Here is a 327,426-nt window from a genome sequence, read left to right on the forward strand (position 1 = left end):
GTCCTGGTTGCCACCGGTCGCAAACCCTATGCCGAAGGGCTTGGCCTGGATGCATTGGGCGTGAAAATGACCGAACGCGGCCAGATCGCCACAGACGCCCAGTGGCGTACCAATGTGCCTGGCGTCTTTGCCATCGGCGATGTGATCGAAGGCCCGATGCTGGCCCACAAGGCCGAGGACGAGGGCATGGCGGTTGCCGATGTGATCGCGGGCAAACATGGCCATGTAAACTACGGCGTCATCCCCGGCGTGGTCTACACCACGCCCGAGGTCGCCACTGTTGGCGCCACCGAAGACGCCCTGAAAGCCGAAGGTCGCAAGGTCAAGGTTGGCAAGTTCAACTTCATGGCCAATGCCCGCGCCAAGGCGGTACATCAGGCCGAAGGTGGCTTTGTCAAGATCATCACAGACAAGGAAACCGACCGGGTGCTGGGCGCGGCCATCATTGGCCCCGGTGCCGGCGATCTGATCCACGAGATCTGCGTAGCAATGGAATTTGGCGCCTCTGCCGAAGATATTGCCCTGACCTGCCATGCCCATCCGACCTATTCCGAAGCGGTGCGCGAGGCCGCTCTGGCCTGCGGCAATGGCGCGATCCACAGCTGATCCTGTTCAGCAGCAAGACCCAAGGGGCAGCCATCCTGGCTGCCCTTTTCATTTCCACCTGATCGTGACCGTGTTTTTGATGGAAATTGGCCCCCATTCGCGCTCTACTCTCTGTGACCCATAGGGAAGGAATACGGATGTCCGTGTCACTGCAGGTAATCTACCCAATCAGCGAAGGCACAACCTTCGATTATGGCTACTATAGCCAAACCCATATAAAACTGGTGGCAGAACACATGGGGCCACATATCGAGAAAACGCTTGTCACCAAGGGGGTAGCAGGCGGGCCGGATCTTCCGCCGCCCTTCTATGCAATTGCCACCATCACCTTTGCCGACCAGGCGGCTATGGGCGCAGCGCTCAAGGGGGCTGGGCCGGTAATGGCTGACCTACCAAATTTCACCAATGTTCAGCCCCAGATGTTGATCGGTGATGTAATCGGCTGACCCTGGTCGCGCGCGTATCCCTGCCCAAGGATCAATAGCGCTGCCGGTTGCCCCGTTGATCAGCCGCCAAGGAACAGGACTGACACCGCGAAGTAAGCCAGGCTGAAGGCCGCAAACAGGATGTTTTGCCGCCAGAACCGCAGGCCAAGCGGATCCTTCAGGGTGATCCAGTCAAGAAAGCTCTCGCGGAACTGGCGCGACAGCCACACAAGCAGCAGAAAGACGGCGAGATATCCAGCCAGCCAGGCTAAAAACGCCGTGGCCTCGGGCTCTGTCGGGACCGGCTCCATCGGCTACCACATGGTCGCGGCAGCGCGCGCCCCCCAGGCTTGATCATAGTCATGACCACCTTCCTCGCCATCGGTCTGTTCAGCGATGATTTCGCCAATACTGGGCAGGGTGGCGCTTTCATCGCCGGCGTTCCAGGTGCCTGCACGCATCAGGGCGCGGGCGCATTGGCAATAGATTTCATCGATCGATATGACAATCACCGTGGCTGGCTGCCTGCCACCGCGGTCAAATTGTGCCCGTAGATCGGCATCGGCGGTGACAGCAGCGGTGCCATTCACACGCACCACATTGTTTGACCCCGGCACCAGAAACATCAAGGAAACCCGCCCGTCACGGATAATATTGCGCAGGGAATCCAGCCGGTTGTTCCCCCGCCAATCCGGCAGCGCCAAGGTACCCGGATCAAGTTCCAGCACCACAGGGCCATCGTCGCCGCGCGGACTGTCATCCGTTCCTTCCGGACCAACCGTGGTCAACATGCACAGCCGCGACGCCATGATCCATTGACGATAAAGCGGCGTCATACGTCGCGCTACCTTGCGCAAAGACGCTGCCCCCGGCGCACCATAAAGCGCCTCTAGGTCATCAATTGTCTTAAGAAACTGCATCCGGATCAAACCCCAATTCACGCATCAACGCATCTGATTTTGCTTCCACCCGCTCTTCAAGAACAGCCATAAAATCCTTCCGATCCATGCCAGCCTCAATTGGGTCCAGAAATTCGACCACAGCAACACCAGGTTTGCGCATGATTCCGGTGCGCGGCCAGAGCACGCCCACATTGGTCGCCACTGGCACACAGGTCTGACCAAGCTGTTCATAAAGAACTCCGGTACCAATCTTGTAGTCCGCCTTGACGCCGGGGGCGACCCGCGTGCCTTGCGAATAGATGATCAACTGGCCTGCCTCTTGGTGGCCCGTCTTGACGTCCTGCACCATCTTGTCGATGGCCGCGCCGCGCTTGCCACGATCGACCGCCACACAGTCCAGCAATTTGGCATATTGGCCAATCACCGGCGTGCGCAGGATTTCCTTTTTCATGATAAACTTGGCCGTTGGCAGTGCCGTGAAAATCATCATGATATCAAGGAAAGACTGATGCTTGGCGGCGATCAGGACCTCTCCCTGTGGTGGAGTGCCGCGCACTTCGCAGCGGATGCCGACCATCAGCCGTGCGGTCCAGAAGACCCAGCGCGAATAGCTTTTACAGCAGAGCCGCGCGCCGCGTTTGCTGAAAATCGCCCAGGGCGCAAAGGCTAGTCCAAAGATCGGCATCATCAGATAGATCTGAAAAACAAAAAGAAGCGACCGCAGCCACTGGAATGCAAATCTCACGCTAAATCTCCAAGACGTTTTTTCGCGGCGCGACTGGTCGCAACAAAGGCCACCAATGCCCCCAGCGGCGGGATCAGCAGCGGTAGGCCCCAGGTCCAGCCCTGAAAGCCCAAGCCCGTCAGGAAACCGCCTTCATTCGAGGCGGCCGGCATCAGCCAGACACCAATCATCCCCAGCACCATGCCAGCCGCAGCACCACCCAGGGCGCGCAGGGTAAAGCGGCGGATAAAGGCATGGGCGATATAACTGTCCAGGGCGCCCACCAGACGCAGCACCTCGATCACCTGGGCATTGGCTGCAAGGGCCGCATTGGCCGCCAGGGTGATCATCGCCGCCGTCGCCCCCGCAATCAGCAGGATCGCAACCGTCCCCAGCCGTCGCAGCGCCCGCGCGGCATCCACCAGGGGGGCGCGCCAGCGGGTGTGATCGTCCAGCACCGCACCGGGGACTTCGGCCTGCAGGCGCAGGCGCAGCCCGGTGCCGTCATAGCCTGGATCATCTTCGATCACTTCGATCAACTGCGGCACCGGCAGGCCGTCAAGCACGAGCGAAGACCCGAACCAGGGCGCCAGCAGCGCGGCCTGTTCCGTATCGCTCAGGGCGCGGGCCGAGGCCACACCGGGGGTTTGCTGCAAAATGGTCAGCGCCGCCTCGGTCTGGGCCAGACGTTGTTCGGCGGGTGCATTGATACGCAGTGTTGCCGCCCGGGCCAGCTCATCCGCCCAGCGGGTGGCCAACCGTCCCGATGCCAGTGACAGCGCCAGGGCAAAAACCGCCAGAAAGGCCATCGCCCCGGCAACAAACAGCGTCAACTGCGCGGTGAACCCGCTTGGCGGCACAACCCGATCGGCCTGGGCATCGCCCATAACCAACTTGCGCAGGCGTCCTTCGCTCATAGATCTGCCCCCGCTTGGTGCAATTGTCTGGCTGAAATCCGCAGCACCCGGGCCTGCACCTGTTTCTTGGCGGCCCGGATCAGCGACATATCATGGGTTGCCACCAGGATGGTCTTGCCCATGCGGTTCAGCTCGACCAGCAACTGCAGCAGGCGCTGTGACATGTCCCAATCGACGTTGCCGGTGGGTTCATCGGCGATGATCACATCCGGCGACAGAATCACCGAACGCGCCAGGGCCGCCCGCTGTCGTTCCCCACCAGACAATTCTGGCGGCAACGCATCAGCCCGCTGCGACAGGCCAACCCAGGTCAGCAGCTCCCGCAGGTTGGCGTCTTCCTGGCTCAGATCCTTGCCCGCGACAGTCAGCGGCAGCGCAATATTTTCGATCACCGACAGATGATCGAGAAACCGGCAATCCTGATGCACCACGCCAACGCGACGGCGCAGATGCGCCATCTGGTCACGATCCAGCCCGCGCACATCCATATTCATGGCCCGCACCCGTCCCGAAGTCGGCGTCAGCGCCCCATAGCAGAGTTTCAACAGGGTGGTCTTGCCCGCGCCCGATGGCCCGGTCAGGAAATGAAACGATCCCGGCGCCAGCTTTACCGAGACATCGCTCAGCAGTTCCCCGCCTCCGTAGTTGTAGCCAACGTTTTCCAGCTCTATCACGACGGTCCCCTGTTTGCGCCAGCCAGTTTTGCCCCAGCAGCCCGCCAGTTTCAATGGGCCATGGGGCAATGCCGCCAAACCAAGCCGCACAACGCCAGGACAAATCGCAATTCACCCTTTCGCGACAGCCCCGAACTGCCTATTGTTATTTAGAAATACTGCCGACAGTTACCCGGATGCCTCCGGGGCCAAGGAGATCTTTATGCGCCTGACCTGCCCGAATTGCGGTGCCCAGTACGAAGTGCCGGATGACGTCATTCCACCAGAAGGCCGTGATGTGCAGTGCTCTAACTGCGCCGATACCTGGTTTCAGCATCCCGTTGGTTTTGTGGCTGACACCGATCCCGGTGAGGCAGATACCACCGCTGCGGCACAAACGCCGCCCCAACCAGAATCCCAGCCAGATCCAACGCCAGTACCCGCACCGGAGCCAGAACCTGAAGCCCCGGCGGCAACGGGGGCCGAAGCCACCGATCAGCCCGCAGCCTCGCACCGCGATGCCGACGCAAAGGACGCAGCCCCCGAAGCCGAGGAACCAGCGCCCGCACCTGCGGAGCCGGAAGCCCCGCCAGCGGCAGCCACCGCTACCCCGGAAGCAGCCCCAGAGGCGGCAGATCAGGACAGCACTGCGGCGAGTGACGAAACCAATGACGCAGCAGACCCTGCACCGAAACCGCGCAGCCTTGACCCCGCGCTAAGCGACATCCTACGCGAAGAAGCCGAGCGAGAAACCACCCTGCGCGCCGCCGATCAGGGCAAGCCGCGGCCACAACCGCTAGAGACCCAGTCCAATCTGGGGCTGGATGACCTGCCTGAAGACGGGGCGGCCCAGCGGTCCCGGCAGGCGCAGGACCGCATGGCACGTCTGCGCGGCGAAGATCCACGCCGCCTCGCTGCCGAGGCCAGCGGGTTAAAACGTGGCGTTCTGCCCGACATCGAAGAAATCAACTCAACCCTGCGCACCGCAGACACGCCAATGCCGCCGCCCGGCCCCAACGAACAATCCGCGCCACGGCGTAAATCGGGATTTACCCGCGGGTTTGCCTTGGCAATTCTTCTCGTCGTGGTGCTGGTCATGACCTATAGCAATGCATCGCAAATCGCCGAGGCCGTACCCCAGGCCGACCCCTATTTGAGCAGCTACGTCACCTGGGTGGATCAGGCGCGGCTTTGGCTTGATGCCCAGGTCAGCGCGCTGCAACAGCCACAGATCTAAGCGGCCCCTCTGCGCCGCAACCGCTGGCGCGCGAAAGGCGACCCAGGGCTATCAAGCAGAGGCGCACTCCTCGAGTATGCCGCTCGGGAGAGGCGCCCCGTTTAGAGCGATACGTAAAATCAAATAGTCAGAGCCAGTCGCGCGACTGCAAATGAACGCGACGGGCTTTTAGCTTGGTCGGTTCAGAACTGTTCCAGCAGGCGCTCAAAATAGTTGCGTTCTTCTTCGCTGCGCTCCATCTCGCCGGCCCGGCGGCGCAGTTCTTTCAACAGATCCCAGGCGCGACGATGTCCGCTCCCTTCGCCAAACTCTGAATTGCGCTCATCTCCCAGCCCCGAGCCATTGCGGTCGCGGCCCAGGGGATCAGCCTGCGCCGAGGGGGAGGCTGCGCCCTGTCCCTGTCCGGGCTGCTGATTTTCCGCCAGGGCCTCGCCCAGGGCGCGCAGACCTTCACGCAAGGCTTCCATAGCTTCGGACTGCTGGTCGATCGCCTCGGCCAGCTCCCCCCGGCGCAGCGCCTCTTCGGCACCATCCATCGCCCGCCCGGCGCGATCCAGCGCCTCGGCTGTGGCTGCCCCATCAGAGCCCTGCCCCAGAGGCAGCCCCTCTTGTTGGCGGCGCAGCGCCTCGCGCAGCGCGCGTTGTTGCGCCGCCAGGCTATCGGCACTTGGGCTGCCCGCCTGGCCACCACTGGGGTCACTGCTGTCGCCCCCAGCCTGGCCGCTACCGTTCTGGCCCGCACGGTCGCCTGACTGGCCGTCTTGCCCCTGCTGGCCCGCGCCGGTTTCGCCGCCCTGACCGCCCTGGTGCTGTTGCCCCCGGCCCTGTCCGCCGCTGCGGCCTTCGTTCTGCTGGCTTTCACCGGTCTGGGCATTGGGGTTGAACTGTTCCTGCAAATTGCGAAAGGCCTGATCCGAAAGGCCCTGCTGCTGTTGCAGCGTCTCGCCAAGATCTTCCATCGCCTGTTGCCCGTCAGAGCCACCCTGCCCCTGCTGGTTCTGGCTCATCCGCATGTTTTCCATCATCCGTTGAAACTCTTCCAGGGCCTGCTCAGCCTCGGCCATACGTCCCTGTTCCATCAGTTCCTGAATCCGGTCCATCATTGCCTGCAAATCCTGCTGGCTAAGCGTGATAGCGTTTTCCGGCGACTCGCCGCCCGCCCCGCCGTCCCGCTGGGCCTGACGCTGCAACTGGCGCATATAGTCCTGGGTTGCTTCACGCAGTTTTTGCATCAGCTGGGCAATCTCTTCGTCGCTGGCCCCGTCGCGCATTGCCTGGCTCAGGCGTTCTTTTGCCTGCTGCATCCGCGCCAGCGCATCGCCGATATCGCCCTCCTCCAGGCTCTGCGCCAGCGCCCAGAGCGCGGCAGCCGCCTCGTCCCGTTCATCTGTGCGGATCAGGGGCGGCTTGGCGGCAGTCAGCGCGGCGCGCTGCATTGCGGCCTCCAAGCGACGCAGAATAGCCCGCATCTGCAAATAGTTACCCGCCGCGCGAAACAGGGTCTGTGGGCGGTGCGACAGCGCCCGCAACAGCTGCGTCACCCGCCGCGTATTGGCGCGCGCCCAAAGAAGATCCCGCCGCTGTTCCGCCACAGCGGCCGCCAATGGATCAAAGAAACGCGGTGCCACCAGCGGCGCGCCCAGCACCGCAGACTGCGAGCTCTGGCCCGCCGCATCCTGCAGCGACAGATGAAAGGTCACCGGCAGATTGGCCCAGGGATGGGCGGCAAAATCCTCGATCAACACCTCTTCAAAGGTCTGCCGAGAGCCACTGACAGGCAGGGGCAGGTCGAGCACGAGATCTTCGGTCTTTTCGGGGTCCGCAGCCAGGCCGTGGTGACGGGGTACCGCCAGCAGATCCAAAGCGATCCGCACCTTGCCACTGGTAACACCATAATCATCCTGCGCCAGAAACCGCAGCGACAAGGCGCCCTCTTCCGTCAGCTCGGGCAGGCCCATGATTGCAATCTGCGGCGGCTGATCCGGCAACATCGCAACAGTCCAACTGCGCCCGCCTCGCCCCTGGATTTCCAACTGACCAGAGCGCTGAACCATCACTGCATGGTCCATCCTGCCAACGGTCTCTTCTGCAGCGGTTTCAGCAGGCAATGCCTCTGCGTCGGGGGCTGCCAGGCTCTGCTTCAGTTGCAATGCCCCCTCGCTGCCATAAAAGCGCAGGGTAATCCGGCTGCCCTCAGCCAGCTCCAGCCGCTCTGCCGTCTGATCATTCAGATAGAGCACCGGCAAGCCGGTATAGCGCGGCGGCTCGATCCAGCCCTCCCAGGACGGGCCCGTCGCGCCCAGATCCCCGCCGCCCGGCACCATCGCCGTCAGGCTGCCAACCCGCCAGAGCGAGCCAAAGATCAGCGCAATCACCAGCGCAATCAGCGCAACATAGCGCAGCGCAAAAGGGTCAGCCGCAGCAATCCGCAGGTTTGGTGCCGCGGGTTTGGCCGCAGCCGCCGCCTGCGCCATACGCGCCTGATGCGCCTGCCACAGCGCCGTAGCCCCCGCATCGTCCTGGCCAATCGCCTGGGTGTCCAGCAAGGCGCTGACCGGGCGCCCTGGCAGGTTGGCATCCAACCGCGCCAACGCTTCGTTCCGGTGCGGCCAGCGAAAGCGCCACAACCCAAAGGCCAGCGCCCCCAGCGCCGCCCCCGCGGAAAGCACAACCGCTATCCAGAAAAGAACTGGCGCAACAAGATCATGCAGGCCTAGCATCAGCGCCGCAATTGCCGCCATCACAACAGAGGCTAGGGGCCAAAAAGCACGCAGGGCGCGTTCGCAAAGCATACCCGCCTGCGTCAGCCGAAGCGGCCATCGCAGGGGATGCAAGCGTGGATCAGCCTTGCCGTGTCGCGCCATCAGAGCTCTGCCTCCCTTGGGCCTTGCCTTAGGTGGCGTCTCTCGCCGGGACATCTGCCCGTGCGGCTACAACCACTCTGGGATGGTATCGCGGTTTATCATTTCGTCAAAGTCCGGACGTGCGCGAATAACCGCAAATTGATCCCCATTGACCAGAACCTCCGGGATCAGAGGCCGTGAATTATATTCGCTGGCCATCACCGCGCCATAGGCCCCGGCACTGCGAAAGGCGATCAAATCCCCGGCCGCCAGTGGCGGCATGGTGCGTTCCTTGGCAAAGGTATCGCCACTTTCGCAGACCGGGCCAACAATGTCATAGGCCAGGCTTTCGATCCCCGGCGCCGGTTCATTGACCGCAACAATATCATGGTAGGCCTCATACATGGCCGGGCGGATCAGATCATTCATCGCGCCATCAATGATCAGGAACTGGCGGTCTTCGCCCGATTTAACATAGATCACACGGCTGACCATCAGGCCCGCGTTGCCGGCAATCAAGCGGCCTGGCTCGATCTCAATTTCACAGCCCAGATGCCCGAGGGTCTCCTTGATCAGCTGGCCATATTCGATCGGCAGCGGCGGTGCCTCGTTCGAGCGGGTATAGGGAATGCCCAAGCCACCGCCCAGATCCAGGCGGCGGATGTCATGGCCATCAGAGCGCAGGCTTTCGGTCAGCTCAGCCACCTTCTCATAGGCCTTGCGGAAGGGCTCCAGATCGGTCAACTGCGAGCCAATATGCACGTCAATCCCCACCACCTGCAGCCCCGGCAGACTGGCCGCATGGGCATAAACAGCGCGGGCCCGCGCAATGGGAATGCCAAATTTATTCTCGGATTTTCCAGTGGCAATCTTGGCATGGGTCTTTGCATCCACGTCCGGGTTAACCCGAATGGTGATCGGTGCCACCTGGCCCAGCTCCTGCGCGATGGCGCTGATCACCTCCATCTCCGGTTCGCTCTCGACATTGAACTGACGAATGCCGCCGCTCAGCGCGGTGCGGATTTCCTCGGCGGTCTTGCCAACGCCGGAAAACACGATCTTGTCACCAGACACCCCAGCCGCCTTGGCGCGCAGATATTCCCCCTGGCTGACCACATCCATCCCTGCACCCGCCTGCGCCAGGGTCTTCAGAATCGCCTGATTGCTGGCCGCCTTCATGGCATAGCATACCAGATGATCCATACCTTCCAGCGCCTCGTCAAACAGGCGGAAATGGCGCAGCAGCGTCGCCGAGGAATAGACATAAAACGGCGTGCCCACAGCAGCCGCAATCTCGGCAACTGGCACATCTTCGGCGTAAAGCGCGCCGTCGCGGTAAAGAAAGTGATCCATAAAAGGCGATTAGACCAAAACAACGATCTGTGGCAAATGATTCCCGCCCCCAGCCCCGCGGGTCAAGGGCCGCTCTGCGGCGGCGCCTGGGCGCCGTTTACCCTTGAGGCGCCTCCTGGAACACAGTTGAACTGGCTCTTTGAGGGCAAGCCTGCCCCTCAAAGGCTTCTCAGCAAAGAAAAACACCGCGCGTCAGCGCGGTGCTCGGCCCAACTCTGCGCGGGGCCCGACAGGGCATCAAGTCAGCGGCGGGAGCCCCCCGCCAGACCTGGACCCCCCCTTCAAAATCGATGCGACACGCCCACCCTGCCATAGCCAGACACCCGTAGGCCGGACGCCGTTGGCGCGGCCTGCTCCGCAGCTGGGGGCTGGGCATAGGATTGCGGTAGATCACAGGCAGAAAGGCTGAGCACAGAGGCCGCCAAAAGCCCAATCAGCAAGCGAGAAGGGATCATAGGGAACGGGCCTTTTCCGGTTTCAGGTTGTCGTTCAGCGCGCCCCATCGGGGTATTCAAACCAGCCCACGGGCCAGCTGTTCAGACTGGTAAATCTGATCGGTCAAACATGTCGGTCAAAACCCGAGATAGACATTCAACGGCCCCTTGTGCAGCCCAACGGACCCACCCGCGTGCACACCGCTATTGGACACACCAACCCCCGCGTTCAATGAGGGGCGCATCGGCTCTCCGTCAACGCCGCAGGCGCTCACACTGGCACCCAAACCGGTGATTGCTATCACGTTGAGCATCCATCTGCGCATTGTCTCGCCTCCAAAACGGTCTGGCTCACCACCAGACAAAATGGTGATCATGGGCCACAAAACAAGGTGGCGCATGATCAAATTCACGTCCCCAACACCCGATCAGGCGTCAAGCATCGCCGTCCAGCGGGCCACCTGGGCGCGCACCTGCGCGGGCGCGGTGCCCCCATAGGACAGACGCGAGTTTACCGAATTCTCAACGCCAAGAACAGTAAAGACATCCTGAGTGATGGCGTCGTGGACGCCCTGCATATCCGCCAGTGTTAGATCCGGCAGGTCGCAGCCGCGACCTTCGGCAAGGGCAACCAGCGATCCGGTGATGTGGTGGGCATCACGGAACGGCAAGCCCAGCACCCGCACCAGCCAGTCGGCCAGATCCGTCGCGGTCGAAAAGCCCGATCCAGCGGCCTCGGCCAGTTCAGCGCGGTTGGCGCTCATGTCTTTCACCATGCCTTCCATCGCCGCCAGCGCCAGCATCCAGTGATCGGCTGCATCAAAGACCTGTTCCTTGTCTTCCTGCATGTCCTTGGAATAGGCCAGTGGTAGCCCCTTCATCACCATCATCAGCGCCGTATTGGCACCAAAAATCCGTCCTACCTTGGCGCGGATCAGCTCGGCTGCGTCCGGGTTTTTCTTTTGCGGCATGATGGATGAACCGGTCGAGAAGCGATCCGACAAGGTGACAAAGCGAAACTGAGCTGAGGACCAGATCACCAGCTCTTCGGCAAAGCGCGACAGATGCACCGCGCAGATCGAGGCACAGGAGAGGAACTCCAGCGCGAAATCACGATCCGACACCGCATCCAGCGAATTGGCGGCCGGACGGTCAAAGCCCAGCGCAGCGGCGGTCATTTCGCGGTCAATCGGAAAGGAGGTGCCGGCCAGGGCAGCGGCGCCCAGGGGGCTTTCGTTCATGCGTTTGCGGGCGTCGCGGACGCGGGACAGATCGCGGCCAAACATTTCCACATAGGCCATCATGTGGTGGCCCCAGGTCACCGGCTGCGCCACCTGCAGGTGGGTGAAACCGGGCATTACCCAGTCGGCGCCTGCCTCAGCCTGTGTCAAAAGCGCGCGGATCAGCGCCAGCAGGCCAGTTTCCGCCGCATCCAGTTGATCGCGCACCCAGAGTTTAAAGTCGGTGGCCACCTGGTCATTGCGAGACCGCCCGGTATGCAGACGGCCTGCGGGTTCACCAATCACCTCTTTCAGGCGGGCCTCGACGTTCATGTGGATGTCTTCCAGCGCGGTGGAAAACTTGAATGTGCCATTCTCGATCTCTGACAAGACCGTGAGCAGCCCTTCCCGAATTGCCTCGGCGTCGTTATCGCTTATAACGCCTGTTGCGGCCAACATCGCTGCGTGGGCCCTGGAGCCAGCAATGTCCTGGGCAGCCATTCGCTTGTCAAAACCGATCGAGGCGTTGATCGCCTCCATGATCGCGTCTGGACCAGCGGCAAAACGGCCGCCCCACATCTGGTTCGAGGCTTGATCTGTCATGGTGGAATCCCGGAGATAATATGCGTCTGTTACGTCACCTTTCCCTTTATATCGCCCTGAGCTTGGGTGCAAATGCGGCGATTGCCGCGGATGTCGCCGAACTGGAGGGCCTGCGCGCCGACAGCCTGAAACGTCTGGTGGTACACGCTGAGCCCCGTAGCGTTTCTGATGCTGCGTTCTTCCTTGAAGACGAAGGCGGCACCACAACGCTGCAGGACTATCGCGGCAAGGTGGTCTTGCTGAACTTCTGGGCCACCTGGTGCGCGCCCTGCCGCAAGGAAATGCCGCAGATCGCAGAACTGCAGGAAGAGTTCGGCGGCGAGGATTTTGAGGTTCTGACCATTGCCGCCGGGCGGAACTCCCCATCCGGGATCGTAAAGTTCTTTGATGAGAACGGCATCACCAACCTGCCCCGCCATCAAGACCCAAAACAGGCGCTGGCCCGCGAAATGGCGGTGGTTGGCCTACCAATCACCGTGCTGTTGAACCGTGAGGGCGAAGAGGTTGCGCGCCTGATCGGCGATGCAGAATGGAACTCTGACAGCGCCAAGGCCATCATTGCCGCCATGATTGCCGATCCGGGCGACAGCTAAAACAGCCGCGAAAACCACGGCCAAAATACACGACAAAAATACTGGCCTGGCCCTTTATTGGGCCAGTCGCGACAGAGACCACCCCTTTGAGCAGACAGCGCGACCACCGGCAGGTCGCTAAAATTTTATATTTAAGCCTCACTTCACCCTTTTGCGCCACAGTCCCGGATAACGCATAGTTTTAGCGTAAGGCACCAGCTCCAGGAGGCAAACAGGTGGTCAGCAAACGGAAAATGAGACGGGCGAACATGGCCGAAGGCTCTGAAGATCCGCTATCCGCTGCCGTGGTCGCACGCGATCACAGTACCCTGGACATGGTGGCAGAGGCGGTCAAGCACGACCAATCCATGCTGGCCTTTCAACCGGTTATGCAGGCGATGCCACCCCATGGTGTTGCCTTTTACGAAGGCTATATCCGAGTGTTGGATGCCACGGGACGGGTGATTCCCGCCCGTGATTTCATGCATGTGGTTCATGACAAGGAAATCGGCCGCGAGCTGGACTGCCTGGCGCTGCAACATGGGCTGCGCGCCTTGATGAAATCGCCGCAAATTCGTCTCTCAATCAATATGTCTGCCCGCTCTATCGGCTATAGTCGCTGGTCCAAGGTGCTGGACACCTTCCTGAAGAAGGACAAGACAATCGGCGAACGGCTGGTGCTGGAAATCACCGAGGCCTCAGCCATGAACGCACCAGAGCTGGTGATCGATTTCATGGACCGGATGCAAAAGCACGGCATTGCCTTTGCGCTGGATAATTTTGGTGCCGACACCACTGCCATTGGCCACTTTCGCGAATTCTTCTTTGATGCGGTCAAGATCGACGGCCAATTCATTCGCGGCATCTGTGACAACCACGACAACCAGGCCGTGGTTCGCGCGCTGGTCGGCATTGCCAAGCAGTTCGACATGCTGGTGGTCGCTGAATCGGTTGAAACCCAGCAAGAGGCAGAATTCCTGATCTCTATTGGCGTCGATTGCCTGCAAGGCTTTCTCTACGGTGCGCCGACGGTTTCGCCGCCCTGGCTGGAAGAGATGAAAAAACGTAACCGCGCCTGAATGATAGCACCGCATGGTCGTACCGCGCTGCCACTGCCCAGGCTGGGTGGTTGCGCTGCGCCTTTTGCTCTGCCTGCCCAGACGATCGAAGCTGTGCGCCTGACGCTGCATTGCGGCAAACTATGCGCCGCCACCTGCTTGCCACCGTCGAACCGTCGGCGGTTTTTCTCGTTTACGACATATGCGAGTTGACACCGCCCCGGCCCCTGGGACACCCTGTCAATTGCTGCAACTGCAGCAAGACGCTATATCTCTCCCGGAGAGGGAGGTGAAAACGTAACGGCCACGTCATAGGCTGGGGCCCCCGTGCCTGCGTTTTCATCAGATATTTTGATGGCAGAGGACCATAAATAAATGACCAATGTTGTAATTGCATCCGCCGCGCGTACCGCTGTCGGCAGTTTTGGCGGTGCCTTCGCCAATACACCCGCCCATGATCTGGGCCGGGCCGTGCTCGAAGCGGTGGTGGCGCGCGCAGGTGTAGATAAGGCCGAGGTTTCTGAAACCATTCTGGGGCAGGTGCTGACCGCAGCCCAGGGCCAGAACCCGGCCCGCCAGGCCCATATCAACGCTGGCCTACCACAGGAAAGCTCTGCCTGGGGGATCAATCAGGTCTGTGGCTCTGGCCTGCGCGCTGTTGCCCTTGGCGCACAGCACATTCAGCTGGGCGATGCGGCAATTGTCTGTGCCGGTGGCCAGGAAAGCATGACACTCTCGCCCCATGCCGCCCATCTGCGAGCAGGCCATAAAATGGGCGATATGACCTATATCGACACCATGATCCGCGACGGTCTCTGGGATGCCTTCAATGGCTATCACATGGGGCAAACCGCCGAAAATGTTGCCGATAAATGGCAAATCTCGCGCGAGATGCAGGATGAATTCGCCGTCGCCAGCCAGAACAAGGCCGAAGCGGCGCAGAAGGCCGGCAAATTCGCTGATGAGATTACCGCCTTCACCATCAAGACCCGCAAGGGCGAAACTGTCGTTGATCAGGATGAATACATCCGCCACGGCGCCACCATGGCGGCGATGCAAAAACTGCGCCCTGCCTTCGCCAAAGAGGGCTCTGTTACCGCGGCCAATGCCTCGGGGCTGAACGATGGCGCGGCGGCCACCCTGTTGATGAGCGCCGATGACGCCGAAAAGCGCGGCATCGAGCCGCTGGCGCGAATTGCCTCTTATGCGACCGCAGGCCTGGATCCGTCGATCATGGGTGTGGGACCGATCTATGCTGCGCGCAAAGCGCTGGACAAGGCCGGCTGGACTGTAGCTGATCTGGATCTGGTCGAAGCCAACGAAGCCTTTGCCGCCCAGGCCTGCGCCGTGAACAAGGAAATGGGCTGGGATCCAGAGATCGTCAACGTCAACGGCGGCGCAATCGCCATTGGTCACCCCATCGGTGCCTCAGGGTGCCGGGTGCTGAACACGCTGCTGTATGAAATGAAACGGCGCGGTGCCAAAAAGGGGCTCGCAACCCTGTGCATCGGCGGCGGCATGGGCGTTGCCATGTGCCTGGAGCGCCCATAAGGGCTGCGGATATTGACATAGAACAGGGCGCCGATTTGGCGCCCTTTTTATTACGGGGTGTCCCAGAATGCCGCGCACGATCATGGCCCGATCACGTTTTCGACGGGCAGTTTCTTGTTTTCTGATGGGCACTTGCTGCGGGTGCGACAATTTATGCGGCAACGCAGATAAATTTACTACGCAATATTATTGCGCACCACGCAATCAAACGATAACAACATTACCAAGAGAATTTTGAACTGGAGGAACACAGAATGGCACGTACTGCACTCGTTACTGGCGGCTCTCGCGGCATTGGCGCAGCAATTTCAAAGGCTCTGCAAGACCAGGGCTGCACCGTCGCGGCCACCTATGCCGGCAATGACGAAGCGGCCGCAAAGTTCACCGAGGAAACCGGCATCAAAACCTATAAATGGAATGTTGGCTCCTATGAGGAAAGCCAGGCAGGGATCGCCAAGGTCGAGGCTGATCTTGGCCCCATTGATATTGTGGTTGCCAATGCTGGCATTACCCGCGATGCGCCGTTCCACAAGATGACCCCACAGCAGTGGCAAGAGGTCATCGACACCAACCTGACCGGCGTGTTCAACACGGTCCACCCGATCTGGCCAGGCATGCGCGAGCGTAAATTTGGCCGGGTCATTGTGATTTCTTCGATCAATGGTCAGAAGGGCCAGTTTGCCCAGGCCAACTATGCCGCGACCAAGGCCGGCGATCTGGGCATCGTCAAATCCCTGGCGCAGGAGGGCGCGCGGGCTGGCATCACCGCCAATGCGATCTGCCCTGGCTATATCGCCACGGAAATGGTCATGGCGGTGCCGGAAAAAGTGCGCGAATCGATCATCAGCCAGATCCCGACAGGTCGTCTGGGTGAACCGGAAGAAATTGCCCGCTGCGTGGCCTTCCTGGCCTCGGACGATTCGGGCTTTATCAATGGCTCCACCATCTCGGCAAACGGCGGTCAGTTTTTCGTCTGATCCCTGGCGCGCCAATTACCCCAGTCATGGCGCGGGCCAAGGTTGCACATAAAACAAGGGCCGGTCTTGTCGACCGGCCCTTTTGCATCCCGTAAGGACAAACGCGTTTTGCCCAGCGGAAAAACTCGGTGCGAAATCTCTACGCCAGACCTGCGGCCTTGCCGAGCCGTTTGCCAGCGGTCGCCGCGCGGCACAGGCCAAACAGCCAGGACACACCGGAAAACAACGCCTGGCTGCGGCTCACATGGGCCTGTTCCATCGCCTGTTTGATCTCGCTATTTGCAGAATATCCCATCGTTTCGGCCTCCGTTCGGATCAAAATTGTCTATCTGAAACCACTATGGCCTTTTACTGAAAAACCGACAAACGAGACTTTCCAACCCTTCAGTTAAGGTTTACTTGTGTGAACATGCCAGATCGTCTGCCCCCTCTGACCGCCCTGCGTGCCTTTGATGCGGCCGCGCGTCATATGTCCTTTGCCCAGGCCGCTGCGGAGCTGAACGTGACGCCTGCGGCCCTGTCCTTTCAAATCAAATCGCTGGAAGAGCACCTGGGCGCGCCGCTGTTTCGCCGCCTCAACCGCGCGGTAGAACTAACCGAGGCAGGCCGCACCCTCGCCCCCGGTGCCGCAGAGGGGTTTCAAACCCTGTCCGCCGCCTGGATGGCCACGACGCGCTTGCAGGACAACAGCTCTCTGACCGTGACGGCCGGTCCGGCGCTGACCGCAAAATGGCTGGCGCCCCGGCTCTATGAATTTGCCCGCGCCCACCCCGAAATCGACCTGCGATTTTCCGCAACCCTGCGCAATCTGGATCTAGAGCGTGACGATGTGGATGTGGCAATCCGCTTTGGCTATGGCCAGGATGATGGGCTATATTCGGTGCCCGCGCGCAAGGAATGGCTGACGCCGGTGATGTCGCCAGAGCTGGCCGCCCAGTTTCCAACCCCCGAAAGCCTGTTGCAAGCGCCGCTGATCTTTGATGATTCCATCGATTTTTTGCAGCCCCCCTGCGACTGGCCTACCTGGTTTCGCGCCTGCGGGATTGACTTCACGCCCCTGCATGGCACCCATTTTTCCAACGCAGATCACGCCATCAATGCCGCGGTTGCCGGCATGGGCGTGGCGCTGGGACGACGTCCGATGATCATTGCCGATCTACAAGAAGGTCGCCTGGTCGCCCCCTTCAAAGTGGCGATTGAAACCAAGGCGCGGTTTCGCTTTCTGTGTCTGCAGGGGGCGGAAAACCGACCTCAGATTGCGGCCTTTCGTGATTGGTTTCTGGCAGAAATCGAAAAAACCGCGCATATTTCCGATCGCTTCACCATACTCCCGGTTGAGGACATTCCTGCCCTATGACCCGTTCCAGTGCGACCGCCACGGGGTTCATCGCCGTGCTTCTCTGGGCCTTTCTGGCGCTGCTGACTGTCGGGTCTGCGCCGATGCCGCCGCTATTGCTGAATGCGATCTGTTTCACCCTTGGCGGCGCCTTGGGGCTGATCTGGACCTTTTGTTCTGGCGGATTGGGTCAGCTGCGCGCCGTTTCCTGGCGGGTCTATGCCTTTGGCTCACTTGGGCTATTTGGCTATCATGCGCTCTACTTTTCAGCCCTGCGCCTGGCGCCCGCTGCCGAAGCCGGGTTGATTGCCTATCTCTGGCCGCTGCTGATCGTGGTCTTTTCCGGCCTGCTCCCGGGGGAACGCCTGCGGCGGGGCCATCTGATTGGTGCCACGCTTGGCTTTGTCGGGGCAGCAGTGCTGATCACCGGCGGCGCGGGCGGCTTTCAGACCGCCTTCCTACCCGGCTATCTGCTCGCCCTGCTCTGCGCCCTGTGCTGGTCCGGCTATTCCGTGCTGTCGCGGCTGGTTGGCACCGCGCCGACCAGCTCGGTTGCGGTGTTCTGCCTGCTGACCGCGCTGGCCTCCTGGGGGCTGCATTTTGCGCTTGAGGACACGATCTGGCCGCAGGCCGTGCTGGGCTGGGTCTCGGTGCTACTCTTGGGGTTGGGGCCTGTGGGGCTGGCATTCTATGTCTGGGACATCGGGGTCAAACAGGGGGATATTCAGCTCTTGGGGACCAGTTCTTATGCGGCGCCGCTGCTCTCAACCCTGATACTGGTGCTCGCCGGAGTGGCTGATGCAAGCTGGAGCCTGGCCCTGGCCGCAGTCCTGATCACCGTGGGCGCTGTGGTTGCCGCCAAAACTGTCTGAATCGTCAAGGCAGCGTGATGATTGGCCTCCATGATCGCTCTCAGGCACGGGTACCAAACTAAAAGGGCCGCCACGACTGGCAGCCCAAAATTTCAACTATCGTCCCATTTACCACTGTCTGCCCTGATGGCAACGCGCGGCACTTGGGCTTATGCGGATTCAGTTTCGTAGCTCAGCCGCTTGATTTCTTCTTTGAGTTTCAGCTTCTGCTTCTTAAGCCCGGCAATCACCAAGCCATCGATACTGGGGGATCGTTGGGCCGTCTCTACTTCCATACTAAGGTGGTCATGCTTCTTTTTCAGTTCGGTCAGATGCGAGCTGAGGCTCATGGCGTTCCTCCTTTAAAGCGAGATATGCGACCCCGAAACGACGGGGTCAAAGTGAGTGGAGCACAAGTTTTACCATCTGTCACGCTGCAGACGCATATTTTTGTCATGAAATTGTCATATCGGCCAAAGCCCGCCAAAAGCTATATTTCTATAGGCAAAAACACCAATAAATGCTGTCATTTTTACAGGCATCGATTGCAAAGTGGGTGCTCGATACTTACTTTGGCGCGGGCCAGATCAGCGGCGCACCCTCGCGCAGGATGGCTCGCACTTCGGGGCGATAGCTCTCTGCGTCGGCCGTGTGATGCAGACCCTCATGCAGGATCAACGGCGCGTGCAGCCGAAAATCAGCCCGCCCGCCCTTGCGCGCGCGCAGCAAAACCAGCTCGGCCGGGCGGCCCTGCCGCGGTGCCAGCGGCAAAATTTCAAGCGAGCCAAGGCAGGCCTGACAAGCGCTGAGCATTTCCGGCAGACGATCTGCCCGCTGGATCATGTGCAGGTATCCCTTGTAGACCAATCGCCGCGCCGCAGTTTCAATCCAGACCGACAGCGGGGTGTCGCCCCCCAGGGCGATCTGCCGCCCCGCATCCAGCGCCGGACTATGGGCGCCTGTGCGGTAGTAGGGCGGGTTGGCCAGCACATGATCAAACTGGCGCTGGCGCAGCTCTTTCGGCAGGTTCGCCAGATTGGCCTCGACCACCTCCAGCACCTGGCCATTCTGGCGGCCATTGCGCCGCGCAAGATTGGCGTAATCGGGCTGTAGCTCTACCCCGGTCAACCCCAGGCCGGAGACCCGCGCGCCAAGGCACAACAGGGCCTGACCGCCACCACAGCCCAGCTCGAGCACCTGCTCGCCCTCACGCGCAGGCAGGGCCGCCGCCAAAAGCACGGGGTCCACCCCGGCGCGGTAGCCCCCTCGCGGCTGCCACAGCTTGACCCGACCACCAAGGAAATCATCCAGCGACAACGCCTCATCAGCAAAACTAAGCCCTGCCACAGGCCCGGCTTTGCCCGTGCCACTCATGTCGCCTGGCCAAGCGGGATATCATTGTCCCGCATCGCACGCAGCGCCAGGTCGTAGTCCCCTTCCCGTACCATCAGACGGCGCGGGAAAATTCCAATGCCACCTTCAAGGATGCTCATATTTACGTCCATCTGAAAGCAGTCTATATCCTCACCCTCAAGAAGGGCGGATGCAAAGGCCAGGACAGTCGGATCGGTGCTGCGCAAAAGTTCTTTCATGGGGATGGATCTAAGGGCAAGGCACAGGCCTTGTCGAGCCTGAAAGCCGGGGAAGCAATGAACCAAATCACAACGCAAAAACCACATGACTTGCTTGCCGCGACCCTGAGTTCAGAAATGGACGCGGTCAACACATTGATCCAGACCAGAATGGCGTCAAAACACGCCCCCCGGATCCCCGAGGTGACCGCCCATCTGGTCGAGGCCGGCGGCAAGCGCCTGCGGCCGATGCTGACCCTCGCGGCCGCGCGGCTCTGTGGCTATGAGGGGGCGCATCATGTCAAACTGGCAGCCACCGTCGAATTCATCCACACAGCGACCCTGCTGCATGATGATGTGGTTGACGAAAGCGGCCAGCGCCGTGGCCGCCCTACCGCCAATCTGTTGTGGGATAACAAAAGCTCGGTTCTGGTTGGCGATTACCTGTTTTCGCGTAGCTTCCAGCTGATGGTGGAAACCGGCTCGCTGCGGGTCCTGGACATACTTGCCAATGCCTCTGCCACCATCGCCGAGGGCGAAGTCCTGCAAATGACCGCCGCCTCGAATCTCTCTACCGATGAAGCGGTCTATCTGCAGGTGGTGCGGGGCAAGACCGCCGCGCTTTTTTCCGCCGCAACCGAGGTCGGCGGCGTGATCGCCGAGGCCCCTGCCGATCAGATCAAGGCGCTCTATGACTATGGCGATGCCCTGGGCATTGCCTTTCAAATTGCCGATGACCTGCTGGATTATCAAGGCGACAGCAATACAACCGGCAAGAATGTCGGCGACGATTTTCGCGAACGCAAACTGACCCTGCCGGTGATCAAGGCGGTGGCCCAGGCCACAGAGGAAGAGCGCCGGTTCTGGCAGCGCACCATCGAAAAGGGTCAGCAGGCCGAGGGCGATCTGGAACAGGCCCTTGCCTTGATGGCAAAATACGGCACCCTAGAGGCCACCCGTCAGGATGCGCTGCATTGGGCGGAAACCGCCACAAAGGCCCTGACCGCGCTGCCGGATCATCCCATTCGCAAAATGCTGCATGATCTGGCCGATTATGTCGTGTCACGCCTGAACTAGCCTGGTCGCGTCAGGTCAGGCTGACAGCCCGGATCCACCAGTCGGGGTGCTCGGTGCCGATCTGATAGGCGGCCTTATGGGCCGCCTTTTTGCTGGCATAAAGCGCAAAGCAGGTGGCACCGGACCCGGACATGCGGGCAAGCAGTGCGCCAGAGCTGGCGCCCAGATCCCCCAGCACCCGATCAATTTCAGGGGCAACGCGCCGGGCCGCTGGCTCCAGATCGTTGCGCTGTTCTGCCAGCCAGGCAGCGCAGTCCGATGGGCTGGAAAAGGTGGGGATCGTCGCTGGCATTGGCGGATTGTCGCGGCTTTGCAGTCCCGAAAACACCGCCCCTGTCGGAACATGGCAGCCGGGGTTGACCAAAAGCGCCTGCAGCTCTGGCAGATCAACCTTGGTGATCTCCTCGCCAATGCCACGCATACGGGCGGCCCGTGCAAGGCCGCAGACTGGCACATCCGCCCCCAGTGACAGCGCCAAGCCAGGCGGGATCAGCCGCCCCTGCGCCGCCAATGCCCGCAGCAGGGCGGCTGCATCGCAGGACCCGCCGCCGATGCCTGCCCCATGCGGCAGCTCTTTTTTCAGGTGAATATGCCCCTGCCAGCCCATACCAAGCGCGGCCTGCCAGACAAGATTACGCTGATCATTCGGCACGCCTTCGGCAAAGGGACCAGACAGGCTAAGTGCCATCTGCGCGGCCGGTTCCAGTTGCAGATGGTCACCCAGATCGGCAAAGACCACCAGAGAATCCAGCAGATGATAACCATCGGCGCGCTGGCCAGTAACATGCAGGGTCAGGTTGATCTTTGCCGGGGCAAAGATATCAGCCTTCATTGGCGACCTGCAAAGGGGCTGCACCTTCTTGCTCAAGCACTTGATCCAGACCGATTTCCAACTTGCTGCGGATCCGGTCGGGGTCAGCCTCGCCATCCCCCTTGCCACTGCGAATGAAGGAGAGGGCGCGCTTCCACTGGAATTCGGCTTCGCGCTGGCGGCCCACAGCCCAGTAGACATCGCCCAGGTGATCATTGACCACTGGATCCACCGGCATCAGCTCGACCGCGCGTTCCATATGCGCAACGGCCTCTTCATACCGGCCAAGCCGATAGAACACCCAGCCCAGGCTGTCGACGATATAGCCCGAATCCGGGCGCGCCGCGACGGCCTGTTCGATCATGCCCAGGGCTTCCTCCAGCTTGTCATCTTTTTCGATCAACGAATAGCCAAGGTAGTTCAGCACCTGCGGGCTATCGGGGCGCAGCGCGAGCGACGCGCGGAAATCGGCCTCGGCCTTGGGCCATTGCTTTAGCCGTTCGTGGGCAATGCCACGCGCGTAATACAGGAACCAGCGACTGCCGGCATCCTCGGCCAGATAGGACAGGGCAGTGTCATAGGCCGCGACAGCGCCGATATAGTCCTCTTGCTGCCGCAGCAAATCGCCCAGGCTGATCGAGATCTGCGGCAGGGTGGGGAAATCCTGCACCAGCTGTTCCAGCACCTCGGCGGCGGCATCCGGTTTGGCGGCCCGGCGCATTGCCTCGGCGCGACCCATTTCAGCGGCGTAGTATTCGGGATGGGTGTTTGGCACCTGTTTGTAGGTGGCAATCGACAGCTCATAGCGGCCCAGCTGATCCAGCAAATCAGCACTGAGCAGGATCGCATCAATATGCTGCGGGCTAAGCGCTGCCGCCACACGGGCATACATCAGGACAAAATCGCTGGCGGCTTCACCGCTCATCACGGCGGCCAGGGTAAAGAACACCTCGGCGATGCCATCACGGGCGGTACTGGCAATCGAAAAACCCAGCGCTTCGCCAGCGGCAAGCCGGGCGCGAATGTCATCCAGGGCCGGGTCCGTGGCACTGCCAAAGCTGGCCTCCAGCGTGGCCAGCGCCTGTTCGTTTTCACCCAGCTGAGACAGGATTTCGATCCGGGCCAGCGCCGCGCGGCGCGACAGCCGCGCCAGCTGGCCGTCATTGGCTGCAAACAGCGCCTCTGCGCCGTCGTAATTGCCAGCCGAAGCCAGTGCCAGTGCCTTGTGGTAAAGGGCAAATGGGCGCAGGGCCTCTTCCTCGGCGATGCGATCAAACACCGCCAGCGCCTTATCAACAGAGCCAACCCCCATATGCGCCCAGGCTTCGACCAGCCCATCCACCAGCGGGTGGATTTGTCGGCCCTCGTCGTCGCTTTCCAGTATGGTCTGGAAATCCTCAGCCAGGGCAAAGCCGCCAACCATGACTATATTGGCCGCCTGGCTGCTCGCGCCACTTTGCCAAAGCCGCTCGGCCACCGGGATTGCCTGTTTCATCTGGCCCTGGGCCAGATGGGCAAAGACCACGTTTTCCATCAGCAGCGGATTGGACGGATCCCGTACCAATGCACGGGTATAATAGTCTGCTGCCGCGGAAAAATCGCTTTCATAGGTGGCCGCCCGGCCCGCCAGATAGGACCCGGCCAGCCCCTCGGCCACTGCGGGTTGCGTCGCCAGCGCCCCTGTGGCGGCCAATGCGGCCAGGGAAACGAAGGGGCGGAAACAGAACGTTGGGGTCAATACAGGCAGGTTGCGAAGAAATGATACCGGCACCTGGGGGCCTCCTATGCGTGTGCGCGTCGCTTGGAGAGAAAGCGTAGTGCGGCAGACCCTGACACGCAATGGGGCGACCCGAAGGCCGCCCCAATTTTGCGTGATTTCCGCCGTTTTGCCGCACTACAGGCTATTCGTCGCTGATTTGGCGCACAGAGGCACCCATCGCGGCCCTGTGGCGTTACATATTAGGATAGTTCGGGCCATCGCCGCCCTGGGGTGTGGTCCAGGTGATGTTCTGGCTTGGGTCTTTGATATCGCAGGTCTTGCAGTGCACGCAGTTCTGGAAGTTGACCACAAACTCCGGCTTGCCATCCTTTTCGACCACCTCGTAAACGCCCGCCGGACAGTAGCGCTGTGCCGGCTCGTTGAATTTTGGCAGGTTGGTCGAGATCGGCAGGCTTGGATCTGCCAGATGCAGATGGCAGGGCTGGCTTTCTTCGTGATTGGTTGCGGCAAAGGACACATTGGTCAGCCGGTCAAACGACAGCACACCATCGGGCTTGGGGTAGGCAATCTCTTTGTGCTTAGAGGCTTCCTCGGTTGCTTCGGCATCGTTTTTGCCATGCTTGAGCGTACCAAAAAGCGACAGGCCCAGGATGTTGTTGGTCCACATGTCCAGACCACCCAGCATCAGCGAGGCCATCAGCCCCCATTTGGACCACATCGGCTTGACGTTGCGCACCATCTTGAGATCCTTGCCGATGGCGCCATCGCGCACGGCGGTCTCGTAGTCGGGCAGCTCATCACCGGAACGATCGGCCTTGATCGCCGCGTAGGCGGCCTCGGCTGCGGCTTTGCCTGACAGCATGGCGTTGTGGTTGCCCTTGATGCGCGGCACGTTGACCATGCCGGCAGAACAACCCAGCAGCGCCACGCCAGGCGCAACCAGCTTGGGCATCGACTGATAGCCGCCTTCAGTGATCGCACGCGCACCATAGGCGACGCGCTTACCGCCCTTCAGCAGATCCGCAACCATGGGGTGATGCTTGAAGCGCTGGAATTCCATGTAGGGGTACAGATGTGGGTTCTTGTAGTTCAGGTGCACCACAAAACCGACGTAAACTTGGTTGTTGTCCAGGTGATAGATGAAAGAGCCACCACCAGCATTGGAGTTCAGCGGCCAGCCCATGGTGTGGGTGACGGTGCCTTCCTTGTGCTTGGCGGGATCAATTTCCCAGATCTCTTTCATGCCAACGCCGTATTTCTGCACGTCCTTGCCCGCGCCAAGATCATATTTGGCAATGACCTCTTTCGATAGCGACCCGCGCACACCTTCGCCAAGGAAGACATATTTGCCATGCAGTTCCATGCCTGGCTCGGTGTTGGGACCGTAAGAGCCATCCTGTTCCAGACCAAAGACCCCTGCAACCACGCCTTTGACTTCGCCCTTGTCACCGTAGACCAGCTCGGAACAGGACATGCCGGGGAAGATTTCAACGCCCAGCTCTTCGGCCTGCTCGGCCATCCAGCGGCAGACATTGCCCATCGAGACAATATAATTGCCGTGGTTGTTCATAAGCGGCGGCATCGGGAAGTTGGGCACGCGGATTTGGCCTGCTTCACCCAGCATGTAGAAGTTGTCTTCTTTTACCGGCACGTTCAGCGGCGCGCCTTTTTCTTTCCAGTCCGGGATCAGCGCATCCAGACCGCAGGGGTCCAGCACTGCACCAGACAGGATATGCGCCCCCACTTCAGAGCCCTTTTCCAGCACCACGACCTCTAGGTCGCTGTCCAGCTGTTTCAGGCGGATCGCGGCTGAAAGACCAGCGGGGCCAGCCCCTACGATCACCACGTCATATTCCATTGTTTCGCGTTCGATCTCGGCCATAGAGGTGCTCCTTGGCTATTGTATTCGCTACCGGTCCCATCGCTGGGGGCGAGCTGGGCGTAATTTTCTTTCGCGGTTGCTTAGCGTTTGGCAACATACCAGGTCAATCCAAACTCTGCGTTAGTTGCATCAGATCCGCGCTTTGCCGCAGGGGCAAAGGCATTTTCCGCCGCTCAGGCCCCTTTTTCCGGCGTCGCGCGCGGCTCTGGGCTGTCCCCCATCAAATATCGCGGCCCCTTTCCCTTGTAGGCGGCCTGATCCTGCGGATTGTAAAGCGCACATTTGGGTAAAGACAGGCAGCCGCACCCAATGCAGCCATCCAGATTGTCGCGCAGCTTTTGCAGCGTGTCGATTCGTGCATCCAGATGGGCCCGAAACCCGGTTGAAATACGCGCCCAATCCTGTGGCGTCGGGGTGCGCCCGCCCGGTAGGTCCTTTAGCAGCCCGCCGATTTCCGGCAGCGAAAACCCAAACTTCTGGGCAATCATGATGAAACTTAGACGGCGAATATCGGCGCGATGAAACCGCCGCTGACCTCCGGCATTGCGCCAGGGTTCCAACAGGCCCTGCGCCTCGTAGTAGCGAATCGCTGAAACCGCCAGGCCGGTGCGTTCGGACAGATAGCCAATGGCCACCCCTGCTGATTTTGCCATTTCTCGGAGACCTCTCATGTTCTGAAATAGTGCTTGAGCTAAAGTTAGGTTTAGGAATTACCGTAAGGCGACTCAGGTCAAAACGCTACTGAATTTAAGGAGAAAGCCGATGAGCGCCGTTTTGGAACATGCCAATATTACCGTCACCGATCCCAAGACCACGGCCCAATGGATGCAAGCAGTCTTTGGCTGGCACATCCGCTGGTCTGGGGCGGCCAAGGAGGATGGCTTTACCATCCATATAGGCGGCGATGACAGCTATCTCGCGCTCTATACCCCGGCGACGCAGCCCAGCGCCGGGCCACGCAGCTATGGTATGCGCGGCGGGCTGAATCACTTGGCGGTAACAGTCAGCGACCTGGACGCCACCGAAAAGGCGGTGATCGCCGCCGGTTTCACCCCACAGAACCATGCCGACTACGAGCCGGGGCGGCGGTTCTACTTTCGCGATCAGGACGAAATTGAATACGAAGTGGTGCAATACGATGATTGATCTCTTGTGGCAGGCCCAACTGCCCCGCCTGCCAGATCACGGCATCTTTCCGCGCAGTCCAGGCCCAAAAACCGCAAAATCGACCGATTGAGCAGATTTGCCTGTGGACAGCCCATTGCCACCTCTTGAAATCTGCGCCCGGATTAGGTCAGGTAACTGCTAACACCAAGCTCGGCCCCGCTGCACTCTGTGGCGGGGCTCTGCCTTTGGTAAAAGCAACAACAGCTAGTGCGCTAGCCTAAATGACCTGGACCCAAGATATGGAAAAGATCCCAATGACCTCTGCGGGTCACACCGCACTCGAAGCTGAACTCAAGAACCTGAAATCGGTCGAGCGACCCAATATCATCAAGGCAATCGCAGAAGCCCGCGAACTGGGCGACCTTTCGGAAAACGCCGAATACCATTCGGCGCGCGAAAAGCAGTCCTTCATCGAAGGTCGCGTCAAAGAGCTTGAGGGCATCCTCAGCCTTGCCGATGTCATTGATCCGGCCAAGCTTTCCGGCTCTGTCAAGTTTGGCGCCAAGGTAACCCTGGTCGATGAAGACACCGACGAAGAAAAAACCTGGCAGATCGTCGGCGAACATGAGGCCAACGTGGAGGCAGGTTTGCTGAACATCAAATCCCCCATTGCCCGCGCCTTGATAGGCAAAGACGAAGGCGACAGCGTCGAGGTCCGCACACCGGGCGGCGTACGCGGGTACGAAATTCTGGCCATTGCCTACGGCTGACACGTCAACTGACTGATACACGCGCTGGCAGCCCGCACCTAGTGTCTTGCCAGCGCCCGCAAAACCACTAGCCTTGTTTCTGCAAACCCTGATTTCAACTGACCCAACCTCCGCATTGCGAGCTCGCACATGACTGCCCAGGATGCCTCAAAACGCCCCTCTCCCTTTGCCGGGCACGGCGCTGACACTGGCCTTTCAGGTCCAAACTCTGCGGGCAAGGGGCTACCGGGATCGCTGCTATCAGGCAACGACCAGGACAGCAGCGGCCTGGGCGGCGCCGAAGTGGTGGCGATTCTGCTGGCGGTGTTCTGGCTCTTGCTGGTGCTTGCGCTTTACCTGCTGGCACCTGCGGACCAGGGCCTGGCCCACTGGACGCCAACCCTGTTGACAGCGCTGGCAGTGGCCCTGCCACTGGTGCTGATCTGGGTCACCGCCTCTGGTCTGCGCTCGGCCCGGCAGATGCGCAGCGAATGCCAGCGCCTGCAGGCCGCCATCGACGGCCTGCGCCACAGCTATCTCAGCCATGCACAGCTGTCGGATGCCACCGACAACCCGACCGTCAACCAAAAACTGGCAGAAATCGCCGAAACCGCGCGCAAGACGGAAACCGCGCTGGCCACCTTCCAAAGCAGCCGCACTGCCGCTGCACGCCCCGCCGTCCCGCCAGAGGCCACGCGTCTCGCCACCGAGGATCAGGGCAGTCTGGCACTTGGCACCTCGGCCGAAGACATGGCCCTGCCGCTGCCGACAGGGCAATTCATCCGGGCCCTGAATTTCCCCGAAACCGCCGAGGACCAGGAGGGCTTTGCCGCCCTGCGCGCCGCGCTCAAGGATCGCAAGGCCGCCCAGGTGGTGCAGGCGGCGCAGGATGTGCTGACCCTGCTCAGCCAGGATGGCATCTATATGGATGACCTGCGCCCCGACATGGCCCGCCCCGAAATCTGGCGGCAGTTTGCCCAGGGCACCCGAGGCCGCGCCGTGGCCGCACTTGGTGGGGTGCGCGACCGGACCTCTTTGGCGCTGACCTCGGCGCGGATGAAACAGGATCCGATCTTCCGCGATGCGGCGCATCACTTCCTGCGCCGGTTTGATCGCATGTTCGCCGAGTTTGAAGCCCGCGCCAGCGATAGCGAAATCACCTCGCTTGGCGATACCCGCACCGCCCGCGCCTTTATGCTGGTGGGCCGGGTTGCAGGCACCTTCGACTAAAACCTATCGCGTGTTTTAGATGCTCAAGACCTGCCCCACTTTTACGCAACATGCTCTCAGGGCAGCGGCGCATGGGGCGCATGGGGCGCATGGTACACCTCAATGCGCCCCAAGCAGGACCAGGCTCAAAGCATGAAACTGCCATAGGGGATAAAGCGCACGCGGTCACCCGGCTGGATATCGGCAGCGGCGTCGCCCAGCTCGACCAGCCCCTCGGCCCAGCTCAGCCCTGAAATCCGGCCCGAACCTTCGGATTTGAACACCTCGACCCGCCCGTCGCGCACGCGGGCGCGCAGGTATTCGCGCCGTCCCGGCTTTTTGCGCTTGGCGAAACCGGCAGGCAGATCAAATCCCTGCGGACTGTGCCAGCCGCTGCCCGCCATCAGGCCAATCGCCGGGCGGGCAAAAATCAGGGTGCAAACCAGCGCCGCCACCGGGTTTCCCGGCAGGCCAAAGACCGGGACCCCATCCCACATGGCCAGCGCCAGCGGGCGGCCCGGTTTCAGCGCGATGCGCCATTCCTGCAGCGCGCCGCTTTCGCGCAGCAGCGCCGAAACATGATCTTCATCGCCCGCCGAGGCACCGCCGCTGGTCAGAATGACATCCACCTCGGCGCGGGCGCTGTCAAACCGGGCGCGCAGGGCGTCGCGGTCATCGGGCACCCGCCCCAGATCCACCGGCCTCGCCCCCATCTGGCCCAGCAGGGCCAGCAACATGGGACGATTGGCATCATAGATCTGCCCCGGTGCGGCCGCGTCCCCCGCCTCGCGCAGTTCATCCCCGGTCGACAGCACCCCAACGCGCAGTGGCAGATAGACCACAAGATCCGAGAGACCGGCCGCAGCGGCCAGGGCCAGATCCGCCGGGGTGACCACCCGGCCCGCTGGCAGGATCACATCACCTGCCGCCACATCTTCGCCCGCCTTGCGGGTATTAGCCCCAAGTTTCAGCGGGCCGCGAAAGGCGATTTCACCCGCCCCAAGGGTCACGTCTTCCTCCAGAATGACCGTCTCCACCCCCGCAGGCAGGGCCGCGCCGGTCAGGATGCGGATCGCCTGCCCCGCAGGTACTGCGCCGCGATAGGCCAGCCCGGCAGCCGCCCGCCCAGGTACCAGCGGCATCACATGGGCCCCTTCAGGCACCGCACCGGCAAAACCATAGCCATCAACCGCCGTATTGGGCTGCGGCGGGTTGGCACGCTGCGCGATCACATCCGCAGCAAGCACCCGCCCGACCGCGGCAGAGAGCGGCACGGCCTCTTGTCCGACCACCGCCCGCAGCCGCGCCCGCAAGAGCGATAGCGCCTCGTCGACCGGCGTCCAGTCGACCCCGGCGGGCAGGGAAAAACAATCATTGCGCAGCGGCGGTGGTTTCAGGGTCATCAGGTGGCTCGCAGTCTATCGGCATTGCTATGGGCCGGGCTATAGGGGTGGGTATGGGCGGGCAAAACTCAGAGCGCCAGATCTGCGGCGATGAAATCCGCAATACCGCTGGTGTCATCCAGATTGAACACCACCCGGTCGCTTTCCAGCGGCACATCGCTGGCCAAGGCCCGGATCGTGCCATCCCCCGGCGCAATCAAGGGCTGCCCCGCCGCCGCACGGTGGGCTTCGATCTTGGGATGAGGCGCGCGTTTGTAGCCCTCGACCAACACCAGATCAACCGGCGATATCCGCGCCAGAAGCTCTTGCAGCGTCGGCTCCTTTGCCCCGCGCAATTCCTGCATCACGGCAACCCGGTGGGCCGAGGCCAGCACCACCTCCGAGGCGCCGGCCATGCGGTGCCGGTGGCTGTCGGTGCCGGGCTGGTCGACATCGGTGCTGTGATGCGCGTGTTTGATGGTGGAGACCTTGAGACCGCGATCGGTGAACTCGCTCACCAGCCGTTCCATCAGCCCGGTCTTGCCGCAGTTCTTCCAACCGGTAACACCGTAGAGTTTCATTGCAGCAGCTCCTCGGCCCGGGTCAGATCCGCAGGCGTGTTTACGTTGAAAAAGGGATCAAAGGGGTCCGCGTCAAACAGCGCTTCACGTCCCTGATGCTGGTCCGTCCAGATCACCACCTTGCGCAGCCCATCCTGCAGCGCCGCGCGCAGATCATCGCGCAGGGCAACCGGCCAGAGGCCAAAGGTCGGGTGGCGGTTCACCTTGCTGCGGCCGCCCGATTTCAACTCTTCCCCGGTGCGCGGCGTTGTCGCCAGCACCAGCGGATGTGTCTGGCCCTGCGAGGCTGCAAGCAGCCGTGCCACCAGATCTGTCGGAAAAAACGGCGTATCGGCAGCGGCGGTGACGATGGCTTCTGCCCCCTGCCCGGCGGCCCAGTCAAGCCCGGCTAGCACCCCCGCAAGAGGGCCGGCAAAGCCTTCGATACTGTCGGCCACCACGGGCAGACCCAAATCAGCAAAGCGCACCGCATCGCCATTGGCGTTCAGAGCCATCCCAGCGACCTGCGGTGCCAGCCGATCGCGCACCCGCGCCAGCAGGCTTTGGCCGCCGATCTGCAACAGCCCCTTGTCGCCGCCGCCCATCCGGGTGGCAAGCCCGCCTGCGAGGATCACGCCCAGGGGTTTGGTCATCATCAATTCTCCGACCCGTTAGAAAGTTTTACCATCAGCAACTCTTGGCTCTGGACCAAAGGTCCCCCACTAGCCACCCAGCATAGCGCGTCACCCCCATGGGTGGGCGCTGTGCTGGCGCGCGCGGACTGCCCATTCCTTCGTGCCTCATTCCGCGCTTTTCCGGCGATGTTTCTTTGCCTCAACCGGCGCATCGCGCGGATCCATGTCGCGCTCCAACCGTTCGTCGCCGGACAGACAGGTGAACCGCTGGCCCCGCATACGGCCAATCAGGGTCAGCCCCACCTGCTGGGCGATCTCGACGCCCCAGGCGGTAAAGCCCGAGCGCGAGGCCAGCACCGGGATACCCATCATCGCGGTCTTAATCACCATTTCGGATGTCATCCGACCGGTGGTATACATGATCTTGTCTGCCGCTTCGACGCCTTCGGACAGCATCCAACCGGCGATCTTGTCCACCGCGTTATGGCGGCCCACATCCTCCATATAGACCAGCGGACGATCCTGCTGGCACAGCACGGTGCCATGGATCGCCCCGGCCTCCAGGTACAATGACGGCGTGCGGTTGATCTTATGCGCCAGCGCATAAAGCCAGGAGGATTTCACCGGGGTATCGGGCAATTGCACGCCCTCCAGCCCCTCCATCATATCGCCAAAGACGGTGCCCACCGCGCAGCCCGACGTGCGGGTCTTTTTCTGCAGCTTTTCCTCATAGCTGGTCTCGGATGCGGTGCGCACCACCACGGTCTCCAGCTCTTCGTCATAATCGACGCGCAGGATGTCTTCGTCCGGCGACAGCATCCCCTGATTGCGCAGAAAGCCAAGCGCCAGATATTCCGGGTAGTCGCCAATGGTCATGGCGGTGACAATTTCCTGCCGATTCAGATAGATGGTCAGCGGTCGTTCTTCGACCACCGACAGCGCGACAGGTTCTCCGTGTTCATTGCGGCCAGTGACCGCGCGGGTCAGGCCTGCCGCGCCGGGATCAGGCGCGATCAGATAGTCTGCCAAAACCTCAGCCAGGTCAGAAGTATTTCCCAATTGCAGAGCCTCGCAAAGCTGCCTACCAAGTTCACATTGAACTTAGGATGGGCGCATGGCTTTCACCACCACGAAATCGGCTTTTTGGAAAGGCATGCGGGACAGCGCGCCCTTTCTTCTGGTCTCGGGTCCTTTTGGCCTGCTGTTTGGGGTTCTCGCCGGGGAGGCGGGACTAAATGTCGCTGACGCCCTGGCCTTTTCACTGGCGGTTTTTGCTGGGTCTGCCCAGTTCACCGCGCTGCAACTGCTGCAAGAGAACACGCCGATAATGATCGTGCTGATCTCGGCCTTGGCGGTCAACCTGCGGGTGGCGATGTATTCTGCCTCGCTCACGCCCTATCTGGGCGATGCGCCCCTTTGGCAGCGGGCCTGCGCCGCCTATCTGGTGGTGGATCAGTCCTATGCGCTCTCGGTGGTGAAATTCGAAACCGAACCCGAAATGACCGTGCCCCAGCGCATGGCCTATTTCTTTGGCACCAATGGATTAGTGGCACCGGGGTGGATGATTGCCACCCTGACTGGGGCGCTGGTGGGGGCCCAGATCCCCGCAAGCTGGGGGTTGGATTTTGTCCTGCCGCTGGCCTTTCTGGCGATGATTGGCCCGATGCTGCGCACCCCGGCGCATCTGGTGGCCTGCTTTACCGCCATCACGGTCTCGCTGCCGGCCACCTTGATGCCCTATAACCTGGGGCTGATTGTCGCCGGGCTGGCAGGCATGATGGCAGGCGCCCAGGCCGAGCTGTGGTTTGAACGCAGGCTGGCAGGCCAGGCTGACCCCCAGCAGGCCAACAAACAGGAGACCCCGTCATGAATGGATTCACCCCGGGCGAGCTGTGGTTTGTCATCATCGGGCTGGCCCTTGGCAGCTTTGGCCTGCGCTTTGCCTTTATCGGCTTCATGGGCGGGCGGCCCATGCCGGAGTGGCTGATGCGGCATCTGCGCTATACGGCGGTGGCGATCATTCCCGCCCTTGTGGCGCCCCTTGTGGTCTGGCCCTCAACCACCGGCGGTGCGCCAAGCCTGCCGCATCTGGCGGTGGCAGCGCTGACCTTTGTTGTGGGCTATCTGACCCGCAATGTGCTCTGGGCTCTGCTGAGCGGCGTCAGTGGCTTTTTGCTGCTGTTCTATCTGGCGGCCTAGGACGGCACAAGAAACGGCTGAACGGGTTACCGTTCAGCCGCTCTCGATCTTCACAATGGTCCGCAGATACCTGATGCAGATTACTGGCTCAGGGTCACGTTCCCTTCGGCCAGGGCCTTTTGCAGGTCCGGATCGTCATCTTCGTAGTATTTTGTGGTGACAACACCGGGCATGGCCGCAAACTGTTCAGACAGTTTCACCGGATAGAAGGTCACCTTCATATCCTCGAACCCGGGCAGCTGGCGCAGAATGGACGCGGTGGAATTGGCGCAATAGGCCCCCGCAACCCGGCCATTGCTGACCGCCAGTTCATAGGCCCGCTGCGCCTGGGCTGGTGTAACTTCCAGCCGCTGCATCACCACATGGTGGGTGCTGCGCGCATGGGCACCGCGATAGGCCAGAACCACAGGTGGCGTGATGCCAAACAGGACATCATTTCGTTCCGGCACCACATCGGCATAAAAGGATCCGGCGGGATCAAAGATCACCCGCTCGGAGGCATTGATCATCAGTGATGTATGCCCCCCGGCCCCGGTGCGGTTGTTCACCATGGTGAACAACGTCAGCGCCGGCGGGCCGTTATGCACATAGCTGGCCGCCGCCAGGGTTGCCGCATCGGCATTGGGTTTCTTTTGCTCCGAACAGCCCGCAACGGCAACGCAGCCCACCAAAAGGGCCGCCCGCAGCGCAACACGGCCCGGTGCCCGGTGCCACAGCACAGAAGCTGATGTCATCTGCAATAATCAGGTCGCAAAGACAGCAAGGAACAGCGCCAGCAGCACCAGAAAGATGCCAAAGCGCGTGGTGAATGTAATGAAGCCTTGGTAGGTCTGCTCTTGTACTTTGCAGTCCATGGTGCCGTGTTTGTGTTCAGCCATGACAGATCTTCCTATTCGTCTATGTTTTCTGCTGGATACTGGATTTCAAATCGCCTGTCACCACGTCATTGGCGCGCAGGGGCGTGAAAACCCTGGCCTGCGGCCTGCAGGGCGCGGCTTTTGACCGCCAGCCGCCTCTTGGGACGGCCCTATCCAGACCACCGCGCTCGAATCGTCCCCTTGGCAACACCGCAGGCAACACCAAAGCGCGGGCGGTCTTTTGATCAGACAGGTGCCGCCGGATCGGTCGCCACGGGCAGCTCTGCGACAGCAGGCTCTGCGTCCAGGTCGCTGGCCAGACGAAAGCCGATGCGATTGGCCGGCACTTCCTTGCGCGGCTTTGGCAGCGCCCGCAGCATCACGTTCATCTGGCTGACATGTTGCACCAGCTGGGTCTTGGCGCCGCTGGCTTCGCTGCCATAGAAGGTGATGATATCGGGGTCATAATAGCCCATACCTTCGATGCGCAGCACCCCGGCGTCGCCACCGACAAAGCCCATGGCAATCTCATGCTCGGCATCCAGCTGTTTCTCAAAGTTCTGGATATAGAGGATCAGCCGTTCATAGGCCCAGCGTGCCTCGCTTTTGGCGGCGTCCTTTTGCTGCAGCTTTTCTGGCACCGCGCCCAATCCCTGGCAGGCCTCTGGGTCGGTATGGACCTCGTGCACGCAGGGCAGCACCGCCGCCTCGACCGCCTCGGCGCTGGTTGAAATCTTGTTGTCCATGGCGCGTTACTCCCCTTATCCGGGGTTGCCCCCGATTTATTCCTTGCTCTGGTACAGCCAGGCACCATCGTCCCGTTTAACACGGCTGACGCGCCCGGTGTGATACAGATGATTGACATGGGCCACCGCCTCGACCAGTGCAAGCCCATACTCGCCTTCGCCAATCTTACGCTTGAACAGCGGTGCAAAACAATCGGCTGCCGTCTTGGGGCTGTCCAGGTAGTCAACCAGACGATCCAGCCCGCCGTGATGGTTGTCGATCAACTGTCGCATCCGCAGCGGCAACCGGGTAAAAGGCAGCTTGTGCCCGCCCAGCGCCAGATGATCGGCCCGCGCCAGCGGCGCCAGCCGCTCGCAGGCTTCCAGCCATTCGCCCAAAGGGTCGGCCATGGGTTCGGTGGCATAGACGCCGATATTGGGACTGATAGAGGCCAGAATCTGATCGCCGCTGATCACCAGATTGTCATCCCGGCTCCAGAAGGTGACATGTTCCGGCGCATGGCCATTGCCCATGTGCACATCCCAGTCACGCCCGCCCATGCGAAAGACATCGCCCTGCTGCACGCGGGTAAAGCCGAGCGGCAGGGGATAGACCATATCGGCAAAGTTAAAGGGCCGGTCGGCCACCCGTTTGTCGTAAATTTCAGGAGCCATGCCAGCGCTGCGATAATAGGCCAGGGTTTCTTCGGGCCAGGTTTCCTGCACATCCAGCGTCAACATCCGGGCAAACAGCCAGGCGGTGCGGCTTGTAACCAGCTCGGCCCCGTGTTCCGACTGGAACCAGCCGGCAAGCCCGATGTGATCCGGGTGGTGATGGGTGCCCACCACCCGGCTGATCGGCTTGCCCTTCAAGGGGCCTGCCATCAGGCTTTCCCAGATTTCGCGGCTTTGGCGGGTGTTGAACCCGGTGTCTATTACCGTCCAGCTGTCGCCCTCGTCCAGCGCATAGATATTTACATGGTCCAGCTTCATCGGCAGCGGTTGGCGCAGCCATAGAACGCCTTCGGCCACTTCGATCACCTCGCCTAGGGCGGGTGGTTCTGTCCAGGGCGTGCGCGGGCCAACTTCGGGAACACTTGCCATGATCAGCCTGCCAATTCTTCAAGGTTAAGCGCAAAGGTGCCGGCGGCGCCTTCCTGCACATGGGTCAACAGACCCAGATGCTCTGGCAGCATCCGCTTGATGTAGAAGCGGGCCAGTTTTTCCCGTGGGCCGCCCTTACCGGCAATGGCCGCTGTCAGGTGGTAATGCCCGCCCAGCACCCGCGCAAAGGCGCGCAGGTACGGCACCGCCCCGGCAAAGCGATCCTGCAGGTCATCCTGCTCCACCAGCCATTCGGTGGTTTCGCGCAGGGATTCGCAGGCCTGCCATAGCGCTTCGCCCATATTGGGGTGTGTGGCACGGGCCCCTTCGGCCTGGGCCTCGATCTCGTCGATGATCCGGTAGGCCATATCGCCGCCATCCATCATCTTGCGCGCCACCAGATCCATTGCCTGGATGCCATTGGTGCCCTCATAGATCGAGGTCACCCGCACATCCCGCAGGAACTGCGCCGCGCCGGTTTCTTCGATAAAGCCCATGCCGCCATGCACCTGAACCCCCATATCTGCAACGCGAATACCAGTATCGGTGCCAAAGGCCTTGGCAATAGGGGTAAGGAAGGCGGCCCGCGCCTTCCAGTCGGCGGCCCCGGTGGCGCTGTGCATATCGGTGGCATGGGCGCAGGCCAGCAGGATGGCGCGGGCGGCATAGGTATCGGCCTTCATCTCCATCAGCATCCGGCGCACATCAGCGTGATCCGCAATCACCCCCGAGGCAGATTTGCCTTGTTTGCGTTCCAGCGCATATTCCAGCGCCTGCTGCGTAGCGGCCTCGGCGATGCCAGCCCCCTGGCCCCCAACGCCAAGGCGCGCATTGTTCATCATGGTGAACATCGCCGCCATGCCGCCGTGTTCAGGCCCCACCAGCCAGCCCTTGGCACCGTCAAACTGCATTACGCAGGTCGGGCTACCGTGCAGACCCATCTTGTGTTCCAGGCTGACCACGCCCAGCGTATTGGCCGCCCCCAAAGAGCCATCTGCTTCCGGTAGGAATTTTGGCACCAGGAACAGCGAAATTCCCTTGGTCCCGGCCGCGCCATCGGGCAGCCGCGCCAACACCAGGTGGCAGATGTTTTCCGCAAAGTCATTATCCCCCCAGGAGATAAAGATCTTCTGGCCCGTCACCGCATAAGAGCCATCGCCATTTGGTTCCGCCCTAGAGCTGAGCGCCCCCACATCGGATCCCGCCTGCGGTTCCGTCAGGTTCATGGTGCCGGTCCATTCGCCGGAAATCAGCTTGGGCAGGTAAAGCGCCTTCAAATCATCGCTGGCGTGATGTTCCAGCGCTTCGATCTGACCCTGGCTCATCAAGGGGGCCAGTTGCAGCGACAGGCAGGCAGCGCTCATCATCTCGTTCACGGCGCTTGTCAGGGTCATCGGCAGCCCCATGCCGCCATGTTCGGGGGCCGCGCTCATGCCGATCCAGCCGCCCTCGGCGATGGCGCGAAACCCCGCGCCAAACCCCGGAGATGTCTGCACCGTTTTATCTTTCAGTACGGCTGGCTGCAGGTCGCCCCCGCGTTGCAATGGCGCCATCACCTCGTCGCACAGCTTGCCCGCCTCGCCAAGGATTGCCGAAACCACGTCTGCGCTGGCCTCGCTGAACCGCTCGGTCTGGGCGATCTGGTCAAAACCGATCACGGTGTTCAGCAGGAATTCATACTCGGATACGGGGGCACGGAAGGTCATGGGCGTCCTCTTGTCGGCCGGATACTCTCGTCGGCCTGAATTTATCGACCAAAATGGCCGTTCACGGGTAATACCGGGTGCAAGGCTTGGCATTGCCACAGCCGCCCGGTATGTCTGTTTAGCTGTTCGATTACCTAACTGCAGCCCCTTTGCAATCAACCAAAACGCCGCGTCACCAAAAATGCCAGAAAACACTGCCCCCAAAGCAACCGAAATACTGCCTGCGACAGCGGCTGGCCTGACCCGTGCTGCAGATCTGTTGCGCGCTGGTGAATTGGTCTCTTTCCCAACAGAAACAGTCTATGGGCTGGGGGCAGATGCCCGGCAGGGCAATGCGGTTGCGGCGATTTATGCCGCCAAGGGACGTCCCAGTTTCAATCCGCTGATTGCCCATGTGGCCTCGGCCAAGGCCGCAAAACGTCACGTCATCTGGAACGCCTGGGCGGAAACCCTCGCCCGCGCCTTCTGGCCGGGACCGCTGACCCTGGTGCTGCCGCTGGCGCCGGATCACGGGATCTCTGATCTGGTCACTGCCGGGCTGGATACACTGGCGGTACGTGTTCCGGCCCATCCCACCGCACAGAGGCTACTATCAGAACTGGATGGTCCGCTGGCCGCACCCTCGGCCAACCCTTCGGGACGCATCAGCCCTACCACTGCCGATCATGTCATGGCCGGTCTCTCCGGGCGGATCGCCGCCGTGGTCGCGGATGGCGCCTGCGGCGTTGGGCTGGAATCCACCATCCTGGGCCTGGCCGGTGACGCGCCCGTTCTGCTGCGCCCGGGTGGTCTGGCCGCCGAGGATATCGAGGCAGCTCTGGGCCGGCCCCTGGCCACACGCGACCTGCACGATCCCCTGACAGCGCCCGGGCAGTTGTTGTCACACTACGCGCCACAAGAGCGCGTGCGGCTGAACGCCTCAGCCCCGCGCGCGGGCGAATGCTACCTCGGTTTTGGCCGCTACAGCGGCGCCCGCGCCCACGATCTGTCGCTGTCGCCAACGGGTGACCTGGTCGAGGCCGCCGCAAATCTCTTTGGACACCTGCATCAGCTGGATACCCTGGGGCAGCCCATCGCCGTAGCCCCCATTCCGGAGACCGGGCTGGGGGCGGCCATCAATGACAGGTTGCGCCGCGCCGCGGCCCCCCGCGACTGATGACCTGACGCGGGCCCGTCTCAGGCGGTGCCCGCACTGGCCGAAAGCGTCAGCGGGTCGATCCCCAGAGACCCCAGCGCCGCGCCCCATTTCTCGCCATCCTCGGTGTCAAAAATCAGCGCATCCGTGCTCTCGGTGGTCAGCCAGCCATTGGCGATGATCTCGGCCTCCAGCTGCCCCGGCCCCCAGCCGGCATAGCCCAGCATGATCAACAGCTGCTTTGGCCCGTTGCCCTGAGCAATATCTTCCAGCACATCCAGCGTTGCGGTCATCCCATATCTGGGCGGCACCCGCAGCGATTTTATCCGCGACTCGTACTCCTGCGAGTGCAGTACAAAGCCACGCTGGGTCTCCACCGGACCGCCAAACCGGATCGCCTGGGCACCCTGTTCGGCATCGGTAACCGGAATTTCCAATTGGGTCAGAAGATTGTTCAGCTTCACATCGGGGGCCACCTTGTTGATGATCAGCCCCATCGCCCCCTCATCACTATGGGAACACAGGAAGATCACCGAATGTTCAAACCGTGGATCACCTATGCCCGGCATTGCTATCAAGAGTTTCCCGGTAAGATCCATGCTCCGCCCTTTCTTATATTCCAAAATAGCGCCACACCAGCATGCCGCCCGGGCGCGCCGGGTGCAAGGGGCAGCGGGATATCACCCCGCCGCCCGCGTTCATAGGTGACCGGATCGTGACTTGGCTTTTTGTCGCCAAAGGCCCATCTATACCGCATGACAAAACCGCATCGCCCAAGCCCATCGCCCGCCCCTGATCTGGCCCGCCCTGAACAGCCCTACCGCCGTTCCTGGGCGCAGCTTCTGGTGCCCTCCCTTGCCTTGCTGGCGCTTTTGGGTGGGGTGGGTCTGACACCGCAGCCCGCGACGGCCCAAAGCGCGCCGACAAGCGACACCACGCATCTGGTGCAGATAGAGGTGCTGGATGGAGGGCTTACAGCGGATGGCCGCTATACCGGCGCTCTGCGCCTGACCCTGCGCGAGGGCTGGAAAACCTATTGGCGCAGCCCTGGCGAGGCCGGAATCCCGCCGCGCTTTACCTGGCGTGGGTCGCGCAATATCGGCGAAATGTCGATGACCTGGCCCGCACCGCAGGTGTTTTCCACCTCTGGCTACCAGACCATCGGCTATCACGACCAGCTGGTGCTGCCGATTGAAATCACCCCAGAACATGCAGGCCGCCCCGTACGGCTGAAAGGGCGGATGGAACTGGGGATCTGCAAGGATGTCTGTGTGCCATCCGAACTCAACTTTGATCATCAGCTGGATGCCAAGGCCGGGCGCAATACCGCCATTGTTGCCGCGCTTGCCAGTCGCCCCTATTCCGCCCGCGAAGCCGGGGTTGTGGCGGCGACGTGCCAGCTAAAGCCCTCGAAATACGGGATCCAAGTTGAGGCCCGGATTACCATGCCCAGCGCTGGCGGGACAGAAGTTGCGGTGATCGAACCAGGCTCTGCGCATCTCTATTCCGGGGGTACCCAGACCCGGCGCAGCGGCAAGACCCTGATCGCCACGGCAGAGCTGATGGCGGCAAAAACCGGCACCCTGCCTGCGGTGGATCGCTCGCGCCTGCGCATCACCGTATTAGGATCAAAACATGCCGTAGATATTACAGGCTGCACCGCAGGATGACCAAGACCGCATGACCAAAACAGGCGCTCCCCCTCCGCTTGCGATGCCCGTCGCGCCGCAAATACCGATTCTGGGTGCCATTGCAGTGGTCTACCATCAGGGCCGGGTGCTGCTGATCCAGCGTAAAAACCCGCCCAATGCCGGTGCCTGGGGCTTTCCCGGTGGCCATGTAGAACTGGGCGAAACCGCACTCGCGGCTGCCCGGCGCGAACTGGCCGAAGAAACCGGCATCCATGCCCGTCCGCTGGAATATCTCACCAATATTGATGTCATGCTGCACGATGCGCAGGGGCAGGTAGAAAAGCAATATCTGCTGACGGCCGTGCTCTGCGCCTATGAAAGCGGCACGGCGCAGGCTGCGGATGATGCGCTCGACGCCCGCTGGCTCGCCGTGGACAGTATCGAACAGCAGGGCTTGGCGCTGATTGAACAGGTCGCCGCAGTTGCCCGTCTGGCCCGCGCCAGATCTCTTTAACCCCACTGGCCTTGGGCCGCGTCTGGCTGGCGCGCAGGCCCTATACTTGGCGACGCAGGCGCATCCCATAGCCCAGCGCCGCAATCAGATAGGCCAGCACTGTCAGCACCGCGATGCCGCCAAGGGCCAGCAACAGCGCAGCCCGCAGCGGATCAAACGCCGCCAGCCCCGGCAGCAGATCCCGCAGGAGTGGCAGTATTGTTCCCCGAGCCATGGTCCAGCCCAGCGTCGCCGCCAGCCAGCCCACCTGAACAAAGCCGACAGCAAGCACCAACCAGTGCAGCCCCGCCTGCCTGCCGCCACGCAACGCCCGGCGCAGCGCCGTCAGGGGGCGCACCGCATCCTGCTGAATTGCAACCAGGGCAGGCACCACCAACAGAACCAGGAACATGCCAAAGCCCAAGCCAAAGACCAGAGTGATAACCGTCGGCTTCAGGAACTGTGCCTGCTGCGAGCTTTCATACATCAAAGGCGCCAGCCCCAGCACCGTTGTCAAAGTCGTCAACATCACCGGCCGCAACCGGTCCGCCGCCCCGTCAACGATTGACGGCACCAAGCCGCGGGTTTCGGCGTATTCATCAATGGTAGTGACCAGAACGATGGAATCATTGATGATAATCCCGGTCATGCCCAGCAAGCCAATCACGGTGAACATGCTTAACGGGACATCCCAGACGTAGTGGCCCCAGATGGTGCCCACCAAGCCAAAGGGGATGATCGCCATCACCACCAGCGGCCGGGTCCAGCTGGCAAAGATCCAGGCCAGCACCAGATAGATCCCCGCCAGACACAAAATCAGCCCGGTGCCGGCATCGCTAAGAAAATCGCTTTCCTGCTCGCTCAGCCCGCTGAGGCGCCATTCCACCTGCAGACGGCTGGCGATATCGGGCAGAATTTCTTCCTCCAGTGCCTTGGTGATCTCGGCGGCACGGGTCGGGTCGTCTTCGGAAATATCACCGGTGACGCTAATCACCCGAATGCCATTTTCCCGCCGCACCGTGGAAAACCCGGTGCGCTGCGTCACCGAGACGATATCGGCCAGCGGCACATAGATTCCACTGGGGGTGCGCATCAATGTGCGTTCCAGAAAATCCGCCGACAGCTCATCGCGGGGCAGTTCGACTCGTATTTCGGCACTGCGCGGCCCTTCTGGATAGGTCGCCGCCTCGATCCCGTTCAACCGCGCCCGCAGCGCCCGGCCCAGGCTGTCGATGGTAAAGTTCAACGCCTGGCCCTGCGGCGTCAGCTCCAGCACCACCTCTTCCTTGTCATAGGCAAGGTTGTCTTCAACCGCCGAGACCTCCGGATAGCGCAGCAGGGCGGTCTTCAGATCCTGTGATGCGCGCTTGAGCACCTGCACATCAGCGCCGTAGAACTGCACATCCAACGCATCGCCCCCCGGCCCAGACCGCCAGCTACGGAAGGAGACCGTTTCCACCAGCGGGTGATGCACCACCTCTTCCTGCAACGCCGCCACATAGGCAAAGCTGGAATACTCGGGGCGCAGATCCGCGTCGATCAGTTCAATCGAGAGGCCCCCCAGAAGATCTGTATCCTTCGCCTCAACCCCCGACAGGCCGCGCCCCGCATTGCCGCCGACCTCGGCGATGACAAAATTCACCGGATCAACGCCACCGTAGCGGCTGGCAAACGCAGCGCCCGTGGCCGCCGCCGCGCGCTGCATTTCCTGCATCATTGCAACGGTATCGGCACGGGTTGCCCCCTCGACCATGGCAAAGTTGCCGGTGACCGAACCACGCTCTGGCGCGTTAAAGAACCGCCACTGCACCTCGTTGCTGATGAACAGCGCCATCTGGCTGGCCAGAATGGTCACCGCGCCGGCCAGCACCACATAGCGCGCGCGCACCACCAGGGCCATCAGCCGACGGAACAGATGATCGCGCACCCAGCGAAAGCCGCGATTGACGATCCGGTTGGGCCAGTCGTACCAATGTTGCTTTTGCGCATGGGTCAGCGCATGCGCCATGTGATGCGGCAGGATCAAGAAGCATTCTGCCAATGACGCCGCCAGAACCGCAATCACCGTAAAGGGAATATCGCGGATCAGATCGCCAAAACGGCCGCCAATCGCCGTCAGCCCAAAGAACGCGATGATGGTGGTCAGCGTCGCGGCGAAGACGGGCATGGCCATGCGCCGGGCGGCGTTTTCTGCCGCCTGCATCGGGTCTTCACCCAGACGGCGCACGCGAAAATCGGCGTGTTCGCCCACCACGATGGCATCATCCACCACAATCCCAAGCGTGATGATCAGACCAAACAGGCTGATCATGTTGATGGTGATGCCCGCAGCATACATCAGCGCCACGGCGGCAAACATCGCCGCCGGAATGCCCGCGGCCACCCAAAAGGCAATACGGCTGTTCAGGAACAGGAACAGCAGCGCCACCACCAGCGCCAGCCCCATCAAGCCATTGTCGATCAGAATATCCAATCGGTCGGAAATCCGTTCTGCGCGAGTGCGGATCAGCTCTGCCGTGACCCCCTGCGGAAGGGTGCGTTGCAGCGCATCCACCACCTGTTGCACCTTGGCCTGAATAGCGATGGCATTGCCCATGTCGGCGCGGTCCACCCGGATCGACATCGCGGGATTGTCACCGACAAAATAGGATCGCTTGCGATCCACCCCTTCGCGGGTGATCTGTGCCAGATCGCCGATGGTCAGCACCGATCCATCAGCATTGTTGCGCAGCACGATGCCCGCTATTTCTTCGGGGCTACGCTTTTCGCTACCGGTGCGCACCCGCGTATTGGCCCCCGTAACATCACCCGCCGGGTCAGCATCAACCTCGGCAGCGATGGCATCGGCGATCTCGCTCATGGAGATGTCATGGGTGATCAGGCTGGACGAAGGCACCTCGACCAGGGTGCGGGGCGCGGCCAGGCCGCGAATGGTTGTCCGGGTAACGCCGACCTCAAACAGCCGCACCACCAGTTCATCCGCAAAGAGCCCCAGCTGACCGGCCGCAAGCGGCCCCGAGATCACCACATCTGTCACCCGGTCACGCCAGGCACCACGCCGCACCGTGGGGTCGTCGGCATCCTCGGGCAGGGTGGTGATGGCATCCACCGCCGATTGCACATCATCCGCCGCCCGCGCCATATCCCAGCCCGGTTCAAAATCCAGCAGGATAGAGGCAGATCCCTCGCGCGAGGTCGCGGTGCTTTCCTCGACGCCATCCACCGCCAGAAGCGCCGGTTCCAGCGCCTGCACAATGGCACCATCCACATCTTCTGGGCCGGCCCCTTCCCAGGTGACACCGACGGTGACATTTTCAACAATTACATCGGGGAAAAACTGCGCCCGCATATTGGGGATGGCGGCTGCCCCCAGCAGCAACAGCACCACCAGAAACAGATTGGCCGCAGTGCGGTGGCGGGTGAAATAGCTTAGCAGGCCGCCAGCAGGGCGCGACAGATCACGCATGGATCAGCCCCCCATCCGCGATTCGATCCTGTTGACCAGCGCGCTTGGCACCTGCTCCTTGGCCAGTGCCGCCAGCATCCGTTGCTTATCGGCAGCGGGCAGCTGGTCGCTGCCTTCAATGGCCAGAACAAGCGCGGCGCGGCGTTCATCAGACAGCTTGATCATGTCCGGCGCCTGACGGGGCGCCTGGGTGGTTTCAAGCGCCGCCCCCTGACGCAGGGGCCGCACCCGAATGCCGGCCCCCAAGAGCGGCGTGCGCCCGACCACCACCTGACGCCCGGCAAGGCCCGCGCCCTGGATCAACACATCGTCGCCCTGACGGCGCAGCAATTCAACCGGCAGCGCTTCCAGTCGCTCATCGGGCCCCAGCACAAGAACGGTGCCATCTGCCCCCAGCGCCGAAGAGGGCACCCGCGCCACCGCCGCGATGGGCGGTTCGCTAACCTTCACAGTGACAAAATCCCCCGGCTTGAAACCCGGCGCATTGGCCAGGCTGGCATAGAGCAGACGCCCGGTCTGCCCATCCCCCGCCGCGCCACTGGCGCGTGACAATTGGCCCACGGCCTCTAGCCCCGCACCCGCCGCATCCAGCGTGACGCGCACCGGGGCCTGCAACAGCGCACCTTCTGCGTCCAGCAGCCGGGCATATTGCAGGGTAGAAACCCGAAAAGAGACCTCCAACAGATCCGCATCTACCAGCTCTGCCAATTTTTCATTCACCGTGACCAGCCGCCCCTCGACCAGTGTGACCGCCTGCAAAATAGCGTCGAAACCCGCCCGCAGGGTGGTGTCTGCCAGATCGCGTTGGGCCGTCTCCAGGGCGATCTGGGCGCGCGCCACACGAGTGGCAGCCTGATCAACGCGCGCCTCGGCCTGACTGACGGCCTGGCGACGCGAAATCACCGTCTGACGGGCCTGAACTGCGGTCAGCTCGGCGGCCTCTACCGCGGCTGTGGTGCCGACACCGCGGTCTTGCAGATCCAGCTGCCGCTGGTGGGCGCGCGCACGCAGCTGTGCCTGGTCCTGGGTGGCTTCCAGCTCATCATTGGCGAGGATCAGGTCACGCCCCGCATCCCGTTCCTCGGCGCGCGCATCCAGCATATCGGTCTTGGCCTGATCCAATGCCGCCTGCGCATCCGAGGGATCGATCTGTATCAGCACCTCACCGGCACGCACCCGGCCCCCTTCGACAAAGCGTTCTGACAGTTGGATGACCCGCCCGCCCTGGGCGCTACGCAGTTCCAGGCGGCGGCGGCTGTCGATGCGGCCAAAAGCGGTCAGCTCGGGGGTGACCTCTTGCAGGTCTGCCGTCACCAGATTCACCGCAAAGATCCGTTCCCGCGCCGGGGGGGTATGCGGCTCGGCGCCCATGCGCTGTTGCACCGCAGAGACCACCATCTGCCCGGCATAAAGCACCAAGGCCGCCGTCACCGCCGTCAGAAACAACCCCATCAAACTATGCCGCAAAAAGCGCATGCCTATTTCCCCTTGGTGGCGGCAGATCACTCTGGCTACCGTTTTCATTCTACCTGATCGGACGCTTACCGTATCGCTGGCCACATGAGGTGCCTATGACCAAACGCAGCAGCGCGCTACTTCCGTCGTTGGGTTTCGCTCAAACGGGGCATTATTTCCACAAAATTGCAGGGCCGGTGGCGATAATCCAACTGAAACGCCAAAATTTCATCCCAACCATCCTTGCAGGCACCGGGGCTGCCCGGCAGCGCAAACAGATAGGTCCCGCCCGCGACACCACCCGTCGCACGCGACTGCACCGCAGAGGTGCCGATCTTTTTCATAGACACAATGGTAAAGACCGTGCCGAAGGCCTCGATCTCTTTTTCATAGACATCCCTGTGCGCCTCTACCGTGACATCGCGACCGGTCAATCCGGTGCCACCGGTAGAGATTACCACATCGACACCGGGATCGGCGATCCAGGCGCGCAGCTGGGCGGCGATTTCGCTGCGTTCATCGGCCAGGATCTTGCGATCCGCCAACAGATGCCCCGCCGCCTGCAGACGATCCACCAGCACCTGACCAGAACGGTCCTCGGCCAGGCTGCGACTGTCCGAGACGGTCAGGATGGCTATGCGGACCGGAATAAAGTCCAGGGTTTCGTCGATACGTGACATCTTGGCCCTCTTGTGTGTTGCGACACGCGTCATGCGGTACGCAGCGGCTAGCCCTGTTCAGCACTGGCCAGACGCGCCTTCAGTTCCAATAGATCTGCCCAGGCGCTGGATTTCAACGCCGGTTGGCCCAGAAGGGCGGTTGGGTGCTGCATCGGCAGCACCATCTTGCCCCAGGCCTGCCCCCACTGCCCCCGCAGCCGCGAGATGCCGCGTTTGCCCAGAACGGCCTGACAGCTGGTATTGCCCATCAGCAGCAGAATCTCCGGCTGCGCCAATTCGACATGACGCTGCAGAAACGGCACCATCATCGCAACCTCATCACCAGAGGGATCCCGCCCCTGCGGTGGCCGCCAGGGCAGCACATTGGCCAGATAGACCGTCTTGTCGCGCCCCAGATCGATGGCGGCCAGCATCCGGTCCAGCAAATCGCCCGCCGGACCCGCAAAGGGGCGGCCGGCGCGGTCTTCTTCGCGATCGGGGGCCTCGGCAATGATCATCACCCGCGCGCCGGGCTGGCCATCGGCAAAGACCAGATTGCGGGCGCCGCGCTTCAAATCGCAGTGAGGGAAATCCGCCAGCGCCACCCGCAGCGCCGCCAGGTCCGGCGCGGCCCGGGCGCAGCTCCGCGCCACCGCAACCGGGTCTACCGGTTTGGGCTTAGGCGGCAGCGGCGGCGGGCTGCCGGGCTTTTGTGTCTCACCTGCACGGCCGGTGTTTGGGGCCTTGGCGGCCGGGGCGGCCAGCTCATAGCGGTTGACGGGCGTCTCGCACAGCGCCTCGGTGGCGCCAAGCTCCACCTGCCACTCCAATAGCGCTTTTGCGCTCCAATAATCTATTGCCGATTCCATGGCCCAAGCTACCCCGCCAAGCGGGTGAGCGGAACACCCCTAATGCAGGCAGGTGCAGCCGCAGTGACGCAGCCGGACCTGCGGTGATTTGGCCGGGGGTAGCCACAATCAAACCCGCCTATCGACCTTGCCCCAAAAGGCCTTGCTGCCTATAAGGTGCGACAAACAGAGCGGAGCCTGCCCAGATGTCTTCCCCCACCTCTCCCCCCCTCTCTCCTACCGGTTTTGGCCACCGCCATCTTTTGGGGATCGAGCCGCTCAAACCGCATGAGATCACCGCAATTCTGGATCTCGCCGACAGCTATGTCGATCTGAACCGCCGCCCCGAGAAACACTCGGACGCCTTGGCGGGTCTCACCCAGATCAACATGTTCTTTGAAAACTCCACCCGCACCCAGGCGAGCTTTGAGATTGCCGGCAAACGTCTGGGCGCGGATGTGATGAATATGGCGATGCAGGCCTCGTCGATCAAAAAGGGCGAGACCCTGATTGATACCGCGATGACGCTGAACGCCATGCACCCCGATCTGCTGGTGGTGCGCCATCCCCATTCCGGCGCGGTGGACCTGCTGGCGCAAAAGGTCAACTGCGCGGTGCTGAACGCCGGCGACGGACGCCACGAGCACCCAACCCAGGCGCTGCTGGATGCCCTGACGATACGGCGCGCCAAGGGCCGCCTGCACCGGCTCAATATCGCCATCTGCGGCGATGTCGCCCATAGCCGTGTGGCGCGCTCTAACCTGATCCTGCTGGGCAAGATGGAAAACCGCATCCGCCTGATTGGCCCGCCAACCCTGGTGCCTGGCCAGTTCGCTGAATTTGGCGCTGAAATCTACGACGACATGCGCGAAGGTCTGAAAGACGTCGATGTGGTAATGATGCTGCGCCTGCAAAAAGAGCGGATGGACGGCGGGTTCATCCCATCAGAACGCGAATATTTCCACCGCTACGGGCTGGACGCCGAAAAACTGTCGCATGCCAAACCCGATGCCATTGTCATGCATCCCGGCCCGATGAACCGCGGTGTTGAAATTGACGGCACCCTGGCGGATGACATCAACCGCTCGGTCATTCAGGAACAGGTGGAAATGGGCGTTGCCGTCCGCATGGCCGCAATGGATCTTTTGGCCCAGAACCTGCGCGCCGAGCGCAGCGCCACCGCCGACTGACGCCATGCAGACTGCGCTGCATATCCCCGCCTCCGAGCGCGGCGTGATCCGGGTCTTCGACCTGCAGATGCCCCCCGAACAGGCCCGGTTTCTGCGCGAACCCGGTGCGCTGGCGCAGGTGCTGGGGATTGCCGAAATTGACCTGACGCATGTGGAAATCTTCCCGGTCTCTGATCTCGAAGAGCTTGGCCTGCCCGGATATCTGACCCAGGGCTGCGGCGTGCCGCAGGCCGAGGTCGCGCCGGATCTGGCGGCGCTGCGGGCGCTGTCCGGCTATGTGCTGCTGCTGCGCTCGCGGGCTTTTGGCGGCACGGCCACCCGGCTGACCCCGGCAGATCAAATCCGCCTTGTGGCCTGCTATGGCGAACCGGAAACCCAATGGAGCGCCCCGCCGATGCCCCCGCCCGACAGCAGCAAGCCCTATTCTGCCGCCAAACCACCGCCGCGGGCCGCCCGCGATCAGGCCCGGCGCATTGGGGCCAGCTTCTTTGCCGTGGTGATGGGCCTGATTGTGCTGATCCTCTATGTTCTGGTGTTCTGAAATGAATGTGATCGAATTCAACCCCAACCGCAGCGCCTATGTCACCGCCCATGCCTGGATGGCCGCAATTGCCATGGTGGCCGGAATGGTGATCCTCTGGGCCGTTGGCAATCCCCATGTCTGGACCGGAGCCATCGGCGGGCTTGGCGCCATCGGCCTGCGGGGCTGGTATATGATGAGCGAGGAACTGGCGGTTACCTGGCGGGTTGAGAACAGGGTGCTGACTGGCCCTGCCGAACGCCGGGTGCCGCTGGATCAGATCGAAACGATCAAGACCATGGGATCCTATGTGCAGGTCATCACCAAGGGCGGCGACAAGCACCTGATCAAATATCAATCGTCGCCCAGCACCACCGTCGCTGCCCTACATCACGCCATCGAAAGGCCGGTTGCATGACCCTTCTTTTTATCAACGCCCGCCTGATTGATCCCGAAGCCGGCACCGACAGCCTTGGCGCGCTGCTGGTTCAGGACGGTACCATTACCGAAGTCCTGCCTGCGGGCACGGAGCCCGGGCAACTGTTTCGTGCGCGAAACATTGACACCAACAGTATCGAAATCATCGACTGTGATGGCAAATGCCTTGCGCCCGGCATTGTTGATATCGGCGTCAAGGTCTGCGAACCGGGCGAGCGCCACAAGGAAAGCTACAAGACCGCGGGCCTCGCGGCGGCGGCTGGCGGGGTCACCACCATCGTCACCCGCCCCGATACCGCCCCCGCCATCGACAGCCCGGAAACGCTGGAGTTTGTCACCCGCCGCGCCCAGGCGGATGCCCCGGTGCATGTGCTGCCCATGGCGGCGCTGACCAAGGGGCGCGACGGGCGCGAGATGACCGAAATCGGTTTTCTGATGGATGCCGGCGCGGTGGCCTTTTCCGATTGCGACCATGTGGTGAGCAACACCAAGGTGTTTTCGCGCGCGCTGACCTATGCGCGCTCTTGCGGGGCGCTGGTGATTGCCCATCCGCAGGAACCGCTGCTCAGCGCCGGGGCTGCGGCCACCTCGGGCAAGTTCGCGGCGCTGCGCGGGCTGCCTGCGGTGTCGCCGATGGCAGAACGTATGGGGCTTGATCGTGACATTGCGCTGCTGGAAATGACCGGGGCCAAATACCATGCCGACCAGATCACCACCGCCCGCGCCCTGCCCGCGCTGGAACGGGCCAAGGCAAACGGGCTGGACATCACCGCAGGCACCTCGATCCACCATCTGACCCTGAACGAGCTGGACGTGGCGGACTATCGCACCTTTTTCAAGGTAAAGCCGCCCCTGCGCAGCGAGGACGACCGGCTGGCGGTGGCCGAGGCGGTGCGCAGCGGGCTGATTGACACGATCTCCTCGATGCACACGCCGCAGGATGAAGAAAGCAAACGCCTGCCCTTTGAAGAGGCGGCGGCAGGGGCCGTGGCGCTGGAGACATTGCTTCCGGCTGCGATGCGGCTCTATCATGCGGATCTTTTGGACCTGCCCACCCTGTTCCGGGCCCTTGCCCTGAACCCGGCCAAACGGCTTGGCCTGGCCTCTGGGCGGCTGGCGGCCGGGGCTCCGGCCGATCTGGTGCTGTTTGATCCGGACATGCCCTTTGTGATGGATCGGTTCCAGTTGAAGTCAAAATCGCAAAATACCCCCTATGATGGCCAGCGCATGCAGGGCAGGGTGCTGGCAACCTATGTCACCGGTGCGCCGGTATACCGGAGAGACTGATGCCCCTGATTGAAAGTGCCGCCGCCATCCTGATGCTCTGGGCCGTGATTGGCTATCTCTTGGGGTCGATCCCCTTTGGGCTGGTGCTGACGCGCGCCATGGGGCTGGGCAATCTGCGCGAGATCGGTTCGGGCAATATCGGCACCACCAATGTGCTGCGCACCGGCAGCAAAGCCGCCGCGGCGGCGACATTGTTCCTGGATGGCGGCAAGGGCGCGGCGGCAGTGCTATTGGCCCGTGCTTTGGCCGGCGAGGATGCGGCGCAGCTGGCCGGGCTGATGGCCTTTGTCGGACATTGTTTCCCAGTCTGGCTAAAATTCAAGGGTGGCAAAGGAGTCGCAACTTTTCTCGGGTTGATGCTTGCCCTGGCCTGGCCGGTGGGCATTGCCTGCTGCCTGAGCTGGGTTGCGGCAGCGGCGGTCAGCCGGATTTCATCGCTCAGTGCCTTGGTCGCCGCACTGGCTGCCCCGATCTGGGCCTACCTGTTGCACTATCAATCCAGCATGGCACTGGCAGTCCTGCTGGCGGTGATCGTCTTTTGGCGCCATAGCGCCAATATCACCCGGCTGCGCACAGGCATGGAACCCCGCATTGGTCAAAAGTGACTGCCCCCTGCGGCCCGCCCCCTGAAACGGTCAGAGGCCGCTCGCAGAAAACCGACGCGCATCGGCCCCGGCAGGCGCGGGGGTCACTGGCCTGTGGACGTCACGGGATAAGCCGCTCCAGACCACGGCCATTGGCCCAGGTACCGTGCAACTCGCCACTGGGCATGCGCAGATAAACCACCGGGTATTTCTGCCCCCAATCGATCCAGATCACATCACCGTTGCGACTGCCCTTGCCCGTATAGCGCTGATTGGCCACCTGCCATTCCACAACCAGCGCCTCGGCAGTGCCGCTTATCTGCACCCTGCCGCTGTAGGCGCTGCCATCGGGATTGCGCCCCTCGGCGCGGTAGCTGCCTGTAACGCTTTGGGCGCGCGCCAAATCGGGCCAAGACAGCAGAGAGAGCGTCAAGAGCACGGACAGGCCGCCCATAACACTGCGTCGGGTAGATAGATGTGCCATGCTTCGTTCTCCTGTTTGGATAAGTCTTCGTCTGCAAGCATTGGTTTTGCCCGCCCTACTGCCGGGAATTGGGATCCTTCCCGCGCCGCCCTTACTACGGTATCGGTCACGCAAAATATCGTCCTGTCATACTGTAATAAGTAATATTTTCAGCAACTTCCCTTGCGCCAGCGACCGCACAATTTTGCACCTCATCACATCGTGATTGGCAATTGTGTGCATTACTGCACATCCCCTTTGGGCAAGCGCGCAATCAAAAACAGTTTGATTGAACGTGAACAGGGCCTGCGCCACATCGGGGTGGTGACAGCCAGACTGCAAAGCCCACAGCGGACTGGTCAGCACGGATAGTGATGAAACATCGGTCCCGGGCAGGATGACAGCCCCGGCACGATATGGAAAGGAAAAGACCCATGAACACATTCAAAACTCTGCTGGGCGGCGTGGCGCTTTCGGTTGCAATGGCCACTTCTGCCCTGGCCGCTGGCGTCGAGATCAACGCCTCTTCGACCGGGCTTGCGCTGCAGGGCTATGACCCCGTAGCCTATTTCACCGACGGTGCCCCAACAAAGGGAAGCTATAAAATCACAACTGTATTTGACGACGCAACATACCGCTTTGCCTCGGAAGAGCACAAAGCCCAGTTTGAGGCCAACCCCGAAGCCTATCTGCCCGCCTATGGCGGATACTGCGCCTTTGGCACCGCCATGGGGTTCAAGTTCGATGGCGACCCAACATATTGGAAAATCGTCGACAACACGCTGTATCTGAACCTGTCCAAGGACATTCAGACCCGTTGGGAAGGCAATATCCCAGGCTTTGTTGAAGATGCTGATGGCCATTGGGAAAACATCGCGGATGTAGAGCCCGCAGCGCTGCAGCAGTAAGCCAGTCTCAGCTTCTTCCTGAGCTGCTGTGAATTCAACAACCGGCGGAGCCAGCAGGTTTCGCCGGTTGTTACTATGGGTATTAGCCTACCGCTTCGCTAGCTCTTCAATAGCCTCAGCCGTGCGCTTGGTGTTGTGATATACTCCCAGAAAGAGATACATCATCCCCCCCATGAAAATGGCGTAGATGGACCCCATCACCAGGATGCCCAGGGCTGGCAACAGGCCGCCGTTTGGCGCAGGGGCCAGAAAGGCAGCGGCGCTGCCGACCAGGACACCGATACAGAGCAGGATAACAAAGACCCCAACCAGTTTTTCAAATAGTCCAATAAATGTATCGCGCATTTTATCCTCCCAGTTTCAAAGGCCACATTTGTCGCGCCTCTGCTGTGTCCTGACAAGGAAATTATCTTGACACTGACTAATTTTCATGAATTTCTGTCATTACAGAAATTACAGGATATTCGAAATGAACCTCACCCCCGCTATGCAGAACTTTATCCTCCACTGGGGGGAGATGGGCTCCAAATGGGGGGTCAACCGCTCGGTGGCGCAGATCCATGCGCTGCTGCATATCTCCCCCGATGCCATGACGGCGGATGACATTTGCGAGACGCTGAACCTGGCGCGGTCAAACGTCTCTAACGGGTTGAAAGAACTGCAATCCCAGGGGCTGGTCAAAGCCTCGCGGCAATTGGGCGACCGGCGGGATCACTTTACCTCGATCCGCGACATGTTTGATCTGGTTGATGCGGTGATTGCCGCCCGGCGTGAACGTGAATTTGCCCCGACCCTGCGCGCCCTGGATGCGGTGATGCAAGAGGCCGAAACCGATAAGACCCCCGCCGTGGTCAAGGCCCGCATGGGCGAGACCCTGCGGGTGATGCAGATGTTTGACGACTGGTATGTCGATTTTGCCCGCCTGCCCCGATCCGTGCATCTGGCAGTGCTGAAGCTGGGCGCCAAGCTGGTGCGCTTCCTGCCTGGTGGCAAACCCAAGGACTAAACCCTTTTACAGCAACACACACCTACATCAGGAAAAAACTTACACAGGGATTTCTCAAATGACAGAAATGAATGTAATCCCAAGCCTGCCCTTTTGGAAGGCCATCTCAACACGGCATCTGGTTGATCCGACAGCATTTGCCCTTGCCATGGCTGGCGGCCCAATTCTTGTTGGCGTTCTCGGCGCGCCGCTGCTGCTTGTCCCGTCTTTTGCCGTGGTGTTTGGTGGCCCGCTCTATCTGGCCCTGGGTATCCCGGTGATGCTGTTTTACATGTCTCGGAACACGGTGACGCCAGCAGCCTGGGCCGGGCTGGCCTTTGTGGCCAATTTGGTCCTATTTCTGCCGATCATTATGGTCGCTGTTTTGACTGGCGGCAGCCACGATGGCCCCAGTCTGTTTCTCTTTCTTGGCAGTATCTTTGCGCCCCTTTGGGGCCTGGCCAGTGGCTTTATATATGGCCACTTCGAACGCGATTTTTACAAACAAACCATCTGACTTTGGAAGGATCACATCATGCTTTTCCACATCAGCCTTTATATCGGCCTCAGCCTGCTCATGGTCACCGCCATGGTGCTCATGATCCTGAAGATTGGCAAACTGCTGGGGGATTGCCCCGCCTCCGGTCGCGCCGCCAGGGCTGCGTCGGTCACGATTGCCACCGGCTATGGGATGATCGGACTTGGCGGCGTCGCTCTGATTGGCGCGGCAAGCGCCCTACTGGACATGGGGGCCATCGGCCTGCTGCCCAGCCTGGGGCTGGCGGCGCTCTGCCTGGGGCTGGGCTTTGGCCATGCCATCGCCACCCTGCGGGCCGTTATTCGTGACAGCCTGTCACCGCACCGCCCACCCAACGCGCCCACAGGCGATGCGGTTTCCGGCGCCGCATGAACACCACGAGCAAGAAAAAGGGGCGTCTCAGCGGCGCCCCCTTTTTATCTCTTTGCCTTTAGTAGCTGTAGTCGGCGTAGATCCGGGTCAGATCGCCGCCCCAGTCACCGTGATAGCGCTCCAGCAACTCATCCGCCGGCACTTTGCCACTGTCCAGGCTGTCTTTCAGCGCGTTGAGGAAATGGGTCTCATCGGGCACCAAGCCACCAGCCCCCGGACGGGCGCGGTTTTTCAGGCCAGAATCGGAAATCGCTACCACTTCGCGGGCCAGGTCATGCATCTTGATGCCGTTCACCTCGGCTTGCAGCGCATCGCGGGACGCCGCAACCCGCAGCCCTTCGCGGGTCTCGGCGTCCCAGTCCTTGACCAGATCCCAGGCCGCATCCAGCGCGTTCTGGTCATAGGTCAAGCCCACCCAGAAGGCCGGCAGCGCACAAAGACGCCGCCAGGGGCCGCCGTCGGCACCGCGCATCTCCATGTATTTCTTGATCCGCGCCTCGGGAAAGGCGGTGGTCAAATGGTCCGCCCAATCCGACAGGGTGGGGATTACACCAGGCAGGGCCGGCAGTTTCCCCTGCAGGAAATCGCGGAAAGACATGCCAAGCGCATTGATGTATTCGCCGTCGCGGTAGACAAAATACATCGGCACATCCAGCGCATATTGCACATAGGATTCAAAGCCAAAACCTTCGTCAAAGACAAAGGGCAACATGCCGGTGCGGCTGTCGTCCAGATGCCGCCAGATCTTGCTGCGCCAGGATTTGTGGCCATTGGGCTTACCCTCAAAGAAGGGCGAATTGGCAAACAGTGCGGTGGCCACCGGCTGCAGCGCCAGGGCAACGCGCAGTTTCTGCACCATGTCTGCCTCGGAGCCAAAGTCGATATTGACCTGCACCGTGGTGGTACGGCGCATCATGTCGCGCCCCATGGTGCCGACCTTGGCCATGTAATCATTCATCAGCCGATAGCGCCCCTTGGGCATCAGCGGCATTTCATCGTGGGTCCAGATCGGGGCGGCACCCAGACCGATAAAGCCAACGCCGATCTTGTCGGAAATGTCTTTGACCTCGCGCAGGTGGGTGTTCACCTCGTCGCAGGTCTCGTGGATGGTTTCCAGTGGGGCACCAGACAGTTCCAGCGCGCCGCCGGGTTCCAGGCTGACATTGGCCCCGTCTTTTTCCAACCCGATCAGATTGCCGCCTTCGGTGACCTCGGACCAGCCATAGCTGTCGCGCAGCCCCTGCAGCACCGCCACGATAGAGCGCTCGCCCTCAAAGGGCAGCGGTTTGAGCGTATCCTTGCAATAGCCGAACTTTTCATGCTCGGTCCCGATGCGCCAGGCATCGCGGGGTTTGCAGCCGCTGGCCAGGTATTCGGCCAATTGTTCGTGGCGCTCGATGGGTCCGCCGCCGGACTGGGGAATGGACATGCCGGGCACTCCGTCCTGTAGGGTTATCTTGGGAAATCAGTGGTGAGCGGAATCAATGCCGGTGTCAATGCAGCCTTTGGTGCGCAGGACGCGATGGGCTGCGCTCCCAGATCACGACCTGGTGAGAACCGCTGCGGCGCAGCTCGCTGAGCATCCGTTCGGTGCGCAGGCCCGGAAGCGCGGCAAAAACGTCAAACAGGGCCTCGTTTCCTTCGGCATTGACCGGAATTTCCAAAGGCCCCTGCCCGTCTTGTTCCAGCACCCAATGCGGCGGTTTGGCCGTATGATCCAGCCGCAACCGCTGCAGTTCAGAGGTGGCAACAGCGCCCCCGGTGAGCGGGCCAAAATAGGCGATCTGACCCTCGTCCACCCGCACCACACCGGGGCCACCAGCCCCAAGACGAAAGCGCAGCCGCTGCGCGCCAATCACGGCAATCACCAGGCCCACCGTCACCAAGGCCCAGCCCGTGGCCGCCGTCACCCCATAGGAGGTAAAGGCCCATTTCAGCCCCACCAGCAGCATCAGCGCCGCCACGATCAATTCACGCCAGCGCCACAACGCTTCGCGGGCCTCGGGCCGAATGAAACTCATCTGCTTTCTCCCATCAGGGGCATCTTTTGCAAGCTCATGTTGGTACGGCGCTGATCTGGCGAAGCGCCAGGCCGCCTGTCTTCAGTTTATTGCCAATCTCCAAGCGTTTGCTGCCACAGGGTCATGGCCGCCACGGCGGCGGTATCCGCGCGCAGGATGCGCGGGCCCAGGCTGACAACATGCGCCTGTTCCATCGCGTGCAGGCGGCTGCGTTCCTTGTCAGAAAATCCGCCCTCGGGGCCAATCACAATCGCCCAGGGCGCGTCTTTGTGATCCTGCGCGGCCAGCTGCAGCGCATTGCCCACCTCCGCCTCGTCGCAGAACATCAGCTGGCGATCAGCGGGCCAGTCATCCAACAGGCGCGACAGTTTCTGCAACTCGCCGACCTCTGGCACATAGGTGCCGCCGCATTGCTCGGCAGCCTCAACCGCGTGGGCCTGTAGCCGGTCCTGACGGATCCGTTCCGAATTGGTGAAATCAGTTCCCACCGGCAGGATGCGCGCGGCCCCCATCTCGGCAGCCTTTTCCACGATGAAATCGGTGCGTGCCTTTTTGATCGGGGCAAAGATCAGCCACAGATCCGGCGGCATCTGCAATGGTTTGCTTTGTTCAAGACAGATCAGCACGCCGGTACGTTTCCCCGCCTCTGCCACCTCGGCCTGCCATTCGCCATCACGGCCGTTGAACAGCGCCACAGCCCCGCCCGGACGCAGCCGCATCACCCCAAAGAGGTAATGCGCCTGTTCCTTCTCCAGAGGAATGGATTGCCCTGCCCCCAAGGGGTGCTCTACATACAGTCTGATTTTTGCACTCATGAGGCCTACATATGCAAGGTGACGCGCCAAAACCAGATGGGCAGGTCGCAGATGCGGTCAAAGACAACTGGGTTGATCAATTTGCACCAACCTGGAGCCGCCCCTACCTGCGGCTAAGCCGGGCGGACAGACCCATTGGTACCTGGCTTCTGCTGATCCCCTGCTGGTGGGGGCTGACGCTGGCGATCCTCTGGGATGGCGCGCCGCGCTGGGAAGACGCCTGGATCGCCCTGGCCTGCGCCCTTGGGGCCTGGCTGATGCGCGGCGCGGGCTGCACCTGGAATGACATCACTGATCGCAATATCGACGGCGCGGTAGAACGCACCCGCTCACGCCCGATCCCATCGGGACAGGTGACGGTGCGCGGCGCGGTCTTCTGGATGGTGACGCAGGCGTTGCTGTCCTTTTGCATTTTGCTGACCTTCAATCAGATGGCGATCTCGATGGGGATTCTGGCACTGCTGCCGGTGGCGATCTATCCCTTTGCCAAACGCTTTACCTGGTGGCCGCAGGTATTCCTGGGGCTGGCCTTCAACTGGGGCGCGCTTTTGGCCTGGACGGCCCATACCGGCGCGCTGCACTGGCCTGCGGTGTTTCTGTATCTCGCCGGGATCAGCTGGACCCTGTTTTACGACACGATCTATGCCCATCAGGACACCGAGGATGACGCGCTGATCGGGGTGAAATCCACCGCCCGGCTGTTTGGCGACGACACCCCAGCCTGGCTGCGCCGCTTTATTGTCGGCACCGTCAGCCTGATGGCGCTGGCGATCATTCTTGCCCTCGATCTGGAGCAGCACTACTGGACCCTGGGGTTGGCCCTGGTTGGGCCATGGGCCATGGGCTGGCATATGACCTGGCAATTACGGGTTTTTGACGCCTCGAACAACCAGCGCCTGTTGCAGATGTTTCGGCTCAACCGCGATACCGGCTTGATTCCGCTTATATTCTTTATCCTTGCCATGTTCACCTGATTGAACCGCCGGGCTTGGGGATATAAACAAGGAGCAGTTTTTCCGGGGAATAGCCAATTTATGCGCCTGTCATCGCTTTTGATCCCGACCCTGACCTTTGCCGCAGCAGCTGGTATCAGCCTTGTTGCCGCCAGTTTTGCCGTAACTGCGGTAGAACAAAACAGCGAAACCAGCCTGCGCCGCGCCCTGGATGACGGTGATATGGGCTGGGCCGAGGTCACCTCTGACGGCTTGCGGGTTCTCCTGCAGGGCACCGCCCCGGACGAGGCCACACGCTTTGCGGCGCTGTCGCTGGCGGGGGGCATTGTCGATGCCTCACGGGTGATCGACGAGATGTCCGTCACCCCCTCAAAGGGGATCGCGCCACCACGCTTTTCAGCGGAAATTCTGCGCAATCACAGTGGCATATCCATAATCGGCCTGATCCCGACCTCTTCCTCTCGCACCGATCTGGTGAAACAGCTGGACGGGCTGAGCGAAGCAGGCCAGGTTGCCGATCTGCTGGAAACCGCCGAATACCCGGTCCCCAAGGGCTGGGAGGCTGCGCTGCGCTATGCCATCGCCGCGCTGGAGATGCTACCGCGGGCAAAGATTTCGGTTGATGCCGAACGCATCAAGATCACCACCATGGCGGAATCTGCCGCCGCCAAAGGCATGCTGCAGGACCAGTTGACCCGGCTGGCCCCACCAGAGCTGCATCTGGTACTGGACATCACCGCCGCCCGGCCGGTCATCACGCCCTTTACCCTGCGCTTCTTGATCGACGAGGGCGGCGCCCACTTTGACGCCTGCTCTGCCGAAAGCGCCGAGAGCCGCGCCTATATCCTGAGTGCGGCCCGCGCCGCCGGGTTAGAGGGGCGGGCGGACTGTGTCATCGGCATGGGGGTGCCCTCACCCAACTGGTCGCGCGCCAGCGCGCTTAGTATCGCCAGCCTGGCGGCCCTGGGCCAGGGCACCGTCACAATCGCCAATGCCGATATTACCCTGGTCGCCGCCGAAGCCACCCCACCTGCCCTGTTCGACAAAGTGGTCGGAGAGCTGGAAAACGCCCTTCCCGAAGTCTTTGCCCTACACGCGGTGCTGCCAACGCCCAGCAGCGATGCCAGCGCCGGACCGCCGGAATTCACCGCCACCCTCAGCCCCGAGGGGCAGGTGCAGCTGCGCGGGCGTATCAATGATGAGATGTCGCGCGACATCGCCAGCAGCTATGCGCAGGCGCGCTTTGGCTCTGATGCGGTACATACCGCCACCCGCGTGGTCGCGGATCTGCCCAGCGACTGGCCAGTGCGGGTTCTCGCCGGGCTAGAGGCCCTGTCACATCTGGAGCGCGGCGCAGTCACTGTCACCCCTGACAACCTGCAACTGCGCGGTATGAGCCACCAGGAAGATACCCTTGCCGTGGTCTCGGGGTTTCTAGCGGAAAAGCTGGGAGAGGCCGAAAGCTACGAGCTGGCCCTAACCTATGAAGAGCCACCAATCCCCGAGGACCAGCCGCTGCCAGCCGAACTCTGCGCCGCACAGTTGGCGGGGGCGCAGGCCAGTTCTGGCAAGATCGGCTTTGAACCCGGCTCTGCCACCGTCGCGGCCGGCAGCAGCCTCGTGCTGGATCATATCTCTACCATTCTGGAACGCTGCGGTCCGGTACGGCTGGAAATTCAAGGCCATACTGACAGTCAGGGCCGTGAGGAGATGAACCAGACGCTAAGCCAAGCGCGGGCGCAGTCAATCCTCAACGAATTGCGTGCCCGGCGCATTCGCACCTCTGCCTTTGTTGCCAGCGGCTATGGTGAAAGCCAGCCCATTGCCACGAACGACACCGAAGAGGGCCGCGAGGCCAACCGCCGCATCGAATTCCGCCTGATCCTGCCGGAAACCAACGCCGAGGGGGAAACCACCCTCGAAGGGGCCGCTGCCACAGATGACCAGGCGGACACCGGCGACACCCAAGACACCGCCGCCGATCAGGATAGCAGCCCCCCCAGCAACACCGAACAGGAGACCTCAGGACAATGAACAGAGCAGAGTTCATCCTCACCACCGCAATCATCCTGTTTGCCGCCTTTGCCCTGGGCTGGTTTGCAAACTGGCTGGTCCACCGCTTTACCCGCGTGCGTCAAAGCGACGTCGCCGATCTGGACCGGATGAGCCAAGAGCTGCACGAGGCCGAGGAAACCCGCGATCAGGCGATCACCTATCTGCAACAGCGCGAGGCAGAGCTGACCAACCAGCTAACCCAAACCGAAGCGGAACTGCGCGCTGCCATGGACGGTCTGCGCGATGCCCGCCGTGAGGCCGAGGAAATGCGCGGCCAGTTGCACCGGGATTGACCTGGGCAGCGGGCAGCGCCAAACCGCCAGCCCCTTTTCTGGCCAACCGGATACACAGTCCCGCAAACGGGCAGACACCAGCTGCCACCCTACGCGACTGCTCTGCGCCCCGCGCAGAGCCGGGCCCAACTGAGCAGCCATATTCTATGAATATGGCGCAACAGGCGGGAGCCCCCGCTGCCTTGGCTGCTCCGCGCATGGCATGCCATGCGCGGCACAACATATACCGTCTTGAAATATACCGTCTTGAAAGCCTTTCGGCACCGCACCCCCGGTGGTTTACCAGTATGACCGGCCAATATGACCGACCAGCCTGCGTGACCGACCAGCGTGACCCGTTCGCCGCCGCCAGTGGACAGGCCACCAGAAGATGTCACACCAATCCGAGCAGCGGTTTTGCGCATCTCAAATATGCAAAATCAAATGGGCAGAGCCAGCCTTGGGGCTGCAAATGAACGCGTCACGCTCCAGGCGTCTGGTTTGTCGGTCGCCTGATCCCCACCCGCTGCTTACCAGCGCGTCAGGGCATCTTCGTCATCAGCCTTGGCCGCGACCCATTCAGATGCCCCATCCTGCAGGATTTCCTTTTTCCAGAACGGCGCACGCGATTTCAGGTAGTCCATCATATATTCCGCCGCCTCGAAGGCATCCCTACGGTGACGGGCTGCGGTGGCCACCATCATGATCTGCGCGCCAGGCTTCAGGCGTCCATAGCGGTGGATGACCAGCACATCTGCCAGGGACCAGCGGGCCTCGGCCTCGGCAGCGATCTTTTCCAATGCCGTTTGCGTCATCCCCGGATAGTGCTCGATCTCCATCGCGACCAGACCTCCACCCTCGATATCGCGGACCACCCCGGTAAAGGTCACAATGGCCCCGGCACCAGAACAGCCTGCGGCAAAGTCATTGCTCTGCGCGCCCGGATCAAACCCAGCCTCCTGCACCCGCACCTGCATCCGATCAGCCCCCCGTCATCGGCGGAAAGAAGGCCACTTCGCGCACGCCGACAAGCGGCGCGTCAAAATCGGACAGCTCTTGATCCAGCGCCACCCGCAGCGCCGACAGATCGGCAAAGGCAGCGGCGTAGCGCTCTTCGCGCCCGCTCAGCTCTGTCACCAGATCGGCAACTGTTGCGGCGCTGGTTTCTACCTCTTCACGAGCCAGGCCGATGCGCTCGCGCACCCAGGCAAAATAAACGATATCCATCAGCGGCTCTCCTTCAGATGTGGCAGCGCCTTGCGCATGTAATCCGCACCGGTGATCAGGGTCAAAGCCGCCGCAATCCACAAGAGCCACAGCCCGATCCGCCCGGTCCAGAACATGCCTTCCAGCTTCCAGCGCAACCCGTGCACATCCTCGACCTGACCATTCAGGATCTGTTCGATCAAGGCCTGATCCATCCCAAGGGAGGACATCGCCAGATAATGTTCAAAAACCCCCTGCGAAAACAGCGTGGCAATCGCCACCATCTGCGCCGTTGTTTTCCACTTGGCCAGCTGGGTGACCTTCAGCGTCCCCGCCGTATCGCCCAGGAATTCTCGCAGGCCGGACACAAAAACCTCGCGGAACAGAATCACGGTCGCCGGCAGCACCAGCCAGGGGGTCCAGTGTTCGTCAGCATAGCCCACCAGGATCATCAATGCGATCACCACCATGGCCTTGTCGGCGATGGGGTCCAGCATTGCCCCCATCTTGGTTTCCTGTTTCCAGGCACGGGCCAGGTAGCCATCAAACCAATCGGTGACGGCCGCCCCCACAAACAGGATCAGGGCAAACCAATCCGCCAGCGGACGGGAAAAGTAGAGAAACATAACGGCGAGACCGGGAGCCGCCAGCAGGCGCACCAGGGTCAGGATATTGGGCAGGGTCCATTTCATGCGGCGGACCCTACAATGCGCCCTGCAAACATAAAAGACGCATAAGACACTTTCGGTTTCAGAATGCTGTGACTCACGCGCACATGTGCAACGCATCGGGGCCGACCAGGGGGGCCACCCATTCCTGGCCTGGGGCGCGCTTGCTATTTTCCACTGTGGAAATGATCATAGATCCGCTCTGCCAGGGCGAGGGAAATACCATCGACCGCTTTCAGGTCCGGTAAATCGGCACGGCTGACAGCCTTGGCACTGCCAAAATGCGCCAGCAGGGCGCGCTTGCGGCTAGCGCCAACGCCGGGGACTTCATCCAGGGGCGTGGCACCGACGGCCTTGGCGCGTTTGGCCCGATGGGTGCCGATGGCAAAGCGGTGCGCCTCATCGCGCATCCGCTGGACAAAATACAGAACCGGGTCATTGCGCTGCAGCGCAAAGGCGGCCTCGCCCAGGCGGTGGAATTCCTCTTTGCCGTGATCGCGATCAACCCCCTTGGCGACCCCCACCATGGGAATATCCTGCACCCCGTGTTCGGCCATGATCTCTGCCACCGCAGAAACCTGCCCGGCGCCGCCATCGATCAGCAAAAGATCCGGCCACATGCCCTTTTCACGATCGGGATCTTCCTTCTTCAGGCGCGAAAACCGTCGGTTCAGCACCTCTTTCATCATGCCAAAGTCATCCCCCGGCACCAGATCGTCACCGCGAATGTTGAATTTGCGATAGGCGTTTTTCATAAAGCCCTCGGGCCCGGCAACAATCATGCCGCCCACCGCATTGGTGCCCTGAATATGCGAGTTGTCGTAGACCTCGATCCGCTGCGGCGGCGCCTTCAGGCCAAAGGCATCGGCCAGCCCTTTCAGCAGCCGGGTCTGCGTCGCGCTTTCGGCCATGCGCCGCGCCAGGCTTTCGCGGGCATTACGCACGGCCCCGGCGACCAGCTCGGTCTTTTCACCGCGCAGTGGCACCAACAGTTCAACCCGGCGTCCGGCCTTGCCGCTCAGCGCTTCCCCCATCAGATCGGTATTTTCGATGGCATCCGACAGGATCAGCTGCCGGGGCGGTTCCTTGTTGTCATAGAACTGGCCAAGAAAGGCCTCCATGACCTCGGCCGCCGACATGTCGGCCTCAACGCGGGGATAGAAATCCTGATTGCCCCAGTTCTGATTGGCGCGAATGAAGAACACCTGCACACAGGCCTGGCCGCCTTCCATATGCAGGCCGATGATATCGGCCTCGGCAACGCCGCGCGGGTTGATGCCCTGCACCGATTGCACTTGGGTCAGCGCCTTGATGCGATCGCGCAGCGCGGCCGCACGTTCAAACTCCATCGCCTCAGAGGCCTTCATCATCTCTTCGCCCAGCTCCTCCTGGATCTTGGTCGATCGCCCCGCGAGAAAGCGTTCGGCATCGCGCACCGCCAGGGCATAGTCTTCCTGCGAGATCTCGCCGGTGCAGGGGGCTGAACAGCGTTTGATCTGATATTGCAGGCAGGGGCGGGTGCGGCTTTCAAACATCGCATTGGAACAATCGCGCAGCAAAAACGCCTTTTGCAGCTGGTTGAGCGTCCGGTTCACCGCGCCAGCACTGGCAAAGGGGCCAAAATAACTGCCCTTCTGTTTGCGCGCGCCGCGATGCTTCTTGAGCTGGGCAAAGGCGTGATCCTTGGCCACCAGAATATTGGGGAAGCTTTTGTCGTCGCGCAGCAGCACGTTGTATTTGGGCTTCAGCTGCTTGATCAGGTTCTGCTCCAGCAGCAGCGCCTCGGTTTCTGTCCGGGTGGTAAGAAACATCATGGTCGCGGTCAGCGCGATCATCCGTTCAATCCGCGGCGAATTCCCCGGTCGGGTATAATTCGATACCCGCGCCCTGAGATTGCGCGCCTTGCCGACATAGAGCACCCGGCTTTCGCTATCCAGCATGCGATAAACCCCCGGAGAGGCATCCAGCATTTTGACATAGTCCTGGATGACGCCGTAGCCGGTTCTGGGCTGTTCTACAGTGGGCTCTGATCTGTCGTCTGTCATGCTGTTAGTCATATGATTCCCGGCGCCGCGCTGCAATGACTGCCAGACAATTTCAAGAGTTGAACAAATCCACGACACCTGTGGATAAGGCTGAAGATATCTTTGGGCTATCCGCGCTTTTCCCTTATTTCAGGCCAGGTTTTGACGGATGCTTAATTATTGGGCAAATGTATAAAGTGCTGTAATATAACGATATATTTTATAAGCTCTTTCAAGTTTTTGAATTCAAAGACTCTTTTGTAACGAATCTGTGACTACCATGACCTAGGTGCACAACTTTTCTGGGGTCAATCCAAATAACAGCTAAATCGGGCAAGGCATTATCCAAGCACCATTACGAGGCGATCAACCCAGATGTTCACCGCCATCAACGCAGATCAACTGTCCCGTCACTGCAGGCGCGGCGAGCAAATAGCCAAGCGCAGCGGTGATATCCTCGGGGTGTACCCCCCGTTGCAGCGGGGTGGCAGCCCGCTCCTGGGCAAATTCCGCCGGGCTTTGGTGGATATTGGCAAGGGTTGGTCCCGGCCCGATCGCATTGACACGGATCCCCGGTGCCAGCGCCTGTGACGCGGTTTGCGTCAGCGTCCAGAGCGCCGATTTCGCCAAGGTGTAGCTCATGTAATCCGGGGCCAGATTGCGGACCCGCTGATCGACCATATTGACCACAAGCCCCCAGGCCAGGGTTTCGCCCTGGCTGTCATATCGCGGCGCAACACCTTGCCGCGCCATCGCCTGGATCAGCACAAAGGGCGCGCGCAGATTGCTATCAAAATGCCGGTTCCAGCTGCTGGTAGTGGCGGTTTCCAGCAGATCCGGTTCAAAGATGGAAGCATTGTTCACAAGGCAGGTCACTGCCCCGCCAAGCGCAGATGCGGCACGGGGCAGCAGATCAGCGCTGGCCGCCTGCGACAACAGATCGGCCTCTAGGGTCACCGCCTGACGCCCCATGGCGCGGATCTGCCCGGCCACCTCCTCAGCTTCAGCGGCAGAGCTGTTGTAATGCACCGCCACGTCATAGCCCTCGGTGGCCAGCTTGAGCGCCATGGCGCGACCAAGCCGCTTGCCCGCGCCGGTTACCAATGCGCGCATATCATGCCCTCCCTCAGGGTTTGGCTGGCCCCAGCTGCGATCTGTCCGGTTTGATCGCTGGGGGGCATCTCAAAGCAGGATCAGAACAGCACCACCAGATAGGTGATGTAAAGCCCGGACAGACCAATCCCCCAGGCCCGCGTGATATCCTTTTTCAGGAAGACAAACGGAACGATCAGGAGCGAAGCTGCCAGCATAACCCAAAGGTCAAAACGCAGGAATTCAGGATCAACCGAGATCGGCCCAACCAAGGTGGCGAGACCGATAATGGCCAGCAGGTTGAACATGTTAGAGCCGATGACATTCCCCAGCGCGACATCTGCCTGCCGCCGCAGGGTTGCCATCACCGTGGTCGATAGCTCTGGCAACGAGGTGCCAATCGCCACCAGTGTGAGGCCAATGACCGTTTCACTGATGTGATACATCCGGGCAATGATCGTGGCGTTATCCACCAAGAGATCCGCCCCCAGGGGCAAACCAATCAGCCCAAGGACAAGATAGATGCCAATGCGCCAATAGGGCATATCGGGATCCGCTTCTTCCAGGCCCTCCAGCCCTTCCAGCAGGTCTTCGTCGGCATCACCACAACAGGTCTTGCGATGGGCGCGGGCCTCGCGGAAGGCATCCGCAAGAAAGAAGGTTAGCGCCGCAAGCAGGATCAGCCCGGACCAGATGGTCAGGGTGCCGCACATGGCCAAGCCAATAAACAGCAGTGACGCCACCAGCATAAAGACATAGCTTTTGCGGCTGTCACATTGGCTGGTGTGCAGGGTGGCAATCAGCGCAGGGATACCCAGAACCATCAAGATATTGGCAGTGTTGGACCCCACCACATTGCCCAGGGCAATCCCGTCGGCATCAACCGCCACAGCATTGATCGCGATCAGCAGCTCTGGCGCAGAGGTGCCAAAGGCAACAATGGTCAGGCTGACGATCAGTGCAGGCACGCCCAGACGAAGCGACAGGTTCACCGCTCCGCGCACCAAGGCATCCCCAGCCAAAAGCAGGATCACAAGACCCAAACCACACAGCAGCCACGGAATCATTTACGCGGTCCTTTTAGTTTGCACCCACAGGGGCTTTTTCCAATTTTGAACCGCCCACAAGACGGACAGCGCGCGGATTGCAGGCGTTTTTGTCCAGGAAGGGTGAATTTCCCGAACATCGCCAGCACCGCTATGACCACCAGAAACAGGGTAACGATTTTAAAAATCACGTCAGAGCCCAAAGCGGGCAAACTCTGCCCGCTCCTCTATCCCGGCCAAGGCATCCTGCGCCAGTTGCAGGCCAAACCGGCTGAGGAAAGGTTTTTTGACCCCATACCGCCGCAGCTTTACCTTATCGCCGAACCGCGCAACCAGCTGCGGCTTGAGATGGCCAAGACCATCAATCAGGCCTAACTCGCTGGCGCGTTTGGCCAGCCAGATTTCGCCAGTGAACAGATCCTGACTGCTGTCCAGCTTAGTGCCGCGCCGTTGGGTGACATAGTCAATGAAATTGGTATGGATATCGCCCAGCAAAGTTTTCAGTCGGGCCACATCTTCAGGATTTTCTGCCTGAAACGGATCCAGCATGGATTTGCTTTTGCCAGCCGTATAGACGCGGCGTTCGACCCCGTGCCGGATCAACAGCTCTTGGGCACCAAAGCCGGCCGAAATCACCCCGATAGAGCCCAGAATAGAGCTGGCGTCGGCCCAGATTTCATCCGCCGAGGCCGCCAGCCAATAGCCACCCGAGGCGGCAACATCTTCGACAAAGGCCAGCACAGGAATGTTCTTTTCCTCGGCCAGACGCCGGATGCGCGCGCCAATCAGGGCGCTTTGCACTGGCGATCCCCCAGGGGAATTTATTTCAAGCGCAACGGCGACAGGCTTGCCCTTGGTAAAGGCAGCCTCCAGCACTGGGGCAAGAGAAACATCGTTTAAGGCGCCACGGCCTGACATGCCAATGGCACCGGAGAGACGCACAACGGAAACGAGGGGCGGTTTTTTCACAAAGGGTATGCGCAGCATCATGGCGCCGATGTAGATGCGCACCGGAGCTGAAACAAGGGAACCACCCTCACAAAACCCGTTCCGGCCAAAACTGAGGGGGGGCCTGTGTATATTTGCAACGCTCCACGACAGGGCGCGCGCTATCTGCACAGCCTCCCGCCCGCAGCGCCCGCAGGCAGCGCCGGATCAGGACCGGATGCGCCAACCGGTCTTGAAAATCCACCAGATCACCGCAAGGCACAGCGCCGTAAAGCCGCCAATGGCCAGCAAGCTTACCCCTACCGGCACATCCGAGGTGCCAAAGAAGGACCAGCGAAAGCCCGAAATCAGATAGACTACCGGATTGAACAGGGTGATCTTCTGCCAGATCGGCGGCAGCATTGATATTGAATAGAAAGAGCCGCCCAGAAACACCAATGGCGTCACCACCAGCAGCGGCACCAGTTGCAGCTGTTCAAAGTTCTTTGCCCAGATCCCGATGATAAAGCCCATCAGCGCAAAACTGAGACAGGTCAGCAGCAAGAACAACACCATGGCCAGCGGGTGGGCGATGGTCAGATCAACAAACAGCGTTGCTGTGGCCAGGATGACAAAGCCGATGAACAGCGCCTTGGTGGCCGCCGCGCCGACATAACCTAGCACGATCTCCAGAAAATTCACCGGGGCCGACAGCAGTTCATAAATGGTGCCGATGAATTTGGGGAAATAGATGCCAAAGGACGCGTTTGAAATGCTCTGTGTCATCACGCTGAGCATGATCAGCCCCGGCACGATAAAGGCACCGTAATCAATGCCATCCACCTGGTCGATACGGCTGCCAATGGCGGCACCAAAGACCACAAAATACAGCGAGGTTGACAGGACAGGCGAGAGGAAGCTTTGGAATAGTGTTCGAAAGAACCGTGTCATTTCAAAACGGTAGATAGACCAGATTGCGATCCAGTTCATGATTTATCTCCTGACACGAGACCCACAAAAATATCTTCCAGACTGGATTGCCGGGTCGAGACATCCGACAAGACCAGCCCCGCCGCCGCGACATCGTTCAACAGGGCGGTGATGCCAGTGCGCTCTGCCTTGGTGTCATAGGTGTAGATCAGGGCATCGCCTGCCCCATTCAGCGCCAGCGCATGCGGCGCCAGCGTCTCTGGCACGGCGTCGATAGCAGTGCTGAGATGCACGCAGAGTTGTTTTTGCCCCAGCTGCGCCATCAGGTCATCCTTATCCTTGACCAGCAGGATCTGACCATCGGCAATCACTCCGACGCGGTCGGCGATGGCCTCGGCTTCTTCAATGTAGTGGGTGGTCAGGATGATGGTAACGCCATTCGCTTTCAGCTCTCGGACCACATCCCACATGTCTTTACGCAGCTCAACATCCACGCCCGCAGTGGGTTCGTCCAGAAACAGCACGCGCGGTTCATGGGCCAGGGCCTTGGCGATCAGCACACGGCGCTTCATGCCGCCGGACAATTCCTTGACCTGACTGTTGCGTTTGTCCCAAAGCGACAGTTTCTTCAGGATTTCTTCGATCAGCGCATCGTTTTTTGGCTTGCCAAAAAGCCCGCGCGAGAACCGGACCGAGTTGATGACCTTTTCGAAAGGTTCCAGGTTAATTTCCTGCGGCACCAAGCCGATCAGCGAGCGCGCGGCGCGAAAATCCTCCAAGATGCAATTGCCGCCCACCAGCACCTTGCCAGAGCTGGGAGTGGTAATACCGCAAACGGTTGAAATCAGCGTGGTCTTTCCGGCACCATTGGGGCCAAGAAGGGCCAGGATTTCCCCCTCTTCGATCTCGAGAGAGACCCCTTTCAGCGCCTCAAAGCCACCTTCATAGGATTTGCGCAGATCGGAAATGGACAGGATCGCCGCCATGGAGCCTCCACTAGACTGAGAGTTCATTTCGCACAACCTACCGGGGCAGCAGGCCAGCCACCAGAGACAGGATGCGCAGGGACCTGTGCGCCTGCGCAGGGATACAGTGTCGGGGGGGGGGGGGCTGCGCGGCCTGACCCAACGGCTGGACCCAGACGGATCGGGTGCCGGTTAGTTGCCAGTGATCTTTTTGAACCAGCCCTTCTTGTCTGGCTGTGGCGCATCTTCGCCCGCCACATCGTCACTGTCGGCAGGATCGGTGGCAGCTTCGGGGGGATCCGCGGGGGCCAGATGGGTCTGCAGATTGACAAAGAACTGATCAGCCATCTTTTTGGCAAAGCCGTCGATAATGCGGCTGCCCAGCTGCGCCAGCTTGCCGCCGACCTTGGCCTCAACCTCATAGGACAGCAGCGTTCCGGTCTCGCTGGGGGTCAGGCTGACCACCGCGCCGCCCTTGGCAAAGCCCGCCGCGCCGCCCTTGCCTTCTCCGGTGATGGTCAGCTTTTCATTCTCGATCAGATCCGACAGGGTGACCTGGCCTTTGAACGTCGCCTTCACCGGGCCAACCTTCTGCGTAACCGAGGCCTCAAAGCCGTCCTCTACGCTACCGCTGACCTCTTGGGCGCCGGGCACGCAGGCCTTCAGCACCTCTGGATTCAACAAGGCGGCATAGACCTCTGCCGGGGGGGCGGCGATTTCTTTGCTATCGCTCATCTGCATGGTGGCTCTCCTGTCGGGGGGGCGGCGCAACGCGCGACCTCTGGGCCCCTGTTGTAAATCTGTTGGCTCTCACATCTCTAGACCTAACCGACAGGCACCGGCTCTGCCAAGGCGTAAGGGGCAAACCCGATCAGCACCAGCTGCTCTCCCTAGGGCTGTTGCGGCGCGCCCAGGTAGGAAACCACACCGGCAATGCTGGCGGCATCGCGCAGAAGGCGGTTGTGCCCCAGACCCCTTGTCACTTGCAACCTGGCACCGGGCCAGTGCTGCGCCAGGTCTTCAATCTCTGCCAGGGGGACAATCGGGTCGTCGTGGTCCTGCAGGATCAGCGCGGTCTGGGAAAGCTGCGGCAGCAAGTTCACCGCCTTCAACGCTGAAAAGGGCAGGCCATAGCGGGCCTCAATCCGCTGTTGCGTTGCCTTGGCCACCCGCTGCGAAAACCCCAGCTGCGCGGCCAGCCGCTGCAAGAAGCCTTCGACATCGGGCATTGGTGCAAGGAACGCCAGACGCTGCGCCTGCATGCCACGGCTGAGCGCGACAAGCACTGCCGCCGCGCCATTGGAATGGGCCACAACCCCGGCCAGCGGCCCCAGCTGGGCCGCGACCTCTTGCACCGCCAGGCGCATTTCGGGCAGTGAACTGCGGCGCCCCGCGGCCGCACCATGCGCTGGCGCATCAAAGGCCACCACCCGGTAGCCCGCTGCCACCAGTGGCGCGGCAAAACCCGCCATCTGTCCGGCGCGCCCGCCAAAGCCATGCACCAATAGCACTGTCGGCAGCGGGGCGTCATCCAGAACGCCCTGCCCCGGTGCCTGATCGCGCCACTCATACAGGGGCACCAGCTCGCCGGTGCTCAGCCGTATCGGCCGCGCCCGCGCCGCCAGCAGCCAGTCACGTTCGTGCCGCGGTAGTTTCTGGCGTCTTGGCCGGGTGAACAGATAAGCCAAGAGCCGGGTCGCGACAGACGGCGCGCAGAAGCTGAGCGTCCCGGTGATACGCTGCATCCATTTGGGCGCTTGCCGACGGGGCGCAGCGACAGATCGGCGGACGACAGTAGGGCGGGCAGACACGGCAGTAACCATGGGGCACTCCTTCAGGAACAAGTCGGTTCTATTTTAGAACTTATTATCAGTTCCATTTGAGAACTCTGTCAACCCATGATAAGACTCCGCCTATGAAATGGCATGATCTCAACGAGGACGCCTGCCCCCTGGCCCGCGCCATGGGCGTGGTTGGCGACCGCTGGACCCTTCTTATCCTACGGGAATGTTTCCTTGGGGTGCGCCGGTTTGACGGGTTTCAAAAACGCCTTGGCGTCACCCGCCACCTGCTGGCAGAGCGCCTAAAACGTTTGGAAACAATGGGGGTACTTGAACGCCGCCCCTATCAGCAGCGACCGCTGCGGCATGAATACCGGCTAACCCCCAGCGGCAAGAGCTTTGCGCCGGTGTTGCTGGCGATGCAGGGCTGGGCCGAACACAACCTGCCCAGCCCCACGCCAACGCCCTTTACCTTTGTCACCCGCGATAGCGGCGCAGAGGTCGACCCGGTCGTGATCGACCGCAAGAGCGGGCAAGAACTGACCCATCGCACAGTTTTGATGGTGCCCAAACCCGCCAGCGGCCAAAGCGCAGCAGACCTGCCCAGAACAGATCAGGCTGAGGGTGCAACTGTTGCCGGGCCAAAGGCAAAGTAGGGTCAAAGATCAGACCCCAGCCACCCGGTAAACCGCCCCTGCTAGTAGGGCAGGCCGACATAGTTTTCCGCCATAGAGGCCTGCGCCGCCTTGGAGGAAAACAAATAGTCGAGATCGGCGCATTGCAGCCGCAGATCCACCTCATCCATATCTGGAAAGCGATGCAGCAGGTTGGTCATCCACCAGCTAAAGCGTTCTGCTTTCCAGACCCGCGCCAGGGCTTTTTCGGAATACTGATCCAACCCGGCACTGTCGCCGCGCTGATAGTGATCCTTGAAGCCATGATAGAGATAGTAGATATCGGACGCCGCCGAATTCAGCCCCTTAGCCCCGGTAGGTGGTACGATATGCGCCGCATCCCCGGCCAGAAACAGCTGACCATATCGCATCGGTTCTGCCACAAAACTGCGCAGCGGCGCGATGGATTTCTCGATCGAGGCTCCGGTTTGCAGCCCCTCGGCCACCTCCTGCGGCAGGCGCGCCTTCAGCTCTGTCCAGAAGGCCTCATCCGACCAGTCTTCGGCCTTGTCGGTCAGCGGCACCTGGATGTAATAGCGGCTCAGCACCTGGCTGCGCATCGAACACAGGGCAAAGCCACGTTCATGACGGGCATAGACCAGCTCGGGCGAGGCGGGTTTGGTTTCTGACAGAACCCCCAGCCAGCCAAAGGGATAGACCTTTTCATATTCGCGTAGCACATCCGCCGGGATGGACTTGCGGCTGACCCCGTGAAAGCCATCGGCACCGACGATGAAATCACAATCCACACGATGTTCTGCGCCGTCGAGCTCATAGGTTACATGGGGTTTTTCTGATTTTAAATCATGCGGTTGAACATTCTGCACCTGATGGATGACAGTTCCACCCATGGCATCACGGGCCTCGTACAGATCGCGGGTCACCTCAGTCTGGCCATAGACCATGACGGTTGCCCCATCGGCCGAAGCAGCCAGATCAATCCGGTCCATCCGCCCCTGATGTGCCAGATAGACGCCGTGGTGCTCTTCGCCCTCGGCCTCCATCCGCGCTGCACAGCCGGCCTCGCGCATCAGTTCGACAAAGCCGCGCTCCAGCACTCCGGCGCGAATGCGCCCCAGCACATAGGCGCGGGTCTGGCGCTCCAGCACCACGGTTTCGATGCCCTGCCGATGCAGCAGCTGCGACAGCAAAAGACCGGACGGGCCGCCACCAATGATGGCAACTTGGGTGGTAATATGCGACATGTTCGCGTCTCCCTGCACTTTGGCCCGATTGGCCCCTTCACAAACGCGCGACGGCCCGGCGTGGCCGCATGAGCGTTCCTTAACGTGCAGCAAAAAAACCACTTTGCGAATGGACTGAGCGCGCAGCCTCTTGTACATTTCGCACATGTCCAGCGCCTCTCATATCCGCAGCTACAATCTATTTGGCGAAACGGCCGAACTTGCCGATGTTTTGCATGTCGAAACCATTCGCTCGCGCTCGGCGCTGCATGACTGGCAGCTGAAGGCACATCGCCATACGCGGCTGCATCAGCTGTTGTTCCTGACCAGTGGCAGCGGCAAAGCAGAAATAGACGGGCGGGCCGAACCGATCCCGCAGGGCAGTTTTGTCAATATTCCGCGCGGCGTGGTGCATGGCTATGACTTTGCGCCACAGACACGGGGCTGGGTGGTGACGCTGACCTCGGATCTGCTGGACCATTGCATCCATCCCGGCGAGGGGCTGCGCGCGCCGCTGGAACAGGCCGCCGTGCTGCCCCTGCCCAAGGCCCTGCGGGATCTGGCAGAGCATCTGTTTGACGAATATCACCGCCAGGATTTTGCCCGCGCCCAGGTGCTGCGGTCGCTGGCCGGAGCCCTGATCGCCCTGGCGGCACGGGCCATATTTGAGGCGGACAGCGCCAATCAACCGCTGACCGGCAGCCCGTTGTTCAACCGATTCGAGGCGATGATCGAACGTGATTTCCGCAACCGCCGCCCGCTGGCCGACTATGCCCGCGAGCTGGCGATCTCACCCACCCACCTGAACCGCATCACCCACCGCTCTGCCGGGCAATCAGCCTCGCGGTTGATCAACGAGCGCATGCTGCGCGAGGCGCGGCGGATGCTGATCTACACCAACCTGACAGCGGCTGAGATCGCCTATGATCTGGGGTTTTCCGATCCGGCGCATTTCAGCCGGGTGTTTGCCAAGGGCACGGGCCTGCCGCCCAAAGTGTTTCGCCAGAAAGTCAGCGAGTCCCGATAGCCACCGCAGAGCGCACGGCCCGACCCTAGGAAACTGGCACCGCCATCCCATTGAAGATCAGTTGCAGATACTGCGCCGCGATGGCTTCGGGCGGCACCGGGTCTGCAACCCGGTTCCAATGGGGGATCCAGTTCAGCGCGCCAAAGACCGCCGCCGCCACCAGCCGGGGGTCGCAGGGCCGCAGACTGCCCTCGGCAACACCTTGGCTGATCAGATCCCGCAGTAGAAAATCAACCTCGGCCTTGCTGGCCCGCAGCGCCGCGCGGCGCGCTGGCGACAGGCTTTGCTCGCGCACCATGGCAATCGTGGCGCCAAGATCGGTGGACACCCAGGAACAATAGCCCCGGATCAGCAATGCAATGCGATCCACCACCGGCAGGCTCTCATCCTGGCTCTGCCGCATGGTCTGCCCCAGAAACTCCAGCCCCAACAGGTGACAGCCAAACAGGATATCTTCCTTACTTTCAACGTAGTAATAGATTGTTCGCTTGGTGATTTTCAGGGCCGCTGCGATGTCTTCAAGCGATGTCTGCTCATACCCGTGATCATTGAACAACCGCGCCCCCGCCTGCAAGACCGCGCGCCGCTTGGCCTCTCGCTTGGCGTCGCGGCTGGCACCCGGGTCAGGTGCCGCGCTGGCATCGGGGGAGGTCCAGCAGGATTGCTCTGCGTTCTTTTTACTGTCGCGCACACCTGCCTCCCTTTGCCCCTGGTGTTTGGCCCGCCGTGTTTATGACGCGCGGTAATTACACCTGCCAGTTACATCAAGATTGACCTTTTTGCCAGCCGATACAATAGTAACCCGCAAGTGTAATTTTATCCCGACGCAGAGCTGCACCAAGGAGAACACCAATGACATCAGATGTACTGGTTGCCGGAGTGGGCATGACCAAATTTGCCAAACCCGGTCAAAACGCCCCCTATACCGAAATGGGAGCCGCCGCGCTGCGCGATGCTCTGGCGGATGCGGGCCTGCCCTATGACGCGGTGCAGCAGGCCTATGCGGGCTATGTCTATGGCGACAGCACCTGCGGTCAGGCAGTGCTCTATAAGGTGGGCATGACCGGCATTCCGGTGATGAATGTGAACAACAACTGTTCTACCGGCTCGACCGCGCTGTTCATGGCGCGCCAGGCGGTGCAGTCCGGCGCGGTGGATGTGGCGCTGGCACTGGGGTTTGAACATATGCAACCCGGCGCGCTGACCTCGCATTGGGACGACCGCCCCAGCCCCTTTGATGCCTTTGACGCCGAGACCGACGATCTGGTCGGCCACCCAGAGATTCCGCTGGCGCTGCGCTATTTTGGTGGTGCGGGCAAATCCCACATGGAGAAACACGGCTCCTCCCTCACCGATCTGGCCCGTATCCGCGCCAAGGCCAGCCGCCATGCGGTGAACAACCCGCTGGCGCTGTTCCGGCAGGAATTGTCGCCTCAGGACGTGCTGGACAGCCCGATGATCTGGGAAGGCGTGATGACCCGGCTGATGGCCTGCCCCCCCACCTGTGGCGCCGCCGCCGCCATCGTGGTCAGCGAAGATTACGCCAGGAAACACGGGCTAAATCAGGCGGTGCGCATCAAAGGTCAGGCGATGACCACCGACTATGCCTCGACCTTTGAGGCCCACGACATGATGCAGCTGGTCGGCTATGACATGACCGCAGCCGCCGCCAAACAGGTGCAGGAACAGACCGGCATCAGTATCGAAGACGTGGATGTGGTCGAGCTGCACGACTGTTTCGCCCATAACGAAATGATCACCTACGAGGGCCTGGGTCTTTGCCCCGAAGGCGGCGCCAGCAAGTTCATCGCGGATGGCGACAACACCTATGGCGGCAAATATGTGACCAACCCATCAGGCGGGCTGTTGTCCAAGGGGCATCCGCTGGGCGCCACCGGCCTGGCGCAATGCTACGAGCTGACGCGGCAATTGCGCGGCACTGCCGGCCCCACCCAGGTCGCGGGCGCGCGCACCGCACTGCAGCATAACCTTGGTCTGGGCGGCGCCTGTGTCATCACCCTGTACCAGGCAGCCTGAGGAGCGCCACATGATTGACCGATCTTTCATTGGCCGCAGTTTTCCGCCGCTGCATGTAGATGTAGAGGCAGGCCAGCTGCGCGCCTTTGCCCGCGCCACCGGCCAGCGCGACCCGATCTACTGGGACGAGGAGGCCGCAAAAGCCGCAGGCTATCGCGCCCTGCCCGCACCGCTGACCTTTCTGTTCACGCTGGATCAGGAGCGCGAGGACCGGTTCTATTTCATCAACGCCATGGGCATTGAACTGGGCCATGTGCTGCATGGCGAACAGGCCTTTACCTATGGTGCGCCGATCTGCGCCGGGGACCGCGTGACCCTCACCTGCACCTGCATGGACATCTACGACAAAAAGGGCGGCGCCATGGAGTTTGTTATCCTGAAAACCCAAGCCACAAATCAGCTGGGCGAAGATCTGGGCGGCATGACCGGCACCATCGTCGTGAGGGATCCAAAATGAGCATCTTTGCACATGACGTGACCTTTGCCGGGGTGGACGTGGGCGACAGCCTGCCTGCCGTGACCTCAAAACCCATCAGCCGCACCACGCTGGCGCTGTTTGCCGGCGCCTCGGGCGATCACAATCCGATCCATATCGACATTGATTTTGCAAAGACATCCGGCATGCCGGATGTCTTTGCCCATGGCATGCTGGGCATGGCCTATCTGGGCCACCTGCTGACGGCCTGGGTACCGCAGCAGGCAGTACGGGAATTCTCTACCCGGTTTGTCGCCATCACCCAGGTGCATGCGGTGGTGACCTGCACCGGCCGCGTGGTGGAGAAACGCGAGGGCAATCTGGTGGCGCTGGAGATCGAGGCCGCAGATCAGAATGGTGACGTAAAACTGGCAGGCCAGGCACTGGTGGAACTGCCCTAGCGATAACAGCAGCCCGCCCATGGGGGCGGACGGGCGCGACCCGGCCAAAGGCCGGGTGGGCCTTCAACTGAGAATGAAACGGAACTTGAACCATGACAAAACTTGCAGGCAAAACCGCCTATGTCACCGGCGCCGGGCGCGGCATTGGCCGCTCAATTGCGCTGAAACTGGCCGGGGATGGCGCCAATGTGGTGCTGAACGATCTGGACGCAGACCCCGCGCAGCAGGTGGTGGCAGAGATCGAAGCCATGGGCGGCAAGGCCCTGGCCGTTGCCGGATCAGTCACCGCCCCCGGCTTTGCCAATGACTTCATCCAGGCGGGCATCGACAGGTTTGGTGGCCTCGACATTATCGTCAACAATGCCGGCTACACCTGGGATGGCTTCATCGGCAAGATGAGCGACGAACAGTTTGACGCCATGATCGACGTGCACCTGAAAGCGCCGTTTCAGATCATGCGTGCTGCCGCGCCCTTTATTGCCGAACAGGTGGCCATCGAGACCGCCGAGGGGCGCGAGGTGTTTCGCAAGGTGGTGAATATCTCCTCTATCTCGGGCACCGGCGGCAATGCAGGCCAGGCCAATTACTCTGCCGCCAAATCCGGCGTCATTGGATTGACCAAGACCATGGCGAAAGAATGGGGGCGCTTTAAGGTCAACGTCAACGCGGTGGCCTTTGGCATGATCTCCACCCGGCTGACCGAAGCGACGGATGAAAAGAAATCCATCGAGGTGGAGGGCAACAAGGTCGAGATTGGCATCCCCAAGAAACTGGTGCAGGGCATGGAAATGATGATCCCGCTGGGCCGTGCAGGCACTGCCGAAGAAGCCGCCGGTGGCGTCTATCTCTTCTGCATTCCCGAAAGCAACTATGTCTCCGGGCAGACGCTGATCGTTGGCGGTGGTTTCGGCGGCTCCTGAGGCAACAGGGGCGGGGCCGACAACGGCCCCCACCCCGCAAGACGTGCACAACAGGGAGGGCAGGATGCTCCAAGGGATACGCATTATCGAAGTCGAAGGCCTCGGCCCCGGCCCCTTTGCCGCCATGTGGCTGGCGGATATGGGCGCCGATGTGATCTGCGTCCATCGCAAGGGCGGTGGCGTCACCCCCGGAATGCCGGAACGCTCAGTGCTGGATCGCGGCAAACGCTCGATCGAGTTGGATCTGAAAGACCCCAATGACATCAAAACCTTTCTGGCGCTGGTCGCCACGGCGGATGGGCTGATCGAAGGCTTTCGCCCCGGCGTGATGGAACGGCTTGGTATTGGCCCAAAGGCCTGCCAGGCGGTAAACCCGGGCCTGGTCTTTGGCCGGATGACCGGCTGGGGTCAGGACAGTGCGCTGGCGCAGACTGCCGGACATGATCTGAATTATATCTCGCTCTCCGGCGCGCTGTGGTATGCGTCCAATCCGGGCGACGCCCCGCTGACGCCCGCCACGCTGGTGGGTGATATCGGCGGCGGTGCGATGTATCTGGTGGCCGGTATGCTGGCCGGGTTGCTGCGGGCAAAAACCAGCGGTGTCGGCACTGTGGTCGACGCCGCGATCTATGATGGCTCTGCCCATATGATGAACCTGCTGATGAGCATCCGCCAGGCCGGGGGCTTTGGCGAGACACGCGGGCAGAACCTGCTGGATGGCCCACATTGGAGCCGCTCTTACGCCTGTGCCGATGGCGGCTACATGACGGTGCAATGCCTGGAACCCAAATTCTACGCGCAGTTTTTGTCGCTGATGGGGCTGGCAGAGGATGCGGAGTTCAAACATCAGTTCGACACCAGCACTTGGCCCGTGCTGACCGCGCGGCTGGCCGGGATCTTTGCCGCCCAGCCCCGCGCCCATTGGGCGGCGCTGTTTGACGGCACCGATGCCTGCGTTGCCCCGGTACTCAGCCCCGATGAGGCCCTGCAACATCCGATGAATGCCCGTGGCACCTGGGTTGAACAGGACGGCGTGTTGCAGGCGGCCCCCGCCCCGCGTTTTGATCACAGCCCGGCGTGGCAGCCCACAGCCCCCCCCGAGCGCGACCAAGACAGCACCAACATCCTGGCCGAACTCGGCCTTATCAAGGAAGACCCACGATGACCTCTCATATTTCTCCCTGGATGGATGACGAACTGACCATGCTGCAGGAGTCCTTGCGCGATTTTTATGCCAAGGAAATGGTCCCGCATGAAAAACGCTGGCAGGAACAGGGCCATATCGACCGCGACTTCTGGTACAAGGCGGGCGAATTTGGCATTCTCTGCGCGTCGGTGCCAGTAGAATATGGCGGCATGGGCGGCGATTTTCGCCACGAGGCGGTGATTACCACCGAACAATTCCGCGCCGCCGGCTTTTCCGGTTTTGGCAATTCGGTCCATAGCCAGATCTGTGCGGGCTATATCCTCGATTATGGCTCTGAGGCGCAGAAAAAGCGCTGGCTGCCCAAGATGGCCAGTGGCGAGATGGTCTGCGCCATCGCCATGACAGAGCCCGGCACCGGATCCGATCTGCAGAACATCAAGACCACCGCCAAGCTGGACGGCAATGAATATGTCCTCAATGGTTCGAAGACCTTTATCACCAATGGCCAGCAGGCCGATCTGATCATTGTGGTCGCCAAGACAGACCCGACACTGGGCGCCAAAGGTATTTCACTGATTGTGGTGGAGACCGCCGAGGCTCCCGGTTTTGCCCGCGGGCGCAATCTGGAAAAGCTTGGCCTCAAGAGCCAGGACACATCCGAGCTGTTCTTTGACACTGTGCGAGTGCCTCCGGAAAACCTGCTGGGCGGCCGCGAGGGCCAGGGATTTTATCAGCTTATGAAATCGCTGCCACAGGAGCGCCTGGTGGTGGCCCTGGGCGGCGCTGCCGCGATGGAAAAGGCGCTGGAGGAAACCGTCGCCTACACATCCGAGCGCCGCGCCTTTGGCAAGCCGCTGCTGGAGATGCAGAACACCCGCTTCAAACTGGCCGAGGTCAAGACCGTGGCCCATATTGCGCGGGTCTTTCTGGATGACTGTATCGCCAAACATCTGCGCGGTGAACTGGATGCCACCACGGCATCCATGGCAAAATGGTGGGTGACCCAGATGCAATGCGACACGATGGATGAATGCCTGCAGCTCTTTGGCGGCTATGGCTATATGTCGGACTATCCGATTTCGACCATGTATGCCGACGCGCGGGTGCAAAAAATCTATGGTGGCGCAAATGAGATCATGAAAGAGCTGATCGCCCGCAGCCTGACCGACTGACCCGCCGCGCAGCCCCCGGCCTGCGCCGGGGTCTGCCATGTAGCAGGCGCGCCCACCCGCCCCTGCACAAAGAGCATATTGCGCAAAGTGGGGACCGGGAACGCGCGACATGAAAAATCAATAGGGAGAGCCAGTCGCGTGAATGCAGATGAACACGACAAGCTTCAGGATTTTTTCGTTTTTTCCGCCGCAGCCTTCATCCGTTCCAACAAGGCGGATTTATCATCGCGCTTGTCATAGGGGTTTTTCTGGCTGCCTTTGGCATTGTGCTCGGCGTGCCGGGGTTTGTTGCTGCCCATACGCGGGCCGCCTTTTTTGCTGTAATCCATGTCGATGGCCTTTGGTTAGGGACTGCAAGGGTGATGATATAGTTTGCCCCTTTCAGCAAGGGGTGTCGCTTTGGATGCAACAAGAGAGGGGCGCTGCCCCTCTTGGCCCAAAGGCCAATTCACCCCGCGGTATTTAAAGTAAGATGAAGGGGAAGGGCAATGACGGTGGTTAAACCGGCGCGGGGCAATAGGTCAGCAATGTGTTGGGGTAACTCTCGGTGCCGAGGCAAAAAGAGGTTTCGCCGGTGATGGCAAAGCCCATGCGCTGATAAAACCCTATGGCCTTGGTGTTTTGCGCATTTGTGGCCAGCCACGGCCTTGGCGCGTCAAGATCCTGCCCGCGCTGCACTGCGGCCTGCAACAATGCCTGGCCAATGCCACGCCCCTGGTGACGGGGCTGCACGTAGAGCGTGGCAATTTCAAGCGCCGAGCCAGGGCCTGTCGGTGGCTCGGCCCCCCGTGACAGGCGCAGGAAGCCATCGATGCCCTCTTGGTTCTGCGACAGGATGAATATCTCGCTTGAGGTTTGCAGGTGCTGTGTAAACCGGTCTGGCGTCAACGTTTCAAAGACATAATCGGCAAAGCGCTTGCTGATGCCATGGTGCAGATAGGTGCCCAGCCAGACCTCGATCGAGAGGGCGGCCAGGCTGGCGGCATCGCTCTGGCAGGCGGGCCGCAGCGAGATCTTTGCTGCCGCGCTGTCAGCCACCACGCAGGGTGTCGATCATTAACTGCACATTATCCGGATCCGCATCCGGGGTGATCCCATGGCCGAGGTTGAAGATATGCGGGCCATTTTTGAAGGCCTTGACGATAGCGCGGGTTTCGTCGACCAGATCCTGTCCGCCGGTGACCATGTGACGCGAGGCGAGATTGCCCTGCACGCAGCCATCGACCTGCAGATGCTGCGCAGCCCAGACCGGATCAACTGAATTGTCCAGCGCCAGGCAATCAATGCCCGTCTCCTTGGCAAAGCCGAGGTAGTTTTCGCCCGCCTCACGGGGGAAGCCGATGACGGGAATGCCTGGATGGCGTTCTTTCAAGGCAGCGGTGATCTGCAGGCAGGGCTGCAACGCGTATTTGCGGAAATCATCGCCCTTCAGCGAGCCGGCCCAGCTGTCGAAGATCTTGACCACCTCGGCACCGGCCTCGATCTGTTTGGAGAGGTAATCGATTGTTGCCTCGGTGATGCGCGCCAGCAGCGCCTCGAACAGAGGTGTGTTTTCCTGCCGCAGCGCATGGGCCGGAGCTTGGTCCGGGGTGCCGCGCCCGGCAATCATGTAGGTTGCCACGGTCCATGGCGCCCCGGCAAAGCCAATCAGTGTCGTTTCTTTTGGCAGCGCACCCGCCAGGATTTTCACCGTCTCGTAGATCGGGTTCAGCGTCTCGTGGATGTCTGTCACCGGGCCGAGTTTGGCAAAATCCGCCTCTGTGGTGATGGTCGACAGGCGCGGGCCTTCGCCGGTAACAAACCACAGATCCGCGCCCAGCGCCTGGGGGATCAGCAGGATATCGGCAAACAGGATGGCCGCGTCAAATCCGTAACGCCGGATCGGTTGCAGGGTGACTTCGGCGGCCAGTTCCGGATTGTAACACAGTGACAGAAAATCCCCGGCCTGGGCCCGTGTCGCGCGGTATTCTGGCAGGTAACGACCAGCCTGACGCATCATCCAGATCGGCGGTACATCCTGTGTTTCGCCTGCCAATGCGCGCAGCAATTTCTTCTGTTCGGCCATATCACCCTCAAGCTTGTCTTGCGTTTTTCTTGCCCCATCAGGTCGACCCAAAGCAGCGAATTGTCAAGGGCAGCCGCGCCACAGCTGCAACGGCAAATCGCCGCTGGCCTGGTAAATTGAGCCGTATCTGGCGCAAAACCGCTTTCCCCTTATGCGGAAAATGCACTAGTGGTTTGTGCATGACACAGAACCTGCCCTCCCCCGCTTCTCCGCTGAAAATCGGCACCCGTGGATCACCGCTGGCGCTGGCCCAGGCCCACGAGACACGCCGCCGTCTGGCGGCCGCCTTTGATCTGCCGTCAGAGGCCTTCGAAATTGTGGTGATCAAGACCACCGGTGACAATCAGGCGCTGATCGCAGCGGATAAGCCCCTGAAAGAGCTGGGGGGCAAAGGGTTGTTCACCAAGGAGATCGAAGAGGGTCTTTTGTCAGGGGGCATCGACATTGCGGTGCATTCGATGAAGGACATGCCAGTGGCCCAGCCTGCGGGATTGGTGCTGGATTGCTACTTGCCGCGCGAAGACGTGCGGGATGCCTTTGTCTCGCCGCGGGTGTCGCGCCTGCAGGATCTGGCGGCGGGGGCCGTGGTTGGCACCTCTTCGCTGCGCCGCCGCGCCCAGTTGATGAACCGTCGCCCCGATCTGCAAGTGGTGGAGTTTCGCGGCAATGTGCAGACCCGGCTGAAAAAGCTGCACGCTGGCGTTGCAGACTGCACCTTCCTGGCGATGGCGGGACTGAATCGGCTGGCCATGACCGAGGTACCGGCCAGCGCAATCGAGACCACGGATATGCTGCCTGCGATTGCCCAGGGGGCGATTGGCATTGAACGCCGCGGCGATGACACCCGCGTGGCAATGATGCTGGAAGCGATCCATGACAAGACCACCGGCCAGCGGCTGGCGGCAGAGCGGGCCTTTCTGGCGGCGCTGGATGGATCCTGCGAAACCCCCATTGCGGGGCTGGCAGAACTGGATGGCACAACCCTGCGGCTGCGCGGCGAAGTGCTGCGCCCGGATGGATCCGAATCCATTTCTGACGACCAGACCTGCACCATTGCAGATGGCCCCGATCTGGGACGCGAGATGGCGGAAAAATTGCTGGCCTCTGCCGGAGCGGGCTTTTTTGGCTGGCGCCAATAGCCCCATCAGCAAATGGCCCGGCCCGGATCGCACGACATACCCAAGGGTATGACGCCACGCCCTGTTTGACCGCCGCGCCAATGCAGGCGACCCTCTGTCACAGGAGGAGCGCAAAATGACACCCGGAAAATCCTATCTCAGTACGGAAGAAATCCGCCCCCTGGCGGCAAGGTCGAATGCCATGGGGGCCTGGCTGGTGCTGCACTGCTGGGGGACAATTGCCTGCGCATTGACCCTGTTTGCGCTCTGGCCCAATCCGCTGACCTTTGTGCTGACAATCATGATTATCGGCTCACGCCAGTTGGGCCTGGCGATCCTGATGCATGAGGCAGCCCATAACGCGCTTTTCAAAAACCGCAGATGGAATGATCGCATAGGCGAATGGCTCTGTGGGCGGCCCATTCTGGCCGAGCTGGCCGCCTATCGCCACTATCACCTGACGCATCATCGTTTTACCCAGTCCGAAAAAGACCCCGATCTGGTGCTCAGCTCCAAATTCCCCACCACAAAGGCATCGTTGCAGCGAAAATTCACCCGTGATCTGACCGGGCAGACCGGAACCAAGCAGCTGATCGGCCAGATCCTCATGAGTATTCGGCTTGCCGGGGATGACGACGCAATGGAGGCTGCGGCCTCTGATTTTGCCCAGAGCTTCAAGGCATCACATCTGTGGCACGCCCTGCCAGTGTTTATCGGCGTCGCACTGGGCATGAGCCTGGTTGGCGACTGGTGGTGGGGGCTGGCCTTTTGGGTGCTGCCCTATCTGACCTGGTTTCAGTTTGTGCTGCGGGTGCGCAATATTGCGGAACACGGCGCCACCGAGCAATCCGACAATCCGCTGCAGAATGTGCGCACCACCAAGGCCGGCCCGATCGCGCGGCTATTTGTGGCGCCCTATTGGGTCAACTACCATCTAGAGCACCACATGGTCATGCATGTGCCTTGCTGGCAGTTGAAAAACATGCACAAGGCCCTGCTGAACAAGGGAATAGGCCCGGATATGCGGATTGCGTCCGGCTATGGACAGGCCTTGGCCGAGGCAGGTTGGAAACGCGGCTGAAACCCGCGCCCCGCTGCGCACCATGCCCACCGCCCCGCCTAAAGCTGCCCGGACCAGCGCAGCCAGGTTTCGGGGCTGTCGTGAAACACATTCAGATCCACATTTCCCTTGATCCCCGGCACCACCCCGGTGCCGGTATATTGCCAGAATCGCCAATGGGCTCCGGGATAGATCTGACGCGGATGGCCTGCGACAGAACGCAGCCAGAACTCGGTATCGCGGAGGCGGCCAATACCGGTCTCGGCAAAGAAATCCACCGTGGTGTAGACCACCGGACGTTGGCCGTAATGCGCCTCTAGCAGGGCGAGAAATTTGCGCGCCTCGGCCCGCACCAGTCGGCCATCGGGGCGTTTTGTGCAGGTACGCGAACGCGGGTTCCATTCCATATCCAGCACCGGCGGCAGCGCATTGGCATCGCGCGGCACATGTTTGATGAACCAGCGGGCCTGCTCTGCTGCGCTGCGGCAGAAATAGTAATAATGATAGGCCCCGCGCGGCACCCCGGCGCGCGCGGCGCCACGCCAGTTCCCGACAAAGGCAGGGTCAGCCACATCGCCGCCTTCGGTCGCCTTGACATAGGCAAAGGACACGCCAGAGCCGCGGACCTGTCCCCAGTCGATATCCCCCTGATAGCGCGAGACATCAATACCGTGGATCGGATAGCTGCGCGGCCCCCGCCCCTGCCATTCATGCGGGTCGGTATCGTCAAAACGCGGATAGCGGATCAGCTGCGACAGCTGCGCCTGGGTCGGGCGCTGCGAGGGCGCGGACTGGGCTGTTGCACTGTCAGGCGGCGGCGGTGCCTTTTGACCGCAACTGGCCAGTGCCACCATCAACAGAATGCTCAATACCTTGCTATGCATGCAAAAACCCAATGACTAAAATCAAAAGAACCAGCGCAGGTGGCACTGGTTCTGTTAATCTCTATCGAAGACACTGCCTTGCATAGGGCGAAACCGTCAGCAAAGGCTTTTGGGCGCTTTCCCGCAGGATCCGTGCCTAGGTCAGACCCATTTTGCCATTGGCGGCAGGCTCATCAGGACCGCATTGGCATCATGGCCAGTTTCGAGACCAAATTTGGTGCCGCGGTCATAGACGAGGTTGTATTCGGCATAAAGCCCGCGATGCACCAGCTGCGCGTCCTTGTCGGTCGCTTCAAATGGCTGGCTGCGGCGTTTTTCCACCAGCGGCAGATAGGCCGGTAGAAAGGCGCGACCAATGTCCTGGGTCAGGGCAAAATCCGCCGCCCAATCGCCAGTATTGTGGTCATCCATGAAAATACCGCCAACGCCCCGCGCCCGGTTGCGATGCGGGATGTAGAAATATTCATCCGCCCATTCCTTTAGACGCGGGTAGATATCCGTCCCATGCGGATCGAGGTATTTCTGCTGGGTGGCATGAAAATGCGCCGTATCCTCGGCGTATTCCAGGCATGGATTCAGGTCAGAGCCACCGCCAAACCACCAGGCGTGCGGCGTCCAGAACATCCGAGTGTTCATATGAACCGCAGGCGCATGGGGGTTGCGCATATGCGCCACCAGGGAAATTCCCGAGGCCCAGAAACGCGGATCCTCTTTCATTCCCGGCAGCCCCTTGCGCGCGGCCATGGCGTTTTGCGCCTTCTCGCCCAGGGTGCCATAAACTTCGGAAATATTGACGCCGACCTTTTCAAACACCCGGCCACCGCGCATCACGCTCATCAAACCGCCGCCCGCATCGGAGCCATCGGCGGCGGCGCGGCGTGTTTCGCTAACCTCGAAGCGGCCCGGCTCCAGTTCGGCAAAGGGCCCCTGGGTATGGCTGTCTTCCAGCCCTTCAAAGGCTGCGGTGATCTCGTCACGCAACTGTCGGAACCAGGCGGCGGCCTGGGCCTTTTCCTGGGTCATCTCGGCGTGGGTCAGAGTTTCGGCGGGCATCATGGGATCTTTCTGCGATACGGACAACTGGGCAAGTTTAAGCCCAGATCAGGAATGTGACGTCGTCTGGCAAATTAATGAACTGGTGCTGCGACCGGGTCCAGCAGGGTGCGACCGCCATCCAGCGTCATGATCTGTCCGGTCATAAAGCCCGAAGCCTCTGAGGCGAGAAACTGCGCCGCTTCGGTCAATTCGGTCGGAGAGGCAATGCGACAGAGCGGCGTGTGCTCTTCGATATCTGCCCGATAATCGCGGTTGTCCTTCAGCGTCGACTGCATAGAGGCGCTCATGACTGAGCCAAAGGCGATGGAATTCACCCGGATCCGGTGCGGTGCCAAAGACACCGAGAGCGAGCGGGTCAGTTGATCCAGCGCCGCCGAGGCCACAGAATAGGCCAGCAGTTCGGGGTGGGTACGCCGGGCCGCAATGGACGACAGGTTGATGATCGCGCCCAGGGGACCAAGATCATCCCGCTCTTCGCCCTGTTTGATCATCCGCCGCGCCACCTGCTGCGACAGGCGCAGGGTCGGCAACAGGTTCTCTGTAAGCAAGAGCTCCAGCGAGTCATCCTCGGGGTCCAGCGGATCACTTTGCACCACCTGGCGGGCACCATTGACCAGGATATCGACGTCATCAAAGGCATCGATAGTGGCCGAAAGCAGGTTGGCAATGGTCAGCCGTTCACGCAGATCCCCCGCGAAATAGCGGATATTGCTATCCTCAACCTTGGCGCCGAGTTCGCTCACCAGTGCGGCCTCGTTGGTGTCGGCGAACATCACATTGGCGCCGGCTGCAACAAACTGGCGGCCAATGGCCAGGCCAATACCGGTCGAGGCCCCCGTAACGATGGCTGTCTTGCCGGAAATGGAAAAGGACATGCGCGGCATACTCCCTGGGTTTGATTTTGGTTGCGAGCCTAGCCCCCGATGCCCGGTTTGGAAACGGAGAAGTGTTGGCCGCAACGTGGATCTATCTGAAACTGGCCGCGCGGGCAAAACCGCGCGCGGCGGCGCGGCCTAGGCCTTGATCCGGCGCGGGCGCTGCGCGTGCAGCACCTTGAACCGGGTATTGCCAGCCACTTCGCTGACCGCTGCGAACCGGGCCTCAAGAACGGTTTCATAGGGCAGGTGCCGGTTCGCCACCATCCACAGATGCCCCGAAGCCACCAGCATATCCGCCGCCGCCGCAATAAAGGCCTGACCCAATTCTGGCTCGGCGCTGCGTCCGCTATGGAACGGAGGGTTCATCACCACGGTGTTCACCGCTTCTGCCGCTTTCCACTTGCGGGCATCCGCCCAGTGGAACTGGGCGCGGCTATCGCTGATATTCTGCCGGGCACAGCCCAGGGCCGTATAATCGGCCTCGACAAGTTGCAGCTGCTCGACCCCGGTGCGGGCCAGAATTTGCGCTGACAGATAGCCCCAGCCAGCCCCAAGATCGACAACTGAGCGCCCCAGCTTTTGCGGCAGGCACTCTGCCAGCAGCGCCGAAGCCGGATCAATGCCATCGGCAGAAAATACCCCCGGCGCAGTGGTGAAACCTGCGACCTCTGCCACAGCTTCACAGCTCCAGTCTGCCAAGGCGTTGTTGCCGCCCTGGAACCAGAAGATTTTGCCATGCGCCTTTGATATCGGCGCCGAGGTCTCGGTGAGTTTACGCAGGTTTTTCAGAATCGAATCGATACCATCCGTCTTGGCTCCATCCACCAGAACCGGGCCTGTGGTCACAGCCGCGGCCTGGGCCACCAGAAGACGGGCCTCGGCCTTGGCACGGGGCAGAAAAACCACCGCAGCGGCAAAGCGCTCGGCCTCTGGCAGATCGGCCAGTCCAGGCAGGCAGGTAAAACCGGCGGCCTCATGGCTTTCATATTCAGGGCGTCTTGGATGCAGGATCAGCACCCGCTCCTTTGGCAGGGCTGACAGATCCAGATCAGCATGCGGAGAAAAGACGGCGATGCGGCCCTCATCGGGCACGGCGCAGCCACCCGTCTCAAGGGCAAGGGACAGGCGCAGGGACATAACAGGTGCCTCTTTCAGTTTGATTTTATTCTTCTTTTTCCATCGTGCATTGCAGCGGATGCTGATGACGGCTGGCAAAATCCATCACCTGACCAACCTTGGTCTCGGCGATTTCATGGGTAAAGACCCCCACCACTGCAAGCCCCTTTTTATGCACGGTCAGCATGATCTCGAAGGATTGCGCGTGTGTCATGCCAAAAAACCGTTCGAGCACCAGCACAACAAATTCCATCGGCGTGTAATCGTCATTCAGCAACAGCACCTTATAGCGCGGCGGGCGCTGGGTCTTGGGACGCGTCTTGGTCAGCAGGCCAAGATCGGTCTCATCGTCATCCGAAAATTTGGACATCCTAACAGGCAGCAACGGCATCGGCTTTTGGTTCCAGTCATGAGTGGAATTCTATTCCCTGCTTATATAGCGTAAAGACAGCCTAGGAAAAGGGATTGACGCAGCACTGTGACATGCAATTTGACAACCATTGGTTTTGATGCCGACGATACCCTTTGGCACAACGAGCGGTTTTTCCGCGTCACCCAGGACCGCTTTGCCGCGCTTTTGCTTGATCACACCCCGGCGTCGCTGGATCGCACCGGGCTGGAACGCCGCCTGCTTGCCGCAGAAAAGCGCAACCTCGGGCGCTATGGCTACGGCGTCAAAGGCTTCACCCTGTCGATGATCGAAACCGCCATCGAGGTGACCAACCAGAGGGTTCCTGCTGCGGTGATCCAGGAGCTGATCGTGGCGGGGCAGATGATGCTGACTTATCCGATCGAGCTGCTGCCCCATGCCCGCGCCGCTGTCGAACAGCTGGCCGATCACCACCGGTTGATCCTGATCACCAAGGGCGATCTGCTGGATCAAGAGCGCAAGCTGGCCCAGTCTGGCCTGGGCGATCTGTTTGACGCGGTCGAAATTGTCTCTGAGAAAACGCCGCAAATCTACCATGAGATCTTTACCCGCCACGCCGAGGGGCCAGAGCGCGCCATGATGGTGGGCAATTCCATGCGCTCGGATGTGGTCCCGCCGATCACGGCGGGCGGCTGGGGCATCTATGTCCCGCATGGCCAGATCTGGGAGGTGGAGCACGCCGAGCCCCCCAGCGACAGCCCCCGCTACCACACGATAGAACACCTGGGCCAGCTGCCAGACCTGGTTGCCAGGATCAATGCCATCTGAGCGCGACACCCCGATGCGCTGGCGGGCACACCCAATTGCACCGCCCCATCATCCGACACAAAACCCCATCAGACAGGACAGGCCCAATGCCCCATGCCGAGCTCAAATATTCTGACGATCTGAAGATCGACAGCGCCGCCATTCTGGCCCGGATCGAGACGATCATCCAGAACCATGATGCCGGTGCCGGGCTATGCAAGGGCCGCGCCTATCCCATCGCGCAATACCATCATAGCCATGTCACCATCAGCGTGACCCTGCTGGTCAAAGCGCACCGCGACACCGACTTTTCAAACGCACTGCTAAGCCAGCTGAACCAGGAAATCGGCGCAATGCTGCCACGGCCTTGCGAATTTTCGCTCGGGCTACAGTATTCCACCCCGTTTTACGTGACCCGCCGCTTGACGGCATAACCCCGCCCCATCCGCACTGCATGCGCTATGGCTGGAACAGCCTGCTATACATGACCGATACCGCCGCAGCTTGGGCGAATCGATACCGGAGAGGGGCAAAATGCGTGGCCAATCGGCACCAGCTTGTTAAAAATTGCCCCTGCGTCCGCCAATAAACCACCTCAGATAGCCGGAATTTTATTCACACTTTATTAAGACAACGCCGATCTAGAAGCGCCACCTCCCGGCCTTACTACATGTAGCGAAACCGGGCGCTGCCTGGCTGATCACTACGGTTTATTTCAACCGCACAATATGCTAGCGTTTATGGATAGCAGGCAAAATCGTCAGCCGGAAAACCGGCGGCATAGAGGCAAAAAAATGGCAGTTTTTGAGCAGATCAGGTGTGCTCACCTGATTCGCGGACAGCGGGTACACGCCCGGTTTGTGCTGTGGATCGTGAGTGTTTTTCTCACATTTGGGGTGGTTCTGCTGCCCCCGACCCCGACACAGGCAGCACCCTACGCCGCCATGGTTGTGGATGCCCGGACCGGCGAGGTCTTGCATTCGCGCAACGCCGACACCCGCCTGCACCCCGCCTCCCTGACCAAGATGATGACGCTGTACATTGCCTTTGAAGCCGTGCGGAATGGTGAAATCTCTCTGGATCAAAAAGTCCTCATCAGCCGCAATGCCGCCGCTGAACCCCCCTCCAAGCTGGGGCTGAAATCCGGCCAGCGCATCGCCTTTCGGTATCTGATCCGTGCGGCTGCCGTGAAATCCGCCAATGACGCCGCCACCGCAATCGGCGAGGCAATTTCTGGCTCGGAGGCGGCGTTTGCCCGGCGCATGACCCGCACCGCCAAGGCGCTAGGCATGTCGCGCACCACCTTCAAAAACGCCCATGGGCTGACTGAATCTGGCCATATGTCCACCGCCCGCGACATGACCACCATGGGCCGCCACATTCTGTACGACTATCCCGAATATTATAACCTGTTCTCGCGCAAGACAGCGGATGCCGGGGTGCGGACTGTACCCAATACCAACCGCCGCCTGCTCGCCTCTTACCGGGGGGCGGATGGGATCAAGACCGGCTATACCCGCGCGGCCGGCTCCAACCTTGTGGCTTCGGCCAAACGGGGCAATGAACGCGTCATTGCGACCGTCTTTGGTGGCAAATCCTCTACCTCGCGCAATGCCAAGATCGCCGAACTGCTGGACCTGGGCTTTCGCCGTGCCCCATCGCGGGCCCGTGTACGCGCCCCTGCCCTGCCGGCCTATGTGGGCAATAGGGGCCTGGATGTCTCTACCCAGGTGGCCAGCAATGGCACGGCAGGCAAAACCGTGCGCGTCAATGGCCTGGTTTCCACTAGCCTGCGTCCCCAGGGCCGCCCCGCAAGTGTCGTAGAAGACGAAGCACCAGTCTTGGTCGCCAGTGCGGAAACCGCAAACGAGGTGGAAACCGCAGCAGAGGACACAATCGCGCTGGACCCCGCAGTGCTGCAGGCCAGCATCTCGGCCGCGATGGCCGAAGCCGAGGTTCTGCCCGCCGCAACAGGATCGGCCCCCTCCGCCGATGGCGAAGCGACCACAACACTGGCCATCGCGCAGGTCGGGGAACAGGCTGAGACACCGGCTGCGGCACCCGCCGTGCAGGTGCGCCCCTATACCGGGTTGCGGCCAATGGCCCGCCCAACCCAGCTGGCCCGCGCAGAATCTGCCAGTGCGGCGGCGGCTGAACCCATCGTGATTACCCGCCTGTCCACCTCTGGCGGACGCTATTGGGGGATCAATGTCGGGCGCTACACCAGCCGCTATCAGGCGGAAAAAGTGCTGCTGCGCACCGCCCTGTCGGAAATGGAGACCCTCGATGGTACCCTGCGCAAGGTGGCCCAGTCGCGCCTTGGCTTTGACGCCAATTTCCTGGGGATGAGCAAAGAAGGCGCCGAACTGGCCTGCCGCCGCCTACGCGCCCGCAACATCAGCTGCGACACCCTAGGCCCATCGTCCTAGCCGCCCGGCGCATGGAAATACCACCGCCGCCGGGGCTTTGCCCGTGACGCACAAGAACAAAGGCTCCTTTTCAACAAAGGAGCCTTTTGTGTTTCCTGGCCCAGGCCAGTTCCATTCCGGTTGGTCGTCATCAGGGCTTGGGGTGATCATCCCATTCTTCACTTAGGATGCGGCGTGAATCGCCTTCCGGATCATCATACTGATTGGATCGCACCGTATAGATAAAGGCCACCAAAGCGCCGCCACCCAGCAGCAGGGATATGGGGATAAGATAGGCAAGAACGCTCATGGTCTGGTCCTGTCGGTCAGGCCCTGCCGCCCTATTTCAGGCGCAGGGCATTCAAGGATACGGTAATGGAAGAGGTAGACATCGCCAGCGCCGCGATCAAGGGCGTTGCAAAACCGGCGATGGCAAGCGGCACCGCCACCACGTTGTAAAGGGTTGCAATGCGAAAGTTTTCGCGGATGCGTCTTGTTGCCTTACGGGCCAGAACGCAGGCCTCGGCAATGGGTTCAAGATCTTGCCCCAGCAACACGATATCCGATGCCACCCGCGCCGCATCCAGCGCAGAGGCCGGCGAGATCGACACATGTGCCGCCGTCAGCGCCGCCGTGTCATTCAGCCCATCCCCTACCATCAAAACCCGATGCCCTTGATCAGACAGCGCCTGGATTCGCGTTGCCTTATCCTTGGGCAAAGCCTCTCCCTGCCAGGTCTTGATCCCGAGACGGGTGGCCAGATCCGCCACTGCGGCGTTGGTATCGCCAGACATCAGCAGCACCTCTTTGCCTGCCGCCTGCAACTGTGCCACCGCCTGCGCAGCGCCGGGGCGCAGCGCATCGTGAAACAGAAAAGCACGCGGAGCCGTGCCATCCCCCCTGTCCAGCCAAGCCGCCGTCTGCCCGCCCTGCTCTGCTCCGAGCCAGCCGGCACGGCCAAGGCGTACCTGGCGCCCCTGAAACAGGCCTTCGGTACCATAGCCGGGATGCTCTTGCAGGGCACTGATCGCGGCCGGATCGACGCCGACTGCCTGTGCCGCCCCGGTAAGGGCCTGCGACAGGGGATGGGCCGACCCCTGCGCCAGGGCCAGCGCCAAGGCCAGATCGGCATGCGAAAAATCATCCAGGTTTTCCAACTGCGGTGTGCCTGCTGTCAGGGTGCCCGTCTTGTCAAAAACAACGGTATCGACCTCGGCCAGCCGTTCCAGCGCGGTGGAATCCTTGATCAACATGCCGCGTTTGAACAGCCGTCCCGAGGCAGCCGTGGTCACCGCCGGCACCGCCAGCCCCAGCGCACAGGGACAGGTGATAATCAAGACGGCGGCGGCAATATTCAGCGCCATGCGCAGATCGAATGTGTACAGATACCAACCTACAAAGGCCAAGGCTGACAGAATATGCACCCCCGGCGCATAAAGTTTTGCCGCCCGATCCGCCAAGGATGTATAGCGCGAGCGCCCAGATTCAGCGATGGCGACAAGATCCGCCATCCGGTGCAGCGAGGTGTCCTCGCCCACCGCTTCGGCCCGAACCACCAGCGGCCCGGTCAGATTTACCTCACCGGCAGAAACCTGCGCCCCCGGTTCAACAAAGACCGGCAGCGTCTCGCCCGTCAGCAAAGAGCGGTCCAGCTCGGACTGGCCCTCGGTGATGCAGCCATCCACCGGCATCCGCCCACCAGGGCGCACCAGAATCAGATCATTCAGGGCCAGATCCGCCACTGGCACTTCGACCGGCACACCATCCTGCATACGCAGGGCGCGCGGCACCTCTAACGCCGCCAGTTCCTCTGCTGCGGATCGCGCCACCGCGCGGGTGCGATAGTCGAGATAGCGCCCCGCCAGCAAAAAGAAGGTTAGCGTCAGAGCCGCATCAAAATAGGCATGCTCGCCCGACAGGCTGGTCTCCCACAGCGAGGTGATCAGCGCCAGCGCCAGCGCCAGAACAATCGGCACATCCATATTGAGCCGCCCCACCCGCAGGGCGCTCCAGGCATTGGTAAAGAAGGGTTTGCCAGCAAATATCACCGCCGGAAAGGCAATCGCCGCCGAGATCCAGTGGAACATATCGCGGGTTGCATCCGATGCCCCGGACCAGACCGAGATCGACAGGAGCATCACATTCATCGAGGCAAAGCCGGCAACCGCCAGCCGCATCAAGAGATCCCGCCCGGCCCGGTCGCTTTGGGTGGCGGCAAGGCTGGCCAGATCCAGCTCATGCGCTTCAAATCCCAGGCCTTCCAGCACCGGGATCAGATCGGCAGCGCGCAGATCTGGATCTGCCTCGATCAGGGCACGCTTTAGCGTCAGGTTGACCCGCGCGGAATGAATGCCCGGATGGGCATTCAGCCCCCGTTCCACCGTCGAGATACAGGCCTGACAATGGATCGTCGGCAGCGATAGCGCCAGGCGCGCCTCGCTTGGGGCCTGTTCCGGCACCTCTGACGGGGCTGCGACGCAGCCGGGGCATACGGCCATCGCGGGGCGCATCTGAGCTGTCATATCAAGCCTATCCCTTTACATGCAGGATCACCCGCTGGGTGAATTCGACACCATTCTTGGCCCGTGCCACCATGCGAATGTTCCAGTTGCCCGGCCCCAGATCCGCCGGGGCGACATAGGCGGTGCCGTTGAACTGAAAATCGGGTTTCTGGTCGTCCTTGACATGGGTGGCCCGCCCCAGCGTCGCGCTAAGCTTTGCCACCTCAACCGGCTGCCCTTCGGCATCGGTGATTTCCAGCATGACCTGATCCTCTTGTGCCGAGGCATAGACCGACCAGCCCAGGGATTGCTGCGCCGAGCGCCGCACGTCAAATTCCTGACTGGCGACATAGGAGTTTTTCACCTCCAGCCCCGGAAAGGTATTGATCGCATTATAGGCCAGCGCCAGATTGACCCCAATGATGACCGTAAAGGCACCGCAAAAGACCATCAGCGCATGTCGACCAGTAAATTCTCGTGTCGTTTTTGCCATCTGGTCAGTTTCCTTTGCCATTGAAGGTGGTGTCCTTATAGGCCCGATCCCCGGTGATCAGATCTTCGACCCAGATCCGCACCGGCGTCGCCTGCGCGCTGGTGGGCGCTGCGCCTTTGGGCGTCACGATATAGACCCGTTGAAGGTAGGCGGTATCCGCCGGAACCTCAACCGAAGCATAGGGCGTGCCTTCCAGCTGGATCCGCATGCTTGGGTCCCCTTTCAGCGACAATTCAAAGGGCCGTGGTTCGCCATGTTTGTTGCGCAGGCGCACATCGTAGGTGTTGCGCACCGAGCCATCCGAGAGGGTGACAAAGGTGGGATTACGCACCGGCGCCACGGTCAGGTCGATATCGGAGCGGATGAACAGGGCAAAAACCAGCGCCAGCCCCACAAAACCCCACATCGCGGTATACATGATGGTACGCGGGCGCAGGATATGTTTCCAGATGTTCTTGGGTGGCTGGCCTGCGCGTTCATGCGCCTCATCCGAGAGCGCCATATAGTCGATCAACCCGCGTGGCTTGCCAATCTTTTCCATCACATCATCGCAGGCATCAATGCAGAGCGCACAGGTGATACATTCCAGCTGCTGGCCATCGCGGATATCAATCCCCACCGGGCAGACATTGACGCAGGCCATGCAGTCGATGCAATCGCCCTGGGGCGGCTCTGCGATTTCGGCCTTGCCCTTGTTCTTGTGCAGCTTGCCACGTGGTTCGCCACGCCAGTCACGGTAGCCTACAACCAGGGTGTCTTCGTCCATCATCGCGGCCTGAATACGCGGCCAGGGGCAGGCATAGATGCAGATCTGTTCGCGGGCGATGCCCCCGAAGAAGAAGGTCGTCGCGGTCAGAACCAGCATGGTGGTATAGGCAATGGGATGCGCCTGACCGGTCACCAGATCAACAAACAGCGTGGGCGCATCGGCAAAATAGAACACCCAGGCACCGCCCGTTGCCAGACCAATCAGCAGCCAGGACAGCCATTTGGTCAACCGCAGACGCGCCTTGCGCAGATCCATCTTTTTCTGCCGGTGCAGCCGCAGGCGGGCGTTGCGATCGCCTTCGATCCAACGTTCAACCAGAATAAAAAGGTCGGTCCAGACGGTCTGCGGGCAGGCATAGCCGCACCAGACCCGCCCCAGCGCCGAGGTGAACAGGAACAGCCCCAGCCCCGCCATGATCAGCAGCCCGGCGACAAAGTAGAATTCATGCGGCCAGATTTCGATCCAGAAGAAGTAAAAGCGGCGGTTGGCCAGATCCAGCAGCACTGCCTGATCCGGCAAAGACGTGCCTCGATCCCAGCGTATCCAAGGAGTTATGTAATAAATCCCCAGGGTAATCACCAAGATATACCACTTCAGATTGCGAAAAGCCCCAGAGACGCGCCGTGGAAAAATAGGTTCTCTGGCGGCATAGAGGCTGGGGGCGGGATCGGAATCACTCACGGACTCACTCCACTGAATTTGTGTCTTGTGTTGCGGTTCTTTCAAATCTTGCGAGGCTGCTCTTTGACGTGGATCAAAAAAGCACATCAGACAGGCATCTTTATAGCCAGCCCGTGTTTGCCCTAGGTGATTGTGCCTGAATTTTTATGCCGCCGCAGCCAGGAAATGAACAGGCGCAGCTGGCGCCGCTGCACCCCGGGGCGGGTTACTATATGGTAGCCCCGATCCTGATGTTCAGTGAACAATTCCACCAGCCGCCCCGCCTGCAAATCCTCTGCGACAAAGGCTTTTACCCCCACCGCGACGCCCTGGCCGTCGCGAACGGCCTGCATCAACAGATTGCCCGGCAATTTGATGCTGGCCCCCCGAACCGCCTTTGCCACCCCGCGCGAACGCAGCCAGAGATCCGACTCGGTGGTGCCCAGTTCTTCCAGCCAGGGATAATCAAGCAGATCCTCGGGGCAGTGCACCTGCCGCCCCTGCAACAGGCTGGGATTGGCCACCACCACCATGGGCGTCGGCAGCAGCGGTTCACATTCCAGGCCTGGCCAGTGGCCAGCGCCATAGCGCAGGGCAATATCAATGCCACCAGGCTGCAATTCGACCAGTTCACCACGCGGGTCGAGAACCAGGTCGATTTCGGGGTGTTTCAGGCGAAATTCGGCAAGGCGCGGCATCAGCCAATTGGCGGCAAACATCGGGGTGCAGCTGATATGCAAAGGGCGGGCGGCCCCCTGGGCGCTAATATCCTGCACCGCCGATTGAACCGCACCAAAACCCAGCAACAATGCCTGTGCCAGATGCGCGCCCTCTTGTGTCAGTTCCAGGCTGCGATGGCTGCGATCCAACAGCGGCGCGCCCAGGTGATCCTCCAGGCTGCGCAGCTGTTGGCTGATGGCAGCATGGCTGACATTCAGGGCCATGCCGGCCTTTGCGATATTTCCATGCTCTGCATAGGCGCAAAAGGCCCGAAGGGCCGCGAGTGGCGGTAGCGACAGCCAGTCCATATGTAACCTCAACTTACATAACTACATTCTTCCTGAGTCGCATGTCACGCGCCGTTTGACCAGAGTGAAGACACAGAACACCAGCATAGGAGGTTTCAAGATGCTGACTGATATCTACGCCCGCTCCTTGTTGACTGCGACCCGGCACAGCCAGGTGCCCCTGAGGGATCTTCCCAAGGCCAGCCCGCCCCGGCGCAGAATCGTCCCGCTGCTACGTGCCCTCAGGCTCTGGGGGACAGCCCGCATTCCGGCGCAACCGGTCTGCCAGCCTGCCTGCTGCGGTGAGGTCAAAAGCCTATGACCCCTATGGCAAAAGCCTTGGCCATTCGGCTAGCAGCCTCGGGCTAGGGGTCGGTGTTGGGTGGATCCGGTGAGAGCAGGAAAAGGCGTCGGCTTTTCAGGAAACGCGCGAACAGATCGAAAAGCCGACGCCGACGCCCAAGAATCCTACAGGGAATCCTTGGGATCTCCGGCTGATCAGCCCGCCATTCCCCCAGCGCGCTGTCTCAGCCTGCGTCCTCCTGCCTTTCAATAAAGCCGGTTTTGTCGCCTGGCGAATTGACCTCTGTCAAATGGGGCCAGAAATATTACCGCTCCGCCAGATCATTCACACAAAAAGGGCCGCCCCAGGGGGCGGCCCAAACTGTCATCAGCGCATCCGTGCCAGGCTGCGATTATTCGCCGCCACCCAGCTGGTGCACATAGGCCGAAACCGCGCGAATCTCTGCCTCGGTCAGGCGGGTGTTCCAAGGTGGCATCACCCCATAGCGGGAATTTGTCACCGTCTCGGTCAGGGTGGCGTAATCGCCGCCATAGAGCCAGATCGCATCCGCAAGATTAGGCGCGCCCTGGCTGCGATCACCGCTACCGTCTTCCATGTGGCAGGAAGAACAGTTGTCTTCAAAGACAACGGCCCCGGCAGCGACCGCCGATGCGTCCTGTGGTTCACCCGAAAGCGACATGACAAAGTTCACCACCTGGTCGATTTCGTCTTTCTCCAGCAGTTCATCACGGCCAAAGGCGGGCATTTCGGAATAGCGCGCATCGTCGCTCTCCTCATTCCGGATCCCGTGTGAAACGGTTGTGTGGATCTCCTCAATAGAGCCCCCCCACAGCCAATCATCGTCCAACAGGTTGGGATAGCCCTTGGCACCAGCCGCACCAGATCCATGGCACTGGGCGCACCAGGTCTTGAACACTGCAGACCCCGCCGAGACCGCATAGGGCCCCATATCGGCATCCCCGGAAATGGCAGTCAGATCGGCCGCTTCCAGTTTGGCGTTCATCGGCGCGTTGGCCTCTTCGACCGCCGCGATTTCAGCGGCAACATCCGCGCGTGTCGACCAGCCCAACAACCCAGAGGTGGCCGAGTTCACCATTGGCCAGGCCGGGTACAGAATGGTGTAGCCAATCGCCCAGACAATGGTTGCATAGAGGGTCCAAAGCCACCAGCGCGGCATTGGATTGTCGAATTCTTCAATCCCGTCCCAGCTGTGGCCAGTGGTGTTGGGATCGTCATCGTATTTCTTGACGGGTTTGCTCATGTCCGCGCCTCCTTATGTGCGGCGGGTGTCGCCTCGGCCTCGTCGGGGGCCGGAGCGTCTACGTGGCGAAAGGGAATGCTGGCTGTGTCCTCATAAACCGCTGTGCTGCCTGGGCGGAACGCCCAGATCACAACCAAGGTGAAAAACGAGAACAGAAACAAGAGCATCCAGCTATCTGCGAATTCCCGCAGGAGGGTGTAGATTTCCATCTGTATGTCTCCTTAGCGGCTTGCGTCGGGGGTGAAGGTCGAGAAATCAACCAAAGTCCCCAGCATTTGCAGATAGGCGATCAGGGCATCAGCTTCTGATACACCTGGTTGGCCATCAAAGTTGCGCACGCTGACCTTGTCGCCATAGCGTTCAAGCAGGCCATCGTAATCGGAATCCGGATCGGCCTGGGCCTTAAAGTCGGCCTGGGCACTGGCGATCATGTCATCGCTATAGGGCGTGCCGACCATGGCATTGGCCGCCATAAGATCCCCGATGTATTTGCCATCGACGTGGGCACGTTCCAGAAAGCCATATTTAGGCATGACTGATTCCGGCACCACAGCCTGCGGGTTGCGCAGGTGGTCCACGTGCCATTCATCCGAATAGCGACCACCCACACGGGCCAGATCCGGCCCGGTCCGTTTTGACCCCCACTGGAAGGGGTGGTCATACATCGACTCTGCCGCCAGCGAGTAATGGCCGTAGCGTTCGACCTCATCCCGCATCGGGCGGATCATCTGGCTGTGGCAGGTGTAACAGCCTTCGCGGATATAGATGTCACGCCCTGCCAATTCGAGAGGCGTGTAAGGGCGCATGCCCTCGACCTCTTCGATGGTGTTTTCCAGCCAGAACAAGGGTGCGATCTGCACCAGCCCGCCAATGGTCACAACCAGAAAGCTGCAAACCAGCAGAAGCGTCGCGTTGGTCTCGAGGATTTTGTGTTTGTCGAGAATGGACATTTGCTATCCCTCCTTATTCTGCCGGAACCGAGACCGTAAGGCTCGCTTCTTTGGCGGGGGCACGACGGACTGTCATCCACAGGTTGTAGCACATGATGAGCGCACCAGAGAGGAACATCACCCCACCAAGACCACGCACGATATTCATCGGTTTCTTCGCAGCAACCGTGTCAGCGAAAGAGTTCACCAGGAAGCCATTGGCATCAACTTCGCGCCACATCAGGCCTTCCATGATCCCGGTCACCCACATCGAGGCGGCGTAGAGAATGATGCCGATTGTGGCGAGCCAGAAGTGCCAGGAAACCAGGCTCAGGCTATAGAGACGCTCACGTTTCCACAGAACCGGAACCAGGAAGTACAGAGCACCAAAGGTGATCATGCCGTTCCAACCCAGCGCACCGGAGTGCACGTGACCAATGGTCCAGTCAGTGTAGTGCGACAGCGAATTCACGGCGCGGATCGACATCATCGGGCCTTCAAAGGTCGACATGCCGTAAAAGCCGATCGAGATCACCATCATGCGGATAACAGGATCGGTGCGCAGCTTGTCCCAGGCGCCAGACAGCGTCATCAGACCGTTGATCATCCCACCCCAGGAGGGCATCCACAGCACGATCGAGAACACCATGCCAAGGGTCGAAGCCCAGTCAGGCAGCGCAGTGTAATGCAGATGGTGCGGACCAGCCCAGATATACAGGAAGATCAGCGCCCAAAAGTGGATGATCGACAGTTTGTAGCTGAACACCGGACGTTCGGCCTGCTTTGGCACAAAGTAGTACATCATGCCAAGGAAGCCCGCAGTCAGGAAGAAGCCCACGGCGTTGTGGCCATACCACCACTGCACCATGGCATCCTGCACGCCAGACCAGACGATGACCGATTTGGACCCCCAGATCGACACCGGAATGGTCATGTTATTGACCAGGTGCAGCATCGCAACGGTGACGATAAAGGCCAGGTAGAACCAGTTGGCCACATAGATATGCGGTTCTTTGCGTTTGATCACGGTGCCAAGGAAAACCGCCAGATAGGCAACCCAGACAATGGTCAACCACAGGTCAACATGCCATTCGGGCTCGGCGTATTCTTTCGACTGGGTGCCGCCAAACAGGTATCCGGTTGCCGCCAGCACGATGAACAGCTGATAGCCCCAGAACACGAACCAGGCCAGATTGCCCCCCCAGAGGCGCGCGGCGCTGGTGCGCTGCACGACGTAGAAAGATGTCGCAATCAGCGCGTTGCCACCAAAGGCGAAAATCACCGCCGAGGTATGCAGAGGACGCAGCCGACCAAAGTTGGCAAAGCCCTGCGCCCATTCAAAGTTCAAGCCCGGAAAGGCCAGCTGAAAGGCGATAAAGGTGCCGGCCAAAAAGCCCACGACCCCCCAGAATGCGGTGGCGATCACGCCAGCCCGGACGACACTGTCAAAATATTCGTTTTGCGGGCTTCCCCCGGCTGGTTTGGCTTCGCCCGTATGGCGCAGCGTGTACAAAAACAGACCACCCGCCACGAGCATGACGATAATCGCATGCACCTGATAGGCTAAATCCCGCGCATAATTGGTCCCGATCATCGCAAAAAGCGTGACCAAGCCAAGCGCTATCAGCTTGATATAATTAGACATATTACGTCCCTTCACCATGTCTCCGCGATTCTTGCAGTCGCGTGAAACCCATCTATTCGATACTCTAAATGCAAAACATATGCCGCGAATACATTGATCTGCATCAAGACAATCCCATTTCAATTGTGACACATCAGAAAGCGATCAACCACTGCAACCCTAACCTTTGCGGGGTGAAATCCATAGCCAGATGAGGGGAAACATGACCTATAAAACCATTCTCACGGTTCTGACATCGCAGGACACCGCAGCGACGCCTCTGGCACAGGCGGCGGAACTGGCCGCAATCTTTGACGGCCATGTGGAAGCGCTCTGTCTGGGGGTCGACCACACCCAGACCGGTTATTACTACGCCGGAACCAATGCGATGATCCTGCAAGAAACCATGACCCGCGCAAAAACAGATGCCGCTGACTTGCAGGCCTATGCCGACGCAGAACTGCAAAAGGCCGGTATTCCGTTTTCCAGCGATGCCGGCATCGCGCAGATTGCCGATATGGGCCGCCATGTTGCACAGCAGGCGCGGTTCTCGGATCTGGTGGTTCTGGGGCAGCCCTACGGCAAGAACAAGGGCGTAGAGGCCGAGCCAGTGGTCGAATCTGCACTGTTTGAAGGGCGCGCGCCAGTGCTCGTCGTGCCGGATGATGCGCCGCTGATTGGCCAGCCCAAAACCGTGCTGGTCGCCTGGAATGAAAGCACCGAGGCCATGGCCGCCATTCGCAAATCTCTGCCGTTCTTGACCGGCGCGGATTTGGTGCGCATCGTGGTGATCGACCCGCCGCAACACGGGCCTGACCGCTCTGACCCTGGCGGCTTGCTGGCACAGATGCTGGCGCGCCACGGGGTGGCCTGTGAAATTGACGTGCTTAGCAAAACCCTGCCGCGGGTCTCGGATGTGCTGATCCGGCACGCGACCGACACCCAGGCCGATTTGATCGTGATGGGGGCCTATGGCCATTCGCGCTTTCGCGAGGCAATCCTGGGCGGTGCCACCCGCAACATGCTGGAAAAGGCGACCGTTCCGGTGCTCATGGCGCACTAGGCGTTTCTCATCCGCGACACCAAAGGCCTGCCAAATCTGGCAGGCCTTTTACGTTGCAGATCGCGGCAGGCGCCATGGTGGCTGCTCAGCAACGCATAAAGTGCAGACCTTGGAATTGCGCCCGCATCTGCTGCACGGATTGCGCAACCGCAGCCGGATCATTTCCAGCCAGCCCCGCTGCAATCAGACGGGCCAAGGCCGGGGCATCCTGCGGGGTGACGCCACGGCGCACCAATTCCGGGGTGCCAATGCGCAGCCCGTTCATATCACCCGCCACCGGATCAATCGGCAGACCAATCCCGCAGGCCAGGAAACCGGCCTGGCGCAGCCGTTTTGACGCCGCCTGCCCGCCGCCAAATCGCGCAGCCTCCAGCGCAAACTGATGCGAGCTGGTAGCCTGCGCATCCCTGCCGCCGCCCGGCTTGTAGACCGGCATCCCCAGCGCTTCCAGCTCTGTCGCCAGGGCCTGGGCCAAAGCGACCATCGCATCAGCATAATCCGCGCCGTGATCAACCCAGTCCAGCAGGCTCAACGCTAGAGAGGCGGATTTTGCCGCATCAAAATTTGCCGTCATGCCTGGAAAGGCGATAGCATCCAGCCGCTCGGCAATCGCGCTGTCATTGGTGACAATCAGCCCGCCAGCCGGACCACCGAGGCTTTTGTAGGTGCTCATGGTCATCAGATGCGCGCCCTGTTCCAGAGGGTTGGCCCATACGCCCCCCGCAATCATGCCGCATTGATGCGCCGCATCAAACAGCACCTTGGCACCGACCTCATCGGCAATGGCACGAATTTCGGCCACCGGATGCGCAAAAAGGTTGAGACTGCCGCCGATGGTGATCAGCCGGGGCCGCAACTGCTGCACCTGGTCATGCAGCGCCGCCAGATCCACCGTGTAGCCATCGGCATTGACCGGCGCGGAATGTGGCACCAGCCCATAAAGACCGGCGCAGCCATCGCTGTGGTGGGTCACATGGCCACCCACCGTCGCAGGCGGCGCGATGATGATATCGCCGGGGCTGGTGAGCGCCATAAAACCATAGAGATTGGCCAGCGCCCCGGAACCCACCCGGATTTCAGCGTATTTCGCCCCAAAGACCTGCGCGGCCAGAGCCGCCGCCATGACCTCTATCTCTTCGATCGCCTCCAGCCCCATTTCGTATTTGTCACCCGGATAGCCCAGAGACGGACGGCTGCCCAAGCCCCGCGCCAGAACGGCCTCGGCGGCGGGGTTCATCACATTGGTCGCTGGGTTCAGATTGAAACAGTCATGATCGTGGATCTGACTGTTGCGCTGGATCAGGGCCTCTATGCGCGCGGCGACGGCGCTGCTGGGCAGGCCATCCGTAGCGGCGTCAATCTCCTGAACGCGGGCCTCACAGTGGGCGGGCACCCAGGCGCGGTTGCCTAATCTTGTCATTTCACGGTCTCCAATAGGGCAGCGTCCGCTGCAGGGGGGCTTTGCATCAGTTGCGCCCTGGGCGGGCTTGTGCGCAAATCAGTTTTCTGAAAATCTAGGGTCAGAAAAATTAAGGCTAATTCATGCCCGTTTCCCCTCCCCGGCCCAAATCCTTTGCCATGACCTCTCTGCGGGCCTTTGAAGCTGCCGCGCGACTGGGCGGGTTTGCCGCTGCGGCGGATGAGCTGGGCGTTACCCCCGGCGCAATTTCAGCCCAGATCAAGACATTGGAAAGCGCCCTGGGGGCGCCGCTGTTTCAACGCAGCGCCAAGGGGGTGGCGCTTACCCCGCTGGGGGCGCAGGCGCTGCCAGAGTTCAGCCAGGCGTTTGACCAACTGGGACGGGCGGTGCAAATGATGCGCGACAAGGCCGCACCGCGGGTGGTGCATATCGCCACCCTGCCCGCGATTGCGCAATTCTGGCTTTCGCCACGTCTGCCGCAGCTGCGCGCCGCCCTCCCCAATACCGAAATCTCAATCACCGCGCTGGAGCAGCCGCCGAATCTCAAGCGCACACCCTATGATCTGTGCCTGTTCTTTGATGCGGATCGCGGGGATGTACTGGCCGAGGATGTGATCTTTCCGGTCTGTACGCCGCAGCTGGCAGCCCGACTGCGCAGCCCCCAGGCTCTAACAGATCACCCCTGCCTGTTCGACACCACCTGGGAGGGCGACTGGCACCACTGGCTTGAGAGTGCCGCTCCGCAGCACCAAATCACGCCGCGTGGGCCGCTCTATTCGCTCTATGCGCTGGCGGTGGAAGAGGCACTGAACGGAGCCGGGATCCTGATCGGGCACCAGGCCCTGTTGGCCCCGCATCTGGCCAGCGGCCGCCTCGTCGCGCCCTTTGCCCATCGCGCACAGCTGCCACGCGCCCTGCGCCTGTGGCACATGTCCGGGCGCAGCGCCGATTCTGCCAGTCGCCAGGTTGCCGCTTGGCTACGCGAAAACCCTGGCTAGACCATCATCTGGCGACCTGCCCGGCGCAGTCTCTACCCAGCCGGGACAAGCCAAACCAAAGACGATCAGCTAAGGAAACCACCATCGCTGTCATCGCCGGCTTCTTCAAACAGGCGGGCCATATTCGGCACATGAATACGGCGCTTGCCTTCCAGGGTAATTACCCCGTCTTTTTTCAACGCAGACATCTGACGGCTGACCGTTTCCAACGTGAGCCCCAGATAATCTGCCATGGCCTCACGGGTGAGCGGCAGATCAAAGGTAAGCGTATTGACCACCCCCTGTGGCGTCAGCGAGGCATCTCGGCGGGCAATGATCGTCAGCAGGCTGGCGATTTTTTCCCGCGCGGTTTTCCGGCCCAGCACCAGCATCCATTCTCGCGCAGCGTCCAGCTCATCCAGGGTCATTTCAAGCAAGCGTTGCGCAATATGCGGCGTCCGCGCCATCAGGTCTTCAAAGGGTTTCTTGCGGAAACAGCACATCACAAGATCGGTGGTGGCCACCACATTATAGGCGGCACCACTGCGCCCCGGACGGCCGACAAAGTCGCTTGGCAACAACAGCCCCACCATCTGGGTGCGGCCATCCTCCATTGTCTGGGTCAACGTCGCGATGCCAGAGACCACAGAACCAACAAAGTTCATCACGTCCCCAGACCAGATGATCGATTGCCCCGCCTCATAGCTACGGTAGTATTTGATACCATCCAGCGCCGCCAGTTCATCTTCTTCGCAGCGGGCGCAAACGGCGCGGTGGCGAATCGGGCAATCAGCGCAGCTGACATGGGCGAGGGTATCGACGGTCATAAGTAATCCCATTTGATCCAGGTCAATTTCAGTCGTGCCATCGCCCCCTAGAATAGGGATATGTCTCAGGAATCACAATTGGCCAAGCTCGGATTGTTTCGCGCCAAAGTGCCGCGATACACCAGTTATCCAATACCAGAGAATTTCAGCCTCAGCCTAGGCCCCGAACACTTTGCATCCTGGCTGGAGCAAATTCCTGAGGGCAGTCAGATCGGGCTGTATCTCCATATACCCTACTGCCAGAATCTCTGTTGGTTTTGCATGTGCCGCACCCAAGGGGCGCGCTCTATTGCGCAGGTCGAAGCCTATGTCACAGCATTGCAGCAGGAAATCGCCCTGCTGAAACCGCATCTGCCAAACAGGGTTCAACTGGCCCGGCTCCACTGGGGCGGCGGCACACCGACCATCTTACCACCTGAATTAATAGCGACACTGTCAACCGCGATTGCCGGGCTTGCTCCGCTGGCACCAAAGGCCGAGTTTTCTGTTGAAATAGACCCGAATGATTTTGACCAGCCCCGCTGCGATGCCCTGATGAAGGCCGGGATGACGCGGGCCTCGATTGGGGTTCAGGGCTTTGGCGCAGAGACCCAGCAGGCAATTGGGCGATCTCTGCCGTTTGAAACGCTGCAAAACTGCGTCGAAATGCTGCGGCGTGGTGGAATTCGTGCGCTCAGCACCGATCTTCTGTTTGGCCTGCCCCATCAAAGCCAGGCGCAGATCACCCAAGACATCACAGACCTGCTGTCGCTCTCGCCAGACCGCGTGGCTCTTTATGGGTACAAGCACCTCCCGGCTCAGATCCGTCGCCAGGCGATGATTCCTTCGGAAACCCTGCCCACACCAGAGGCGCGGCTGGCCCTGTTTGAGAGTGCAAGACACTGCTGTCTGCAGGCAGGCTATCAACAAATCGGGCTAGAGAGTTTCGTGCGTCCCGGTGACAGCCTGATCCGCGCCCGCGACAGTCGGAATCTGCGGCGGGAGTTTCAAGATTATAGCGATGCGCCGACGGATATCTTGATTGGGCTTGGTGCCTCGGCCATATCGCGGCTGCCGCAGGGCTATGTGCAGAACGCACCCGGCACCGCGCATTATATGGACGTGATTGATCGCGGTACCTTCGCCTCGGCGCGGGGGCATGCCTTTCAGGGCGATGATCGCCTGCGGGGGCGCATGATAGAGGCACTGTTGTGTCATTTCACAATCCGCAGTGCCGATCTCGTGGCCGAATTCCCAGAGGCGGCGCCACAGGTCAATGCCCTGCTCGACAAGGCTTGCGCAGCCTTTCCCGGTGTATTGATCCGCACCGCCGAAGGCGTTGATCTGCCGCCTGACGCGCGCCCTCTGGCACGGGTGGTCGCGCAGGCCTTTGACGCCTACGCCGACACCCCACCCCAGCGCATACCTGCAGCCTAGAGCCTGTCGCGGCATTCGCATGCAGGCGACCACACTCTGGCTGATTGATTTTGTATGCTTCAGATGCGCGAAACCGGCACCCACTTTTGCGCAACAGGCTCTAGCGGGTCGCGGCCAGCAACTGTCGGGTGTAGTCCTGCTGTGGGTTTTCAAACAGCGCGTCGGCGGTCCCCGCTTCGACGATATCGCCCTGTTTCATCACCACCACCTGATGCGACATGGCGCGCACCACGTTCAGATCGTGACTGATGAAAAGATAGGCCAGACCATACCGCGCTTGCAGATCGCGCAGCAGTTCGACGATCTGCACCTGCACGGTCATATCCAGCGCCGAGGTAGGTTCATCCAGCACCACCAGTTTTGGACGCAGCACCATGGCGCGGGCGATGGCAATGCGCTGGCGCTGGCCGCCGGAAAATTCATGCGGATAGCGGTCCATGCTGGCAGGATCCAACCCGACCTCTGCCATTACCTCGGCCACCAGATCTCGCGGGGCGCGGTGTTGATCGACCTTATGAATGGCCAACCCTTCGGCAATGATCTGGGCGCAGGTCATGCGCGGGCTGAGCGAGCCAAAGGGATCTTGAAACACGATCTGCATATCCTTGCGCAGGCTTCGCAGATCGCGCGTTGACCATTGGCGCAGGTCATCACCACAAAACTGCACGGCGCCTTCGGATGCGATCAGCCGCATGATCGCCAGCGCCATGGTGGTCTTGCCCGACCCAGATTCGCCAACGATGCCAAGCGTTTCGCCAGCCCGTACCGAAATGGAACATGGATTCACCGCCTTCACATGGCCAACGGTGCGCTTCAGCAGCCCCTTTTTGATCGGAAACCAGACCTTCAGATCGCGGGTCTCAATCAGCTTGGCCGCATCCGATGAAACAGGCGCCGGCTGGCCCGACGGCTCTGCCGCCAAGAGTTTCCGGGTATAGGCATGTTGCGGGTTGTCAAAGACCTCAACCGCCGGGCCTTCCTCGACGATTTCGCCGCCCTTCATCACGCAGACCCGATCGGCAATGCGGCGCACCACATTCAGATCATGGGTAATGAACAGCAGGCCCATGCCTTCGCTTTTCTTCAGCTCGGCCAACAGTTCCAGGATCTGCGCCTGAATGGTCACATCCAGCGCCGTTGTGGGTTCATCCGCGATCAGCACCTCAGGCTTATTGGCCAGGGCCATGGCGATCATCACCCGCTGACGTTGACCACCGGACAGTTCGTGCGGATAGGCCCCAAGGCGGCTTTCAGCGTCGCGGATGCCCACCTTTTGCATCAATTCCAGAATGCGTGCCCGCGCGGGGGCACCCTGTAGCCCCTGATGCAGCGCCAGCGATTCCTCCAATTGTTTTTCAATGGTGTGCAGCGGGTTGAGCGATGTCATCGGCTCTTGGAAGATAAAGCTGATGTCATTGCCGCGCACCTGCATCAGGTGCTTTTCCGAGGCGCCGACCATTTCAACCCCATCATAGGTGACAGAGCCCTCAACGATGGCGCTATCTCCCAGCAGCGAAACCGTCGAGAGGGCCGAGACGGATTTACCAGATCCGGACTCGCCCACCAGGGCCACGGTTTCACCGCGCCCTACGGAAAAGGACACGCCCTTCACGGCTTGGGTGACCTGGCCATCCTGGCGGAAAGACACACGCAGGTCGCGAACCTCAAGTATGGCACTCATGAAAAGGTCTTTCTGGGATCAAAGGCGTCGCGGATCCCTTCAAAGATGAAGATCAGCAGCGACAGCATCAGGGCAAAGGTGAAAAAGGCAGTAAAGGCCAGCCAGGGGGCCTCCAGGTTTTGTTTTGCCTGCAGGGTCAGCTCACCCAAGGAGGGTGCCGAAGATGGTAGGCCGAAGCCAAGGAAATCCAGCCCTGCCAGGGCGCTGATGGTGCCGGTGATGATGAACGGCAGCATGGTCAGCGTCGCCACCATGGCATTGGGCAGCATGTGGCGCAGCATGATGGTCATGTTACCCACGCCCAGGGCCTTGGCCGCGCGAACATACTCCAGATTTCGCGCCCTCAGGAATTCTGCCCGCACCACGCCCACAAGCGAGGTCCAGCTGAACAGGATCATCAGCCCCACCAGCAGCCAGAAACTGCGGCCGAGAATGGCAAACATGATGATGATCACATAGAGCGTTGGGGTAGAGCTCCAGATCTCGATCACCCGCTGGAACACCAAATCGAGCCAGCCCCCGAAATAGCCCTGCACCGCACCGGCCAGAATGCCAATCACCGTGGCCGCGCCAGTCACCATCAATGTGAACAGGATCGACAGACGAAAGCCATGGATAACCCGTGCCAATACATCGCGTTTGGTATCATCGGTGCCCAGTAGGTTCTGCCTATTCGGCGGCAAGGGTGCCGCGCCGGGGCGATCCACGGTGGTGTTGAAGGAATAAGGAATCAGCGGCCAGAGGCTCCACCCCTTATGGAACTCTGCATGATCAAACGTCTCGGCGCGGATCTGCTCGAGAATCTCTTCTGGTTCGTCAAAACAGTCTTCCACCCCACCAGAGCGGATAAGGCACTGCACTTCGGGATCGCGGTAGATCGCTTCGGTTCTGAAATCCCCGCCAAAACTGGTCTCGGGATAGAACTTGAAAATCGGCGTGTAGATCTCGCCGCGATAGCTCACCAGGATCGGTTTGTCATTGGCCAGAAACTCGGCAAAGAGCGACAGACCAAAGAGCACCGCAAAGATCCACATCGACCAATAGGCCCGCTTGTTGCGGCGAAAGGTGTTCCAGCGGCGCTGGTTGAGCGGAGATAGTGCCATGGATCAGCCCTCGCGCTTTTCAAAGTCGATGCGCGGATCAACCAGCACATACATGATGTCCGACAGAATGCCGACAACCAGACTCATCAAACCAAAAATGAACAGGGTGCCAAAAATCACCGGGTAATCCCGTGCCACGGCGGCCTCAAAGCCCAGACGGCCCAATCCATCAAGCGAGAAGATCGTTTCAATGATCAGGCTGCCGGAAAAGAACACGCCAATAAACACCGCCGGAAAGCCGGCAATGACAATCAACATGGCATTGCGAAAGACATGACCATAAAGCACCCGATGCTCGCTCAACCCCTTGGCGCGGGCGGTGATAACATATTGCTTTTTGATCTCATCCAAAAAGGAATTCTTGGTCAACAGCGTCAGCGTCGCAAAGGCACCAATGGTCGAGGCCATTACCGGCAGCGCGATATGCCAGGCATAGTCTGCGATCTTGCCAAACAGGCTCAGGCTTTCCCAGTTGTCAGAGGTCAGGCCGCGCAGCGGAAAAATCTGCCAGTAAGAGCCGCCGGCGAACAGAACCAACAGCATGATGGCGAACAGAAACGACGGGATCGCATAGGCGGCAATGATCACGCCGCTGGTCCAGGTATCAAACCGCGAGCCATCGCGCAGCGCCTTGCGGATGCCCATGGGGATCGAGATCATATAGGCGATCAAGGTCGACCACAGCCCCAACGAGATCGAGACCGGCATCTTTTCCAACACCAGCTCGGTCACATCGATCTTGCGAAAATAGCTCTCGCCGAAATCGAACTGCATGTAATTCCACAGCATCAGACCAAAGCGCTCCAGCGGTGGCTTATCCAGGCCAAACTGCTCTTTCAGCTCCTCGATGAGTTCCGGCGGCAGGCCCTGACGGCCTGCATAGCTGTCATTAGCTTCGATCACCGATGATCCACCAGAATCACCTCCGCCGCCGGCAAAGCCTTCGAAAACATCACCACCGCCTTGCAGCTGCGCGATCACCTGTTCTACCGGGCCGCCGGGGACAAATTGCACCAGGGTAAAGTTCACCACCATAATGCCAAACAGGGTTGGGATCACCAGCAACAGCCGGCGCAGGATATAGGCTGCCATGTCGCGCCCTTACCGCAAGGCGCCCGAGGCTTTCAATTCAGCCTCGCGGTCCGCATCCACCCACCACAGATCCAGAAGACCGGTATCATAGGGCGGCAGGTTTTCAGGGTATGCATATTGCTTCCAGTAGGCCACCCAGCTGACATCCAGATACCAGGTTGGCACCATGAACCGCTTGGCCCGCAACACCCGGTCCAGCGCCTGCGCATTGGCGTGCAGCTCTTCTGGTGTCTTGGCATCAACAATATTGTCAATAAGCGCATCAACCGCCGGATCCGCCAGACCCGCTGGGTTGAAGACCGAAAACTTATGCGCTTCAGACCCAAAATACTGATAAAGGCCAGTCGAAGGCTCCAACGACATGGGATAAGCCGTCGAGATCATATCGAACTCCTTTTCCCGGCGGCGGCTGGTATATTGCGCGTAATCCACCCGGTTCAGCACCGCATCAATGCCCATGGCGCGCAGGTTTGACACATAGGGGCCAACAATGCGTTCCAGCGTTGGACTGTCGAGCAGGAATTCGATCTTCAGCACCTCGCCCTCTGCGTTCTGGCGCAGCCCTTCACCGTTGACGGCCCAGCCGGCCTCATCCAGCAGCTGCATGGCGCGGCGCAGGTTGCGGCGATCATTGGGCCGTTTCGGCTTGGAGCTATGCGCCATCACCGGTTCCGACGTCAGGATGGCAGGATCAATCTGATCCGCCAGCGCGGTCAACACTTCCAGTTCACGCCCCTGGGGGATGCCTTTCGCCTCTAGCGCGCTATCCTGCCAGAATGAACTGCGGTGACGGAACAGCCCGTATTGCAGGCTCTCATTGGTCCATTCAAAGTTGAAGGCCAGCTGCACGGCTTCACGGACACGGATGTCCTGGAATTTGGGCCGCAGCAGGTTCATCACAAAGCCATTGGCGGCGGGTACATTGCCGTCGGGGATTTCGTCCTTGATTACATTGCCATTGGCAACTGCCTCGAAATCATAAGACGTGGCCCAGCTTTTGGAGCTGTTTTCCGGGCGCAGAGTATAAACGCCGGCCTTGAAGCCCTCCATCGCGGCGATGCTGTCGCCAAAATACTCTACCCGGATGGTATCATAGTTGTGGCGACCAATATTGACGTTCAGATCCTTGCCCCAATAGTCGGGATTGCGGCGATAGGTAATGCGCTGATTGATTTCAGCCTTTTCCAGAATATAGGGGCCTGATCCGATACCGGGATCAAGGCGCGGTTCGTCCAGGCGACGGTTTTCGGGATCAGCCTCAAACCAGGCCTTGGAAAACACTGGCGTACCTGCCACCTGACTGATCATGGCGCGGCGCGGAAAATCGGGCGAGAAGTAGAATTTCACCTGATGCGGGCCCAGCGCTTCGGCCTTGGGGATCCGCTTGCGCACGGCTTCGGCATAGGACTGCAAGCCCTGATCCAACAGGATGTTGTGGGAAAACACAACATCATCCGCCGTTACCGGGCTACCATCGGAAAAACGCGCCTCGGGGCGCAGATTGAAAACCACCCAATCCTGGCTCGGCGGGTATTCCAGGCTTTCGGCGATCAATCCGTAATAAGACCCCGGCTCATCATAGGATTCCACCAGAAGGCTCTCAAAATGGTTTGAGGCCAAAGCCCCGGCGCGACCATTGCGGGTAAAAGGGTTCATACTGTCAAAGGTACCCACCGCTGAAATCGACAGCTCGCCGCCCTTGGGGGCCTCGGGGTTCACATATTCAAAATGGGCAAAGCCTTCGGGGTATTTCAGCGTGCCAAATTCGGCAAAGCCGTGACTTTTGACAGTCTCGCCCTCGGCCCGCAGCGGCAAGGCATGGACCAGCGCAAGGGCAAAGCCCAGGATCAACAGCAAGACGGCGCGGATTGACGCATGTGATGCCTCCACCGCTTTGGCCACGGGATTGGCCTGACCGGCGCGAATCTGCGATCGCCGCCCCTGCTGATAGCCTGTTTGTTTCTCTGCCATACGGGATGCCATTCGCCACAACCTCCATTGTCTGGCCTTGCACTGGCCCGACTTATTTCCTGTGCCTCAAGCTAAAGCTGGCAGGCGGTAACATTCAAGTTGAGATTGCACCCGCGCGGGCCTGTGCAGATCGCAAGCGCGTGATCAGGCGCAATTTCAAACCCGAACGCCACGCAACACATAAAAAGGGCCGCAGCACATGCCGCGACCCTTGGTCATCCGAAAGATAGAACAATCTGTTCACCCGGATCCCGATTGGGATCAGTTGTCGAGACTGTCCAGATAGGCAATGAGGTTCACTCGGTCTTTTGCTTTGCGCAGGCCAGAGAACGACATCGTGGTGCCAGAGGCATAGCCAGATGGTTTGGTCAGGAAGGCATCCAGCTGTTCTGCTGTCCAGGTACCGCCCAGCCCTGTCAAAGCGTCGGAATAGCCAAAGCCATCCACGCCGGCCTGGGCGCGGTCTACAACGCCATAAAGCGAAGGACCGGTGGAATTCACGCCCTCCTCAATCTTGTGGCAGGCTGCGCATTTCTTAAAGACCTTGGCGCCTTTGCCAACATCAGCCGAGGCCATCAGCTCTTCAAAGCTGACCTCTTCGACCTCAGGGGCCGCTTCTGCGCTGGCAACCTCAATTGTATAAGATTGCTCACCGTGTGCTTCCGCCGAGTAGAGCACATCCGCGGCCCACTGGCCCAGAAGAAGCACCAGGAACGATCCGCAGACACCTGCGGTCGCTTTGGTTAGGGTCATCGTGTCAAACATGAATCGCGTGTCCGTTTTAGCTGTCTGCGTCGTTGTCTAAGGCTTCCACTCGTCAGTGGCAAGGTATAGACAACGCGACGAAATGCCCGTTTGCTGAAGTTTTGCAGGAAAGTCGCACTCATGACCGGAAAAATCGCCATTCAGGGAGAGCTCGGCTCTTACAGCCATGAGGCCTGTCGCAATGCGCGCCACAATATGGAGGTGCTGCCCTGCGCCACATTCGAGGATGTCATCGAGGCGGTACGCTCAGGCGAGGCAGAGCAGGCGATGCTGCCGGTTGAGAATTCGACCTATGGCCGGGTTGCCGACAGCCACCGCCTGCTGCCCCATAGCGGGCTGCACATCATCGACGAGGCCTTTGTGCGGGTCCACATCAATCTCTTGGTGGTGCCCGGTGCCAAACTGGAAGACATCCGCGAGGCAAAATCGCATCTGGTCCTGCTGCCACAATGCGGTAAATTCCTGCGCAAAAACAATATCATGGGCCGCGTCAGCCCCGATAATGCGCGGGCAGCGCGCGATGTCGCGGCCGCAGGCGACATCCATACAGCGGCGCTGGCCAGCGAATTGGCCGGAGAGATCTACGGGCTGGATATCCTGGAGAAAAAGATCGAGGATAACGGCGACAACACGACGCGCTTCCTTATCATGTCACGCGACGCTGACACCAGCCGCCGCGGCGCGCACGGGATGATCACCAGCTTTGTCTTTCAGGTCCGCAACATCCCGGCCGCGCTCTACAAAGGGCTGGGCGGGTTTGCCACCAATGGCATCAACATGACCAAGCTTGAGAGCTATATGGTCGATGGTTCCTTCACCGCGACGCAGTTTTATGCGGATATCGAAGGCCACCCGGATGATGCCAATGTGCAACTTGCCATGGATGAATTGGCATATTTCACCACCAATGTCGAAATCCTGGGCGTTTATCCGGCAGATAACGGCCGCTACTAAAGCGCAGTTTCGCACCCGGTCCGCAATCACCGCCTGCCAAGGGCATGACCGGCACGCTATTCGGACAGCTGCTCTGGGGACAGATGCCATTTCAGGCAATCCTGACGCCCCGGTGATCTGACGCCCCGGAAATCTGGACAGCGGCAGATCCCGCGCTTATCGCTGAACCAAATAACCAGCGCCTGAAACCAGAGCACAGCGAGACCTGCCCATGTCTGAACCAACCTCTGAGCCAACGTCGGAGCCGATGTTTGAGCCCAAGTCGGGCGCTCGGCCTGATCCCCAGACTGACAGCGCCACCGTGTCAAACTACCCCACCCCGGTTCCGCTGCAGCGGCGCGCGGATATCGCGGTGCACATCTTTGGTCTGGTGCTGATCCTCACCGCCGGTACGGTTCTCGCGCTCAAGGCAAATACCGGGCTAGACCTCACCCTGGTTCTCGCCCTGGCGGTCTATGTGCTCTGTGCGCTGACCTCGAATATCGCCTCCAGCTGCTATCACTTTTCGCCCTGGCACCATCGCCGCCTCTTGCTGCGCCGGATCGACCATGCGGCGATTTATCCCAGTATCACAGGGACCTTCACGCCCTTCTTTTTACAGGCAGGCACTCCCTGGACCTTTACCCTGCTTTGGCTGTGCTGGGGGCTGACCGGCGTGGCGATCTGGAACAAGATCACCAGTGAAACCGTAAAAACCCGCTGGTCTACCGCCTCTTATCTGGCCTTGGGGGCTCTGGGCATGTCAGCGCTGCCGGATTTGCAGGGACTGCCAAGCTCTGCCCTGTGGTGCGTCGTCGCCGGGGCCGCCAGCTATGTGATCGGCACCGGCTTTTACGCCCGCAAGCGCCTGCCGTTCCGCTATGCCATCTGGCACGGCTGGGTGAATATCGGCGGCATTTTGATGTTCATCGGCATTTGGCTCGCCCTGTTTTAGCCACTGCCGTCCCCCTGATACCATGCCAGGGCTACCAGGTTGCCTTTTCGGCCTTTATTGATTTGCGACACTTCTTCACAGCCGCAACTGCCATGTCCATTGCCTTGTCTGCACGCTTCAAGGCATCTGCGGCCTTGGCGTGATTGGACGATGGTCAAGGCCCCGCGCCAATACTGGGCCCTGCGCAGGTCATGTCACTACCCCTGCGCGCAAGGGTCCATATGGTATCGAGACGTTAAAAAGGGGGGATAAGGTGAGAGGTTGGACATCGACCCAAGCGGGGCTCGTTGTGGCTGCTTCCTTCCGGACCTGACCAGGTTGGCGAGGCGCTTGCCCGCGCCAACCTCTCGAATCCCGATATAGGCGGAGATCCCAGCAATGACAAGGGTACTGACGCTAAAGCTTGAGGCGCAGTTTCAGAAAACCATTTGGCGTCACGCCCTGATCTTCCACCTGATCGGCAGGCAACTCTGCCAGGTGATTGCGGGCAACCGGCCCGGTGAAGACAACCACCCGCGCCCCCGGCATCGGCGCCAGCCGCCAGGGATAGGGGGCCTGCTCCAGCGCGTCTTTTGGCAGGCGGCCCGACACATAATCACAGATGGCATCGCGGATCTTGACCGTGGGCAGATGCAGTTGCTGCGCCTCTTGCACCATCTTGTAATTCCCACCGCCGCTGACCCGATAACTACTTGTAGCAACTACAAATTGTTGCGCGCCAGTGACGGGTTCACCGTTCCACCGCAGCCTGCGGATGCGGCGCGCTTCCGGGTTGATCAACACCCCGGACGACGAAAAGCGCGGCGGCTGAGACAGGTCAATTTCATATTCCAGACCAAAGATCACATCAAAATTATGCCCGGCCCGGTCGAGGTTGACCAGGTCCACATTGCGCGCCCCCTGAGCGACCTGATTGAACAACCCGGCCGACATCTCCAACCAATCGCGCAGCTGATCACCGCTGACCTGCACCACCCAGATGGCATTGTGAAACACCTGCAAATCCGCGACGTTGCGCATACACAGATCCCCGGCAGCAATATCGGTATAGCTTTCCGGCCCCGAACGACCGCCAAATTTACCCGGCGCCACCGCTGACAACAGCGGAAATTCGCCCGCCGGAGTGCCCTGCAACATCGGCCGCACCGCCGCCATCTGGGCGCAGGACAACAGCGCCAGCCCGTGGTCCTTGGCAAAGAAGGTAAAATACGAATGCAAGGCTTCGGCACTATGGCCAACCGGCTCTTTCATGCGGGCCTGTGTCTGGGTATGGGCCTCCGCCAGGGTCGCGACAAACTCTGCGTCCTCGGGCACCTTCGGCGTCAGCTTGCCCCAGGCATCGCGGCGCGAAATCGGTTTGGCGCAGGCGCTCCAGGTCTTGATCTTCCACCCATCCCGCCCATGGGTCAGCTGCAGATCAATCTGCCCCAGATGCGAGCCATGCGCGCCCGGCATCACCACCGGCTTGGCAAAGGCCTGCGCCGGGTCCGGCAGGACCAGATGGGTATGTCCACCAATTACCGCATCAATGCCTGCGGTGGCCACAATGGGGCGCAGGGCGTTTTCCATCTGCGGCACCGCATCCGCCCCCCCCACCCCGGTATGGGCCAGGGCAACGACCAGATCACAGCCCTGCGCGCGCAGCTCGGCCGCGCTTACGGTGGCAGCCTGGACCATATCCTGCACCCGGACCTGCCCCTGCAACAAATGCGCGTCCCAGATCATCGTCTGGGGCGGCAGCACCGACAATACGCCCACCCGCACCGGTGGCGCATCCGGCAGGGCCGCAAACCGGCGCTCCAGTATGCATGTTTTGACAAAGGGCAGGTCTTGGCCCGGCACAACCGGGTGCATATTGGAGCAGACCACCGCACAGGGGGCATCGCGCAAGATGGCCTTCAAGACAGGCAGGCCAAAGTTGAAATCATGGTTGCCCAGACCAAGCACATCGTAATCCAGCGCTGCAAACGCCGCCATCAAAGGATGGGGCCCAGTGGTTACATCCCCCGAGCTGCCATCCGGCGCCGGCATCGCTGCCTCACCCAACGGAGAGCCCTGCAGGGCATCACCGTTGTCCAGCAGCAATGCGACCCCGCCGCAGGCCTCTGCTTCGCGGCGCGCCTCGCCAATCAGGCTGGAAATCCGGGACAGGCCAACACCCGGATCGGGGCGATCAGCAAAATAGTCATGGCTCAGCAGGTTGCAGTGCAGATCGGTTGTCGCAAGGATGCGCAATAGGCCAGAGCCTTCCTCTGCCCCTTCATCCAAGAGGTCAGAACCTACAGATGTAGATGCCGTAAACGCTGTCATACCGCTGAATTCGCAGCTGTCACTGCCCGCTCCAATCCGTGCTTTATCCGCCCCCCGCTGAGGGGTCTCACCTTTGAATCAGCGTTTCGCAGGTTTGCAAAGGCACCAAATGCCCCATCTTAGATAAAATGTCGCCAAGTTGCAGGTCAGCTAGCCGCCAAACACCCAAAGTCAAGACAGACCGGAACGGGCAAGAACCGCCCAAAACGCGGAACCTGCGCGAATTTTCTGTCAGATCGGCTGGCCTTTCGCGCCGCAAGGGGGCATCACAATGCACAACAGGCCAGCACAGGGGGCAAGGAATGAAACGTGCAGAACAGGTAACCTTTGGGGGTGGCGGCGGGTTAGATCGCAAGGCACAGCTGCGCGAAGACCCCACCGCGTTGGCCCTGGCCTGGGGCGCTGCAACCACGCAGGTTCTGTTAACCTGGCGCGGCAAGGTTCTGAGCCAGCGTTCGGATCCGGCGCGCGGCCCGGACGGCCTGGCCTGGGTTGACACAGACCACCCTGTGGCTGCGGCCTACCAAGACAGCGCCCTTTATTTGGGGGCGGATCCCAGCGGCGCTGATCTATTTGCCTGCGATCTGGGCAACTGGCATCCTGATGCACTGGACGAAATGGCACTGGCCAGTTTTGCCGATCTCAGCGAGCAGCAGCATCCCGACCTGCCAACCGGCCATGTCTTTGCCGAGCTGCGCCGGATCATGGCCCGGCTCACCCCGCTGGAGGCCGAACTGGCCGCCACCGCCAAGGCGCTGCTGTCCTGGCATCAATCGCACCCGTTCTGCGCCCGCTGCGGCAGCAAAACCCAGATCACCCAGAGCGGCTGGCAACGCCAATGCCCGGACTGCAAGGCGCTACATTTCCCCCGTACCGACCCGGTTGTCATCATGTTGATCACCCAGGGCGAAGAGGTGTTGATGGGCCGTTCTCCGGGCTGGCCTGCCGGGATGTATTCACTGCTGGCCGGATTTGTTGAACCCGGCGAAACGCTAGAGGCTGCCGTGCGGCGCGAAGTCCTGGAGGAGACCGGCGTCACCGTGGCCGAGGTTGGCTATCTGTCCAGCCAGCCCTGGCCCTTTCCCATGTCCCTGATGTTTGGCTGCCAGGGGCGCGCCACCAGCCGCGACATCACCATTGACCCCAAAGAGATCGAAGATGCGCTCTGGGTCAGCCGCCAAGAGATGATGACGGTCTTCGCTGGCGACCACCCAAAGATGCATGCCGCGAGAAAAGGTTCAATTGCGCATTTTCTTCTGGAAAACTGGCTTGCAGACACCTTGGATTAAGAAGATGATTCTACCATCAAAATTCGACAAGACACCCTGAGGGCTGGCCAAGCGCCAGAAGGCATAGCATGGAATTATCAAGCAATGAGGACGTCGATGCGCCCCTCTCTGACGTCTTTGACGCACTTTCTGATTTTGGCAATTTCGAACGCTCGGCGATCCGGCGTGGCATCGAAGTCCAGCGGCTGAGCAACGACAGCACGCCGCAGGTTGGCCTGGCCTGGGATCTGCGGGCAGATTTTCGCGGCAAGCCACGCGAAGTCCACCTGGAACTTGCCACCTATGAGCCAGCAACACTGATTGGCCTGAACGGCGACAGCAACAGCCTGACAGGTCAGGGCCAGATCGAACTTATGGCGCTGTCACCAAAGCGCACCCGCATTTCGGTCAAGGTGAAGCTAAAGGCCAAGACCCTGTCAGGGCGACTGCTGCTGCAATCCCTGAAACTGGCCCGCGCCAAGGTCAACCGCCGTTTTCGCCACCGGGTGGCGGAATTTGCCAGCCTTACCGAAGACCGGCTGAACCATACCGCCTAGGTCCAATTACGTCAGCTCTGCCATCCTGTCAGCGCCGCCAATTCCTGCCCCGCTGCAAATGGCGATTGACGACTCATCCCTGACGGCGTTAGCGGTGAAGGGATGGTTCTCGAGGCGCATGATTTTGTGTCCGGGATGAAAAGGGAACGTGGTGCGGCATGGGTTTTATACCTTTGCCAATTCCACGACTGCCCCCGCAACTGTAGGCGGTGAGCGCTTCGGATAAACCACTGGCACGGGGCACGCCCCAGCCGGGAAGGACCGAACCCGCAACGACCCGCAAGTCAGGAGACCTGCCATCGCATGGAAACTCGAAACTGGACGGGGAGTCCGGGCGGGTGTCAGCGTTGGCTAGGCGATCATCGCCTAGGGAAAATGCTGACCCTCTCGCGCCTTCCTGCCCCGCGCGGAGGGCGCATTATGACAGCGACATCAACCAAAGCGGCCGTGCAACCGGCCCGCAGCAAAACACCCAGCGATATCGGCCAAGGCCATGCCGATCACACCAGCCAAAGCCTTTGCCTGCATACAGGGGGCCCCTGCCCGGCCCTGGCCCGTATGGTCACCGCCCTCACCGGGGCGCTGGACAAGGCCCGCCCGGTAACCACACCTGAATTTGAGCTCAGCGGTGAAAGCAAGCTAGAGGGCTGCCCCCGGACCTGCGATGCACGTTTTGTCGCCAGCCATCACCGCATTCGCGTCTTTTGCGACGTGCCCCCTGCGGCAGAAATCTCGGCGCTGGACAGATTTGCCGATGCCTTTCTGGCCCCAGCCCAAGCGGACTTTCCCCTTGTCGCAAGCACATTGCCACACCGTCCCTGCGCCTTGGCGCAAGTGCTGACAAATCCTATGGTTCCCGAACCGGCCTAGGGGCCAGCGCCGGTCACCGCCCAATGCATCTGCGGCTCTGTCTCGACAGCACAGGGCCGCACCGCCCGCAACCGCTGCAACGCTTGATCCGGCGGCTCGCCCGCCTCAATCATCAGCCGCAGCACCACCATCCCCGACCGGCCGCAGCCACCCCGGCAATGTACCAGAACCCGCCCTCCGCCGCGCAGTGCCTGGCGTGCAAGGGTGCTGATCCCGGGCCACTGGTTCAGCATATCCGGCGTTGGTGGTGCATAGTCCGGCACCGGCAAATGCTGCCAGCGGCAACCCATGGCCTGAATATCCTGCCCCAGACTCGCGGCACCTGCGGCAAGATGTTCCACATCGGTGGTCATCGAAATCACCAACCCCGGCTGCCAGTCATGCAGATGCGCCATATCCCCCTGAAAATCACCTCCCGCCCCCGGCAAAGGACAGAGCGCAAGAATACCCTCACCCACGCTGAGCGCGTGCAGGGTCAGCGGCGTCACATCACGGCAACTGATTTCGTCATCCATGGCCGGGCCTCCTGTCGGGCGGGCAGCTGCACAAGCAGATCACAACGATCTGAACCAAAAGACTGGCCTGCGTCCCGGCATTGGTCAACAGCGGTGGACGAAGCCCCTCTGCCCGCGTACCTTGCCCCACGCGCGATCCCGCCCATCCGAATCCGGCAAGAGACCTATGAACGATAGCACAAGCGACAGCAGCCAATCCCAGTATCAAGTCTTGGCGCGCAAATACCGCCCCGAGACATTTGCCGATCTGGTCGGCCAGGATGCCATGGTCAGAACGCTGAAAAATGCGTTTGAAACCAACCGGATCGCCCAAGCCTTTATTATGACGGGTATTCGCGGCACCGGCAAAACAACCACCGCGCGCATCATTGCCAAGGGCATGAACTGCATCGGTCCCGATGGCTCCGGCCAACCCACCACAGAGCCCTGTGGCCAGTGTGAACACTGCACCGCCATCATGGAAGGCCGCCATGTCGATGTGATGGAAATGGATGCCGCAAGCCGTACCGGGGTTGGCGATATTCGCGAAATCATTGATTCGGTCCAATACCGCGCCGCCTCAGCCCGTTATAAGATCTATATCATTGATGAGGTCCACATGCTGTCCACCAGCGCCTTCAACGCGCTGCTGAAGACGCTGGAAGAACCGCCAGCACATGTGAAATTCATCTTTGCCACCACCGAAATCCGCAAGGTGCCGGTGACGGTCCTGTCGCGCTGTCAGCGCTTTGACCTGCGCCGGATCGAACCCGAAGTGATGATTACGCTGATGCGCAAGATCGCATCAGCCGAAGGTGCCGAGATCAGCGAAGACGCTCTGGCCCTGATCACCCGCGCAGCCGAAGGGTCGGCCCGAGACGCGACCTCATTGCTGGATCAGGCCATTTCCCACGGGGCTGGCGAAACCACCGCCGATCAGGTGCGCGCCATGCTGGGGCTAGCCGATCGCGGTCGGGTGCTGGATCTGATGGATATGATCCTGCGCGGCGATGCTGCGGCGGCACTGACCGAGCTGAGCGCGCAATATGCCGAGGGTGCCGATCCCCTGGCAGTGCTGCGCGATCTGGCCGAAATCACCCATTGGGTATCGGTGGTGAAGATCACCCCCGATGCCGCCGAAGATCCCACCGTCAGCCCGGATGAACGCACCCGCGGCCAACAGATGGCCGAGACCCTGGCGATGCGGGTGCTGACCCGCATGTGGCAGATGCTGCTGAAGGCCCTGGAAGAGGTCGCCGCCGCGCCAAACGCCATGATGGCGGCTGAAATGGCGGTGATCCGCCTGACCCATGTGGCCGACCTGCCCAGCCCGGAAGAGCTGATCCGCAAGCTGCAAGACACCCCACCGCCACCCATTGGCCCCGGTGGCGGGGCAAATATCGGCGCATCGGCGGGCACGCCGGTACAGGCCATGGGCGGTCATATGGCCGGGGGCAACACGGCCCCCTCTGGCAACGCACCCATGGCATCAGCGGCGGTCTCGCATAGCGGAGTCGGCAGCGGCCCGGCCACCGCGCTGGCGCCAGAAACAGCCCAGGCGCTGGCCCAGTATCCCAGCTTTGAACATGTGGTTGATCTGATTCGGCTGCGCCGCGACGGGCTGCTGCTGGAATATGTGAAAACCTACCTGCGCCTTGTGGCCTATCAGCCGGGCCGGATCACCATCCAGCCAACCCGGGACGCCCCCAGGGACCTTGCCGCCCGGCTGGGACAACAGCTGCAAACCTGGACCCAGGCCCGCTGGATCATCTCGCTGGAAAACGACGGCGGTGGTGAAACCATCACCGAACGCGAGAATGCGGTCGAAAACGCCCTGCGCGCCAAGGCAAGCGAACACCCGCTGGTACAGGCAGTCATGGAGAGCTTTCCCAAGGCGAAGATCACCCGCATCCGCACCGCAGAAGAGCTCGCCGCCGAGGTCGAGGCCGAAGCCCTGCCGGAAGTAGAAGACGAATGGGACCCCTTCGAGGAAGACTGACCCCGCCCGGATATGCACCGTAGGGCCGGATATTGATCCTGCCCTGCCCCTTGTACCACAGCCGCACCGCCCGTATTTAAGGCACAACAGAACACTTCAGGAGAAGACAGATGCTCAAAGGCCTTGGTGGTCTTGGCGATATGGCCAAGATGATGAAATCGGCACAGGAACTGCAAACCAAAATGGCAGAGATGCAGGAAGAGCTGCACAATGTCATGGTGGTTGGCGAGGCCGGCGCCGGCCTGGTGAAAGCCACCGCCTCTGCCAAGGGAGAGCTGAAAGAGCTCAACATTGATCCCTCGATCTTTTCTGGCGACGACAAGGAAGTTGTCGAGGATCTGATCCTGGCCGCTATCAAGGATGCCCAGGCCAAGGCCACCGTGAAGGCGCAGGAAGAAATGACCCGCCTGACCGAAAGCATGGGCCTGCCCAAGGATATCAAGCTGCCCTTCTAAGGGGGGACGGCAGATCAAAACAGCAAAGGCGGTCCTTAGGGGTCGCCTTTTTTAATGGCCCATTTAGGCGAATCACAGATTTCGGCAGGACATCGGCCAAAGAAAAACGCGGCCTCCACTGGGGAGACCGCGTTTCAAATTCTGGCTCGGAAAAGGCTTACGCCAGTTCGAGGTTCACAGCGGACTCACGACCGTCGCGGCCGGGTTCGATGTCGAATGTTACTTTCTGGTTGTCGGCCAGACCGGTCAGACCGGAACGCTCAACAGCAGAAATGTGAACAAATACGTCTTTGCTGCCGCCATCGGGTGCAATGAAGCCGAAGCCTTTGGTCGAGTTAAACCATTTTACGGTGCCTGAAGCCATGTCCGTAATCTCCTATTAAATGCTGCCCGCGTTGGTGCGGCAGCCCGGCGTGGTAGGTCTGGATCGAAGACTGAACGCCGTAAACGGGAGACAGTGGGTCGAAAAAGAAAAACGTTAGCCCTGCCTGTATGCGCGGGCTACGATTATTTTTCAAGAGGTAATATCATTCAGACGGCATAAGACGCCAAGGTGAGGCCACATCACGCGTACCATAGCCTAGTAAAAGACCCGCAACCAGAAACAAAGCCCGCCCGACGTTCCCATGGGCCTTGCAGCGCCCCGCCGCTTTGCGCCTATATGCGGACAAGCGCAAAGGATCCTATATGACCGACGACAGCCTCAGCGAGATCGAGCACCTGATTGCCCTTATGGCGAAACTTCCCGGCATGGGGCCTCGCTCTGCCCGCCGGGCGGTGCTGCATCTGATTCGCAAACGCGCACTGCTGCTGACGCCGCTGGCCGATAGCCTTGGCGCGGTGGCAGCCACCGCCCGCGAATGTCTGAACTGTGGCAATGTCGGCACCAGCGATATCTGCGGTATTTGCAGCGACGAGCGGCGCGCCAATGGCGAAATCTGCGTGGTGGAAACCGTTTCCGACCTTTGGGCGATGGAGCGGGCGCAGGTTTTCAAGGGGCGGTATCACGTGCTTGGCGGCACATTGTCGGCGCTGGATGCCGTCGGTCCGGACGATTTGCGCATTCCGCGCCTGGTGGACCGGGTCGCAAGCGAGGGCCTCCGCGAGGTGATTTTGGCGCTAAACGTCACCATAGACGGCCAAACCACGGCCCACTACATTGCCGACCAGTTGGACGATCAGGTGCAGATCACCACCCTGGCCCAGGGCGTCCCCATCGGCGGCGAGCTGGATTACCTGGACGATGGCACCATCAGCGCCGCCCTCAAGGCCCGCAAACAACTATAGGATACGGCGGCCGCAGCACAAAAAAAGACCATGCCCGGAAGAGCATGGTCTGAAATTTTTCCAGCGCGGGGCAACGGCGCTGCCCGCGAAACGATCAGCTGCGCGAGGTCTCGCCGCCTTCTTCGTCTTCGTCGTCATCCGCTACATCGGGCAGGTTGAAAAAGCTATCCGCGTCAACAACCGGATCGGCCGAGGGGCGCGAACTGCCACCGCCAAGGGTAAAGCTCTCCAGGCCTTCGATCCCGGCGGGGATCTTGGATTCGGTTTCCATTTCCAGCGATTGCTCGGTCGAAACCAGCTTGCGCCGTTCATCATCGCTCATCACGCCGCCTTCAGCCGCTTTCTTGGCTGCTGCCTTCTGCACGATCGCGTCCAGTTCGGACTGCTTGCACAGGCCCAGAGCAACCGGATCAATCGGCTGCATGTTGGAAATATTCCAGTGGGTGCGTTCGCGGATCGACTGAATTGTTGGTTTGGTGGTGCCGACCAGCTTGGCGATCTGGCCATCCGACAGCTCTGGGTGGAACTTGACCAGCCAGAGAATCGAATTGGGCCGGTCCTGACGTTTGGACAGCGGCGTGTAGCGCGGGCCACGGCGCTTTTCCTCGCCGGCCGCTGCCGCGTTGAATTTGAGCTTCAGCTTGTACAAGGGGTTGGCTTCGGCCTTGTCAATTTCATCCTGGGTCAGCTGATTGTTGGTCACCGGATCAAAACCTTTGACGCCGGCCGCCACATCACCATCGGCAATGCCCTGAATTTCCAGCTCGTGCATGCCGACGAAATCCGCGATCTGCTTGAAGCTGATCGTTGTATTGTCCACCAGCCACACGGCGGTAGCTTTGGTCATCAATGGTTTTGCCATGTGCTCATCTCCTAAACCTGGCGTCCTGTCCCGAAATACAACTTTCCCGTCGCCTGAATTAGGCTGCCCCGGTCATTTGGGGTCGGTATCCATTGTCGGGGAACTTCCATTCTATATAGTCGTGCTGATTTCATAAGGAAAGAGGCGATGCGCAGGTTCTTTTTAGCAATATTTCTCGCCCTGACCGGGCCTTTCACCCTTGCCGCTTGGGCAGATGGAGAGGTCGCCGGTGAATTTGACTATTACGTTCTGGCGCTTAGCTGGTCGCCCAACTGGTGCGAGATCGAAGGCGACGCCAAGGGGTCCGACCAATGTGATCCGCGTCACGACCATGGCTGGACCCTACATGGGCTTTGGCCGCAGTTTCATCGCGGCTGGCCCAGCTATTGCCGCACAACCCAGGCCCCGCCCCGGCGCAGTGATACAGCGAAAATGGCTGATATCATGGGGACTCCCGGTCTCGCCTGGCATCAGTGGAAAAAGCACGGCACCTGTTCCGGTCTAGGCGCCCGCTCCTATCTTGATCTGTCGCGCGCGGCCTATGACAGCGTCACCCGCCCGGCGATCTTTCGCAAGCTGGAGCGCGCCGTGACCCTGCCCGCCACACTGGTCGAACAGGCGTTTTTGCAGGCCAACCCGCAGTTTGATGCCGACAGCGTCACCGTGACCTGCCGCGATCATCACATCCAAGAGGTCCGCCTGTGCCTGTCCCGCGACCTGCAACCCGTGCCCTGCGGGCGTGACGTGATCAAGGATTGTTCGCTAAAGGATGCGCATTTCACACCAATTAGGTGACATGAGAATCGGACCGGTCGTCACCTTTGCCGCACTCAACCTAGCTGCCCCTTGGGGCGTCAGGGGCCTGATAGATGCCTTGGCAGAGGGGCGGCAAAGGCAGCTCCTCTTCTGGCTGATCGTGATTGTTCTTTTCACCGCAAACCAATTGGCAGCACGCCAATGGCACTCCTGGCGGTGGACGTTCTGGGGCATCTCGACCGCCAATATCCTTATGCTTCCACTTGGCGCCGTTTCATTGGCAACTGCGATCCCGAGCTTCCCCAGCTTGGTCTATTGGCCCCTTTTGTACCAAAGCTGATATCTCGCACTCGCGCCCCTGTCGCGGGCTTGTGAAGGTCGGTGGGCTGGATGTGATCACGCTATGCGCTAGATCTTGATAATATGGGTCCTGTGCCGCATTGGCCCGACTCTGCAGCGCGAGACGGCTCTGCCCCCTGGCGCGGCTTTGCGGCATCCTTGATCCGGGCCCTCTTATGGGATGAAAGGGAGCACGCACATGGCACACACAATCGGAAACCCGCTCAGTTGGCTGGCACAGCATCTGGGCTTAACCTCGGCACATGTCTCGGATTCAGTGGCACACCTGGGCAGCGATGAGACCACGGCCCGACCCGAGTTGAACCACCTGGAAATGTCGGATCTGCGTGCCGCGCTGAAGGCCGGGGTCGAGGATTTTGCCGCCTGCCGCAGCGATGCAATGTTTCTGATCCTGTGCTACCCGCTGATCGGCCTTGGTCTGGTGATCATGAGCCTGCACGTCAACATGCTGCCGCTGATCTTTCCGCTGATTCTGGGCTTTGCCCTGCTGGGCCCCGCAGCTTCTGTCGGGCTGTACATGATGTCGGCGCGTCGGGCTGCCGGCTTCACCCCGCGCTGGGGCGATGCCTTTGAGGTGCTGCGCTCTCCGGCGCTGCTGTCGGTCCTGGCCCTCGGATTTTACCTAGCGGTGCTATTCACGGCTTGGCTGATGGTGGCGAATGCAATCTACAACCACACCCTCGGCCCCGAGGCGCCAAGCTCTCTCAGCTCTTTCCTGCTTTCCATCGTGCAACAGCCCGAGGGCTGGCAAATGATCTTTTGGGGCGGGCTGACTGGCGCAATCTTTGCAATCACTGCCCTGGCCGTCAGCCTGGTCTCTTTTCCGCTGCTGCTGGAACGTAATGTCGGTCTGCCCGTCGCCGTCATCACCTCGGTCAGACTGGTGCGGCGCAACCCGCGCGTGACCCTGACCTGGGGGGCCTTTGTGGCGCTGGCGGTTTTTCTCGGCTCCCTGCCTGCCTTTGCCGGGCTGGTGTTGGTGATCCCAATCCTGGGACATGCCAGTTGGCATCTCTATCGGCGCGCGGTGCGCTGACAGCTTCCTCCTCTTACGCTGCTGGGGACAGCCGAGGAGGTATCGCCCGGCGCCCACCGGGCGGCGCTTGGCCGTCCCCACCGTCCCCCGGGGTCAGGCGCGTTTTCCCAACCTTCTGCAGGTGCCCTGCGGCTTCGGTGCGGCGACCTGCACCGCACCTGTCCGGCTAGATGTCGGAAACTTTCAGAACGATCTTGCCGATATGGCCCGAACTTTCCATGCGAGCATGGGCGGCGGCGGCCTCTTCCAGCGCAAATTCACTATCCATCACCGGAGCCAGCTTGCCAGCCTCGATAAGGGGCCAGACCACTTCGAACAGATCCTGCGCGATGCGGGCCTTGGCCAGATCGCTTTGCGGCCGCAGGGTTGATCCTGTCACCGTCAGGCGGCGCGCCATGATCTGGGCAAAGTTCAGCTCGGCCTTGGGACCGGACAGGAACGCGATATGTACCATGCGGCCATCATCCGCGAGAGTTTTGATATTGCGGGGAATATAATCTCCGCCAACCATATCAAGGATCAGGTCAGCCCCGCCCTCGGCGCGCAGCACCTCGACAAAATCCTCATCCTTGTAGTTGATCGCACGTTCCGCCCCGAGATCCAGGCAGGCCTGGCATTTCTCATCCGACCCAGCGGTGGTAAAGACCCGCGCGCCCAGCGCCGTCGCCAGCTGGATCGCTGTTGTACCAATGCCGGAGGATCCACCATGCACCAAGAAACGCTCGCCCGCTTTCAGCCCGCCACGGGTGAAAACATTCGACCAGACAGTGAAACAGGTCTCGGGCAGGCAGGCCGCCTGCTTAAGGCTCAGGCCATCTGGAATGGGCAGGCAATGGGCCGCCGGGGTTGCGACATATTCGGCGTAGCCACCACCGGGCAGCAGGGCACAGACCCGATCGCCAATTTCCAGCCCCGTGACACCGGCGCCCAGCGCCACCACTTCGCCAGATGCCTCTAGCCCCGGTAGATCACTGGCACCGGGGGGCGGATTGTAGGCGCCGGCGCGTTGCAGCGCATCGGGGCGATTGACCCCGGCATAGGCCACCTTCAGCACCACCTGACCATGGGTCGGCTGCGGCATGGGCCGCTGGGTCAGGGTCAGCACCTCTGGCCCGCCTGGGATCGAGATTTCAACGGCACGCATCGTATCGCTCATGCGGGGGATCCTCTTGTTCCGGCCCAGCCGTCAGGTCTGAGCTTCTTGTCTTCTTTGGCACCAGCTTGTCACGGGCGCCGGGCATTGCCCAGCCTGATGCGAAAGCCTGTCGCGTTCCTTTACCGTCACGCGATTTGCTCTTACTTGGTAATCTATCATGCTGCAGGAGCACGTAACCGATGCACAGTGTTACGCAACCTGCCCTGGGTCACAACCCGCAGTCACGAACCGCGAGACTGCCCCGGCAAATCGTCATGCGGGGCCGGGCGTCTGATCTGGGCCGACAGCCAAGCAGGGCCGGCCAGGAACGGCTTGAGCAAGGGATTCTTGTTCAGGTCCGCCTTGACCTTTTCAAACTGCATCACATTATCGATGCGCCGATCCAGAAACTCCCAGGTTGCCTGATGATCAGGACTGTCATCGCCCAGCCAATACAGCAGCGTCGAAGAATAGACCCCCGACAGTATGGTGCGCTTGCTGTACCAGTTCAGGTCGTCCGATGTGTCGCCCAGCGCTGTCCAGATGGCATCGCAGGTTCCCCAGACCAGCTTGGCACCTTCGGCGGCGTGGTTGGGCAGCGCAAAGAGCGTCACACCGCGCCGCACCGCGTCCTTGTCCTCGGCCGCGTCCAGGCGATAGCGCACAAGGGCGGCAATCTTGTCACGAAACCGCAGCCCCGACAGATCTGACGCCGCCAGACGCGCCAGCATCGCCTGATCGCCGCGCTGGTGATAGGCCACCGCCAGATCCAGGGCACCGCGCGGGCACAGCGCCTGCGCCAGCACCGGATTTACATCGGCATCGGCAATCGCTGCGTCAAAACTCGCCTTGGACCAGCCATCAAATACCACATGCAGCAGGGCCGCATCCAGCAGCTGATCCATCAGACCGTCATTGCCAGCGGGGGTGTCTTGATTTTCCTCGGTGCTCATCTTGGCCTCTCCAGGTTATTGGTGCGAGATCGGATCGCAATTGCCCGCGCCCTGATAAATAGGGTCTGACAGCGACATATCACAGTACTAGACAAGATGCAGGGGCTTTGCTATATGGCCACTTCCTGCAAATCCTTGCAACTCTATCTAGAAAGGTGGTGAAAACCACATGCAGGTTAGTGTTCGTGACAACAATGTCGATCAGGCGCTCCGCGCTCTGAAGAAAAAGCTGCAGCGTGAAGGCGTCTTCCGTGAAATGAAGCTCAAGCAACATTTCGAGAAGCCGTCCGAGAAAAAAGCGCGCGAGAAAGCTGAAGCTATCCGTCGTGCCCGTAAACTGGCGCGTAAGAAAGCACAGCGCGAAGGTATGCTCTAAGCTCCTTCTATCCGCCTTTTGGGCTTCCAGTTTTCTTCTGGACACAAAGTTGATGACCCCCGCGCCCTGGCTCGGGGGTTTGTCATTTTGAGGGCCTTGAAACCATGTGTAGCGCGCCCTTGGCCCCGTTAGCGCGAAAATCCGCTCACCACTAAACTTTAGCGTGTATTCCTGCACAGCTTGCCGTATGGTTCTCTTACGGGGCAACACACCCAAGGGTGTCCGCCCATGTGCTTGCAGCCGGATTTGGAACGCCCGGCTCTGCCCGAGATGACAATGCGCGGCTTTTGGTACGATAGCGGCGCGCGCCTTCCCCCTGCGCACAGGCAATTGTCATCTCGGGGCCTTCCCCTGATGCATCCAAGACAGATCAAAGGCGGCGCGCCTTGGGCAAAGCCATGCTACCGGCAGGTCAGCGTGTGTTGATCTGTCAACACGACAGCCATAAGATGCCGCCATGACACAGCCCCCATCAATCGTGCCGCCCCCATCTGACTTGCCCGGCCTGCCCCACGAGGCGCAAGATGCCGACGACCCGTCAGCGCTGAGGGATGATTTATTCCTGGTCACCGCCACAGGTGCCCCGGATGATCCTGCTGCGACGACCCTCAGCTATCGCAACAGCCCCGTTGTTCTGGTTACCTTTGCCGGCAACCGCCTGACCCGAGAGGCAACGCGCGCCTATCAGGCGGAATTTGGCATCGGCGTGATGGATTGGCGTATGCTGGTGATGCTGACCCGCAGCCCCGGCTGCCCCGTGGCCGAAGCCACGCGCGTCACGGGCATCGACAAGGCGGCCGTTAGCCGCTCTTTGCAGCGGTTAGAGACCAACGGTCTGGCGCGTGCCCTTGCCACGACGGGCGGCGATGAACGGCGAAAGGCCTGGTACCTGACCCCAGAGGGGCAGGCCCTGCACGCCCGCATCCTGCCCCGCGCACTAGAACGCCAAAGAGACCTGCTGAAGGGTTTCACCGAGGCGGAAACCGTCAGTTTCACGCAGTATCTGCAACGCTTTCTCGATAATGCCAATGCCCTGGACTAGACCCTCTCGCGGTCAGTAGACCTTTGGCACATAGAGTTCATCCGGCAGCACCCGGCGTTCGTAATCAGGGTTATATTCCCGGTCCGGCAGCGTGACTTTTTCGCTGGGGACGTCCTGATAGGGGATCTTGCTCAAAAGGTGTTCGATACAGTTCAGGCGTTCGCGCTTTTTATCATTACCTTCAACGATATACCAAGGGGCCTCGGGGATGTTGGTACGTTCGAACATCTCTTCCTTGGCTTTGGTATATTGCTCCCAGCGAATGCGGCTTTCCAGATCCATTGGTGACAGCTTCCACTGTTTCATCGGATCGTGAATACGCATCATAAAGCGCAGCTGCTGTTCTTCGTCGGTGATAGAGAACCAGTATTTCAGCACGATGGTATTGGAGCGCACCAGCATACGCTCAAACTCGGGCACATCGCGGAAAAATGTCTCGACCTGGTCGTCATCGGCAAAGCCCATCACCCGTTCAACCCCGGCGCGGTTGTACCAGGATCGGTCAAACAGCACGATTTCGCCCCCCGAAGGCAGATGCGGCACGTAGCGCTGGAAATACCACTGGCTTTGCTCGCGGCGGCTGGGCGCTGGCAGGGCGACGACCCGCGCCACCCGCGGGTTGAGCCGTTGGGTAATCCGCTTGATTACTCCGCCTTTGCCGGCGCTGTCGCGCCCTTCCATGATGACCAGAACCTTGGCCCCGGTTTCGACCACCCAATCCTGCAGTTTGATCAGCTCAGCCTGCAGGCGCAGCAGGTTGCGGAAATAGACCTGCCGATCCAGCATCTCGGGGTGCTGCTCGCGGTAGATCTTGCGCAGCTCCATCGACAGCATCGGTTCTGCGAATTCAATTTCGATATCCTCGTCCAATGTGTCCTGAAGCTCGGCTTCAAGCCAATCAAAGGAGTCGGGTTCGATATCGCTGGTCACAGGCCTATTCCTTTACTGTGTTATCTGTTGCGGATGCCACTAACACGCCAGTGTAATCCTTTGATGTCAGTCTTGAAACCAAACAGCGTTCACATCGCAGTCAGCTCAGCGCCGGGCCACGCGCCCAGCGCAACACAAGACACCTTTGCCTCAATGAATGCGAGATCGCCACCGGGTGCAACCATCTTTGCCCGCTTTGCAGCATTGCGGTAGCACCGGGAGCCCGGAGTTTAGGCAGCCGCAGCCTTTGCTGTGGCCAGGATCAGATCAGCGGCTTTTTCGCCAATCATGATGCTGGGCGCATTGGTATTGCCGCTGGGGATGGTGGGCATGGCACTGGCATCCGCCACCCGCAGCCCCCGGACCCCGCGCAGCCGCAAATCGCCATCCAGCGGCGCAGCCTCATCTGTCCCCATATGCACGGTGCAGGTGGGGTGAAAGATCGTGGTGCCAATGTCGCCCGCCGCCCGCATCAGATCCGCCGCATCGTCAGACCCGCCGCCCGGCTTCATTTCTTGCGGGCCATAGGCGCGCATGGCAGGTTGCGCCATGATCGCCCGCGCCTGCCGAATCGCCGCAACCGCCACCTGCCGGTCGCCTTCGGTGGACAGGTAATTGGGCGCAATCACCGGTGCCTGATGCGGATCCCCCGAGGCGATCTGCACCGTACCCCGGCTTTCGGGGCGCAGGTTGCAGACACTGGCAGTCAGGCCGGGAAAGTCATGCAGCGGCTGACCAAAGGCCTCCAGCGTCAGGGGCTGCACATGATATTCCAGATCCGGCGTCGCCAGATCTGGACGCGAACGCGCAAAGGCCCCCAGTTGACTGGGTGCCATCGACATCGGCCCCGAACGTTTCAGCACATACTCCAGGCCAATACGGGCCTTGCCCAACACAGAGTTTGCCAATGTGTTCAGCGTGCGCCCCTGTTCCAACCGCCAGGCACAGCGTAGTTGCAGGTGATCCTGCAGATTGGCCCCAACGGCCGGCATGTCGCGCCGCACCTCGATGCCGTGCTGCTGCAACAGCTCCCCTGGCCCCAGGCCGGACAGTTGCAGGATCTGCGGCGAGTTCACTGCCCCAGCCGAAAGCACCACCTCGCCGCGCGCCCGCGCCTGATGAGTGACACCGCCCTTGTCATATTCCACTCCAACCGCGCGACCTTCCTTAATCAGGATGCGGCGGGTATGGGCCTGGGTCTCGACCTTCAGATTGCTGCCGGTCACCGTGCGCAAGAACGCCTTGGCGGTATTCATCCGCCAGCCACCACGCTGGTTGACCCGAAAATACCCAACGCCTTCGTTGTTGCCGGTGTTGAAATCGGTGACCTTGGGCAGCCCCCAACTGGCAGCGGCCTCCATCCAGTCGTCCAGCACATCCCAGCGCAGCCGCTGGTTTTCCACCCGCCATTCGCCGCCTTCGCCGTGCATGTCCGAGGCACCTTCGACATAGTCTTCGGATTTCTTGAAATAGGGCAGCACATCGTCCCAGCCCCAGCCCACCAGCCCACGCTGACGCCAGCCATCATAATCCGCCGCCTGACCACGCAGATAGAGCATCCCATTGATCGACGAGCAGCCCCCCAGCACCTTGCCACGCGGATAAAGCAGGCTGCGCCCGTTCAGTCCGGGTTCAGCGGCGGTGCGATACATCCAGTCGGTACGCGGGTTGTCGATGCAATAGAGATAGCCCATTGGGATATGGACCCAGTGGTAATTGTCCTTGCCGCCGGCCTCCAGCAGCAGGACCCGATGGCCTGCCTCGCTCAGTCGTTTGGCAATAACACATCCGGCGCTGCCTGCGCCCACCACGATATAGTCCCACTCCATGGCCTGCCTCCCGCTCTCAATCCCCCGCAGCAGAGCACAGTTCGGCGCCGCAAGACAGAGGCAAATCTGCAAAACCCATTTGCCATCAACAGCTTGTACAATTCACCCTAAACCGGCAGCGCTGTGGTCTTGAAGACGGTGCGCAGGGCAAAACTGGATTGCATCTGCGCCACCCCCGGCAGCCGGGTCAGGTGCTGGCGGTGGATGCGCGCAAAATCATCCGTGTTTTCCGCCACCACCTTGAGCAAATAATCCGCCGTTCCCGCCATCAGGTGGCATTCCAGCACATCCGGGATCCGCGCCACGGCGCGTTCAAAGGCATCCAACAGCTCATCCGCCTGGCTTTGCAGGGTGATCTCAACAAACACCGTCGTTGAAACTGCCATCTTGCGGGCATCCAGCAGCGCGACGTAATCTTTGATATAGCCATCGCCTTCCAACCGCTGTACCCTTCGGTGACAGGCTGATGCCGACAGGTTGACCCGCTCGCTTAGCTCTGCGTTAGAGATCCGGCCCCGCCGTTGCAACACCTGCAAAATCCGACGATCCGTGCCATCCAGAGACATTTTTTCAAAGATCCTTGCTACTTTCCGCTGGTGTATTCGAAGAATCTTCGAATGTCATGTTTTTATTACGCACAGAAAAGCAGCACTTTCCCCGCCAGCTGCGTCAGACTGACGCAATAATATGGAGGAGAGATCATGAAAATCGGCTGCCCTACAGAGATCAAGCCACAGGAATTTCGCGTCGGCATTAGCCCTGACGCCGCCCGAGAGGCCGTTCAGCATGGCCATCAGGTGCTTATACAAAAAGGCGCAGGCCTGGGCGCAGGCTTTACCGATGCTGACTATCTTACCTCTGGCGCTGTGGTGATCGACACCGCAGAAGAAATCTTTGCCACCGCAGACATGATCGTCAAAGTGAAGGAACCCCAGGCCGTTGAGCGCAAGATGCTGCGCGAAGGCCAATTGCTGTTCACCTATCTGCACCTGGCCCCAGATCCGGCCCAGACCACCGATCTGTTGGAATCCGGCTGTACAGCCATTGCCTATGAAACAGTGACAGATGCCCATGGCGGCCTGCCGCTGCTGGCGCCAATGTCCGAAGTGGCCGGTCGGCTGGCCCCACAGGTCGGCGCCTGGACCCTGCAAAAAGCCAATGGCGGGCGCGGCATTCTGATGGGCGGCGTGCCCGGCGTGGCCCCGGCCAAGGTCGCGGTGATTGGTGGCGGCGTTGTCGGCACCCATGCGGCCAAGATCGCCGCAGGCATGGGCGCGGATGTCACCATTCTGGATCGTTCCCTGACCCGGCTGAAATATCTGGATGATGTCTTCGGCCGCGATTTCAAAAACCAATATTCTACCGTTGGCGCCACTGCCGATCTGGTGCGCGATGCAGACATGGTGATCGGCGCAGTGCTGATCCCCGGCGCCGAAGCCCCAAAGCTCGTTTCGCGCGCCATGCTAAGCGAAATGAAACCTGGCGCTGCGCTGGTGGATGTGGCCATCGACCAGGGTGGCTGCTTTGAAACCTCTCGGGCCACCACCCATGCCGACCCGATCTATGAGGTCGACGGCATCATGCATTACTGCGTGGCCAACATGCCCGGTGCAGTTGCCCGCACCTCGACCCAGGCGCTGGGGAATGCCACCCTGCCCTTTATGCTGAACCTGGCGAACAAGGGCTGGCGGCAGGCCTGCGAAGATGATCCGCATCTGCTGAACGGTCTGAATGTCCATGCCGGCAAGCTGACCTATTACGCGGTTGGCAAAGCCCTGGGGCTAGATGTGATCTCTCCGGCCATCGCGCTGAAGTCGTAGGGTCGCAGAACGCGCCAGCCAGGCCCGCTGGCCCGCATACCATTCGCAAGCCCCCAAATCCGTTTGGGGGCTTTTTGCCGTGTAACTCCCCTTGCGGGACTGGGCCAAGACGTGTTTCACAAAAGATAGGCCTTAAACAAACCAAAAAGAGTGAGACAGAGATGAACGGTGTTATGGAACAAGGACTGGCCTACTGGCCCCTGGTATTAAGCGGCATCAAGGCGCTGGTGGTGCTAATCATCGGCTGGATTGCCGTCGGCATGATCAGCGAAACCGTGCGCAAGCGGATCAATTCCACCCCGGAGATTGACGCCACTTTGGGCAATTTCATCGCAAGTATGCTGCGTTGGGCCCTGCTGGCGGTGGTGCTGATTGCCGTGCTGGGGATCTTTGGCATCGAGGCCACCAGCCTGGTTGCCATGATGGGTGCTGCCACCCTGGCCATTGGCCTGGCCCTGCAGGGCACCCTGAGCGACCTGGCAGCAGGCTTTATGCTGATCCTGTTTCGCCCCTATAAGATTGGCCAATATGTGGATATTGGCGGCACCAGCGGGACCGTCAAGGATCTCAACCTGTTTGTGACCGAACTGACCACCCCTGACAACGTGCAGATCATTGTACCCAATGGTCAGGCCTGGGGATCAATCATCACCAACTTCTCGCATCACGCCACGCGCCGGGTGGATCTGGTCTTTGGCATTGACTATGGCGATAGTGCCGATGCTGCCAAGGCTGTCATCCTTGAGCTGGCCGCAGCCGACAGCCGCATCAAGACAGACCCGGAACCCTGGGTGCGGGTCACCAATCTCGGCGATAGCTCTGTGGATTTGACCACCCGCCTGTGGTGCGACGCGGCAGACTATTGGGAGGTGAAATTCGCCATGACCCAGGCTGTCAAGGAAGCCTTTGACAAGAAAGGTATTTCCATCCCCTATCCACATACAGTGGAAATCAAACGCAACGCATAAGGGTAATCACCCTTCTACCTATGCGCCCCAACACCCCGCCAATGGCGGGGTGTTCTGTATTACGACCTGGTGGACAGAGCAGCGGATCTTGCATCTGTCCGCGCGGTCACACACCCCCGGTCAGGTAAAGGGCGACCGCCCGCCCAAGTTTGTCATCCCATCTAAATCGGCATAGGCCCAGCGCGCGGCCAGCAGTTGATAGCTGCGGTGTTCCCAGCCAGAGGTATCCCTTTGGAACCGGGGCCGCCAAGATCCTTCCACACGAATGCCCAGGCGAACACTGTTGATCTGCGGTGGCTCGGTGCCAGATTTTGCCGCCGCATGGTTCAGGCGTGCATACATGGTCTTCAGGCGGCTTTCGATCCCCAAGGCCTCTTTTGTGCGACGCCCGGCAAAGATGACAAAGACTTCGGCGGTCCCATTGAGATAGCCACGGATCACCAGATCGCCCCGGCTGCTGCGCTTGATATGAGGCACCAGGGCCACCCGGAACTGGCCCAGGTCTTTTTTGAACAGCCCCCTGTCCTCGACTTTGGGCGTAATGTCTTTGAGCGCGCTGCGACGGTTCTGCATAGGTATTTTCCACAAGAGCCCCACAGGCGAAGCCCCTAAATGACTGAAAGAGAGATATCTGCCAAGCAACCTAGAGGTTGGCCGTTAAAGATAAGTTTTCACAAAACCAAAACCGCCACCCTAGGTGCAGATCTTTGTGACATATCTGGGGGCTATGCCTTCAGACAGATGTGGCAGTCGGTCCAGGGCGTGTCAAAACCTGCATCTCCGCGCCCTGATACCGGGCCATCCCCGTTGGCTGATAGCCCAAGCCCGAAGCCAGCCGCAGCGAGGCCTTGTGATCCGGATCAATGATCGCAATGGCTTGGTCCCAATCCTTGTTTTCATCCGCCCATTGGTGAAGGCAGGCCAGGGCTTCACGTGCCAGCCCACGCCCCTGCGCGACAGGGGACAGCAGCCATCCTGCCTCGGGCACCACAGGCAGGGCTGGCGTCACCTCGCGGTGATAGATGGCAAATCCGGCTTCGCCCAGAAAACGGCCATCACTGCGATCACAGATCGCCCAATAGCCAAAGCCCAGGGCCTGCCAATGGCCAATGTAGCGCAGCAATCGCGCCCAGGACATCTCTTGCGTGCAGGGGCTGCCCCCGATGTATTTCACCACCTCGGGATCGGCCCATAGCGCCGCCAGATCGGCAAAATCCGCGCTGGCATGTGGCCGCAGGACCAAGCGTTCGGTTTCCAGAATTGGCACCTTCATCGCAACCTCCATCATTGCAGCCCCATTAGTTTGGCAGGCTGCCGTCCAGGACATAGGTCAGGATCTCAACCACCTGGCGCGGCTCTTCCGCTACGGCAAGGGCCGCAGCATGGACTTCTTTCAAGGCATGCTGATGGTCTGGCTGGCTAAGCACGATGATGGATTTCCCCAGCGCCGCCGCATAGCCGGCATCAAAGGCGGCGTTCCACTGTTTGTATTTTTCACCAAAGCGCACCACCACCACATCGGCCTCTTCCAGGCCTTTACGGGTGCGGATCGCATTCAGCTTGGCGCCCTTATGGTCATGCCAGAATTTGCTGTCCTCGGCGCCCAGGATCGCCACGCCGCAATCGTCGCTGGCCCCGTGATCAGTCACAGGGCTTTGAAAGGTCACATCCAGCCCCTTGGCGCCGTCGATGATCTGTTCACGCCAATCAGTGTGGATCTCACCGGATAGATATACATTCAGTGTCATGTTGCGCTCCTGCTCCAGTTGGTTTGTCCCAGACCTATGTCGGATCGCCCGACCACACCAGAGCACAAATCAAAGACGACGCGCCACGATATAGCGCCCCGGCGTTGAAACCGGGTAATTGCCGGTCTCGACCAGTTCAAACCCGGCGGCCTTGATCACGGCTTCAAGCGAGGTGATATCGAAAAAATGCACCGGACTGGTTGGCGCTTTGCCAAGAAAGCGCATCACCGGGATCATGGCCTTGAACAACCAATATTTGGCACTGCCTCGCGTCTCCCCCAGGCAGGGTGTCTTGGATATGAACAAAGCGCCCTTTGGCAGGCGCGCAGAGACCAGCGCCAATGCGGCCTGCAAATCTGGCAGCAGGTGTAAAAGGTTATGTGCCAAGACCACATCAAATGTGCCCTCTGGGGCCTGCGCAACGCTGCCCTGATGAAAATGGATATTGCCGACCCCGGCGGCGGCTGCCCGGTCCCGCGCAATGGCAAGCATGCCCTGTGACAGATCCGAAACGGTAATCTCGGCCACTTGGCTCGCCAGTTCAATTGCTGTCGAGCCCGTGCCGCAGCCCAATTCCAAAACCCGATCATCAGGTTTCAGATAGCTGCAGGTCCGCGCCAGCGCCTGCCGATAGGCCGCCTCATCACGGATGGGGTCTTCAGCATATTTGGCGGCAATTTTATCCCAGAACGGCGCGTCGGTTTTCATTCTGTCTCTCCTGATTTGGCCACAGCTTATCCATACGGAAACCACATATAAATTGCCAAAATTCGGGGATAACTTATACATATTTGCATGAACAAACCTGACTGGACCCATATCCGCGCCTTTCTCGCCACTGCTGAAACCGGCTCGCTGTCTGCGGCGGCGCGCCAACTTGGCCTGACCCAGCCAACGCTGTCCCGACAGGTCTCTGCGCTGGAGGCCGATCTGGGGGTCATGCTGTTTGAACGCCTTGGGCGCAGCCTTGCCTTGACAGATGCCGGGCGTGAGCTTTTACCACATGGGCGCAAGATGTCAGACGGTGCCGATGGGCTCAGCCTTGCCGCCAGTGCGCAGGCCCAGTCCATCGAAGGCACAATCCGCATCACCGCCAGCGACATGATGTCGGCCTTCGTGTTGCCACCTGTGTTGCAGACGCTACGGCAACAGGCCCCACGCCTGACCATTGATATCGTGGCCGCCAATGACATCCGTGACTTGATGCGGCGCGAGGCTGATATTGCCATTCGCCATGTGCGCCCCGACCAACCAGAGCTGATCACACGTCTGGTCCAAGAGGCCACGGCGCATTTTTACGCCGCGCCCAGTTACCTGGCTCGCCGGGGGCATCCCGGCTCACTCGCTGCTCTGTCTTCTCATGAATTTGTAAATTTCGGAGATATCCAGCGTTCTATCGAATTTCTTGCGCCGCTTGGCATTCACCTGACACACGATAATTTTCGCATCGGATCCAACAGCGGGCTCGCAGCCTGGGAGCTGGTCCGGCAGGGCTTTGGCATCGGAGCCATGGCAGATGATGTTGTCGAACACTCCAGCGGCGTCGAACGGCTGTTGACGGATCAGCCCCCCATCCGTTTTCCGGTCTGGCTGACAACCCACCGTGAGCTGCACAGCAGTCGGCGCATACGCCTGGTCTATGATCTGCTGGCCGAATTCTTTGCGGCAAAATAAAACGCGCCCCGAAGGGCACGCTTTACTGCATTGGATCTGGTATCGCCAAACCGGCAGGAGAGCCTGTCGCAATCATTCACATTCAGGCGACAGGCTCTCGTCTATTGATTTCGCATGTCAAATAACTCGAAACCGGAAACCACTTTCGAGCGACACGCTCTAGCCCCGCAGAGTGCCGCCAGTGGCCTTGGTCACCTTGGCAATGATCTTCTCGCTCACCGCCTCGATGTCCTTTTCCTTCAGCGTCTTGTCACTGGGCTGCAGGCGCACGGTCACGGCGAGGCTCTTTTTACCCTCGCCCAGGGCGCCGCCGATGAATTCATCAAAGATGCGCACCTCGGAGATCAGCGCCTTATCGGCACCAGAGGCCGCATTGACCAGTGTCAGCGCCTCGACCTCGGCATCCACCACAAAGGCGAAATCGCGTTCAACCGCCTGCAGGTCGCTTTGCGCCAGCGCGGCGCGGGTGGTGCCGCTTTTGCGTGGCAACGGCACCTCATCGGGCCAGATGCTAAAGGCAACGACTGGTCCTTTGACGCCCATCTCGGCGATCACCTTGGGGTGCAATTCACCAAAGATACCCAGCACTTTTTTCGGGCCAAGGCAAATCTTGCCATGACGCCCAGGGTGCCACCAGCTCTGCGCGCCGCGCAGGATCTGCACTTTGGCCGGGGCACCGATGGCCGCAAGAATGGCTTCGATATCGGCCTTGGCATCAAAGGTATCCACCGCGCGGGCGCTGCCATGCACATCCTTGGGACCGGTACGCCCCACCAGGATGCCCGAAATCAGGTTATGCTGCTCGCCCGGTTCACCACCATGAAAGGCCGGACCAACCTCGAACAGGGCCAGATCCATAAAGCCACGCGCCTGATTGCGCGCCGCCGCCTGCAACAGGCCTGGCAGCAAGGCAGGGCGCATATGCGACATCTCGGACGAGATCGGATTGGCCAGCATGGTCGCGTCATCACCGCCGCCAAACAGGGCCGCCGAGGGCTGGTCGATGAAGGTATAGCTGACCACTTCGTTATAGCCGAGGCTGGCAGCCGTGCGCCGCGCCATCTGCTGGCGGCGCTGCTGCGGTGTCATCACCGCCTTTGGAATGCCATCGGTGATACGGGGCAAGGGTTTGCCCTGCAGTTTGGTCAGCGAGGCAATGCGCGCCACCTCTTCCACCAGGTCGGCTTCTCCCTGCACATCAGGGCGCCAGCTGGGCACATGGGCCATGTTGCCTTCCAGACGGAAGCCAAGGCGGGTCAGGGTCTGACGCTGGTCGCTTTCGGGGATTTCCATACCAACCAGCGACTGCACCCGCTCTGCATCCAGCTTATAGGCGCGGCTGTGGTCGGGCGCGTCGCCCGCGATCACCACATCAGAGGCTTCGCCACCGCAAAGATCCAGGATCATCTGGGTTGCCATATGCAGCCCCTGAATGGTGAATTCAGGGTCGACACCGCGTTCAAACCGATAGCGCGCGTCCGAATTGATCTTGAGCGCACGACCGGTGAGCGCAATCTGTACGTGATCCCAAAAGGCGCTCTCGACAAAGACATCCACGGTCTCGTCGGTGCAGCCGGTCTCTTCGCCGCCCATGATACCACCGATGCTTTCTATCGCCTTGTCATCCGAGATCACCATCTGTCCGGCCGAGAAGGTATATTCCTTCTCGTCCAACGCCTTGAGCATCTCGCCGCCAGCCGCGCGGTGCACCCGCAGATTGCCACTGACCTTGGCGGCATCAAAGACATGCAGCGGGCGGTTCTGATCATAGGTAAAGAAGTTGGTGATATCGACCAGCGCCGAAATCGGCCGCAGACCAATCGCCTTTAGGCGATCCTGCAGCCACTGCGGGCTTGGGCCATTCTTGACGCCCCGGATCAGACGCCCAGAGAACAGCGGGCAGCCATCGCGGGTGTCTTCGTCAATGCTGATCTTGATCGGGCTTTCAAAGCTGCCTGCAACCGGGGCGTAATCCTTGGTCTTCAAGGTGCCAAGACCGCGCGCGGCCAGATCGCGGGCGATGCCATAGATTCCCAGCGCATCGGGGCGGTTGGGGGTAATGGCAATCTCGATCACCGGGTCCACCTTGGCGGGCTGGTTTTCCGCCAGCCAGTCGACAAAGCGGTCGCCCACTTCGCCCGAGGGCAGTTCGATAATGCCGTCATGTTCATCCGACAGCTCCAGCTCGCGCTCGGACGCCATCATGCCAAAGCTTTCCACGCCGCGGATCTTGCCGACGCCAATGGTGATGTCGAGACCGGGGATATACATGCCCGGCTTGCAGACCACCACGGTGATGCCTTCGCGGGCGTTGGGCGCGCCGCAGATGATCTGCATCTCGCCCTCATCCGTGTCCACCTTGCAGACCCGCAGCTTGTCCGCATCCGGGTGCTTTTCGGCGTGTTTCACATAGCCCAGGGTAAAATCCTTGAGCCGATCGCCGGGGTTGCTGATCTCTTCGACCTCAAGGCCAAGGTCAGTCAGGGTTTCAGCGATCTCATCCACTGATGCGTCAGTGTCGAGGTGATCTTTCAGCCAGGAAAGAGTGAATTTCATCGGTCAAGAGTCCTATGGCAAGCCATGCGTATACAGGCATAGGCAATGACAAAGATTGACGCCCGGCGCAAGTCTTGCTGGCCCTACCCGGCACGTCAGTGGGAGACTGCGGCGCAAATGCGTTGGGCGGGGCCCTGCGACTGCGTTGCAGATCATCGCAAAGGGCAGCGCCTGACCCTGGGTGGGTGCAAAGCGCCCTCCCGTGGGGAGGGTCGGGCGCTGCCCGGCCTATCGGCCGGGGTAAAAGCCAACTAGCGCGCCAGATCGTGCCTCATATACTGCTTGAGCCCTCAAATCGGCGGTTACGAAAACGGATCTGTCCCTGTAAGTTAAACGCCCCCTTTCGGATCGCATTCAGGAGCCGATTCACAATGGCGTCCATACCCTCTGCAGCCTTCTTTTGTCGTTCCTCCAATACCTTTGAAACCTCCGCTGCAGGAACGCTATCCGCTTCGCCAAAAAGCTCTGTAAGATCCATCGCCAGAGTCTTGAGCATTTCATGTGCCTCCTCGATAAAATCTGACAACATGTGCAAAATCGTCAAATCTATTAGCATTGAAGCCTTCAAGGCTCCTCTCTCCAGCTTTTCCTTAGCCTTGAAGCATTCATCTATGCCCGAACGCATGTCATTAGGGTTCCCAGCTCGAATACGAGAAACTGCTTTCTGCAAATCGTAAATTAAATCAAACACTTCTTTGTATGCGACCCGTTGCTCCAGCGCTATCTGTAGCTTTCGATCACGCTCCTTTTGCCAAGGATAAGCATAGAACGCGATGATGAATGCTGTTGCGCTTGCCAGCAGTGTTGGTCCCCAATCAGAAAAATCGCCCACCCACCCAAAATCCCGGCAGACATTTTCACAAGCCGTCATCACTTCAACAGAAGCCATTCGCTCAAATCCTCAAATCAATGCAGTGCAATTTTGAGGAGAGCATAGCGCCCGAACCGGGGTGGACGCAATCGCGCCCGCCCATGGGGCGGGTCGGGCGCGACGCGGGGCTGACGCCCCGCGAAACAAGTAATATTAGCGGCTCAAACCACCATGCAGCGTTGGCACGTCCAGGCATTGGAAACCGTAGTGGCGCAGCCAGCGCAGGTCGGAATCGAAGAAGGCGCGCAGGTCGGGGATGCCGTATTTCAGCATCGCCAGACGGTCGATGCCGATGCCAAAGGCAAAGCCCTGATAGACATCGGGGTCGATGCCACCAGCGGCGATCACCTTGGGGTGCACCATGCCAGAGCCGAGGATCTCCATCCAGTCGTCGCCTTCACCGATCTTCAGCTGGCCATTGTCCCAGGAACAGCGAATATCGACCTCGGCCGATGGTTCGGTGAAGGGGAAATGTGACGCGCGGAAGCGCAGCTCGACATCGTCCACTTCAAAGAAGCTTTTGACAAATTCCTCCAGCACCCACTTGAGGTTCGCCATAGAGATATCCTTGTCCAGGGCGAGGCCTTCGACCTGGTGGAACATCGGCGTGTGGGTCTGGTCATAGTCGGCGCGATAGACACCGCCGGGGCAGATGATGCGCAGGGGCGCGCCCATCTTTTCCATCGAACGGATCTGCACCGGGCTGGTATGGGTGCGCAGCACATGCGGCGGGCGGTCGTCGCCTGTCGCGCGGTGCATGTAGAACGTGTCCATCTCGGCCCGTGCGGGGTGATGGCCGGGGATATTCAGCGCGTCAAAGTTATACCAGTCGGTATCAATGCGCGGCCCTTCGGCAACGGAAAAGCCCAGCTCGGCAAAGATTGCGGTCAGCTCTTCCTGGGCCTGGCTGATCGGATGCAGACTGCCCTGACGCGAGGGGCGGACCGGCAGGGTCACATCCAGCCATTCGGTGCGCAGACGTTCGTCCAGCGCCGCATCGGCAAGGCCGACCTTTTTAGCGGCGAGGGCGGAATTGATCTCATCCTTCAGCGCGTTCAGCGCCGGGCCGGCCACCTGGCGCTCTTCGGGCGTCATCTTGCCCAGCTCGCGCATCTTCAGTGCAACTTCGCCTTTTTTGCCGACGGCGGCGACCCGAATGGTCTCTAGCGCGTTTTCATCGGCAGCATCGGCAATCTGCCCGAGGTATTTTGCTTTAAGATCGTCCATGACGGTCCCCTGAATTTTGGCTTAGGCTCTGCTACCACAAGAGCGCGCGAAAGCAAGTGCTGGCGTTGGGACCAATCCAGATGCCAGAAGACTATGGCTGATTGGCCCTACCCAACACGCAGATGCATCAGGCAGAGATACAGGACATATGAGCAGCGACCATAACAAAAGGCCGCCCCAAAGGAGCGGCCTTTCAGATCTGCGAAGCTCAAGAAAGCCTTAGGCTGCCAGTGCAGACTGGGCCTGGCGCACGATGGCACCAAAGGCTTCGGGCTCGTGCACGGCCAGGTCGGCCAGAACCTTACGGTCAACTTCAATACCGGCCAGGGTCAGACCATTGATGAAGCGGCTGTATGTCAGCGCTTCGTCATGGCTGCGGACGGCGGCGTTGATACGCTGGATCCACAGGGCGCGGAAATTGCGCTTACGCTGCTTCCGGTCACGGGTTGCGTATTGATTTGCCTTGTCGACGGCCTGACGGGCGACCTTGAAGGTGTTCTTACGGCGACCGTAATAACCTTTGGCTGCCTTGATGACCTTCTTGTGACGGGCGTGGGTTACGGTACCACCTTTAACGCGGGACATGTCTCAAACTCCTCTTAGCGATCGTAGGGCATATAGCCCTTGACGATTTTTGCATCGGGAGCAGACAGCTCCGCCGTACCGCGGGCGTTGCGGATGAATTTCTTGGTGCGTTTGATCATGCCGTGCTGTTTGCCGGCCTGAGCAGCCATGACCTTACCGGTCGCGGTCACCTTGAAGCGCTTTTTGGCGCTCGACTTCGTCTTCATTTTGGGCATTTCCGTCTCCTTCAATGCGGGTTCGGTCTATGCGCGACTCGGCATGCCACTTCCGGCCGGCCACGCGAACAGGATGGCCATGTACGAAAGCTGCCGGCAAAGGGCAAGCGAATTATCCCAAAAAACGCCCCAGAACCGAGAAAAACACATCCGGGATCTGTTCAATACGATAGCCACCGGGATGGGACAGCACGGCATAGACAATAAGGCCCGCCCCTGACAGCAACAAGAATGCTGAACTGCGGGGCGGGCGATTCTCGCTCAGATTTGAAAGAATAGCGGGAATGGACAGGCCGCCAAGAATGATCCCCAAGATCAAAGCCAGATCACTATCCATTCCACCCCCTACGAAACACCAAACCCCGAAAGGTGAAGCCTACTCTGGGTCTGTGCTGTAAATCAAACGTTCATCACAGGGCGCAACCCGCAGGATATTGGTGGTGCCGGGCACGTTGAAGGGCACACCCGCAGTCACCACGATCTGATCGGTCTCATTGGCGAAACCGCCTGCCCGTGCAGCCCGCGCCGCGCCGACAACCGCGCCTTTGAAACGCGACTGATCCGGGGTCAGCACACAGTAGCAGCCCCAGCTCAGCGCCAGGCGTCGTGCGGTGCGCGCCAAAGGCGTCAATGCAATGATCGGGACACCTGGACGTTCACGCGCCGTCAGCAGGGCAGTGGTGCCGCTTTGGGTATAGCAGCAGATCGCCTTGATTTCGGTTTTCTCGGCGATCTCGCGCGCCGCCGCAACGATGGCATCGGCAACGGTATCGCCCTTGGCCGAGCGAGACGCGGAAATGATCTGGCTATAGGTTGGGTCGGCCTCGACCTCGACGGCCACCCGGTCCATGGTCTGCACCGCCTCGATCGGATAGCTGCCCGCCGCGCTCTCCGCGCTCAGCATGATGGCATCCGCGCCCTCATAGATTGCGGTGGCCACATCAGACACTTCAGCGCGGGTGGGCATCGGGCTTTCAATCATGCTCTCCAGCATCTGCGTCGCCACGATCACCGGCTTGGCTGCCGCACGGCATTTGCGCACCAGGCGTTTCTGGATTGGCGGCACCGCAGCCACAGGCAGTTCAACCCCAAGATCGCCGCGCGCCACCATGATCCCGTCCGAAGCATCAAGGATTTCGCTAAAGCGTTCTATCGCTGAGGGTTTTTCGATTTTGGACAGCACCGCAGCGCGGCCATCTGCCAGGCCCTTGGCCTCGAACACATCCTTGGCGCGCTGCACAAATGACAGCGCCAGCCAGTCAACGCCCAGGTTGCAGGCAAATTCCAGATCGTCCCGGTCTTTTTCCGACAGCGCCGCCAGCGGCAGCTCTACATCCGGGACATTCACGCCCTTGCGGTTGGAAATGGTGCCGCCGATGATTACTTCGCAATCGGCAAAATCAGTGCCACAAGACAGCACTTTCAGCCGGATCTTACCATCATTGACCAAGAGATGCGCGCCGGGTTCCAGCGCGGCAAAAATTTCAGGATGCGGCAGGCAGACCCGTGTCAGGTCGCCCTCGGCTTCATCCAGGTCCATGCGGAAAACAGCCCCTGGCACCAACTCCTCCGAGCCATTGGCAAAGACACCCACCCGCAGTTTCGGCCCCTGCAAATCAGCCAGGATCCCGATAGAGCGGCCCAGATCCTGTTCAACCTGTCGAATGATCGCGTGTTTTTCTGCAATCTCGGGCTGGGTGCCATGGGACATGTTCAGCCGGAACACATCGGCGCCCGCCTCGAACAGGGCCCGAATGGTATCATAGGTTTCCGATGCGGGACCCAGAGTGGCGACAATCTTTACGTTGCGCGAGCGTTTCATCAGGCTTCTCCTCAAGGGGTTTTGATGATCACTGTCAAAATAGTCTGGCAACACAGACAAAATGTTACCGCAAACAGCTTTTGTGGGGCTTATCGCCCAATTCCCATTCTGCTGCAACTGCCGTGATGGTATTCGCAACAACAGGTAACAGATCCACGACACCCGCCCCGCCTTGTATCTACAGGCAGTTTCCCCCAGACTGAACGGAGCAAGAGCACCAATTTTTGCAAAGGAGCACGTCATGACTGGAACAGCGCTCACAGAAATTCTGACCACCTTCTTTGGTTGGACAACGGTTTTGCACCTTGGTTTTCTGACGGTCACCACCTTGATCCTGATGGTTTTCCGTGATCCGCTGGCAGCCCTGCACGCCAGCCTGCTGGGGCTGAATGAAGCTGAGGTCAAGCGAGGCTACTTTTCCTATCTGGCCAATTACAAGATCCTTATCTTTGTCACATCGCTGATGCCCTATCTGGCGCTTAAACTTATGTAGCCCGCCAGGCACGCTTCCCAGGCACGCTTCGTTGTGCCGACAGATCGGGGTTGCTAGAATGGGGGCAGACGCATGCACAGAGTTGAGGACCCCACCATGGACCCGCAGACAGAGATCGAACTTCAGGCCGCCGCTTTTCGTCGCCTGCAAAGGCACCTGATGAAAGACCGCACCGATGTGCAGAACATCGACATGATGAACCTGACCGGGTTTTGTCGCAATTGCCTAAGCCGCTGGTATCAGGAAGCCGCCAATGAACGCGGCATAGAGATGAGCAAGACAGAAGCCCGCGAGGCCTACTACGGCATGACCATGGACGAGTGGAAAGCCAACTACCAGACTGATGCCAGCCCTGAAAAACAGGCAAAGTTCGAGGTCGCCTTCAAGGAAAACGTGACCGATAAGGGGTAGCCTGACAGAAGGCTCGCGTTTCGGGTGGCCATGCTTGAACAAGCCCTTAAATCGCGCGAACATCCGCTACATATTTATCAAGGATAACGAGATGCGCATTTTTCTGGCCGCCTGTGCCGCCTTCTGTTTTTCGGCCAGCTCCGGCCTTAGTCAAAGCCCCTCTTCATACACAGCGATAGTGACGCTCGGCGAGGGGACCATTCTGGAACACGGCGGAGGCTGCCGCAAATCATCACCGCCGGGGCAGTGTTGTCACAAACAAACCAGCACAGGCCGCGTGCACTGTCACTAAAGCGTCCCGCCTTTGACCTGCACCAGATGGCGACATGACTAAAGGCCAGACTCCGTCGGAGCCTGGCCTTTTATTGGTCTTATTGGTTTTCCCAAAGGGAAATTCAGATCGCCGCGTTCAGGCTCTCTTCCAGATAGATTTCCCGCAAGCGCTTGGCGATTGGGCCTGGGGTGCCATCGCCCAGCGCGACGCCGTCGATTTCGATCACCGGCATCACAAAGGCGCTGGCCGATGTGGTGAAGGCCTCGTCGGCCTCTTTGGCCTCATCAATGGTAAAGAGACGCTCTTCCACCACCATCTGGGCCTCAGCTGCCATGCGCAACACCGCCTTGCGGGTGATACCATGCAGGATGTCGTTGCTCAGCGGGCGGGTGACGATCTTGCCATCCTTGACGAAATAGGCGTTGTTCGAGGTGCCTTCGGTGACATAACCATCTTCGATCAGCCAGGCATCATCGGCGCCCGCCTTCTTGGCCATCATCTTGCCCATCGAAGGGTAGAGCAGCTGCACGGTCTTGATGTCGCGACGCCCCCAGCGGATATCTTCGATAGAGATGATCTTGGCGCCCTTCTTGGCGGCAGGGTTGTCGGCCAGGCCGGGTTTGTTCTGGGTGAACAAAACGATTGTCGGCTTGGTGGTTTCGGGATCGGGAAAGACAAAGTCACGATCCCCGTCCGACCCACGGGTAACCTGCAAATAGACCAGACCTTCGACGATCTCGTTGCGGGCGACTAGCTCGCGGTGGATCTCCAGCAGTTCTTCCTTGGTGCAGGGTGCCTGCATGTCGAGCTCATCCAGCGACCGCGCCAGACGCACCGCGTGGCCGTCAAAATCAATCAGCTTGCCATTCAGCACGCTGGTCACTTCGTAGACGCCATCGGCCATCAGAAAGCCACGGTCGAAGATCGAAATCTTGGCTTCGGTTTCGGGCAGGTATTCGCCGTTTACATAAACAGTGCGGGTCATGTCATTTTCCTTGTCTCTGCGGGCCTTGCCCGTCCTCACCAAAGAGGATCCACCGGATCGCCTATATGGTCGTTCTATCCCCAAAGCGCGGTCTGCGGTGGGTGTACACCCTCGGCGTCAAATTTCAATGGGACCTCGCGGTCTTCGGCCAGTAGCAGCGGCCCGTCAAGATCTGTCACCAAAACCCCCTGCGCCAGCAAGGTCGCAGGGGCCATCGCCAATGACGATCCCACCATGCAGCCCACCATGACATCATAGCCCAGTGCCAGGGCCTCTTGGCGCAGCTTCAAAGCTTCGGTCAGCCCACCGGTCTTGTCCAGCTTGATGTTGACCACATCATATTTGCCTTTCAGCTTGGGCAGGCTGGCACGGTCATGGCAGCTCTCATCGGCGCAGACAGGCACCGGGCGGTCCAGACCGATCAGCGCGTCATCTTCACCAGCTGGCAGCGGCTGTTCCACCAGTTCCACACCAAGGCGCACCAGATGCGGGGCCAACGCGGCATAGACTTCGGCCGACCAACCTTCATTGGCATCGATAATAATCTTGGCCTCTGGCGCACCGGCGCGCACGGCCTCTAGCCGGGGCATGTCGTCCGGGGTGCCCAGCTTGATCTTCAACAGCGGGCGATGTGCGTTTTCAGCCGCCTGTTTGCGCATCTCGTCCGGGCTGGCCAGCGACAGGGTATAGGCGGTAATTTCCGGGCCGGGCGCGGGCAGACCGGCCAGTTCCCAGACGGGTTTTCCTGCCTGCTTGGCCTCCAGGTCCCAAAGGGCGCAATCCACCGCGTTACGGGCTGCCCCGGCGGGCAGCAGGTCTTGCAGTTCGGCGCGGGTGAAATCGGCGGGCAGGCCCTCGATCTCGGCGGTGACGCTTTCCAGCGTTTCATCATAGCGGGCATAGGGCACGCATTCGCCCCAGCCAGTGACGCCATCCTGTTCAACCCTAACCGTCAGCACCTTGGCCTCGGTGCGCGACCCACGAGAGATGGTAAAGACCTGCGCCAATTTAAAAACATCGGGCGTCACAGAGATATGCATGTCGCATCCTTTCAAAGGGTAGGCAGAGCCAAACAGCAGGCAGAAAAAGGGCGCCTGTTCCCAGACGCCCCCGTGTAAAGATCAGATCGCGGCGAGCGCGTCTACCAAACGCCCAGCGCCGTGGCGATAGGGGTCAACCGCCGGGATGCCCATACGTGCTTCGACTTCGGAAAGATATGCCACCGCGTCTTCTTCGGTCAGATGCTGGGTGTTGACAGAAATACCAACAACCTTGCAATCGGCATTGGCCCGCAGCGCCAGAGGCAGGGCCACATCGCGCAGCTCTTCCAGGCTCGGCACCGAGTAATCCGGCAGGCCGCGCATGTGCGCGCGGGTTGGCTCATGGCACAGGATCAGCGCATCAGCCTGACCGCCATGCACCAGCGCCATGGTGACCCCCGAATAGGAGATGTGGAACAAAGAGCCCTGCCCTTCGATCAGATCCCAGTGATCGTCGTCATTGTCGGGTGTCAGATATTCTACTGATCCCGCCATGAAATCGGCAACCACCGCATCCAGCGGCACGCCGTGACCGGTGATCAGGATGCCGGTCTGGCCAGTGGCGCGGAAGGTCGACTTCATGCCGCGTTCCTGCATTTCGGCGTCCATCGCCAGGGCGGTGTACATCTTGCCAACAGAACAATCGGTGCCAACCGCAAGACAGCGTTTGCCCCGGCGCTTGACGCCATTGGCAATCGGATAGCCAACGGTGGGCACACGCACATCGTGAAGGGTACCGCCATAGGTCTGCGCTGCAGCGACAAGATCGCCTTCATCGCGCAGCAAGTTGTGCAGGCCAGATGCCAGATCATAGCCCATTTCCAGCGCCTGGATCAGCACTTCTTTCCAGGCCGCAGAAATCAGCCCACCCCGGTTGGCAACGCCAATCACCAGAGTCTTGGCGCCGGCCGCCTTGGCCTCGGCAAGGGTCATCTCGGTCAGGCCAAGATCCGCGCCACAGCCGGGCAGACGGATCTGGCCCACCGCATGGTCAGGGCGCCAGTCACGGATGCCAATCGCAACCTTGGCAGCCAGCATGTCGGGCGCATCGCCCAGGAACAACAGATATGGTGTCTCGATCATCTCGGGCCCTCCAAAGGATTTCTAGTTCTGGGCGATTCTAGTTGAAGGGCAAAGCGATGCGGTCCCGTTTTTGCTTTTGCAGCGTAGTAGTTTTGGGAGAATACAGCACAATCGATGTAAATAATCGAAGAATATTCGATCATTATTCAAAATACCGCCGATCCCTGCGCCCCACTGCCGATTATTGCGCACATGCCGCACAGAAAATGCTGCGCCTGCAAAGTAAGGGTTGCAAGGCCGCGCGCAATTTCTTACCACTTTGCGGGATCAAATCGTAATTTCCTTACCCAAAGGATTGCCTCTATGAGCTTTCGCATTCAGCCCAGCCCAGTCGCCCGCCCAAACCGCTGCCAGTTGTTTGGCCCCGGCTCCAACACCAAACTGTTCCCCAAAATGGCGGCCTCGGCGGCGGATGTCATCAACCTGGACCTGGAAGATTCGGTTGCCCCTTCCGACAAGGATATTGCCCGCGCCAATATCATCGAGGCCCTGAACACCATTGACTGGGGCAATAAATGCATGTCGGTGCGGATCAATGGACTGGATACGCCCTACTGGTATCGCGATGTGGTTGACCTGCTGGAACAGGCCGGTGATCGGCTGGACCAGATCATGATCCCCAAGGTGGGCTGTGCCGAAGATGTCTATGCGGTGGATGCGCTGGTCACTGCGGTTGAACGCGCCAAGGGCCGTAGCAAACCGGTTTCTTTTGAAGTCATCATCGAATCGGCTGCGGGCATCGCCCATGTGGAAGAGATCGCCGCCGCCTCGCCCCGGATGCAGGCCATGTCGCTGGGCGCGGCCGATTTTGCCGCCTCGATGGGAATGCAGACCACTGGGATCGGTGGCACCCAGGAAAACTATTACATGCTGCACGGCGGCGAAAAACACTGGTCCGACCCTTGGCACTGGGCCCAGGCCGCCATTGTCGCCGCCTGTCGCACCCACGGGGTGCTGCCGGTGGATGGTCCCTTTGGCGATTTCTCAGATGATGAGGGCTATATCGCACAAGCAAAACGTTCGGCCACGCTGGGTATGGTGGGAAAATGGGCTATCCACCCCAAGCAGATCAGCCTTGCCAATGAGGTCTTCACCCCCTCTGAAACCGCCGTCGCAGAGGCCCGCGAAATTCTGGCCGCGATGGAACAGGCAAAGGCCAATGGCGAAGGTGCAACCGTCTACAAGGGCCGCCTGGTCGATATCGCCTCGATCAAACAGGCCGAAGTCATCGTGGCCCAGTCAGAGCTGATCGCCAATAGCTAAAGCCTTTGACGCAAAGCACTCTACCCGCAAAGATCAAAGGGCGCCTCTTGGGTGCCCTTTTTTTTGCAATCACGCGCGCCTGAAGGTGATGTCATGCCCGATTTGACCCTGTTTCATACCGCCGAAGTCCATGTGGCGAGCTTTGATGCACTAGCCCCGCAGGCACTGCTGGCGCATGTGGTGCGTCCAGACTGGCTCACACGGGCGCAGACCGGCATGACGGCAGAGCTGCGGCAGGAAATCTCTGCCGCCATTGAGGCAACACCGGGGCCTGTGCTGTGCAGTTGCACCACCATCGGCGCAGTGGCCGAAATGGCCGGTGCCACCCGCATTGACTGGCCGATGATGCAGCGCGCCGCAGAGATCGGCGGGCCGGTGATGATGGTCTATTGCCTGGACAGCACCCGCGCCCCTTCGACTGCCCTGTTAGAGCGCGCCTTTGCAGAGCGGGGCAGAGCCGCCGAGATCCGCCCCCTGCCGCTTCCCGACCTCTGGCCCCATTTTATCGAGGGCGACACCCCGCTGTTCCACGCAAAAATCGCAACCCAGGTCGAAACAAGCCTAGCCCTGGCGCCTGACACCTCTTGCGTGGTGCTTGCACAGGCTTCCATGGCGGGGGCAAAGGACCTGCTGCAGCACTGCACCGCCCTGCCCGTTCTTGCGTCCCCGGCGATTGCGATTGCAACACTGCTGCCCCTCCGCAGCTAGGCCCGTAGATCCTTGGGAGAGCCCATCACCACATAGGTAGTGATAGCAGTCACAAAGGGAGAGGTGCCCAGAATATCAGTGTGAAACCGTTTGTAGCTGGGCAGATCAGCGCATTCGATCCGCAACAGGTACTCGATGGTGCCGGTGATATTGTGGCATTCCACCACCTCCGGGGCCTCTTGCATGGCGCGTTCAAAGGCCGTCTGCGCCTCTTTGGTGTGTTCGCCCAGGCCAACCCCAATATAGGTAACAAACCCCGCGCCCATGGCATCGCGGTCCAACACGGCACGGTAACCGGTAATCACCCCAGCCTGTTCCAGATCCTGCACCCGGCGCAGACAGGCCGAGGGCGACAGCCCAACGCGATCAGCCAATTCAAGATTGCTGATGCGGCCATCGCGGGTGAGCTCACGCAATATATGTTGGTTTATCTGATCATTCTTTGCCATTGATTGCAAAAATACGCAGAACACACACGAAAACGCAATTTCATTTGGGGCAATACGCAGCAAATTCACTCAATGACATATGAACTCTTTCTGGCGCTTGCGCTTTTTGCCTTTGTGTCCTCGATCACGCCGGGACCGAACAATCTGATGCTGATGGCCTCGGGGGCCAACTTTGGCTTTCGCCGCACCATCCCGCATATGCTTGGGGTGGCGCTTGGCTTTGTCTTCATGGTGGTTCTGGTGGGCGCAGGGCTGGTGCAGATCTTTGATGCGATACCGCTGACCTATACCCTGCTCAAGATCTGTTCAGTGGTCTACCTGCTGTACCTGGCGTGGAAAATTGCCAATGCCGGCCCCGCGCAGGCCAGCGGTGCGACCGGAACGCCGATGACATTTCTACAGGCAGCGGCCTTTCAATGGGTCAACCCAAAGGCCTGGGCCATGGCGCTGACCGCGATCACGGCCTACACCCCCGACCAAACCCTATGGGCGATCTTTCTGGTCGGTGCGGTCTTTGGCGCGATCAACCTGCCTTCGGTGGGATCCTGGACCATCCTGGGCCAGCAGATGGCACGTTTCCTGACCAATCCGCGCCGCCTGACACAGTTCAACTGGTTGATGGCCGGGCTGCTCGTGGCCTCGCTCTATCCGGTGATCTGGCCGCAATAACTGCGGCCAGCCCTCTCCTACTTCAACGGCAGGCAGATCTCGGTCAGCAGCTCTTCCGGGGCGACCTCACGCGAATTGTTAAGATAGATCTCGCAACAGGGGGCCTCTGCCGGTTCTTCACCTGCTTCCGGCAACCAATTGCCAAACAGGCTATGATAGGCTGCCGAAATCCCGGCATAGGGTCCCTTGTAGGTCAGCACCGCAACCCTGCCGCAGCTATGGTCGCATCCTCCAGACCGTCTGGCGTTGGGCCGCCTTGAAGTTCGCCGCCAGCAAAGCTGCGCAACTGCGCCTCTGGCGTTGCATCGGGGTTGTCGTAATTAATCGCCACCGAGGCACCGATCTGTGCCAGCCTGGTCTCGCCGGTGACAGCATGAAACACTCGGTGCCAATGGAATCGCGACATCGCCGCCATATCAGACAACTGATCTAGGACAGGTCTCCAGCCGGTTATCATGGATATAGTCGAGGACGCGCAGAATGCGCTTTTCGTAGGCAGAGACCCTGACCTTGGGGTTCCCTTTGTGGTGTCCGAACAGATTTGGCACGGTTGCAATCTACCAATCTTGCGGAACCGATGCCCGCATCACATTCTTTTGCCGCCCACAGTCTATACCCCGGCAGGGCACAAATTGACGGCGCAGTCGGGCAACAGTTGCATCTGGGCGCGCAGAGGGCCATATACGGCAAAACGCGAGAGCGAGGCGATATGACACAGTATCTGGAATTTGAAAAACCGCTGGCCGAAATCGAAGGCAAAGCAGAAGAACTTCGCGCCCTGGCACGGGCCAATGAAGAGATGGATATGGCCGATGAGGCCGCAGCGCTGGACGTCAAAGCCGAGCAGCTGCTGAAGGATCTTTATAAAGAGCTGACCCCCTGGCGCAAATGCCAGGTAGCGCGTCATCCGGAACGGCCCCATTGCCGCGACTATATCGACGCGCTCTTTACAGAATACACACCGCTGGCCGGCGACCGGAACTTTGCCGATGACCTCGCGGTCATGGGCGGATTGGCCCGGTTCAATGATCAGCCCGTGATGGTGATCGGCCATGAAAAGGGATCCAACACCAAGGCGCGCATCCTGCACAACTTTGGCATGGCCCGCCCCGAAGGCTATCGCAAGGCCGTGCGGCTGATGGAAATGGCCGGCCGCTTTGGCCTGCCCGTGGTCACACTGGTGGATACCACCGGGGCCTATCCCGGCAAGGGTGCCGAAGAACGCGGCCAATCCGAGGCCATTGCCCGTTCAACCGAGATGAGCCTGAAAATCGGCGTGCCGGTGGTTTCAGTTATCATCGGCGAAGGCGGGTCCGGCGGCGCTGTGGCCTTTGCCACCGCCAACCGTGTCGCGATGCTGGAACATGCGGTCTATTCGGTGATTTCGCCAGAAGGCTGCGCCTCTATTCTGTGGAAAGACGCCGAAAAGATGCGCGAAGCCGCCGAAGCCCTGCGTCTCACCGCGCAAAACCTGCATGAACTCGCGGTGATCAACCGGATCATCCCCGAACCCCTGGGCGGTGCACATCGCGACGCCAAGACCACGATGGCTTCGGTTGGGCTTGCCATTCAGGACATGCTCGACGAGTTGAAGGACCTGGATGGCGCAGAGCTGATCAAGGACCGTCGTCAAAAGTTCCTCGACATCGGCTCCAAAGGGCTGGCAGCCTAAGGCTATCCCAACCAACAAAAAAGTCGGCGAATGCGTCGGCTTTTTCAGGGCTGGCTTGCTCACACGGTTCTCTTGGCGGTTCCCAGATTTTTGCGCATCGAAACGCGATTGCCTTTGCGTTCGTATTCTTGCCAGCCAAGGTATTGGTACAACCGCACGTTCTCAGGCATATCAACATGTGTGCTGAGACGCATTTCGCTAACCCCCTGCCGCTTGGCCTCGTTTTCCGCGTATTCCATCAGCGCACGACCCAAGCCCTTGCCCGCGTGATCGGGGTGAACCGCGATGTTGGCTAGCTTCAAGACCCCCTCATGGGCAGAGAGAAACAAGCCCGCAATCACTTGACCGCTTTCGGTCGCGACCCAGACTTGGCTCTGCTCAATTTCCTCTGAAATCCCAGAGGAGACGGGTGGCAGGTCGGAAATACGGCTGGCATATTTAGCATAGGCTGCATCAATGCAGGCGGTCAGAGCCTCTGCATCTGCAGCATTTGCCTTTCGTATTTCTCTAGGCATCTGTTCCAAATCTCTTTCCACGTTCACTTGTTTGGGCCTAGACCACCAGCAGCCGCAGGCCCTGTGTCACGTCGGATCGCACCGCCAGACGCAGGCCCGGTTCGTCACCAGCCTTGAGGGCGGCAATGATCAGCCGGTGGTTCTGCGGCGGATCGGTGCGCCGCAGCCGCCCATAGAGCGCCCGCATGGTAGGCCCAAGCTGCAGCCAGACCGTTTCTGCCATGGCCAGCATAGCCGGCGCCTGCGCCCGCAGATAAAGCGTGCGGTGAAATTCAAGATTGGTGCGAATATAGCCAACCGCGTCCCGTTTAGAGACCTTCTCGGCGATGGTCATATTGATGGCTTGCAGCCGATCAATCAGCGCCATATGCGCCCGTGGCAGGGCACGGCTGGACAGCTCGACCTCGATCAACGCCCGCAGGGCCGCCAGTTCTTCGATCCGCTCATTGCTCAGCTCAGGCGTGGCAACTCGCCCCGAGGAGGACAGCGACAGCGCCCCCTCGGCCACCAGACGGCGCAGGGATTCGCGCGCCGGGGTCATCGAAACCCCATATTCGCGGCCAATACCGCGCAGGGTCAGCGCCTCGCCCGGGGCAATGTCACCATACATGATCCGCGCCCGCAGCGCCCGGTAAACCCTATCATGGGCCGAAGCACTGGTATCGGTGGCGGGCGCTGCAATGGGTTTGACTGGTATCGACATGGTGCATGTCTGTGATCACAAACATAGCGCAGGTCAAGCGCCGAATGCATGCCGCGCCATTTGCTGCAACCAGCCAGCCCAGATTTCGGCCGAGGCCCGCCTAAACAGGCTCAAACCGGTAGCGATGCAGCCCGCCCCCCTCTTGGCGCAGCCAGCGGCGCGGTGCCGTGCTGTCGCCATAGAGCCGCGCCACCACGGCCCAGAAATCAGCCGAATGGTTCATCTCGACCAGATGCGCCACCTCATGGGCGGCGACATAAGACAGCACCTCACGCGGGGCCAGAATCAGACGCCAGGAATACATCAGCGTCCCGGCAGAGGAACAAGACCCCCAGCGCGAGCGGGTGTCGCGCAGGCTCAGCTTGGCATAATCGCGCCCGACCTGCGCCGCATAGTGATCGGAACGCTCTGCCAGCCGATCCCGGGCCAGTTCTTTCAGGTAGCGTTGCAGTGACTTTGCCGGGTTGCTACCGCCAATGGCAACTGTGTCCTCGGCCAGTTTCACCCCGCGCGCCGACCCGGGCACGATGCGACGCGGCACTCCTTCAACGGGAAGTATACTGCCAAAACCAACCGCAACCGGCACTGGATGGCGCGCCAGATGATCGCGGATCCAGGCCTCTTTTTCAGCGGCGAAGTCCAGGGCTTCGCGCGCCGCCAGCCGCTTGGGCAGCGTCAGCGTCACCCGCCCGTCCAGCGCCGATATGCGCAGGCTGATCCGTTTCGCCCGCGCCGAGCGCCGCAGAATCAGCGGGACCGGTGGATCTCCGGGCAGGTGATATGCGCTCATGGCGGTGTCCCTTTATGGCAAAGGCTTTGACAGTGCCTACCTCATATGGCAAGGCAACTGAATCGTCGATACGACTCACCAGTAAATCAAGGGGACCCACATGCCCAACGAAGAATGGGGCGTAAAGCGCGTCTGCCCAACCACCGGCAAGCGGTTTTATGACCTGAACAAAAATCCGATCGTCAGCCCCTACACGGGCGAAGTTGTTGAACTCAGCACTGGCAAAAGCCGGATGATCGAAGCCGACGCAGCGGATGCCGCCAGCAACAAAGCCAAAGAAAACGACGCCGATGACAGCGATGTTCTGGACGATGACGACACAGACGTCGATCTGGATCTGGGCGATGACGTTCTGGACGACGACGACGACGACGATGATACCGTGCCGCTCGAAGAGATCGCCGATGTCGCGTCTGAAGACGACGATACCTAAGGCCAGCCCAGGCTGCGCAACCTCTCCCAAGCAGCCCACCGGCTGCCTGGGGATCAGGCAAGAAGCCTTGGCAAAAAAACTCGTGACGATGGTGCATTTTCCTCTTGCGGCCCGCTCCATCGTCCCTTAAATCACCCTCACACCGCAAGACGGACAGGCCTACGGCCCAGACATCTAGCGGAGTGATTTGGGGCCTTAGCTCAGCTGGGAGAGCGCCTGCATGGCATGCAGGAGGTCAGGAGTTCGATCCTCCTAGGCTCCACCAAATCACCCTTTGAAAATCCCACGACAGTATAGAGTTTGGTCATAGGCTTTTCAGCTAACGCGTGGGCGCGTAATGTTTTCCACTGGAAAATCAATGCAACTGCGTTTCACGCCAATGGCGTAAAAACCGCCGTGCAGCCCTCTCCCGCGATAAAACTCGAGGATCGCCCATGAGCGACCACGTCTTCGTCGTGACGGGTGGTCCGGGTGCGGGCAGGACCAGACTCATTGAAGAACTCGCCCACCATGGCCTGCACACAATCCCCGAAACCGGCCGTAGGACCTGATCGCCTACGGTGCGGCACAGGCCATCTCCGCCCCCCCCTTATCGTCGACCGCGGCATTCCCGACATCCTGGGCGAACTGATGCTTTGCTCCACTCCCATGGCCGCCCCACATCGCCGAGGCGGCCAAGGCAAACCGTTAGAATGCAAAGGAATAGGTTCCCTCCACACCGTAGCTGGCGTAGCCACGGGCGCCGATGCCGTCGCCGAACGCGTTGAATTGGAACCGGCCACCACCGGGCAACACACCGCCGTAGCCCAGTTCCAACCGCAGGCGTCCACCTTCATAGGCGGGCTCGCGCAGGGCGGCAGCACCGGATCCTGAGGTTGCCGACCAAATCCCCGAAAGACCGCCCGTCAGAACCCGCTGGCCGGTCTCGCGCGTCAGTTGCAGTTCGAAATCCGCGCCCAGCTCCAGATTGGTCAACTGAAACCCCTGAGCCGGGATCGTGTTGCCGAGGCTGTCGGTATAGGCATGCTGATCATCGCGGGCATGACTGGCCGTCAGGAAGGGAAAGACGCTCCATCCGCCGCTGATGACCTCTCCGGTGATACCGAGTTGGGCGAGCCAGCGTTCGGTTTTGAACTGATCGCGATACGTGCCAAGCGGTGCGATATCGTTGTTGGATTGCCCATAAAGAATACGCGCGCTGAAAATCACCGGCTGATCGGGCAAGCGATACACCGCATATGGTCCGACCAGCCAGCCATAGCCGTCGACCTCGGCGGGGCCTTCGGTGGTTTCGGCATAGTCCAGTTGCAGCATCGCCCCCAGCAGCAGATTTGGCTTTACCTCGATATGCCGCCCAATGGTCGCAAGCGCGTAGCCACTGTCTTGACCATCGCTCTCGCTGACGGCAGCGCGGAAGGTGCCCCATGCTCCGCCTTGCGGGGCGATTGCCATATCCATGTTGAACCGACCACGGGTGACGGCAGCATTCATCTGGTTGCCTGTGCTGCGCCCAAGCAAGAAATCAGCCACGCGCGGCTGGTTGCTGATCAGATTGTTGGTCCGGGCCTGCATGAAGCCTGCAATCAACTGGCTGGTTTGTTCCACAATCCGGTTCACCGCCGTCATCTCGTTTGACGCCGCATTGGGAATGCCGTTGCTGTCCTGTGCCACACCCGCCGGGAGGGAAACCGCAAGATCCCCCTGACCACTGGCCCGCAGTTGTGCCTGATAGGTCGCACCGTTGCCGCTGAGCGACTGTACCTCTCCGCCAGAGATCACCAGATCACTGGCCGTCAGCCCGGTGACCGCACGCGAGAACTGAATGTTGATCTGATGCTGCCCCGGACCGCTGAAGCTATTGGGAAGCCCTGCGAGGGTTACGCTTACATCCGTACGCAGGATGATCCTGACCTGATCACTATGGGTTTCGGTGCCATCATCTACGGTAAGGGTGAAATCCAGCTCCTGATCTGGATCTCCGGGGGAAATGCCGGGGGTGGTAAAGCTGGGTTGTGCCGCAGCCGGGTCGCTCAGGCTGATGCCCGCAGGGGGCGTCCAGCGGTAGCTCAGGCTGTCGCCATCGGGATCGGTCGACCCTGATCCATCCAAAGTGACGAGCACACCACCACCAGCAACCTGGTCCGACCCGGCGTCCGCTAAGGGGGCCTCATTGGTGAAACCTGTGGCCGAGAGTGTGGCAACCGCATTGGTGTTTCCTCTGCTGTCCTGCGCGACGCCTGCGGGCAGGGTGATCGAAACCGGACCACGCGCCACCGGGGTAACATCAAACTGATAAGAACTGGGTGAGCTCGCCGAAAAGGCACTGAGGGTGAGGTTCTGAAGCTGTAGATCCGCCTCATCAAAGCCGGTCACATCGCGGCTGAAACTTACAGTTATCGTCTCGGTCCCACGAATGTCGGACGGCAGCCCCGAAAGCGTGGCGGCAACCTGCGCCATTACCGTCACGCCAACGGTGTCTTGATGCGTCTCTGTGCCATCATCGACCGTCAGCGTGATCGACAGCACCTTATCCGGATCACCGGGCGACAGGGTCGGCGCGGCAAAGCTGGGCTGTGCCATCGTCGCGTCGCTCAGCGTAACCCCTGCGGGCGCGCTCCAGTGATAGGTGAGCGCATCGCCATTGGGGTCGGCACTCGCGCTGCCGTCCAATGTGACGTCTGCGCCGCTTTGCACCACCTGATCTGGCCCTGCGTTGGCCACCGGCGTGGTGTTATAGACTGTGCTCACGGGGGCTGCGGCGACAGAGAAAACACCGGGCACCCCTGCGACTGCCACATGTTGTGCGGCATCCGCAGGGATAGAAATTGTGATGGAGGCACTGCCGTCCGGGGTAATCCGGGCGGTATAATTCGCACCGCTCCCCGCAAGGGACGAGAGCGTACCACCGCTGATCTGAATGTCCGACCCGGTGAACCCTTCGACGGTTTTGGAAAACGTGATGGTTGCATCGAACGCACCACCAACCGATGTGGGCATACCAGTAATCTCCGGTCGTGGCTCGTCCACATCCGCATAACCAAGATCTATCCGGGTCTCGGCGCTGAGGTTTCCGGCGACATCCCTGAACATCCCGGCAGGGAAGGTCACATGGACCGGGCCGTCACGTTGCGGGACAATCGTATAGCGCATTTTGTTGTCAGGAAGAATGCTCCTGCCCATGCGCACAACTGTATCGGGAAACGTGGCTGAGTATCCGAGTACAAATATCGTGCCAGATGGGTATTCGACAACAGAACGATAGCCAACATAAGGGGTGGTACTGGCGCCCGCATCCACCAGCGTGATGGTGGGCGCAGTGGTGTCCACAACACCAGAGAGCGTGTTGGAGGCCGTGTTTGCTACGCTGCGATAGTTGGACACCACACCTGCTGGCAGGGTCAGCGATATGGCGCCGTCCCCATCCGGCGTCGCGGTCAGCGTATAGCTCTGCGTCTGGTCATAGGCAGGCGTCGGCGACCCTGCAGACAGGTTCGAGAGCGTCAGATTGGTTGCGTCAAAATCCGACAATTTCAGCGCATCCGAAGTATCCACGCCCGCATTGAATTCCACCGTCACGGTCTGCGCGCCTACCACATTGCCACTAAACCCTGACAGCGTTGGCGTCATGGTGGCAGGAACATCCACCACTTCGATGGTCATGCTCTTGGTGTCGCAGGTCGTGTAGACGCAGGTTTCCAGCGTTGCGGAAAAAGTACCGAAGGTCATGTAAGTGTGAATCGGGTTCTGTGACGTGCTTGAATCGCCGTCGCCAAAGTCCCAGTTCCAAGTCTTCAACGCCGGTGGAGTAGATGAGGATTGGTCTGTGAAGAAAACGGTATGCGGCACCGAAATTCCAAATCCAGGGTTAGCAGTGAAATCCGCTGTAACGCTGACCGTTTCCGCTGTGCCGCTCAGCGTGTTGGAAACAGGATTGGGCAGGGATACACTGTCGGTGACGCTATGTGCAGGCACCTGGACCGTCACGGTACCCGGTCCATCGGGTGCAACCGTGAACGTATAGGTGGCACCCGACCCGGCGAAGCTGGAAATGGTGGCATTTGTCACCTGGATGTCCGACGCGCCAAAGCCGTCGACTGTCTCGCTAAAGGTGGCGGTGACGATCTGTGGATTGATAAAAGTGCCGCTTAGCCCCGAAAGGGTGACGGTCGGAACCGGATCAAGCAAGGTTTCTTCTGAGACCAGCTGGGTGCCTGTGGCCCCCGTCAGCCCGTGCCTACCGCGGTAGAGGCCATCCCCGGGCCTGACGAACTCGAACTCGAACCCAAACCAATCCTCGGCTGCATAAGACGCGGCGGGCGTACTCTGCACGAGATTTCTGACGGATGTAAAACTGCAATAGTCTTCCAAGATCGTTTCTGTGATGGCAGGGCGACTGATCATACTGCCATCATAATAACTGTACATGTAGCCACCAGCGTCGCGCCCCGCAGCACGAACTTGAGCCCCCGTGCCGCTGCTCTGCATTTCGATGCGGCAAGTGCCGAAACCTTCGTTTCTCATGCTGCCTCCATTCCATCTGTCCAATGCCAGCGCAGGTTCGCCGCCTACGGCGAAAAGCGCTAAGAGCATCGCGGCCCCCATCACCGATCTGCCACAGAGCATTTCAGCTCCCCTCAGCCCCGCCGCTGCGTTTCCCCCCAATGTCACCATGCTCCGCCTCCCATCCGGTTCCCCTGCCTTGCGTCTCCAGCGCAAAAGCACGCCAAAACATGCCGCTGCCGGTGAGAGCGCGATCAGGAGGAATCCAGTTATTGTCTGTCTTAAGGGCCGCCCGTCTTAGACATGCGCGGCATCAGGCAAATCATATCCAATTCGCACGGGTCGTGTAGGGAACGTGTTTGTCGAGATAGCGGCTTTTTTTGTCGAATCTCAGCCTGCAATACTGAAAGGTGCCCCGCCTCTTGCACGGGAGGCGTCGTTCACCTAGCCTATGCTTGCCCGTTGTTTCTGATAGCCTTTATCTCTGAATGTCTCTTGATTCATCTTCTTCTGACGCCTCTCAACCGGTTGAGCTCTGCTTGTCGGGGGTGGAGACCGTAGCGGTGAAGACCCCAGCGGTGGATATCGAGGTCCAGCGGGCAAAGGCCGCCCCGGATACCGGCATCGCCTGGACCAAGACGCGGTTTCGCTCCAACGGCCCGGACACGGTAGAAGTCGTCAGCAACCGGCCTGCAGATTTTGTTTTTACGCAGGTGCCTTTGGGAGGCAGCTTTGCCGCCGAGTTGACCTGTGGTGCCCTTTATCAAAGCGAAACGGTCGGTCTGATCCGTCCCCGTGAATCCGGCGCTTTGTTTCGGCTGAACCGGCGTGAAGCCGATATCTTTGGGGTAAACGCGCCGCTGGAAATGGTCGAGAGATGGTTTGCGGGTAAGGTCCCCAAGGCAGTTCAGAGGCTTCTGGACGGGATGGGTGGACCGTCTTTTCTTACCAAAGCGCCGCTGCCCAGCTACCTCAGGATATCGCTTGAGCAGGCACTGCACAGCCGTTTGCCACTTCGCACTCAGTTGATCGAGGCAGCCGCCCTGCAGATCCTCTGTTATCAACTAGAGACCCTGTCCACCGACAGGCCCCCCGGCGTTGCACCACGTGAGGTGCAGGCTGCGCATGAGGCCCACGTCATGCTACAGGCCGAAGCGATGGCACCGCCCGGATTGGGCGAACTGGCGGCCCGACTTGGGCTGGCGGCCAACCGATTGGCGCTGGCCTACCGCGAAGTGTTCGGCTGCACCGTGGCGCAGGATACCGAACAGGCCAGATTGCGCTCCGCATGTGATGCGATACTCGATGGAACCCCCATCAAATTGGTCGCCAGCCAGCTCGGCTATGCAAGTGTCAGCAGTTTCACCTACGCATTTCGCAAGAAGATGGGCATGCCGCCGCGCAAGTGGCGCAACGCGCAGGCGCGTGCAGTGAAACGGATCGAATAGCCCCAGGTGAGTGTTTCACATGGAACGCGAACCCTGCATGCCCTTTTCGAAGTGGCCAATATCCAATTTTCCTTGCCGCCCCCCCCGTTCAACACGACCCCGCATGAGCGCATGCCGCTTGACCAACGCCGTGCAGGTAGATCACGAGATCAGCTTTGGTGAAGGGATGTGCGCTCTGTAAAGATTGAACGCAATGTTGATCCTGTCACCGTCAGGGTCAACGGAATCCTAGGGGACGGAGATATCGCCACAGATAGCGGCCCGACCGCACCCTTGAATTTTGCATTCGGTTTCTTCGCCATAGACATCACTTACGCGGGGGCACCGTTGCCCATCACCAGCCTGTCGGCACGTCGTAGGTTCCAGAGGTCTCGGTCGCGCATTGCGCACAGATGTAGACGCCGTCGCCTTCCTCGACCCGGACACCAAGCAGCGAGTCGGATTTGTCAGGGGCAGGTCGTGTGGTGGCGCCCTGCCCTTGGCACTTCAGATCAGGTGCGCCCTGCGCCAGCCTGTTGCGACAGGTGCGATATGAGGCTGCCCAGAAAGTCGACGCAAAGGCCCAACTGCTCGAGCGAGACAAACTCGTTCGGCCTGTGCGCCTGCGCGATCGAACCTGGCCCGATGATGACTGAGGGAATGCCGCCCAGTTGCTCGAACACGCCGCCTTCGGATCCGTAGGAAACCTTGCCGCCCCAGGCCGGCAACAGAGATGCGTAGCGGGTAAACCCAGCGGTGTTGCGCGCCTCACCCATCGCGGGATAGGCAAAAATGCGTTCAAAGGTGATGCCGGTGCCTTCAACCTTCGCGGCCATGGCCGCACTCACCTCTGTCTCGATCTGGGCCAGTAGCGCGGCCATGTCAGCCTCGGGGTCCATCTCGGGGATCGCGCGCAGCTCGAAGGTGAAACCGCAGCTTTCAGGGGTAACATTGGTGGCGACGCCCCCTTTGATCATGGTTGCCAGCATGGTCGCATGTGGCACCGTAAAATCCGCATCAAATGGCCCTTCCTGCTCGTAGCGGCGGCCGCGTTCAGAGATACGCGCGATGGCCTGGGCAGCGTATTCGATGGCGTTCACGTGCTCTGGTGCAAATGAGGAATGCCCCGAGGTGCCGTTGACCTGTGCCCGCATGGCAATCTTGCCCTTCTGGCCGGTCACCAGCTGCATCATCGAAGGCTCACCAATGATCGCGAACTCTGGCGGGGTGGGCAGTGCCGCCAGATACCGCGCAATCGCAGGCGCCCCCAGGCAGCCCACCTCTTCGTCATAGGAAAAGCACAGGTAAACGGGCCGCGTCAGCTTTGCAGCAGCCAAATCGGGGGCAACTGCCATGGCGCAGGCCGCAAAGCCCTTCATGTCGCAGGCCCCCCGTCCATAGAGCTTACCGTCCCGCAGCTCTGCGACGAAGGGATCGCTTTGCCACTCTGGCTCAACTGCGGGCACCACATCGGTATGACCGGACCAGACCAGGCCAGCCACATCTTCGGGACCGAAGGCCGCGACGAGGTTGGCCTTGGCACCGGTTTCGTCGGGCAGGATGGTGATGCGTGCGCCTAGATCCCCGAAATAGGCCGCCATATGGTCGATCAGGGCCCGGTTGCCATTGCACGACACCGTATCAAAGGCGATCAGATCGCAAAGATGTTGACCTGCGCGTTTCAGCCGGTCCTCGGCGCAGAGGGTCTCGCTCTGGTGTGTCATTGTGCAACTTGTCTTTCTGTCTTGGTTTTCCGGATTTCACGGCGCAGCGTAAAGCCAAGCGCAAACACGATGAGTGCAGCAAAGATCCAGGTAATCGGGGTGGAGAGCAGGACCGATGGATCCCCGCGTGAAATCGCCATCGCACGGCGCAGGTTTTCTTCCAGCATCGGGCCAAGGATAAAGGCGATCAGGAATGGCGCGGCCGGGATGTTCAGCAGGAACATGCCAAAGCCGACCACGCCCATGACCAGCAGTACCGCCACATCAAAGGTGCTTGAGGCAATCGAATAGATCCCAAAGATGCACAACAGCAGCACCAGCGGTGTCAGCAGCGTCTGCGGGATATACGAAACCTTGGCAAACATACGCATGGTTGCCTTGCCTGCAAAGAACAGCAGAACAGAGGATATCAACATGCCGATCAGCAGCATATAGACCTCGTGCATGTTGGTCTGGAACAGCAGCGGGCCGGGCGTCAGGCCCTGAATCATAAAGGCTCCCAGCATGACGCCAGTGATCACGTCACCCGGCACCCCAAGCGCCAGCAATGGGATCATTGTTGCGCCACAGGCACCGTTGTTGGCCGATTCCGACGCCGCGATGCCCTCCAGCTCTCCCTTGCCAAAATTGCTGCCGCGCTTGGAGCTGCGCTGCGCCTCGCCATAGGAAAAGAACGCCGCCGATGATGGGCCAATACCGGGGATTGCCCCCAGAACAGAGCCGATCACAGAGCCTTTGAGAATGCTGCGCAACGAGCCCATGAACTCTTCTCGCGTCACATGCTGTGCGCCAAGTGTCGCGGCCTTTTCCTTCTTGGCCACCCGCATCACCACCAGCTTTATCAACTCAGGCAGCGCAAACAGGCCAATCAGCACTGGCGCAATCGACAGCCCCGCCTGCATGTCAGGGGTAAAGGCGAAACGGAACGAGCCGTACATGTCTTCGCCCACCGTCGCCAACAGCAGCCCAAGGGCCGCGGACACCAGGCCAAGCAGTAGTGAATTGCCGGACACGCCAGCCACGGTGGTCAGCGCAAACAACATCAGCATAAAGAACTCAGGCGGACCGATCCGCAGCGCCAGGATGGCAAGCGGCGCGGCAAAGAAGATCAGCGAAAGATTGGAGATAAAATCACCAATCACCGAAGAATACAGCGCCATGTTCAGCGCCTTGCCCGCCTTGCCCTGTTGAGCCAGCGGATAGCCGTCAAGCGCGGTACAGGCAGCCGAGGCAGTGCCCGGTGTCTTGATCAGGATGGCCGAGACCGACCCCCCATAGGTCGAGCCCTTGTACAGGGCGACCAACAGGAGAATCGATGGCACCGGATCCATGTAGAAGGTGAAGGGCAGTGCCAAGGTCACCGCCATAGTTCCGGTCATGCCGGGAATGGCGCCAACAATGACCCCACCCCAGATACCTGCGATCATGATCAGCAGGTTCTGAAGCGTGGCAACCGATTGCAGCGCCGATAGAATTTCGTTGAGCATGGATATCTCCTATCAGAAGCCAAAGGGCTTGGTCAGCGCGCCCTTGGGAAACTGGGTGCCGAGCGAGTAGGTGAAGAAAAGAAGCAGCAGCCCTGGCCCGACAAAAGACAGCAAAAAGATCCACAGCTTGTGGTCGCGCTCTCCGGTCATCAGCACCACAACCAGCGTCAAGGCCATGGTCGAGAGCAAAAAGCCAAGGTACGGTATCAGCAGCAGGAACAGGCCGAAAACGCCCACCAACCCAGCGAACCGCAACCCCATGCGCCATGGGCTGCTGCCATCGGTTTCGACGGGCTCTTCCTGTGCTGCGGGCCGGGTCAGCGCCAGGCACAACGCCAGCAGGCCAAGTGCAATCCCGATCAGTGAAACAGCGCGTGGCCACATGTCCGGCGGCGGCGCAAAACCGGGAATGAACGCGGGACGGGGCACAAATGTAGGGACCAGGGCGAAGGCGGTAAGCGCGAAGAAAGCAGCAATTACCAGCCCCCGCAGGACGGGCTTGGACATGGCGGGACTCCTGGGGGAAAAAGGTCCTCGTATGAGGAGAGCGGCGCGGCCCGATCCGGGCCACGCCAGTAGGTCGTCAAGCGGCCGGTGCGGCGCGCCCTTAGTTGGGCAGGTAACCGAAGTCCTTCGCCAGACCGTGGAACAGTTCATACTGCTGCTTGGCAAACTCGGTCATGTCGACGTCACCGATTGTCGAGATAGACCCACGACGGCGCGCGAGTTCCAGCCACTGTTCATTGGTGGCCACGTCAGACAGGACGGTGTTCCATTTGGCGACAACCGCTTCGGGCAGGTCCTTGGGACCGTAAAGCGCGCTCCAGCCAGCGATCTGGCCAGCGGTTTCATACCCCAGTTCTTGCGCGGTGGCGACTTCGGGCAGGCTCTCCATACGCTTGGGCGCAAAGACCATCAGCGCCTTGAGATCTCCGCTTTCGATATGCGGCATCAGCGATCCTGCGGACATGGCAACAAAATCCACGTGACCGCCCAGCAGCGCCGTGGCCAACGCACCGCCACCTTTGTAGGGCACCAGGGTCGCGGCTGTCAGGGGGTCAAGATCGTTGTCGGCCAGCAGAGCCTGGGTGGTGAAACCGTCAATCGCAGTGGCGCCCGACGCGGCATAAGTCATGCTTCCCTTGTCGCCTTCGATAGCGGCAATCAGCGCCTCGACAGAATCATATGGGGCATCGCTGCGCACGGCGAGAATCATTGGCGTGGCTTCCAGCATGCCAAGGAAGGTATAGGAATCCCACGGAACGGCAGAGCCCGGCATCACGGCGGGTGACAGCGCCATGCCAACGCGGGCCAACAGCAGCGTGTAGCCATCAGCATCAGCAGCCGCAACCGAGCGGGCGCCGTTCATGCCACCAGCACCGGGCCGGTTCATCACAGTCAGAGGCTGGCCCAATGCGGGCTGCGCGGTCTCTGCCAGGGCGCGCCCGGCAAGATCAGAGGCACCGCCGGGGCCATAGGGAACAACCAGCGTCACCGCCTGTTCCGGATAGGTTTGAGCCGCAAGCGGGCCGGTCATGGCGATCATAGCAAGAGCAATCGATCCGAGTAGTTTTTTCATGTTCACCTCACGTCTGGTCCGGAAAATCCGGAGCTGTTGGATTGGCGACACCATCCACAGTATGCGATTGTTGACAATGGCATGCCGTGAGTTGCATAAAATGCATACTGAGAGGCGATCATGTACAAACTCAAAGAACTGGAGGCCTTCGACGCCTACATGCGGCTGGGCGGCGGCAAGCTCGCGGCCGAGTATTTGGAGACCAGCCAGCCGATGATCAGTCGGCTTTTATCCGGGCTTGAGGACAAAGTCGGATTTACGCTTTTCTTGCGTAAACGCAATCGCTTGGCCCCCACGCCAGAGGCCTTTCGATTTCACCAGACAGTGGTGCGTCACCTCGCCGGGCTGCATGATCTAGAGCAAGAGGCCGTGGCCATAGCCAATGGCCAAGTCGGCCACCTCGTGATTGCCGCGCAGCCGGTGTTCTGCGACACATTTCTGCTCGATGCGCTGCAAAGATTTCGTGAAACCCACCCGCAGGCGACGGTGCAGATCGTTGATGTCGGCATGGCCGAGCTGCTGCGGATGATCTCTGAACAGCGCTGCGACCTTGCTTTTGGCATCACCCTCAACGCCGAGGCCTTTGGCGGTGATGCCAAGCCACTGGGCCATTGTGCCGCGCGCTGCATCATGCCTCGGGGACACCCGCTTGGCACGGTCGAGGAAATCCCCCTGCCCAGACTACGCAAGGAATGGTTTATCGACCTCTCTCCGGACAGCCCGCTGCGCCAGCGCGTTGACAATATGATGGACACGATTGACGTGCGGCGCACCATCGCCGCCGAACTGCGCACCCTGCAGGGGGTTGTGCGGCTGGTCGAGCGCGGCGTTGGCCTGGCCATCGTCGACCCGGTGGCGCTACGTCTGATCGACACCAACAAGGTCACAGCGCATCAGCTGATCCCTGAAATCACCTGGGACATTGCCCAATTCGTACCGCGCGGCCGCCCGCTCAGCCCAGTGGGGCAGGCCTTTGCAACGGCCATCGCCGACGAGATCGAGAACCTCAAGCGCGAGGGGCTGGTGGTATGACCCCCTGCGTCAACCAAATTTATAGCCTGATCGGCGCGCCTGGGGTAGAGTCGCCTTAAAACGATCAGGGGCCGATCATGTACAGGACAGTCTATATTAGTGCCGCGATGAACCTGTTTTCAGACGCGCAGCTTGAGGCCCTGCTGGCCGTGGCCCGCCGAAATAACCAACGCGATCATATCAGTGGCTTATTAATGTACCATGACGGGTCATTCTTGCAGGTGCTGGAGGGAGAGCGTGAAGCGGTCGAGGCCTGTGTCACCCGTATCGCCGCAAACCCCAACCACAAACAATTTCTACGGCTGGTTCAAGGCGAGGTATCCGACCGCCTGTTTCCCGCCTGGTCGATGGGTTTCGCACGCCCCGAGGATCTGGGCGACCAGGACAAAAATGCGCTGACCGGGCTGGATCAGGTGCTGGAAGAATTGCCTCGGCTACGCAGCCTGGATCACCGGGTTGCAACCCTTATCCGCTCTTTCTTTGCTACCCATTCAGACTACTTGGCGCGCCTGACCGACTGAACGCAGCTGCAACGCATCCGCGATAGATGAATGAAGCGCCTTCCATGCAGCATCGCTGTGGTCTTCAGGTTCCCGCTTTCATGTCTCTGAACCTCCTGCCAGTATGCAACCTATATGATGACTTGAGGCAGCAGGTAGCCAATGAGACTGGCAAGCTACAATATCCGCAAGGCCTTTGGGCTTGACTGGCGGCGAGATCCGCACCGGATTGTGGATGTTATCGGCGAACTTGATGCAGATATCGTGGTGCTGCAAGAGGCAGACAAACGCCTTGGCCAGCGCCCCGGCGTTCTGCCGCTTGACCGCCTGCAAAAAGAGCATGGCCTTGTTCTGGCGCGGCATTCGTTAAACAGTCAGAGCCACGGCTGGCACGGGAATGCTATTTTGTATCGGGTCGGGCATTTCCCGACTCCGGGCACCGAACGTATCGCCCTGCCTGCGCGTGAACCGCGCGGCGCGATTGCCGCGTATTTCAAGATGACGGGATTCGCCGTTGTCGGCGCGCATCTCGCCCTCACCAGCGGCATAAGAAAGCAGCAGTTCAAGGCGCTCTGTGCCCATGTCGGCAATTCCGGCATTCCCACGATTATCGCCGGCGACTTTAACCACTGGGGCCGAAAGCTGCCAGTGCATGGGCATGAGGTGATCACCCCCGGCTTCAGCTTTCACGCCAGCCGCAGGGTTGCTGCATTGGACAGGTTTATCCTATGCGGAGATATATCCGCGATTGCATCCAGCGTTCACACATCACTGAAAGCGCGCCGCGCATCGGACCATCTACCGGTGTTGCTCGACTTTGAAATCTCAAGGGGGCACCCGACGTGCTGATCGTCCTGACCACCGGCCACGCACTTCTGGTCCTGGCATTTACCATCCGGATCCTGCTGCGAGATGACCTGTCGCCGCCTGCACGGCTTGCCTGGTTTATCGTGATCAATGTCATCCCCTACTTTGGTAGCTCTGCATATTTTCTCTTTGGGGAAGTCGATATTGGCCATCGCGCCAGTAAAAAACGCCGTGAGATACGCGCAGAACTCGACGCACTGACCAGCGCGGTGGCCGGGGATCCGGAGACCGGCACCAACCTGATTGACCCGGCCTATATTCCGGCCTTTCAATATGCCGCCTCGATAAACGGTCTTTACCCCCTGCCAAACAATCAGGCGGAACTGCTGGAGACGCCCGAAGAAACGATCAACCGGATGGTGCAGGACATCGACGGCGCAACCGATCATGTTCATGTGCTCTACTACATCTGGCTGGGTGACCGGACCGGAACCCGCCTTGCCGAAGCGCTGATGCGCGCCAGCGCCCGTGGCGTGACCTGCCGTGCCATGGCCGACGGGCTTGGCTCACGCAGGCTCATCGCATCGCAGTTGTGGCAACGAATGGAGAAGGCCGGCGTGCGGCTTGCCGTGTCGCTCTCGCTTGGCAATCCGGTTCGTACGGTACTGACCAGCCGCATCGACATGCGCAACCACCGGAAGATTACCGTGATTGATGGCAGCATAACCTATTGCGGCAGCCGCAATTCAGCCGACCCGGAATTTCTGGTAAAGCCGAAGTATGCGCCCTGGGTTGATATCATGCTGCGGTTCAAAGGGCCCGTTGTTGCCCAGAACCAATTGTTGTTTATAAGCGACTGGACGGCAGCAACAGGTGAGAAATTCGACAAGATCCCATCCGGTGAAACCGCCCAGTCAGACGGGTTCCCCGCTCTGGTTGTCGGCGACGGCCCGACAGTGCGCCGCAGCGCGACGCCGCAGCTCTTTTCCAGCCTGATCGCCTGTGCTCGCAGCGAGATTACAATTTCAACGCCCTACTTTGTGCCGGATGCGACATTGCTGGAATCGCTTTGCGCGGCGGCATACCGCGGCATTCGCGTGACCCTGATATTCCCGGCGCGGAACGACAGCTGGATTGTAGCAGCCGCAAGCCGCAGCTTTTACCGCCGATTGCTGGAAGCAGGCTGCATCATTCACGAATTTCAGGGCGGATTGCTGCACGCCAAGACCTTCACAATGGATGGGAAGGTCTCTGTTATTGGGTCAACAAATCTAGATCTGCGCAGTTTCGACCTGAACTACGAAAACAATATCCTGTTTCAGGATCAAGCCATGACAGACCGTATTCACGCAAGACAACAATCCTATATCGCCAAATCGCAATCGGTTGGTCTCGCCGATGTATTGGCCTGGTCACCACAGCATCGAATCTGGAACAATGTTATCGCAACCGTGGGTCCGATTTTGTGATCTGCACGGCTGCGCCTGCCCCCTCCGGTCCTGAGGTACGCCGCCGCCCATTCACGAAATGACGATAGAGCCAACCAAGCCGAGCAGAAAACCGGCAACCGCGCCCAGCGGAGGCGCCCAATGGGCTTGCAGGACGGCCTGCGGTGCAATGTCTTCAAAGGTCAGATAGATGATGCCACTTGCGGCGAACAGCATCACCCCACCAATAAGGGCGGGACTGTCGGCAAGAAATTGATGGCCCAGAAACGCGGCAGCAGGCCCGAACAACGCCAGGGCAAAGAAACACGCCAAAAGCGCCTTTGGCTTATGATTACTACCGGCGCTAATCTCCCGGTAGGCGTTAAACCCTTCGGGGAAATTCTGCATGGCAATCAGCAAGGCCAATAAAAACCCGACTGGTTTTCCGGTCGCAAGCGCCGCGCCCAACGCTATGGCTTCGGGGATGAAGTCAAGCAACATTGCCATGACCTGCCCGCCTGCACCGCCGCGTCTTGCAATCAACCGATCGATAAGAAAGAAGACAACGCCACCGGCGGAAAAGCAGGTAACAATCCAGAACAGCGACAGCTCTGCGACCCCTTCCGGCACCAGCACCAGCGACACAGCCGCCAGCAACGCACCGCCGCCAAAGGCGATCACCCCGTGGCGAAATTCGCTTTCCAACCAGAGCGGTCGGATATGCTCAATGCTTGCGACATAGGCTCCGAGGGGAATTGTTGCGCCGGCCAGCAGCGACAGCAAAAGTGAGAGCAACAGGCTATCCATATTCATGCCACTGTTCCAGCCTCATGTTGTGCTGTGCCTCCTGTGCACGGTGCCACCGCCCTGCCCTGCCCGCAACAACATGAGCGCCAAAGCAATAGGTTTCAAGCAGCCGCCGACGGCCCAAGCCTAACGGTTAACATGGCTGCCACCCTGCAGCACAACACCTGTGGTTGCAAAGAAAATATCCCCCAAAGCAAAGCGACCCCTAGCCCTATCCTGTCATGAAGTCCGGCTAGTACCTTGGCTGGGCTGTGACCAGACCATCAAACATCGCAAACTGAATATTGCGCCTCAGCCAGACAAACTTCCAATTGAGTCGGATATGGTAGAGTATGGCGAACAAATCCAAGCCGGGGCGCTGATGTCACCCAAAACCTCACATGCCGAAAAGGTGCTCGAAGCGGCCAGTTCCGCTTCTGCGGCGGCGCGTTCGCAAGTGGCGGCAAGCTGGCATCGTTCTGCCCTGAAACATGGGTTGAATCCCGATAACACAAGCGCGCCGGAATTGATCGAACACTCGGCGCTGCGTGATCGGCTGAACATCCATGAGCAATTCATGATGGTCGCCGCCCCCCGGCTGGACGCGCTCTATTCTCTGGTTGGCCAGTCCGGGTGTGCCGTTTTACTGACGGATGCAGAGGGGGTCATCCTGGATCAACGGGTATCGGATGCGGATAAGCCAACCTTCGAAGGCTGGGGCCTGCGTGCCGGTGCGGATTGGAGCGAAGAACGCGAAGGAACCAACGGGATTGGCACCTGCCTGACAGAGCGCCGGAATGTCATCATTCACCAAGATGAACATTTTCACGCGCGCAACACCGGGATGAGCTGCATCGACGCGCCAATCTTTGGTGTTGACGGCCAGATCGTCGCCGCCCTTGATGTGTCATCTGCGCGGGCCGATCAGACCGAAGCCTTCAACAGGCTGATCGCAGCACAGGTGGCGCACACGGCGCGGGCGATCGAAGAAGCCAACTTTCGGGCGGCCTTTGCAACCTCGCGGATCATCGTCGCAGACTGTGATGATGGAGAATCGGCAACCCTTTTGGCTGTTGATGGCAATGATCTGGTCGTGGGGGCCACACGCGAAGCCCGCCGCGCGTTTGGCCTGGCAGGGACCGGGCCGCTCAGTGCCCGTCCGGCATCGGATCTTCTGGGGCGCGAGGACGGTCCTACGGGATTCGAACGGGCCGAACGGGCCGCTGTCATCAGGGCCCTTGCGCGGGCGGATGGCAATGTCTCGCAGGCTGCGCGGCAGCTTGGAGTGGCGCGTGCGACGCTCTATCGGCGCATGAAGCGGCTCGGGTTGAACGAAACCTGATCCAACCTGTCTCAGGGCTGAGACACTTTTCCTGAACAATCTGATCCACGCTGATGACGGCTGTGTCTTGCTGCGGCAGTCATGGTGTCAGCCCGGGTGGAGGACTTGGGCATATAGGAGGAGATACCATGAAAGATCTAGCACACACCGCACCCGGCACCTATACGTCGCCCTTCAAAACCCGGTATGACAACTTTATCGGCGGCCAGTTTGTTCCCCCGGTGAACGGTCGGTATTTTGAAAATGTGACACCAATCACCAATGAGAAAATAAACGATATCGCCCGTTCGGATGCGGCTGATGTCGAATTGGCGCTGGACGCGGCGCATGGGGCCAAGGCCGCATGGGGCAGCACCTCTGCCACGGATCGCGCAAACCTGTTGTTGAAAATTGCCGATCTGATTGACGACAACCTGGAGCTTCTGGCGCAGGCAGAAACCTGGGACAACGGCAAACCGATCCGCGAAACCATGGCGGCGGATATCCCGCTTGCCGCCGATCATTTCCGCTATTTCTCTAGTGTCTTGCGCGGCCAGGAAGGCTCGATGAGCGAGCTCGACGCGGATACGGTTGCCTACCACTACCACGAGCCGCTGGGCGTTGTCGGCCAAATCATCCCGTGGAATTTCTCTATCCTGATGGCTGCATGGAAATTGGCCCCCGCCCTGGCTGCAGGCAATTGCATCGTCCTGAAACCCGCCGAGCAGACCCCGGCCGCGATTATGGTCTTTGCCGAGATCATCAATGAGCTGCTGCCAGCCGGGGTGCTGAACATCGTCAACGGCTTTGGCGCCGAAGTCGGAGCCGCGCTGGCCACATCAAAACGCATCGCCAAGATCGCCTTTACCGGTTCCACGGAAACCGGCCGCACCATCATGAAGGCGGCGACGGAAAACCTGATCCCGGTAACCCTGGAACTGGGCGGCAAAAGCCCGAATGTCTTTTTCTCGGACATCATGCGCGAAGATGACGCCTTCTTTGACAAGGCTATCGAAGGCTTTGTCCTGTTTGCCTTCAATCAGGGTGAGGTCTGCACATGCCCTTCGCGTGCGCTGGTGCAGGAAGACATCTATGAGGCCTTCATGGAACGGGTGATCGAACGGGTGAAAGCCATCAAACACGGCGACCCGCGTGACCCGGAAACCATGGTCGGCGCACAGGCCAGCAAGGCACAGCAGGAAAAAATCCTGTCCTATTTCACCATTGGGGCGGAAGAAGGGGCCGAGGTTCTGATCGGCGGCGATGCGGCGAATTTCAGCGGTGAGCTGGCAGGCGGCAACTACATCCAGCCCACCATCCTCAAGGGTCACAACAAGATGCGCGTGTTCCAAGAGGAAATCTTTGGCCCGGTTGTCTCTGTCACGACCTTCAAGGACGAAGCCGAGGCTTTGGCGATTGCCAATGACACGATGTATGGGCTTGGTGCCGGCGTCTGGTCACGGGATATGAACACCTGCTACCGCATGGGCCGCGCGATCGAAGCCGGCCGGGTCTGGATCAACAACTATCACGCCTACCCTGCCCACGCAGCCTTTGGCGGCTATAAGCAATCCGGCATCGGGCGTGAAAACCACAAAATGATGTTGGATCACTACCAACAGACCAAGAACCTGCTGGTCAGCTACAATCCCAACAAGCTGGGTTTCTTCTAAGATACATATGCTGGCCCTCGCACAGGATTGCGAGGGCCAGTCCAATTCGGGCTATCCAGGCTGGCCTGCCAGTACCGGCAGACGCAACTGTCGATAGGGCGATGCGCGCCTTGGGCCAACTGCCGCGCCATCAGATCCGCGCCCAACCCATAATCTTTCCCTATCAAATATATACAAAAGTACGATTTCATTTTATCAGTTACCCCTGCTACCCTCTGGGCATCTCAGCACGTGTAGTGGTGTATTTGTTGCTGACCCCGCGCCGGGCCGGTGAAAACACACCAGCAAAACAACCAGATAGGAGAGCACAGATGGACGGAAACGACACCCCAGAGACAGGCGGTTGCCCGGTGATGCACGGTGGCGCACAAAATGCCACCCATGCTGCGCGTTCCAACAAGGACTGGTGGCCCAATCAGCTCAACCTGAAGCTACTGCATCAGAATTCTGAAAAGTCGAATCCGATGGCAGCAGATTTCGACTATGCCGAAGCCTTTAAGTCACTGGATTATAAGGCGCTGAAACAGGACTTGTTTGCCCTGATGACCGACAGCCAGGACTGGTGGCCTGCGGATTATGGCCACTATGGTGGGCTGTTCATCCGCATGGCCTGGCACAGCGCCGGCACCTATCGGACCTCGGATGGCCGGGGCGGCGGCAGCACCGGGCAACAGCGCTTTGCACCGCTGAACAGCTGGCCCGACAATGGCAACCTCGACAAGGCCCGTCGCCTGCTGTGGCCGATCAAACAGAAATACGGCAACAAGATTTCCTGGGCGGATCTGATGATCCTGGCCGGCAACTGCGCCATCGAGAGCATGGGCGGGCGCACCTTTGGCTTTGCTGGCGGACGCGCCGATGTCTGGGAACCGGAAGAGGATGTCTACTGGGGACGCGAAGACGAATGGCTGGCCGACAGCAGCGCGCCAAACAGCCGCTACTCTGGCGAGCGCGATCTGGAAAACCCGCTGGCTGCGGTACAGATGGGCCTGATCTATGTGAACCCCGAAGGCCCGGACGGCCAGCCAGATGCCCTGGCATCCGGCCGCGACATCCGCGAAACCTTTGCCCGCATGGCGATGAACGACGAAGAAACCGTGGCCCTGGTGGCCGGCGGTCATACCTTTGGCAAGGCGCATGGCGCCGGTGACCCCGCAATGGTTGGCCCAGAGCCAGAGGCCGCCCCGATCGAGGAAATGGGTTTAGGCTGGATCAACGCCTATGGCAGCGGCAAAGGCGGTGATACCACCACCAGCGGCATTGAAGGTGCCTGGACCGCCAATCCCACCCAATGGGACAATGGCTATTTTGACCTGCTGTTCGGCTATGACTGGAACCTGACAAAATCGCCCGCTGGTGCCTGGATCTGGGAACCTGTGAATGTGCGCGACGAAGATCTCGCCCCGGCGGCGCATGATGCCAGCCAGAAGGTCAAGACCATGATGACCACCGCCGATATGGCGATGCGCATGGATCCGATCTATGGCCCGATCTCGAAACGCTTTCACGAAAACCCGGAAGAACTGGCCGAAGCCTTTGCCCGCGCCTGGTTCAAACTGACCCACCGCGACATGGGGCCGCGCTCGCTCTATCTCGGCGAAGAAGTCCCCGAGGAAGAACTGATCTGGCAAGACAATGTGCCAGCCGTCGACCACCCGCTGGTGGGCCCGGATGACATTGCCGCCCTGAAGGCGCAGATCCTTGCCTCTGAGCTGACGAGCGCCGAGCTGATCTCGACCGCCTGGGCCTCGGCCTCGACCTTCCGTGGATCGGACAAGCGCGGCGGTGCCAATGGGGCACATATCCGGCTCAGCCCGCAAAAGGACTGGCCCGTCAACCAGCCAGCGCAATTGTCAAAGGTGCTGACCGCGCTGGAAGCGATCCAGACCAGCTTCAACGCTGCCGCAGGGGATACGCGGATCTCCATGGCAGATCTGATTGTGCTGGCCGGGTCTGCCGCCGTGGAACAGGCCGCCGACAAGGCTGGTCACCCGATCGAGGTGCCCTTTGCGCCGGGTCGCACCGATGCCAGTCAGGAACAGACCGATGTAGAGAGCTTTGCCGTGCTGGAACCAGAAGCAGACGGGTTCCGCAACTATCAGAAGAAGCACTACCGGATCGCACCGGAAGAAATGCTGCTGGACAAAGCGCAGTTGCTAACCCTGACGGCACCTGAAATGACGGTGCTGATCGGTGGCCTGCGTGTGCTCGGGGCGAACCACAATGGCACAGATCTGGGGCGTTTCACCCAGACTCCGGGTGTTCTGAACGCTGATTTCTTTGTGAATCTGCTGGATATGGGGGTGAAATGGGCACCACAAGACGATGGCACCTATATCGGCAGTGATCGCGCCACTGGCACCGAAAAATGGCGCGCCACCCGCGTAGACTTGATCTTTGGCTCTAATGCCCAGCTGCGCGCCCTGGCCGAACGCTATGCTCAGCAAGATGCCAATGCAGCATTCGTACAGGACTTTGTCGCGGCTTGGGTCAAGGTAATGAATGCAGATCGCTTTGATCTGAAATAATGTATTGCCCCCGCCTGCTGGGCGGGGGCGGCTACACCGTTGCCAGGGCCTGGGTGATTGCCAGGTCAAGCTTATCCACCACCTCAGTGATCTGGGGTTGCGAAATAATGAACGGCGGTGCCAGCAGGATGTGATCGCCCTGCCGCCCGTCGCGGGTGCCAGACATCGGATAGCAGATCAGCCCACCGTCGAACGATGCGCGCTTTATCCTGGCCGCCAACCCGAGGACCGGATCAAAGGGGGACTTGGTGCCACGGTCCGCCACCAGCTCTATACCGCGAAACAAGCCCCGGCCGCGGATATCCCCGACGTGAGGGTGATCGCCAAAGCGGTCGACCAGCGCCGCTTGCAGCTGCTCTCCCATGCTGGCACAGCGGCTGACCAGATCCCGGCTTAGCATCTGTTCCACCACTGCAAGCCCCGCCGCCGTGGCAACCGGGTGGCCAATATAGGTATGTCCGTGCTGAAAAAAGCCGCTCCCTTTTGCCACAGCGTCATAGATCTGGCCACTGCACAGCATGGCACCGATGGGCTGATACCCCGCCCCCAGTCCCTTGGCGATGCAGAGAATATCCGGCGCGATGCCATCTGCATCGCAGGCAAACAGATGCCCGGTGCGCCCCATGCCGCACATGACTTCATCCAGGATCAGCAGGACACCATATTGATCGCAGATCTCGCGGATACGTTTGAAATATCCTGCTACCGGGGCCACGGCACCCGATGTGGCCCCAACCACCGGTTCAGCCATGAAGGCCATGACCGTTTCCGGGCCAAGCCGCAGGATCTCCGCCTCCAGCTCATTGGCAACCCGCTGCCCATAGTCAAAGGCGCTCTCATCCGGTTTGCGCTCGGCGTATTCATAACAAGGGGCGATATGCGAGACGCCGATCAACAGCGGGTCAAATTGCTGCCGCCGCCAGGCATTGCCACCCGCCGCCAAGGCCCCAAGGGTATTGCCGTGATAGCTCTGGCGGCGCGCAATCAGATGGCGGCGCGCAGGCTCGCCGCGTTCCAGATGATACTGCCGCGCCAGCTTGATCGCCGCCTCGGTCGCTTCAGAACCGCCCGAAACAAAATAGACCCGGTCCAGATCACCCGGTGCCTGGGAAATCAGCAAATCCGCCAGCGCCTCGGCCGGTTCCGAGGTCATGAACCCGGTATGGGCAAAGGCCAGTTTGCCGACCTGATCCTGCACCGCGCGGATCACCGCCGCATCAGAATGTCCAAGGCAGGACACCGCCGCACCGCCCGAACCATCGAAGTATCGTTTCCCATTGGCATCAATGAGATAGCATCCATCACCGGCAACGGCGGTGGGCAGGTCGGCCTTGGTATGGCGGGGAAATACATGGCTCATGCTGGGCTCCTTTGTAGGGTGTGACCGGCTGCGCTGGCAGCTTTGATCAGGGCGGCAACCGATGCCGCATTATCTGCCAGCACGCGGCCATCCGGGGTTTCAATGTTGTTTTCAAACCCAACCCGGACGTTCCCCCCGGCGGCAATTGCCGCCAGCAGACAGGCCTGCTCGGCCCGGCCAAAAGCACAGAGGCTCCAGCTCAGATTCAGCGCTGCGGCATCAACCGCCACCCCGGTCACCGCATCCGGTCGGGCCAGTACCGGCGGCACATATTGCCCAAGAACAAAGATCGCGTCCCGCATCGTCGCGGCCACCACCCCAGTGTCGTACCAAATCTTTAGCTGCGCAAGGCAGCCCGGCCCATAAAGGATATGCTGCACCTCTGTGCCAGCTTCGGCACAATGGGCATAGACCCGAGCCGCAACCTCGGGGGCCTGGGCCATTTCACGAATAGAGATCGAGGCCGCAGAGGGGCACAGCGCCTGCAGGCAGGCAAACTGGTCATCGGGGGTATAGATCCCGGCGCTTTCGGTTGTGATCTGCACCGCCATGCCGGGCGCGGTTTCGGCCACTGCTGCCAGTGCGCCCCGATAGCGACCGGCATCCAGCGAATGCCGCCCCTGGTCATCCCGCACATGCAGGTGCAACGCCGTTGCCCCGGCGGCCTGACAGCGCTGCGCAACCCGTGCCAGCTCTGCCTCTGTCAGGGGCAAAGCCGGGTGATCGTTTTTCTGACGGCGCGCCCCATTGGGGGCCACCATGACCTGATAGGGTGCCATAGCTGACCTTCTGCCTTGATGTTGTTCAGGCACAGGATGGGCCCAGCAACCATTTGATCTCAACACCTTAAAATAAGATCATTTGCTCTTTCACGATCCCTTGCGGCAAAGACCGGCCGGTCTTTGCATCTTTTATTCCACAATTGTCAGCGCCGACCACTGCGCGCTATGTGACCGTTTCAACGCGATTGGGAAAAAAGTCAATTTTACCAATCGGTTAAAAAATTACGGTATGAAAAGCAGCCACCCGCGCCCCCTAGGCACAGCCTGCAGCGCAAAACTGGACATAAAACACCCCACCACCTGGACCTAGAGTATCTGGCGATTTTGGCGTTTCGTCAAAATACAACGACTCCGGCTGACAGGCAGCTGGCAGACACCCCCACTTTTATATTTATGGAAGGACATGTCATGGACGGCACGTTCAACGAAAACGATCTCAGCCGGGTAGTTGCGGCTGACAAGGCCCATGTCTGGCACCACCTGATTCAGCATAAACCCTTTGAAGAAAACGATCCCCGCATCATCGTCGAAGGCAAAGGCATGCGCGTCTGGGACCAGAACGGCAAGGAATTCCTTGATGGGGTGTCGGGCGGCGTCTGGACTGTCAATGTCGGCTATGGCCGCGAAGACATCTGCAAGGCCGTCTACAACCAGATGATGAAGCTGTGCTATTTTGCCCAGTCTGCAGGCTCGATCCCCGGTGCCTTGTTTGCCGAAAAGCTGATCGAAAAAATGCCCGGCATGAGCCGCGTTTACTACAACAACTCCGGCTCTGAGGCGAATGAGAAAGCCTTTAAGATGGTGCGCCAGATCGCCCATAAGAAATACGGCGGCAAGAAAACCAAGATTCTGTACCGCGACCGCGATTATCACGGCTCCACCCTGGCGGCGATGTCCGCTGGCGGCCAGGATGAACGCAACGCGCAGTATGGTCCCTTTGCACCCGATTTCATCCGCGTGCCCCACTGCATGGAATACCGCAAGCACGAGCTGGGTCTGGAGCATCTGTCGGGGCGTGAGTTCGGCATTGCCGCAGCAAACGCCATCGAAGAGGTGATCCTGCGCGAAGGTCCCGAAACCGTCGGCGCGCTTTGCCTTGAACCGGTGACCGCCGGTGGCGGCGTGATTGAAGCCCCCGAAGGCTATTGGGAACGCGTGCAGGAAATCTGCACCCAATATGACATTCTGCTGCACATCGACGAAGTTGTCTGCGGCGTCGGCCGCACTGGCACCTGGTTTGGCTATCAGCACTACGGCATCAAGCCCGATTTTGTCACCATGGCAAAAGGCGTGGCCTCCGGTTACGCGGCCATTGCTGTGCTGGTCACCACCGAAGAAGTCTTTGACATGTTCAAGGATGACGCTTCGGATCCGCTGAACTATTTCCGCGACATCTCCACCTTTGGCGGCTGCACCGCCGGCCCTGCGGCGGCGCTGGAAAACATGCGCATCATCGAAGACGAAGGCCTGTTGGAAAACTGCACCGCCATGGGCGAGCGGATGATGAACAACCTGCGGGCGCTAAAGGAAAAGCACGCCGTAATTGGCGATGTCCGTGGCAAGGGCCTGTTCCTTGGCGCCGAACTGGTCACCGATCGCGAAACCAAAGAGCCGGTGGATGAAAAGCTGGCCCAGCAGGTCGTGGCCGACTGTGGGGCTCAGGGCGTACTGATTGGCGTCACCAACCGGTCGATCCCCGGCAAGAACAACACCCTCTGCTTCAGCCCGGCGCTGATCGCCACGGCAGATGACATCGACGCCATCACCAATGCGGTCGACAAGGCCCTCACCAAGGTCTTTGGCTAGGGCAGATCCCCGCAGGCCAAGCCATGAACCAGAGGCAACACCCTGGCCAATTGGACTGGTGAAATTATAGAAAGGCGGCCCTGTCTATGGGGCCGCCTTTTTGGCATTTCTGTTGGGACAACCAACCGCAACAGCTCAAAGGATCGTCCCATGTGGGCACAGCCCGTCACGCTCACAGGCCAAAAGGTCACCCTTGTCCAGCTCTCGCAGGACCATGCCGCCGATCTGGCCAAGGCCAGCGCCGATGGAAACCTCTCCGCGCTTTGGTACACGATGATCCCGGCACCGGACGCGGTTCCAGCCGAGATCGAACGCCGTCTGGCGCTGCAAGACACAGGCAGCATGCTGCCCTTTGCGATCCTCGACGCCACAGGGCAGGCCGTTGGCATGACCACCTATATGAACATCGACGCTGCCAATCAGCGGCTCGAAATTGGCTCTACATGGTATCGCAAATCGGTACAGCGCTCGGGGGTGAACACTGAATGCAAACTACTGATGCTGCGCCATGCCTTTGAGGCTCTTGATGCCATCGCCGTGGAATTTCGCACCCATGTGATCAACCATCAAAGCCGACGCGCCATCGAACGGCTCGGTGCCAGGCTGGACGGCATCCTGCGCGCCCATATGAAAATGGCCAATGGCACTATTCGCGACACCGCTGTCTATTCGATCACAGCCGCTGAATGGCCCATGATCCAGGCTCATCTGCAACACCTGATACAGCGCTGATTCAATCCACCGGCGGGTCAAGGAGGCCAAAGGCCCCGCCGAATGGCGGCTTGTCCTTGAGGCGCCTTGCAAAATACACTCAAAACCGGCTCTGCAGGGCCATCTCAGCAATAAACCTGTCATTTTCAGCCTAAACCCCCGCCCATAGTGCAAAGTGGGTGCCACAAACGCCACTGCGCCGCGCGCAAGCGCGGCGCCGGGCCCAACGGGTGGCAGGTCTTCTTTGAAGGCCAACACCGGGCGGGAGCCCCGCCTGAAAACCGCCTGAAAACCCGCATCCTCAGTCCTGTGGCAATAGCCGCCAAACCAATGCCGTCGCCGGGATCAAACTGAGAGCCCATGCGCCGTATCTTCCCTGACCCGTCCGTCCCGCCCAAAAATCCAGCAAAGGCGTTGCGTGGTCCCGCCGCGACAGACGCAGGCCAAGGAATTTTCATCCAGCGGCGTAAGTCCAGATTGCGCCACAGTTATGTCCACCCTAAGGTGCCCCATGGCAATTTCTGTTGATACCTTCTTTTTGAACTCGGACGCCCAGGGCACCCTGCAGGCGCAGATCCAGGAAATGATCGCCGAAGGCATTCTTTCGGGGCGCTTCCGCGTCGGAGAAAAGCTGCCCTCCTCGCGCAAGCTGGCGGTGCACCTTGGCATCAGCCGTATCACCGTGACGCTGGCCTATACCGAACTATTGGCAAATGACTATCTGACCTCGCGCGGGCGGTCGGGATATTTTGTCTCGGAAAATGCGCCTGTGCCCCCCAGCTATACGCCCCCGGTGAAATCCGAAGAAGCGGTGGACTGGAGCCAGGCGCTGGTGCGCACCTTCACTGGCGGTGACACCCCGCGCAAGGCCCGCGACTGGCGCAGCTATCGCTATCCCTTTATCTATGGGCAGGCGGATCCATCGCTGTTTGACCATGCCAACTGGCGGCTGTGTTCACTGCGCGCTCTGGGGCAAAAGGACTTTGCCGCGCTGACGGATGATTACTTTGATCAGGACGACCCGCTGTTGATCGAATATATCGCCCGTCACACCCTGCCCCGGCGCGGGGTGATTGCACGCCCGGAACAGATCCTGATCACCCTTGGTGCCCAGAATGCCCTGTGGTTGGCCAGTCAGTTGTTACTGAACCGCGGCCGCAAGGCCACCATCGAAGACCCGACCTATTACACCCTGCGCGACCAGCTTTCGCATCTGCGCTGCCAGGTGGATTGCATTCCGGTGGATGGCGATGGCCTGCCGCCGCAAGACATCGCAGAAGACACCGACGTGATCTTTTGCACCCCCAGCCACCAGAGCCCGACCACCGCAACCATGCCGATGGCCCGCCGCAAGGCCCTGTTGCAACGGGCCCATGATATCGACGCGGTGATTGTCGAAGACGACTACGAATTCGAAATGTCCTTTCTTGGTGCCCCCTCGCCCGCGCTGAAATCCCTCGATGCCGATGGCCGTGTCATCTATGTTGGCAGCTTTTCCAAATCGCTGTTTCCGGGCCTGCGCCTGGGCTACATGGTCGGTTCCGAAGCCTTTATCCGCCAGGCCCGCGCCCTGCGCGCCAATGTTCTGCGCCACCCGCCCGGCCATATCCAGCGCACCGTCGCCTACTTCCTGTCGCTGGGCCACTACGATTCCCAGATCCGTCGCACCGCCAAGGTGCTGCATGACCGCCGCCATGTCATCGAAGAAGCCGTGAATACCCATGGGCTGACGGTCTCTGGGGTTGGCGTTTATGGCGGCTCGTCCCTATGGATGCACGCGCCCGACGGTGTTGATATGGCTGAGGTCGCAGCCAGGCTGAAACCCGAGAGCGTGATTATCGAACCCGGCGCGCCGTTCTTTTCCGCCCAGAACCGCCAGCACAATTACTTTCGGCTGGGCTATTCCTCGATTGCTGCCAATCGCATCGCACCAGGGCTGGCGCTCTTGGCAAAGGCACTGAAGCAGGGCTGAAGTCCGATCTTCTGCGCCCGGGGTGAAAGGCGTCGGCAGCACCGCGACGAGCCGCCAAAACAGGGCTTTTGCATCGGGGGGCATCATGGCGCAAATCCTTGGCTATATCCGCCTCTGAAACTGGCCCTATCTGCACGCGTCCTCTCTGGCCTAAACCAGTGGGAACCCCCGGTATCAGACCGGGGATCTTCATGTTTCACCCAGGAGCACCCGCCATGAAAATGACCACCGAGGAAGCCTTTGTCAAAACCCTGCAAATGCACGGTATTCAGCATGCCTTTGGCATTATCGGGTCGGCCATGATGCCGATTTCCGATATCTTCCCCAAGGCCGGCATCACCTTCTGGGACTGCGCCCATGAAGGATCGGGCGGCATGATGGCGGATGGCTACACCCGCGCCACCGGCAAGATGTCGATGATGATCGCCCAGAACGGCCCCGGCATCACCAACTTTGTGACAGCTGTGAAAACCGCCTACTGGAACCACACACCACTCTTGCTGGTGACCCCGCAGGCCGCCAACAAGACCATCGGCCAGGGCGGTTTCCAGGAAATGGAGCAGATGCGCATGTTTGCCGACTGCGTCTGCTACCAGGAAGAAGTGCGCGACCCATCCCGCGTGGCCGAGGTGCTGAACCGGGTGATCATGCAGGCCAAACGCGCATCAGCCCCCGCTCAGCTGAACATTCCCCGCGATATGTGGACCCAGGTGATCGACATTGCCCTGCCACAGATCGTCGAATTCGAACGCCCCGGTGGCGGCGAGACCTCGCTGCAAGAAGCTGCCGATCTGCTGTCCAGCGCCAAGTTTCCCGTCATTCTGAACGGCGCAGGCGTGGTGCTGGCCGGCGGTATCGAGGCCTCGAAAGAACTGGCTGAACGGCTTGGCGCGCCGGTCTGCGTTGGCTACCAGCACAACGATGCCTTCCCCGGTTCCCACCCGCTGTTTGCCGGGCCCTTGGGCTACAACGGGTCAAAGGCAGGGATGGAACTGATTGCCAAGGCCGACGTTGTTCTGGCCCTTGGCACCCGGTTGAACCCGTTTTCCACCCTGCCCGGCTATGGTATCGACTACTGGCCAACCGAGGCCAAGATCATCCAGGTTGATATCAACCCCGACCGCATTGGCCTGACCAAAAAGGTCACTGTGGGCATTGTCGGCGACGCCAAAAAAGTTGCCACCTCGATCCTGGCGCGGCTGTCGGACAGCGCAGGCGATGCGGGCCGTGATGAACGGATTGCGCTGATCTCGACAGCGAAATCCACCTGGGCGCAGCAGCTGTCCTCGATGGATCATGAAGACGACGATCCCGGCACCACCTGGAACGAACGCGCCCGCGCTGACAAACCCGAATGGATGAGCCCCCGCATGGCTTGGCGGGCAATTCAGGCGGCCCTGCCAAAAGAAGCGATCATCTCGTCCGACATCGGCAACAACTGCGCCATCGGCAATGCCTACCCCTCGTTCGATGACAGCCGCAAATATCTGGCACCGGGCCTGTTTGGTCCCTGTGGCTATGGCCTGCCTGCGGTTGTCGGCGCCAAGATCGGCTGCCCCGATGTGCCGGTTGTCGGCTTTTCTGGCGATGGCGCCTTTGGTATCGCGGTGAACGAGCTGACAGCCATTGGCCGCGGAGAATGGCCCGCCGTCACCCAGGTGGTGTTCCGCAATTACCAGTGGGGCGCGGAAAAGCGCAATTCGACCCTGTGGTTTGACGACAACTTCGTTGGCACCGAACTGGACCAGCAGGTGTCCTACGCCGGTATCGCCAGCGCCTGCGGCCTGAAAGGCGTTGTCGCCCGCACCATGGACGAGCTGACCGCAGCCCTGGCCCAGGCGGTTACAGACCAGAAGAATGGTATCACCACCCTGATCGAGGCGATGATCAACCAGGAACTGGGCGAGCCTTTCCGCCGCGACGCGATGAAAAAGCCCGTATCCGTGGCAGGGATTGACCCGGCAGACATGCGCGAACAGCAGGTCTGACCCACATGAACCTGCCCTTTGATCTGACATCTGGCCAAGGGGCATATCTGGCCGCCGCCTTGTTTGCGGCGGCCGGGATTCGTGGTTATTCCGGTTTTGGGTTTTCCGCGATCTTTATCATTCTGGCGGCCCTTACCACCAATCCGCTGCCGCTGATCCCGGTGATCTTTACCTGCGAAATCACCATGACGCTGTTTCAGGCGCGCGGCATCCGGGCCCATGTCGATTGGCGCCGGGCCAGCGGGCTGCTGCTAGGCGCAGTGCTTACGGTGATCCCGGCGGTGGCGCTGATGGCGCGGCTTGATCCCCTGCAGGCGCGGCTTGCGGTCTCGGGGTTGATCCTGGTGCTAAGCCTGATCCTGCTGAGCGGCTGGCAGTTCACCCGCCCCATCGGCATACTGGGCCACACCGGCATTGGCATGATCTCTGGCACTGCCAATGCGGCTGGCGTCGGGGGCCTGCCCACCGCAGCCTTTCTATCGGCGCAGGTGATCGCGCCCGCCACCTTTCGCGCCACAATGATTGTATTTCTGACCGGGATCGACCTGATGGCGCTGCCCGCGATGTCCGCGCATGGGCTGGTCACGGGCGAAACGGTTATTGCAGCCCTGCTGGCCTTTCCCATCCTTGGCGCTGGCGTCTGGCTTGGCAGTCAGGGCTTTGCCCGCGCTGATCCCGCCGGGTTTCGCCGCAAGGTCGTTCTGCTGCTTGCCGCGCTTGCGGGCCTCAACATCGTGAAGGTGGCGCTATGAGCACCCCAGCCGACATCCTGGTCCTGAACACAGGCTCTTCTTCGGTGAAGTTCGCCCTGTTCGACGCGACCCTGCAAGAACGGCTCAGCGGGGTGGCCGAGGGCATTGGCGGCGGGGGGCATCTGCGGATCGCAAACACCGACAGGGCCTTGGATCTGCCGGATCACAGCGCCGCGCTGGCGGCGGTTCTGCAAGAGCTTACCGAGGCAGGCACCGGCCCGGCCAGCCTGCGCGCGGTGGCGCATCGGGTGGTCCATGGCGGCACCAGCCTTACCCGCCCCACGCCTATCACAGACGCGGTGCGGGCCGGGATCGACGCCTGCGTACCACTGGCACCTCTGCACAATCCACATGCGCTTGCGGCGATTGATGCACTGGACCACCTGGCCCCCGATCTGGCGCAATATGCCAGTTTCGACACCGCCTTTCACGCCACCGCCCCCGAGGTGGCGCAGCGCTACGCCCTGCCCCCGAAGGCAGAGGCTCTGGGGCTGCGTCGCTACGGTTTTCACGGGCTGTCCTACGCCGCCCTCTGCCGCCGCCTGCCAGAAATCTCGGGGCGGCCGCTCCCCTCGCGGCTGCTTGCCTTTCACCTGGGCAATGGGGCATCCATCTGCGCCATCCATGCGGGTCAATCCGTCGCCACAACCATGGGATATTCGCCGCTAGAAGGGCTGACCATGGGCACGCGTGTCGGCACGCTTGATCCCAATGCGACCCTGCGCCTGGTGGAAGAAATCGGCCTGCGCGAAACCAAGCTTCTGCTGAACAGCCACTCCGGCCTTGCCGGCCTGTCTGGCGGCCTGTCGGATATGCGGGCACTGGAACAAGCGGGCACGGCAGCGGCGGATTTTGCCATTGATCATTTTTGCTACTGGGCCATCCGCCATGGCCACAGCCTGATTGGCGCCATGGGCGGCTGTGATGCCATCGCCTTTACCGGCGGTATCGGCGAGAACGCCCGCAACATCCGCGCCCGCATTCTGGATGGCTTTGCCTGGCTTGGCTGTGCCATCGACCCAGAGCGCAACGCTCAAAACGCCGCCTGCCTGACGCGCCAAGCCGATACACCAGCCGCCTGGATCATCCCCGCCGAGGAAGAGCGCCAGATCGCCATGGATACCCGCACCCTGATCGAGGCGCAGCAATGACACGAAAGACAAACGCCCTGATTTTTCCACATAATCGGAACGCGCTTCCTGTTTTTGATGGTGAAATAGAAAAATTGCTTTGCATCGTGGGGTATGCGCAAATGACGACTGAAATTCCACGCCTGCGTTTTGCAGCTCTGCCGCGAAAGCCCTGCCTTGACTGACACCGCCCTGCCCACCCGCATAACGCTGACAGCCCAGGCCCTGCGCAGCCATGCGAAGGAACTGTTTCCCGGCGTTGCGGTCTCGATCATCGTTGCGGTCACGGCACAGTTTCTTGCCGAACACTATGACACCCCTGCAATGTTGCTGGCACTGCTGCTGGGCATCGCCGTCAGCTTTCTGGGCGAAGAGGGCAAGACCGTTCCAGGGATCGCCTTTTCGGCCCGCACATTGCTGCGCCTTGGCATCGCCTTTCTGGGGGTGCGGGTCTCGATGGGGGTGATGATGGGGCTGGGCTGGCAGTTGATCGCCCTGGTGGCGGGGGGCGTTGTGGCCACCATCTGCTTTGGTTTGCTGGTGGCCCGTGCCTTTGGCCACAAATGGCGGTTTGCCCTGTTAACTGCGGGTTCCGTCGCCATCTGCGGTGCCTCGGCGGCCATGGCCATCAGCGCCATCCTGCCCCGGGATGAGCGCTCGGAGGAGCGGCTGATCTTCACCGTGATGGGGGTGACGGTCTTGTCGACCATTGCGATGATAGCCTATCCCATTCTGGTCAACCTTCTGGAACTAGACGCCAATCAGGCCGGTGTTTTCCTGGGCGGCACCATCCACGATGTCGCCCAGGTGGTCGGTGCCGGCTTTTCCATTTCAGAACAGACCGGCGACAGCGCCACCCTGGTCAAGCTGATCCGGGTGGCCATGCTGGCCCCCATCGTTCTGGTCGCCTCTTTGCTGATCCGCGCCTATGCAAAGCTACCCGCAGACGGCCCCCGCCCGCCGCTGCTGCCCGGCTTTGTCATCGCCTTTCTGCTGCTCGCCGGGCTCAGCTCTGCCGGGCTGGTCCCCGCTGCGGTAAGCAGCTTCCTAAGCCAGGCCTCACGCTGGCTGTTGCTGACCGCGATTGCGGCGGTGGGCATGAAAAGCAACCTGAAACAGGTGCTGGCCGTCGGAGGCGCCGCCATTGCCCTGCTGATCATTGAAACACTCTTTATTGCCGGGTTTATCCTGGCGGGGATCATGGTTCTGACCTGATCCGATACTCAGACAAGCCTGCACACAGGCAAGCCAACAGGTTAAGGGAGGCCAGATGACATTCCAGCAACCCCAGGTGGAGACATCCCCCAAGGTATCAGACGAAATCCGCCAGACCACCTGCTACATGTGCGCCTGTCGCTGTGGCATCAATGTCCATATGAAGACTAATGAGGATGGCAAGAAAGAGGTCGCCTATATCGAAGGCAACCGCGATCATCCGGTCAACAAAGGCGTACTTTGTGCCAAGGGCTCCGCCGGGATCATGCAGCACAACGCCCCCTCGCGACTGCGCGCACCGCTGAAACGGGTGGGGCCGCGCGGATCAGGCGAGTTTGAGGAAATCTCCTGGGACGAGGCGCTGGAGATCGCCGCGGGCTGGCTGGAGCCGATCCGCCGCGATGATCCCTCCAAGCTGGCCTTTTTCACTGGCCGGGATCAGTCGCAGTCTTTCACCGGCTTCTGGGCGCAGAACTTTGGCACCTGTAACTACGCAGCACATGGCGGCTTCTGCTCGGTCAATATGGCGACGGCCGGCATCTACACCATGGGCGGTGCCTTTTGGGAGTTCGGCCAGCCCGACTGGGACCACACCAAATTGTTCATGCTGTTTGGCGTGGCCGAAGATCACGACAGCAACCCGATCAAAATGGGCCTCGGCAAGATCAAGGCCCGCGGCGCGCGGGTAATCGGCGTCAATCCGATCCGCTCGGGCTATAACGCCATCGCAGATGACTGGGTTGGCATCACCCCCGGCACCGATGGGTTGTTCATTCTGGCACTGGTGCATGAGCTGATGAAGGCCGGCAAGATCGATCTCGATTACCTCAGCCGCTACACCAATGCGCCGGTGCTGGTGAACCAGGACCCCAATTCACCAGACAAGGGCCTGTTCCTGCGCGACGACCACGGCACCCCGCTGGTGATCAACCGCAAGACCAGCAAACTGGCCCCTTTTGACATGCACGGCGTGCGCCCCGACCTGGGCGGCAGTTTCAAGCTGGGTGATGTCACCCATGTCTCGGTCTTCCAACTGATGGCCCAGCGTTACCTGAAAGACGAATACGCCCCCGAAGCCGTGGCCGAGCGCTGCGGCATCCCGGCCAACCGCATCCGTGCCATCGCCGCCGAACTGGCCCGCGTCGCCTTTGACGAAGCCTTTGAGCTGGACCAGGAGTGGACAGATTTTCGCGGCGAAAAACACGACAAGATGATCGGCCGCCCCGTGGCCATGCACGCCATGCGCGGTGTCTCAGCCCATGCCAATGGCTTTCAGACCTGTCGCGCCCTGCATGTGTTGCAGATCCTGCTTGGCACGGTCGAGGCCCCCGGCGGCTTTCGCTTCAAACCACCCTATCCCAAACCGGTTGAGGCCCACCCGGCCCCGCATTGTCGCGTCACCCCCAACAAACCGCTGGATGGCCCGCACCTGGGCTTTGTGCATGGCCCCGAACATCTGGCGCTGAAAAGTGATGGCAGCCCGGCGCGCATCGACAAGGCCTTCACCTGGGAAAACCCGATGTCCAGCCACGGGCTGATGCATATGGTGATCTCCAACGCCCATGCAGGCGACCCCTACAAGATCGACACCCTGTTCATGTATATGGCCAATATGTCGTGGAACTCCTCGATGAATACCGGCGGCGTGATCGAGATGCTGACAGACAAGGACGCCGACGGCGACTACAAGATCCCCCGCATTATCTATTCCGATGCCTATTCTTCGGAAATGGTGGCCTATGCCGATCTGATCCTGCCCGATACCACCTATCTGGAGCGCCACGACTGTATTTCCATGCTGGATCGCCCGATCTGCGAAGCCGACGGCGCCGCCGACGCAATCCGCTGGCCAGTGATCGAACCTGACCGGGACGTGCGGGGGTTTCAGACCGTGCTGGTGCAATTGGCCAACAAAATGAAACTGCCCGGCTTCACCCATGAGGACGGCAGCGCCAAATGGCAGGACTACGCCGATTATATCATCAACCACGAGCGTAAACCCGGCATCGGCCCGCTGGCAGGTTTTCGAGGCCCCGATGGCGACAAATCCGGACGCGGTGCGCCAAACCCGCAGCAGCTGGACAACTACATCAAAAACGGCGGCTTCTTTGTCGAACATATCCCCACCGAGGCCAGCTACTTCAAACCCTGGAACATGGCCTATCAGGACTGGGCGGTGGACCTTGGGCTGTATGACAGCCCCCAGCCCTATCTGTTTCAACTCTATGTAGAGCCAATGCGCAAATTCCAGCTGGCCGCCGAAGGCCACGGTGAACGCCAGCCCCCCGAACACCTGCGTCAGCGCATCAAAGACACCATGGACCCGCTGCCGATCTGGTATCAGACCGACCAGCAGGGCAACGAGGGTTTCACCGTCAACGCCCTGACCCAACGCCCCATGGCGATGTATCACTCCTGGGGCAGTCAAAACGCCTGGCTCCGCCAGCTGCATGGGTACAACCCGCTCTATCTGCCGACAAAACTGATGCGACAGCACGGTTTGGCGGATGGCGACTGGGCCCGCGTCTCCTCTCCCCATGGTGAAATCACTGTGCCGGTGATGGAGATGGCCGCGCTCAACGACAACACGGTCTGGACCTGGAACGCCATCGGCAAACGCAAAGGTACCTGGGGCCTGCAGGAAGACGCCCCCGAAGCCACCAAGGGCTTCCTGCTCAACCACCTTATCCACGAGCTCATGCCCGCCAAAGGCGACGGGCTGCGCTGGGCCAACAGCGATCCCATTACCGGCCAGGCCGCTTGGTTCGACCTCAAGGTGAAAATCGAAAAAGCCGGCGCACCACAGGATTTCACCGAAAGCCAGCCGACACTGGCGTCGATCAAATCTCCTGTCGGCACCGGCCCCAAAAATCTGGCATGGAAGGTGGGAAAATGACCAAGCTCCTTCTCTGGCTCCCCGCCCCTTCATTTGGCCCCAAATATCCCGGGGTCCGGGGCAGCGCCCCGGTCCGTCCCAGCCCAAAACCGAAGGCCTGTTCTGATGACTGAACTCCCGACCACGACCACCCGCAAGATGGGCCTGGTCATCGACCTGGACACCTGCGTTGGCTGCCATGCCTGCGTGATTTCCTGCAAAGGCTGGAACACCGAAAACTATGGCGCGCCGCTGTCAGATCAGGATGCCTATGGCGCCGACCCTGTCGGCACCTTCCTCAACCGGGTTCACAGTTTCGAGGTACAGCCCGCTGCCACAGCGGCGCAGCCCGCCCCGGCAGCGCAGCTGATCCATTTCCCCAAATCCTGCCTGCACTGCGAAGACGCCCCCTGCGTCACCGTCTGCCCCACCGGCGCCAGCTACAAACGGGTCGAAGACGGCATCGTCTTGGTCAACGAAAGCGACTGCATCGGCTGCGGCCTCTGCGCCTGGTCCTGCCCTTACGGCGCACGTGAACTCGACCTGGCCGCCGGGGTGATGAAGAAATGCACCCTTTGCGTCGATCGGATTTACAATGAAAACCTGCCGGAAGTGGACCGCGTGCCCTCCTGCGTGCGCACCTGCCCCGCCGGGGCACGCCACTTTGGCGATCTTGGAGACCCAGACAGCGCGGTCAGCCAGTTGGTGGTTGAGCGCGGCGGCATGGATCTGATGCCAGAAATGGGCACCAAGCCGGTGAACAAATATCTGCCGCCGCGCCCCAAGGACACACTGGAGGATCAAGTCGACATTCTTGCACCGCTGCTGGCCCCCGCGATAGAAGATCCCGGCGGCTTCTTGGGCTGGCTGGACAAGGCGCTGGACAAACTTCCAGGAGGGAACGCCTGATGCATCCGGCACCATCTGTCATTCTTTTCACCACCCTGTCCGGCCTTGGCTTTGGCCTGCTGGCCTTTCTGGGGCTAGGCTATCCCGGAGTTACCGGTTGGGTGGCCTTTGTCTTTTACGCCATTGCCTACGGGCTGGCGGTTGGCGGCTTGCTGGCCTCGACCTTCCATCTTGGCCGCCCTGAACGCGCGCTCAAGGCCTTTAGCCAATGGCGTACAAGCTGGCTCAGCCGCGAAGGCATATGCGCCGTGGCGGCGCTGCTGGTGATGGGGCTCTATGCCATTGGTGCTATCTTTTTTGAAAACCACTGGCCTGTTCTGGGCATGATCGGCGCAGGGCTCAGCCTCGGCACGGTCTTTACCACCTCAATGATCTACACCCAGCTCAAGACCATTCCACGTTGGAACATGCCGCTGACACCGGTGATGTTCCTCAGCTTTTCTCTTGCCGGGGGAGCGCTGCTGGCTGGGCAAGAGAGCCTCGCCACCTGGCTCTTGCTGACGGCCGCAGCGATACAGCTGGCCTACTGGTGGCAGGGCGACAAGGCCTTTGCTGCCTCTGGCACTACCATGGCCAGTGCCACCGGGCTGGGCGGAGCCGGCGCAACCCTGCGTGCGTTTGAGCCGCCCCATACGGGCAGCAACTATCTGCTGCGCGAATTTGTCCATGTAGTCGGGCGCAAACACGCGCAAAAACTGCGCGCCATTGCACTGGTTATCGGCTTTATCCTGCCGGTTCTGTTGCTCGTGCTGCCGGTCGAGTCCACCCTGGTGAAACATCTGATGGCAGCCCTAGCCGTCGTGGCCCATATGGGCGGGGTTGCGGTGTCTCGTTGGCTATTCTTTGCCCAGGCCGAACATGTGGTTGGCCTGTATTACGGCAAACGCTAGGCGCAGCCCCGCAGCACTACCCCTGATCGGATAAATCCCATGCAGGCAATGGAAGAAACCATTGCATGCATGAACCAGGGACACAGTCTGATCGCGCTGGTAAACCTGCGCCTGCAGCATCCATAACCCCTCATGTGGCCCTCGCCAAAGGCGTCAGCGATCAAAGTTGGGAGGCTGCAGCGGATCTGCAAGCCCCGCATGCCAGACAAGACGCAACACCTGAACGGCGCTTTGACTGCGCCCCAAATTCAAGCGGGATGATCATAGGCGATACCTTTAGGGGTCAACCCCTCTGCGCCTACGGCGCATTCACCCCGAGGTATTTTGCGTAAGATGAAGATGGGGTCGCGGTACTGGGGACTGCGCAAACGAAACAGGCCCTGCAGAGCTGCAGGGCCTGTTCTATTTTAGAATAATCCGGGCTGAGACTTACAGCAGGCCGGCGTGCACCATGGCAGCGTCGATTGCAGCCTTGGTGGCATCTTCCAGGCCAGTCAGGGGCGAGCGGACGTCTTCGCTGCACAGGCCGAGCTTGCTGAGGCCATATTTGGCACCAACAAGGCCCGGCTCAATAAAGATCGCCTCATGCAGGGGCATCAGTTTATCCTGATATTCAAGTGCCTTGGAATAATCACCAGCGAGCGTTGCTGCCTGAAATTCTGCACAGAGGCGTGGCGCCACGTTGGCGGTGACCGAAATACAGCCAACACCACCATGGGCGTTAAAGCCCAGCGCAGTGGCATCTTCGCCCGAGAGCTGCACAAAATCGGCCCCACAAGAAGCGCGCTGCTGGCTGACCCGCGCGATATCGCCTGTGGCATCCTTGACACCGATGATCCGAGGCAGTTTTGCTAGGGTGCCCATGGTGGCGGGCGTCATATCGACGACGGAACGGCCGGGGATGTTGTAGATGATGATCGGTACATCGGCGCAGTCATGAGCCGCCTGAAAATGCGCCAGCAACCCGCGCTGTGTTGGCTTGTTGTAGTAGGGGGTGACCACCAGCGCCGCGTCTGCGCCGACCTTGTGTGCAAATTCAACGAAGCGAATCGTCTCAACCGTGTTGTTGGAGCCGGCACCGGCGATTACCGGCACCCGGCCTGCGGCGGCCTTGACCACCTCGGCGATCACTGCCTCGTGTTCTTCATGGGTGAGCGTCGGGCTTTCACCGGTGGTTCCAACCGGGACAAGCCCGCTGGAGCCTTCAGCAATGTGCCAGTCTACCAAGCGTTTAAGCGCATCCAGATCCAACGCGCCGTTTTGCAACGGGGTGACGAGGGCTGGCATAGAGCCTTTAAACATGGGTGCGCTCCCTTTGAGTTGGGTCTGGCAGGCGGAGGCCCGCCATCAGTGTACGCGTGATTGGTTTTCGAGTTGATCCCAACCACACACGGATTATCGTCAATGGCTCTATCCTCGGATCTACTATAAAAGCAAGCCATGACACGCATTCTCCTCATGATATCGCTGATCCTTTCCTTTGGATCTGTTACAAAAGCTCAGGCAACCCCCTTGCAGCGCGCATTGGAGTTGGTCCGTGCGGAGAAATGGCCAGAGGCCCTGACTGCCGTTGGGATGCAGACCACGGTGGCGCATGACATCGTTGAATGGCACCGGCTGCGGGCCAAGGAAGGCACGGCGGCGGATGTGGAGGCATTTCTGGTGCGCCGTCCTGACTGGCCCGGCCTGCCCTATCTGCGGCGGCGCAACGAAGAGCTGATCATCGAGAAATCCCACGCCCGGGTGCGCGCATTTTTTGCCGATCAGCCCCCCCAGACACCGGAAGGGGCCGCCAGCCTGGCGCGGGCGCATTTTGCCAAGGGCAATCAGGCGGAGGGCGAGGCAGAGCTGATCCGCGCCTGGCAGAAAATGCCGATGAGCGAGGAAACCCAGACCGCCTATCTGGCCGATCACGCCGCGCTGTTGCAACCACATCACGCGGCACGGATCAGTCAGCTGTTGTGGGATGGCCATGATGTCAGCGCCAGTCGCATGTTGCCCCTGGTCGCAGAGGGGCCGCGCGCCCTGGCAGAGGCCCGCATTGCCCTGCAAAAGCAGGCCGCCGGGGTTGATGCCAAGATCGAAGCCATCCCCGCCCAGCAGCAAGGCGATCCGGGCCTGGCCTATGATCGCTTTGCCTGGCGCGATCAAAAACGGCGGCAAGAGGACGCGATTACCCTGATGATGGATCGCAGTACCAGCACCGAGGCCCTGGGGCAGCCGGAAAAATGGCTGCGTCGGCGCCGCGATCTGGCCCGTCAGTTGATGCGCGATGGCGAAAACGAGCGGGCCTATCAACTGGCGGCGCATCATTTTGCCGCGCCTGACGCGGGCTATGGTTATTCCGATTGCGAATGGCTGGCCGGTTATATTGCACTGCGCAAACTCAAGGATGCCGAATTGGCAGCCTATCATTTTGAACGTTTCCTAGCCTCGGTTGAGACACCGATTTCTGTCGGGCGTGGCGGCTATTGGCTGGGACGCGCCCATGCGGCCCAAGGCAAGGTGGACAAGGCGCATGCGGCCTATGCCAAGGCCGCCAATTATCAGAGTTCATTCTATGGGCTTTTGGCAGCGCAGGCTCTGGGGCGCGGCTTTGATCCGGCGCTTGCTGCGCCACCGCAACAGCCTCCCTGGCGCAGCGCTGCGTTTATGGACTCCTCCGTTATCGAGGCTGGATTTCTGCTGATGCAGGCGGGCGACCTTTCCCTGGCTGAGCGTTTTTTCACCCATCAGGTGGAAAGCCTGCCCGCCGATCAGGCGCGTCAATTGGGCCAGATGGCGGTGGATATCAACGAACCCCATCTAGCAGTGATGATTGCCAAGCGTGCAGCGCAGGTCGGCATAGAACTGCACGGGGCCTATTATCCGCTGCACCCGGTTGCGACAAAAACTCTGCCAATGGCACCGGAAATGACCCTGGCCATCGCCCGCCGTGAGAGCGAGTTTGACCCAAGGGTCATCAGCCATGCCGGGGCGCGCGGATTGATGCAGGTGATGCCTGCCACGGCCAAGCTGGTGGCAGGCGAACTGGACATTCTGGACAAGCACAACACCAGCCGCCTGACCGCAGAATGGGATTATAACGCCAGACTGGGCAGCCAGTACCTTGCTGGGCTGGCAGGCAGGTTCAATGGCAATGTGGTGCTGATGGCCGCCGGGTATAACGCCGGCCCCCATCGCCCCACCGCCTGGATGGAACGCTACGGCGATCCGCGTGACGGCGACCCTGATATAATTGATTGGATCGAGCACATCCCCTTTAACGAGACGCGCAACTACGTGATGCGCGTCACCGAGAGCCTGCCCGTCTATCGCGCCCGGCTGGGCAAAACCCCGCTGCCCATCCCCTTCTCACAAGAGCTATCAGGCGCGAGCCTTGCGGCTTTCGCGCCAAAGGGTGAATAGGCCTGCCACCATGATCAGGGCCGCGCCGGTGGCCACATTGAGGCGAATAACTTCGCCAAAGATGCTGACCCCAAGGATCGCGGCCCAGATCAGGTGAAAATAGGCAAAGGGCTGCACCGCGCTGGCCTCGGCCATCTCGTAGCATTTGATCAACAACCAATGGCCCGCAACCCCAGAGACGCAGAGCAACGCCATCCAGAGCCAGTCTTGCTGGCTCATCGGTTCCCAGAACCAGACCCCGATCGAGGTCATAAAGACCATGCCAGCGGTTCCGGTCCAGAAAAAGCTGGTGGCGGTACTGTCCTGGCGCGCGACATAGCGGGTGATCAACCCATAAAGCGCAAACATCAGGGCCGCGACAAAGGGAATGACCGCCGCCGGGTTGAAGACCCCGCCCCCCGGCTGCAGAATGATCAGGACCCCAATCAGCCCTACCCCGATCGCGGCCCAACGACGCCAGCCGACGGTTTCGCCCAGGACCGGGCCGCTTAGCGCCGCCACCAAGAGTGGATAGCAGATAAAGACCGCTTGGCTTTCCACCAGGCCCAACAGGGTAAAGCCATAGACAGCAATGCATATCTCCGCCACGAGAAGCACCCCGCGAAACACCTGCAAACCCAGTTGGCGGGTACGGGCAACCGCGCGAATGCCGCCGGGCGCACGCAGGGCCAGGCACAGGACAAAGGCGGCAAAAAACCAATACCGCACCATGACCACCATATAGGTGTTATAAGTGCCCGCCAGATGGCGGGACATGCCATCCTGCAGGGCAAAAACAATCGTGGCGGCAATCATCAGCAGAATGCCCGCTGGCACATTGTTGCTCTGCGGTTTGGGGTCCGTTGCGATTGAGCTCATGCAAGCGTTGCCTTTGTCATATGTCTTTTGCGGCCAAATCCTGGCACCCGTGTCACGCTGAAGCCTGCCGTCTCCAGTCCGCGCCGCACAAAGCCTGCCGCCGTATAGGTGGCCAGCGATCCACCAGCTGCTGTATGCTTGGCCACCTGTTGCAGCAGATCCTCTTGCCACAACTCTGGGTTTTTCGCCGGAGAGAACCCATCCAGAAACCAAGCATTTGCCCGTCCTGTCCACTCTGGCAGCGACCTGCGGGCGTCGCCCTTGATCATTTCCAGCCTCAGTGTGCCAAGATCACAGCGACCGCTGCCCTGCCAGTGATCCAGGAAACGGCTGGCCCAGGGCGCGATTTCGGGAAAGGCCGCCAGCGCCCGCGCCATATCCGCAGGCAGCATGGGATAGGCCTCGAAACTGGTAAAGCGCAGCGCGCCGCTCTGGCCGCTTTCTTCCCAGGCGCGCCAAGTCGCCAGCATGTTCAGCCCGGTGCCAAAGCCCAGTTCCGCGACATGGAAATCCGGCGCAAACCGCCCTGGCAGATCATTGCCGCCCAAAAAGACATGGGCGGTTTCAGCCAGCCCGTTGTGTATCGAAAAATAGGGGTCATCAAACTGATCCGAGACGGGAATACGTTCGTCCCGCCAGCTGAGCCGGGCCTGCTGGTCTGTCATGCCATTTTCCCCTAAGTGATATCTGAAGCTGGTGCGCGCTGAATCGCAGCTCCGTGCAGCTGACGTGACACTGGCGAAAGGTCGGAAAAATGGCAATGGCAGATATCACAGTGCGCGGCGCTGGCGCCTTTGGGCTTGCGATTGCCTGGGCCTGCACCCAGCGCGGTGCCCGCGTTCAGGTGGTCGACCCGCAAGGCCCCGGCGCCGGGGCCAGCGGTGGGATCGTAGGGGCGCTGGCCCCACATGTGCCAGAGAACTGGAACCCAAAGAAACAGTTTCAGCTGGAAAGCCTGCTGATGGCCACCACGTTCTGGGCCGAGGTCGAGGCCGCAGGCCATCTCTCGGCTGGCTATGGGCGCTGCGGTCGGCTGCAGCCGCTGAAAGACGCGCGCGCGGTAGAGCTGGCCCATCAGCGCGCCATTTCGGCCAAGGATCTCTGGCAAGGGCAGGCGCAATGGCAGGTCCGTCCGGTCACGGACCTGGGCCCCTGGTGCCCGCCCAGCCCCACCGGCCTGGTGGTACAGGACAGTCTGAGCGGTCGGCTGCATCCGCGCCAATCCTGCGCCGCGCTGGTGGCCGCACTGACCGCGCATAGAGTTCCCATCCTGCGCGATGCCCCCGATGCCGGGCTGGTGCTGCATGCCAAGGGCCATGCAGGGCTGCAAGAATTGAACATCGCCTTTGACCGCCCCCTGGGCAATGGGGTCAAGGGGCAGGCGGCACTGCTGCGCTATGATGCGGGTGCGGTGCCCCAGCTCTATGCGGATGGGCTGCATATCATCCCGCATGCGGATGGCACGGTGGCGATAGGATCAACCAGCGAGCGCGATTATGACGACCCGACCAGCACCGATGCCCAGCTCGATGCGGTGATCGCACGGGCGCGGGCGGCAGTTCCGGTGCTGGCAGATGCGGCCGTGATCGAACGCTGGGCCGGGCTGCGCCCCAGAGCCAAGAGCCGCGCCCCCATGCTGGGGCAGTGGCCGGATCGACCCGGACATTTCATCGCCAATGGCGGCTTCAAGATTGGCTTTGGCATGGCCCCAAAGGTCGCCAGCGTCATGGCAGATCTGATGCTGGATGGGGTGGATGCAATCCCGGCAGGCTTTGCCGTCAGCGATAATCTGTAGGCGCTGTCCGGCAGCCTTATCCAACAGCACTGGCCGGGACCGCACTGGCCTGCATACATTGGCGCCCATCCGGTGCCCGCACCCACAGGTCTGTCCCGTTGCAGCACAGGGTCGCCGCTTCAAAATGCATCAATGGCGCGGTGGCACGGAATGAGAACTCTGCCAACGGCCCCATCAGATCCTCTGCCAAAAGCATCAACTGCTGTGCCAAAAGCGGACCATGCACCACCAATCCGGCATAGCCTTCCACGTCGCGGGCATAGTCCTGATCATAGTGGATCCGATGGCCATTGAAGGTCAGAGCTGAATAGCGAAACAACAGGGTCGAGCTGAACTGCACGCTGCGAGCCACCTCTTCATCGGCACGCGCCTGCGGTGGGACTGGTTTGGCAGCGGATGGATCCGGGTCTTCGCGGTAGACGAGATCGTGCCATTCCTGCACGCACAGTACCCCTGCCTGCCAGATCTCATGCCGCAGCGTGACAAAACCCAGCGGGCCAGTGCGCCCCTGTTTGCGCCCCACGTGTTCAACGCAGGAACGTTTTTCCGCCTCTTGTCCGGCCAGCAGCGGGCGTTCAAAACGCAAGCGCCCCCCTGCCCACATACGCCGGGGCAGGCCAAGGTCCGGGATCAACCCGGATGCGCCGCGCCCCGGATGCCCATCCCTGCCCAGCTGCTCTGGCGCGACGGGGGTCCAGAAATACAGTTGATGAAAGAACGGCGGCAGCGCGGACCCGGATGTGATGTCCGGCGTCAGGCCCAGTGCCACCTGCAATGCGGCGGCACGGGCTGGATCCATCACATCACAGGCGCACAGGATCTGCGCTGTCCCTGGAAAATCTTCGGCGCCTGGCGGCGCGGCGGGAGCTTGTTTGTCAGTCATGAAGCCATCTTAGCGTCGGGCAGCACCTGCGCAACTGCAGAAAGGGCAATGAAAAAGGGCCGCATCACATGCGACCCCTCGCTTGGGCTTTCAGCCCCTCGCCCAAAGGCGCGGGTTCACCCAGAGGTGGGGACAATGACAATTTCAACCCGGCGGTTCTGCGCCTTGCCCTCGGTCGTCAGATTGCTGGCCACCGGCTGCTCTTCGCCGCGGCCAAAGATCTGCAGCCGGTTATAGGGCACGCCGCCCGCCTGCACCTGATCGGCCACGGTATTTGCCCGCCGCTCTGACAGGGCCTGGTTATAGGTCGCGTCACCGTCGCTATCAGTATGGCCAATCACCTGCACCGCGCTGTTGGGATATTTCACCAGGCTCTGCGAAACCTGACGCAGATCGCCCTGAACGGCGGGGGAAATGGCCGAACTATCGGTGGCAAAGGTCAGATCATTGGGCAGGGAAACGATCAGCCGATCGCCAGTATTGACGATGCTGATGTCAGAATTGGACAGGTTCTGGCGCAGCTCTGCCTCTTGCTTGTCCAGCTGGTTGCCGATCAGGCCGCCGACCAGCGCCCCGGCGACAGCACCACCCGCCACAGCCGCGCCCTTGTTGCTGGAATTGGAAATCCCCGCAAGACCGGCCCCCACAAGCGCCCCCGCGATCAAGCCAGTGCGCTCTTTATTGCCGGGCTGACGGATATCGCCCGTATCGGTGCAGGCCGAGAGCCCAAGGGTCACGGCCAGAAGGCCCGCGCTGGAAATTTTCAAAATGGTCATTTCGACACCTATTTTTCTGCTCAATTGACACAGGGTTTGCGCCATCACGCCGTTATATCATGCCTGGTGGCAATTGGCTCAACCTCCCTAGCAGGAATCTGGGCGGAAACCTGCGCAAGTGCCGCGCTTTCAGCTCTGCGCGGGCATGCGGGGACGGGCCGTATCCTCGCTGCGAGCGCTTTCATAGGCCAGGATCGCGCGTTTCACTGGCTGCCCCCAATGATAGCCGCCCAGTTCACCGGATTTCTTCAGGGCGCGATGGCAGGGGATCAACCAGCTGACCGGATTACGGCCAACGGCAGTGCCAACGGCGCGCACGGCTTTGGGAGCGCCAATGGACCTGGCAATTTCCGAATAGCTGGTAACATGGCCGTCGGGGATCGCTAGCAGCGCCTCCCAGACCTTTATCTGCAGTGGCGCGCCAATCAGATGCAGCTTGGTTTCGCCCTTCTGGGCAAAGGCCGTATCCACCAGCGGGCGCAGCGCCGTGGGGTCTTCGACAAAGCGGGCCTGCGGCCAGCGCCCACGCAGATCTGCAAGGGTTGGCTCTGCCCCGGTTTCCGCCGCAAAACCCAGCCCGCAGATACCCTTGTCAGTGCCCATCACCAGGGCCAGCCCAAAGGGGCTGTCAAACCAGCCCCACAAGATCTCCAACCCGGCGCCTTTGCGGGCGTATTCGCCCGGGCTCATGGCTTCCCAGCGCAGAAACAGATCGTGCAACCGGCCAGATCCCGACAGCCCAACCGCATGGGCGGTATCAAGGGTGGAAAAGCGGTCGCGCAACAGGGTCTTGGCATGACCCAGCCGCAGATATTGTTGATAGCGTTTGGGAGAGACCCCCACCCAGGCCGAAAACAGGCGCTGAAAATGCGCCGGGCTCATCCCCATCTGCCGCGCCAGATCTTCCAGGGGCAGTTCATCGCCACCGGCATCAATCAATTCGATGGCGCGGCGCATCACACCATAGTGATAGCTTTCTTCGTTTGGCTGGATGGTCATCTGCTTTCCCCTGTCGCCTTCTGCCCCAGCATAGCGGCTGGCCACCAACCCCGGCGACCCGAAACCTGCGCGAAGCACAAAATCGCAGGCCAGACCGTTGCAAGGCAAGGACTTCGAAACCCTGTACGCCTTTTTTGTTTGCGCAGGGCCACGCCAAAAGGCATTAAGACCCGCGATGGCAAAACAACTCGATTATCATACCATCCGCGAGATATTCTCGCGGTTTCAGGCAGCAGAACCAGAGCCAAAGGGCGAGCTGGAGCATGTCAATGTCTATACGTTGGTGGTGGCTGTGGCCCTGTCGGCGCAGGCAACCGATGCTGGCGTCAACAAAGCCACCCGCGCCCTGTTCAAAATCGCGGACACTCCGCAGAAAATGCTGGATCTGGGACTGGAAGGCGTCACCGAACATATCAAGACCATTGGCCTGTTTCGGCAAAAAGCCAAGAACGTCATCAAGCTCAGCCAGATTTTGGTAGATGACTACGGCGGTGAGGTGCCAAATTCGCGCGCCGCACTGCAGTCGCTGCCGGGAGTTGGCCGCAAGACCGCCAATGTAGTGCTGAACATGTGGTGGCATCAGCCTGCCCAGGCGGTGGACACCCATATCTTTCGCGTTGGCAACCGGTCCGGCATTGCGCCAGGCAAGGACGTCGATGCGGTGGAACGCGCCGTCGAAGATAATATTCCCGCTGACTTTCAGCAACATGCACATCATTGGCTGATCCTGCACGGCCGCTATCACTGCAAAGCACGCAAACCGCTTTGCGGCACCTGTCTGATCCGCGATCTCTGTCAATATGAGGACAAGAACCTATGAAAACCTACCAGATCGTTGGCATCGGCAATGCTGTTGTCGACGTAATCTCGCAAAGCGATGACAGTTTTTTGGCCCATATGGGCATTGAGAAAGGCATCATGCAGCTGATCGAGCGGGAGCGGGGCGAGGTGCTTTATGGCGCGATGGAAGGTCGGGTACAGACGCCAGGTGGATCCGTAGCAAATACCATCGCTGGCGCCGGCACCCTGGGCCTGGATGCGGCCTTTATTGGCCGGGTACACGACGATGCCCTGGGACATTTCTATGCCAATGCGATGAATGAAGAGGGCGTCGATTTCGTCAATCCGCCAGTCACCGGAGGAGAGCTGCCGACCTCGCGCTCGATGATCTTTGTCTCCCCCGATGGGGAACGGTCGATGAACACCTATCTTGGCATCTCTTCCGAGCTGAGCAGCGCCGATGTGCCCGACGCGGTGGCCGGCAATGCCCAGATCATGTTCCTGGAAGGCTATCTCTTTGACAAAGACAAGGGCAAGTCAGCCTTTTTGGAAGCTGCGCGCGATTGCCGCAAGAGCGGCGGCAAATCCGGCATTGCCATCTCGGATCCGTTTTGTGTTGAACGCCACCGCGCAGATTTCCTGCAACTGATCGAACATGATCTGGATTTTGTCATCGGCAATCAGGACGAAATCAAATCTCTGTTTGAAACCGATGATCTGGAGACGGCCCTGGCCAAGACCAGCGCGATCTGTCCGCTGGTGATCTGCACCCGATCAGGCGATGGCGTCACTGTGATCAGCGGCGAGACGCGCCTGGATGTACCGGTAAAAACCGTGGTGCCTGTGGATGCAACCGGCGCAGGCGATCAATTTGCCGCTGGTTTCTTGTTTGGCCTGGCGACCGAGCGTGATCTGGAAACCTGCGCCAAGATCGGCAACCTCTGCGCCGCCGAAGTCATCAGCCATATCGGCCCGCGGCCAGAGGCCAATATGACGGAACTTCTGCGCGACGCAGGGCTTCTGTAACCCCAAGATGCCTGCGGAACAGGCCTAGCCAGCGCGTTAGGCCTGTTCCGCAGCAACCAGCGCCCGGGACAGCAAAGTCTTAAATGTGCTGCGTTCGTCTTGGGACATCGCCGCAAGCAGGCGCTCTTGCGTGGCCACATGTTCTTCGACCACCTGGTCAATCAGGGCCAGCCCCTCGGGGCTGAGTTCAATCAGAAAACTGCGACTGTCACCCGGATTGATCTGGCGCAGCACCAGGCCGTCGGCCTCTAGCCGGGCAATGCGGTTGGTCATGGTCCCCGAGGCCACCATCGTTGCAGACAGCAAAGCCCCCGGTGACAGCCGATATGGCGCGCCAGAGCGGCGCAGCGTGGCAAGCACATCAAATTTCGCCGCATTCAGACCAAACCGGCCAAAGGTCACCTGCATCCCCTCTTGATAGGCAAGGTACAGCCGGGCCACCCGTCCGATGATCGCCATGGCGCTGACATCCAGGTCGGGCCGCTCTTGCGCCCATTGGTCAGTGATAAAATCTACATGGTCCATGATCGATCTCTGGGCATCTTTTATCTTGACGTCAAGATAAAATCAATTATCTCGACATCAAGATAACTCGCAGGAGCCCCCAATGCCCAGACTGGATCTCATCCTTACCGCGCTTGCCCCGGCTATCTGGGGCAGCAGCTACATCGTCACCACCAGCCTACTGCCCGGCCAGTCCCCGCTGTTGGTGGCGCTGCTGAGGGCCCTGCCCGCCGGGCTGTTACTGCTGCTTGTCGTGCGGCAATTGCCACCGCTGAACTGGATCCCCCGGCTCTTGGTACTGGGGGCCCTGAACTTTTCGCTGTTCTGGACCCTGTTGTTTGTGTCTGCCTATCGTCTGCCCGGCGGAGTTGCCGCAACGCTGGGCGCAGCGCAGCCGCTTCTGGTGGTGTTCTTCTCGGCCTATATGTTGAACACCCCCATCCGCCCCGCCGCGTTGCTCGCTGCAGGACTTAGCATTGTCGGCGTGGCGCTTCTGGTGCTGTCTCCGGCGGCAACCCTTGATCTCTGGGGTATTCTGGCAGGATTGGGCGGCGCGGCCTCGATGGCAGCGGGTGTGGTCTTGACCCGCAAATGGCAGCCGCCGGTGCCACCGCTTACCTTTACCGCCTGGCAGCTGACCGCCGGCGGGCTGCTGCTGATCCCCTTTGCCCTGTTCGGGCTGGACACCGTTCCCAGTTTCACCAGTGCCAATGTGATCGGCCTGGCCTACATGAGCCTGATTGGCGGCGCACTGACCTATATCTTGTGGTTTCGCGGCTTGTCGCGGATTGAACCTGCCAAGGTCTCCCTGCTGGGCGTGCTCAGCCCTCTGTCCGCGGTGCTCTTGGGCTGGATCATCCTGGCGGAACACCTGACCCCGCTGCAAATCGCAGGCGCGGCGCTGACCCTGTTCAGCCTTTGGCTGGGGCAGACGAAGCTACGCCTCTTTCGTGCCAAAACCGCACCGCAGCCCTAGTGCCCCACCAGGATATGGGGCGCTTACAGATGCGCCTCAAATTCCTGAACAACGCGGGCATAGACCTCGCGTTTGAAGGGGACGATCTTTTCCACCAGCTGATCCACCGGCTGCCAGCACCAAGCCGAAAATTCGGGGTGCTCGGTCTCGATATTGATCTGCTCGTCACGGCCAAGAAAGCGCATCAGATACCATTTCTGTTCCTGGCCGCGATACTTGCCGCCCCAGAACTTTGGCACCACGTCATGCGGCAGTTCATAGGGCAGCCAACCGTCGCTTTCGGCGATGATTTCAACCAGATCCTGGGTCACTCCGGTTTCTTCTTCCAGCTCCCGCAGGGCCGCAAGGCGGGCGTCTTCGCCCCGGTCGATCCCACCTTGCGGCATTTGCCAGGCATCCTGAAACCGGTCTTTGCGCTGCGCCACAAAAACCTCATTCTTGGCATTGATAAGCATGATACCGACATTGGGGCGGTAGGGCAGCTTTGCGATCTCTTGCGGCGTCATCTGGGGGTCCTTGGCTAGGGGCGGCGTTCGAAGGTGCCGATGCAGGAAAGTGATTTCGCCCCTTTAGACCCGGTGTCGCCGGGGCAGGCAAGGGGGTGACGCCGCGTTGAGGCGTGACAAGCGCCCGCCCGCAGGGCAATTTCACCGCAACTGCAAGGGAGAGTGTCATGACTGCGTACCCAAATCTTCTGGCGCCGCTGGATCTTGGATTTACCACACTAAAGAACCGCGTGCTTATGGGCTCTATGCACACGGGGCTGGAAGAAACCAAGGACTGGAACCGGGTGGCCGAATTCTACGCGGAACGTGCCCGCGGCGATGTCGCGCTGATGGTCACCGGCGGCATTGGCCCCAACCTTGAAGGTTCTGTCCTGCCCGGCGCGGCAATGATGACCACGGAAGAAGACGCTGCCAACCACGCCATTGTCACCCAGCGCGTGCATGAGGCTGGCGGCAAGATCGCCATGCAGATCCTGCACGCAGGCCGCTATTCCTATGGGCCAAAATGCGTTGCCCCCAGCCCGGTGAAATCGCCAATCTCCCCCTTTCCGCCACATGAGCTGGACGAAGCAGGCATCGAGAAGCAAATCGCCGATATCGTCAATGCTGCCGTGCTTGCCCAGCAAGCGGGCTATGACGGGGTGGAGATCATGGGCTCCGAGGGTTATTTTCTCAACCAGTTCCTGGTCACCCATACCAACAAGCGCACCGACCGCTGGGGCGGATCCTATGAAAACCGCATGCGCCTGCCCATCGAAGTGGTCCGCCGCACCCGCGAGGCCGTTGGGACCAACTTCATTATCATTTATCGCCTGTCGATGATCGACCTGGTGCCCAATGGCTCGACCCATGATGAGGTGGTGCAACTGGCGCAAGAGGTCGAAAAGGCTGGTGCCACCATCATCAACACCGGCATTGGCTGGCACGAAGCGCGCATTCCAACAATCGCCACATCCGTTCCGCGCGCGGCCTTTGCCTGGGTCACCAAGAAACTGATGGGCAAGGTCTCGATCCCGGTGATCACCTCGAACCGGATCAACACGCCGGAAGTGGGCGAAGAGGTGCTGGCCACCGGCTGCGCCGATATGGTGTCAATGGCGCGACCGATGTTGGCGGATGCGCATTTTGTTGCCAAGGCCAAGGCCGGCAAGGGCAATCAGATTGCTCCCTGCATCGGCTGCAATCAGGCCTGCCTCGACCATACTTTTGGCGGCAAGCTGACCTCATGCCTGGTCAACCCCATGGCCTGCCACGAGACCGAGCTGGTGCTTGGCAAGGCGGATGTCATCAAATCCGTGGCGATTGTGGGCGCCGGTCCTGCCGGGTTGTCAACCGCGCTGGCGGCGGCCGAGCGCGGCCACCGGGTCACCCTCTTTGACAGGGCGGATGAGATCGGCGGCCAGCTCAACATGGCAAAACAGGTGCCCGGCAAGGAAGAATTCTGGGGGTTTGTAGATTGGTATCGCACCATGGTGTCCGAGGCCGGGATCACCCTGGAACTGGGGCGCAGCGTCACAGCTGATGATCTGACCGGATTTGATGAGGTGATCATTGCCACCGGTGTCATTCCCCGCGACCCGACCATTCCTGGCCAGGACCGGCCCGAAGTGCTGAGCTACATCGACGTGCTGCGCCACAAGAAACCCGTCGGCAAGACGGTTGCGGTGATTGGCGCTGGCGGCATTGGCTTTGACGTCAGCGAATACCTGCTGCACGAAGGCACCAGCCCAACCAAAGACCTGCCCTTGTGGATGAAGGAATGGGGCGTTACCGACCCGGCAGAACACCGCGCCGGCCTCGCCCCCGAAGGACCACAGCCCGAGGCACCAGCCCGCGACATCACCCTGTTGCAGCGAAAGAAGCAGGCCCATGGCAAGGGGCTTGGCAAGACCACCGGCTGGATCCACCGTGCAACGCTGAAAATGAAGGGGGTAAACTTTGTCGGCGGCGTCAACTATGAACGCATCGACGACGAGGGCCTGCATGTCAGCTTTGGCGAGGCGCGGGAAAACCCCACGGTGATCGCCGCTGAAACCTATGTACTTTGTGCCGGGCAGGTGCCCGACCGCAGCCTTGCGGATGCGCTAGAGGCCAAGGGAGTTTCCTGCCATGTCATCGGCGGTGCCGATGTTGCTGCCGAGCTGGATGCCAAACGCGCAATCAATCAGGGCACTCGCCTGGCAGCCACGCTGTAACGCGGACAACAAGCCCCGCAACATAAGGCGGGGGCACCGCATACTGGCGCGGTGCCCCCATTTTGTTTCCAGTGGTGGCAAGATCAGGCGATCAGGCGTTCGGGCTTGTCGCCCCCTGATTCGCCGGCAAACTTTTGCAACAGATCCGTCAGCCGCGAGGCTTCGTTCCGCATCGTCTGACTGGCGTTGCTGGTATCTTGAACCATGGCTGCATTTTCTTGGGTGACCTTGTCCAGCTGGGCAACGCCAACGTTGATTTCGCGCAGACCCGACGCCTGTTCCGTCGCAGAAGACGCTATGGAAGATACCAAGCCAGAAACGCTAGTCACACTCTCAACGATCTGAGCCAGAGTTTCACTGGTGGCCTGCACCAGGCGCTCGCCTTCGGACACTTGCGTCGAACTGTTGGTGACCAGCCCCTTGATGTCACTGGCAGATTTCGCTGCCAAATGGGCCAGGCTACGCACTTCCGAGGCAACAACAGCAAAGCCGCGACCGGCCTCACCTGCGCGGGCGGCCTCTACCCCTGCATTCAACGCCAGAAGGCTGGTTTGAAAGGCTATATCGTCAATTACGGTGATGATCTTGCTGATGCTTTCCGACGATTCCGCAATCGAAGTCATCGCCTGCATCGCCTCTTGCATCACCTCACCGCCCTGTTCGGCACGTCTGCGGCCTTCGGCGGCCTGCTGATCTGCGGCCTGGGCCTGTTCTGCAGCGGATTGAACGCTGGCTGACAGCTGTTCAAGTGCAGCAGCAGATTCTTCCAGGGTTGCGGCCTGAGTCTCTGCCCGGTGTGACATCTCATCAGACATGGTCGACAGGCCACGTGCGTTTTCGTCTACTGCACGGGAGCTGGTGCGCAATTCATCAACCAACCCACCAATGGCATTGGCCAGATCATTGAAATCAATGCAAAGCATCTCATAGCTCTCGCCCAGATCGCTCCAGTCTCCTGCGGTGATACGCTGCTGCATATCGCCAGATTTCAGATGCGCCATAGCACTGCTGAGGGTCTGAAACAGCTCTACCCGGCGCTTGTTTTCTTCCTGATTGCGCACCTCGATGGTCTGCGCCTCGCCCAGCCTGTCGCGCAGCGCAGCAAGATTGCGGGCAATTGCGCCCAACTCATCACGCCGGTGGGTATCTTCGATCTCGCTGCTATAGTCTTCCTCGGCCAATCGGCTGACCGCATTTGCAGCCTCAACCACCGGACGGCTTAGCAACTGACCAAAGACCAGCGCCATGACCAGAGAGCCAATCATCGCCGCCAGACTGGTCCCCAATTGAATCGCCTCACTGCGCGCGATCAAGGCCGTGATATGATCCTCAACCAGCTGCTTGCGTTGCCCCATCGTGTCTTGCAGCACATCAACCCCATCACGCAGCGAAGAGATCGCAGGAATAATCTCACCATATGCAATATCGCGGCGGGCCTCTGGTTCGGCCTGTTCCAGCCGTGCGGTTGTGGCTGCAAACCCATCCAGAGTGGGCTGCAGCGCCATTACCGCATCAAAGACATCTTGCTGCTTTGCACTCTCGATAGAGACTGAAACGAAACGACCTTCGGCGGCGGCGACCTCCGCAACCACCTCTTCGATGTTGCCACGCAGCCCGGCAAGTCCCTTGGCATCGCCCCCGGTATACGCCAGCAGATCCGCCAGACCCTGCTCGATATCTTCCTTCATGTCATCGAGGCTCTTGAGTTGTGCCACCACCACGCGGGATTGATAGATGCTATCGGTCAAACGATTGCTAACCAGCCAGGATGTTGCCGCAATTGCAGAAAGCATTACGACAAAGATGCCCCCCAAAATAAAAATCTGTGTCCGCAAAGAGAAACGATGCATTTAGCTTACCCTCAAGAATTAGTGCCGGGACCATGATGTCCAGTTGGGAACTACTGTGCCGGGGACAGGTATAGATTCAGTTATTTTCCGCCTACTTCTTGGGCACAACTGGACGAATACTCCTACCTTTTCGTTCACATTTTAATCTACGCAGCCCCCTATCTCCCCGCAGGGCCTGCAGCCTGATCATGCCCCACTGCGCAGCTAAGCGGTTGTGTAAGCCATGTACTGCCCATGGCCCAACCGGTCGCCACCGTTTCCACAATGCAAACGATCCGGCAAAAACCCTGCAATTATCCCACCCCCGCCGCGTTCTTGCCAGAATTCGGCGCCAAACCAAGGCTCAGAGAATGCACAACAAGGACCCCGCAAATGGATCGACTGACCGAAATGGAGGCCTTTGCCAATGTCGTGGACCAAGGCGGGTTCACGGATGCGGCAAAAAAGATGGGGATTTCCAAATCCGCCGTTTCCAAACATGTCTCCAGCCTCGAAACCCGATTGGGTGCACGACTGCTGAACCGCACCACCCGACGGGTATCGCCAACAGAAATTGGTCTCGCCTATTATGATCGTGCCCGCCGGGTGCTGAATGATGCCGGAGAAGCCGACGCCCTGGTCTCTTCCATGCAATCCGCGCCATCAGGCCTGCTGCGTATTTCAGTGGCCACCGATTTTGGCGTCAATCACCTGTCGCCGGTTCTGTCCAACTTTCTGCGCGATTTTCCCGATATCACCGTCAACATGGTGCTCAACAACCGCTATGTCGAGCTGATCTCGGAAGGGTTCGACATGGCCCTTCGGATTGGCGAGCTGGAAGACAGCTCCCTGAAGGCACGCAAGCTGACCGAAACCAACAAGCGCATGATCGCCTCGCCCAGCTATCTGGAACAATTTGGCCGCCCGCAAAAGATTGACGATCTGAACAGTCACAAGCTTTTGCATTATTCCAACCAGTCCAGCGGCAATGTCTGGAAAATCACCGCGCCATCCGGCGAAAAACGCCAGGTGCGCACCTCCGGCTGGCTATCGGTGAATGACGGACAATCCCTGCTTAACGCGGCGATTTCCGGGCTTGGGATCGCCTATCTGCCCAGCTATCTCTATTCCGAGGCGATGGCCGAAGGATTGGTCGAAGACGTCATGCCCAGCCTGCCAATGGAAACCCAGGGCATCTATGCGGTCTACCCGCCCGGAAAGTTTACCCAGCCCAAAGTGCGCGCCTTCATTGATTTTCTGGCACATGCCTTTGCCGACAAGGACGCAATGAACTGGTCCCAGTCGAACTAGGCCCCGTATGGCGAGATAGCTTGCCGACATCGGGGACAAATTGCCGGGCGGGATCTGACGTTTCCCTTGGCACCGCCCAGCGTGCAACAGCCCCTGCCCAGGCAGGGGCTGTGCCACCTTCAGCCCGCCGCAGCAGCAGGGGCAGTCGGGCCCAGCCTAGTTGGACAGCAGCACCACTTCGACCCGGCGGTTTGTCTCGCGCCCCTCAACCGTCAGATTGCTGGCCAAAGGCGCCATATAGCCGGCACCTGCGGCCTCAATGCGATCAGCCTCAATACCGTATTCCTGCACCAGGGCCTCTTTCACCGATGCAGCACGGCGTTGCGATAGCGCGACATTATCCGCCAGCCCGCCAACCGTATCCGTATGGCCGACAATCAGAATTCTGGCCTCTGGCTGGCCTGTCAAGAATGCCACCAGCCGTTCCAGGCTGGGACCTGCGCCCTGCCCCAGGGTGACCGCCCCGGTATTAAAGGCCATCCCCTTGAGCACCGCATGACCCTGTTGCAACAATTGCTGCCGCAGCTGCAGGGGCGCCTTGGGCGCGGGTTGTTCTGCGCCTGCAACCGCCAGCGGTGGTTCGGTTGGCGGGCCAAGTTCGATCAGCTGAATATAGCTGGCCTCACCACTGTGCGACACCAGAACGGAAACCAGCTGCGGTTCGGGGCTGTCCGGGATCTGCGCGGCCAGAAAGTGATAGTCCGACAGGCTGACCACCATATCAGGGGCTGGCATCACCTCGATGCCAAAGCGGAAATCAAAACCGCCGCACTGGCGCGCGGCGCATTGGAACAGGATCTCGTAGCCCTGCGCCACCAGTTGGCTGCGCAAAAGATCCAGCACCTGCAGCACCGTGGCTTCACCCTCCAGCTGCCAACTACGCCGCAGAATTCGTCCTTCGGCCAGGCGCTGCGGGATGCCCTGCTCGGAATAGGGGCCTATCGGCAGGGCATAGCTGCCCAATGCCGTTTCCCGCCGCGATCTGAGGCTGGCCCCTGCGGGCAGTTGCAAATCCATCTCTGCCACTGCCGCGTCGCCCTCTGCCAGAACCGGGGGTGCCACCACCCAAAGCCCCCCGCCCAGCACAGCAGCAAGAACAAGGGACACAAGGCCGACAGGGCGTTGCTTTGACGGGCCAAAGCCAGCCTGGCCTGGCGTGATCTGGCCAGATGTCATCTAGACTGGGCGTGATAGGCGTCGTTCGGCGCCATCCCCGTGGCTGAGGCAACCCGATTGGACATGTTATAAAAACCGGTCACATTGGCAATGTCCCAGATATCACGATCCGTGAAACCAACCTGGCGCAGGGCGGCACGGTCGCTTTCTTCGATCTCGGCGCTGGCCTTGGTCACCTTGACGGCAAAATCCAGCATCGCCCGCTGCCGGGCGTCCAGCGGGGCCACCCGGTAATTCATCACCAGCATTTCCCCCAGCTTGGGGTCGCCCGACAGTTGGCGCACCGCCGCGCCATGGGCTGCGAGACAATAAAAACAGCTATTTACGGCCGAAACCACCACCGCGATCATCTCGCGCTCCAGCTTGCTTAATGCGCTGTCACCCAGCATTAGCTCGTTATAGAGCGCACTGAATGTATTCAGTTTGTTTTCATCAAAAGAATGGGCGCGCAGCACATTGGGCACCATGCCCAGCTTATCCTGGCAGACATTGAAATATTTCTGCATGCCAGCAGGCAGCGGATCTAGCGGCGGCAGGTCCAGTGCGGTGGGGGCGGTTTCCTCGGTCATGGTCAATTACTCTCCTGTTGGCAAATGGCGATAGTGATACTGTCCGCAGCAGGTCATGCCGAGGGATGCGTAGAGCTTGTTTGCGCCGGTATTGGCTTTGGTGCAGAGCACCGCCATTTCCTGCGCGCCAGCCTCGGCGGCCCAGAACCCGGCCTGCCGCATCATCCAGACCCCCATGCCACGGCGGCGCTGGTGGGGCAGGATTTCAAGCGCATGCACCATGGCCACATCATCATGCACCGCAACAAACCCGGCGCCGGCCGGCTTGTCATCATAGCGCCCCAGCAAGGCAGCCTTGGGGCCGGATACCCGCTCCATCACCGCCTGCCGTTCCATCCCGATCCCGCCGGCAATCCAGATCTCGCGCTGGATTTCCAACGGCGACCAAAGCGCAAAGGTGGTGACGCGGGGGATTTCAACCTGCGTCAACAGGGAAATCGGGCAGGTCCAGAGGTTGACCGGATCCTTGATCGCATAGCCACGATCCGCCAGTTGGGCGTCCAGCTCTGCCTGGCCATCGCGGATCATGAAAAGGCAGCTTTGCCCCATGGCACGCATCGCCTGTTCTGCCTCTGTAATCTCGGCCTCAGTGGCCGGACCCTCGACGCTGGCGGCCGAAACCCGGCTGCCCGCCCCCTGCCCTTCGCGCAGCGTAACAGGACCCAGGCGGCGTTTGCTCGCAGGCGGCCAGGTGGCCTCGACCACCTCGTAGTATTTGGGATCTGTCAGGGCATCCCTGTCAGCATCAGCCGATGCATCGGTCATAGGCCCATCTCCTGTGCCAGTTCGCTCATGGCGGCATCAACCGCCGCGCCCTCCTGGCCCCGGATCACCACATTGGCACCATAGGCCCCATTGTGCTGAAACGGATAGCACCCGATCGAAACATCACTGTGGCGCGCCGCGAGATCCGACAGGAAGGCCGCGATATCGCCCTCACCGCGCATCAGGCGCAGGCTCTGCGACAAGAGCGGCGCGCCGCCGCTCAGCCCTGGCAGCACGCTGGCCACCATGGCCTGAAACACCATTGGCACCCCGGCCATTACATGCACATTGCCTAGGCTGAACCCCGGCGCCGAAGACACCGGGTTGTCAATGAGAAGCGCGCCGTCAGGGATCCGCGCCATGCGCAGGCGGGCGGCGTTCAACTCCTGGCCAGAGTTGGCATAATGGGCCGCCAGGATCGCGCGGGCATCCTCGCGCACATCCAGATGCGCCTCAAAGGCCTGGGCAATACAGTCGGCGGTAATATCATCGTGGGTGGGCCCAATGCCGCCGCTGGTGAACACGTGATCGTATCCAGCGCTAAGCGCCTGAACTGCCGCAACAATTGCCGATGCCTCGTCGCTGACCACGCGCACTTCCTTCAGGTCGATGCCCTGCTTGGTCAGTTCGGTGGCGAGAAAATGTGTGTTGGTATCGCGGGTGCGCCCGGACAGGATTTCATCTCCGATGACCAGCATCGCTGCACTGGGGTTGGGCATTCGTTCGCTCCATGTTGCGGCTCTGAGTCTGGCCTGTTCTGCAGGATAGCTTCTCCTGCCTTGAGAGCAAGACGCCATCCTGCCCCAGTCGGCAATTGCGCCGAATTGCCCGCAAAGACCCGGTGCAGATCCACCCGGCCTACTGATAGTTTTCCCGTGATAGATTGACATCCCCGCCGCCTGCGTTACCCAAAGGCGCATGGACTTTACCACACCGCTGATCCGCGCCACCCTGCTGCGTCGTTACAAACGCTTTCTTGCCGATTGCCGCCTGGCGGATGGTCGCGAAATCACCGCCCACTGCGCCAACCCCGGCTCTATGATGGGGCTGGCCGAACCGGGCATGGTGGTCTGGCTGGAACCCAATGATGATCCAAAGAAAAAGCTGAAATACGGCTGGCGGCTGGTGGAGCATGATGATGGGACTTTTACCGGCGTTGATACCTCGGTGCCTAATCGTGCCCTGAAGGCCGCCCTGATGGCTGGCGAAATCCCCGCGTTAGCCGCCTACAAGACGGTGCGCCCCGAAGTAAAATATGGCGATAACAGCCGGATAGACTTTCTGCTGTCCCAGCCCGGTCTGCCCGATTGTTATGTCGAGGTCAAAAGCGTCACCCTGTCGCGCCAACCGGGGCTGGCAGAGTTCCCCGACAGCGTCACGGCGCGCGGCACCAAACATCTGAACGAACTGGCAAACATGGCTAACCAAGGCTATCGCGCCGTGATGTTCTATCTGGTACAGCGCACCGATTGCGACCGGTTCGCCCTAGCGGCAGATATCGATCCGGCCTATGCGGCAACCTTCAAGCGCGCCCAGGCGGCAGGGGTGGAACGGCTGATCTACGCCACCGAGATTTCCCCGCAGGCCATCACCATCGGCAAGGCACTGCCCGGCGTCTGAACAAACTGCGTGACCAGACCGCCCGCCACCTGGTCCCTTGGCTTTTGCCAAGTGTTCTTACAAACTGGCTGCAGGATTTGGCCGCAGATTTCGGATTTGCCGCGCGCCCTCTGGTTCTTTTCACCAAATCCGCTTACATAGCCCTGCAAGACACGAGCCTACGGAGCCCAGCTTGATGAGATCAAAAGACGGCCGCACCACCAAAGACGGCATTCGCATTTACCAAGAGGCCGATTTTGCCGGCATGCATGTGGCCGGAAAGCTGGCCGCGCAGATCCTTGATGACATCGCCGTGTATGTTGTGCCCGGTCAGACCACCGGGGAAATCGACCGCATCATCACCAATATGGTCGAAGAGGCCGGTGCAAAATCCGCCACCATAGGATACAAGGGCTATCAGCACGCCAGCTGCATCTCGGTGAACCACGTGGTCTGCCACGGCATCCCAAGCGAGAAAAAGCTGAAAGACGGCGATATTCTCAACATTGATGTCACCGTGATTGTCGATGGCTGGTTTGGTGATACCTCACGGATGTTTGTGGCCGGCAAACTGTCGCGCAAGGCCGAACGCCTGATCCAGGTCACCCATGACAGCCTGATGAAGGGGATCGAGGCGGTAAAGCCCGGCAATACCTTTGGCGATATTGGCCATGCCATCCAGTCCTACGCCGAAAGCCAGCGCATGAGCGTGGTACGCGATTTCTGCGGTCATGGCCTGGGGCAGGTCTTTCATGCACCGCCCAACGTGCTGCACTATGGCCGCCCCGGCACAGGCCCCACACTGGAAGAGGGCATGTTCTTCACCATCGAACCCATGATCAATCTGGGCCGCCCGGAAACCAAGATCCTGGCCGATGAATGGACCGCCGTCACCCGCGACAAATCGCTGACCGCGCAGTTTGAACATTCCATCGGCGTAACCGCAGATGGGTTTGACATCTTTACACTGTCGCCCGGCGGCAAGTTTCACCCGACCTACGGCTGACACAGCGCCCTGTGCGCCCCATCGCAAGGCCCCGACTGTTGTGGTTGGGGCTTTACTGTTTTCTGGTGCCGTCGGATCACAGGCCGATCAGCGCCGGAACCTGTGCCATATCGGTAAAGATCTCGCCGCCCTGCGCTGCAAGGGTCCGGCCGTCCCCGTCTGGGACAAAGCCCAGACAGCGCATCCCGGCGCGCGCTGCCGCCAGGGCGCCGGTTGCGCTATCCTCAATCACCAGACAGTCTCGTGCCTGGACACCAAAATGGCTGGCCGCCGCCAGAAACAGCCCCGGATCGGGCTTGGACACGCCCAAGGAATGCGCCGAGAACATCGCGCTGGGATGAAACCGTTCCCACAGCCCGTTCTGTCCCAGGGTGATGCGCATCTTGTCCTCGCTGCCATTGGACGCCACGCAGATTGGGATGCGCTGCTCCTCCAGCCGGGCCAGCAGATCCGCCACGCCCGGCATCAGCGCCACACCCGTTTCCAAGGCCGCATAGATTTCGCGATATATTTCGTCCACCCAGTCCACGTGCAAATCAGCCCCCAGGGCGATGGCCCGCTGCATCACCCCCGGCATGGTGCCACCGACAAACAATTCCAACGATCGCTCTAGCGTCAGATGCAGCCCGTGCCGTGCAAGATTGTCGATCAACGCCTGGTTAGAGACCCGCTCGCTATCGACCAAGACGCCGTCACAATCAAAGATAATCAGTTTTGGCGTCGGAAAGGTTGTGGGCATATTGATACGGTCCTGTCACAGCGCCTGCCCGTCCTGGCCCGGCCTGCTGCTTTACACTACCATTCTGCGCAGCATCAGGGTGATATGGCTATCACCATATTTGCGGGCATCCCGTAAATCATAGCCCGCAGGCGGCGACATCGGCGCGTTTTCTTCCCAGATGATCAGCGCATCCTCGGCGATCCAGCCACCGGCTTCGGCCACCTGCAGCGCCTTTTCCCCCAGGCCCTTGCCATAGGGCGGATCAAGGAACACCACATCAAAGGGCGCATCCGGGTTTGCACCCAATTTCAGCGCATTGCGACTGATCAAGCTACATTGATCTGCAGCGCGGCACAGCGTGATATTCTTGCGGATCAATCCCTGCGACACCCGACCATCATCGACAAATGTCACGCTCTCGGCCCCGCGCGACAGGGCCTCTAGCCCCAGCGCGCCAGTGCCGGCAAAAAGATCCAGCACCCGCATGCCCGCGAAATCGACCTGATGCGCCAGCACGTTAAACAGGCTTTCGCGCACCCGGTCGGTGGTGGGGCGCAGATGCGCGCCCGCATCGCCCTTGCCCAGCGCGGTCAGTGCGCGCCCGCGAAAATCACCTGCGATGATCCTCATGCTTTCAGCAGCGGCTTCAAGTCTGCCGCGGGATCTGCCACCACCGCTTTGTCAGCGGTTTTGCCCATGTCAATCAACCGCTTGCCAACCATATAGGCGCGTGGATCATTCATCGCATCCACCGCAACCAACTGATCGCCCCGGTAATACCAGAATGAGGTTGTGCGCCCCTCACCAGCCCGCGTCACCACTGAATCATAACCGGTGTTCAACCCGGCAATCTGCAGTTTGACATCATATTGATCAGACCAGAACCAGGGCGTCGCAACATAGGTCTTGGCAGCGCCCATCATATTTTGCGCCACCACTTCGGCCTGATCAATGGCATTGGGCACGCTTTCCAATCGGATGCGCCCCCCCTTGTAGGGGAAAGAAGCACAATCGCCCGCCGACCAGATCGCCGGATCAGAGGTCCGCCCCTGCGCATCGGTCTTGATGCCGTTATCCAGCGCCAGCCCGGCCATCTCGGCCAGTTGGGTGCTCGGCGTGATGCCTGCGCCAACAACGACAAAATCAACATCCAGCACGGAACCGTTGCTCAGCTCTGCCCGGCTGACCTTGCCCGCAGCCCCGTGCAACTGTTGCAGCCCGACCCCTTCCAGAATATCGACACCATGGTTTTCGTGCAGGTCGCGAAAATAGTCGGATGTTTCCGGCGCGGCAACACGTTGCAGAATGCGCTCGGCCATCTCTACCAGAGTGACCTTGACGCCGCGCTTGGCGCAGACCGCAGCCGCCTCTAGCCCGATATAGCCGCCACCGACGATCAGCGCCCGCTTACCCTCGACCACATGCGGCGCCATTGCATCCACATCCGCCAGGCTACGCACCACAAAGACGCCGCCAAGGTCGCCGCCAATGGCGGCAGGCAGATGCCGTGGGTCGGACCCGGTGGTAAGGGCCAGCTGATCATAGGCAATCACTTCATCCCCGATGGAAACGGTTTTGGCCGCAGGATCGATTGCCGTCACCCGACAGCCCAGACGCAGTGTGATGTTGTTGTCGCTATAAAAACTCTCAGGGCGCAGAAACAGCCGTTCCAGCGCAAGCTCCCCCAGCAGATAGGCCTTGGACAGGGGAGGCCGCTGATAAGGCAGGGCAGTTTCGGCACCAATCAGGGTGATATCCCCGTCAAACCCATCATTGCGCAGCTTTGCCACCAGGGACGATCCGGCCTGCCCTGCACCGATTACAACGATATGGCTCATTTCACCCTTTGCCTTTCGCAGATATTCTGGTCTCTTGTCGCGGTGACCCTACAGGGGCCAAGAACCAAAACGCAATCACCACAACAGAGGAAAGCCGCAATGATTTCTGCCGGAGAGAAACTGCCCGACGCCACGCTGACCCAGATGGGCGCCGAAGGCCCGGAACAAGTGAAGATCACCGACAAGGTCAAGGGACGGAAAGTTGCAATCTTTGCGGTGCCCGGAGCCTTTACCCCCACCTGCCATTCAGCCCATGTGCCCAGCTTTATTCGCACCAAGGATCAGTTCATGGCCAAGGGCGTGGATGAAATCATCTGCATCTCGGCCAATGATCCCTTTGTGATGCAGGCCTGGGGCGAAGCCACTGGCGCCACCGCTGCAGGGATTACCATGCTGGCCGATGCCGAGAGCAGCTTCACCGATGCCATCGGCATGCGGTTTGATGCCCCCCCTGCCGGGTTGATCGGCCGCTCGCTGCGCTATGCCATGCTGGTTGAAGACGGCGTGGTCAGCGTGCTGAACATGGAAGAAAACCCTGGCCAGTGCGAACTTTCGGCTGGTGAAGGCCTGCTGGACGCAATGGGCTAACCCGGCCTTCTGGCTGCGCGAGGGATGCCACCCCTGCGCAGCCCATGGCATGGGGGACGCCCCTTCAGGCCAGGCTTTCCATCTTGCGCGCCAGTTTGGCATCCTGCGCTGAAATCCCCCCCACATCATGGGTGGTCAGCACCACCACCACCCGGTTGTAGATGTTGCTCCACTCTGGGTGATGGTTCCATTTTTCGGCCCAAAGGGCCGCACGGGTCATCCAGCCAAAGGCCTCGACAAAACTGTCAAATTCAAAGGACTTGGTGATGGCATCGCGGCCCTCGACCATCTCCCATCCGTTTTGAAACAACGGATCCAGCAAAGGCCCTCGGGTGGCGTCTGATAGTTTTTCGTTCATTCCTGTTCCTCCACATTGGCGCGCCGAAACGGGCCATAGCTGGTCAGCACTTCGATTTCTTCAGCGATGGCATCGCGTTCTGCATCGAGATAGCGACTGACGGCTTCGGCGAAACCGGGATCCCCCAGCCAGTGCAGGCTATGGGTTTCAACCGGAAGATAGCCGCGCGCCAGCTTGTGGTCTCCCTGCGCGCCGGCCTCGACCCGCTGCAACCGTTGCGCAATGGCAAACTCAATCGCTTGATAGTAACACATTTCAAAATGCAGGCAGGGGTGATGTTCCAAACAGCCCCAGTATCGGCCAAAAAGCGCATCACGCCCGATAAAATTCAGCGCCCCGGCAACAAACGCGCCCTCCCGCTCGGCCAGGACCAGATGCATGTCCTCCACCATGGTGTCCTGCAGGATCGAAAAGAAATCCCGCGTCAGATAGGGCGTGCCCCATTTCCGGCTGCCGGTGTCTTGATAAAACGCCCAGAAGGCATCCCAGTGTTCGGGCCGGATCTGATCGCCGGTATAGCTGCGGATGGTGCCACCAAAGCCCTGCGCCTGGGCCCGTTCCTTGCGGATCATCTTGCGCTTGCGCGATGACAGCGCCGCCAGAAACCCGTCAAAATCGGGGTAGCCGTCATTGACCCAGTGAAATTGCTGACTGGTGCGCCGCAGCAGCCCCATTTGCTTACCCGACTCGGCCTCTGCTTCGGTGCAAAAGGTCAGATGCAGCGAGGACAACTGATTGTCGCGCGCCAGCTGCACCGCCCCCTGCACCAGCGCCGACTGGCCGATCCGCTCAAAGCCGGGACGCACCAGCAGCCGCCGCCCGGTGGCGGGGGTAAAGGGCACCGCGATCTGCAGCTTGGGGTAGTAGCGCCCGCCAGCCTGCTCATAGGCATGGGCCCAGTTGTGATCAAAGATATATTCGCCCTGGCTGTGGGATTTGGCGTAAAGCGGTGCGCAGGCGATCAGCTGGCCACCACTATAGGCGGTCAGATATTGCGGCTGCCAGCCCGTGCCTGCCCCGACAGAGCCGCTTTGCTCTAGTGCGGCAAGAAACCGATAGGTGGTAAAGGGATCAACAGCACGTTGCCCGCCGACGCTTTCGGGGCAAGCACAGGCATCCCAGGCTTCTGGCGCGATCTGCGACAACGAGGCAAGCACGCGAATTTCAACCGGTTCTTGGTTCATTTGCTCTCCCTGCCCTGCTCTTATTTGGTCAATGTCTTGGGCGGATCAACCCGGCAGCGGCGAAAGATATTGCTCGAAGGTAATATTATCGACCCATTTGCGCGCCTCGGCTTCTGCCTCGGGCGTTTTCAGCGTCCAGGCTAGAACCGGAACCCCGGCGACCCGCAGCGCCTGCACCCGTTCGCGCGACAGATCGCCGACCTCATGGCTGATGAAACAGGCCTGGCTGCTGTCAAAGTCGGGGATCTCGCGCAGGCGATCGCAGACATCCACAGGCAGACCCTCCCAGTCTTTGGGATCATAGGCGCTGGTCACCAGACCACGGGGGATGTCGGGCGCATATTTGGCCAGTGCCGCAACGGCATGCGGATTAAAGGACATCACCGCCACCGGTCCGGTATAACCGGCCAGGGCGCGGGCGGTGGCCGCTTCCAACGCACCGGTGTTGGCACCAAGCTGGCCATCCTGATCCTTGATCTCGATCAGCAAGGGCACCTGCCCCGCAACCAGGTCCAGCACCTCTTGCAGGGTGGGAATGGTTTCCCCATTGCCGCCGCTTAGCGGGATCGCCTCCAGCTCGGCCCGGCTGCGGTCGCGCACCCGGCCCTGGGCTGGTGTCACCCGATCCAGCAGGTCATCGTGAAACACCATCGGGCAGCCATCACTGGCTGCCTGCAGATCAATTTCAATGGCATAGCCCGCCGCCATCGCAGCCCGAATAGCTGCACGGCTGTTTTCCGGGCGGCCATGCCGCAGATCGTGCAGCGCCCGATGCGCGACAGGCAACGTCAGGAACGCGGCAGGCAGCTCTGGCTTCATTTGATCTGGAACACCGCATCAATTTCAACGGCGACACCCATCGGCAACGATGGCGCACTCACCGCGGCGCGCGCATGACGCCCGGCATCGCCTAGCGCTGCCACAAGAAAATCAGAGGCCCCGTTCACAACCTGCGGCTGCTGGGTGAAATCGGCGGTGGAATTGACAAACGCCCCCAGTTTCACCACCTGCACCAGACGGTCGAGATCACCACCACAGGCGGCTTTCAACTGCGCCAGAAGGGAAATGGCACAGCGCTTGGCCGCCAGCTGCCCCGCCGCCACATCCATGTCAGCGCCCAGGGTGCCGGTAATCAGTCCGTTTTCGTCAGAGGAAATCTGCCCCGAGACATAGACCATGTCGCCAGCAACGACATAGGGCACGTAATTGGCCGCCGGAGCCGGCGCCTCTGGCAGGGTAACACCCAGATCTTTCAGTTTCGCTTCGATGTTCATTGCCACGCTCCTTCAACGGCCATGTTTCGCGGCGACGCTAGCGCCGATGGGCGCTGCCGAAAAGGGAAAAAACGCAACAAGCCGCCTTGCGTCTTGCGTCAGTCCTCGCGGAAGGCTTTGACAAAATAATCAGCCAGCGGCTTCACCAGATAGGCCATCGGTGATCGGTCCTGGGTGCGGATGTAGCTTTCTACCGGCATGCCAGGGATCAGGACCGCACCGGCTGGCAGGCGCTGGACCTCACCGGGGTTCAGCTCAATCTCGGCCCGGTAATAGGACACCCCTGTGCCTTCGTCCTCAAAGGCGTCCGCCGAAACCTGCGTCACCGTGCCAAACAGATCCGGCGTATTGCGCTGGTCCAGGGCCGAAAACCGCAGGGTCACATCCTGGCCGACATAGATCTGGTCGATATCGGTGGGCGCCACCTGCGCGGCAATCACCAGTGGCCGGTCCTGCGGCACCAGAAAGAGCACCGGATCCGCCGCCCGAATAACAGAGCGCGGCGTGTGCACCTGCATATCATAGACAACCCCCGAAACAGGCGCGGTGATATCCAGCCGGTCCAGTCGTTCCAGCAGGGTCGCGCGGTTCTCGGCCAGTTCCAGCTCCTGATAGCGCAGGTCACGCAGCTGGGTAATGGCCTCTTCGCGCCGGGCAGAGCCCAGTTTCAGGATCTCGATCTCAGTTTCGGTGATGCGCCCCAAGGCCTGGGCCTCGGTGGCGATGAGTTCCCCCAGACGACCGCTCAGGTCCGCTTGGGTACGGCGCAGGTTGAGCACCGTTCCCGCCTGGGCCAATCCACGTTCCAGCAGGGTCACCTGGTTTTTCAACTCTTCAGCGATCAGTTCCAGCTGCAACTCCATCGAGTCCTGCTGCGCTTTGACCCCGGTAATCTGATCCCGCGTCTGCGCACTGCGCTTGCCAAGCTGTTCGATCTCGCGCGCGATGGATTCGCCGCGCGCCACAAACAGGCGGCGCTGGCCCTCGACCAGATCCGCCACCGCCGGGCGCGCCTGCGCCAGCGTCAGCAGCTCTGCGGCAAAACTGATCCCGGCGGCGCCGTCCCGCTCAGCCTCAAGGCGCCCGCGCCGCGCCATCATCTCAAACAATTGGCCTTCGGTGATGGCCAGTTGCGAGCGCAGTTCTTTGGCGTCCAGCCGCAAGAGCATCTCACCGCGCGCGACGCTGTCGCCTTCCTCCACCAGGATTTCAGCAACGATACCGCCATCCAGATGCTGCACCACCTGGCGATTTTGATCGACTTCAATCCGCCCCGAGGCAACAACCGCCCCAGCAATCGAGGACATCACCGCCCAGGTGCCAAAGCCGCCTAGCAGGATCACAAGCCCCCAGACTCCCAGCCAAAGCGGGCGGCGGGCTGACCATTCGGCATCGGTTTGTGCGGCGTCATGGTTCATCGTACCCCCCCCGCACCAGAAGACTGGCGGATGGTCTGATGGTTCGCCACCATATCCTGCAGAACCTTGTCTTTCGGACCAAAGGCGGCCTGGCTGCCCTTGTCGATCACAAGCAGCATGTCACATTCCTGGATCGCCGCCGGACGATGCGCCATGATAAGCACCGACTGCCCCGCCGCCTTCAGAGATTTGATCGCCTGATTCAGCGCGATGGAGCCTTCGTTGTCGAGATTGGAATTCGGTTCATCCAGGATCACAATGACCGGCGCATCATAGAGCGCCCGCGCCAATGCCACCCGCTGCATCTGCCCGCCAGACAATCGCCCACCGCCGGCCGAGATCCGGGTATCATAACCTTCGGGCAGGTTGACGATCATATCATGGGCAGCGGCCTTCTTGGCCGCGGTGATCACCTTTTCAGCATCTGGCGTATCGGCAAGGCGGGCAATGTTCTGGGCAATGGTGCCTTCAAACAGCTGCACCCGCTGCGGCAAATAGCCAAAATGACGCCCCAGCACATCTGGATCATATTGATCCAGCGCCGCGCCATCCAGCCGGATGGTTCCCGCTGCCGGACGCCAGGCCCCGGTTAGCGCCTTGGCCAATGTTGATTTACCACAACCAGACGGACCGATGACACCAATCGCCTGCCCCGGTTGCACCCGAAAGCTGATATTGCGCAACTGGGCGCGACTGTCACCGGGGGGGACCACAGCCAGCGCCTGCACCTCTAGATCTGCGCGGGGCCGGGGCAGTTCGGTGCGCGCCGCTTCTACCGGGACTTTGGTCAGCAGCTCGGCCAGCGCATGCCAGCCCTTGATCGCCCGCTGAACCATGGCCCATTGACCAAGACCCAACTCGATCGGGGCCAGCGCCCGCCCCATCAGGACAGAGCCGGCAATCATCGCCCCGGGCGAGACCTCACCCTGCAGCGCCAGATAGGCACCAAGCCCCAGCATCGCCGATTGCAGGAAAAGCCGCAGCGTTTTGGTCAGGGTGGTAAACCCGCCGCCGGTATCATTGGCTGCCAAGGTATCCTTCAGCGCCTCTTTGCGGATCTTTTGCCAGCGCTGAAACGCCGCCCCGCGCATCCCCATGGATTGGATCATCTCTGCTTCGCTGCGGATTTCCTCGGAGGACAGATTGGCCCGGTGCGACGACAGCGCTGCCTGTTGCAGCGGCGCACGACTGAACAGCTGGTTGAGCAAGGCAACCGCGACCAGAACCGCTCCGCCGCCCAGGGCCAACATCCCAAGCCAGGGGTGAAACAGGGCAATCCCTGCCAAAAAGAACGGCGTCCAGGGCAGATCAAAGGCCGCCCCCAGCACCGGCGAGGACATGAAACGCTGGACTGCCTCTAGATCGGTGGTACCTGTCTGGGCAACCGGATCCTGCGCCACCGCCGAGCGGCGCACCATGGCATCAAAGACCCGCCGATCCAGTTGCGCCTGAAACCGCGCACCGATTCGCGCCAGCACCCGGCCACGAACATAATCCAGCAGGCCCATCATTCCGTAAAGAAACAGAACCAACAGCGACAGCGCCACCAAGGTTGCCTCAGAGCCGCTCCCCAGGACCCGGTCATAGACCTGCATCATATAGAGCGGACCGGTAAGCATCAGCAGATTCACAAAAAAGCTGAAAACCCCAACGGCCCAATACAGGCTGCGACTGCGACGACGGCAGGAGATGAGCTCTTCATAGCCCGGCTGGAACGTTTTATTTTCCATCTTGCCTGTGCACTACCTGTTCAATTGCCCTGCGACGCATTAGACCTCTGGGCAACGACGTTTATCCGGAAACCTGTTCCGTATCTGCCACAAACGTACAAACAAATTGCTGTCGAATTGGGAAGCTGGGGGTTTTTCTCTAAATAGACGGCTCGTGCCTTTTTAACTACGCCCCAAGTGGATCTCTACTCGAATGCGAATTTTAATCAAAACGCGTTATGTCTTTGCGCTTGTTGCCCTGGTCTTGTCAACGGCAGGTTGCGCCACCCAAAGCCCTGAAGCAAAAGCCGCAGGAGAGGTCTTTGACCCCTACGAGCGCACCAATAGGTCGGTCCACAGCCTGAACCTTGCGGTTGACCGCTTTGCCTTCCGCCCCGCCTCTAAGGGCTATGTCGCCATCGTACCGCCACCGATGGTCAACAGCTTTTCCTATTTCGCCGAAAACCTGTCGATGCCGGGGCAGGCAGTCAATGCCCTGCTGCAAGGCAACCCAAAGATGGCCGGTCAGGCCCTGGCGCGTTTTGCCATGAACTCCACGATTGGCTTTCTTGGCCTTGCCAACCCCGCCTCTGATTTTGGCATGCCTGAGGTCGATACCGATTTTGGCGAGACACTCGCGGTTTGGGGCATGGGGGAAGGCGCCTATGTCGAACTGCCGTTTTACGGCCCCTCGACCGCGCGGGATGCAACCGGCATTCTGGTCGATTTCTTCACAAACCCCGTAGGCTATGCTCGGAACAATCCCGCCGATAACATCTCGGTCTATGCAGAGATAGTGCGCCGCATGGGCGACCGTGGCACATATTCAGATACTGTGGATTCGATTCTTTACGAAAGCGCTGACAGCTATGCCCAAGCGCGCCTGCTGTACCTGCAAAACCGCCGGTTCCAGCTGGGCGAAACCGCAGAGATCAGTGAGATCGATCCCTTTGAACTAGATACCGAAGGATTTTAAATGATGCATCGCCGTAGTTTTCTGACCGGCCTGACCGCCAGTGCCGCCCTTGTCCCAGCCACCCCGCTCTGGGCGCTGAATGAAGCCGGTGCCAGCAATTTGATCAACAGCCTGGTCACCGACATCAATACAGTCATCGCATCCGGCAAATCCGAAAATGCCATGTTCCGCGATTTTGAGCGCATTTTCAAAAAGTTCAGCGACACCTCCTATATTGCGGCCTATGCGCTTGGGGTGGATGCCCGTCGTGCCTCTTCCGGGCAAAAGCGCGCCTTCTCCAAGGCGTTTCAGGGCTATATCTCGCGCAAATACGGCAAGCGCTTCCGCGAATTCATCGGCGGCAGCCTGGAAGTAAAAGGCGTAAAGCGGGTCAAGAAATGGTACGAAGTCAGCACCATTGCACGGCTGCAGGGCCAGGCCCCGTTTGAGGTGACCTTCCTGGTATCTGATCGCTCCGGCAAGGAGCTCTTCTTTAACATGTATATCGAAGGAGTGAACCTGCTGCTGACGGAACGTACCGAGATTGGTGCCATTCTGGACAGCAACAAGGGCGATATCGATGCAATGATTGCAGAATTGAAGCGCCAGAGCTAATCGCCCGTGGCCCCGATGGACCCTGTGGCCGCATCAGACTGGCACTACATAAAAAAGGCTCCCCTCGGGGAGCCTTTTGTTTTTCCGGGTCTGCTGCCAAGGCTAGTTGCGGCCAAAGATATCCCGCAGCAGACCATCCACGGCTCGGCCCAGCTCTCGTCCTGGCTGAATCTGGTTTCGCCGCCGCGTCGTTTCAACCGGTGGCGCAATCGGCGCGGGTGCCAGCATCGGCAATGGCGTCGGGGTCAGCCCCTCATGCACCCGCACCATGGTTTCTTGCCAGATCTCCGCCGGCAGGCCACCACCGGTCACGCCGCGCAAGGGGGTATTGTCATCATAGCCCATCCAGACGCCAGCCACATAGTCGGCGGTAAAGCCGATGAACCAGGCATCCCGTGCCGCCTGGGTGGTGCCAGACTTCCCAGCCACCTGCCAACCGGGGATCTGGGCACGGCGACCGGTGCCTTCGGCGATGACCTTTTCCATCATCCAGACAAGTTGTTGCGCAGCCTCGGTGCGGATCACCCGCTCGCCCATGCCGCCACTACGGCCCATCAAGGGAACGTCATCTGTCACCAGGCGCAGCTCTGCGACGCCATAGGGTGTCACCGAAGATCCACCATTGAGAATGCCCGCATAGGCCCCGGTCATTTCCAGCAGGGTGCTTTCCGAGGCCCCAAGCGCCAGCGCCGGGCCTTCGGCCATGTCATTGTCGATCCCAAAATCCGTCGCGACACGGCGCACGCGGTCACGACCGACTGCCTCTGACAGCTTGACCGCCGGAATGTTCAGCGAATCCCGCAACGCCCGCGCCAGGGTCACTTCGCCATAGTATTTTCGGGTATAGTTCTTCGGGCACCATTCGCCCGAGCCGGGCACCGTCATGCAGTATTCTGCATCCAGCAACACATCGAGTGGCGAATAGCCCAGCTCCAACGCGGTGGCATAAACAAAAGGCTTGAAGGCAGATCCGGTCTGCCGCTTCGCCTGGGTCGCCCGGTTGAACACGCCAGACACACGGGTTCTGCGCCCGCCAACCATGGCCCGCACCGCGCCATCTGCGCTCATCACCACAATGGCGGCCTGCGCCTTGGAACCTTCGCGCACCTTGTTTTCAAAGACGTGCTTCATCGCCTGTTCTGCGGCGGTTTGCAGCCGCTGGTCGATGGTGGTGCGGATCACCACATCTTCGGTTGTCTGGGCCCCAAAGTAATTGGGCACGCTATCCATGATCCAATCGGCAAAATAGCCGCCCGCGCGGGCCTCGGCGGCCTCGCTCAGCTCTGCCGGGGCCTGTTGTCCAGACCGGGCCTCGGCGGTGGTCAGGTAGCCCTGTTCCTCCATCAGACGCAGGACCGTTGCGGCGCGATCCTGCGAACGCTGCAGATTATTGGTCGGTGCCAGAGAGGACGGCGCGGTTAGCAACCCAGCCAGCATGGCACCTTCGGCGGCACTCAGCTGGTTGGCAGATTTTCCAAAATAGCGCTGCGCCGCCGCCTCGGCCCCATAGGCACCACCGCCCATATAGGCACGGTTCATATAGATAGAGAGGATCTCATCCTTGCTGTACTTAACTTCCATCGCCAGGGCGTAGACTGCCTCGGTTGCCTTGCGCCACAGCGACCCCTGGCGGCAATCATTCTCATAGGCGGCCTCACTCTCCCAGTCGTCCGGATCATAGACCCGCCCCAGACAGAGCAGTTTAGCCGTCTGCTGGGTAATGGTAGACCCACCATGCCCCGAGAGCGGCCCGCGCCCTTCGCTGAGGTTGATGCGCACCGCCGAGGCCACACCACGCGGCGAGATCCCAAAGTGGCGGTAAAACCGCTTGTCCTCGGTGGCAACAATAGCGTTCTTTAGATTGGGCGAAACCGTCTGCGCCGTTACCACGCCACCAAATTGATCGCCGCGCCAGGCAAAGACCTCGCCGGTATTGTCCAGCAAAGTGACAGAGCCACGCGCGCGCCCATCCAACAGATCCGCCACAGGCGGCAGCTGCGAGGTCTGGTAGCCCACCGCCAGGGCAACCAGCGTGACGACAACCATCCCAACCCGCCAGGTAAAGCCCCAGACCAGGCGCAGGATCCAGCGAAACGGCGCCAGCAAAGTCCCAATCAGGCCACGGGGTTTCCGACTGCGAACAGCCCTGCGCGGCGCACCTTTTCTGGTGGCTGAACCCGGTTTGGAGCCGGGCTTTGGCCGCGCACGCGGCTTTGGTTTACCAAAAAGCCGCGCCCAAAGCCCGCCGCCAGACTGGCCCGCTGGCCGCCTGGCAGCCCCCTTGGAGCCGTTCTTTGCATAGCGTTTCTCTGCCACCAGTGGCCTACGCCCTGTTCCTTGCGCCATCTCGATAATCCTGCCCGGTTTGCCCGTTTTAACCACTCTACCCGCTTCGCGGCGCATTGTAGAGAGGGGGTTTGCGGGGAATTTGCCTTCGCGAACTGCTCAAATTGCGGGCGAACAGGCAATAATCCGCTCTTTTTTTAGCCGCGATACCAGATGGAGCGATACCACAGCGCCCCTTCGGTTCCCCCAACGCGGCCCCTTGGCTTTTCTGCATTGGCAATGATGCGGGTGCCCGCCTTTTGGCCCTGGATGACACAATCAACCCAGGTGACAGGCGCCCTCCAGAAAGGATGTCGAAATGAAAATGATCATAGCTGCCATCAAACCCTTCAAGCTGGAGGACGTCCGAGAAGCCCTGACAGGCATCGGCGTCTCGGGGTTGATGGTCTCTGAAGTCAAAGGCTTTGGTGCCCAGGCGGGCCATACCGAAATCTATCGCGGTGCCGAGTACGAAGTGAACTTTGTACCCAAGCTGAAGCTGGAAATCGTGGTGCCTGCCAGTATGGCCGATCAGGTGGTCGAAACCATCGCCAGCACTGCCCGAACCGGCAAGATCGGTGACGGCAAGATCTTTGTTCTCGATGTTGCGCAGGCCATGCGGGTGCGTACCGGCGAAACCAATCAAGACGCGCTTTAAGCGCCGCATTTGGAGGACTACTGATGCGTAAATTCTCTCTTTCCTTGTCGGCCCTTGCGCTGACGACACTGCCGGGCCTGGCCCTGGCGGATGAGGCCGCAGCCGCAGCCCCTGCGGATATCACGCCCTATATCTTTACCACGCTGCTGTTCCTGATTGGTGGCTTTATGGTGTTCTGGATGGCAGCTGGTTTTGCCATGCTCGAAGCCGGTCTGGTACGCTCCAAGAACGTCACCATGCAGCTGACCAAGAACATCGCGCTGTTTTCAATCGCGGCCATCATGTACTGGCTGGTTGGTTTTAACCTGATGTACCCCGGCGATGCCTGGTCCATTCCCGGCCTTCTGGGGGCCTTTGCTCCGACCTCGCTGGAACCCGTCGGCCTGGCCGCAGCGGATGCTTCGCTGGACTATGCTTCGGTTGGCTCTGACTTTTTCTTCCAGTTGATGTTCTGCGCGACCACTGCCTCGATCGTTTCGGGCACCCTGGCGGAACGCATCAAGCTCTGGCCCTTCCTGATTTTTGTCGCCGTCCTGACCGGCGTGATCTACCCTATCGAGGCCTCCTGGCAGTGGGGCGGCGGCTTCCTGTCGGAAATGGGCTTCTCTGACTTCGCTGGCTCTACCCTGGTACACGCGGCAGGTGGCTTTGCAGCCCTGGCCGGCGCCCTGATCCTTGGCCCCCGTATTGGTAAATACAAAGGCGGCAAGGTTGTGCCGATGCCGGGTTCCAACCTGGCCCTGGCGACCCTGGGTACCTTTATTCTGTGGCTCGGTTGGTTCGGCTTTAACGGTGGTTCGCAACTGGCGATGGGCACCGTGGGCGATATCACTGATATTTCGCGCATCTTTGCCAACACCAATATGGCGGCTGCGTCCGGTGCGGTCACTGCGCTGATCCTGACCCAGGTCATGTTCAAAAAGCCCGACCTTACCATGACGCTGAACGGCGCGCTGGCCGGTCTGGTTTCCATCACAGCCGGCCCGCTCGACCCAACCCTGTTTGGCGCTCTGTGGATTGGTGCCGTGGGTGGTCTGATCGTGGTATTTGTTGTGCCACTGCTGGACAAGCTGCAGATCGATGACGTGGTTGGCGCCATTCCGGTGCACCTGGTTGCCGGTCTCTGGGGCACCTTCGCGGTTCCCTTTTATACTGCGGACACTTCGTTCATCACCCAGATCACCGGCTTTGTTGCCATCGGTGCCTTCACCTTCATCGTCTCCGGCATTGTCTGGTTGGTCCTGAAGTCCACCATGGGCATCCGCGTCAGCGAAGAAGATGAGATCAACGGTCTCGACATGGCAGAGCTGGGCATGGAAGCCTACCCCGAGTTCAAGGCAGGCTAAGCCGTCAGGAAATCCTGAAAGATTACAGAAACGCGTCCCTCAGGGGGCGCGTTTTTTTCCACCTCTTCGGCCATTCAAATTCAGCATCTCGTTAAGCAGCAAAAAGCGCGCCGCAAAGGGCGCGCTTTCAGTCTATGGGTTGTCAGGTCTTTGGGGTCAGACGCCGGCGTCTATGATCGCCTTGGCCAGCCTCGGAATGGTTGCGGAATTCAGCCCCGCAATATTCATCCGGCTGTCGCCCACCATGTAGATGCCATTGTCGACCCGCATTTTCTCGACCAGATCAGGGGTGGTCCCCAAGAGCGAGAACATGCCGCGATGCTGCGCCAGGAAGCCAAAGCGGTCAGACCCGGAAAGGCGCTGCAGTTCTGCGGCCAGATCGGTCCGCAGCCCCAACATGCCGAGGCGGATCTCTTCCAGCTCGGCGGCCCAATCGGCGCGCAGGGCCTCATCGTTCAGGATCATCGTCACCAGACGCGCGCCATGATCCGGCGGGAACGAATAGTTCTGCCGGTTCAAAAACGCCAGAGTGCCCTGGTTCAGCGCCTGCGCGCCCTTATCCTGCGACAGCGCCATCAGCAGCCCGGTACGTTCCCGGTAGATGCCAAAGTTCTTGGAACAGCTGGCCGCGATCAGCACCTCGGGGCAGCCGGCAGCCACCATGCGCACACCGCGCGCGTCTTCTTCCAGACCATCGCCAAATCCCTGATAGGCAATATCGATCATCGGGATCAGGCCGCGTTCATTCATCAGCGCGATCACCGCTTGCCACTGCGTCGCATTCAGATTGGCACCGGTGGGGTTGTGACAGCACCCATGCAGCAGGATCACATCGCCCTTGGCCGCCTGTTTCAGATCTTCGATCATGCCATCAAAGTTCACGCCACGGGTTTCGCGATCGAAATAGCGATAGCTGACAGCTTCGATGCCCACATATTGCAGGATCGACACATGGTTGGGCCAGGTCGGATCCGAGACATGCACCTTGGCTGATGGGTTGGCCATCTTGATCATCTCGAAGGCCTGGCGCACCGCGCCGGTCCCACCGGGGGTCGCCGCTGCCGCGACAGTGTCACGCGCCACAGCATCGCCGAGGATCAGTTTGATCATCGCATCGCTATAGGCAGGGTCGCCAGCCAGAGCGACATAGGATTTGCTGGTCTGCTCCTCCCAGAGCTTGTGCTCTGCCGCCTTGATCGCCCGCATCACCGGGGTCTGGCCCTCGGCATTTTTGTAGACGCCAACACCAAGGTCGATCTTGTTGTCGCGCGGATCTTCGCGAAACATCTGCATCAGGGCGAGAATTTTATCCGCAGGCTGCGGCTTTAGGGTCTCAAACATCAGGTCTCTCCGGTTGCAACGGGAAGGGTGGGAAACGCGCCCCACTCCGACCATGAGCCATCATAAAGCGCATGATCGGTCTTGCCGATCCGCTCTAGGGCGAGGCTCAGGACGGCGGCGGTCACGCCCGACCCGCAGGTGGTAATGGCAGGTTTGTTCAGATCAACGCCCGCCGCCGTGAAAACGGCGCGCAGCTCTTCCGGCGCTTTCATCGTGGCATCAGAGGCGAGCAAATCAGTGAAAGGTGTGTTTTTGGAGCCCGGAATATGCCCGGCGCGCAGCCCTTCGCGGGGTTCGGGCACATCGCCACGAAAGCGCGCCGCGGCGCGGGCGTCGATGATTTCGTGATCGCCCAGCTTGGCGGCAGAGGACACCTGCGTCACATCCCGCACCAAATGGTTTTGCACCCGCACCGTCATGTGCCGGTCGCGGATAACCGGTGGCAGATCTTCGGTCTCGCGGCCCTCGGCCACCCATTTTGGCAGACCACCATCCAGAACCGCAACGTTGGCCTGCCCCATCAGGCGGAACAGCCACCAAACCCGCGCCGCAGATTTAAGCCCGGCGCCATCATAGACCACCACCTGATGCCCGTCACCCACGCCCATGGCGCGCAAACGGGACATGAACTTTTCGACTGGCGGCACCATATGTGGCAGATCTGACCGGTGATCCGAGATATCGTCGATATCAAAAAAGCGCGCATTGGGAATATGAGCCGCGTCATATTCTGCCTTTGCGTCGCGCACTTCCTGCGGCAGATACCATGAGCCATCCAGCACCCGCAGGTCCGGGTCCTGCAGATGGGCTGCCAGCCACTCGGTTGATACAAGGGTTTTTGGATCGTCGCGCATAAAAGCCTCCCCGCACATGCCTTTGTCCCTGCGTACTACCCGCCGATGGGAGTCGCAAGAGAGGCCGGGCGGGAACGCAACAATCTATCGCGACAAATCTTCGATCCCCCGCCCCTAACGCACCAGCCGCAGGCTGGGACGGCTGGGCCTGTCTTTTGCAGCCATGTTCCCGGCCGAGAAGCGGGCGGCAAAGGACAGGCCCGCGCGGATGACATTCGGGTCCATGGTGCCACCAGTCAAATTGGCCAGCGCTGCGCGGGCTCGGGGTGTTTCGTCCCGGCGCATGTGATGCAGCATCTGCAACAAGGCCTGCTCATCCCGGCTTATATGGCTGCGGTCTTCAAGATCCAGCGGATCAAGGCATTCAAAGCGGTGATGGCGCGCCTGCCTGGTCTGCTGCACCAGCGCCAGCAGCGCCTGCGCCACAGGCAGGCCCAGGGTCTCTCCCCAGCGCTGCGCGGCAATCTGATAGGCGAACTGCCAGGTCTGGCGCTCGGGGTGCGCCAGGCTGATCATGAAATGGCGCAGAACGGGCAGCAGCCCCTGTTCAAAATCATCCAGATCGCAAAAGACCAGCGGCAGCCTGTCGTTCGGTCCTGCAGGCTGGTCCGGCTGTTTTGGTGATTGCGGTGCGGCGGCAATGCTCTGGGGGCGTGTCATGACAGGATCCTCTGGACGGGTGGCACATTTTGGCAAAACGAGACAGGCCGGGCGGGATCACGCAGGATCAATCTGACTGGGCCGCGTCTTATCTGACAAAAACACTCGGAATACACAAGCCCTTTTCACGCAGCGCGATATTCCAGGCCACAGCACGGCCCAATCCCCCCGCGTCCGGGCGGCCAGAGACAGCATTCAATCTTCAAAGTTTCGGAAACGGGATATCTGTTCAGCGCCCCAGAGGTCGCGGCAACGCGCTGGTCGGGAATTAGCCGTGATCCTTCAGCAGGCGGCTTTTCTGGCGTGACCAATCACGCTTTGCCTCAGAGGCGCGCTTGTCATGCGCCTTCTTGCCCTTGGCGATGCCGATCTTGAGCTTGGCGCGGCCCTTATGATTGAAATACATCACGATGGGCACCAGGGTCATGCCCTTGCGCTGGGTCGCGTTCCACATATCGGACAACTGCTTGCGCGAAACCAGCAGCTTGCGGCGGCGACGTTCAACATGTTTGAACATCTTGGCCTGAGAATAGGGCGGCACGTAGGAATTCACCAGCCACAGCTCGCCATCTTCGACCGTTGCATAGCTTTCGGCGATATTGGTGCCGCCTTCACGCAACGCCTTCACTTCCGAGCCTTCAAGCACGATGCCACATTCCACGTCATCCTCGATGGCGTAGTCAAACCGCGCGCGGCGGTTTTCGGCAATCACTTTATAGTTCGGGTCTGATTTCGTCTGGGCCATGATGGGCAGATGTAAGCGCAGGCGCGGGCAGGTGCAAGATGACTCTCGCCGCCATCGCCCGCGTTCTGGCGCCGTTACGCTGTTGTCGGGGGGGCAAACCCGCCCACATGGTGGGGATAGTGGTGCATATTCAGGAAAACCGCGCCTGATGCGCCACCGCGATAGCCATGCGGCTGATCCGCCTGAAAGCGCAGCCCCTCTCCCTGTTGCAGGGCAACCCATTGACCATCCCGCAGGACCTCCATCTCACCCTGCAGGACAAAAACCTCTTCTGTGACGCCCGCCTCATGTGGCTGCGAGGCATGGCTTTGCCCGGCCGTCAGGCTGATCTGAAAGGTTTCTGCGCCGAGGCTGGGATCAAAGGGAAAGACGATCTTCACCGCGATGCTGCCGGGAAACTGCACCGTTTGAAACCCGGCACTGCGTACCTTCTGCGGCTCTGGCATCGGGGCAATCAGAGCAGAAAGCGGCAGGTGAAAGCCCTTGGCGATTTTCCACAGGGTGGCGATGGTCGGACTGGATTCGCCGCGCTCGATCTGGCCGAGCATTGCCTTGCTGACCCCGGTTGTCTCTGCCGCTTTGGACAGGCTTATCCCTGCCTGCCTGCGGATCTGGCGCAGGTTAATCGCAATAGCATCCTCGGTCATGTTGCGTGCTCCATCGCGCCGCAGAGACCGCGGCTGAAAATTTCTCTTGTGCGTTATAGCGCACAAGGCCTATCTTGGGCAAAATACATCGTGCGCTATAACGCACACCACTCTACCGCGCGCATCCCGGAAGGAAACCCCCAATGCTCTCACAGCTCAAGCTATCGCATCTGGCGGCCGGCGCGATTGCGGTTCTGGTGGGGTACACCAGTTCCGTTGCCATCATCTTTCAAGCGATTGAAAGCCTCGGCGCCAGTCAGGCGCAGGCAAACAGCTGGCTGATGGCGCTGGGGCTAGGCATGGGACTGACCAGCCTGATCCTGTCGCTGTGGTTTCGCATGCCCGTACTGACCGCATGGTCCACCCCCGGTGCGGCACTGCTGGCGATCGGGCTCAAGGATGTCTCCATCAGCCAGGCGGTTGGTGCCTTTCTGTTCTGCGGGCTGTTGCTGACCCTTACAGGCATCAGTGGCTGGTTCGAACGCCTGGCGCGGCTAATCCCGGACAGCATCGCCAATGCGCTTTTGGCGGGAATTCTGTTCAATTTTGGGCTCTCGGCCTTTCTGGCGCTCAATACCGATACCGCCCTGGTGGCCAGCATGGGGCTCGCCTTTCTGGCCGGTCGGCTGTGGTTTGCCCGCTACACCATGCTTGGGGTCTTGCTGGTTGGTGCGCTTTGGGCTGCCGCTGCCGGTAGTTTTGGCGATCTCGCCCAGCTGGACACCAGCCTGCACATGCCCGAAGCGGTGCCACCCAGTTTCTCTCTGCCGGTGATGCTTGGGGTTGGGCTGCCGCTTTATATCGTGACGATGTGCTCGCAGAACATGCCTGGCGTCGTCACCCTGCGCGCCGCCGGCTATACTCCACCGGTGTCAGCAGGCCTGACCGTGACCGGAATCGCCACATTAGTCCTGGCACCTTTTGGCGGCTTTGCCTTCAACTTTGCCGCCATCACCGCCGCCATATGTGCCGGCCCCGAGGCGGACGACGATCCACGGACCCGCTATCTGGCCAGTGCCAGTGCAGGTGTGTTCTACTGTCTGGTGGGCCTGGGCGGCGCAACAGTGATCAGCCTGTTCCTGATTGCGCCCAAGGCCCTGATCGCCGGGGTTGCCGGGCTCGCCCTGCTATCGACCATCGGCAACAGTCTGTCGCAGGCCCTGCAGGGTGCAGATGGACGCGAGGCCGCGCTGATCACCTTTATGACCGCAGTCTCTGGCATCAGCTTTTGGGGCATTGGCGCCGCCTTTTGGGCGCTGCTGTTTGGGCTACTAGTAAACAGCCTTTTGCATCGCCGCCCGGTGCAGGCACCACTAACTGCACAGCCAACCGCTCAGACCGCCACACAGCCCCACCTCCCGGCCCCGCCAACTGGCTAAGACAGAACCCGCCCTAGCCAAACGCCGCCGCCTGCGCAAACGGCCGACCAAAACACCCCCGACGCCCCCGCGCCGGGTTAATAGAACCAAAACACGTCCGCAGATATTGCGTTTGTTGCGCAAATCGTGTGTCTGAGGGCAAAGACAAGGGAAACAGCCAGATGCCAATGTACCGATCCAGAACCTCTACCCATGGCCGCAATATGGCCGGCGCCCGCGGATTGTGGCGTGCCACCGGCATGCAAGACGATGATTTTGGCAAGCCAATCATCGCTATCGTCAATTCTTTCACCCAGTTTGTGCCCGGCCACGTGCACCTGAAGGATCTGGGCCAGATGGTCGCCCGCGAAGTCGAATCGGCCGGCGGTGTCGCCAAGGAATTCAACACCATCGCGGTGGATGACGGCATCGCCATGGGGCATGATGGCATGCTCTATTCGCTGCCCTCGCGCGAGGTGATCGCGGATTCGGTGGAATATATGGTCAACGCCCACTGTGCCGATGCCATGGTTTGCATTTCCAACTGCGACAAGATCACCCCGGGGATGATGATGGCCGCCATGCGCCTGAACATCCCGGTGATCTTTGTTTCTGGCGGCCCGATGGAGGCCGGCAAGATCGACATAGCCGATCTCGACATGAAAAAGATCGACCTGGTCGATGCCATGGTTGCCGCCGCCAGCGAAACCATGACGGATGAACAGGTCCAGCATATCGAAGAAAACGCCTGCCCAACCTGCGGGTCCTGCTCTGGCATGTTCACCGCCAATTCGATGAACTGCCTGGCCGAAGCCCTGGGCCTGGCGCTGCCTGGCAATGGCTCTACCCTGGCGACCCACGCGGACCGCAAGCATCTGTTCCTGGAGGCCGGCCGCAAGATCGTCGAGATAACCAAACGCCACTACGAGGGCAATGAACCAGGCCTGTTGCCACGGGAAATCGCCCGCTTTGAGGCCTTTGAAAACGCCATGAGCCTGGATATCGCCATGGGCGGGTCGACCAATACGGTGCTGCACCTGCTGGCGATTGCCCATGAGGGCGAAGTCAAATTCACCATGGATGACATCGACAGGCTGAGCCGCAATGTCCCCTGTCTGTGCAAGGTGGCGCCCAATATCGAAAACGTCCACATGGAAGACGTACACCGGGCCGGCGGCATCTTTTCAATCCTTGGCGAACTGTCCCGCGCAGGCCTGTTGCACAATGATTGCAGCACAGTGCATTCCGCCTCTATGGGCGAAGCGATTGCCAAATGGGACATCAAGGTCGCCAATAACCCCGAGGCCGAGCAATTGTTCAAAGCCGCCCCCGGCGGTGTGCGCACCACCCAGGCGTTTTCCACCGAAAACCGCTATAAAGAGGTGGATATCGACCGTGAAGGCGGCGTGATCCGCAGCAAGGAACACGCCTTTAGCCAGGATGGTGGTCTTGCGGTTCTGTTTGGTAATATCGCGCTGGATGGCTGTATCGTCAAAACCGCCGGTGTGGATGCCTCGATCCTCAAATTCACCGGGTCTGCCTATGTCTGCGAAAGCCAGGATCAGGCTGTCAGCGATATTCTGACCGGCAAGGTCAAGGCGGGCGACGTGGTGGTGATCCGCTATGAAGGCCCGCGCGGTGGTCCGGGGATGCAGGAAATGCTCTATCCGACCTCCTACCTGAAATCCAAAGGTCTGGGCAAAGACTGCGCCTTGCTGACCGATGGACGGTTTTCCGGCGGGACCTCTGGCCTCTCCATTGGTCACGCCTCCCCTGAAGCGGCCGAAGGCGGCGCGATCGGGCTGGTTGAAATGGGCGACAAGATCGAGATCGACATTCCCAACCGCACAATCCATCTGGCGGTCTCGGACGAGGTTCTGGCCGCCCGGCGCGCTGCACAGGATGCGGTCGGCTGGAAGCCCGCCAAACCACGCAAGCGCAAGGTCTCCAAGGCGCTGAAAGCCTATGGCATGCTGGCCACATCAGCCGCCAAAGGCGCGGTGCGCGAACTACCGGAAGACTACGACGGCTAACCGCACCGCAAATTCGCCCCCCCTTCTATATCTTGAATATTGGGGGGGCTTTGCAGCCAAGTGTAGCTGCTGCAACGTAGCGCTCCCGCCCTCTCTGTCGGCTTTTGCCTGATGGCAAAACCCTCCGCGAGCTTGGGCCCCGCGCCGGGCTTTGCCCGGCGCGGGGCCTGCCGCCACCCAAACTGGAAAAAACACCCCGCCCCAGCCTGCCCGCCAGGAGCAATAATAAAAAGATCTGCTGAGAAGCGGTTTAGGGGCAGGTATGCCCCAAACGCGCCCTATCAAGTATTAGATAAAACGACCGCCTCAAGGGTAAACCGCGCTATCGCGCGGCGGCTTTGCCGCCCTTGACCCGGACGTTTTCGCAAGTTCAAAGAGGCACCCTACCATCTGGCGCAACCGCGCCACGCCTTGGCGTGGCGCCGGGCCCAACGGGACAAGGGCCTTTTCAAGGCCCGCCGGACGGGCGGGAGCGCCACCTCCCTGTTTGCCACCTGTTTTACGCCTGCTATTCCGCAAGCTTGGCGTGGATCTCGTCGAGGTCAATTTCGCCAATGGGCATCTTGTTGCCCGGATTCTCAAAATCATATCGGAACAGATCAAAGTCGCGTTTATAGATCTCATAGATCAGGTGCATCGATAGATCGTCAAAATAGTCTGCAACCGGGTGCGCCCGCTTGGGGCCATGGCCTTCGCTTTCGTTGAAGCGGGGAATATTTGCCAGATCAACCCTATGCGGCGTTTCAATCGCGTCCAGCACATCCTGCATGCCGCTGTTGAAATCCTCGGTCCAGAAGATCTTGTTGTAGCGCCCACCATTACCGACATAGGTCGAGACATGGCCCGACATCGCGGACCAATGGATATCCGGGTCCATCGGGCGGCGAAACCGGATACTGTCACGCACAAATAGCAAAAACCGCCGGAAGCTCTTGATCTGGTCGAATTCTTGCTTGCCGTCCGCGCCGCCAACCTCGATGCCATATTCATAGGTCAACTTTGGCACCAGATTACCGCGATAGCGTTTGCCGTTGCGCTGAATGCCGCAGATCTTGTCAAAAAACGAGCTGAGCACTCGGGTATAGGGGTTGCGCACGCAGGTAAAAGCATAGCTGCTATTGTCCCGCACCTTGCGGCTGATCGGATCCTTGCTGTGCTCTAGCGCCCATTTGTGCAGTCCACTCTGCGCATCATGGATGTCACCGTCAAAAAAAGCGCCATGGTCAGAATAGTAGAGGATCTGGCCAATGGTCGAACAGGCGCATTTCGGCACCACGCGATAAATGACGCTCTCGGACTCGGTCATCCAGGTACCTGGGTATCCCATATCGCCTTCCTCCTTTTGTGCAGCGGAACCTGTACACTTAATATCTACAGATAAAATTAAAATAATCTGGTTTATTCAATGGCCTTGCCCCTTTATCAAGGGAACAATCAACTCACTTCAGGATGCATCGTCTCCAAAATGGCAAGAATTGCGTATATTTTGCTCTGCCATAAGGATCCAGAGGCGATCATCCTGCAGGCAGAGCAGCTCACCGCGGTGGGCGACTACATGTCCATCCATTTTGACCGCAGCGCCAGTGCAGAAGACTATGCAAGCATTCGCAAGGCCCTGTCAGGCAACCCGAACGTCTGTTTTGCCAAGACCCGCGTCAAATGCGGCTGGGGAGAATGGTCGCTGGTGCAAGCCACCCTGAACGCCCTGTACAGCGCCCTCGATAGCTTTCCGCGCGCCACCCATTTCTACATGCTGTCCGGCGACTGCATGGCGATCAAAACAGCAGAATACGCCCATGGCTTTCTGGATCAACAGGACTGCGACTTTGTCGAGAGCTTTGATTTCTTCGAAAGCGACTGGATCAAAACTGGCCTGAAGGAAGAGCGGCTGATTTATCGCCATTTTCTGAACGAACGCAAGCACAAGGCCCTGTTCTACGCCAGCCTCACCCTGCAACAGAAGCTGGGGCTACAGCGACAAATACCGGCTGACATTCAGGTGCAGATTGGCAGCCAGTGGTGGTGTCTAAGGCGGCGCACGGTTGAAGCCATCTTTGACTTTGTGAAGCAGCGAAAAGACGTGGTGCGCTTTTTCCAGCGCACCTGGATCCCGGATGAGACCTTTTTCCAGACTCTGGTACGACATCTGGTTCCCAATACTGAAATCGACAGCCGTACACTGACATTTCTGATGTTTACCGATTACGGCATGCCGGTGAATTTCTACAATGATCACTACGATCTGCTGCTGAGCCAGGATTTTCTGTTTGCCCGTAAAATCAGCCCAGACGCCAAAGAGCTGAAACTGCGCCTTGGGCGGCTCTATGCGGCCCAAGGCGTTGATTTCCAAGTCTCAAACGAGGGACGCAATCTCTATAAATTCCTGGTGCAGCGCGGCCGTATTGGGCGCCGCTTTGCCACCCGGTTTTGGGAAAAAGAAAGCTCTCTCGGGCGCGAGCGCGAGCTGATCATCGTGGTCTGCAAAAAATGGCACGTCGCCAAACGGCTGATCGCCCAGCTGCGGCAACACACCGATATTGCCGCCATTGACTATCTGTTCCACGAAGAGGCAACACCGCTGCCGGATCTGGGTGGCATTCAGGCCTCTCTGAGCAAGCGCACACGGCATCGGCGTGCCTTGATGCGGATGCTGTTTGAGTATTTTGACACCAACCGGCTGGTCATTTGCTTGGATCCGACCGCGCTGGATCTGATGAATGACTTCAACAGTGATCGCTCTACCACCCGCACGCTGCAGATCGAATGCGACTTTTCCGATGACTATCTGATTGGCCATGCGCACCGGGTTGGCCTTGCGGGGGAACACACGCCACAACAGGCGCTGAAGCGGCTGCTGCCGACCATTCGCAATGACATCCTCTACGAAGCCGACCGCCTGCGCGACGCCGGTTTCGCCAATTACCACCTGATACGCCAGTCAGACAGTGCCGAGATCAACGCCAGCCAATTGGCCGAGGTCTTCGGCCTGCCGATTGAAACAGCACAGACCCTGGCCAATAGCCCGCACCTGTTTTCCGACTAAAACAGGTCGCGCAAAGGTGGGTGTCGGATTTCAGTGTCTAGGACAGACGGAAGCAAATAGGCAAAGCCCATCTCGTGGCTGCAAAGGAATGCGGCAAACGCTCATTCCCGGTCAGGGCCGCCAACAGGCTAATTGCGCCAGCTGGAAAACCACCGCCGCAGACGGCTGCGCCGTTCGGACAGCGCATCCCCTGCAGCATAAAACCCGTCTTCGACATCCTCCAACATCGGGTCAATCCGGCTACGGCGAAATCTGCGCCAGCGCACATAGATCGCCCAGAACAGCGCTGCCAATAGCACCAGGATGACTGTGCTGATCCAATTGAATGGCTTATCCTCGGGGCCAGTGACTGGCTTGATCGAGATCGCATTGGGAAAGGTCGACAGGAAAACGCTGCGCCAGCCGTAGTGTAGCACCGAAACCCATTCAGGATTATCCTTGGTAGAGATCGCGTCATTGGCCTCGGAATACAGATTGGCGGTATCGAACTTGAAATAGGGTGGCCAGTGCCAGCCAGTGTCCTCGTTGCGATAGACAATGGCATCGCCATTGGCACGAAAGGCCTGAATGAACTGAACATCCCGCGTCACAGCAGCCTGCGTTTGGCTATCTGGGGTGGACCAGAAGATCTTCTTCCAATTGTCCAACTCCTGACGTTCTTCGTATGTATTGACGATCCGCACCACATCATATTGCGGCAGGGTATAGTGCAAGAACCCCGCAAAAGCGGACCAGATCGTGATCAGGACACCCCATTTGATATAGGCCATCAGACATGCCTCTCAGCTAAAGTTAACCAGGTAGATCACCAGCGCAATCGCGCCCAGCGGCAGAATATAGACCAATAAGACCAGCCTGCGCCGGAAAGAGCGATCATAGCGTTTCAACCCCCGCTGGATGAAGGCCTGCCGACTTGTGGTCAACCCCTTCTCTTGCCAACGCTGCGACAGCCGCGCCCGGCATCGCGACCGTGCGTAAAACAACAGGCCCCAGTAGATTGGGGTCAGACATATCAGTAGCACTACCAGCAGGCGTAAAAAGGCAAACATGCGTCGGCTTCTCCTCTGCCGTGGCTAGCGCATCTAGCAATTGATAACCGGGCCCCTCTGCTGCCTAGCTTCTGGCACACCACCCTCGGCAGTGGCGGGTCTAGTTCCGGTGCCGTTTCGATAGAACCAGAAAGGTCATCATGCCAAAAGGTGGCAGGGCTTGCTGGGTCTCGACCTGTAGGCGCTCTTCCTGCAGCACCCGTTCAATCGCAAAATCGGAATGCCAGCCCAGCACATTGGCAAAGGGGGCCGAAAACTTCTCGATCGATGCCAGCACGCCTTGCGTACTTTTGAAATGGTTCGAGATCACCACCTTGCCACCGGGGCGCAGCACCCGTTCAATCTCTGCCATGACCCGCTCTGGCTCTGGCACCACCGAGAGCACATGCATCGCGGCAACCGTGTCAAAACTATTGTCCGGGAAATCCAGCTGCCGCGCATCCATCTGGCGTAGGGCTATTACATTGTTCAGCCCCTTTTCCGCCACCCGGCGGCGGGCCTTGGCCAACATATCTTCGCTAAAATCAATGCCGGTAACGGCAACACCTGGCCCATAGTCGGGCAGCGACAGGCCAGTGCCGACGCCCACCTCCAGCACCGATCCGCCATGGCTGTTGATAAATTCGACGGTACGACGACGGCCTGCGCTTGTCACGGCGCCAAATGTCTTGTCGTAGACCGGTGCCCAACGGGCATAAGAGGTTTCAACAGATTTGATATCCAAATTAGAATTCTCCCAAGGTACCGGGTTTATACCGGCGTTTTTTTAATTAACCCCCACATCACCAGAACGATATAGCTCAGGCAGAGCACAACCAATGTGGTCCAAGCGTAGGTCAGAACTGCGGCACCTGCAAAGGCACAGGCCACCAAAAAATACTTCACGTTTTCGCGCGATATGCGAACCATCTTGGGCGACCAGGTCGGAATACGGCTAATCATAAGCAATCCGATGACAACCATGTGAAAGCAGATCAGCAACTTGGGAAACCCGCCCCCGGTATCAAAGGCAAAAGAGACAAACATTGGCAGCATCGCCAGCAGTGCCCCCGCAGGTGAGGGAATACCGACAAAGTAGCCGCTGGAAACCTCGCTCACCTTTTCCGATTTGGTGGCCACGTTGAATCGCGCCAAGCGCACCACGCAGCAGACCGAAAACACCAGCACCGAAATCCAGCCGGCATTGCTCATGTCCTGCAGCGCCCAGAAGTAAATCACCAGCGGCGCCGCAACCCCAAAGTTGAGAAAATCCGCCAGTGAATCCAGCTCGGCCCCCATTTTGCTGTCACTGCCCAGGGCGCGGGCAAGCCGCCCGTCCAACCCATCCAGGATCGCCGCCGCCAGGATCAGCTGTACCGCCAGCACATAGTTGCCCTGCACGCCAAAGCGAATGGCCGATAGCCCGGCGCATATCGCCCCCACGGTCATGATGTTCGGCAACAGCTGAATCAGTGCGAACTCGGTCAATCTTCGGTCGTGGGGGTCATCCATGGTGCAGCTTGGTCACTTTTCTGAAGCAGGTGTCATCTGTTGACGCGCATTTCCCCTGCAGACTGGGGCGGCTCTACAGCACAGCATCACAACAGAGCCCCCTTTTGCAAGAGAGGGGGTGGCTGCTACTCATAAGTGGTTTGGCCTTGAAAGCAAGGGGGAAGCCCTGCCTCCAGGAGCAAGCGGCGCAAAGCGGCAGGTCGCGCAATCGCCTGCGGCCAGATTCACCGCTCGCAACCACCACCGACAGCACCGCGCACTGGCGCGGTGCCGGGCCCAACGAGGTTTGATCCCGGCAGGGATCAAACCTGGGCGGGAGCCTTCGGCTCTGCCCGCCTGGCAACGCTGGCGCTTAGGGCCCTGCCCCTAGCCCACAACGTTGAACGCAGGCCCATAGGGGTACTTGGTGATATTCTCATTGCCATCCGAATGAATGATCAGGATATCATGCTCCCGGTAGCCCCCGGCACCGGGCTGTCCTTCAGCAAGGGTCAACATCGGCTCCATCGAGATCACCATCCCCGGCTCCAGAACCGTATCGATATCCTCGCGCAGCTCCAGCCCGGCTTCGCGGCCATAGTAGTGCGACAAGACCCCAAAGGAGTGGCCATAGCCGAAGGTGCGATATTGCAGCAGGTCGCGCTCTTCAAAGAAGGCGTTGATCTTATGGGTGATATCGGCGCAGCTGGCACCGGGCTGCAGCAGCGAGATACCGTATTCATGCGCCGCCACATTGGCCTCCCAGATTTTCAGGCTTTCAGGGTCCACCTCGCCCAGGAACAGCGTGCGTTCAAGCGCCGTATAATAGCCCGAAATCATCGGAAATGTATTCAGCGACAGGATATCGCCGCGCTGCAAGCGGCGCGCCGTCACCGGGTTATGCGCCCCGTCTGTGTTGATCCCCGATTGAAACCAGACCCAGCTGTCACGGTATTCAGCGTCTGGAAACCGCTTGGCAATTTCCAGCTCCATGGCATCACGCCCGGCCATGGCCACGTCGATTTCGCGCGCGCCTTCTTTGATCGCCTCGCGGATGGCAAAGCCGCCCACATCAGCCACCGCAGCCCCGGCGCGGATCATCTCCAGCTCCGCCTCGGATTTGCCCATGCGCTGCACCATGGTCGGCGCATAAAGATCCACCAGACGGTCAGGGCTAAGAAACGCCTCCAGCTTGGTCTTTTGCAGCAGTGTCAGATGGTCGCTTTCATAGCCCACCACGGCGCCTTCGCCCGTCACCGATCTGATGGCCCGCCAGAAATTGTCGCGCTGCCAGTCGGTATAGGTGATGTTGTCGCAAAAAGAGCGCCGCCAGGGCTGGCCTGCATCAATGCCGGCGGAAATGGTCACCGCTTCGGTCGCAGTGACGACCAACCCATAGGGGCGGCCAAAGGCACAATAGGTGAACCCCGAATAATACGAGATATTATGCATCGATGTGAAGACAGCGGCTGTTGTGCCGGTCTGCTCCATAATCTTGCGCAACCCGGCAATTCGGGCCTCATATTCAGAGGTGGCAAATTGCAGCGGTGCTTTTTCACCATTGTGAAAGCGGTACATGTCAGGACGTGCAGTCATGCTGGATCCTTCCTTTTGACAGAAAGGTCCTGGCGTACAGGACGGAATGTTGAGAAAGACCCATGGCTGACTGCAATTGGGCCTGGCAGCGCCTGTGCTGCATATCGCCCGAAAGACTGCCATGTGGCGACGCCATCGCCCGGTCTAGCTGCAAAATGCCCCTGAAACGCGCCAGAGGCAAGTGATTTCGGCGCCCGCCCCTATCCGTCCTCCGGTCCGCTATTCCTGCGCGGGTACAGGCTCGCCTCGCGGTGGCCGGTCCAGCAAGCCAGGATCACGGATGGCAGACTAATCTGTAAGCAGGCGCACCAGGTCACTGGCCGGATCTGCCAGCGGGTCGATCACGTTGAAGTGATGCTTGCCAAAGGCAATCACATGATCTGCCTGCCAAGCATCCGCCAGCCACTGCGCCTGATCCAGAAAGGCCGGGCGTTCCTCGGCGCCGACCCAGACGGTGACATCGACCCGATATCGCTCTTGCATTTCAACCGGGCTTTCGGCCTTGGCTGCAGGGCCATCCATCTGAAATTTTTTGTTCATTGTAGTGCGCAGCAGCGGCACAAGATCCGCCAGGGGCGAGATCGGCACCACAATCTTCAACCGATTTGCCACGACAGGCGACAGCACCTCCGGGTCCAACATGCGCGCCACCAGATGGCCGCCCGCAGAATGGCCTGCCAGCGAGATCGGCACCTCTGGCAATTCCTGTGCGATCTGGGTCACCGCGCTGGCCACCTGCTGGGTAATATCCGCGATCCGCACCTCGGGGCACAGATCATATGACGGCATCGCCACCGCCCAGCCATGGGCCAGCGCCCCCACTGCCAGATGTGACCAAGTGCTTTTGTCAAAGGCCAGCCAATAGCCGCCATGCACAAAGACCAAAACGCCTTTCGGCGTACTTTCAGGCAGGAAAAGATCAAATCGGTGCCGCGCACCATCACCATATGGCAGATCAAGGCGCGCCCGCTCATGCAGGCTATTGCGAAAATCCTCTGCCGAGGCAGCCCAGCGCGCAGGATAGTTATCTGCGCCGGCAATATAGGCCCCATTGGCATAGGCGTCGTCTAAATCGATCGTCATCTGTCTCTCCTGCTTGCCACTCTAAGTGACAAGCTCTGCCAGCCATTGTCAAACTATCTACAGGGTTGCCTCCTCAATCCCCGACCCTGGACCTTTCTATGGCTTGAGAGATGCGCTTGGCACCGGCTCAACAAGGATTTGATCAAATCTGGACTTATCGTTCTTTCTGGACATATGAAGAGGCAGCTGTTTTCCATGCCTGCATATCCACTCCAGGAGGCCCCAATGCTGCAACAAACCACCGCGCTGAGATCGCTCTTGAACGATCCCACCCTATTGGAAACCCGCGCCTATGTCGGCGGCGCTTTCATTGATGGCGATAGCCAGTTCGACGTCATCAACCCTGCCCGCGGCGATGTCATCGCCCAGGTGGCCGATCTCAGCCGTGCACAGGTTGCCGGTGCTATCGCTCAGGCAGAGGCGGCGCAGAAAGACTGGGCCAAATGGACCGGCAAGGAACGCGCCGCCGTGCTGCGCAGGTGGTTCGATCTGATGATGGAGAATCAGGAAGACCTGGCGGTGATCCTGACGGCAGAAATGGGCAAACCCCTGGCAGAGGCGCGCGGTGAAATCGCCTATGGCGCTTCTTTCATCGAATTTTTTGCGGAAGAGGCAAAACGCATCTACGGCGAGACCATCCCCGGCCATCAGCGTGACAAACGCATCACGGTGCTGAAGCAGCCCATTGGTGTTGCCGCCTCTATCACCCCGTGGAATTTCCCCAATGCAATGATCACCCGCAAGGCCGGCCCGGCGCTGGCCGCGGGCTGCGCCTTTGTCGCCCGCCCGGCCGAACTGACGCCACTGTCGGCCACAGCCCTGGCCGTTCTGGCTGATCGCGCCGGCATTCCGGCTGGTGTCTTCAGCGTTGTGCCCTCTACCAATGCTTCGGAAATCGGCAAGGAGTTCTGCGAGAACAACGCCGTGCGCAAGCTTACCTTTACCGGATCAACCCAGGTAGGGCGCATCCTGATGCGCCAGGCCGCAGATACGGTTACAAAATGCTCGATGGAGCTGGGCGGCAACGCGCCTTTCATCGTCTTTGATGACGCAGATCTCGACGCCGCGGTTGAGGGCGCCATCATGTGCAAGTTCCGCAACAATGGGCAAACCTGCGTCTGCGCCAACCGGATCTACGTACAGGCCGACGTCTATGATGCCTTTGCAGCGAAACTGAAAGCGGCCGTCGCCAAGATGAAACTCGGGGATGGCCTCGAGGAAGATACGCTCTTTGGTCCGCTGATCACCGACAAGGCGGTGGTAAAGGTGCAAGAGCATATCGCCGATGCCAAGGCCAAGGGCGCAGAGGTGATCCTGGGCGGTGCCCCGTCTGACCTAGGGGGAACCTTCTTTGAACCCACAATCGTCACCGGCGCCACCCGCGACATGGCTTTCGCCACCGATGAGACCTTTGGCCCGCTGGCGCCCCTGTTCAAATTCGACGACGAAGACGAGGTCATCGCACTGGCCAATGACACCATCTTTGGCCTTGCGTCCTATTTCTACGCCAAGGATCTAAGCCGCGTCTACAAAGTCGCTGAGGCGCTGGAGTATGGCATTGTCGGCGTCAATACCGGCATCATTTCCACCGAGGTTGCCCCCTTTGGCGGCATCAAGCAGTCTGGCCTGGGCCGCGAAGGCAGCCACCACGGCATCGAAGACTATCTGGAAATGAAATACATCTGCATGGCTGTGTGAACGACCTGCCAACAGGCAGTACCCAAGTCAGACAAGTGGCGGGCTCCAGTAGGTTTTCTGGGGCCCGCAGCGACAGCCCGGCCCGGTTTTCCGCTGCAGGATAGACCCTAGATGAAACATTCAGTGTTCTAGGCTTCTATCCGCCAGAACCAACCCCGTGATCCGGGTAATTGCCGCCCGCCAGACTTCGCGTTGGGAGGGAGCAAGATCACCCCCCAGCACATCGTCAAAGGCCGCCATCATCGCATCGATCGCCAGTTCCGCTTCCCGTGTACCAAGGTCAAAACGTGCATGAGTCTTGGCCAGGGTATCGCCTGCGTGAATCAGACTCTTGTGGTCGGAAACGCCTTTAAGGCAATAGGTCAACATCGAGGCAAACATCTCTTTTTGCTTGGTAAAATCCCCGACGAACATCGCTTCAGCCTCTGGCATCCTGGCAAAAAGATGAACATAGAAACGATCCGCAAATTCCGCCTTGCGCCCATAGATCGCCGCGAAACCCGCCTGCATCTCTTCAATGTCCTTCGGATCCATCCTCTGGCCTCTTAGTTGCAACTCTTAAAGATTGACCCCAACTAAATCTTTATTGGACACTTCAGACAAGTGGTAAAATTGATCGCGCTCCCCTTAAAGCTGTGCTGGATGTCTCATAGTCTGGCCGCGAGCAAAGCCTGAATTTGGACTGGGGAAATGTTACACAGCTGATCAACCACCTCCGGTCCAAACCTATGCGCCAGCCCGGCCTGCGCCGCCGGGAACAGGCAGGCACCGCCCAATAGCTGCAGGGCCGTGGCCAGAGCCTGCGCAAAGCTGCTGGCCTTGAAGCGCTCTGTTGCCTGGATCACCGCAATCAGTGGCTCAAGGAAATCCTGCAGGGGCAGCGGTTCGGCTGCGTCCCCGGATCCGGCCGCCCGCTCTTCAATCAGCACCCGCAGCAACAGCGACGGCAGCCAGGGATCCTGCACCGCTCTTGCGGTCAGCGCGGCAAAGAAACTGTCAAGCTGCTGTTCGGCGGGTTGCCCGTCCTGCATGGCTGAAAACAGCATCTGCAACAAATCCTGGCCCAGCTGATCCAGCACCGCGCAATATAGCAGCGCCTTTGAACCAAAGTAGTGCAGCAGGGCCTGCTTGCTGACCCCGACATCCTCGGCAACTGCTGCCAGACTGGTGCCATGATAGCCCCGTTCGGCCAGCCTGATGCTGGCCACCTGTAGCAACCGGGTACGGGTTTGGGCAACAGCAGGCATGGACGTTTCTCCTGAAGGGACAATCAGTTCCTAGCATGGAGCCCGATACTTACCAAATGGTAAGTTGAGGCGCTTACCGTTTGGTAAGTTCTTGTTCAGCTTACCGGTGGGGATGCCCACAAAGGGCGCACAAACACACATAGCCCCAGGTCAAAAGTTGACCTGAGGCTATGCACGGTCTGTTCAGGCCCCTGGAGAAAGCCAACAAACAGAACGGGGTACGGCGCGGCGAGGTATTAGTTCACAGACTGCGCTTCGGCTTCGATCGAGGCTTGCTTGGGGCCTGTCGTGCTGATCTCGATACGCCGGGGCTTAGAGGCCTCGGGCACTTCGCGGTGCAGATCAATGTGCAGCATGCCATCGGCATGGCTGGCCCCGGTCACGCGCACATGGTCAGCGAGGGTGTAGCGACGTTCAAAGGCGCGGGTGGCGATGCCGCGATGCAAAAAACTGCGGCTTTCGTCTTCTTCCCCTTTGCGGGCCGACACCACCAGGGCATTTTCCTTCACCTCAACGGAGAGGTCATCATCGCTAAAACCGGCGACAGCGATGGAGATCCGATAGCTGTCATCGTCAGTTTTTTCGATGTTGTAGGGGGGGTAGCTGGGTTGGCTGACATCATTGGTCAGGGCGCGATCCATCAGATCGGCGATCTGATCAAAGCCAATGGTTGCGCGGTTCAGCGGTGCAAAATCTAGTCTACGCATGTTTATATCCTCAGATATGAGCGACATTCATAAGCCCTCCCAGTGGGACGGGCGGCTGCAGTCGGGGCCCCATCTTGGCGACCCTGACACTAGATGAAATATGCCTGCCCAACCCGATTTCAAGGGGCCTGCGCGCCGGGTTTTATCCGCCGGGGCGGATGAATTTGGCGCCACCAGTTGGCCGCGCACCGCCAACCTGCACACGGCCCACGCCGGTCGGCAGGCGACTGCCAATCCGAGCAGAGGAAAACTGGGCGCGCAGCAATTGCAGTTCTTCTGCCAGCGCCGCCCCCAGAGACACCCGCTTGCCGTCGACCTCGGCCTTGGCAGAGACCACGGAGACGATGCGCGGCTTGCCGCCTTCAAAGGAAAAGACCGGGGCACCGGAAGAGCCAAAATCAACATCGCAAGACATGATCAGCACCCCGTCCTGCCGCGCCATCACAGTACAGAGCTCCTGGATCGAGGGCGCTTCGGAGCGGTCATGCGCATATGACACCACCCCGACATCAGCGCCCCTGCGCGGACGGCTATCCGTCTGAAATGGAATCACCGTGGTATTGCGGATTGGGCGCTGCAACTGCAACAGGGCAATATCCTTGCGCACCCGGTCGGTCGAAACCTCGCCATCAAAGATGTACTCGGGGTGCACCACTGCCCGCGCCACCGTGCGATAGGCCGACGCCCGGCCATTGCGCCAGCCCGCCAGAAACTCGATGGTCTCTGGCTTCATCCGGGTGCCACTGCGCGCGTCATACAGGCAATGGGCCGCCGTCAGCACCAGATCCGGTGCAATCAGCGCGCCGGTGCAAAAGCCTTCGCCATCGACATCCAGTCGCCCGACGGCCTCCCAGCCGCGCCCGGCGTCAGAGGTTTCCATGGGTTGCAAACGGCTGTCCTTGGCCCCTGCCGCATAGGGGAAAGCCACCACAAGGCCAAGCACCAGCCCAAGCACCCCTGCACCAAACCGCAATCCCTGCACATCTGCCTCCATCGTCAGTTGCCCGCATGTTTACCCGCAGGCTCCGGCAAAAATACGGCAAGCGGGCGCAAATGACAGCCCGATGGAAAAATAAACCGTGATGCCACCGAAGTGTTGCCATGGAACCCGCAGACTAGCGCAGGATGGGCACCCCGGCATTGGGCCGCGACTCGGCGCTCAGCGCCGGGGGCTGTGGGCCACCTGTCGCCCAATCCAGCAATTCCACCGTGTGCACAATGGGCAGTTCCGTCGCAGAGCCAATTTGCATCATGCAGCCAATATTGCCCGCCGCAATCAAATCCGGCGACTTGGCCTCCAGCGTTTTCACCTTGCGCGCCTTCAACTCGCCCGAGATTTCGGGCTGCATCAGGTTATAGGTACCAGCAGAGCCGCAACACAAATGGCTGTCAGCAGGTTCAACCACCTTGAAGCCCGCACGTTTCAACAGGGTCTTGGGGTGGGTCTTGATCTGCTGCCCATGCTGCAGCGAGCAGGCGGCGTGATAGGCAACGGTAAGATCCTTGTCGCTACCCGTCGGTAGGTCCAGCTGCATCAGCAGCTCTGATATATCCATGGCGCGCTGCGACACCTGCGCCGCTTCGGCAGCGAGAGGGCCATTGCGGAACATATGGCCATAGTCCTTGACCGTGGTGCCACAGCCCGAGGTATTGATCACAATCGCATCCAGACCTTTGTCAGCGATTTCGGCACTCCAGGCGCGAATATTCTTGGCGGCGGTGGCGTGGCTCTCGTCTTCGCGGCCCATATGATGGGTCAGCGCGCCGCAACACCCCGCGCCCTCGGCCACCACAACTTCGCAGCCGAGCCGGGTCAGCAGACGAATGGTGGCATCGTTAATGTCGGTGTTCAGCGCCTTCTGCGCGCAGCCTGTCATCAGCGCCACCCGCTTTTTGTGCGGACTTTGTGGCGCAAAGCTTTGCGGATCATCATTGCGGCTGACCGGGGGGATCTGCCTTGGCACCATCTCCAGCATCGCCTTCAGACGCGGATCCGGCATCAATGGTTTGAACGGGCTGGCGATCTTGGCCGCCAACAAGGCCAGACGGAAGCGGTTTGGATAGGGCAGGATGCGGGCCAGCACCGCCCGCAGCAGCCGATCCATCAAAGGGCGTTGGTAGTTCTTGTCGATATAGGCGCGAGCGTGATCCACCAAATGCATGTAGTGCACCCCCGACGGGCAGGTGGTCATGCAGGCCAGGCAGCTCAGGCAGCGGTCAATATGCTTGACCGTCTTGGCATCCGGCACCCGGTTGTTTTCCAGCATGTCCTTGATCAGATAGATCCGGCCTCGCGGGCTGTCCAATTCATCGCCCAGCACCTGGTAGGTCGGGCAGGTGGCGGTGCAGAACCCACAATGCACACAGGCGCGCAGGATCTCGTTCGAGCGCGCAACACTTGGGTCTTTCAGCTGATCTTCGGTGAATGTCGTCTGCATAATCTATCCCATACGCCCAGGTGTCATCGGGTCTGTATCCATAAGGCCCGGGTTCAACAGGCCACGCGGATCAAACCGCCGCCGCAGCCCCTTGGAAATTTCTTCCAGCGGTCTGGCCTGCGGCTGAAACCGCCCCAGCGCCGCCAGAGTTTCGCCACTGCCGCGCACCAGGGTGGCATGGCCCGCAACCCCGGCCTGCGCCATGCGGGTCCGCAGGTCTGCGCCCTCTGGTGTCAGGGCCCAGATCAGCCCACCGCCCCAATCAAACTGCAGGGCTTCGGCCCCCAGCTGCGGGGCAAGACGCGGCGCATCCGAGGGCTTGACCGAAATCCGCCAAACATCCCCGGTACGGCCCACGAAGGCCGCAGCAGAGCCAATATATTTCCAGAGCGCCTCGGAGCTTTGCCGGGTCTCTGCAGTGCCAATACGCGCCAGATCGGCCGTCAGCTTTTCCTGGCGATAGGCAACAGACGGCGCAAAGCCTTCCAGCCGGATATGCACCAGCCCCACCGCCGGATCATAGGCGGCCCCGGTCACATCAAAGGGAGAGCCCAGCGCCGCTGACATCGCCTGAACCGCCACGGCCAAATCCGCCACGGCCAGGCTCACCGTGACGCTGGCCTCGGGAATCGGCAGCACCTTCAGCGAAACCTCGCTCAACACGCCAAGGGTGCCATGCGCCCCAGCCATCAACTTCACCAGATCATAGCCAGTGACGTTTTTCATCACCCGGCCACCATTCTTGATCACCTGGCCGCTGCCATCGACAAAGCGTACGCCCAGCAGGTAATCCCGCGCAGCCCCGCCCTGGATACGCCGGGGGCCAGAGCTGTTGACCGCAAAGGCCCCGCCAATTGTTGGCGTGCCACTGTCGCCCAGCAGACTACGCATATCCATTGGCTCAAACGCCATGCGCTGACCCTCGCTGGCCAGCAGGGTCTCGATTTCGGCCAGGGGTGTTCCGGCCTTGGCCACCAGCGTCAAAGAGCCGGGCTCATACAGCTCAATCCCGCTGAGGCCCTGGGTTGTCAGGGCATCACCTGCAACCGCGCAGCCGCGGGTGCCCCCACCAATGATATGAAGCGGTGCCTGGGCTGCCGCGATGCATTCGGCCAGCTCGGCCTCGCTCTGAGGGGTCAACATCTTGTTCATATCCAGTTATTCCGCCGCCAGCGCCGCACGACGCCGATCTTCGCTGATCGACAAGGGAAAGACCTTTGCAGGGTTCAGCAGCCATTTGGGATCAAAGACATCCTTGACCATCAACTGCGCCTCCAGGTCGCGGGGGCTATATTGATACAGCATCAGATCACGTTTCTCGATGCCGACGCCGTGTTCACCCGTCAGGCAGCCGCCAACATCCACACAGAGCTTCAGGACCTCGGCGCCAAACTCTTCGCAAAGTTCCAGATCACCAGGTTTGTTGGCATCGAACAGGATAAGCGGGTGCATATTGCCGTCACCCGCGTGAAAGACATTGGCCACGGCCAGGCCGTATTGCTGTGACAATTCGCTGATGCGGCGCAGCACCAACGGCAAAGAGCCCACCGGGATGGTGCCATCCAGGCACATGTAATCGTTGATCTGCCCCATGGCACCAAAGGCGGATTTACGCCCCAGCCAGATGCGCGCCGCTTCATCCGCATCGCTGGCTTCGCGCAGCTCTACCGGGTTGTGCCGCTGGGCGATTTCTACAATCAGGCGCAGCTGATGGTCGATCTCAGCTTCGCCGCCTTCGACCTCGATAATCAACAGCGCCTCGCACATCGGGTAACCCGCCTTAGCAAAGGCCTCGCAGGCCTCGATACAGGGGCGGTCCATGAATTCAATCGCCACCGGCAGCACGCCCGCCTTGATGATATCGCTGACGCAGGTGCCGGCCACCTCATTGCTGTCAAAGCCGATCAGAACGGGCCGTGCCCCTTCGGGTTTGCGCAGGATGCGCAGGGTGGCCTCGGTTACCACGCCCAGCTGGCCTTCGCTGCCACAGATCACACCAAGCAGATCCAGCCCCGCCGCATCCAGATGCGCGCCGCCAATTTCCACCACAGTGCCGTCCATCATCACAAGGGTGACGCCCAGCAGGTTGTTGGTAGTGACGCCGTATTTAAGACAATGGGCCCCGCCAGAGTTCATCGCGATATTGCCGGCAATGGCACAGGCCAGCTGGCTTGACGGATCGGGCGCATAAAAGAAGTCTGCTTCCTCGACCGCGCCCGAGACGCTGAGATTGGTACGCCCCGACTGCACCCGGATCACCCGATCCTCGTAATCCGTTTCCAACACCGCATTCATCCGCGCCACCCCCAGAATCACGCTATCCGCCGTCGGCAGCGCCCCCCCCGCCAGAGAGGTTCCGGCCCCGCGCGGCACCACCGGAACACCTTCCTCATGGCAGATCCGCAAGATATCCGAGACCTCTTGCGTGCTGCGTGGCAGCACCACCAACAACGGTGGGCAGCGATAGGCCGCCAGCCCGTCACATTCGTAGGCGCGGGTTTCACGCGGATCCTGGATCAGGGCATCCCCCGGCAGCACCGCCGCCAATCGCGCAACAAGATGCGCCTTGCGGGCCAGAATGGCGGGATCTGGGGGGGGCATCTCCATGGGGCTCTCCTTTGGGGTTACCGATCGGCGTGGCATTTGGTAAAAATATATTACCAATTCACCTCAGGTGGCAAGCGTGAAGTTGCCAGCCCCCAGATTTCCCCATGGGATGCCGCAATCGCCCCGGCACACGCCATCGTGACTTCCCGCCAGTCACAGTGCCGCTAGGCTGACCGCATGCCATACCACAGCCCTCCCCTGTCTGCCTGCCTGTTCGCTTGCCTCTGGGCGCTGCCCACGCTGGCAGATTCCCCAAAGATAGAGGCGGTCGATGCGCAACGCACAGGTGCGACCTGGCGATTTGCCGTCACACTATCACATCCCGATACTGGCTGGGGGCACTACGCAGATGGCTGGCGCGTGCTGGACATGCAGGGCAAGGAACTGGGCCTGCGCCCCCTCGCCCACCCGCATGAACACGAACAGCCCTTCACCAGATCGCTGGGCAATGTCACCCTGCCGAAGGGCACCACGCAGGTGCAAATCCAGGCACGCTGCCTGCTGGATGGATGGGCGCAGGAAACCGTTGTCGTCCGGCTCGAGTGACCCAGAGCCACCCCCATGGTGCGGCCAGCGGATGGGTGACCCACCTTGCGGCCCATGCTATCCTGTGCCACAGGGCATCGCGACACGCTGCCTCTAGGGCCGGGCCGTTGTGGCCCTGCGCCCAAGACCATGCCACCACAGGACACGGGAACCGCCTCAATGACTGCCAAACCGCGCATCGTTCTTTCCAGCGACCATGCTGACATTCCGCTCCGACAGGCCATTGCCGACCATATTGCGCAGCAGGGCTGGGAGGTCATCGACATCGGCCCAACCACGCCGGAAAGCACCGACTACCCGATTCACGGCCGGGCTGCCGCCGAACGGGTTGCTTCGGGAGATTGCCAGCTGGGCATCCTTGTCTGTGGCACCGGCCAGGGCATCATGATGGCGGCCAACAAGGTTGCAGGCATCCGCTGCGGCGTCTGTGCCGATACCTTTTCAGCCCGCATGATCCGCCAGCACAACGACGCCAATATACTGTCGCTTGGCGCGCGTGTTGTCGGCAAGGGGCTGGCGCTGGACATCGTTGATGCGTTTCTTGCAGCCGAATTCGAAGGCGGCCGCCACGCCACCCGCATGGAAATGATCGAACCCTCCAAGGGCTGACAATGCCTGCGCGCCCTGGCATTGCCACAGCGCGCATCAGCCCTGTCAGCTGCGATGATAGGGGCTGCCTGACAGGATGGTGGCGGCGCGGTAAATCTGTTCCGCCAGCATTACCCGCACCAGCATATGCGGCCAGACCATCTTGCCAAAAGAGATCGAAAAATCAGCCTCGGCCCGCAGCGTAGGGTCAATGCCATCGGCACCGCCGATGATCAGCGCCAGATCTTGCCGCCCGGTATCGCGCCAATCACCCAGACGCTTGGCAAAATCAGGCGAGCTCATAAGCTTGCCCCGTTCATCCAAAGTACAGATCACCGCGCCCTTGGGCAGGGCCTTGCGCAGCAGGCTGGCTTCGGCCCCCATGCCGGCGTTCTTCTTGTCCTCGACCTCTATCAGGCGCGCAGGCCCCAGACCCAGCGCCCGACCGGTACGGTCAAAGCGGCTGAGATAGTCGTCAATCAGGGATTTTTCGGGACCAGCGCGCAACCGTCCAACCGCGCAGATGTGAAGACGCATCAGAAAAGCCCCCCTGTTCGGCCCTGCCCTCGCGCCGCCTGCCCCAGCTATGGGCCCGGCCCAAGACGCAGCCCGATGGACCGTCTGGACATGATCGCAGCACAAAGAAAAGAGATGGCGCCGAAAGGTCAGGCGCCACCACATTGCATGGAAACAGACCTTTGGCCTGTCTAAGCCTCACCCTGGCCTGGGGTCATACCCGACTGCCAGAGCTTTTCGATCTGGTAGAATTCGCGCACTTCCGGGCGGAACAGGTGAACAATCACGTCACCGGTATCAAGCAGCACCCAGTCGCCAGTATCGCGGCCTTCGATCTTGCTAAGGATGCCATATTCATGCTTCAGCCGGTCAGCCAGCTTTTCGGAAATTGCGGCCACCTGACGGCTGGAACGACCGGTGGCAATCACCATGAAATCGGCAATCGCCGTCTTGCCGCGCAGATCGATCTGCACAACGTCTTCGGCCTTGTCTTCGTCAAGGGAGCTCAGGATCCGCTCCAGCAACTCCACATTGGTTGGGCGGCTCTTGGCAGCACTCTCGGCTGCCTCGCTATCAGCGGCAGGGGCCGCGTGAGGTTCGGTCGACAGAACACTGTCCTCCAGTAAGGCGCGCCGACCCTCCCCCGGCGCTGGGGATATGCTAAAAATAGCAATTCCCGCGCCGCATTTCAATGAAAGCAGCAACGGGACTCGAATCATCGATACTCTCTGCCTGATCTGCGCCGCCGCCGAAAGAGGGAAGGCACCATATTTACAAGGTTTCGAAAGGAAAGATTGGCAGATTGTGCCGATCGCACCCTGCCTGCCCTTGATCGCACGCCCGCCCCCCTGTATCTGACCTGCATGACCCTCGTATTGGCCCAGAATATCGAATTGCAAGATCGCGCTCGCCTGCGCGAGCGATTCTATGGCGCCGCCCGCACGGTCCTGGCACGCCTATAATCGGCAGCCCACGCCCTACGCCAGCTATACCCACCTGAAAATACGGGAGAGGACACATGTCCCCCAAAACGCTTTATGACAAGATCTGGGATGCGCATGTCGCGCATGAAGCAGAGGATGGCACCTGCCTTCTTTATATCGACCGCCACCTGGTCCACGAAGTGACCAGCCCGCAGGCCTTTGAGGGCCTGCGTCTGGCGGGCCGCACCGTGCATGCGCCGGACAAGACCATCGCGGTGCCCGATCACAACGTGCCCACAACCGAGGGCCGCAACGATCCTGCACAGATGACTGCAGAAAGCCGCATCCAGGTCGAAGCCCTGGATAAGAACGCCCGCGAATTTGGCGTGCATTATTACCCTGTGTCAGATGTCCGTCAGGGCATCGTGCATATCGTCGGCCCCGAACAGGGCTGGACCCTGCCCGGCATGACCGTGGTCTGTGGTGACAGCCACACCGCCACCCATGGGGCCTTTGGTGCCCTGGCGCATGGCATCGGCACATCCGAGGTGGAGCACGTTCTGGCGACCCAGACGCTGATCCAGAAAAAGTCGCTCAATATGAAGGTGGAAATCACCGGCAAGCTGAAGCCCGGCGTCACCGCCAAGGACATCACTCTCGCCGTGATCGGTGAGACCGGCACCGGCGGCGGCACAGGCTATGTCATCGAATACTGCGGCGAAGCGATCCGCGATCTGTCGATGGAAGGTCGCATGACCGTCTGCAACATGGCCATCGAAGGCGGTGCCCGTGCCGGCCTTATTGCGCCAGACGAAACCACCTATGCCTACGTCAATGGCCGCCCCCATGCGCCCAAAGGTGCCCAATGGGAAGCCGCTCTGAACTGGTGGAAAACTCTTTTCACCGATGAAGGCGCACATTTTGACAAGGTCGTCACCCTGCGCGGCGAAGACATCCAGCCGGTTGTGACCTGGGGCACCTCGCCCGAGGACGTTCTGCCGATCACGGGCGTTGTCCCGCACCCCGAAGACTTCAAGGGTGGCAAGATTGAAGCGGCGCGCCGCGCGATCGAATATATGGGCCTGACCCCTGGGCAGAAGCTCACCGACATCGAAATCGACACCGTGTTCATCGGCTCTTGCACCAATGGCCGGATCGAAGACCTGCGCGCCGTGGCCGAAGTGGTCAAAGGCAAAAAGATCAAGGATGGCATGCGCGCCATGATCGTTCCCGGCTCTGGCCTGGTGCGGGCCCAGGCCGAGGAAGAAGGCCTGGCCGAGATTTTTGAACAGGCCGGTTTTGAATGGCGCCTTGCGGGCTGTTCCATGTGTCTGGCGATGAACCCGGATCAGTTGTCGGAAGGTGAGCGCTGCGCCGCCACATCCAACCGCAACTTTGAGGGCCGTCAAGGCTACAAGGGACGCACCCATCTGGTATCGCCCGCCATGGCTGCAGCCGCAGCACTGACAGGAAAGCTGACAGATATTCGTGAGCTGATGTAATGTTGCCAATCGAGGTGATCTTTACTGATTGCAGGCTGCGGGTGTCTCATTGTCGCCGGAATTCTGGCGCCACTGGGCAAACCCTCATTTCCTTCACCAGTATTGGTCACCATCTCGGTGGCATTGAGGTCCAAAAGCCAGAATTCTTTGCTGCAGGCACGGGCTATGACGACATTCTTTTTGTCGATGATTTGCAGAAATCCTGGGGAAGCAAGATCAACTTTGATCTGCTTCTCCGGGAAATCGCTCCGTTCACGACAGGCAAAAAGGTAGATACGCTGGGCAATTCCATGGGCGGCTTTCTCGCCTTCCTTGCTCCGCGCTTCTTTGATGTCCGCCATGCTGTGGCCTTTGTTCCTCAAATCGACACGAATTTTTCCGCGCTCCCCTGGGAAGGGCGCTTGGACAATTTCCTGCCGGGCTTACGTCGCTGGGATTACAGCTGCGTTGCTGGGCATCTGGTCGATCAGACAAAATATATTGCCTTCACCGGGACAGTAGCACAGGACATCAAACATCTCGACCTGCTGCCACAAAGCGACAACATCGAGATTTTTCAGCTCCCAATCGAAAAACACATCATACCTCGCATCCTAAAAGCACACGGACTGTTGGACACTCTGGTAAGATCGGCTTTGTCTGGCACCATCACACCAGACTGGTTCCAGGACGAGATAATTCGCCCACTCCTATCTCGGCCCAGGATCGACCCAGAGAGCCTTCAACGCCCAAGTGCCTTTATTCCTTCAACCTAAAAATTGCGCCGTCGCCGACTGCACGCGCAAAAACCGCAGGACTGAAAATGGAAAAGTTTCAAAAACTCACCGGCATCGCCGCACCTATGCCTTTGGTCAACATCGACACCGACATGATTATTCCCAAGGTGTTTCTGAAAAGCATTCAGCGCACCGGCTTTGGCAAGAACCTATTCGATGAGATGCGCTACAATCGTGATGGATCGGAAATTCCCGATTTCGTGCTGAACAAACCGCAGTATCGCAACGCAGAAATCCTCGTTGCAGGTGACAACTTCGGCTGCGGCTCTTCGCGCGAACACGCCCCTTGGGCAATTGCGGATTTTGGTATCAAATGTGTGGTCTCTACCTCCTTCGCCGATATCTTCTTCAGCAACTGCTTCAAGAACGGCATCCTGCCGATCGTTCTGCCACAAGAGCAGGTCGACCTGCTGATGGCAGATGCGGAGCGCGGCGAAAACGCCCGCATGACGGTTGATCTGGAAGCCCAGGAAATCACCACCTCCGATGGTGAAGTCATCAAGTTTGACGTCGACGCCTTTAAAAAGCAGTGCCTGCTGGAAGGCCTGGATGACATCGGCCAGACCCTGCAAAAGCAGGCGGCAGTCCAGAGCTATGAAGGCAAGATGGCCCAGGAACGCCCCTGGGTCTAAGGGCGGCAAGCAGGCACCGGGCCTAATGAACCGGTCCTGCCCCCCTGCCCCGACAACACAGGCCAAACCCGCCCCAGTATTCTGGGGCGGGTTTTTTGCGCCAAGCCGCACCCGCCGTCAGCGCGCCTGATCCCAATCCCAGCTGATGTTTCCACCCTATTCAGGCAAATTTGACACAAAGCTGCCGCATTTCACCACCGCCGCCAGCCGCGCCAATGGGCTTGGTGATGACGGCACAACAGACACCACATATAGTAACCATATCAAAACCCACTGTTTCGATGGGGGAATATTGATGCATTCCGGCACCAGACCAGGGGGGCTGCGCGGTGAAAGTGAATTTTGCACCAAAGCAAACTTGAGCCCTGCGGCCAATCCATGCACAAATGGGGCGAAATTGAGGCGCGCATTCTGAGGTTCAGAGTGCATCAAGTTGGAACAAAGGCACGGCAAAGTACCGTCCAGTCCAGTTTGAAAGGGAAAATAAGCAGTGTTTGCTCGCATAACAGGCGCAGCAACTCGCGGGGTATTGGTTGCATTGCTGATTGTAATGCCATCGCTGCTCTTGCCGGTTTCTGCCACAGAATCTCCAGAGATCATCGCCCTGATGGCGATCCTGGGCGGAGTTTTGACCTTTGCCGAGTATTTTTCCAATTATCCCAGCTTTGTAGAATTCCGCGAAGCACCACCCTTGAACCGGATGCGCTATATCGCAGCCTTTGCCATGGTCGGCCTGCTAAGCCTGCTGACCCGCCACCCACTGGACCCCACCGGGTTGACCGCACTGGTGCATACCTTCGGAACCCACCTGGGCGCGGCGCTGGATTTCAGCTATTCCCCGGTGCAGTTGATCGTCCTGATGCTGCCGCTGGACACCGCGAGCGAGACCCAGCAGCTGATGCGCAGCGCCGCCAGCATTGCCTATCTCGTCGCCGGGTTGGCGGTATTGGGCTTTGTGCTGGCCATCCGTCTGGGCAACTGGCCCGTTGCCAATGGGGCCTTCAACGTCTGGGTGAACCTGCCACTGTTTGACCCGACCACGGGCGGCGATGTGGTTGCCCGGCTGCAGCGCGATGGCCGCATCAATATTATCATTGGGATCTTGCTGCCCTTTGCCATTCCGGCCTGCATCAAGCTGATGTCCGGCCTTATTGATGTCACGCATCTGACGGCACCGCAAATGCTGATCTGGCTGGTTGCCGCCTGGGCCTTTGTCCCTGTGTCGATGATCATGCGCGGCCTGGCTTTTCTACGTGTTGCAGAACTGATCGCGCAGAAACGACGGGCGGCCTATGCCCACGCCGAAACGCTGCAGGCCGTGTGATGCGCCCCGCGGCAGAGAGCGCCCTCTCTGTCCTGCGGTTTCTGCTGCTCCTGTTGCCCCTATTGTCCCCCATGACGCTGCTGGCCACCCCCCAAACAGGCCCTGCACCTGGGCCTGCTCCCGGCAGCCTGCGGATTGCAACCTTCAACACAGAACTCTCTCGCCCCGGCCCCGGCCTGCTGCTCCGCGATATCAACCGGGGCGAGGACGCCCAGATCGCTGCAGTGGTCACCGTCATCGCAGCCACCCGGCCCGATATTCTGGCGCTGCAGGGGATCGACTGGGATTATGACAATCTGGCGCTCAAGGCGCTGGAGCAGCGTCTCGCTGCGGCTGGTGCGCCCTATCCCCATCTCTTTGCCCAGCAGCCCAATGCGGGCCTTGCCACCCCGCTGGATCTGGACGGCGATCAGCGGCGCGGCGGCGCTGGCGATTCCCAGGGCTATGGCAATTACACCGGACGCGGCGGCATTGCCGTGCTGTCCAGATACCCCATCCGAACCGAGGAGATCAGAGATCTGACGCCGCTATTGTGGCGCGATATCCCTGGTGCCACCCTGCCACGTCACCCTGATGGCAGCGCCTTTCCATCCCCCCAGGCCCAGGCCATTCAGCGCCTGTCCTCGACCGCGCATTGGGCGCTGCCAATTGCCCTGGATGCCCAGACGCGGCTGACCCTGCTCAGCTTTCAGGCCACGCCGCCGCTGTTTGATGGCCCCGAAGATCGCAACGGGCTGCGCAACGCTGATGAAATCCGCCTCTGGCAGCGGTTCCTGGATGGGCAGTTGCCAGACACGCTTGGACCACCACCGACGCAGACCTTTGTGCTGGCTGGTGGGGCCAATCTGGATCCCGACACCGGCGATGGCAACCGCGCAGCGATTGCCGCCCTGCTGCAAGACCCCAGGCTGCAGGATCCGCGCCCGGCTTCGTCACAGGCGGGCACAAAGACCGTCGATTGGGGCGACGGACGCCGCATGCGGGTGGACTACCTGCTGCCGTCTCGCGACTGGCAGGTCACTGGTGCCGGAGTGGTCTGGCCGGACGACACTGTCTCTGCCGCCGCAACGGCCAGCCGCCATAGGCTGGTCTGGGTTGATATCTCCTTGGACTAGCCCAATTGCCGGGTCAAACCACCAGATCTTTGCACACTGCCGTAGACCCTTGATCCGACAAGAGCCCCTCTGGCAGGCAACGCGGCAGGGCCTGTCGCAGTGGTGTGTCGCGGAAATCCGGCAAGAGCTGTTGCAGCAGCCCCCCCGACAGGCTGTGCGGGGTATTCCATAGATAGCGCATCTCTAGCAGGCATCGCCCCAGGGGCCAGAAGGGGCGGGCCAGTTGCAACGGCAGCCAGGACATCTGCCGCAGCCGGGCCGGGTGACGCAGATGTCTGTTGATCGCTGACAGCATCTCTTGCCCCGACAGGGTATAGCCCGCAAAAGGCACATCCAGATGGCGTGGCAGGTTGGCCCGGATTTCGGCCAGGCCAACTGCGGCGCGGGCAACATCCGGCAGATAGGCCCATGCATGGGCAATATCCGCCCGCCCGGGATAGCTGAATTTTCCTTTGTGCAGCTTGGCGGTGATCATGGTATCAAACCAATTCCCCGATGCTTCGGTATCCAGATAATCCCCGGCTCGCAGCACGATCACCTGGGCGCTGGAGGCCCGGTAGGCTTTCTCCATCTCAATGCGAATGCGCCCCAGCGGATTTTGCGCCGCATGCGAGCTGTTTTCACACCAGGGTGACGGTGTCTGCGGCCCAAACACATAGACATTGCCCGGCACAATCACCGTAGCGCCGCTGGCTTCAGCAACAGCGATCACCTGCCGATGCAGTTCCGGCACCTGCGCCGCCCAATCCGGGTAAGCCGGGTTCCAGCCACTGACGATAACCTGCGCGCCGCTTGCGGCCTCGGCCAGGTCCTGCGTCCCGCGCTGAAAGCGCCGCACCTGCCAGCCAGCCCGCGCAAAAGCCTCGGCCGCTGATCGGCCAAACCGGCCCGAGGCCCCTAGTATGAGTGCAACCTGTGTCATCCGCTTGTCTCCTGTTTTAAGATCTCCTGCAGGCACTTTCTCCCATTCATAAAAAACTAAATATTGCCAAAAAATTCTGATCTGCCATTCATTATTGAATGGATATCGCAAAACTCACCGATTGGTCCCTAATCCAGAGCTTCCTTGCCGTTGCAGACCACGGGTCGTTGTCTGCGGCAGCGCAGCAGTTGGGGCGCAGCCAGCCCACATTGGGACGCCATATACAAAGCCTTGAGGCGCAGCTTAGCCAGCAGCTGTTTGAACGCCATCCCCGCGGATTGCGGCTATCATCTGCGGGCACCGCCCTGCTGCCGATGGCACGCGAGATGCAGCAACAAATGTACCACCTATCGCTGCAGGCGGCAGGCCAGTCCGAAGCGCTGGTCGGCACGGTCCGCATCACCGCCAGCGTCTTTGCCGCACATTACCTGCTGCCGCCCATCCTCGCTGAAATTCGCATCGCCGAGCCACAGATAGAGCTGGAGCTGGTGCCGACAGATGCCAGCGAGAACCTGCTGTATCGCGCCGCCGACATTGCCCTGCGCATGTACCGCCCCAGCCAGCTTGATGTGATCACCCAGCATGTCACCGATTTGCCGCTGGGGATCTTTGCTGCCAAATCCTACCTCGACAGGCGGGGCCGTCCGAAAAACGCCCACGACCTGTGGCAGCATGATCTGGTGGGCTACGACAGCAACGATCTGATCCTGCGCAGCATGCAGGCCCTGGGCTGGCAGGTCGAGCGCACCGCCTTTGCCCTGCGCTGTGACAATCAGGCGACCTATTGGCAATTGGTGCGGGCGGGCTGCGGCATCGGGTTTTGCCAAACTGCGGTTGCCCGCGCCGATCCCGGCATCGAAGAGCTCACCCTTGGCGTTGACATCCCGCCCCTGCCGGTCTGGCTGACCACCCACCGCGCGATGCGGGAAACGCCCCGCATCCGGCGGGTCTGGTCCCTATTGGCAAAGGCGTTGCAAAACACCAAGATTTCTCCGCCTCAGCCCCCCGAAACGCCCCCCGTTATTGACCCCGCAGCCCCAGAGAGGTAGGCCACTCCCAACTGATTTTTAGGAGGCACACATGTCCAATCCATCGATTCTGATTCTGCCCGGCGACGGCATCGGCCCCGAGGTCATGACCGAGGTACGCAAAGTCATCACCTGGTTTGGTGAGGCCCGCGGCATTCAGTTCGATGTGAGCGAAGATCTGGTCGGCGGTGCCGCCTATGACAAGCACGGTGTGCCCCTCGCGGATGCGACCATGGCCAAGGCGCAAGAGGTCGACGCGGTTCTGCTTGGTGCGGTTGGCGGCCCGGCCTATGACAATCTGGATTTCAGCGTCAAACCCGAACGCGGCCTGCTGCGCCTGCGCAAGGAAATGGATCTCTATGCCAACCTGCGCCCGGCGCAGTGCTTTGACGCGCTGGCGGATTTCTCCTCGCTCAAGCGTGACATCGTTGCCGGTCTCGACATCATGATCCTGCGCGAACTGACCTCGGGCGTCTATTTTGGCGAACCCCGTGGTATCTTTGAAGTAGGCAACGAACGCGTCGGCATCAACACCCAGCGCTACACCGAGTCCGAAATCGAACGCGCTGCCCGCTCTGCCTTTGAACTGGCAATGCGCCGCAACAAGAAGGTCTGCTCTATGGAGAAGGCCAATGTGATGGAGAGCGGCATCCTGTGGCGCGAGGTCACCACCCGCGTCGGCCAGGACTACCCCGAGGTTGAGCTGTCGCATATGTATGCCGATAACGGTGCCATGCAGCTGGTGCGGGCCCCCAAGCAATTCGACGTGATCCTGACCGACAACCTGTTTGGCGATATCCTGTCCGACTGCGCCGCGATGCTGACCGGCAGCCTGGGCATGTTGCCTTCTGCAAGCCTTGGCGCCCCCATGGCCAATGGCCGCCCCAAGGCGATGTATGAACCCGTACACGGATCCGCGCCTGATATCGCAGGCCAGGGCAAAGCCAACCCCATCGCCTGTATCCTCAGCTTTGCCATGGCGCTGCGCTACAGCTTTGACATGGGTGATGAGGCCGACCGGCTGGAAGGCGCCATTGAAAAAGTGCTGGCCGATGGCGCGCGCACCGCAGACCTGCTGGGCGAAGAAGGTGTTGATCCGATCTCGACCAGCGAGATGGGCGATGCCGTGGTGGCCGCACTTCAGGCCGGCCTGTAAATCAAACGCCGTCCCAATCGGGCAGAACGGCGCAGCAAGACATGGCAAGAGGGCGGCAACGCCCTCTTTTCTTTTGGGGTTGCCTATTTTGACGCCAACCTGCCCTGCATGCAGCAAGTCTCTGCCCAGGTTGGCACAGGGGTGATGACAGCCCCCCAGCCTTTGCTATACGAGAACAATTTCTAGGTTTCCCCTGGTCCTTTTGAAAAGATCGCCCGCTGAATGCCAAGCCCCACGCCAAAGCCGCTGATTTCGGTCATCCTGCCGGTCTACAACGTCAAAGACCATGTTGCGGCCTGCATCCGCAGCCTTCAGGCGCAAGACCTGTGCGATTTCGAAGCCCTGGTGATCGACGACGGCTCCACTGACAACAGTGCTGATGTGGCGCGCAAGGCCATCGCACAGGACCCGCGTTTTCGACTGGTGCAACAGTCCAACAAGGGGTTGTCGGGGGCGCGCAACACCGGGCTGGATCTGGCACAGGCAGATTACATTGCCTTTCTCGACAGCGATGACCAACTGGCCCCCGACTATTTGTCGCAGCTGTGGCAGGCGCTTGAGGACACAGGCGCTGACTGGGTGTCCTGCGGCATTCGCTTTTGCTTTCCCGATGGCAGTCACAGTGACCATTCCGCCATTCACGGCCAGGCCGCGCGGCACAGCTCTGGCCAGTGCAGAACCTACCCGCTGACCACCTGGCAGCAGGCGATTGTCCACTTTCCTTCGGCCTGGAACAAATTGTACCGCCGCAGCTTGATCGCGGATCTGCGCTTTCGTGAAGGGACCTGGTTCGAGGATCACGAATTCTATTATCAGGCCGCCGCGCGCAGCGATCACCTGCTGCATATCGAAGCGCCGCTCTACCTGCAGACCCGCGCCCGCGAGGGGCAGATAACCGGCAGCGACAGCGACCGGGTTTTTGAACAATTCCCGGTGCTGGATCGCATCAAGGCCCTTATGGCCACCGCACCACGCGCTGATGCTGATGCCGCCTTTGAACAGATCGCCAGCCGCCTGCTGTTTGAACGCAGCACTGCCCTGCGCGCGCCCGAACGCCGCGCCCGTTATGCCGACGCCTGCATCAGGTATCTAGACCGCCACGGGCTGCGCTATTGCCCGGACTGGGACCCGCATATATCAGCGGCCTGGGGTCTCGAAATGACTGGCACCCTACCGCTGAGCGTGGTGCTGCCCTGGTCCGGCGGCGATACGGATCTGCTGAAAATCAGCCTGAACGCGCTGGCACAACAGGGCGCACCAGGGCGGGAGATCCTGATCCTGTGCAACAGCCAGCAGGCGGAAACCCAGGCAAGCCTCCTTGCGGCCGACCACCCAGAAGCGCGCGTTCTGCGCCACGCTGAGGCAGGGATCGCCGCCGCTTGCGCGGCCGGGCTGTCGGCGGCACGCGGCCGCTATATCAACTTCCTTGTGCCAGGGGATGCATTGGGTGAAATGGCCCTGCACGACTGGGTGGATGGAATGCTGACAGCAGAGGCAGATTTTGCCGTTTCAGCCTATCGCTTGGGACTAGAGGGCGAGACCTATCATGCCGCCATCTATTGCGACGATGCGCAGATCCTGCAGCCGCTGGCCGCCGCTGATTTTACGTATTCCCCCGAACTTGCCCTGGCCCTGGATGGCCAGATTTCGCCAAAGCTCTATCGCCGTTCCTTTCTGATCGAGGCCGGGCTTGGCTTTGGCATTGGTGCCTTGCCAGGATGGCAACTGGCCCTTGAGGCGGCGCTTTTGGCACCAAAAGCGCTGTATTTTTCGCAGTCCGGCTGCGATGTGAACCAGTCTGACGCGGCGCTGGCACAGTATGCCCCGGGCCGGGCGGCCGCTGCCTTTGTGCGCTCGCTTGATCAATTGACTGCCCGGTTGCAGGCGGCTGGTCTGTCCAGCAAACTGCCCCAAGGCTGGCAACGGCGTCTCTTTGCGCGCGCCCTGCGGCAGCGCATGGCACAGATCCGCGCCCCCCTGCCTCGCCTGAAACTGGGTCTCTTATGCCTCACCGCGGTCTGGGCAGCCCTGCGCCGCGGCCTGACACGAACCCAAAGCCCCCTTGACCCTGGAGAGGGGCAACGGATAGCCACCTTACTGAGTATTGAAGCCCAACTTCGCCGCCGCCCCTAGCCGCCCTATCCGGCGCAAGAATACGATCAAACACGTCAAAATAGATGGAAAAGTCGATGCAGTCGTTCTTAGTTCAGGGTCCCAAGGTGTTTCGCTACACTGCCAGATTCACTGAGGTTCCTTACGCCAATATCTCGTTTTTTGATCGCGAGCAGGCCAACATTCTGTTCCATTTATCTTTGCGTCAGGACGAGGGGCTCTGCGTCTGCAACAAACGCACTGGAGAGGTCTGGGCCGCCGAGAAATCCTATAAGAAATCTCTGGATAAATCCGAGGCTGAAGTCACAATTACCTTTGCCCCACCATATGTTACCGTGACGGTAGATGAGGTGCGCGTGTTCCGCTTTGGCTACAATGTCTTCCGCCGCTCCTACCCGAATCTGGACCAGATCAGTTTTGTTTCCTACCAGGGTGGTATCGCAGATGCCGATATCGACTTTGGCGATGACGCGCGCCAGAAGCTATCTCTTGGGGCGCTCACCCGGAACAACCAGGCCAAACTCAACAAAGGGCAGCTGTGTCTCAGCAACCGGCTGGAGTTGCGCGCGCGGGTGAAATACACATCCACTCTTCCCAGCCTGCACCTGGACCTGCCCGGAGAGGACTCGATGCCGCAGGTCATTCTCTACCCGGATGCCACCAAAAATCGTGGCAGCGACAGGAGCGAACAATGCGCAGATGTCATCGTTTTGCTGCCCGGGCGTATCTGGAAAGGGCGCGCAAAGGATGACGCGCTGGATTTGGGGCTCCTGCATGCCGATGGCAGCCTCGCCTGCCCTCGCCTGCGCCTGACCCCTACGGATCTGGTAGAACAGATTGAGCAGATTATCTGCGATGTGGATCTGTGCGGCGATTCGCTCACCGCAATGCAAATCTTTGAACATGTGCAATTTGGCGATTTGCAGACCCAGCTATCCGACCAAAGCCGTGCCCACCTTGCATCCGCACAGCAGTTTTACGGCATGAGCGACTATATCGAACCTGCTGAAGGCGGTTCTTCCCCAAAGCCCGAAGCCGCGAGCCTGCCTGAACTGGCACCACGGGACCCGGTGGTTCACGCCCATGGTGTCTTTGGCCAGCGGATGCGCGAAACGCCAGAGACCGACCCGCTGACGCTGCTGGGCGAACTGCTGCCTGACATTCCCAAAGATCTACGTTGCTATCTGTTTCTCAGCCTCAGCGAGTTCTTCAGCCACCCGGATCATGATTTTGACGGGTTTCATCAGCTCTACTGCGCCGAAGGGTTCCGTGCCAGCCTGTCGCCAGAGGCTGGCAACCTTTACAAAAGCTCGGCGCTCTTGCCTTTTTTGTTCCTGGAAGATCGCCACGCCGAGATCTGCCCAACACTGCGGTCTTTGATCGAACCGACGGCTGGATGGATTGTTACCCCGGCAGTTTCCTGGCTGCTACGCCGGGCAATTGCCGGCCAGGGTGTCGAGGAAAAGGTCCGCGAACACATCATCTATGCCTATATGGATCTGGTCGACCGGCAGGCGGGGCAATACTGGGGACGGGCCCATTGCCAGGATCTGACCGGTGTCGCGGTGGATCTGCTGCATAATATCGACAGTTTTACCGATTATATCCAACGCCCGATCATAGAATTCACCCTGCGTGCCTACGGGCTGTCCCGCCAGTTCTGGCACCAGATGGATGCCCGTGTCCCCCTGGAAACCCACTCCGAGCTAGCAACGCTGCGTCAAGCCTTTGCAGTGATCGAGGCCGCACTCGACCGCGCCGAACACGGGTCAACGGCAACCCTGGAGGTTAGCCAGGCACTCGACCTGTTCCAGGTCTATCAATGCAGCGATCTGATGCGCATTCGCCGAGAGCTGCTTGGCCCCGCAGCCACCTATCTGGCCGAGGATGCCCCCCTGAGCGTCGAGGCGCTGAAACGTGCCGAGATCCCGCAGGAAGAAGCCGGCCTGCGCCATATGGCTTTTCCTGGTGCGGCAGCTGTGGCGCAAGATCTGGTCTCGGCCACCGCCACGGCCCTGCCCAAATTTTACCGCGACATCCCGCGCGCGCCCTACTACCAATTGCAGCAAAGGGTCAGCCAGCGCTGTCACCTGCTGATCAAGCAGGCCGCAACCCAACCGATTTCCCCGACACAGATCCTGGATCTGGGCCGTGATCTGCGCCTGTTGTCGACACAACGCAGTCACTTTCTCGGCTTCGGCCTTACCCTTGCCCTGCTGCGGGCCCTGCATCCCCATACGCCCCAGAAAGAGGCACAGGAGGCCCTTATCGGATTGCTGACATCCCTGGCCGAGGATCTGACCGCAACAGAAAAAAATGCCATGCGCAAAGCCACTGCGCCCAACCTGGCACTGTTGGCGCTGCGCGATACGCCGGAAAGCCAGCCGCTCTTTGCCAGGGTTCGTGACATTCTGCCAGATCTCGCCCAGGCCCTGCCAGCGCCCCACCCGCTGCCGGAAGGCGCCCCCGCGCTTGCGGGCTCGCCCCTGTTTGACACAATTGTCACGGTGTTTTCCTGCCTGCCCAACCTGAACAGCCGCGTTCCAGCCATGCGCGCAGGCTGGCTGACGCTGCTTCAGGCGCTGGACATCCCCTATGTCATCATCGTTGGCGATGGCGATGGACGGCTTGACGGGGATATCGTGCATCTTGATGCCCCCGATTCCTACGAAGGGTTGCCGCAAAAGACCCTGGCCACCATCGCCTGGGTCTATGAAAACACCCGCTTTTCACACCTTATCAAGATTGATGACGACTGCTTTTTGAATCCGGATATTTTCTTTCACGGGCAAAGCTATCGCAAATTCGACTATTACGGCCGAATCCTGACCCGCCGCCCCGGCGATATGGACCGGGCCTGGCACAATGAAAAATCGACCTCTGATCGCGGGCGGCTGGAACTGGATAAATCTCCTGAACCATCAACTTATACCGATGGCGGCACTGGCTATGCGCTGAGCCGTACCGCCATGGCTGCAGTCTGTGCCGCAAGCGCAAGCCCGGAAGGACAGCACCTAATCCAGATGTCCTTTATGGAAGACAAGATGCTGGGGGATCTCTTGGCGCAACAGGGCATTCGTCCTGCGGATGAAGACTATCGCACCTCTATTCGCCGCCGCACCTGGGGCAAGGCAACACCGGTTTCGCGCTGGGTCAACAGCTTCGACGCCAGTCAGGCCGCACCGGTCTCTCTGGTGCATCTGGATGAACACGCGAGCCAGGCCCAGGCCTGCGCCAAACTGTCAGCGCCAAGCCTGACGCCCAAGAAAATCTGGCCCACCTATCAGGATGCCGCCCTGGTCTATCAAAGCAATGCGCTGGAACTGATCAGCAGCGAAGACCGCCTGGAGGCCGCACGCGGTGCAGAGATCGCAGTGGTCGCCTGTATGCGCAATGAAATGTTCATGCTGCCACAGTTTCTTGCCCACTACCGGCGCCTTGGCGTCGAGAGCTTTCTCATCGCTGACAACTGCTCTGATGATGGCACCCTGGAATACCTGATGGAACAGCCGGATGTGGCGCTGTTCTCTGTCGATACCGACTATAGCCTGTCGCACTATGGCGCGGGCTGGCAACAGGCTATGATTGCAGCCTTCCGTCCCGGAAAGTGGAGCCTGATCGCCGATACCGACGAATTGCTGGTCTGGCAGACTCCCCAAAAGCAAAGCCTGCCCGCCCTGCTGCAAACCGCCGCCTTTGAGGGGGCCGATGCCGCCCGCATCTTCATGCTGGACATGTACCCCAAGGGCTCTTTGGGGGACGCAACCTTCCAAACCGATCCCTTTAGCGAGGCGGGATATGTCGACCGCGAACCGTTTTTGGCCAATTGGACCGGACAGGGACCCTTTTCCAACATGCCCACCTGGACCAGCGCCGTGCGGCATCGGCTGATCGCCGGTTCGCGCATGGATCTGTTTGTGGCGCAGAAAATCGCCCTGCTGAAGTATCAGCCCTGGATGCGGATTTCGGCCGGGTATCACTTTGTCACCGATATCAAACTGTCCAGCCGCGAGCTGATCTTTGGCCACTTCAAGTACAATGCCGATTTCCATCGCAAGGCCCAGATCGAGGTGGCGCGCCGCCAACACTTCAACGATGCGGAAGAATACCGGAAATACCTGGCCCTGATGTCAGAGGGACGCGATGTGATTTATGAAGAAGGACTTTCGGTGCCCTGGCAGGAAGCCAATTTTGTCAAATCCCGCCTTGAGAAGGCCTAGCGCCAGACGCCGAACAGACAACTGCGCGCCCGGCCCCCGCCGTGCGCGCCCCCTACCTAGCCCAGGCCTGTTTCTGCGGATCGGGTGAGGTCGGATGAGGTATAGATCTCGGTCAACTGCGCCAAATGGTTCGCCATTGAATTGGGCACACGTGCGCCAGCCCAATAGGTCTCCATGTTCACAGCGCCGGACAGGATCGCCTGCAGCCGGTCCTGGAACGCCTGGATGTCGCCTGCTGCAAACACCATATCATGGCAGTTTGACAGCTCTTGCGCGCCGCCCAGATCGCTGGTCAACAGTGGGATATGGTTGGCGTGCATTTCAATCGCGACCTGTGGCAGGTTGTCGTTCCACAGCACCGGCACCACCCCAAGGTCGATCTGTGAAAAGATCGCTGGCAGCTCGTCATGGGTGTAGCCATCGTGATACTCCAACCCGGCCAGATGTTGCCCCACCGCCGAGAGCTCTGCCATGGTATCCGCATCGCCACGCCGGGCTGCAACCACCAGCCGGATGCGTTTCGCCAACGGGGATGGCAGGGATTTCAGTGCCTCCAGCAGAAAGAAGAACCCTTTGTCCCGCCGCATATAGCCCAGATACCCGAGTGAAAGCACCTCTTGCTCTTGGATGGGCAGCCGACGCGGTGTGGTTCGTTGGTAGCAGTCAGCCAGCGCAGTACCGATATATGAGGTCTGCAACAGATCGCTACGCACCCCATAGCGACGCGCTACACCGGCAGTGAAATCAGAGACCGCCAAAACCTGATCGCAATGCGCGTTAATCAAAGAGACCATCTCGGCCCGCCGTTTGGCAAAGGGAGTTGGCACAGTGACCGGGGCCGATTGGCGCTGCGGGTTTTGGCCGCTCGCCACTTCTGAGGAAACCTGTCGCCGGGTGCCGGTGATCTTGCGCAGACTGTGTCGCGCAGCATTCAGCCCGATCGACAGCCGCCGCCCAACCCGGATCGTCGGCTGGTACAGCAGCTGAAACATTCGGCTGTTGGGTTCGAACCCAGCAGCCTTCAACCGATAGGCCAAGGCATGGGCCAGGCGCAATTGCTTTTGGTTATGCGCCTGCGGCAGGCAACTACCGCATTTGGCACCACCTTTGAAATCCAGGCAGTTCTCACGCTCTTGAAACCACAGGTTCACCTGCGGGCAAAAGGGATAATAGTTGTGCAAAGACAGGATCAGCCGCATCTGAGGCCAGCGGGCTTTCAGCTTTAGGACCCGCGCGGGCAGACCTTCAAGATTGTTGAAATGCACCACATCATAGGGGCCAGTTGCCTCTAGAAAATCGTAAAAGCACGCTTCGGTGGCGGAGTCCTCACACTGGGCTGTATTGCCAAAGGAAAAATGCGCAGGCGACAGGACCGCAGAATTGACAATTTCATAGCGCCGCCCGCGATCCTGGCGTGGACCGTGGCGGGTCTGCTCCCAACGTGGTGGCCGCTTGCGCAGGTCATACGAAATCCCCGCAGACAAAAACACCGCGTCGATATCGCTGCCTTGATCCAGTTCCTGCAAGATATTGCGCTGATATTGCGACACCCCACCGCCCCGGTTCTCTGCGTCCAGGTAATCAACCCAATTGTAGTAAAGCACCCTCACGACGGGTCGCCATCATCAGTGGGCAGTCGCGCTTCAAGCGCATCTAGCCGCTCAGTCACCACGCGGTTCTGCTGCTGTGTCTTTTTGCGCAACGCCTGTAATTCAGCCAGCAAGTGCCCGGCCACAAGCCAACCCTCACGCGTGGTCTGTGTCTCTTGCTCAGGCAGATGCTGGTGAAAGGGCGCAAGGGTTGCGTCAAATTCAGGGATCTCACGCTGTAGCTCTGTCAGCCCATCCAGCGTTCTTTGACGAAGGGCCGCAAACGCATCACCAGCCCCTGTAGGGTTGCCCGCCTCTTCGCTGGCCAGATGGGCAAGAAAACGGGTTGCCATTGGCTGGACCATCTTGTCTGGAATTCCGGCGTTTTGCAGCATGCGCACCATCTCAAGCAAGGTATCGTCCAGACGTGGATTTGGATCCGCCTTTGCCAGGACCAGGCCGAATTTTGGCAGGGCGACATCAATAGCAGAGAGGAAATCCTTGAAGAGCAAATTGTTCTCGCGGCTGGCCTCGCTATAGCTACGCAGGGTGACGGCCTCCGCTCCAAAAATCTCGATCCAAGGCCGCAACGCCAGGGCATAGTCATAGTGGATCGGTTCTACCAGATCAGTCATCGCCACGTTATAGGGGGGCGTCTTCATCCCCATCTTGATCAGTTGGTTGTACCAGGATCGCAAATGGCTGTCTGGCGGGCGCAAGAAGGCGATCACCTTAAAGTCGATATCACGCGCGGATTTGATAATCCTGGACAGCGTCTTGACCGCCTTGGGAATACAGGCAAGCCGCATGAACTCTTCCGAGCTTACAATCATCCGGGAGTGCTTGCTGGTGCGCAACTCATCAAATAGTGCCGCCCAGATCTGCTGCGGGGTCTCTGGCTTATTGTAGCCATGCAGAAAGGTTTCAACCCCTGCCGCCTTATACAGGCTGTAGGCAAGATCGGAATGTTTGGAATACTGCAACGTCGTCTGGGCAAGCACAAAGTCATGCCGTTTGAGCAATCTCGGGTTCAGATCCAGGAACTCCTGGATGGCGGTCGTGCCCGTCTTGAAGTGTCCGATATGAAGGTACAGTGTCTTGCGCATAAAGCCCCCATTACTGCAAGTTTTGCGAGAGGGCCAGCCACTCTGGCAAGGTTTTTTGGTGCGACAGCGTCACCTTCCAGCCTTCACAATAGACCGCTCTCGCAGAGCACCTGCCGCTCTGCCATATTGCCTTAACACGCAATTACGACTACTCAACCTCCACCTCAGGCTGCCAGAAATTCGATCTTCGGAAAGACACATTCATGACTGTAATCCTAGACACGCAAAAATTCTTTTATGCGGCTGCGCCAAAGGTTGGCTGCACCTCGCTAAAGCTGGCGTTTTTCGAGTTTGAAAATAGCAGACCATTCGAGTCCATCACTATCAACAGCAAGAAACTACACATCCACAATATCGGGTATCGCACCTTGTTGCGGTCTGCCTACCCAGAGCACCGCATCAAAGATTATTTCCGCACGACTTTTGTCAGGGATCCCATCGCGCGCTTCCTTTCAGCCTATGGCAACCGTGTAATCTTCCACCAAGAACTTTCCCTGAAGAAGGCCCAGAAAGGCCTTAAGGAACAGAAGCTAGAGCCAACCCCAGATCTGGATCTCTTTGTTGACCGGCTGGCAGACTATCAAAAGGCACATCCGTCTATTCTCCACCACACCCGCCCACTGGTGATATTTCTTGGCACCGATGCCGATTATTTTTCTCGCATCTATTTGCTCTCTGAAATGGCACAGTTTGTCAGCGATTTCACCGAACGCACCGGGCAGCCGCTCACTGTTGGCCGGGCGCAGACCGAGGGAGCAAAATTCAAACCCAGCGACCTGACAGAAAAACAGCGCCAAAAGCTGATGAAAGTCTACCGGGACGATTATAAGGCCTTTGGCAAGTATTTCTAACCTGCCAGCCCCCATCAGGGCGGTGAATACTGCTACGCCATCGCAGTCGATCCTAGGCGGGCAGGATGCTGCCGCGCCATCGGACCGGACCTGTGCACCCCATGCCGCCTTGGGTCCGCGCCGGGTGCGCCTGGCATTCAAGGAGGCGGGCTGAAGAAGGCTTCGGCAAAGGCGGTAAAAGCCTGGATGATGGGCCGTTTGATCGCCATATCGCGATGGGCAAGGGCGATCTGGTGCCGCGGCGGTCGACCAGCCAGCGGCACCCGGATGACTGCCTTGCCATCGTAGCACGCTCCGTTTGACAGATCTGTTGCAAGCAAACCGATGCCGAACCCATTGGCCACCATCGACCGTAGCATTTCGATCGAACCGGTTTCATGGGCCACCCGCACCGGCACCCGGGCGTTTTGCAGCAACGACAGGAAATAACCGCGGCTGTGCGGCAGGTTCATCAGGATGATCGGCTCCTGCGCCAGCTCTGGCGCGCTGACTTTGGCCTGCTGTGCCAGCCGGTGCCCCAGGGGCAGCAGTGCATAGGGTTCCGCCGCCATCAGCGGGGTGATGGCGAAATCGGACGGCACCCCGAAATCATATAGCAGCGCCAGATCAAGGCGGCCTTCGCTAAGCCAGTCGAACAGCGTTTGCAGATCGCCTTCAAGGATGCGGATTTCAGCATTGGGATGGGTATCCTTAAAATTGCGCACCAGTTGCGGTGCATAGCGTGGGCCGAGGGTGGAAAACACCCCGAGGTTCAGAAATTCCGGTGTGCCCTCGCCGCCGCTCAGCACCCAGCGCGCCTGTTTCTCCAACTCGCGCAGCTGCGCAACCTTGTGCTGCCCATAGGGTGTTAGTTCCATTCCCCGACCGGGAATGCGGACAAAAAGCTTCTGCCCAAAGACCTCCTCGCAGCGGGTAATAGCCAGCGAAACCGCGGGCTGCGAGGTATTCAGCGCGCGGCTTGCTGCAGCAGTGCTGCCGGTATCCGCAACCGCAAGCAGGATTTCGACCTGACGAAAGTTCAATGGTATATTCAATTTTGAATACCCCTTATATGCATCTTGTATTTCTGAGTATATCCAAACAAGCGCTATCTTCCAGCAAGCAATTGATGGTGGATATATGTTCAAACATGATGAAACTGCGGGTCACAGACCGCTAGAGGGGGTCCGGGTCTTGGACTTTTCCCGCGTGCTGGCCGGCCCCTACTGTACCGCGCTGATGGCCGATCTCGGCGCAGAGGTGATCAAGGTGGAACCGCCCTCGGGCGATGACTATCGCCACATCGGCCCGTTCCAGGACGGCGAAAGCCTGCTGTTCCAATCGGTGAACCGCGGCAAGAAATCCATTGTTCTGGATCTGAAATCCGCTGAGGGCGCCGCCGCGGCGCGGGCCTTGGCGGCTGAGTGCGATATTGTCATCGAAAACTTCCGCCCCGGCGTGATGGCCCGGTTTGGGTTGGGTCCGGATGAGCTGTGCGCAGCCCTTCCCCGCTTGGTCTATGTCTCGGTCTCCGGTTTCGGCCAGACCGGTCCGAACCGAAGCCTGCCAGCCTATGACATCATCATCCAGGCAATGAGCGGCCTAATGGATATGACCGGCGCAGAGGACGGCCCGCCGATGATGGCCGGGGATGCCTTTGCCGATGTGGCAGGTGGCATGTTTGCGGCCTTCGGCGCCATGGTGGCGCTGTTTGACCGCGCGCGCAGCGGCAAGGGGCGGCATGTTGATCTGGCACTGTATGACTCGCTCGTGTCCATGATGCCGGTCGGGGCCTGCCGGGCGCTGATGACCAAAGAGACGCCAAAGCGGACCGGCAGCAAGCACCCGCTTTCGGCCCCCTTTGGCACCTATCCGGCCAAAGACGGCAGCTTTACCGTTGCGGTGCTGAACGATCGGCTGTTTGCGACCTTTGCGACGGCCATCGACGCACCGGAACTGGCGCAAGATCCGCTCTTTGCCAGCGACACATTGCGGCGGCAGAATGAACCCGCGTTGGCGCAGCATATCGAAAGCTGGGCCGCCACGCTGGACGTGCAGAACGTGGTTACGGCGCTGTCAGATGCGGGCATTCCCGCTGCTGCGCTGTGTTCGGTGCGACAGGCCTGGGATTCGTCCCAGGTACAGGCGCGCGAACTGGCGACAGCGGTTGCCCATCCTGCTCTCGGGGAATTCACCGTGCCGGAACAGCCGGTGCATTTCAGCGGTGCCCCGCGTGGCGGGCGACAGGCGGCCCCGGAACTGGGGGCGCATACCACGGAAATTCTACAACGGTTGAAAGAAGGAAATGCCGGATGACCGATGATCTGAACACTGAAGAGCAGGCCGTCATCGGCCAGATAGAACGGTTTTCGAATGAGGTTCTGGCACCTGCCGCTGCAGGTATCGATGCCAAAGCGCAGTTTGCAACGTTGCATCAGTCGGCGCTGGCAGAGATGGGCATCATGGGGATGAACCTGCCCGAAGCCTATGGCGGTATCGGCCTGTCCGGACCTGCGCTCTATTGCGCGGTAGAGTCGATTGCCGGGGCCTGCGGCTCCACCGCGTCTATGCTGACGGCACATTTTCTGGCAACGGATTCATTGCTGCTGGGGGCGGATGAGACGCTGAAACAGCGTTTTCTTCCGCAGGCTGCGGCGGGCACCACCCTTGGAGCCTTTGCGCTGACCGAACCGCAGGCCGGATCCAACCCGGCAGATATGCGCACCACGGCGACACGGGACGGCGACGGATACCGGTTGAAAGGATCCAAGTGCTTTATCTCAAACGCCGGTGCGGCGGATTTCATCGTAGTCTATGCCAAAACCGACAGCGCGGCGGGAGCCCGCGGGGTCAGCGCCTTTGTAGTCGAACCTGGCAAGACAGACGGGGTAGAGATCGGTCGCCACGAAGAAACCATGGGGCTACGCGGTGGGCATGTCTTCCCAATCTCGTTTGACTGCCATGTACCACAGGAAAACTGGCTGGGCGAGGAAGGCACAGGATTCCGCACTGCAATGAAAGTGTTGGACAATGGCCGCATCGAAGTGGCCGCGCAGGCAACCGGTATAGCCCGGGCCGCCCTGGATGCAGCGGTTTCATATGCCAAGGAACGCGAGGTCGGCGGCCAGCCGATCGGCAATTTCCAGGGGCTACAATGGATGCTGGCAGACAGCGCCACCGAATTGGCGGCGGCGCGGGCATTGGGGCTGCAGGCCGCCCGCAAACGGGGCACCGGTGCCCGCTATTCCTCCGACTCGGCCTTTGCCAAGCTGTATGCCAGCGAAGCGGCCTGGCGCATTGCCGACCGGGCGCTACAGATTCACGGTGGCTATGGCTACACTCGCGATTTCCCGTTGGAACGCTATCTTCGCGATTTGCGGATCTTCCGAATCTACGAAGGATCGTCGGAAATTCAGCGCACCATCATCGCCCGCGACCTGTTAAAGTAACGATGCAGGGAGGCTCAGTTAAACCTGGGCCTCCTTTACGGGCAGCTTCACTGCGAGCGCCCTGAAGGCACGAGAGGCTAGCGGGGCGGAACGACCCTCGACCAAAATAGCCCCCGGCACCCCGATCAACCCCTTGGTAAATACGGAAATCAGCGCTGAAACCCACGCGTAATCATCCCGAGGCTGGTTTTATGGGGGGGGATACCGCACATCCAAATAGCGTTTGCCTTCAAGGCTTTATGGCTATCTTGGGTGAGAAGTCTTTACTGGTGCTGCTGGAGAGAATCGAACTCTCGACCTCTCCCTTACCAAGGGAGTGCTCTACCTCTGAGCTACAGCAGCGCCGGTGAAGGGGCTTTTAGGGATAAACGCTGAAGGGCGCAAGAGCTTCTGGACGGTTTTTTCACACTAAGTTACAGAAGGTCTATGGCAGAGAAAAAACCGCAAAAACCGAGCCCGGCCGCCTCGCAGCGAGAGGATCGACTGAAAGCCTCATTGAAAGCCAATATGGCGCGCCGAAAGGCGCAGGCAAAGGCACGCGCAGTGAAACAAGAAACAACGACCGAAGAGTCGGAAAGGTAGAGGCGAGATGGATTCGATTTTGGTAAAAGGCAGTGGCCCTCTGAAGGGCCAGATTCCAATTGCAGGGGCCAAGAACGCCTGCCTCGCCCTGATGCCAGCCACGCTGCTCAGCGAAGAACCGCTGACCCTGACCAATGCGCCACGGTTGAGCGATATCAAAACCATGACCGAACTGCTGCGATCCCTGGGGGCGGAAGTTTCCAGCCTGCAGGACGGGCAGGTTCAGGCGCTCTCCAGCCATAATATCGACAACCACGTCGCCGATTATGAAATCGTGCGCAAAATGCGGGCCTCCAATCTGGTACTGGGGCCGATGCTGGCGCGGCTGGGGCAGGCAGTGGTCTCGCTGCCGGGCGGCTGTGCCATTGGGGCGCGGCCGATGGATCTGCACATTCACGGCCTGGAAGCGCTTGGCGCCGAGATCGAGCTGAAAGACGGCTATCTGCACGCCAAGGCGCCAGGCGGACTCAAGGGGGCGATGATCGAGCTCAACTTTGCCTCGGTGGGGGCCACCGAAAACATCATGATGGCCGCCACCCTGGCAAAGGGCACCACGGTGATCAAGAACGCCGCCCGCGAGCCAGAGATCGTCGACCTGGCGGACTGTTTGACAAAAATGGGCGCCCATATTGATGGCGCCGGAACCGGAACCATCACCATTGAAGGAGTGGACCGGCTGCATGGGGCCACCCATCCCGTTGTCACCGACCGGATTGAACTGGGCACCTATATGCTCGCCCCGGCAATCTGTGGCGGCGAGGTAGAGCTGCTGGGCGGACGTCTTGATCTGATTGGTGCCTTTGTCGAAAAACTGGATGCGGCAGGCATTGATGTTACCGAAACCAAGGCAGGACTGATGGTCAAGCGTCGTGGCGACCGGGTCAAGGCAGTGGATGTCACCACCGAACCCTTCCCCGGCTTTCCCACCGACCTGCAGGCGCAGATGATGGCCCTGATGTGCACCGCCGACGGCACCAGCGTGCTAGAAGAGAAAATCTTCGAGAACCGCTTTATGCACGCGCCAGAACTGATTCGTATGGGCGCCCAGATTGACGTACAGGGCGGGCATGCCACGGTAACAGGCGTTGAACGCCTCAAGGGCGCACCGGTTATGGCTACTGATCTGCGGGCCTCTGTCTCGCTGATCCTGGCGGGCCTTGCGGCCGAAGGCGAAACCATCGTCAACCGGGTTTACCATCTGGATCGCGGCTATGAACATGTTGTGCGCAAGTTCTCTGCCGTTGGTGCCAAAATCGAACGCATCAAGGGGAGCTAGGCAAATGTCAGACGCCAGCTTTCATGATGGCCGCGAAGTTCCTGTGAACCTCGGCGCACTCAGCCCCGAAGATCTGGAGGTGATTTCCAGCCTGGTACAGGACGCGGTTTTTCCGGTCACGGAAATGAGCTGGCAAGCCTCGCAGCACCGCTTCGCTCTGCTGCTCAATCGGTTCCGCTGGGAGGACAAGCCAAGCGCCGAAAAACGCGCACGCGCCTATGAACGGGTCCAGTCGCTGCTGGTTATCGACACTGTTCTGGGCGTGGCCTCGCAGGGGCTTGATCGCGGCAACAAGGACCTAGTGCTGTCGCTGCTGTCCGTTCACTTTGAGCCCGGCGAGGATGGCGCGGGCCATGTACTGCTGACCCTTGCAGGCGATGGCAGCATCCGCCTGTCGGTCGAAGCGCTCGAAGTCACGCTGCGTGATGTCACCAAACCCTATGTGGCCCCTTCAAAATCGGCTCCAGACCATAACCTCTAACTCCTTTGTGCGGGGCAACCCATCAGCCAGGGCAGACATCAGGACGGAAAAGTAAGACCGCCCGGCCACTGCCTTTGATGCCTTCATGACAGCGCAGCTGCAGCCTCCACAATTACCAGCACGCCAGAGCGCGCAACAGGCTGGCACAACCACAGCCCTGCGCCACAGGACCCGCCAAAGCCGCGGATGCGGCAGATAGGCAAAACGCTGCAAACCAAGCGCTAACGCTTGTCGCCGGCCCCGCGGGGCGATATGTCCGCACTACCAGCCGGAGAGAGCCAATATGCCCGTTTTCCTTGATTCATCTGACGCCGATTTCGAAACAGCCTTTACCACCCTGCTGAACGCCAAGCGCGAAGACAGCCCGGATGTGGACGCCGCCGTCGCTGAAATCATCGCCGATGTGCGCCACCGGGGTGACGCCGCCCTGCTGGAGCTGACAGCGAAATTTGATCGGCTGGAGCTGAGCGCTGAGCAACTGGCGATTTCTCCTGCCGAGGTAGACGCGGCAATTGCAACAGTCTCTGCCCAGGATCGTGCCGCGCTAGAGTTGGCCGCTGAACGGATACGGGCCTACCACGCCCGCCAACTGCCCGAAGACGCCGAGTGGCAAGACGCCACGGGGGCCACGCTGGGCTGGCGCTGGTCCGCAGTGTCTGCAGCTGGCCTCTATGTACCAGGGGGGCTGGCCTCTTACCCCTCTTCCGTCTTGATGAATGCAATCCCCGCCCAGGTCGCCGGTGTCGAACGACTGGCTATCACTGTCCCCACCCCGGATGGGGTGCTGAACCCGCTGGTACTGCTGGCGGCCCGACTGGCTGGCGTCACCGAAATTTACCGCGTCGGCGGTGCCCAGGCGATTGCCGCCCTGGCCTATGGCACTGAAACCATTGCCCCCGTCGATAAAATAACTGGCCCCGGCAATGCCTTTGTCGCGGCGGCCAAGCGTCGGGTATTTGGCAAAGTGGGAATAGACATGATCGCCGGCCCGTCTGAAATTCTTGTGATCGCCGACAAAAACACCCCACCTGACTGGATTGCCCTGGATCTGATGAGCCAGGCCGAACACGACGAAAGCGCCCAGTCGCTGTTGATAACCGATAATGCCGACTTTGGCCGCGCCGTGGCCGCTGCAGTAGAAGCCCGGTTGGAAACCCTGGAACGCCGGGCCATTGCTGCAGCCAGCTGGCGTGACTATGGCGCCGTGATCACGGTGCGGGACCTGGACGAAGCCGCCGCCCTGTCCAACCGTATCGCCCCAGAACACCTGGAGCTCTGTGTTGCTGACCCACGCGCGCTGAGCAACAAAACCATCCATGCCGGCGCCATTTTCCTCGGGCAGTTCACCCCTGAAGCAATCGGCGACTATGTCGGCGGGCCAAATCACGTCCTGCCCACGGCGCGGTCAGCCCGATTTTCCTCCGGATTGTCGGTGATGGATTTCATAAAACGCACAACCCTAAGTCAGATGACGCCCGATGCACTGCGCGCCATTGGTCCTGCAGCAGAGGTCCTAGCACGGAGCGAGAGCCTTGAAGCGCATGGCCTCTCAGTCACCGCTCGCCTGAAGGCACTGAATAAGAAATAGGGGCGCTGCCCCTCTTGGCCTCTGGCCAATTCACCCAGGGATATTTTTCGCCAAATGAAACCTGGTTCACCTCCCGATTCCGTAGACAAAACCGGGAGGCTTCACTTGGCGCGGTCATCGGCGTCCCCGCCTGTACCGCGCAGACAGGCTAGAAAAGATTCGGTTGCAAACGCCAGCTTCATTTGGCCCGAAATATCCTCGCCGAAGGCATGCGTGCATTTTTCATAGAAAAATGACGCAAATATAATGCTGCCTTTCTGCTGGGCAAATGCTTGTTTTGAGAACTGGGCATTTGCCCCAGATCGCGCCATAGCTTAGGACTTGAATGAAACGCTATCCCGTCAGAGATCAAACGCCATGAGCCGCATCAGTCAAATCGAGTTGGACGACCGCAACCTCCCCCCGCCCACTGCTGAGATCGAGCAGGAACGCAAGGTGGCGATCTATGACCTGATTGAGGAAAACTCCTTTACCCTGCCCTCCCGCGACGGGCATTCAAGAATTGACGGCCCCTACCACCTGGGTCTCGCCATTCGTGAAAAACGCTTGGTCTTTGATCTACAAACCGAAGCTGGGGCGAAAGCTGCGGAATTTCATCTGTCGTTGTCTCCCTTCCGCCAAGTGGTCAAGGACTACTATCAGATCTGCGAGAGCTATTTTTCTGCGGTAAAGACTCTGCCGCCCAGTCAGATTGAAACCATCGACATGGCACGGCGTGGCATTCACAACGAAGGCAGCCGGGTGCTGCAAGAGCGCCTGGAAGGCAAAGCAGAGGTCGACACCGACACTGCCCGTCGGCTCTTTACGCTCATCTGTGTGCTGCATTTCGGGGGCTGACGGGTGAAGGAGTTGCCGCAGTCCATCCTGTTCTGCTGTGACCACAACGCGGTCCGCTCGCCCATGGCCGAGGGGATCATGAAGAAATTCTATGGCACTGGCACCTATGTGCAATCCGTTGGCGTCAAGAATGATCTTGAGATCGACGGTTTTTGCATTGCGGTCTGTCAAGAGATTGATGTGGAGTTATCGCGTCATAGGTCACGCTCTTTCGACGAGATGGAGCAATGGGGCGACGATCTCTCCTCTTTTGATTTGGTGGTGGCGCTCTCGCCCGCGAGCCAACGCCGGGCGTTGGAACTGACGCGCGTCTTTCATCTAGAGGTCGAATACTGGCCCATCATGGACCCAACCGGGCTGGGCGAAACCCGTGCGGCCAAGTTGGACAGCTACCGCCAGACCCGCGACCAGATCATCAAGCATCTCACCGCCCGCTGGCCCCCCCCGCAAGAGATCACATAAGCCAAGACACCATCGTCAGCCGTTTCAGCGACATGGCCACCGCGCTGAAGTGTGATGCGCCAGAGGCGCCCCAATCCGCGAGACTATCAAAAAGTGCTGAAAGTCCCTGAGCGCCGCCTTGGTGCTGTCTGGCAGGTTGACACCGCGACCCGCATGCCATTGGTCGGCCACGCCGGGCATATTGCCAAGGTATTTTATCAAGCGTTTCACAACGTGTTTGCGACACCGAATCGCAACTATTGCCGAAGTCTCCAGGCCTGTAGAAGTGGTTCCCCCCTCCGCCTTTGCAAGGGGCACTCCCCCGTGCGCCCGTACGCGCCACAAATCACGCCCCGCTCGCCCTTGGCGACGCAAACGCGGATATCCCCAGGCAGGAGCCAGTGTTCGTTTCGCTTGGGAATGGGTCGGCAGCCGCACGGGCAGGCACGAACAGTTGCAATTTCAAACATACCCCCTCTTCCAGACAGCTTGGCCTGCGCAAAGCCAGTGCAGTGGTTGTCATTTCACCTCCGCTCTGTCTTGCTGCGCCAAACCAGAGATAACGTGAGGGCCTGATCCGATGAAAATTGCAACTGCAGCATATCCGCTTGATTGGTTCGATAACTGGGCGCAGTACGAAGACAAACTTTCTGCCTGGGTTGCCGAGGCCGCGACCCAGGGGGCGGATCTATTGGTCTTTCCCGAATATGGCGCGATGGAGCTATCGACCCTGGCGGGTGAAGAGGTCGCGGCGGATCTGCAACGATCCATTACCACGGTATCTGAGCGGATGGAACAAGCAGCAGCACTGCATCAGACCCTGGCGGCGGAACATAATGTATATATTCTAGGGGCTTCTGCCCCTGTCCATGCAGGGTATGATCTCCCTGTCAACCGGGCGGAATTCTACAGCCCCTGCGGCAAACGGGATCATCAAGACAAGCAGATCATGACAATGTTTGAGCGTGACCCCTGGAAAATTGGGGCGGGCGGGCCGTTGAAAATCTTTGACACGGCGCTTGGAAAAATTGGCGTGCTAATCTGCTATGATAGCGAATTCCCCCTGTTGGGGCGGGCGCTGGCCGAGGCAGATATCCTCTTGATGCCCTCTTGCACCGAGGCCCTGGCCGGCTATTGGCGGGTGCGGATTGGCGCCATGTCGCGGGCGCTGGAAACCCAATGTGTGACTGTGCAGTCCTCTGTTGTTGGTGCGGCGCCCTGGACCACATCTGTGGACATCAATGTCGGCACCGGCGGCATCTTTGGCCCGCCAGATACCGGTTTTCCCGCCACCGGCGTGCTGGCTGAAGGAGAGCTCAATCAGCCGGGTTGGACCTATGCCGAAGTCGATGTAAAAACCATTGCCGATGTGCGCGCCGACGGCGTAGTACGCAACCGAAGCCATTGGCCAGAGCAGGAGCAGAGGATAAAAACCTCTAGAATCCGCCTCAAGCGGTGATTGCGCCCTTGATATATTGGCCAAATGGGATCATTTAGGCGCAGTTCCCGCAGACTGGCGGGGTAATGCGAAGATGGAGACAACATGGCCAAGGAAGATACGCTCGAATTTCCCGGTGTTGTGAAGGAACTCCTGCCCAATGCGACGTTTCGGGTCGAGCTGGAGAACGGCCATGAGATCATCGCACATACGGCAGGCAAGATGCGCAAGAACCGCATCCGTGTTCTGGCTGGCGACCGGGTCCAGGTGGAAATGACACCCTATGACCTGACCAAGGGCCGGATCAACTATCGCTTCAAGTAAGCCGTTGATCCACCAATTGAACCAAAGCCCGGCTGTTCCGCCGGGCTTTTGTTTTTTCCGGCCTGCGCTTATGACAGGCTGACAGACAGGGCCGACTGATACAGAGGCCGGGCACAAAGAATAGCGGAGAGCCAAGCATGGCGTTCATTCTGGGATCAGGCAGTCCACGACGGCTGGAGCTCTTGGCGCAACTGGGAATCACCCCGGATGACATATGCCCGCCGGATATCGACGAATCCCCCCTGAAGGGGGAATTGCCCCGCGCCTATTGCGCCCGGGTCACTCGCGAAAAAGTTGCTGCTGTGCCTGCCCAGGACAGCGACGTGGTGCTTTGCGCCGATACCACAGTGGCACTGGGACGGCGCATTCTGGGCAAACCCGCCGATGCGGGCCAGGCCGCTGAGTTTCTGCTGGCCCTGGCAGGGCGTCGCCATCAGGTGATTACGGCGGTTGCCGTGCGCAGGGGGGATCAGCTCTGGCAGCGCGCGGTGGTCAGCCAGGTCAGGATGAAGCGCCTGTCTGATGTCGAACTCAACGCCTATCTCGCCAGCAACGACTGGCAGGGCAAGGCAGGGGGCTATGCCATTCAGGGGCCCGCTGGGGCCTTTATTCCCTGGATCAGCGGCTCTTTCACTGGCATCGTTGGCCTGCCCCTGGCCGAGACTGCAAATCTGTTGCTGGCCGCAGGCTGCACACTCTACAAGGAGGCCACCGCATGAAGGGCCGCTCGATCATTCTGGACCACATTCAAGGCCGCGAAGCCGCTGCGTTGATGGTGGATGGCAAGCTTGAAGACTTCTTCATTGATGGTGATGCACCGCTGCCCGGCACCGTGTACCGCGCCCGCGCCGACCGCCCCGTCAAAGGCCAGGGCGGCATGTTCCTGTCAACCCCGGATGGCCCCGCCTTTTTGCGCCAGGTCAAGGGCTTGGCCCCGGGACAGATGCTCTTGGTGCAGGTCACCGGCTATGCCGAGCCCGGCAAGGCGATTCCGGTGACGCAGAAACTCTTGTTCAAGAGCCGCTACGCCATTGCCACACCTGATGCGCCGGGGCTCAATATTTCTCGCTCCATCCGCGACGAGGAAGAGCGTGACCGGCTGCTCGAAATCGCCCACGGGGTGCTGGAAGGGGCCAGCTATGGCATGATCCTGCGCTCTGCCTGTGCGGGGACCGATGCCGATGAAGTGGCAGAGGATATCGAAGCCATGGCTGATCTGGCAGCACAGGTTCTGGCCGATGCCGAGGGCGACACCGAGGTGCTGACCGAAGGCGATGGCCCGCATCTGCGCGCCTGGCGCGAATGGAGTGCGCCTGCGGATATCTACCGCGAAACCGGCGATTTCGAACATCACGGCGTGCTGGATGCGCTGGAAACAACGCTCTCCATCCGCGAACCGCTGCCCGGCGGGGCCCATCTGTTCATCGAAGCCACGCGCGCCCTGGTCGCGGTGGATGTGAACACCGGCAATGATACCTCTCTGGCGGCTGGGACCAAGGCCAATATCGCCTGTGCCAAGCACCTGCCCCGCGCCCTGCGCCTGCGCGGACTTGGCGGCCAGATCGTGATTGACGTGGCACCGATGCCAAAGAAGGACCGCAGCACCTTTGAAAGTGCGCTGCGCGGAGCCCTGCGCACCGACAGTGAAGACACCATCCTGGTTGGCTGGACCAATCTTGGCAATTTTGAACTGCAGCGCAAACGCGGCCGCACCGTCCTTGCTGACCTTTTGACATGAGCTGCCCAATCTGCAGCGCCCCGACCGCGCCAGGCTACCGCCCCTTCTGCTCCAAACGCTGCGCCGATCAGGATTTAGCCAAATGGCTCAATGGCAGCTATGCCATCCCCAGCAATGACCCTGAAGACATTGAAAAGGCAATAGAAGAATCCACTGACGCTGAGGCGACCGGCGATAGTTCTGCGCCAATCCGACATTAGTGCTTTTCTTGCAAAAAGCCTCTGGACACCGCCGCATGGACGTCTTAGAAGGCCCACACCCAAGGCGAACAGCCTTTCCCATGCCCGGGTAGCTCAGGGGTAGAGCAGTGGATTGAAAATCCTCGTGTCGGTGGTTCGATTCCGCCCCCGGGCACCATTAGATCAAACTTAAGTTCTTGTTTCTTCTGCTAAAATAAATGCAGGAACTTATGATTTTGTCACACATTCCGTACACAATTCTTCGAAAGAACGTCTTCTACTATAACCGTAGGACACCCAAGTTGGCTGTTGATCTTTACGGCCCATCTATCCGACTAAAGCTTGGATCAGACGAAGCCCTAGGGTCAGGACCCATTGATTTCCGTATGGCGGCGTGAACCGAGTAGAATGGCCAAGTGTCTTCGGTGGTGCGAAGATGACCACCGCACTGCTCGACCGCCTGACGCATCACTGCGAAATTGTCGAAACCGGAAACGAAAGCTGGCGCTTAAAAAAACCGCGCAGCCCCACCGCAGCTGCGTTAAGTGAGAACTACGCTGCGCCGGGCCTACTCAACACCAGAGGGGGCAGCATTCAATGCCGATCGACAATCATACCCGCAAATTGCAGGACCGCGACACTCAGGATGACCGGCAAGTCGCCTCGTGTCAGAATCGGCAGGCGGTGTCTGGCAATGACGATCAGGACAGCAACGACTGGAGCACGAAGCAGAAAGCGAAGGCTTACCATCCAAAACCGGGAAAATGGTCAAGCCCGGACTTCATCACGGGCAAGTTCACCCCTAACAGCAAAACAGACAGGCCAAGCATGTCAAGAGCACTAACCTGTCCGGGAGTGACATCGGCCGAGCGTACAATGCGTTGGCCGATGGCTTGTTTCCTGATCTTGTGTATCAGAACCCCTCAAGCACAATCTTGCCCTTTGCGGTGCCAGCTTCGATTGCAGCATGAGCCTTGCGCAGGTTTTTCGCATTGATCGGCGACAGTATCTCGCTCACTGTGGTACGAATGCGGCCCGTGTCGATTTCATCGGCCACAAAGCTCAGCAGCTTGTGTTGCTCGATCATGTCTGGCGTCTGATGCATGGCGCGGGCGAACATGAACTCCCAGTGTAGCGAGGCTGCCTTGGTCTTCATGCCGGCCATCGGCATCGGCAGGTCGGCATCATCGATTGTCACGATCCCCCCCTGCGGACGGATCAATTCGACTGCAGCATCCCAGTGACGCATGTCGTTGAAGATTGCGATGTGATCGGCATGTTGGAATCCAAGCGCCCGGGTTTGCGCAACCATATCCTCATGGTGGTTGACTGTATGATCCGCCCCCAGCTCCTTGACCCACGCGATGGTCTCAGGGCGCGAGGCGGAGGCGATCACGGTCAGACCAGCGCGCTTGGCCAGTTGGATGGCAATCGAGCCAACGCCGCCAGCGCCACCGATCATCAGGATCGATTGACCGACATCAGCGCCATCACGGTCGATGCCGAGACGGTCGAACATGGCCTCGTAGGCGGTGATCGTGGTCAGGGGCAGAGCAGCTGCCTCGGCGTGACTGAGGGTTTTAGGCTTGTGTCCAACGATACGCTCATCGACCAGTTGAAATTGCTGATTGGTGCCGGAACGGGTGATATCACCCGCGTAATAGACCTCGTCGCCCGGTTTAAAGAGCGTCACATCCGGGCCGACCGCGCTTACGATCGCAGACGCATCCCAACCCAGAACGCGCGGTGGTTCCTCAATCTTGTCCTTCGGGGCACGTACCTTTGTGTCGACAGGGTTCACGGCAATCGCCTTCACCTCGACCAAAATGTCATGGCCAATTGGTGCAGAGACGGGCAATTCAACGTCGATGAAGGCTTCTGGATCGCTGACCGGCAGATAGCGGGTCAGCGCAACGGCTTTGCTGTTGGTCATGTGTTGCATTTGTGTATTCCTTTTTTGGGTATCAGTGATCGAACTCGACTGTGACAAAGACCAGCTCGGCGTCGCCGGTGTTGGTCAGGTCGTGGATGAAGCCACTTTCGGCGGTCAGGTCGGGGAAATGCTGCGTTTGACGATTGGTATAGGTGATGTCCTGAATCCGGCCATCGCCGTAGCGCGACCTTGCCGTTCCGTCGGTCAGGACGGTCCAGAAATACGGGCGGTCATGGCGATGTGCTGAAAGCGTCTCGCCGGGGGCAAGACGCAAGTGCCAGATCCGCATACCCCCTGCTTCGGCGACACGCTCGGTGCCGGTCCGATCGTTGCCATGGGCGCGCTCAACCTCGTCGGCGGAAAGGGGGCAGCTCATGCCGCCGCCCCATAGTTGCTGTAGGAGGTATATCCTTTCCGATCGCCACCAAAGAGCGTATCGCCGTCGAAATCTGCCAGCGGCAAACCTTCGGCATAGCGGCGCGGCAGGTCTGGATTGGCGATGAAGGGGCGTCCAAAGGCCACGACATCCGCTAGACCCTCGTTCAGAATGGCATCGGCTTTGTTCTTGTCATAGCCACCGGCAACAATGATTGCACCTGCGAAAGCCTCGCGCAGGGCTTTGCGGAAGGCGCGCGGTGTTTCCGGGGCGTCATCCCAATCGGCTTCCGCGATATGGATGTAAGCAATCCCGATACGCCCCAGTTCCCTGGCCATCGCCAGGATTGTATCCGGCGCTGCGGGGTCATCCATCCCACGCTGCGTGATGAAGGGTGAGATGCGGATGCCGACGCGATCCGCACCGATTTCAGCGGCCACGGCCTCAACCACCTCGACCGCAAAGCGAATGCGGTTTTCAACGCTGCCACCGTATTCGTCCGTGCGCTTGTTCGAACTCGCGCGCAGGAACTCCTCGATCAGATAGCCGTTGGCCGCGTGGATCTCGACACCATCGAAGCCGGCCTCCTTGGCATTGCGGGCCGCCTTGGCATAATCGGCAATGACGGCTGCGATTTCAACTGTTTCCAGCGCGCGGGGTGTCGGGCATTCCACCATGCCGCCGTCGCCGGTGGCGGGGTCGACGACCCAGACGGTTGAATCCGGGGCAATCGCCGAGGGTGCGACGGGCTGACCATCTTCATGGAACATCGCATGGCTCATCCGGCCGACATGCCAAAGCTGGTTGACGATGCGTCCGCCTGCCTGATGTACAGCATCGGTCACCTTGCGCCAGCCTGCAACCTGTTCCTCCGAGTGAATACCCGGGGTGAAAGAGTATCCCTGACCCTGTTGGGTGATCTGAGTGGCTTCGGTGATGATCAGCCCCGCATTGGCACGTTGGGCATAGTATTCAGCCATCATCGCATTGGGGATGTTGCCGGGCTGGTCGGTGCGGCAGCGTGTCATCGGGGCAAGTGCAATGCGCGATGGCAGGTCAATGGCGCCGACTATGGCTGTATCAAAAAGCGTGGTCATCTTTGATCCTTTCGGAGAGGTTTGGTCTGAATTGCGGTAAAGTTGGCTCAGGCGTGGCATTGCACGCCGGAACGGGATTTGCGTTCCTGTGTCAGGATGAACAGTACGCCCAGGACCGGAACCATGGCTGCAGCAAAGGGTATTGCGGTTGCTCCCAGTGTGCTGTCGACGACGGCAGCCCCGATGATCCCGCCCAGCGCATTGGCGATATTGAAGGCAGAGATATTAGCCGTAGCAGCGAACTCTGGCGCTTTGCTGCCGAACTTCATCACCCGCATTTGCATCGCTGGCACGTTTGCAAAGCTCATCACGCCAAAGAGGAAAGCAGCGACGACAAAGGGCCATTTGGAAGGTGCGGCAAAACCAGCCACGACAAGGGCTGCGATCATCGCGATGGGCCAGCCGATCAGGGACAGGCGCAGATTGGCATCTGCGGTACGGCCACCCAAGGCGTTGCCCAAGACAAGCCCCAGCCCGACGATGACAAGAACCCAAGTCACGTCAGCGCGTGCAAATCCAGCCACCTGTTCGGCCACGGGAGCGATGTAGCCATAGAAACCCATGAACCCCGTCCAGGCCAAAACGGTATAGGCGAGGCTCGCAAGCAGGTTGCGGTCGGCAAATACACCGATTTGGCCCCGAATGGATGCCACCACTTCACGACCCTGACGCGGAATCGCGGACAGGATGGCAAGCGTGGCAATCACACCCAGAACCGCTACAATCAGAAAGGTGGCGTTCCAGCCAAAAGCATTGCCGACCCAGGCACCGCCCGGCACACCGAGCACATTGGCAAGGGTCAGACCGGCAAACATCTGCCCCACTGCGCGGCCTTCCATATCCTTGGAAACAAGCCGCGTCGCAACAACGGCCCCAATGCCATAGAAGGGGCCCTGGGTCAGACCGGCAACAACACGGCTCACCAAAAGCGTAGTATAATCCCCGGCAAAGGCGGACATGACATTGCCGAAAATGAACAATCCCATCAGACCAAGCAACACATTGCGTTTGTCGAACCGCGTAAGCCAGAGCGTCAGGATCGGACCACCGATCACAATCGCCATAGCATAGGCTGTAATGAGTTGCCCGGCTTGACCTTCGGTGATGGCCAGATCCTCGGCGACCTGGGTGAGGAGGCCCGCGATCACGAATTCCGCGGTTCCGATAGCAAATGCGGAGAGGGTGAGGACCCAGACCTGTAGGGGGAGTTTTGATCCGGTAGACATTGGAATAATCCTGTTCAGTTGATCAACGCACCGCCGTCGATGTCGATCACGGCACCGGTAACGGAGGGGGTTTCGATGGCAAAGAGATGACCTGCAGCCACGTCCTGCGGTTGGGCCACGCGACCAGCGGGCAAGCGGGACGCCGCCCCGTCAAGCATCTGCTTGCGCGCATCCGCATCCATGCCCGCATAAGCCTCTGTCTCGGTCAGGCCGGGGCTGACAACATTGACACGGATCGGGGCCAACTCCTTGGCGAGGATTTTGGCGGAGGCTTCGAGGGCGGCGTTCATCGCGGTTTTGGCTAATGTCCCAGGGACAGTTCGCCTGGCCAGGAAACCACTGGTGAAAGTGATCGTGCCACCTGGCCGCAGGTTCGGGGCTGCGGCCTGCGCCGCGCGAATACTACCCCAAAATTTCGTGTCGAAGGCTGCGTGCGCGGCATCGAGGTCGAGGGATTCAATCGGTCCACCCGGCGCTTGCGAGCCTGCGGTGAAGACAAGATGGTCGATCAGGCCCTGTCGTGCAATCCAGGCAGCCAGAGCGGCGCCGTCCGAGGCATTGACGCCCGTCGAACGGCTGGCGCGTACCACTTCGGCACCGCGCGCGGTCAAGGCATCTGCCACCGCCGCGCCGATACCCGATGTGCCGCCGATCACGATAGCCTTCTTTCCGGTCATGTCAGTCATTTTCTTCTCCTGAGAAAGGGGTGGTTTCGCGGAACACGGTTTCGATGAGCTGTCCGCAGGGGGCATGGAAGAACAGGCGCCGCTCGTTCAGTTCGGGCAGATCCATGGTGGAATACCGGATGCTTTTTTCTTCGAGGCTGGTGCGAAAGCGGGAGTAGCCGGTCAGGCGAAATCCGACGTGGTCCCAAGCTTCGGGGCTGGAGTTCGGACCTAGCCCACGGGAACCGATCAAATGGACAATTGGGTCGTCACCGGCATAAAGCCAGTGGCCCGGAATCCGCTGGATTACCTTGGGGCGCGGCTTTTCTTCAAGCCCGAAGACATCGACAAAAAAGTCCCGTGTTCCGGTGAGGTTTCGGGTGCGTATGGTCACATGGTCAAGTTGCATCGTGCTGTTCCCTTGCTTGCCAACAACTTGCCCCTTGCGGCATTCCAAGAGAATTGAGTAACTTCCGAAATAATACTTCGGAGATCACGAATAATGATACTGGACAATCTTTCGCTCTTTCTGCGTATCGTCGAAAAGGGTGGGCTGGCAGCTGGTGGACGCGAGATGGGGTTGTCACCGGCAACAGTGTCGGAACGCCTTGCTGCGCTTGAGAAGCATTACGGCGCGCGGCTGTTGAACCGGACAACACGCTCCATCAGCCTGACGGAGGAAGGGCGCGAACTGGTTGATGGTGCGCAGCGCTTGCTGGCTGAATCAGAAGAACTGGAAGCGCGCATCCGGCTTGGAGTTGAGCGCATTGCCGGGCCGATCCGGTTGAGTGCGCCATCCGATCTGGGCCGCAACCGGTTGGCGCAGATCATCGACAGATTTCTTGAAGAAAACCCCGAAGTCTCGGCCGATCTGCATCTGAGCGACGGGTTTGTCGACGTTGCCGCAGCGGGTCTCGATCTGGCGATACGCTACGGCGACCTGGCGGACAGCAGTTTGATCGTCCGGCGTTTGGCCAACAATTCACGGATCGTCTGCGCTGCACCTGGCTACCTGGAACGGAACGGTACACCGGCCCATCCCGTCGACCTGGAAAGCCACAACTGCCTTCTCATGCGGTTCGGCTCGGATGTAGACCGTGCCTGGCCTTTTGAGATCGACGGTGCCAGGCAAATGATCACGGTGCGTGGTGACCGGATTGCCAATGATGGCGACCTGATACGACGCTGGGCTTTGGAGGGGCGCGGGATTGTGCGCAAATCGCAATGGGATGTACATCACGATATTTCTGCAGGGCGACTCATCCCGCTTCTAAGAGAGTTTGAAGTTGCTCCTATCGGCCTGCAGGCGGTCATGCCTGCGGCGCGCACGCAACCGCGCCGGGTTCGGGCATTGATGGACGCGATTGTGCTGGACTTTCGAGCAGATCCCCAAATTACCTAATGGGCCTTTCAGCTTTCGCCGCTCTGGTTCGACACTTGGGTCATTCTGTTCAGAGTCTCCACCCTGTGCGAGGCGAAGATCTGCCGCAATCTCCGTTCATCCGCTTCGGATATCGCGTCGATCATGTCCACATGTTCGGCGTTAGAAATCTTCATCGCATCATCTAGCGTCAGACTGTTTGCGACGTGTGAGGCGAGTTGCCCCATCAGGTTACGATATGTTCGTGCCAGATGATCGTTTCCAGCCATGCCCAGCAACGTGTCGTGAAACGCCTGATTGTTCTTGGCGTAGCTAGCCGTGTCGTTCGACCTGATCGCTTCGTCCATATCGGAGACCTGGCGTTTCAGGCTCTTCAAACCTTCTTCCCAGGAACGAGAGGTGCGTTTTGACACCAGAAGGGCTGCCAGTCCGTTGTCGAGGATAGCCCGCATCTCAAAAACGCATGCGACCTCGTGTTGATTCAGGACTTTGACAAACCAGCCTTTATTTTTTTTCTGTTCGAGGAGGCCCTGGCCTTCGAGCGCGCGGAGCGCCTCGCGCACAGGTCCACGGCTGATGCCAAACTTACTGGTGAGTTCTTGCTCAGTGACGTGATCCCCACCCTGCCGCTGGCCAGAGATAATTTCGTCCTCAATTTTTGCGCGCACCAGCGAAGCAATACTAGTGCCGCGCAAGAGATCCAGATCTGAGGCAAGGGAAGTGGCTTCTGTCATTAGTGTTCTTCTTCCTCGTTGAGCAGGCAAAACTCCATCGACTTAAGTATCCGGTTTTTCTGACTGATTTGAAGAGAATTCACCTTTCGATAGTGAATCCAGTCCGGATCCGTTTCCATGGCTGCACGTCGGCAATCGCGGTCCGCGTGTGAATCGTAGCGCCGCAACTGAATGACAAGATTCAGATCCCCGATCTGGGAAACAAAGTACCCGATCGGTCGGCCCAAATGCTTTGTCTGAACATCATAGCCCAGTTCCTTGTAGCGCTGAAGGTATTCCTCAAGGCGACCCGGTTGGATCTCGTAAATCCGCTCTTCGTAGATGGGCATGACACTTCCTTTCTTCATTTCCTTGACGAGAGATTACTTGATGAAGTAAATGATGTCTATTGTAGATTGTAGGACAATCTTATGGAGGAACATCATGAACACTTTTGCTGGCCTGAAACACGGCCTCGTACTGGGATTGGGTCTTGCCTTTGCCGCACCGGCATTTGCGCAGGATCGCCTAGCGGTCGGAACGACCTCATCGTCATCAAGCCAGTACGGCTACTACGTTGCCGTAGCTCAGGTTTTGAAATCCGCCGGGATCGACCTGCAGGTCGTCGAAACCGGAGCGTCTCTCGACAACCTGCGGCGACTTGATCATGGCCAGGTGGATATGGGGCTCGTCACGACGAATATCGCCAAACTGGCGGCCGAAGGGCACGAATCGATCCCACAGCAAAGCGAAACCCAGACGCTCTGGATTTATGCACAACTGCCGCAGAACGTGATCGTGAGGGCGGACGCGGGGATCAACAGCATCGCCGAACTCGAGGGCGTCCAATACAACCCCGGCATCCGAGGCTCGGCTACCGAAAGCACCGCTGAACGGGTCTTCGCAGCGATGGGTGTTCAGCCTGAATTCGTGCGCGGCTCGACGGGGGATACGGTCGACGCGATCAAGGACAACCGCGTTGCGGGATACGTAAAGTCAGGTGTCGGTTACAAGGTCGACGGATCAACGCTCGATCTCGCCTCTTTTGTCCCAGTGAAAATCCTGGGGCTTACCGACGAGCAGAAACAGGCAATCTCGGAAAAGGTCAGCGACGTGACCCTAATGGATGTGTCGGCGGGCGCTATTGAAGGCGCAGAACCTTATACGACCTGGTCGATGGGATTTGCCACGGTCGTTAAGCCTGATTTCGATGAAGAGACCGCCTATCGCATTGCCAAGGCAATCTTTGAAGACCGGGAAATCCAGCGCGGTGCCTTTGCCGTCACCGGAGAATTCGACCTCGCACAGTTGACTATCGATGTCGCCACGACGCCGTTGCACCCCGGCACGATCCGCTACCTCGAAGAAAAGGGCTACGAGGTTCCGGACCATTTGCGCCCCTGAAAATGACTGGGGCGGTGCCCGGTGCCGCCCCCTCCTTGGAGGAAAACCCCCATGTCTGATACCACGTCTTCCCCGACTAAGGACGGTCGATCCCTGGTGGCGATCGTGCTGGCGCTCTGCGCGGTTGCTTATGTCACCCTCACTTCCGGGTTTGGTCAATTCACAAACCTGGTCCAACGCCCGGCCTTTTTGCTGCTAATCATTTTGCTCGGGTTTGCACTTTACCCAGCAAAAAACTTCGGAAGAGGGGGATGGATCGTCGATCTTATCCTGGCTTCCGGCGGTGCCGCTGCCTGTGCTTCGATCATCTGGCGATCGGACATCATTGCAACTTCCTTACCCTTCGCTGAACCACTGGACCTCGCGCTTCTGATCATACTCCTGCTGGCATCGGTCACCCTGATGGTCCGGATGGTGGGCTGGGCATTCCCGAGTTTTGTTATCCTAGCACTTGCCTATGCGCTCTGGGGTAGTGTCATTCCGGGCACTTTCGGTCATCGTGGCGTGGATATCTGGTTCCTGACAGAAACGCTGTTTCTTGGCGATATCGGTCTGTGGGGGCTGCTTACAGGCGTGGCTGCGACAACAATTGCCCCCTTTGTTCTGTTCGGATCAATGATCCTGAATACCGGCGGCGGCCAGACCTTCATGGACATTGCGATGCGAGTCAGCGGACGCTCTCCCGGCGGTGCAGCGAAAATGGCGACAGTCGCCTCCGGGCTCTTCGGCATGGTCAGCGGCAGCGCGGTGGCCAATGTCGCCACTACGGGCAACCTGACGATCCCGCTCATGCAACGGCTCGGATATCCGGCGCGACTGTCGGGCGCGGTCGAGGCTGTTGCATCCACGGGCGGGCAATTGGCTCCTCCGATCATGGGGGCGGCCGCCTTCGTCATGGCGGAACTTGTCGGCGTCAGCTATCTGACCATCGTGAAGGCTGGCATAATTCCCGCCTTGCTGTTCTATACGTCGATCTTCGTCATACTGCATTTGCTCGCAAAGCGCTGGCAACTGCCCCTGGTTCCCGAAGAGGACATGCCAGCCTGGCGCGAAGCGCTGGACCTGAAACGTCTGCTGCCGCTGATTGCCGGGCTGACCGCCCTGATCGTGGCCGTGTTCAGCGGCCGGTCGATTGCCTTCTCTGCCTTCATTGGAACCGTGGTTCTGCTTGGGGTTTACCTAGCGCTCAATATTCGGGGGAAAGAAGATCTGCGTATCTGTTCAAAGGCCATTCTGGCGGGAGCGCAAGATGCCGGTGTCGGCTTTGTTACCATCACGGTATTGCTTGCGGGCGCTCAGATCCTGGTTTCCATCATCAACCTGACAGGCGTGGGCGTGGCCTTGTCGTCGCTGATCGTGGATGGATTTTCATCTTTGCCCCTGCTGGCGCCGGTCGTTGTGGCCCTGGCGTGCCTTGTTCTCGGCATGGGTGTCCCGACGACCGCCGCCTATATCCTGGTTGCCTCCATTCTGGCACCGGCGATGATCCGGATCGGTTTCGATCCGCTCGCCACCCACCTGTTCGTACTATACTTTGCGGCTCTCTCGGCGATCACTCCGCCGGTTTGTGTGGCGGTGTTCGTAGCGTCCGGTATCGCAAAGACCTCCTGGTTCGCAGTAGCCAAACAGGCCATGCGGCTCAGTAGCGCGATTTACCTTTTGCCATTTGCTTTCCTGTTCATCCCCGGGCTCTTGGGGCAGGGCAGCGCGACCGATATCGCTCTCAGCATAGTTCGGGCGACAATCATGACCTGTGCTATTGCCATGCTGGCCAGCGGCAGAGCGTGGGACCAGCGCGGCGTCCTGACACTCTTGCTGTGGCTCGCAGCCTTGGGGTTGGCACTCGCTCCGTCCATTTACGCGGTTGGCGGCGCGGCTGTGCTTTCTCTCATCATCGTCTTCCTGCCGGATGGCAATGGCGGTGTTCCAGAAACCTCTTCCCTCGCAACAAAGGAGATTGGGAAATGACGACCTGGCATGCCTACGGCATGGCCGAGGGCATGCCGAGGCTGCTTGATCTTTGGGACCGACACAACATCAAGGTCACCTCTCACATGGTGGGTCACGCGGTCGAATTGCAACCTGATCTCGCCAAGGATCTGGTCGCGCGCGGGCACGAAGCGGCCGCACATGGCTATAGCTGGACATGCGGAAGGATATACGTCGCGGGACCCGACGGCTCATGCTCAGCGGCTATCACGCAGGATGAACACAGTGAATCCTTCACGCAGTTTGTGCAACAAAGCCCCCGCACGCCCGCCGTGCCTCAGCCTGCCAGTAGGCAGGCTGCCTGGTGCCCGTCTGCAATATGCCGCAGTGGTGGCACCGTTTCCCGGCAGGCCTCGTTGGCCAGCGCGCAGCGCGGATGAAAGGCACAACCCATAGGCGGGTTCAGCGGGCTTGGCGGCTCGCCGTTGTCGACACAGCGGTCGCGCTTAGGGGCATGGATGTCGGGAATCGTGTTCAGCAACAGCTGCGAATATGGATGCAGCGGCTGGCTGAACAGCGCCTCGACCGGGGCCATCTCGACGATGCGCCCCAGATACATTACCGCAATCATATCAGACATATGGCGCACCACACTCAGGTCGTGGCTGATGAACAAATAGGTCAGCCCCAGCTCCTGTTGGAGCCGCCGCATGAGGTTCAGGATCTGGGCCTGAACTGACACGTCCAGCGCCGAGGTCGGCTCGTCGCAGACCAGCAGCTCCGGCTCACAGGCAAGCGCCCGCGCAATTGAAATGCGCTGCCGCTGGCCGCCAGAGAACTCATGCGGAAACTTGCGAGCATCATCCGCCGCCAGTCCCACCGTGCGCAGCAGTTCCTCGACGCGAGCCATGGTCTCAGCCTCGTTGTTGCGCAGTCCCATCTCGCGGATTGGCTCAGCGATGATGTCGCCGATGCGCCAGCGCGGATTCAGGCTGGAGTGCGGATCCTGAAAGATCATCTGCACTCGCACTGGCCGCCCCTCGGTGCCGCTGCCAAGACGGATGTCGCCCCCGCTGGTGGCATAAAGCCCGGTCACCAGCCGCGCCACTGTGGATTTACCGCAGCCGGATTCACCGACGATGCTAAAGCAACTGCCCCGGGCGATGGTGAAGCTGACCTCATTTACCGCGTTCACCAGCAATCGCGGTTTGCCTTCCAGCACACGATTCAGCCAGGGCGCGGAAACGTCAAAGCGTTTCGAGACCCGGTCGACAGTTAGGATTGGATCATTCATCTGCATCATTGGGTACCTCCATCCTGAATGAAACAGGCCGCTTCGCTGCGCGCCGCCGAAACCAACTGCGGCCGTTCGGACAGGCAGCGCGGTCCGGCCTGCGGGCAGCGCGGGTGAAAGGCACAGCCTGAGGGGCGCGCGTTCAGGCGCGGCATGGCACCGTCGATCTGCGCCAGGGTGCCGCTGCGCGCGTGCAGGCTGGGTATCGCTGCCATCAGCCCCCGGGTATAGGGGTGCTGCGGATCATGCAGCACGTCTTCGACGCGACCGGTTTCCACCACCCGACCCGAATACATCACCGCCACCCGGTCGGCGGTTTCCGCAATCACGCCCATGTCGTGGGTGACCAACATGATGCCAGTACGGTGTTCGTCGCACAGCCGTCGCAGCAGCGTGGTGATCTGCGCCTGGATCGAGACATCCAGTGCCGTTGTCGGCTCATCCGCGATGATCAGCCGTGGCTCGGCTGCCAGCGCAAGCGCAATCACCACCCGCTGCCGCATGCCACCGGAGAACTGGTGCGGGTATTGCTTCAACCGCTCTTCGGGAGCGGGGATGCCGACCTCGCGCAGCAGTGTCACCGCCTGGTGTTGCGCGGCCTCGCGCGGCATCGGTTTGTGAAGGCGGATGGTTTCGATCAGCTGTGCCCCTATCGAGAACAGCGGGTTCAGTGCAGTCAGCGGGTCCTGGAAGATCGCGCCCATCTCCCGACCGCGCACACGGGTCAGTTCTTCTTCGGTCAGGGTGTCTACCCGGCGGCCGCCAACCCGGATTTCGCCCTTGGCAATCCGCCCCGGTGCCTCCAGCAGACCGAGAACCGCAAGACCGGTGATGGACTTGCCCGCACCGGATTCCCCGACCACCCCCAGGATCTCCCCCGGTGCGATCTGGATCGAAACATCATCGATGGCAGTCAATACCCCGCGCCGGGTCGGAAATTCCACGGTCAGGCTGTCGACCTCCAGTGCTGGCGTCCCCTCGGGCACGGGCTGGCTGCCAGGATCCTGCGGTGCAGGCGCTTGCCTCAGCATCATCTCATCTTCCTTCACGTCTGGGGCCGCATCAGCGGCGGATATGTCGGGGGAAAGATCTCGGCCACCGGCGGGTGGCCAACAGTGCGGTCAGGGTATTTGGCCAAGAGACCGTCGAACTGCACCTGCGCGCGGCGGCGGGCGATCGCCATGTCGATACCGGCAACCGCGCCATCGCGCATCGACAGGCGGCCATCGACGATGGTGGCCTTTGCCACCCGGCCCGTGGCGCCCAGGATCAACGTCTGAACCGGGTCGATGGCCGGTGCCATGGCGCTGTCGGCGAGGTCAAAGACAGCAAGGTCCGCCCGGCCCCCGGTTCGCAGCACACCAATGTCGTCGCGACCGAGCGCCGCTGCGCCGCCCAAAGTGGCAGCATCGAACATTTCAGCCGAGGTGATGCTTGTCATATCGCCCTCCACTATCCGGCACATCATCATGCCCACTGCCATGTTCAGCACCATGTCCGGCGGCGCGGTATCGGTGCCCATGGCTATGCCGATGCCCCGGTCGCGCAGCCGCCGGAACGAACGTAGCGCGCCGCCGTGCCGCGCCGAGACCAGCGGGCAATGCACGATGCTGACGCCGTGACTGGCATAAAGATCAAGGTCGGAATCATCCGCCACTGTGGCATGCGGTGCCAGCAGTCGGCCATTCAGCAGCCCCAGGCTGCCCAGCCACTGCGGTGCGCTCATGCCATGCAGCATCTGCACGGTGTCCCGCTCCATCTGGCCCTGCGCCATATGCAGCCGCACCGGGCAGTTCAGGTCCTCAGCCGCAGCCATGGTGCGGCGCAGCAGGTCTTCGGTACAGGTCTCCACCCGGTCGGGCGCCAGCAGCGGCGAGATCAGATCATGCCCCTGCCATTTCGCGGCAAAGCCGATAGCAGCGTCGAGGCCTGCCATGCCGCGTGCCTCGTTGAACTCGGCCGTCAGGCGACCATCCGCCTCGGCGATCATGCCGCCGCTGCGGTATGCCGGGCCAAGCCAGACCCGCAGGCCCAGTTCCTCTGCCGCCTCGGCGGCAGCAGTGAATTCGGCAACCGTCTCGCCCCACTCGCGGTAGAACAGAGAGGCAATCGGCGCGGCACTGGTGATCCCGTTCAAGAGCAGCTGGCCAAAGGCAAAGCGTTTTTGAAAGGCCAGCTCCTCGGGGCTGTACATCTCATATGGGCCGTGATCGACGTAAGAGCGCGGCCAAACCCGACCTTTCTTGTCGCCTGGCCAGTTGTCATGCGCCAGCAGCGTGGTGTCGAGGTCCGAGAGCGCGTCGAGATCGACAAAGCCCGGCGCAATCAGCGCCTGCCCCATGTCATACCGGGCGGCGACCTCGCCCTCGAACGCGGTGCCCACGTGGATCACCTGACCGCCCTCGATCACCACCTCACCATCCGGCACCAGATGGCGGCCTGACGGGGTGTCGGCAATGACCCAGGCCGCCCGCAGCGCCCAGCGACCGGGCGGACGCGCGCCCAGTGGCAGATCGGTAAAGCTGGTCATGGGGCCTCCACCAGGGTCTTGCCGTCGCGGGCTGTCACATGACCGCCTTTGACCACCAACTGGCGCGGCGCGTGGTTGACGACGGCCTGCACAACGGTTTCACCACATACCAACACCACATCACCTGGTGCCCCGACCTCCAGTGCGCGGCGCGGCTTGGCCATTGCCTCGGCACCGCCGCCAGCGCAGATATCAAGCGCAGTCTTGACCTCGCTGTCCATGCGCAGGTTGTTGCGCAGGCCGATGAACTTGGCCCGTTCCAGCATGTCGCCATTGCCATAAGGCCCCCAGGTATCCTGGATGCCGTCATTGCCGGCACCGATGCGGATGCCATGCGCCATCAACTGCTTGACCATCGGTGCGGGCGAAGAGGCCGGCGCGGTGGTCATGATGCGCACATCCAGTGCCGCCAGCCGTTCCAGCATCGCCTCGACCCGCTGGTAATCATTCATCCCCAGACAGAAAGCATGGGAGATGGTGACCAGCCCGGTCATGCCCAGTGCCTCGGCACGGGTCAGGATTTCCTCCATCGAGAACATGCCCATTTCGCCGCGTTCATGCAGGTGGATGTCCACGCCCTTGCCATGTTTCTCGGCCAGATCGAAGACCACATCGAGGTGCCCTTTGGGGTCGCGGTCGACGCCGCAGGGGTCTAGCCCGCCCACCAGGTCGGCGCCCATCGCCAGGGCCTGATCCATCAGTTCGGCGGTGCCCTCGCGGATCGTCAGCCCGGATTGCGGGAAGGCCACGGTCTCGATCTCGACCACATCGGCCAGCTTGTCGGCGGTCCGCATCACGCCTTCCAGCGCGCGCAGACCGCCGTCAGTGTCGATGTCCACATGACTGCGGATCAACGTCGCGCCGTAGGCGGCGGTTTGCAGTGCATGTCGCATCGACTGCACATGCGGATCCAGCCCCAGCCGCGCTTTCATCGCGCGTTCATTGTCGATCATCGCCATCAGGTTGCCGCCGCCGATATCGTTCTTGTACCAGGGCCAGCCAATCAACGACTTGTCGAGATGGGTGTGAGCATCCACCAGCCCGGGAATGGCAATCGCCCCCGCAGCGTCTTCGGTGGCCACGCCGGGGGCCTCCAGCCCTTGCGCGATTTCGGCAATCCGGCCGTCCCGGATCAGGATGTCGGTGCGTTCGCCATCACCGATGTGTGCATTTTTTATCAGAAGCGAAGTCATCAAAGTCGTCCTTTAGCGGAGTTTCGGGTTGAGCGCATCGCGCAGCCAGTCGCCCAGCATGTTCACGGCCACCACCAGGATACACAGCTGGACCGAGGGAAAGAGTACGATCCACCAAGAGCCTGAGAACAGATACTGGTTGCCGACCCGTATCAGCGTCCCCAGCGAGGGTTGGTTCGGCGGCATTCCAACGCCGAGAAACGACAGCGTCGCCTCAATCAGGATCGCGAGACCAAAGTTCAGCGTTGCCGCCACGAACACCGGGGTCAGCGTGTTGGGGAGGATATGCTTCAGCATCAGCCGCCGTCCCGGCGTGCCCACCAGCCGCGAGGCCTGCACATATTCCTTGCGCCGCTCCACCATGGTCTGGGCCCGCACAACACGGGCGTATTGCACCCAGGAATACAATGCGATGGCTAGCACCAGCACCGCAGCAATGCCCGCCTCGCGCAGTTCTGGCGGCAGCAGCGCCTGCGCAACAGAGCTAACCAGAATGGCCGCCAAGATGATCGGGATCGACAGTAGCACATCGCCGATGCGCATCAGCACGTTGTCGACCCAGCCGCCATAGTAACCGGCGGCCAGCCCGGCCAATAGGCCAATCGCCAGCGATACCGCGACGGATGCAATGCCGATGAAGATCGAAATCCGCGTCCCATAGAGAATACCCGACAAGATGTCGCGTCCCTGCACATCGGTGCCCAGGATGAATGGCATCTGCCCGCCCTGCATCCACACTGGCGGAAGTTCAGCGTTCCAAAGCTCCAGCGCCGCCAGATCATAGGGGTTCTGTGGTGCCAGCACCGGCGCCAAGAATGCGGTCATGATCACAATGGCCAGCACCGTCGCCGCGCCGACCGCGGATTTCGAGTTCTTGAAGCTCCACCACAGATCGCTGTCGGCGAACCGGGCCAGTCGGCCCTGAACGGTTGCCGCGGCCGCGGCGGTTTGGGGTCGGGTATCAGTCATTTGTCAGCTCCGCGAAGGCGAGGGTCGATCACCGCATAGGTAATGTCGACCAGGGCATTGAGGGTGACGAAGATCAGCGCGACGATGCAGAGATAACCCGCCATGATTGGCACATCGACAAACGTCACCGCCTGGATGAACAGCAGCCCCATGCCAGGCCACTGGAACACGGTTTCGGTCACCAGCGCGAAGGCGATCAGCCCACCGATCTGCATGGCGGTCATGGTGACCACCGGCATCAGGCAATTGCGCAACGCATGGCGGAAATGGATAGCGCGGGCTGGAATGCCGCGGGCTCGGGCGAACTTGATGAAATCGGTGCGCAGCACCTCCAGCATCTCGGCCCGCACCAGCCGCATCACCAGGGTGATCTGGAACAGCGACAGTGAAAGCGCAGGCAGGATGATAGACATGCGCCCCGACGACGTCAGCAGCCCGGTCGACCACCAGCCCAGGTCTACGGTTTCGCCGCGACCAAAGGCGGGGAACCAGCCAAGCCAGACCGAAAAGATCAGGATCAGGCCAATGCCAACCACAAAGCTGGGCAGCGAAATGCCGATGATCGACGTGAATTGCAGCGTTTCCGCATACCAGCGCTGGCGGTGAATGGCGGTGATCACTCCCAGTGGAATGCCGACAATCAACGAGATCAGCGTTGCCGCGATCACCAGTTCAAAAGTTGCAGGGAAGCGTTCTGCGATCATCGCCAGCACGTCCTGCTGGTTGCGGAAGGAAATGCCGAAATCTCCCTGCGCCGCGTTTTTGACAAAGGTGGTGAACTGGACGATGAACGGATCATCCAGCCCAAGCTTGGCGCGCAACGCATCCCGCTGAGCCTGGGTTGCCTGCTCGTTCAGCATCAATTCGACCGGATCGCCGACAAAGCGAAAGATCATGAAGGCGATAAAACTGACGGAGAGCATCACAAAGATTGCGTTCGCCGTCCGCTTGATCAGAAAAGCCAGCATCGGTGCCTCTCCCCTGTAGTGTGAAAAATGCGGGGCAACCCCTAATGGCGCTGCCCCAGTCGGGGATTATCGGGTCACAAACCACATGCGCGGCTTGTTGTCCGGGAACTGCGGAAAGTCCTCGAAATCTGCCGACACCGCCCAAGCCATCGGTTGCTGATGCAGCGGCATCATCACGATTTCCTCTTTGGCGATGCGCAGCGCCTCGGTCTCCATCGACAGGCGCTTTTCGCGGTCCAGCTCGACAGAGGCCGCCTGGGTCAGCTTGTCGATCTCTGGGTAGGACCAGTTACCCCAGTTAAATACGCCGGAGTTGCCCTCCTTGCTGTGCAGCATCTGCACCAGGATCGAATAGGTATCCAGCATCGGCAGTGTTGCCCAACCGATAGTATAGACATCCGCCTTGCCGCCCGCGCGCTTGGGCGTCTGCTTGGCGGTTGGGCCGATGTCCAGACGCGGGCTCAGCCCGATCCGCGACCACATCGAGGCAATCGCCTGGCAGAATTGCTCCTCGTTGACGTAGCTTTCGTTGGTGCAAACGAACTCGAACTCAAAGCCATCCTCGTATCCAGCCTCAGCCAGCAGGGCTTTCGCTTTTTCCGGGGCGGCCGAAACGACAGTGTCCAGCGCTTCGGAGTATCCGGGGATTGAGGGAGCGACCAACGTACCGGCATTGCGGGACTTGCCGCGCATGACGCGAGATTGGATCAGATCCATATCCACCGCCAATTGCATCGCCTGGCGCACGCGCAGGTCATTCAATGGGTTTTCGCCGCCAGCCACCAGCTCATCGCGGCGGTTGAAGCCCAGCATTACGGTGCGCAGATCAGTGCGTTCCAGCACCTTCAAATTTGCCGCCGCCGCCAGCCGTGGAAGATCCTGAACCGGGGCGCTATCGACGAAATCGACCTCACCGGACAGCAGCGCAGCAACGCGGGTCGCCGCAGAAGTGACAGGCTGGAATTCGATCCGGGTCAGATTGTGCTCTGGTTCGTCCCACCAGCCCTCGTTGACGGTCAACACCGTCTGCGCCTCGGGGGTGCGGCTTTCCAAAACAAACGGGCCGGTGCCATTGGTATTGAAGGTGGCGTAGCCCTCCACGCCGGCGCTGACATCCGTCGGCATCTCGGCGTTGTTGTCGACCAGCCAGTCCTTGTCGAAAATGTGAATGTTGGTCAGGTCGTTTAGCAACAGCGGATACGCGCCGGTCAGCTCGATGTCGATGGTATGGTCATCGACCACTGTGGCGCTTTTGTAGGTCGGCAGGTTCCCCTTCAACGGCGAGGTTTCGTGACTGACGCGAGTCAGCGAAGCGAGCACATCCTCGGCGGTGAAGGTGTTGCCGTTGTGGAATGTCACGTCCTTACGCAGGCTGAAGCGCCAGGTGGTTGGCGAGATGACTTCCCAGCTTTCTGCCAACCCCGGCTTAATCTTCAGGTCGCGATCAAAGCGCACCAGCCCTTCGTAGATATGGTTAAGGAAATTGATCGTGTAGCTGTCGCCGTAGGAATAAGGGTCGAGCGAGACAATGTCGCGCGGCGCGCCCCAGCGAAGGGTCTCCGCCGCTGCGGTCGAGGCGAGCGTCGCCGCCGCCATACCGCCCAATAGCGCGGCCTTCAGTCCGGTCTTCGAGATCATTTTGTGGTCTCCCTGTTGTGAATACAAAATCTGTTATTATTGCATCCATTTCGAATGCGGCTTTCTCTGAGCCTTTATTGCGGTATCCGCGGCACCCGGATCCTGCCAGGCGTTGAGGTGAGGTTATGGTCTGGATTACTTTCTGTCTACAAAAATGTTTACAGATTGTATTCAATTACTGTATCCAACACAAAGCAACTGAAAGCTGCTAGTTTCATCAAAGCCTCAGGCCACCGCCTGAAAACGCTTAAATTTCAAGCATGAGAGCACAGTAAATGTACAAATCATCAACCCGCAGCTTTCCAGTTTACGATTCCCTGCGCCAAGCCATCATTGAGCAGGCACTAAAGCCCGGCGTGAAACTTCCCGAAGATTCGATTGGCGAAACTTTTGGTGTAAGCCGCACGACTGTACGCAATGCGCTGGTCCGCCTGGACGTCGAGGGGCTGGTAGACCTGCAGCCCAATCGCGGCGCTTCGGTGGCAGAACCGACCATCGAGGAAGCCTATGACATCTTTGAAATGCGCCAGTGCCTTGAGCGTGAGGTGATTCAGCGCCTGTGCAAGATGGATCCCAAGCCCATCGTCAAAACGCTAAAGGAACATTTGAAGGAAGAAGAGAAATACCTGGGCAAGGATTCGACCCGCTCGATCCGTCTGGCCGGCGAGTTTCACATCCTCTTGGCAGAACTGACGGGCTCCAAGATCCTTGCCAATTACGTCAATGAGATCGTCTCACGCTGCTCGCTGATCCTGGCGCGGTTTGCACAAGTCCACTCCGCCGAATGCGGCGTCGAGGAACACGCCGAGCTGATAGCCGCTCTGGCAGATGGAGACGCCGAACGCGCCAACGCCTGCATGCACAGCCATCTGCACGGGGTGCAAGATCGCGCCCTGCTCAACCCCGAAGACGCCCAGTCCGACAACGTCGCCGCGATTCTGTCACGTTATCGACCAACCAAGACAAAACCCTAGACTATGGAAGATCCGCCATGACCGACGACATCCAGCCCGCAACAGGGCAAACACGATTCGACTTCGCCGAACTTACACCGCGCGAACGCTACAAGCTGCTGATCGGGGCGGTGGTGCCGCGCCCAATCGCTTGGGTGACAACGGTCAACGAGGCGGGCATTGCCAATGCCGCGCCCTACAGTTTCTTCAACTGCCTATCTTCCGACCCCGCCATCCTGGCCATCGGTGTCGAGAACCACGCCGATATGCGTTTCAAGGACACCGCCCACAACATCAGGGTGACGGAAGAATTCACCGTCAACATCGCTGCGCATGCCAACCTGCACGCGATGAATGCAACCGCGGTGCCCTTCGGCCCCGAGATCGACGAGATCGCCGAAGCCGGGCTGACCATGTTGCCGGGCGAGTTCGTCTCCTGCCCGCAGATCGCCGAAGCCCCGGTGCGGTTCGAATGCCGCCGCCACACCACGCTCAACATCGGCAAATCGCGTGAGATCATCTTAGGCGAGGTGCTGGCCATGCACAGCCACCCAGGCCTGGTGAACGACCGCCACCATGTCAATCCGACGGCGCTGGATGCGCTGGGGCGCATGGGCGGCCATGGGTACTGCCGTTCTAACCAGACTTTTGATCTTCCGACCATGTCGCTGGAAGAATGGGCCGCCTTCACCAGCCGCCAAAGCGAAGGCCTGCGCGGATGAAGCTCTGTTTTGTGAACCCGAATTCCACCGTTGAAATGACCGAGCGCATGGTAGACCAGGCTCGCGGTCTCGCGCCTCGCGACTTTGTTGTCACAGGCGTCACCAACACTGCCGGGCCGGCCTCAATTCAGGGCCAGGCCGATGGCGAAGCCGCGGAACCGGGCACGCTTTCTCTGCTGGCCGAGGGCGGATTCGACCTGGGGGTAATCGGCTGTTTCGATGACACCGGCTTGCCGATCGCCCGATCTCGCAGCCGCATGCCGCTTGTGGGGCTGGGCGAGGCCAGTTTCATCACTGCGCATGACCTGGCCGAGCCTTTTATCGTCCTGACCACGTCCCAGTTATCGGTGCCGGTACTTGAGGCCAACATCGCAAGCTACAATCTGCAGCGTCATTGTCTCGGCGTTTTTGCATCAGGTGTCCCGGTGCTGGATTTCGAACACGACAGAGCAAACGCCAAAGAACGGCTGGTCGCTCAGGCCAGACGACGCTGTGCGGAACACACACAGACCCGCACGCTTGTCCTAGGGTGTGCCGGCATGGGTGGTTTGGCTGCTGATCTATCGCAAGCGCTGAACCTTACCGTCGTCGACCCCATTGAGGCAGCGCTATCCCTTGCCCGGAAACAGCAACAGAATGCCAGTGAAATTAGTGCCTAGGGGCATGATCGCCCTTTCCCCGGACTGTCTCACCCTACGGGCTCGGGAACAGGTACACCATGAGCCGTATAGCGATTGAGGACAGTAATGCCGACCTGGATTTCGGCGACCTGGCGGTCGAAGCCCCCCGCAATGAGGCTTTAGCGAAAGGCCGTGGCAGCGCCCAACTCTTGCGTCAGGATGAGATCAGATCGGAACTCTCCCTCAAAACTATGCATGAGCAGCCCTGCGCCACTCTCAATCCAGCTGAGCGGCGCCTGGCCTTCCGGGTCCAGCATTCCGCTGTGAGAGGCCCCCGGTGCAATCGCCGGGGGGGCGCAAACAACTTAAATACCCCCTCTTGCGGCTGTTGCAGGCCGGAAACCAGTCCCAAGAAGGTGGATTTTCCACAGCCAGACGGCCAGAGGAACGACAAGAAACCGCCCTGCTGCAGGGGTCGGCTGATCGCCTGCAGGCCCCCTTCGCCATTCCACCGACGGCTAAGTTCTCCAGTGATAGACACACTCATGCCACCTCTCCTGCGATAATCAACTGTTTGGCCAAAGGTCGCGGCATCGCAGCAAAGGACACAATCAGAAGCAAAGGTAGGGTTTTATCACCTCGGGCGGACTGTGTGCATCAACGGCAGCTCTGCGTAGAGAAAGCCCCGGCCGGGGCGTCCGGACGGGGCTCTTGATTCCTCGGGGTAAGCGTGACGGTTAGGCGATGATCAAGCGTCCATCCAGCCGCGCGGTTTCGGCACTAATGCCGCCATCCTGGCGGATCTGAGCGATGATCTCGTTTCGATAGACCAGACCGCTTTCCTCGTAATCCAGACCGCGCAGGTCCATGCCCGGGATCTGGCCGGGTACCCCGGCGCCGATGGCCTTGCCGTTCCAAGCTTCAGAGAAACCGCCAAGCCGAACGTAGCTGTTGAAGGCCACGCGGAACAGGCGTTCAGGCATGCTGGCGAGTGGCTGGCCATGCAGGGTGATCTCCTCGGCGCGGGCTTCGCCGACGCTGTCGCCCAGCACCAACCGATAGCGCAGTCCTTCGGAGAAATGCAGGAAACCACGCGAGATGAAGCCCTTGAAATCAAGGGTATCGGCCTCTTCGGGCCGGACGATGCGCTTGGCGTTTGATTGCACCATCTCGTGAATTTGCGCACCAGTCATCGTGGCGACATGCACCTGGTCGGCATAGGGCATCACGTCATACCAGCTGCCGAAGGACAGCGGCCCCTGCGCCACGCCTGCCAGAATTGCGGTGGCGTTGAACAGGGCCAGATCGATCGTGCCATTTGCAAAGCCTGCAGAGCGTTTCACCAGCGCGTCGTTCATGAAGTTCAGCAGCGCATTTTCCCCGACATAGCGCTCGGCCTCCACGGTCGCGGTACTGACGGCTTCGCCTGCGGTGACGATGCCGATGGTCTCAGCCAGCTTGCTTTGCAGTGCCAGACGCAGGGGCGCGACATGGGTCTCTTCGAAGGCAGTATCGAAATCGCCATCCTTTTCAAGGGTCGCAAACTTTGGATCATCAGCGGCGACCCGGTCATCACGGGGTTTGATCGGATGCAGGCCGACATGTGTGAACCAGCCCTTGCGTCCCTGATCCGCAGCCAGGGACATTGTGATCTCGCCCAGGTACTTCCCGTTTGCCTCGGCCTGGGTCATCAGCACGCCTTCGATAATGTTGTCGGGGTTCAGGCCTTCGGCGTTCAGGCGGGTGTGAGAATGGCCCCCGATAAGGATCACGGGCTTGTCCGTCAGCAGACCCGCGGCGGCCGCGATGTCAAAATCGCCCTCGCCGATCGAGCGGTCCGCGCCCGCCTTGCCCGAGCGGCTTTGGCCGGTGCCATAGCCACAGTGGGACAGGATCACCACGACATCACAGATCTGCGAAAGCGCGGGCATCACGTTGCGGATGGCCTCGACCGGGCTGGCAACCCCCATGTTGGGATCATCGGGCTGGCCGATGCGAGTGTCGACCTGGGTGGTCAGCCCGATGAAGCCGATGCGCAAGCCCTTCACCTCGGCCACGGCGGCAGCGGTGTAGTCGCGGTCGCGCGCGATATGCGCAGAGCTGTGAACATTGGCCGATAGCAGAGGAAAGCGGGCGTCCCGTTCGATCCCGATGCGCAGCATCTCGGCGCCACGGTCGAATTCATGGTTGCCCAGGACCGCGACATCAACACCAGCGGCCGAATTCACCCGATAGCCTGCATCGGCGACAAATTCCTCGGGCGCCCAGCCCAGAAGTTCGTCAAAGACCGAACCGGTGTGGTCGTCTCCGCCGCCCAGCAGCAGCACGACCTCGTTCTCAGCGGCGGCGGCGCGGGTGTCCTGCATCCGGCGCGCGATCTGGGACATGCGATGCGTGTCGCCGCGCTTGTCATCCATATCGGTGATGTGGTTGTGCATGTCGTTGAAGTGCATCAGCCGCAGCACCCGGCGCGCGCCCGGCTCCATCGTGGGGGCGGGCACGGGATTCCCGGCCTCTGTCACGATCTGGCGGATCGGCCCGGCAAGCGGATCGCCGTGCAGCAGAAAGAGACGCTCAATCGTGCCATTCGGGTTCGGCGTGGCGGGCACCAGTAGCAGTTCGCCCGCAGAGGCCTGCGCATTGGCCCGAAAGGCGACGATTGACGAGAGGGCGGCAAAACTTGCGGCGCTGGAGGTAAGGAACGCGCGGCGCGACAGACTGTATTTTGCGTGAGCCATATTTTTGTCCTATTGGTAAAAGAGTTAACCGCGTCAGTACCTCCGGTGCTTAAAGGATATGTGACGAGGCCATGTCATCCTCGTGAAGGTCCCGACATTCCCTTTCTTGGCAAGCCCGGATCTTTCTGTCGGTCGCCTAAGGGCGCTTTGACATGGGCCTGCCACCCCATTGACGACATGCGCCATTCTTGAACGTGGGCTGCCATATGAGATTGCTGCAATTGCGGCGTGCCTGACGGGTGATCCATCTCGACGCTGCAAATGGGTATCTGGGATATGGTGCCGCCCTGCGGTTCGCTTGCGTGGGTGCGATGCCGCTCCGCGATCACAGCACATTCGGCGTGACCCGTTATTTGATCGCTGTGGCGAGCCGCCCCATGATGAGGGGCGGCAGTTGCTCATGCGATCAGCTTGTCAATGCGCCGGGCCTTTTCCCGTTTTCCGGCGAGCCTTGGGACGACGCGATACTCCTCCGCGCGACGCATGAAGCGGTCTTCTTGGGTGCGGCAGAACTGCGCGTCGGCCGCACTGGCGGTGGTCAACAAATGCGCGATCAAGGACAGGGCTGCGACGGGTTTGTTCGGTCAGGTAACCCTGTTTTTCCCTTTCGCGCTATCAGATCGCGCAGTTTCAGAACCGCAACGTAGCACACCGGCACAAGGAAAATCCCCAGCACCGCCGAAGAGGTCATGCCCCCCAGCACCCCTATACCGATCGAGTTTTGCGCCCCTGCCCCCGCACCGGATGCGATGGCCAGTGGCAGCACGCCCAGCATAAAAGCAAAGGTCGTCATCAGGATAGGACGCAAACGCTGCCGCGACGCGACGAGTGCCGCGTCGATCACGGTTTTGCCTTCGTGCAATTGCGACTGGGCAAACTCCACGATCAGGATGGCGTTGCGCGCGGCCAGGCCGATGGTCGTCAGCAGACCCACCTTGAAGTAGACATCGTTTGACTGCCCTAGAAAATAGGCCGCCGCGAGCGCGCCGAGAATGCCGACCGGAACTGTCAGCATCACGGCCAGCGGCACTGCCCAGCTCTCATAGAGGGCCGCAAGCGCCAGAAACACCACAAGGGCGGACAGCGCGAACAGCAACGGCGCCTGATTGCCCGACAGCCGTTCCTGATAGGACAGGCCCGTCCATGCGGTGCCGTAGTTACCGTCGAGTTCCGCCACCAGCTCTTCCATCGCGTTCATGCCGTCACTGGACGACAGCCCCGCCACTGAAGCGCCGCTGAGTTCCATGCCGCGGGTGCCGCCATAGCGCGAGACCGCCTGCGGTTCCTGCGTCCAGCTTTGTTCCGAGAAGGCGGCAAAGGACACCATTTCGCCTGCACTATTGCGCGCGTACCAGCTGTTGATGTCTTCAGGCTGTGACCGCTGTTCGGCCTGCCCCTGCACGATCACCGGACGCAGATCGTTGCCAAGGGCGAAATCATTGACCTCGCGGCCTGCGAAGATGACTGACAGCATCGCATTCACATCGGTGATCGACAGACCGAAGGCCGCGGCCTTTTGTTGATCGATATCCAGCCGAAGTGCAGTCTGGCTGGCGGCCTCGTTGCCACGCAGCGATGTGACCCGCCCATCGGCCTGAGCATCTGCAACCAGCTGGTCAGCGGCGGCGGCCAGCGCCTGTTGTCCCTGCCCGCCTTGGTCGGTCAGATACATGGTGAAGCCGGACGAGCTGCCCATGCCCTGAATGGCGGGCGGTTGCAGCACAAAGATATTGCCCTGGCGGTTGGTGCTGAAGAAATAGCCGTTGGCACGGTTCACCAGCCCGCCGATGTCAAAGCCTTCGCGCGCGTCGTAGTCGCGCAGCTTCACAAAGACCATCGCGTTGTTCTGGCCACTGCCGCCAAAGCTGAAGCCGAGCGCCGCAAAGACGGATTCGACCGTGTCGCTTTCGGCGTTCAGCAGGTAGCTTTCGACCTTTTCGACCAATGCGAGGGTCTGTGCGGTGGTGGACCCGTCGGGCCCCTGGATGATGACCAGCGCCACGCCCTGATCCTCGTCCGGCAGGAACGATCCGGGCAGGCGGTCAAACATCACCACCACACCAAACACCACCGCAGCCAGCACCAGCAGCGCGCGCAGCGGGCGCTTTACATAGCGGGTCACCACAGCCACATAGCCGTTTGTGCCCCGGTCAAGGTTGCGGTTGAACCAGCGGGCGGGCGCGATGCCGTCGCCATGTTTGCGCGGCTTCAGCAGGCTGGCACACATCGCGGGCGTCAGGATGACAGCCACACCCAGCGACAGCACCATCGCCGTGATGATCGTGACCGAGAACTGGCGGTAAATCACGCCCGTTGCCCCGCCCATGAAGGCCATCGGCAGGAAGACCGCCGATAGAACCAGCACGATGCCGACCAGCGCCGAAGTGATCTCGTCCATGCTTTTTTCGGTGGCCTCGACAGGGCCGACGCCCTCTTCCTCCATGACACGTTCAACGTTTTCGACCACAACAATGGCGTCATCCACCAGCAGGCCGATGGCCAGCACCAGCGCGAACATGGTCAGCGTGTTGATGGTGAATCCGGCTGCCGCCAGCACGGCAAAGGTGCCCAGCAGAACCACGGGGATCGCGATGACGGGAATAAGTGTGGCGCGCCAGCTTTGCAAAAAGACAAGAATGACCAGAAACACCAAGACAACGGCTTCAATCAGCGTGTGATAAACTTGCGATATGGATTCTTCGACAAAAGGCGACGTGTCATAGGGATAAACCACCTCAACCCCTGCGGGCAGCGCCTTGGCCATACCGTTGATCGTCTCGCGCACCGCCGCGGCGGTGTCGACCGCATTGGCCCCCGTCGCAAGGTTCACCGCAAAGCCTGCCGCCGGATTGCCGTTGTGGCGCGCCGCACCGCCATAGCTTTCCTGACCGATCTCGATATTGGCCACATCGCCCAGAAACACGGTGGATCCGTCAGGGTCGACACGCAGCAGGATGCTTTCGAATTCGGGAACCGAGGACAGTTGCGACTGCGCCGAAATCGGTACTGTCACCCGCTGGCCGCCGGCACTGGGTTGTGCACCCAGATCACCCACGGTGACATTCGTGTTCTGCGCCGCAACCGCTGCCGTGATGTCGGCGGGGGTAACCTGATACTGGACCATCTTCATCGGATCCATCCAGATCCGCATGGCATAGCCAGAGCCGAAGATGTTGATGGACCCCACGCCGGGCGTGCGTTTCACCGGATCTTCGATCAGTTGCGAGATCAGGTCGCCCAACTCGACGGTGTTCATCTGTCCTTCCGAGGTGGTCAACGCGCCGACCAGCAGGATCGAACTGGTCGACCTTGAAACGCTCACACCACGTTGCTGCACGACGTCGGGCAGTTGTGAATTGACCAGCTGCAACTTGTTCTGCACCTGCACCTGCGCGATGTCCGCATCCACGCTGTCGTCAAAGGTAAGTGAGACTGATGCCGCGCCAGGGGTCGAGCTGGAGGTCATGTAGATCAGACCGTCCAGCGCGGTCATCGCGTCTTCGACAACCGTGGTCACCGAGGATTCCACAATTTCAGCCGATGCGCCCGTATAGCTGGCGGAGATACGCACAGTGGTGGGCGCGATCTGCGGGTATTGTTCGATCGCAAGCGAGTTCAGGCCAAGCGCGCCAACCAGCATAACGACCAAAGCGATCACCCAGGCGAAAACCGGACGGTGAATGAAAAAACGGGCCATGCTGTTCGTTACTCCGTCGCGGACGCGTCGGAGGACGCTTCGGTCGGCATTTCTGCCTGAATTTCGGCGTCAGGCGCATCGGCATCAGGCGCGGCCTCGCGTACCACGCCGTTTGCGTCAAAGCTGACCGGGACAGGCACAACTTCGGCTCCTTCGCTCAGCCCTGTCAGCCCGTCAACGACAACCATATCGCCACCTTCAAGACCGGCAGTAACAATCCACTGTTGCTGGTAGCTGCCGTTTTCGGTCAGATCGCGTTGGCTGACCTTGCCGTCGACAACAACCCACGCCGACAGATTGCCCAGCTTGTCGCGGCTGGTTGCCGATTGCGACACAAGGATCGCCTGCGTGATACCAAGGTCGATCTGTCCGCGCAGGAACATTCCGGGAAGGATCATGTTGTCGGGGTTGTCGAAACGGAACCGCGTGTCGATGGACCCAGTGGAGGTTGACACCGTCACACCCGGCGCGACAAGCGCGCCCTTGCCCTGATAGGTGCGCCCGTTTTCCAACGTCAGCGTGGCGTTCAGCTGATCATTCAGACGCAGGGTGCCATCGGTGATGTCGTCCATCACACTGAGAAACCGCGACGAGGGTTCGTACATATCCACCTCGATCGGGTCCAGTTGCGTGACCGTGGCCATCGCATCCGCCTGCCCTTCGGTCACCAGATCCCCGATCGAAGCCGCCGAGACGCTGGCGACACCCGACAGCGGGCTGGTGACCGTGGTCCAGGCCAGCTGTGCCTGGGCCAGTGTCAGGCTGGCGCGGGCGGAATCCTGACCGGCACGGGCCTGATCCAGCGCGGCGCGGGCGGATTCGACCTGCGCTTGTGTGCTGCCCGACCCGACCAGCTGTTCGGTGCGGGAAAAGGCGGCCTGGGCCTCGGTCACTTTTGCCTCGGCGCCAGCGACCTGAGCCGCAGCTGCCGCGACGTTGGTCTGATAGGTGATGTCGTCGATGCGAAACATCGGTGTGCCTGCTTCGATGGGGCGACCAGGTTCATACAGGATTTCAGTGACGATACCGCTTACCCGCGGGCGGATCGCCGTAGACGATGCCGCCACAGAGCGCCCGGGCAAGGTGACGATCCGCGGCACATCCTGAACCTCCGCCTTGATGACGCCAACCTGTTTGGGTGGCATCTGTGCAGCAACAGAGGTCGCCAGCGAGACCAGTGCGGCCAATGCGGCACCGGTGAAAATGGGAAACTTGTACATGGTCATATAATCCGGTTGTTCCGCGCGTCGTCAGGTGTTGATGGCTGATTGCATAATAATACACAGTGTGCAATATTTACATGATGTGAATAGTTTGGTTGTGCAAGGTATGGGCATGAATCTTCGTGAAAGGCGCCGTTTGCAGACGGCACGAGATATCCAGATGGCCGCCGTCACGGTCGCCCTGCGCAACGGGCTGGACCAAACCACGACCGAAGCCATCGCAATTGAAGCGGGCATCAGCACGCGGACATTCTTTAATTATTACAATAACAAACAGGCTGCGATCCTTGGCGAAGCAATCAGACTGGATATCAAGGGCGCAGGTTGGTTCGTTGAATCGAGTGGACCTATCCTGGATGATCTTGCGAAACTGCTGGGCCAGGGGCTGCATGAAGACCCACTTGACCGCGCTCTGCTGCTGAAAATTATTGCGGTCGTCGATGCGAACCCCGCCCTTCACGATATGTTCCGGACGCGGGTCGACGAAACCTCAAGCTCGATTTCGGGGCTATTGGAAACGCGGCTGGGGTCTGATCTGGCCATCGAGTCGCGGCTGCTGGCGGAACTGTCGACGCGGGCGCTGACTGAAGCAGTGGTCGCCTGGGCGGCCGACGAAACCATGACCGTTGATTCCGTGACGGTCCAGATTGCCGCCAATCTGCGCAGCGTCAGTAAGATCATGTGTCAGTAAGATCATCTGTCTGAGTGCCGGAAAAATGGATTTTTGCTGTGCTTTGCGTGATTGTCGGCAGGTTTCCACCCGCCCTTCATCAGGGGGGGCGTTAAACCGTGGTGGAGAGCACGCGCTTCGGGATCTCTGAGAGCGCTCGAAAGCGGGATGCAAGAGCCGCTGACGATAGGGTCCGAAGCGGGCTTCCGGCTTGCCGCATATCTTTGCACGCGCAATTGGAATTGATTGCTCAGGAGCTGAGACTTCGGAGGCCAGCCTGAAAGGCCTGCGGGTCGAAGGGACCGTCTGCGACAATGCCGCGCGACTGGCGCAACTTTAGGCCGCTCCAGCCATCAACACTGATGACCTCCTCCTGGTTTTCCAGGTGTCCGACACGGGGGCGCCTGATCTGTCTGGGCCACCCCGCGGCGGGTTTAAAATGCTTGCTTCAAACCCAAAGCAGCGACAGGATATGCCTGCAGATCATCCGCTTTGAGAATTTCGGTTGAAACAGAGTTAACCATGCTCTTCGCAGCATTTACGCGACAGAGCGCCTTTTTGTGTAATTAGTGTGAGTATGTTGTATGGCGGATTTTACCGACAAGGACCTCAAGAAGCGTTTACCCGTGACCATCAGTTCCCTGTGGTGGAAAGCCGCCTGGCCGGGGGCGAAACCACCATCATCGGCGGCCAAGATGACGGCGGCGCTCAAGTCCTACAAGGAGGCAAAGCGCGACACCGTGCAATCCTTGCTGGTTACGTCGCTCAACGCGCTTACCGTCGCCAGCAAGGCTGTGCGTAAGGACGCAAGCAGCCTGTCTGCCACGCCGAAACGCAAGAAAGCGATCCTGGGCGATCTGGACAAGCTCGATGAGCTGATCAAGGCAGAACACAAAGCGGCGCTGAAATTCGGTAGCAAGACCCGCGAAGTCTACCGCTACAATTTTGCCGACAAGGTCAACGATAGGCTGAAAGGTGACAAGTACTGCGACGGCCTGAAGTTGAAGGGCAAACAGGTGACGATCATGTTGCTGGAGGTGATCGTTCAGGAACTGGATAAAAAGAACGCGCTGAACACGCTGCATGCGCAATACAGCAATGCCCTCGAGGATACTGTCAAGAAGGCTGCGGCCGAAATTCGGGCACAGTCCAAGGCGCGGGTCGGGATGGATGCAAAAAAAACCGCTAAGGTCTTGGGTGATAAGCTGGACGAACATGCCAACGACCTGGCGGATCTGCATCACAAGGTGCCGACAAATGTTCTGAAGAAGATGGGACTGAATGCATCATTGGAAGCGCAGTATCAGAAGGACCTGAAGAAAAGGCGCGTCAATATTGCCAAGTCGGTAGTTATGACCACTGCCAGCGGTGTGGCCATTGCCTTGCCCGGCACCCAGGCTCTCGCGATTTATGGCTTTGCGCGCTCGGCTGCAGGCCTGACCCAACAGCTGGTTGAACACAACATGAAGATCACCCAAGCTGCTACCCTGTTGCAGGGACATCTGAAATACTTGGCCGTTGCGTTTGACAAGGCCAGCAAGGGCGTCGGTCGGGGCGCATCGGAAACCCTTGGCACCACCCTGAATGCCGCATTGGGCATTGATCTGGTGCCGACGCTGGACAAGGCCAAATCCAGCCTTAAGGATCTCAAGGTCAACACCGCCCATGCCGGTTTCAAGACGCAGAAGCTGACAAATGAAATCATGAATGCAATGGATTCATGCAAAAGCCTGGACCAGACGGTGAACGGCCTGTCCGACACCCATCCTTACAAGAAGATCCTCAAGAAGAACCTCAAACGCAACGAGAAATCGCTCAATGAGCTGCTCGACAAGACAGCGGACCTAGCCAAAAGCTTTAACACAGTGGACCGGAAACTGCCCCATCTTAGCAAGGCGCTGGCGGCGCTTGGCAAGAACAGCAAGCTGCAGGATGGCGTCAACTACACGGCCAAGGTGCTGGTCCAGCTGGGGGCGATCGCTGGTGGCGGCCTGGTGGATGCCACCCACGCGGTGGAAACCGCAGACGCCGCTGTCAAATTGGGAGACAAGGTCGTTGCGATAACCATTGCCAGCGTAGGCTACGCGGATGAACTGCGCGAGACCGGATCGATGATAAAGGATCTCGCCAACAGCTAGGCTGCGCTCAGTTCGTTTTGTCGGCAAACCACGATTTGCATTCGGCGCTTGGCGCATCGGGGGGCTCGGCAGACCGCACCTGCGTCACAGCAAGGGGACGTCAGTCAGACCAAAATATCTTTGTCCGCCGCTCGCACAAGATACGGCAGGCGTTCAATGCGACGATCAAAAGGCACCCAGATCTGTAACGAGATGGAGAGCTATTGAAATCTACGCCGTTGGACCGCTCGACACGGGCGGCCCAACGCGGTCATTTGGTACTGTGTTTCAGTACTGAGATGCGACATGCCAAAGCAGCCATAAACGAGAACGACATTGAAACACGGCCTAATTAATCAGGTTGAGTTTTGTTGCCGCTTGCCGCATTGCCGCAACCGCCCCGAGCAAGGGGTTTGCTGCACATATGGCGGATATTTCATAATAAAACTTGGAACTCTGGAGCGGTATTGAAGGAGACAAAGGCGCTGCTAGGTCGGCCTCTTTTATGTCGTTATCTTCCATGAACCGCCTCATGAGAACAACAAATGGCACTACGTCTTCTTGCGGAAGGCCGAGGTCATCGTGAAACACACCTGCCCTTCTAACGTAAGCAATCTCGGCATCGTGATATGCAAAGATGACCTCCTCGTGCGCTGCGCCCAGCTCTTCACAGGTAGCTCCTACCAGCTCCTCAGCCGTGTAGTGCTTTATTTTAGCGGATCGTGGCCAGACGAAGACAGCCAGCGCGGCAGCAAAAACACAAAAAGACAAGAAAATTACGGCAATCAGCTTCATATCTTCACGTACGATACGCCATGCTTCTTGTCAAAACTGCAAGGCCAGAAGCGTCCCGTCATATCCAAACATGTCCGGGCTATCCGGGCGCGTCGGCACGGATCACAAGATTGCAGCGATCAAAACAATACAATCGTGAAAGTAGGGAATGTTGTAGGAAACGATGTTATGGATGCGAACCTGGAAGGCCTAGATCCTTTAGCTTACTGGCAGGGGCATCAGGGTTCGAACCCGAGACCTACGGTTTTGGAGACCGTCGCTCTACCAACTGAGCTATACCCCTGCAGTGCCGGTGTAACTAAGCCACCTCTGCGTGACTCGCAAGGGGGAAATCAGCAGAAATAGTGGGGTTTTTTGTGGGCCCACCCCGGTGGGCCCTTCACTGTCAGCTCGGCCAGTCGGCAGACTGGCTCTTGCACGGATAATATTCTATGACAGGCAAAAAAGGGATCTACTTTTGAGCCTGCGAAAGAAAATTGCCGACAGTCCTCGCTTCAATCGCACGATCGAGGCGCTTTTTGCCCGCTATGTTGATTTCGCCCATCGTACATCGCGCTGGCAGCGCACCGGGTTTGAGGACATGGATGCGGCGGTGAGCCGTGGCGAGCCAGTGATCTTTGTGCTCTGGCATCAACGGCTGATCATGGCACCCTACCTGTTCGACACCTCGCTCGGGCGCATCTGCGCACTGACATCAGCGGCGCGGGCCGGGCGGCTGGCCGGGCAGATTTTGGTGCGGCTGGGGTTTGAAACCATCCCGATGTCGAGCCACAAACGCCATGTCGCGCTATCGCGCGAAGTGTTGCGACGCACCAAGGAGGGCTGTTCTATCGGTATCGCCGCCGATGGGCCGCGTGGCCCGGCGCGCATCTCATCCGGGGTGCCCATAACCTGGGCACGGATGACCGGCTGTCGAGTCTTTACCGTCGCCTTTGCGCAGCCTCGGGTGCTGAAGCTGCCCACCTGGGACAAGCAGATGTTGCCCCTGCCCTTTTCACGCGGCGTGCTGATCTGTCAGGAATGGACCGACCCGGTGCCGAAAAAGCCCAGCGAGGCCGAGGCCGAGGCCCTGCGGCTCAGCCTGCAAGCCGCGCTGGATGAGATCACCGATCAAGCCGACCTCGCAGTCGGGCGGCCCACCGAACCAAGATAGCAGAGCAGCCTCAGGAAGCCCCCCTTAGCTTCAACCTAAGAGGTTCGACTTCAAGAGCTGCCAATGCTGACCTTGCCCGCGGCAGATCGGCGCTTTTGCACAAGCTTTACAGTGCCAAAGACAAGGCTGAGGCCCGCCAGGACCATCAACACACGCGCCCAGAATCTATTGGCTTCCGCTGCCCGCACCAATTCTGCGCGACGCCCGTCCAGATAGGGGCTGATGAGGACCAGATGCTCCCCAATCTCGTAACCCAAGCGATTGAACCTGCTGCGATAGCGCTGTAACTCCTTTTGCACGCGCTGGTCGGTAAAAGGCACGTTGTCGTAGCGCCCATGCAGCGGCAGCTGCGCCCCTGCCTCTAAACCTGCGCGAACCAGATGCAACAGCTGCTCGCGCTCGCTCTTTCCGGCAAAGGCGAGCCCCGCAATCCGATCCTCGGCGGTGGACAACAGTGGGAGCACTGTAAAGTCCAGAACTGATACCCCATCAATAGCGATGGCGGGCAGGTCCTCGGACCATCTGGCCTGAACCAAAATTTCATCCATCGGACCAAGATCTCGACCGGCATCAAAGTCTTCGACCAAAACAAGCGGCGCGCGTGGGGGATCGGTATCAGCGACGACATTATCCATCGCAATTTGGTATTTTGTGTACTCTGGCCCCATGAGCCTTAGCAGGAAATAGGCCAGAAAAAAGAAGGCCCACCATGGCACGCGCTTGAACAGCCAGATCACCAGCGCCCCTTGCCACCCCACCAGAATCCAGAACAGAAATTTTAAAACCGGCATTTAGTCTTCCCCTCGGGAACCGTCTACGTCCTGTTCCTGCTCCCTATGGTGCCTACCACCTGCTGCGGTAGCAATGCAAAAGGGCGCCCCTTGGGGCGCCCTATTATCTTTTCACTGGGGTGGTTCTCGGCGATTTCCCCGGTTGGGAAAATCACCTGTCACCACTGGCCAGAGTTTCCTATGGAAACTCGGCCTTACTCAGTGATTTTGGACACAACGCCGGCACCAACGGTGCGGCCGCCTTCGCGGATGGCGAAACGCAGGCCGTTTTCCATCGCGATAGGCGCAATCAGTTCAACGTCGAACTTCAGGTTGTCGCCAGGCATAACCATTTCGGTGCCTTCGGGCAGGGTCACGGTGCCGGTCACGTCAGTGGTACG

General features: G+C 60.2%; 320 protein-coding genes, 4 tRNA genes, 1 other RNA gene, 3 pseudogenes and 1 riboswitch (1 of these 329 cut by a window edge). Of the genes and pseudogenes, 143 read left to right on the forward strand and 185 right to left on the reverse strand.

What is annotated here, in order from left to right; translation table 11 throughout:
- Positions 1-606, forward strand: the final stretch of a protein-coding gene (gene lpdA, locus ACN0VH_RS09065) for a dihydrolipoyl dehydrogenase (protein ID WP_417700413.1). Its footprint begins 789 nt before the window's first position; only the last 606 of its 1,395 coding nucleotides appear in the window; the start codon falls outside the window, past its left edge; its stop codon occupies positions 604-606.
- A gap of 137 nt (positions 607-743) precedes the next feature.
- Entirely contained in the window at positions 744-1,052 is a 309-nt protein-coding gene (locus ACN0VH_RS09070) for an EthD family reductase (protein WP_417700415.1), read from the forward strand.
- 59 nt (positions 1,053-1,111) lie between these two features.
- Here ACN0VH_RS09070 and ACN0VH_RS09075 read toward each other — a convergent pair whose 3' ends face one another.
- From ACN0VH_RS09075 to ACN0VH_RS09095, 5 genes are read right to left on the reverse strand one after another with little or no spacing between them, the layout of a single operon-like run.
- Positions 1,112-1,342: a hypothetical protein gene (locus ACN0VH_RS09075; protein WP_278923239.1), complete on the reverse strand. Its 231-nt coding sequence runs from the start codon at positions 1,340-1,342 to the stop codon at positions 1,112-1,114.
- 3 nt (positions 1,343-1,345) lie between these two features.
- Positions 1,346-1,951 carry a pyridoxamine 5'-phosphate oxidase family protein gene (locus tag ACN0VH_RS09080; RefSeq protein WP_278923240.1) on the reverse strand — a complete coding sequence of 202 codons (606 nt, stop codon included), beginning with the start codon at positions 1,949-1,951 and terminating at the stop codon, positions 1,346-1,348.
- Complete coding sequence (locus ACN0VH_RS09085; RefSeq protein ID WP_417700416.1) at positions 1,938-2,678, reverse strand: lysophospholipid acyltransferase family protein; 741 nt, start codon at positions 2,676-2,678, stop codon at positions 1,938-1,940. The genes ACN0VH_RS09080 and ACN0VH_RS09085 overlap by 14 nt, the downstream gene beginning before the upstream one ends.
- Entirely contained in the window at positions 2,675-3,574 is a 900-nt protein-coding gene (locus ACN0VH_RS09090) for a cell division protein FtsX (protein WP_417700418.1), read from the reverse strand. The genes ACN0VH_RS09085 and ACN0VH_RS09090 overlap by 4 nt, the downstream gene beginning before the upstream one ends.
- Positions 3,571-4,248 carry a cell division ATP-binding protein FtsE gene (locus ACN0VH_RS09095; RefSeq protein WP_278923243.1) on the reverse strand — a complete coding sequence of 226 codons (678 nt, stop codon included), beginning with the start codon at positions 4,246-4,248 and terminating at the stop codon, positions 3,571-3,573. Before ACN0VH_RS09095 ends, ACN0VH_RS09090 begins: the two co-directional genes overlap by 4 nt.
- A 202-nt stretch (positions 4,249-4,450) precedes the next feature.
- Here ACN0VH_RS09095 and ACN0VH_RS09100 point away from each other — a divergent pair, with 202 nt between their 5' ends.
- Positions 4,451-5,464, forward strand: a complete 1,014-nt coding sequence (locus tag ACN0VH_RS09100) for a zinc-ribbon domain-containing protein (RefSeq protein ID WP_417700419.1) — start codon at positions 4,451-4,453, stop codon at positions 5,462-5,464.
- Positions 5,465-5,646: 182 nt separating this feature from the next.
- Here the strand turns inward: ACN0VH_RS09100 and ACN0VH_RS09105 are convergent, their stop codons facing one another.
- The 4 genes from ACN0VH_RS09105 to argH all read right to left on the reverse strand — a co-directional run bounded on the left by ACN0VH_RS09105 (position 5,647) and on the right by argH (position 11,917).
- On the reverse strand, positions 5,647-8,328 hold the full coding sequence (locus ACN0VH_RS09105) for a TIGR02302 family protein (protein WP_417700420.1): 2,682 nt from the start codon (positions 8,326-8,328) through the stop codon (positions 5,647-5,649).
- Between the two features lie 66 nt (positions 8,329-8,394).
- A complete protein-coding gene (lysA, locus tag ACN0VH_RS09110; protein WP_278923246.1) occupies positions 8,395-9,660 on the reverse strand; it encodes a diaminopimelate decarboxylase in 1,266 nt (421 codons plus the stop codon).
- A gap of 571 nt (positions 9,661-10,231) precedes the next feature.
- Positions 10,232-10,420: a hypothetical protein gene (locus ACN0VH_RS09115; protein ID WP_232403172.1), complete on the reverse strand. Its 189-nt coding sequence runs from the start codon at positions 10,418-10,420 to the stop codon at positions 10,232-10,234.
- A gap of 102 nt (positions 10,421-10,522) precedes the next feature.
- The gene (gene argH, locus ACN0VH_RS09120) at positions 10,523-11,917 is read right to left on the reverse strand and encodes an argininosuccinate lyase (protein WP_278923247.1); all 1,395 of its coding nucleotides are present in this window, start codon (positions 11,915-11,917) and stop codon (positions 10,523-10,525) included.
- A gap of 20 nt (positions 11,918-11,937) precedes the next feature.
- Between argH and ACN0VH_RS09125 the strand changes: the two genes are divergently transcribed.
- The 4 genes from ACN0VH_RS09125 (at position 11,938) to phbB (ending at position 16,075) form a co-directional block, all read left to right on the forward strand.
- Positions 11,938-12,510 carry a TlpA disulfide reductase family protein gene (locus ACN0VH_RS09125; protein WP_417700423.1) on the forward strand — a complete coding sequence of 191 codons (573 nt, stop codon included), beginning with the start codon at positions 11,938-11,940 and terminating at the stop codon, positions 12,508-12,510.
- A 233-nt stretch (positions 12,511-12,743) separates the two neighbouring features.
- Positions 12,744-13,568, forward strand: coding sequence for an EAL domain-containing protein (locus ACN0VH_RS09130; protein ID WP_278923249.1), 825 nt, complete (start codon positions 12,744-12,746; stop codon positions 13,566-13,568).
- A gap of 354 nt (positions 13,569-13,922) precedes the next feature.
- Positions 13,923-15,098, forward strand: coding sequence for an acetyl-CoA C-acetyltransferase (locus tag ACN0VH_RS09135; RefSeq protein ID WP_417700425.1), 1,176 nt, complete (start codon positions 13,923-13,925; stop codon positions 15,096-15,098).
- A 254-nt stretch (positions 15,099-15,352) separates the two neighbouring features.
- Positions 15,353-16,075: an acetoacetyl-CoA reductase gene (phbB, locus tag ACN0VH_RS09140; RefSeq protein WP_278923251.1), complete on the forward strand. Its 723-nt coding sequence runs from the start codon at positions 15,353-15,355 to the stop codon at positions 16,073-16,075.
- Between the two features lie 139 nt (positions 16,076-16,214).
- Here phbB and ACN0VH_RS09145 read toward each other — a convergent pair whose 3' ends face one another.
- A complete protein-coding gene (locus ACN0VH_RS09145) occupies positions 16,215-16,370 on the reverse strand; it encodes a hypothetical protein (protein ID WP_417700426.1) in 156 nt (51 codons plus the stop codon).
- A 114-nt stretch (positions 16,371-16,484) separates the two neighbouring features.
- Here ACN0VH_RS09145 and ACN0VH_RS09150 point away from each other — a divergent pair, with 114 nt between their 5' ends.
- On the forward strand, positions 16,485-17,432 hold the full coding sequence (locus tag ACN0VH_RS09150) for a transcriptional regulator GcvA (RefSeq protein ID WP_278923356.1): 948 nt from the start codon (positions 16,485-16,487) through the stop codon (positions 17,430-17,432).
- Positions 17,429-18,283 (forward strand): aromatic amino acid exporter YddG, encoded by an 855-nt coding sequence (yddG, locus tag ACN0VH_RS09155; protein ID WP_278923253.1) that lies wholly within the window; start codon positions 17,429-17,431, stop codon positions 18,281-18,283. Before ACN0VH_RS09150 ends, yddG begins: the two co-directional genes overlap by 4 nt.
- Before the next feature lie 149 nt (positions 18,284-18,432).
- Here the strand turns inward: yddG and ACN0VH_RS09160 are convergent, their stop codons facing one another.
- From ACN0VH_RS09160 to ACN0VH_RS09170, 3 genes are all read right to left on the reverse strand, one after another.
- Positions 18,433-18,612 carry a YdcH family protein gene (locus ACN0VH_RS09160; protein ID WP_278923254.1) on the reverse strand — a complete coding sequence of 60 codons (180 nt, stop codon included), beginning with the start codon at positions 18,610-18,612 and terminating at the stop codon, positions 18,433-18,435.
- Between the two features lie 217 nt (positions 18,613-18,829).
- A complete protein-coding gene (locus ACN0VH_RS09165; RefSeq protein ID WP_278923255.1) occupies positions 18,830-19,636 on the reverse strand; it encodes a tRNA1(Val) (adenine(37)-N6)-methyltransferase in 807 nt (268 codons plus the stop codon).
- Positions 19,633-19,854 (reverse strand): putative signal transducing protein, encoded by a 222-nt coding sequence (locus ACN0VH_RS09170; protein ID WP_278923256.1) that lies wholly within the window; start codon positions 19,852-19,854, stop codon positions 19,633-19,635. Before ACN0VH_RS09170 ends, ACN0VH_RS09165 begins: the two co-directional genes overlap by 4 nt.
- 57 nt (positions 19,855-19,911) lie before the next feature.
- Here ACN0VH_RS09170 and ACN0VH_RS09175 point away from each other — a divergent pair, with 57 nt between their 5' ends.
- A complete protein-coding gene (locus tag ACN0VH_RS09175) occupies positions 19,912-20,910 on the forward strand; it encodes a polyprenyl synthetase family protein (RefSeq protein ID WP_417700428.1) in 999 nt (332 codons plus the stop codon).
- Between the two features lie 10 nt (positions 20,911-20,920).
- Here the strand turns inward: ACN0VH_RS09175 and ACN0VH_RS09180 are convergent, their stop codons facing one another.
- The 4 genes from ACN0VH_RS09180 to soxR all read right to left on the reverse strand — a co-directional run bounded on the left by ACN0VH_RS09180 (position 20,921) and on the right by soxR (position 25,976).
- Positions 20,921-21,742 (reverse strand): 4-(cytidine 5'-diphospho)-2-C-methyl-D-erythritol kinase, encoded by an 822-nt coding sequence (locus ACN0VH_RS09180; RefSeq protein ID WP_417700429.1) that lies wholly within the window; start codon positions 21,740-21,742, stop codon positions 20,921-20,923.
- A complete protein-coding gene (locus ACN0VH_RS09185) occupies positions 21,732-23,492 on the reverse strand; it encodes a tetratricopeptide repeat protein (protein ID WP_417700430.1) in 1,761 nt (586 codons plus the stop codon). Before ACN0VH_RS09185 ends, ACN0VH_RS09180 begins: the two co-directional genes overlap by 11 nt.
- A 181-nt stretch (positions 23,493-23,673) precedes the next feature.
- Positions 23,674-25,323: an electron transfer flavoprotein-ubiquinone oxidoreductase gene (locus ACN0VH_RS09190; RefSeq protein WP_278923259.1), complete on the reverse strand. Its 1,650-nt coding sequence runs from the start codon at positions 25,321-25,323 to the stop codon at positions 23,674-23,676.
- Between the two features lie 173 nt (positions 25,324-25,496).
- Positions 25,497-25,976, reverse strand: a complete 480-nt coding sequence (gene soxR, locus ACN0VH_RS09195) for a redox-sensitive transcriptional activator SoxR (RefSeq protein ID WP_417700432.1) — start codon at positions 25,974-25,976, stop codon at positions 25,497-25,499.
- A gap of 109 nt (positions 25,977-26,085) precedes the next feature.
- Between soxR and ACN0VH_RS09200 the strand changes: the two genes are divergently transcribed.
- The 3 genes from ACN0VH_RS09200 (at position 26,086) to ACN0VH_RS09210 (ending at position 28,409) form a co-directional block, all read left to right on the forward strand.
- Complete coding sequence (locus ACN0VH_RS09200) at positions 26,086-26,469, forward strand: VOC family protein (RefSeq protein WP_278923261.1); 384 nt, start codon at positions 26,086-26,088, stop codon at positions 26,467-26,469.
- A 260-nt stretch (positions 26,470-26,729) separates the two neighbouring features.
- Complete coding sequence (greA, locus tag ACN0VH_RS09205) at positions 26,730-27,200, forward strand: transcription elongation factor GreA (RefSeq protein WP_278923262.1); 471 nt, start codon at positions 26,730-26,732, stop codon at positions 27,198-27,200.
- Positions 27,201-27,329: 129 nt separating this feature from the next.
- Positions 27,330-28,409, forward strand: a complete 1,080-nt coding sequence (locus ACN0VH_RS09210) for a hypothetical protein (RefSeq protein ID WP_417700433.1) — start codon at positions 27,330-27,332, stop codon at positions 28,407-28,409.
- 125 nt (positions 28,410-28,534) lie between these two features.
- On the opposite strand, the gene ACN0VH_RS09215 is transcribed toward ACN0VH_RS09210, so the two are convergent.
- From ACN0VH_RS09215 to fdhD, 4 genes are all read right to left on the reverse strand, one after another.
- Positions 28,535-29,791 (reverse strand): molybdopterin-binding protein, encoded by a 1,257-nt coding sequence (locus ACN0VH_RS09215; RefSeq protein ID WP_417700434.1) that lies wholly within the window; start codon positions 29,789-29,791, stop codon positions 28,535-28,537.
- Between the two features lie 68 nt (positions 29,792-29,859).
- On the reverse strand, positions 29,860-30,351 hold the full coding sequence (mobB, locus tag ACN0VH_RS09220) for a molybdopterin-guanine dinucleotide biosynthesis protein B (protein ID WP_278923265.1): 492 nt from the start codon (positions 30,349-30,351) through the stop codon (positions 29,860-29,862).
- A complete protein-coding gene (gene mobA, locus ACN0VH_RS09225) occupies positions 30,348-30,983 on the reverse strand; it encodes a molybdenum cofactor guanylyltransferase MobA (protein ID WP_417700435.1) in 636 nt (211 codons plus the stop codon). The genes mobB and mobA overlap by 4 nt, the downstream gene beginning before the upstream one ends.
- 147 nt (positions 30,984-31,130) lie before the next feature.
- On the reverse strand, positions 31,131-32,024 hold the full coding sequence (gene fdhD / locus ACN0VH_RS09230; RefSeq protein WP_417700436.1) for a formate dehydrogenase accessory sulfurtransferase FdhD: 894 nt from the start codon (positions 32,022-32,024) through the stop codon (positions 31,131-31,133).
- A 55-nt stretch (positions 32,025-32,079) separates the two neighbouring features.
- Between fdhD and ACN0VH_RS09235 the strand changes: the two genes are divergently transcribed.
- Both ACN0VH_RS09235 and ACN0VH_RS09240 read left to right on the forward strand, forming a co-directional pair.
- The gene (locus ACN0VH_RS09235; protein WP_417700437.1) at positions 32,080-32,835 is read left to right on the forward strand and encodes an AzlC family ABC transporter permease; all 756 of its coding nucleotides are present in this window, start codon (positions 32,080-32,082) and stop codon (positions 32,833-32,835) included.
- The gene (locus ACN0VH_RS09240) at positions 32,832-33,164 is read left to right on the forward strand and encodes an AzlD domain-containing protein (protein WP_278923268.1); all 333 of its coding nucleotides are present in this window, start codon (positions 32,832-32,834) and stop codon (positions 33,162-33,164) included. The genes ACN0VH_RS09235 and ACN0VH_RS09240 overlap by 4 nt, the downstream gene beginning before the upstream one ends.
- Positions 33,165-33,244: 80 nt before the next feature.
- On the opposite strand, the gene ACN0VH_RS09245 is transcribed toward ACN0VH_RS09240, so the two are convergent.
- The 5 genes from ACN0VH_RS09245 to ACN0VH_RS09265 form a co-directional block, all read right to left on the reverse strand.
- Positions 33,245-33,898 (reverse strand): hypothetical protein, encoded by a 654-nt coding sequence (locus ACN0VH_RS09245; protein ID WP_278923269.1) that lies wholly within the window; start codon positions 33,896-33,898, stop codon positions 33,245-33,247.
- A gap of 9 nt (positions 33,899-33,907) precedes the next feature.
- A complete protein-coding gene (locus tag ACN0VH_RS09250) occupies positions 33,908-34,042 on the reverse strand; it encodes an aa3-type cytochrome c oxidase subunit IV (RefSeq protein ID WP_278923270.1) in 135 nt (44 codons plus the stop codon).
- Between the two features lie 224 nt (positions 34,043-34,266).
- Entirely contained in the window at positions 34,267-34,767 is a 501-nt protein-coding gene (locus ACN0VH_RS09255) for a DUF6173 family protein (protein ID WP_417700440.1), read from the reverse strand.
- Between the two features lie 36 nt (positions 34,768-34,803).
- Complete coding sequence (locus tag ACN0VH_RS09260) at positions 34,804-35,850, reverse strand: MBL fold metallo-hydrolase (RefSeq protein ID WP_278923272.1); 1,047 nt, start codon at positions 35,848-35,850, stop codon at positions 34,804-34,806.
- A gap of 2 nt (positions 35,851-35,852) precedes the next feature.
- Positions 35,853-37,556 carry an acyl-CoA dehydrogenase gene (locus ACN0VH_RS09265; RefSeq protein WP_278923273.1) on the reverse strand — a complete coding sequence of 568 codons (1,704 nt, stop codon included), beginning with the start codon at positions 37,554-37,556 and terminating at the stop codon, positions 35,853-35,855.
- 181 nt (positions 37,557-37,737) lie between these two features.
- Here ACN0VH_RS09265 and ACN0VH_RS09270 point away from each other — a divergent pair, with 181 nt between their 5' ends.
- Entirely contained in the window at positions 37,738-38,712 is a 975-nt protein-coding gene (locus ACN0VH_RS09270; RefSeq protein WP_278923274.1) for an L-threonylcarbamoyladenylate synthase, read from the forward strand.
- A 20-nt stretch (positions 38,713-38,732) separates the two neighbouring features.
- On the opposite strand, the gene ACN0VH_RS09275 is transcribed toward ACN0VH_RS09270, so the two are convergent.
- Complete coding sequence (locus ACN0VH_RS09275; RefSeq protein WP_278923275.1) at positions 38,733-39,290, reverse strand: YqgE/AlgH family protein; 558 nt, start codon at positions 39,288-39,290, stop codon at positions 38,733-38,735.
- Positions 39,291-39,446: 156 nt separating this feature from the next.
- Here ACN0VH_RS09275 and ACN0VH_RS09280 point away from each other — a divergent pair, with 156 nt between their 5' ends.
- Positions 39,447-40,361: a protein-disulfide reductase DsbD domain-containing protein gene (locus tag ACN0VH_RS09280; protein ID WP_278923276.1), complete on the forward strand. Its 915-nt coding sequence runs from the start codon at positions 39,447-39,449 to the stop codon at positions 40,359-40,361.
- Between the two features lie 10 nt (positions 40,362-40,371).
- Complete coding sequence (locus ACN0VH_RS09285) at positions 40,372-40,836, forward strand: NUDIX domain-containing protein (protein WP_417700441.1); 465 nt, start codon at positions 40,372-40,374, stop codon at positions 40,834-40,836.
- Between the two features lie 40 nt (positions 40,837-40,876).
- On the opposite strand, the gene ACN0VH_RS09290 is transcribed toward ACN0VH_RS09285, so the two are convergent.
- From ACN0VH_RS09290 to ACN0VH_RS09305, 4 genes are all read right to left on the reverse strand, one after another.
- Complete coding sequence (locus ACN0VH_RS09290) at positions 40,877-44,281, reverse strand: efflux RND transporter permease subunit (protein ID WP_417700442.1); 3,405 nt, start codon at positions 44,279-44,281, stop codon at positions 40,877-40,879.
- Positions 44,282-44,284: 3 nt separating this feature from the next.
- Positions 44,285-45,757, reverse strand: coding sequence for an efflux RND transporter periplasmic adaptor subunit (locus tag ACN0VH_RS09295; protein ID WP_278923279.1), 1,473 nt, complete (start codon positions 45,755-45,757; stop codon positions 44,285-44,287).
- Between the two features lie 116 nt (positions 45,758-45,873).
- Positions 45,874-46,416: a molybdenum cofactor biosynthesis protein B gene (moaB, locus tag ACN0VH_RS09300; RefSeq protein ID WP_278923280.1), complete on the reverse strand. Its 543-nt coding sequence runs from the start codon at positions 46,414-46,416 to the stop codon at positions 45,874-45,876.
- A 47-nt stretch (positions 46,417-46,463) separates the two neighbouring features.
- The gene (locus ACN0VH_RS09305; RefSeq protein ID WP_417700444.1) at positions 46,464-47,264 is read right to left on the reverse strand and encodes a uracil-DNA glycosylase; all 801 of its coding nucleotides are present in this window, start codon (positions 47,262-47,264) and stop codon (positions 46,464-46,466) included.
- A gap of 185 nt (positions 47,265-47,449) precedes the next feature.
- On the opposite strand from ACN0VH_RS09305, the gene ACN0VH_RS09310 reads away from it, so the two are divergent.
- From ACN0VH_RS09310 to plsY, 5 genes are read left to right on the forward strand one after another with little or no spacing between them, the layout of a single operon-like run.
- Positions 47,450-48,433, forward strand: a complete 984-nt coding sequence (locus ACN0VH_RS09310; RefSeq protein ID WP_278923282.1) for an aspartate carbamoyltransferase catalytic subunit — start codon at positions 47,450-47,452, stop codon at positions 48,431-48,433.
- A 4-nt stretch (positions 48,434-48,437) separates the two neighbouring features.
- Complete coding sequence (locus tag ACN0VH_RS09315) at positions 48,438-48,974, forward strand: hypothetical protein (RefSeq protein ID WP_278923283.1); 537 nt, start codon at positions 48,438-48,440, stop codon at positions 48,972-48,974.
- Position 48,975: 1 nt separating this feature from the next.
- On the forward strand, positions 48,976-49,371 hold the full coding sequence (locus ACN0VH_RS09320) for a hypothetical protein (RefSeq protein ID WP_278923284.1): 396 nt from the start codon (positions 48,976-48,978) through the stop codon (positions 49,369-49,371).
- Positions 49,368-50,678, forward strand: a complete 1,311-nt coding sequence (pyrC, locus tag ACN0VH_RS09325; protein ID WP_417700445.1) for a dihydroorotase — start codon at positions 49,368-49,370, stop codon at positions 50,676-50,678. Before ACN0VH_RS09320 ends, pyrC begins: the two co-directional genes overlap by 4 nt.
- A complete protein-coding gene (gene plsY, locus ACN0VH_RS09330; protein WP_417700446.1) occupies positions 50,678-51,283 on the forward strand; it encodes a glycerol-3-phosphate 1-O-acyltransferase PlsY in 606 nt (201 codons plus the stop codon). Before pyrC ends, plsY begins: the two co-directional genes overlap by 1 nt.
- A 100-nt stretch (positions 51,284-51,383) precedes the next feature.
- On the opposite strand, the gene lfb1 is transcribed toward plsY, so the two are convergent.
- Positions 51,384-51,746, reverse strand: coding sequence for an LIC10280 family protein (gene lfb1, locus ACN0VH_RS09335; RefSeq protein ID WP_417700447.1), 363 nt, complete (start codon positions 51,744-51,746; stop codon positions 51,384-51,386).
- A 413-nt stretch (positions 51,747-52,159) separates the two neighbouring features.
- On the opposite strand from lfb1, the gene ACN0VH_RS09340 reads away from it, so the two are divergent.
- Complete coding sequence (locus ACN0VH_RS09340; RefSeq protein WP_278923288.1) at positions 52,160-52,633, forward strand: YHS domain-containing (seleno)protein; 474 nt, start codon at positions 52,160-52,162, stop codon at positions 52,631-52,633.
- 87 nt (positions 52,634-52,720) lie between these two features.
- Here the strand turns inward: ACN0VH_RS09340 and ACN0VH_RS09345 are convergent, their stop codons facing one another.
- Entirely contained in the window at positions 52,721-52,978 is a 258-nt protein-coding gene (locus ACN0VH_RS09345; RefSeq protein ID WP_417700448.1) for a hypothetical protein, read from the reverse strand.
- Positions 52,979-53,102: 124 nt separating this feature from the next.
- Between ACN0VH_RS09345 and ACN0VH_RS09350 the strand changes: the two genes are divergently transcribed.
- The 3 genes from ACN0VH_RS09350 to ACN0VH_RS09360 are packed head-to-tail and all read left to right on the forward strand — an operon-like array spanning position 53,103 to position 54,528.
- Positions 53,103-53,639 (forward strand): GbsR/MarR family transcriptional regulator, encoded by a 537-nt coding sequence (locus ACN0VH_RS09350; protein ID WP_417700450.1) that lies wholly within the window; start codon positions 53,103-53,105, stop codon positions 53,637-53,639.
- 58 nt (positions 53,640-53,697) lie between these two features.
- Positions 53,698-54,135 carry a hypothetical protein gene (locus tag ACN0VH_RS09355; RefSeq protein WP_417700452.1) on the forward strand — a complete coding sequence of 146 codons (438 nt, stop codon included), beginning with the start codon at positions 53,698-53,700 and terminating at the stop codon, positions 54,133-54,135.
- An 18-nt stretch (positions 54,136-54,153) separates the two neighbouring features.
- Positions 54,154-54,528: a hypothetical protein gene (locus ACN0VH_RS09360; protein WP_417700454.1), complete on the forward strand. Its 375-nt coding sequence runs from the start codon at positions 54,154-54,156 to the stop codon at positions 54,526-54,528.
- Positions 54,529-54,586: 58 nt separating this feature from the next.
- Here the strand turns inward: ACN0VH_RS09360 and ACN0VH_RS09365 are convergent, their stop codons facing one another.
- The 3 genes from ACN0VH_RS09365 to ACN0VH_RS09375 form a co-directional block, all read right to left on the reverse strand.
- Complete coding sequence (locus ACN0VH_RS09365; RefSeq protein ID WP_417700455.1) at positions 54,587-55,957, reverse strand: glutamate--cysteine ligase; 1,371 nt, start codon at positions 55,955-55,957, stop codon at positions 54,587-54,589.
- Positions 55,958-56,021: 64 nt separating this feature from the next.
- A complete protein-coding gene (locus tag ACN0VH_RS09370; RefSeq protein ID WP_278923294.1) occupies positions 56,022-56,549 on the reverse strand; it encodes a hypothetical protein in 528 nt (175 codons plus the stop codon).
- Between the two features lie 86 nt (positions 56,550-56,635).
- A complete protein-coding gene (locus ACN0VH_RS09375; protein WP_417700456.1) occupies positions 56,636-57,364 on the reverse strand; it encodes a 16S rRNA (uracil(1498)-N(3))-methyltransferase in 729 nt (242 codons plus the stop codon).
- An 11-nt stretch (positions 57,365-57,375) separates the two neighbouring features.
- Between ACN0VH_RS09375 and ubiA the strand changes: the two genes are divergently transcribed.
- Genes ubiA through ACN0VH_RS09390 form a run of 3 tightly spaced genes read left to right on the forward strand, consistent with a single transcriptional unit; the run spans position 57,376 to position 60,665 of the window.
- A complete protein-coding gene (gene ubiA, locus ACN0VH_RS09380) occupies positions 57,376-58,338 on the forward strand; it encodes a 4-hydroxybenzoate octaprenyltransferase (RefSeq protein ID WP_278923296.1) in 963 nt (320 codons plus the stop codon).
- A gap of 60 nt (positions 58,339-58,398) precedes the next feature.
- Positions 58,399-60,351: an OmpA family protein gene (locus tag ACN0VH_RS09385; protein ID WP_417700457.1), complete on the forward strand. Its 1,953-nt coding sequence runs from the start codon at positions 58,399-58,401 to the stop codon at positions 60,349-60,351.
- Positions 60,348-60,665, forward strand: coding sequence for a hypothetical protein (locus tag ACN0VH_RS09390; protein ID WP_278923298.1), 318 nt, complete (start codon positions 60,348-60,350; stop codon positions 60,663-60,665). The genes ACN0VH_RS09385 and ACN0VH_RS09390 overlap by 4 nt, the downstream gene beginning before the upstream one ends.
- A gap of 509 nt (positions 60,666-61,174) precedes the next feature.
- Here ACN0VH_RS09390 and ACN0VH_RS09395 read toward each other — a convergent pair.
- From ACN0VH_RS09395 to ACN0VH_RS09445, 11 genes are all read right to left on the reverse strand, one after another.
- Positions 61,175-61,621 carry a molybdenum cofactor biosynthesis protein MoaE gene (locus tag ACN0VH_RS09395; RefSeq protein ID WP_417700459.1) on the reverse strand — a complete coding sequence of 149 codons (447 nt, stop codon included), beginning with the start codon at positions 61,619-61,621 and terminating at the stop codon, positions 61,175-61,177.
- Between the two features lie 4 nt (positions 61,622-61,625).
- Entirely contained in the window at positions 61,626-61,871 is a 246-nt protein-coding gene (moaD, locus tag ACN0VH_RS09400) for a molybdopterin converting factor subunit 1 (protein WP_278923300.1), read from the reverse strand.
- On the reverse strand, positions 61,871-62,542 hold the full coding sequence (gene pgsA / locus ACN0VH_RS09405) for a CDP-diacylglycerol--glycerol-3-phosphate 3-phosphatidyltransferase (RefSeq protein WP_417700460.1): 672 nt from the start codon (positions 62,540-62,542) through the stop codon (positions 61,871-61,873). Before pgsA ends, moaD begins: the two co-directional genes overlap by 1 nt.
- 143 nt (positions 62,543-62,685) lie before the next feature.
- Positions 62,686-64,563 carry an excinuclease ABC subunit UvrC gene (gene uvrC, locus ACN0VH_RS09410; RefSeq protein ID WP_417700461.1) on the reverse strand — a complete coding sequence of 626 codons (1,878 nt, stop codon included), beginning with the start codon at positions 64,561-64,563 and terminating at the stop codon, positions 62,686-62,688.
- A 345-nt stretch (positions 64,564-64,908) separates the two neighbouring features.
- Entirely contained in the window at positions 64,909-65,655 is a 747-nt protein-coding gene (locus ACN0VH_RS09415; protein WP_417700462.1) for an SDR family oxidoreductase, read from the reverse strand.
- Positions 65,656-65,735: 80 nt separating this feature from the next.
- A complete protein-coding gene (locus tag ACN0VH_RS09420; RefSeq protein ID WP_417700463.1) occupies positions 65,736-66,701 on the reverse strand; it encodes a calcium/sodium antiporter in 966 nt (321 codons plus the stop codon).
- Positions 66,702-66,872: 171 nt separating this feature from the next.
- The gene (locus ACN0VH_RS09425; RefSeq protein ID WP_278923305.1) at positions 66,873-67,670 is read right to left on the reverse strand and encodes a S49 family peptidase; all 798 of its coding nucleotides are present in this window, start codon (positions 67,668-67,670) and stop codon (positions 66,873-66,875) included.
- Between the two features lie 165 nt (positions 67,671-67,835).
- Positions 67,836-68,597: an ABC transporter permease gene (locus tag ACN0VH_RS09430; protein ID WP_278923306.1), complete on the reverse strand. Its 762-nt coding sequence runs from the start codon at positions 68,595-68,597 to the stop codon at positions 67,836-67,838.
- On the reverse strand, positions 68,594-69,523 hold the full coding sequence (locus ACN0VH_RS09435; RefSeq protein WP_278923359.1) for an ABC transporter ATP-binding protein: 930 nt from the start codon (positions 69,521-69,523) through the stop codon (positions 68,594-68,596). Before ACN0VH_RS09435 ends, ACN0VH_RS09430 begins: the two co-directional genes overlap by 4 nt.
- Before the next feature lie 171 nt (positions 69,524-69,694).
- A complete protein-coding gene (locus tag ACN0VH_RS09440; protein WP_417700465.1) occupies positions 69,695-70,243 on the reverse strand; it encodes an SRPBCC family protein in 549 nt (182 codons plus the stop codon).
- 149 nt (positions 70,244-70,392) lie between these two features.
- Positions 70,393-71,325 (reverse strand): alpha/beta hydrolase, encoded by a 933-nt coding sequence (locus tag ACN0VH_RS09445; RefSeq protein ID WP_417700466.1) that lies wholly within the window; start codon positions 71,323-71,325, stop codon positions 70,393-70,395.
- 92 nt (positions 71,326-71,417) lie between these two features.
- Here ACN0VH_RS09445 and ACN0VH_RS09450 point away from each other — a divergent pair, with 92 nt between their 5' ends.
- Entirely contained in the window at positions 71,418-71,939 is a 522-nt protein-coding gene (locus ACN0VH_RS09450) for a winged helix-turn-helix transcriptional regulator (RefSeq protein WP_417700467.1), read from the forward strand.
- A gap of 41 nt (positions 71,940-71,980) precedes the next feature.
- Here ACN0VH_RS09450 and pobA read toward each other — a convergent pair whose 3' ends face one another.
- Positions 71,981-73,162 (reverse strand): 4-hydroxybenzoate 3-monooxygenase, encoded by a 1,182-nt coding sequence (gene pobA, locus ACN0VH_RS09455; protein WP_417700469.1) that lies wholly within the window; start codon positions 73,160-73,162, stop codon positions 71,981-71,983.
- A 145-nt stretch (positions 73,163-73,307) separates the two neighbouring features.
- Between pobA and ACN0VH_RS09460 the strand changes: the two genes are divergently transcribed.
- On the forward strand, positions 73,308-74,168 hold the full coding sequence (locus ACN0VH_RS09460; RefSeq protein WP_278923311.1) for a helix-turn-helix domain-containing protein: 861 nt from the start codon (positions 73,308-73,310) through the stop codon (positions 74,166-74,168).
- A 25-nt stretch (positions 74,169-74,193) separates the two neighbouring features.
- On the opposite strand, the gene ACN0VH_RS09465 is transcribed toward ACN0VH_RS09460, so the two are convergent.
- Positions 74,194-74,859, reverse strand: a complete 666-nt coding sequence (locus ACN0VH_RS09465) for a TetR/AcrR family transcriptional regulator (protein WP_417700472.1) — start codon at positions 74,857-74,859, stop codon at positions 74,194-74,196.
- Positions 74,860-75,020: 161 nt separating this feature from the next.
- Here ACN0VH_RS09465 and ACN0VH_RS09470 point away from each other — a divergent pair, with 161 nt between their 5' ends.
- The 6 genes from ACN0VH_RS09470 to ACN0VH_RS09495 all read left to right on the forward strand — a co-directional run bounded on the left by ACN0VH_RS09470 (position 75,021) and on the right by ACN0VH_RS09495 (position 80,320).
- A complete protein-coding gene (locus tag ACN0VH_RS09470) occupies positions 75,021-76,205 on the forward strand; it encodes a lipid-transfer protein (RefSeq protein ID WP_417700474.1) in 1,185 nt (394 codons plus the stop codon).
- A 10-nt stretch (positions 76,206-76,215) separates the two neighbouring features.
- Entirely contained in the window at positions 76,216-76,662 is a 447-nt protein-coding gene (locus tag ACN0VH_RS09475) for a MaoC family dehydratase N-terminal domain-containing protein (RefSeq protein ID WP_278923314.1), read from the forward strand.
- The gene (locus ACN0VH_RS09480; protein WP_417700476.1) at positions 76,659-77,081 is read left to right on the forward strand and encodes a MaoC family dehydratase; all 423 of its coding nucleotides are present in this window, start codon (positions 76,659-76,661) and stop codon (positions 77,079-77,081) included. The genes ACN0VH_RS09475 and ACN0VH_RS09480 overlap by 4 nt, the downstream gene beginning before the upstream one ends.
- Positions 77,082-77,173: 92 nt before the next feature.
- Positions 77,174-78,001 carry an SDR family NAD(P)-dependent oxidoreductase gene (locus ACN0VH_RS09485; RefSeq protein WP_417700478.1) on the forward strand — a complete coding sequence of 276 codons (828 nt, stop codon included), beginning with the start codon at positions 77,174-77,176 and terminating at the stop codon, positions 77,999-78,001.
- A 64-nt stretch (positions 78,002-78,065) separates the two neighbouring features.
- Positions 78,066-79,166, forward strand: a complete 1,101-nt coding sequence (locus tag ACN0VH_RS09490) for a CaiB/BaiF CoA transferase family protein (RefSeq protein WP_417700480.1) — start codon at positions 78,066-78,068, stop codon at positions 79,164-79,166.
- A complete protein-coding gene (locus tag ACN0VH_RS09495; protein WP_417700482.1) occupies positions 79,163-80,320 on the forward strand; it encodes an acyl-CoA dehydrogenase family protein in 1,158 nt (385 codons plus the stop codon). Before ACN0VH_RS09490 ends, ACN0VH_RS09495 begins: the two co-directional genes overlap by 4 nt.
- Positions 80,321-80,484: 164 nt before the next feature.
- Here the strand turns inward: ACN0VH_RS09495 and ACN0VH_RS09500 are convergent, their stop codons facing one another.
- The 3 genes from ACN0VH_RS09500 to hemE all read right to left on the reverse strand — a co-directional run bounded on the left by ACN0VH_RS09500 (position 80,485) and on the right by hemE (position 82,385).
- A complete protein-coding gene (locus ACN0VH_RS09500) occupies positions 80,485-80,649 on the reverse strand; it encodes a hypothetical protein (protein ID WP_278923319.1) in 165 nt (54 codons plus the stop codon).
- Between the two features lie 169 nt (positions 80,650-80,818).
- A complete protein-coding gene (locus ACN0VH_RS09505; protein ID WP_417700484.1) occupies positions 80,819-81,361 on the reverse strand; it encodes a GNAT family N-acetyltransferase in 543 nt (180 codons plus the stop codon).
- Positions 81,351-82,385 carry a uroporphyrinogen decarboxylase gene (gene hemE / locus ACN0VH_RS09510; protein WP_417700485.1) on the reverse strand — a complete coding sequence of 345 codons (1,035 nt, stop codon included), beginning with the start codon at positions 82,383-82,385 and terminating at the stop codon, positions 81,351-81,353. Before hemE ends, ACN0VH_RS09505 begins: the two co-directional genes overlap by 11 nt.
- A gap of 179 nt (positions 82,386-82,564) precedes the next feature.
- Between hemE and hemC the strand changes: the two genes are divergently transcribed.
- Positions 82,565-83,524 (forward strand): hydroxymethylbilane synthase, encoded by a 960-nt coding sequence (gene hemC / locus ACN0VH_RS09515; RefSeq protein WP_417700486.1) that lies wholly within the window; start codon positions 82,565-82,567, stop codon positions 83,522-83,524.
- Between the two features lie 115 nt (positions 83,525-83,639).
- Positions 83,640-84,584, forward strand: a complete 945-nt coding sequence (locus ACN0VH_RS09520; protein WP_417700488.1) for a fatty acid desaturase family protein — start codon at positions 83,640-83,642, stop codon at positions 84,582-84,584.
- Between the two features lie 38 nt (positions 84,585-84,622).
- On the opposite strand, the gene ACN0VH_RS09525 is transcribed toward ACN0VH_RS09520, so the two are convergent.
- The 5 genes from ACN0VH_RS09525 to clpS all read right to left on the reverse strand — a co-directional run bounded on the left by ACN0VH_RS09525 (position 84,623) and on the right by clpS (position 88,867).
- Positions 84,623-85,447: a GH25 family lysozyme gene (locus tag ACN0VH_RS09525; protein ID WP_417700489.1), complete on the reverse strand. Its 825-nt coding sequence runs from the start codon at positions 85,445-85,447 to the stop codon at positions 84,623-84,625.
- 141 nt (positions 85,448-85,588) lie between these two features.
- Positions 85,589-86,500: an oxygen-dependent coproporphyrinogen oxidase gene (gene hemF / locus ACN0VH_RS09530; protein ID WP_417700491.1), complete on the reverse strand. Its 912-nt coding sequence runs from the start codon at positions 86,498-86,500 to the stop codon at positions 85,589-85,591.
- Between the two features lie 74 nt (positions 86,501-86,574).
- Positions 86,575-87,378 carry an SDR family NAD(P)-dependent oxidoreductase gene (locus ACN0VH_RS09535; protein WP_278923326.1) on the reverse strand — a complete coding sequence of 268 codons (804 nt, stop codon included), beginning with the start codon at positions 87,376-87,378 and terminating at the stop codon, positions 86,575-86,577.
- A 138-nt stretch (positions 87,379-87,516) separates the two neighbouring features.
- On the reverse strand, positions 87,517-88,518 hold the full coding sequence (locus tag ACN0VH_RS09540; protein ID WP_278923327.1) for a class I SAM-dependent methyltransferase: 1,002 nt from the start codon (positions 88,516-88,518) through the stop codon (positions 87,517-87,519).
- A 25-nt stretch (positions 88,519-88,543) separates the two neighbouring features.
- Positions 88,544-88,867 (reverse strand): ATP-dependent Clp protease adapter ClpS, encoded by a 324-nt coding sequence (clpS, locus tag ACN0VH_RS09545; RefSeq protein WP_408635993.1) that lies wholly within the window; start codon positions 88,865-88,867, stop codon positions 88,544-88,546.
- 108 nt (positions 88,868-88,975) lie between these two features.
- Here clpS and ACN0VH_RS09550 point away from each other — a divergent pair, with 108 nt between their 5' ends.
- The 3 genes from ACN0VH_RS09550 to ACN0VH_RS09560 all read left to right on the forward strand — a co-directional run bounded on the left by ACN0VH_RS09550 (position 88,976) and on the right by ACN0VH_RS09560 (position 92,103).
- On the forward strand, positions 88,976-89,695 hold the full coding sequence (locus ACN0VH_RS09550) for an HAD family hydrolase (RefSeq protein ID WP_417700493.1): 720 nt from the start codon (positions 88,976-88,978) through the stop codon (positions 89,693-89,695).
- A gap of 86 nt (positions 89,696-89,781) precedes the next feature.
- Positions 89,782-90,108: a hypothetical protein gene (locus tag ACN0VH_RS09555; protein ID WP_278923329.1), complete on the forward strand. Its 327-nt coding sequence runs from the start codon at positions 89,782-89,784 to the stop codon at positions 90,106-90,108.
- Positions 90,109-90,468: 360 nt separating this feature from the next.
- Entirely contained in the window at positions 90,469-92,103 is a 1,635-nt protein-coding gene (locus ACN0VH_RS09560; RefSeq protein WP_278923330.1) for a D-alanyl-D-alanine carboxypeptidase family protein, read from the forward strand.
- Between the two features lie 130 nt (positions 92,104-92,233).
- Here the strand turns inward: ACN0VH_RS09560 and ccoS are convergent, their stop codons facing one another.
- From ccoS to ccoN, 9 genes are all read right to left on the reverse strand, one after another.
- Positions 92,234-92,392: a cbb3-type cytochrome oxidase assembly protein CcoS gene (gene ccoS, locus ACN0VH_RS09565; RefSeq protein ID WP_232403010.1), complete on the reverse strand. Its 159-nt coding sequence runs from the start codon at positions 92,390-92,392 to the stop codon at positions 92,234-92,236.
- A 31-nt stretch (positions 92,393-92,423) separates the two neighbouring features.
- Positions 92,424-94,604, reverse strand: a complete 2,181-nt coding sequence (locus ACN0VH_RS09570) for a heavy metal translocating P-type ATPase (RefSeq protein WP_278923331.1) — start codon at positions 94,602-94,604, stop codon at positions 92,424-92,426.
- A gap of 7 nt (positions 94,605-94,611) precedes the next feature.
- Positions 94,612-95,076 carry a FixH family protein gene (locus ACN0VH_RS09575; RefSeq protein ID WP_278923360.1) on the reverse strand — a complete coding sequence of 155 codons (465 nt, stop codon included), beginning with the start codon at positions 95,074-95,076 and terminating at the stop codon, positions 94,612-94,614.
- 4 nt (positions 95,077-95,080) lie between these two features.
- Positions 95,081-96,526 carry a cytochrome c oxidase accessory protein CcoG gene (gene ccoG, locus ACN0VH_RS09580; RefSeq protein WP_417700496.1) on the reverse strand — a complete coding sequence of 482 codons (1,446 nt, stop codon included), beginning with the start codon at positions 96,524-96,526 and terminating at the stop codon, positions 95,081-95,083.
- Between the two features lie 122 nt (positions 96,527-96,648).
- Positions 96,649-97,533: a LysR family transcriptional regulator gene (locus ACN0VH_RS09585; RefSeq protein WP_278923333.1), complete on the reverse strand. Its 885-nt coding sequence runs from the start codon at positions 97,531-97,533 to the stop codon at positions 96,649-96,651.
- A 674-nt stretch (positions 97,534-98,207) separates the two neighbouring features.
- A complete protein-coding gene (gene ccoP / locus ACN0VH_RS09590) occupies positions 98,208-99,077 on the reverse strand; it encodes a cytochrome-c oxidase, cbb3-type subunit III (protein ID WP_278923334.1) in 870 nt (289 codons plus the stop codon).
- Positions 99,074-99,286 carry a cbb3-type cytochrome c oxidase subunit 3 gene (locus tag ACN0VH_RS09595; RefSeq protein ID WP_278923335.1) on the reverse strand — a complete coding sequence of 71 codons (213 nt, stop codon included), beginning with the start codon at positions 99,284-99,286 and terminating at the stop codon, positions 99,074-99,076. The genes ccoP and ACN0VH_RS09595 overlap by 4 nt, the downstream gene beginning before the upstream one ends.
- 12 nt (positions 99,287-99,298) lie before the next feature.
- Positions 99,299-100,027, reverse strand: a complete 729-nt coding sequence (gene ccoO, locus ACN0VH_RS09600) for a cytochrome-c oxidase, cbb3-type subunit II (protein ID WP_278923336.1) — start codon at positions 100,025-100,027, stop codon at positions 99,299-99,301.
- A 13-nt stretch (positions 100,028-100,040) separates the two neighbouring features.
- Entirely contained in the window at positions 100,041-101,651 is a 1,611-nt protein-coding gene (gene ccoN, locus ACN0VH_RS09605; protein ID WP_278923337.1) for a cytochrome-c oxidase, cbb3-type subunit I, read from the reverse strand.
- Positions 101,652-101,853: 202 nt separating this feature from the next.
- Between ccoN and ACN0VH_RS09610 the strand changes: the two genes are divergently transcribed.
- The gene (locus ACN0VH_RS09610) at positions 101,854-102,693 is read left to right on the forward strand and encodes a universal stress protein (RefSeq protein WP_278923338.1); all 840 of its coding nucleotides are present in this window, start codon (positions 101,854-101,856) and stop codon (positions 102,691-102,693) included.
- An 85-nt stretch (positions 102,694-102,778) separates the two neighbouring features.
- Here ACN0VH_RS09610 and glyA read toward each other — a convergent pair whose 3' ends face one another.
- Entirely contained in the window at positions 102,779-104,113 is a 1,335-nt protein-coding gene (gene glyA, locus ACN0VH_RS09615; protein WP_278923339.1) for a serine hydroxymethyltransferase, read from the reverse strand.
- Between the two features lie 122 nt (positions 104,114-104,235).
- On the opposite strand from glyA, the gene ACN0VH_RS09620 reads away from it, so the two are divergent.
- On the forward strand, positions 104,236-105,111 hold the full coding sequence (locus ACN0VH_RS09620; protein WP_417700501.1) for a LysR family transcriptional regulator: 876 nt from the start codon (positions 104,236-104,238) through the stop codon (positions 105,109-105,111).
- A 65-nt stretch (positions 105,112-105,176) separates the two neighbouring features.
- Here ACN0VH_RS09620 and fnrL read toward each other — a convergent pair whose 3' ends face one another.
- Positions 105,177-105,917, reverse strand: coding sequence for a transcriptional regulator FnrL (fnrL, locus tag ACN0VH_RS09625; protein ID WP_278923341.1), 741 nt, complete (start codon positions 105,915-105,917; stop codon positions 105,177-105,179).
- A 60-nt stretch (positions 105,918-105,977) separates the two neighbouring features.
- On the opposite strand from fnrL, the gene ACN0VH_RS09630 reads away from it, so the two are divergent.
- Positions 105,978-107,333 (forward strand): radical SAM protein, encoded by a 1,356-nt coding sequence (locus tag ACN0VH_RS09630; protein WP_417700503.1) that lies wholly within the window; start codon positions 105,978-105,980, stop codon positions 107,331-107,333.
- A gap of 100 nt (positions 107,334-107,433) precedes the next feature.
- Here the strand turns inward: ACN0VH_RS09630 and ACN0VH_RS09635 are convergent, their stop codons facing one another.
- The 5 genes from ACN0VH_RS09635 to ACN0VH_RS09655 all read right to left on the reverse strand — a co-directional run bounded on the left by ACN0VH_RS09635 (position 107,434) and on the right by ACN0VH_RS09655 (position 113,945).
- Entirely contained in the window at positions 107,434-109,014 is a 1,581-nt protein-coding gene (locus ACN0VH_RS09635; protein ID WP_278923343.1) for an ABC transporter ATP-binding protein, read from the reverse strand.
- Complete coding sequence (locus tag ACN0VH_RS09640) at positions 109,011-110,117, reverse strand: ABC transporter permease (RefSeq protein ID WP_278923344.1); 1,107 nt, start codon at positions 110,115-110,117, stop codon at positions 109,011-109,013. The genes ACN0VH_RS09635 and ACN0VH_RS09640 overlap by 4 nt, the downstream gene beginning before the upstream one ends.
- Positions 110,118-110,120: 3 nt before the next feature.
- Positions 110,121-111,209 carry a microcin C ABC transporter permease YejB gene (locus ACN0VH_RS09645; RefSeq protein WP_417700504.1) on the reverse strand — a complete coding sequence of 363 codons (1,089 nt, stop codon included), beginning with the start codon at positions 111,207-111,209 and terminating at the stop codon, positions 110,121-110,123.
- A 9-nt stretch (positions 111,210-111,218) separates the two neighbouring features.
- Entirely contained in the window at positions 111,219-113,192 is a 1,974-nt protein-coding gene (locus ACN0VH_RS09650) for an extracellular solute-binding protein (protein WP_417700505.1), read from the reverse strand.
- 249 nt (positions 113,193-113,441) lie between these two features.
- Positions 113,442-113,945 (reverse strand): c-type cytochrome, encoded by a 504-nt coding sequence (locus ACN0VH_RS09655; protein ID WP_278923347.1) that lies wholly within the window; start codon positions 113,943-113,945, stop codon positions 113,442-113,444.
- Positions 113,946-114,065: 120 nt separating this feature from the next.
- Here ACN0VH_RS09655 and ACN0VH_RS09660 point away from each other — a divergent pair, with 120 nt between their 5' ends.
- Positions 114,066-114,899: a prephenate dehydratase gene (locus ACN0VH_RS09660; RefSeq protein WP_278923348.1), complete on the forward strand. Its 834-nt coding sequence runs from the start codon at positions 114,066-114,068 to the stop codon at positions 114,897-114,899.
- 211 nt (positions 114,900-115,110) lie between these two features.
- Positions 115,111-115,833 (forward strand): PAQR family membrane homeostasis protein TrhA, encoded by a 723-nt coding sequence (gene trhA / locus ACN0VH_RS09665; RefSeq protein ID WP_417700506.1) that lies wholly within the window; start codon positions 115,111-115,113, stop codon positions 115,831-115,833.
- 251 nt (positions 115,834-116,084) lie between these two features.
- Here trhA and ffs read toward each other — a convergent pair.
- An RNA gene (gene ffs, locus ACN0VH_RS09670) (signal recognition particle sRNA small type) lies at positions 116,085-116,183 on the reverse strand.
- A gap of 46 nt (positions 116,184-116,229) precedes the next feature.
- Positions 116,230-118,143, reverse strand: a complete 1,914-nt coding sequence (locus ACN0VH_RS09675; RefSeq protein ID WP_490362984.1) for a 5'-nucleotidase C-terminal domain-containing protein — start codon at positions 118,141-118,143, stop codon at positions 116,230-116,232.
- A gap of 302 nt (positions 118,144-118,445) precedes the next feature.
- Here ACN0VH_RS09675 and nudC point away from each other — a divergent pair, with 302 nt between their 5' ends.
- From nudC to ACN0VH_RS09690, 3 genes are all read left to right on the forward strand, one after another.
- Positions 118,446-119,432, forward strand: coding sequence for an NAD(+) diphosphatase (nudC, locus tag ACN0VH_RS09680; RefSeq protein WP_417700508.1), 987 nt, complete (start codon positions 118,446-118,448; stop codon positions 119,430-119,432).
- Positions 119,433-119,500: 68 nt separating this feature from the next.
- Entirely contained in the window at positions 119,501-119,968 is a 468-nt protein-coding gene (locus ACN0VH_RS09685; protein ID WP_417700509.1) for an SRPBCC family protein, read from the forward strand.
- A gap of 86 nt (positions 119,969-120,054) precedes the next feature.
- A riboswitch (cobalamin riboswitch) is annotated at positions 120,055-120,283 on the forward strand.
- Positions 120,284-120,388: 105 nt separating this feature from the next.
- Positions 120,389-120,838, forward strand: coding sequence for a hypothetical protein (locus ACN0VH_RS09690; protein ID WP_417700510.1), 450 nt, complete (start codon positions 120,389-120,391; stop codon positions 120,836-120,838).
- Here the strand turns inward: ACN0VH_RS09690 and ACN0VH_RS09695 are convergent.
- Complete coding sequence (locus tag ACN0VH_RS09695; protein ID WP_278922883.1) at positions 120,835-121,353, reverse strand: protein-tyrosine phosphatase family protein; 519 nt, start codon at positions 121,351-121,353, stop codon at positions 120,835-120,837. The genes ACN0VH_RS09690 and ACN0VH_RS09695 overlap by 4 nt on opposite strands.
- Before the next feature lie 166 nt (positions 121,354-121,519).
- Here ACN0VH_RS09695 and ACN0VH_RS09700 point away from each other — a divergent pair, with 166 nt between their 5' ends.
- Positions 121,520-123,331 carry a DNA polymerase III subunit gamma/tau gene (locus ACN0VH_RS09700; protein WP_417700511.1) on the forward strand — a complete coding sequence of 604 codons (1,812 nt, stop codon included), beginning with the start codon at positions 121,520-121,522 and terminating at the stop codon, positions 123,329-123,331.
- Between the two features lie 110 nt (positions 123,332-123,441).
- Positions 123,442-123,786, forward strand: a complete 345-nt coding sequence (locus ACN0VH_RS09705; RefSeq protein WP_278922882.1) for a YbaB/EbfC family nucleoid-associated protein — start codon at positions 123,442-123,444, stop codon at positions 123,784-123,786.
- A 157-nt stretch (positions 123,787-123,943) separates the two neighbouring features.
- Here ACN0VH_RS09705 and ACN0VH_RS09710 read toward each other — a convergent pair whose 3' ends face one another.
- The gene (locus ACN0VH_RS09710; protein ID WP_009809887.1) at positions 123,944-124,150 is read right to left on the reverse strand and encodes a cold-shock protein; all 207 of its coding nucleotides are present in this window, start codon (positions 124,148-124,150) and stop codon (positions 123,944-123,946) included.
- A gap of 323 nt (positions 124,151-124,473) precedes the next feature.
- Between ACN0VH_RS09710 and recR the strand changes: the two genes are divergently transcribed.
- A complete protein-coding gene (gene recR, locus ACN0VH_RS09715; RefSeq protein WP_278922881.1) occupies positions 124,474-125,073 on the forward strand; it encodes a recombination mediator RecR in 600 nt (199 codons plus the stop codon).
- Between the two features lie 94 nt (positions 125,074-125,167).
- Here the strand turns inward: recR and ACN0VH_RS09720 are convergent, their stop codons facing one another.
- A complete protein-coding gene (locus tag ACN0VH_RS09720) occupies positions 125,168-125,935 on the reverse strand; it encodes a DUF1013 domain-containing protein (RefSeq protein ID WP_278922880.1) in 768 nt (255 codons plus the stop codon).
- A gap of 147 nt (positions 125,936-126,082) precedes the next feature.
- Between ACN0VH_RS09720 and ACN0VH_RS09725 the strand changes: the two genes are divergently transcribed.
- Positions 126,083-126,730: a ribonuclease T2 family protein gene (locus tag ACN0VH_RS09725; protein ID WP_278922879.1), complete on the forward strand. Its 648-nt coding sequence runs from the start codon at positions 126,083-126,085 to the stop codon at positions 126,728-126,730.
- A gap of 499 nt (positions 126,731-127,229) precedes the next feature.
- A complete protein-coding gene (locus ACN0VH_RS09730) occupies positions 127,230-128,087 on the forward strand; it encodes a DUF2189 domain-containing protein (RefSeq protein ID WP_278922878.1) in 858 nt (285 codons plus the stop codon).
- Positions 128,088-128,253: 166 nt separating this feature from the next.
- Here the strand turns inward: ACN0VH_RS09730 and ACN0VH_RS09735 are convergent, their stop codons facing one another.
- Positions 128,254-129,243 carry an NAD(P)H-quinone oxidoreductase gene (locus ACN0VH_RS09735; RefSeq protein WP_417700512.1) on the reverse strand — a complete coding sequence of 330 codons (990 nt, stop codon included), beginning with the start codon at positions 129,241-129,243 and terminating at the stop codon, positions 128,254-128,256.
- A gap of 221 nt (positions 129,244-129,464) precedes the next feature.
- On the reverse strand, positions 129,465-130,175 hold the full coding sequence (locus ACN0VH_RS09740) for a COQ9 family protein (protein WP_278922876.1): 711 nt from the start codon (positions 130,173-130,175) through the stop codon (positions 129,465-129,467).
- A 169-nt stretch (positions 130,176-130,344) separates the two neighbouring features.
- Between ACN0VH_RS09740 and rpsU the strand changes: the two genes are divergently transcribed.
- Both rpsU and ACN0VH_RS09750 read left to right on the forward strand, forming a co-directional pair.
- Complete coding sequence (gene rpsU, locus ACN0VH_RS09745; RefSeq protein WP_008207378.1) at positions 130,345-130,551, forward strand: 30S ribosomal protein S21; 207 nt, start codon at positions 130,345-130,347, stop codon at positions 130,549-130,551.
- A gap of 457 nt (positions 130,552-131,008) precedes the next feature.
- Positions 131,009-131,593, forward strand: a complete 585-nt coding sequence (locus ACN0VH_RS09750) for a MarR family winged helix-turn-helix transcriptional regulator (RefSeq protein ID WP_417700513.1) — start codon at positions 131,009-131,011, stop codon at positions 131,591-131,593.
- Positions 131,594-131,605: 12 nt separating this feature from the next.
- Here ACN0VH_RS09750 and ppk2 read toward each other — a convergent pair whose 3' ends face one another.
- From ppk2 to ACN0VH_RS09765, 3 genes are all read right to left on the reverse strand, one after another.
- The gene (ppk2, locus tag ACN0VH_RS09755; RefSeq protein WP_278922874.1) at positions 131,606-132,523 is read right to left on the reverse strand and encodes a polyphosphate kinase 2; all 918 of its coding nucleotides are present in this window, start codon (positions 132,521-132,523) and stop codon (positions 131,606-131,608) included.
- A gap of 230 nt (positions 132,524-132,753) precedes the next feature.
- Positions 132,754-134,352 carry a GMC family oxidoreductase gene (locus ACN0VH_RS09760; protein WP_417700514.1) on the reverse strand — a complete coding sequence of 533 codons (1,599 nt, stop codon included), beginning with the start codon at positions 134,350-134,352 and terminating at the stop codon, positions 132,754-132,756.
- A gap of 107 nt (positions 134,353-134,459) precedes the next feature.
- Entirely contained in the window at positions 134,460-134,918 is a 459-nt protein-coding gene (locus ACN0VH_RS09765) for an Lrp/AsnC family transcriptional regulator (protein ID WP_278922872.1), read from the reverse strand.
- Positions 134,919-135,053: 135 nt separating this feature from the next.
- Here ACN0VH_RS09765 and ald point away from each other — a divergent pair, with 135 nt between their 5' ends.
- Both ald and ACN0VH_RS09775 read left to right on the forward strand, forming a co-directional pair.
- Positions 135,054-136,172, forward strand: coding sequence for an alanine dehydrogenase (gene ald, locus ACN0VH_RS09770; protein ID WP_417700515.1), 1,119 nt, complete (start codon positions 135,054-135,056; stop codon positions 136,170-136,172).
- A gap of 161 nt (positions 136,173-136,333) precedes the next feature.
- On the forward strand, positions 136,334-137,140 hold the full coding sequence (locus ACN0VH_RS09775) for a mechanosensitive ion channel family protein (protein ID WP_417700516.1): 807 nt from the start codon (positions 136,334-136,336) through the stop codon (positions 137,138-137,140).
- Between the two features lie 120 nt (positions 137,141-137,260).
- Here the strand turns inward: ACN0VH_RS09775 and ACN0VH_RS09780 are convergent, their stop codons facing one another.
- From ACN0VH_RS09780 to ACN0VH_RS09795, 4 genes are all read right to left on the reverse strand, one after another.
- Positions 137,261-137,713 carry a hypothetical protein gene (locus ACN0VH_RS09780; RefSeq protein WP_278922869.1) on the reverse strand — a complete coding sequence of 151 codons (453 nt, stop codon included), beginning with the start codon at positions 137,711-137,713 and terminating at the stop codon, positions 137,261-137,263.
- Between the two features lie 160 nt (positions 137,714-137,873).
- The gene (locus ACN0VH_RS09785) at positions 137,874-138,413 is read right to left on the reverse strand and encodes a GNAT family N-acetyltransferase (RefSeq protein ID WP_278922868.1); all 540 of its coding nucleotides are present in this window, start codon (positions 138,411-138,413) and stop codon (positions 137,874-137,876) included.
- A 25-nt stretch (positions 138,414-138,438) separates the two neighbouring features.
- Positions 138,439-138,888 (reverse strand): YtoQ family protein, encoded by a 450-nt coding sequence (locus tag ACN0VH_RS09790; protein WP_278922867.1) that lies wholly within the window; start codon positions 138,886-138,888, stop codon positions 138,439-138,441.
- A 69-nt stretch (positions 138,889-138,957) separates the two neighbouring features.
- Positions 138,958-139,596: a class I SAM-dependent methyltransferase gene (locus ACN0VH_RS09795; protein ID WP_417700517.1), complete on the reverse strand. Its 639-nt coding sequence runs from the start codon at positions 139,594-139,596 to the stop codon at positions 138,958-138,960.
- An 87-nt stretch (positions 139,597-139,683) separates the two neighbouring features.
- Here ACN0VH_RS09795 and ACN0VH_RS09800 point away from each other — a divergent pair, with 87 nt between their 5' ends.
- A complete protein-coding gene (locus ACN0VH_RS09800; protein WP_278922865.1) occupies positions 139,684-140,562 on the forward strand; it encodes a LysR family transcriptional regulator in 879 nt (292 codons plus the stop codon).
- A gap of 159 nt (positions 140,563-140,721) precedes the next feature.
- Here the strand turns inward: ACN0VH_RS09800 and pheT are convergent, their stop codons facing one another.
- From pheT to pyk, 7 genes are all read right to left on the reverse strand, one after another.
- Entirely contained in the window at positions 140,722-143,118 is a 2,397-nt protein-coding gene (pheT, locus tag ACN0VH_RS09805) for a phenylalanine--tRNA ligase subunit beta (protein ID WP_417700518.1), read from the reverse strand.
- 271 nt (positions 143,119-143,389) lie between these two features.
- Positions 143,390-144,007 carry a hypothetical protein gene (locus ACN0VH_RS09810; RefSeq protein ID WP_417700519.1) on the reverse strand — a complete coding sequence of 206 codons (618 nt, stop codon included), beginning with the start codon at positions 144,005-144,007 and terminating at the stop codon, positions 143,390-143,392.
- Positions 144,008-144,142: 135 nt separating this feature from the next.
- The gene (gene pheS, locus ACN0VH_RS09815; protein ID WP_278922862.1) at positions 144,143-145,216 is read right to left on the reverse strand and encodes a phenylalanine--tRNA ligase subunit alpha; all 1,074 of its coding nucleotides are present in this window, start codon (positions 145,214-145,216) and stop codon (positions 144,143-144,145) included.
- Positions 145,217-145,435: 219 nt separating this feature from the next.
- A complete protein-coding gene (gene rplT / locus ACN0VH_RS09820; RefSeq protein WP_232402929.1) occupies positions 145,436-145,801 on the reverse strand; it encodes a 50S ribosomal protein L20 in 366 nt (121 codons plus the stop codon).
- Between the two features lie 14 nt (positions 145,802-145,815).
- A complete protein-coding gene (rpmI, locus tag ACN0VH_RS09825; RefSeq protein ID WP_083098539.1) occupies positions 145,816-146,016 on the reverse strand; it encodes a 50S ribosomal protein L35 in 201 nt (66 codons plus the stop codon).
- Between the two features lie 112 nt (positions 146,017-146,128).
- Complete coding sequence (locus ACN0VH_RS09830; RefSeq protein WP_278922861.1) at positions 146,129-146,353, reverse strand: hypothetical protein; 225 nt, start codon at positions 146,351-146,353, stop codon at positions 146,129-146,131.
- Positions 146,354-146,392: 39 nt separating this feature from the next.
- Positions 146,393-147,838: a pyruvate kinase gene (pyk, locus tag ACN0VH_RS09835; protein WP_278922860.1), complete on the reverse strand. Its 1,446-nt coding sequence runs from the start codon at positions 147,836-147,838 to the stop codon at positions 146,393-146,395.
- A gap of 241 nt (positions 147,839-148,079) precedes the next feature.
- Here pyk and ACN0VH_RS09840 point away from each other — a divergent pair, with 241 nt between their 5' ends.
- Together ACN0VH_RS09840 and ACN0VH_RS09845 are read left to right on the forward strand one after the other, a co-directional pair.
- Complete coding sequence (locus tag ACN0VH_RS09840; protein ID WP_278922859.1) at positions 148,080-148,331, forward strand: DUF6868 family protein; 252 nt, start codon at positions 148,080-148,082, stop codon at positions 148,329-148,331.
- A 96-nt stretch (positions 148,332-148,427) separates the two neighbouring features.
- Complete coding sequence (locus ACN0VH_RS09845) at positions 148,428-148,742, forward strand: DUF1244 domain-containing protein (RefSeq protein WP_278922858.1); 315 nt, start codon at positions 148,428-148,430, stop codon at positions 148,740-148,742.
- 395 nt (positions 148,743-149,137) lie between these two features.
- On the opposite strand, the gene ACN0VH_RS09850 is transcribed toward ACN0VH_RS09845, so the two are convergent.
- The 3 genes from ACN0VH_RS09850 to dgcN all read right to left on the reverse strand — a co-directional run bounded on the left by ACN0VH_RS09850 (position 149,138) and on the right by dgcN (position 152,124).
- Complete coding sequence (locus ACN0VH_RS09850; RefSeq protein WP_278922857.1) at positions 149,138-150,001, reverse strand: D-amino-acid transaminase; 864 nt, start codon at positions 149,999-150,001, stop codon at positions 149,138-149,140.
- Between the two features lie 74 nt (positions 150,002-150,075).
- Positions 150,076-151,041: an N-acetyl-D-Glu racemase DgcA gene (gene dgcA / locus ACN0VH_RS09855; RefSeq protein ID WP_278922856.1), complete on the reverse strand. Its 966-nt coding sequence runs from the start codon at positions 151,039-151,041 to the stop codon at positions 150,076-150,078.
- Between the two features lie 81 nt (positions 151,042-151,122).
- Positions 151,123-152,124, reverse strand: a complete 1,002-nt coding sequence (gene dgcN / locus ACN0VH_RS09860) for an N-acetyltransferase DgcN (RefSeq protein ID WP_278922855.1) — start codon at positions 152,122-152,124, stop codon at positions 151,123-151,125.
- 303 nt (positions 152,125-152,427) lie between these two features.
- Between dgcN and ACN0VH_RS09865 the strand changes: the two genes are divergently transcribed.
- The gene (locus ACN0VH_RS09865) at positions 152,428-153,387 is read left to right on the forward strand and encodes an L-malyl-CoA/beta-methylmalyl-CoA lyase (protein WP_278922854.1); all 960 of its coding nucleotides are present in this window, start codon (positions 152,428-152,430) and stop codon (positions 153,385-153,387) included.
- A gap of 93 nt (positions 153,388-153,480) precedes the next feature.
- Positions 153,481-154,095, forward strand: coding sequence for a hypothetical protein (locus tag ACN0VH_RS09870; protein WP_417700520.1), 615 nt, complete (start codon positions 153,481-153,483; stop codon positions 154,093-154,095).
- Here ACN0VH_RS09870 and ACN0VH_RS09875 read toward each other — a convergent pair.
- Positions 154,092-154,544 (reverse strand): Lrp/AsnC family transcriptional regulator, encoded by a 453-nt coding sequence (locus ACN0VH_RS09875; RefSeq protein ID WP_232402919.1) that lies wholly within the window; start codon positions 154,542-154,544, stop codon positions 154,092-154,094. The genes ACN0VH_RS09870 and ACN0VH_RS09875 overlap by 4 nt on opposite strands.
- A gap of 72 nt (positions 154,545-154,616) precedes the next feature.
- Between ACN0VH_RS09875 and ACN0VH_RS09880 the strand changes: the two genes are divergently transcribed.
- On the forward strand, positions 154,617-155,213 hold the full coding sequence (locus ACN0VH_RS09880; RefSeq protein WP_278922852.1) for a LysE family translocator: 597 nt from the start codon (positions 154,617-154,619) through the stop codon (positions 155,211-155,213).
- Positions 155,214-155,230: 17 nt separating this feature from the next.
- Here the strand turns inward: ACN0VH_RS09880 and ACN0VH_RS09885 are convergent.
- Positions 155,231-155,752, reverse strand: a pseudogene (locus tag ACN0VH_RS09885) (AraC family transcriptional regulator).
- 170 nt (positions 155,753-155,922) lie between these two features.
- Here ACN0VH_RS09885 and ACN0VH_RS09890 point away from each other — a divergent pair.
- On the forward strand, positions 155,923-156,885 hold the full coding sequence (locus tag ACN0VH_RS09890) for an acetyl-CoA carboxylase carboxyltransferase subunit alpha (protein ID WP_278922851.1): 963 nt from the start codon (positions 155,923-155,925) through the stop codon (positions 156,883-156,885).
- A 59-nt stretch (positions 156,886-156,944) separates the two neighbouring features.
- Here the strand turns inward: ACN0VH_RS09890 and ACN0VH_RS09895 are convergent, their stop codons facing one another.
- From ACN0VH_RS09895 to ACN0VH_RS09905, 3 genes are all read right to left on the reverse strand, one after another.
- Positions 156,945-157,400: a GNAT family N-acetyltransferase gene (locus tag ACN0VH_RS09895; RefSeq protein ID WP_369011407.1), complete on the reverse strand. Its 456-nt coding sequence runs from the start codon at positions 157,398-157,400 to the stop codon at positions 156,945-156,947.
- 37 nt (positions 157,401-157,437) lie between these two features.
- Positions 157,438-158,103 (reverse strand): GntR family transcriptional regulator, encoded by a 666-nt coding sequence (locus ACN0VH_RS09900; RefSeq protein WP_278922850.1) that lies wholly within the window; start codon positions 158,101-158,103, stop codon positions 157,438-157,440.
- Positions 158,104-158,203: 100 nt separating this feature from the next.
- Positions 158,204-158,893 carry a M48 family metallopeptidase gene (locus ACN0VH_RS09905; RefSeq protein WP_417700521.1) on the reverse strand — a complete coding sequence of 230 codons (690 nt, stop codon included), beginning with the start codon at positions 158,891-158,893 and terminating at the stop codon, positions 158,204-158,206.
- Between the two features lie 100 nt (positions 158,894-158,993).
- Between ACN0VH_RS09905 and ACN0VH_RS09910 the strand changes: the two genes are divergently transcribed.
- From ACN0VH_RS09910 to ACN0VH_RS09920, 3 genes are all read left to right on the forward strand, one after another.
- The gene (locus ACN0VH_RS09910) at positions 158,994-159,326 is read left to right on the forward strand and encodes a TIGR02300 family protein (RefSeq protein ID WP_278922848.1); all 333 of its coding nucleotides are present in this window, start codon (positions 158,994-158,996) and stop codon (positions 159,324-159,326) included.
- Between the two features lie 189 nt (positions 159,327-159,515).
- Positions 159,516-159,591: transfer RNA gene (locus tag ACN0VH_RS09915), tRNA-Ala, on the forward strand.
- Positions 159,592-159,760: 169 nt separating this feature from the next.
- Positions 159,761-159,877 carry an AAA family ATPase gene (locus ACN0VH_RS09920; RefSeq protein WP_278922847.1) on the forward strand — a complete coding sequence of 39 codons (117 nt, stop codon included), beginning with the start codon at positions 159,761-159,763 and terminating at the stop codon, positions 159,875-159,877.
- A gap of 136 nt (positions 159,878-160,013) precedes the next feature.
- Here ACN0VH_RS09920 and ACN0VH_RS09925 read toward each other — a convergent pair whose 3' ends face one another.
- Positions 160,014-163,847 (reverse strand): Ig-like domain-containing protein, encoded by a 3,834-nt coding sequence (locus ACN0VH_RS09925; RefSeq protein ID WP_417700522.1) that lies wholly within the window; start codon positions 163,845-163,847, stop codon positions 160,014-160,016.
- A 542-nt stretch (positions 163,848-164,389) separates the two neighbouring features.
- Between ACN0VH_RS09925 and ACN0VH_RS09930 the strand changes: the two genes are divergently transcribed.
- Complete coding sequence (locus ACN0VH_RS09930) at positions 164,390-165,274, forward strand: helix-turn-helix domain-containing protein (RefSeq protein ID WP_417700523.1); 885 nt, start codon at positions 164,390-164,392, stop codon at positions 165,272-165,274.
- Between the two features lie 491 nt (positions 165,275-165,765).
- On the opposite strand, the gene argE is transcribed toward ACN0VH_RS09930, so the two are convergent.
- The 4 genes from argE to ACN0VH_RS09950 form a co-directional block, all read right to left on the reverse strand.
- Positions 165,766-166,977 carry an acetylornithine deacetylase gene (gene argE / locus ACN0VH_RS09935; RefSeq protein ID WP_417700524.1) on the reverse strand — a complete coding sequence of 404 codons (1,212 nt, stop codon included), beginning with the start codon at positions 166,975-166,977 and terminating at the stop codon, positions 165,766-165,768.
- A complete protein-coding gene (locus tag ACN0VH_RS09940; RefSeq protein ID WP_278922843.1) occupies positions 166,974-168,464 on the reverse strand; it encodes a tripartite tricarboxylate transporter permease in 1,491 nt (496 codons plus the stop codon). Before ACN0VH_RS09940 ends, argE begins: the two co-directional genes overlap by 4 nt.
- 12 nt (positions 168,465-168,476) lie before the next feature.
- On the reverse strand, positions 168,477-168,971 hold the full coding sequence (locus ACN0VH_RS09945; RefSeq protein WP_278922842.1) for a tripartite tricarboxylate transporter TctB family protein: 495 nt from the start codon (positions 168,969-168,971) through the stop codon (positions 168,477-168,479).
- A 100-nt stretch (positions 168,972-169,071) separates the two neighbouring features.
- On the reverse strand, positions 169,072-170,043 hold the full coding sequence (locus tag ACN0VH_RS09950) for a Bug family tripartite tricarboxylate transporter substrate binding protein (RefSeq protein ID WP_278922841.1): 972 nt from the start codon (positions 170,041-170,043) through the stop codon (positions 169,072-169,074).
- 120 nt (positions 170,044-170,163) lie between these two features.
- Here ACN0VH_RS09950 and ACN0VH_RS09955 point away from each other — a divergent pair, with 120 nt between their 5' ends.
- From ACN0VH_RS09955 to cls, 4 genes are all read left to right on the forward strand, one after another.
- Positions 170,164-171,075, forward strand: coding sequence for a LysR family transcriptional regulator (locus ACN0VH_RS09955; protein WP_278922840.1), 912 nt, complete (start codon positions 170,164-170,166; stop codon positions 171,073-171,075).
- 77 nt (positions 171,076-171,152) lie between these two features.
- Complete coding sequence (locus ACN0VH_RS09960) at positions 171,153-171,596, forward strand: BLUF domain-containing protein (protein ID WP_417700525.1); 444 nt, start codon at positions 171,153-171,155, stop codon at positions 171,594-171,596.
- Between the two features lie 141 nt (positions 171,597-171,737).
- Positions 171,738-172,424: an endonuclease/exonuclease/phosphatase family protein gene (locus ACN0VH_RS09965; RefSeq protein WP_417700526.1), complete on the forward strand. Its 687-nt coding sequence runs from the start codon at positions 171,738-171,740 to the stop codon at positions 172,422-172,424.
- On the forward strand, positions 172,418-173,851 hold the full coding sequence (gene cls / locus ACN0VH_RS09970) for a cardiolipin synthase (RefSeq protein ID WP_278922837.1): 1,434 nt from the start codon (positions 172,418-172,420) through the stop codon (positions 173,849-173,851). Before ACN0VH_RS09965 ends, cls begins: the two co-directional genes overlap by 7 nt.
- A gap of 51 nt (positions 173,852-173,902) precedes the next feature.
- On the opposite strand, the gene ACN0VH_RS09975 is transcribed toward cls, so the two are convergent.
- Positions 173,903-174,622: a ZIP family metal transporter gene (locus tag ACN0VH_RS09975; protein WP_417700527.1), complete on the reverse strand. Its 720-nt coding sequence runs from the start codon at positions 174,620-174,622 to the stop codon at positions 173,903-173,905.
- A gap of 316 nt (positions 174,623-174,938) precedes the next feature.
- On the opposite strand from ACN0VH_RS09975, the gene ACN0VH_RS09980 reads away from it, so the two are divergent.
- The 3 genes from ACN0VH_RS09980 (at position 174,939) to katG (ending at position 180,117) form a co-directional block, all read left to right on the forward strand.
- The gene (locus tag ACN0VH_RS09980) at positions 174,939-175,937 is read left to right on the forward strand and encodes a helix-turn-helix domain-containing protein (RefSeq protein ID WP_417700528.1); all 999 of its coding nucleotides are present in this window, start codon (positions 174,939-174,941) and stop codon (positions 175,935-175,937) included.
- Between the two features lie 128 nt (positions 175,938-176,065).
- Positions 176,066-177,589 carry an acetaldehyde dehydrogenase ExaC gene (exaC, locus tag ACN0VH_RS09985; RefSeq protein ID WP_417700529.1) on the forward strand — a complete coding sequence of 508 codons (1,524 nt, stop codon included), beginning with the start codon at positions 176,066-176,068 and terminating at the stop codon, positions 177,587-177,589.
- A gap of 311 nt (positions 177,590-177,900) precedes the next feature.
- Positions 177,901-180,117 carry a catalase/peroxidase HPI gene (gene katG, locus ACN0VH_RS09990; protein ID WP_417700530.1) on the forward strand — a complete coding sequence of 739 codons (2,217 nt, stop codon included), beginning with the start codon at positions 177,901-177,903 and terminating at the stop codon, positions 180,115-180,117.
- A 31-nt stretch (positions 180,118-180,148) separates the two neighbouring features.
- On the opposite strand, the gene ACN0VH_RS09995 is transcribed toward katG, so the two are convergent.
- Both ACN0VH_RS09995 and ACN0VH_RS10000 read right to left on the reverse strand, forming a co-directional pair.
- Positions 180,149-181,477, reverse strand: coding sequence for an aspartate aminotransferase family protein (locus ACN0VH_RS09995; protein ID WP_417700531.1), 1,329 nt, complete (start codon positions 181,475-181,477; stop codon positions 180,149-180,151).
- The gene (locus ACN0VH_RS10000) at positions 181,474-182,256 is read right to left on the reverse strand and encodes a beta-keto acid cleavage family enzyme (protein ID WP_417700532.1); all 783 of its coding nucleotides are present in this window, start codon (positions 182,254-182,256) and stop codon (positions 181,474-181,476) included. Before ACN0VH_RS10000 ends, ACN0VH_RS09995 begins: the two co-directional genes overlap by 4 nt.
- 411 nt (positions 182,257-182,667) lie before the next feature.
- Here ACN0VH_RS10000 and ACN0VH_RS10005 point away from each other — a divergent pair, with 411 nt between their 5' ends.
- The 11 genes from ACN0VH_RS10005 (at position 182,668) to ACN0VH_RS10055 (ending at position 196,507) form a co-directional block, all read left to right on the forward strand.
- Positions 182,668-184,065 carry an aminotransferase family protein gene (locus ACN0VH_RS10005; RefSeq protein ID WP_278922830.1) on the forward strand — a complete coding sequence of 466 codons (1,398 nt, stop codon included), beginning with the start codon at positions 182,668-182,670 and terminating at the stop codon, positions 184,063-184,065.
- A gap of 150 nt (positions 184,066-184,215) precedes the next feature.
- On the forward strand, positions 184,216-184,797 hold the full coding sequence (locus ACN0VH_RS10010) for a GNAT family N-acetyltransferase (RefSeq protein WP_417700533.1): 582 nt from the start codon (positions 184,216-184,218) through the stop codon (positions 184,795-184,797).
- Positions 184,798-185,287: 490 nt separating this feature from the next.
- Positions 185,288-186,748, forward strand: coding sequence for a MocR-like pyridoxine biosynthesis transcription factor PdxR (gene pdxR, locus ACN0VH_RS10015; protein WP_278922828.1), 1,461 nt, complete (start codon positions 185,288-185,290; stop codon positions 186,746-186,748).
- A 215-nt stretch (positions 186,749-186,963) separates the two neighbouring features.
- The gene (xsc, locus tag ACN0VH_RS10020; protein WP_278922827.1) at positions 186,964-188,736 is read left to right on the forward strand and encodes a sulfoacetaldehyde acetyltransferase; all 1,773 of its coding nucleotides are present in this window, start codon (positions 186,964-186,966) and stop codon (positions 188,734-188,736) included.
- A gap of 5 nt (positions 188,737-188,741) precedes the next feature.
- Positions 188,742-189,488: a TSUP family transporter gene (locus ACN0VH_RS10025; protein ID WP_278922826.1), complete on the forward strand. Its 747-nt coding sequence runs from the start codon at positions 188,742-188,744 to the stop codon at positions 189,486-189,488.
- A complete protein-coding gene (locus tag ACN0VH_RS10030) occupies positions 189,485-190,639 on the forward strand; it encodes an acetate/propionate family kinase (protein ID WP_417700534.1) in 1,155 nt (384 codons plus the stop codon). Before ACN0VH_RS10025 ends, ACN0VH_RS10030 begins: the two co-directional genes overlap by 4 nt.
- The gene (locus ACN0VH_RS10035; protein WP_417700535.1) at positions 190,636-190,803 is read left to right on the forward strand and encodes a hypothetical protein; all 168 of its coding nucleotides are present in this window, start codon (positions 190,636-190,638) and stop codon (positions 190,801-190,803) included. Before ACN0VH_RS10030 ends, ACN0VH_RS10035 begins: the two co-directional genes overlap by 4 nt.
- 40 nt (positions 190,804-190,843) lie before the next feature.
- Entirely contained in the window at positions 190,844-191,833 is a 990-nt protein-coding gene (locus ACN0VH_RS10040; RefSeq protein ID WP_278922907.1) for a YeiH family protein, read from the forward strand.
- Positions 191,834-191,888: 55 nt separating this feature from the next.
- Complete coding sequence (locus ACN0VH_RS10045; protein WP_417700536.1) at positions 191,889-194,729, forward strand: molybdopterin oxidoreductase family protein; 2,841 nt, start codon at positions 191,889-191,891, stop codon at positions 194,727-194,729.
- A gap of 105 nt (positions 194,730-194,834) precedes the next feature.
- The gene (locus tag ACN0VH_RS10050) at positions 194,835-195,617 is read left to right on the forward strand and encodes a 4Fe-4S dicluster domain-containing protein (protein WP_417700537.1); all 783 of its coding nucleotides are present in this window, start codon (positions 194,835-194,837) and stop codon (positions 195,615-195,617) included.
- Positions 195,617-196,507, forward strand: a complete 891-nt coding sequence (locus ACN0VH_RS10055; RefSeq protein ID WP_417700538.1) for a dimethyl sulfoxide reductase anchor subunit family protein — start codon at positions 195,617-195,619, stop codon at positions 196,505-196,507. The genes ACN0VH_RS10050 and ACN0VH_RS10055 overlap by 1 nt, the downstream gene beginning before the upstream one ends.
- 429 nt (positions 196,508-196,936) lie before the next feature.
- Here the strand turns inward: ACN0VH_RS10055 and dapA are convergent, their stop codons facing one another.
- Positions 196,937-197,809 carry a 4-hydroxy-tetrahydrodipicolinate synthase gene (dapA, locus tag ACN0VH_RS10060; protein ID WP_278922821.1) on the reverse strand — a complete coding sequence of 291 codons (873 nt, stop codon included), beginning with the start codon at positions 197,807-197,809 and terminating at the stop codon, positions 196,937-196,939.
- 138 nt (positions 197,810-197,947) lie between these two features.
- Here dapA and ACN0VH_RS10065 point away from each other — a divergent pair, with 138 nt between their 5' ends.
- Positions 197,948-199,915 (forward strand): lytic transglycosylase domain-containing protein, encoded by a 1,968-nt coding sequence (locus ACN0VH_RS10065; protein WP_417700539.1) that lies wholly within the window; start codon positions 197,948-197,950, stop codon positions 199,913-199,915.
- On the opposite strand, the gene ACN0VH_RS10070 is transcribed toward ACN0VH_RS10065, so the two are convergent.
- Positions 199,874-200,773, reverse strand: coding sequence for a DMT family transporter (locus ACN0VH_RS10070; RefSeq protein WP_417700540.1), 900 nt, complete (start codon positions 200,771-200,773; stop codon positions 199,874-199,876). The genes ACN0VH_RS10065 and ACN0VH_RS10070 overlap by 42 nt on opposite strands.
- Entirely contained in the window at positions 200,770-201,438 is a 669-nt protein-coding gene (mnmC2, locus tag ACN0VH_RS10075) for a tRNA (5-methylaminomethyl-2-thiouridine)(34)-methyltransferase MnmC2 (RefSeq protein ID WP_417700541.1), read from the reverse strand. The genes ACN0VH_RS10070 and mnmC2 overlap by 4 nt, the downstream gene beginning before the upstream one ends.
- 89 nt (positions 201,439-201,527) lie before the next feature.
- Here mnmC2 and ACN0VH_RS10080 point away from each other — a divergent pair, with 89 nt between their 5' ends.
- Positions 201,528-202,568: an NAD(P)/FAD-dependent oxidoreductase gene (locus ACN0VH_RS10080; protein WP_278922817.1), complete on the forward strand. Its 1,041-nt coding sequence runs from the start codon at positions 201,528-201,530 to the stop codon at positions 202,566-202,568.
- A 16-nt stretch (positions 202,569-202,584) separates the two neighbouring features.
- Here the strand turns inward: ACN0VH_RS10080 and ACN0VH_RS10085 are convergent, their stop codons facing one another.
- The 3 genes from ACN0VH_RS10085 to ACN0VH_RS10095 all read right to left on the reverse strand — a co-directional run bounded on the left by ACN0VH_RS10085 (position 202,585) and on the right by ACN0VH_RS10095 (position 205,226).
- Positions 202,585-203,367, reverse strand: a complete 783-nt coding sequence (locus tag ACN0VH_RS10085) for an HTD2 family dehydratase (protein ID WP_417700598.1) — start codon at positions 203,365-203,367, stop codon at positions 202,585-202,587.
- Between the two features lie 200 nt (positions 203,368-203,567).
- The gene (locus tag ACN0VH_RS10090) at positions 203,568-204,227 is read right to left on the reverse strand and encodes a YiaD family glycine zipper/OmpA-like lipoprotein (protein WP_417700542.1); all 660 of its coding nucleotides are present in this window, start codon (positions 204,225-204,227) and stop codon (positions 203,568-203,570) included.
- A gap of 129 nt (positions 204,228-204,356) precedes the next feature.
- A complete protein-coding gene (locus tag ACN0VH_RS10095; protein ID WP_278922815.1) occupies positions 204,357-205,226 on the reverse strand; it encodes a bifunctional transcriptional activator/DNA repair enzyme AdaA in 870 nt (289 codons plus the stop codon).
- A 175-nt stretch (positions 205,227-205,401) separates the two neighbouring features.
- Here ACN0VH_RS10095 and nth point away from each other — a divergent pair, with 175 nt between their 5' ends.
- Positions 205,402-206,046, forward strand: a complete 645-nt coding sequence (gene nth, locus ACN0VH_RS10100) for an endonuclease III (protein ID WP_278922814.1) — start codon at positions 205,402-205,404, stop codon at positions 206,044-206,046.
- The gene (locus tag ACN0VH_RS10105; RefSeq protein ID WP_278922813.1) at positions 206,043-207,032 is read left to right on the forward strand and encodes an adenosine kinase; all 990 of its coding nucleotides are present in this window, start codon (positions 206,043-206,045) and stop codon (positions 207,030-207,032) included. Before nth ends, ACN0VH_RS10105 begins: the two co-directional genes overlap by 4 nt.
- A 36-nt stretch (positions 207,033-207,068) precedes the next feature.
- Here the strand turns inward: ACN0VH_RS10105 and ACN0VH_RS10110 are convergent, their stop codons facing one another.
- On the reverse strand, positions 207,069-207,557 hold the full coding sequence (locus ACN0VH_RS10110; protein WP_278922812.1) for a MarR family winged helix-turn-helix transcriptional regulator: 489 nt from the start codon (positions 207,555-207,557) through the stop codon (positions 207,069-207,071).
- Positions 207,558-207,639: 82 nt separating this feature from the next.
- Here ACN0VH_RS10110 and ACN0VH_RS10115 point away from each other — a divergent pair, with 82 nt between their 5' ends.
- The gene (locus ACN0VH_RS10115) at positions 207,640-208,512 is read left to right on the forward strand and encodes an EamA family transporter (protein WP_417700543.1); all 873 of its coding nucleotides are present in this window, start codon (positions 207,640-207,642) and stop codon (positions 208,510-208,512) included.
- A 23-nt stretch (positions 208,513-208,535) separates the two neighbouring features.
- On the opposite strand, the gene ACN0VH_RS10120 is transcribed toward ACN0VH_RS10115, so the two are convergent.
- Positions 208,536-209,018, reverse strand: a complete 483-nt coding sequence (locus ACN0VH_RS10120) for an RNA pyrophosphohydrolase (RefSeq protein ID WP_278922810.1) — start codon at positions 209,016-209,018, stop codon at positions 208,536-208,538.
- 167 nt (positions 209,019-209,185) lie between these two features.
- Here ACN0VH_RS10120 and ACN0VH_RS10125 point away from each other — a divergent pair, with 167 nt between their 5' ends.
- Positions 209,186-211,213: an FAD-dependent oxidoreductase gene (locus tag ACN0VH_RS10125; protein WP_417700544.1), complete on the forward strand. Its 2,028-nt coding sequence runs from the start codon at positions 209,186-209,188 to the stop codon at positions 211,211-211,213.
- An 83-nt stretch (positions 211,214-211,296) separates the two neighbouring features.
- On the opposite strand, the gene ACN0VH_RS10130 is transcribed toward ACN0VH_RS10125, so the two are convergent.
- A complete protein-coding gene (locus tag ACN0VH_RS10130) occupies positions 211,297-212,961 on the reverse strand; it encodes a methyl-accepting chemotaxis protein (RefSeq protein ID WP_278922808.1) in 1,665 nt (554 codons plus the stop codon).
- Positions 212,962-213,435: 474 nt separating this feature from the next.
- Between ACN0VH_RS10130 and ACN0VH_RS10135 the strand changes: the two genes are divergently transcribed.
- On the forward strand, positions 213,436-214,353 hold the full coding sequence (locus tag ACN0VH_RS10135; RefSeq protein ID WP_278922807.1) for a LysR family transcriptional regulator: 918 nt from the start codon (positions 213,436-213,438) through the stop codon (positions 214,351-214,353).
- A 156-nt stretch (positions 214,354-214,509) separates the two neighbouring features.
- On the opposite strand, the gene ACN0VH_RS10140 is transcribed toward ACN0VH_RS10135, so the two are convergent.
- The 4 genes from ACN0VH_RS10140 to ACN0VH_RS10155 are packed head-to-tail and all read right to left on the reverse strand — an operon-like array spanning position 214,510 to position 217,582.
- On the reverse strand, positions 214,510-215,529 hold the full coding sequence (locus ACN0VH_RS10140; protein WP_278922806.1) for an OmpA family protein: 1,020 nt from the start codon (positions 215,527-215,529) through the stop codon (positions 214,510-214,512).
- Positions 215,526-216,098, reverse strand: a complete 573-nt coding sequence (locus ACN0VH_RS10145) for a peroxidase-related enzyme (protein WP_278922805.1) — start codon at positions 216,096-216,098, stop codon at positions 215,526-215,528. Before ACN0VH_RS10145 ends, ACN0VH_RS10140 begins: the two co-directional genes overlap by 4 nt.
- 6 nt (positions 216,099-216,104) lie before the next feature.
- Complete coding sequence (locus ACN0VH_RS10150) at positions 216,105-216,863, reverse strand: GNAT family N-acetyltransferase (RefSeq protein ID WP_417700545.1); 759 nt, start codon at positions 216,861-216,863, stop codon at positions 216,105-216,107.
- Positions 216,860-217,582 (reverse strand): competence/damage-inducible protein A, encoded by a 723-nt coding sequence (locus ACN0VH_RS10155; protein WP_232402851.1) that lies wholly within the window; start codon positions 217,580-217,582, stop codon positions 216,860-216,862. The genes ACN0VH_RS10150 and ACN0VH_RS10155 overlap by 4 nt, the downstream gene beginning before the upstream one ends.
- Positions 217,583-217,781: 199 nt before the next feature.
- On the opposite strand from ACN0VH_RS10155, the gene sfsA reads away from it, so the two are divergent.
- Together sfsA and map are read left to right on the forward strand one after the other, a co-directional pair.
- Positions 217,782-218,483: a DNA/RNA nuclease SfsA gene (gene sfsA, locus ACN0VH_RS10160; protein WP_278922803.1), complete on the forward strand. Its 702-nt coding sequence runs from the start codon at positions 217,782-217,784 to the stop codon at positions 218,481-218,483.
- 175 nt (positions 218,484-218,658) lie between these two features.
- Positions 218,659-219,468 carry a type I methionyl aminopeptidase gene (map, locus tag ACN0VH_RS10165; protein WP_278922802.1) on the forward strand — a complete coding sequence of 270 codons (810 nt, stop codon included), beginning with the start codon at positions 218,659-218,661 and terminating at the stop codon, positions 219,466-219,468.
- A gap of 76 nt (positions 219,469-219,544) precedes the next feature.
- Here the strand turns inward: map and ACN0VH_RS10170 are convergent, their stop codons facing one another.
- The 3 genes from ACN0VH_RS10170 to ACN0VH_RS10180 are packed head-to-tail and all read right to left on the reverse strand — an operon-like array spanning position 219,545 to position 222,027.
- Positions 219,545-220,207 carry an HAD family hydrolase gene (locus tag ACN0VH_RS10170; protein ID WP_278922801.1) on the reverse strand — a complete coding sequence of 221 codons (663 nt, stop codon included), beginning with the start codon at positions 220,205-220,207 and terminating at the stop codon, positions 219,545-219,547.
- A 51-nt stretch (positions 220,208-220,258) separates the two neighbouring features.
- Positions 220,259-220,819 (reverse strand): 16S rRNA (guanine(966)-N(2))-methyltransferase RsmD, encoded by a 561-nt coding sequence (gene rsmD, locus ACN0VH_RS10175; RefSeq protein ID WP_278922800.1) that lies wholly within the window; start codon positions 220,817-220,819, stop codon positions 220,259-220,261.
- The gene (locus ACN0VH_RS10180) at positions 220,816-222,027 is read right to left on the reverse strand and encodes an NAD(P)/FAD-dependent oxidoreductase (RefSeq protein ID WP_278922799.1); all 1,212 of its coding nucleotides are present in this window, start codon (positions 222,025-222,027) and stop codon (positions 220,816-220,818) included. The genes rsmD and ACN0VH_RS10180 overlap by 4 nt, the downstream gene beginning before the upstream one ends.
- A 99-nt stretch (positions 222,028-222,126) precedes the next feature.
- Between ACN0VH_RS10180 and ACN0VH_RS10185 the strand changes: the two genes are divergently transcribed.
- A complete protein-coding gene (locus tag ACN0VH_RS10185; protein ID WP_278922798.1) occupies positions 222,127-222,615 on the forward strand; it encodes a peroxiredoxin in 489 nt (162 codons plus the stop codon).
- A gap of 64 nt (positions 222,616-222,679) precedes the next feature.
- On the opposite strand, the gene ACN0VH_RS10190 is transcribed toward ACN0VH_RS10185, so the two are convergent.
- The 6 genes from ACN0VH_RS10190 to ACN0VH_RS10215 form a co-directional block, all read right to left on the reverse strand.
- On the reverse strand, positions 222,680-222,973 hold the full coding sequence (locus ACN0VH_RS10190; RefSeq protein WP_417700546.1) for a 4a-hydroxytetrahydrobiopterin dehydratase: 294 nt from the start codon (positions 222,971-222,973) through the stop codon (positions 222,680-222,682).
- Positions 222,970-224,157 carry a GNAT family N-acetyltransferase gene (locus ACN0VH_RS10195; protein ID WP_417700547.1) on the reverse strand — a complete coding sequence of 396 codons (1,188 nt, stop codon included), beginning with the start codon at positions 224,155-224,157 and terminating at the stop codon, positions 222,970-222,972. The genes ACN0VH_RS10190 and ACN0VH_RS10195 overlap by 4 nt, the downstream gene beginning before the upstream one ends.
- 45 nt (positions 224,158-224,202) lie before the next feature.
- Entirely contained in the window at positions 224,203-224,976 is a 774-nt protein-coding gene (locus tag ACN0VH_RS10200; protein WP_417700548.1) for a glycerophosphodiester phosphodiesterase family protein, read from the reverse strand.
- Positions 224,973-225,431 (reverse strand): RidA family protein, encoded by a 459-nt coding sequence (locus tag ACN0VH_RS10205; RefSeq protein ID WP_278922794.1) that lies wholly within the window; start codon positions 225,429-225,431, stop codon positions 224,973-224,975. Before ACN0VH_RS10205 ends, ACN0VH_RS10200 begins: the two co-directional genes overlap by 4 nt.
- A gap of 98 nt (positions 225,432-225,529) precedes the next feature.
- Positions 225,530-226,849 carry an HlyD family type I secretion periplasmic adaptor subunit gene (locus ACN0VH_RS10210; RefSeq protein ID WP_417700549.1) on the reverse strand — a complete coding sequence of 440 codons (1,320 nt, stop codon included), beginning with the start codon at positions 226,847-226,849 and terminating at the stop codon, positions 225,530-225,532.
- Entirely contained in the window at positions 226,846-228,579 is a 1,734-nt protein-coding gene (locus ACN0VH_RS10215; RefSeq protein ID WP_417700550.1) for a type I secretion system permease/ATPase, read from the reverse strand. The genes ACN0VH_RS10210 and ACN0VH_RS10215 overlap by 4 nt, the downstream gene beginning before the upstream one ends.
- Before the next feature lie 193 nt (positions 228,580-228,772).
- Here ACN0VH_RS10215 and ACN0VH_RS10220 point away from each other — a divergent pair, with 193 nt between their 5' ends.
- Together ACN0VH_RS10220 and ACN0VH_RS10225 are read left to right on the forward strand one after the other, a co-directional pair.
- Positions 228,773-229,534 (forward strand): MlaA family lipoprotein, encoded by a 762-nt coding sequence (locus tag ACN0VH_RS10220; RefSeq protein WP_278922791.1) that lies wholly within the window; start codon positions 228,773-228,775, stop codon positions 229,532-229,534.
- A 3-nt stretch (positions 229,535-229,537) separates the two neighbouring features.
- On the forward strand, positions 229,538-230,128 hold the full coding sequence (locus tag ACN0VH_RS10225; RefSeq protein ID WP_278922905.1) for an MlaC/ttg2D family ABC transporter substrate-binding protein: 591 nt from the start codon (positions 229,538-229,540) through the stop codon (positions 230,126-230,128).
- Between the two features lie 102 nt (positions 230,129-230,230).
- Here the strand turns inward: ACN0VH_RS10225 and ACN0VH_RS10230 are convergent, their stop codons facing one another.
- Positions 230,231-232,474, reverse strand: coding sequence for a transglycosylase domain-containing protein (locus ACN0VH_RS10230; protein ID WP_278922790.1), 2,244 nt, complete (start codon positions 232,472-232,474; stop codon positions 230,231-230,233).
- A 298-nt stretch (positions 232,475-232,772) separates the two neighbouring features.
- Between ACN0VH_RS10230 and ACN0VH_RS10235 the strand changes: the two genes are divergently transcribed.
- A complete protein-coding gene (locus ACN0VH_RS10235; protein WP_278922789.1) occupies positions 232,773-233,111 on the forward strand; it encodes a P-II family nitrogen regulator in 339 nt (112 codons plus the stop codon).
- Positions 233,112-233,134: 23 nt separating this feature from the next.
- Entirely contained in the window at positions 233,135-234,457 is a 1,323-nt protein-coding gene (locus ACN0VH_RS10240; RefSeq protein WP_417700551.1) for an ammonium transporter, read from the forward strand.
- 156 nt (positions 234,458-234,613) lie between these two features.
- On the opposite strand, the gene ACN0VH_RS10245 is transcribed toward ACN0VH_RS10240, so the two are convergent.
- The 5 genes from ACN0VH_RS10245 to ACN0VH_RS10265 all read right to left on the reverse strand — a co-directional run bounded on the left by ACN0VH_RS10245 (position 234,614) and on the right by ACN0VH_RS10265 (position 238,704).
- Positions 234,614-235,798, reverse strand: coding sequence for an amino acid aminotransferase (locus ACN0VH_RS10245; protein ID WP_278922787.1), 1,185 nt, complete (start codon positions 235,796-235,798; stop codon positions 234,614-234,616).
- Positions 235,798-236,652: a 3-mercaptopyruvate sulfurtransferase gene (gene sseA, locus ACN0VH_RS10250; RefSeq protein WP_417700552.1), complete on the reverse strand. Its 855-nt coding sequence runs from the start codon at positions 236,650-236,652 to the stop codon at positions 235,798-235,800. The genes ACN0VH_RS10245 and sseA overlap by 1 nt, the downstream gene beginning before the upstream one ends.
- 114 nt (positions 236,653-236,766) lie before the next feature.
- Positions 236,767-237,312, reverse strand: coding sequence for a hypothetical protein (locus ACN0VH_RS10255; RefSeq protein WP_417700553.1), 546 nt, complete (start codon positions 237,310-237,312; stop codon positions 236,767-236,769).
- Between the two features lie 268 nt (positions 237,313-237,580).
- Positions 237,581-238,057 (reverse strand): SsrA-binding protein SmpB, encoded by a 477-nt coding sequence (smpB, locus tag ACN0VH_RS10260; RefSeq protein WP_278922784.1) that lies wholly within the window; start codon positions 238,055-238,057, stop codon positions 237,581-237,583.
- 74 nt (positions 238,058-238,131) lie between these two features.
- Positions 238,132-238,704 carry a helix-turn-helix domain-containing protein gene (locus ACN0VH_RS10265; protein ID WP_417700554.1) on the reverse strand — a complete coding sequence of 191 codons (573 nt, stop codon included), beginning with the start codon at positions 238,702-238,704 and terminating at the stop codon, positions 238,132-238,134.
- Positions 238,705-238,847: 143 nt separating this feature from the next.
- On the opposite strand from ACN0VH_RS10265, the gene ACN0VH_RS10270 reads away from it, so the two are divergent.
- Both ACN0VH_RS10270 and ilvD read left to right on the forward strand, forming a co-directional pair.
- Positions 238,848-240,083 carry a benzoate/H(+) symporter BenE family transporter gene (locus tag ACN0VH_RS10270; RefSeq protein WP_417700555.1) on the forward strand — a complete coding sequence of 412 codons (1,236 nt, stop codon included), beginning with the start codon at positions 238,848-238,850 and terminating at the stop codon, positions 240,081-240,083.
- A gap of 161 nt (positions 240,084-240,244) precedes the next feature.
- Complete coding sequence (gene ilvD, locus ACN0VH_RS10275) at positions 240,245-242,095, forward strand: dihydroxy-acid dehydratase (protein WP_278922781.1); 1,851 nt, start codon at positions 240,245-240,247, stop codon at positions 242,093-242,095.
- A 508-nt stretch (positions 242,096-242,603) separates the two neighbouring features.
- On the opposite strand, the gene ACN0VH_RS10280 is transcribed toward ilvD, so the two are convergent.
- On the reverse strand, positions 242,604-243,422 hold the full coding sequence (locus ACN0VH_RS10280; RefSeq protein ID WP_278922780.1) for a sulfotransferase family protein: 819 nt from the start codon (positions 243,420-243,422) through the stop codon (positions 242,604-242,606).
- Positions 243,423-243,560: 138 nt separating this feature from the next.
- Here ACN0VH_RS10280 and ACN0VH_RS10285 point away from each other — a divergent pair, with 138 nt between their 5' ends.
- A complete protein-coding gene (locus ACN0VH_RS10285; protein WP_417700556.1) occupies positions 243,561-245,138 on the forward strand; it encodes a DUF5928 domain-containing protein in 1,578 nt (525 codons plus the stop codon).
- A 128-nt stretch (positions 245,139-245,266) separates the two neighbouring features.
- On the opposite strand, the gene ACN0VH_RS10290 is transcribed toward ACN0VH_RS10285, so the two are convergent.
- The 6 genes from ACN0VH_RS10290 to ACN0VH_RS10315 all read right to left on the reverse strand — a co-directional run bounded on the left by ACN0VH_RS10290 (position 245,267) and on the right by ACN0VH_RS10315 (position 250,330).
- Positions 245,267-245,908 carry a DUF1523 family protein gene (locus tag ACN0VH_RS10290; RefSeq protein ID WP_278922778.1) on the reverse strand — a complete coding sequence of 214 codons (642 nt, stop codon included), beginning with the start codon at positions 245,906-245,908 and terminating at the stop codon, positions 245,267-245,269.
- Between the two features lie 12 nt (positions 245,909-245,920).
- Positions 245,921-246,187, reverse strand: coding sequence for a hypothetical protein (locus ACN0VH_RS10295; RefSeq protein ID WP_278922777.1), 267 nt, complete (start codon positions 246,185-246,187; stop codon positions 245,921-245,923).
- 100 nt (positions 246,188-246,287) lie between these two features.
- Positions 246,288-246,911: a class I SAM-dependent methyltransferase gene (locus ACN0VH_RS10300; protein ID WP_278922776.1), complete on the reverse strand. Its 624-nt coding sequence runs from the start codon at positions 246,909-246,911 to the stop codon at positions 246,288-246,290.
- A 26-nt stretch (positions 246,912-246,937) separates the two neighbouring features.
- Positions 246,938-247,678, reverse strand: a complete 741-nt coding sequence (pssA, locus tag ACN0VH_RS10305) for a CDP-diacylglycerol--serine O-phosphatidyltransferase (RefSeq protein ID WP_278922775.1) — start codon at positions 247,676-247,678, stop codon at positions 246,938-246,940.
- 366 nt (positions 247,679-248,044) lie between these two features.
- Entirely contained in the window at positions 248,045-249,253 is a 1,209-nt protein-coding gene (locus ACN0VH_RS10310; protein ID WP_417700557.1) for an aminopeptidase P family protein, read from the reverse strand.
- A 288-nt stretch (positions 249,254-249,541) separates the two neighbouring features.
- Positions 249,542-250,330 carry an alpha/beta hydrolase gene (locus ACN0VH_RS10315; RefSeq protein WP_278922904.1) on the reverse strand — a complete coding sequence of 263 codons (789 nt, stop codon included), beginning with the start codon at positions 250,328-250,330 and terminating at the stop codon, positions 249,542-249,544.
- Between the two features lie 231 nt (positions 250,331-250,561).
- On the opposite strand from ACN0VH_RS10315, the gene ACN0VH_RS10320 reads away from it, so the two are divergent.
- The gene (locus ACN0VH_RS10320) at positions 250,562-252,034 is read left to right on the forward strand and encodes an NAD-dependent succinate-semialdehyde dehydrogenase (protein ID WP_417700558.1); all 1,473 of its coding nucleotides are present in this window, start codon (positions 250,562-250,564) and stop codon (positions 252,032-252,034) included.
- Between the two features lie 120 nt (positions 252,035-252,154).
- Here ACN0VH_RS10320 and ACN0VH_RS10325 read toward each other — a convergent pair whose 3' ends face one another.
- From ACN0VH_RS10325 to ACN0VH_RS10355, 7 genes are all read right to left on the reverse strand, one after another.
- Entirely contained in the window at positions 252,155-252,568 is a 414-nt protein-coding gene (locus ACN0VH_RS10325) for a globin family protein (protein ID WP_278922759.1), read from the reverse strand.
- 113 nt (positions 252,569-252,681) lie between these two features.
- Positions 252,682-253,281 carry a TetR/AcrR family transcriptional regulator gene (locus tag ACN0VH_RS10330; protein WP_417700559.1) on the reverse strand — a complete coding sequence of 200 codons (600 nt, stop codon included), beginning with the start codon at positions 253,279-253,281 and terminating at the stop codon, positions 252,682-252,684.
- A gap of 236 nt (positions 253,282-253,517) precedes the next feature.
- Entirely contained in the window at positions 253,518-253,988 is a 471-nt protein-coding gene (locus tag ACN0VH_RS10335; RefSeq protein ID WP_278922757.1) for an Hsp20 family protein, read from the reverse strand.
- A gap of 142 nt (positions 253,989-254,130) precedes the next feature.
- A complete protein-coding gene (locus ACN0VH_RS10340) occupies positions 254,131-254,970 on the reverse strand; it encodes a trypsin-like serine peptidase (RefSeq protein ID WP_417700560.1) in 840 nt (279 codons plus the stop codon).
- A 133-nt stretch (positions 254,971-255,103) separates the two neighbouring features.
- Positions 255,104-256,426, reverse strand: coding sequence for a glycolate oxidase subunit GlcF (gene glcF / locus ACN0VH_RS10345; RefSeq protein ID WP_278922756.1), 1,323 nt, complete (start codon positions 256,424-256,426; stop codon positions 255,104-255,106).
- 3 nt (positions 256,427-256,429) lie between these two features.
- The gene (locus ACN0VH_RS10350) at positions 256,430-257,569 is read right to left on the reverse strand and encodes an FAD-binding protein (RefSeq protein WP_417700561.1); all 1,140 of its coding nucleotides are present in this window, start codon (positions 257,567-257,569) and stop codon (positions 256,430-256,432) included.
- 15 nt (positions 257,570-257,584) lie between these two features.
- Positions 257,585-259,033 carry an FAD-linked oxidase C-terminal domain-containing protein gene (locus ACN0VH_RS10355; protein WP_417700562.1) on the reverse strand — a complete coding sequence of 483 codons (1,449 nt, stop codon included), beginning with the start codon at positions 259,031-259,033 and terminating at the stop codon, positions 257,585-257,587.
- A gap of 177 nt (positions 259,034-259,210) precedes the next feature.
- Between ACN0VH_RS10355 and ACN0VH_RS10360 the strand changes: the two genes are divergently transcribed.
- Positions 259,211-259,579 (forward strand): hypothetical protein, encoded by a 369-nt coding sequence (locus ACN0VH_RS10360; RefSeq protein ID WP_417700563.1) that lies wholly within the window; start codon positions 259,211-259,213, stop codon positions 259,577-259,579.
- A 159-nt stretch (positions 259,580-259,738) separates the two neighbouring features.
- A complete protein-coding gene (rpiB, locus tag ACN0VH_RS10365) occupies positions 259,739-260,188 on the forward strand; it encodes a ribose 5-phosphate isomerase B (RefSeq protein WP_417700564.1) in 450 nt (149 codons plus the stop codon).
- Positions 260,189-260,233: 45 nt separating this feature from the next.
- On the opposite strand, the gene rlmH is transcribed toward rpiB, so the two are convergent.
- Positions 260,234-260,704 carry a 23S rRNA (pseudouridine(1915)-N(3))-methyltransferase RlmH gene (rlmH, locus tag ACN0VH_RS10370; RefSeq protein ID WP_278922751.1) on the reverse strand — a complete coding sequence of 157 codons (471 nt, stop codon included), beginning with the start codon at positions 260,702-260,704 and terminating at the stop codon, positions 260,234-260,236.
- A gap of 170 nt (positions 260,705-260,874) precedes the next feature.
- On the reverse strand, positions 260,875-261,291 hold the full coding sequence (gene rsfS, locus ACN0VH_RS10375) for a ribosome silencing factor (RefSeq protein ID WP_232403400.1): 417 nt from the start codon (positions 261,289-261,291) through the stop codon (positions 260,875-260,877).
- 410 nt (positions 261,292-261,701) lie between these two features.
- On the opposite strand from rsfS, the gene leuC reads away from it, so the two are divergent.
- From leuC to ACN0VH_RS10400, 5 genes are all read left to right on the forward strand, one after another.
- Positions 261,702-263,108 (forward strand): 3-isopropylmalate dehydratase large subunit, encoded by a 1,407-nt coding sequence (gene leuC / locus ACN0VH_RS10380; protein WP_278922750.1) that lies wholly within the window; start codon positions 261,702-261,704, stop codon positions 263,106-263,108.
- Entirely contained in the window at positions 263,108-263,863 is a 756-nt protein-coding gene (locus ACN0VH_RS10385) for a hypothetical protein (RefSeq protein WP_417700565.1), read from the forward strand. The genes leuC and ACN0VH_RS10385 overlap by 1 nt, the downstream gene beginning before the upstream one ends.
- A 47-nt stretch (positions 263,864-263,910) precedes the next feature.
- On the forward strand, positions 263,911-264,516 hold the full coding sequence (gene leuD / locus ACN0VH_RS10390) for a 3-isopropylmalate dehydratase small subunit (RefSeq protein WP_278922748.1): 606 nt from the start codon (positions 263,911-263,913) through the stop codon (positions 264,514-264,516).
- A 490-nt stretch (positions 264,517-265,006) separates the two neighbouring features.
- A complete protein-coding gene (locus ACN0VH_RS10395; RefSeq protein ID WP_417700566.1) occupies positions 265,007-265,840 on the forward strand; it encodes a hypothetical protein in 834 nt (277 codons plus the stop codon).
- On the forward strand, positions 265,840-266,955 hold the full coding sequence (locus ACN0VH_RS10400) for an endonuclease/exonuclease/phosphatase family protein (protein ID WP_417700567.1): 1,116 nt from the start codon (positions 265,840-265,842) through the stop codon (positions 266,953-266,955). Before ACN0VH_RS10395 ends, ACN0VH_RS10400 begins: the two co-directional genes overlap by 1 nt.
- Before the next feature lie 13 nt (positions 266,956-266,968).
- Here ACN0VH_RS10400 and ACN0VH_RS10405 read toward each other — a convergent pair whose 3' ends face one another.
- Positions 266,969-267,877, reverse strand: coding sequence for a sugar nucleotide-binding protein (locus tag ACN0VH_RS10405; RefSeq protein ID WP_417700568.1), 909 nt, complete (start codon positions 267,875-267,877; stop codon positions 266,969-266,971).
- Positions 267,878-267,975: 98 nt separating this feature from the next.
- Here ACN0VH_RS10405 and ACN0VH_RS10410 point away from each other — a divergent pair, with 98 nt between their 5' ends.
- From ACN0VH_RS10410 to ACN0VH_RS10425, 4 genes are all read left to right on the forward strand, one after another.
- The gene (locus ACN0VH_RS10410) at positions 267,976-268,926 is read left to right on the forward strand and encodes a LysR family transcriptional regulator (RefSeq protein ID WP_417700569.1); all 951 of its coding nucleotides are present in this window, start codon (positions 267,976-267,978) and stop codon (positions 268,924-268,926) included.
- A 31-nt stretch (positions 268,927-268,957) separates the two neighbouring features.
- Positions 268,958-270,061 (forward strand): 3-isopropylmalate dehydrogenase, encoded by a 1,104-nt coding sequence (gene leuB, locus ACN0VH_RS10415; protein ID WP_417700570.1) that lies wholly within the window; start codon positions 268,958-268,960, stop codon positions 270,059-270,061.
- Between the two features lie 222 nt (positions 270,062-270,283).
- Entirely contained in the window at positions 270,284-272,194 is a 1,911-nt protein-coding gene (locus tag ACN0VH_RS10420) for a glycosyltransferase family 2 protein (RefSeq protein ID WP_417700571.1), read from the forward strand.
- 56 nt (positions 272,195-272,250) lie between these two features.
- Positions 272,251-276,393 carry a glycosyltransferase family 2 protein gene (locus tag ACN0VH_RS10425; protein WP_417700572.1) on the forward strand — a complete coding sequence of 1,381 codons (4,143 nt, stop codon included), beginning with the start codon at positions 272,251-272,253 and terminating at the stop codon, positions 276,391-276,393.
- A gap of 56 nt (positions 276,394-276,449) precedes the next feature.
- Here the strand turns inward: ACN0VH_RS10425 and ACN0VH_RS10430 are convergent, their stop codons facing one another.
- Both ACN0VH_RS10430 and ACN0VH_RS10435 read right to left on the reverse strand, forming a co-directional pair.
- Positions 276,450-278,003, reverse strand: a complete 1,554-nt coding sequence (locus tag ACN0VH_RS10430) for a glycosyltransferase (protein ID WP_417700573.1) — start codon at positions 278,001-278,003, stop codon at positions 276,450-276,452.
- Positions 278,000-279,088: a hypothetical protein gene (locus ACN0VH_RS10435; RefSeq protein ID WP_417700574.1), complete on the reverse strand. Its 1,089-nt coding sequence runs from the start codon at positions 279,086-279,088 to the stop codon at positions 278,000-278,002. Before ACN0VH_RS10435 ends, ACN0VH_RS10430 begins: the two co-directional genes overlap by 4 nt.
- A gap of 203 nt (positions 279,089-279,291) precedes the next feature.
- Between ACN0VH_RS10435 and ACN0VH_RS10440 the strand changes: the two genes are divergently transcribed.
- Complete coding sequence (locus tag ACN0VH_RS10440) at positions 279,292-279,939, forward strand: sulfotransferase family 2 domain-containing protein (RefSeq protein ID WP_417700575.1); 648 nt, start codon at positions 279,292-279,294, stop codon at positions 279,937-279,939.
- A gap of 137 nt (positions 279,940-280,076) precedes the next feature.
- Here the strand turns inward: ACN0VH_RS10440 and ACN0VH_RS10445 are convergent, their stop codons facing one another.
- Positions 280,077-280,973 carry a LysR substrate-binding domain-containing protein gene (locus ACN0VH_RS10445; protein WP_417700576.1) on the reverse strand — a complete coding sequence of 299 codons (897 nt, stop codon included), beginning with the start codon at positions 280,971-280,973 and terminating at the stop codon, positions 280,077-280,079.
- An 85-nt stretch (positions 280,974-281,058) separates the two neighbouring features.
- Between ACN0VH_RS10445 and ACN0VH_RS10450 the strand changes: the two genes are divergently transcribed.
- Together ACN0VH_RS10450 and ACN0VH_RS10455 are read left to right on the forward strand one after the other, a co-directional pair.
- Positions 281,059-282,234 (forward strand): CaiB/BaiF CoA transferase family protein, encoded by a 1,176-nt coding sequence (locus ACN0VH_RS10450; RefSeq protein WP_417700577.1) that lies wholly within the window; start codon positions 281,059-281,061, stop codon positions 282,232-282,234.
- Positions 282,231-283,367 carry an acyl-CoA dehydrogenase family protein gene (locus tag ACN0VH_RS10455; RefSeq protein ID WP_417700578.1) on the forward strand — a complete coding sequence of 379 codons (1,137 nt, stop codon included), beginning with the start codon at positions 282,231-282,233 and terminating at the stop codon, positions 283,365-283,367. The genes ACN0VH_RS10450 and ACN0VH_RS10455 overlap by 4 nt, the downstream gene beginning before the upstream one ends.
- A 267-nt stretch (positions 283,368-283,634) precedes the next feature.
- Here ACN0VH_RS10455 and ACN0VH_RS10460 read toward each other — a convergent pair.
- A tRNA-Thr gene (locus tag ACN0VH_RS10460) sits at positions 283,635-283,709 on the reverse strand.
- A gap of 247 nt (positions 283,710-283,956) precedes the next feature.
- On the opposite strand from ACN0VH_RS10460, the gene murA reads away from it, so the two are divergent.
- From murA to hisD, 3 genes are all read left to right on the forward strand, one after another.
- Positions 283,957-285,225, forward strand: coding sequence for a UDP-N-acetylglucosamine 1-carboxyvinyltransferase (gene murA, locus ACN0VH_RS10465; RefSeq protein WP_278922734.1), 1,269 nt, complete (start codon positions 283,957-283,959; stop codon positions 285,223-285,225).
- A 4-nt stretch (positions 285,226-285,229) separates the two neighbouring features.
- The gene (locus ACN0VH_RS10470) at positions 285,230-285,706 is read left to right on the forward strand and encodes a DUF2948 family protein (RefSeq protein WP_278922733.1); all 477 of its coding nucleotides are present in this window, start codon (positions 285,230-285,232) and stop codon (positions 285,704-285,706) included.
- A 283-nt stretch (positions 285,707-285,989) separates the two neighbouring features.
- Positions 285,990-287,294: a histidinol dehydrogenase gene (gene hisD / locus ACN0VH_RS10475; RefSeq protein WP_417700579.1), complete on the forward strand. Its 1,305-nt coding sequence runs from the start codon at positions 285,990-285,992 to the stop codon at positions 287,292-287,294.
- A 101-nt stretch (positions 287,295-287,395) separates the two neighbouring features.
- Here the strand turns inward: hisD and ACN0VH_RS10480 are convergent, their stop codons facing one another.
- Complete coding sequence (locus ACN0VH_RS10480; RefSeq protein WP_278922731.1) at positions 287,396-287,605, reverse strand: hypothetical protein; 210 nt, start codon at positions 287,603-287,605, stop codon at positions 287,396-287,398.
- A 46-nt stretch (positions 287,606-287,651) separates the two neighbouring features.
- Between ACN0VH_RS10480 and ACN0VH_RS10485 the strand changes: the two genes are divergently transcribed.
- The 9 genes and pseudogenes from ACN0VH_RS10485 to ACN0VH_RS10525 form a co-directional block, all read left to right on the forward strand.
- Positions 287,652-288,131 (forward strand): UPF0262 family protein, encoded by a 480-nt coding sequence (locus ACN0VH_RS10485; protein ID WP_278922730.1) that lies wholly within the window; start codon positions 287,652-287,654, stop codon positions 288,129-288,131.
- Positions 288,132-288,134: 3 nt separating this feature from the next.
- Complete coding sequence (locus ACN0VH_RS10490; RefSeq protein ID WP_278922729.1) at positions 288,135-288,593, forward strand: arsenate-mycothiol transferase ArsC; 459 nt, start codon at positions 288,135-288,137, stop codon at positions 288,591-288,593.
- A 559-nt stretch (positions 288,594-289,152) separates the two neighbouring features.
- Complete coding sequence (locus ACN0VH_RS10495) at positions 289,153-290,031, forward strand: carbon-nitrogen hydrolase family protein (RefSeq protein ID WP_417700580.1); 879 nt, start codon at positions 289,153-289,155, stop codon at positions 290,029-290,031.
- Between the two features lie 84 nt (positions 290,032-290,115).
- A complete protein-coding gene (infA, locus tag ACN0VH_RS10500; RefSeq protein WP_005620785.1) occupies positions 290,116-290,334 on the forward strand; it encodes a translation initiation factor IF-1 in 219 nt (72 codons plus the stop codon).
- A 137-nt stretch (positions 290,335-290,471) separates the two neighbouring features.
- Positions 290,472-291,053 (forward strand): Maf family protein, encoded by a 582-nt coding sequence (locus ACN0VH_RS10505; protein ID WP_278922727.1) that lies wholly within the window; start codon positions 290,472-290,474, stop codon positions 291,051-291,053.
- Positions 291,050-292,072, forward strand: coding sequence for a ribonuclease E/G (locus tag ACN0VH_RS10510; RefSeq protein ID WP_278922726.1), 1,023 nt, complete (start codon positions 291,050-291,052; stop codon positions 292,070-292,072). The genes ACN0VH_RS10505 and ACN0VH_RS10510 overlap by 4 nt, the downstream gene beginning before the upstream one ends.
- Positions 292,069-292,272, forward strand: coding sequence for a DNA gyrase inhibitor YacG (locus tag ACN0VH_RS10515; RefSeq protein ID WP_278922725.1), 204 nt, complete (start codon positions 292,069-292,071; stop codon positions 292,270-292,272). The genes ACN0VH_RS10510 and ACN0VH_RS10515 overlap by 4 nt, the downstream gene beginning before the upstream one ends.
- An 82-nt stretch (positions 292,273-292,354) precedes the next feature.
- Positions 292,355-292,429, forward strand: a tRNA-Phe gene (locus ACN0VH_RS10520).
- Between the two features lie 228 nt (positions 292,430-292,657).
- Positions 292,658-292,765: pseudogene (locus tag ACN0VH_RS10525) on the forward strand (ATP-binding protein); the annotation flags it as partial.
- 399 nt (positions 292,766-293,164) lie between these two features.
- Here ACN0VH_RS10525 and ACN0VH_RS10530 read toward each other — a convergent pair.
- Genes ACN0VH_RS10530 through ACN0VH_RS10555 form a run of 6 tightly spaced genes read right to left on the reverse strand, consistent with a single transcriptional unit; the run spans position 293,165 to position 297,957 of the window.
- On the reverse strand, positions 293,165-294,193 hold the full coding sequence (locus ACN0VH_RS10530; RefSeq protein ID WP_278922705.1) for a zinc-binding alcohol dehydrogenase family protein: 1,029 nt from the start codon (positions 294,191-294,193) through the stop codon (positions 293,165-293,167).
- Positions 294,194-294,215: 22 nt separating this feature from the next.
- Complete coding sequence (locus ACN0VH_RS10535; protein WP_417700581.1) at positions 294,216-294,560, reverse strand: cupin domain-containing protein; 345 nt, start codon at positions 294,558-294,560, stop codon at positions 294,216-294,218.
- Complete coding sequence (locus ACN0VH_RS10540; protein WP_417700582.1) at positions 294,557-295,657, reverse strand: alkene reductase; 1,101 nt, start codon at positions 295,655-295,657, stop codon at positions 294,557-294,559. The genes ACN0VH_RS10535 and ACN0VH_RS10540 overlap by 4 nt, the downstream gene beginning before the upstream one ends.
- Positions 295,658-295,704: 47 nt before the next feature.
- Positions 295,705-296,883, reverse strand: coding sequence for an MFS transporter (locus ACN0VH_RS10545; RefSeq protein ID WP_278922702.1), 1,179 nt, complete (start codon positions 296,881-296,883; stop codon positions 295,705-295,707).
- A 14-nt stretch (positions 296,884-296,897) separates the two neighbouring features.
- On the reverse strand, positions 296,898-297,569 hold the full coding sequence (locus tag ACN0VH_RS10550; protein ID WP_417700583.1) for an SDR family oxidoreductase: 672 nt from the start codon (positions 297,567-297,569) through the stop codon (positions 296,898-296,900).
- Positions 297,562-297,957, reverse strand: coding sequence for a VOC family protein (locus ACN0VH_RS10555; protein ID WP_278922700.1), 396 nt, complete (start codon positions 297,955-297,957; stop codon positions 297,562-297,564). The genes ACN0VH_RS10550 and ACN0VH_RS10555 overlap by 8 nt, the downstream gene beginning before the upstream one ends.
- A gap of 93 nt (positions 297,958-298,050) precedes the next feature.
- Between ACN0VH_RS10555 and ACN0VH_RS10560 the strand changes: the two genes are divergently transcribed.
- Positions 298,051-298,950 (forward strand): LysR family transcriptional regulator, encoded by a 900-nt coding sequence (locus tag ACN0VH_RS10560; RefSeq protein ID WP_417700584.1) that lies wholly within the window; start codon positions 298,051-298,053, stop codon positions 298,948-298,950.
- An 8-nt stretch (positions 298,951-298,958) separates the two neighbouring features.
- Here ACN0VH_RS10560 and ACN0VH_RS10565 read toward each other — a convergent pair whose 3' ends face one another.
- Both ACN0VH_RS10565 and ACN0VH_RS10570 read right to left on the reverse strand, forming a co-directional pair.
- Positions 298,959-299,663 (reverse strand): GntR family transcriptional regulator, encoded by a 705-nt coding sequence (locus tag ACN0VH_RS10565; protein ID WP_278922698.1) that lies wholly within the window; start codon positions 299,661-299,663, stop codon positions 298,959-298,961.
- Positions 299,663-299,992 carry an NIPSNAP family protein gene (locus ACN0VH_RS10570; RefSeq protein ID WP_278922697.1) on the reverse strand — a complete coding sequence of 110 codons (330 nt, stop codon included), beginning with the start codon at positions 299,990-299,992 and terminating at the stop codon, positions 299,663-299,665. The genes ACN0VH_RS10565 and ACN0VH_RS10570 overlap by 1 nt, the downstream gene beginning before the upstream one ends.
- A gap of 94 nt (positions 299,993-300,086) precedes the next feature.
- Between ACN0VH_RS10570 and ACN0VH_RS10575 the strand changes: the two genes are divergently transcribed.
- From ACN0VH_RS10575 to ACN0VH_RS10585, 3 genes are read left to right on the forward strand one after another with little or no spacing between them, the layout of a single operon-like run.
- Positions 300,087-301,046 (forward strand): TAXI family TRAP transporter solute-binding subunit, encoded by a 960-nt coding sequence (locus tag ACN0VH_RS10575; protein WP_417700585.1) that lies wholly within the window; start codon positions 300,087-300,089, stop codon positions 301,044-301,046.
- Positions 301,047-301,097: 51 nt separating this feature from the next.
- Positions 301,098-303,014 (forward strand): TRAP transporter permease, encoded by a 1,917-nt coding sequence (locus tag ACN0VH_RS10580; protein WP_417700586.1) that lies wholly within the window; start codon positions 301,098-301,100, stop codon positions 303,012-303,014.
- Between the two features lie 20 nt (positions 303,015-303,034).
- Entirely contained in the window at positions 303,035-303,415 is a 381-nt protein-coding gene (locus ACN0VH_RS10585; protein WP_417700599.1) for a polysaccharide deacetylase family protein, read from the forward strand.
- Here ACN0VH_RS10585 and ACN0VH_RS10590 read toward each other — a convergent pair.
- From ACN0VH_RS10590 to ACN0VH_RS10620, 7 genes are all read right to left on the reverse strand, one after another.
- Positions 303,313-304,278 (reverse strand): ABC transporter ATP-binding protein, encoded by a 966-nt coding sequence (locus tag ACN0VH_RS10590; RefSeq protein ID WP_313790339.1) that lies wholly within the window; start codon positions 304,276-304,278, stop codon positions 303,313-303,315. The two genes, ACN0VH_RS10585 and ACN0VH_RS10590, sit on opposite strands and share 103 nt — an antisense overlap.
- Positions 304,275-305,300 carry an ABC transporter ATP-binding protein gene (locus ACN0VH_RS10595; protein WP_278922898.1) on the reverse strand — a complete coding sequence of 342 codons (1,026 nt, stop codon included), beginning with the start codon at positions 305,298-305,300 and terminating at the stop codon, positions 304,275-304,277. The genes ACN0VH_RS10590 and ACN0VH_RS10595 overlap by 4 nt, the downstream gene beginning before the upstream one ends.
- 14 nt (positions 305,301-305,314) lie before the next feature.
- Complete coding sequence (locus tag ACN0VH_RS10600; protein WP_278922694.1) at positions 305,315-306,799, reverse strand: chlorohydrolase family protein; 1,485 nt, start codon at positions 306,797-306,799, stop codon at positions 305,315-305,317.
- Entirely contained in the window at positions 306,796-307,992 is a 1,197-nt protein-coding gene (locus tag ACN0VH_RS10605) for an amidohydrolase family protein (protein WP_278922693.1), read from the reverse strand. Before ACN0VH_RS10605 ends, ACN0VH_RS10600 begins: the two co-directional genes overlap by 4 nt.
- Before the next feature lie 12 nt (positions 307,993-308,004).
- The gene (locus ACN0VH_RS10610; RefSeq protein WP_417700587.1) at positions 308,005-308,961 is read right to left on the reverse strand and encodes an ABC transporter permease; all 957 of its coding nucleotides are present in this window, start codon (positions 308,959-308,961) and stop codon (positions 308,005-308,007) included.
- Positions 308,958-309,929 (reverse strand): ABC transporter permease, encoded by a 972-nt coding sequence (locus tag ACN0VH_RS10615; RefSeq protein WP_278922691.1) that lies wholly within the window; start codon positions 309,927-309,929, stop codon positions 308,958-308,960. Before ACN0VH_RS10615 ends, ACN0VH_RS10610 begins: the two co-directional genes overlap by 4 nt.
- Before the next feature lie 66 nt (positions 309,930-309,995).
- On the reverse strand, positions 309,996-311,567 hold the full coding sequence (locus tag ACN0VH_RS10620) for an ABC transporter substrate-binding protein (RefSeq protein ID WP_278922690.1): 1,572 nt from the start codon (positions 311,565-311,567) through the stop codon (positions 309,996-309,998).
- 275 nt (positions 311,568-311,842) lie between these two features.
- On the opposite strand from ACN0VH_RS10620, the gene ACN0VH_RS10625 reads away from it, so the two are divergent.
- Genes ACN0VH_RS10625 through ACN0VH_RS10635 form a run of 3 tightly spaced genes read left to right on the forward strand, consistent with a single transcriptional unit; the run spans position 311,843 to position 313,901 of the window.
- Entirely contained in the window at positions 311,843-312,541 is a 699-nt protein-coding gene (locus tag ACN0VH_RS10625) for a GntR family transcriptional regulator (protein WP_278922689.1), read from the forward strand.
- Between the two features lie 17 nt (positions 312,542-312,558).
- A complete protein-coding gene (locus tag ACN0VH_RS10630; protein WP_278922688.1) occupies positions 312,559-313,242 on the forward strand; it encodes a flavin reductase family protein in 684 nt (227 codons plus the stop codon).
- Positions 313,239-313,901: an aspartate/glutamate racemase family protein gene (locus ACN0VH_RS10635; protein WP_417700588.1), complete on the forward strand. Its 663-nt coding sequence runs from the start codon at positions 313,239-313,241 to the stop codon at positions 313,899-313,901. The genes ACN0VH_RS10630 and ACN0VH_RS10635 overlap by 4 nt, the downstream gene beginning before the upstream one ends.
- 29 nt (positions 313,902-313,930) lie before the next feature.
- Here the strand turns inward: ACN0VH_RS10635 and ACN0VH_RS10640 are convergent.
- From ACN0VH_RS10640 to ACN0VH_RS10665, 6 genes and pseudogenes are all read right to left on the reverse strand, one after another.
- A pseudogene (locus tag ACN0VH_RS10640) lies at positions 313,931-314,038 on the reverse strand (IS5/IS1182 family transposase); the annotation flags it as partial.
- A 3-nt stretch (positions 314,039-314,041) separates the two neighbouring features.
- Positions 314,042-314,179, reverse strand: a complete 138-nt coding sequence (locus ACN0VH_RS10645) for a hypothetical protein (RefSeq protein ID WP_417700589.1) — start codon at positions 314,177-314,179, stop codon at positions 314,042-314,044.
- A gap of 420 nt (positions 314,180-314,599) precedes the next feature.
- Positions 314,600-316,600: a bifunctional metallophosphatase/5'-nucleotidase gene (locus tag ACN0VH_RS10650; protein ID WP_417700590.1), complete on the reverse strand. Its 2,001-nt coding sequence runs from the start codon at positions 316,598-316,600 to the stop codon at positions 314,600-314,602.
- Between the two features lie 398 nt (positions 316,601-316,998).
- Entirely contained in the window at positions 316,999-317,157 is a 159-nt protein-coding gene (locus tag ACN0VH_RS10655; protein WP_417700591.1) for a hypothetical protein, read from the reverse strand.
- Complete coding sequence (locus tag ACN0VH_RS10660) at positions 317,154-320,297, reverse strand: efflux RND transporter permease subunit (protein ID WP_278922683.1); 3,144 nt, start codon at positions 320,295-320,297, stop codon at positions 317,154-317,156. The genes ACN0VH_RS10655 and ACN0VH_RS10660 overlap by 4 nt, the downstream gene beginning before the upstream one ends.
- Positions 320,298-320,305: 8 nt before the next feature.
- Positions 320,306-321,517 (reverse strand): efflux RND transporter periplasmic adaptor subunit, encoded by a 1,212-nt coding sequence (locus ACN0VH_RS10665; RefSeq protein WP_278922682.1) that lies wholly within the window; start codon positions 321,515-321,517, stop codon positions 320,306-320,308.
- A 67-nt stretch (positions 321,518-321,584) separates the two neighbouring features.
- Here ACN0VH_RS10665 and ACN0VH_RS10670 point away from each other — a divergent pair, with 67 nt between their 5' ends.
- Positions 321,585-322,211 (forward strand): TetR/AcrR family transcriptional regulator, encoded by a 627-nt coding sequence (locus ACN0VH_RS10670; RefSeq protein ID WP_417700592.1) that lies wholly within the window; start codon positions 321,585-321,587, stop codon positions 322,209-322,211.
- A 563-nt stretch (positions 322,212-322,774) separates the two neighbouring features.
- Positions 322,775-324,328 carry a hypothetical protein gene (locus ACN0VH_RS10675; RefSeq protein WP_417700593.1) on the forward strand — a complete coding sequence of 518 codons (1,554 nt, stop codon included), beginning with the start codon at positions 322,775-322,777 and terminating at the stop codon, positions 324,326-324,328.
- A gap of 327 nt (positions 324,329-324,655) precedes the next feature.
- On the opposite strand, the gene ACN0VH_RS10680 is transcribed toward ACN0VH_RS10675, so the two are convergent.
- Together ACN0VH_RS10680 and ACN0VH_RS10685 are read right to left on the reverse strand one after the other, a co-directional pair.
- Complete coding sequence (locus ACN0VH_RS10680) at positions 324,656-325,102, reverse strand: hypothetical protein (protein ID WP_417700594.1); 447 nt, start codon at positions 325,100-325,102, stop codon at positions 324,656-324,658.
- A gap of 207 nt (positions 325,103-325,309) precedes the next feature.
- Positions 325,310-325,385 (reverse strand) — tRNA-Trp (locus ACN0VH_RS10685).
- 174 nt (positions 325,386-325,559) lie between these two features.
- Here ACN0VH_RS10685 and ACN0VH_RS10690 point away from each other — a divergent pair.
- Positions 325,560-326,255 (forward strand): lysophospholipid acyltransferase family protein, encoded by a 696-nt coding sequence (locus ACN0VH_RS10690; protein ID WP_417700595.1) that lies wholly within the window; start codon positions 325,560-325,562, stop codon positions 326,253-326,255.
- Between the two features lie 50 nt (positions 326,256-326,305).
- Here the strand turns inward: ACN0VH_RS10690 and ACN0VH_RS10695 are convergent, their stop codons facing one another.
- The gene (locus ACN0VH_RS10695; protein ID WP_417700596.1) at positions 326,306-327,046 is read right to left on the reverse strand and encodes a hypothetical protein; all 741 of its coding nucleotides are present in this window, start codon (positions 327,044-327,046) and stop codon (positions 326,306-326,308) included.
- Positions 327,047-327,240: 194 nt separating this feature from the next.
- The coding region (locus tag ACN0VH_RS10700) for an EF-Tu C-terminal domain-related protein (RefSeq protein WP_490362985.1) at positions 327,241-327,426 on the reverse strand (186 nt) is incomplete at its 5' end.

It is taken from the genome of Pseudophaeobacter sp., assembly GCF_048267565.1.
GTDB lineage: Bacteria > Pseudomonadota > Alphaproteobacteria > Rhodobacterales > Rhodobacteraceae > Pseudophaeobacter > Pseudophaeobacter profundi.

Coding starts and splice junctions, on each gene's coding strand:
- ACN0VH_RS09070 (WP_417700415.1), top strand. CDS start 744: ATGTCCGTGTCACTGCAGGTAATCTACCCAATCAGCGAAGGCACAACC.
- ACN0VH_RS09075 (WP_278923239.1), bottom strand. CDS start 1,342: ATGGAGCCGGTCCCGACAGAGCCCGAGGCCACGGCGTTTTTAGCCTGG.
- ACN0VH_RS09080 (WP_278923240.1), bottom strand. CDS start 1,951: ATGCAGTTTCTTAAGACAATTGATGACCTAGAGGCGCTTTATGGTGCG.
- ACN0VH_RS09090 (WP_417700418.1), bottom strand. CDS start 3,574: ATGAGCGAAGGACGCCTGCGCAAGTTGGTTATGGGCGATGCCCAGGCC.
- ACN0VH_RS09100 (WP_417700419.1), top strand. CDS start 4,451: ATGCGCCTGACCTGCCCGAATTGCGGTGCCCAGTACGAAGTGCCGGAT.
- ACN0VH_RS09105 (WP_417700420.1), bottom strand. CDS start 8,328: ATGGCGCGACACGGCAAGGCTGATCCACGCTTGCATCCCCTGCGATGG.
- lysA (WP_278923246.1), bottom strand. CDS start 9,660: ATGGATCACTTTCTTTACCGCGACGGCGCGCTTTACGCCGAAGATGTG.
- ACN0VH_RS09115 (WP_232403172.1), bottom strand. CDS start 10,420: ATGCGCAGATGGATGCTCAACGTGATAGCAATCACCGGTTTGGGTGCC.
- argH (WP_278923247.1), bottom strand. CDS start 11,917: ATGACAGATCAAGCCTCGAACCAGATGTGGGGCGGCCGTTTTGCCGCT.
- ACN0VH_RS09125 (WP_417700423.1), top strand. CDS start 11,938: ATGCGTCTGTTACGTCACCTTTCCCTTTATATCGCCCTGAGCTTGGGT.
- ACN0VH_RS09130 (WP_278923249.1), top strand. CDS start 12,744: ATGAGACGGGCGAACATGGCCGAAGGCTCTGAAGATCCGCTATCCGCT.
- ACN0VH_RS09135 (WP_417700425.1), top strand. CDS start 13,923: ATGACCAATGTTGTAATTGCATCCGCCGCGCGTACCGCTGTCGGCAGT.
- phbB (WP_278923251.1), top strand. CDS start 15,353: ATGGCACGTACTGCACTCGTTACTGGCGGCTCTCGCGGCATTGGCGCA.
- ACN0VH_RS09145 (WP_417700426.1), bottom strand. CDS start 16,370: ATGGGATATTCTGCAAATAGCGAGATCAAACAGGCGATGGAACAGGCC.
- ACN0VH_RS09150 (WP_278923356.1), top strand. CDS start 16,485: ATGCCAGATCGTCTGCCCCCTCTGACCGCCCTGCGTGCCTTTGATGCG.
- yddG (WP_278923253.1), top strand. CDS start 17,429: ATGACCCGTTCCAGTGCGACCGCCACGGGGTTCATCGCCGTGCTTCTC.
- ACN0VH_RS09160 (WP_278923254.1), bottom strand. CDS start 18,612: ATGAGCCTCAGCTCGCATCTGACCGAACTGAAAAAGAAGCATGACCAC.
- ACN0VH_RS09165 (WP_278923255.1), bottom strand. CDS start 19,636: ATGAGTGGCACGGGCAAAGCCGGGCCTGTGGCAGGGCTTAGTTTTGCT.
- ACN0VH_RS09170 (WP_278923256.1), bottom strand. CDS start 19,854: ATGAAAGAACTTTTGCGCAGCACCGATCCGACTGTCCTGGCCTTTGCA.
- ACN0VH_RS09175 (WP_417700428.1), top strand. CDS start 19,912: ATGAACCAAATCACAACGCAAAAACCACATGACTTGCTTGCCGCGACC.
- ACN0VH_RS09180 (WP_417700429.1), bottom strand. CDS start 21,742: ATGAAGGCTGATATCTTTGCCCCGGCAAAGATCAACCTGACCCTGCAT.
- ACN0VH_RS09190 (WP_278923259.1), bottom strand. CDS start 25,323: ATGGCCGAGATCGAACGCGAAACAATGGAATATGACGTGGTGATCGTA.
- soxR (WP_417700432.1), bottom strand. CDS start 25,976: ATGGCAAAATCAGCAGGGGTGGCCATTGGCTATCTGTCCGAACGCACC.
- ACN0VH_RS09200 (WP_278923261.1), top strand. CDS start 26,086: ATGAGCGCCGTTTTGGAACATGCCAATATTACCGTCACCGATCCCAAG.
- greA (WP_278923262.1), top strand. CDS start 26,730: ATGGAAAAGATCCCAATGACCTCTGCGGGTCACACCGCACTCGAAGCT.
- ACN0VH_RS09210 (WP_417700433.1), top strand. CDS start 27,330: ATGACTGCCCAGGATGCCTCAAAACGCCCCTCTCCCTTTGCCGGGCAC.
- ACN0VH_RS09215 (WP_417700434.1), bottom strand. CDS start 29,791: ATGACCCTGAAACCACCGCCGCTGCGCAATGATTGTTTTTCCCTGCCC.
- mobB (WP_278923265.1), bottom strand. CDS start 30,351: ATGAAACTCTACGGTGTTACCGGTTGGAAGAACTGCGGCAAGACCGGG.
- mobA (WP_417700435.1), bottom strand. CDS start 30,983: ATGACCAAACCCCTGGGCGTGATCCTCGCAGGCGGGCTTGCCACCCGG.
- ACN0VH_RS09235 (WP_417700437.1), top strand. CDS start 32,080: ATGGCTTTCACCACCACGAAATCGGCTTTTTGGAAAGGCATGCGGGAC.
- ACN0VH_RS09240 (WP_278923268.1), top strand. CDS start 32,832: ATGAATGGATTCACCCCGGGCGAGCTGTGGTTTGTCATCATCGGGCTG.
- ACN0VH_RS09245 (WP_278923269.1), bottom strand. CDS start 33,898: ATGACATCAGCTTCTGTGCTGTGGCACCGGGCACCGGGCCGTGTTGCG.
- ACN0VH_RS09250 (WP_278923270.1), bottom strand. CDS start 34,042: ATGGCTGAACACAAACACGGCACCATGGACTGCAAAGTACAAGAGCAG.
- ACN0VH_RS09255 (WP_417700440.1), bottom strand. CDS start 34,767: ATGGACAACAAGATTTCAACCAGCGCCGAGGCGGTCGAGGCGGCGGTG.
- ACN0VH_RS09260 (WP_278923272.1), bottom strand. CDS start 35,850: ATGGCAAGTGTTCCCGAAGTTGGCCCGCGCACGCCCTGGACAGAACCA.
- ACN0VH_RS09265 (WP_278923273.1), bottom strand. CDS start 37,556: ATGACCTTCCGTGCCCCCGTATCCGAGTATGAATTCCTGCTGAACACC.
- ACN0VH_RS09270 (WP_278923274.1), top strand. CDS start 37,738: ATGCCAGAAAACACTGCCCCCAAAGCAACCGAAATACTGCCTGCGACA.
- ACN0VH_RS09275 (WP_278923275.1), bottom strand. CDS start 39,290: ATGGATCTTACCGGGAAACTCTTGATAGCAATGCCGGGCATAGGTGAT.
- ACN0VH_RS09280 (WP_278923276.1), top strand. CDS start 39,447: ATGACAAAACCGCATCGCCCAAGCCCATCGCCCGCCCCTGATCTGGCC.
- ACN0VH_RS09285 (WP_417700441.1), top strand. CDS start 40,372: ATGACCAAAACAGGCGCTCCCCCTCCGCTTGCGATGCCCGTCGCGCCG.
- ACN0VH_RS09290 (WP_417700442.1), bottom strand. CDS start 44,281: ATGCGTGATCTGTCGCGCCCTGCTGGCGGCCTGCTAAGCTATTTCACC.
- ACN0VH_RS09295 (WP_278923279.1), bottom strand. CDS start 45,757: ATGCGCTTTTTGCGGCATAGTTTGATGGGGTTGTTTCTGACGGCGGTG.
- moaB (WP_278923280.1), bottom strand. CDS start 46,416: ATGTCACGTATCGACGAAACCCTGGACTTTATTCCGGTCCGCATAGCC.
- ACN0VH_RS09305 (WP_417700444.1), bottom strand. CDS start 47,264: ATGGAATCGGCAATAGATTATTGGAGCGCAAAAGCGCTATTGGAGTGG.
- ACN0VH_RS09310 (WP_278923282.1), top strand. CDS start 47,450: ATGTCTTCCCCCACCTCTCCCCCCCTCTCTCCTACCGGTTTTGGCCAC.
- ACN0VH_RS09315 (WP_278923283.1), top strand. CDS start 48,438: ATGCAGACTGCGCTGCATATCCCCGCCTCCGAGCGCGGCGTGATCCGG.
- ACN0VH_RS09320 (WP_278923284.1), top strand. CDS start 48,976: ATGAATGTGATCGAATTCAACCCCAACCGCAGCGCCTATGTCACCGCC.
- pyrC (WP_417700445.1), top strand. CDS start 49,368: ATGACCCTTCTTTTTATCAACGCCCGCCTGATTGATCCCGAAGCCGGC.
- plsY (WP_417700446.1), top strand. CDS start 50,678: ATGCCCCTGATTGAAAGTGCCGCCGCCATCCTGATGCTCTGGGCCGTG.
- lfb1 (WP_417700447.1), bottom strand. CDS start 51,746: ATGGCACATCTATCTACCCGACGCAGTGTTATGGGCGGCCTGTCCGTG.
- ACN0VH_RS09340 (WP_278923288.1), top strand. CDS start 52,160: ATGAACACATTCAAAACTCTGCTGGGCGGCGTGGCGCTTTCGGTTGCA.
- ACN0VH_RS09345 (WP_417700448.1), bottom strand. CDS start 52,978: ATGCGCGATACATTTATTGGACTATTTGAAAAACTGGTTGGGGTCTTT.
- ACN0VH_RS09350 (WP_417700450.1), top strand. CDS start 53,103: ATGAACCTCACCCCCGCTATGCAGAACTTTATCCTCCACTGGGGGGAG.
- ACN0VH_RS09355 (WP_417700452.1), top strand. CDS start 53,698: ATGACAGAAATGAATGTAATCCCAAGCCTGCCCTTTTGGAAGGCCATC.
- ACN0VH_RS09360 (WP_417700454.1), top strand. CDS start 54,154: ATGCTTTTCCACATCAGCCTTTATATCGGCCTCAGCCTGCTCATGGTC.
- ACN0VH_RS09365 (WP_417700455.1), bottom strand. CDS start 55,957: ATGTCCATTCCCCAGTCCGGCGGCGGACCCATCGAGCGCCACGAACAA.
- ACN0VH_RS09370 (WP_278923294.1), bottom strand. CDS start 56,549: ATGAGTTTCATTCGGCCCGAGGCCCGCGAAGCGTTGTGGCGCTGGCGT.
- ACN0VH_RS09375 (WP_417700456.1), bottom strand. CDS start 57,364: ATGAGTGCAAAAATCAGACTGTATGTAGAGCACCCCTTGGGGGCAGGG.
- ubiA (WP_278923296.1), top strand. CDS start 57,376: ATGCAAGGTGACGCGCCAAAACCAGATGGGCAGGTCGCAGATGCGGTC.
- ACN0VH_RS09385 (WP_417700457.1), top strand. CDS start 58,399: ATGCGCCTGTCATCGCTTTTGATCCCGACCCTGACCTTTGCCGCAGCA.
- ACN0VH_RS09390 (WP_278923298.1), top strand. CDS start 60,348: ATGAACAGAGCAGAGTTCATCCTCACCACCGCAATCATCCTGTTTGCC.
- ACN0VH_RS09395 (WP_417700459.1), bottom strand. CDS start 61,621: ATGCAGGTGCGGGTGCAGGAGGCTGGGTTTGATCCGGGCGCGCAGAGC.
- moaD (WP_278923300.1), bottom strand. CDS start 61,871: ATGGATATCGTTTATTTTGCCTGGGTGCGCGAGCGCATCGGCCTGGCT.
- pgsA (WP_417700460.1), bottom strand. CDS start 62,542: ATGAAATGGACCCTGCCCAATATCCTGACCCTGGTGCGCCTGCTGGCG.
- uvrC (WP_417700461.1), bottom strand. CDS start 64,563: ATGACAGACGACAGATCAGAGCCCACTGTAGAACAGCCCAGAACCGGC.
- ACN0VH_RS09415 (WP_417700462.1), bottom strand. CDS start 65,655: ATGCGCGCATTGGTAACCGGCGCGGGCAAGCGGCTTGGTCGCGCCATG.
- ACN0VH_RS09420 (WP_417700463.1), bottom strand. CDS start 66,701: ATGATTCCGTGGCTGCTGTGTGGTTTGGGTCTTGTGATCCTGCTTTTG.
- ACN0VH_RS09425 (WP_278923305.1), bottom strand. CDS start 67,670: ATGATGCTGCGCATACCCTTTGTGAAAAAACCGCCCCTCGTTTCCGTT.
- ACN0VH_RS09430 (WP_278923306.1), bottom strand. CDS start 68,597: ATGAACTGGATCGCAATCTGGTCTATCTACCGTTTTGAAATGACACGG.
- ACN0VH_RS09435 (WP_278923359.1), bottom strand. CDS start 69,523: ATGGCGGCGATCCTGTCCATTTCCGATCTGCGCAAATCCTATGAAGGT.
- ACN0VH_RS09440 (WP_417700465.1), bottom strand. CDS start 70,243: ATGCAGATGAGCGATAGCAAAGAAATCGCCGCCCCCCCGGCAGAGGTC.
- ACN0VH_RS09445 (WP_417700466.1), bottom strand. CDS start 71,325: ATGGTTACTGCCGTGTCTGCCCGCCCTACTGTCGTCCGCCGATCTGTC.
- ACN0VH_RS09450 (WP_417700467.1), top strand. CDS start 71,418: ATGAAATGGCATGATCTCAACGAGGACGCCTGCCCCCTGGCCCGCGCC.
- pobA (WP_417700469.1), bottom strand. CDS start 73,162: ATGTCGCATATTACCACCCAAGTTGCCATCATTGGTGGCGGCCCGTCC.
- ACN0VH_RS09460 (WP_278923311.1), top strand. CDS start 73,308: ATGTCCAGCGCCTCTCATATCCGCAGCTACAATCTATTTGGCGAAACG.
- ACN0VH_RS09470 (WP_417700474.1), top strand. CDS start 75,021: ATGACATCAGATGTACTGGTTGCCGGAGTGGGCATGACCAAATTTGCC.
- ACN0VH_RS09475 (WP_278923314.1), top strand. CDS start 76,216: ATGATTGACCGATCTTTCATTGGCCGCAGTTTTCCGCCGCTGCATGTA.
- ACN0VH_RS09480 (WP_417700476.1), top strand. CDS start 76,659: ATGAGCATCTTTGCACATGACGTGACCTTTGCCGGGGTGGACGTGGGC.
- ACN0VH_RS09485 (WP_417700478.1), top strand. CDS start 77,174: ATGACAAAACTTGCAGGCAAAACCGCCTATGTCACCGGCGCCGGGCGC.
- ACN0VH_RS09490 (WP_417700480.1), top strand. CDS start 78,066: ATGCTCCAAGGGATACGCATTATCGAAGTCGAAGGCCTCGGCCCCGGC.
- ACN0VH_RS09495 (WP_417700482.1), top strand. CDS start 79,163: ATGACCTCTCATATTTCTCCCTGGATGGATGACGAACTGACCATGCTG.
- ACN0VH_RS09500 (WP_278923319.1), bottom strand. CDS start 80,649: ATGGATTACAGCAAAAAAGGCGGCCCGCGTATGGGCAGCAACAAACCC.
- hemE (WP_417700485.1), bottom strand. CDS start 82,385: ATGGCCGAACAGAAGAAATTGCTGCGCGCATTGGCAGGCGAAACACAG.
- hemC (WP_417700486.1), top strand. CDS start 82,565: ATGACACAGAACCTGCCCTCCCCCGCTTCTCCGCTGAAAATCGGCACC.
- ACN0VH_RS09520 (WP_417700488.1), top strand. CDS start 83,640: ATGACACCCGGAAAATCCTATCTCAGTACGGAAGAAATCCGCCCCCTG.
- ACN0VH_RS09525 (WP_417700489.1), bottom strand. CDS start 85,447: ATGCATAGCAAGGTATTGAGCATTCTGTTGATGGTGGCACTGGCCAGT.
- hemF (WP_417700491.1), bottom strand. CDS start 86,500: ATGCCCGCCGAAACTCTGACCCACGCCGAGATGACCCAGGAAAAGGCC.
- ACN0VH_RS09535 (WP_278923326.1), bottom strand. CDS start 87,378: ATGTCCTTTTCCATTTCCGGCAAGACAGCCATCGTTACGGGGGCCTCG.
- ACN0VH_RS09540 (WP_278923327.1), bottom strand. CDS start 88,518: ATGTCCCTGCGCCTGTCCCTTGCCCTTGAGACGGGTGGCTGCGCCGTG.
- clpS (WP_408635993.1), bottom strand. CDS start 88,867: ATGTCCAAATTTTCGGATGACGATGAGACCGATCTTGGCCTGCTGACC.
- ACN0VH_RS09555 (WP_278923329.1), top strand. CDS start 89,782: ATGCCCCATGCCGAGCTCAAATATTCTGACGATCTGAAGATCGACAGC.
- ACN0VH_RS09560 (WP_278923330.1), top strand. CDS start 90,469: ATGGCAGTTTTTGAGCAGATCAGGTGTGCTCACCTGATTCGCGGACAG.
- ccoS (WP_232403010.1), bottom strand. CDS start 92,392: ATGAGCGTTCTTGCCTATCTTATCCCCATATCCCTGCTGCTGGGTGGC.
- ACN0VH_RS09570 (WP_278923331.1), bottom strand. CDS start 94,604: ATGACAGCTCAGATGCGCCCCGCGATGGCCGTATGCCCCGGCTGCGTC.
- ACN0VH_RS09575 (WP_278923360.1), bottom strand. CDS start 95,076: ATGGCAAAAACGACACGAGAATTTACTGGTCGACATGCGCTGATGGTC.
- ACN0VH_RS09585 (WP_278923333.1), bottom strand. CDS start 97,533: ATGGACTGGCTGTCGCTACCGCCACTCGCGGCCCTTCGGGCCTTTTGC.
- ccoP (WP_278923334.1), bottom strand. CDS start 99,077: ATGAGCAAACCCGTCAAGAAATACGATGACGATCCCAACACCACTGGC.
- ACN0VH_RS09595 (WP_278923335.1), bottom strand. CDS start 99,286: ATGGAAATCTACACCCTCCTGCGGGAATTCGCAGATAGCTGGATGCTC.
- ccoO (WP_278923336.1), bottom strand. CDS start 100,027: ATGTCCATTCTCGACAAACACAAAATCCTCGAGACCAACGCGACGCTT.
- ccoN (WP_278923337.1), bottom strand. CDS start 101,651: ATGTCTAATTATATCAAGCTGATAGCGCTTGGCTTGGTCACGCTTTTT.
- ACN0VH_RS09610 (WP_278923338.1), top strand. CDS start 101,854: ATGACCTATAAAACCATTCTCACGGTTCTGACATCGCAGGACACCGCA.
- glyA (WP_278923339.1), bottom strand. CDS start 104,113: ATGACAAGATTAGGCAACCGCGCCTGGGTGCCCGCCCACTGTGAGGCC.
- ACN0VH_RS09620 (WP_417700501.1), top strand. CDS start 104,236: ATGCCCGTTTCCCCTCCCCGGCCCAAATCCTTTGCCATGACCTCTCTG.
- fnrL (WP_278923341.1), bottom strand. CDS start 105,917: ATGACCGTCGATACCCTCGCCCATGTCAGCTGCGCTGATTGCCCGATT.
- ACN0VH_RS09630 (WP_417700503.1), top strand. CDS start 105,978: ATGTCTCAGGAATCACAATTGGCCAAGCTCGGATTGTTTCGCGCCAAA.
- ACN0VH_RS09635 (WP_278923343.1), bottom strand. CDS start 109,014: ATGAGTGCCATACTTGAGGTTCGCGACCTGCGTGTGTCTTTCCGCCAG.
- ACN0VH_RS09640 (WP_278923344.1), bottom strand. CDS start 110,117: ATGGCACTATCTCCGCTCAACCAGCGCCGCTGGAACACCTTTCGCCGC.
- ACN0VH_RS09645 (WP_417700504.1), bottom strand. CDS start 111,209: ATGGCAGCCTATATCCTGCGCCGGCTGTTGCTGGTGATCCCAACCCTG.
- ACN0VH_RS09650 (WP_417700505.1), bottom strand. CDS start 113,192: ATGGCATCCCGTATGGCAGAGAAACAAACAGGCTATCAGCAGGGGCGG.
- ACN0VH_RS09655 (WP_278923347.1), bottom strand. CDS start 113,945: ATGTTTGACACGATGACCCTAACCAAAGCGACCGCAGGTGTCTGCGGA.
- ACN0VH_RS09660 (WP_278923348.1), top strand. CDS start 114,066: ATGACCGGAAAAATCGCCATTCAGGGAGAGCTCGGCTCTTACAGCCAT.
- trhA (WP_417700506.1), top strand. CDS start 115,111: ATGTCTGAACCAACCTCTGAGCCAACGTCGGAGCCGATGTTTGAGCCC.
- ACN0VH_RS09675 (WP_490362984.1), bottom strand. CDS start 118,143: ATGACAGCGTTTACGGCATCTACATCTGTAGGTTCTGACCTCTTGGAT.
- nudC (WP_417700508.1), top strand. CDS start 118,446: ATGAAACGTGCAGAACAGGTAACCTTTGGGGGTGGCGGCGGGTTAGAT.
- ACN0VH_RS09685 (WP_417700509.1), top strand. CDS start 119,501: ATGGAATTATCAAGCAATGAGGACGTCGATGCGCCCCTCTCTGACGTC.
- ACN0VH_RS09690 (WP_417700510.1), top strand. CDS start 120,389: ATGACAGCGACATCAACCAAAGCGGCCGTGCAACCGGCCCGCAGCAAA.
- ACN0VH_RS09695 (WP_278922883.1), bottom strand. CDS start 121,353: ATGGATGACGAAATCAGTTGCCGTGATGTGACGCCGCTGACCCTGCAC.
- ACN0VH_RS09700 (WP_417700511.1), top strand. CDS start 121,520: ATGAACGATAGCACAAGCGACAGCAGCCAATCCCAGTATCAAGTCTTG.
- ACN0VH_RS09705 (WP_278922882.1), top strand. CDS start 123,442: ATGCTCAAAGGCCTTGGTGGTCTTGGCGATATGGCCAAGATGATGAAA.
- ACN0VH_RS09710 (WP_009809887.1), bottom strand. CDS start 124,150: ATGGCTTCAGGCACCGTAAAATGGTTTAACTCGACCAAAGGCTTCGGC.
- recR (WP_278922881.1), top strand. CDS start 124,474: ATGACCGACGACAGCCTCAGCGAGATCGAGCACCTGATTGCCCTTATG.
- ACN0VH_RS09720 (WP_278922880.1), bottom strand. CDS start 125,935: ATGGCAAAACCATTGATGACCAAAGCTACCGCCGTGTGGCTGGTGGAC.
- ACN0VH_RS09725 (WP_278922879.1), top strand. CDS start 126,083: ATGCGCAGGTTCTTTTTAGCAATATTTCTCGCCCTGACCGGGCCTTTC.
- ACN0VH_RS09730 (WP_278922878.1), top strand. CDS start 127,230: ATGGCACACACAATCGGAAACCCGCTCAGTTGGCTGGCACAGCATCTG.
- ACN0VH_RS09735 (WP_417700512.1), bottom strand. CDS start 129,243: ATGAGCGATACGATGCGTGCCGTTGAAATCTCGATCCCAGGCGGGCCA.
- ACN0VH_RS09740 (WP_278922876.1), bottom strand. CDS start 130,175: ATGAGCACCGAGGAAAATCAAGACACCCCCGCTGGCAATGACGGTCTG.
- rpsU (WP_008207378.1), top strand. CDS start 130,345: ATGCAGGTTAGTGTTCGTGACAACAATGTCGATCAGGCGCTCCGCGCT.
- ACN0VH_RS09750 (WP_417700513.1), top strand. CDS start 131,009: ATGACACAGCCCCCATCAATCGTGCCGCCCCCATCTGACTTGCCCGGC.
- ACN0VH_RS09760 (WP_417700514.1), bottom strand. CDS start 134,352: ATGGAGTGGGACTATATCGTGGTGGGCGCAGGCAGCGCCGGATGTGTT.
- ACN0VH_RS09765 (WP_278922872.1), bottom strand. CDS start 134,918: ATGTCTCTGGATGGCACGGATCGTCGGATTTTGCAGGTGTTGCAACGG.
- ald (WP_417700515.1), top strand. CDS start 135,054: ATGAAAATCGGCTGCCCTACAGAGATCAAGCCACAGGAATTTCGCGTC.
- ACN0VH_RS09775 (WP_417700516.1), top strand. CDS start 136,334: ATGAACGGTGTTATGGAACAAGGACTGGCCTACTGGCCCCTGGTATTA.
- ACN0VH_RS09780 (WP_278922869.1), bottom strand. CDS start 137,713: ATGCAGAACCGTCGCAGCGCGCTCAAAGACATTACGCCCAAAGTCGAG.
- ACN0VH_RS09785 (WP_278922868.1), bottom strand. CDS start 138,413: ATGAAGGTGCCAATTCTGGAAACCGAACGCTTGGTCCTGCGGCCACAT.
- ACN0VH_RS09790 (WP_278922867.1), bottom strand. CDS start 138,888: ATGACACTGAATGTATATCTATCCGGTGAGATCCACACTGATTGGCGT.
- ACN0VH_RS09795 (WP_417700517.1), bottom strand. CDS start 139,596: ATGAAAACCGACGCGCCGTTCTGGGATAAAATTGCCGCCAAATATGCT.
- ACN0VH_RS09800 (WP_278922865.1), top strand. CDS start 139,684: ATGAACAAACCTGACTGGACCCATATCCGCGCCTTTCTCGCCACTGCT.
- pheT (WP_417700518.1), bottom strand. CDS start 143,118: ATGAAATTCACTCTTTCCTGGCTGAAAGATCACCTCGACACTGACGCA.
- ACN0VH_RS09810 (WP_417700519.1), bottom strand. CDS start 144,007: ATGGCTTCTGTTGAAGTGATGACGGCTTGTGAAAATGTCTGCCGGGAT.
- pheS (WP_278922862.1), bottom strand. CDS start 145,216: ATGGACGATCTTAAAGCAAAATACCTCGGGCAGATTGCCGATGCTGCC.
- rplT (WP_232402929.1), bottom strand. CDS start 145,801: ATGTCCCGCGTTAAAGGTGGTACCGTAACCCACGCCCGTCACAAGAAG.
- rpmI (WP_083098539.1), bottom strand. CDS start 146,016: ATGCCCAAAATGAAGACGAAGTCGAGCGCCAAAAAGCGCTTCAAGGTG.
- ACN0VH_RS09830 (WP_278922861.1), bottom strand. CDS start 146,353: ATGGATAGTGATCTGGCTTTGATCTTGGGGATCATTCTTGGCGGCCTG.
- pyk (WP_278922860.1), bottom strand. CDS start 147,838: ATGAAACGCTCGCGCAACGTAAAGATTGTCGCCACTCTGGGTCCCGCA.
- ACN0VH_RS09840 (WP_278922859.1), top strand. CDS start 148,080: ATGACTGGAACAGCGCTCACAGAAATTCTGACCACCTTCTTTGGTTGG.
- ACN0VH_RS09845 (WP_278922858.1), top strand. CDS start 148,428: ATGGACCCGCAGACAGAGATCGAACTTCAGGCCGCCGCTTTTCGTCGC.
- ACN0VH_RS09850 (WP_278922857.1), bottom strand. CDS start 150,001: ATGACCCGCACTGTTTATGTAAACGGCGAATACCTGCCCGAAACCGAA.
- dgcA (WP_278922856.1), bottom strand. CDS start 151,041: ATGCATATCTCTGTGACGCCCGATGTTTTTAAATTGGCGCAGGTCTTT.
- dgcN (WP_278922855.1), bottom strand. CDS start 152,124: ATGATCGAGACACCATATCTGTTGTTCCTGGGCGATGCGCCCGACATG.
- ACN0VH_RS09865 (WP_278922854.1), top strand. CDS start 152,428: ATGAGCTTTCGCATTCAGCCCAGCCCAGTCGCCCGCCCAAACCGCTGC.
- ACN0VH_RS09870 (WP_417700520.1), top strand. CDS start 153,481: ATGCCCGATTTGACCCTGTTTCATACCGCCGAAGTCCATGTGGCGAGC.
- ACN0VH_RS09875 (WP_232402919.1), bottom strand. CDS start 154,544: ATGGCAAAGAATGATCAGATAAACCAACATATATTGCGTGAGCTCACC.
- ACN0VH_RS09880 (WP_278922852.1), top strand. CDS start 154,617: ATGACATATGAACTCTTTCTGGCGCTTGCGCTTTTTGCCTTTGTGTCC.
- ACN0VH_RS09890 (WP_278922851.1), top strand. CDS start 155,923: ATGACACAGTATCTGGAATTTGAAAAACCGCTGGCCGAAATCGAAGGC.
- ACN0VH_RS09895 (WP_369011407.1), bottom strand. CDS start 157,400: ATGCCTAGAGAAATACGAAAGGCAAATGCTGCAGATGCAGAGGCTCTG.
- ACN0VH_RS09900 (WP_278922850.1), bottom strand. CDS start 158,103: ATGTCGATACCAGTCAAACCCATTGCAGCGCCCGCCACCGATACCAGT.
- ACN0VH_RS09905 (WP_417700521.1), bottom strand. CDS start 158,893: ATGAGCGCATATCACCTGCCCGGAGATCCACCGGTCCCGCTGATTCTG.
- ACN0VH_RS09910 (WP_278922848.1), top strand. CDS start 158,994: ATGCCCAACGAAGAATGGGGCGTAAAGCGCGTCTGCCCAACCACCGGC.
- ACN0VH_RS09920 (WP_278922847.1), top strand. CDS start 159,761: ATGAGCGACCACGTCTTCGTCGTGACGGGTGGTCCGGGTGCGGGCAGG.
- ACN0VH_RS09925 (WP_417700522.1), bottom strand. CDS start 163,847: ATGAGAAACGAAGGTTTCGGCACTTGCCGCATCGAAATGCAGAGCAGC.
- argE (WP_417700524.1), bottom strand. CDS start 166,977: ATGACACACCAGAGCGAGACCCTCTGCGCCGAGGACCGGCTGAAACGC.
- ACN0VH_RS09940 (WP_278922843.1), bottom strand. CDS start 168,464: ATGCTCAACGAAATTCTATCGGCGCTGCAATCGGTTGCCACGCTTCAG.
- ACN0VH_RS09945 (WP_278922842.1), bottom strand. CDS start 168,971: ATGTCCAAGCCCGTCCTGCGGGGGCTGGTAATTGCTGCTTTCTTCGCG.
- ACN0VH_RS09950 (WP_278922841.1), bottom strand. CDS start 170,043: ATGAAAAAACTACTCGGATCGATTGCTCTTGCTATGATCGCCATGACC.
- ACN0VH_RS09955 (WP_278922840.1), top strand. CDS start 170,164: ATGTACAAACTCAAAGAACTGGAGGCCTTCGACGCCTACATGCGGCTG.
- ACN0VH_RS09960 (WP_417700525.1), top strand. CDS start 171,153: ATGTACAGGACAGTCTATATTAGTGCCGCGATGAACCTGTTTTCAGAC.
- ACN0VH_RS09965 (WP_417700526.1), top strand. CDS start 171,738: ATGAGACTGGCAAGCTACAATATCCGCAAGGCCTTTGGGCTTGACTGG.
- ACN0VH_RS09975 (WP_417700527.1), bottom strand. CDS start 174,622: ATGAATATGGATAGCCTGTTGCTCTCACTTTTGCTGTCGCTGCTGGCC.
- ACN0VH_RS09980 (WP_417700528.1), top strand. CDS start 174,939: ATGGTAGAGTATGGCGAACAAATCCAAGCCGGGGCGCTGATGTCACCC.
- exaC (WP_417700529.1), top strand. CDS start 176,066: ATGAAAGATCTAGCACACACCGCACCCGGCACCTATACGTCGCCCTTC.
- katG (WP_417700530.1), top strand. CDS start 177,901: ATGGACGGAAACGACACCCCAGAGACAGGCGGTTGCCCGGTGATGCAC.
- ACN0VH_RS09995 (WP_417700531.1), bottom strand. CDS start 181,477: ATGAGCCATGTATTTCCCCGCCATACCAAGGCCGACCTGCCCACCGCC.
- ACN0VH_RS10000 (WP_417700532.1), bottom strand. CDS start 182,256: ATGGCACCCTATCAGGTCATGGTGGCCCCCAATGGGGCGCGCCGTCAG.
- ACN0VH_RS10005 (WP_278922830.1), top strand. CDS start 182,668: ATGGACGGCACGTTCAACGAAAACGATCTCAGCCGGGTAGTTGCGGCT.
- ACN0VH_RS10010 (WP_417700533.1), top strand. CDS start 184,216: ATGTGGGCACAGCCCGTCACGCTCACAGGCCAAAAGGTCACCCTTGTC.
- pdxR (WP_278922828.1), top strand. CDS start 185,288: ATGGCAATTTCTGTTGATACCTTCTTTTTGAACTCGGACGCCCAGGGC.
- xsc (WP_278922827.1), top strand. CDS start 186,964: ATGAAAATGACCACCGAGGAAGCCTTTGTCAAAACCCTGCAAATGCAC.
- ACN0VH_RS10025 (WP_278922826.1), top strand. CDS start 188,742: ATGAACCTGCCCTTTGATCTGACATCTGGCCAAGGGGCATATCTGGCC.
- ACN0VH_RS10030 (WP_417700534.1), top strand. CDS start 189,485: ATGAGCACCCCAGCCGACATCCTGGTCCTGAACACAGGCTCTTCTTCG.
- ACN0VH_RS10035 (WP_417700535.1), top strand. CDS start 190,636: ATGACACGAAAGACAAACGCCCTGATTTTTCCACATAATCGGAACGCG.
- ACN0VH_RS10045 (WP_417700536.1), top strand. CDS start 191,889: ATGACATTCCAGCAACCCCAGGTGGAGACATCCCCCAAGGTATCAGAC.
- ACN0VH_RS10050 (WP_417700537.1), top strand. CDS start 194,835: ATGACTGAACTCCCGACCACGACCACCCGCAAGATGGGCCTGGTCATC.
- ACN0VH_RS10055 (WP_417700538.1), top strand. CDS start 195,617: ATGCATCCGGCACCATCTGTCATTCTTTTCACCACCCTGTCCGGCCTT.
- dapA (WP_278922821.1), bottom strand. CDS start 197,809: ATGTTTAAAGGCTCTATGCCAGCCCTCGTCACCCCGTTGCAAAACGGC.
- ACN0VH_RS10065 (WP_417700539.1), top strand. CDS start 197,948: ATGACACGCATTCTCCTCATGATATCGCTGATCCTTTCCTTTGGATCT.
- ACN0VH_RS10070 (WP_417700540.1), bottom strand. CDS start 200,773: ATGAGCTCAATCGCAACGGACCCCAAACCGCAGAGCAACAATGTGCCA.
- mnmC2 (WP_417700541.1), bottom strand. CDS start 201,438: ATGACAGACCAGCAGGCCCGGCTCAGCTGGCGGGACGAACGTATTCCC.
- ACN0VH_RS10080 (WP_278922817.1), top strand. CDS start 201,528: ATGGCAATGGCAGATATCACAGTGCGCGGCGCTGGCGCCTTTGGGCTT.
- ACN0VH_RS10085 (WP_417700598.1), bottom strand. CDS start 203,367: ATGGATCCAGCCCGTGCCGCCGCATTGCAGGTGGCACTGGGCCTGACG.
- ACN0VH_RS10090 (WP_417700542.1), bottom strand. CDS start 204,227: ATGACCATTTTGAAAATTTCCAGCGCGGGCCTTCTGGCCGTGACCCTT.
- ACN0VH_RS10095 (WP_278922815.1), bottom strand. CDS start 205,226: ATGACCATCCAGCCAAACGAAGAAAGCTATCACTATGGTGTGATGCGC.
- nth (WP_278922814.1), top strand. CDS start 205,402: ATGGCAAAACAACTCGATTATCATACCATCCGCGAGATATTCTCGCGG.
- ACN0VH_RS10105 (WP_278922813.1), top strand. CDS start 206,043: ATGAAAACCTACCAGATCGTTGGCATCGGCAATGCTGTTGTCGACGTA.
- ACN0VH_RS10110 (WP_278922812.1), bottom strand. CDS start 207,557: ATGGACCATGTAGATTTTATCACTGACCAATGGGCGCAAGAGCGGCCC.
- ACN0VH_RS10115 (WP_417700543.1), top strand. CDS start 207,640: ATGCCCAGACTGGATCTCATCCTTACCGCGCTTGCCCCGGCTATCTGG.
- ACN0VH_RS10120 (WP_278922810.1), bottom strand. CDS start 209,018: ATGACGCCGCAAGAGATCGCAAAGCTGCCCTACCGCCCCAATGTCGGT.
- ACN0VH_RS10125 (WP_417700544.1), top strand. CDS start 209,186: ATGACTGCGTACCCAAATCTTCTGGCGCCGCTGGATCTTGGATTTACC.
- ACN0VH_RS10135 (WP_278922807.1), top strand. CDS start 213,436: ATGGATCGACTGACCGAAATGGAGGCCTTTGCCAATGTCGTGGACCAA.
- ACN0VH_RS10140 (WP_278922806.1), bottom strand. CDS start 215,529: ATGACATCTGGCCAGATCACGCCAGGCCAGGCTGGCTTTGGCCCGTCA.
- ACN0VH_RS10145 (WP_278922805.1), bottom strand. CDS start 216,098: ATGACCGAGGAAACCGCCCCCACCGCACTGGACCTGCCGCCGCTAGAT.
- ACN0VH_RS10150 (WP_417700545.1), bottom strand. CDS start 216,863: ATGACCGATGCATCGGCTGATGCTGACAGGGATGCCCTGACAGATCCC.
- ACN0VH_RS10155 (WP_232402851.1), bottom strand. CDS start 217,582: ATGCCCAACCCCAGTGCAGCGATGCTGGTCATCGGAGATGAAATCCTG.
- sfsA (WP_278922803.1), top strand. CDS start 217,782: ATGGACTTTACCACACCGCTGATCCGCGCCACCCTGCTGCGTCGTTAC.
- map (WP_278922802.1), top strand. CDS start 218,659: ATGAGATCAAAAGACGGCCGCACCACCAAAGACGGCATTCGCATTTAC.
- ACN0VH_RS10170 (WP_278922801.1), bottom strand. CDS start 220,207: ATGCCCACAACCTTTCCGACGCCAAAACTGATTATCTTTGATTGTGAC.
- rsmD (WP_278922800.1), bottom strand. CDS start 220,819: ATGAGGATCATCGCAGGTGATTTTCGCGGGCGCGCACTGACCGCGCTG.
- ACN0VH_RS10180 (WP_278922799.1), bottom strand. CDS start 222,027: ATGAGCCATATCGTTGTAATCGGTGCAGGGCAGGCCGGATCGTCCCTG.
- ACN0VH_RS10185 (WP_278922798.1), top strand. CDS start 222,127: ATGATTTCTGCCGGAGAGAAACTGCCCGACGCCACGCTGACCCAGATG.
- ACN0VH_RS10190 (WP_417700546.1), bottom strand. CDS start 222,973: ATGAACGAAAAACTATCAGACGCCACCCGAGGGCCTTTGCTGGATCCG.
- ACN0VH_RS10195 (WP_417700547.1), bottom strand. CDS start 224,157: ATGAACCAAGAACCGGTTGAAATTCGCGTGCTTGCCTCGTTGTCGCAG.
- ACN0VH_RS10200 (WP_417700548.1), bottom strand. CDS start 224,976: ATGAAGCCAGAGCTGCCTGCCGCGTTCCTGACGTTGCCTGTCGCGCAT.
- ACN0VH_RS10205 (WP_278922794.1), bottom strand. CDS start 225,431: ATGAACATCGAAGCGAAACTGAAAGATCTGGGTGTTACCCTGCCAGAG.
- ACN0VH_RS10210 (WP_417700549.1), bottom strand. CDS start 226,849: ATGAACCATGACGCCGCACAAACCGATGCCGAATGGTCAGCCCGCCGC.
- ACN0VH_RS10215 (WP_417700550.1), bottom strand. CDS start 228,579: ATGGAAAATAAAACGTTCCAGCCGGGCTATGAAGAGCTCATCTCCTGC.
- ACN0VH_RS10220 (WP_278922791.1), top strand. CDS start 228,773: ATGCGAATTTTAATCAAAACGCGTTATGTCTTTGCGCTTGTTGCCCTG.
- ACN0VH_RS10225 (WP_278922905.1), top strand. CDS start 229,538: ATGCATCGCCGTAGTTTTCTGACCGGCCTGACCGCCAGTGCCGCCCTT.
- ACN0VH_RS10230 (WP_278922790.1), bottom strand. CDS start 232,474: ATGGCGCAAGGAACAGGGCGTAGGCCACTGGTGGCAGAGAAACGCTAT.
- ACN0VH_RS10235 (WP_278922789.1), top strand. CDS start 232,773: ATGAAAATGATCATAGCTGCCATCAAACCCTTCAAGCTGGAGGACGTC.
- ACN0VH_RS10240 (WP_417700551.1), top strand. CDS start 233,135: ATGCGTAAATTCTCTCTTTCCTTGTCGGCCCTTGCGCTGACGACACTG.
- ACN0VH_RS10245 (WP_278922787.1), bottom strand. CDS start 235,798: ATGTTTGAGACCCTAAAGCCGCAGCCTGCGGATAAAATTCTCGCCCTG.
- sseA (WP_417700552.1), bottom strand. CDS start 236,652: ATGCGCGACGATCCAAAAACCCTTGTATCAACCGAGTGGCTGGCAGCC.
- ACN0VH_RS10255 (WP_417700553.1), bottom strand. CDS start 237,312: ATGACACGCCCCCAGAGCATTGCCGCCGCACCGCAATCACCAAAACAG.
- smpB (WP_278922784.1), bottom strand. CDS start 238,057: ATGGCCCAGACGAAATCAGACCCGAACTATAAAGTGATTGCCGAAAAC.
- ACN0VH_RS10265 (WP_417700554.1), bottom strand. CDS start 238,704: ATGACCGAGGATGCTATTGCGATTAACCTGCGCCAGATCCGCAGGCAG.
- ACN0VH_RS10270 (WP_417700555.1), top strand. CDS start 238,848: ATGCTCTCACAGCTCAAGCTATCGCATCTGGCGGCCGGCGCGATTGCG.
- ilvD (WP_278922781.1), top strand. CDS start 240,245: ATGCCAATGTACCGATCCAGAACCTCTACCCATGGCCGCAATATGGCC.
- ACN0VH_RS10280 (WP_278922780.1), bottom strand. CDS start 243,422: ATGGGATACCCAGGTACCTGGATGACCGAGTCCGAGAGCGTCATTTAT.
- ACN0VH_RS10285 (WP_417700556.1), top strand. CDS start 243,561: ATGGCAAGAATTGCGTATATTTTGCTCTGCCATAAGGATCCAGAGGCG.
- ACN0VH_RS10290 (WP_278922778.1), bottom strand. CDS start 245,908: ATGGCCTATATCAAATGGGGTGTCCTGATCACGATCTGGTCCGCTTTT.
- ACN0VH_RS10295 (WP_278922777.1), bottom strand. CDS start 246,187: ATGTTTGCCTTTTTACGCCTGCTGGTAGTGCTACTGATATGTCTGACC.
- pssA (WP_278922775.1), bottom strand. CDS start 247,678: ATGGATGACCCCCACGACCGAAGATTGACCGAGTTCGCACTGATTCAG.
- ACN0VH_RS10310 (WP_417700557.1), bottom strand. CDS start 249,253: ATGACTGCACGTCCTGACATGTACCGCTTTCACAATGGTGAAAAAGCA.
- ACN0VH_RS10320 (WP_417700558.1), top strand. CDS start 250,562: ATGCTGCAACAAACCACCGCGCTGAGATCGCTCTTGAACGATCCCACC.
- ACN0VH_RS10325 (WP_278922759.1), bottom strand. CDS start 252,568: ATGGATCCGAAGGACATTGAAGAGATGCAGGCGGGTTTCGCGGCGATC.
- ACN0VH_RS10330 (WP_417700559.1), bottom strand. CDS start 253,281: ATGCCTGCTGTTGCCCAAACCCGTACCCGGTTGCTACAGGTGGCCAGC.
- ACN0VH_RS10335 (WP_278922757.1), bottom strand. CDS start 253,988: ATGCGTAGACTAGATTTTGCACCGCTGAACCGCGCAACCATTGGCTTT.
- glcF (WP_278922756.1), bottom strand. CDS start 256,426: ATGCAGACGACATTCACCGAAGATCAGCTGAAAGACCCAAGTGTTGCG.
- ACN0VH_RS10350 (WP_417700561.1), bottom strand. CDS start 257,569: ATGTTGACCCCTCAGAGCGAGGCCGAGCTGGCCGAATGCATCGCGGCA.
- ACN0VH_RS10355 (WP_417700562.1), bottom strand. CDS start 259,033: ATGGAGATGCCCCCCCCAGATCCCGCCATTCTGGCCCGCAAGGCGCAT.
- ACN0VH_RS10360 (WP_417700563.1), top strand. CDS start 259,211: ATGCCATACCACAGCCCTCCCCTGTCTGCCTGCCTGTTCGCTTGCCTC.
- rpiB (WP_417700564.1), top strand. CDS start 259,739: ATGACTGCCAAACCGCGCATCGTTCTTTCCAGCGACCATGCTGACATT.
- rlmH (WP_278922751.1), bottom strand. CDS start 260,704: ATGCGTCTTCACATCTGCGCGGTTGGACGGTTGCGCGCTGGTCCCGAA.
- leuC (WP_278922750.1), top strand. CDS start 261,702: ATGTCCCCCAAAACGCTTTATGACAAGATCTGGGATGCGCATGTCGCG.
- ACN0VH_RS10385 (WP_417700565.1), top strand. CDS start 263,108: ATGTTGCCAATCGAGGTGATCTTTACTGATTGCAGGCTGCGGGTGTCT.
- leuD (WP_278922748.1), top strand. CDS start 263,911: ATGGAAAAGTTTCAAAAACTCACCGGCATCGCCGCACCTATGCCTTTG.
- ACN0VH_RS10400 (WP_417700567.1), top strand. CDS start 265,840: ATGCGCCCCGCGGCAGAGAGCGCCCTCTCTGTCCTGCGGTTTCTGCTG.
- ACN0VH_RS10405 (WP_417700568.1), bottom strand. CDS start 267,877: ATGACACAGGTTGCACTCATACTAGGGGCCTCGGGCCGGTTTGGCCGA.
- ACN0VH_RS10410 (WP_417700569.1), top strand. CDS start 267,976: ATGGATATCGCAAAACTCACCGATTGGTCCCTAATCCAGAGCTTCCTT.
- leuB (WP_417700570.1), top strand. CDS start 268,958: ATGTCCAATCCATCGATTCTGATTCTGCCCGGCGACGGCATCGGCCCC.
- ACN0VH_RS10420 (WP_417700571.1), top strand. CDS start 270,284: ATGCCAAGCCCCACGCCAAAGCCGCTGATTTCGGTCATCCTGCCGGTC.
- ACN0VH_RS10425 (WP_417700572.1), top strand. CDS start 272,251: ATGCAGTCGTTCTTAGTTCAGGGTCCCAAGGTGTTTCGCTACACTGCC.
- ACN0VH_RS10435 (WP_417700574.1), bottom strand. CDS start 279,088: ATGCGCAAGACACTGTACCTTCATATCGGACACTTCAAGACGGGCACG.
- ACN0VH_RS10440 (WP_417700575.1), top strand. CDS start 279,292: ATGACTGTAATCCTAGACACGCAAAAATTCTTTTATGCGGCTGCGCCA.
- ACN0VH_RS10450 (WP_417700577.1), top strand. CDS start 281,059: ATGTTCAAACATGATGAAACTGCGGGTCACAGACCGCTAGAGGGGGTC.
- ACN0VH_RS10455 (WP_417700578.1), top strand. CDS start 282,231: ATGACCGATGATCTGAACACTGAAGAGCAGGCCGTCATCGGCCAGATA.
- murA (WP_278922734.1), top strand. CDS start 283,957: ATGGATTCGATTTTGGTAAAAGGCAGTGGCCCTCTGAAGGGCCAGATT.
- ACN0VH_RS10470 (WP_278922733.1), top strand. CDS start 285,230: ATGTCAGACGCCAGCTTTCATGATGGCCGCGAAGTTCCTGTGAACCTC.
- hisD (WP_417700579.1), top strand. CDS start 285,990: ATGCCCGTTTTCCTTGATTCATCTGACGCCGATTTCGAAACAGCCTTT.
- ACN0VH_RS10480 (WP_278922731.1), bottom strand. CDS start 287,605: ATGGCGCGATCTGGGGCAAATGCCCAGTTCTCAAAACAAGCATTTGCC.
- ACN0VH_RS10485 (WP_278922730.1), top strand. CDS start 287,652: ATGAGCCGCATCAGTCAAATCGAGTTGGACGACCGCAACCTCCCCCCG.
- ACN0VH_RS10495 (WP_417700580.1), top strand. CDS start 289,153: ATGAAAATTGCAACTGCAGCATATCCGCTTGATTGGTTCGATAACTGG.
- infA (WP_005620785.1), top strand. CDS start 290,116: ATGGCCAAGGAAGATACGCTCGAATTTCCCGGTGTTGTGAAGGAACTC.
- ACN0VH_RS10505 (WP_278922727.1), top strand. CDS start 290,472: ATGGCGTTCATTCTGGGATCAGGCAGTCCACGACGGCTGGAGCTCTTG.
- ACN0VH_RS10510 (WP_278922726.1), top strand. CDS start 291,050: ATGAAGGGCCGCTCGATCATTCTGGACCACATTCAAGGCCGCGAAGCC.
- ACN0VH_RS10515 (WP_278922725.1), top strand. CDS start 292,069: ATGAGCTGCCCAATCTGCAGCGCCCCGACCGCGCCAGGCTACCGCCCC.
- ACN0VH_RS10530 (WP_278922705.1), bottom strand. CDS start 294,193: ATGCAACACATGACCAACAGCAAAGCCGTTGCGCTGACCCGCTATCTG.
- ACN0VH_RS10535 (WP_417700581.1), bottom strand. CDS start 294,560: ATGAGCTGCCCCCTTTCCGCCGACGAGGTTGAGCGCGCCCATGGCAAC.
- ACN0VH_RS10540 (WP_417700582.1), bottom strand. CDS start 295,657: ATGACCACGCTTTTTGATACAGCCATAGTCGGCGCCATTGACCTGCCA.
- ACN0VH_RS10545 (WP_278922702.1), bottom strand. CDS start 296,883: ATGTCTACCGGATCAAAACTCCCCCTACAGGTCTGGGTCCTCACCCTC.
- ACN0VH_RS10550 (WP_417700583.1), bottom strand. CDS start 297,569: ATGACTGACATGACCGGAAAGAAGGCTATCGTGATCGGCGGCACATCG.
- ACN0VH_RS10555 (WP_278922700.1), bottom strand. CDS start 297,957: ATGCAACTTGACCATGTGACCATACGCACCCGAAACCTCACCGGAACA.
- ACN0VH_RS10560 (WP_417700584.1), top strand. CDS start 298,051: ATGATACTGGACAATCTTTCGCTCTTTCTGCGTATCGTCGAAAAGGGT.
- ACN0VH_RS10565 (WP_278922698.1), bottom strand. CDS start 299,663: ATGACAGAAGCCACTTCCCTTGCCTCAGATCTGGATCTCTTGCGCGGC.
- ACN0VH_RS10570 (WP_278922697.1), bottom strand. CDS start 299,992: ATGCCCATCTACGAAGAGCGGATTTACGAGATCCAACCGGGTCGCCTT.
- ACN0VH_RS10575 (WP_417700585.1), top strand. CDS start 300,087: ATGAACACTTTTGCTGGCCTGAAACACGGCCTCGTACTGGGATTGGGT.
- ACN0VH_RS10580 (WP_417700586.1), top strand. CDS start 301,098: ATGTCTGATACCACGTCTTCCCCGACTAAGGACGGTCGATCCCTGGTG.
- ACN0VH_RS10585 (WP_417700599.1), top strand. CDS start 303,035: ATGGCCGAGGGCATGCCGAGGCTGCTTGATCTTTGGGACCGACACAAC.
- ACN0VH_RS10590 (WP_313790339.1), bottom strand. CDS start 304,278: ATGATGCAGATGAATGATCCAATCCTAACTGTCGACCGGGTCTCGAAA.
- ACN0VH_RS10595 (WP_278922898.1), bottom strand. CDS start 305,300: ATGCTGAGGCAAGCGCCTGCACCGCAGGATCCTGGCAGCCAGCCCGTG.
- ACN0VH_RS10600 (WP_278922694.1), bottom strand. CDS start 306,799: ATGACCAGCTTTACCGATCTGCCACTGGGCGCGCGTCCGCCCGGTCGC.
- ACN0VH_RS10605 (WP_278922693.1), bottom strand. CDS start 307,992: ATGACTTCGCTTCTGATAAAAAATGCACACATCGGTGATGGCGAACGC.
- ACN0VH_RS10610 (WP_417700587.1), bottom strand. CDS start 308,961: ATGACTGATACCCGACCCCAAACCGCCGCGGCCGCGGCAACCGTTCAG.
- ACN0VH_RS10615 (WP_278922691.1), bottom strand. CDS start 309,929: ATGCTGGCTTTTCTGATCAAGCGGACGGCGAACGCAATCTTTGTGATG.
- ACN0VH_RS10620 (WP_278922690.1), bottom strand. CDS start 311,567: ATGATCTCGAAGACCGGACTGAAGGCCGCGCTATTGGGCGGTATGGCG.
- ACN0VH_RS10625 (WP_278922689.1), top strand. CDS start 311,843: ATGTACAAATCATCAACCCGCAGCTTTCCAGTTTACGATTCCCTGCGC.
- ACN0VH_RS10630 (WP_278922688.1), top strand. CDS start 312,559: ATGACCGACGACATCCAGCCCGCAACAGGGCAAACACGATTCGACTTC.
- ACN0VH_RS10635 (WP_417700588.1), top strand. CDS start 313,239: ATGAAGCTCTGTTTTGTGAACCCGAATTCCACCGTTGAAATGACCGAG.
- ACN0VH_RS10645 (WP_417700589.1), bottom strand. CDS start 314,179: ATGCTGGACCCGGAAGGCCAGGCGCCGCTCAGCTGGATTGAGAGTGGC.
- ACN0VH_RS10650 (WP_417700590.1), bottom strand. CDS start 316,600: ATGGCTCACGCAAAATACAGTCTGTCGCGCCGCGCGTTCCTTACCTCC.
- ACN0VH_RS10660 (WP_278922683.1), bottom strand. CDS start 320,297: ATGGCCCGTTTTTTCATTCACCGTCCGGTTTTCGCCTGGGTGATCGCT.
- ACN0VH_RS10665 (WP_278922682.1), bottom strand. CDS start 321,517: ATGTACAAGTTTCCCATTTTCACCGGTGCCGCATTGGCCGCACTGGTC.
- ACN0VH_RS10675 (WP_417700593.1), top strand. CDS start 322,775: ATGGCGGATTTTACCGACAAGGACCTCAAGAAGCGTTTACCCGTGACC.
- ACN0VH_RS10680 (WP_417700594.1), bottom strand. CDS start 325,102: ATGAAGCTGATTGCCGTAATTTTCTTGTCTTTTTGTGTTTTTGCTGCC.
- ACN0VH_RS10695 (WP_417700596.1), bottom strand. CDS start 327,046: ATGCCGGTTTTAAAATTTCTGTTCTGGATTCTGGTGGGGTGGCAAGGG.